Annotated in this window: 330 protein-coding genes, 4 pseudogenes, 4 riboswitches and 7 other annotated features (1 of these 345 cut by a window edge); of the genes and pseudogenes, 93 read left to right on the forward strand and 241 right to left on the reverse strand. The window is 33.2% G+C overall.

Features of this window, described 5'->3' with window-relative positions:
• The 4 genes in view from B7R65_RS11415 to B7R65_RS11430 are tightly spaced (at most 24 nt apart) and all read right to left on the reverse strand, a layout consistent with a single transcriptional unit that may run on beyond the window.
• On the reverse strand, positions 1-658 hold the 5' portion of the coding sequence (locus B7R65_RS11415; RefSeq protein WP_088042915.1) for an ABC transporter ATP-binding protein. The gene continues 71 nt to the left of window position 1, outside the view; the window shows 658 of its 729 coding nt (coding positions 1-658); its start codon is at positions 656-658; the stop codon falls past the left edge of the window.
• A gap of 2 nt (positions 659-660) precedes the next feature.
• The gene (locus B7R65_RS11420) at positions 661-1,422 is read right to left on the reverse strand and encodes an ABC transporter permease (protein ID WP_088042916.1); all 762 of its coding nucleotides are present in this window, start codon (positions 1,420-1,422) and stop codon (positions 661-663) included.
• Positions 1,422-1,712 carry a thiamine-binding protein gene (locus B7R65_RS11425; protein WP_088042917.1) on the reverse strand — a complete coding sequence of 97 codons (291 nt, stop codon included), beginning with the start codon at positions 1,710-1,712 and terminating at the stop codon, positions 1,422-1,424. Before B7R65_RS11425 ends, B7R65_RS11420 begins: the two co-directional genes overlap by 1 nt.
• 24 nt (positions 1,713-1,736) lie before the next feature.
• Entirely contained in the window at positions 1,737-2,726 is a 990-nt protein-coding gene (locus B7R65_RS11430; RefSeq protein WP_088042918.1) for an ABC transporter substrate-binding protein, read from the reverse strand.
• An 87-nt stretch (positions 2,727-2,813) separates the two neighbouring features.
• A riboswitch (TPP riboswitch) is annotated at positions 2,814-2,923 on the reverse strand.
• 148 nt (positions 2,924-3,071) lie between these two features.
• Here B7R65_RS11430 and racE point away from each other — a divergent pair.
• On the forward strand, positions 3,072-3,869 hold the full coding sequence (gene racE / locus B7R65_RS11435) for a glutamate racemase (RefSeq protein ID WP_088042919.1): 798 nt from the start codon (positions 3,072-3,074) through the stop codon (positions 3,867-3,869).
• 60 nt (positions 3,870-3,929) lie between these two features.
• Here the strand turns inward: racE and B7R65_RS11440 are convergent, their stop codons facing one another.
• The gene (locus tag B7R65_RS11440) at positions 3,930-4,370 is read right to left on the reverse strand and encodes an RrF2 family transcriptional regulator (protein ID WP_088042920.1); all 441 of its coding nucleotides are present in this window, start codon (positions 4,368-4,370) and stop codon (positions 3,930-3,932) included.
• Between the two features lie 172 nt (positions 4,371-4,542).
• On the opposite strand from B7R65_RS11440, the pseudogene hmpA reads away from it, so the two are divergent.
• A pseudogene (gene hmpA / locus B7R65_RS11445) lies at positions 4,543-5,759 on the forward strand (NO-inducible flavohemoprotein).
• 357 nt (positions 5,760-6,116) lie between these two features.
• Here the strand turns inward: hmpA and B7R65_RS11450 are convergent.
• The 8 genes from B7R65_RS11450 to B7R65_RS11485 all read right to left on the reverse strand — a co-directional run bounded on the left by B7R65_RS11450 (position 6,117) and on the right by B7R65_RS11485 (position 15,797).
• Entirely contained in the window at positions 6,117-6,632 is a 516-nt protein-coding gene (locus B7R65_RS11450) for a GNAT family N-acetyltransferase (RefSeq protein ID WP_088042921.1), read from the reverse strand.
• Positions 6,633-6,732: 100 nt separating this feature from the next.
• On the reverse strand, positions 6,733-8,388 hold the full coding sequence (locus tag B7R65_RS11455; RefSeq protein WP_088042922.1) for a bZIP transcription factor: 1,656 nt from the start codon (positions 8,386-8,388) through the stop codon (positions 6,733-6,735).
• Positions 8,389-8,729: 341 nt separating this feature from the next.
• Entirely contained in the window at positions 8,730-9,269 is a 540-nt protein-coding gene (locus B7R65_RS11460) for a GNAT family N-acetyltransferase (RefSeq protein ID WP_088042923.1), read from the reverse strand.
• 98 nt (positions 9,270-9,367) lie between these two features.
• A complete protein-coding gene (thrS, locus tag B7R65_RS11465) occupies positions 9,368-11,284 on the reverse strand; it encodes a threonine--tRNA ligase (protein ID WP_088042924.1) in 1,917 nt (638 codons plus the stop codon).
• A 405-nt stretch (positions 11,285-11,689) separates the two neighbouring features.
• Positions 11,690-12,160: an acyl-CoA thioesterase gene (locus B7R65_RS11470; protein WP_088042925.1), complete on the reverse strand. Its 471-nt coding sequence runs from the start codon at positions 12,158-12,160 to the stop codon at positions 11,690-11,692.
• 453 nt (positions 12,161-12,613) lie between these two features.
• Complete coding sequence (gene sdhB / locus B7R65_RS11475; RefSeq protein ID WP_088043211.1) at positions 12,614-13,375, reverse strand: succinate dehydrogenase iron-sulfur subunit; 762 nt, start codon at positions 13,373-13,375, stop codon at positions 12,614-12,616.
• A 7-nt stretch (positions 13,376-13,382) separates the two neighbouring features.
• Positions 13,383-15,149 carry a succinate dehydrogenase flavoprotein subunit gene (gene sdhA / locus B7R65_RS11480; RefSeq protein ID WP_088042926.1) on the reverse strand — a complete coding sequence of 589 codons (1,767 nt, stop codon included), beginning with the start codon at positions 15,147-15,149 and terminating at the stop codon, positions 13,383-13,385.
• A gap of 12 nt (positions 15,150-15,161) precedes the next feature.
• Complete coding sequence (locus tag B7R65_RS11485; protein ID WP_088042927.1) at positions 15,162-15,797, reverse strand: succinate dehydrogenase cytochrome b558 subunit; 636 nt, start codon at positions 15,795-15,797, stop codon at positions 15,162-15,164.
• A 301-nt stretch (positions 15,798-16,098) separates the two neighbouring features.
• On the opposite strand from B7R65_RS11485, the gene B7R65_RS11490 reads away from it, so the two are divergent.
• The gene (locus B7R65_RS11490) at positions 16,099-16,545 is read left to right on the forward strand and encodes a YslB family protein (RefSeq protein ID WP_088042928.1); all 447 of its coding nucleotides are present in this window, start codon (positions 16,099-16,101) and stop codon (positions 16,543-16,545) included.
• 35 nt (positions 16,546-16,580) lie between these two features.
• Here B7R65_RS11490 and B7R65_RS11495 read toward each other — a convergent pair whose 3' ends face one another.
• The 3 genes from B7R65_RS11495 to uvrC form a co-directional block, all read right to left on the reverse strand.
• Positions 16,581-16,772, reverse strand: coding sequence for a hypothetical protein (locus B7R65_RS11495; protein WP_088042929.1), 192 nt, complete (start codon positions 16,770-16,772; stop codon positions 16,581-16,583).
• 342 nt (positions 16,773-17,114) lie between these two features.
• Positions 17,115-18,356: an aspartate kinase gene (locus B7R65_RS11500; RefSeq protein WP_088042930.1), complete on the reverse strand. Its 1,242-nt coding sequence runs from the start codon at positions 18,354-18,356 to the stop codon at positions 17,115-17,117.
• A 110-nt stretch (positions 18,357-18,466) separates the two neighbouring features.
• A riboswitch (Lysine riboswitch) is annotated at positions 18,467-18,640 on the reverse strand.
• Positions 18,641-18,745: 105 nt separating this feature from the next.
• Positions 18,746-20,518 carry an excinuclease ABC subunit UvrC gene (gene uvrC / locus B7R65_RS11505; RefSeq protein ID WP_088042931.1) on the reverse strand — a complete coding sequence of 591 codons (1,773 nt, stop codon included), beginning with the start codon at positions 20,516-20,518 and terminating at the stop codon, positions 18,746-18,748.
• 146 nt (positions 20,519-20,664) lie between these two features.
• Here uvrC and B7R65_RS11510 point away from each other — a divergent pair, with 146 nt between their 5' ends.
• Positions 20,665-21,123, forward strand: a complete 459-nt coding sequence (locus B7R65_RS11510; RefSeq protein WP_088042932.1) for a PepSY domain-containing protein — start codon at positions 20,665-20,667, stop codon at positions 21,121-21,123.
• A 111-nt stretch (positions 21,124-21,234) separates the two neighbouring features.
• Here the strand turns inward: B7R65_RS11510 and B7R65_RS11515 are convergent, their stop codons facing one another.
• The 3 genes from B7R65_RS11515 to trxA all read right to left on the reverse strand — a co-directional run bounded on the left by B7R65_RS11515 (position 21,235) and on the right by trxA (position 24,074).
• On the reverse strand, positions 21,235-22,866 hold the full coding sequence (locus B7R65_RS11515; protein ID WP_373419571.1) for an MDR family MFS transporter: 1,632 nt from the start codon (positions 22,864-22,866) through the stop codon (positions 21,235-21,237).
• Positions 22,867-22,955: 89 nt separating this feature from the next.
• Positions 22,956-23,390: a MarR family winged helix-turn-helix transcriptional regulator gene (locus B7R65_RS11520; protein ID WP_088042933.1), complete on the reverse strand. Its 435-nt coding sequence runs from the start codon at positions 23,388-23,390 to the stop codon at positions 22,956-22,958.
• A 366-nt stretch (positions 23,391-23,756) separates the two neighbouring features.
• Positions 23,757-24,074, reverse strand: coding sequence for a thioredoxin (gene trxA / locus B7R65_RS11525; protein WP_088042934.1), 318 nt, complete (start codon positions 24,072-24,074; stop codon positions 23,757-23,759).
• 169 nt (positions 24,075-24,243) lie between these two features.
• Here trxA and B7R65_RS11530 point away from each other — a divergent pair, with 169 nt between their 5' ends.
• The 3 genes from B7R65_RS11530 to B7R65_RS11540 all read left to right on the forward strand — a co-directional run bounded on the left by B7R65_RS11530 (position 24,244) and on the right by B7R65_RS11540 (position 25,635).
• Positions 24,244-24,735, forward strand: coding sequence for a GNAT family N-acetyltransferase (locus B7R65_RS11530; protein WP_088042935.1), 492 nt, complete (start codon positions 24,244-24,246; stop codon positions 24,733-24,735).
• A gap of 336 nt (positions 24,736-25,071) precedes the next feature.
• Complete coding sequence (locus tag B7R65_RS11535) at positions 25,072-25,230, forward strand: FbpB family small basic protein (RefSeq protein ID WP_088042936.1); 159 nt, start codon at positions 25,072-25,074, stop codon at positions 25,228-25,230.
• Positions 25,231-25,410: 180 nt separating this feature from the next.
• Complete coding sequence (locus B7R65_RS11540; protein WP_088042937.1) at positions 25,411-25,635, forward strand: hypothetical protein; 225 nt, start codon at positions 25,411-25,413, stop codon at positions 25,633-25,635.
• 120 nt (positions 25,636-25,755) lie between these two features.
• Here B7R65_RS11540 and B7R65_RS11545 read toward each other — a convergent pair whose 3' ends face one another.
• From B7R65_RS11545 to B7R65_RS11570, 6 genes are all read right to left on the reverse strand, one after another.
• On the reverse strand, positions 25,756-26,733 hold the full coding sequence (locus B7R65_RS11545; RefSeq protein ID WP_088042938.1) for an electron transfer flavoprotein subunit alpha/FixB family protein: 978 nt from the start codon (positions 26,731-26,733) through the stop codon (positions 25,756-25,758).
• Between the two features lie 58 nt (positions 26,734-26,791).
• On the reverse strand, positions 26,792-27,565 hold the full coding sequence (locus tag B7R65_RS11550; RefSeq protein ID WP_088042939.1) for an electron transfer flavoprotein subunit beta/FixA family protein: 774 nt from the start codon (positions 27,563-27,565) through the stop codon (positions 26,792-26,794).
• A 56-nt stretch (positions 27,566-27,621) separates the two neighbouring features.
• Positions 27,622-28,392, reverse strand: coding sequence for an enoyl-CoA hydratase (locus tag B7R65_RS11555; protein WP_088042940.1), 771 nt, complete (start codon positions 28,390-28,392; stop codon positions 27,622-27,624).
• A gap of 12 nt (positions 28,393-28,404) precedes the next feature.
• The gene (locus tag B7R65_RS11560; RefSeq protein WP_483861139.1) at positions 28,405-29,016 is read right to left on the reverse strand and encodes a TetR/AcrR family transcriptional regulator; all 612 of its coding nucleotides are present in this window, start codon (positions 29,014-29,016) and stop codon (positions 28,405-28,407) included.
• Positions 29,017-29,248: 232 nt separating this feature from the next.
• Positions 29,249-30,955 (reverse strand): AMP-binding protein, encoded by a 1,707-nt coding sequence (locus B7R65_RS11565; RefSeq protein WP_088042942.1) that lies wholly within the window; start codon positions 30,953-30,955, stop codon positions 29,249-29,251.
• A 132-nt stretch (positions 30,956-31,087) separates the two neighbouring features.
• Entirely contained in the window at positions 31,088-31,897 is an 810-nt protein-coding gene (locus tag B7R65_RS11570; RefSeq protein ID WP_088042943.1) for a sugar nucleotide-binding protein, read from the reverse strand.
• 358 nt (positions 31,898-32,255) lie between these two features.
• Between B7R65_RS11570 and dat the strand changes: the two genes are divergently transcribed.
• On the forward strand, positions 32,256-33,137 hold the full coding sequence (gene dat / locus B7R65_RS11575) for a D-amino-acid transaminase (RefSeq protein WP_088042944.1): 882 nt from the start codon (positions 32,256-32,258) through the stop codon (positions 33,135-33,137).
• A 95-nt stretch (positions 33,138-33,232) separates the two neighbouring features.
• Here the strand turns inward: dat and B7R65_RS11580 are convergent, their stop codons facing one another.
• From B7R65_RS11580 to B7R65_RS11600, 5 genes are all read right to left on the reverse strand, one after another.
• Positions 33,233-34,462 (reverse strand): ABC transporter permease, encoded by a 1,230-nt coding sequence (locus B7R65_RS11580; RefSeq protein ID WP_088042945.1) that lies wholly within the window; start codon positions 34,460-34,462, stop codon positions 33,233-33,235.
• Complete coding sequence (locus B7R65_RS11585) at positions 34,463-35,347, reverse strand: ABC transporter ATP-binding protein (protein WP_088042946.1); 885 nt, start codon at positions 35,345-35,347, stop codon at positions 34,463-34,465.
• Positions 35,348-35,808: 461 nt separating this feature from the next.
• Entirely contained in the window at positions 35,809-36,210 is a 402-nt protein-coding gene (locus B7R65_RS11590; protein ID WP_088042947.1) for a DUF350 domain-containing protein, read from the reverse strand.
• A gap of 29 nt (positions 36,211-36,239) precedes the next feature.
• Positions 36,240-37,490 (reverse strand): glutathionylspermidine synthase family protein, encoded by a 1,251-nt coding sequence (locus B7R65_RS11595; RefSeq protein ID WP_088042948.1) that lies wholly within the window; start codon positions 37,488-37,490, stop codon positions 36,240-36,242.
• A gap of 2 nt (positions 37,491-37,492) precedes the next feature.
• The gene (locus B7R65_RS11600; protein WP_088042949.1) at positions 37,493-37,849 is read right to left on the reverse strand and encodes an aminotransferase yhxA; all 357 of its coding nucleotides are present in this window, start codon (positions 37,847-37,849) and stop codon (positions 37,493-37,495) included.
• A gap of 246 nt (positions 37,850-38,095) precedes the next feature.
• Between B7R65_RS11600 and B7R65_RS11605 the strand changes: the two genes are divergently transcribed.
• Positions 38,096-38,536, forward strand: a complete 441-nt coding sequence (locus B7R65_RS11605; protein ID WP_088042950.1) for a hypothetical protein — start codon at positions 38,096-38,098, stop codon at positions 38,534-38,536.
• A 242-nt stretch (positions 38,537-38,778) separates the two neighbouring features.
• Here B7R65_RS11605 and B7R65_RS11610 read toward each other — a convergent pair whose 3' ends face one another.
• From B7R65_RS11610 to zapA, 6 genes are all read right to left on the reverse strand, one after another.
• Positions 38,779-39,234: a GNAT family N-acetyltransferase gene (locus B7R65_RS11610; RefSeq protein WP_088042951.1), complete on the reverse strand. Its 456-nt coding sequence runs from the start codon at positions 39,232-39,234 to the stop codon at positions 38,779-38,781.
• Positions 39,235-39,247: 13 nt separating this feature from the next.
• Entirely contained in the window at positions 39,248-40,114 is an 867-nt protein-coding gene (locus B7R65_RS11615) for an alpha/beta hydrolase (RefSeq protein WP_179194845.1), read from the reverse strand.
• Positions 40,115-40,363: 249 nt separating this feature from the next.
• Entirely contained in the window at positions 40,364-42,718 is a 2,355-nt protein-coding gene (locus tag B7R65_RS11620; RefSeq protein WP_088042953.1) for an endonuclease MutS2, read from the reverse strand.
• Positions 42,719-42,730: 12 nt separating this feature from the next.
• Positions 42,731-44,455, reverse strand: a complete 1,725-nt coding sequence (polX, locus tag B7R65_RS11625) for a DNA polymerase/3'-5' exonuclease PolX (protein ID WP_088042954.1) — start codon at positions 44,453-44,455, stop codon at positions 42,731-42,733.
• A gap of 53 nt (positions 44,456-44,508) precedes the next feature.
• Positions 44,509-45,036: a CvpA family protein gene (locus B7R65_RS11630; protein WP_088042955.1), complete on the reverse strand. Its 528-nt coding sequence runs from the start codon at positions 45,034-45,036 to the stop codon at positions 44,509-44,511.
• Positions 45,029-45,313, reverse strand: a complete 285-nt coding sequence (zapA, locus tag B7R65_RS11635; RefSeq protein ID WP_088042956.1) for a cell division protein ZapA — start codon at positions 45,311-45,313, stop codon at positions 45,029-45,031. The genes B7R65_RS11630 and zapA overlap by 8 nt, the downstream gene beginning before the upstream one ends.
• A gap of 100 nt (positions 45,314-45,413) precedes the next feature.
• On the opposite strand from zapA, the gene rnhC reads away from it, so the two are divergent.
• Positions 45,414-46,340 (forward strand): ribonuclease HIII, encoded by a 927-nt coding sequence (gene rnhC, locus B7R65_RS11640; protein ID WP_088042957.1) that lies wholly within the window; start codon positions 45,414-45,416, stop codon positions 46,338-46,340.
• A gap of 43 nt (positions 46,341-46,383) precedes the next feature.
• Here the strand turns inward: rnhC and B7R65_RS11645 are convergent, their stop codons facing one another.
• Positions 46,384-46,656 (reverse strand): hypothetical protein, encoded by a 273-nt coding sequence (locus tag B7R65_RS11645; RefSeq protein WP_088042958.1) that lies wholly within the window; start codon positions 46,654-46,656, stop codon positions 46,384-46,386.
• A 129-nt stretch (positions 46,657-46,785) separates the two neighbouring features.
• On the opposite strand from B7R65_RS11645, the gene B7R65_RS11650 reads away from it, so the two are divergent.
• Genes B7R65_RS11650 through B7R65_RS11660 form a run of 3 tightly spaced genes read left to right on the forward strand, consistent with a single transcriptional unit; the run spans position 46,786 to position 48,283 of the window.
• Positions 46,786-47,226, forward strand: coding sequence for a DinB family protein (locus B7R65_RS11650; RefSeq protein WP_088042959.1), 441 nt, complete (start codon positions 46,786-46,788; stop codon positions 47,224-47,226).
• Positions 47,227-47,241: 15 nt separating this feature from the next.
• Entirely contained in the window at positions 47,242-47,733 is a 492-nt protein-coding gene (locus tag B7R65_RS11655; protein WP_088042960.1) for a PH domain-containing protein, read from the forward strand.
• On the forward strand, positions 47,711-48,283 hold the full coding sequence (locus tag B7R65_RS11660) for a GNAT family N-acetyltransferase (protein ID WP_088042961.1): 573 nt from the start codon (positions 47,711-47,713) through the stop codon (positions 48,281-48,283). Before B7R65_RS11655 ends, B7R65_RS11660 begins: the two co-directional genes overlap by 23 nt.
• A 37-nt stretch (positions 48,284-48,320) precedes the next feature.
• Here the strand turns inward: B7R65_RS11660 and B7R65_RS11665 are convergent, their stop codons facing one another.
• Positions 48,321-48,935, reverse strand: coding sequence for a PH domain-containing protein (locus B7R65_RS11665; RefSeq protein WP_088042962.1), 615 nt, complete (start codon positions 48,933-48,935; stop codon positions 48,321-48,323).
• 192 nt (positions 48,936-49,127) lie between these two features.
• Here B7R65_RS11665 and B7R65_RS11670 point away from each other — a divergent pair, with 192 nt between their 5' ends.
• Both B7R65_RS11670 and B7R65_RS11675 read left to right on the forward strand, forming a co-directional pair.
• Complete coding sequence (locus B7R65_RS11670) at positions 49,128-51,347, forward strand: heparinase II/III family protein (protein ID WP_088042963.1); 2,220 nt, start codon at positions 49,128-49,130, stop codon at positions 51,345-51,347.
• A gap of 365 nt (positions 51,348-51,712) precedes the next feature.
• Entirely contained in the window at positions 51,713-53,269 is a 1,557-nt protein-coding gene (locus B7R65_RS11675) for an ABC-F family ATP-binding cassette domain-containing protein (RefSeq protein ID WP_088042964.1), read from the forward strand.
• 139 nt (positions 53,270-53,408) lie between these two features.
• Here the strand turns inward: B7R65_RS11675 and B7R65_RS11680 are convergent, their stop codons facing one another.
• From B7R65_RS11680 to B7R65_RS11690, 3 genes are all read right to left on the reverse strand, one after another.
• Complete coding sequence (locus tag B7R65_RS11680) at positions 53,409-54,002, reverse strand: nitroreductase family protein (protein WP_088042965.1); 594 nt, start codon at positions 54,000-54,002, stop codon at positions 53,409-53,411.
• Between the two features lie 128 nt (positions 54,003-54,130).
• On the reverse strand, positions 54,131-55,819 hold the full coding sequence (gene argS, locus B7R65_RS11685) for an arginine--tRNA ligase (RefSeq protein WP_088042966.1): 1,689 nt from the start codon (positions 55,817-55,819) through the stop codon (positions 54,131-54,133).
• Positions 55,820-55,868: 49 nt separating this feature from the next.
• Positions 55,869-56,089: a binding site (T-box leader), on the reverse strand.
• A gap of 102 nt (positions 56,090-56,191) precedes the next feature.
• On the reverse strand, positions 56,192-57,250 hold the full coding sequence (locus B7R65_RS11690) for an HD-GYP domain-containing protein (protein ID WP_088042967.1): 1,059 nt from the start codon (positions 57,248-57,250) through the stop codon (positions 56,192-56,194).
• Between the two features lie 227 nt (positions 57,251-57,477).
• Between B7R65_RS11690 and B7R65_RS11695 the strand changes: the two genes are divergently transcribed.
• Together B7R65_RS11695 and B7R65_RS11700 are read left to right on the forward strand one after the other, a co-directional pair.
• Positions 57,478-58,563 (forward strand): tetratricopeptide repeat-containing glycosyltransferase family 2 protein, encoded by a 1,086-nt coding sequence (locus B7R65_RS11695; protein WP_256941284.1) that lies wholly within the window; start codon positions 57,478-57,480, stop codon positions 58,561-58,563.
• Between the two features lie 129 nt (positions 58,564-58,692).
• Complete coding sequence (locus tag B7R65_RS11700; protein WP_218780422.1) at positions 58,693-59,727, forward strand: glycosyltransferase; 1,035 nt, start codon at positions 58,693-58,695, stop codon at positions 59,725-59,727.
• A gap of 452 nt (positions 59,728-60,179) precedes the next feature.
• Here the strand turns inward: B7R65_RS11700 and B7R65_RS11705 are convergent, their stop codons facing one another.
• The 7 genes from B7R65_RS11705 to B7R65_RS11735 form a co-directional block, all read right to left on the reverse strand.
• Positions 60,180-61,562: a bifunctional glycosyltransferase family 2 protein/class I SAM-dependent methyltransferase gene (locus B7R65_RS11705; protein WP_088042969.1), complete on the reverse strand. Its 1,383-nt coding sequence runs from the start codon at positions 61,560-61,562 to the stop codon at positions 60,180-60,182.
• A gap of 199 nt (positions 61,563-61,761) precedes the next feature.
• Positions 61,762-62,643 carry a glucose-1-phosphate thymidylyltransferase RfbA gene (gene rfbA / locus B7R65_RS11710; protein ID WP_088042970.1) on the reverse strand — a complete coding sequence of 294 codons (882 nt, stop codon included), beginning with the start codon at positions 62,641-62,643 and terminating at the stop codon, positions 61,762-61,764.
• 228 nt (positions 62,644-62,871) lie between these two features.
• On the reverse strand, positions 62,872-63,594 hold the full coding sequence (locus tag B7R65_RS21310; protein ID WP_218780429.1) for a hypothetical protein: 723 nt from the start codon (positions 63,592-63,594) through the stop codon (positions 62,872-62,874).
• A gap of 204 nt (positions 63,595-63,798) precedes the next feature.
• On the reverse strand, positions 63,799-65,286 hold the full coding sequence (locus B7R65_RS11720; RefSeq protein ID WP_306298464.1) for an exosporium glycoprotein BclB-related protein: 1,488 nt from the start codon (positions 65,284-65,286) through the stop codon (positions 63,799-63,801).
• Positions 65,287-65,581: 295 nt separating this feature from the next.
• Positions 65,582-67,996, reverse strand: a complete 2,415-nt coding sequence (gene pheT, locus B7R65_RS11725) for a phenylalanine--tRNA ligase subunit beta (protein ID WP_088042971.1) — start codon at positions 67,994-67,996, stop codon at positions 65,582-65,584.
• Positions 67,997-68,014: 18 nt separating this feature from the next.
• Entirely contained in the window at positions 68,015-69,049 is a 1,035-nt protein-coding gene (gene pheS / locus B7R65_RS11730) for a phenylalanine--tRNA ligase subunit alpha (RefSeq protein WP_088042972.1), read from the reverse strand.
• 63 nt (positions 69,050-69,112) lie between these two features.
• Positions 69,113-69,362: a binding site (T-box leader), on the reverse strand.
• Positions 69,363-69,496: 134 nt separating this feature from the next.
• A complete protein-coding gene (locus B7R65_RS11735; RefSeq protein WP_088042973.1) occupies positions 69,497-70,246 on the reverse strand; it encodes a TrmH family RNA methyltransferase in 750 nt (249 codons plus the stop codon).
• A gap of 104 nt (positions 70,247-70,350) precedes the next feature.
• Between B7R65_RS11735 and sspI the strand changes: the two genes are divergently transcribed.
• The gene (sspI, locus tag B7R65_RS11740; protein WP_088042974.1) at positions 70,351-70,560 is read left to right on the forward strand and encodes a small acid-soluble spore protein SspI; all 210 of its coding nucleotides are present in this window, start codon (positions 70,351-70,353) and stop codon (positions 70,558-70,560) included.
• Between the two features lie 63 nt (positions 70,561-70,623).
• On the opposite strand, the gene B7R65_RS21915 is transcribed toward sspI, so the two are convergent.
• The 3 genes from B7R65_RS21915 to B7R65_RS11755 all read right to left on the reverse strand — a co-directional run bounded on the left by B7R65_RS21915 (position 70,624) and on the right by B7R65_RS11755 (position 75,256).
• Complete coding sequence (locus tag B7R65_RS21915) at positions 70,624-72,357, reverse strand: glycine betaine ABC transporter substrate-binding protein (protein ID WP_218780423.1); 1,734 nt, start codon at positions 72,355-72,357, stop codon at positions 70,624-70,626.
• Between the two features lie 6 nt (positions 72,358-72,363).
• Entirely contained in the window at positions 72,364-73,566 is a 1,203-nt protein-coding gene (locus B7R65_RS11750; protein ID WP_088042976.1) for a quaternary amine ABC transporter ATP-binding protein, read from the reverse strand.
• Between the two features lie 598 nt (positions 73,567-74,164).
• Positions 74,165-75,256: a M42 family metallopeptidase gene (locus B7R65_RS11755; protein ID WP_373419572.1), complete on the reverse strand. Its 1,092-nt coding sequence runs from the start codon at positions 75,254-75,256 to the stop codon at positions 74,165-74,167.
• A gap of 474 nt (positions 75,257-75,730) precedes the next feature.
• Between B7R65_RS11755 and B7R65_RS11760 the strand changes: the two genes are divergently transcribed.
• Both B7R65_RS11760 and B7R65_RS11765 read left to right on the forward strand, forming a co-directional pair.
• Positions 75,731-76,810 carry a nitric oxide synthase oxygenase gene (locus tag B7R65_RS11760; RefSeq protein WP_088042978.1) on the forward strand — a complete coding sequence of 360 codons (1,080 nt, stop codon included), beginning with the start codon at positions 75,731-75,733 and terminating at the stop codon, positions 76,808-76,810.
• A gap of 123 nt (positions 76,811-76,933) precedes the next feature.
• A complete protein-coding gene (locus B7R65_RS11765) occupies positions 76,934-77,755 on the forward strand; it encodes an MBL fold metallo-hydrolase (protein WP_088042979.1) in 822 nt (273 codons plus the stop codon).
• A gap of 86 nt (positions 77,756-77,841) precedes the next feature.
• Here B7R65_RS11765 and rplT read toward each other — a convergent pair whose 3' ends face one another.
• The 22 genes from rplT to B7R65_RS11875 all read right to left on the reverse strand — a co-directional run bounded on the left by rplT (position 77,842) and on the right by B7R65_RS11875 (position 99,432).
• A complete protein-coding gene (gene rplT / locus B7R65_RS11770) occupies positions 77,842-78,198 on the reverse strand; it encodes a 50S ribosomal protein L20 (protein WP_088042980.1) in 357 nt (118 codons plus the stop codon).
• A 41-nt stretch (positions 78,199-78,239) separates the two neighbouring features.
• On the reverse strand, positions 78,240-78,440 hold the full coding sequence (gene rpmI, locus B7R65_RS11775) for a 50S ribosomal protein L35 (protein WP_088042981.1): 201 nt from the start codon (positions 78,438-78,440) through the stop codon (positions 78,240-78,242).
• A gap of 23 nt (positions 78,441-78,463) precedes the next feature.
• Positions 78,464-78,967 carry a translation initiation factor IF-3 gene (infC, locus tag B7R65_RS11780; protein ID WP_069034593.1) on the reverse strand — a complete coding sequence of 168 codons (504 nt, stop codon included), beginning with the start codon at positions 78,965-78,967 and terminating at the stop codon, positions 78,464-78,466.
• 76 nt (positions 78,968-79,043) lie between these two features.
• Positions 79,044-79,169, reverse strand: a sequence feature (ribosomal protein L20 leader region).
• A gap of 135 nt (positions 79,170-79,304) precedes the next feature.
• Entirely contained in the window at positions 79,305-80,138 is an 834-nt protein-coding gene (gene ytxC, locus B7R65_RS11785; protein ID WP_179194847.1) for a sporulation protein YtxC, read from the reverse strand.
• Positions 80,139-80,259: 121 nt separating this feature from the next.
• Entirely contained in the window at positions 80,260-81,198 is a 939-nt protein-coding gene (dnaI, locus tag B7R65_RS11790; RefSeq protein ID WP_088042984.1) for a primosomal protein DnaI, read from the reverse strand.
• A gap of 12 nt (positions 81,199-81,210) precedes the next feature.
• Entirely contained in the window at positions 81,211-82,635 is a 1,425-nt protein-coding gene (locus tag B7R65_RS11795; RefSeq protein ID WP_088042985.1) for a replication initiation and membrane attachment family protein, read from the reverse strand.
• A gap of 35 nt (positions 82,636-82,670) precedes the next feature.
• Positions 82,671-83,141 carry a transcriptional regulator NrdR gene (gene nrdR, locus B7R65_RS11800; RefSeq protein WP_088042986.1) on the reverse strand — a complete coding sequence of 157 codons (471 nt, stop codon included), beginning with the start codon at positions 83,139-83,141 and terminating at the stop codon, positions 82,671-82,673.
• 335 nt (positions 83,142-83,476) lie between these two features.
• On the reverse strand, positions 83,477-83,863 hold the full coding sequence (speD, locus tag B7R65_RS11805) for an adenosylmethionine decarboxylase (RefSeq protein WP_088042987.1): 387 nt from the start codon (positions 83,861-83,863) through the stop codon (positions 83,477-83,479).
• A 352-nt stretch (positions 83,864-84,215) separates the two neighbouring features.
• Positions 84,216-85,241: a glyceraldehyde-3-phosphate dehydrogenase gene (locus tag B7R65_RS11810; protein WP_088042988.1), complete on the reverse strand. Its 1,026-nt coding sequence runs from the start codon at positions 85,239-85,241 to the stop codon at positions 84,216-84,218.
• Between the two features lie 91 nt (positions 85,242-85,332).
• The gene (gene coaE / locus B7R65_RS11815) at positions 85,333-85,929 is read right to left on the reverse strand and encodes a dephospho-CoA kinase (protein ID WP_088042989.1); all 597 of its coding nucleotides are present in this window, start codon (positions 85,927-85,929) and stop codon (positions 85,333-85,335) included.
• Between the two features lie 70 nt (positions 85,930-85,999).
• Positions 86,000-86,650: a sporulation membrane protein YtaF gene (ytaF, locus tag B7R65_RS11820; RefSeq protein WP_088042990.1), complete on the reverse strand. Its 651-nt coding sequence runs from the start codon at positions 86,648-86,650 to the stop codon at positions 86,000-86,002.
• Positions 86,651-86,709: 59 nt separating this feature from the next.
• Positions 86,710-87,543: a DNA-formamidopyrimidine glycosylase gene (gene mutM / locus B7R65_RS11825; protein ID WP_088042991.1), complete on the reverse strand. Its 834-nt coding sequence runs from the start codon at positions 87,541-87,543 to the stop codon at positions 86,710-86,712.
• A gap of 20 nt (positions 87,544-87,563) precedes the next feature.
• Entirely contained in the window at positions 87,564-90,197 is a 2,634-nt protein-coding gene (polA, locus tag B7R65_RS11830) for a DNA polymerase I (RefSeq protein WP_088042992.1), read from the reverse strand.
• A 398-nt stretch (positions 90,198-90,595) separates the two neighbouring features.
• Positions 90,596-90,769 carry a DUF4177 domain-containing protein gene (locus B7R65_RS11835; protein ID WP_179194848.1) on the reverse strand — a complete coding sequence of 58 codons (174 nt, stop codon included), beginning with the start codon at positions 90,767-90,769 and terminating at the stop codon, positions 90,596-90,598.
• A gap of 136 nt (positions 90,770-90,905) precedes the next feature.
• On the reverse strand, positions 90,906-91,316 hold the full coding sequence (locus B7R65_RS11840; RefSeq protein ID WP_088042994.1) for a DUF1761 domain-containing protein: 411 nt from the start codon (positions 91,314-91,316) through the stop codon (positions 90,906-90,908).
• A 254-nt stretch (positions 91,317-91,570) separates the two neighbouring features.
• Complete coding sequence (gene pnpS, locus B7R65_RS11845; protein ID WP_088042995.1) at positions 91,571-93,337, reverse strand: two-component system histidine kinase PnpS; 1,767 nt, start codon at positions 93,335-93,337, stop codon at positions 91,571-91,573.
• On the reverse strand, positions 93,330-94,046 hold the full coding sequence (locus B7R65_RS11850; protein ID WP_088042996.1) for a response regulator transcription factor: 717 nt from the start codon (positions 94,044-94,046) through the stop codon (positions 93,330-93,332). Before B7R65_RS11850 ends, pnpS begins: the two co-directional genes overlap by 8 nt.
• 482 nt (positions 94,047-94,528) lie before the next feature.
• Positions 94,529-94,999 carry a MaoC/PaaZ C-terminal domain-containing protein gene (locus B7R65_RS11855; protein ID WP_088042997.1) on the reverse strand — a complete coding sequence of 157 codons (471 nt, stop codon included), beginning with the start codon at positions 94,997-94,999 and terminating at the stop codon, positions 94,529-94,531.
• A gap of 307 nt (positions 95,000-95,306) precedes the next feature.
• On the reverse strand, positions 95,307-96,245 hold the full coding sequence (mdh, locus tag B7R65_RS11860) for a malate dehydrogenase (protein WP_088042998.1): 939 nt from the start codon (positions 96,243-96,245) through the stop codon (positions 95,307-95,309).
• Between the two features lie 32 nt (positions 96,246-96,277).
• Positions 96,278-97,558, reverse strand: coding sequence for an NADP-dependent isocitrate dehydrogenase (gene icd / locus B7R65_RS11865; protein WP_088042999.1), 1,281 nt, complete (start codon positions 97,556-97,558; stop codon positions 96,278-96,280).
• Between the two features lie 121 nt (positions 97,559-97,679).
• Positions 97,680-98,798 (reverse strand): citrate synthase, encoded by a 1,119-nt coding sequence (gene citZ, locus B7R65_RS11870; RefSeq protein WP_088043000.1) that lies wholly within the window; start codon positions 98,796-98,798, stop codon positions 97,680-97,682.
• A gap of 175 nt (positions 98,799-98,973) precedes the next feature.
• Positions 98,974-99,432, reverse strand: a complete 459-nt coding sequence (locus B7R65_RS11875) for a DUF441 domain-containing protein (RefSeq protein WP_373419573.1) — start codon at positions 99,430-99,432, stop codon at positions 98,974-98,976.
• Between the two features lie 132 nt (positions 99,433-99,564).
• Here B7R65_RS11875 and ytvI point away from each other — a divergent pair, with 132 nt between their 5' ends.
• Complete coding sequence (gene ytvI, locus B7R65_RS11880; protein WP_088043001.1) at positions 99,565-100,677, forward strand: sporulation integral membrane protein YtvI; 1,113 nt, start codon at positions 99,565-99,567, stop codon at positions 100,675-100,677.
• A gap of 79 nt (positions 100,678-100,756) precedes the next feature.
• Here ytvI and B7R65_RS11885 read toward each other — a convergent pair whose 3' ends face one another.
• From B7R65_RS11885 to dnaE, 7 genes are all read right to left on the reverse strand, one after another.
• On the reverse strand, positions 100,757-101,182 hold the full coding sequence (locus tag B7R65_RS11885; RefSeq protein WP_218780424.1) for an FxsA family protein: 426 nt from the start codon (positions 101,180-101,182) through the stop codon (positions 100,757-100,759).
• A 42-nt stretch (positions 101,183-101,224) separates the two neighbouring features.
• The gene (gene pyk / locus B7R65_RS11890) at positions 101,225-102,979 is read right to left on the reverse strand and encodes a pyruvate kinase (protein WP_088043003.1); all 1,755 of its coding nucleotides are present in this window, start codon (positions 102,977-102,979) and stop codon (positions 101,225-101,227) included.
• Positions 102,980-103,099: 120 nt separating this feature from the next.
• The gene (gene pfkA / locus B7R65_RS11895) at positions 103,100-104,059 is read right to left on the reverse strand and encodes a 6-phosphofructokinase (RefSeq protein WP_088043004.1); all 960 of its coding nucleotides are present in this window, start codon (positions 104,057-104,059) and stop codon (positions 103,100-103,102) included.
• A 250-nt stretch (positions 104,060-104,309) separates the two neighbouring features.
• Complete coding sequence (gene accA / locus B7R65_RS11900) at positions 104,310-105,260, reverse strand: acetyl-CoA carboxylase carboxyl transferase subunit alpha (protein ID WP_373419578.1); 951 nt, start codon at positions 105,258-105,260, stop codon at positions 104,310-104,312.
• 5 nt (positions 105,261-105,265) lie between these two features.
• On the reverse strand, positions 105,266-106,123 hold the full coding sequence (accD, locus tag B7R65_RS11905) for an acetyl-CoA carboxylase, carboxyltransferase subunit beta (protein WP_088043006.1): 858 nt from the start codon (positions 106,121-106,123) through the stop codon (positions 105,266-105,268).
• A gap of 312 nt (positions 106,124-106,435) precedes the next feature.
• Entirely contained in the window at positions 106,436-107,638 is a 1,203-nt protein-coding gene (gene ystJ, locus B7R65_RS11910) for an NADP-dependent malic enzyme (protein WP_179194865.1), read from the reverse strand.
• A gap of 170 nt (positions 107,639-107,808) precedes the next feature.
• Positions 107,809-111,153 (reverse strand): DNA polymerase III subunit alpha, encoded by a 3,345-nt coding sequence (dnaE, locus tag B7R65_RS11915; protein WP_088043008.1) that lies wholly within the window; start codon positions 111,151-111,153, stop codon positions 107,809-107,811.
• A 181-nt stretch (positions 111,154-111,334) separates the two neighbouring features.
• Between dnaE and ytrH the strand changes: the two genes are divergently transcribed.
• The gene (gene ytrH / locus B7R65_RS11920) at positions 111,335-111,670 is read left to right on the forward strand and encodes a sporulation membrane protein YtrH (protein WP_088043009.1); all 336 of its coding nucleotides are present in this window, start codon (positions 111,335-111,337) and stop codon (positions 111,668-111,670) included.
• Positions 111,671-112,174, forward strand: coding sequence for a sporulation membrane protein YtrI (ytrI, locus tag B7R65_RS11925; RefSeq protein WP_088043010.1), 504 nt, complete (start codon positions 111,671-111,673; stop codon positions 112,172-112,174).
• Between the two features lie 43 nt (positions 112,175-112,217).
• Here ytrI and B7R65_RS11930 read toward each other — a convergent pair whose 3' ends face one another.
• A complete protein-coding gene (locus tag B7R65_RS11930; RefSeq protein ID WP_088043011.1) occupies positions 112,218-113,153 on the reverse strand; it encodes a DHH family phosphoesterase in 936 nt (311 codons plus the stop codon).
• 94 nt (positions 113,154-113,247) lie between these two features.
• Between B7R65_RS11930 and B7R65_RS11935 the strand changes: the two genes are divergently transcribed.
• On the forward strand, positions 113,248-113,538 hold the full coding sequence (locus tag B7R65_RS11935; protein WP_088043012.1) for a YtpI family protein: 291 nt from the start codon (positions 113,248-113,250) through the stop codon (positions 113,536-113,538).
• Between the two features lie 53 nt (positions 113,539-113,591).
• Here B7R65_RS11935 and B7R65_RS11940 read toward each other — a convergent pair whose 3' ends face one another.
• Positions 113,592-114,908: a DRTGG domain-containing protein gene (locus tag B7R65_RS11940; protein WP_088043013.1), complete on the reverse strand. Its 1,317-nt coding sequence runs from the start codon at positions 114,906-114,908 to the stop codon at positions 113,592-113,594.
• 130 nt (positions 114,909-115,038) lie between these two features.
• A complete protein-coding gene (locus tag B7R65_RS11945) occupies positions 115,039-115,725 on the reverse strand; it encodes a metal-dependent hydrolase (protein ID WP_088043014.1) in 687 nt (228 codons plus the stop codon).
• 206 nt (positions 115,726-115,931) lie between these two features.
• Between B7R65_RS11945 and B7R65_RS11950 the strand changes: the two genes are divergently transcribed.
• Positions 115,932-117,026 carry a M24 family metallopeptidase gene (locus tag B7R65_RS11950; RefSeq protein ID WP_088043015.1) on the forward strand — a complete coding sequence of 365 codons (1,095 nt, stop codon included), beginning with the start codon at positions 115,932-115,934 and terminating at the stop codon, positions 117,024-117,026.
• A 1-nt stretch (position 117,027) separates the two neighbouring features.
• Positions 117,028-117,552, forward strand: coding sequence for a GNAT family N-acetyltransferase (locus B7R65_RS11955; protein ID WP_088043016.1), 525 nt, complete (start codon positions 117,028-117,030; stop codon positions 117,550-117,552).
• A gap of 233 nt (positions 117,553-117,785) precedes the next feature.
• Here the strand turns inward: B7R65_RS11955 and ald are convergent, their stop codons facing one another.
• Positions 117,786-118,919 carry an alanine dehydrogenase gene (gene ald / locus B7R65_RS11960; RefSeq protein WP_088043017.1) on the reverse strand — a complete coding sequence of 378 codons (1,134 nt, stop codon included), beginning with the start codon at positions 118,917-118,919 and terminating at the stop codon, positions 117,786-117,788.
• A gap of 204 nt (positions 118,920-119,123) precedes the next feature.
• Positions 119,124-119,894, reverse strand: a complete 771-nt coding sequence (locus tag B7R65_RS11965; protein WP_088043018.1) for an SDR family oxidoreductase — start codon at positions 119,892-119,894, stop codon at positions 119,124-119,126.
• A 497-nt stretch (positions 119,895-120,391) separates the two neighbouring features.
• Between B7R65_RS11965 and B7R65_RS11970 the strand changes: the two genes are divergently transcribed.
• Entirely contained in the window at positions 120,392-120,715 is a 324-nt protein-coding gene (locus B7R65_RS11970; RefSeq protein ID WP_088043019.1) for a hypothetical protein, read from the forward strand.
• Between the two features lie 17 nt (positions 120,716-120,732).
• Here the strand turns inward: B7R65_RS11970 and B7R65_RS11975 are convergent, their stop codons facing one another.
• From B7R65_RS11975 to B7R65_RS11985, 3 genes are all read right to left on the reverse strand, one after another.
• A complete protein-coding gene (locus B7R65_RS11975) occupies positions 120,733-121,581 on the reverse strand; it encodes an EcsC family protein (RefSeq protein WP_088043020.1) in 849 nt (282 codons plus the stop codon).
• A 115-nt stretch (positions 121,582-121,696) separates the two neighbouring features.
• Positions 121,697-122,884, reverse strand: coding sequence for an acetate kinase (locus tag B7R65_RS11980; protein WP_088043021.1), 1,188 nt, complete (start codon positions 122,882-122,884; stop codon positions 121,697-121,699).
• A 94-nt stretch (positions 122,885-122,978) separates the two neighbouring features.
• A complete protein-coding gene (locus B7R65_RS11985) occupies positions 122,979-123,968 on the reverse strand; it encodes a class I SAM-dependent methyltransferase (protein WP_088043022.1) in 990 nt (329 codons plus the stop codon).
• A 286-nt stretch (positions 123,969-124,254) separates the two neighbouring features.
• Here B7R65_RS11985 and B7R65_RS11990 point away from each other — a divergent pair, with 286 nt between their 5' ends.
• Positions 124,255-124,983 carry a nucleotidyl cyclase domain-containing protein gene (locus B7R65_RS11990; RefSeq protein WP_088043023.1) on the forward strand — a complete coding sequence of 243 codons (729 nt, stop codon included), beginning with the start codon at positions 124,255-124,257 and terminating at the stop codon, positions 124,981-124,983.
• A gap of 19 nt (positions 124,984-125,002) precedes the next feature.
• Complete coding sequence (locus tag B7R65_RS11995; RefSeq protein WP_088043024.1) at positions 125,003-126,325, forward strand: glycosyltransferase family 2 protein; 1,323 nt, start codon at positions 125,003-125,005, stop codon at positions 126,323-126,325.
• 209 nt (positions 126,326-126,534) lie between these two features.
• On the opposite strand, the gene B7R65_RS12000 is transcribed toward B7R65_RS11995, so the two are convergent.
• The gene (locus B7R65_RS12000; protein ID WP_088043025.1) at positions 126,535-127,581 is read right to left on the reverse strand and encodes a phosphatidylglycerol lysyltransferase domain-containing protein; all 1,047 of its coding nucleotides are present in this window, start codon (positions 127,579-127,581) and stop codon (positions 126,535-126,537) included.
• Between the two features lie 162 nt (positions 127,582-127,743).
• Between B7R65_RS12000 and proC the strand changes: the two genes are divergently transcribed.
• Positions 127,744-128,550: a pyrroline-5-carboxylate reductase gene (gene proC, locus B7R65_RS12005; protein WP_088043026.1), complete on the forward strand. Its 807-nt coding sequence runs from the start codon at positions 127,744-127,746 to the stop codon at positions 128,548-128,550.
• A gap of 137 nt (positions 128,551-128,687) precedes the next feature.
• On the opposite strand, the gene tpx is transcribed toward proC, so the two are convergent.
• The 11 genes from tpx to refZ form a co-directional block, all read right to left on the reverse strand.
• On the reverse strand, positions 128,688-129,188 hold the full coding sequence (gene tpx / locus B7R65_RS12010; RefSeq protein WP_088043027.1) for a thiol peroxidase: 501 nt from the start codon (positions 129,186-129,188) through the stop codon (positions 128,688-128,690).
• A gap of 91 nt (positions 129,189-129,279) precedes the next feature.
• Positions 129,280-129,723 carry a GerW family sporulation protein gene (gene ytfJ, locus B7R65_RS12015; protein WP_088043028.1) on the reverse strand — a complete coding sequence of 148 codons (444 nt, stop codon included), beginning with the start codon at positions 129,721-129,723 and terminating at the stop codon, positions 129,280-129,282.
• A gap of 11 nt (positions 129,724-129,734) precedes the next feature.
• A complete protein-coding gene (locus B7R65_RS12020; protein ID WP_218780425.1) occupies positions 129,735-130,220 on the reverse strand; it encodes a DUF2953 domain-containing protein in 486 nt (161 codons plus the stop codon).
• 219 nt (positions 130,221-130,439) lie between these two features.
• Positions 130,440-132,011, reverse strand: a complete 1,572-nt coding sequence (locus B7R65_RS12025) for an amidohydrolase (RefSeq protein WP_179194851.1) — start codon at positions 132,009-132,011, stop codon at positions 130,440-130,442.
• 69 nt (positions 132,012-132,080) lie between these two features.
• Positions 132,081-133,655: an acyl-CoA synthetase MbcS gene (gene mbcS, locus B7R65_RS12030; protein WP_088043031.1), complete on the reverse strand. Its 1,575-nt coding sequence runs from the start codon at positions 133,653-133,655 to the stop codon at positions 132,081-132,083.
• A gap of 160 nt (positions 133,656-133,815) precedes the next feature.
• Positions 133,816-134,697, reverse strand: a complete 882-nt coding sequence (locus tag B7R65_RS12035) for an aldose 1-epimerase family protein (protein WP_088043032.1) — start codon at positions 134,695-134,697, stop codon at positions 133,816-133,818.
• A 119-nt stretch (positions 134,698-134,816) separates the two neighbouring features.
• Complete coding sequence (locus B7R65_RS12040; protein ID WP_088043033.1) at positions 134,817-135,023, reverse strand: alpha/beta-type small acid-soluble spore protein; 207 nt, start codon at positions 135,021-135,023, stop codon at positions 134,817-134,819.
• A 391-nt stretch (positions 135,024-135,414) separates the two neighbouring features.
• Entirely contained in the window at positions 135,415-136,644 is a 1,230-nt protein-coding gene (thiI, locus tag B7R65_RS12045; protein ID WP_088043034.1) for a tRNA uracil 4-sulfurtransferase ThiI, read from the reverse strand.
• Positions 136,645-136,649: 5 nt separating this feature from the next.
• On the reverse strand, positions 136,650-137,792 hold the full coding sequence (locus B7R65_RS12050; protein ID WP_088043035.1) for a cysteine desulfurase family protein: 1,143 nt from the start codon (positions 137,790-137,792) through the stop codon (positions 136,650-136,652).
• 72 nt (positions 137,793-137,864) lie between these two features.
• Positions 137,865-139,577 carry a septation ring formation regulator EzrA gene (gene ezrA / locus B7R65_RS12055; RefSeq protein ID WP_088043036.1) on the reverse strand — a complete coding sequence of 571 codons (1,713 nt, stop codon included), beginning with the start codon at positions 139,575-139,577 and terminating at the stop codon, positions 137,865-137,867.
• Between the two features lie 253 nt (positions 139,578-139,830).
• Entirely contained in the window at positions 139,831-140,478 is a 648-nt protein-coding gene (gene refZ / locus B7R65_RS12060) for a forespore capture DNA-binding protein RefZ (RefSeq protein ID WP_088043037.1), read from the reverse strand.
• A 147-nt stretch (positions 140,479-140,625) separates the two neighbouring features.
• On the opposite strand from refZ, the gene B7R65_RS12065 reads away from it, so the two are divergent.
• Positions 140,626-141,114 (forward strand): GAF domain-containing protein, encoded by a 489-nt coding sequence (locus B7R65_RS12065; RefSeq protein WP_088043038.1) that lies wholly within the window; start codon positions 140,626-140,628, stop codon positions 141,112-141,114.
• 45 nt (positions 141,115-141,159) lie between these two features.
• Here the strand turns inward: B7R65_RS12065 and B7R65_RS12070 are convergent, their stop codons facing one another.
• Positions 141,160-143,031 (reverse strand): sensor domain-containing diguanylate cyclase, encoded by a 1,872-nt coding sequence (locus B7R65_RS12070; protein ID WP_088043039.1) that lies wholly within the window; start codon positions 143,029-143,031, stop codon positions 141,160-141,162.
• A gap of 480 nt (positions 143,032-143,511) precedes the next feature.
• On the opposite strand from B7R65_RS12070, the gene rpsD reads away from it, so the two are divergent.
• Together rpsD and B7R65_RS21765 are read left to right on the forward strand one after the other, a co-directional pair.
• Positions 143,512-144,114 (forward strand): 30S ribosomal protein S4, encoded by a 603-nt coding sequence (gene rpsD, locus B7R65_RS12075; RefSeq protein ID WP_088043040.1) that lies wholly within the window; start codon positions 143,512-143,514, stop codon positions 144,112-144,114.
• Between the two features lie 240 nt (positions 144,115-144,354).
• On the forward strand, positions 144,355-144,480 hold the full coding sequence (locus B7R65_RS21765; RefSeq protein ID WP_256941285.1) for a hypothetical protein: 126 nt from the start codon (positions 144,355-144,357) through the stop codon (positions 144,478-144,480).
• A gap of 89 nt (positions 144,481-144,569) precedes the next feature.
• Here the strand turns inward: B7R65_RS21765 and B7R65_RS12080 are convergent, their stop codons facing one another.
• The 4 genes from B7R65_RS12080 to B7R65_RS12095 all read right to left on the reverse strand — a co-directional run bounded on the left by B7R65_RS12080 (position 144,570) and on the right by B7R65_RS12095 (position 146,782).
• Entirely contained in the window at positions 144,570-144,785 is a 216-nt protein-coding gene (locus B7R65_RS12080; RefSeq protein WP_088043041.1) for a hypothetical protein, read from the reverse strand.
• 12 nt (positions 144,786-144,797) lie between these two features.
• Positions 144,798-145,469: a hypothetical protein gene (locus tag B7R65_RS12085; protein WP_088043042.1), complete on the reverse strand. Its 672-nt coding sequence runs from the start codon at positions 145,467-145,469 to the stop codon at positions 144,798-144,800.
• A 396-nt stretch (positions 145,470-145,865) separates the two neighbouring features.
• Positions 145,866-146,099 (reverse strand): HNH endonuclease, encoded by a 234-nt coding sequence (locus B7R65_RS21770; RefSeq protein WP_256941286.1) that lies wholly within the window; start codon positions 146,097-146,099, stop codon positions 145,866-145,868.
• A gap of 206 nt (positions 146,100-146,305) precedes the next feature.
• A complete protein-coding gene (locus tag B7R65_RS12095; RefSeq protein WP_088043044.1) occupies positions 146,306-146,782 on the reverse strand; it encodes a hypothetical protein in 477 nt (158 codons plus the stop codon).
• A 270-nt stretch (positions 146,783-147,052) separates the two neighbouring features.
• On the opposite strand from B7R65_RS12095, the gene B7R65_RS12100 reads away from it, so the two are divergent.
• Positions 147,053-147,868 carry a DUF4393 domain-containing protein gene (locus B7R65_RS12100; protein ID WP_088043045.1) on the forward strand — a complete coding sequence of 272 codons (816 nt, stop codon included), beginning with the start codon at positions 147,053-147,055 and terminating at the stop codon, positions 147,866-147,868.
• A 71-nt stretch (positions 147,869-147,939) separates the two neighbouring features.
• On the opposite strand, the gene B7R65_RS12105 is transcribed toward B7R65_RS12100, so the two are convergent.
• The 10 genes from B7R65_RS12105 to tyrS form a co-directional block, all read right to left on the reverse strand.
• Positions 147,940-148,239, reverse strand: a complete 300-nt coding sequence (locus B7R65_RS12105; RefSeq protein WP_088043046.1) for a hypothetical protein — start codon at positions 148,237-148,239, stop codon at positions 147,940-147,942.
• 122 nt (positions 148,240-148,361) lie between these two features.
• Positions 148,362-148,568 carry a hypothetical protein gene (locus B7R65_RS12110; RefSeq protein ID WP_088043047.1) on the reverse strand — a complete coding sequence of 69 codons (207 nt, stop codon included), beginning with the start codon at positions 148,566-148,568 and terminating at the stop codon, positions 148,362-148,364.
• Positions 148,569-148,896: 328 nt separating this feature from the next.
• Positions 148,897-149,259, reverse strand: a complete 363-nt coding sequence (locus B7R65_RS12115; RefSeq protein WP_088043048.1) for a group I truncated hemoglobin — start codon at positions 149,257-149,259, stop codon at positions 148,897-148,899.
• 203 nt (positions 149,260-149,462) lie between these two features.
• Positions 149,463-150,929 carry a flavin monoamine oxidase family protein gene (locus tag B7R65_RS12120; protein WP_088043049.1) on the reverse strand — a complete coding sequence of 489 codons (1,467 nt, stop codon included), beginning with the start codon at positions 150,927-150,929 and terminating at the stop codon, positions 149,463-149,465.
• Between the two features lie 169 nt (positions 150,930-151,098).
• Positions 151,099-151,470 carry a hypothetical protein gene (locus B7R65_RS12125; RefSeq protein WP_256941287.1) on the reverse strand — a complete coding sequence of 124 codons (372 nt, stop codon included), beginning with the start codon at positions 151,468-151,470 and terminating at the stop codon, positions 151,099-151,101.
• A gap of 153 nt (positions 151,471-151,623) precedes the next feature.
• Positions 151,624-152,205 (reverse strand): YdcF family protein, encoded by a 582-nt coding sequence (locus B7R65_RS12130; RefSeq protein WP_256941288.1) that lies wholly within the window; start codon positions 152,203-152,205, stop codon positions 151,624-151,626.
• Positions 152,206-152,325: 120 nt separating this feature from the next.
• Positions 152,326-152,460 (reverse strand): hypothetical protein, encoded by a 135-nt coding sequence (locus tag B7R65_RS21775; RefSeq protein WP_088043051.1) that lies wholly within the window; start codon positions 152,458-152,460, stop codon positions 152,326-152,328.
• A 58-nt stretch (positions 152,461-152,518) separates the two neighbouring features.
• A complete protein-coding gene (nhaC, locus tag B7R65_RS12140; RefSeq protein WP_088043052.1) occupies positions 152,519-153,898 on the reverse strand; it encodes a Na+/H+ antiporter NhaC in 1,380 nt (459 codons plus the stop codon).
• 274 nt (positions 153,899-154,172) lie between these two features.
• On the reverse strand, positions 154,173-154,634 hold the full coding sequence (locus B7R65_RS12145) for a GNAT family N-acetyltransferase (protein ID WP_088043053.1): 462 nt from the start codon (positions 154,632-154,634) through the stop codon (positions 154,173-154,175).
• Between the two features lie 49 nt (positions 154,635-154,683).
• Positions 154,684-154,925, reverse strand: a binding site (T-box leader).
• Positions 154,926-154,929: 4 nt separating this feature from the next.
• Positions 154,930-156,186, reverse strand: coding sequence for a tyrosine--tRNA ligase (gene tyrS, locus B7R65_RS12150; protein WP_088043217.1), 1,257 nt, complete (start codon positions 156,184-156,186; stop codon positions 154,930-154,932).
• Between the two features lie 66 nt (positions 156,187-156,252).
• Positions 156,253-156,488 (reverse strand) — a binding site (T-box leader).
• A gap of 189 nt (positions 156,489-156,677) precedes the next feature.
• On the opposite strand from tyrS, the gene B7R65_RS12155 reads away from it, so the two are divergent.
• Together B7R65_RS12155 and B7R65_RS12160 are read left to right on the forward strand one after the other, a co-directional pair.
• Entirely contained in the window at positions 156,678-157,253 is a 576-nt protein-coding gene (locus B7R65_RS12155) for a LemA family protein (protein WP_088043054.1), read from the forward strand.
• Positions 157,250-157,969 (forward strand): TPM domain-containing protein, encoded by a 720-nt coding sequence (locus tag B7R65_RS12160; protein ID WP_088043055.1) that lies wholly within the window; start codon positions 157,250-157,252, stop codon positions 157,967-157,969. Before B7R65_RS12155 ends, B7R65_RS12160 begins: the two co-directional genes overlap by 4 nt.
• Before the next feature lie 61 nt (positions 157,970-158,030).
• On the opposite strand, the gene acsA is transcribed toward B7R65_RS12160, so the two are convergent.
• Complete coding sequence (gene acsA, locus B7R65_RS12165; RefSeq protein WP_088043056.1) at positions 158,031-159,749, reverse strand: acetate--CoA ligase; 1,719 nt, start codon at positions 159,747-159,749, stop codon at positions 158,031-158,033.
• A gap of 179 nt (positions 159,750-159,928) precedes the next feature.
• Here acsA and B7R65_RS12170 point away from each other — a divergent pair, with 179 nt between their 5' ends.
• Genes B7R65_RS12170 through B7R65_RS12180 form a run of 3 tightly spaced genes read left to right on the forward strand, consistent with a single transcriptional unit; the run spans position 159,929 to position 162,410 of the window.
• Positions 159,929-160,561, forward strand: a complete 633-nt coding sequence (locus B7R65_RS12170; protein WP_088043218.1) for a GNAT family N-acetyltransferase — start codon at positions 159,929-159,931, stop codon at positions 160,559-160,561.
• A gap of 35 nt (positions 160,562-160,596) precedes the next feature.
• Positions 160,597-161,238 (forward strand): acetoin utilization AcuB family protein, encoded by a 642-nt coding sequence (locus B7R65_RS12175; protein ID WP_088043057.1) that lies wholly within the window; start codon positions 160,597-160,599, stop codon positions 161,236-161,238.
• Positions 161,238-162,410 carry an acetoin utilization protein AcuC gene (locus B7R65_RS12180; protein WP_088043058.1) on the forward strand — a complete coding sequence of 391 codons (1,173 nt, stop codon included), beginning with the start codon at positions 161,238-161,240 and terminating at the stop codon, positions 162,408-162,410. The genes B7R65_RS12175 and B7R65_RS12180 overlap by 1 nt, the downstream gene beginning before the upstream one ends.
• Before the next feature lie 94 nt (positions 162,411-162,504).
• Here the strand turns inward: B7R65_RS12180 and B7R65_RS12185 are convergent, their stop codons facing one another.
• The 4 genes from B7R65_RS12185 to B7R65_RS12200 all read right to left on the reverse strand — a co-directional run bounded on the left by B7R65_RS12185 (position 162,505) and on the right by B7R65_RS12200 (position 169,806).
• The gene (locus B7R65_RS12185; RefSeq protein WP_088043059.1) at positions 162,505-166,056 is read right to left on the reverse strand and encodes a S8 family serine peptidase; all 3,552 of its coding nucleotides are present in this window, start codon (positions 166,054-166,056) and stop codon (positions 162,505-162,507) included.
• A gap of 598 nt (positions 166,057-166,654) precedes the next feature.
• On the reverse strand, positions 166,655-167,653 hold the full coding sequence (gene ccpA, locus B7R65_RS12190; RefSeq protein WP_088043060.1) for a catabolite control protein A: 999 nt from the start codon (positions 167,651-167,653) through the stop codon (positions 166,655-166,657).
• A gap of 261 nt (positions 167,654-167,914) precedes the next feature.
• Entirely contained in the window at positions 167,915-168,985 is a 1,071-nt protein-coding gene (locus tag B7R65_RS12195) for a bifunctional 3-deoxy-7-phosphoheptulonate synthase/chorismate mutase (RefSeq protein WP_088043061.1), read from the reverse strand.
• A gap of 368 nt (positions 168,986-169,353) precedes the next feature.
• Positions 169,354-169,806 carry an NUDIX hydrolase gene (locus B7R65_RS12200; RefSeq protein ID WP_088043062.1) on the reverse strand — a complete coding sequence of 151 codons (453 nt, stop codon included), beginning with the start codon at positions 169,804-169,806 and terminating at the stop codon, positions 169,354-169,356.
• Between the two features lie 200 nt (positions 169,807-170,006).
• Here B7R65_RS12200 and B7R65_RS12205 point away from each other — a divergent pair, with 200 nt between their 5' ends.
• Positions 170,007-170,396 carry a rhodanese-like domain-containing protein gene (locus B7R65_RS12205; protein ID WP_088043219.1) on the forward strand — a complete coding sequence of 130 codons (390 nt, stop codon included), beginning with the start codon at positions 170,007-170,009 and terminating at the stop codon, positions 170,394-170,396.
• A 145-nt stretch (positions 170,397-170,541) separates the two neighbouring features.
• Here the strand turns inward: B7R65_RS12205 and ytxJ are convergent, their stop codons facing one another.
• Together ytxJ and B7R65_RS12215 are read right to left on the reverse strand one after the other, a co-directional pair.
• Positions 170,542-170,874, reverse strand: a complete 333-nt coding sequence (ytxJ, locus tag B7R65_RS12210) for a bacillithiol system redox-active protein YtxJ (protein WP_179194866.1) — start codon at positions 170,872-170,874, stop codon at positions 170,542-170,544.
• Positions 170,837-171,334 carry a DUF948 domain-containing protein gene (locus tag B7R65_RS12215; RefSeq protein WP_088043064.1) on the reverse strand — a complete coding sequence of 166 codons (498 nt, stop codon included), beginning with the start codon at positions 171,332-171,334 and terminating at the stop codon, positions 170,837-170,839. The genes ytxJ and B7R65_RS12215 overlap by 38 nt, the downstream gene beginning before the upstream one ends.
• Positions 171,335-171,532: 198 nt before the next feature.
• Between B7R65_RS12215 and B7R65_RS12220 the strand changes: the two genes are divergently transcribed.
• Both B7R65_RS12220 and B7R65_RS21995 read left to right on the forward strand, forming a co-directional pair.
• On the forward strand, positions 171,533-172,648 hold the full coding sequence (locus tag B7R65_RS12220; protein ID WP_088043065.1) for an aminopeptidase: 1,116 nt from the start codon (positions 171,533-171,535) through the stop codon (positions 172,646-172,648).
• Positions 172,649-172,777: 129 nt separating this feature from the next.
• Positions 172,778-172,936, forward strand: a complete 159-nt coding sequence (locus tag B7R65_RS21995; protein ID WP_373419574.1) for a hypothetical protein — start codon at positions 172,778-172,780, stop codon at positions 172,934-172,936.
• A 103-nt stretch (positions 172,937-173,039) separates the two neighbouring features.
• Here the strand turns inward: B7R65_RS21995 and nagA are convergent, their stop codons facing one another.
• The 19 genes from nagA to B7R65_RS12315 form a co-directional block, all read right to left on the reverse strand.
• Positions 173,040-174,182, reverse strand: a complete 1,143-nt coding sequence (nagA, locus tag B7R65_RS12225) for an N-acetylglucosamine-6-phosphate deacetylase (protein WP_088043066.1) — start codon at positions 174,180-174,182, stop codon at positions 173,040-173,042.
• Positions 174,183-174,268: 86 nt separating this feature from the next.
• Entirely contained in the window at positions 174,269-175,201 is a 933-nt protein-coding gene (locus B7R65_RS12230) for an ROK family protein (protein WP_088043067.1), read from the reverse strand.
• A 1-nt stretch (position 175,202) separates the two neighbouring features.
• Positions 175,203-176,138 carry a 1-phosphofructokinase gene (gene pfkB / locus B7R65_RS12235; RefSeq protein WP_088043068.1) on the reverse strand — a complete coding sequence of 312 codons (936 nt, stop codon included), beginning with the start codon at positions 176,136-176,138 and terminating at the stop codon, positions 175,203-175,205.
• Between the two features lie 5 nt (positions 176,139-176,143).
• Positions 176,144-176,995: a tagatose-bisphosphate aldolase subunit GatY gene (gene gatY, locus B7R65_RS12240; protein WP_088043069.1), complete on the reverse strand. Its 852-nt coding sequence runs from the start codon at positions 176,993-176,995 to the stop codon at positions 176,144-176,146.
• Positions 176,992-178,203: an SIS domain-containing protein gene (locus B7R65_RS12245; protein WP_088043070.1), complete on the reverse strand. Its 1,212-nt coding sequence runs from the start codon at positions 178,201-178,203 to the stop codon at positions 176,992-176,994. The genes gatY and B7R65_RS12245 overlap by 4 nt, the downstream gene beginning before the upstream one ends.
• 68 nt (positions 178,204-178,271) lie before the next feature.
• Positions 178,272-178,991 carry a GntR family transcriptional regulator gene (locus B7R65_RS12250; protein ID WP_088043071.1) on the reverse strand — a complete coding sequence of 240 codons (720 nt, stop codon included), beginning with the start codon at positions 178,989-178,991 and terminating at the stop codon, positions 178,272-178,274.
• 100 nt (positions 178,992-179,091) lie between these two features.
• Complete coding sequence (locus B7R65_RS12255) at positions 179,092-180,354, reverse strand: Gfo/Idh/MocA family protein (RefSeq protein WP_088043072.1); 1,263 nt, start codon at positions 180,352-180,354, stop codon at positions 179,092-179,094.
• A gap of 30 nt (positions 180,355-180,384) precedes the next feature.
• Positions 180,385-181,143: a carbohydrate ABC transporter permease gene (locus B7R65_RS12260; RefSeq protein WP_088043220.1), complete on the reverse strand. Its 759-nt coding sequence runs from the start codon at positions 181,141-181,143 to the stop codon at positions 180,385-180,387.
• Positions 181,144-181,232: 89 nt separating this feature from the next.
• Positions 181,233-182,078: a carbohydrate ABC transporter permease gene (locus B7R65_RS12265; RefSeq protein WP_373419580.1), complete on the reverse strand. Its 846-nt coding sequence runs from the start codon at positions 182,076-182,078 to the stop codon at positions 181,233-181,235.
• Positions 182,079-182,239: 161 nt separating this feature from the next.
• Entirely contained in the window at positions 182,240-183,484 is a 1,245-nt protein-coding gene (locus B7R65_RS12270) for an ABC transporter substrate-binding protein (RefSeq protein WP_088043074.1), read from the reverse strand.
• A 408-nt stretch (positions 183,485-183,892) separates the two neighbouring features.
• A complete protein-coding gene (locus B7R65_RS12275) occupies positions 183,893-184,372 on the reverse strand; it encodes a hypothetical protein (RefSeq protein ID WP_088043075.1) in 480 nt (159 codons plus the stop codon).
• Between the two features lie 89 nt (positions 184,373-184,461).
• Entirely contained in the window at positions 184,462-184,992 is a 531-nt protein-coding gene (locus tag B7R65_RS12280) for a zinc ribbon domain-containing protein (RefSeq protein WP_179194852.1), read from the reverse strand.
• Positions 184,993-185,197: 205 nt separating this feature from the next.
• A complete protein-coding gene (locus B7R65_RS12285; RefSeq protein WP_088043221.1) occupies positions 185,198-186,394 on the reverse strand; it encodes a dicarboxylate/amino acid:cation symporter in 1,197 nt (398 codons plus the stop codon).
• 398 nt (positions 186,395-186,792) lie between these two features.
• Positions 186,793-187,806, reverse strand: a complete 1,014-nt coding sequence (locus B7R65_RS12290) for a LacI family DNA-binding transcriptional regulator (RefSeq protein WP_088043077.1) — start codon at positions 187,804-187,806, stop codon at positions 186,793-186,795.
• 97 nt (positions 187,807-187,903) lie between these two features.
• Positions 187,904-189,475, reverse strand: coding sequence for an alpha-amylase family glycosyl hydrolase (locus tag B7R65_RS12295; RefSeq protein WP_088043078.1), 1,572 nt, complete (start codon positions 189,473-189,475; stop codon positions 187,904-187,906).
• A gap of 87 nt (positions 189,476-189,562) precedes the next feature.
• The gene (locus B7R65_RS12300; RefSeq protein WP_088043079.1) at positions 189,563-190,426 is read right to left on the reverse strand and encodes a sugar ABC transporter permease; all 864 of its coding nucleotides are present in this window, start codon (positions 190,424-190,426) and stop codon (positions 189,563-189,565) included.
• 1 nt (position 190,427) lies between these two features.
• Entirely contained in the window at positions 190,428-191,840 is a 1,413-nt protein-coding gene (locus tag B7R65_RS12305; protein ID WP_256941291.1) for a carbohydrate ABC transporter permease, read from the reverse strand.
• 156 nt (positions 191,841-191,996) lie between these two features.
• Positions 191,997-193,337: a sugar ABC transporter substrate-binding protein gene (locus B7R65_RS12310; protein WP_179194853.1), complete on the reverse strand. Its 1,341-nt coding sequence runs from the start codon at positions 193,335-193,337 to the stop codon at positions 191,997-191,999.
• A 320-nt stretch (positions 193,338-193,657) separates the two neighbouring features.
• Positions 193,658-194,431 (reverse strand): DUF1189 family protein, encoded by a 774-nt coding sequence (locus B7R65_RS12315; protein ID WP_088043081.1) that lies wholly within the window; start codon positions 194,429-194,431, stop codon positions 193,658-193,660.
• A gap of 186 nt (positions 194,432-194,617) precedes the next feature.
• On the opposite strand from B7R65_RS12315, the gene B7R65_RS12320 reads away from it, so the two are divergent.
• Positions 194,618-196,369, forward strand: a complete 1,752-nt coding sequence (locus B7R65_RS12320) for a glycoside hydrolase family 13 protein (protein ID WP_088043082.1) — start codon at positions 194,618-194,620, stop codon at positions 196,367-196,369.
• Between the two features lie 63 nt (positions 196,370-196,432).
• Complete coding sequence (locus tag B7R65_RS12325) at positions 196,433-197,833, forward strand: MATE family efflux transporter (RefSeq protein ID WP_256941292.1); 1,401 nt, start codon at positions 196,433-196,435, stop codon at positions 197,831-197,833.
• Positions 197,834-197,903: 70 nt separating this feature from the next.
• Here B7R65_RS12325 and B7R65_RS12330 read toward each other — a convergent pair whose 3' ends face one another.
• The gene (locus B7R65_RS12330; protein WP_088043083.1) at positions 197,904-198,173 is read right to left on the reverse strand and encodes a DUF1292 domain-containing protein; all 270 of its coding nucleotides are present in this window, start codon (positions 198,171-198,173) and stop codon (positions 197,904-197,906) included.
• 257 nt (positions 198,174-198,430) lie between these two features.
• Between B7R65_RS12330 and B7R65_RS12335 the strand changes: the two genes are divergently transcribed.
• The gene (locus tag B7R65_RS12335) at positions 198,431-198,739 is read left to right on the forward strand and encodes a hypothetical protein (protein ID WP_088043084.1); all 309 of its coding nucleotides are present in this window, start codon (positions 198,431-198,433) and stop codon (positions 198,737-198,739) included.
• 136 nt (positions 198,740-198,875) lie between these two features.
• Here the strand turns inward: B7R65_RS12335 and B7R65_RS12340 are convergent, their stop codons facing one another.
• The 6 genes from B7R65_RS12340 to B7R65_RS12360 form a co-directional block, all read right to left on the reverse strand.
• Positions 198,876-199,460, reverse strand: coding sequence for a hypothetical protein (locus B7R65_RS12340; protein WP_088043085.1), 585 nt, complete (start codon positions 199,458-199,460; stop codon positions 198,876-198,878).
• Positions 199,461-199,715: 255 nt separating this feature from the next.
• The gene (locus B7R65_RS21315) at positions 199,716-199,892 is read right to left on the reverse strand and encodes a hypothetical protein (protein ID WP_179194854.1); all 177 of its coding nucleotides are present in this window, start codon (positions 199,890-199,892) and stop codon (positions 199,716-199,718) included.
• Between the two features lie 31 nt (positions 199,893-199,923).
• Positions 199,924-200,421, reverse strand: a complete 498-nt coding sequence (locus tag B7R65_RS12345; RefSeq protein WP_088043086.1) for a DinB family protein — start codon at positions 200,419-200,421, stop codon at positions 199,924-199,926.
• A 447-nt stretch (positions 200,422-200,868) separates the two neighbouring features.
• Positions 200,869-201,432 carry a GNAT family N-acetyltransferase gene (locus tag B7R65_RS12350; protein ID WP_088043087.1) on the reverse strand — a complete coding sequence of 188 codons (564 nt, stop codon included), beginning with the start codon at positions 201,430-201,432 and terminating at the stop codon, positions 200,869-200,871.
• Positions 201,433-201,635: 203 nt separating this feature from the next.
• A complete protein-coding gene (locus B7R65_RS12355) occupies positions 201,636-202,163 on the reverse strand; it encodes a hypothetical protein (RefSeq protein WP_088043088.1) in 528 nt (175 codons plus the stop codon).
• A 247-nt stretch (positions 202,164-202,410) separates the two neighbouring features.
• Complete coding sequence (locus tag B7R65_RS12360; protein WP_088043089.1) at positions 202,411-202,716, reverse strand: hypothetical protein; 306 nt, start codon at positions 202,714-202,716, stop codon at positions 202,411-202,413.
• A gap of 393 nt (positions 202,717-203,109) precedes the next feature.
• On the opposite strand from B7R65_RS12360, the gene B7R65_RS12365 reads away from it, so the two are divergent.
• Entirely contained in the window at positions 203,110-203,235 is a 126-nt protein-coding gene (locus B7R65_RS12365) for a GapA-binding peptide SR1P (protein ID WP_088043090.1), read from the forward strand.
• Between the two features lie 421 nt (positions 203,236-203,656).
• Here B7R65_RS12365 and B7R65_RS21320 read toward each other — a convergent pair whose 3' ends face one another.
• Complete coding sequence (locus B7R65_RS21320) at positions 203,657-203,806, reverse strand: hypothetical protein (RefSeq protein WP_088043091.1); 150 nt, start codon at positions 203,804-203,806, stop codon at positions 203,657-203,659.
• Between the two features lie 912 nt (positions 203,807-204,718).
• Between B7R65_RS21320 and B7R65_RS12375 the strand changes: the two are divergent.
• Positions 204,719-205,048, forward strand: a pseudogene (locus tag B7R65_RS12375) (hypothetical protein); the annotation flags it as partial.
• A 408-nt stretch (positions 205,049-205,456) separates the two neighbouring features.
• Here the strand turns inward: B7R65_RS12375 and B7R65_RS12380 are convergent.
• The gene (locus tag B7R65_RS12380) at positions 205,457-206,353 is read right to left on the reverse strand and encodes an RCC1 domain-containing protein (protein WP_088043092.1); all 897 of its coding nucleotides are present in this window, start codon (positions 206,351-206,353) and stop codon (positions 205,457-205,459) included.
• A 448-nt stretch (positions 206,354-206,801) separates the two neighbouring features.
• A pseudogene (locus B7R65_RS12385) lies at positions 206,802-207,188 on the reverse strand (zinc-binding dehydrogenase); the annotation flags it as partial.
• Positions 207,189-207,558: 370 nt separating this feature from the next.
• Between B7R65_RS12385 and B7R65_RS12390 the strand changes: the two are divergent.
• Positions 207,559-207,768 (forward strand): hypothetical protein, encoded by a 210-nt coding sequence (locus tag B7R65_RS12390; RefSeq protein WP_088043094.1) that lies wholly within the window; start codon positions 207,559-207,561, stop codon positions 207,766-207,768.
• A gap of 662 nt (positions 207,769-208,430) precedes the next feature.
• On the opposite strand, the gene B7R65_RS12395 is transcribed toward B7R65_RS12390, so the two are convergent.
• The 11 genes from B7R65_RS12395 to B7R65_RS12440 form a co-directional block, all read right to left on the reverse strand.
• A complete protein-coding gene (locus tag B7R65_RS12395; RefSeq protein ID WP_088043095.1) occupies positions 208,431-208,856 on the reverse strand; it encodes a VOC family protein in 426 nt (141 codons plus the stop codon).
• Positions 208,857-209,662: 806 nt separating this feature from the next.
• A complete protein-coding gene (locus B7R65_RS12400; RefSeq protein WP_088043096.1) occupies positions 209,663-210,988 on the reverse strand; it encodes a Na+/H+ antiporter NhaC family protein in 1,326 nt (441 codons plus the stop codon).
• 303 nt (positions 210,989-211,291) lie between these two features.
• The gene (gene metG, locus B7R65_RS12405; protein WP_088043097.1) at positions 211,292-212,929 is read right to left on the reverse strand and encodes a methionine--tRNA ligase; all 1,638 of its coding nucleotides are present in this window, start codon (positions 212,927-212,929) and stop codon (positions 211,292-211,294) included.
• Between the two features lie 56 nt (positions 212,930-212,985).
• Positions 212,986-213,259, reverse strand: a binding site (T-box leader).
• Positions 213,260-213,431: 172 nt separating this feature from the next.
• On the reverse strand, positions 213,432-213,764 hold the full coding sequence (locus B7R65_RS12410; protein ID WP_088043098.1) for a hypothetical protein: 333 nt from the start codon (positions 213,762-213,764) through the stop codon (positions 213,432-213,434).
• Between the two features lie 270 nt (positions 213,765-214,034).
• The gene (locus B7R65_RS12415) at positions 214,035-214,304 is read right to left on the reverse strand and encodes a hypothetical protein (protein WP_088043099.1); all 270 of its coding nucleotides are present in this window, start codon (positions 214,302-214,304) and stop codon (positions 214,035-214,037) included.
• 27 nt (positions 214,305-214,331) lie between these two features.
• Positions 214,332-214,724, reverse strand: a complete 393-nt coding sequence (locus tag B7R65_RS12420; RefSeq protein WP_088043100.1) for an iron chaperone — start codon at positions 214,722-214,724, stop codon at positions 214,332-214,334.
• Positions 214,725-214,811: 87 nt separating this feature from the next.
• Entirely contained in the window at positions 214,812-214,970 is a 159-nt protein-coding gene (locus B7R65_RS21325; protein WP_179194855.1) for a hypothetical protein, read from the reverse strand.
• Between the two features lie 11 nt (positions 214,971-214,981).
• Positions 214,982-215,695, reverse strand: coding sequence for an aspartate/glutamate racemase family protein (locus B7R65_RS12425; protein ID WP_088043101.1), 714 nt, complete (start codon positions 215,693-215,695; stop codon positions 214,982-214,984).
• Between the two features lie 105 nt (positions 215,696-215,800).
• A complete protein-coding gene (locus B7R65_RS12430) occupies positions 215,801-216,256 on the reverse strand; it encodes a GNAT family N-acetyltransferase (protein ID WP_088043102.1) in 456 nt (151 codons plus the stop codon).
• A gap of 98 nt (positions 216,257-216,354) precedes the next feature.
• On the reverse strand, positions 216,355-216,573 hold the full coding sequence (locus B7R65_RS12435; protein WP_088043103.1) for a hypothetical protein: 219 nt from the start codon (positions 216,571-216,573) through the stop codon (positions 216,355-216,357).
• A 259-nt stretch (positions 216,574-216,832) separates the two neighbouring features.
• Positions 216,833-218,215: an L-cystine transporter gene (locus B7R65_RS12440; RefSeq protein WP_088043104.1), complete on the reverse strand. Its 1,383-nt coding sequence runs from the start codon at positions 218,213-218,215 to the stop codon at positions 216,833-216,835.
• Positions 218,216-218,542: 327 nt separating this feature from the next.
• On the opposite strand from B7R65_RS12440, the gene B7R65_RS12445 reads away from it, so the two are divergent.
• Positions 218,543-219,331 (forward strand): nitroreductase family protein, encoded by a 789-nt coding sequence (locus B7R65_RS12445; protein WP_256941293.1) that lies wholly within the window; start codon positions 218,543-218,545, stop codon positions 219,329-219,331.
• Positions 219,332-219,593: 262 nt separating this feature from the next.
• Here the strand turns inward: B7R65_RS12445 and B7R65_RS12450 are convergent, their stop codons facing one another.
• Complete coding sequence (locus B7R65_RS12450) at positions 219,594-220,331, reverse strand: TMEM164 family acyltransferase (RefSeq protein ID WP_088043106.1); 738 nt, start codon at positions 220,329-220,331, stop codon at positions 219,594-219,596.
• Between the two features lie 488 nt (positions 220,332-220,819).
• On the opposite strand from B7R65_RS12450, the gene B7R65_RS12455 reads away from it, so the two are divergent.
• Positions 220,820-221,545, forward strand: coding sequence for a YwaF family protein (locus tag B7R65_RS12455; RefSeq protein ID WP_088043107.1), 726 nt, complete (start codon positions 220,820-220,822; stop codon positions 221,543-221,545).
• A gap of 228 nt (positions 221,546-221,773) precedes the next feature.
• Here B7R65_RS12455 and B7R65_RS12460 read toward each other — a convergent pair whose 3' ends face one another.
• Both B7R65_RS12460 and B7R65_RS12465 read right to left on the reverse strand, forming a co-directional pair.
• On the reverse strand, positions 221,774-223,138 hold the full coding sequence (locus B7R65_RS12460; protein ID WP_179194856.1) for a sensor histidine kinase: 1,365 nt from the start codon (positions 223,136-223,138) through the stop codon (positions 221,774-221,776).
• On the reverse strand, positions 223,131-223,820 hold the full coding sequence (locus B7R65_RS12465; RefSeq protein ID WP_088043109.1) for a response regulator transcription factor: 690 nt from the start codon (positions 223,818-223,820) through the stop codon (positions 223,131-223,133). The genes B7R65_RS12460 and B7R65_RS12465 overlap by 8 nt, the downstream gene beginning before the upstream one ends.
• A 206-nt stretch (positions 223,821-224,026) precedes the next feature.
• Between B7R65_RS12465 and B7R65_RS12470 the strand changes: the two genes are divergently transcribed.
• Positions 224,027-224,749: a hypothetical protein gene (locus tag B7R65_RS12470; protein WP_088043110.1), complete on the forward strand. Its 723-nt coding sequence runs from the start codon at positions 224,027-224,029 to the stop codon at positions 224,747-224,749.
• A 558-nt stretch (positions 224,750-225,307) separates the two neighbouring features.
• Here the strand turns inward: B7R65_RS12470 and B7R65_RS12475 are convergent.
• The 7 genes from B7R65_RS12475 to B7R65_RS12505 all read right to left on the reverse strand — a co-directional run bounded on the left by B7R65_RS12475 (position 225,308) and on the right by B7R65_RS12505 (position 229,749).
• Positions 225,308-225,595 (reverse strand): hypothetical protein, encoded by a 288-nt coding sequence (locus B7R65_RS12475; protein WP_088043111.1) that lies wholly within the window; start codon positions 225,593-225,595, stop codon positions 225,308-225,310.
• A 5-nt stretch (positions 225,596-225,600) separates the two neighbouring features.
• Positions 225,601-225,993: an SHOCT-like domain-containing protein gene (locus B7R65_RS12480; RefSeq protein WP_088043224.1), complete on the reverse strand. Its 393-nt coding sequence runs from the start codon at positions 225,991-225,993 to the stop codon at positions 225,601-225,603.
• Positions 225,994-226,008: 15 nt separating this feature from the next.
• Positions 226,009-226,371, reverse strand: a complete 363-nt coding sequence (locus tag B7R65_RS12485; RefSeq protein WP_088043112.1) for a DUF2089 domain-containing protein — start codon at positions 226,369-226,371, stop codon at positions 226,009-226,011.
• Between the two features lie 334 nt (positions 226,372-226,705).
• The gene (locus tag B7R65_RS12490) at positions 226,706-227,662 is read right to left on the reverse strand and encodes an ATP-grasp domain-containing protein (protein WP_088043113.1); all 957 of its coding nucleotides are present in this window, start codon (positions 227,660-227,662) and stop codon (positions 226,706-226,708) included.
• Between the two features lie 334 nt (positions 227,663-227,996).
• A complete protein-coding gene (locus B7R65_RS12495; protein ID WP_088043114.1) occupies positions 227,997-228,266 on the reverse strand; it encodes a hypothetical protein in 270 nt (89 codons plus the stop codon).
• Positions 228,267-228,546: 280 nt separating this feature from the next.
• The gene (locus B7R65_RS12500) at positions 228,547-229,116 is read right to left on the reverse strand and encodes a dihydrofolate reductase family protein (protein WP_088043115.1); all 570 of its coding nucleotides are present in this window, start codon (positions 229,114-229,116) and stop codon (positions 228,547-228,549) included.
• 189 nt (positions 229,117-229,305) lie between these two features.
• A complete protein-coding gene (locus B7R65_RS12505; protein ID WP_088043116.1) occupies positions 229,306-229,749 on the reverse strand; it encodes a carboxymuconolactone decarboxylase family protein in 444 nt (147 codons plus the stop codon).
• Positions 229,750-229,982: 233 nt separating this feature from the next.
• Here B7R65_RS12505 and B7R65_RS12510 point away from each other — a divergent pair, with 233 nt between their 5' ends.
• Positions 229,983-230,474, forward strand: a complete 492-nt coding sequence (locus B7R65_RS12510) for an RrF2 family transcriptional regulator (RefSeq protein WP_088043117.1) — start codon at positions 229,983-229,985, stop codon at positions 230,472-230,474.
• Between the two features lie 292 nt (positions 230,475-230,766).
• Here B7R65_RS12510 and B7R65_RS22000 read toward each other — a convergent pair whose 3' ends face one another.
• A complete protein-coding gene (locus tag B7R65_RS22000; protein ID WP_373419581.1) occupies positions 230,767-230,919 on the reverse strand; it encodes a GNAT family N-acetyltransferase in 153 nt (50 codons plus the stop codon).
• 276 nt (positions 230,920-231,195) lie between these two features.
• Here B7R65_RS22000 and B7R65_RS12515 point away from each other — a divergent pair, with 276 nt between their 5' ends.
• Positions 231,196-231,390: a hypothetical protein gene (locus B7R65_RS12515; RefSeq protein WP_088043118.1), complete on the forward strand. Its 195-nt coding sequence runs from the start codon at positions 231,196-231,198 to the stop codon at positions 231,388-231,390.
• Between the two features lie 317 nt (positions 231,391-231,707).
• On the opposite strand, the gene B7R65_RS12520 is transcribed toward B7R65_RS12515, so the two are convergent.
• The 3 genes from B7R65_RS12520 to B7R65_RS12530 form a co-directional block, all read right to left on the reverse strand.
• Positions 231,708-233,081 (reverse strand): MFS transporter, encoded by a 1,374-nt coding sequence (locus B7R65_RS12520; protein ID WP_179194857.1) that lies wholly within the window; start codon positions 233,079-233,081, stop codon positions 231,708-231,710.
• Positions 233,082-233,585: 504 nt separating this feature from the next.
• On the reverse strand, positions 233,586-234,884 hold the full coding sequence (locus tag B7R65_RS12525; RefSeq protein WP_088043120.1) for an NCS2 family permease: 1,299 nt from the start codon (positions 234,882-234,884) through the stop codon (positions 233,586-233,588).
• Between the two features lie 94 nt (positions 234,885-234,978).
• Positions 234,979-235,080, reverse strand: a riboswitch (purine riboswitch).
• 96 nt (positions 235,081-235,176) lie between these two features.
• Positions 235,177-235,824, reverse strand: a complete 648-nt coding sequence (locus tag B7R65_RS12530; protein WP_088043121.1) for a DUF2306 domain-containing protein — start codon at positions 235,822-235,824, stop codon at positions 235,177-235,179.
• A gap of 371 nt (positions 235,825-236,195) precedes the next feature.
• On the opposite strand from B7R65_RS12530, the gene B7R65_RS12535 reads away from it, so the two are divergent.
• Positions 236,196-236,402 carry a hypothetical protein gene (locus tag B7R65_RS12535; protein ID WP_088043122.1) on the forward strand — a complete coding sequence of 69 codons (207 nt, stop codon included), beginning with the start codon at positions 236,196-236,198 and terminating at the stop codon, positions 236,400-236,402.
• Positions 236,403-236,593: 191 nt separating this feature from the next.
• On the forward strand, positions 236,594-238,249 hold the full coding sequence (locus B7R65_RS12540; protein ID WP_088043225.1) for a ribonuclease J: 1,656 nt from the start codon (positions 236,594-236,596) through the stop codon (positions 238,247-238,249).
• Between the two features lie 56 nt (positions 238,250-238,305).
• Here B7R65_RS12540 and ligD read toward each other — a convergent pair whose 3' ends face one another.
• The 4 genes from ligD to B7R65_RS12560 form a co-directional block, all read right to left on the reverse strand.
• Positions 238,306-239,559: a DNA ligase D gene (ligD, locus tag B7R65_RS12545; RefSeq protein ID WP_088043123.1), complete on the reverse strand. Its 1,254-nt coding sequence runs from the start codon at positions 239,557-239,559 to the stop codon at positions 238,306-238,308.
• Positions 239,560-239,571: 12 nt separating this feature from the next.
• On the reverse strand, positions 239,572-240,516 hold the full coding sequence (locus tag B7R65_RS12550) for an ATP-dependent DNA ligase (RefSeq protein WP_088043124.1): 945 nt from the start codon (positions 240,514-240,516) through the stop codon (positions 239,572-239,574).
• 35 nt (positions 240,517-240,551) lie between these two features.
• Entirely contained in the window at positions 240,552-241,382 is an 831-nt protein-coding gene (gene ku / locus B7R65_RS12555) for a non-homologous end joining protein Ku (protein WP_088043125.1), read from the reverse strand.
• 204 nt (positions 241,383-241,586) lie between these two features.
• Positions 241,587-242,780: an MFS transporter gene (locus B7R65_RS12560; RefSeq protein ID WP_256941294.1), complete on the reverse strand. Its 1,194-nt coding sequence runs from the start codon at positions 242,778-242,780 to the stop codon at positions 241,587-241,589.
• Between the two features lie 204 nt (positions 242,781-242,984).
• Here B7R65_RS12560 and B7R65_RS12565 point away from each other — a divergent pair, with 204 nt between their 5' ends.
• Genes B7R65_RS12565 through B7R65_RS21515 form a run of 3 tightly spaced genes read left to right on the forward strand, consistent with a single transcriptional unit; the run spans position 242,985 to position 244,577 of the window.
• A complete protein-coding gene (locus B7R65_RS12565) occupies positions 242,985-243,473 on the forward strand; it encodes a DUF2243 domain-containing protein (RefSeq protein WP_088043126.1) in 489 nt (162 codons plus the stop codon).
• On the forward strand, positions 243,463-244,248 hold the full coding sequence (locus tag B7R65_RS12570) for a cytochrome c oxidase assembly protein (RefSeq protein ID WP_088043127.1): 786 nt from the start codon (positions 243,463-243,465) through the stop codon (positions 244,246-244,248). The genes B7R65_RS12565 and B7R65_RS12570 overlap by 11 nt, the downstream gene beginning before the upstream one ends.
• Positions 244,249-244,298: 50 nt before the next feature.
• The gene (locus B7R65_RS21515) at positions 244,299-244,577 is read left to right on the forward strand and encodes a hypothetical protein (protein WP_218780426.1); all 279 of its coding nucleotides are present in this window, start codon (positions 244,299-244,301) and stop codon (positions 244,575-244,577) included.
• A gap of 248 nt (positions 244,578-244,825) precedes the next feature.
• On the opposite strand, the gene B7R65_RS12575 is transcribed toward B7R65_RS21515, so the two are convergent.
• Positions 244,826-245,200, reverse strand: a complete 375-nt coding sequence (locus B7R65_RS12575; RefSeq protein WP_088043128.1) for a MerR family transcriptional regulator — start codon at positions 245,198-245,200, stop codon at positions 244,826-244,828.
• Between the two features lie 142 nt (positions 245,201-245,342).
• On the opposite strand from B7R65_RS12575, the gene B7R65_RS12580 reads away from it, so the two are divergent.
• Entirely contained in the window at positions 245,343-246,110 is a 768-nt protein-coding gene (locus B7R65_RS12580) for an SDR family NAD(P)-dependent oxidoreductase (RefSeq protein WP_088043129.1), read from the forward strand.
• A 166-nt stretch (positions 246,111-246,276) separates the two neighbouring features.
• Here B7R65_RS12580 and murC read toward each other — a convergent pair whose 3' ends face one another.
• The 3 genes from murC to B7R65_RS21780 form a co-directional block, all read right to left on the reverse strand.
• On the reverse strand, positions 246,277-247,569 hold the full coding sequence (gene murC, locus B7R65_RS12585) for a UDP-N-acetylmuramate--L-alanine ligase (protein ID WP_088043130.1): 1,293 nt from the start codon (positions 247,567-247,569) through the stop codon (positions 246,277-246,279).
• A gap of 298 nt (positions 247,570-247,867) precedes the next feature.
• Positions 247,868-248,983, reverse strand: a complete 1,116-nt coding sequence (locus B7R65_RS12590) for a nicotinate phosphoribosyltransferase (RefSeq protein WP_088043131.1) — start codon at positions 248,981-248,983, stop codon at positions 247,868-247,870.
• 93 nt (positions 248,984-249,076) lie between these two features.
• Positions 249,077-252,448 (reverse strand): DNA translocase FtsK, encoded by a 3,372-nt coding sequence (locus B7R65_RS21780; protein WP_088043132.1) that lies wholly within the window; start codon positions 252,446-252,448, stop codon positions 249,077-249,079.
• Positions 252,449-252,985: 537 nt separating this feature from the next.
• Here B7R65_RS21780 and gpmA point away from each other — a divergent pair.
• Positions 252,986-253,777 carry a 2,3-diphosphoglycerate-dependent phosphoglycerate mutase gene (gpmA, locus tag B7R65_RS12600; protein WP_088043133.1) on the forward strand — a complete coding sequence of 264 codons (792 nt, stop codon included), beginning with the start codon at positions 252,986-252,988 and terminating at the stop codon, positions 253,775-253,777.
• A gap of 210 nt (positions 253,778-253,987) precedes the next feature.
• Here the strand turns inward: gpmA and B7R65_RS12605 are convergent, their stop codons facing one another.
• From B7R65_RS12605 to B7R65_RS12630, 6 genes and pseudogenes are all read right to left on the reverse strand, one after another.
• Positions 253,988-255,358 carry an NAD(P)/FAD-dependent oxidoreductase gene (locus B7R65_RS12605; protein WP_088043134.1) on the reverse strand — a complete coding sequence of 457 codons (1,371 nt, stop codon included), beginning with the start codon at positions 255,356-255,358 and terminating at the stop codon, positions 253,988-253,990.
• Positions 255,359-255,533: 175 nt separating this feature from the next.
• Entirely contained in the window at positions 255,534-256,085 is a 552-nt protein-coding gene (locus tag B7R65_RS12610) for a DUF1003 domain-containing protein (protein WP_088043135.1), read from the reverse strand.
• Between the two features lie 322 nt (positions 256,086-256,407).
• Positions 256,408-257,124, reverse strand: coding sequence for a collagen-like triple helix repeat-containing protein (locus B7R65_RS12615; protein WP_142288243.1), 717 nt, complete (start codon positions 257,122-257,124; stop codon positions 256,408-256,410).
• Positions 257,125-257,366: 242 nt separating this feature from the next.
• Positions 257,367-257,717, reverse strand: a complete 351-nt coding sequence (locus B7R65_RS12620) for an S-Ena type endospore appendage (protein ID WP_088043137.1) — start codon at positions 257,715-257,717, stop codon at positions 257,367-257,369.
• Between the two features lie 515 nt (positions 257,718-258,232).
• Positions 258,233-258,614, reverse strand: a pseudogene (locus B7R65_RS12625) (FAS1-like dehydratase domain-containing protein).
• A 196-nt stretch (positions 258,615-258,810) separates the two neighbouring features.
• Positions 258,811-259,176, reverse strand: coding sequence for a hypothetical protein (locus B7R65_RS12630; protein WP_088043138.1), 366 nt, complete (start codon positions 259,174-259,176; stop codon positions 258,811-258,813).
• 231 nt (positions 259,177-259,407) lie between these two features.
• On the opposite strand from B7R65_RS12630, the gene B7R65_RS21335 reads away from it, so the two are divergent.
• Entirely contained in the window at positions 259,408-259,572 is a 165-nt protein-coding gene (locus B7R65_RS21335; RefSeq protein ID WP_179194858.1) for a hypothetical protein, read from the forward strand.
• A 249-nt stretch (positions 259,573-259,821) separates the two neighbouring features.
• Here the strand turns inward: B7R65_RS21335 and B7R65_RS12635 are convergent, their stop codons facing one another.
• On the reverse strand, positions 259,822-260,367 hold the full coding sequence (locus B7R65_RS12635; RefSeq protein ID WP_088043139.1) for a GNAT family N-acetyltransferase: 546 nt from the start codon (positions 260,365-260,367) through the stop codon (positions 259,822-259,824).
• A gap of 295 nt (positions 260,368-260,662) precedes the next feature.
• Between B7R65_RS12635 and rluF the strand changes: the two genes are divergently transcribed.
• Positions 260,663-261,379: a 23S rRNA pseudouridine(2604) synthase RluF gene (gene rluF, locus B7R65_RS12640; RefSeq protein WP_179194859.1), complete on the forward strand. Its 717-nt coding sequence runs from the start codon at positions 260,663-260,665 to the stop codon at positions 261,377-261,379.
• A 55-nt stretch (positions 261,380-261,434) separates the two neighbouring features.
• Here the strand turns inward: rluF and B7R65_RS12645 are convergent, their stop codons facing one another.
• Positions 261,435-261,719 (reverse strand): hypothetical protein, encoded by a 285-nt coding sequence (locus B7R65_RS12645; protein ID WP_088043140.1) that lies wholly within the window; start codon positions 261,717-261,719, stop codon positions 261,435-261,437.
• 97 nt (positions 261,720-261,816) lie between these two features.
• Positions 261,817-262,776, reverse strand: coding sequence for a VanW family protein (locus tag B7R65_RS12650; RefSeq protein WP_088043141.1), 960 nt, complete (start codon positions 262,774-262,776; stop codon positions 261,817-261,819).
• Positions 262,777-263,385: 609 nt separating this feature from the next.
• On the opposite strand from B7R65_RS12650, the gene B7R65_RS12655 reads away from it, so the two are divergent.
• Entirely contained in the window at positions 263,386-263,586 is a 201-nt protein-coding gene (locus B7R65_RS12655; RefSeq protein ID WP_088043142.1) for a cold-shock protein, read from the forward strand.
• Between the two features lie 71 nt (positions 263,587-263,657).
• Here the strand turns inward: B7R65_RS12655 and B7R65_RS12660 are convergent, their stop codons facing one another.
• Together B7R65_RS12660 and B7R65_RS12665 are read right to left on the reverse strand one after the other, a co-directional pair.
• On the reverse strand, positions 263,658-264,008 hold the full coding sequence (locus B7R65_RS12660; RefSeq protein WP_088043143.1) for a VOC family protein: 351 nt from the start codon (positions 264,006-264,008) through the stop codon (positions 263,658-263,660).
• 149 nt (positions 264,009-264,157) lie between these two features.
• Positions 264,158-264,355, reverse strand: a complete 198-nt coding sequence (locus B7R65_RS12665; RefSeq protein ID WP_088043144.1) for a hypothetical protein — start codon at positions 264,353-264,355, stop codon at positions 264,158-264,160.
• Between the two features lie 221 nt (positions 264,356-264,576).
• On the opposite strand from B7R65_RS12665, the gene B7R65_RS12670 reads away from it, so the two are divergent.
• Entirely contained in the window at positions 264,577-265,635 is a 1,059-nt protein-coding gene (locus B7R65_RS12670) for a PQQ-dependent sugar dehydrogenase (protein WP_088043145.1), read from the forward strand.
• Between the two features lie 175 nt (positions 265,636-265,810).
• Positions 265,811-266,443: a signal peptidase I gene (lepB, locus tag B7R65_RS12675; protein ID WP_088043146.1), complete on the forward strand. Its 633-nt coding sequence runs from the start codon at positions 265,811-265,813 to the stop codon at positions 266,441-266,443.
• 65 nt (positions 266,444-266,508) lie between these two features.
• Here the strand turns inward: lepB and B7R65_RS12680 are convergent, their stop codons facing one another.
• The 10 genes from B7R65_RS12680 to B7R65_RS12725 form a co-directional block, all read right to left on the reverse strand.
• Positions 266,509-266,877, reverse strand: coding sequence for a DUF2750 domain-containing protein (locus B7R65_RS12680; RefSeq protein WP_088043147.1), 369 nt, complete (start codon positions 266,875-266,877; stop codon positions 266,509-266,511).
• A gap of 176 nt (positions 266,878-267,053) precedes the next feature.
• Positions 267,054-267,950, reverse strand: coding sequence for a carbohydrate kinase family protein (locus B7R65_RS12685; RefSeq protein ID WP_088043148.1), 897 nt, complete (start codon positions 267,948-267,950; stop codon positions 267,054-267,056).
• Positions 267,951-268,197: 247 nt separating this feature from the next.
• Positions 268,198-269,283, reverse strand: coding sequence for a helix-turn-helix domain-containing protein (locus B7R65_RS12690; RefSeq protein ID WP_256941302.1), 1,086 nt, complete (start codon positions 269,281-269,283; stop codon positions 268,198-268,200).
• Positions 269,284-269,596: 313 nt separating this feature from the next.
• Positions 269,597-270,586 carry an aldo/keto reductase gene (locus B7R65_RS12695; RefSeq protein ID WP_088043149.1) on the reverse strand — a complete coding sequence of 330 codons (990 nt, stop codon included), beginning with the start codon at positions 270,584-270,586 and terminating at the stop codon, positions 269,597-269,599.
• Positions 270,587-270,792: 206 nt separating this feature from the next.
• Positions 270,793-271,398, reverse strand: coding sequence for a YtpR family tRNA-binding protein (gene ytpR / locus B7R65_RS12700; protein ID WP_088043150.1), 606 nt, complete (start codon positions 271,396-271,398; stop codon positions 270,793-270,795).
• A gap of 14 nt (positions 271,399-271,412) precedes the next feature.
• Positions 271,413-272,210, reverse strand: coding sequence for a DUF1444 family protein (locus B7R65_RS12705; RefSeq protein ID WP_373419575.1), 798 nt, complete (start codon positions 272,208-272,210; stop codon positions 271,413-271,415).
• Positions 272,211-272,227: 17 nt separating this feature from the next.
• Positions 272,228-272,545 (reverse strand): thioredoxin family protein, encoded by a 318-nt coding sequence (locus B7R65_RS12710; protein ID WP_088043151.1) that lies wholly within the window; start codon positions 272,543-272,545, stop codon positions 272,228-272,230.
• Positions 272,546-272,616: 71 nt separating this feature from the next.
• Entirely contained in the window at positions 272,617-273,135 is a 519-nt protein-coding gene (locus tag B7R65_RS12715) for a DUF84 family protein (protein ID WP_088043152.1), read from the reverse strand.
• Positions 273,132-273,650: a GrpB family protein gene (locus B7R65_RS12720; RefSeq protein ID WP_179194860.1), complete on the reverse strand. Its 519-nt coding sequence runs from the start codon at positions 273,648-273,650 to the stop codon at positions 273,132-273,134. The genes B7R65_RS12715 and B7R65_RS12720 overlap by 4 nt, the downstream gene beginning before the upstream one ends.
• Positions 273,651-273,714: 64 nt before the next feature.
• A complete protein-coding gene (locus B7R65_RS12725; RefSeq protein ID WP_088043154.1) occupies positions 273,715-274,785 on the reverse strand; it encodes a M42 family metallopeptidase in 1,071 nt (356 codons plus the stop codon).
• A 162-nt stretch (positions 274,786-274,947) separates the two neighbouring features.
• Here B7R65_RS12725 and B7R65_RS12730 point away from each other — a divergent pair, with 162 nt between their 5' ends.
• The gene (locus B7R65_RS12730; RefSeq protein ID WP_088043155.1) at positions 274,948-275,259 is read left to right on the forward strand and encodes a PepSY domain-containing protein; all 312 of its coding nucleotides are present in this window, start codon (positions 274,948-274,950) and stop codon (positions 275,257-275,259) included.
• 35 nt (positions 275,260-275,294) lie between these two features.
• Here B7R65_RS12730 and B7R65_RS12735 read toward each other — a convergent pair whose 3' ends face one another.
• A complete protein-coding gene (locus B7R65_RS12735) occupies positions 275,295-276,152 on the reverse strand; it encodes a YtnP family quorum-quenching lactonase (protein ID WP_088043156.1) in 858 nt (285 codons plus the stop codon).
• A 354-nt stretch (positions 276,153-276,506) separates the two neighbouring features.
• Positions 276,507-277,148, reverse strand: coding sequence for a tRNA (guanosine(46)-N7)-methyltransferase TrmB (gene trmB, locus B7R65_RS12740; RefSeq protein ID WP_088043157.1), 642 nt, complete (start codon positions 277,146-277,148; stop codon positions 276,507-276,509).
• A 131-nt stretch (positions 277,149-277,279) separates the two neighbouring features.
• Here trmB and B7R65_RS12745 point away from each other — a divergent pair, with 131 nt between their 5' ends.
• Positions 277,280-277,558: a YtzH-like family protein gene (locus B7R65_RS12745; protein ID WP_088043158.1), complete on the forward strand. Its 279-nt coding sequence runs from the start codon at positions 277,280-277,282 to the stop codon at positions 277,556-277,558.
• Between the two features lie 34 nt (positions 277,559-277,592).
• Here B7R65_RS12745 and B7R65_RS12750 read toward each other — a convergent pair whose 3' ends face one another.
• The 6 genes from B7R65_RS12750 to pepV form a co-directional block, all read right to left on the reverse strand.
• A complete protein-coding gene (locus B7R65_RS12750; RefSeq protein WP_306298471.1) occupies positions 277,593-278,378 on the reverse strand; it encodes a phosphotransferase family protein in 786 nt (261 codons plus the stop codon).
• A 165-nt stretch (positions 278,379-278,543) separates the two neighbouring features.
• Positions 278,544-280,700, reverse strand: coding sequence for a type I pullulanase (gene pulA, locus B7R65_RS12755; protein ID WP_088043159.1), 2,157 nt, complete (start codon positions 280,698-280,700; stop codon positions 278,544-278,546).
• A gap of 48 nt (positions 280,701-280,748) precedes the next feature.
• Positions 280,749-281,750: a hypothetical protein gene (locus tag B7R65_RS12760; protein ID WP_088043160.1), complete on the reverse strand. Its 1,002-nt coding sequence runs from the start codon at positions 281,748-281,750 to the stop codon at positions 280,749-280,751.
• A 28-nt stretch (positions 281,751-281,778) separates the two neighbouring features.
• On the reverse strand, positions 281,779-282,330 hold the full coding sequence (thpR, locus tag B7R65_RS12765) for an RNA 2',3'-cyclic phosphodiesterase (protein WP_179194861.1): 552 nt from the start codon (positions 282,328-282,330) through the stop codon (positions 281,779-281,781).
• Positions 282,330-283,517: an MFS transporter gene (locus tag B7R65_RS12770; protein WP_088043162.1), complete on the reverse strand. Its 1,188-nt coding sequence runs from the start codon at positions 283,515-283,517 to the stop codon at positions 282,330-282,332. Before B7R65_RS12770 ends, thpR begins: the two co-directional genes overlap by 1 nt.
• 64 nt (positions 283,518-283,581) lie before the next feature.
• A complete protein-coding gene (gene pepV / locus B7R65_RS12775) occupies positions 283,582-284,985 on the reverse strand; it encodes a dipeptidase PepV (protein WP_088043163.1) in 1,404 nt (467 codons plus the stop codon).
• A gap of 307 nt (positions 284,986-285,292) precedes the next feature.
• Between pepV and B7R65_RS12780 the strand changes: the two genes are divergently transcribed.
• Positions 285,293-285,493, forward strand: a complete 201-nt coding sequence (locus B7R65_RS12780) for a DeoR family transcriptional regulator (protein WP_056473526.1) — start codon at positions 285,293-285,295, stop codon at positions 285,491-285,493.
• A 56-nt stretch (positions 285,494-285,549) separates the two neighbouring features.
• Here the strand turns inward: B7R65_RS12780 and B7R65_RS12785 are convergent, their stop codons facing one another.
• Positions 285,550-286,275, reverse strand: a complete 726-nt coding sequence (locus B7R65_RS12785; RefSeq protein WP_088043164.1) for a pseudouridine synthase — start codon at positions 286,273-286,275, stop codon at positions 285,550-285,552.
• Between the two features lie 71 nt (positions 286,276-286,346).
• Positions 286,347-287,966: a putative polysaccharide biosynthesis protein gene (locus B7R65_RS12790; protein WP_088043165.1), complete on the reverse strand. Its 1,620-nt coding sequence runs from the start codon at positions 287,964-287,966 to the stop codon at positions 286,347-286,349.
• 153 nt (positions 287,967-288,119) lie between these two features.
• On the opposite strand from B7R65_RS12790, the gene B7R65_RS12795 reads away from it, so the two are divergent.
• Positions 288,120-289,388 (forward strand): BaiN/RdsA family NAD(P)/FAD-dependent oxidoreductase, encoded by a 1,269-nt coding sequence (locus tag B7R65_RS12795; protein ID WP_088043166.1) that lies wholly within the window; start codon positions 288,120-288,122, stop codon positions 289,386-289,388.
• 43 nt (positions 289,389-289,431) lie between these two features.
• Here the strand turns inward: B7R65_RS12795 and B7R65_RS12800 are convergent, their stop codons facing one another.
• The 7 genes from B7R65_RS12800 to B7R65_RS12830 all read right to left on the reverse strand — a co-directional run bounded on the left by B7R65_RS12800 (position 289,432) and on the right by B7R65_RS12830 (position 295,636).
• Positions 289,432-289,611: a hypothetical protein gene (locus B7R65_RS12800; RefSeq protein ID WP_088043167.1), complete on the reverse strand. Its 180-nt coding sequence runs from the start codon at positions 289,609-289,611 to the stop codon at positions 289,432-289,434.
• 29 nt (positions 289,612-289,640) lie between these two features.
• Positions 289,641-289,853 carry a DUF2553 family protein gene (locus B7R65_RS12805; protein WP_179194862.1) on the reverse strand — a complete coding sequence of 71 codons (213 nt, stop codon included), beginning with the start codon at positions 289,851-289,853 and terminating at the stop codon, positions 289,641-289,643.
• A gap of 224 nt (positions 289,854-290,077) precedes the next feature.
• Complete coding sequence (locus B7R65_RS12810; RefSeq protein WP_088043169.1) at positions 290,078-290,374, reverse strand: rhodanese-like domain-containing protein; 297 nt, start codon at positions 290,372-290,374, stop codon at positions 290,078-290,080.
• Positions 290,375-290,617: 243 nt separating this feature from the next.
• Positions 290,618-293,035 (reverse strand): leucine--tRNA ligase, encoded by a 2,418-nt coding sequence (gene leuS / locus B7R65_RS12815; protein WP_088043170.1) that lies wholly within the window; start codon positions 293,033-293,035, stop codon positions 290,618-290,620.
• A gap of 78 nt (positions 293,036-293,113) precedes the next feature.
• Positions 293,114-293,330 (reverse strand) — a binding site (T-box leader).
• A 65-nt stretch (positions 293,331-293,395) separates the two neighbouring features.
• Positions 293,396-294,598 carry an MDR family MFS transporter gene (locus B7R65_RS12820; protein WP_088043171.1) on the reverse strand — a complete coding sequence of 401 codons (1,203 nt, stop codon included), beginning with the start codon at positions 294,596-294,598 and terminating at the stop codon, positions 293,396-293,398.
• Positions 294,599-295,165: 567 nt separating this feature from the next.
• Complete coding sequence (locus tag B7R65_RS12825; RefSeq protein WP_088043231.1) at positions 295,166-295,336, reverse strand: glycogen biosynthesis protein GlgD; 171 nt, start codon at positions 295,334-295,336, stop codon at positions 295,166-295,168.
• A 36-nt stretch (positions 295,337-295,372) separates the two neighbouring features.
• Entirely contained in the window at positions 295,373-295,636 is a 264-nt protein-coding gene (locus B7R65_RS12830) for a DUF2524 family protein (RefSeq protein ID WP_088043232.1), read from the reverse strand.
• Between the two features lie 205 nt (positions 295,637-295,841).
• Between B7R65_RS12830 and mnmL the strand changes: the two genes are divergently transcribed.
• From mnmL to B7R65_RS12860, 5 genes are all read left to right on the forward strand, one after another.
• Positions 295,842-296,804, forward strand: a complete 963-nt coding sequence (gene mnmL, locus B7R65_RS12835) for a tRNA modification radical SAM protein MnmL/YtqA (protein WP_088043172.1) — start codon at positions 295,842-295,844, stop codon at positions 296,802-296,804.
• Entirely contained in the window at positions 296,801-297,376 is a 576-nt protein-coding gene (mnmM, locus tag B7R65_RS12840) for a tRNA 5-(aminomethyl)-2-thiouridylate-methyltransferase MnmM (protein ID WP_088043173.1), read from the forward strand. Before mnmL ends, mnmM begins: the two co-directional genes overlap by 4 nt.
• 248 nt (positions 297,377-297,624) lie before the next feature.
• Entirely contained in the window at positions 297,625-298,110 is a 486-nt protein-coding gene (locus tag B7R65_RS12845) for a hypothetical protein (RefSeq protein WP_088043174.1), read from the forward strand.
• Positions 298,111-298,581: 471 nt separating this feature from the next.
• Positions 298,582-301,698 carry an MMPL family transporter gene (locus B7R65_RS12850; RefSeq protein ID WP_088043175.1) on the forward strand — a complete coding sequence of 1,039 codons (3,117 nt, stop codon included), beginning with the start codon at positions 298,582-298,584 and terminating at the stop codon, positions 301,696-301,698.
• Between the two features lie 850 nt (positions 301,699-302,548).
• A complete protein-coding gene (locus tag B7R65_RS12860) occupies positions 302,549-303,700 on the forward strand; it encodes a cation:proton antiporter (RefSeq protein WP_088043177.1) in 1,152 nt (383 codons plus the stop codon).
• Positions 303,701-303,920: 220 nt separating this feature from the next.
• Here the strand turns inward: B7R65_RS12860 and B7R65_RS12865 are convergent, their stop codons facing one another.
• The gene (locus tag B7R65_RS12865; RefSeq protein ID WP_088043178.1) at positions 303,921-305,012 is read right to left on the reverse strand and encodes a tetraprenyl-beta-curcumene synthase family protein; all 1,092 of its coding nucleotides are present in this window, start codon (positions 305,010-305,012) and stop codon (positions 303,921-303,923) included.
• A gap of 87 nt (positions 305,013-305,099) precedes the next feature.
• Between B7R65_RS12865 and B7R65_RS12870 the strand changes: the two genes are divergently transcribed.
• The 5 genes from B7R65_RS12870 to speE all read left to right on the forward strand — a co-directional run bounded on the left by B7R65_RS12870 (position 305,100) and on the right by speE (position 311,125).
• On the forward strand, positions 305,100-305,630 hold the full coding sequence (locus B7R65_RS12870; protein WP_088043179.1) for a gamma carbonic anhydrase: 531 nt from the start codon (positions 305,100-305,102) through the stop codon (positions 305,628-305,630).
• Between the two features lie 176 nt (positions 305,631-305,806).
• On the forward strand, positions 305,807-306,340 hold the full coding sequence (locus B7R65_RS12875) for a phosphatase PAP2 family protein (RefSeq protein WP_088043180.1): 534 nt from the start codon (positions 305,807-305,809) through the stop codon (positions 306,338-306,340).
• An 11-nt stretch (positions 306,341-306,351) separates the two neighbouring features.
• Positions 306,352-307,503: a glycosyltransferase family 4 protein gene (locus B7R65_RS12880; RefSeq protein ID WP_088043181.1), complete on the forward strand. Its 1,152-nt coding sequence runs from the start codon at positions 306,352-306,354 to the stop codon at positions 307,501-307,503.
• A 464-nt stretch (positions 307,504-307,967) separates the two neighbouring features.
• On the forward strand, positions 307,968-308,798 hold the full coding sequence (gene speD, locus B7R65_RS12885; protein ID WP_088043182.1) for an adenosylmethionine decarboxylase: 831 nt from the start codon (positions 307,968-307,970) through the stop codon (positions 308,796-308,798).
• On the forward strand, positions 308,798-311,125 hold the full coding sequence (gene speE, locus B7R65_RS21520; RefSeq protein ID WP_218780427.1) for a polyamine aminopropyltransferase: 2,328 nt from the start codon (positions 308,798-308,800) through the stop codon (positions 311,123-311,125). The genes speD (B7R65_RS12885) and speE overlap by 1 nt, the downstream gene beginning before the upstream one ends.
• Before the next feature lie 683 nt (positions 311,126-311,808).
• On the opposite strand, the gene B7R65_RS12900 is transcribed toward speE, so the two are convergent.
• Entirely contained in the window at positions 311,809-312,234 is a 426-nt protein-coding gene (locus tag B7R65_RS12900; RefSeq protein WP_088043183.1) for an OsmC family protein, read from the reverse strand.
• Positions 312,235-312,406: 172 nt separating this feature from the next.
• Complete coding sequence (gene fosB, locus B7R65_RS12905) at positions 312,407-312,826, reverse strand: metallothiol transferase FosB (protein WP_088043184.1); 420 nt, start codon at positions 312,824-312,826, stop codon at positions 312,407-312,409.
• Positions 312,827-312,944: 118 nt separating this feature from the next.
• Between fosB and B7R65_RS12910 the strand changes: the two genes are divergently transcribed.
• Both B7R65_RS12910 and B7R65_RS12915 read left to right on the forward strand, forming a co-directional pair.
• Positions 312,945-313,457 (forward strand): DinB family protein, encoded by a 513-nt coding sequence (locus tag B7R65_RS12910; protein ID WP_179194863.1) that lies wholly within the window; start codon positions 312,945-312,947, stop codon positions 313,455-313,457.
• 402 nt (positions 313,458-313,859) lie between these two features.
• Positions 313,860-314,297 carry a GNAT family N-acetyltransferase gene (locus B7R65_RS12915; RefSeq protein WP_088043186.1) on the forward strand — a complete coding sequence of 146 codons (438 nt, stop codon included), beginning with the start codon at positions 313,860-313,862 and terminating at the stop codon, positions 314,295-314,297.
• A gap of 70 nt (positions 314,298-314,367) precedes the next feature.
• Here B7R65_RS12915 and B7R65_RS12920 read toward each other — a convergent pair whose 3' ends face one another.
• Positions 314,368-314,823: a MarR family winged helix-turn-helix transcriptional regulator gene (locus B7R65_RS12920; protein WP_088043187.1), complete on the reverse strand. Its 456-nt coding sequence runs from the start codon at positions 314,821-314,823 to the stop codon at positions 314,368-314,370.
• Between the two features lie 154 nt (positions 314,824-314,977).
• On the opposite strand from B7R65_RS12920, the gene B7R65_RS12925 reads away from it, so the two are divergent.
• Positions 314,978-315,955, forward strand: a complete 978-nt coding sequence (locus B7R65_RS12925; RefSeq protein WP_256941299.1) for a hypothetical protein — start codon at positions 314,978-314,980, stop codon at positions 315,953-315,955.
• 50 nt (positions 315,956-316,005) lie between these two features.
• Here the strand turns inward: B7R65_RS12925 and metK are convergent, their stop codons facing one another.
• On the reverse strand, positions 316,006-317,202 hold the full coding sequence (metK, locus tag B7R65_RS12930) for a methionine adenosyltransferase (RefSeq protein WP_088043188.1): 1,197 nt from the start codon (positions 317,200-317,202) through the stop codon (positions 316,006-316,008).
• A gap of 210 nt (positions 317,203-317,412) precedes the next feature.
• Positions 317,413-317,527, reverse strand: a riboswitch (SAM riboswitch).
• A 310-nt stretch (positions 317,528-317,837) separates the two neighbouring features.
• Here metK and pckA point away from each other — a divergent pair.
• The 4 genes from pckA to B7R65_RS12950 all read left to right on the forward strand — a co-directional run bounded on the left by pckA (position 317,838) and on the right by B7R65_RS12950 (position 322,107).
• On the forward strand, positions 317,838-319,424 hold the full coding sequence (gene pckA / locus B7R65_RS12935) for a phosphoenolpyruvate carboxykinase (ATP) (RefSeq protein ID WP_088043189.1): 1,587 nt from the start codon (positions 317,838-317,840) through the stop codon (positions 319,422-319,424).
• A gap of 114 nt (positions 319,425-319,538) precedes the next feature.
• Positions 319,539-320,534 carry an ABC transporter substrate-binding protein gene (locus B7R65_RS12940; RefSeq protein WP_088043190.1) on the forward strand — a complete coding sequence of 332 codons (996 nt, stop codon included), beginning with the start codon at positions 319,539-319,541 and terminating at the stop codon, positions 320,532-320,534.
• A 12-nt stretch (positions 320,535-320,546) separates the two neighbouring features.
• Entirely contained in the window at positions 320,547-321,311 is a 765-nt protein-coding gene (locus B7R65_RS12945) for an ABC transporter ATP-binding protein (RefSeq protein WP_088043191.1), read from the forward strand.
• Complete coding sequence (locus tag B7R65_RS12950) at positions 321,304-322,107, forward strand: ABC transporter permease (protein ID WP_142288245.1); 804 nt, start codon at positions 321,304-321,306, stop codon at positions 322,105-322,107. The genes B7R65_RS12945 and B7R65_RS12950 overlap by 8 nt, the downstream gene beginning before the upstream one ends.
• Positions 322,108-322,151: 44 nt before the next feature.
• Here B7R65_RS12950 and ytkD read toward each other — a convergent pair whose 3' ends face one another.
• Positions 322,152-322,628: an RNA deprotection pyrophosphohydrolase gene (gene ytkD, locus B7R65_RS12955; RefSeq protein WP_088043193.1), complete on the reverse strand. Its 477-nt coding sequence runs from the start codon at positions 322,626-322,628 to the stop codon at positions 322,152-322,154.
• A 166-nt stretch (positions 322,629-322,794) separates the two neighbouring features.
• Here ytkD and ytzI point away from each other — a divergent pair, with 166 nt between their 5' ends.
• Complete coding sequence (ytzI, locus tag B7R65_RS21105; RefSeq protein ID WP_142288246.1) at positions 322,795-322,953, forward strand: YtzI protein; 159 nt, start codon at positions 322,795-322,797, stop codon at positions 322,951-322,953.
• A gap of 21 nt (positions 322,954-322,974) precedes the next feature.
• Positions 322,975-323,217 carry a membrane protein insertion efficiency factor YidD gene (gene yidD / locus B7R65_RS12960; protein ID WP_088043194.1) on the forward strand — a complete coding sequence of 81 codons (243 nt, stop codon included), beginning with the start codon at positions 322,975-322,977 and terminating at the stop codon, positions 323,215-323,217.
• A 187-nt stretch (positions 323,218-323,404) separates the two neighbouring features.
• Here yidD and menC read toward each other — a convergent pair whose 3' ends face one another.
• The 6 genes from menC to B7R65_RS12990 all read right to left on the reverse strand — a co-directional run bounded on the left by menC (position 323,405) and on the right by B7R65_RS12990 (position 331,090).
• Complete coding sequence (gene menC, locus B7R65_RS12965; protein ID WP_088043195.1) at positions 323,405-324,511, reverse strand: o-succinylbenzoate synthase; 1,107 nt, start codon at positions 324,509-324,511, stop codon at positions 323,405-323,407.
• Positions 324,512-324,522: 11 nt separating this feature from the next.
• A complete protein-coding gene (locus B7R65_RS12970; RefSeq protein WP_088043196.1) occupies positions 324,523-325,965 on the reverse strand; it encodes an o-succinylbenzoate--CoA ligase in 1,443 nt (480 codons plus the stop codon).
• Positions 325,966-326,296: 331 nt separating this feature from the next.
• Positions 326,297-327,115 carry a 1,4-dihydroxy-2-naphthoyl-CoA synthase gene (gene menB, locus B7R65_RS12975; protein ID WP_088043197.1) on the reverse strand — a complete coding sequence of 273 codons (819 nt, stop codon included), beginning with the start codon at positions 327,113-327,115 and terminating at the stop codon, positions 326,297-326,299.
• Positions 327,112-327,939, reverse strand: coding sequence for a 2-succinyl-6-hydroxy-2,4-cyclohexadiene-1-carboxylate synthase (menH, locus tag B7R65_RS12980; RefSeq protein ID WP_179194864.1), 828 nt, complete (start codon positions 327,937-327,939; stop codon positions 327,112-327,114). The genes menB and menH overlap by 4 nt, the downstream gene beginning before the upstream one ends.
• Before the next feature lie 18 nt (positions 327,940-327,957).
• Positions 327,958-329,694 (reverse strand): 2-succinyl-5-enolpyruvyl-6-hydroxy-3-cyclohexene-1-carboxylic-acid synthase, encoded by a 1,737-nt coding sequence (menD, locus tag B7R65_RS12985; RefSeq protein WP_088043198.1) that lies wholly within the window; start codon positions 329,692-329,694, stop codon positions 327,958-327,960.
• Positions 329,684-331,090 carry an isochorismate synthase gene (locus tag B7R65_RS12990; RefSeq protein ID WP_088043199.1) on the reverse strand — a complete coding sequence of 469 codons (1,407 nt, stop codon included), beginning with the start codon at positions 331,088-331,090 and terminating at the stop codon, positions 329,684-329,686. The genes menD and B7R65_RS12990 overlap by 11 nt, the downstream gene beginning before the upstream one ends.
• Positions 331,091-331,235: 145 nt before the next feature.
• On the opposite strand from B7R65_RS12990, the gene B7R65_RS12995 reads away from it, so the two are divergent.
• A complete protein-coding gene (locus tag B7R65_RS12995) occupies positions 331,236-332,168 on the forward strand; it encodes a 1,4-dihydroxy-2-naphthoate polyprenyltransferase (RefSeq protein WP_373419576.1) in 933 nt (310 codons plus the stop codon).
• 99 nt (positions 332,169-332,267) lie between these two features.
• Complete coding sequence (locus B7R65_RS13000) at positions 332,268-333,017, forward strand: TraR/DksA C4-type zinc finger protein (RefSeq protein ID WP_088043201.1); 750 nt, start codon at positions 332,268-332,270, stop codon at positions 333,015-333,017.
• A 231-nt stretch (positions 333,018-333,248) separates the two neighbouring features.
• Here the strand turns inward: B7R65_RS13000 and B7R65_RS13005 are convergent, their stop codons facing one another.
• Positions 333,249-333,449, reverse strand: coding sequence for a cold-shock protein (locus B7R65_RS13005; RefSeq protein ID WP_088002455.1), 201 nt, complete (start codon positions 333,447-333,449; stop codon positions 333,249-333,251).
• 471 nt (positions 333,450-333,920) lie between these two features.
• Between B7R65_RS13005 and B7R65_RS13010 the strand changes: the two genes are divergently transcribed.
• Entirely contained in the window at positions 333,921-334,706 is a 786-nt protein-coding gene (locus B7R65_RS13010; protein WP_088043202.1) for a TIGR00266 family protein, read from the forward strand.
• Between the two features lie 55 nt (positions 334,707-334,761).
• Here the strand turns inward: B7R65_RS13010 and B7R65_RS13015 are convergent, their stop codons facing one another.
• From B7R65_RS13015 to glgB, 6 genes are read right to left on the reverse strand one after another with little or no spacing between them, the layout of a single operon-like run.
• The gene (locus B7R65_RS13015; protein ID WP_088043203.1) at positions 334,762-335,556 is read right to left on the reverse strand and encodes a lipase family protein; all 795 of its coding nucleotides are present in this window, start codon (positions 335,554-335,556) and stop codon (positions 334,762-334,764) included.
• A gap of 58 nt (positions 335,557-335,614) precedes the next feature.
• On the reverse strand, positions 335,615-338,023 hold the full coding sequence (locus B7R65_RS13020; RefSeq protein ID WP_088043204.1) for a glycogen/starch/alpha-glucan phosphorylase: 2,409 nt from the start codon (positions 338,021-338,023) through the stop codon (positions 335,615-335,617).
• Positions 338,024-338,046: 23 nt separating this feature from the next.
• Entirely contained in the window at positions 338,047-339,480 is a 1,434-nt protein-coding gene (gene glgA / locus B7R65_RS13025; RefSeq protein ID WP_088043205.1) for a glycogen synthase GlgA, read from the reverse strand.
• Positions 339,474-340,493 (reverse strand): GlgC family sugar phosphate nucleotidyltransferase, encoded by a 1,020-nt coding sequence (locus tag B7R65_RS13030; protein ID WP_088043206.1) that lies wholly within the window; start codon positions 340,491-340,493, stop codon positions 339,474-339,476. The genes glgA and B7R65_RS13030 overlap by 7 nt, the downstream gene beginning before the upstream one ends.
• Before the next feature lie 48 nt (positions 340,494-340,541).
• Entirely contained in the window at positions 340,542-341,669 is a 1,128-nt protein-coding gene (locus B7R65_RS13035) for a glucose-1-phosphate adenylyltransferase (RefSeq protein WP_088043207.1), read from the reverse strand.
• Positions 341,617-343,551 (reverse strand): 1,4-alpha-glucan branching protein GlgB, encoded by a 1,935-nt coding sequence (gene glgB, locus B7R65_RS13040; protein ID WP_088043236.1) that lies wholly within the window; start codon positions 343,549-343,551, stop codon positions 341,617-341,619. Before glgB ends, B7R65_RS13035 begins: the two co-directional genes overlap by 53 nt.
• 344 nt (positions 343,552-343,895) lie before the next feature.
• Here glgB and B7R65_RS13045 point away from each other — a divergent pair, with 344 nt between their 5' ends.
• Both B7R65_RS13045 and B7R65_RS13050 read left to right on the forward strand, forming a co-directional pair.
• Positions 343,896-345,299: a PepSY-associated TM helix domain-containing protein gene (locus tag B7R65_RS13045; protein WP_256941300.1), complete on the forward strand. Its 1,404-nt coding sequence runs from the start codon at positions 343,896-343,898 to the stop codon at positions 345,297-345,299.
• Positions 345,300-345,602: 303 nt separating this feature from the next.
• A partial coding sequence (locus tag B7R65_RS13050; protein ID WP_142288248.1) for a helix-turn-helix domain-containing protein occupies positions 345,603-345,810 on the forward strand: 208 nt, incomplete at its 3' end.

A 345,810-nucleotide genomic window follows, 5' to 3' on the forward strand; every position in this document is an offset into this window, starting at 1 on the left:
TTGGTCTTGGGAAAGGAACAATGATTTCTTCTTTTATTTTTGCAGGTTTGTTTGAAAAGATATAAATCCGATCTGACATGAATAAAGCTTCATCAATATTATGAGTTACTAGTAATATCGAACGTCGTTGTTCTTCCCAAATTGAAAGAAGCCACTGTTGCATATCAAGTCTTGTAAACTCATCTAAAGCAGAAAAAGGCTCATCCATACACATTATCGATTGAGGAGCTAGTAAAGACCTTAAAAAAGAAACTCGTTGCTTCATGCCTCCAGACAATTCATGAGGATATGATTTTGCATAATCAATCAAGCCTGTACGTTTTAACCATTCTTTTGCTAATTTTTCATCAGGTTTATGTTTAAGTTCTTGAGACAGTACGATATTTTTTAAAATGTTGCGCCAAGGAAGTAATGAATGTTCCTGTGGCATAAAACTAACATGCCCTAGTTTTCCATTTATAAGTGAACCATTTAAAGAGATTTGACCAGTATCTGGCTTCAACAATCCCCCAATCAGATGGAATAATGTACTCTTCCCACTACCTGATGGACCTAAAATTGAGACAAACTCTCCTTCATTTACATAAAGTGAAACATTATCAATTACAAGATTATTTGTTCCAAATGATTTCGATAGCTGTTTAATTTGTAATGTCATTTTTAATTTACTCCTTTAGACTTCCATTTCACAGTCAACCGTTCAATCAATGCAATTATTGCAAAATAAATCATACTTAAAACCATAATGACAAAGATTGAAACAAATACGCGATCTGTTCGAAATGATGATGAAGCAAGAGTCATATAGACCCCAATCCCCGATTTTGCTCCAAGCCACTCAGAGATAACTGCTCCCATGACACTATAAGTTGCTGAGATCTTTAGTCCTGAAAAAATTGAAGGAAGGGAATATGGAAATTCTATTTTCCAAAATAATTGAGACTTTGTTGCTCCAGCCATTTTCATATAATTAACTAATTCATTTGGTGTTTGACGAAAACCATCTAGCGATGATACCGTGATTGGAAAGAAACATACTAATGAGATGATTATTAATTTCGGTAGCAAACCAAAACCAAACCAAATAATTAAGAGTGGAGCCAAAACAATAATTGGTATATTTTGAGATAGTATTAACAATGGATAAAACGCTTCTTTGAATCCCGGGATTATATGCAAAATTAGTGCAATTAAAAGACCCAATAATGATCCGATTAACAACCCTGACAAAGACAACTGAATTGTTGAAATGACATGCGGTATGAAAGAATCTATTGAATTAATACCTTCTTTAAAAATAGCCAATGGGCTTGGTAAAAGCCAAACTTCTACTTTCCAAATTTTAATACTTAATTGCCAAATTATTAAAAAAAGCAGGATGACAATAATTGGTTGCCATCCCTTTATATTTCTTGATTTCATCAACGATATTTCTCCGTTAAATCATCCATTGCAATACCTTGTGGTTGGTATAGAATCTTCATTTGTGTAATCACATTATGACAGCCAATTTCTATCATTCTCTCATTCATTTTTTGAACAATCATTAATAATTGATTTAAATCGCCTTCCATTGTTGTTTCTAAAGGTTGAACTTGATATTTCACTCCCGATTCATTAATGATTTTAATCGCTTCATCTACTGCGGGAATAACCTCTTCAATTTGTTTAGTTTTAGGGATTATTTGTACACTAATTAATGTATTCGGCATAATTATCTCTCCTTTTTATGGATATTATTTTGGCAAAAATTCATTTGTGAATGCTTTATCAGGATTAAATTTACCTTCTAACAATTTATTTTCCGTTAACCAGTCAGCATAGTTTTTCCAAACTGATTTTTTTTGTTCACCCCAACGAGATGCATCGTCTTTATATTTTGTAGATAACCATATTTGGCTTTTTTCAACCAATTGTTTATCTAAATCAGGATTGTCTTTTAGTAAAATTGATGCTGCTTCTTTTGGATGATCTATCGAGTAGTTGTACCCATTCGATACTGCCTTCATGAATGCTTTAACAATTTTAGGATTATCACTAATCATTTTTTCATTTGTAGCTAAAACTGGAGTATAGTAATCTAGTTTTTTACTGTAATCAGTTAGATATACCATATTAAGTTTCTCACCACGAAGTTCAGCTTCAATACCAGTCCAACCTTGGTAAATCCAAGCAAAATCAATATCCTTTTTAACCGCTGTAAAGAAATCTGCATCTCCCATGTTAACAATGCTTAACTTATTTACATCAGCATTTTCTTTTGACATAAGTGAATTCAAAATAGCTTTTTCTACGGGTGAGCCCCACCCTCCATATGTTTTACCTTCAAAATCTTTTGGTGTTTCAATTTGTTTCGCCTTAGGAGAAGCAAAGCCAGACGTATTATGTTGAATAATTGCAGCTATCGATACGATTGGTACATTTTGTACTCTCGCTTGGGTAATAGATTCTTGGTAAGATACACCAAAATCTGCTTTCCCTGTAGCTACTAATTGGTCTGCCCCTGTTTGTCCTGGGCTTATTATTTCAACATTTAGACCTTCATCTTTAAAAAACCCCTTATCCTTCGCTACAAATAACCCTGTGTGATTTGTGTTCGGCGTCCAGTCTAATACAACCGTTACCTTCTTTTGTTTTTTATTTCCTTGAGAAGTAGACGTTTTTTCTTTACCGCATCCTGTTAATAGTAAACAGATTGCTAGAAAGATAAATGCAAATTTTTTCATTTCATAACACTCCTTTTTGTTTCGTTTATACAAAAAGAAAACGCCCGGATAGAAGTTATCCGGACGTAAATGCACTGTAAAAAACATATCAAAAGAGATACTGTTCCCTACGCTGGCATCACCCAGATCAGGTTCTAAGAGTCAGTATCTTAAGGATACAATCTCAGCCAGCAACACTGGCCCCTCCACATTTTCTCGCATATAAACTTTCTCAATTAATATAACAGATATTTAATTTATTTACGAATTATTTTTTCTTAAAAATAAAATTGGTGGAATGTTATAGTAAAATCTTAGTGTTAAAAGAATATACTACACTAATGAATTCGTAGTAAAAACGCGGGGATTTTATTGAACAAACCAATTGGAGTCATAGACTCAGGTGTTGGAGGTTTAACAGTTGCAAAACAAATTATCAGGCAATTACCAAAAGAAGAAATTTATTATGTAGGTGATACAGCAAGATGTCCATATGGATCTCGATCTTATGAGGAGATTAGAAGTTTTACGTTGGAAATGACAAATTATCTGATGAATCAAAATATAAAAATGTTAGTTATTGCATGTAATACTGCTACTTCGGTTGTATTAAGTGAATTACGTGAAAAACTTTCTATCCCTGTGATTGGTGTTGTTCACCCTGGAGAAAGGGCAGCAATTAAACTTTCTCAAAATGATCGAATCGGTGTAATTGGAACAAAAGCTACAATTAATAGTCGAGCGTATCATCATGCTTTACATCGTATTAATAGTACAGTGGAAGTAATAAGTTTAGCCTGTCCGGAATTTGCTGGAATCGTAGAAAGCGGTGGGTTTAACAAACAAGAAACAGTTAGTATTGTCAAGGAAACTCTTTCACCACTTTTTGGAACGAATATTGATACACTAATACTCGGATGTACGCATTACCCTCTTCTTAGTCCGATCATACAAGAAGTGATGGGCCCTAAAATTCAGTTAATCAGTTCAGGTGACGAAACAGCGCGTGAAGTAAGTGCAATACTAGATCAACAAAATTTATTGTCAACAAATGAAGATGTATCACATTCCTTTTTTACAACTGGTAATCCTATATTATTTAGTACAATAGCTTCAGCTTTATTTCAAGAACCTATGGAAAATGTAAAACATATTAAACTATGAGCACTCAAGTAAACGTTTTGAGTGCTTTTCCTATTTACAACTATTTTCATATATAGTAGTTTATTTCTTATTTAAATCTAAGTATTCCATTAACATCGTATTATTCTTAACAATATCTTCTAGTGTATATTGATCTAGGACATGTAAAAATTGCTCAAGCGCTTTATTAAAAATATGCTTTAAGGAACATACCGGTGTGATTACACATGTATTACCGTGTTCAAAGCATTCCACGATGTTAAAGTCTTCTTCTGTTTGACGGATAATTTCTCCAATATTTATGTCAGATGGTTGCTTTGCAAGACGGATTCCTCCGTTTCTACCTCTGATTGTTTCAATATAGCCAAGTTTACCTAAATTATAGATAATCTTCATTAAATGATTTTTTGAAATATCATATGCCTCAGCAATATCCTTAATATTGACCAGTTTTTCTTGTGATCCAGATGAAAGGAATATTAGCACACGAAGTGAATAATCCGAATAATTGGTTAAACGCATATTTTGTCCTCACTCACTTATATTTGATTTATCATATCATAATTGTGAACATTTTTTAAACTTTAATAGATTTCACCCGAAAAGATGTATTTTAAATATTGCTTTTGTGCATTTTCGGACTTAAGATTAAGATGTATTTAAAATACTACTTTAAAGAAAAGAAGGGGTTTACATGTTATCTCAAAAGACAATTGAAATAATCAAATCAACAGTACCTGTTTTAGAAGTAAAAGGAACTGAAATCACAACAGTATTCTATAAAAATTTATTTACAAACCACCCTGAATTATTAAATATCTTTAATCACGCGAATCAACAAAAAGGTAGACAACAAACTGCTCTTGCTAATACTGTATTGGCTGCAGCAACTTATATAGATAAACTTGAAACAATTATTCCTGTCGTCAAACAGATCGCACAAAAGCATCGAAGTCTATTAGTAAAACCTGAACATTATCCTATTGTTGGTGAGCATTTATTAGGAGCAATTAAAGAAGTACTTGGCGAAGCTGCTACTGAGGAAATAATTTGTGCATGGGCTGATGCATATGGTGTAATCGCAGATGTATTTATCAATATTGAAAAAGAAATGTATGACAATGCCGCTACTCAAAAAGGTGGTTGGGCTGAGTTTAAAGAATTTAAAGTAATCGAAAAAGTTAAGGAAAGCGATGTCATTACTTCATTTTATTTAGTCCCAAACGACAATTCAGTCGTACCTACGTTTAAAGCAGGTCAATATATTACAGTACGATCTAAAGTTCCTGGTGAAAATTTTTTTTAAATCGACAATATAGTTTATCCGATTCACCTGGCAAAGAATATTTGAGAATTTCTGTTAAAAAAGAAGCGGAAGTAAATCAACCAGATGGTATTTTCTCAAATTATTTACACGAGCATATTCAAACTGGTGACACTTTAGAAATAACTGCTCCTGCGGGTGACTTTATATTAAATAATAAAAAAGAAGCACCAGTTGTCTTCATTAGCGGCGGGGTTGGAATTACTCCATTAATGAGTATGGTTAAAGATATTGCTATTAACCAGCCAGATCGTAAAGTTGAATTTATTAACGCTTCTAGAAACGGTAAACTCCAAGCATTTGAAGAAGAATTAAGATTTTTAGAAAAGCAATTAACAAATTATTCATTATCATTTATTTACGAAGCTCCTTCAGAAGAAGATTTGAAAAATCCTAATTTTAAAAAGCAAGGCTACATCGATGTAAATTGGCTACAAAATAATGTAAATTCGATTAAAGCTGATTACTATGTTTGTGGTCCAGTCCCATTTTTAAAAGCAATCATTAATGGTCTAAAACAATTAGGAATAGACGATGATGCAATTCATTATGAATTCTTCGGCCCGTCTATGAGTTTAGAATCTTAACAATTAAGAATTTGTTCGAAAAAAAACATAAAAAAGGATGCTTCGTATAGCATCCTTTTTTATGTTCTACTTAGATAGCTTGCAGTTTTTTTTAGTGCAGTTGGGATAACAAAGCTTCCAAAAATACCCATTAGATCACTTGAGGAGTATTTTTTTATACATCCATATGTGAGAGTACTAATTAATATATCGTACAAAAAAAATCGACCTAAATCATTTTTAGTAATGACTAAAAAAACGACAGATGATTTTCTCGTTGTCAGACTAAGCCCACCTTTTTAAAAGTCACATTACTATTTTTGAATTTTTTTAAGCTAAATAGTTTAGCAGAGTTCTTTAATAATATACTTAAATTCATTAATTTAATTGACTGTAAGGGAGTTCCCAATAATATTTCTCTAGCTCTTCATATAATTTTTTCATACCTATTTTTTCTAAAACTCTAATTGAAGCATGATTGTAAATAGAGCAAGTGGCAATTATCTTATGAACATTCTCCTTGTTCATTCCCCATTTACAAAATGCCTTTCCCATTTCTGTCGCATAACCATTTCCTTGGTACTGAGGTAAGATACTATATCCTATTTCCATTATGCCATGTTTATCTGGGCCACCTTTAAAACCCATGTCACCGATAACTAACTGATCTTTTTTATGTATAATGATCCCCTCATATTCTTCCTCTTCAGGATGACTTTGAAATCGGGAAATCTTATAAGGAAATAAGTTTTTGTATGCATTTATCGGCCAACCTTTTCCGAGCCCATATGATGTTTTATCATGTAAAAATGAACTTTTCCCATTTAAAACATCAATCATAGCATTCGCAGTAAAAGTTAATAGAATAAGATTTTTAGTTTCAACAATAACCATTATTTTGCCCCTATTCAAATATTATTTAGCAATTTAGAAAGTATATTTTCGTACTTTCTAAATTGCCAATCCAACCAATTCGTAATAAAGGAATCCATTTTTACTTACTCTTAAAAAATATTCTTGAAATGATCAAACCAATTAGTCCAAGAATAATAAATAATCCGGCTCTAACGAGTAAGGAAATAGATGGTAAATCAACTAATACTAGCTTACCCAGCGTAAGTAATAACAAGGCAACGCCAATATACGTCCAAGTTTTAATTTTCTTTATACTTCCTAATACCATTGCTACTATAGCTATGACAATCCAGCTACTATTAATTGATAAACTAATGACATTATCAGATAAATCTAATGTAATGATTTGAACCAATTGAGTAACAAAAGCAATCAGTAATAAAGTAATTAAGGAGGAAGAAGTTACTAAGATGAATTGTTTTTCCTTTTCATTTTTATAAGCCAAAGTTGAAATAGTTATCGTTGCAATGATCAATACAATCCAATCCATTGTTACAAAAGACCATATTGAATTAATGGGTATAGAGATAATTGCAATACCTACAGGAATAATTGTAAGTGCTGCGATGATTAATTTAAATAAATCCCTATATCGCAAATAAAATAAATACGTTAAAATAGCTTGAATAATCAAGACTGTGTTTAGTAGTTTGTCAGTGACATTATCTATACATAAAAATGAAAATGCTAGAAGAAAATTAGTCGAAAATGCAAAGAAAAGGTCCGCTTGTTTTTTATAAAAATTAGTTAAGAATAAATATGAAACACATAATATGATCAAAATAATCGTTCGTGTATTTTCTTCATAACTACTAAAAATCCATCCAAGTGTAACCACAAAGCTACTATGCAATATCAAAACTTGCTTCTTTATTGTAAATTTGGAGATTAATAAAATGATAAGTAAACCTAAATGCTGTACAAGTATACTTGTGGCGAAGTATTCAAATCCTTTAGTTGAAGCATTAGTTAAACCTACTATTAAATAGACTAAATGAAGTAATACTGCCGATGATATATATAAAATTTTATAGTTTCTATACGTTGCATAAAACAAAAACAGTAAATAAATTGATGTCTCATAAAACGATAAAAATAAATAATTAGGCGAAGTACTTTTAACTAAGAAAGGAACAAAAACTGCACCTAGAATACTTATAAGTCCTATTGCTTCAGATTTAAATTTATTCATAGAATAAAAACCGATTCCTACCCAAATTACTTGTAGTATGAAAGCAATGCTTGGGCCAATCATATTATATAAATGATGCATTGCAAAAGTAGTTAAAAATAAAACAGGTAGTACTCCACCTATTAATGTTTGACCAAGAGTTAAACGTTTCGCTTTAATCTGTCGCTGACCATACCAATATAGTAAAATCGCAAATACAAAACCAATTCCTACTTTGGCATATTTATTAAGTACCCCATAATCTGATGCTGCCTTAAATCCCCACATTATTCCTATAATAAAAATAAAGATAAAAAATCTTGGTAAAATTTTTTGGAATATCAGTGCCTCAATATCAATTTTTTCTTTTTCAGGAGCTTTTTTAACTTGTTTATTATTTGGCCTCGCTTGTGGTACTCGGACTGTTTGACTCTGATTTGATTGTATTCTTTCTGATCTCGCTTCCTTCGCAATAAGTAGAAATTCAATTTGCTTTTTCATTTCACTTACTTCAGATTCAAGTTTTTCTACCTTTTTTTGAAGCTCTTCATTTTGATTATCCAAATGCCTCACCTCTTATCATAACTATTATTTCCATTTAAGCTATATAACCTTTGTACTGATCTATCTCTAATTGATTTCGATAAAATTATTAGTTTTCCTATTTAAACTTTTCCAATTACCTTAATATGGCAAAATTCGTCATATTTCCCAGAAAATAAATTTTATTAATCTCAGCGTTAATTTCTACTCCAACTAACCTTTTTGACCCTTGTGTCAGTCTCAACTGTCCCGCTACTCGCACAGGAGTCTTGCATATCCAATCCAAACAACTTCTTTTCAATTTCATACTTTTTCATAAACTTTTTAAAACAACAATCCTTTAGTAAAATGCTTTCTTTAAATTAATTTTGATTCCATTCATGTTCTAATATGCTGTATAAATAAGTGTCCCTCCATCCGTCTCTCAATAACATGTCTTCACGCATCTTCCCCTCTAATTTTAATCCCATTTTTTCTAATACTTTTGCTGACCCTATATTCCTTACATCACATGTCGCGTAAATTCTATGTAGTTTTAGCTCAGAAAATCCAAATGAAATTATTTTGTTTGCTGCTTCAGTTGCAATTCCTTTTCCCCAGTAATCAGGATGAATAATATATCCGATTTCGCCAGATTTATTAGTACAATCTCTAACATTGAACTCTATTGCGCCAATTACTCCTTGATACCCTTTAAGTGTAATTGCAAATACAAATCGGGTTCTAGGAGCTTGTTTTGAATCAACAAGAACTTGCTTTACAAAATCTTTCGTTTCATTCTCTGTATTTGGTCCCCAAGGCTGATATTGACATACATTTGCTAAAGAAGCGTATTTATGTACATCTATCCAATCTGTTACTGCGAGTTCACGTAAAATCATTCTTTCGCTTTCTAGATTCATTTTTATAACCCCTCTTAAAAAATAATGACTTTGTATACTTACTACTTTAACGGTCGTTTTAAAAAAATCCTCTATCAATAAGATAGAGGATTTATAAATTAAAACATAACTTTTTCTAATTTTTGTTGCTTAATCATTTCTAAGAAACTTTCGAATGACTGAGTTCCGATGTCACCTTCGCCACGCTTACGAATTGCAACCGCATTATTTTCAACCTCTTGATCACCTACCACTAACATATAAGGTAATTTTTGCAGTTGTGCTTCACGGATTTTGTATCCGATTTTTTCACCACGTAAGTCAGCTTCTACTCGGATACCTGCATCTTTTAATTGACTAGCTAGTTTTTCTGCATATTCATTATGAACGCTTGAAATAGGAAGTACAGCTACTTGAACTGGCGCTAACCATAATGGGAATGCTCCAGCAAAGTGTTCAGTTAAGATCCCTAAGAAGCGATCAATCGAACCGTAAATCGCACGGTGAATTACAACTGGGCGATCTTTTTGATTATCTTCATTAACATAAGTTAAATCAAATTTTTCCGGCATTTGGAAATCTAATTGAATTGTTGCACATTGCCAACTACGTTTTAATGCATCTTGAATATGGAAATCTATTTTTGGTCCATAGAATGCACCATCGCCTGGATTTAGTTTGAAATCTAGATTTTCAGATTTAAGAACATTTTCTAACGCTTGTTCTGCAGAATTCCATAATTCTTCAGAACCCATTGAATCTTCTGGACGAGTAGATAATTCCACTTTATAAGTAAATCCAAATACGCCATAAATTTCTTTTATTAAGTTAATTACTTCAATAATTTCGCCTTCGATTTGATCTGGACGACAGAAAATATGTGCATCGTCTTGAGTGAAAGTACGAACACGCATCATACCATTTAAAGCACCAGAGAATTCGTGACGGTGTACTTGACCATTTTCACACATACGGATTGGTAGATCACGGTATGAATGTAATTTATTTTTATAAATTAACATATGACCTGGGCAGTTCATCGGTTTTAATGCAAAGTTTATGTCATCAACTTCAGTAAAGTACATATTTTCATGGTAATGGTGCCAGTGACCTGATTGTTCCCATAAACGTTGGTTCATGATAAATGGTGTACGAACTTCCTGGTAATCTTTACGAGTTTGAAGACCACGCTCATATTGTTCTAATTCATTACGAATGATTGTACCTTTTGGTAAGAAAAATGGCATACCAGGTGCTTCTTCAGAAAACATGAATAATTCAAGTTCTTTACCTAATTTACGATGGTCACGCTTTTTAGCTTCTTCTAATAAATGTAAATGTTCTTCTAATTCCTTTTTGCTTGGGAACGCAGTACCATATACACGTTGAAGCATTTTATTATTTGCATCGCCTCTCCAGTATGCACCTGCTACAGATAAAAGTTTAATTGCTTTTACTCTACCAGTAGATGGAACATGTGGTCCACGGCATAGGTCAACAAATTCACCTTGAGCATACATTGAGATAACTACATCTTCCGGTAAATCACGAATTAATTCTAATTTAAATTCATCATCTAATTCAGTGAAGAATTTAATTGCTTCCTCACGACTAACTTCTGAACGTGTAATTGGTAAATTTTCTTTAATGATTTTTTCCATTTCTTTTTCAATTTTTGGTAAATCTTCAACCTTAATTGAAACAGGTAGATCAATATCATAATAAAAACCATCAGCAGTTACAGGACCTACACCAAAAGCAGTTTTTTGATCTTTGTAAAGACGCTTAACAGCTTGAGCTAAAATATGCGCTGAACTATGGCGCATCATTTCTACTCCCTCTGGATCATCTTGAGTAATGATCTGTACTTCACACTCTTCAGTAAGTTGTGTATTTAAATCCACTAATTTTCCGTTAATTTTACCACCAAGGGCTTTTTTCTTTAAACTAATGGAGATTGAACCAGCGAAGTCTTCTACTGTCGTGTTTTTTTCCACCTCGCGAATTGATCCATCTGGTAATTTAATTGAAATCATTAAGTTCACTCCTTTTTTAAATTAATTTTTTGCAAATAAAAAGAGCACACTCGTAGGGACGAATGTGCTCGTGGTTCCACCCTAATTAAATGTACGCAAAAAAAACATACAAAAATCTCAACGTTTTAACGGTCTGCACCGATAGCAGTTACTAGTAATCATACGTTCCCCACTATAGCTACAAGGTGGTAAGTCATTCAACGTATAGAGAATTCTCGCACCATTTGAATTCCTCTCTTAACTATCGTCTTGAACGCTCGTGTCCTTGATCTTTGCTTATACATTATTCATATAAAAGTATTATATAGAATGTAATCAAATTCTTCAAGTACTCATCTTAAGAATAATCAAAATGTTTTATTATACTATGCTTCTATTATTAAGTATGCAACAATATTATCAAGTTTAAACACTCACTACTATATTTAATTCATTCTGAAGCTTTGCTTTCCATTCATTCGGCCACTTTTCACTTCGTCCAGTATTTCTGTTCATGTTCACTATCGAATTTCGACCTGTGAAACAAATTGCTCCATTTGGATTAATTCCCATATAATGAATGTCAATTGATGAATTTCCTATACTGGAAACTTTAACAAAGACATCTATTTTTTCATCGAAGTAAACTTGCTGTAAAAAGTCGCATTGTAAATCTGCAACAACCGGTATTATTTCACTATTTTTAGCTGTCCACTCCTGCATGAAGCCAAGATAATTTAAAAATTCAATGCGTGCTTCTTCAAAATAGGTAAATGGTACATTGTTATTCATATGACCAAACATATCTGTTTCACTAAATCGAACTTTTACTGTAATTTTAAATTTAAATTCTGCCTGCCATTCATTCATATTTGAAATATAATTCATTTTCGCCATTTGATCACACTCCTTATTAATAATAATATTATACATTAATTTTCAGAAAAAGAATGAGTATTCATTCATTTTTTTGAAAGAATTATACCCTTTAAAATATTCAAATCCTGACTTTTAAAAAAGGGATGCTTATTCAAAAATCAGAGCCTTCTTAAAGTAATTAATTTTATCCCAAATAATGAAATGACTGTTTTCTTATACTTTCTTGCTTTTCGAGCGTTTATTAGTTGATTTTCACTCCAGGATGCTCCCTTTTCCGTGGGGCATGAGCTGAGCCTCCTCGCCAAGCCTACGGGGTCTCACCCTTCCCGCTACTCCCACAGGAGTCTCGCATATCCGATACAATCAACTTCTGTCTATAAAGTTACAAACATCCTATTTAAAAGCAGCAATCGTTTAGAAAAGAGATTAAATAAAAAAGACATGTCCATTTTGGACATGTCTTGATTAACTTTAAATTTCGTCGCTACCAAAGAAATCTTTGAAAGATTGAATTGTTGTAGCACGGTTTAACGCAGCAATTGAAGTTGTTAAAGGAATACCTTTTGGACAAGATTGAACACAGTTTTGTGAGTTACCACAGTTAGCAAGTCCTCCATCACCCATAATTGCATGTAGACGTTCTTCCTTATTCATCTCACCAGTTGGATGTGCATTGAATAAACGAACTTGTGAAAGTGGTGCTGGTCCAATAAAGTTCGATTTACTATTAACGTTTGGACATGCTTCTAAACATACTCCGCAAGTCATACATTTAGATAATTCGTATGCCCATTGACGTTTTCTTTCTGGCATTCTTGGTCCAGGTCCTAAATCATGTGTTCCATCGATTGGTATCCATGCTTTAACACGTTTTAGAGAGTCAAACATACGACTACGATCTACTTGTAAGTCACGAACTACTGGGAACGTACTCATTGGCTCAAGACGTATCGGCTGTTCTAATTTATCAACTAGAGCAGAGCATGATTGACGTGGTTTTCCATTGATTACCATCGAACATGCACCACATACTTCTTCAAGACAGTTCATATCCCAAGAAATAGCAGTAGTTTCTTTACCTTTTGCATTAATTGGATTTTTACGAATCTCCATTAATGCTGAGATTACGTTCATATTCGGACGATAAGGGACATTAAATGTTTCTTCATAAGGCGCCGTGTTTGGTGAATCTTGACGTTTAATAATTAACGTAATCGTCTTTTCAGCAGTCATTGTTCCATTATGCATTTTGTTTGTCCTCCTTCTTCTTAGAATAATCACGTTTTCTTGGTTGGATTAAAGATGTATCTACTTCTTCATAGTGGAAAATTGGTGAGTTTAACTTCTCATCAAATTTAGCCATAGTTGTTTTTAAGAAATCTTCATCATTACGTTCTGGGAATTCAGGTTTGTAATGTGCACCACGGCTTTCATTACGGTGATATGCACCTAATGTGATAACTCGTGATAAATGAAGCATATTTTCAAGCTGACGTGTAAATGAAGCACCTTGGTTACTCCACTTAGCAGTATCATTAATATTAATGTTTTGGTAACGCTCAAGAAGCTCTTGAATTTTATCATCAGTTTTTAATAAACGATCATTAAATCGAACAACTGTTACGTTGTCTGTCATCCATTCTCCAAGTTCTTTGTGTAGAAGGTAAGCATTTTCTTTACCGTCCATAGAAAGGATACGATTCATTTTTTCTTTTTCTTCTCCAACATGAGAATCAAATACTGAAGATGAAATATCATCAGTTGACTTCGCTAATCCATTTACATATTTTACTGCGTTTGGTCCTGCAACCATACCGCCGTAAATTGCTGATAGAAGTGAGTTAGCACCTAAACGGTTTGCACCGTGCATTGAATAATCACACTCACCAGCTGCAAATAATCCTGGAATTGCAGTCATTTGATCATAATCCACCCATAATCCACCCATAGAATAGTGAACTGCAGGGAAGATTTTCATTGGTACCTTTTTAGGATCATCACCAGTGAATTTTTCATAAATTTCAATGATTCCGCCAAGCTTAATATCTAGCTCTTTTGGATCTTTATGTGATAAATCTAAATACACCATGTTTTCTCCGTTGATTCCAAGTTTTTGGTCAACACATACTGAGAAAATTTCACGTGTAGCGATATCCCTTGGTACAAGATTACCGTAAGCAGGATATTTATCTTCCAGGAAGTACCATGGCTTACCGTCTCTATATGTCCAAACTCGTCCGCCTTCTCCACGAGCACTTTCACTCATTAAGCGGTTTTTATCATCACCAGGGATTGCAGTTGGATGAATTTGAATAAATTCTCCATTTGAATAAGTTGCTCCTTGACGGTAAACAGCTGCTGCTGCAGATCCTGTATTAATGATCGAGTTTGTTGTTTTACCAAAGATAATACCAGGTCCACCTGTAGCCATAATTACTGCATCAGCAGGGAAACTTACAATTTCCATAGAAGTTAAGTTCTGTCCAACGATACCACGACATACGCCTTCATCATCAACAACAACTTTTAAAAACTCCCAGCCTTCAAACTTTTGAACTAGACCTTCTGATTCGTATCGACGAACTTGCTCATCTAGTGCGTATAATAACTGTTGACCAGTAGTTGCACCAGCAAACGCTGTTCTGTGATATTGAGTTCCACCAAAACGACGGAAGTCTAAAAGTCCTTCAGGTGTACGGTTGAACATTACACCCATTCGGTCCATCATATGAATAATACCAGGTGCTGCTTCTGCTAATGCTTTAACTGGTGGTTGGTTCGCTAAAAAGTCTCCACCATAAATCGTATCATCAAAGTGCTCATAAGGAGAGTCACCTTCACCTTTTGTATTAACTGCGCCATTAATTCCGCCTTGCGCACATACTGAATGTGAGCGTTTAACAGGAACTAATGAAAATAAATCTACTTTTGTACCAGCTTCAGCGGCTTTAATTGTAGCCATTAATCCAGCTAAACCGCCACCAACGATAATTACTTTTCCACTCATGTCTCTCTCTCCTTACATGTTTGCTAGCTGCGGATCAATGAATGCAAAAATCGCACGTAATCCAACGATTGATAAAGCAACGAAAATTCCTAAAGTAACATATGTGGAAATGCGTTGCGATCTAGGTGTTACAGTTATTCCCCAAGAAACACAGAATGACCATAATCCATTAGCAAAGTGGAAAATTGTTGAAATAACACCTACAATATAGAAAATTAACATGAATTTTGAAGTGAAAATATCCGCCATCATATCATAGTTAACTTCCGCTCCTAATTGAGCCGCAATACGTGTTTGCCACACGTGCCAAGTAATAAAGATTAAAGTAATTACTCCGGAAATACGTTGGAATAAGTATAACCAGTTACGCAAATATCCATAATTTTTAACATTGCTAGTGCCTGTAAAAGCAATGTACAGTCCATAAATAGCATGGTATAAGATCGGTAATAAAATGATAAAAATTTCTAACACATAACGAAATGGTAAATTCGCCATAAATTCAGCAGCCTTGTTAAATGATTCTGCTCCATTCGTCGCAAAATGATTGACAACTAAGTGCTGAGTTAAAAACAATCCTACTGGAATTACTCCTAACAATGAATGAAGTTTCCTTAGAAAAAACTCCTGTCCATTCTTGTTGCTCATGTAAACCCCTGCCCCCTTTAATTTGTGAACATGAAAATTAACCTCTTCTATTAGTCTATAAAAAATAGAAAACATTGTAATATGCATAAAAAGTCGAAATTTTTATGACATTTATCTAAAGTTCATTTTACTCCTGATAATATAACAGGTCAAGAAAACGCGTACATTTTTCTTTACTGAAAAGACTTCTCAATTGTATAATTATTTCTTTCAATATAAGGGTTTTCTATTATTGTTTTTATTATTGATTATTGTATATAATAAAATCATGTTTTTTTAGGAAAGGGAGAGTTATCCGACCATGACGAACGGCAATGAAATTTTTAATACTCCAGGGACTATCTCTGCTTTTGGTTATGAAATTTTAAGAAATGATTTACTTGCAGATTTGTTAGGAAAAGATCAACACGATATATTATATTGGGCGGGTAAAATGATAGCGAGAAAATATCCATTAGCGACTTTTGAGGAAATTATCGAATTTTTCGAAATAGCTGGTTGGGGAACTTTAACGGTTGATGAAGAAAAGAAACAAGAAGTATTTTTCTCATTAACTTCTGAATTAATTACACACAGAAATCAACAAAAGAAAAATGTCTCATATCAATTAGAGTCTGGGTTTCTTGCAATGCAAATTCAGCAACAAATCGACGTAATAGCTGAAACATATGAAGAACAAAGTAAACGTGGCGATAAAGTGAAATTCCATGTAAAATGGGATTTAAAAGATCCGATCACAAAAAAATAATATAAAAAATAAGCCTGATCAATTTTTGATTAGGCTTATTTCAATTTTTCTTGATTATGTTCTCTCATTAATTTACGGTTAATTCTATTAAATTGTTTATTTTTCTTTATATTTTTAATCATTAAATTTAAGCTATATAGGCAAATAGTTAAAAATAATAAAATGACTATAATTAGAATAAACAATTGTCCAGCCGTATTACTATAAGAAATTCCTCCAATCACCAAAATTCTACTCCCCCCTTCTTATAAAGTAGTAATCTAATGGGAAAAGCTAGTACCTATTTTCTACCTATTCTATTTCTTTCTAATCTTTTTAATGAACTATATTATCTTGATACCATAAATTAATTTTTTTCTTCGTATATGCGAGACCCTTGTGTGAATAGCGTGACAGATGAGACCCCACTGGCGAGCCGAGGAGGATCATCGCACGCTTCACGAAAAAGCGAGCATCCTGGAGTGGAAATCTACATTTCTCCATGTTTATTAGCAACGAAGTTTACGAAAACAGCCTAAATATGAAAATCCCTTTCAGATTAACTCTAAAAGGGATTCAATAAACAATTATTAGTTTTCTACTACTACTTTGTTATTAATTTCATCTAGTTCATAACCTTTATGCAGTGCATGAACTGCATTTTGCAACTCTGATTTTGGAATGACTGTTGAGACTTTAATTTCAGAAGTACTTACCATTTTTACAGGAATACTACTTTCAGCAAGGAATTTAAACATATTTGCAGCCACACCTGGGTTCGAAACCATTCCGCTTCCAACGATAGATACTTTTGCTAGTTCACTCTCAAAATCAAATGAACGATAGCCTAAATATTCTTTTTGTGATTCAAGTATCGTAATCGTTTCTAACATATTTTCAGATTTAATTGAGAATGAAAGATTCACTAAATTGTCTGATGTTACACTTTGAATAATAATATCTACATCAATACCCTCGCTTGCAAGTAATGTAAAGATTTTTGGTAATAAATCGACTTGGTTGTGTAAACCATTTAATGTCATTCTTGTTACGTTTGATTCGAATGCGATTCCTCTTACGACTGATTGTTGTTCCATTTGATTTTCCTCCCCAATAAACGTTCCAATTTCATCATGTTGACTTGATCGAACTTGAATAATTAATCCATAATTTTTAGCAAACTCAACTGCCCTTGGATGCAGTACCCCCGCACCAAGTGCTGCAAGCTCTAACATTTCATCATAGGATACATGACTTAATTTAGCTGCTTCAGGCTCAATTCTAGGATCTGTAGTATAAACCCCAAGTACATCTGTATATATATCACAACGTTCTGCTTTCAGTGCTGCAGCTAATGCAACTGCAGTAGTGTCCGAACCGCCACGTCCTAATGTTGTTATTTCATTTTCACCACTAATTCCCTGGAAACCAGCAACAATCACAATAAAACCTTCATCAAGTAGTTTTTGTATTCTTTCAGTATGAATGGTTTCAATACGTGCATTTCCGTGAATTGATTCAGTTTGTATACCTGCTTGCCAACCTGTAAGAGAAATTGCTTTAAAGCCCTTAGCTTGGATTGCCATAGCTAATAAAGATATTGAAACTTGTTCACCTGTTGATAAAAGCATATCTAATTCTCGCTTACTATTTTGCGGACTAATTTGATTAGCTAGACTAACTAATTCGTCTGTATTATGTCCCATAGCAGAAACAACTGTAACCACACTATTGCCTTCTTTATAAGACTTTGTCACAGTTTCAGCAACATGCTGAATACGTTCGATCGAACCTACCGAAGTTCCTCCAAATTTCTTAACAATAATTCCCATTTTACCCATCCTCACTTATTTAACTTAAAAAAGAATACAAAAAAGCGCGTGAAGCAATGTTCACGCGCCTAATTTACAAATAAGAAATAAAATAGACAAACCATCAACATCTCTTCAATAGCTCCCCGCATAAAATATGCGACAGTACTACACTTCTTAAATGTAGTCCCAACAAAATGAACTGTGGATTCATTTCATTTCGGCAAGCCTTCCTTTCAACTGTCCATCACAACGCCACACGTCTATGACAGTTTACTCTTAAGTCTTGCACCTCTATTACGAGAGAAAATCTTATATTTTTAACTAAATATAATTTATTTTGCAAATACTGTCAAGAAAAAATTCGACAGAAAGATTACATTTAACAAACTTATAAATCCCTAAACACATTACTTTTTAAAATGATTAAAGATTTCTTCAGCCACGTTTTTAGGCATTTTAGCACCCATTAGTTCATCGATTGTTGCTTCTTTTATTTTTTTAACCGAGCCAAAATGTTTCAGTAACGCTTTCTTTCTTGTACCGCCGACACCAGTGATGCCATCTAGTGCTGATTGCACCATGGATTTACTATGAAGCTGACGATAAAACTCAATCGCAAATCTGTGAACTTCATCCTGAATTCTTTGTAATAAAAAGAACTCTTGGCTTTGACGTCCAAGTTGAACGATTTGGGGTGGTTGTCCGATCAATAATTCAGAAGTACGATGCTTTTCATCTTTAACTAATCCTGCTGTAGGAATAAATAAGCCTAATTCATTATGAAGAACATCTTCAACTGCAGACAAATGCCCTTTACCTCCATCGATAATAATTAAATCTGGTAAAGGTAGATTTTCCTTTAAAGCTCTTGAATATCTTCTTCTAACGACTTCACGCATCGAATCATAATCATCTGGTCCTACTACTGTTTTAATTTTATATTTTCGATAATCTTTTTTAGAAGGTTTTCCATCAATAAAAACAATCATTGCAGAAACTGGATTTGTACCTTGAATATTTGAATTATCAAAAGCCTCGATTCGATATGGGGTTTCAATATTTAAGATTTCGCCAAGTTTTTCAATTGCTTTAATCGTTCTCTCTTCATCTCTTTCAATCAATTTAAACTTCTCTTGCAGACCAATTTTTGCATTTTTATTGGCTAAAACTACAAGTTCTTTTTTAGGTCCCCTTTTTGGCTGATGAACTGGTGTTTTTAATAATTCTTTTATGATTTCTGTATCAACTTTATCTGGTACAAAAATTTCTTTTGGTTTCAAATTGTGTGGCTTTTCATAAAACTGGCCAATAAAAGATAAAAATTCTTCTTCTGCTTCATCATAAATTGGAAAATATGATACATCTCTTTCAATTAATTTTCCTCTCCGAACGAAGAAAACTTGAATACACATCCAGCCTTTATCTACAGCAAAACCAAAAACGTCACGATCTACTAAATCACTATTCATCATTTTTTGTTTTTCCATTGTAGCTTCAATCGATACGATTTGATCCCTAAACTCTTTTGCGCGTTCAAAATCAAGTTGCTCCGAAGCAGCTAACATTTTTGCTTCTAATTCTTTCCTAATTTGGTCCTCGCCACCATTTAAGAATCGCACAATCTCATTAACTATTTCTTGATTTTGTTCATCGGTGATTTCTTTAATACAAGGTGCAAGACATTGACCAATATGATAATATAAGCAAACTTTGTCCGGTAAGGTAGAACATTTGCGAAGTGGATATAAACGGTCTAATAATTTTTTAGTCTCAGTAGCAGCTGTTACATTAGGAAATGGTCCAAAATATTTCCCTTTGTCTTTTTTTACGTTTCGAGTGATCAGTAATCTTGGATGCTTTTCAGCTGTTACTTTTATAAATGGATAAGACTTATCATCCTTTAACATAATATTATATTTAGGATCGTATTTTTTAATTAAGTTCATTTCAAGAATAAGTGCTTCCATATTAGACGATGTTACAATGTACTCGAAATCAACGATTTCTTGCACTAAACGATACGTCTTCCCATCATGAGAACCAGTAAAATATGATCTAACTCTATTCTTTAAAACCTTTGCTTTACCTACATAGATGATTGTCCCCTGAACATCTTTCATTAGATAGCATCCTGGTTGATCGGGTAAAAGTGCTAATTTTTCTTTTAAATGATTGTTCAATGTTCTACCTCCTCTCACGGTTTCTTTATTTAATTATAATCTCCAGAGTAAAAAACATAAAATACTTTAATTTATTAAGTAAAAATTAAGCATTGTCACTTACTATACCTCTTATAAATCACTACATTAAGAGGAGAAAATTAATTATGAAAAAAGTAAGAATCATTCATTTTTGGATTGGTGTTATCGTTTCTTTATTTTTATTAATTGAATCAACTACAGGAATCATTCTGTATTTTGATAAAGGAGGGGAACGCCCAAATATTACCATGCAAGGACAATTTCCATCTGATCAAATGGGAGAAAATAAGCAATCTGATTTTCAAAATGAACAAACTAATGGTAATGGAAACAATACTACTTCGAATGGCCAAGGAACTGATAATCAGCAGCTTCCTTTCCAAAATGGAGCACCTAATTTCGGTGAAAATAAAGTACAGCAATCTGCATTTTCAGTCAAAAACTTACACACCGGAATTATTGGTTTAATAAGTGGAATCGGTCTGTTTATTCTGACAGGAACTGGGCTAGTACTATCATGGTTTATTTGGAAAAATAAACGTAAAAGTAAAATGAAAAATCGCAAGGTAACCATGGCTAGTTAAAATACGTTTTTTAGATATTTGTGAGCATCCAGGAGTGGAAATTAACTAAAAGTAAAAAATAGCAATGAAAAAACCTATGGTTAGTTCCATAGGTTTTTTCGTTATTTATAATCATGAAGTCGCTGATTCAACCTCTACGTTCTCTTCTTTTTCTTTTTCGCCTGCTTTTCTATTTGTCAATTTGATTTGATTTAAGAATAGCGTTATAAGTGCTCCAATTCCGATAAAAATCAATGCTGTAAAGAATACAGCGTGCAGCGATTCCATCAGTGATGTTTTAATAATTGGTAGCATAGGTTTTAATATTTGTGTTGGAATTTGTTTTAATGTTTCTTCATTAAAGAGCATTTGGAACACACCTTGAGGGCTAGTTGAAATTGTCTCTTTAAATTTATCTGCTAGAGGGGCAGCCTGCTCTGGTAATTTATTTAAAAATGGTACTAATTCATCTGTTAAAAGTGCACCTGATTTACTATTCATAACAGCTCCAAGAATTGTCACTCCAAAAGTTCCACCGATTGATCGGAAGAATTGACTCGAAGAAGTTACTACGCCTAGTTCTGTTTTACTAAACGTTTCTTGCAGAGCTAATGTGATCGTTGGCATGACTAATCCTAATCCAAGTCCAATAACTCCCATAAAAGTTGTAGCAATTAATTTGCTTGAATCCATATCAAGTGTCGTTAAGAAAAACAAACCAGTTGCCATTACAAACATACCTGTAATTATTTGTGGCTTAATTCCGATTTTAAATACAAGTTGACCACCAATTATACTTGTAATAATCATTGTTACCATCATTGGAGTCATAATCGTTCCTGATGCAGTAGCACTTACGCCAACTATACCTTGCATGAAGAAAGGTACAAACATAATCGCACCAAACATTCCAATTGTCATAAAGAAACCAATTAAATTTAATGTTACAAACGTTCTATTTTTAAAATAATGCATTGGAAGAATAGGCTCTTTCGCTTTATTTTCTACAATAATAAAGCTTATAATTCCGATTATTGCTAAAGCAAATAGTCCGATGATCTGCCAAGAATTCCAGTCATAGTCTACTCCACCTAAACTTAGTGCAAGAAGTAAACTAACAACACCAACGATCATTGTTACCATACCAGCGATATCAAAATTAATTGGACCAGTATTTTTTCGACCTTTTAAACCTAATGCAATAAAAATCGTTGCAAGAATACCTACTGGAAGATTGATGTAGAATACCCACTTCCAGTTTAATGAGTCAACAATCCATCCACCAATTTGAGGACCAATAACTGATGCTAAACCGTAAATTCCACCAAATACCCCTTGGAATTTTGCACGTTCTTTACCTGTAAACATATCCCCAATTACGATCATTGCCATTGGCATCATGACACCGCCACCGATACCTTGAATACCACGATAAATAATTAGTTCTGTCATATTATTTGCAATACCACAAAGTGCCGAAGCAGCCATAAAGATAACTAATCCAGCAATATATACACTTCTGCGTCCTAATAAGTCAGCTAATTTACCAGCTATAGGAACTACAGTCGTAGATGTTAATAAGTAAGCTGTAGTTAGCCAAGTCATTAGACTTAAGCCACCAAGATCCCCTACAATTTTAGGCATCGCAGTTCCGACGATTGTACCGTCAAGAGCTGAGAAAAACATTGCTATGATTAAACCAATTAGCAATAATTTACGATTAGTAGTATTGCCATCATTTTGAATATTTGTATTTGTACTCAAAATTTATATCCCCTTTCTCTCTCTACCTAGCTTTTTACTTTATATAATTACTGATTCAGTAAATTATTTTGTAAATATTTCTAATAAGATTATTTTGATACAGATTGTGCGAGCTTTTCTGCTATTTTTGCAAATTGTAAAAGTTCTTCGTCTGTAAGCGAAAACAATGAACTCTCAAAAATAGCTTTTCGATCTTGAACAACAAGCTCAAGTTTCTTTACTCCCTCTTCACTTAATTTAATGTTAACTACCCTTCTGTCTTTTTTATCATGCTCTCGAAAAACAAAATTGCTATGTTCAAGCCGGTCAATCATAAAAGATACCGCGCTTGGTTTCACACCCATTAACTCTGCTATTTCAGATATTTTGCAGCTTTCATTTTTTCGTAAATACATTAGTACAAAAAATTGTGTCGCTGTCACACCATGCTTATTCATACTTTCCATCATTTTAGGCTGCATTTTATGAACTGCAGTTTGAAGTGCCATCTGAATCCGCTCAATGTACTCATTTTTAATCTGCAAAGCTTAACCTCCTTTAAAAATTAATCTATATAAATATTTAATGTATGTTAAATATTAATGCTTATTAAATATAAACTGTGACAAAAAAATAGTCAATATAAAAAACATTAGACTTTTTTAATGAAAATCAATCGTTTATTTTAATGTTTGTATTTAAAAAAATACTAATACATACGGAATCACGACATCCCTGGAGAATATCGTGTGACTAAAGTATATCCGTGAGGAATGAATAAAGAGGCTTGTTTGTTATTTACGGAAAAGAGAATGGTTCTCCAATTAACACAATGTAACAACATACCCTTTAATAAATTGTAAAAAAAAGAAATGCACTCATATTATGAGTGCATTTCTTCCAAATAATAATTATCCAATATGAGGAGTAATTAATTCTTCTAAAGCTTCTTTTGGTTTGAAACCTAAAGTTTTTTCTACAACTTCTCCATCTTTAAGTACGAATAATGATGGAATGCTCATTACATCGAATTTAACAGCTGTTTCTTGATTTTCATCAACATCAACTTTAACGATTTTAACTTTATCACCATATTCAGAAGCTAATTCTTCTAATACAGGAGCAATCATTTTACAAGGACCACACCAAGTTGCCCAAAAATCTACTAAAACTACACCTTCTTTAGTTTCTTCTGCGAAAGTTGCGTTTGTTGCATTTACAATTGCCATTTAATTTCCTCCTAAGGTCAATCTACATAAGTACAATATGTAGATTGACATAATTTGTTATAATTTTAAAGAAAGTATACCATATGAGAATTAGCATTTTCTATTTATTTGCTCAAACTTACTATTTCCAAACAAATTGTTGATATACCGATGAAAGGACTAAAAAAAAATGATAACTTTTGAAAAAATTACACAAGATTTAATTGATGTAATTGTAGAAATCACAAATTCAAACCCAAATTACAATTTAATGGAGAACGGGAAACTAGATCGGTCGAAAAAAGCACTTTTTGAAGAATATTTTGGGCCATCTCATCCTAGTGAAACTTACTTTATTAAATTAGATGATACTTATATAGGATTAATTGATTTTCTTGAACTAAATCCAAGAGATGGTTTTCCTTGGCTTGGACTATTAATGATTCATGGTGATTATCAGGGCTATGGGTTTGGTACTAATGCGTTCATATTTTTTGAAGACTTATTGAAGGAAAGAAATAAACATGCACTTAGACTAGGCGTTTTGGTGAATAATCCTCAAGCTAAATCTTTTTGGTTATCTCACGGATTCAAATACATTGAAAATAAAATAAACACTGAAGGTATTGAAGTAGAAGTTTACGAAAAAAATTATTCTGCCGAGAATATAAGCGACAATTAACTTAAATTACTTTTTTTATTTTTTCAGACTCTTTTTTGTAGATTTTTGACTTGAAAAAAGTTTTGTTACAGAAAATTGCTGAAAGTGTGAGTTAACTGTGTGTCGAGTGGTAAGATGACTTGCAGGAGGTCCTGCTTCGGAAGCTACCTCTTACCGCACCGAAAGTAAACATCCTGGAGTGTCAATCAACTAAATAACAAAATGTTTACAAAAACAGCTATATTTTTATGGACACAATTTTGTAATAAATAGAATAAATTTTCTCTTTATTTTATGTTAATATAATATTGAATATAGAAATAATATTCAGAAATTAACATAGATAGGAGTGGCACAATGAGAAAAACTTTTCGAAAATCATTTAATCAATTAGTAAATGAAAATAAACAATCTTTACTAAGTAACAAAGAGGAAATTGAAAAAATCGAAAGAAAGATTGAAAAACGCCACGAATCTGGATCCGGGGCTAATAGACTAACGAAAGTTATTTCATAAATTTAAAAGTAATCCTTGAATTTTATAAGGATTACTTTTTTTATTTTGTAATCTTTAAATGTTTTTGAAATGTTAATGTTCAAGTGAATCAGAGACACCTTTTCTTTCAAAAATAGGCGAACTCTTATAATTAATTAATCGTACTATATTGTACATTGGTCTAGGAATAGGAGGAATCGTATGCATCCGTTTTGGAATTTCCCGCCGCAATACCCTACTAGAAATGGTCATGGTCATGTACAAATGGATAATCAGAACGTCATCCAAATGATTATGAATCTTGAAAATCAAATTGGAAACCTTGTTAAAGCGATTGAAGCAAATAATGAATTACTTCGATCAATTGAGCAAAAACAAAATCAAGTCGTCACAAGTGGCGGCGGCTCAGTCATTGTTAGAATGTAGTAAGTCAAAAAACATTATCTTAAATAGAAGGAAAAGAACAAAAAGGGACTTCATTCAAAATGAAGTCCTTTTTGTTGATAGCATTATTTCTAAATTGCTTTACTGTTTAGATCACACGTCTTACGAATTAACTAGAACTGCTTTAAATTCTTCTGTTAATAATGGTAATACTTCAAATAGATCTCCTACAATACCGTAGTCAGCTACTTTGAAGATATTTGCTTCAGGGTCTTTGTTGATAGCTACAATAACTTTTGAGTTCGACATACCAGCTAAATGCTGAATGGCACCAGAAATACCACATGCAATATATAAATCAGGCGTAACTACTTTACCAGTTTGACCAATTTGTAATGAGTAATCACAGTAATTAGCGTCGCATGCACCACGCGATGCTCCTACAGCTGCGCCTAATACAGTTGCTAATTCTTTTAATGGATTAAAGCCTTCTTCACTCTTCACTCCACGTCCGCCAGCAACAACGATTTTTGCTTCTGAAAGATCTACACCTTCACTCGCTTTACGTACCACATCTTTAACGATTGAACGTAAGTCTTTAATTTCAACTGTTACAGATGTAACATCTCCTGTACGAGAAGTATCTTTTTCTAGTGGAGCGATATTATTTGGACGAATTGTCGCAAATATGAAAGGATCGACCATTACTTTTTTCTCGAACGCTTTACCAGAGTAAATTGGGCGAGTAAATATAACATTTCCACCAGCTAATTCAATAGCAGTTACGTCAGATATAAGACCACTTTGAAGTCTAGCAGCTAGTTTAGGTGATAAGTCTTTACCTAAAGCTGTATGACCTATTACAAGTCCTTCTGGTTTTTCTTGTTCAATTACTGCAAGAAGTGCTTGAGAATAGCCATCAGAAGTATATGAAGCTAATTTTGCATCTTCAACAACGATTGCGCGATCTGCTCCAAATTGAATCATTTCACTTGCTAATGCATTTACTGATTGACCTACTATAACGGCAACAACTTCTCCACCTTCAGCAATTGTCTTAGCCGTACTTACTGCCTCGAATGAAACATTACGTAGTGAACCTTCGCGAACTTCGCCTAATACTAATACTTTACGTGACATGTTATTTCCCTCCAAAATTTTCTATTACTCTATTATTCTGTTCCAATATTCTAATAAATTAGATTACTTTTGCTTCTGAGCGTAATAAAGATACTAGTTCTTTTACTTGATCAGCTAAGTCACCAGAAAGTACTTTACCAGCTTCTTTTTTAGCAGGTAAATAAATTTCGATTGTTTTTGTTTTAGCTTGAACATCATCTTCTTCTAAATCTAAATCATCTAATTCAAGTTCATCTAAAGGTTTTTTCTTAGCTTTCATAATACCTGGTAAAGAAGGATAACGTGGTTCGTTCAGCCCTTGTTGAGCAGTAATTAATAAAGGTAGAGATGTTTCGATAATTTCTGTATCCCCCTCTACATCACGCTCAATTGTAACTGTTGTCCCACTGATTTCTAATTTAGTAATTGTAGTCACGTAAGGAATATTTAACAATTCTGCGACGCGAGGTCCTACTTGACCAGTTCCACCATCAATTGCAACATTTCCAGCTAAAATAATTGAAGGGTCTTTGTCTTCTAAATATTTAGCAATAAGTGTAGATGTTGTGAATTGATCACTATTTTCTACATCATCTTCAACGTTAATTAAAACAGCTTTATCAGCTCCCATTGCTAATGCAGTGCGAAGTTCTTTTTCGCTATCTTCATTTCCAATTGTAACTATAGTAACTTCACCACCGTGAGTATCGCGGATTTGAATTGCTTCTTCAACTGCATACTCATCGTATGGATTTATAATAAATTCAGCGCCATCCTCTTGAATCGCACCATTTGAAATTGTAATCTTTTCTTCAGTATCAAACGTTCTTTTTAATAGTACATAAATGTTCATCATTAAACCCTCCTAGGATATGTTAACTACATCTATTTTTTAAAATATTAAACTACTTATTTATTAAAAACAGGTTTTCTTTTTTCTAAAAATGCCGTAATTCCTTCTTTTGCATCAATAGTAGTGAAGATTTCACCAAATAATCTCGATTCTTCTTCAACAGCTTCATGATAAGCAGAAGTTCTAGTAGATGATAGTAGTTGAATCACATATTCAATTGATTGTTTGCTTTTTTGAGAAATTTTCATTGCTAAATTTTTAGCTTCTTCTAATAAATTTTCTTCAGGCACAACAATCGTTGCTAAGCCGTACTTACCAGCTTCGACTCCAGAAATTGGTTCAGCTGTTGCCAACATCACTAACGCTTTGTCTCTACCAACGTAACGTGGAAGTCGTTGTGTACCTGCAAACCCTGGGATAATCCCTAAATTTAATTCAGGTAATCCAAGTTTGGCATTCTCTGCAACAATTCGAATATGACAGCTCATTGCAAATTCAAGTCCTCCACCTAATGCCGCACCATGAATTGCTGCAATGATAGGTTTAGGGAAATTTTCAACACGGTCAAATACTAATTGGCCTTTTCTTGCAACAGCTGCTGCATCTTCCGCACTTTTGAACGAAGTAAATTCTTTAATATCCGCACCAGCAGAAAAAAATCTACCTTCTCCATGGAATACTAGAACTCTTACATCATCATTTTTTTCTAATTCATTTAACTGTTGAACTATATCAGCAAATACTACTGATGACATTGCATTTGCTGGTGGATTTTGAATTGTTAAAATTGCTACACCATTCGAAATTGAACATTGAAGTAAGCTCACAACTTTTCCTCCCTATTGTCCTATTGTACTAGAACGTTCTTTTTGATACCCGCACCCTCTTATTAATAATTGGTGAACTCTCTCGGCATTTGCTTGTAGACTTTGATTTTGCCCAGTCATTACCCAATGAGTCATCACTTCATCAATTGTGCCAAATATCATTTGTCTAGCCAAACGAATATCTAATTGATTATCAAACAAACCTTCTTTTACACCTTCATTTAAAATTGAATCAATGATATGTAAATATTCTCTAAGTACCTCATTAATCCTTAAACGAAGGTCTAAATTTGTTTGTCTAACTTCTAATTGCATGACGATAGCTAAATTTGAATCCTTCGACATTTCATGAAAATGAGTTTTCACCAACGTTAATAATTTCGATACCGCGTCAGGATTACCTGCAATTTCTTCACGAATTTTTTCGGAAAACATACCCATTTTTTCTTCAAATAAAGAAATTAAGATAGATTCTTTATTTTTAAAATATAAATAGATCGTTCCATCAGCTACTCCAGCTTGTTTCGCAATTTTTGATACTTGCGCTTGATGGTAACCGTTTTCAGCAATAACTATAACAGCAGCATCAATTATTTGTTTATATTTTGGTTTATCTCTTTTCATCTTCGTATACTCCTTTAACAGTGAATGAATCATCATTCATATTTTCATAATACTAACTTATCAGAAAATTGTCAATTGTCCTTTAATACATTTTTCTGTAAAAAACATGAACCATCATTCTAACTATATTTTTTATTTATTTTACCATTCTTCACTATTCTAGTTTGGTAGAATTTCAAAAAAATATTAATAAAAATAGGGATGTAGGAAATAACATCCCTTAAATAAATTTTTATGATAATTTTTCTTCAGTATCTTCATTTTCACTATTTCTTTGTTTTTCTTCTTCCACTAATGTTCTTCTTAATATTTTACCAATCGCAGTTTTTGGAAGTTCATTTCTAAACTCATAATGTCTTGGTACTTTATAAGCAGCCAAATATTTACGACTAAATTCATCTAGTTCGGCCTCAGTAACAAATTTACCTTCTTTTAAAACAATAAATGCCTTAACTGTTTCACCACGATATGGATCTGGAATTCCGATTACAACAGTTTCCTGTACTGCTTCATGTTCATATAATACTTCTTCTACATCTCTTGGATAAACATTAAATCCACCAGCATTAATCATGTCTTTCTTCCGATCAACAATATAAAAGAAGCCTTCTTCATCCATATATCCTAAATCTCCAGTGAACAACCAACCATCTTTTAACGTTGCAGCCGTTTCCTCAGGACGATTCCAATACCCTTTCATTACCTGAGGACCAGAGACGATTAATTCACCGATTTCTCGAACTGGTACTTCTTCTCCCGTTTCCAATGAAACAATTTTAGCGTCCGTATTCGGCCATGGAACTCCTATACTTCCTGAAACTCGTTTATCCCAAAGAAAATTACTATGAGTTATTGGAGAAGCTTCTGATAATCCATAACCTTCTACTAATTTCCCGCCTGTCACTTTTTCAAATTGTTCCTGCACCTCTACTGGTAATGCTGCTGAACCGCTCAAGCAAGAGTGTATACAAGAAATATCATATTTTGAAAGATCAGGGTGATTTAATAAAGCAATATACATTGTCGGTGCACCAGGAAACAGTGTTGGTCGATATTTCTTAATGGCTTCAAGCATTTGAGAAGCATCAAATTTAGGTATTATAATCATTTCGTATGCGCACATAATCGAAAGATTCATACAAGCAGTCATTCCATAAACATGGAAAAATGGTAATACAGTTAGAATTTTTTCTTGTCCTTTACGGCTTTTATATAACCATTTTTCAGACATTAGTGTATTTGATGCCAAGTTTTTATGAGTTAACATTACCCCTTTTGGAAAACCAGTTGTTCCACCCGTATATTGAAGAATAGCCACATCATCTATACTTGTATTTGATAAATCCGTCTCAATCGGAGCTGATACTTGCATTATATAATTAAATTGGTGAATTGAATGATCTGATGGAATTTCAGGTGCTTTAGGTTGCTTAGAAAGTGGGTATAGAATTTTTTTTACAAACGGTAGATAATCTCTAACTCCAGTAACGAAAATATGCTGAAGGTTAGTCGCTTTTTTTACTGAGTAAACTCTATTAATCAATAAATCTAAACAAATAATAGCAACTGCTCCGCTATCGTTCATTTGGTATTCTAATTCACGTTCGGTATATAGGGGATTTGTTTGAACAATAATTGCATCAGCAAAAAGTATACCGTAATATGCAATGACTGCTTGAGGACTATTTGGTAACATGATTGCAACTCGATCACCTTTTTTAATACCTAAGTTTCGTAAATAATTTGCAAATCGTAAAGATTGAATATAAATTTCATTAAACGTCATTTCTTTCCCAAGGAAATTAAGCGCTTTCTTATTAGGATATTTTAAAGCAGTCTTTTTTAAATAAATTGGAAGAAGTTCAAAATCGTCGTCTAATGTTGTTGGTATTTGCTCAGGATATTGACTCACCCATGGTTTTACTCTTAGTTCCTCCATACCATTCACCACCAGTAGTTTTATAGTAAGTTCATACTAAAATTAGTATATGACAGTAATTATCTACGCACAATCAAAATATTAAGAATATTTAATCTTTTAAGTCAATAATGTGATTTTCTGATTGTCTTATCAGTTGACAAGTTCCTTAATCAACGTTTCATTTTGATAGTTAAAATCGGAAGGAAGATCGTTTCGGTTAATTAATAAACCAAAATTATATTCTTCTACATTTTCTAGTTTTAAAGATTTTACTTTTGCTTCAGAAGAGATCTGTGCAATTAGGTTATTAATGAATGCATATTGAGATTCAATAACTGTTGTTGCTAGATGAAACGTTCCTTTTAAATCATTTTCTATAATCATGCGAGCTTGTTTGGCAATTCTGTTGTCTAAAGCATGATTTAAATAGATATTTTCATAAGCTTCAATTTCCAATGCATTCTTAATTTTATCCTTTATTTCATTTAATCTAGGAGAATTTTGCCCCCAAACCATTGGCAGCCTTAAAATGATCCCGCGTTCACCTAATTCTTCTTTAATAAGATTCTCGCAGTTAATCTTAAATTGACCATAATCAGATTCGGCACGAGGCAAATCGTCTTCCGCATGATGCTTTGTTACTTCACCATCAAAAACATTCGTCGTTGAACAAAATAAAAATTTCGTTGAAGTGGATTTTATTTTATTTACGATATTCTTGTGTGCTTCTATTTGAGTAGTAAAATCTCCTCTTAAGCATGAGATAATAATATTCGGATTAATCTTTTCAATCCAATCCGAAATTTTCTTATATTCATCTATATTCCATTGAAGTTGGAATGAATCTGCAATTTCTAATTTTGTTTGATTATATGTACCATATACCTCATAAGTTGAAGATAATTCCTTCGTTAAAGCTTTCCCAACTAGTCCACTTGCTCCTAATATTAATATTTTCATAGTTGCATCTCCTTTTTACAAAATATTTAAATGACTTGTGTTATATTGAATGTAACACAAATAATCTTATTATTAAAAATTTATTTTTTTATCTGTTTTCATATTCTTTGTTGCTATTTATCTTGTAGAATAGTTGATTTCAACTTTAGGATGCTCGCTTTCCTTTTGGCAGGCGGAGAGCCTGCTTTAGCGCATTCTAGTCTAAGGTGTCTCACCTTCCTGCTATTCCCACTGAAGTATCGCACCTTCTGTTCCAATCAACTTCTTTATTAACAGTTTGCTTTAAAACCACATTCTTTTTGAAGAGAGTTTTGTTTTTTTCTGCCTATATTTAAAATGTTAAAGGAGTGAGAATGATATGAAAACGAAAGTTCTATTAAATAATCGCATTGTCGATTTAAAATCAGCAAGTATCAATATTTTAGATCGAGGTTACCAATTTGGAGATGGAGTCTATGAAGTTATTCGTTTCTATAACAAGTCTTTCTTTGAACTAGAGGCGCATTTAATCCGATTGAAGGAAAGCTGTGAAAAAATATTAATTCCTTTTAAAATGCATATAAAGAAACTCGAAAGTGATTTAGTGTATTTAATGAACACTTGTGACTACAATAACGGCTATGTTTACATTCAGATAAGTCGAGGGGTCATGGATCGAAACCATATATATCAAGAAGAATCTAACCTAAAGCCACAGTTGATTGCTTATACAGTAAAAGAGGATAAAAGACCAATACAACAAATGGAAAAAGGAATTGCTGGATATATTACAAATGACATTCGATGGCTCCGCTGTGATATTAAAAGTTTAAATTTACTTGGCAGTGTGCTTACTAAAAACGAAGCCTATTCAAAAGGGGCAAAAGAAGCAATTTTACACAGAGATGGTGTTGTTACAGAAGGTTCTGCTACAAATGTTTTTATGGTTAAGGATTCTGTTTTGTATACTCATCCTGCAAATAACTTGATTCTAAATGGAATCACTAGACGAGTCATAATTGATATCGCTAAGAATGAGGGTATAGAAGTAAAAGAAACTGCTTTTACAATCGATCAATTACTCAAAGCTGACGAAGCATTTACCTCTGCTTCTGTTTCTGAAATTTGCCCTATTGTTTCTCTTATATTAGATGATAAAACGTATACTGTAAGTACTGGAAAACGTGGTGCTATCACAGAAAGAATTCAAGATGCTTATACTAATTTAATTGAAAAAATCCCTCAGGATTTTCATATGTAAAAAAGGATACTATTCGCATCCTTTTAGTCTAAATCTTGTATTTAGGGGAAATTATCTACACATTAAAAGGGATGCTATTCGCATCCCTTTTTTGATTATTGTCTTTTTAGAAGTCTTCCTACGTCTTTCCATTTTACCTTTTCGCTGTAATACATTACTCCGTTTACATAGATACGACTAGCAACTCTAGTTAAAATTGCAATCGTAACGACTAAAATGATAATACTTGCACTTACCTCAAAGAAGTTCATTTCACCACTCACAAAACGCGAGAATGCTACTAGAGGAGCAAAAAATGGTATATACGAGCTTATTTGTACAAATGTACCATTTGGATTCACTAATGCATTTATGCTAATGAAAAATGCTGCTACTACTAAAATTGTAAGAGGCATCAATACCATTTGAAGCTCTTCTGTTCTAGAAACGACAGATCCAATTGCTGCGTAAAGCAAGCCATAGATAAAATAACCTAAGAGGAAGTAAACAACAAAGGCTACAATTGTTGCAAAGCTTAATGAGTCCAAATTAATTTTAGTCCCAAAAAATGATAAAGCATCAAGATTAACCCAATCTAATAGATAAGCAAACAAAAATCCTATTCCTAAAACACCTAATTGTACACATGCTACACAAAATACTGCGATTACTCGACCGTATAATGTCACGACAGGGCTAACTTTAGGTAATAAAACTTCCATTACTCTTGATGATTTTTCAGCAACGATCCCTGTAGCAATTGAATTCCCATAAATTAATAGAAACATATATAATAAAAATCCAAAAAAGTATGCTATTCCGAATGTAGCCATAGGATCCTTTAGTACTTCTTCGTTCACTTCTACTTTTTGTAATAATTTTGTAGCTGCTTCAGGAGAAAGTTTAAGATCTTGAGCAGTTTTCGTTAAATAATTTTGCTGTAGTGTCATATTTAGACTAGAAATGACTTCATTATTTGAAAACTTTTTATATGTATATTGAACAGTCGGAACATCGTTTTTTTCTGAAATAACAATTAAACCATCTTTAGTTTCATCAGATACTTGTTTTTTTATCTCTTTTTCTTGATTTGGATCAGCTTGCTCTATTGTTGCTGTTTTTATTAAATTGGACAAACTCCTCTTATCTAATTTGTAGCTTGCCGTCTCATTTATAATAACAATTTTATCCTTCTCTTCTTTACCTTTTTCAGAAGTCGCAAAGTATTTCTGTATTCCAAATAACCCTACAACTAATACAAATAAGATTACACTCATAATCATAGTTGCTTTTGCCATTAACCCTTCACGTAAATGAAATAAAAAGACCGTTTTAAATTTATTCATTTATTTCGCCCTCTCAATAAAGATATCATTTAGTGTTGGTTCTAATAATTGGAATTTTCGAATAGAACCTACTTCTGACTTGATATGATTTAAAATGTTAAATGCTTCTTCATCACTTTTAACCTTTACATATATTCCTAGTTGTTTACTTTCAAAATTAATTTCAAGTGAGTTTAAGATATTCTTAGTCGAATCAATATCTTCAAGTATTAAATTTCGATATCCATACTCTTCTTTTAAACTAGTTAAGCTTCCTTCAGCTACTACATTTCCATTTTTCAAAATACAAACATGCTCACAGAATGCTTCCACTTGATCCATTCGATGACTAGATAATACAATTGTCTTTCCTTTTTTAATTTCTTCAGAAAGAATGGTTGCCATTAATTCTGCGTTAACTGGATCTAATCCACTAAATGGTTCATCTAAAATAATTAACTCTGGGTTATGTAATAGCGTTACAATTAACTGGATTTTTTGCTGATTCCCTTTCGAAAGCTCTCCAGCTTTTTTATGACGATAGTGTGGTATTTCTAACCTTTCTAACCAATAAGTTATCGCTTCATCTAGCTCTTTGTTCGACATTCCTTCCAATTTCCCAAAGTATTTAAGCTGGTCTACTACCTTACTTTTTGTATATAATCCTCTTTCTTCAGGTAGATAGCCTACTTTTACTTTTGAAGATTGAAACGACCTTCCATTCCATTTCATTTCCCCACTTGTTGGTGTGAGAAGACCTAAAATCATTTTAATCGTAGTAGTTTTGCCAGCACCATTCCTACCTAATAAACCAAGTACTCTTCCTGTAGGTAAAGATAATGACAATTGATTAACTGCAATCGTTTCACCAAATTTTTTTGACAGTTGCTCGATTTCTAGTGTCATATATTGGCCTCCTTTAAAAAGCTGTTTATATACATATAGTTTAAGCATACATTTAATTTACCTTTAGCAAAAGGGAAAAAATGTAAAATTACAAAAAGTTTTAAACTCCGTTAAAGTTTAAATTTGATACCATTAGACTCCTGCAGAAAAACCAGATTACCAAAATCCATAAAATGGTACTAATAAGAAGTCTCGGTGGTTCGTCTCCGGAAACACTAATGATTTTTAACGTAATACATGATGATTAAGTTGATTGGAACGGAAGGTGCTTGACACCTGTTGGAGTTGCGGGAAGGGTGATAGCCCGCAGACGCGAATGGGTCGAGGAGGCTCACCTATCGCCCCACTAAAAAGCAAGCATCCTGGAGTGGAAATCAACAAAGATTCCACTTAAATATAATCAAAGTTTAAAAGAACCCCCAAAAAAGAGAATGCCAACTCCAGCATTCTCTAAATTTAAATTAATACGAAATACTACCTGAAATTAATAAACCAACTGTCACACTTAATGTTAATAATAAAATTGCTACTGCAATATTTCCTTCTTCCACCTTTTTTGCAAAAGAAATTTTCGGGAATAAAATAAACTCAGCGATCCAATATGTAATCATCTGTGCTACTACACCAAAAAAGCTCCACAAAATGAAATCTGTAAAATTAACTGAGTATTTCGCAGCTGACATGATGACAATTGCTAAACCAACTAATTTTCCAGCTAATTTTAATGCAACAGCTATATTTCCATCTTCTAATATCAATTTTTGTTCACTCATTTTAGTTGTAAAAGTAAAAGCTATAAACCCAATAAATAAAATAATAAGTCCTGTGACTAAATATAATAATGTACTTAAAATACTATCCATTTACAAACTCATCTCCTAATACTATGTTTTTATTTTTCTTCTAAATGCTCGATCAATCCAACTGGTAAAAAACAACTTTCATTACCTGTTATAAGATTTCCTGCACGAACGCCAATCGCACCAGCTTCTTCTTTAATAAGAAAACTTCCTACTAAAATATGTAACTCTATTAATCCTTCAGGAGTCATCACTTTTTTCTTAGGTAATGGCGCAAACTGCTGATATACCATCACTTGATTTTGATAGGTATTCTGCTTACTTTGCTGATTACAATCACCATCTATTATTCTTATTGTATCTCCCTCACGTCCAAAAGCTGGCTTCTCAACGTACGCAAGATTATTTTCAATAAAATAATCCGGTTCTAGGTAAGTTGGTAAAAAGTGCTTCTCAATAATGTTATGTTCTTCACTTGTAAATAAATCTGAGCCTTCAGTATGCAGGTTCCAAATTAATGATTGAACTGCCTTTGATTGAAGTAAAAAGGAAGATATTGGATTTAGAATAATTAACTTTCCACTTTTTACAAGCTCTAATAAGGCCAAGCCAATTAAAGTCCCATCTGGAGATTTATCTAACTCCATATGTTCAAGTGGATAAGTTTGTCGATAAAGAACGTGGATCTGTTCGCCATTTGGAGTAAATAGCCCTTTATTTTCAATGATCTGTAATTCAACTAGTGGCACTAACTGACTCTCACCATGATACAGAGATTGTAGATATTGTGTTGTTTTCCAATCCTCCTCATGATCACCATGAGCTGTAAATACTACAATTGGTTTTTCTAGTCTATTAATACTTTTTGATATGACTTGATTTAAAACGTTTGATAATTGTTTTTCACTTTTCCCGTTCGGATTTTCCACATTAAAATGCTCTGATACAAATCCATTTACATGATGAGTCTCCATAATAAATGTAGGTGTGTCACTGTTACATTCGAAATGTTTCCATCCGTCAACAGTTTGAACAAGGTCAATTCTTCTAATAATCCCTTCGCTTTCCATCGTTTTTTGACGTAGAAAAGGTACAATTTCCTTCGAATATCCAAGTAAATAGAATATATCATCTGGAAGTTGCCTCATTAAACGAGCAGTTTTATCGTAAATTTCCCCAATTTGTTCAGTAATTATATGAATTTCTTCGACTTCTAATTTTGTTATTGGATAAATATCTAATAGAGCATAATACGTATTTTGTAAATCAGCCCAAAAATCGGGAAGTCTTTTATAAAATTCTTCTCGACTTCGCTGATGTTTTTTTAAATTGGATTTATCCATTCTTAACCACCAAATCCCCCAAACGATCCTTTACCAAAACCACCTTTAGAAGATGAACTATGACCAGCAAATTTACTAGAGGTTTTATAGCTTTTATATGAACTGCTTCCATGTAATGACTTTCTCGAGGGATAAAAAAATCCTCCATGGTAATAACTGTGATAATGGGAACTAGTACTGTCATCACATACCCAAACACCTTCATCATCATCAAACTCCCAATCACGGCAATCATCATTTTGAGGCTTATCTGGTCTATCTGCAGTTTGTGACGAACCACAACCTGCTAATGAAGTTACTACTATTCCTCCTGTTAGTGCAACACTAACTTTTTTCATTAATAATGATGTTTTAGACATACGTATCTCCTCTTTATGATTAAAGTTATTCACTACTATAGTAAACTATCTTATCTCTTAAAGTATATAAAAAGTATGATTCAATTTAACGATATTTTAATTATTTCAGTGATTTCTTTTACCCATTGTAGCAACTTGAAATGCCACTTCCAAAACTTCCCCTCATCATGAAATAAATTCATACTTCCCTATCCTAAAGTGTGTTATATAATTATGTATATACAAATATTAAAGGAGTTTGAACTTATGTTTAATACAAACAACATATTTGTTCTTGAATATAGATTAATCGATGGTGATCTAATTCGACCAATCTATCATTTTCCATTTTTATCTAAAGTACAAATTTTTACTAGAAGACATTGTGATTATTTTATTTTAAATGGTTTCGTTTATGAAAATAGAGGATCATATATTGAAAATGATCGGTATGTAATTGAAGTTATTGGATCAGAGATAGAAAACACCCCGTTTTACCAGGTTAAGAGGCCAATCGGAATTGAAATAAGGGATGTAGATACTTTTGAAGAAATCCATTTTTTTGAAAGTGAAGATGAGCTGGATCTATACTCATGGTTGCAATCAACTTATATTACAATCAATAATCAAATTTATGAACAAACTTCAAATGAAGTCGATCAAGACCGTGATACATATGTAATGTACGTCAAACCTTTTACTGATTAAAAAAATGGAGCTACCAAGCCTACTAAAAAGGTAGCTCCATTTTTTGCTATTTTCGTAAACTTTGATGCAAGTAAACATTGAGACCTGTAGATTTCCACTCCAGAATGCTCACTTTCCATGGGACGGCGGTGAGCTCATGAAATCAAGTATGTAGGGTCTCATCTTCCGCTTCAATCATTTTCTATATTAACCGAATACTTAAACGAAACCTTAAAAAACAAAAATCTTTTAGAGGAAAGCCATTATAAAACTTGTTCAAGCTTGATTAAATCTTTGCATTGAATTCCATTTTCCCATATCTCATCTTTATAATTTTTAATAAAGAAATCTTTGAAAATATTCGATATTTGAAATCCACATTTTTTATATAAGGCTAACTGTAATGTACTTGAGTTCCCAGTACATATAAAAATTTTTGAATAACCAAGTATTTTAGCTTCTTTAATCCCAAAATTTATTAATTTTTTTCCAAAACCTCTTCCCTGAAACGAGGATTCAATTGCAATATTCTTAATCTCAACTTCTTCTTTAGAAATTTCAAATAAAACAATAATCCCCATTAATGAATTATCTTCTAAAACTTCATAAATCTTACTTTTATGAATATACATCTCTACCATTTTTTTTGACGGATCAGCTAGTAATAAGAGACTCCAATGTTTATTTGTAAGATTTTTAGTTTTATTTATTGTTAACATGACCATTCCTACTTTATTTTTTTAATCTAGCTTTTAAAAAATTAATCGTATCATTTGTAGACTTCTGGATGGAAAGATTCGTAAATCCATGATTTCCGTTTTTTAATGCGATTAAGGTTACTTTTTTGGGATTTTTTTTAGCAAACTTCTCTGATTGACTAAAAGGAACTAGTGCGTCTCCCGTCCCATGAACAATAAAGATTGGAATTTTTGCTTGTTTAACATATTGGATTGGGCTCATACGATTATATTCATCTGTCATTTGCTCAACCGTACTATTCATGTAGCTTTCAACTATTTCAGTACTTTTCAAGGAAGGTGATTGATGCATAGTCGTTAGATCTGAAATGGGATACCAGGCTATAATATAATTAATTTTATTTTGTATGTCTGGTTGAAGACCAGTCAATAACGCTAAGTGCCCTCCAGCAGATGCACCAGCAAGACCAATTTGCTTTCGATCGATACCTAATTCAGCTGAATTTTTATAAATAAAATTGATTGCCGATTTTACATCTCGTACAGGATAATTATACGAATATTCTTTTTGAGAATATAGGGTATAGTCAATGCTAATTGCAGTGTAACCGTCTTTTACAATTTCGTTAAATATTGTTTTCCAGCGTTTATTTAATTCTTTACTTCCGTATCTCCAAGATCCACCGTGTACAAAAATCAATGCAGGAGAAGGTCCATGATAATTTTTAGAACGGTATAGATCAAAGGTTTCCGGAAGTTCAACTGGATTAGTGTAGCGTACATTCCTTTGAACAATTATATCTTTATTCTCTTTAATCTGTTTCGGTGGATTATGTTGAAACAAATTAATGCCTACAAACGCAACGACAAAGATGATTAACGCTATAATGCCTTTCTTCAACTTCCATTTCACCTTTCTTCATATACTAAAAAGAGACTTACTAAATTATGAGTTCTCTATCAATTTTATGTAGTAATACTAATTTATACTCTACATAAACCGTTAGAAATCACATAATTTAGCAGCCTCTAAATTTGATTATTTAATGACTGTTACGTATAAAATTCCCCATAACAGAAACACAGCACATACGCCGAATAATATTTTAGCCAACTTTTCCATCATTGAACCCCTTTAGATCATATAACCTTATTTTAAATCCACTACTGTTACACCAATACCACCTTCAGAAGCAGCTCCATAACGGTATGATTTAACAGATCGATGATTTTTTAAATACTCCTGTACACCTTGTCTTAATGCTCCAGTTCCTTTTCCATGAATAATATTAATTCGAGGATAACCTGCTAAGAGGGCATCATCTATATATTTTTCAACCCGAATTAATGCATCTTCATATCGCTCTCCCCTTAGATCAAGTTCAAGATTAACATGGAAATCTTTCCCTTTTACAGCTGTAACAGTTCGTTCCTTCACAACTTTTGGTGAACTAATAAATTCAATATCGTTTTCTTTAACCTTCATCTTAATGATACCAAGTTGTACTTGCCACTCGCCACTACCTAATTGCTCAAGTAATGTACCTTTTTGATTAAAACTTAATACCTTTATCTCGTCACCTTCACGTAGCTTTCTTTGTTTCTTCTCAGCTACTTGAGGAACTGATTTTTTAGGAGCATAAGGAATTGCCCCTTCTAAACGAGTTCTAGCTTCAATTAATTCGTGATCTTTAATAGACGATAGTTCAAGGTTTTTCAGATTACGAAGCTCTTTAATAATATCCTCAGCTTCTTGTTGTGCAATCTTTACTCTCTTCTTCGCTTCATCCTGTGCTTCACGATATAAATCATCACGATGTTCATAGAAATCCATCATTTGCTTTTGCAAATCTTTGAAAATACGTTCTGACTCTTTACGGAAATCTTCAGCTTCCTTCCACTCAGTTTCAGCACCTTTTCTGCTTGCTTCTAACGATGCAATCATATTTTCAACTTCATTGCTTTCTTCACTCACATGATTTCTAGCTTTTTCAATGACTCTATTTGACAAGCCTAATCTTTTAGAAATCTCAAATGCATTACTTCTTCCAGGAACACCAATTAATAATCGATAAGTTGGACTCAAAGTTTCTACATCAAATTCTACACTTGCATTCATTACATGCTCACGATTATAGCTATATGCTTTAAGTTCAGGATAATGGGTAGTTGCAACAACTCTCGCACCAAAATCACTTACCTCATCTAAAATAGAAATAGCCAAAGCTGCTCCTTCTTGCGGATCAGTTCCTGCTCCTAATTCGTCAAACAATACTAAGCTATTTTGATCAACATTTTTCAAAATGTCTACAATATTAACCATATGAGAAGAGAATGTACTTAAGCTTTGTTCAATCGATTGCTCATCACCTATATCAGCAAATATTTGTTCAAACACACAAATTTCTGAACCATCAAGTGCTGGAATCTGTAGACCTGACTGCGCCATAAGTACACAAATGCCAATTGTTTTTAAAGTTACTGTTTTACCGCCAGTATTCGGACCAGTAATAACAATCGTTGTAAAATCTTTTCCCAATTCAATATCATTAGCTACTACAACGTCTCTTGGAATAAGCGGGTGGCGTGCTTTTTTTAATTTAAAGTATCTCTCATTATTTAAAACAGGTTTACTAGCCTTTATCTTATGAGAGTAATTCGCTTTCGCAAATAAGAAATCCATCTCTGCAAGTATTTCTACATTTTGCAATAAGTCTGTTGATACTTCAGCAACTTGACCAGTTAATGCCATTAATATTTTCTCAATCTCTTGTTCTTCCTTAACCTTTGCTTCTTGTAAGCTATTATTTAATGTCACAACAGCTTGAGGTTCAATAAATAGGGTTTGTCCAGAAGATGATTGATCATGAACAATACCACCGTAAACATGGCGATATTCTTGCTTAACAGGAATAACAAAACGGTCATTACGTATTGTAACGATTGCATCAGATAACATTTTTTGCGCATTATTTCCTCTGGTTAAACTTTCTAACTTTTCACGAATGCGAGCCTCAGCTGTTCGAACTTGCTGGCGAATCGTTCGTAGGGTTACACTTGCATCGTCTAAAACCTCACCATTATCACCAATAGCAGATTTTATATTTTTATCTAGTTCCAATAAAGGAATAATTTGTTCATTTAATGATTCTAAATAAGGGATTTCAACTTCACTTTCTAGAAGCCCCTCAATAAAACGAATCATTTGACGCCCCGCATAAGTCACACCTGAGATTGCAATTAATTCAGAAGGCGATAGTGTTCCACCTATTTCTGCTCTCTTCACTTGCATTCTTATATCAGTTAGCCCTCCAAGTGGCACATTGCCACGTAAACGAATAACTTTAACTGCTTCGTCAGTTGATTCGTGTAACTCAACAACTTCATCATAATCCGTGCTAGGCATTAGATTTTTAATACGTTCTTTACCAAGCGATGATGAAGCATGTTTAAGTAATTGTTCTTTTATTTTATCGTACTCTAATACTCTTAATGTACGTTGCATTCCGTAACCTCCTTACACCCGATTACGTTTCCCTTCGATCAGAGCTAAAAGTTCATGTAATTCAAATGTATTTACAATATTTTCTCTTTTTAACCAGGCTTTTTTGGCTGCACTAACTCCAACTGTCATATGCTCTAACATTTCAAGGTTATGAGCATCAGTATTAATTGATATTTTCACACCAGCTTCTTGTGCCATTATTAGCATATCTTTATTTAAATCTAATCGATTAGGATTTGCATTTAATTCTAAAATTGTTCCTGTCTCTTTTGCTACAGCAATTAGTTTTTCAGCATTTACTTTATAACCAGCTCTTCTACCGATCTTACGGCCAGTAGGATGTCCAATCATACTAACATAAGGATTATTCATTGCATTTATTAAACGCATCATTATTGTTTCTTCGTCTTGACTAAAACTAGAATGAATTGATGCAATGACAAAATCCATCGAACGTAATACATCATCATCATAATCAAGTGAGCCATCAGGTAAAATATCCATTTCTACGCCGTGAAGAATCGTGAAATCAGTATATTTTTGATTGATACGTTGAATTTCTTCTTTTTGCTTCCATAAACGCTCCGGTGTTAACCCATTTGCAACCTTCAAATATTGAGAGTGATCTGTGATTGCAATATATCGATAACCTTTTGCTCGACAAGCCTCTGCCATTTCTTCAATTGAATATCCCCCGTCACTCCAAGTCGAATGCATATGAATATCAGATTTAATATCTGCTAATTGAATCAGAGGGTAATCTTTTGTAAACTTAGCAATCTCTTTACCATCTTCTCGTATTTCAGGTGGGAAACATGGTAAGTCAAAATGTGCATAAAAATCTTCTTCATTTTCAAATGTAAGAATTTCCCCGGTGTTTACATCTTCAACACCATACTCACTAATTTTTTCGTCTCGTTCTTTAGCTAGTTGACGCATTGCTACATTATGATCCTTTGAGCCAGTAAAATGATGAAGTGTGGACGCGAATTCCTTAGGTTGAATAATACGGAAATCAACCGAAATCTCATATTCAACTCCCTTTAAAACAAGTGATACTTTTGTATCACCTTGAGCAATTACACGTACAATATCAGGTATTGAAAGCAATTGCTCTTTAATACTTTCAGGATTATTTGAAGCAATGATAAAGTCTAAGTCTTTCACAGTTTCTCTAACACGACGTAAACTTCCAGCTCTTGAGTATTTTACAGCATCCTTCATCTCGGCTAAATATGCCTCAATTTTATCAGCAATTGGTAATACATCTGCTAAAGGTAAACGCTCAGGTTGTTTTCCATATTCCTCAATAGATTCTAAAATATTCTTTTCCGTTTTTTTTCCGAAACCAGCTAGTCCTTGAAGTTTCCCATCTTGGCATGCCTCTTTTAATTGATCCATGCTTTCAATCTTTAGTTCTTGGTATAGCTTAGCTACTTTTTTCCCACCTAAACCAGGTAGTCTTAACAAAGGAAGTAATGTTTTTGGTAAAGACTCTTGTAGTTCTTCTAGAACTGTACTTTTTCCGGTTTCTACATACTCTAAAATAACTGCTGAAGTTCCCTTGCCAATTCCCTTGATTGCGGTAAAGTCATCTATTTGTTCTAAACTTCTTTCATCTGTTTCTAATGCATTTGCTGCTTTACGGAAAGCTGAAATTTTAAATGCATTTTCACCTTTTAATTCTAGATAAGTTGCAATTTGCTCTAGTAATTTTATTAACTCTTTTTTATGCATCTCATTCACCTACTTTATTTGCTTTTTCATACAATTCGATCTTTCATTCTAAATTAATAGATGGTTGTACTTGAAATCCCGTTCCATAATTCCAATAGTTTGGCAGATACAATTGGTGTATTTTTCACCATAAAAAATACAATATTTGATTTATGTAACAATATATGTAGAGTTTCAATCGGAACAATTAAGGCAATGAATAAGGCCAAAACTAAAAATAAATAAACCTCCACAAAACCTAGTATTCCACCTAATAGAGAATTCACTTGTTTTAATATAGGTAACTGAAAAACTCCATTTAATAGAGAGCCTAAAAAAGAAATAACTAAACGTGTTCCAATAAATAAAATCGCGAAAGCAATGATTTCATAAATAAATTGTTCGAAATTATCTATTTGACTATTACTTATGTTAATTGGAAATAACTTTTTAAGTGATGTAGCCGTTTGTTCATAATAATGATAAGCTAGGTATAAGGATATTAAAAATCCAAGTATACGGATTAGGCTACTTATAAATCCCCTTCTCCATCCTGTAAAAATTCCCAGTATAAATATTGCGATTACAATTAAATCAATCATGTCTCTTCGTCTCACCTTTTGCTTCTTTTTCAAGCAGATTTTCGAGCATTTCTACTCTTTCTTTTAACTTCACATAATCACTTACTAGATTTATTGCTGTTAGAACCGCTAATTTATTTGAATCCAAGAATGGATTTTTTTGATTTATTTCTTTCATTTTTTCATCTACAATTGAGGCAACATGACGAATATGATTTGTAGATTCGTCACCTAGAATTGAATATTGTTGCCCATAAATAGTCACATTAAGTCTTTGTTTTGATGAAGAATTGGACAACTTAATACCTCCATTCGATTAAACATTCTAACTTTAACTATAACACGAAGTTCCATGCAAGTGAAAGGTTTGCTCATATTACAAAACAAAGGAGAAAATTATGTCTAACATTGTGTTAACGGTTTCCCAATCAACATTATTAAATATGAAGGAACATTATAAATCTAGTCTGCAATCAAAAGTCCCACAAGGTGGTATTTTCATGGCAAAACCAAATGGTTGCACCATTACTGCTTACAAATCTGGAAAAGTAATGTTTCAAGGCTCGAATTGTGAAATTGAAGTTAATAAATGGGAAGGAAAATCCGCAATATCTGCACCTAAAAAAACAAATGTTTCCAGTTCAAGTTTACCTGCAAATTTCTCAGAACTTGCTGTAATTGGTAGTGATGAGGTTGGAACAGGTGATTATTTTGGTCCAATGGCTGTAGTGGCTTCTTTTGTAGAACCTAGCCAGTTTGAATTGTTAAAAGAACTTGGTGTAAAGGATTCGAAAGAACTAAATGATGCGGAAATATCTAAAATTGCAAAGAAAATACTTCACGTCGTTCCGTATAGTCTCTTAGTTTTACATAATGAAAAATATAACGAAATGCAAGAAAAAGGCAACAATATGAACAAATTAAAAGCATTACTACATAATCAAGCAATTCGAAATATAATTAAAAAATTAGAAGGGAAGAATTATGACTCAATCCTAATTGATCAATTTACCCCTCCAAATTTATATTATAGCTATTTAAAAAATACAAAAGAAGTTATTCGCGATAAAGTTCAATTTGCTACTAAGGCAGAAGGACTGCATCTTTCTGTTGCTGTTTCTTCTATATTAGCTAGATATGCATTTTTACAACAAATGGATCTTTTAAGTGAAAAAGCAGGAATGACTTTACCAAAAGGCGCTGGCGCAAAAGTAGATCAAGTTGCTGCAAATTTTATCAAATTAAAAGGGTTTGATGCATTAAGGAGTTTTACAAAACTACATTTTGCGAATACCGAAAAAGCGTTAAAAATAGCAAAGAAATAGATTTATTAACAAAAAAAGCTGTATTCTAGATGATTTACATCACTTAGAATACAGCATCTACTATAAATAATAAAAAGCCTAAAAAACTCGCAACCTGTAATTGCCTCTTGTACCGAATCATTGGTCTGGAAAATAAAAAAAGACAGATCAAAAATCCAAAAGGAATTGGTAACCAAAATAAACGGAATGGTAAGGATGCTAGTACATAAAAACCAACTAGTTTAAACCCAAAATAATTTCCATCACGTTTTATTGTGTCTTTATAAAGTACTAAAAGCCCTACTAGTAACCCTACATAAAGTAAAAAAACAAACATTATGCACCTCCATGACTGTCCTACTATTAAACTATTCATCACAGGCTTGTCTAAAGCACTCATATATTAAAATGTTTGTACATATTCATTACTACATAACAAATAGAGACTTAATAAGGAGAAATTTTGATGAATAATCTAATAAACGAATTTGAAAGTCTAATCCAAACTGTCCCAAAACTAATGATGGCTTTAAGCAAGGCAGACTATAAAGCTAACCCAACTAAATGGTCTAAAAAAGAAATATTAGGTCATCTATGCGATTCAGCAACAATGAATCATAAACGATTTATTGAGAGATTAATCTCCAAAGATGAACTAACGTTAGAGCTTTATAATCAAAACCTTTGGGTAGAGTTAAATAACTACCAAAATAATTTCCCGCTTGAGGAAATACTTTCATTATGGGTTTCACTTAATAAACGAATATTGATTCTACTACGATCTATTTCTGAAGAGCAATGGAATTTACAATATAACGTCGATAAAAATAATCAAGTAACTCTAAGTTGGTTATTTACAGAATATATTGACCATTTGAAACATCATTTAAATCAAATAATAAATTAGAATTCAGGTGTTACGATGCGGTTTAAAGTGAAGAAAAATCCTGTTTTGGTTCTTATAATACTTGTCTTAATTCCAGGCATTTTTTCAATTCCAATTGCAAGTATAATAGAAGATGAAGCAATCTTATTTAGCTGTATTCTTTTCGTCTTTCTCTTACCTTTGATTATTTTTTTTATTTCTGCCCTTTTTAATTCTTATCACGAAATAACTGATACAGAATTTCGTTCTGTTTTTGGTTTTATAAAAATTAATATCCCTTTAAATGAAATTATTAAAGTAAGCTTTTCAAATAATCCTGTTTCTTCACCAGCATGGACATTTAAACGTTTAAAAATCGAATATAGAAAATATGATTTCGTCTTACTTTCACTACCAAGAGAAGAAGAATTTTTTTTGCAAACAATGATGACACGCTGTCCTAGTGCAGTAGTCATAAGCAGAAAAGCAGAAATAATCTCTACGAAATTACAAAAGGAGAATCAAGATGAAGATAGAGGACATTTTTAGTAATTTCCCTACACTTGAAAGCGAGCGTATACGATTAAGAAAACTGACATCACACGATGCTGAAAGCCTCTTTAATTATGCTTCAAACCCCGAAGTAACCAAATATGTAACATGGGAAACTCATCATACAATTGAAGATAGTAAACAATTTATTAACTACGTTCTGGAGCTCTACAAGGAGTCAAAAATTGCTCCTTTCGCAATTGAAGATAAATCAACAGGTAAATTAATCGGTACAGCAGACTTTGTATCATGGAATACAAATCATCATAATGGTGAAATTGGTTATGTTCTATCTCCAGATTATTGGGGAAAAGGTATCGTACCTGAAGTGGTAAATTTATTATTAAAATTTGGATTTAATCAAATGAATATGGAAAGAATTCAAGCGAGATGTTTCGTCGAGAATAATGCCTCTGAACGAGTTATGCAAAAAGTAGGAATGAAATTCGAAGGAATATCACGACATGCAATGTTTATAAAAGGACAATTCGTTGATTTAAAAATTTATGCAATTATTAAAAATGACTATCTATTACTAACAAAATAAAAGAACTCACATATGTGAGTTCTTTTATTTTGTCTATTTAATTATTAATATATTTTTCAAAAACATAACCAAAGTCTTTCACTTTATATTGCTCTCTAGACTTAGTTAACCATTCAAAAGTTGCTTCATTAATTTCTTTAAAGCTGTTTACGAGACTATTTTCATTCGTAGATACTCGGCTTAAGGTCGCAGATGCTATTTCAATACTTTCTTTCGCAAAACCTAGTGCTATTTCATTTTCATGACATATTTCTGCGATCATTAACAATGCTTTATATAGATCCTTTAATTCTTCTATATGTTTTTTATGAACATCGATTGAAAACTCTTTTCCACCTAGATTAAATTTTATTTCGACATCTAAATCAATTGTCCCAGCTGTTTCAAGAGTAACATGTGAAATTTTATGAGTGTAATAATTATATCGATACAGTGTACGTTTTTTACTAATTGCACTTGTACCATCTAAATGAATTAGTGCTTTATTCGTAAAGCAATACTCATCAGTTTTTGACTTAATTAGAAAATATACTTTTTCATCATCTTCATGCATTACATAATCATCAGAGTCAACCTTGTCATAATTTTTCGGATCAATCACACTACCTACATCACTTAATCCAAGCATATCTGCTGCAACTTTTCCAAACATAATAACTCCTCCTTCAATTACATTTCATCTTTATTATACATGATTCTATCCTTCTTCTCTCAAATTCTATTAATTCATAATCATTCCTTACACATTGTGAGATTTTTTAATTAATTGTAAGAATTGGTAAAAAATTCTAGCTTTTGTGTTGTATAATGTAGAAATTAATAGATTAATATTTTTGGAGGATTTATGAGAAATTTTATGATTGCTTTACTCAGTTTATCAATTTTCATTTCTACTTCCATCCATTCTTTTGCCGAAAAGAATAAAGAGATTTATCTAACTAAGAGAAGTTCAATTTCGGAAAAAACATTAGATTATGCAAATCAAATTCTAAATGGTGAACTTTTTGTTTCTCCAAACTATCCAGCTTATAAAGTAAATAAGTCAATAAACTGGAAAGAAGATCCCTACCATAAGACTACTTGGCGCTTATATTATCAAAGTATGGATACACTTAGCTATTTAACAAATGCATACGAAATGACAAATGATACAAAATATTTAAATTATGGTTTGAGCTTAATTCAGTCTTTTTGGCAATTCAATCATAACCCTGATAAGGCAACAGATTCATATACGTACGAAGCACATGCAATTGGAAACCGTACGAATAATTTAATGTATTTTTATCATTTTTATGCTAATTCCCCTATCGCTACAGAAAGCAATAAAAATTATCTAAAAACCATACTAAGAAAACACGGTAGAATCTTAAATGATTCAAAATACTATAATTTCCGTTCAAATCATGGAATATATCAAGACCGTGCATTACTTGAACTTTCCGCATACTTCCCAGCAGAAGATGAAAGTGTAGTCTGGAGAAAAAACGCTATAAATAGAACAAATGAGCATATTAAACGAGATTTTACTGAAGATGGCTTACATAAAGAACACAGTCCAATGTATTTTTCTATCGTTTTAGACTTAATAAATGATATGAATCAAATAGCCAAGGATAATGAATTATCAAAACTCATATTAAGAGCTCAAAATGCCTTTTCTAAGCTAGTTTTATCTGATTTTACACTTCCAGGGATAGGCGATTCAGATTATACCGACGCACCTACCACTACTACTTTTTCAGAGCTAGATCCTGAATATGAATATATTTTAACGCGTGGAAAAAATGGCAAACAACCCGCTCTAGTGAACAATATTTCTAATTCAGTAGTTGTGATCCGAGATGGCTTTGGATTGAACACTTCTTCAATCGTTTTTAATGCAAGTAATTTTAGTGCAGTCCACAAACATGCTGATGATTTATCTTTTCTATTAACGCAGAATGGACAACCGATTTTTATAGATAGTGGTAAATATAGTTATGATACGAAGGATCCTATCCAAAGGTATTTGCGTTCAACTTTTGCTCATAATGTTGTGACAGTGGATGGAAAATCATATCCAATTTCAATTGACAATGCAGGTAAAACGAAGATCTCAAATTTCATCGATAATTCTACTAGTGTCATAATTACTGGTGAACATACAATTTATAATGGGGTATCAGTATTTCGTACTTTAATATACTTAAAAGAAAAAAAAGTCATATTAATTCAGGATGAAATACTATCAGATATCTCTCACAAAACAAATCAAGTTTTTAATATCGCACAAGATCTTTTAACTCAAGCAATAAATCCTACTACCATTTTATTGAATAAAACAATTACGTTGAAACAACATAAGTCTTCAATTTTCACAGAATATTTTGGTCAAAGCTCGCCATTACGAGGATTTGCATCGACGAGTTTTAATCAATATTACCCGATAAAACAACTCGATTTCGAATCAAATGGTAAAAACATACAGTATTTTACTAGTATTAGTACGACTCCAATTACAGTATCTAATTTTTCACTTAAAGAAGACCAATACACTGTTACTTTGTCCGATGGTTCGATTTATAAAATTACCAAACCAATTACTACTCCATTTGTAAACGAAGTATCTGATCACAGTACTAAAATAAGCGGATTCACACAAGGAAAAGCACAAATAATTATCAATAACGGACAAAAACTAATTGCGCGAGGACAAGCAAACGCTTCTGGAAATTTTTCGATTAGAATTCCGTTACAGGTATCTGGTAGAACACTGACAATCACAGTAATAAATAAAAATTTACTTAATAGAGCTAAAAATGAAATTATCGTAAAAGATAAAACTGTACCCACTTTAGAAACAATCACATACAATCCGAAAACTAAAACAATAAGTGGGAAAACAGATAAAAATAGTAACATTACATTCAAAATTAATCAGAAAACATATTCAACTAAATCAGATATATTTGGCAATTTCACAATAAGATTTCCTGAATTAAAAAGCGGCTCTTCTATCACGGTAAACGCTACTGATTTAAGTGGCAATACTAGTATGACAAAAATTGTAAAGGTTCAGTAAAATGCAATTAATCGATTTGATTTTAATTCTTTATGTGACTTCGTGTTAATAATTTCTATTAGCTCTGTTGTATTTTAAAGTTACTTTCGACAAATTGATAAAATAGATAATCATCGAAACTCATACAAAAAATTGCAACAGAGACTCCTTAGATCGAAACGAACGTGTGTCTCTTAGCGGTTTTCCACTATAAGAGTGGATTCTCATGCAAATTTTTAATCTTGTTTAACAGAGACTTCATTTAAAAAATATTGAACACATACCGCCTTGCAGACTATAATTAGAAAGTGACTGTTTAAATTCTGTTCCTTCTATAAGGAACATAACGATATTAGCAAATGAAAAAATAGAAAAGGTGTAGATTAATGAGTATATTAACTGTAAAAAACTTAAGTCATGGCTTTGGTGATCGTGCAATATTTAATGATGTTTCTTTCCGTTTATTAAAAGGCGAACATATCGGATTAATCGGTGCGAATGGTGAAGGTAAATCAACTTTCATGAATATCGTAACAGGTAAATTACAACCTGATGAGGGTAAAGTAGAATGGTCTAAAAAAGTACGTGTAGGTTATTTAGATCAACATGCCGTCCTACAAGCAGGAATGACAATTCGCGATGTGTTAAGTAGCGCATTCCAATATATGTTTGATATGGAAAACGAAATAAATGATTTATATGTTAAAATGGCTGACGCTACTCCTGAAGAAATGGAAAAAATGCTTGAGGATGTTGGCATTTTACAAGACACTTTAACTAATAATGATTTCTATATTATCGATGCAAAAGTTGAAGAAATTGCTCGTGGTCTTGGTTTAGAAGATATTGGCCTTGAACGAGATGTTAATGAATTATCTGGTGGTCAAAGAACAAAAGTTCTTCTTGCTAAACTTCTATTAGAGAAACCAGATATTTTATTACTAGATGAGCCTACAAACTATCTGGATGAACAACATATCGAGTGGTTAAAACGCTATTTAAATGAATATGAAAATGCGTTCATCTTAATTTCACATGATATTCCATTCTTAAATAGTGTAATTAATTTAATTTATCATATGGAAAATCAAGAATTAAATCGTTATGTAGGTGACTACGATAACTTTATGGGCATCTATGAAATGAAAAAATCTCAATTAGAATCCGCATTCAAACGTCAACAGCAAGAGATTTCTGAGCTTAAAGACTTTGTTGCACGTAACAAGGCTCGTGTATCAACTCGAAATATGGCAATGTCTCGTCAAAAGAAACTTGATAAAATGGACGTAATTGAACTTGCTAGAGAAAAACCAAAACCAGAATTCCATTTTAAACCAGCACGTACTTCAGGCAAGCTAGTGTTTGAAGCAAAAAATCTTGTGATTGGTTATGATGAACCACTTTCTCAACCATTAAACTTACGAATGGAACGTGGTCAAAAAATTGCACTAGTTGGGGCAAATGGAATTGGGAAAACAACATTAATGCGTAGTTTACTTGGAGATATCAAGCCAATTTCAGGTGAAGTTGACCGTGGAGAATTCCTTCATATCGGATATTTTGAACAAGAAGTAAAAAACGATAATAATAAAACTTGTATTGAAGAAGTATGGGACACTTTCCCTTCATTTACGCAATACGAAGTTCGAGCAGCACTTGCAAAATGTGGCTTAACAACAAAACATATTGAAAGTAAAGTTGCAGTATTAAGTGGTGGTGAAAAGGCAAAAGTTCGTTTATGTAAACTGATTAATGAAGAAACAAACTTACTTGTACTCGATGAGCCTACAAACCATTTAGACGTTGATGCAAAAGCTGAATTAAAACGTGCATTACAAGAATATAAAGGTAGTATTTTAATTATCTGTCACGAACCTGAGTTCTACCAAGGCCTTGTAACAGATGTATGGAACGGTGAAAACTGGACAACTAAAGTATTCTAAACTGAAATTTTGAAGGAACTTGGTCAGCAACCTGGAGCGAGACATAACAAAATTTAGAGTAAGCTCGTATAACTTGATATTTAAATATACCCTAAAACAAAAAAGAGTGACTGATCTTCATCAGTTACTCTTTTTTATTTTAAAGTGTAATATTTTGACTTAATTTTATTGTCCATTCACTTGGATGTTTTCTCTTCTTCGTTGCTTTAGGTAGTGTATTAATATATCCGATGTGTAGTGCCCCTAAAATTTTTCGATTTTCTGGAATACCCATTTCATTATAAAATTGATTATCAAAAATATAAGGGTTTGTACGCCAAACCATCCCAATATTTTTTTCCCACGCTGCTAATTGTAAGTTTTGAACAAAAGAACAAGTTGCCCCTATCGCTTCTAAATTCTTTTTCTCATTTTCTGTATGTTCTGTCGTAATGATTAAATGCATTGGCGTTTCAATTATATACGTACTAAAAAACTCCACTGATTTTTTAATTTTTTCAACTGTATATGTATCAGTTAGTTCCATACGTTGATAACTATCTACGATTTTTGAAGCGTAAAATTCCTTTTCTTTTTCTTCTGAAACCATAATGAATTGCCAAGGTTCTTCTTTACTATGAAAAGGTGCATATGAAGCTGCTTCAAGGAGTTCCATAAGTATTTCTTCTGAAACCGGATCTTTTTTAGTATCTCTTATCGTTCTTCTATTTTTAATTGCTTCTAATATTGACATATAAAGTTAATCTCCCTAGTATGATTTCATTTACTCATCTATTATAAATGGAAATGATAATCATTTTCAACACATAAATAAAAAAACAGATATGAAAGAATCAATCCCTTACATATCTGCTTTAATCATTACATCTCTTTTGGTGAACGTATTCCTAATAGTCTCAGACCTTCTTCTAAGATAGTCGAAACAGTTTTTACTAATGCAAGTCTACTTTCTAATTGATCATCGTTTGTTAAAATATGTGTATTTCCATAATATTTGTTAAAAGCTTGAGCAAGATCAATAGTATACTTTGCAATAATAGATGGCTCAAATTGATCAAAGCTACGTGTTACTTTATTAGGAAACTCTAGTAGTAATTTGATGATCTCCCAACTATAAGTATCATCCAATCCATCTTGTTTGCTCAAATCAGGATTATCAGCTTTAGATAAAATTGAGTTAGTTCTAGCAAATGAATATTGGACATATGGTCCTGTTTCTCCTTCGAATTTCAGCATTTTTTCCAGTGAAAATTCAAAATTATTCATTCGATCATTTTTTAAATCTTGGAAAATAATTGCTCCAACTCCAACCATTTCCGCAACTTCTTCTTTATTATTCAAAGAAGGGTTTTTTTCTGCAATATTTTTATTTGCTAAACTAATAGCTTCTTCAATTACCTTTTCAAGTAAAACAATTTTCCCTTTACGAGTTGACATTTTTTTACCATCTTGAAGGATTAGTCCAAAAGGAACATGAACCATATTTTCTGACCATGTGAATCCCATTTTATTTAACACAGTAAATACTTGATTAAAATGTAGGGCTTGTTCTCCACCTACAACATAAACAGCTTTATCAAAATCATATGTTTCTTTACGATAAAGTGCCGCTGCTAAATCTCTTGTAGCATATAAAGTTGCGCCGTCTGACTTACGAATTAAACACGGAGGTAAATCTTTTTCTACCATTTCAACTACATCGGCACCCTCAGATTCCACTAATAATTCTTTTTCTTCAAGTAATTTGATAATTCGATCCATTTTGTCATTATAGAAAGCTTCTCCATTAAAACTATCAAATTCTACGCCTAATAAATCATATACCATCATGAATTCTTTAAGTGATTCCTCTCGAAACCACTGCCATATTATTATCGCTTCTTCATTCTTTTCTTCTAATTGTTTAAACCAACTTCTTGCTTCTTCTTCAAGGTTCGGTAATTGTTTTACCTCTTCGTGAAATTTTACATATAATTTTAATAGCTCTTTAATCGGATTTGCCTTTACACTCTCCTCATTTCCCCAAAGCTTATATGCAACAATTAGCTTTCCGAACTGTGTTCCCCAGTCTCCTAAATGGTTAACCTTTATTGCTTTATATCCATTTTTCTCTGCAATTTTACCGATAGAATTTCCGATCATTGTTGAGCGTATATGCCCCATTGAAAAAGGCTTTGCTATATTAGGAGAGGAGCAATCGATTACAATTGTTTTTTCTTTTTCAAGTACTTTATTACCATATTCTTTTCCTTGATTTAATACGATATCAATTACTTGTTTACTAACTACTTTTTTGTTTAAAAAGCAGTTAACATATGGTCCGTTCGCCTCAACCTTTTCAATTACCTCCCCCTTAATTAGTGGCGCCAATTCATTTGCAATCATTACAGGTGATTTTTTTAATTTTTTAGCGAGTTGAAAACAAGGAAATGCTAAATCACCTTGATCAACATAACTTGGTTTTTCGATTAACTCACTAATTTCAGTAATTGTTAATGCACCATTTAATGCTTTTTCTAATTGTTCACTGTACAGTAATTCATAATTCATCCGTCATCAATCCTCTCTTGATAATAAAATAAAAAACCCGTCTCTTATAAAAAGAGACGGGTTTAAATAATCCGCGGTACCACTCTAATTGCTCAATATACTTGAACCAACTTTAATTTTGTTAACGAGGTCTTCCCCGGCATAGTCCTACTACTAATTCAGACCGCTTCTCCAAAGTGCGCTTCATCTTACTCGTTCTATTAGGCTTTCACTATCCCTAATTCGCTAAAAGACCGTTGATAAGACTACTCTCTTCATCAAAAAATTTTCAATATTCATTTTTATCATTTAATCATATTCAATAAAATATAACAAGAAATTTTTAATAAAAAATGACATTTTAGGCATATCAATGTAGTTCACTAACAGAGCTTATTTTTTTAAAACATCAACAACATAAGTAGTTAACTCTACACTTAAATCTAAATTATATGGTAATATTGCTTTCCCATTTTCCTCATAAATACTAATAATTGGTCGATCATTTAATCCTTCATTTTGCTGAATTACATACCCTTTCCTACCGTCATTTAAGCTAAGGAATGTTTTTTTAGGGTAAACGTAAACGGCACTACGGAATGCTTCCACATATTTAATATTTAATTTAGTCGCCACCATAGTATATAAAATTTCTAAGGCTTGGTGAGGAAGATATGCTTTTCGATATGAACGATTTGTTGTAAGTGCATCAAATATATCAGCTACACTTATAATCATTGAAAAAGGGTGTATAAATGGTTCTTTTATTCCTCTTGGATAACCTGTTCCATTTAGAGCTTCATGATGCTCCATTACCATTTTGAGTATAATTTTTGGCAAACCAGGATTTTCAGTTAACATTTGATATCCTAATACAGGATGGGTTTTTATGATAGAAAACTCTTCGTTAGTTAATGGACCTTCTTTAAGTAGAATTTCTTTAGGAATACTTAATTTACCAATATCATGTAGAAGTCCACCTAAAGTTAGCATTTTTAAGTCTTCTTTTATTAATCTCAGTTCATTCCCAATAGCTAAAACATACAGAGCTACATTTAATGAGTGTTCATAAAGATAATTATCGTATTCATAAACAGTTGAGAGTAATGAAGATAAATCTCTCTTTTTGGAAGTTTCTTCTATTAATTGATCTACAATCGGAAAGAAATTCTGTGAGACAAATTCAACACTTAATCCATTTTCAATATTTGATACATTCGTATAAACTTTTTCTATTTCATTAAGAACTTCTCTTTTATTTAACGATGTCTCAATTCTTTCCGAATTTTCATCATTTAATTCGATATCTTTGAAATCAAACTTTTTTAATCGATTCAGCATTTCTTTTGTTAAAGGAATATTTTCACGTACTAATACTTTTCCATCCTTACTAATAATCGGTTTTTCTATTTTTATTCCTTCTTTTAAATTCAGTGTATCTATTAAACTCATTTCAAATCCTCTTATCAATGTTATTTAGTAAATATGTAAATATGTAAATAAACGATCTAAATCAAACTTATTTTAAATTAAGTATAACAAATAAAGTAAAATTTTATTTGTTTAATTCAAAATAATCAAAAAAGTTAATTAAGATCTTACTGTAATCATTTTTTCATTCATCTAAAAAAGCACCTTTTTATGACAACCTTAATAACATAGAAATTGAGGTGGAATTTATGAAGAAGAACTCGATTACATTAAGTCTTTGTATGATTGTTAAAAACGAAGAATCTGTTCTTACAAGATGTCTATCATCTATTTCTAATATCGTAGACGAAATCGTAATTGTTGATACTGGATCAACCGATAATACTAAAAAAATTGCAAAGAAATTTACAGATTGTATTTTTGATTTTAAATGGATAGATGATTTTTCAGCAGCTAGGAATTACGCGTTTTCAAAGGCAACTAAGGATTATATTCTATGGTTAGACGCCGATGATATCATCACAAAAGAAAATGCAAATAAATTACTTGAACTAAAAAAATCATTAAGTACAAACGTTGACGCTGTTGCAATGAAATATCATCTTACATTTGATGAAGATGGCAATCCAAGTTTTAGTTCGGTACGAAACCGGATTGTGAAGCGTAGCAGAAATTTTAAATGGTTTGGCTTCGTTCATGAATACTTAGAGGTGTACGGCGAAATTATTCAGTCCGATGCTGCGATCATACATCAAAAAGATAAAGAATATTCTGATCGCAACTTAAGAATTTATGAAAAGTCAATTTCATCAGGTAAACCGTTAAGTCCCCGAGATAAATATTATTACGCAAATGAATGTTTAGATCATAAAAAATATGAAACTGCCATTGAATGGTATCGGAATTTTCTAGATGAAGGAGAAGGATGGTACGAAGATAATATACAGGCTTGTGGTAAAATGGCAGATTGCTATTTAAATTTAGATTTAAACGAAGAAGCAATTAGTAGCTGTCTAAGATCCTTTAGTTATGATAGCCCTCGAGGTGAAAATTGTTGCCGACTTGGCTATATCTACCTTCAACAGGGTGATTATCCTCGTGCAATTTCATGGTATAAAATAGCTACATTGATTGATTTACCAGCAAATAGCCCATTTATTAATCAAGTTTGTTACACCTGGCTACCCCACTTACAATTATGTCTATGCTATAGTCGTTTAGGCGACCAACTCACTGCTAAAAAACACAATGACATAGCAGCTAGCTATGCTCCGAGTAATCCCTCTGTCATTTATAATCAAGAATATTTCCGAAACTACTTTAAAGAGCAATAATTCACTGTTAGTTATTTTACTAATTTCCTTCCAGTTATCTATACAATTTCAAAAACCGAATGTCATATTCCGTTATTAGTTTGGATTAATTTAGAAAAGAGTGATATTTTGATAACGATTAGTTTATGTATGATTGTTAAAAACGACGAGGCGGTAATTGAGAGATGTTTAAATTCGGTTTTTGATTTAGTGGATGAAATTATACTAGTTGATTTAAATTCTACTGATAGAACGTTAGATCTAGCTACAAAATTTACAAATCACATTCACAGTTTTGATTCAACTCAGAGTTATGAAGAATCAATAAACTATTTATTTAGTTTAGCAACAAAGGACTTTTTATTTTGGTTAAAACCAAGTGAAGTATTACTTGATGAAAGTCGACTGAAGTTCCTACAATTAAAACAAACCATTAATTCTAATACTATGAAAAATCTATCGATAAATTATAATCTTAACTCCGTAACTGACCAATTGCTTACTAGAATACTATGTAGAGAGAGTACACTTTCTATTAATAAAGAGAATTTCGATGAATTATCTTTAACTAATCCCGTTTTAATTTCCGATATTGAAATTTCGAACCTACCATATACTAATGACAATAAAACTAACTTAATTGTATATGGAAAAATGATAAGTCATGATATACAATTCTCACCAAGAGATTTATTTTATTACGCTAAAGCCTTAAGTGATGATAATCAATATGATAAAGCAATCAAATATTTTTTAAAATTTTTAAGAACAAATCAAACTTTTGAAGAACATAATATTTTAGCATGTAATTATATTGCAAATTGTTATCACCACTTAAATTTAAACGAACTGGAACAGACTTGGTTATTGAAAGCACTTCAATATGGTAAGACTCATCCTGAAACTTGCTGTAGACTTGGATATTTATTTTTAGAAAAAAATAATTACGATTCTGCTATTTATTGGTATAAAGAAGCCATTTTAAATAAATTTAATGAGAGATTAAAAAGCTGTAACCCTTCTTGTTCAACTTGGCTACCTCATCTTCAACTAGCAGTTTGCTATGATAAAGTTGGTAAATATGAACTAGCTTATAATCACAATGAAATAGCTTTGAAATATTTTCCAGCTCATCCTAGTATTTTATCAAATCGAACTTACTTTACTAATCTCTTAAATAAATAGCCTCTTTTCTTTAAATTGTTGTTTTGAATTGTTGAGGCAAACTGAACGTGAAGAAATGAATTGGATCAGAAGGTTCGATTTCGCAGAGAAAGTTAAGCTCACTGCCTGCCCTGCGGAAAGTGATTTTTCTATTGCTTTAATGTAGATTTTCTTAATAAAATGGCTCTGTTATAAAAGATTGTTGATTGGAACGATAGGATGCTCGCTTTTCCGTGGGTCGTGCTGCTTTAGCCTCCTCGGCGCTATGCGCCTGTGGGGTCTCAACTGTCACACAACTCCCACAGGAGTCGAGCCCCTTACGCTTCAATCAAATTCTTATATTTATAAATTGTCTTCTTTACGTCAATCTCAATGAAAACATTTTTTTAGGTAGCCTTTATTTAAATATCAACAATATACATTAACAGAAGCAATAAAATAAAAAAAGGTAGTTGATATTTTCAACTACCTTTTTAGTTATTTATTTTTTTTACATGTAATAGCATTTGGTACACTTCGAGATTAGAGGTTAACTGATCTAGTTGTATACCAAAACTATACGCTAAGTGTACAACCTCTTCAAAAAATAATTTTATATTCTTATCTACATTAATATTTTCATTGTTTATAGAAACGATTTCGAATGTATAAGAAGGGAATAAATTTCTTATCGATTTTGGTGTAAAAAATCTAAGATGATTTTTATTTAATATACCTGCATGAATATAGTTCCAATCTCCATTTAATAATTGAAAAAGAACTTCACCATGCGAGACATTTGGTACTCTACAAATAATAGAACCGTTAGGTTTTAAAAATTTACTAATTTCATTTATATAATTCCACGGTTCTTTTAGATTCTGAAGAATATTATCAAGTAAGATGACATCAAAATACTCGTGTGAATAACTAAAATTTGTATCTTCTGTATTTAACTGATCCACATTATTATAAAATTGCTTAGCGATTGAAGCTAGTTCGGAATTTGACTCAACTCCATATAATTCACAATTGTAACGGTTCTTAATTTCCAATCCAGTTGCGCCAGCTAAACATCCAATTTCTAAAACTCTACCTACATCTTTAGGAACCATTTCAATAATTTCTATCTTTGGATAAGCAGTATCAATTAACTTATTTCCCCATTTTTCAATATACCTTATCCGATTTTCGAAATATAGCTGGTTCATATTAATATCAGTATTCCCCTGAAAAGTCACATGTCCAAAATGATGTACAAATGAATCTAAAGCGATACGCAATTCATACCCTTCTAAAACGGTTCTTAAACAAATGTCATCATCCTCGAATGATCCTAGCCTAAATCTTTCATCAAATCCGACTAAGATATCCATTAATTCACGTTTTACTAATAAACAAAATCCAACTAATCTTAAAACTTGCTTTGACTTTCCCTTTACCTTTTCACAGTAGTTTATCGCAAAAGCGTTTATTTCATTATCTGTTTGATAGTCGACTTGAACCTTTTGTAATCCACTTACATAGTTACTCACAGGTCCAACCATCCCGATTTTCTCGTGACTATATAAAAGATCGAGCATAGCATCCAACCAATTTTCAGTTACAATTGTGTCATTATTTAAAAATAAAATATTATCACCTGTTGCAACTTTGACCCCTTGATTGCATCCTTTTGCAAATCCCATATTCCTATCATTCAGAATTGTAATAATTGATTCCATACTGTTTAAATACTCTCTAGTTCCATCGGTGGATCCATTATCAACGACTATAATCTCTATTTGATCTTTATTCGTATATTTTTCAATACTTTCAAAGCATTTTTTTGATACGTCTAATTGATTATAAGTTAAGATAATAATACTAGTTTTCATTCTTTAAGCACCTTCTTAAATTTCGCTTTAAAGGCTTCCTATAATTTAACAGCATCTTATTAATAAAATGATATGAAATAATTTTTCTATTTTGTGCTTCAAATTATGTTAATTTTCTTCGATTATCTCAATAGATTTTTTATACTCCATTGAATGACAGTTGACTATTGAGCATTAACGAACTAGTCCCGGCATTGATTTATTTCGTTGATTCTGCTAATTCAATTATATAAAGTAGATATTTTCCATAATCGCTTTTCTCTAAAGGCTTTGTAAGGATTTTTAATTGCTCCAACGAAATATAACCTTTGCGATATGCAATTTCTTCGATACATGAAATTCGTAAACTCTGTCTTTTTTGAATCATTTCAATAAATGTTGAAGCTTGAATTAATGATTCATGAGTTCCAGTATCTAACCATGCAAAACCCCTACCTAATATTTCAACATTCAATTGTCCATTATTTAAATAATGTTCATTTATATCTGTTATTTCATATTCCCCTCTAGCGGATGGTTTGATCTGCTTAGCAATATCTATTACTCTATTATCATAAAAATATAATCCAGTCACTGCATAGGTAGACTTTGGCACAATTGGTTTTTCCTCTATCGAAATCACTTTTCCATTTCGATCAAATTCTATTACTCCAAATCTTTGTGGATCATTGACATGATATCCAAATACTAATGCTCCTTCGTTTAATAAAGCAGCCCTTTCAAGTATTTTTGTAAAATCATGACCATAAAAAATATTATCTCCTAGTATTAAGGCAACGGAATCTTCCCCAATAAATTCCTCTCCAATTATAAATGCTTGAGCAATTCCTTCAGGCTTCTCTTGTGCTATAAATTCTATATTTATTCCAAGATCCGAACCATCTCCTAATAACTCTTTAAATCGTGGCATATCTTGGAGGGTAGAAATTATTAAGATGTCTCGGATTCCGGCAAGCATTAAAATAGAGAGTGGATAATAAATTAAAGGTTTGTCATAAATAGGCAATAATTGTTTAGAAATTACCATCGTTAAAGGATACAATCTCGTTCCATTTCCACCAGCAAGTATGATTCCTTTCAATCTATACACATCCTAACTCAAACTTAAAACAAAACAATCAATAGCATTAATTAACATATTCAACTTGAGAATAATTTGCTTGTATTAAAAGCTTACTTGGTAAAATTTCGATCCAACCCTTACTTTCTTAAAAGAAAATCCTCATTTATATTTCCAATAGATAACTATTGAATCATAAATGAGGACTATATCAAATTTTACTTACACTATTATTCTTTAAACTCAGAGTTAAAGAATACGATGAACAGCCCAATAAATACCTGCTGTATTGTTTCCACCAAGTGTAAGTGGAATTGTCAATCCATCTGCTACATAGAAGAGACCAATGACATCTCCTGCAGTAAGAACTAAATCGCCTGTGATAGTGACAGCACCATCTCCAAGGATTGCTCTCAAATTCAATACTGCTAATATATTTACATCTAATATTGGAATTAATCCGCTTAATAAATCAGTAGTAGCCGGCGAAGTTCTTCGAATAACAAATGAAGGATTTATACCTGCTCCGATTCCTACAGTTAAAGTCGCAGTTGTTGAGTAGTTAATCGTTGCTTCAAATACATATCTACCTGTTGCAGGTACTGTAAAATTACCAGTAACTGGGTTAAACGATGCATTTCCGTATTGAGGATTTGTTACGCTCCAGTTTATTAATTGCGTACTTGCAGCAGTATTTACTGTCGGAAGAAAAGCAGAGAATCCGTCAGCAAGAACACTTGGTCCAGTTGCACCGGTTGCTCCTGTTTCGCCTGTTGCTCCCGTTGCTCCTGTTGCTCCTGTTGGACCCGTTGGACCCGTTGGACTCGTTGGACCTGGTGGGCCTGGTGGGCCTGGTGGGCCTGTAATCCCTGTAATTCCTGTAGGTCCTGGAGGAGCCGGCGGAAACGTTACTCCTGTAGGTCCTGGAGGAACTGGATTAGGTGACCCTGGTGGGCCTGGTGGTATTGGCAAATAGATACACCTCCAAAATATATTTGACGTACACTTTATAGTATTAAAAGTGGACAAGTTGGTTTGGATATAAATACTATTTCTATTAAAAATCCGCAAAAAAACCCTACCTGCTAGATTCAATTCCTATCACTGATAGTCAATTGTAATCTAGTTTGGTAGAGTCAAATTTTTATTCCTATTTTTTTACTATCTATTTATAAATTAATTTATTGCTACTCCTGCGCTAGCGTATCCCGTAACTACGTTAATAAGACTAGCACCATTTGCAGTTGCAGTATATACCATCATTAAACGAGTTTGTGCAGCTACTGGTATTACTAATCCTGTAGCAATACCGCTCGTAATTTGACCTAATGAAAGTGGACCTACTAGAGCTGGTAATGTGACGCTTGCACCTGCAACTGGAGTAAAGTTATTGCTATTTGCTGGTGCACTATATAATTGTGCAGTGACCACAATATTTGTTCCTAAAAGAGCCAAAGCTACTACGTTACTATAAGATGCTGAAATAGACGTAATTATACCAGCTCTAGGCATTGAGAATGCAAAATCAAGAACTTCAGTTGGCAATCCAGTTCCAGTTAAATTAATCGCTGGGCCTGGTAGTAATGCAACATTCGGAATTGAACTTCCAAATCCTACAAGACCAGCTGTTCCTGCTAATCCAGTTAAAATTGTAGACATCACAACTGGTGCACCTGATGCAAACGGAATAATTGCACCCGTTCCTGGTATACCTGTTGCTCCTGCTGTTCCCGTTGCTCCTGCTGGACCTGTTGCTCCTGCTGGGCCTGTTGCTCCTACTGCTCCTGTTGCTCCTGCTGTTCCCGTTGGACCTGCTGGGCCTGTTGCTCCTACTGCTCCTGCTGTTCCCGTTGGACCTGCTGGGCCTGTTGCTCCTGCTGGGCCTGTTGCTCCTGCTGGGCCTGTTGCCCCTGCTGCTCCTGTTGCTCCTGCTGCTCCTGTTGCTCCTGCTGCTCCTGTTGCTCCTGCTGCTCCTGTTGTACCTGCTGCTCCTGTTGTACCTGCTGGACCCGTTGCTCCCGCTGGGCCTGTTGGACCTGGTGCTCCTGGTGTTCCTGGTGTTCCTGGTGCTCCTGTTGGACCAGGTATTCCTGCTGGGCCTGTTGCTCCTTGTGGACCTGGTGTTCCTTGTGGGCCTGCTGGACCTGTTGCTCCTGGTATTCCTGCTGGGCCTGCTGATCCTGTCGGACCTGCTGGACCTGCTGGGCCTGTTGCTCCTGGTGCTCCTGTTGAACCTGCTGGACCTGTTGCTCCCGCTGGACCTGTTGCTCCTGCTGGACCTGTTGCTCCTACTGGGCCTGGAGGACCTCCTGAAGGACCCGTTGGACCTGTTGGACCTGTTGTTCCTACACCTGTTGCTCCTGTTGCTCCTGTTGCTCCTGCTGTTCCAGGTGTTCCCGGTGTTCCTGGTGTTCCTGGTGTTCCTGGTACTCCTTGTGGACCCATTGGTCCCATTGGACCTCTTTTTCCTCTATCTCCGTCTTCTCCTTCTTTTCCTCTTTTTCCTCTTTCACCTTGTGGACCTGTTGGGCCAGTTGGACCTGTCGTGCCAAATCCGAAAGGAGGAGTTGGGCCAGTTGGACCTGTTGGGCCAGTCGGGCCTGTCGGACCACATGGAGGGAAAGGTGGTTGTGGCGGCATTGGTGGGATTGGTGGTAATGGCAATTAAAATACACCTCTTATATTAAATTTTATTTGTACAATTTATAGTATAAAAAAAGGACAAATTGGTTCATTCACACCATAAAAATGAGTCAAAAAATAGGTGAATACTCTATTAAAATTTATTAATAGAGTATTCACCCAACAAAAAAACCAGAAATCTAAGATTACTGGTTTTTTGTTATTAATATAAATTGTCATTATGATGATATTTTATTTACAAATATATCATTATTCGGGCTTATGATACTCTATGGAAAAGTACGATAATCAGCCAACAATTCAACGCGTATAAATTTTATCCTCTTAATTGAGCACTATGTGTTTCTTCGACTGCTTTTAGTACTTTTGAATGAGATTTAGTTACTTCTTCATCTGTTAATGTACGTTCAGGATCAAAGTAAGTTAATGAGAATGCCACTGATTTTTTACCAGCTTCCATTTTTTCTCCTTCATATAAGTCAAAAATAGTAGCGTCTTTTAAAAGTTTGCCACCAGCTGATCTGATGGTAGTAAGAATATCTCCTGCAAAAACTGAAGAATCCACTACCAATGCCATATCTCTATTCATAGATGGGAATCGAGGGATTGCATTATATAAAATATCATCAAATTCAGTAGTTAATAATTTTGCAAGTGATAATTGGAATACATAAGTCTCTTTAATATCCCACTCTTTTTGAGTAACTGGATGAACTTGACCGATAAAACCAATTTCTTCCCCATTTAATAAAATACTTGCTGTACGACCAGGGTGTAACTCATCTTTTTTAGCTGCTACATATGAAATTTTACTTGTTAGGCCTAATTCATTAAATAATCCATCTAAAATACCTTTTACAACATAAAAATCAACGACTTTTTTCTCACCTTGCCAAGCATGTTGTAACCATAAACCAGTTAAAGCCCCCGCTAAGTATTCTTCTTCACGCGGAAGTTCATTCTTTTCCATCGTTAAGAATACTGAACCAGTTTCAAATAATTGAACATTTTCTTCTTTACGAGCTACATTATATGAAACAGCATCTAATAAATGAGGAACTAAACTAAAACGTAATTCACTACGCTCTTCACTCATTGGTAATGATAAGCGCACAGGCTCAGCATCTCCAGATTCCAGAGCAAATCGTTTTACCTTACTATTACTTGTTAAAGAATAAGTAACTGCTTCAAAAAGTCCTGTATGTTGTAAAAATTGACGTATTTTTCTACGTTTTGCTTGATATGGAGTTAATTGTCCACGGCTAGCAACACCAGTTGGTAGAGTAGCTGGAATATGATCGTATCCATATAATCTTCCTACTTCTTCTACCAAATCTTCTTCAATTGAAATATCTCCACGACGACTTGGTACAGTTACAGTGAATACCTCTCCGTCTTGTATTGCTTCTAAGCGTAAGCGACGGAATATATCTTTTACAGTTGCAGCATCAATAGATGTGCCAAGTACACCATTTATTTTAGTTACAGAAACAGAAACAGTTTTAACTTCATCTGCTAAGTGATCAGCAATTACTATGCCATCTACGATAGTCCCACCAGCAAGTTCTGCCATTAACTCGGCAGCACGTTCTGAAGATGGGAACGTACGAGATGCATCGATACCTTTTTCAAAACGAGCACTTGATTCACTACGCAAACCTAAATCTTTTGATGTTTGACGAACACTTTGACCTCTAAAAACAGCTGATTCAATTAATACATCTACCGTTTCTTCATCTACTTCCGTATTTTGACCACCCATTACTCCTGCAATCGCAACAGCTTCTTTTTCTGTCGAAATAACTAAATGATGTGGCTGTAATGATCTTTCTTCACCATCTAATGTAACAATTGTTTCATTCTCATTAGCTTGGCGAACGATAATTTGCTTACTATTTAATTTATGATAATCAAAAGCATGAAGTGGTTGACCATATTCAATTAAAATATAATTCGTAATATCAACAACATTATTAATTGGACGAATCCCTGCACTCATTAAACGTGCTTGCATCCAAAGTGGAGAAGGTCCAATTTTCACACCTTTTACTAATTTTGCGCTATAGTAAGGAGCATCTTCTTTCGATTTTACTGAAACAGAAACATAATCAGCAGTTGAAGTGGAATCAGCTTTTACTGATGGTAGTTTTACTTCACGATCTAAAATGGCAGCTACTTCGTACGCTACTCCAATCATGTTTAAACAATCTGCACGATTTGGTGTTAGACCTAATTCCAATACAGCATCGTCGCGATGTAAAACCTCTAAAGCGTCCGCTCCTACTTCAGCATCATTCGGTAATACAAAGATACCATTAGAGAATTCTTTTGCGACTACCTTACCTTCAATTCCTAGTTCTTGAAGTGAACAAATCATTCCTTCAGATACTTCACCACGTAATTTAGCCTTCTTAATTTTAAAATTACCTGGTAATACAGCTCCTACTTTTGCTACGATGACTTTTTGACCTTTCGCAACATTAGGTGCTCCACAAATAATTTGTACAGGTTGTTCCTCTCCAACATCAACTGTACATTTTGATAATTTATCAGCCTCAGGATGTTGTTCGCGTTCCATTACATAACCTACTACAACATTTTTGATTCCTTCAGAAAGATTATTTACCCCTTCAACCTCAATACCTGCTTTTGTTATTAATTTCGCAAGTTCTTCAGGTGTAACACCACTTAAATCAACGTATTCTTGTAACCATTTAGTTGATACAAACATGTTTTGTCCCCTCCTACCTTACATTTGTTGGAATTGCTTTAAGAATCGAATATCGTTCGTATAGAAATGACGGATATCATCAATACCATATTTTAATAATGCGATACGTTCTGGTCCCATACCGAAAGCAAAACCTTGAACTTCTTTTGGATTATAACCTGCCATTTCAAGTACATTTGGATGAACCATTCCAGCACCTAAAATTTCAATCCAGCCAGTTTGCTTACACATATTACAGCCTTTTCCACCACATTTCATACAAGAAATGTCCATCTCTACTGATGGCTCAGTGAAAGGGAAGAAACTTGGACGTAATCGAATTTCACGATCTTCACCAAACATCTTTTTCGCAAAAAGTTGTAATGTCCCTTTTAAATCACTCATTGAAATGTTTTCACCAATTACTAATCCTTCAATTTGCATAAATTGGTGTGAATGCGTTGCATCATCATCGTCTCGACGGTACACTTTACCAGGACAAATAATTTTTATTGGACCTTTTTCAACATTTGCTTCCATCGTTCTAGCTTGCACTGGAGAAGTATGAGTTCTCATTAATGTTTCTTCTGTTATATAAAATGAATCCTGCATATCACGTGCCGGATGACCTTTTGGTAAATTTAATGCTTCGAAATTGTAATAGTCTTTTTCAACTTCTGGACCTTCAGCAATTTCATAACCCATTCCAATAAATAGGTCCTCGATTTCTTGAATAACTGCTCTTAAAGGATGTACACCACCAGAGCCAACTGGACGACCAGGAAGGGTAACGTCAATGCTTTCACTTTCTAATTTTTCGTTAATAGCATTTTGCTCTAGTAAAACTTGCTTCGCTTCAAGTTTTTCTTGGATCGCTGCACGTACTTCATTTGCAACTGCTCCCATTTTTGGACGCTCTTCAGGAGACAAATCCTTCATTGCTTTCATTGCCTCAGTAATCGGACCTTTTTTTCCAAGATAAGCAATTCGTACTTCATTTAATGCTTTTAAATCTTGTGCTTCTTCAATTTGCTTAATTGCTTCTTCTTGTAAAGAAACTAAACGCTCTTGCATGAATAATCCTCCTAATCATTTTTCAATTTTTTTAATTTTAAACATAAAAAAACCTCGCTCCCAAAAAGGGACGAGGATTGATCGCGGTACCACCCTAATTAACAGTTAATAATTGCAAACACAAAGTAACTGCTCACTTCATTCATATAACGATCTACTTAGATAGACCGAGTCGCCTTTACATTATAAAAATGGTCCCGGCGCTAGCTCAAGAGGTGAATTCAATTTGATCTTCTATAAAAGTGCTTTCAGTCTACGACACTTTCTCCCTAAATAGAGATTTAAATTTACTATTCTCTATCAATGCTTTTATGTATTAAATTTTCTTAACTTATTATAGTGATATTTTCTAATTAATGCAACTGCTCTTCAACTATATTTTTAAAAGAATTTAATGATTCAAAAATTGGTGCTAAATATTCATATCATTTTCTAAATTGACGTAGCCTATAAACTGTACATTAAAATTCCAGCTGCTATACCCACATTTAATGATTCAGCTTTTCCATAAATGGGAATGTAAAGATTTTCATCTGTTTCAGAAAGGAGTTTTGAATTAACACCTTTTCCTTCGTTTCCAACAATAATGGCAAAACGAGATGAGACGCTAACTTCATTAAACGGTTTTGCATTTTGAAGTGAAGTTCCGTATACTTTCATTCCTTTTTCCTTCAAGTTTATAATTGTTTCACCTAGATCTCCGCGTACGATTGGTAAATGGAATAAAGATCCTTGTGTTGAACGAATCGTTTTTGAATTATATAAATCGCTTGTACCAGTTCCTAAAACAACTGCATCATAGCCAGCAGCATCAGCAGTTCTAATCATCGTCCCGACATTACCTGGATCTTGAACCTCATCAATTAGTAATATTTTCGAAGTTTTTTCAAAATCTACTCTAACAAATGAGAATTCAATAATCGCATAAATACCTTGAGTTGTCTCTGTTTCGCTTAACTCTTTACTAACTTCTTTTGAAATATAAGTAATCTCAAAAGATCCTGTTGAAAAGTTTGATGGCATATCAATTTCTTCACAAATTAGTAAATGGAGAATAGGGGCATCATGTTTAATTGCCTCCTCAACTAAATGAAATCCTTCTACTATAAATTGTTTTGCTTTATCTCGACCTTTTTTTGTATGTAGCTTTTTCCAAGCTTTTACAGAAGTATTTTGTATGGAATCAATTTGTTTCATGAAAATTCCTTTACCTTTCTACGTATATCTTACCGTTAATAATACATAAATTTGTTTCTGTTTACAAATACTACATAAAGCTTAATATGAAAGGAGAATTCAAAATGAATTTTAACATTCGCGGTGCAGTTCTTCACAATATTACTGGGAATAATAGTGATCAATTAGAGGCAACAATCGTTGACGCCATTCAAAGTGGTGAAGAAAAAGTTTTACCAGGTTTAGGAGTCCTTTTAGAAGTTTTCTGGAGTCATGCTTCTGAAGAACAAAAGCATGCATTATTAGCAGTTCTAGAAAATGGAGTAAAGGGTTAAAACAAAGTGCATATGCACTTTGTTTTAACCCTTTACATCTTTTCAGATATGACAATACAGACTTTATTTTTGCTTATTCTTCAGGTCTTCAATCGAATCGATATCCATGTACTCAGGAACCGTTAATCCCAATTTAGTACCTTTTAAATTTGGTCCAAGATCGACCAATTTATTTTTATATTCTTTAATATAATCAAAGTGTGTAGTTGGAAGCCATGCAGCTACTAATGCATCTGCACTTCCATTGGCTACTCCTGCAAACATAGGACCTGCTTCGACTTGTTTTATTGTTACGTCATAACCTTGATTTTTCAAGACAGTTCCAATCACATTTGTACTAGCAATTTCTGACTCCCATGCCACATAGACGAGACTAATTTTTTCGTTTTTCCCATGTGGTACTCCATTCGTCCATTTTGATACAATATCCTGATGTTTTTTCACCCAATTCTCAGCTGCTTTCTGTGGCTTCATTCCTCCCTGGATATCTACCATCACTTCTTCCATATCAGATGGTTTCCAATAGAATTGGTCAAGAACCTTATATGCTCCTGGATTTTCTTCTTTTAATCCTTGTCTGACCATTGTGTGGATTGATTCATCTTTACCGAATGAACCTTTTGGATCTTCTAAATACTTCAGCTTATATTTCGAAAACATCCAATGAGGAGTCCACCCTGTGACAATGATTGGTTCTTTTCTTTCATATGCTTTTTTCAATTCTGCAGTCATAGCTGCAGAAGAACCTTCTTTTAAGGTCCAGCCCTTCAAATCATAATCAACCATAGCCTTTTCTGTTGCTTTCATCAGACCTGCTCCAGGGTCAATACCTGTGATTTCATAATTTACCGAATCACCAACATTGTTTGAAATGCCATTTTCAGCTTTGTTCCCTGTAAAAGCAACTCCGATAATAGATATGGTTAGGATTAGTGAAAATAATCCATATACGTATTTTTTAGTAACTATTTTCCCATAGGCAGGTTTAAGTAAATTTTGGGAAATTCTGTCCAAGATAATCGCAATGATGACGATCGATAGACCAGCTTCGAAACCTTCCCCAACCTTAATTTGTGTAACTGCACGGTACACTTCTGCACCTAAACCAGGTGCACCCACTAATGAGGAGATAACAACCATCGATAAAGACAGCATGATACTTTGATTGATACCGGCTAATATAGTAGGCGCAGCAAGTGGTAACTGTACCTTAAATAGCTTTTGCCATGTTGTTGATCCAAAAGCATTTGAAGCTTCAATCAATTCCTTTGGCACTTCTCGAATACCTAGATTTGTCAGCCTAATCGTTGGTGGAACAGCGAAAATAACGGACGCTAAAATTCCAGGAACAACACCGATTCCAAAAAAGAGAATTGATGGGATAAGGTATACAAATGCCGGCATTGTTTGCATGAAATCAAGAACAGGAGAAATAACCTGTTTTACTCCTTCTTTTTGAGAAGCCCAGATTCCTATTGGGATACCTATTACAACTGTTATGACAACAGACGAAATAATTAACGCCATTGACTCAATTGTTGCATCCCAAAGGCCAAGATTATTTATTAACAACAAGCCGATCAATGTAAATAGACCAACAGTCCATCGACTTGTATAACATGCGATTATTGTAATCAATAAAATTAGAACTATGGAAGGACCGAGTCCTAATACCTTGACAAGGATTTCCAAAATGGTTTCGGTGATGTTTGTAACTGCACTGAAAAAAGGATTGAAATATTTGATAATCCAATCAACGATTAAATCAATCCATTCAGCTAAAGGTAATTTTTCCATACCCATTTAACCTCCTTTTATGTTTAAATCGTCTTTTTTACCCGCAAGCGCTCCAATTACGGCCCCACGGATAATGACACCTTTTAATCTATTTTCATTATCTACAACTGCAAGCGGAAGAACAGAAGTTGCAAGTGCTTCTATTACATCAGTTAGCAATGTCTCCTCAGAAACCGCTACAATATTTTTTTGCATGGCTTCTTCAACTGTTTGGTTTTCCCTAAGAGCAATCGAAGCATCATCCGCTGTAATTGCCCCAAGCAATTTTTGTCTACGATCGACAACAAAAATACTAGAATATCCTTGATCTCTCATTATTTGTAGCGCCACCCTTGGACCGCGATCTGGGGTAATTCTTTCAGCACGCTTTTGAACATTCGCTGCCGTTAAAACTTTTGATAGGTCTACATCCTCTACAAATCGTTCTACATATTCATTAGCGGGATTAACCATTATTTCTTCCGGTGATCCGATTTGAATAATATTGCCGTCTTTCATAAGTGCAATTCTGTCACCGATTCGCAAAGCTTCATCAAGGTCATGCGTTATAAATATAATCGTTTTTTTCAATGTTTCTTGTAATTCTAAAAGTTCATTCTGCATATCCTTACGAATTAATGGATCTAGTGCACTGAAAGCTTCATCCATTAGTAATATATCTGTGTCACTTGTAAGAGCCCTTGCAAGACCTACCCGTTGCTGCATTCCACCACTTAACTGTGACGGAAATTGGTTCTCATACCCTTTTAATCCGACAATCTCTAACGATTGCAAAGCTTTTTCTCTTCTATTAGAAGGAGGAATATCTTGAATTTCAAGACTATATTCCGTATTTTCAAGAACAGTCTTATGGGGGAAAAGAGCGAAATTTTGGAATACCATACTTATTTTCTTCCTTCTCACATTTCTTAACTTTTGTGAGTTCATTTTCACAATATCTTCATCATCTATTAATATTTGACCTGTGGTCGGTTCGATTAATCTATTCAGCATTCGAATTAATGTTGATTTACCACTGCCCGAAAGTCCCATAACAACAAAAATTTCCCCAGGATAAATCTCAAAACTAGCATCATTCACACCAATTGTAGCTCCTGATTGCTCTAAAATTTCTTTTTTTGAAAATCCTTTCTCAAGCAATTTTATTGCGTTTTTTGGAGATTTCCCGAATATCTTCGTTACATTTTTCACGACAACTTTTGATTTCATCATCTCACCTCAAAACTATTATTTTTTTGAATCTTACAACTAGCATTTCAGTTGGTATTAGTTATAGTTCCGGCGCAAGTAATCTATCAAAATTGAACATTAAGAACTGTATTTTTAATTTGAGTCAAGGAAAAACGAAAGTAGCCAAGTACTATAAAAGATCTTGGCTACTCGTTATTCGACAATTATGAATGTTATTTACTACGTAAATAAATTCAATATCATTTTGAAGTTAATTTGGAGAAATTAAAAGAAGAAACTATCCAAAGTCATTAAAAAAGACAAGTAGTCATTTCAAAAGTTCCATTTGATTTGTACTTATATCAAAAAGAAATAAGTTCGCACCAGAACGCATTGCTATAACCAATCCCAACGTATTATCCACATCTTACTAAAAGTTGTAATACCATCGTAACAATAAAATGTGACGAAGATATGTCAGAACGATGTTAGACGTGCTACATTATATTACAATTCATAAACTACCTATCTCTTAATGGAAGACATTTTCACTTTAACTCTAGATAATTCTCGAGTGAAACATGTAAATGAGTTTCCAACAAAAAAATCCCTCAAATGTCATTGAGGGATTTTCCAATTAATTATAAGTTAATTTTTCAACTGTTTCTCGATCTAATCGTTTAATAACTTCTACAATCAGTTTTACTGTATTTTCATAATCATCACGGTGAAGTATACCAGAATGGGAATGAATATATCTCGTTGGGATTGTAATTGCTATTGCAGGAACACCTTTCATTGTAATATGCATTGCACCTGCATCTGTGCCACCACCTGGCATTGATTCATATTGATAAGGGATTCCACATTCTTCAGCCACATTTACGACAAATTCACGTAAATCTTTATGTGAAACCATAGATGCATCGTATAAAACGATTTGTGGACCTTTACCTAACTTACCTTGTGCTTCTCTTTCAGAAACACCTGGCATATCTCCTGCTACACCTACATCTAATGCAAACCCAATATCAGGCTCAATTGCATATGTAGAAGTTTTAGCCCCACGAAGACCTACTTCTTCTTGAACAGTACCTACGCCAAAAACGATATTAGGATGAGGTTGATTTTGTAGTTGTTCTAAAACGTCGATTGCGACTGCGCAACCAATTCGATTATCCCAAGCTTTTGCTAGTAATAATTTTTCATTTTTCATCGTTTGAAATTCAAAATATGGTACAACTTGATCACCTGGTCGTACACCAAATTCCATTGCTTCTTCTCGGCTTGAAGCACCGATGTCAATAAACATATCTTTTATATCAACTACTTTTCTTCTAGCCTCTGCACTCATAATATGTGGCGGTTTAGAACCGATAACTCCAACAACATTACCTTCTTTTGTCGAAATTGTAACACGTTGAGCCAGCATAACTTGTGACCACCAGCCACCTATTGTTTGAAAACGTAAGAATCCTTTATCATCTATTTGAGTTACCATAAATCCAACTTCATCAAGATGTCCGGCTACAAGTATTCTTGGACCATTTGCATCTCCAGTTTTAACTGCAATCAAACTTCCTAAATTATCCGTTGTAACTTGATCTGCAAGGGGTGCGATGTATTTTTTCATGACTTCACGGGGTTCATGCTCAAAACCGGCTACACCATTTGCATCTGTTAATTCTTTTAACATTTGTAACTTAGCATCTAAAGTAGACAAGGTCATCCATCCTTTTATTTTTAAAGTTTATGTACAACTAATATTATACATTCACGTATTCCTTTTGACAAAATCTTATGTAAATTTAATTATTATGCTCCTATATGGAGCTTAGTAGCTCTCCACTTATTGATGCTCGCTTTATAGTAGGATGTATCTCATTGCAATGCGCATGAGTGAGTCACACCTTTCCTACTGCTCCCGCAAGAGGCTCGCACCTTCCACTCCAATCATCTATTAGATCAATAGTTTGCATTATTAATCCCTTTAAAAAACAACAATGTTAGAAAAACCTAAAATTAGTTTAAACTTTGAACACAAGGTGACTTGCTGATTAGTCGCATAAAATTCATAGGATTCTCATGAAATTAACAAATTAAGTTAAATAGAACTATTTTTTTAGGATTATTATTTGAAGCAATGTGTAAATAAGCTTACAATGTAAAAGTACAATTTTAAATATTTCGTTTGGAGATCATAATGATTACAAAATCTGTTTTATATAAAGAGGCAAAAAGCTTTATTACACAATGCTATCAAGAATTGAGTATTGAAGATCGTATTGAAGAACGTTTAAGAAGTATTGAATCTGAAATTCAATCTTCTGGATTCTATACTCATACGTATGAAGAACTAGAACATGGTGCCAAAATGGCTTGGCGAAATAGTAATCGTTGTATTGGAAGGCTATTTTGGGATAAGCTTCATGTTTTAGATGCACGACATATTAATGATGAAGAAAGTATCCAAGTTGAGATTTTAAATCATATAAATCATGCTACTAATTCAGGGAAAATTCTTCCAACAATCACAATCTTTAAGCCAGATTTAGGTGAAAATAATTCGATTAAAATTCATAATCACCAGCTTTTACGTTATGCGGGTTATGAAACAGAAAACGGTGTTATCGGAGATCCTCTTTCTATCCAATTTACAAAAGAATGTGAAAGCTTAGGATGGGGAGGAAATAAAACTAATTTTGATTATTTACCTATCGTGTTTTCAATTGATGGTAAAAACCCAAAATGGTTTTCAATTCCGAATGAATCAATTCTTGATGTACCAATTGAGCATCCAGACTATGATTTTTCATCTTTACAAGCTAAATGGTATGCAGTTCCCATGATTTCAGATATGACTTTAGAAATTGGGGGAATTTCATATAGTGCTGCTCCATTTAATGGATGGTACATGGGAACTGAAATAGGTGCACGTAATTTTGCAGATGAATTCCGCTATAATTTATTACCTAAAGTCGCTTCCATTATTGGGTTAGATACAAACAGAGTGAGTTCACTATGGAAAGACCGTGCACTAGTTGAATTAAATATAGCTGTCTTACATTCTTTTAAGAAGAATGGCGTTAGCATTGTTGACCATCATTCAGCAGCTCAACAATTTCTTCAATTTGAAAAGAAAGAGGCAGAATGCGGAAGACATTTAACTGGAAATTGGAAATGGCTTATACCTCCTATGTCTCCGGCAACTACGCATGTATTTCATAATCGTTATGATGATACAATCATTAAACCTAACTTTTTCCCGAAGCGTGTAAGATAAAATTGATTAATAAAAAAACCTTAAATAATTGGCTAAAGTCAATCATTAAGGTTTTTTATTTTATTTGATACAATATTTAGTATGACTATTTACAATCAAATCAAAAAATAAAGGGGTTTTTTCATGGCATTCTTCAAAAATGAACATGTAACAGTATTCCAAAGTGCACTATTTCAAACAAATTCGACTGTTGTTGAAACAGGAGATTTTATACTCGTAGTTGATCCGACTTGGTTACCTGGTGAAATAAAAGAGATACAACAATATGTAGAGTCAATTAAAGGAGAACGTCCTGTATATTTATATTTTACACATGGCGATTTTGATCATATTATTGGCTATCATGCATTTCCAGAGGCGAAGACAATCGGTAGTATCAATTTACATAATCATCCCGAAAAAGAAACGAAAGTAGAAAAAATACGTCAATTTTATCTTGATAATTATATTAAGATTACTGAACCTATTCAATTTCCAAAACTCGATATAATAATTGAGGAAGATGGACAAACGCTTCAAATTGGGAATACAAATTTATTATTTTTTAATGCACCTGGACATACGAAAGATGGGCTTTTCCTCTATATTGAGAAATTGGGAGTTTGGATTACTGGAGACTATTTATCTGACTTTGAACTTCCAATTGTTTTTGATAGTGTGAAGAGTTACTATGGTACGTTAGATAAAGCAGAAAAACATATTACAGATTTTGATTTTTCCATTTTGATTCCTGGTCATGGTCAAATTGCCTTGGATCGATTTGATAGTTTAAACAGAGTTAAAACTGGTAGAGATTACTTAAAGAGACTTCAAGTAGCTGTATATGACAATGATGAGAATGCACTACAATTGTTAGAAGAAGAATTTCTGTTCCCATCAAATTTCACAAAATTTTGTCATGAATCAAACGTGAAGAATATGAAACAAGAGTTTTGTTTATCGTAAATTCTATCTGTTAAGTAGTTGCATATTTATTGACCTATATGAAGAAAAATCCTTAACAATTAAATGTTAAGGATTTTTTATTTAAATTATTTTAAGTTAGCTTTTGCAGCGTTTGCTAATTCAGCAAATGCATTTGCATCAGTAACAGCTAGGTCAGCTAACATTTTACGGTTAACTTCGATTCCAGCTAATTTTAAACCGTGCATTAAACGGCTGTAAGAAAGACCGTTCATACGAGCAGCCGCGTTGATACGAGTGATCCATAATTTACGGAAATCACGTTTCTTTTGACGACGGTCACGGTATGCATACATTAATGATTTCATAACTTGTTGGTTTGCAACTTTGAATAATGTATGTTTTGAACCGTAATAACCTTTTGCTAATTTAATAACCTTTTTACGACGAGCGCGTGTAACTGTACCGCCTTTAACTCTTGGCATATTGTTTCCCTCCTAGATATATATCTAATCCGTTATCGTTCTTATTTCATGTTTGTAAGCATGAAGCGAATACGTTTGAAATCGCCTTTGCTTACTAATGAAGCTTTACGTAATTTACGTTTTGCTTTTGTAGATTTGTTAGCGAATAAGTGGCTTGTGTATGCAGAATTACGTTTTAATTTACCAGAACCAGTTCTTTTAAAACGTTTTGCTGAACCACGGTGAGTTTTCATTTTAGGCATATCGTGTTTCCTCCTCAAATAAATTACTTTTCGTTTTTAGGTGCTAAGACTAAGAACATACTACGACCATCCATTTTTGGGTGTGACTCAACAGTTGCAACTTCTGCACAAGCAGTTGAGAAACGATCAAGTACTCGTTGTCCAATTTCCTTATGCGTAATAGCGCGTCCTTTAAATCGAATAGACGCTTTAACTTTATCGCCTTTTTCTAAGAACTTAATTGCATTACGAAGCTTTGTGTTAAAGTCATGTTCATCAATTGTTGGACTTAAACGAACTTCTTTCATGCTAATAATTTTTTGGTTTTTACGGCTCTCTTTGTCTTTCTTTTGTTGCTCGAAACGGAATTTTCCGTAGTCCATAATACGACATACAGGTGGTTTAGCCGTTGGTGCAACCATTACTAGATCAAGGTTAACATTTGAAGCTAACTCAAGAGCCTCTTGTTTTGTCTTGATTCCAAGCTGATCTCCGTTAGGACCAATTAATCGAACTTCACGCGCACGAATTCCATCGTTTACCATCATGTCTTTGCTAATAGTAAAACACCTCCAAGGTATTGTAAGAATTACATTAATTTGTTTCATTGAAGCAATCCTCAAACTCAACAAAAAAGTGTGAGTATATAAATACACCCACACTTACAGTATCAATTAATTAATGATTCTGTTACCTGATAACAGCTTAATGCGTCATCCAGGTGAGAAGCGGGTGCCTCTACTTCAACAAATAAGTATTCTTTTCTTACGTTACTATAACATAGCGACATGATGTTTGTCAATATCAGCGTGTTTTCGTTCGCAACAAAATTTATTATAGCAAAGAAACTTATTTATGACAATCATTTTTTTATTCCTATAAAATTCATTTCGATTTCTCCTGCGAAAACTCTTGTAATGTATGTATCAGTACGCGTTCTTGAAAGATATTTTGTAACGTTACAATTAAAGCTAAATCTACTGTTGAAGTGTATAAATGGATTCTTTTTGGAGCAATCGCGGCTAAAGGCACGATTAATTCATTATCAATGTATTCTCGGTTTTCAACGAGCTTTCCATATTCTTTTAATCTTTCTCGAGATAAAGGTAATAAAAGATGATCGTATAGTGTAAACTTTCCGTCATAAACGATATGCACATTTGGAATTAACGAATCTGATTTCAGAACTTGTTGCCTTAAATTTTCAATTAAATTTTGATACTCATTCTCGAGCTTATATTCATCAATTGCAATTTCACAAACATAAGCAAGCTGTTTATAGTACTCTTTTAAGCGGAAAGTAATAAATGACTCAAAACTAAAACTTATTCCATCTTTCAAATATTGAAAGAGTGCATTTGTTACCAAGATTTTACTTCTTCTAATTTTCTTTTGATTTGGTACACTTCGCCTTGTACCGCGTAATAATGATTGTGCAATTGGTATGATTTGGTGTTGCTCGTCTTCCTCATAGAAAAAAGATGTATGTAAAATGGACTGCATCCATTTATCTTCTTTTCGAAGTAAAATAAATTGTACTAGCGTTGGAACTAAAATACCTTTTATTATATCTTCAGTGTTTTGAGGAAAAGTTATTAAAATTGTATTCGTTTTGTGTTTTCTTAGAAAGTATGGTCTCGATTGCTTTTTTAAGCGTTTTTGTAATCGTTCGTAGACATAAGCTGCATCAATGGGTTCATTGAAAAAAATTTCAATCACCCTGTTCCCCCCTTTCAAGCACCACCTAGTCCTATATATATTAAGGGGATAATTAAAAAATGACGCAAAATCACATAGTTATTTAGTAATTAGTGATTTTACGTCATTTATTTAATTTTTTTTAAGAGAAATGTCTTCTATTTGAACCAGAAATGCTTATTGGTTTCGCCAAATATTTAACACGATCCACAATTCGAGCCGCTTTTACTTTTTCTTCTTCTCCACGTTGTGAATATGTTAAATGATGTTCTAGTTGATTTAAATCGGCATTTGAAGTGAAGAAAGTAGGTAGTTTTTCAAGCATACGGTATTGAAGAATCGTACCTAATATCTCATCTCTAGCCCAACTAGACATTTGTTCGGCACCTATATCATCTAACATTAAGACTTCAACTTTTTTGACTGCTTCGATCTTTTCTTCTAAAGTCCCTTCGCTTATTGAACTTTTGATTTCTCGTAAAAATTCTGGTAAATAGACTAACATAGAATTAATTTCTTCATCTGCTAATTCATTTGCAATCGCCCCGAGAATATATGTTTTTCCAACTCCAAAAGGACCATGTAAATATAACCCTTGACTCATTTTCCCTTTTTCATAATTCATTATGAATTGACGCGCTGCAGAAATAGCTTCAAATCGACCTGAATCTTCTAATGAAAGATTCGACATTGTTGCTTGTAGTACGTCTTTAGGTAGGTATAGACATTTAATTAGTGCTTCGTGTTTTTTTCGATTATCATTTTTCATTCCATTAGGGCAACGATCATATTGAACATCTATTCGTTTCCCTTGAATAATTAAATGAGGATGGTAACCTTGTACCATATTTTTACACTCACCAAAGGTTGGACAATCTTCACACTCGACACTTTGACCGATATATTCATAAAGCTTACCAAGGCTTTTATCTATCATATCATCTGTAATTTCACTTTTATGTTCAATCAAAAATGGAGCAATTTTTGGGTGACTGCGGACTTCTTGTCGCATTTTTTCAAAAGTATCTTGGAATTGTTTATTTTTCATTAATGCAGTAAATGCGTTTTGAATCGGTTCCATTACGTCCTCCCATTAACGTTTCTTCTTATTTTTAAACATTTCTAGTTCTTTTTCTAAGCGTTTTCTTTCTTCGTCAATTGCAGAATTAGTTTGAGGTGCACTTGCTGCCTTCTCAGTTGTTGTATTTGATTGTAACCAATCTGGCACAATTTCAGTTCGAATAGACTTATTTCGTCGATTTCCTGATTTAGCCTTCGCAACAGTTGTTCCTTGTCTTGTTTCTTCAAATTCTTTTCTCGCAAGTTCCATCGCTTGTTTAACAGTCGTTACACCTTTTCTTGCCCAATGGCTTGCGATTTTAATTACATAATTTCTTGAAAGTTTTTTATCTAAACGAATCATTACATAGTCGATCAGCACATTTGCTACACCAGGTAATAATTTTTGGTCAATCATAATCTCTTCAATAATCTTCAAATCAGCTTCACTTGGTTCTGCCCCGCCAGAAATTTCTTTTAAATATTGACGTGGTGAAATTGTTTCAAAGCATTGTATTAATTTTTCTTCTTGAGTTGTAGGTTGTTCTTTTCCCATTTCTCTATGCTGAATAGGTTGGACTTTCTCAACAATAGTCGGTAGGGCTTCATGGTGTTGGAACTGGTACCAATCCCTTGCCTCGATTCGAAGAGTTTCAATATTTATTTTATTCTCATCATTAAGTGCACGCATGACAATAGTCTTCATCTGTATTGGATTAATCCCATATAAGAATGCAAGTTTCAAAATAGTTTCTTTTACTTCTTGTGTAAAAGATCTTTTCGGAACGAATGAGTCAGAAAGTCCATCAAGAAATAAATCATAATCAAATTGCTCCATTTTCACGGAAACTTTTAATGGATGATGATCCTGTAATATTCTAGTATTCTGATTTTCATTTTGTTTTGACTCATTATTTTGCTGGGATTCATGCATTTGATCCATTGAGATTGTTTGGAATACCGCATCAAACGAGCTAGAAATATCACGATAACCTTCTTTAGAAAAAGCTTGTCTACTAAAGAAACTTTTTGTTCGCTGATATTGGGTCTTACCTAAGGTTTTAAAGAGAAAGATATTTAAAATAGGATCTTCGAAAAAAGAGTGGGGATCAAGCGGAGAATGAAGCTCATAAAGTAGCCTCTTAGTACCTTCTTCATACCCTTCAAATACTTTAAGTAAACCGATTCCTTCTAATATAAGCCTTTGTTCATAAATCGATTTTAAATTACTTCTCATTCCAAGCATTAAGGAATGATGTGTTAACGTATTAGGATTTAGGTCTGTTTGTTCACATTCACTCCACAACGTCATATATAAACTTAAAGCTTGACTACCAATTATTGGCTGATACAACATGGTCAAAACTTGTCTATGAAAATTATGTAAATATCCTGCAGCCATTACAGTGTATGGATCAGCAGGTAGAACATCCATCCAATGTTGCTTATCAATAGACATTCAAACATTCCCTTCTAGTATCAAAAAGCGAAGTATTATTCGTCCTTACCTCGCTCTTTATTGATTAAATCTTTTAATTCATCTATAAATACATTAATATCTTTAAATTGACGATAAACAGAAGCAAAGCGTACATAAGCTACTTCATCAACTTTTGATAAATGATCCATAACCATTTCACCAAGAACCTCACTCGGAACTTCTGAAATGCCACTATTTCTTAATTCTTTTTCTATATTACTAATAATGTCTTCAAGCTGCGATAAAGATACAGGACGTTTTTCACAAGCTTTAATAAGACCTCTTAGCATTTTATCTTTACTAAACTCTTCACGAGCGCCTTCCTTTTTTACAACTAAAATAGGATTATCTTCTACTCGCTCGAAAGTAGTAAAACGATGTTGACATTCTTCACACTCTCGTCTTCTTCTAATTGACCGACCTTCGTCAACAGGTCTGCTATCAAGAACTCGCGTCCCGTTAAAATTACATGTTGGACATTTCATCGTTCAAATTCAACTCCAAACACTATATTGTTTAAACGTATTATTATAACTCTATACTATAACAAATTCAAAATAAACTAAAGTTTAAATTAAAAGTGGAAGGCGTTCGCTCTGCCCTGACAAGCATTGGACGGTTTACGGTGAAGGTTGGTTTTTAACCTTTGCCGTAAATTGGCTTATGACCTCGAGGGGCAAACGCCTGGAACTGGACACAATGAAAAGTAGTGACAGGTTGAGCAAGACTTATAATGACTTTTCATTAATAGCTGAAGAGGTCCTTTCATACTAATTATAAACGAAAAAAGAGAGGTGAATAATCACCTCTCTCCGTTTTTTTAGTTACCGCTTGCTACTTTTACTTTATTAACTTGAATGGGACCCATTCCTCTTGGTAGCTCAACATTTTCTCGCGTGTCAGCTTCTAAAGCTTCAGCGATAAAGTTTGCAGCTACATTCGGATCAATTCTATCACCACAAGTATAAACATCAATACTTGCATAACCATGCTCAGGAAAACTGTGAATAGTTAAGTGTGATTCTGAAATGATTACGACACCACTAACGCCATGAGGAGCGAACTTGTGAAAAGCAACTTCACGAACTTCTGCGCCAGAGCGTAATGCAGCATCAACAAAAGTCTCCTCAATAAATTTCATATCATTTAATTTTTCAGTATTACAACCCCATAGTTCTGAAATGACGTGACGACCCATAGTATCCATATTCATTTCCCCCTTAAATAATTTTGCATGACTTCTATTGCGAAAGTATGATCAACTACCACGGGGGAAAGTTAGTCCAAAGAGGTCCTAACCCTTTAAGTAGTTAGTTATACTTTTAGAAGTTCACGAAAGTTAGTATACGTTTTTTAAAATTGAATTGCAAGATAAATTCTTATTTTTTTGTAATTTCTTAGTTTAATTGTGAAATTATTATGTAAAAATTACGAATCCGCTTCCATCTGTCATAATTAGTATTCCTTTCGAGACAAGCAGAAAAAGACTAGCTGATATTGTATTTACAATATCTTCTAGCCTTTTGTATTCGCTTACAATATAATTTGTGTTGCTCTAATTAATTTTGTACAGTCTCAAGCTTACTAATTTTAGTTGCAACAATTGAAACTAAATCTACAACTCTTCTTGAATAACCCCATTCATTATCGTACCATGCTAATACTTTTACTTTTCTACCGTCAATTACCATTGTAGAAAGTGCATCAATGATCGCTGAATGTGTATTGCTATTAAAGTCAATTGATACTAATGGTTCGTTACAATATTCAATAATACCATGCATTGAACCTTTTGAAGCCGTTTCGAAAACTTCATTAATTTCTTCAACTGTAACATCTCTTTTTAAGTCAACTACTAAGTCAACTAATGATACATTTGGAGTAGGTACACGTAAAGCCATTCCATGTAATTTACCATTTAAATGTGGAAGGACTTTTGAAAGTGCTTTTGCTGCTCCTGTAGTAGTTGGAATAATTGATTGACTACAAGCACGAGCTCGGCGTAAATCTTTATGTGGATTATCTATATTTTTTTGATCATTTGTAAATGAATGAACTGTTGTCATTAGACCATTTACAATTCCAAATTGTTCGTCTAATACTTTTACAACAGGTGCTAAACAATTTGTAGTGCATGATGCATTTGAAATAATATGATGTTTATCTAAATCTAACTCATGATCATTTACACCAATAACAACTGTAATGTCCTCATTTTTACCTGGTGCAGTAATTATTACTTTTTGAGCCCCAGCACTAATATGCATTTTTGCTTTTTCTGCATCGTTAAATTTTCCAGTTGCTTCAATTACGATATCAACATTTAACTCTTTCCATGGAAGTAACTCAGGATTACGTTCACTGATTAGCTCAATACGCTTTCCATCAACGATTAAATGATCTGCATTTGCTACAACCTCACCGTCAAATTTCCCATGAACAGTGTCATATTTAATTAAGTGCGCTAAAGTCTCAGAAGGGTAGCTTGCATTAATTGCAACGATATTATAATCGTGATTTTTAATTGCCTGACGGAAAACCATGCGCCCAATTCGTCCAAATCCATTTATTGCTACATTTACCATAAGTAAACCCCCAATTAAGTTATACTGATTTATTATATCCCTTAATTAGTATAACACATAACGCTTGTTTTGGTTAAACTATTTACATTATTTATGAAATTATTTTATTTAAAAGCTCAACAACTTGTCTTTTTGTATCCTCAAGGTCTCCATTATTATCAATCACATAGTCTGCTCTTGCTTCTTTTTCTTTTACTGGTATTTGAGAAGCGATACGTAAAAGTGCATCCTCTTTTGTTAATTCATTGCGCTTCATTAATCGTTTTAACTGAGTTTCTTCTGAAACGCTTACTACAATCACCTTTTCAACTAATTCGATTGAATTACCCTCATATAAAAGAGGTATATCTAATATTACAAGAGGTTCCCCCTTGGCTAAGTATGTATCAGCTTGTTTCACCATTTCACGTCTAACCTCTGGATGAACAATCGAATTTAATTGTAAGCGCTTTTCTTTATCATTAAATATTATACTACCAAGTAAAGGTCGATTAATATCACCATTTTCTAGTAAAATTTGGCTACCAAACACCTCAACAATCTTCACATAAGCAGGTTGTCCAATTTCAACAACTTCTTTTGCAATAAGATCTGCATCAACGATTGGAATATTTAATTCCTTAAAAAAATTTGAAACAGTACTCTTTCCACTTGCAATGCTACCAGTTAGTCCATAAATTTTTCCCATCTTATTCTCCTTAAAAAGTTAAAGAGGTACCAAACGGAAATAAATCCATTCGGATACGCTCTATAGTTGATTACATTTTCATTAAACCTAGTAAGATTAAAAATACACCAGGTAAAAACGTTAATTTTTGAAGCCATAAGTTTTTGGATAATATATTACCTAATTTCATTCCAAACAATAAAAATAATGCGCTAGCAGTTGAAGTCACTACAGCCGTTAACAACGGAGAAAAACCTAACATTGAAGCACCAATTCCAGCTCCAAATGCATCAAGAGAAAGTGCAAATCCTAATAATATCGCTTCTAAACCTCTAATACTACCCGAACGATCCAAATCGGCAGCAGTCGGCTTTCGTAATATTTTCACTACAATGCCTAATATTTCAAATTCAAAATCAATCACTTTATCCTCTACTTCAATCTTTTCTTCGACTGAGGAATTTGAACCTTTATTTGATCGGTAAAATTGGAATAACACCCATAAACCGATACATACAAGAACGAATCCTCCAATTCTTTTAGCCAATAAAGGAGAAAAAAAGTTAGTAATTGCATGCCCAATCCCCATTGAGGTCATTAAAATGATCCCTGAACAACTTGCAATTGTAATGATTGATTTTAATGGTATCTTTACTTTTCGAAGTCCATAAGTAAATCCAACACTACAGCTATCTAGGCTTAATGCGCATGCTAGTAGTAATAATGATAGCATATTTACCATAAAAAATAGGCTCCTCTCTTTCGTACTCAAGTTATAGTATGAAAGAAAGGAACCGTATGTTAATTTTTTTTAGGCTGACATATTGGACAATACGAGGTTCCTCGCCCACCAACAGTTATTTTCTCTATTGGTTGACCACAATTTTGACACGCTAAACCTTTGCGACCGTAAACTTTAATGATATCTTGGAAAGTTCCTACTTTGCCTTGAGAATTTACATAAGAGCGAATTGTACTTCCACCTAATTCTACAGCTTCGTGTAAAGTTGCAGTGATTGTTTCAGCTAGTAATTTAATTTGTTTGAGCTTTAATTGAGATGCAGGCGTTTCTGGATGAATACCAGATCTAAACAACACTTCATCAACATAGATATTACCTAACCCTACAACCAATTCTTGATCCAGCAAAACTACTTTAATTTTACGATTGGTATTCTGGATTTTCTTTTTTAAATAGTTTGCTGTAAACTCGTCCGAGAAAGGCTCCGGTCCTAATTTAGCAAGTGGAGACTGACGATATTCTTCACCTTTAGTAAATAAATGCATTGTCCCAAACTTACGCACATCTTGATATCGTAACTCTGTACCATCTTCAAATAAAAATCTTACATGAGTATGTGGTGCAACAGGTTCTTCAGTTGGAAACACTCGAAATTTCCCTTCCATTCTTAAATGAGAAACAAGAGTTAGATCAGTCAATTGAAATAAAAGAAACTTCCCTCGACGATTAACGTCCTCAACAGTTTGTCCTTGTAGTAAAAGTTGAAATTCTTCGACATCCTTTGGCTGTTTAATAATATTTTCCCAAGAAACAATCACAGAAGAAATCGTCTTACCAACTACTAAATCTACTAATGTGCGTCTAACCGTTTCAACTTCAGGTAATTCTGGCATACACTTTCTTCCTATTCTATTTATTTTGCTTCAAACCATGATTCTCCGGAATTAAAATCCACTTTTAATGGAACTACTAATTCAACTGCATGTTCCATCACTTCTGGAACAAGTTTTTCTAAAATAGCTAATTCTTCAATTGGTGCTTCCAAAATTAATTCATCGTGTACTTGTAAGATTAATTTCGCTTGGAGTTTCTCCGCCTTTAAACGCTCGTCTAATAAAATCATCGCTTTTTTAATTATATCCGCTGCACTTCCTTGGATCGGTGTGTTCATTGCTGTTCGCTCAGCAAACCCACGAACGTTAAAGTTAGAGCTAGAAATTTCAGGGATATAACGACGTCTGTTCAAAATCGTACTAACAAAACCATCTAATTTTGCTTTTTGAATAATATCAGACATATAATCTTTTACTTTAGGATAACTTGCAAAATATTTTTCAATAAAAGTAGATGCTTCCCTACGTGTAATACCCAGACCCTGAGATAGACCATAGTCGCTAATTCCATAAACGATTCCAAAGTTTACAGCTTTAGCTTGTCTCCTCATATTACTTGTAACTTCATCTGCACTAACGTGGAAAACGTCCATTGCAGTTTTCGTATGAACATCGAAATCATTTTTGAAGGCTTCCATTAAATTGTCGTCTTGGGCGATATGCGCTAATACTCTTAATTCGATTTGGGAGTAGTCTGCTGCAAAAATAACCCAATCTTTTTTTGAAGCTACAAAAGCTTTTCTAATTTTCCTACCTTCTTCAAGACGAATAGGAATATTTTGTAAATTCGGGTCAATCGAGCTTAATCGTCCAGTTTGTGCTAATACTTGATTAAATCGAGTATGAACTTTTGAATCATTCGGATTAATAACTTTCAATAACCCCTCAACATAAGTTGAATTCAACTTACCAACTTGTCGATAATGAAGTATTAATCGAATAATTTCATGCTCATTTTCCAATTTTTCTAGTACGTCTGCAGAAGTCGAATAACCTGTTTTTGTCTTTTTGCCTGATGGTAAATTTAGTTTTTCAAACAAAATTACGCCAAGTTGTTTTGGAGAATTAATATTAAAGTTTTCTCCTGCATGTTCAAAGATTTTCTCTTCAAGGTCTTTTAATGTAATCGCCAATTCAGTTCCCATTGTTCGAAGAGTTTCTTCACGAACAGTTACTCCTTCAAATTCCATATCACCTAAAATGAATGTTAAAGGTAACTCCAGTTCAGTTAAAAGTTCAAATTGGCTATTTTGACGAAGCGCTTCTTCAAGAGATTCTCTCAGCATACTAATTGCAATTGCCTTTCGAACGATATAATCTGCTAATACTTCTTCAGTAGGCTGAGTTTGTTTAGCACCTTTGCCATATATAAATTCCGCTGTTTGAATCGAAAAATTAATTTTTCCGTTTACAATATCGCCAAATTCTTTATTCGATTGAGCAGGATCATTTATATATGAAGCAAGTAAAGGATCAAAATCTACACCTTGAAGATTTATTCCCTTCCATTTCAACGCTACATATGCGCCCTTCGCATCGTAAACATTCTTTTCCACAGTTTTATCTTCTAACCAATTTTTAAAAACTGTCGACTCTAATCCAACCTTTGTTGGGATAAAGAAATTTCCCTTATCATTTGATAACCCGAACCCTTGTATGATTTCACTATGATAATTTTCGCCAATCATCTCTACTATTAAGCTTGAATGATTTGAAAGATGGTTTTCATCAATCGAATCAAGCGTTTCATAATTTATTTCTTCAAGTTCTTCAGTTGGTCCGTTTTCTGATGAAACACCTAATTTCGCAAGTAAAGAAGTAAAACCAAGTGATTTAAAAAATTCAGCAACTTTATTCAATTCAGCATCTGGTCTAACTGTATCGCTAACTGTCAACTCGATTGGAGAATCTGTTTTAATTGTTGCTAATTTTTTACTCATGATTGCTTGCTCTTTATTCTCACTTAAATTCTGAACTAGCTTGGCTCCGCTTATTTCATCAATATGCTCATATACACCCTCAACTGTATTAAATTGCTTTAAAAGTTTAATTGCAGTTTTTTCACCTATTCCAGGGACACCAGGTATATTATCAGATTTATCCCCCATCAACCCCTTCATATCAATAATTTGTTCAGGAGTAATCTCATATTTTTCATTAATAGCTTCAGGAGTAAATTCCTCAACTTCAGTAATTCCCTTTTTAGTCATACTAACAGTGACCCGTTCATCCACAAGTTGCAATAAATCTCGGTCTCCTGAAATAACTTTCACTTCATAATCTTCTTTTGAAGCTTGACCAGCAAGAGTACCGATAATATCGTCAGCCTCATAATTCTCAAGTTCATATCGAGCTATTCCATATGTATCTAATAATTGACGAACTAGAGGAAATTGTTCACTTAATTCAGGTGGCGTTTTTTGTCTTCCGCCTTTATATTCTTTAAAAGTACTATGTCTAAATGTTGTTTTACCTGCATCAAATGCTACTAACATATGACTTGGATTTTCATCCTCAAGGATCTTCATAAGCATCATCGTAAACCCATAAATTGCATTTGTATGAACACCCTTATCATTACTTAAAAGAGGTAAAGCAAAAAAAGCCCTATAGGCAATACTATTTCCATCGATTAAAATTAACTTCTTCTTCAAAATAAAACCTCCAAATTATGAAATGCGGAAGGCGTTTGTTCAGCAGCGACAAGCATAAGACAGGTTCTAGTAAAGGTTGATTTTTACCTTTACTAGAATTTGGCTTATGACCTCGAGCTGCTAACGCCTGGAGCTAGACACCACGAAATGCGGAAGTGCCTTGGTCAGCCCCGACAAGCATAAGCAACTAATATCACCTTATATAATACGATTTAAAATCGATCAATAAATTTATTAATTATACTTTTTTCAATTTTTTCCTTTTTTCTATTTTAACACGAACTATATAGAAAAGAAAAAGAGGCAGCCTTTAAGATTCTTTAGTTCCATAGGTTTTAATCCTTCTTGTTGGATTATTGTTTAACCTATAGAAATTGAATCAAATGACTGCCTTCTTTTTAGCTGAGTATTTCCCTTTCGAATATTAATTCGACACAGGCTACTTCCTGAGCTTGCTGATTATTTAGTACTTGATGTAATCGCCATCCACTTTTTGCATAATTTCCAACTACATCATAATAATGACGATTTGAGGATTTAGTATTAACTTTCACAAATTCGTATTCATACATTTGTAAACCTCCCCTGTTAATTCTTATAATCATAATTTCCCCAACTTTTACAAAAGTAATATCATAGTAAATAAAAAAGAAGTAACCTAATTGGTTTCCTCTTTTAATGATTTAAATTTTCTCTTATGAAAACTTACTAAGCAAATGCAGCAATAATAATCCCCATTACTGTTAAAGCAACAATATGATAGCCTGAGCTTATGAAAAATAAGATTCTACGGCGTCCTTCAAAGAAAGTAGGTGAAACTTCTCTACATGCTGCAATACCAAACCCAGCCAAGAAACCTACTAATGCACCATCAAGAATAGTTACATGATCGATTAAATTGATAAAGACTGAAAGTACATAAGCTGATATAAATGAAGCCAAAATATTTAGTAAATAACCTAAATTAGCACCTTTCATATCAATTTCCTCTTTTTTCTTTCCCATACCCTTCATCCAGATATTTGCAAAAAGTAAAGGTGAGTACCATAAGGTTCCAATAATTGTATTTGAAATTGCCGAAAATAAGATTGCTAATAAACTTACATCTGTTAAATTCACTTAAGAAAACTTCCTCTCAAATTGTTTACAATAATTATACAATATTTAGTAAATATCTCTAATTTCTTTTTAATAAAGGTCTTAGTATTATGAAAAAACACTTAATAAACTAACAGAGCTATTACAAAAAAAATCCCGGAAGTAGAATTAACTTCCGGTTTCAAGACAACTCCTTGGATGAAGGGGTTTTCATCATTATCATAACAATTTTATATTAACTATTATTAAACCTACTGTAAAAACAATGTAAATTGTTATATATTTAAATCTTTATTTAACGTTACAATAAATGATGTCCCAAATCCAAGTTTACTTTCAACTTCTATTTTACCTTTATGGGCTTCAACTAAATGCTTCACGATTGCTAATCCTAGCCCAGTGCCTCCAGAATTTCTACTTCTTGCTTTATCTACGCGATAGAACCGTTCAAAAATACGAGAAATTTCATTTTTCCCAATCCCTACACCTGTATCATTAACACGAACGATAATTTGATCGTCTGTTTCAGTAGAAGTAATAAATACTTTCCCACCTGCTGGAGTATAATGAATTGCATTATCCATAAGGTTGATAAATACTTGTTTTAATCTCAAAGCATCTCCATTAACAACTAATGGACTTTTTAAATATGTTTTGAAATCGATGTTTTTCTCTTCAGCCTTTTGTTTAAGCATTTGCTGAACATCTTCAATAATGTTATTTATTGAGACATTTGTTCGATCCAATTTAAAATTCTGTTGTTCAATTTTAGATAGATCTAGTAAATCCTGGATTAAAGTTTGCATTCGATCACTTTCAGTCAGGATAATCGTTAAGAAATTTTTGCATAATTCCTCATTTTCCATTGCTCCATCCAGTAGCGTTTCTGTAAAACCTTTTATCGATGTAATCGGTGTCTTTAATTCATGAGATACATTTGCGAAGAAATCCTTTCGAACTTGCTCCAGTTTTTTCAATTCACTTATGTCGTGGAAAACTAGTACAATCCCTTTCCATTCATGATTTATCCCAATGATTGGTGCACCGTAAACCTCAAAATGTTTTCTCTCAATTGATAATGGGAGTGTTATTTGTCTTCTGACCTTCACTTCTTTTAAGAAGATTTCTTCAACAATTTCAATAATTTCATTATGTGTAAAAGCATCATAATACAACTCATCAATAATGCTTCTTGAATCAACTTTAAAAATCTCCTTATACGTTTTATTGATTAGATTGACGTGTCCTCTACTATTGATTAAGACAACACCACTACCAATATTATGTATAAGAGTATTTAATCGATCTTGCTGCATTTCTTGTTGCATCGTCATTTCTTGAAGATTTTTAGCTAATACATTCATCGCTTGGCTTAATGTAGTAGTCATTTCGTTACTTTCAGTGTATGTTCTTGCCTTATAGTTTCCTTTTGACAACTCAAGAGCTACCTGGGTTATATCCTCAATTGGTTTTGAAAATTGATGCGAATATCGAATAACTAACACAATAATTGCTACTAAGACAATACCTAACAAGGATATTAATAAGATCCATATACTGCGATAAACTTCCTTTATTGATTTAATCGAATAATCAATCAATAAATATTGTTTATTTCCTTTTTGATCATTTATTTTATTTCCAAAATATCTAGCATCAGAGTCTTTTTGTTTAAATTTAACGGGCTCATTAGATTGATCAAGTCTAGAAATAAATTCCTTTAACTTTTTATCTGAGAGATTTAGTGTATTATCTTGATTACTAGATTTAGCGATTAAATTATTATGATCACCATATAAATATACTTCAATATTTAAATCCTTCGAAATTTTATTCATCGTTTGATTAGATATATTATTTGTTAACGGAATATGAGATTCCAAAAATGTTGATAATAAATTCGTTTCTTTTTCAATTCTCTGATCATAGTTTGTCAGATAAAACGATTTAAATGTTTGCCCTAAAATGACACCTAAAATAATTAAAATGATGATAATAATAATAGATAATCCATAAAGCAATTTGCGATTCAGTTTACTCATTGATTCTCGGTTCCTCTAACTTATACCCTAATCCACGAATTGTTTTAATATAAATTGGTTTTTTTGAATCTTGTTCAATTTTTTCTCTTAAATGACTGATATGGACATCGACGATTCGTGTATCACCTGCAAAATCGTAATTCCACACAGCACTTAATAGTTGATCTCTAGTTAATACTCTACCTTTATTTTTGGTTAAATAAAGTAAAAGTTCAAATTCCTTAGGAGTTAATTCTAACTGTACTCCTTGGAAATAAGCTTCATAATACTCAGGTAATATTTTTAATTCAGCAATAATTAACGTATCAGTGTCTTCACTAGATTGAACTGGAGTTTCGGTTATTTTACTTCTTCTTAAAATTGCTTTTACTCTTGCTACAACTTCTCTTGGGCTAAATGGTTTTGTCATATAATCATCCGCACCAAGTTCAAGTCCTAAAACTTTATCAAATTCATCATCTTTCGCCGTCACCATTAATATCGGGGTAGTATTTCTTTGTAATCTTAATTCTTTACAAACTTCCATACCATCTTTTTTCGGTAGCATTAAATCTAAAACGATTAATTCTGGTTTTTCGTCAGTAGCTTTTTGCAGTGCTTCGTCTCCATCAGTAGCTGTAACTACTTGAAAACCAGCTTGTTCTAGGTTGAATTTAATTAAGGTTAAGATATGCTCTTCGTCGTCTACTACAAGAATTTTATTAGTCATAACTTGCTCCTCCAGGTTTTTTTAGAAAACCTTCATCCGAATTTATCTATTTATATTATTATCATACTAGAATTTCATTCAGCCGTAAAATATTCATAGTCTTCCAATAATTATAAAACTAATTCATTTGATAATTACAAATGCTGTTATTTAAGTAGGGTCTTAGTGGCTACCACTCCAGGTTGCCTGCTTTCCTTGGGTCGGGCTGTGAAGCTCTTCTGGGCATTCATGCCTGTGTGAGTTTCCCGCTACCACCAATATAGGAGTCATGTACCTTCTGTTCCATTCAACTTCTACTTTAATTGTTAGGATTAAAGATAAAAACTATTCGAGGGACTATTTATCGTAAAAAATTGTAATTTTGAATATGGTCCTAGTTTTCTTCCACTCCAATCGATTTCTTTATTAGGAAGTTTGATTATAACCATTCAGCATTCTTTTAGAAAAGAACCTAAAAAAAAGAATGTCTATTGACATTCTTCTTAAAAATTCTCGTATAATAAACTATTTGATTGATCTACAGTCGGTGGAATAACAGTAATATTCCCAGTAGCGATAGTTGTCTGTGACTTATTTAAAACGCTTACATTTAGTGATACTTCATTTTTTTTCGTGTTTATGTCAACGACTTCAAAATGAATTGAAATTGTTTCATTATGATGAATATGATGATCGAACTGGATTTCTTTTTTCACAATATGGCTTCCAGGTCCTGGTAGATGTTTTGTTACCGCACTTGCCACTAATCCACTTATAATGATTCCAGGTACGATAGGTTTTTTAAACCTCGTTTGAGATGCATAATTATATTGAGTATATAAAGGATTTGTATCCCCAGTTAATGCGAGGTATAAATAAATATGTTGTTCATCAATATGTTCAGTTACGATTAATTTTTCACCAATTGATATGTCTTCGAGTTTACGTCCTATTTTAGCTTTTTTAGTTAACATATTGAACCCCCTGTTTATCTTAATATTTTAAAAATTCGATAAACAACCTCAAATTTCCTTCTTAATCGTCAAATTTTATTAAAAAAGTTCTGGTAAATACTACTAAGTAGAAAACAGAGAAAATCTCTACTATTTTAATAGTATGAACAATCAAGACAACTTCCTTTCAAAAGTGGCGTAGTTTCCCTTTCAATCAATATTTCTAAAAACAACAATATTATATAATAACGCGTAAAAAAAAGAAAAAGCCTTAAAAGGCTTTTTCTTTTTTTTTTGGCTCAGCGTTTAAATTTCTCTAATAATCGTTTTAAGATAAAACGTTCATTACGTTTTTAACAGCTTCAACCGAACGATCTAAGGCTGCTTTTTCATCAGCAGTTAATTCTAATTCTATGATTTGCTCAATACCATTACCACCGATGATAGTAGGTACTCCTAAATAAATACCGTTATAACCATATTCGCCTTCTAAGAATGCGATAGTTGGTAATACACGACGTTGATCTTTAAGAATAGCTTCTACCATTTCTACCAATGAAGCAGCTGGTGCATAGTATGCACTACCGTTCCCTAATAGATTTACGATTTCTCCGCCACCCTTACGAGTACGTTCCACGATTTCATCTAATCGATCTTTTGGAATTAAGTTTTCTAATGGTATTCCACCTGCATAAGAGAAACGTACTAATGGTACCATTTCGTCTCCATGCCCTCCTAGAACGAAACCAGAAATATCTTTTACAGATAAGTTTAATTCTTGAGCCACAAACGTTCTAAAACGTGCAGTGTCAAGAACACCTGATTGTCCGATTACACGGTGTTTAGGTAAACCAGATTCTTTGTATACCGTATATGTCATTGCATCAACTGGGTTTGTTAATACAACAATTGTACAGTTTGGAGAGTGCTTTACGATTTCACGAGTAACTGCCTTCATTATGTTTGAGTTTGTTGATACTAAATCATCACGGCTCATACCAGGTTTACGAGCAATACCAGCAGTAATTACTACAACATCAGAGTTAGCTGTGTCAGCATAATCACTTGTACCAGTAATGTTTGCATCAAAACCTTGAACTGGACTAGCTTCAAGCATGTCTAAAGCTTTACCTTTAGTAGGGTTTTCTAATTGTGGAATGTCGACTATTACTACATCCCCTAATTCTTTTTGAGCTAGCAAGAAAGCTGTTGTTGCACCAGTAAATCCAGCACCTACTACAGAAATTTTACGTCTACTAATTGACATATTAAATTCCTCCCCTTTAATTGACACCTTTATTATACTAGAACTGACTCCATATTAGAAATTAATTCGTTAGCAAATTCAGAGCATTTTACTTCTCTAGCGCCATCCATTAAACGAGCAAAATCGTAAGTTACAACTTTTGATTCAATTGTTTTTTCCATTGAATTTAAAATCATAGAAGCAGCTTCATTCCATCCCATATGCTCAAGCATTAATACACCTGATAAAATAACTGATGATGGATTAACTTTGTCAAGTCCAGCATATTTAGGTGCTGTACCATGAGTTGCTTCAAAAATTGCATGTCCAGTTTCGTAGTTGATATTTGCTCCTGGAGCGATACCGATACCACCAACTTGTGCTGCAAGTGCATCTGAAATGTAATCTCCATTTAAGTTCATTGTAGCTACTACATCAAACTCACGTGGTCTTGTTAAGATTTGTTGTAAGAAGATATCAGCAATGCTATCTTTTACTAAGATTTTTCCAGCTTTTTCAGCATCTTCCATTGCTTTATTTGCAGCATCTTTACCGCTAGTTTCTACGATGCGATCATATTCAGCCCATGTAAATACTTTATCACCGAATTCTTGTTCAGCAACTTCATAACCCCAGTTTTTAAATGCGCCTTCAGTAAATTTCATGATGTTACCTTTGTGTACTAAAGTTAAAGACTTACGGTTTTCTTGAATTGCATAATTGATAGCAGCACGCACAAGACGTTTTGTACCTTCTTCAGAAATTGGTTTGATTCCGATACCTGAAGTTTCAGGGAAACGAATTTTATTAACTCCCATTTCTTTTTGTAAGAATTCTAATACTTTTTGTGCTGCTTCAGAACCTTTTTCATATTCAATACCAGCATAAATATCTTCTGTATTTTCACGGAAAATTACCATATCAGTATCTTCAGGACGTTTAACCGGAGAAGGTACTCCTTCAAAGTAACGTACTGGACGTAAACATACAAATAGGTCTAATTCTTGACGAAGGGCAACGTTTAATGAACGAATTCCTCCACCAACTGGTGTCGTTAATGGACCTTTAATTGCGATCATATATTCGTCAATAACGTTTAATGTTTCTTGTGGAAGCCATTCACCAGTTACGTTGAATGCCTTTTCTCCAGCAAGTACTTCTTTCCATTCGATTTTACGAGTTCCATTATATGCTTTTTCAACAGCTGCATCTAATACGCGTGAAGATGCTGCCCAAATATCTGGGCCTGTCCCGTCTCCTTCAATAAAAGGAATGATTGGATTGTTTGGAACGTTTAACTCGCCATTTACTAAAGTAATTTTTTCAGCTTGCATGGTTGCTCCCCCTTGTATAAATGTTTAATTACATACTTATGAGAGGAAGATTTCTCTTCCTCTCTTTACTATATCATTATTATTCTAACATTAAATACTATTTTAAGTATTCAATATCTTCTTATACTCTCTCTTCAATTGGAATATAAGCGTTTTTATCTGGTCCAACATAATCAGCACGAGGGCGGATAATACGGTTGTTATCATATTGCTCTAAAATATGAGCTGCCCATCCAGACATACGACTTATCGCAAAAATCGGAGTAAATAAGTCATGTTCAATTCCTAAGCTGTGGTATACAGACGCTGAATAGAAATCAACGTTAGGTGGAATATTCTTTTGAGTGGTAACAATCTCTTCAATTTTTTCAGACATTTCATACCATTTTGACTCGCCAGTAATATCTCCTAATTGACGTGACATTTCTTTAAGATGTTTCGCACGAGGATCTCCACCACGATATACGCGATGACCAAATCCCATGATTTTAGCTTTTGCATCCATTTTTTCTTGGATGAAAGTTTCTACATTTTCAATGCTACCGATTTCAGCTAACATTTTCATAACGCTTTCATTTGCACCACCGTGTAATGGGCCTTTTAAAGCACCAATTGCAGCTGTAATACCTGAGTAAATATCAGATAATGTTGCTACACATACACGTGCTGTAAAAGTTGATGCATTTAATTCATGATCAGCATGTAAAACTAATGCTTTATTAATTGCTTCTTCAGCAATTTCATTTGGCTCATCACCAGTTAACATGTACAAGAAATTTGCAGCGAATGAAATATCTTTACGAGGAGCAACTGGCTCAAGCCCGCGACGGATTCGAGAAAACGCTGCCACAAATGTCGATACTTTTGCTTGAAGTTGGATTGCCTTTAGATAATTAGAGTCAGAATCCATTGCCTCTGCTTGTTCATCATACATAGCTAGCATAGAAATAACTGTACGTAATACCGTCATAGGATGTACATTTTTTAAGTTTGTTGTTTTTAAGAAAGTAATAACTTCTTCTGGTAAAACTGCATTATCAGCTAATTGAGCTGAGAACTCATTAAGTTGAACTTTAGTTGGTAACTTACGATGCCAAAGTAAGTAAACTACTTCTTCGAAACTCGCAAATTCTGCTAATTCATCAATTCCGATACCAACATACGTTAATGTATCATCAATAATAGAACTTATAGAAGTTGTAGCAGCTACAACGCCTTCTAAACCACTTTTAACTGTCATATTCCCCTCTCCCCTTTACGTAAAAAAATTTCTTTTAGTGTTTTACTTACATATACTGGTATAACACTTCCCCTTACCATGTATATGTAGAAAGGAACCCTACTATCTGTTATTATAAACAATAATCTGACTTTTGTGAATGAAAACAATTTACTAAAATATAATTATTGTGAAACTACTTAATAAATTCTACAATCCAAATGAATAGATATGCGATTCCGGCCCCAATAAGTGGACCTACTGCAACACCTTTAAAAAGCGCAACCGATAAAACAGTACCAAGTACTAAGGCAGCTGTTATTTGAGGACTCGTTGCTAATAATTGAACCCCTCCCTTTGCAAGAAGTGCTACTGCAATACCTGATAATAATGCGATCCAGGCTACAGGTGTTTTCAATGCATCTAATAAGTGTTTAAACCCAATCTCACCTGTTGCGATTGGAACTAATACGGCAATAGTTATAATCGTTACACCTAAATTAATCCCCTTAGACTGTAAATATGGAAATACTCTATCTCCAATAGGAGTATATTTAAGGAGTAACAATACTATAATTGAAATAATTAGTGAATTATTTTTAGCTATAACTCCAATTAATAATAAAATTATTAGAAAGATTGCCGATTCACTCATAATTATCTTTCCTCTCATTGTATAATTTATTAATAAATACTATCAAACTTTACTATTATAAAAAAATAATTCTTGATAAAATAGAATAGACAAGCCAATAGCCAATTTCTCAATTGAAAGGGGTGACGAATTTTGAGTAGAAGTTTAGTTTACCAACTCATTCGTTTCTTATTTGTAACTGTTTGTATTGTTGTAGGACTTTACTTAGCATTATTCGTTTCAAAACTTACATATCCATTTATAATCGCATTTATTATTGCATTTCTTTTAAATCCACTTGTGAACTTATTAAATGAGAAAGCAAAGATTCCAAGGGGAATATCAGTATTTATCTCAATCATTTTATTGTTATCAGTTGTAGCAGGATTATTTACATTGCTAATTACAGAGATTATTTCGGGTACCACGTATTTAATACAAGTTGTGCCTGATAATTTTGAGCGTATTGTTTATTTTGTTGAAAATATCGTCACTGATAAAATCATTCCTTTATATGACGTAGTCATGAATGAATACAGTCAATTGGGTGCTGGTCAACAGGAAACGATTCGTACGAATATCCAATCAATTGGTGATTCCGTTATTAATATGGGAAAAGGTGCTTTAAATGGCATCATTAATGGTATCAAATTAATCATCGCAATACTTCCAAATACAGCTACATTAATCTTTGTATCCTTGTTAGCAACTTTCTTTATTAGTAAAGATTGGTATAAGATCAAAAATTTATTCGCAATTTACACACCGAACCGACTTCAGCACTATAGTAAAACGATCTTTACAGATTTACGAAAAGCTTTATTTGGATTTATAAAAGCTCATATTACTCTTATTTCTATGACAACAGTACTTGTATTAATCGGGTTATTAATTCTAAGAGTTCCATTTGCAATTACGATTGCTATTTTAATTGGACTAATTGATTTACTCCCATACTTGGGAACAGGATTAATATTTGTTCCATGGATACTTTACACTTTCCTAACTAATGATTATTCATTAACGATTGGTCTCGCAATCTTATATGGTGTTGTAATTATTCAGCGTCAACTTGCTGAGCCGAAAGTACTTTCGTCAAATATTGGACTACATCCACTTCCTACTTTAATTTCCTTATTTATAGGATTTAAGTTTTTTGGATTATTAGGTTTAATAATTGGCCCAGTGACTTTGGTTATTTTATCTACATTATACCGAGCAAAAGTATTTCATGAACTATGGATATATATAAAAGGTACTAAATAAAAAAAACGTGAAAACAATTTTGTTTTCACGTTTTTTTATTTTATGACTCTGTTAATCTACATTGGTTAATCCTCAGAGGTTATTTTTTAATATAACCTGTCCAAACAATGTTTCCTTTTAGTTTCTTCATTAAGACATAGAGAATTTGTTGAACTAATTTTAATCGTATAGGTTTTATTAATAAAATAATCGCACATATGTCAGTTATTGGACCTGGAATAGCTAATAAAAGGCCAATTAAAAAGAAAGACAGACCTTCAACCATTAATAAGTCTGGCGTTTTACCAGCTCGAAGTTGCTCTCCAGCCTGTTGTTTAACAGTAACCCAAACATTTTTCATAATATACACGCCAATTAATACCGTTCCAATTAACCATAAAAAGATTGATAAAGAGCCTATCAACTTACCAAGAAGGATCAAGCAAATAAAATCAATAACAGGAATTAACAATAGCCAACCTAGAATCTTTTTCAGGAAGCTCACCTCATAATGATTAATTTTCAAAAATAAAGAGAAGGAATTTTCATCCCTTCTCTTTATTATATATTATAAAATGCTCTTATGTCCTGTACTAACTATTCCTCGTGATGCATCTACAGTAACTGCTTGACCATTAACAAGAATATCAGTTGCATTTTCAACTCCAACGATTACAGGGATACCTAAACTAACACCAACTACTGCTGCATGACTAGTTAATCCACCTTCTTCTGTAATAATTGCTGCTGCTTTTTCAATTGCAGGCATCATATCTCTATCTGTGCAATTAGTTACTAAAATACTTCCATTTGTAACTTTTGAAACTGCTTCTTCACCAGTTCTTGCAACAACTACTTTACCTGCCGCTGTTTTACGACCAATTCCTTGACCTTGAGCTATTACATCTCCAACTACATGAATTTTCATCATATTCGTCATACCTGTTTCACCAACTGGTAATCCAGCAGTAATGATAACAGTATCACCATTAGATACAAATTTTGCATCCTGAGCTGCGTCCATTGCATGTTGTAACATTTCATCAGTAGAGTTCGCTTTTGCTCTATATTGAGTTTGAACACCCCAAACTAATGTTAAACGACGACAAATGCGAATATCAGAGGTAATTGCTAATATCGGCGCCTTTGGACGATATTTAGAAATCATTTTTGCAGTATGTCCACTTTCAGTAGGAGCGATAATAGCAGCTACTGATAAGTTTAATGCTGTTGCTGCAACTGATTGACCGATTGCATCTGTAATAGTTGCCTTGTTTTCTTTTTGGCGTTTCTTGAATAATTCTTCATATTGTAAGCTTTTTTCAATACGAAGAGCGATTGAATTCATCATTGACACTGATTCAACTGGATATGTACCAGCAGCTGTTTCACCAGATAACATAATTGCATCAGTACCATCAAGAATTGCATTTGCAACGTCACTTGCTTCAGCACGTGTTGGACGTGGATTACGTTGCATTGAATCTAACATTTGAGTTGCAGTAATAACTGGCTTACCTAAAATGTTACATTTTTTAATTAATGATTTTTGTACTAATGGTACCTCTTCAGGCGGGATTTCTACACCCATATCTCCACGAGCTACCATTAAACCATCTGAAACTTCAAGAATTTCGTCGATGTTATCGATTCCTTCTTGATTCTCAATTTTTGTAATGATTTGGATATATTCTGCCTTATGTTTACCTAAAAGTTCGCGAATTTCTAATACATCTGTAGCTTTACGTACAAAAGATGCAGCGATAAAGTCGATTCCTTGTTCTATACCAAATTCGATATCACTTACATCTTTCTCAGTAATACCAGGTAAATTTACACGTACATTTGGAACGTTAACACCTTTTTTATTTTTTACTAATCCACTATTTAAAACTTTAGTGCGAATATCTTTTCCTTCAATACCGATAACTTCTAAACCAATTAAGCCATCATCAATTAAGATTCTAGATCCTACATGTACATCATCAATTAACCCTTCGTAAGATACAGCAAATTTTTCTGCAGTACCCATAACAGGTTCAGTTGTGATAATTACTTCGTTTCCAGTTTTTAATTCAGCTTGGCCACCTTCAAAATCTAACGTACGAATTTCAGGGCCTTTCGTATCTAAAAGTATTGCTACTGTTTTTCCAGTTTTTTCTGACGCTTCACGAATACTTTTTATTCTTCCAGCATGTTCTTCATGAGATCCATGAGAGAAGTTTAGACGAGCTACATTCATTCCAGCATCTATTAACTGTACTAATTTTTCTACCGATTCACTGGCAGGACCAATCGTACAAACTATTTTTGTTTTGCGCATTTTTTTACCTCCAAGTAATTTAAAAAGAAACTAAAATCTTTCTTAAAATCTATTTTCAATACTACATTAAAAAAATTAAAATTCGAAGTGAAAACGATTGCTCAAAAAAACCAAGCTTTCTTAAATAGAAAGCTCTTGAGCTAATTGGTACATATCTTTATCACATACATGTTTTTGAGCAAGTGCTTCAATTATGTCATGATCAACCAGTTTATTGTTCTGGATACCTACACAACGGCCACCTTTGCCTTCCATTAGTAACTCTACTGCTCTTGCACCTAATCTACTTGCAAGTACTCGATCCGCTGCACTTGGAGAACCACCACGTTGTACATGTCCTAATACCGTGACACGTGTATCAAAGTCTGTTCTTTCTTCGATTACTTTCCCAATTTCAATTGCACTTCCAACACCTTCAGCTACAACAATGATACTATGTTTTTTGCCACGTTCGCTTCCTCGAACTAACTTACTAATAATATCATCCATATCATATTCTACTTCAGGGATTAAAATTGTTTCTGCTCCGTCAGCTAATCCTGCCCATAAAGCAATATCACCAGCATTCCGACCCATTACTTCAATTACGTACGTACGTTCATGTGAAGTTGCTGTATCACGAATTTTATCGATCGCGTCGATTACTGTATTTAAAGCAGTATCAAAGCCAATTGTAAAGTCTGTTCCAGGTATATCATTATCAATTGTACCTGGTACACCTACACATGGAAATCCATGTTCTGTAAGTTTTTTTGCACCTTGGTATGAACCATCTCCACCGATAACAACTAATCCTTCAATACCAAACTTATTAAGCTGTTCAATTCCTTTTTTCTGTCCTTCAAGTGTTTTAAATTCTGGACAACGTGCAGTTAATAATTTTGTGCCTCCACGATGAATAATATCGCCTACAGAACCTAATTCAAGTTTTTCGATGTTTCCAGTGATTAATCCAGCATAACCTTGGTATACCCCGTAAACTTCCAGCCCATGAAAAATAGCTTTTCGAACAACTGCTCGTACCGCAGCGTTCATTCCTGGAGAATCTCCTCCACTTGTTAGTACGCCAATTTTTTTCATATGTATTCACCTCTAAGATTTTCCATTAATACATTTATTTATTTAAATAAAGTAACATGTTATACATTTTTAAACAATAGCTATTATGTGAACTTTTTCATAAACTTAGGTAAAGGTATCCATCACTTTTTTATACAAGACGATTTACTACACAGATTTACGGTTATTTTTTACTAATATTCTAAAATAATACAAAAAAAGAGCATGCTCACATAATTGTTTCACACACTCTCGAAGTTAAATCAAAATATTATTTATAATAAGAAATCTTACCTAACTTTGCGTGCTTATCATATCGTTGTTGAACTAGTTCATCTTTATCCATTGATAAAATAGATTTTAACGTATCATATAAATATTTATCAATATATTTAGCTTGTTGTTCAACATCATTTTGTGCCCCACCTTTTACTTCAGGGATAATTTGGTCAACTACCTCTAATTCAAGTAAATCTGGAGCTGTGATTTTCATTGATTCTGCGGCTTTACGAGCTAAAGAAGAATCTTTCCAAAGTAATGCAGCTGCACCTTCTGGTGAGATTACAGAATAAGTTGAGTTCTCTAGCATAAGTAATTTATTACCTATACCTAATCCAAGAGCACCTCCACTACCACCTTCACCAATTACGATACAAATTACAGGTACTTTTAAACCCGCCATTTCAAATAAATTTCGAGCGATCGCTTCACTTTGCCCACGTTCCTCTGCAGCTTTCCCAGGATAAGCTCCTTTTGTATCAATGAAAGTGATAATAGGTCGATTAAATTTCTCAGCCTGTTTCATTAATCTAAGCGCTTTTCTATATCCTTCAGGATGCGGCATACCGAAATTACGTTTTATATTTTCTTTCGTATCTTTACCACGTTGATGACCTACGACTGTTACTGGTAAACCATGATATTTAGCAATTCCTGAAACGATTGCAGCATCATCACCAAATAATCGATCACCATGACATTCAAAGAAATCCGTAAACAATCGATTTACGTAGTCCATCGTAGTCGGACGTTCTGGATGTCTTGCCACTTGAACACGATCCCAAACACCCATATTACCATAAATTTCATTCTCTAACGTCTTTAAACGCTCTTCTAAACGTCTAATTTCCTCAGAAAAATCTACATCATGTTGATTTGTATATACTTTTAATTCATCGATTTTTGTTTTTAATTCATGAATCGGCTTTTCAAATTCTAACATAACCACTATTGAAGGACACCTCCTCGATGTATATCAAGTATCGTAAATAATTTTGAACGCATTTCAGTACGAGGAAGTACTGCATCAAGTTGTCCATGATTTAGAAGGAATTCCGCTGTTTGGAAATCTTCCGGTAATTCTTCACGAATCGTTTGTTCAATAATACGACGACCAGCAAAACCAATTAATGCTCCAGGCTCAGCAAAATTATAATCTCCTAAAGATGCAAAACTTGCTGATACCCCACCAGTAGTAGGGTTTGTTAAGATTGAAATTGCTAAGCAGCCAAACTCACTATGCCTTTTAAGTGCAGCACTTGTTTTTGCCATTTGCATTAAACTTAATATACCTTCCTGCATACGTGCTCCACCTGATGCAGTAAAAATAATAAATGGAAGTGACTCCGCTGTCGCATTTTCAATAGCTCTCGTAATTTTTTCTCCTACTACAGAGCCCATGCTTCCCATTCTAAATCTTGAATCCATTATAGCAATTACAACGGGAATACCATCAATCGTTCCTTTTCCAGTAACTACTGCTTCGTTAAGATTCGTTTTTTTGCGATCACTTTCTAGTTTTTCTATATAATCTGGAAAATGTAATGGGTTAGCAGAAATCATATCATTATCATATTCTTCAAACGTATCTTCATCGATTAAACTTTCAATTCTTTCAAATGCTGTCATTTGATGATGAAAGCCACAATTACTACAAACTTTTACATTTTTTATTAATTCTTTTGTAATACTTATTTTTTTACATTTAGGACATTTTGTCATAACACCGTCAGGTAAATCTGTTTTCATTACTTCTGAAGGTATGGATGCATATTTTTTCTTTTTGGAAAATAAGTCTTTTAGCAACCTAATTCCTCCCAACTTTTTTAGTACTAAATACTAATAGGATACTATAAATGTTATACACTTTTTGTTAACATTTGTCGATAAAATTCAGCTAAATTTCGTCAATTCAATTTTTCTTGGTAACAGAAATTTGTAAAATTATCCAAGCAAAATTTTAACATTATTGACTAAAATTCCCTTTAATTTCAACGATTTATAAAGTTTTTTACCACATCTAAGTATTATAACAGATAAAAAAGGATAGTACTACATTACTTATTTTCAGCATTGTAATACTATCCCCTCCAAATATTAATATCTGGTGATAAATTATTATTTAATTAAAGCTAGTCTTTTCGTTTTTTCTTCAATTTCTTTTGGATCAACTTTAATTCTAGCTACACCTGTTTCCATCGCTGCTTTAGCAACACTTGATGCTACTTTTGGAGCAACACGCGGATCAAACGGTGCTGGAATAATAAAATCTGGAGATAGTTCATCTTCACTAACTAAACTTGCAATCGCATTAACAGCAGCTATTTTCATCTCTTCATTGATATGCGTAGCTCGCACATCTAATGCTCCACGGAAAATACCAGGGAATGCTAAAACATTATTTACTTGGTTAGGATAATCACTACGGCCAGTACCAATTACTAAAGCACCAGCTTCTTTTGCATCCTCTGGCATTATCTCTGGATCTGGATTTGCCATTGCAAAGATAATTGGATTTTCATTCATTGAGCTCACCATTTCTTTTGTTACTGCTCCTTTTACAGAAACCCCAACAAATACGTCAGCACCTTTAATTACATCTTCAAGACTTCCTTGAATTCGATCTTTGTTTGTATATTTTGCAACTTCGTCCTTCACACTGTTCATTCCATTTGGACGACCTTCATAGATAGCACCTTTTGTATCGCACATAATGATTGAGCGTACACCAAAACGATTTAATAATTTTAAAATCGCAATTCCTGCTGCACCTGCACCGTTTAAAACAACTTTAATATCTGCCATTTTTTTATTTACTAATTTTAATGCATTTACTAATCCAGCAAGTGTAACAATTGCTGTACCATGCTGATCATCATGGAAAATTGGAATATTTGTTTCACGCTTTAATCTTTCTTCTATAATAAAACAGTTTGGAGCTGCAATATCTTCTAAATTAATCCCACCAAATGTAGGTTCTAACAATTTAACTGTTTGGATAATAAGTTCTACATCCTGTGTATTTAAACAAATTGGAAATGCATCAACACCAGCGAAGCTCTTAAATAGAGCAGCTTTCCCTTCCATTACAGGTAATGCAGCTTCAGGTCCAATGTTCCCAAGACCAAGTACAGCAGATCCATCTGAAACAACACCAACCATGTTACCTTTCATAGTGTACTCATACACTCTGCTTTTTTCTTCATAAATTTCTTTACATGGTTCAGCAACACCTGGTGAATATGCTAAGCTTAGTTCCTTCGCATTTGTAACAGGTACTTTTGAAATTGTTTCTAATTTACCTTGATGAACTCTATGCATATGTAATGCTTCTTCACTTAATAATGACAAACTGTTCACTCTCCCTAATAACGACGAGTTGAAAACATTTCAACTGTTTATTTCCTGGTGATTTTTATTTTTAAAGATGATGTAATTATTTTTTCCAACAACATCCCAAGTTAATAATAAATGATTTTGAAGAAAAATGTCTATTTCTTTAATACAACATTTTCGTCTCCAACTAATTTTTTTAACATTGTTAAACAATTTAATGTAGGGTTAACATAATATTGTTCTGAAAGTTGAACCGCTTTTTTTTCCTCTTCATAATAGAGAACAACCTTTGTATGTCCCTTATACTGGGCAATTGTTTGTTGAATTGTATAAGAAATGTTCTTGTTAGTATGCCCAGTAATTTTAATAAATAAAGTAAACTCTTTTTGATCAATTAGTTCTTCTATTTCATCAATTGTAAAAATTTCATTTATGATTAACTGTTTTCTTTCTTCACGCTCATCAATTTTTGCTTTAACGATGACAACTTCTTTTTCCTTTAATTTGTGACGATACTTTTCAAATGTCCTAGGAAAAATAACTGCATCAATTTGAGTGCCAATATCTTCAACTTGTAAAAACGCCATATGTTGCTGTTTTTTCGTCTTTGTTATTCTTAGGTCTCGAATGTAAACAAATATTAGCTGTTCTTCATCCTTTTTTTGAATACTTAATTCGATAGTTGAGCTATTACTTTCTTTTTGTAACTTCTCATATTGGCTAATTGGATGACCTGTTAAATAAGTACCAAGTGCTTGTTTTTCAAGTTCAAGTTTCATTGAAATCTTCATTGGTTCTACTTGAATTAATTCTGGTTTAGGCACAAATTCTTCATCAAGAAATAAATCAACCTGATCTTCATTTTCAGGTCTTACTATTTCAACATAGTCAAAAATAATATCAATATTTGCAAGTAAACTTGCTCGATCTAAGTTGAACTCATCAAAACAACCTGCATAAATTAAATTTTCGATGCTTTTTCGATTTAAAGCCTTTGGTGAAATTTTTATACAAACATCAAAAAAATCCTTATAAGGTCGCTTTTGTAATATTTCACGAACAGTCGCCATTCCTATATTTTTAATCGCTAATAAGCTATATCGAATGCCCTTCCCCTCAACAACGAATGCATATTGACTTTTATTAATTGACGGAGGATATATCGGTATTCCTTTTAACTTAGCTTCACCTATATAAGTTGATACTTTTTCATCACTACCAATAAAACTTGATAACAATGCAGCATAAAATTGTAATGGATAGTTTGCTTTTAAATATGCTAGTTGATAGGCAATCATACTATAGGCTACAGCATGACTTCTATTAAAACCATAGTTCGCAAATTGGACAATTAAATCGTAAACTTCATTTGCAACTTCCTCTTCGTATCCTTTAGAAATTGCCCCCTTAACAAAATGAATTCTTTCTTTATCTAATACTTCCTTCTTCTTTTTACTCATTGCACGACGAAGTAAATCAGCCTCACTTAAACTGAAGCCCGATAAAGTAGAAGCAATCTGCATAATTTGCTCTTGATAAATTATGACTCCATATGTTGGTTCTAATATTTTCTCCAAGACAGGATGGGGATACGTAACTTTCTCTAAACCATGTTTATATTGAATAAATTTAGGAATTTGCTCCATTGGACCTGGGCGATATAATGCGTTTACAGCAACTATATCTTCGAATTGATTTGGTTGTAATTGCTGTAAAACCCTTCTCATACCAGAACTCTCTAATTGAAATACACCTGAAGTATCTCCTTTACTCAGTAAATCAAACGTTTTTGCATCCTCTAAAGGTAGTTCATCTAATTTAATTTCCACACCAGTTGTCTCTTTTATTAAACGACACACTTCTTCTAACAGACTTAAATTTCGAAGACCAAGAAAATCCATTTTTACTAACCCAAGTTCTTCTAAAACTTCCGCAGGATATTGGGTTAAGAACACACCATGATTTCCTTCTTGAAGAGGTACAACATTCGTTAAAGGTTGTTCTGATATAATCACGCCAGCTGCGTGAATACTTGTATGACGTGGTAATCCTTCAACTCGACAAGCAACTTCAAAAATACGTTTATGAATACCAGAATGCTCTACATGACTACTAAAAGCCTTTGATGCAGTGTAAACATCCTTTAAAGACATCCCAAATGATGAAGGTATTAATTTCGAAAACCGATCGATTTCAATCGGAGTTAACCCCATAACTCTTGCTATATCTCTGATAGCCGCTTTTGCACCTAATGTACCAAACGTAATAATTTGAGCTACATGAACTTCTCCATATTTTGAAGCAACATAATCAATCATTTCATCACGACGATGATCCGGAAAATCAATATCAATATCCGGCATCGAAATTCTTTCTTCATTTAAAAAACGTTCAAAAAGCAAGTTGTACTCTATCGGATCAACATTTGTGATTTTTAGTACATATGAAACTAATGAACCCGCTGCAGAACCACGTCCTGGCCCAACAGTTATGCCTTGTTCAAGAGCATATTTAATGAAATCCCAAACGATAAGGAAGTAATCATTGAAGCCCATTTTATGAATTATTTTGAGTTCCATTTCTAATCTTTGTTTATGTAATTCATCAATTTTTCCGTACCGCTCAATTAATCCTTCTTCACAAACGAGTTTTAAATAGTCAACTGTTTCATATTCTACTGGAACTGGATATTTTGGTAAAAGCGGTTGATGAAAAGGTATGTTAACATCACATAAGTCCGCAATATGTACCGTATTTTGAAAGGACTGCTCTTCATCCGTAAACTGCTTTAATAGCTCATCTTTTGTTTTAAAGTAATATTCTTGTGAACGTAATCTTGGTCTTGATTCATCCGATAATTTCGTACCATTTTTAACTGCAAATAAAGCATCTTGTATGAGAGCATCTTCTTTTTCTACATATCGAACATCATTTGTTACTACTAATTTAATCGATGTTTCATTTTGAAGTTTCTTAATTAATGGATAGAGTGTACCATTTTCAGGCAAACTGTGATCTTGAATGCTTATATAAAAATCAGGAAAAATTTCTTGATATTCTTTCACATGCTCCAATGCTTTTTCGTAATTGCCATTTAAAAGTAAAGTTTCTATTTCACCTTCTAAACCTGGAGTTATAGCTATTACACCTTGACGATAAGCAGTTAACCATCGTTTTGGAATCCCTTGTGGCGATTTAGTGCCAATAATACTCGTTAGCTTCAATAAATTTTGATAACCTTCTAAATTTTTTGCTAATAATATTAATGAATAGGCATTCTGGTCATCCATCAAAATTGAAAGTTTTACCCCAATAATTGGCTTAATGCCAGCTTTTTTACACGCATGATAAAAAGGAACTACCCCGTACATGACATTTTCATCTGCAATTGCTAGCGCTTGATGGCCTTGTAAAACAGCTGAACTTACTAAATCTTCTATTTTACATGCACTTTGCAATAGGCTATACGAACTTTGAACCTGCAAATGAACGAAACTCATCTACACTCCTCCTTATCTCCTTAGTATTTTATTCTATTCTATCACAAAATACGAACTTACATTCTATTTTTGTTCGTAAAAATTTCAAACCAATTTATCTTCTATTTTAAACTACATGAAAGATTCATCATACACAAAACACTTTGTCCATATACTTTGTATTAGAGAAGGAGTGAGTTTTGTGGAGCTTAAATTACCTTTTATACCTGCATTTATTTCAATGTATTTTGTAGCACTTGGTATAATAATCGGAGGATCAATCATTGGTTCAATGGGATATTATATTATAGGACAGCCACCACTTAGTAGCATGTATGATTTATCTATGAAATTACGTATTTGGGCAATTGTAGGCGCAGTCGGAGGAACCTTTGATACGTTTTATAGCTTTGAAAAGGGCTTATTTGAAGGAGAAATCATCGAATTTATGAAACAAATATTTTTGATCATCGCGGCAATGGGAGGAACCCATACAGGAACAGTCATTTTACAGTGGCTCACAAGGGAGCATGTTTAAATGAAGGCACCACCTGAACGGCTTTCTTTCGGATGGGCAAAATTTTTCGCAGGCATATTTTTCGGCTCACTCATCAGCTGGTTTGTTTTTATTTATATGCATGGTATAACTCAAGAACAGCAAATTGTATTAATTAGTAATTTAAAAGGTGAAATCATTGATTTAAAAAAGAGCAATAGTACACTAATCGAAAATCACGAACGATTGAATGAGGAAAACAAAAAGAACCTAATAGTACAAGAAATAAAAGTTAGTATTTTAAACGCTGAACAGTATAATATTAACAAATTTACAAAACATCAAGTAGAATCTGCTGTGGTAAATGACTTGAACAATTTACTCACTCAAGATATTAAAAGCGTTTCACAAAATCGAGAATTATTACGTCGAGCAATAGAGAACAAAGTTTATAAAAAAGACGATCGTCGATTCAAACTTGAAATTGATACAATTTACTTTGATACAGTTTTAGAAATTACGTTAAAAATAAAAAGCACAAAATAAATGAGAGGCTGCACTTCACTCGCTGCCTCTCATTATACTTTATTTATACTTCTTTACACACTTTTTGTAATTCTTCTACTACTTTTTCTGCGTCTTCCCATGAAAAGATTTTCGCTCCGGATGCTAGTGGATGCCCTCCACCATTAAATTTTGCAGCAACTCCATTTATAACCGGACCTTTTGAACGAAGTCTTACTCGAATTAAGTCATCCTCTTCTAAGAAAATAACCCAAGCCTTCACACCTTTTATATGACCAAGTGAGCTTACAGCTAAAGATGCCTGTTCTGAATTAACATTATATTTATCCATTAATTCTTTTGTCATCTTTATGTGCCCAACACCTTCTTCTGTTAAATTGAAGTTTTGAAGGACATATCCGTTTAAATGAGCCATTTCAATAGATGTTTCATACATATTGTCATATATCTCTGTAATTGAAAAATCTTTTTTTATTAACTGGCTTGCTGCATGGAATGTTCTTTCAGTTGTACTTTGGAATAAAAATCTGCCTGTATCTCCAATAATACCTGAATAGATTAAACGAGCCGCTTTATCTGTTAGAACAAGTTGTTCATTACTACTTTCAGCTAGTTCAAATATTAATTCACTAGTAGAACTTGCTGTTGTATCAACATGCATAATATCGCCATATGGATCTACATTAGGATGATGATCAATTTTAATTAACTTTTTACCAGTATTAAAGCGTCCATCATCAACTCTTTCTGTATTTGCAGTATCACAAACAATTACAAGTGCATCATTGTATACATTGTCTTCAATTTTATCCATTTGATATAAATAACTTAATGACTGTGGCAACTCACCCACTACATAAACCTTTTTTTCTGGGTAGCTAGTTTTAATCATTTCTGCTAAACCACATTGTGACCCAATCGCGTCCGGATCAGGGCGCACGTGACGATGAATAATAATCGTATCGAATTGATCAATATCCTTTAATATCTGTTCTTTCATCATTTAACTCTCCTTTATTATTAAAACTTTTGAAATATAGTTTCTATCAAGTTAAAATAGAAATATGTATAAGTAATTGAAAGGTGGAAGCTAATTGAATAGCATCGCAACAATCGTATTAATTTCTTTTCTATTCTTCTTATTTTATGTTACCAAATTTTTCTTTACAAGCGAACTTTTAACTAAAAAAATTGCTGGCTCTCGTGCTAGGTTAACTTTTGGTTTATTTTTATTACTTTATGGTGTTAACCAAATTATTGCAAAACTTGAATTAGTGACAATTTGTGTTGGTGTTGTATTCATCATATTCGGACTAGCTAATTTATATCGAGGCTACATGCAAAACAAACATTATAAAGCAATTGAAAATAAGCAAACAGTTTAATACGTCAGATTTACGTAAAGAAAGGAAGGGAGATTTCTCCCTTCCTTTTTTGATTAACGATCTAATAATTGCATCATCATTAATGCTTTACCAACTAAAGTACCTTGTTGATACACTTCAACATCAACTTTTCCAAATTTACGCCCTAGCTCCAATACCCTAGGTTTAATTTCAATTACATCATCGATTTGTACTGGTTGAACAAAATAAATCGTAATATTTTCAACGATTAGGTCACCTTTTTTCATTTCACGAACAGCACGTTTTCCTGCTTCTGTAACTATCGTCGTAAATACCCCATGTGACAAAGTTCCAATAAAGTTTGTCATTTGAGGAGTTACATTACATCGAATGACAAGTTCATCACTTTTTTGATCTTTATCATTATGGAATTGACTAGTTACAATATCATCAATTGTTTCACCGACTTGTGGTTGTCTTTGTATCTGCTGAAGTGCTTCTAGTACATCTTGTCTGCTAATTATTCCTAATAAAATATTAGATGAGTTTACAACTGGAAGAAGTTCAATACCTTCCCAAACCATCATTCTTGCAGCTGCTGCAACAGACATTTTTTCATTTATACTTATCGGATGTCTTGTCATTATTTTATCAATACGCTGTGATCGTTGCTCATGAATGATATCTTTAGACGTTACAATCCCTATTAATTTACCACGATCATCTACAACTGGATAACGACCATGTCCTGTGTTTCGATTGAATTCGAACCATTTTTCGACGTCATCTGTCGGTGATAATGTCGCAGTTTTTTCAGATGGTATTAATATATCTTCTACAAGTACAATATCTTTTTTGATTAATTGATCATAAATTGCACGATTAATTAAAGTTGCAACTGTAAATGTGTCATAACTAGATGATATAATTGGCATTTTCATTTCATCAGCTAATCGCTTTACACTTTCATCTGTATCAAATCCACCAGTAACAAGAACCGCTGACCCTTCCCTTAAAGCAAGTTCATGTGCTTTTACTCTATTTCCTACGATCAATAAGTTATTCGCACTTATGTAACGCATCATTGCATCAAGCTGCATGGCACCGATTACAAATTTATTTAAAGTTTTATGTAAACCTTCTTTTCCGCCTAAAACTTGTCCATCAACAATATTTACAACTTCTGCAAAAGTTAATTTTTCGATGTTTTCTTTACGCTTTGTTTCAATTCGAATTGTCCCAACTCGCTCAATCGTACTTACATAGCCTTTATTTTCTGCATCTTTAATAGCTCTATAAGCAGTTCCTTCACTTACACTTAAGTCTTTCGCTATTTGTCTTACAGAAATTTTGTGACCAACTGGCAGTTGTTCTATATGTTCTAGTATTTGATCATGCTTTGTAGTCAATTACCTCACCAAGCTTTCAATGGTTGTATTAATATTTTTATTAACTATTATATAACAATTCATACCATTAAAAAAAGCACGTTTCAACGTGCTTCTTAATCTGTACTATTATTTTTGTTCTATATCTATATTACAATAGTGAAATCGTTGTATTTGGTTCGTGAATAATTCCATTTTTATTTGGTAGTTTATTAATAAATTCATTAGGATCTACTTGAATAGGAGGGAAAGTATTAAAGTGCATTGGAACAACTTGTTTCGCATTAATCCATTCAGAAGCGATAACTGCATCATCAATACCCATTGTAAAATGATTTCCAATTGGTAAATAAGCTATATCAATATTTTCATACTCACCTAAAGTTTTCATACCCCTATACAAAGCAGTATCACCCGCATGATAAAGTGTTTTTCCTGCTATTTTTAATAACACCCCAGATGGAGGACCTACATTAATGATTTGTTTATTCTCCTCGTCTACGATACTTGAACCGTGTATCGCTTCAACTAACTTTAATTTACCGAATGAAAATTCTTTTTCTCCACCAATATGCATTGGGATCACTTTTACACCTTGCCATGAAATCCAGGTAGCTAATTCTACTGGTGCAATTACTGTCGCATCATTTTGTTTAGCGAGTTCCACAGTATCACCTAAATGATCGCCATGTCCATGAGTAACATAAATATAGTTCACTTTTATATTTTCTACTTTTACATTCGTATGCGGATTACCATTAATAAATGGATCAATGATAATTGCATCATGCCCATGTTCAACTAACAAAACACTATGTCCAAAAAATGTGATTTTCAAATGCATTCACTCCCTAATTAATATTGGTTTCTTCCACATTTTAACAGAAAATTGCTTTTTACAAAATCATGAACTAAAAGAATCAAAAAAATGAGATATGCTTATTTTACGAAATTCATTAACTAGTGATAAAATAGTATTATAAAAACTGTAAAAACTAATTTTGGTATGTGCAGTTAATTTGATTTAAAGGAAGGATGTTACATATGGAACACCGTATACAAAATCTATCAACTTGGTTAAAAGAACAAGATATTCAACTAGGATTCATTACATCTACTGAGAATGTATTTTATCTAACAAATTTCCATTGTAATCCCCATGAACGACTTTTAGGATGTCTTGTATTTCCTAATTCAGAACCAATCCTTGTATGTCCACAAATGGAAGTAGGTCATGTAAAACATGCTGGTTGGAAATATGAAGTGATTGGTTTTAACGATAGCCAGGACCCATGGACAATGATTCAAGAATCATTAGCTAAACGTAATATCTCTGTTAGTCGTATGGCGATTGAAAAAGAACATCTTCTAGTTCAACGTTATGAAAAATTAGTACAACTTTTCCCTGGTGTACAATTCCTTGCAGCAGAAGAAAAATTACATGAATTACGATTAATTAAAGATAGTGAAGAAATTCGTCGTATGCAAGTAGCAGCAGAAGCAGCTGATATGGCTTGTCAAATCATCGTTGATCGCATTGCTGAAGGTAAAACAGAGATGGATTTAATTGCTGAAATGGAATACGAAATGAAAAAGAAAGGTATTTCAAAAACATCTTTTAGTACGTTAGTATTAACTGGTGCAAATTCAGCGTTACCACATGGTAATCCTGGAACTAATCCAATTAAAAAAGGCGATTTCGTTCTGATGGATTTAGGATTTATCGTAGATGGTTATTGCTCTGATATCACACGTACTGTAATGTTTGGTGAACCAAATGAACAACAACGTGAAATTTATGAAACTGTACTAAAAGGTCAACTTGCTGCTATTGAAGCAAGTAAACCTGGTGAAGTTTTAGGTAATGTTGATCGCGCAGCTCGTAAAATCATTTCTGATGCTGGCTACGGAGAATACTTTGTTCACCGCATTGGTCACGGCTTAGGTATTGGTATTCACGATTATCCATCAGTAAATGATTCAAATACAGATATTATTAAAACAGGAATGTCATATACAATCGAACCTGGAATTTATGTACCAAACGTGGGTGGGGTACGAATTGAAGATGATATTATTATTACTGAAACAGGCGCTATCACACTTACAAAATTCCCTAAAGACTTAATCATCTTATAAGATGGTTCTTGTAGACTCGATTAAAATTCGTCAAGTGCTTCCATCTGATATTCCTATCATGCATAAGTGGGAATGTGATGAAGAAATAGGAAAACTTGTAGGAATCGAATCACCTAGAACACTTGAAGAAATGACAAATGGATATAATCAATATTTTGAAGGTTTAAAACCTACACTTCATTTATTTACAATTGAATATGCTGGTCATTGCGTTGGAAGAGTGGAATTAGGTAATCTTGATACAGAAAATAGTCATGCTGCTTTTGGTATCGTCATTGGAGACAAATCTTTTCAATATAAAGGACTAGGTTCATTCGCTCTTAATCATCTCTTACAATATGCGTTCAATGAATTAAAGCTAACTAAATTATACGGTGAAGTATATGATTTTAATGTGGCTTCCCAAAAATTCCTTACTAAAGTTGGTTTTAAATTAGATGGCGTTTTACGTAAGCATGAGTTTTTTAGAGGGTCTCATCGTGATATGTACCAATACAGTTTTTTAAGTGAAGAATTTGTAAATTAATTTCAAAAAATTAATAGGCATTCTAAAGTAATTTTTTACTTTAGACTGCCTATTTTTAACTTTGAGCCTATTCGATTGTATCTCATTGTGATATCTAACCAATCCCAACTTCTACTTTCAAAGGAGTCTCCCATTTTCCGTCCCAATCAAATTCTACAGCAACAGTTGGTTGTATAAAAACGGGCAAAATAAAAAATCCCTGAACCATAATAATGGAAAAGGGATTATTTTTATTAGTTAGCAGATACAGAAGTACCTTGTAATAATGTTGTTGCTTCTTTATATTCTAAGCCATGTGCTTCAGCAACAGCTTCATATGTTACATAACCATCAAGCGTGTTAATTCCCTTGAACAATGCAGAATTTTCTAAGCAAGCTTTTTGATAGCCTTTGTTAGCAATTTGCACTGCATAAGGTACAGTAACATTTGTTAATGCCATTGTTGACGTACGAGGTACTGCTCCTGGCATATTTGCTACAGCATAATGAACAACACCATGTTTCTCATATGTTGGGAAATCATGAGTTGTAATACGATCAGTTGTTTCAAAAATTCCACCTTGGTCAATTGCAATGTCTACTACAACAGAACCTGGTTCCATTGCTTCGATCATTTCTTTTGTAACAAGTTTTGGAGCTTTTGCTCCTGGAATTAATACAGCACCAATTACAAGATCTGATTTTTTAACAGCTTCAGCAATATTGTAAGGGTTTGACATTAATGTTGTAATTTGATGACCAAAAATGTCATCTAATTGACGTAAACGATCAGGATTTAAGTCAATCATTGTAACGTGAGCCCCAAGACCAACAGCTACTTTAGCAGCATTTGTTCCTGCAACCCCACCACCAATAATAGTTACATGACCACGACCAACACCAGGTACTCCACCTAAAAGAATACCTTTTCCGCCTTTGTTTTTCTCAAGGAATTGAGCACCGATTTGAGCTGACATACGACCAGCTACTTCACTCATAGGAGTTAATAGTGGTAATGTATTTCCAACTTGTACAGTCTCATAAGCAATTCCGACAACTTTATTATCAATTAAAGCCTTAGTTAATTCAGGCTCTGGAGCTAAATGTAAGTATGTGAATAAAATTAACCCTTCACGGAAATATCCATATTCACTTGGAATTGGTTCTTTAACTTTCATAACCATTTCATTATTCCAAGCTTCTTCAGCAGTTTCAACAATTGTTGCGCCAGCTTTTACATATTCTTCATCAGTAAAGCCTGAACCAATTCCAGCTCCTGCTTCAATGTATACTGAATGACCATGTCCAACTAAGTTCATTACACCAGCTGGAGTCATTGCTACTCGATTTTCATTATTTTTTATTTCTTTTGGTACCCCAATACGCATTTTATTTCCCCCTGAAATATATTTAATTCGTGCCTCTTAGGATGAGTTCTAGCAAAAATGTTAATACACCTTTATTTTATCACAAATAGCTATAATGTCCCAAATGAAAACGCTTAATTTCAAACAATTTTATTTATTAAAAGTTTATTCAGAATCTTTTTTACTATAATTTATGCTTATCTATTAGAATTGTCCCATGTCTTATCATAATGGATGGTGCCTATATTTATGGATTACATCCAATCCACCTGTTAGTTCGATTACATCTCCTGTAATAAAGTCTGATTCTTCTTTACACAAGAATAGTACCATTCTTGCAATATCTTCACCCGTTCCGAATCTTCCTACTGGTGCATTTCCTTTCCCAAACTTCAACGCATCTTCGCGTGAGGCTTCTTTCATATCTCCAAAAATGTCACCAGGACATACCATATTCGAAGTAATCCCATTTTCTGCTTCTTCATAAGCTACCGTCTTTGTCAAAGAGACTAAACCAACTTTAGCTGCACTAAATGCCGAACGATAGATCCAGCCTGATGCATTATTTGCACCCTGAAAACCATAATTAATAATTCGACCAAATTTCTGTTCTCTCATTATGGGGATAATTTGCTTCAACAAATAAAATACACTATGCAAATTACCATATAACAAGTATTCCCACTCCTCATCAGAGTAGTCAGCCATTTTTTTACGATTAAATAAATATGGTCCAGCATTATTAATAAGACAATCCACTCTACCGAATTTTAACATGGTTTTAGATACAATCTCTTTTAGAAATTCCTTATTCGTGATATCCCCTTTAATAAAAAGAATTCGATCTGAATACTCTACCCAATCTTTTTTCATATTTACAACTGCTTCTTCATCCGAAAAATAAGTTACCGTTACTGAATAGCCTTCTTTTAAAAATGACTCAGTAACCTTTTTACCTAATCCTTTCGTCCCTGCCGTAATGACAGCATGTTTCATAATATTCTTCCTTTCAAATCTAATATCCTGAATACAGTTATTCAAAAATCAGATCAAACACACTAAATTGCCAACTTAAATTTATGTTTTAATTCTTCATTAGATTAATTATGTACTCATATTTATGTATTTATCTTATACAAAATTAAATGAAATAAGTAAAATAAAACTAATCGTATGATTACTAATAAGATTTCAATTTCAATTATTAGTAAATAAATGATAACTCAGTTTCTCTTTTATGTTAAATATATATAATTATTATTCATGAAAAAGATATATCCTTTTTTTATTTGGCTGTTTTCGTAAACTTTGTTGATGTTTGAGAAGTATCATAATTGATTTATACTCCAGGATACTTGCTTTCCTTTAGAAGGAAGATACCACTCCTGAACGCGTTTACCCGCTTGTTTTTATTGAATTTTATTTAAATCTTAATTTTGAATTGTTACTCTTATTTTTTTTTTTGTATAATAAAGTGTAGAGGGGGAGTACGGATGTTACAAGATTTTTTTTCATATAATGAACGATTAGGTATTTATCTACCCAAGCTGAATTTACACTGGGAAGATTACTCTCTTGCTGAGCAACAATTTATTCTTACGGAATGGGAATGTATTAGAGGAGAGATTCCAGATCAAATTAAAAGGCTTGAGTATTTAATAAATGAAAAACAAGAGCAGTTGAATCATGAACATGATTTTGCAAAGAGCTGTAAATTAAATTCACAAATTGCAGATTTAGCTTCGGTTATTAATGATTTATGGATTTGGTTTAGAAGTAATCAACAAATGTCTCAAGAATCGAAAATGCATGGATAAAAAACAAGAACCAACAGTTAAACTGTTGGTTCTTGTTTTATTCGCTTGGAAAGTAACCGAAATTGATAAAAATATTTTGCAAATTCCAGTATGTTCTTTGTAACATTTTCGTTCCACTTTGCACCTACAGTTACTCCTAAAAGTGGAATTCCTCCCAGCAACCTATTTTTCAAGGAATAAATTAAAAATAGTTTACTCATTTGCAGTAATATCGTTTGATAATATACTTCACTTTTAAATTCATGTTCCCATTTTGCAAAAACATCATCATCATCATGCTTTAAAATATCACTCATTAACGTGTTCCATGCTTCATATTTCTCTTTGTTTGGCAGTAAGGCAGCTTGTAACACTTTTAAACTACATTCCATTTCCATTGGAATACTTACGTCATAGCCATAGCACATGGCGATTTCCTGCACCGATTTCAGATTAATAAATAAAAGGGAAGGCAAATCACAAACCAAGGCTAATTTTGAACTTGTTCCACTAATCCCACCTTGGACACTTGAAATAATAAGTGCCTTAGAGATTTCTTGATCAGCTAAAAAATCAAGTTGACGGATTGGCAAACGCTTTAAATCATTAATTATTGACACGTCTTTTCTAAGAATTTTTGCTCTTTTAATGATATCTAACTTTTTTTCTTGAAACTGTTTTGACGTTTGTAATAAAGATTGTGTATGGAAAAATGCGGTTGAAAAAAAATCATTAAATGCATTTGTATAGACTTGAGGAATTTTTCGAAAGAAAAAAGAAGAAGTCTTGTGAAAAGTTTGCTCAAATTTATTCGAGCTTGAATGCTGTTTCTTTTCAATCCAATCATTAATTTCTAACCAAAGGTTATATTCTTTTATATTTTCCATGCCATCACCTCAGAAAGTAAAAAAACGTAGAGCGTAAAAAGTGATCTCATAATAGAATATGAAATCATCTTTTTTTGTATGCTCTACGTTTAGATCATTCTTTTATATGAACTAATTACATTCCTACTCGAACAACATCTCTTGCGATAACAACTTCTTCATTTGTTGGAATGATAATTACTTTTACTGGTGAGTGATCAAAGCTTATAAATGCTTCTTTACCACGAATATTATTTTTACTTGGATCGAAATAAACACCCATAAATTCTAGACCTTCTAATACTGCTTGACGAATTTCCGGACCATTTTCACCAATACCAGCCGTGAAAATAATCGCATCTACACCTTTCATACGAGCAGCATAAGAACCAAGATATTTATGAATACGACTTACGAATACATCTTGAGCAATGATTGCACGTTTATTTCCTTCTTCTGCAGCAGTCTCAATATCACGTAGATCACTTGAGAATCCTGAAATTCCAAGCATTCCACTTTCTTTATTTAATACATCAAGTACTTCTTCAGCAGTTTTGCCTGTTTTTTCCATGATAAATGGTATAAGCGCTGGATCTAAGTTTCCTGAACGAGTACCCATTGTTACACCAGCAAGTGGTGTGAATCCCATTGAAGTATCAATTGATTTACCACCTTTAACCGCAGCAATACTAGCTCCGTTTCCTAAGTGACAAGAAATCAATCTTAATTCTTCAATTGGTTTACCAATTAATTCTGCCGCTCTAGCAGTTACAAACTTATGTGATGTACCATGGAAACCATATTTACGGATCCCAAATTCTTTATAATACTCATAAGGTAAGCTGTATAAAAATGACTCTTCAGGCATTGTTTGATGGAAAGCTGTATCAAATACTGCAACAGCTGGAATGTTAGGTAATATCTCTCTAAACGCACGAATTCCAACTAAGTTAGCAGGATTATGAAGTGGAGCTAAGTCGGAAAGATTTTCAATTTGTTTTTCAACTTCTTCAGTGATTAAAGCTGAATCGTCGAATAATTCCCCACCATGTACGACACGATGTCCAACACCATGGATTTCATCAAACGAAGAAATTACACCTAAACCTGTTAGCTTTTCTAATAGCATTTTCACTGCTACAGAGTGATCTACGATATCAGTTACTTCTTTGATTTTTTCACCATTTACACTGATTGTAAATATGCTATCTTTCAAACCGATACGTTCAACTAAACCTATCGTTAATACTTTCTCGCTAGGCATTTCAATTAACTGGAACTTTAATGAAGACGAACCAGCATTAATTGCTAGAATATTTGCCATGTATTTTACCTCTCCTTTAAACATGAAACTGTTATATTTTTTTAATTCAAATCATTATAACACAATTTAGTTTACGTGTTTAAAAGTTCAATTATTATAAATTTTCTTTAAACCATTCATTCATTTGAAGCATAATGTCTTCTACTGCTTTCATGTTTGATAACTTAGGGAAATCAACTAATAAAGCCTGTTTTGGCTTCTTCATATTTTCTGCATTTTTTCGGATTATTAATATGCTTTTTTGATGTTTTTCGTCCTTAAAGGCAGATACTGGCAACTGTATTAATCCTTGAATAACACCTGTTTCATTTATATAGCTTTGCAATTGTTGAGTTTGATCCGATGTAAATAAGTGATTTGGAACAAGAGATATGAAAAATCCACCAGATTTTAAGTAGTTCATGCTTTGCTCAATAAATAAATGATGAGCGTATGACATGCCTTCTTTTGCTTTAAGTTTAAAATCATTTGCTCTTTGATCATTTGGATAATATCCGATCGGTAAATCACAAACAACTAAGTCTACTGGATCAATAAATAGTGGTGCTAAGCTATCTTGATTAAACAACTCAATTTCATGACCTAATAAATTACCGATAACAAATGCAATTCTTACTAATACGTCATCTATGTCTATTCCGAATGATTCCGTAAATTTATCTTTTGAAGCATTCATAATCGTTAATAAAAGATTCCCCGTTCCAATGGCAGGATCTAATATTGTTAAGTCTTTTTTACCTTCAGTAAATTTTCCAACTATATATGAAATGATAAAAGCAATGCCATCTGGTGTCATTTCATGATTAGTTTGAACTCCTTGTTTCATCCCCTTTAAAATGGCTAATTGGAATGCTCGACGAATACTTTCATTTTCTTTAGAAGTATTTATAAACTGTTGAATTGTATTCATTAATCTTTCTTTTTGTGACTCATTTATTTCTTCTTGTAGAATTTCTCCCTCGAAAAAATTCTCACCTGTTTCAATTAAAGCTTCTAGATAGGAAATATCAAGATTATCTTTTAAACATTCTGTAGATTCATCTATGTAATTAAATACAGTTTCAACTGAATTTTGATTATTCATATTTTATTCCTCACTTTCTTAAAGAGCATCATTGTTTCTCATTATACGTATGCCTTTTAAACGTGTCCACTTTATTGGAGTAGCAGAATTATTTCTATTTAATCCAAAGGAAAGTAAACACTAATTTTGTTGAAGTATTTTATTATCCGTATACTATCATCTTACCGTTTTTTTTTGCATTGGATATATTTACATTTTGAACTTTTTATGGCTTTCACACATTCGTAATGTTTTTCTAATATAATAAATTCCATAATAACAACAAAGAGAAAATGAAGGAGTATTTATGAATAATTATTATAAATTAGCTTTTTTTTGGGTACTTCAAGTTGTTAGTTGTGTGCTTTATTTTAATTTTTCTTTAACAATTCCAGCTATTTTTTTTACAGCTGTTTTTATTATAAGTGCAATAGTCTTTAGTTTGACGTCAACTCTACTTTCATTCACTTATTATGTAACTGTTACACTAATTTCTGCTTTTTATTATTTATATCTAGCTTTATCCGAAGGTTGGACACCTGCTGAACAAGAAAATCATATAATAGCCCATTTCATTTCAATCATTTCCTTATTTATCTTATTTATTTCAAGTTACTTCTTTAAAAAAATTGCAAAAGAAAATAAGACATTGTCCAATGAATTGAAAGAGCTTGAGGAGTTTATAGTAAATACGAAGGTATTGTCACAAAGAGAATTCGAGAAGCGTTCTGAAATCATATTAAATGGAATGAAACGAAGAAATGAAAGCGGATATTTAATTTCAATTGATTTATCTAGATTTAAAAAGAGTATTCAGCAAAGTATTTTCTTCGATTTGTCTGAAGTAGCTTTAAATTCGGTACGAGATCAATATGATTTAGTCGGTCAATTTGAGTCTGACAAAGTAAAAATCTTGCTACAAAATACATCTGAAGATGGATTAAGCCTTGTATTAAACAGAATACTTACAAATATGAATAAAAAAATAGACTCGAAAATGAATGAATTACTAATTATCGAGACAACTCAAATATAAAATGGTAGGTGAAATTAATTTGCGTCTTTTTGTTGTCATTATTGGTTTCATTTTATTTTGTTTAAGTATAATCACCATTTCAGCTTTAATTGGAGTTAAATTGATTTTGCTTTTTTCTACATTTTTGTTTATCACTTTATTACTGTATTATTCACTATTAACAATAGCTGGATTATATTTTCGTTCTAAATCAAAGAATCATTACAAATTAAAAGAACCAATAACTAATTATCCAAGTGTTGATATTTTAATACCAGCACATAATGAGGGGGTAGTAATAAAAAATACTCTTGCAGCAATGGCCAAAATTAAGTACCCAGGAAATCTAACAATTTATTTATTAGATGATAATTCGCAAGATGAAACAGGAGAGATAGCTGGCCAATATGCGAAAGCATACAACCATATCCAACATATTAAAGTACCTTCTGGTGAACCAAAAGGAAAGTCACGTGTATTAAATTATGGATTAACTATTTCAAAAGGTGACTACTTTTGTGTTTATGATGCCGACAATCAGCCTGAACCTACAGCTTTATTACAGTTAGTCGAAGCAGTCCTTGTGACAAAAAATGCTGCAGGAGCAGTTGGTTATGTAAAAACGATTAATGAATCAAAAAATTTGTTAACACGAATGATCTCAATCGAATTTCAGGTATTCCAATTATTAATGCAATCTGGTAGATGGCAATTATTTAAAACTGGATCTCTAACTGGGACAAACATGCTTGTTAAAAGAGATGTAATTAATGAACTAGGTGGCTATGATCCATATGCGATCGCTGAGGATGCGGAATTAACTTTACGTATTACTCAAGCAGGATATTTTCTTCCGATTGTTCCAGAGGCAGTCACTTGGGAACAAGAGCCTGAAACAATTAAGGTGTATATAAAACAAAGAACTCGTTGGCTACAAGGTAATTTATATATACTTGAAAAAGTTTTTACGAATCGTAGTTACTGGCACGGGAAATTAATTATTCACTCATTACATCAATTATTAGTATATGTTGTATTTTGGATATTTTTAGTCATATCATATTCTTGGTTTTTCTTAGGGGTATTTGGTCTATTTTCTGTTCACTACACATTACCGCTACTCTTTATCTGGTATCTTTCGTATATCGTATACACAGCTCAACTATTCAGCGCTCAAATTTCCGAAAAAACATTGACTCCTTTTAATATTTTTTGTTCCTTTATTATGTATTTTACGTATGCCCAATTATTTACTTTTTTGTTTGTAAGGAGCCTTGTGTTATATATCAAAGCCAAAATAAATAAGAAAACAATTGGCTGGGACAAGACTACTCGTTATTCCCATCAAAAACAATTATTTTAGATACACTTCCAAACAAAAGACCTCCCATTCAAAAGGAGGTCTCCAACTATTGTCAAACGCTCGCTTTCTTGTGGTGCTCATTACCGTTAATGGTAACTCCGCTCCTCATCAGACTTCGCGCCTCGAAAGACAAGCGTTTTCAATCAGTCTGAACATCAGATTTTCGGCACTTCGCCTACACAATGAGACCTCTCATTTATAGGAGGTCTTTAGCTTATTTTTTCATTTTCTTTTTTTGAGCTTGGTTTCTTAATTCGTGTAATATAGTTTAAAGATTTTTTTCCGTGTACTAAAAAATACAATGATTTGATGACTGGCATTAATGAATTTGGCTTATATGCCAAGTACTTAGCATCCCATTGATTAGCAAATTTGCTTTTAAATGTTAATAGTCCTTTGAAATTATATATCGAATTACCGTATTTAAATAAAAGTTTAGCTGCTTTTTCGATTAAAGAAGAATTAGATTCTAATCCTACTCTTGCTAATGGAGCCATCCCTAGGCTACAACAATTATATCCATTTTCTTTAGCCCAGAATAAAATTGAAACAAATAGCATATCCATTGCACCGTATGGTAATTCTTTTTGGTATCTCATTAGATCAATTGTTATAAGATCCTTTTGAATAGGAAGTGTAGCGAATGCAATCATTTTTCCATTTTTATCTCTTAAGCGAGCTACAGGAAAATTAGATACATAATCATAATGGAAGGATCCTACAGAAAATGATAACTCTTCCCTACCATCTAACCATTCATCCGATACAATTTTTAACTCTTGAAGTAAATTCATATCATGTTCAGGCATAGATACTTCAAATTGATACCCTTGTCGTAAAAATTTATTTCTCTTTGTTCTTAATTTTGCACCCTTTTTCCCAGCAATCTCATATCGGTTTAGCTCGACTATAGCTTCTTCACCTAGTTTAAATAAGCGATATCCAGCATCTTCATACATCGATTTCGCCTTTTCGTTTATTTGATAAAAGCATGGTACGCTGTTCATATTTTTACAGTAATTTTCAAATTCAATTAATTTTTCAACAGAATTTTCTCCAATTGCTTCGCCTAAAACAATACACTTATTACTATGTTTGCGATAGACAAATGCAGCTTTCTGATCTTTTGTTATAAAAACCTTTTTATCACCTAGTAAACCTAGATGTGTTAGTGATGAACCCCCGTATGTTTGAATGAGTTGTTGAATAAGCTCAATCGTCATTTTTTTCTTTGGTTCATTTATCGTTTCTTTCATAATTCCCCCAAAAAGATACAATTTTCATTACAGTTTCTATTTTACAAAAAAAAACATCTTAATGGATATAGAATTATTGAAGTATTTAATCAAACTAATATTTGGTAAAAGGTAAGCCCTACTGTATAATTCAATTTATTAACTATTAATGGATGTGAAATAATGAATAAAAAAATAGGTTTTATCGGTTGTGGTAAAATGGCCCAAGCAATGATTGGTGGATTAATCGATTCGAAGCTAATTGGAAAAAATCAAATTTTTGTAAGTGCTAGATCTACTGAGACCCTTGTAAAGGTTAAAAACTTATATGATGTTCAAACATTACAAAATAATATTGATTTAGCAAAACAAGTAGATTATTTATTTTTAGCAGTTAAACCTGATTTGTATCCGTTCATAATCGAAGAAATAAAGGATTCAATTTCAAATTCAACGGTTATTATCACAATTGCGGCAGGAATCACGCTAGAAGGTGTGGAAAAATCATTTGGACGAGAAGTTAAAATTGTACGAACAATGCCAAATACCCCTTCATTAGTTAGCGAAGGTATGAGCGCGCTTTGTCATAATCAAGTCGTAACAATGGTTGAGCTTGAAGAAGTAATGGCCATTTTCAATAGTTTTGGAAAATGTGAAATCGTTAATGAAAAACTAATGGATGCAATTCCTGCAGTTAGTGGTTCTTCACCTGCATATGTTTATTTAATGATTGAGGCATTAGCTGATGGAGCAGTTCTACAAGGAATTCCACGTAACCAATCATATAAATTAGCTGCTCAGGCAGTTCTAGGTGCTGCTAAAATGGTTCTGGACACTGAATTACATCCTGGTGAACTTAAAGACCAAGTTTGTACGCCAGGTGGTGCAACAATTGAAGCGATAGCTGAATTAGAAAAGCAAGGCTTCCGTTCAGCAATTCTTTCTGCCATGGAAAGATGTACAGAAAAATCAAAATCTCTTGGTAAATAGAAACATAAAAATGAAGCTTAAAAAAACCTCTCAATTCGAGAGGTTTTTTCTATGATTATTTATCAAAAATAGTAAGAAAACTTTTACTTCCTAAATAAAAAAACTGCCGAGTTGTCTTCGACAGTTTTTTTCAAGAATTATTTAGCCGCTTTTACAGCTTCGATTGCTGCTTCGTAGTTTGGATGAGTTGTACCTTCACTTACGTACTCAACATAAGTAACAACGTCATTTGAATCTACTACGAATACTGCACGAGCTAATAAACGTAATTCTTGCATTAATACGCCATATGCTTCACCGAAAGAAGCATCACGGTGATCTGAGAAAGTATGTACATTTTCTAGTCCACTTGCTGCACACCATCTTTTTTGTGCGAAAGGTAAGTCCATAGAAATTGTTAAAACATCAACGTTTCCTAAGTTAGATGCTTCTTCATTAAAACGACGAGTTTGAGCATCACAAATACCAGTATCTACAGAAGGAACTGCACTAATTAAACGAACTTTTCCAGCTGAATTTTCTAAAGTTACTGGGCTTAAGTCATTTGCTAATACTGAAAAGTTTGGAGCTTTATCTCCTACTTTTACTTCGTTACCGATTAAAGTTACAGGATTGTTTTTAAAAGTTACATTTGCCATGATATTTCCTCCCAAAATTACAAAATGTTCACAACATTTATCTTACTGGAAGGAACTACTGAATGCAATTAACTTAACTTAATTTTTATATTTAATCCAATTCTGAATCATATCCATCATCTTCATCAGAAGAATCTTCTTTTTTCTTCATATAACTTTTTACTTTTTCAAGCGCTTGAGGGGTTAGATCCATCAACTTTTCAATCAAATGTGTATTTTGATCTAAGTGTAAAAGTTTCACTCCATCTTTATTTACAATCAAAAAAGCGATAGGAGTAATCGATGCACCACCACCAGTTCCCCCTCCAAATGGATGAGGACTTCTTACTTCAGCTTGTTTCACCCCATCAACAAGATGGTAATTACGGAACTCACTCCCTCCTGCTGCGAAACCTACGCCTACCTTTGAAACTGTTAAAATCAAGCTACCATCTGGAGTTGAAATCGGATCTCCAATAATAGTATTTACATTAATCATTGCTGATAAATTTTCCATCGCTGCGTGCATTAAGTCCCCAATTGGATGTTGACTCATTTTAATCACCTCTAATTAGTTTCAATTGGATGTGTTGCTTTAAAATCTTTTCTAGTTTTCAAATAAGCTTTTAGCAATAATAGTCCTGTGAAGACCGCTTTGCGTACCGAAAATGAAAAACGAATTTTACCTGAAGTTTCCATTATCGATGCATAATAGTTAGGTGTAATATCTATATTTGGCGGCTGATGTAGGATCGTGAACTTTCTTAATAAATTCTCAAAAATACCAATCGCACTATAAACAGTTCCTATAGAAATACCCGTTAAAGCTGAATTCCCAACACCAAAGTGAATATGATAAGTCAAATTGTAAATTTGTACTGACTTTAAAAATTGAATAATGATAGTATGTGCATTTGAATATAAGTTTATGAAAAAATCAATTTGTTGCAGGACAGATAAATCCCTTTTTTTCTCTAAATTCTTAGCATCTTCCTTTACTTCTTCCGGTCTTTTTAACGGTATATTAAAGGTAAACTTTATTAAATTCTTCAAAATTGATATTTTAACATTCATAAACCTTTCTTCGTTCGTGTAGACAGTTTTAATCATTACTCTCATATGAATAAAAAGGATAAAGAAAATTAAGAGAAGAATGATGATTGCTATAAAAATTAGAACAGAATAAAAATAAAGCAAGAAAACGAAACCACCCTTTTTTGTATCAGTATAGGCAATTAAACTTTGGCATAAACAAAAAGAATGGTAAAAAACTCACCATTCTTTTTTATACACTATATTTCCTCTACTGATTGTTCCCTTACATTCCATCATTAATAAATCTTCTTCATTAAGTAAAAAAGGATTTTCATCAAATAAAATAAAATCTGCTACATATCCAGGAACTAATAATCCTCTTTCATCATCTTGACCAAATGAGGCAGCGCTACTAATTGTATAGAGTTTTATTGCTTCAAATAGACTAATTGATTCTTTTTCATTATAAATTTGTCCATCTTTTGCCTTTCTAGTTGTAGCCGAATAAATACCCTGCCAAGGATTAATTGTATCAATTGGAGTATCTGAGCCATTTGCTAAAGGAATCGATTCATCTAATAATGTTTTTACTAAAAACGCATATTGATTTCGCTTTTCACCTATTCGTTCCAATAACCAAGGATAATCACCATAAATAAATGAAGTTTGACTATCGACCACGAGATTTAACCCTTTCATTTCCTGAACAAGCTTTGGTGATAGAAGTGTACAATGAATAAAACGGTCTGGAAGTTTTCCAGTATTAGGGAATTTTTTAACAGCATCAATTGCCTGACTTACCGCTCGATCACCGATCATATGAAATGCAATAGGTAATCTATTCTCCCGTGCATTCTTTGTGATTGATTCTAACTTTGATGGACTTGTGACTTGTAATCCAGTTGAACTTTTTTCATCCTCATACGGCTCTTCTAAAAGTGCAGTTCTTCCACCAAATGATCCGTCAATAAATGCTTTGACACCACCAAAAGAAACATTTTTATTTCCATTATGTATACGCCCTTTTACCTCGTTTAAAGTAGTATGGTGAATTAGTAAATGAGTATGAAATGATAATTCATCAAGTAACTGCTCATAAAGGTCGATTACTAGATTTGCGTTGCCATAGTAGGATAAATCTTCAGTTACCGCAGCTACAATTCCATTTCGGTGGCAATCTTTAACAGCTGTACTAATCGCCTTCGATAAATAAATATCATTTGGTGCTGGCATTGTCTTTAAGATAAGATTAACAGCCTCATCATAAAGTAATCCGTTCGGTTTACCATCATCAGAATAACCTACTTGACCACCTTCAATTATTGTCATTTCATTTATGTTTGCCGCTTGAAGTGCAAGTGAATTTACGAAAAAGACATGCCTACATGTTCTTTTAAGCACGATTGGATTTTTAGAAGAAAGTTTATTTAAATCCTCAACAGAAAATGATTGCTCTGAGGTCCATTCATTTTCATTCCATCCCTCACCAATAATCCATTCATTTGATTTATATTTATCAACTGTAGTTTTCATAAGTTGAATCATTTCGTCATAGGATCGGCAATATGATAAATCTACTCGATTCATCGCTTCTCCATGACCAATTAAATGTAAATGACTATCTATAAAACCTGGAAACCCAATCTTCCCTTTACAATCAATCAACTCAACATTCTCATCTAATCCATTCAAAAGGTCTTTATATGTACCAGTTTTAATAATCTTTTCGCCCTCTGTATAGATTGCGTCAACAGTTTTTCCTTCGCGTTCCATTGTATAAAATAAACCATTGTACCAAAGCTTCTTCAATTCAAACACTGTCCTTTCATCAAAATAAAAAATGAGGGAATATTCCCTCATTTTATCATAAGAATTTGTTTAATTCGATTCTCTTACATCTTCCATTGCACGTAATTCTACTCGTCGAATTTTTCCAGAGATTGTTTTCGGAAGCTCTTGGACAAACTCTATTTTTCTTGGATATTTATATGGTGCAGTTACGCTTTTCACATGATCCTGAAGCTCTTTAATTAGTTCTTCTGGATTCGCTGGATTTTCCGTAAGGACGATGAATGCCTTAACAACATTTCCACGTAGCGTATCCGGACTTGCTACTACAGCACATTCTTTTACTAGTTTATGCTGAACAAGAGCGTCTTCGATTTCGAATGGACCAATTGTATATCCTGAACTGATAATGATGTCATCACTACGGCCATCAAACCAATAGTAACCATCCTCATCTTTTTTCGCTCGATCTCCTGTTAAATAGTAATCACCTTTAATTTGTGCGTTAGTACGCTCCAAGTCATTATAGTAATGTTTAAATAATGCAGGTGACTTTATGTGAACACCGATATTTCCTACTTGGTTTACTCCTACCGGAATACCATGGTCGTCAACAATATCAACTAAATTTCCCGGAGTAGGAATTCCCATCGAACCTTCTTTTGCTTTTATATCTTTCATTGTACCAATTAATAAAGTATTTTCTGTTTGTCCATATCCATCTCTTACATCAACTTGAAAATATTTTTTAAAAGTACGAATTACTTCTAGATTCAAAGGTTCTCCTGCAGAGACGGCACTTCTTAAAGCAGGCAAGTCATACATTTCTAAATTCTCTTCTTTCGCCATAAAACGGTATTCAGTAGGTGTACTACAGAATACTGAAATATCATGTTCCTTAATTAATGATAGGAATGTTTTTGCTTCAAACTTCCCTTCATAAAAGAACCCTGTTGCACCACTACCTAGAGTTGCTAAAAATGGACTCCATATCCATTTTTGCCAACCTGGGCCTGCTGTTGCCCAAACTATGTCATCTTCTGTCACATCTAACCAACTCGAAGCAACTGTTCGAATATGTGCATATCCCCAGCTATGTGTATGTACAACTCCTTTTGGATTCCCTGTTGTACCCGAAGTATATGAAATAAAGGCCAAATCATCACTTTTTGTCTCTACTGTTAGGACATGAGCACCGCTTATTGCCTGCTCATTTAAGGAAATCCAAACACCATTTTCTTCATGGATGGTAAATAATTTATATTTCCCACCTTTAACTATACTATTGAATGTATTTAAGTACTCATTGTGAGCGACAATTGCTTTGACTTCACTATGTTCGATACGATACAAAATATCTTTTAATGTTAATAATTCTGATCCTGGAACAATAACACAGCCAATTTTCAATATGGCCAAATAAACCGCATATGTTTCAACACATCGCGGCATCATTACAAATAGTTTATCCCCTTTTTCAAGTCCATTATTTTTAAATGTAAAGGCGTATTGATGAACTTTATTATATAAATCCTTATACGATATTTGATGAGTTTCACCTTTCGCACATACCCATTTAAGTGCCAGTTTGTTTGTTGATGCAAATTTCTCAATTTCCCAAACAATATTATACATTTTTGGAGCAATTAGACTAGTTCCAATCATGTGGTTTATCCCCCTTTTGCCATCATTAGTAATTTATATTTAGGAGTTGTCCAAAATAGAATAAATAAAGATTTCGTTAAAAATGGCTCGAAACCCTTCTTTTATCAGAAAATTTACACAAATTAAAAAACCATCTATATAAGATGGCCTTTTAATCGAGTTATTCATTTGAATGCGTTCCTACTGAAATACTAAAAGTACACTTAAAAATTTCATTAGGGTCTAAAGATTGGACACCTAATCGGTCTTTCATTTCCTTTACAAATCCCATTTCGTCTGCTATACCATACCATGGTTCGATGCAAACAAAAGGTGCAGTCTGAGTTGTCCATATTCCAACATACGGGAAACCAACAAATTCAACCTTCACGTAATTCGGGTGATTTTTTGAGCGTATTGAAATCGCATTTTTATTAAGTTTTTCAAGGATCAAAGCATCATCTTTAAATAGTTTACGTGTTAAAGGTAAAACATTTGTGTTTTCAGCTATTAGTTCCCTTTTCCCATTTCTATATGCACCTTCTAATTTAATTGTTTCTATTATTTCTTGATCATCAAACTGTAAGAAATAATCTTCGAAAGATTCACCTTCCATTATAGGTACATTAAAAGCAGGATGTGCACCAATCGAAAATGGCATTGTAACTGTATCTTTATTTGTTACTTCATATGTAATGTAAATTGTTTCATTCTTAATCTTATAGTTTATTCTTAATGAAAAGATAAACGGAAACTTCTCACTCGTTTGTTCATTACTTAATAACTCATAAGTTATTTCATCTTTTTTTTCATCAACTAAATTAAAATTAAAATCTCTAGCAAAACCATGCTGAGAAAGTTCATAAGTTTCATTATTTATTTTATATTGATTTTCGAAAAGTTTACCTACTATTGGAAAAAGCACGGGAGCATGTCTCCCCCAAAAGGAGGGATTTGCATTCCATAGATATTCAATCTTATTATTCTTGGAAAAAATACTAGTCAACTCTGCGCCTTCAGACTTAGTGGTAATTTTAATTAGTTCATTTTCTAATATTGACATGACCGAGATGCTCCTTTTGGTTAGTAATTAATATTATAGCAAACATTCGAGTCATTATTAAACAAATAGAAAAGAGGTAGGTTTAATCCTACCCCTTAATCCATAATTATTTAAATTTATTATCTAGAATATCCACCAAGGCTTTGTTCAGCCATTTGTACTAAACGCTTTGTGATCTCACCACCAACAGAACCATTCGAACGAGAAGTTGCATCTGGGCCAAGTTGAACTCCAAACTCTGAAGCAATTTCATACTTCATTTGGTTTAAAGCTTCTTGTGCACCTGGTGCTACTAAATTATTTCTACCTGAATTTCTATTTGACATGTGTTGTCACCTCCTTGTGAGTATAGAGTGTGATAAAACACATGTCTTCATTCATAATTTATTTGGTAATTTTTAGTATTTTTTCTTCGTTAAAAGATTAATGAATTTCTTTAGAATCAGTGATTAAAAGCTGTTTCGTAAACTTACTTGCTATTTACCAAAGTATTGGTTGATTTTCGCTCCAAGATGCTCGCTTTCCGAGGGGTAGGCGCTGAACCTCCTCGGCGCAAAGCGTCCTTGAGTGAGTCTCAGCTGTCCCACTCCTCCCGCAGGAGTCTCACACCTTCGATTCCAATCAAAATCTTTATTTGTCTTTCCCTTTACTAAGCCTAAGAAACAACAAACTTTTAGAAAAGAGCATTAACAAAATAGATGTTAAATAGAACAGGTCCTATAATAAAGCATCGATGTCAATTTCATTCTCTTTTGAGTTCGTCTGTTTACGAACCGTTTCATTTTCAAAGATGATTGTTTCTCTGGAAACGACTGCTTCATTTATTAAGTCTGTAAAATCAAAACGACTTTCAAATCGAGCAACTTTATCTCGTTTTGGTTTAGTTGTTGGGTTTGCAGGTGTGAAAATTGTACAGCAATCCTCATAAGGTCTGATACTAATATCATACGTATCAATTTTTTTAGCAATTTCCATAATTTCTAACTTATCCATTGCTAATAGTGGTCTTAATACAGGATAATTTGTTACTTCATTTATTGTATGCATGCTTTCCAACGTTTGACTTGCAACTTGTCCTAGGCTTTCTCCAGTAGCTAAAGCCAGTGCCTTACGATCGATTGAAACTTGTTCAGCAATTCTTAACATGATTCGTCTCATAATCGTCATCGTATAACTTGCTGGCATTTCTTTATGAATTGCTTTTTGAATTTCTGTAAATGGAATAACGTGTAAAGTAACTCTCTTACAGTATCTAGTTAACTTACTAGCTAAGTCCGTTACTTTTTGTTTTGCGCGATCACTTGTAAATGGTGGACTTTCAAAATGAATTGCTTCTATTGAAACTCCTCTTTTTAAGAGCATATAAGCAGCAACGGGACTGTCAATTCCACCAGATAATAGAAGCATTACTTTTCCGCCAACACCAACTGGGTAACCACCTGCTCCGTATTCTTCTCCACAAGTAATATAAGTTGCGTCATCTCTTACTTCTACACGAACCGCTACATCCGGATTATGAACATCTACAGTCAGTTTTTCAGTATTTTGGAGGATATATCCACCAAGTTCTCGATTTAATTGTGGCGTATTTAAAGGAAATTGTTTATAACTGCGTTGAACATTTACTTTAAACGTCTTTACACTCTCACCAAGTTCTTTAATCGCTTCAAGTGCGCCTTTTTTAATAGCCTCTAATTCGGTATCAACTTTTCTAGCATAACTAAATGTATGAATACCAAAAACTTGTTTTAAACTAGCTGCTACCTTTTCATGGTCTTCACCATTTAATTTAATGTACATACGATCACGTGTAGCAATTATTTTTATGTTTTCAAAGCTCTTTAATCGATTTCTTACATTTTCTCTTAAAATACTTGTAAAACGACCTCTATTTTTTCCTTTAGTCGTCATCTCACCATATCGAATTAAAATATATTCTACATTCATTTTTGTTACCTCGTTACTTTATATAAATTTTTTATTACTTCTGTTATTATCTTGTTAAATCTTGCTACTTCATCCAACGTATTTTCATATGAAAGACTGATCCTTACTGCACTACCAGCAACTTGTTCGCTCTTACCCATACTTTGCAATATTCGGCTGATCTCATATGTTTTTGAAGAGCAAGCAGACTTTGTAGAGATATAAACACTTTCTTCAGATAGAGCATGCACAATTACTTCAGGCTTTAATCCTATAAAAGAAATGTTAATTATATGTGGAGCAAAATTTGAAAGTGGCGAATTCAGTACAGAACCTTCTATTTCGTTTAAATTAGATAGTAACTTATTTCTCATGTTTACTAAATGATTTCTCATCTCATTTTGCTTTTCAAAAATCATTCTTAATGCTTTAGCCATAGCGACAATGCCAGCTAGATTTTCAGTACCTGAACGAATTTCTCTTTCTTGAGAACCACCAGTTGATAGGGACGATAACATAACACCTTCTCGAACATACAAAAATCCAGTGCCCTTGACACTATGAAACTTATGTCCAGAAACTGTTAATAAATCGATTGCAGATTCCTTAATGTTTACTGGTACTTTACCAATACCTTGAACTGCATCGACGTGGAAGTATATTTTCGGATAATTCTTTAACAGTTGTCCAATCTCGCTAATCGGTTGGATTGCTCCTGTTTCATTGTTTACATGAATAACTGATACAAGTATAGTATCCTCTTTCAAAGCATTCTTTACCTGTTCCATAGAAATAAATCCATTTTCATCAGGTGAAAGATAAGTAACTTCAAACCCTAGTCCTTCAAGTTGCTTATAAGCTTCATAAATTGACGGATGCTCGATTTCCGTTGTGATTAGATGCTTTCCTCTAGAACGATGCATCATTGCCGTTCCCTTTATAGCAAGGTTATTTCCCTCAGTTCCACCAGATGTAAAAATAATCTCAGATGGTTGTACAGAAAGAAGATCAGCAATTTGATTTCTTGCTTTCGTCAGCAATTGCTCCGATTTCCCACCTAGTTTATGAATGGAAGAAGGATTCCCAAAAAACTGTTCTGAAACAGTCAAATATGTGTCTAATACCTCTTTATACGGTTTTGTTGTAGCACTATTATCAAAATAAATCATTACTGTACCTCCATGTTGCTTACACCAGTTTCATTATATCCGATAACAAACTGAAACCCCTAAGATTTTCATCTATAGGGGTATTGTGTACTTTTGTTCATTTAGTATTTCTTGTAACTTATCAATTGCACCAGGTTCTATTCTTTCAATTGAAGCAGCTGCTTCCTCTAGAGCTTCATTATATTGGAATTCTCTAAATAATTGTTCTGATTTATCCATAGATAATGCAATTTGTACATATTTACTTCTATAGCGATTACCATATTGTATCACTTTTTCTACAAAATATCCTTGTTCAATCATGAATTTTGTATCATGATAACACTCATTAACTGATGAAGATGCTTTTTCTAATAAAATAGATACTTTTCCCATTTTTAAAGGTTTTTTCTCAAGTTCTAAATAGACAATTTGCATACTTTCTTGGGCAGTCTGAATTTGTTTTAAAGATGAAATCGGCATCCCTGGTAAATTAGAAATTTGAACAAGACGTTTGACCTCTAACATTAATCGCTTCATTTCGATTAATTGATCACGTGCTTGAAGCTCATCTTTACGCAGTGCCTTCAACATTTCTACATACATCGAATGTGATTCTTTTACATCTTCCATTTGCTTCTTAAGTAAATTTAATTCTTCTCTGATCACTGAAAAAGCTAAATCTTGTTCAGCCACTCGAATTTGTAATAATTCAAATCGCTTCGTAATGATACTCACTTGCTTTTCAACATGCTTTTGAGTTTGTGTATCTTCTTCGCTTAATTCATAAATTTGCTGAACTAGATGCGTTTCTTCTTTTGTTTTTAAATTAGCCTCACGAATTCGCTGAATTTCTTCTTGCGACGACCAAATTTCTTTTTCAACAATATATTTACTTTCAACTTCTTGTTCTAAAGAATCATAGATTGAATCAATTTTTTCTTTAACAAAATCAAGTTTTTCTATTGCTTCTGTTATCTCTAACTTCTTAATTAATTCAACACATTCATTACAAGCATTAGCACAATCCGTTGATTCAGTCTCAATTTTTTCATAATCTAGTGCATACCCATCTGATTTCATTTGTTTTAAACCATCTAATAAATTATGTATTTGATTTGGCATTGTTGTAGAAGATTCAATAAATAAATCAGGTAATATCTGCATTTGATCTCTTAATAGATTTACTTGTTCGCTAATATCTTTTACTAACTCTCTAGCTTCTAAGTAATTACCTTGTTCGGTCGTCTCATTAAACAATTGAATTTGTTTTTTAATCTCATCTAATTTCTTCTCTAAATTAGCTTCTGAAATTGCATACAAGTGACGATGAGTTAGCAATAGCTTTCTTTGCTCTAAATACTCTTGGTTTAAGTGCTCAATATCAAGATTATTTTGCTCTTCGCTTCCTATTAACTCACTAACTTCACTTAAAATCTTTTCAATTGTCGATTCCGCTTCGTTTAAAACCGCTTCAAGATCAGCAATTGCCGTTTTCGCATTCATGAAATGATATTTATTTATCGATTCATCGATATCATAAACTGAATCTGTAACTTTCGGTAAAACAGTTGTCACTAGCTCATCCCAATCTGTTCTCCACTTTTCAAAAAGCTCTTCTGTTTGACCAGTCATATTGAGAGCCTTTAGTTTTGACAGTTCATCTGTCACTGGCTTACTCATAAGTTGCATTCTCCAGGATTCAAGCTCATCGAGTCTTTTATACAAACGATTCCGCATCGTTAGGGCTACTATCATTAGAGCGATAACAATACAAATTACGATTAATATTACGGTCACAGTCATATCCCTGGTGTACCTCCTCTACTTGCCTTCTAATCTATTTTAATTAACATATTTTGACATTATTATTTGTTCATAATTATACTTTATAGTTAATAATAACATGAGACAGTTGATTTTTAACCTAATTTTTTCAATTTTTTTAAATATTTATCAAACTATAATAAATATTGTAACAACTTGTCAAAAAATCACTTTTTGCAACATATAAAATCGCCTTCTATTGTGAATAAACACAATAATAAGGCGATTGAATTTAACCTAACAATTCTAATTCACTCAAATGCTGAAAATCTGATTCTTGTAAAGAAGTGATCCACTTTTCAACATATTCTTTATATCGTTCAAAAAAATAAGTATCATTTTGTTGAATATAAAGTACCTCATTTAAATAACTAGGAAATAAATAAGGTGTAGACATAAACGATTTTAACTGTACAAAAAACACTGAAAAAGGCATAGTGAGTTTTGGATTATTTAATCTTATTGCATCATAGACTTGAGCAAATGTATATCTTTCCCTTGCCAAGTAAGTTGTCATGATTTCTCTAATAAAAACAGAGTCCAGTGTTAATTCTCTATAAAAAATAGATGTATACTCTTTTTTTAGAAAATAATAACTTAACACTTCCTCAACTAATTCATTTAATACTGAATTAGGATTTTTCTCTTCAAGTAATAAGCAATATTTATTTAAAATAGTCACATATCCTTCTAAAAATTCCACAATAATATGTTCAAGCAAACCCTGCTTGCCTTTAAAATAATACGAAATCGTTGCAATATTTACATCTGCTTTTTTAGAAATATCTCTTACTGAAGTACCTTGATACCCATTTATTTTAAATAATGATAGGGCTGTCTCGATGACTTTATTCTTAGTTGCAAGTTTTTCTTGCTCCATACATGTCACCTCTACTTCTACAATTCCTTTATTTAAAAAATTGGCGATTTTAAGTAAAAACCCTTTAGTTTTCAGTCGACAAAATTAACTGTTATCTTTCCAAATATGCTATGATATTCCAAAAGATATAGGGAAAGGGGTCAGCATATGTTCCAAAAAGTCGAATATGCAGGTACGAAAGAGCAACAATATCAGACACTTACTTCACAAGTTAAAGCATTAATACATGACGAACATAACTTAATTGCAAATTTAGCAAACACATCAGCACTTCTAAATCAATTTTTACACGAAATCAATTGGGTTGGTTTTTATTTAAAAGATGGTGATCGTGATGAATTAGTACTAGGGCCATTTGTAGGTTTACCTGCTTGTGTACGTATTCCATATGGAAAAGGAGTTTGTGGTACATCAGCACAAACAAAAACTACTCAAAGAATTGCAAATGTTCATGAATTCCCTGGTCATATCGCATGTGACGCTGCATCCAATTCAGAAATTGTTATTCCTTTATTCCATAAAGGCGAGGTAATCGGTGTTTTAGACATTGACAGTCCAGAATTAAATCGTTTTGATGAAGTTGATCAAAAACATCTTCAAGAAATCGTAAATCTAATTGAAGCAACAATTCAATAAATAAAAAAAGGAAGATAAAATAGATTTCTCTATTTTGTCTTCCTTTTAATTTGCAATTGTCACCTTGTTTTTCCCTGTATTTTTAGCGATATATAAAGCATCATCAGCGCTTTTAAATAATTTATCAATTGATGAAGAATTACTATTACCACTCCCCCAGGCGGAAACGCCACAGGAAGTTGTAACTCTTGGATTTGAAATCTTCTCAACCTCTTCAATAATCCTAGATGCAACTTTTTTACCGTGTTCAATTCCAATTTTCGGTAAGTAAGCTGCTAATTCCTCTCCACCCCATCTTGCTGCTATATCCGTTGAACGAACAACATCCTTAATAATATTTGCAACTTGAATAAGTACATTATCGCCGATTTGATGACCATAAGTATCATTAATTTTCTTAAAATCATCGATATCTAATAGAATTAATGTCCCTTGTGAATCCTCTTGCATGCTTTTACTAATATGTTCTTCTAAATACGCTCTAGAATATAAGTCGGTTAAATGATCAGTAGCAACTAATTGTTCCAATTTCTCTTGAAGCATTGTATTACGAAGAGCTAATTTTGTTGGTTCCATCACATTTTCAACAAGTGTACGATCATCATATTTAAATTTAAAAGGCTCTCGGTGAAGCATGATTGCGATTCCTTGTAATCCAGTCGTTTCAACTTTTACTGCTACAATTGAATTAAAAGGATAATCTTGATAACAATTTTCTTGAGAGGCATGAACTTTTAATAAAGTTCCGCCATGTATCATTGTATCATTTACTATTTGTTGAATTAACCCATTTGCAGTACGAGTTTTGAAAAACTCTGTACTACCATCCAACACTTTTAAATGAGCATTGTCCTTTAAAATAACAATCGCAAATTCCTCACATTCAAATCGAGTTTGAAACTTATTAACTAAATAGCTAATTAACTCTAAGCTATGTAGATTTTGATTTAAATTTTGTCCAACTTCATTAACAAACTGAATTCGTTTGGCACTATCCTCTACTTGCTGGTAAAGTTTAGCATTCTCTAATGCAATACCTGCTTTTGAAGCGAGTAATGTAAAAAATTCTTGTTCATATACTGTAAAACGCATTAAATTATTATTCGCAATTTGTAAAACACCATAAACACCTTGTTGACCGTGAACTGGTGAATACATATAAATAGAGCCGTCCTTCTTTTCAAACGTAGTAATATTTTCACTGTATGCTTGTATGACAAAAGGATTTGCGTCGTTATCCATAGGAGAAAATTGTTTTACTGGTAAATGAGATGGTTCAACCGATTGGTGATTAGTCAGAAGAAGTAGATATTCATTGTTTGGATATACAGTTTCTAACGAAGTAATAATTTCAGCAAAAACATTTTCTATATTAAATGATGAATGTAATTTTGAAGTAATCTTTGAAAGTTGAAGATACTGTTTTCCTTGCTCAATCGTTCTAGCAAGTTTTACTAACAGATTTCTCAATTCAAATGTTTCTTTATGAAATGAAAGTAAAAAGCTCTCACTAAATTTCTCTAGCTCTCTTTCTTCTCCAGTAAAGTCTAGTTCAACTATATGTAAGTCACTTTCATCATAATTCCAGTAGTATAAAATTGTTTTGTTTAAACTATGTAAAATTTTGTACTTGCTCTCTCTGTCAAATTCAATAGGTAAACTATCAACCGATACTTTTGATCTAATTTCAAACTCTTTTCCTTCTTCTTTCAACGAATTATAAGTAATAGACTCAAAAAACTCTCCGCTAGTGTTATTTCCATATAAAGATACTGTTCTTGCACCTAATACATCACATACAAGTTTCGAATACTTCATATATATGCCTGAAAGATGTTGAAAGTTTTCTTGATTGACCATAAAATCGAAAAATTCCGACTTTAAAAAAAGTATTTTATTATTTTCATCGAGATTCATACAAAATCACCTACTTACTATTTAAGAAATGTACTAATATAACTATTTTTTATTATAAATCACTTAGTTAGTTTTTCCTACAATTATTTTTATACAAAATTGGACATATTCTCATAATTCAGATACCAAAAACCTCTATTCCTTATGACATTACTGTGTTTAAAACGACAAATTACTACTAAATTCTCCGTTTTTTTTTATCCGCTAAAAGAATCATTTTTTAATTTTTTGTAAGTAAAGCTTGAATTAAATCTATCCTTGACTTAAATATGCATAATGGATATAATATTCCTTGTGTAAAATAACGCAGCGTTGTAAGCACAGGCTTGATTTTTATTTTGTTCCTCTATTCAATTTAGAGGTGTCATCGCGTAACTCCGGCTGCTGGGGCGAGGATACATGAAAGCAAAATAAACAAACTGGGGCTACACGAACGTTTTTATTTTACTCCAAAATAAAAACTTTAAGGAGGAGTCATCAATGGCTCGTTATACAGGATCTACTTGGAAATTATCTCGCCGTTTAGGCATTTCATTAAGCGGAACAGGTAAGGAATTAGAAAAACGCCCTTACGCTCCAGGTCAACATGGACCAAACCAACGTAAAAAATTATCAGAATACGGTTTACAATTACAAGAGAAGCAAAAACTTCGTCACATGTTCGGTGTTAATGAGCGTCAATTCCGTCGCACATTTGATATCGCTGGTAAATTAACTGGTAAACACGGTGAAAACTTCATGATCTTATTAGAAACTCGTTTAGATAACGTAGTTTACCGTATGGGTCTTGCTCGTACTCGTCGTGCTTCTCGTCAATTAGTTAACCACGGTCACATCTTAGTTGATGGCAAACGTGTTGACATCCCTTCTTTCCGAGTGAAAGTTGGCCAAACTATCAGCTTACGTGAAAAATCACAAAACTTAGCTGTAGTTAAAGAAGCTGTTGAAGCTAACAACTTTGTACCTGAGTACATCACTTTCAACGCTGACAAATTAGAAGGTACTTTCAACCGCTTACCAGAGCGTTCTGAATTACCAGCTGAAATCAACGAAGCTCTTATCGTTGAATTCTACAACCGTTAAGCTAAATGCTATGTAAATAGCGTTTATAAAATCCCTAGAAACGTTGATTTATCAACACTTCTAGGGATTTTTATATATTAACTTCTTTGTAGAATAATGTTTTCTCCCCCACTTAATTAGGGGAGGGTTTGGGGGAAGTTTAATTATAAAAAAGTGGACAGACGCTAAATTTATAAAAGTAGACATCTTAGATAATTCGATTTTATAATTATTTAATATTAATTTAGGAGAAAAGATTATATGGAAAGACTAGTTATGGCGCAAGAACTCCTGAAAAGAGCTAAACATCATAGAAATTCTATTGGTGATCATGGAGACCCTTATGAAGAATCCTTATTAAGTGGTGAGGTTACACCTAGCCAATAATTTAACAAATGAAAAAGACCACATTAAAATGTGATCTTAACTATTTCTAATTTAACTAACTCATGCAATAGTTCAATTAGAAATTATTCTTAGTTTTTAAAATAATTCTTTATTCCTTCGTTAATAACTAATAATCCAATTATTAATGCTGCCGTTCGCAATACAAATTCTGCCACCCGTATATTTCCGATGAGAGTTTGTATGTCATATAAGTGCCCTGTAATAATAGTTGGAGAAATTATTATTAATATCCCTATTACAAGATTAAAAAACAGTAACAATTTATTTGGATTTTTATTATTCATTTTTTATAGCTCCTATCTTTGTGTTATGATATCTCCTACTCTATATGCATATGCAAACCAATCCGATGTAGAAGAAAGAGAGAAACTTACACCACCTGAAGCCCCAACCGGAATATTTACTCCAGTATTTCTAGAAATTGTAGCGGTTAAATACCAATCTCCTTCTACAATATAGTGAATCTTAGCAGCTGTTTCTAAATTAGCGAAAATGGTACCACCAAACTTATAAGATTTACCAGTTACAGGGTCTGCTCTATCTATACTAATATTTAGGATTTTAACTATTCCCCAATAACCTCCACCTTCACTTGTTTCGCAATAAAAATTCACAGTTGGATTGTAATTTGATTTAACTGAGATTGTTTGACCTATTGTTCGAAATGTAGCTGCTAAAGGAGATACACTTTCTGCTGACCTTGATTTATTAGAATTATAACTTTTCATAATTTGGTTCGCTGCCTCGAATTGCGAAATACCATTATCTTCTGAGATTTGTTTCGCTAATTCATCAAAAGTTAAGACTTCACTAACTACTGTATTTGGATTATTTTCTGTTAAATCTAAGCTGGTACTTATTGCCTTTTCCACATTATTACCTTGCACTTCACTAGCAAAAGAAGTTTGTGCAGATACAAAAATTGATCCCAAAGCCAAAACACTTACTAAAGATTTTCTTAATTTCAAATTAAACCCTTCTTCCTTTAAATAATATCATAATTTAATATTGAATTATTGTTAAAAAATTTAGATTTATTATTTTTTTTCGAATATTCAATATCATGTTTTAATATTAAAATATTATTAAAAATTTTTGTATTGGGAAAATTTATGGTACTTTTTACCAATTTACATTACTTTTTACCATTAAAATTTAATAAACTAGTAGTTTACTTATGTTTACCCCTCTCATTTATTGGAAAAATTTTACATATTTAGATAAATTATTACTAAATAATTTAAACATCTCTCAAATTTTTTTATTTAGGGAATTTTTTTAAAGTGAACTTGCATAGTGGGTGTTCAAGAGCTACATAAACAGCTTGTATGACCCCGGGGGGATGTCTGAATATTTTATATTCTTTAGGACAATTTAAAACGTGCCTGTTGGTCTTGTACTATGCTTGATAATTCATCCTTACTTATCTCTCCACCCTCTGACATTTTATGGTGATAAGAACATAAGCAGATAAGGTTGTCATCATCTAATCGTTTGTTCCAATCATTAGCTACTGATTCAATGTGATGTACTTCGATATTAATATAGTTATATTTTAATTGTGTATTGTTTCGTTCCCTAATACATACCTGACACATATGTTTATCACGCTCATTGATTTGCTTCCGTTTCTTTTGCCATGCTCTGGTCCATCTAAACTTATCAATGTAAGTAGTAGTCTTCATACGATTAGGTTTACTACTACACACATGAGTACGATCATGGATACCACTACAGTAACTGCATGATTTAAGCAATGTTATCCACTCCATATAAAAAAGGCACGTAGTGTGCCTTAAAAAAATTAAAGTCTTAATAATGTACCAGCTAATGCAATCAAAGCAAGTGCATTTATAACCTGCGATTCAAAATAAAATCGATAAACCCTTTTAAAAAGAATTGTTAAAGGAAGAAAATACACTAAGTATTTACAAATATAAAGTGCTGCTGGAGCTAGATATTCTTTACTTAAGAGACTATATTGAGCAACTTGTGGTTTAGAATATGCCGATTTTGCTGTAATCAATAACCCTACAATTGCAATAATAAATCCAACAGCAGTAATTAATACGTTAGAAGCTTCTTGCTCTTTACCCCTGCAAATTAAAATAAAAAAGCTTCGAAGAATTAATATTCCTCCAAATGTCCCAATTCCACGTGCAATAAAATCTACAATTTGATTTATCAGCTCTTTATTATCCGGAAATTTAATATCAAACTTTTCAACTATTAATATACACAATGGGATCAAAATAACAGAAAGTATAATTTTGATTGGCAAGGATATTCATAATTTCTTTTTAAATTTTTAATCACAATAATAACCCCTCTTTCATTAATCAGAATTATTATATAATTAAAAATAGTATGACGGTTATATAAATATTTTTTTAACTTGATAATTATTTCCTTCTAACAGGTCCATTCTTCTTGAATATATACCATATTTCTTTCGTTTCAGTACTTTCCAGTTTACAAAACAATGTTGACTAGTTGGATAAATGGACAGATAATTATTTAGAATTAAACTAAAACAATCTGGAGAAATATTATGGACATAACAACATTAACTACTGCAGGTACTGCAATAGGAACAACACTTTTGACAAATTTTGTTACAAAAGGTGAAAGTGCACCATTACAAACCTTAAATGATGCATGGTATTTAGTTTTTGGAAATCTGCATTTTGTTTCCGAAAAAAAGCGCGCAAAACACAAAGCAGAATTAGATTTGTATATGAATGATATTGTAAAAGAAGTATCTTTAATACCAGATGAGAACTTAATAGAGCCTCGGATGAGAATTGTAGGCCCTGCATTAGACGCATCTAAATACTATATTGAAGAAGGAATTTTACGAAAAATGTTTGCCAAAGTTGTTGCATCTTCAATGGATAATCGACAATCATCTAATGTTCATCCTTCATTTGTTGAGATTATAAAACAACTATCTCCATTGGACGCAAATAATATAAAACTATTCATTGTTGAGTCTCAACAACCGATATGCAAATATAAATTAATAATTAAAGAGACAGGTAATTACAGAATTTTCAAAGATAATGTATATCTTCAGAATAATGAAGTTGATGATATTGATTTACTTTCAACTTCAATTACAAATTTAATAAGACTTGGATTATTAGATGTGAATTTTGTAGACAGTATCTCTAATATTAATGCTTATAAAAATTACTATAATCATCCAACTTATACTGATCTTAAAACATTTTTTGAAAACCCTTATATTTATAACCCAGAATCACAAGAATTATTTAAAAGATACAATGATATCCAAATTGAAAAAGGTGTAATTACGATAACAGCACTTGGTAAAGCTTTTATTAATGTTTGTGTCGAAAAGTAAACTATAAGACCTTTTAGGTCTTTTTTTATTCCTACTAATATTTCAAATAAAAAAAACACCCTATCGGATGTTTAATTATTCATAGCAGGTATTTCATCTATTTTATCTGGTAACTCATTAATTTTACCTTCCAAATAATCAATTCCATTAGATGTAATCTGTGCTAAGTAACAATTCTCTAATATTTGTTTATAAGTAATAAAACCCTTTGCTAAAAGATATTCATAGACACAGTGTGTTTCATTTTCTAGTGCATCTCTATGCAAATTTTCATACTTTACTTCGTATGGTAAACCTCCGCTAGTAAAATAATAATCATAAAGATCAAATAAAATCTCTAGCCTATACCTCTGTCTTTCTTTTATATCCATTCTTTACCCCCAAAAATATACTGACTTATGTATATTAATGTTAATGTTTGAGAAAGTCTATGAAATCTAACTAAAAAGCACTCACTAATGTGAGTACTCATTATTCAGTAAATCCTTATCCTTTAATTTAAAAACCATTTGGCCCATAGATAAGCACCAAACAATGCACTTAGACCTACAACACTTGACGTAAAATTCTTCGGCAATTTAATAACTCTACAAATAAAATTAGTAAAAATAGCAAAAACAGTCATAATAATCATTAAAAATACTAATTTCCCAACTAAATAATTTACAAATGGCTCTAACGGTGACCAATCTATTGTCATTCTATTCCCTCCATTCTACGAGTATTTTATCGGTAAAATGGAGTCTCTTTATAAATAAAAAACATCTCTGAAGAGATGTTTTAAAATAATTATTTGTACATCAATATTCTGTAAACATCATTTTTATCATTACTTGGATTTTGGCAATATAAATATTACTTTTGAAACATTGAATTTGAATTATCATTATTTACAATTTTTTGAATGTGTAAATAAACGTAATTGTAATCTTTATTATTTTCCGGACGATAATCTTTTAGCCATTTATTTACCGTTTAGACTTCTTTTTGCTGTATCATTTTAAATGGAAGGCATTTTTTCATTTTAATCACTTATAAAGGATATCATCCTTCAGTGCAGCCACCTTACTTAATGCAACATCAATATCAGACTCACTTATTCCAAAGTGAGCAAGTGCATCATGTAAATGTGTTGCGATCGCATTAAAATGTTCTGGTTGTAAATTTAGCCCCTCATGCGCCTTGGACATTGATTTACCAGAATATTGATTAGGTCCACCTAATGCAAAACTAATAAATTTTGTCTGATGTTTACGCTGTTTTTCCATGTCTGTCTTCTCGAAAAAATGATTTACTGTTTCATCTTTTAAAACTAATTCGTTATAAAAATAGTCCACAACTTTCGAAACCGCTTCTTCTCCACCAAATTTTTCATAAAGAGTTTGTTCCATAATGACCACCTTTGCATTTTTACATAATAATAGTTTTTCCAAAAGCCAAATTTTGAATCTTCATTTTCAATAGGATTCTACTTTCTACTCAATCATCTTCTATATCAACAGATTCCCTTAACATAACCTTTTAAAAACAACAATCTATTAGAAAAAAGCCAATAAAAAAACTAGAAATGCTAATAAAACAGCACGTCTAGACTTTAATCTTCTCTAGTATTAACTTCCACAGCTACTCTAATGCCTGATTCAATTGCTCCTTCGATCCATCCTGGTATTGAAGAAGTATGTTCACCTGCAAAATGAATTCTTCCTTCAGGAGTTGAGATATACGGCCCAAGATCCGTTTGCTGTTCTGTTTTAAACATCGATAAGGCACCACCAGCATATGGATCTTGTGTCCAGCTGTGCGTATATCCAGTAATGAACTCAGTATATACTTGATTTCCAAAAATTAATGCTAAATTTTTTAACGCTTCCCTAATTCGTGCGTCTTCTGACAGACTATCCCATAATAAAGCTTCATCTTCCCAGGTGTAACTCCCTAATATGGTTCCTGGACCATCTGAATCTAGTCGATTACTTGGAAAATAAGAAAATCGAATTGGTAAATCAGTAACAACTTTACCACCATAAAGTCCATATTTCTCCCAAAATCTAGTTTTGAACTGAAGTCCTATCTTTGTTGCCGCTAAGTAATGTAATGAACGAATTGCTTTCAACTTGTAGTACGAAAAAGTATTTACTGGATAAACTTCTACAAAACTTAATACAGAAAAAGGGATTGTAATAATCGCGTAGTCTCCGGATGATTGAAATTGCTCAGAGCTTTTTGTATGTTCTGAATGAATTGAAACTTTGTTGGTTTGCTGGACGATTTTTGTCATCTTATGTCCATAGAAAATATTATCTCTTAATTCTTCCAAAAATGCGCTAGGAAGCAAATCATTGCCGCCAGTTATTTCATACAGTTTTATATCTTTCCCAAATAATACTGTGAATTCACGTAAGATAGCAGTAAAAGACAGCTCTGGAAACCCTCTTGTTCCTTGTAGAACTTTTATCACGTCCAATGCATTCGGAGACAATGAAACGCCATTTGGATTATATCTTAAGAATAATTCCATTGAATACATATCATAATCATTTACAATCTTTTCCCAATTTTTTGTAGTATCTTGATTAATGAACTGAATCGTTGGCCCTATCGAGTTATCAAGTAGTTGATCTACAGTTAAACCTTTTTCGGAAGCTTGGACTGGAAATTCTAAAATATCGGGATTTTGTTCATATATTTCTTGATTGGTTCTAATTCCATTTACATAAATTAAATCATTAGGAGTGCTATTAATAAATTCATTCACTTTTAAATTGAATTTATTTATATATTCTATTACTAGTTGATGGGTTGAAGGAATTCGCATAGCCCCAAGTTCCAAATATTGCCCATCTATAAATGGTTCTCTTTTCGTATATACCCTACCGCCTACTCGATCATTTGCTTCTAAAATAGTCACATTATGTCCGGCTTTTTTTAATAATGAAGCAGCAACTAACCCAGACATTCCAGCACCAACGATCGTAATTCTCTTTGGATTGTTTGTTTTTTCTAATCCATTTCGAATGATTGATATCATTTGATTGGTAGAAAGTGCTTGACGTGAACTCATAGACATCAACTCTTTCTATGGATTTTAAATAGTTCCTTAGAATTTTATTCTTGTTACATTTTCTTTAGAATATTTTAATGATTTTTAACAGAAGACAAAAAAAGGCCTCGAATAACTTCGAGGTCCTACTAATAATCTACTTGAAGATTTGATTAAAAATAGTCAACTACTATTTTAATTTTACTCTCGCCAAGTCATGCTGCATTGCATTATTACCGTTTTGCGGATCAAATGTAATGTCACTAAGTCCGAACACACTTACAACAACATCTTTATCTTTTGGATGAATGACTCTTACTTCATATGCAAACAATGCAGGTGAAAGTTGTAATGATCTAAATGTTCTGTATTGATTTGGAGCCAATGTTTGTGTAGAAGGGTCTACCATTGGTATTACGATAGGAGAACCAGATGACCAGTCAAACATTTGGACCGTTACTGATCTAAAACTATCTGGATCAATATTCAACGCTTCTACAGTTAAGAACATTGTTGAAGAATGTCTTCTTAACACACCAGTTGTTAAAATTTTAGAACCCAATTCGCGCTCTCTCCTTATATCTTATTTGGACAAGCAAGTCCATACAATATACAATGTTGTTCCATTAAAAATGGAAACGGACAGTAGCACATCATTACATTATTTCAACATTTTAATTAATAGATTACAAAAAATAGAGAAGTTTTAAAAATCTTATATCTGATGATAAAAAGTAGCCTTTAATAAAGATAAACACTCTCTTATATATGCAGTAGGAATAATTACGCGTGGTGTTTTTGCCGGTAAACCAACGATATTTAATCCTTGCTTCTTTGCTAATTTAACTGATCGATACAAATGATAATCATTTGTGACTACTATCACATTAGCTTTTTCACTATCAATTATTTTTTTTGAAAACTTTATATTTTCGAATGTATTTGTCGATAATTCTTCTTTTATTATTCTGTGATCTTCTATTCCTAATTTGATTAGTTCCAGTCTCATACACTCTGCTTCTGAAATTAATTCATCTTTTCCTTGACCACCAGAGACAATAATCTTAGTATTTTCATTAGCTTTCGCATACTTAGCTGCTGTTTGTATTCGATATTTAAGAGCAAGTGTTGGCTTACTTTTCTTCAAGCCAGCACCTAAAACTATTAAATAATCCGCTTTTTTAGGCACTGTGTGCTTATATTGTGAATAACTATTTACCCCTATAAAAATCATACAAGCAAGATAAACTAGTATTCCAAATAATACACAATATGTACCAATCTTTACTATATTCACTTATCACTCACCACCAAATTCTTTCACTTTTATCCTATTGTAACGAATAATTAGACAGTTTTCATTAAAAAAAGAGACAATCAACAAAATGACTACCATTGTTGATTGCCTCTTTTTCATTTATCTAGGGTATTTTTCGTCCATAGGATTGTGTTGATCTTTTGAAAGTCTTTTTTGATGAGCTTTCGTTTTCGCATCAACATGGTTTGCATCACTAGGTCGATTTTTCTTTGAACCACCTGCTGCATGACTCATTTTATTCCCTCCATATAACCAGTTCGTACAAAAAGTAGTTTACGTAGAAAGAATTTGTTTATGCAATTTTTTGAGAATCCCCTATCTCATTTTCGTGATTTAAACCTTTACCAAAAACGGCGGCTAACATGCTAAACAATGGTGTAATAAATAGGATAAATGAAAATGGTAAATATTCTAAAACCGGGACACCTAGAGTTGCTGCAAAAAATGCACCACTTACACTCCAAGGTACAATCGGATTAAATAATGTCCCACCATCTTCTAAAGCTCGAGATAAGTTTTTAAGTGGGATATCCTTTTGAATATACACATCCTTTAATAATTGCCCAGGAAGTAGGATTGAAAGATATTGTTCTCCAGTCAATAAATTAACACCTATTGAAGATAATGTACTAGCAATGACAATATTGCCTTTACGTTTTAAATTAGTTAATGACTCAATCGCTTTATCAAACACTCTAAGTTCTTGTAGCAGTCCTCCTAAGGCTAATGCGATAAAAATTAGTGAAACAGACCACATCATGGATTGTAAACCACCACGATTAATGATCGAATTTAGCATTTCGTTGTTTGTATCTAATTGGAATCCACTTTGTAATGTAGTGAAAACTTTATCTAGTGTAACACCTTTTTGAATGATAAAAGCTAAAATTAGAGAACTCACAATCCCTGCTGACATCGTTGGTAGTGTAGAAAATCCTTTAAACGCCATAATAAACACAATTAAACATGGGATTAGTAGGATAGGATTTACTTCAAAATTTGCAGAAATTGCTTTTTTCATTTCCATAACCTGTGCCATATCTGTGTTGCCATGTCCCATACCGATGATTAAAAATAAAATAACAGTTACAATTAACGCTGGAATCGTTGTATATGCCATATGACGAATATGCTCATTTACTTTGATTCCTAAAATGCTTGGTACAAAATTTGTTGTATCTGATATTGGTGACATTTTATCACCAAAGCAAGCTCCACATATAATCGCACCTGCAGCAATAGCTGGAGGAATTCCCATGATATGCGCGATCCCCATTAATGCAACTCCAACAGTCCCAATTGTCGTAAATGTACTCCCCGTAAAACTAGCAACTATAATGGTTATAAAAATGCTACTAACAGCAAACCATTTTGCAGAAAGAACTGAAATTCCGAAATATAATAACGTTGGAACTGTACCACTTAACATCCATGAGCCAATCAATAACCCAATCATCATTAGAATCAATGTGGGTGATAGTCCATTCTGTATTCCCTTTTTCATTCCATCTTCAAGCTGGTTCCATTTGTAGTCTTTTACTAAGCCAAAAATTGATAGACAAACTACACATAGTAATAGTGGAATATGCGGTTCCGTATTTAAAATAACTAGACAACTAGACATAATGATAGTAAACAGTGCGATTAACGCACCTAATTCGATGTTTTTCATGAAGATTTTCTCCCAATTTCTATATTATTGGCTTTTTTCTAAAAGTATGTTGTTTATAGATTTAGTAACTCTTCGACAGAAGTTGATTGGAACGGTTATACGAGACTCCCATGGGAGTAGCGGAAAAGCTATTACCCAGCTGGCTTTGCGATGAGGCTCAGCTCTCGCACCACGAAAAAGCAGTATGCTGGTGTTAAAATCAACTCACACATTCTAAAATAACAACAATAGTTAAGAAAACAGCCTTCTTATTTTTTTCTTGTAAGTATAATGTTTAAATATCCATATAAACATGTTCTCTAAACTTAGTAAATCCAAGTTTCTCATAAAATTTTCTAGCAATTTCGTTATCAATCCAATAATCTAACTCAACTCTTGAAAGATTATGCTCACGAGCAAATGATGCAATTTTATGAATTAAAAATGATCCGTAGCCTTTATTCCTTTTCCCTTCATTAATGCTAATTTGGTGAACATAGGCTAATCGAAATGCTTTTTTTATTGGTCCCTCTGGAATATTTTTTATTTCAATCCAAGCATAGCCTACTAATTCTTCTTCATCTTTTACTAATAGAAAAAAGTGTTCAGGTTTATCAACTACACTCTTAAAAAACTCAGTTACTTCATCTATATTGTGAACCTTAAAAAATTCTGGAAATAATTCTGCATGTAAATTCTGAACGCCTTCGTTTAATTTTGCCAATATTCGGTAATCTCTAGTTAGTATAATCTCCATATATATCACCCTTTCAAAAAAATAAAAAAATCGAAGCCACCCCTATAAATATAGGGACGACCTCGATCGCGTTACCACCCTAGTTATAAAGAAAGTTTACTAATAAGTTTATTTTCTTTATCACTCGTTATCTGTAACGTAGACTTACGTTCTTCCCTTCATTAGATAACTAACTACGAAAAGAAAACTCCTGAAATGTATTCATCTGAATGGATAGACGAGTTCACACCAACCACTCGCTCTCTTTAGCTATTACCAATCAAACTACTTATTTTCGTTCACTGTTTGTTCTTTATTATAATGTAATTAAGTGGTACTTCTTTTTACCACGACGTATAATGATAAATTGTTCTTCAATTGCATCAACTTTAGTTAATACTTTAGCGACATCTTGACTGCGGTCACCATTTACGTAAACTGCTCCATTTTGAACATCTTCACGTGCTTGACGTTTCGAAGGAGAGATTTTTGCAGCAACTAATAAATCAACTAATCCCATTTCCTCTTCATCTAAATTAAATGAAGGTACATCTTTAAATCCTTGTTTGATCTCATCAGCTGTTAATTCTTTTACTGTTCCACTAAAAAGTGCTTCCGTAATTTTAATCGCTTGATCAAGAGCTTTTTCACCATGAACTAATTTAGTCACTTCAGCAGCAAGTGCTTTTTGAGCTACACGTTGCTCTGGTGCTTCATTAAATTGCTTTTCAAGCTCCAAAATTTCTTCTTTCGATAAGAAAGTAAAGTATTTCAAATATTTTACAGCATCACGGTCATCAGTATTAATCCAGAATTGGTAAAATTCATATGGAGTTGTTTTCTCAGGATCTAACCATACAGCTCCACCTTCTGTTTTACCAAACTTAGAACCATCAGCTTTTGTAACTAGTGGTATTGTTAAACCAAATGCTTTTGAATCTTCTTCAGTTTTACGAATTAATTCCATACCCGCTGTAATGTTACCCCATTGGTCACTACCACCAATTTGTAATTTACAATTATGGTCTTGGTATAATTTTAAGAAGTCGTATGATTGTAAAATCATGTAACTAAATTCTGTAAATGATATACCTGCTTCTAAACGTGATGCCACAGAATCTTTTGCAAGCATGTAATTTAAACCGAAGTTTTTACCGATATCACGTAAGAAAGTAATAACATCTAAATCGCCAGTCCAATCAAAGTTGTTTACTACTTTAGCTGCATTTTCACCTTCGAAACTTAAAAATGGTAATAATTGTGTACGAATACGTTCACTGAACATTTTCACTGTTTCTGTTGTGTTTAATGTACGTTCAGCTTTTTTACCACTTGGATCACCAATCATACCTGTAGCTCCACCAACAACACCGATTGGTTTGTGACCAGCAACTTGGAATCTTTTTAACATTAATACTGGTAATAAATGTCCGATGTGTAAGCTATCACCCGTTGGATCGAATCCGCAATATAATGAAATAGATTCTTCACTTAGTAGTTTTTGAAGACCCTCTTCGTCTGTCATTTGACTAATTAATCCACGAAATGCTAAATCTTGTAACAATGTTTCCATTTTCATCAAATCCTCTCTATTAATAAAATTCTTTTTAAACAAAATAAAAAGTCCCTACTGATATACAGTAGGGACGAATAATTAGAATCGCGGTACCACCCTAGTTGCAGCAAATAAATCTTGCTACCTCTCATACAATTAACGGCTGTTAACCGTTCTAATCCTAATTTGTTATGTACAACAAATGTCGAAAAAGAATGCTCCAGGGTGTAATTCATGTCAATGTCTGTGCTAATTCTCACCAACCATTAGCTCTCTTAAGACAAAATCATTCACACTACTAAACCTTTCAACGCTCACGTATTAAAATGTTATGAAACATTTATAACATAAATAATTATATTAAGTCAAACACAGTTTTTTAATCTTTTCAATTTATTTCTATTATTGTCCTATAAATTGAATAAAAATGCTTTAATTGAAATAATATGATTTAATATACATTAACAAATGTTTTTAGTTATACATAAAATTGAATTGGAGTGTTTCCTATGAAGAATAAAGGTATGTGGATTGCCATAATTATCGTAGTCGTTCTTATTTTTATGGGTGTAGGAAGCTATAATGGCTTTGTTACCCAGGAAGAAAATGTAACGAATAAAATGTCACAAGTTGATAACCAATTAAAACGTCGTTCAGATTTAATACCGAATTTAGTTAATACAGTAAAAGGATATGCATCTCAAGAAAAAGATGTGATAGCTTCTGTAACAGATGCACGCGCAAAATTAGCTGGTGCTCAAACTACTGCTGAAAAAAGCAAAGCAGATCAAGAATTATCTGGTGCTTTAAGTCGTTTATTAGTCGTAGTAGAAAACTATCCAGACTTAAAATCAAATGAAAATTTTAAGGCGTTGATGGATAGCCTAGAAGGTACCGAAAATCGTTTAGCAGTTGCTCGCAAAGATTATAATGATGCCGTAACTGTTTATAATCAAAAAATCAAAAAATTCCCGGGCGTTATATTAGCTGGAACATTTGGATTTGATAAGAAAGAATACTTTGAAGTATCTGAGTCAGATAAAGCCACTCCTGAAGTTGATTTTAGTGGCGATGGTAATAAATGAGAAAACTTCTCTCACTATTCATCCTTATAGGATTGATTCTATCTTTCGCAACTGTAGCATTTGCTGAAATAAAAGTCCCTTCTCAAGTAGGAGATATTTATGTTCAAGATTATGCAAATGTATTAGATAGTCAAGATACACAGAGTCTGATCCAATTAGGAAAAAAATTAGAAGATTCAACAACTGCCCAACTTGCGGTTTTAACAATTCCTAGTTTAGAAGGTAATGATATTAAAGAATACGCTAATACTGCTTTTCGGAAATATGGACTTGGTAATAAAGAGAAAAATAACGGTGTTCTTCTGTTATATTCACAAAAAGACCGAGAAATCCGGATAGAAGTTGGATATGGATTAGAAGGAGTAGTAACGGATATACGCTCTGGTGCCATTTTAGATCAAAGTGCTATTCCTTACTTAAAAAAAGGTGAAACATCGCTAGCCTTAACGAATACATATAAGGCACTATACAATGTCATCTTAAACGGATCTGAAAAGACAGGCCATTCTAAAACTAGTACCCTTTGGGACAATTTAAAAATCATCCTAATAGTTGTTTTCGTTGTCATAGTAATTGCCATCGATATGATGTTCTTTAACGGAGTTCTAACCTACTTCATCATAAACTTATTACCTGCACTATTAAATTCTTCTGGCGGTTCAAGAGGCGGTGGAGGTGGAAGCTCTGGCGGCGGTGGCTCTGACCGGAAATTTTAATATCTTTATGGCAAAAGAAAACCATTGGAATACTCCAATGGTTTTTCTTTTTTATATTTTATTAATCTTCCATTGTTGATAAATCACCTGTTGGTAGGTTTAATTCCCAAGCTTTTAAGACTCGTCTCATAATCTTACCACTACGAGTTTTTGGTAGTTTATCACGGAACTCAATTTGTCTTGGTGCAGCATGTGCTGCTAATCCAACTTTGACAAAATTACGAATTTCCTCTTTTAATTCATCAGTAGCTACATACCCATCTCTAAGAGCAACAAATGCTTTAATGATTTCACCACGAACTGGATCTGGTATGCCAATTACACCAGCTTCAGCAATTGCTGGATGTTCTACTAGTTTACTTTCTACTTCAAAAGGTCCAACACGTTCGCCGGATGTCATAATGACATCGTCTACTCGACCTTGGAACCAAAAATACCCATCCTCATCCATATAAGCAGAATCTCCAGAGACATACCATTCATCATTTAAGAAATAAGATTGGAATTTCGCTTCGTTATTCCAAATCGTATTCATCATTGATGGCCAGCCTTTTTTGATTGCTAGATTTCCCATTGTATACGGCGCTACTTCTACTCCATTATTGTCAACGATGGCAGCTGTGACACCCGGAAATGGTTTCCCCATAGAGCCTGGACGAATAGGCATGCACGGGTAATTACAAATTAATTGCGCTCCTGTTTCAGTCATCCACCAAGTATCGTGAATACGTAATTGGAACACTTTTGCTCCCCATCGTACTACCTCAGGATTTAAAGGTTCACCTACACTAAGGATATGGCGTAGTGAACTTAAATTAAATTTTTTAACTGCGTCTTCGCCTGCCCCCATTAACATACGGAAAGCTGTTGGAGCACTATACCATATCGTTACACCGAATTCTTGAATAGTTTCATACCAAGCATCCGGACTGAATCTGCCACCTAAAACGACGTTTGATGCCCCATTTAACCATGGTCCAAAAATTCCATAAGACGTTCCTGTTACCCATCCAGGATCGGCTGTACACCAATAAATATCATTTTCTTTTATATCAAGTACCCATTTACCAGTTTGGTAGTGTTGAATCATTGCTTGTTGGACGTGTAGAACACCTTTTGGTTTACCTGTTGAACCAGATGTATAATGCAAAATTAGACCGTCTTGACGATCTAACCATGTAATCTCAAATTCTTGTTTTGCTTCCGCATAACGCGTCTTGAAATCTACAAACTTACCACCTTCTTCAACGTCATCCCCTACAAGAAAGATTGTTTTTAAAGCTGGTAGATCATTAATAGGCACACGAGATAATAATGCAGGAGTTGTAATAAGTACCTTAGCTTCGCTATCTTCTAAGCGATCTTTTACAGCTCCCTCCATAAATGCTTCAAATAAAGGACCTACCACTGCCCCTAATTTTAAAGCACCAAGTAGTGCGAAGTATAATTCGGGCTGGCGAGGCATGAAAATAAACACTCTGTCACCTTTTTCAACATCACCGAATTGCTTTAAAACATTTGCTGCCTTATTCGAATTGTTTTTCATTTCTTCAAAAGTATATTTTTCGTTACGCTGATCATCTTTATAATATAACGCAACTTTATCTTTACGATGAGAAGTTGCATGACGATCAATCGCCTCATATGCAACATTATATTTTTGTGAAGTATACCAAGAAAATTCTTTTTCTACTTCTTCCCAATTAAAGTTTTTATAACTTTCTTCATAATTAGCTAAATTGAATTGACCCTCTTTCACAGGAAGCGCTTCCACTTTCATTCAAATCCCTCCTCGAATTAGTACTCTACTATTATACATTGAGTAGATTTAATTTTCAGTATTTTTGATATATTATTTACATTTAAATAATTAGACAGAAACTGATTATTTTCCTGTATGTCTTAGTTGTTTTTTTAGTATGATAAGAAAAAAGGTGTTTTCCGATGGAGGGTGAAAGTTTGGATCACCCAAAAAAATATTTTTCAAAAAACATTCTTACCAATAATGGTGAATTAATCATAGAGGGGCCTGTTGGTGCAGAAGCCCTTGAAACCTATATGTTTCATGATAATTTAACTTCATTTAGACAACCTGAGCAGCAGCATAGAGCAATCGTTGAAATCGCTAGATTACCAGAAGCGCGGATTATTATTGCAAGGCATAACAATATTATTGTCGGATATGTTACCTACTTATATCCTGACCCTCTTGAAAGATGGTCTCAAACCACATTAGACAATTTAATTGAATTAGGTGCCATTGAAGTAATCCCTGAATTCAGAGGGTTTGCTGTAGCTAAAAACATGTTAATTCTTTCAATGATGGATGATGCGATGGAAGATTATATTATTATTACAACTGAATACTATTGGCATTGGGATCTAAAAGGTACTGGATTAAGCGTATGGGATTATCGTAAAATGATGGAAAAAATGATGAACGCTGGTGGCCTTGTCCAGTTCGCAACTGATGATCCCGAAATTTGTTCACACCCTGCAAACTGTTTAATGGTGAGAATAGGAAAACGAGTGACAACCGAGAATATTCAAGATTTTGATGCACTGAGATTTATGCAAAGATATATGTACTAACTGAACTTTAATCTCGAAAGGTAGGATTCAAAAACATGCTTATTCAAGATATTATGCGCAGTTCAACTATAACTTTAAAGAAAGAAAATACCATAGGTGAAGCAGTAACTATTTTTCGAAATGGTGAAGTTCGTCATATTCCTATTATTGACGATGATAATCGTGTAATTGGGATTATTTCAGATCGTGATGTTCGTGATGCATTACCATCTACACTTTTTCCTCAAGCAATTAGTACTGTACTTGAAGTAGCTGTTGAAAAAATAATGACGACAAATGTGATTACTTGTAATCAAAATGATTTTGTTGAGGAAGTTGCAACAAACTTTTATCAATATAAAATCGGTTGTTTACCAGTTATTTCGAACGGAAAATTAATTGGACTTGTCACTGAAATTGATGTACTACATACTCTTGTTACTTTAACCGGAGCGTATCAACCAAGCTCACAAATTGAGCTTTTAGTTAAAGATCAACCGGGAATACTTAGTGAAGTCGTTAATGTATTTTCGAATGAAAACATTAATATTGTAAGCGTATTGGTTTATCCAGGAAAGGACGTCCAGCATAAAGTGCTTGTATTTAGGATTCAAACAATGAATCCTCTATCTATTATCCAAAAATTACAAACTGAGGGCTATACGGTACTTTGGCCAAATGAAGTGAGTGAAGCATAATGAAAAAAGATGCATACCTAGTTTATAGCGAAGAATATCATTCATATCATTTCAATGAAAATCATCCCTTTAATCCGATACGCTCTCAATTAGTCTATGAATTGCTAAAATCTAGTAGTTTCTTAAATGATACTGAAGTCATTTCTCCAAGAATAGCAACCGACGAAGAGTTATTATTATTTCATGATAGTCAATATATCGAGCAAGTAAAAAAAGCTAGTCATCAACCTATTAGTGAAAATATAGCCGATCAATTTGGACTAGGTACTGAAGATACCCCAATATTTAGAAATATGCACGAAGCAAGTTCATTAATAGTAGGTGGTACATTAACCGCTGTCGATGCTGTATTAGAAGGAAAATCTGATCACGCTTTCAATTTAGGTGGTGGTCTACATCATGGGTTTAAACGGAAAGCATCTGGGTTTTGCGTATATAACGACTGTGCTATAGCCATTAAATATATTCAAAAAAAATATGGTTTAAAAGTTTTATATGTTGATACAGATGCACATCATGGCGATGGTGTGCAATGGGCATTTTATGATGATCCGAACGTATGTACATTATCTATTCATGAAACAGGACGCTATTTATTCCCTGGGACAGGTGGCGTAAACGAAAGAGGTCAAGGTAATGGGTTTGGTTATTCATTCAACCTCCCTATTGATGCGTTTACTGAGGATGAGTCGTTTCTATCAACCTATAAAAGAGCACTCACTGAAATTGCAGAATACTTTAAACCTGATATTATACTTACGCAAAACGGCTCTGACTCCCATTGTTATGATCCTTTAACGCATTTATGTACAACGATGAAATCATTTCATGAAATACCTAAAATCGCCCATGAAATTGCTCATAAATATTGTGATGGTAAATGGATTGCGGTAGCAGGTGGAGGCTATGATTACTGGAGAGTTGTACCTAGGGCATGGTCTCAGGTTTGGCTAGCCATGACAAATCAACACCCGACATCAGATTCTATATCAGATAGTTGGCTGAAAAAATGGCAGAAAATTTCTAATGTTAAGTTACCTATAACTTGGACAGACGATCCAACAATCGTAAAACCTATCCCAAGAAAAAAAGAAATAGAAGAATACAACGAACAAATCCTGTACCGGGCTCTTGAGCCTTTACACATTCAACAAAAGAAACCTTTTATATAAAGAAATGTGCAAGGCGAAAAAATGACAGGATCTTCAATTGAAGACCCTGTCGTTTTTGTTATTACTCTATTTATCTATCATTCAAATTAAACTTTCATTGCTTAACTGTAATTTCTACAGGTTTTGTAGTGACTTTAAACCCACTTTTTGTAACTACATCGGCCGACATATAATACGTACCATCTGGGAGATCGGCTTTTGGTGTCCATTGAGTTCGTAGTGAATGCTCATTTTTCACTTCAAATGAATCCACTATTTCCCCTTTACTATTTTTAATTTTGATTGTCCAATCTACTCGGTTAGAAGCATAACTAATAATATATGCTGGATTGTCTTTGTTAACATCTGTCTGTGGATCTACCCAGAAAAATGAGACAACCATTTCTTCATTAATATAAGATGGATCTCCCCAAACTGTGTAACCTTGGTTATAAGCATAATCAACACCCATCACTACTATACTTTTCGGTTCCTCATCAACAATTAACGATGTTTTTCCAAGTTCTACAGTATCCATATACTGGCCATTACACCAAATAAGTCCGATTTTAAATCCACTTCCATTTTTTGTATCTTCGGCTTTGTAGGAAATTTCATATTTCCCATCTTTTGGTTTTACTTGAATATCAGATACTGTTGGGGCTACTGAATCCACTTTAATAGGTAGCTTTACTTCTTGTGGTTTTGCATTTTTATAATCTAATGTTGTTTTAATAACATATTCATAATCTCCATCTGGCACAATATTGCCATTTTGATCTGTCATATCCCATAAATATCCACCGACCATATAATCTCCGTAAGCCATAATATTTTTTCTGAATTTCCACGGCTTACCTGTATATTCACTAAAATCGCCTAAGTACTGAATTGTTTTTCCTTTTTGGTTTTGTACGAACATTTCTGTTTTTTGTAAATTACGTAATGCAGTGAATGTTGAATAAGCACCATAACCATAGAAATTCGGTGACACAGCTATATGGTTTGTATCAAATCTACCTGTAGAAGGATCGTATCCCATAGGAAGTGAGGTTACATCATCCCAAAGTGCCGTATATCCTAAAAATGCATCCTTATCCCATGCCACTGGATCAATGTTTTTTGCTTGATCCCACTCTCCATTAAATCCCATATATGGAACTGTTAACGGAACGGCAGAATCACTTCCTTTTCCAGTAGGCTCTAAGCGAACAAACCCTTCAATAAATGCACCTTTCTTTAAGCCCCTAGGCAACCGAATCTCAACATTCAAATTTTTTTCTTGCCCTGATTTAATCTTTAACGTTGTTCCTTGTACAGAGGTTACTTTTTCTCCGTTGACATATGTGTTAACACCATCTAATCGCTTACTTGATAAAGTTAAATACTCTTTCGAATCCAATGTTCCATCATTATCTAAGTCAAACTCTTTCATTTCTGTTTCATCAGTTAAGACATCTACAAAAACCGAATATTCCAGTTCTTCTTTCGGTTTAAGCTTTTGAAGTGATTCCGCATTCAAGTTGAATATCGCTCTGTCATTTTTAATCTCTTTTAATGCAACAGCCCCTGCTTGCTCTAAAGAAGTATTTTTACTAGTTACAAGTACAGGTGTTTTAATCGCGTTTTGAATTTGCATTAAACCTGATCCTTGAACACGAGGAGAGTAAGGTACTTCATTGTTCTTACGTGGATCTTTTAGTATTTTTGCTGTATTCATTAATGCAATTTTTGCCTTTAAGGCTGTTTCTTTCGAATGTGACAATCCTTTTTCATATAGTGATTGTAATAATAATGCTGAACCTCCAGCTACATGAGGAGTTGCCATTGATGTTCCACTCATAACTTCATAATCGTTTCCAGGAACAGTAGAATAAATACTACCTCCAGGTGCAGATAGCTCAGGCTTGAAATCTAACGTATGCGGAGCACCAATAGATGAAAAATCTGACATTGTATTTTTAGTAGGATTATCAATATATATCCCATTTGATAAATGCATTTTTACAACTTGACCACTTGTCAATTTGCTAATTAATGCATCTCCAACTGCCTTTCCAGTTGATGCTACAGGGATTGAATATGGACTTAACCTTAAGTATGGATAATCTTCCATCTCGTTATTGTCGGGTGGTATAATAATAATCGCTTTTGCACCTTTAGCTTCAGCATCAAATTGGAAAGTAGAATAAAAGCTATATATATCCTGAAGCTTCACGACCGCAATCTTACCCTTTAAGTCTTTATTAAAATCAGAAGCCTCTAACCCCCCGCCAACATAAACCAATTCATAATCTTGACCAGATGATAAAGCTTTAGAGAATTTAAAATTATAAGAAGATGGAAACTGAGTTTGATCTTGAAACGGTAACTGCATTCCATTCGATTCTGCTAATGTATTAAAATGAACTTTCGAATTTTCATACGATGCTACTGAGATCGCATAAGGACTTACAGATGGTTCTCCAACTACACCAATATCAGGGTTCTCCGCATATGGTTTTAAAGATGATTGTAATAAATAATTTTTACTACTATATGAAGCATTACCGCTTGCAACGATAACAAGTGAACCTTGCTCAGTTGCTTGACGAATTGATTTTTGAATCGGATCGTTTTCCTCTCCTACATAGCCTGAGTCAGTACCTAAACTCATGTTAATTACATCCGCACCCATTGTAACTGCATGTTCAATTCCTGCAATAATATCATCCTCTGTTGCACCATCACTATAATCAGAAAATACCTTTTCAGCTAACAATTGAACTCCAGGTGCAATACCTTCAACTCCGTCGGTTGTTTCATCACCATTAGCTCCAACAGTACCAGCTACGTGTGTACCATGAGAGCTACCATATTCTCCAGGTATTACATCTGTATCTTCATCTGCCCAATCATATCCTGTAGGAACTTTATCGCTATACCAAACTTCGTTAACCGATGTTTCTGCAAATTTCGCTTTTATACCATCTTGCGTCCATTTCTCTTTTTGTTTCCCTTTTTCAGTCAACGTCATATCTTTATGCGTGTAATCTATACCCGAGTCAATAATTGCAACAAGTAAACCTTCACCTTCATACCCGTATTGATTCCATACTTTTTGGGCTTGGACTAATTCTTTACTTGCGCCCATTGCAGGCTGATATGTTCTAGCGATATGAACATTTGTTACTCCAGGAATTGATTCTATTTCTTTTATGTTTTGAAACTCTGTTTGTAAACTGAAACCGTTAAATCCTTCATAATAGCGATGCTTAATTTTATTAGAAGCAGATTTCGATTTTGAATCATTACTATTTGGAATTTGGGAAATTACTTGATCTTGTTTTTGCTTAAAACGCTCTTTCTTACTTAGACCTGATTTTTCATTCGTAGATGGTTCTTCTATTTCAACAATTAATCGGACTTGTTCATCAGGCTTATATGCTTTTGCTAATCCTTTTTCTTTTAGGTCTTTATATCCGAATTGGTCCTTTACATCGGGTGCTAAAGCTTTTTGTCTTTTTAAGAGAATCTCTCTTCCTTGTTTAAGGATTTCATCTACACTTTGTTTAGGAACTGAGTTGTTTTTAGGACTTTCGGCTGAAGCAGTAAATGATGAGAAAAACATTGATAGCATTGATGCAGTTGCTAGTACTTTTAAAGATTTCCTTTTAAATTCCTTCATTAATTCCTCTCCTCTTGTTTATCCATTTATAATTTAAACTCGATACCTCAATTTTTTAGTACCAAAGTTATAACTATATAAAATTGTAAAACTACTAAAAATGAATCGATGAAACGCTTATTGTTTTTTTTGTTCTCGCTAACAACATTATTAAAAAACAATTTATGAGAAAGAATAGGAAGAAAATTGAAGATTAATAGGATGACTGGGGTAAATATTACAAGATTTCATTGAATCGAATCGGCACGAATAAATAGTAGATACTAAACTTAAGTCTTTTACAACCTAGTATCTTCCTACTAATTCATATTGTACTTGCCGTTTGATTCACAGTAAATTGGGGGAATATTCCAGTTAAAAGTCATTCGCTTACTTACTTTTTTATCAATTTTTGTTAAAGAATTTGTCATTGTTTTTCTTATAAAATAGAAATTTGTATTATCTTCAATTATTAAGTTTTTATTAAAATAAAATTTCATCTCAAACTTGGGGTAATGTGGTTTTTATTCATATAGTGTATCTACTTTTCTCACTTACCCGAGCGTAAAGACAAAAAAAAGAAGCTTTAGAACAATTCAGTTCTAGCTTCTTTTCTCATTTATTTTGTTGATTGTCGAATTTGAAGATGGTGAGGAAGAATAACCGTTGTATCTTCAACCGTTTCTTTATTCATAAATTTTGTTAGTAGTCTCATTGCAACTGCACCAATATCATACATTGGTTGAGCAACAGTCGTTAGTTTCGGACGAACCATAATCGCAAGTCTAGTATTATCAAATCCAATAACTTCTAAATTGTTAGGAACTAATAGTCCATGATCTTGTGCACTATGAATGACACCAATCGCCATTTCATCTGAAGCAACAAAAATCGCAGAAGGCACTAAATTACGTTCATGGAACGTTTCAAATGCTTCACTACCGGATTCATATGTATGGTCTCCAAATGTAACTAGTTCATCATCAAAATCAATACCATTTTCCTGTAATGCACGTTTATAGCCTTCTAACTTACTTAACCCAATAAGGTTATTTTCAGTTGGTCCATTAACAAACGCTACTTTTTGATGTCCTTTTTTAATTAGATAATCTACTGCATCAAACGCTGCTTGAGCATAATCAATGTTTACAGAAGGAATCGTTTTTGACTCATCATAAGTAGTTGCTAGTACAATCGGTACACCAGCTCTTTCGTACTCTTCTTTATGAACCTCTGTAATAGCTCCACCGATAAACAGTATACCGTCGACTTGTTTAGCTAACATGTTATTAATTAAAGTAATCTCTTTTTCAATATTTTCATCAGAGTTGCTTAATATAATATTGTATTTATACATTGTTGCGATATCTTCAATACCACGGGCAAGTTCTGCATAAAAACTGTTCGAAATATCTGGAATAATTACGCCTACAGTTGTTGTTTTCTTACTAGCTAGTCCTCTTGCAACTGCATTTGGTCTGTATCCTAAACGACTAATTGCCTCATTTACTTTTTTACGTGTCGTAGGTTTTACATTTGGGTTTCCGTTTACTACACGAGAGACAGTAGCCATGGAAACGTTTGCCTCACGTGCTACATCGTAAATTGTAACCGTCATTTTACTCACTCCTCTATTTAATTCTATCTATTATGTAGTTTGTTTGTTATTTCAGTAAAATAGTCATTAATTGTCGTATTCCACAAAAATAGTGCCTTCATTCTATCTTATAGAAAATTATATATTCATTCAATAGAACGATTAGAAAAAAATGTAAAATATTTGAAGTAATATACTATATAAAGCTAATTTAAATCAAATGTTCACAAATTATTCAAAAAAGCACCTTTAGGATAATCATCCTATCAGTGCTTTTACAGTTTATCTATTTATGAATGAATTTATTTCTGACATAAATTGATCGAATTGCTCAAAATTCATTTGTTGAGCAGTGTCACTTAAAGCCGTTGCAGGATCTGGATGAACTTCGGCCATAATTCCATCTGCTCCAATTGCAAGTCCTGCCTTTGCAGCTGGTATTAAGAGATCTCTTCTTCCTGTAGAATGCGTTACATCTACTAAAACTGGTAAGTGAGTTTCTTGTTTTAAAATAGGAACCGCAGTAATATCTAAAGTATTTCTAGTTGCTTTCTCGTATGTTCGAATTCCTCGCTCACATAAAATAATTTCTTGATTTCCTTCAGACATAATATATTCAGCAGCATAAATAAATTCTTCAATTGTAGCCGCTAACCCTCGTTTAAGTAAAATAGGTTTATTAACAGCTCCAGCTGCTTTTAATAATTCAAAGTTTTGCATATTGCGTGCCCCTATTTGGATTATATCTACATAATCTAGTGCCATTTCAATATGTTCAGGGCTAACAATCTCACTTATAATCGCAAGTCCATGATTTTGACCAACTTCTTTTAATATTCTTAAGCCTTCTTCTCCAAGACCTTGAAAATCATACGGAGATGTACGTGGTTTAAATGCTCCACCACGCATAATTTTCACACCTTGTTCTTTTAACACTTTTGCAACTGAATCAACTTGTTCATAGCTCTCCACTGCACAAGGTCCCGCGATAATAATCGGATTACCATCGCCAATTTTTACTCCATTTACCTCAACAATTGTATTTTCCGATTTTCTTTTTCTAGAAACGAGTAATACCTTTTTGTCAGCTTCCTCTTGAAGTTCTAAGCTACTTTTAAATATTTCTTTAAAAATATGTTGTAGCGTTGAAGTACTATATGGTCCATCATTTATCGAAGCAATATGATCAAGCATTTTACGCTCTCTAACTGGATCATATCTTTTAACGCCTTGATCAATTTTCGCCACGCCAATTTTCTTTACGATTTCGCCTCTTTTATTTAGCAATTCAAATATTTGATGGTTAATCTCATCTATTTCACTTCTTAGATGTTCTAAATCATTGTTAGTCAATTTAAAGTCCTCCTAGCAAAAATACCTTTATCTCATGTGTTATTATGTCACTTTATAGACAGCTAATCAAAATATCAGCATTATTTTAGAAAAGTTTTATTCCATTATTTCATTTAAATTAGAAAAAGAGTTGCTTGGCAACCCTATACTTTGAGGGGGGTATCTTTTTTTAGAGATTCTTACCTTAAACATTGTTGAAAGTAAATAATGAGATTTGTGGGTTTCCGCTCCAACTACCTTCTTTTAATGTCAGTTTGCTTGTACAAAACTAATTAAAAAACAAAAATCTATCTTTTAGAAAGGATCCAAATAAGAAATAGTGTTGCCAAAACAACCCAAAACATAGATAAAAATAGATAGATGTAACTTTATTCTCCAGAATCAATAAACAAATTTATAATTGGAATTTCTGGCGGACTTATCTCAATTGGAAGTTTATTAAGCTCAAAAAACTTTAAAGCTTTGACTTCACTTTCATCTTTTTCCATCACACCGCTATAATCCGTACATACATACGTAGCAATTACATTGTACACTTCATCTCCATGAGGATATTTGTAATAATACTCTTCTCCAGAGAAAATGTTAAATAGTACAAGTGTGTTAGCAACTAGACCTGTTTCTTCTCTTAATTCTCGTTTAGCTACTTCCTCTAATGTCTCTCCCATTTCTAATGAGCCACCTGGTAATCCCCAACAATTGTTATCTTTTCTAAGTTGTAATAACATTCTCTTTTTCGAATCTAGTAGAATAACGTTTGCACCTGCCATTATTATGGGACGGCTTCCAACTATTTTTCTTAAATCCATAATATAACCCATGAAATACTCTCCTCTAGACTATCTTTCATTCAATTAGTATTTAATTCGTTGCGCTTCTTACTTTCCCTTTTTATATGGCATAACGACAGTTCAGTATAGAAAGAAGTAAATTTGAATTATTGGTAAGAAAAGGTGTATTGTATAAAATGAAGTTTCCATTTTTAGGAATTTCTAAATTTGTAAATTATGGAGGGGTAACGATGACTATTACTTTTAAACAAATGGTAGCAGAGGCTCGTGAAAATGTACCGGGTATCAGTTCAGCTGAAGCTCGTGAAAAAATTAATTCTAATCCAGATACATTCGTAATTGATGTACAAGATGCAACAGATGCAGGTGCATGTGGATTAATACCAAGTAGTGTGAATATTTCACTTGGTATGCTTCCAATTCGCGCTGATCTTGAATTACCAGAACATTTACGTGAACCACGTTTGGCTGATCGAAATCGTCCAGTTTTAGTAACTTGTGGTGCTGGAGGACAAGCATCTTTAGGTGCTTATTTACTTAAGAAAATGGGATTCACAGATGTTGCATATATTGATGGTGGAACTGCCGCATGGAAAGCTGCTGGCTTTGATGTAGAATAAATTAAACTTTGGAAGGAGAAGTGGTAAGTTCACTTCTCTTTTTTCAAGATTTTTTTCTGCGCTAATGAAATAGTAGTCAAAAAAAACTGCACCTCTAATTGTTAGTTGTTTCTAACAATTGGAGATGCAGTTCACTTTAATATGGCTATTTTTTTAATAATGCATTTTCGATTGACTCTTTTTTAATTGAAAAATGAGAAGTATTAAATACTGCTTCACCGTTTTCAAAAATAAATAACTGAGGAGATTCGTGTCTAATTGATGTCTTCTCGGCAATATAGTTTGAAAGTTCACGGTCATCTTGAACTTGTAAATAATACAAAGGAATTTCTTCATAAGCTGTAGCAAATGCTAAAAATTCAGTATAAGCTGCATGACTTATTGGACATGTTGTACTGTGTTTTAAGAAAACAAATTTTTCATTTAAATTAATTAGCTCTTCAAACTCTTGAATCGTCGAAATTCTTTTGACCATTATTCTTTTTTCCCTCACGCTTCGTTTTAATCTTTTCCCAAATATCAACTGCAGTCGAACCCCATTTTAAGGCTTGAGACATTTTTTCAGTACTAATTTTTACAGTATTTGTAACATTTGTAGCTGTATCTCTGACTTTTTCGTTCATTTCAGAGATAGTCACGCCTACTTCTTCGACTGATCTAGCTAATACATCAAAGGATTTTGCCCGCTCTCGCATATCTTTTGTTAATTCGTTAGAATTATTAACAAATATTTTTGCTTCTTCAGCTAAATGATTAGAAGTATGTATTAATTGAACCGTTTCGACGCAAACATCATGTACATCTTTTTGTGTCTCCGAAAGTGTATGTTCAACACCTCTTAATACCTTTTCAAAACGGAATAACGAACGACAAATAAAAATAACTAAAACTACAAATGCTATAGCTGCAATAAATGTGCTAACTGAAATAAGATTCATTCATGTGACCCCTTTCTTCCATAGCTTTCCACAAATATAATTCTCTTATTTTGTATTATACTACAAATTTTACCAAACACTAAATAAGTCATTCACCAAGTTTTCAAATTCTTTTGTAAAAAAAGAATACTATCAGTAAACAAAACTGACCAAATAGTTTACAATAGGATTATAGTCATATTATTGGAGGGAATTTTCATGAAAGATCCACGTATTGCTAAATTAGCTAAAAACTTAATCAATTACTCTGTTAAATTACAACCAGGGGAAAAAATCTTAATCGAAAATTTTAAACTTGAATCAGAATTAGTAACTGCTTTAGTAAAAGAAGCATATGCTGCTGGTGGTTTTCCTTTCGTTTCAATTAAAGATCATAAAGTAGACCGCGCTTTATTAATGGGTGCTACTGAAGAACATTTCAATAAAATTGCTGAATATGAAGCAAATGTTATGAAAGACATGGATGCTTATATCGGTTTACGTTCAGGTGTTAATATTAGTGAGCTTTCTGATGTACCGGATGAAAAAACAAAAATACATGGTAAAACTGTTGGACATAAAGTACATAGAGAAATTCGTGTTCCAAAAACTAAATGGGTAGTTTTACGTTTCCCAACAGATTCTATGGCTCAATCTGCAAAAATGAGCACAGAAGCATTTGAAGATTTCTACTTCGATGTTTGTAACCTAGACTATGGTAAAATGGACAATGCTATGGATGCACTTGTAGCATTAATGAACCGCACTGACAAAGTACAAATTAAAGGTCCTGGAACAGATTTAACGTTCTCAATTAAAGATATTCCAGCAATTAAATGTGCTGGAGAAATGAATATTCCTGATGGAGAAGTATTTACTGCTCCAGTTCGTGATTCAGTAAATGGTACACTTTCTTACAACACGCCATCACCAAACAATGGTTTTACATTTGAAAATGTACAGCTTAAATTTAAAGATGGTAAAATTGTTGAAGCAACTGCTAACGATTCAGAACGAATTAACAAAGTATTTGATACAGATGAAGGCGCGCGCTATATCGGAGAATTCGCAATTGGAGTAAACCCATACATCTTACATCCAATGGGTGATATTTTATTCGATGAGAAAATCGATGGAAGTTTCCACTTCACTCCTGGTCAAGCTTATGATGAAGCATACAATGGTAATAACTCAAATATCCACTGGGATATGGTATGTATCCAACGTCCTGAATACGGTGGAGGAGAAATTTACTTCGATGACGTTTTAATCCGTAAAGATGGCCGTTTCGTAATTCCAGAATTAGAAGGCTTAAACCCAGAAAATCTAAAATAAATAAAAAAAAATCAAGAACACATATTAACATTGATATGTGTTCTTTTTTATTGATTTAGGTCTGACTTGCACAAATTTAAAACTAGGCGAATATCTTGCTTTGAATTTCTAACAAAAGGAGGATTTCGCTTGATTCCAAAATACCCATACTATAGCTATGAGGAAAAATGTGAGCAAGTTCCACTTACTTTCCCACCACAACACCAAGACATGCAACCTGGTTTACTGCATGATTTAGAAAAATGCTATTTACTAGTTAAATTGTTAAAAAAACCACAATATCTTTAACTGCACTCCAATTGTTGTACACGACAACAATTGGAGTGCAGTTAAAATTACTAAGTTCAAACTAGATTCTTCTAACTAATTTTCTTTCACCCATTAAATCGTGTCAGGCACCATAAACCAAATTCCCATTAATAAACGTAGCTTTTACATTTAATTTCTGATCAATCATGACAATGTTTGCTTTTTTTCCAGGTTCTAAGCTTCCTACTTCATGATCAATATTTAGCAGTTTTGCTTGGTTTCGGCTTACCATTGGTAAAATGCTTTCAAGTGGAATACCCAGAACCTCTTTTATATTTTTTAAGCATTCCATTAAATTAGTGGTACTTCCTGCCAGTGATCCTGTTTCCACAGTCCGGGCAATTTTATTTTCAACCTTTACTTCTATTGTCCCTAAGGTATAATTGCCGTCGGGCAAATTAGCAGCTGCCATTGAGTCGCTAATCAATAACACTTGGTCCTGCCCTTTTGACTTATAAAGTAACTTGATTGCCCCGGGATGAACATGGTGCAAATCAGCGATACACTCGCAATAGCATTGATCATTTGTGAGCACGGCCCCAACGCATCCAGGATCTCGATGGTTAAACCCGCGCATCCCATTATAAGTATGGACCGCAATCCTTGCTCCGTGTTCAATTGCGTTATTTGTAGTATCATAGTCTGCATTGGTGTGACCTATCGAGACGTGAATTCCTTTTTTCGTTAAGAACTTAATCGCTTCTTCTGCAAGTTCCTTTTCAGGAGCAATCGTCATAACCTTAATTGTATTGTTTGAAATCTCAATTAGCTCTTTCAACTCATCCAAAGAGAGTTCACGCATAAATTTGACGGGATGTGCTCCACGATGCTCCGGAGTAATATAGGGTCCTTCTACGTATGAGCCAATTATTTCCGCACCTCTTGACTTACCAATCGCTTCACTGACAACCTTTATTGCATTTTTAATTTTTTCAAAATCATGGGTAAGAGTGGTTGGTAAAAATCCCGTGACACCGGTCCGAGCGAGCGACATGGACATTTCTTGCAGAGAATGGATACTTCCATCCATCGTGTCATTCCCCGCAAGTCCATGAATATGGATATCAATCATGCCAGGAATGGCTTCGAAACCTGAAAAATCCAAAATCTCACATGAAGGCTTTTTCGTTGTAATTTCTTGAATTTTTCCATTTTCGATCAATAAATAGCCTGTATCTAAGACTTGATTCAATGTATAAAATTTTTCTGCCTTAATCGCTTTCATTCCATTCCCACTCCTCTAGATTCCTAGCACATTGCTGAAGAATAATTGGCAACTCCACTATATGTACTGCCTCTTACCCTTCAAAATTATACTTGTAAGTGGTTTAGCTTCTTTAATACTTTGAAGCATGCTCCGTACATTCCAGCGTCATTTCCTAAGACTGAAGGAAATACTAAGTTCCCCTTTTCATAAATCGGCATGATTTGCTTTGTAATCTCAGCATTGATATCTAGAATAAATTGGTCTGTTTGTTCTGCAATTCCTCCGCCGATAATGATTGCCTCTGGATTGAGCAGATGTGCAACATTTACAAGTCCAATACTTAAATAATGAATAAATCTTTTATATACGGTTGAAGCAATTGAATCCTTTTCTATCACTAACTTGAGAATTTCTTCTCCAGAAATATTCTTCACAAATTCTCCTTGTTTCTTCTTTTCTTCTATAAAATCATTTACTAAAGCTGATGTGGCAGCATATCGTTCGTAACAACCTTTTCGCCCGCAACCGCAAACGCGTCCATCGCTGACGATAACAGTGTGGCCTAATTCACCAGCTAGATTATGGGATCCATTCACAATCTTTCCGTCTACGATTATAGTACTGCCTATGCCTGTTCCTAATGTTAAAAAAACGACATTTCGCTTTCCTCGAATTGCGCCCTTCCACATTTCACCTAAGCAGGCACTTTTTACATCGTTTTCAACACTAACAGGTAATTCAAATTTATTGAATAAAATGTCAGCCAACTTCATTCCAGAATAGTTGGGAAGATTGTTGGAAAATAAAATTTCTCCCTTTTCATGATCGACCAAACCACAGGTTGAGATTCCGATTCCTGCTATTGAAAAATCATTTTGGAGCATTTCTATCTTTTCGACTAGAAGCTCAGGAAGGAACTTTTGTATATCACTTTTAGGGGTCGCCACTTTGTCTTTGATGATCAAATGACCTTTTTGATCCAATAGTCCATATTTGATAAACGTACCTCCGATATCAAAACAAACAATATAGTCCACATTACTCTCCCCCTGTTAATTCTTTCACCTTAATGACATTCAAAAAGTATTGCACTTGTGATAAATCGATTGATCCTGTTCTTTCCGATACCGCATTTGACATTCCGCATGCACACGACCACTTGAGTACCTCCTCAATTGGATATCCCCTGGAATGAGCGTATGTGAAACCGGCAAGCATACTATCTCCTGAACCGACTTGATGAACAGTTGTTAAAGTTGGGATAATAGCCTGAAGAACCCGGCTTCTACTAATTAATAAGGCCCCGTCTTCTCCTAATGATAGAAGGACGAATTCCACTCCATTCTGACAGAGTGCCTGAGCATGCAACATCATGCCCTTCAAAGATATTTGTCCTTCTCCAATTAACTTGCAAAATTCTTCCCTATTTGGTTTTATTAAAAAGGGCTTCCCGTGAACACCTTCGGCTAATGCATCCCCACTTGAATCTAATAGTAAATACTTTCCATGTTGTTTTGCTTTTTCTGCCAGCTGCCGGTAAAAATCCGCCTCTAATCCACCGGGTAGGCTACCAGAAACCACGATATATTCCATTGATTCGAGAATGGTGTCGAAATTTTTCAAAAACTCTTCTCTTTCATTTTCCACTATCTTAGGGCCTTGTTCAAGGATTTCTGTATGACCTTCCCTTGATTCAATCGTTAAACAAAACCTTGTTTCACCTTGTATTGGTATAAAGCGATTGATTAACTTCCAATTAGGGAGTTGCTCTGCGATCCATTCACCGCTTTTCCCTCCTAAAAATCCAGTACATGTAACTTTAGCCCCTAATTGTGATAAAACACGCGAGACATTCAGCCCTTTACCGCCTGCTGTTTTATCCACGGATGAAACACGATTCACTTCGTCCAACTGAAAGGCTGATAGGCTGTATCTAATATCAATAGCCGGGTTTAATGTCACTGTTGCAATCATTTTTTCTATCCTCGATTCACACTGCCGCACATTTTGATTTTATCGGCAACCACTTTTTTCATTTCAGCCTTTGCATCTTTAAAATAATACCTTGGGTCATTGGCATCTGGGTGTTCTTGTAAATAACCACGTAGGCCTTTAATAAAAGCCATCTTTAATTCAGTGGCAATATTTACTTTACAAATCCCTCGCTTGATCGTTTTTTGAACTAATTCATCTGGTAACCCTGAAGCACCATGAAGAACTAGTGGGATATTAACTTCCTTTTGAATAGCAGTTAATCGATCAATATCTAATTTGGGTTCCCCTTTATATAGTCCATGAGCCGTACCAATGGCGACTGCTAATGAATCAATTCCGGTTCTGGAAACAAACTCGCAGGCTTCTGTCGGATTTGTATAAATCTGATCCCTTTCATCTACTTCCAAATCATCCTCGATCCCACTTAGCCGGCCAAGTTCTGCTTCAACCGCCACGCCAAATGGAGACACATACTCTACCACTTCACGGACGATTCTAACATTCTCCTCAAAGTCATAATGAGAAGCATCGATCATGATAGATGGAATTCCCATTTGGATTAATTCTTTAATATCTTCAACTTTTTCATGGTGATCAAGGTGAAAACAAATTGGAATATCGTAGCTTTTTTTAGCGGCCACCATCATGCTAACCAGGAATTCCTTACCAATATAGCTCACCGTACTTGGTGTCGCAGCAATCATGACCGGGGATCGTAGCTCTTGAGCCACTTCTAAAACGGTTTTCATTGTTTCTAAGTTATGAACATTAAATGCCGGTACAGCATATCCCTTTGACTGTGCATCTAGCAGTATCGCACTCCTTGAAATAATCATGATAACTCCCCTCCATTTTTCAACTCATTAGAATAAGGGTAAATTTTGACGCCTTTCACGACCCTGTTTACCACTCCTGAGGGTGATGGATTATCTGGAGAAAAACCAAGATTAATAGATTTATACATTGCGAAGGTTTGAGCATATAAAATAAAAGGAAAAGCTAGTAAAATATCTTCATTAATCGTTGGTAGATTAACATGATAAAAAAGATCACTATGTTTTTCTGCTGCTTCATCCTTAAAGGAGGAAATAGCCACTACCTTCCCTCGGTCGGTTTCTCTATAAATCTCTTCTAATATATCGAGATCATATTGTCTTGTGTAAGAGTGGCAAGATAAGAACACGAATACAATTGTATCTTTATCTAAAATTGACTTAGGACCATGTCGAAACCCTAATGAAGTGTCGAAGGTTGATGGTATCGTTCCGCCCGTTAACTCTAACAGTTTTAAAGAAGACTCTCTTGCTAAACCTTCAAATACACCTGAGCCTAAATAAACAACTTTTGAAAAAGTAGAAGCAGCTAGTTCTCTTACACTTTTTTCACTTTCTCTTATGATCGTGTGACCGGCTTGAATTAGATTATCAAGTGTTTCCTCCCATGTGTGAATTTGTTTAACATGAGAAAGAAGCAAAATAGAGAGAAGCATCGTCGTAAAGCTGCTCGTCATCGCAAAACCTTGATCATTTGCTTCCTCAGGCATGAAGATGACTAAGTGTTTTTCATCGCTTTTCTTTTTTACAGCTAATAATCCATTTTCATTACATGTAAAAATAATTCCGTAAAAGTCCTCAACGATTTGCTCTCCCAATTGAATAGCTGCTAAGCTTTCTGGGCTATTGCCTGAGCGGGCAAAGGAAATCATAATCGTCGGAAAGTTCTTATCTAGAAATGAATGAGGATTCGAAACGATATTTGTTGTAGCAATACTTTCCACAATTATTTTTTTGTTATTAACTATTCCTTTTAGATGGGGAAGAATGGTGTCTCCTACAAAAGCAGAGGTACCTGCTCCTGTCAAAATGATTCGTAGTTGCTCATGCTTCTTCTCAATATTTTTTAAAAATGATAGGATACGATCTCTATTAATTAACAGGATTTCCTTTGTTTCATTCCATAATCTAGGTTGCTGGGCTATTTCTTTCGCTGTATGGCTGGCACCGACATTCATTCTCTCGATTTCACTTGATTTTAATAGCTCCATACATTCTCCTCCTATCAAACTGTTCATGTCATCATTACCAGTAGAATTAAAATAGATACTTTTCGTATCTATTTCAATTCTACTGTATAAGTAAATTTATCTCCTCTAGCAATCGATATCGTATACTCAATCACTTTACTTTGGTCATAAGTAATACGTTTTAACATAAGACATGGGGCACCTTCAATAATGTTTAACATGTCAGCCTCCACTTTATTAGCGCTAACCGCCATAAAGCTTTCCAGTGCACTAGAAATTTTCACATTATACTCGGAACTAAATATCTCATACATCGGCGTATTCTCTAATTTTTGACTGGAAAGGCTGTTAAAACCTTTGACTGGAACATAGGAAGTTTCATATAACATCGGTTCCTGGTCTGCAAGCCTTAAACGAATGATCTTAAACACTTCTTCTTCGACTGGAAGATCCATCGCCTTTGCTATTTTATTATCACAGAAGACTTTTTCGAAAGAAACGACTCTAGTAGTTGGAAGCTTTCCAGCTTTCTTCATTTCTTCCGTAAAACTATAAAATTTCACAAGACTTTGGTTATACGTTCTCGGTGAAACATAGGTTCCTTTACCATGAATCTTATAAATATATCCTTGCTTTTCCAGCTCTTGCATGGTTTGTCTTACCGTTGTCCGGCTAACCTGGTAGGAATCACATAATTCACGTTCAGACGGCAATTGATCATTTTCAACAAGCTCACCTGTTTCGATTTTTTCTAATAAAATATCCATTAATTGATAATAAAGCGGAAGTCGAGAATCCTTTTCTACCATGATAAGCTCCTTTAAGTGGTATCTTTGTCATAACCAGTTATATATAAGTATATTATACATAATATTGAAAAAGTTACCACATAATGTCGCAGTGAAATTTTTATAATACTTCCTCTTTTGTCATTTTCAAATTTCTCATATAATCCTCTAATGACACCATTGCTCCTGAAACTCTTGATTCCTCAGCTGCAAAAGCAATCATATGACTTTTAGCCGAAACTATACCCGACGTTAGACTGCCTCTATCTTTCTGTTTCACACTAAGGATGAAATCCGCCATAATACCCGTATCTGCACCCATATGCCCACCATCCACTGTTTCAGGATGAACCGTTTCCTTTTCACCTGAAAAAAGGTTGATTTCAATCTCATTTCTCACATCGTTGCCACTTATTTCTCCCTTTGTTCCCATAATTTTAAAGTTACGGTAGGTTTCGTTTGTAAACGCAGTCATTGTAAAGGCAACAGTCACATCGTTTTCAAATAATAAATTAACTACCTGGTGATCGACGACGTCGTTATCACAATGAAACACACATCGTCCATATGGACCTTCTTGAATCGCTTTTAGTCTGCTATCAATGCTAGGATTTGCTGATATAACATTGGCAGGCCAGACATCCCTATCATGTAAATACCACTTAGCAGCTGAATAAGAACATTCCTTTTCTACTTTACATCCATCTAAACAGCGTTGTGTTGAACCTTCGGGAGCATTTTCCTTTTTAAAATAAGTTAAGCTTCCGTATGAGGATACGCTCTTACATTCTGTACCAATTAACCAAGCTAACATATCCATATCATGACAGCTCTTTTGTAAAATCATCGGACTTGATTTACCTGAATTACTCCAGTTGCCACGGACAAAACTATGGGCCTGATGAAAATAGCCTACATTTTCATTCCATTGAATCGATACAATATCACCGATTACTTTTCGGTCTACACTTTCTTTTAACGCTTGATAAAATGGAGCATATCTCATAACATGGCAAACAGTTAATAATGTATTGTTTTTTTCAGCAGCTTCGGCAATTTCTAATGTCTCATGTGGCTTCGGTGACATCGGTTTCTCTAGCAAAATACTATAACCTTTTTCGATTGCTTTCATGACAGGCTTATAATGATCACGGTCGGGACTGCAAATCAAAATTGCTTCACAAAGTTGATCTTTTTCTAACAGTTCTGTCCAATCTTCAAATCTCATATTCTCAGGAATATGATGCGCTTCTGCAAATTTATCTCTCTTCTCTTTATTCGGTTCAGCTACTGCAATGAATTGAATTTCCTGAGGATACTCGAGTGCATAAGTTCCATATGCATAATATCCCCTGCTTCCTGCACCAATTAATGCTGCTTTCATTTTCAGTTCCTCCTCGCTTTGTAATTACAGTTATTTTCCACCTGTTACAGCAATTCCTTCAATAAATTGTTTTTGTAGGACAATAAACAAGATAAGCATTGGTAATATTGCTAAAAATGAGCCTGCCATCAAAATAGGGTAGTTTGTTAAATATTGCCCCTGAAGCGATGTCAATCCAACTGATAGAGTCATAGACTCAGGTGAACTATTGACAATCATAGGCCACATCAATTCATTCCAGCTCCAAAGAGTAGTAAAAATTCCCAAGGCAACCAAACCTGGCTTGGCCAGTGGTAGCATAACACGCCAATAAATTTGAAAATGGTTACAGCCATCCAGTCTAGCCGCTTCTTCTAACTCTTTTGGAAGTCCCATAAAAAATTGACGTAATAAGAAAGTTCCGAATGCACTAAATAAACCTGGAACCACCACTGCTTGCAGTGTGTTCAACCAACCTAATTTCACCATAATCATATATTGCGGAAGTAAAAAAACTTGCCCGGGTACCATTAAAACAGATAGCGCTATCATAAAAAGAATATTTCTGCCTGGAAATTCAATCCTCGCAAAGGCATATGCGGCTATTGAACATAGAAATAATTGCCCTGTTGTACGGATTACCGTAACAATTAGGGTGTTAAACATAAATTTTAAAAAAGGTAACAATGCAAAGACTTCTTTATAATTCCCCCATTGAAAATCCTTCGGGATGATAACTGGTGGAACATGAATCGACTCTGCATAAGTCTTTAATGAGGTTAGGATCATCCAAATAAAAGGTAGGACCATCGCTACCGAGCCGACAATTAGAATTAAATGGATGAGAAGGGTTTTACTTGTAAAAATCTGTCTCGTTTTTTCCAATGGTTACTCCTCCTTTAATCATAGTGAACCCATTTTTTCTGTAAAACCATTTGAATTGCAGTAATAATCAGAATGACAACCAATAACAGTACAGCGATTGCGGCTGCATAACCTTTATCGTTTAACACGAATGCATGCTGATAAAATAGATAGACAATTGATTGTGTATTTTCCAAAGCTGTACTACTTTTTCCAATCATCATGAAAATCAAATCGAATACTTGAAACGCTCCAATTAAAGACATGATTGTAACAAAGAAAATAACGGGAGATAGTAGCGGCAACGTTATTTTAAAAAATACTTTGATGGGACCAGCCCCATCCATTTCCGCTGCTTCATAATAAGTCTTTGGTATTCCCTGCAGACCAGATAAGAATATGACCATGTTATAACCAATTCCACTCCAAACTGCCACCACAATTATCGAATATAATGCAATTTTCGGATCACTAACCCATTGTGGACCCTTTATTCCAAAAAGAGATAAAAAATAATTCAGTAGCCCATAATCAGAATTATATAGCCATTTCCACACCATGGCGATTGCAGCAGGCATAGTAATAACTGGTAAAAAGTATAAAGTTCGATAGACAGATTTCCCTTTTATTTTTTGGTTTAAGAGAACCGCAAGAAGAATAGAAAAGAAAACCCCAAGAGGAACAGTAAAAATAATATATATCCCTGTATTTTTAAACGACTGCAAAAGGTTTGAATCCTCTAGCATCCGTTTATAATTATCCAATCCAGTCCACTCATACTGTCCAAATGCTCCCCATTCGGTAAAACTAAAGTAAAAAGTTTGTATGATTGGCCATAGGTAAAATATTAATAAACCTAGCATAGTTGGAGCAATCATCAGATATGCCCAAAAGTAATCGGAACGTTTCTTTGTCTTAGATAAGTTTGGAACTTTTAATTCTCTATTAACCTTCGCAACTACTTGTAGAGGAGTTTCCTTCACTATATTCCCTCCTTTTAAGGAAAATAAAGAGAAGAAATAACTTCTCCTCTTCATTTTTTTTAGTTCTTAGCTAGTGCCTCATCGGCCTTTTTCGTTAACTCTTTTGCTGCATCCTCTACACTTTCTTCTCCGCTCCAAGCCTTTTTCAGAATATCTGTTTCATATTGCCAAATTTCTCCTGTATTTTTCACACTTGGAAGTGGAACAGAATAGTCAACACCGTCAATAAAGGCTTTTAAGTTCAAATTCGGAACAGATTGAATCCAAGCTTCTTGAGTACCATTATAAGCAGGTATAACTGTTCCCGTATTCGCATACACTTCCGCTGCTTCTTTAGATCCCAGGAACTGTACAAACTTCCAAGCAGCATTCTTATGTTTTGTATTCGCCGCAATAACATTAGATAGACCATGTATCGCAACCGCACGTTGTTTTCCTTTTGGTACAACCGCAACGTTTAAATCAGGATTTTTTTTATATTCTGGGACCATCCAAGGACCATCAAACATCATAGCTATTTTTCCTGAAGAGAATAATTCAGAAGGAGCCGTTTCTGTCATTTGGGCTTGTGTAGGAGAAAGCCCTTCCTTAATAAAGCTAATATTGTATTTAAGTGCTTCAATAGCCTCAGGTTGGTCAAAGCCAACAGACTTGCCATCTTCAGAAACGATATGCCCGCCATTTTGCCAAATTAAATCATAATAACCACCTTGGTTACCCATTAACGCAGCATAACCCCAAATACCTTTACCCTTGTTTGTTAGCTTAGTCGCTACTTCCTTTAATTTGTTCCAGTCCCAAGAATCATCTGGATATGGCAAACCTGCTTCATCAAAAATCTTTTTGTTATACCATAAGCCTGTCGTATCAAAATCTTTTGGAATACCAAATAATTTTCCATCAACTGTATAAAGATCAACTAAAGACTTTGGATAGTTGTCTAAACTATAATTATCTTTTTTAGCCATATCGCTAAGGGGAAGAATTACTTTACCTTCAGCATATTGAACTACGTGTGGACCATTCATCCATAAGACATCAGGCAATGCTCCACCTGTTGCAGCCGTTTCAAGCTTTTGGAAATACTGAGCGTAAGGCGTAAGTTCCGTTTTCACCTTAATATCCGGATATTTTTCATTAAATAATTTTATAATTTCATTAATCGCAGGAACCTGTTTCTTATCCCAAAATCCATAAGTAATTTCGACTTTACCGTCACTTGATGTTTGATCACTAGAACTACATCCAGCTAAACCTAGTAATCCTAAGGCTAAGGTTAAAAACATAATAAGCCATTTTTTCATAATGTTTCCCTTCCTTTTCATGAAAGTTTAATAGATTTTAAACCTAATAAGATTTCTATCTCATCATGACGTTACTACCAGTTGATTTGTAAAGGCTTACAAAAATGTCCTATTGTACCTATGAATAAAAATTATCACCCCCTAGTTATAATTTTAAAACCGATATAGTAATGATGTCATTACCAGTTGATGATAGTATAACATCTCTTTTTCAATTCCTAAATACCATTTTTGTAATTTTTCAAAAAATAAATTCGACACATTTCATCATGAACGTCTTAGACCTAACTAAAGCAATTGTTTCCGAAACATGAAAAATGAATCGAATCTAGTTTATTGTGATACCCTTTCTGATTCTGAAAAGGGAGAAGAAATATATTTCATTCTCCTTCTTTTTTTCTAACGCTATCAAAATCCTCCACCGCTTATTATCCAAGTAACAAACATACATACATAAAGTATCCCTTGCAGTAATAATAAAATAACTCCTGAAAATTTAGCTAAACCAGCTTCCCCTTTTTTATAAGCTACAATTCCTGCAATTATGCTAGCTAATAGACATATGAAGAACATCGCCATAAAATTCTCACCTTGAATAGAATAGTATGTATCATTTACAATCCAATCTATTGTCTTAGACGTATATGTATTACCTACAATCCAACCAATGAAGCTTAAAAGAGCCAAAACATACGACATGATTCCAAATTTTTTACTATATATTAGTACTCCGATCGTACAGATAGTAATAAAAACTGAAGAACTACCATATAAAGAATAGTCATAAATTTCTTGCCCCGTTTCATGTAGAAACCGCCCCATAAATGATAAATAAGTAAGTAGTAAACATACAATTCCAGTCCATCTAAAATACTTTAACAACTCCATATAATATGCCTCCGACCAGTAGTACCTAACTTATAAACTATTAAACAAAATAAAAAACTAGAATCGTTGAATTCTAGTTCTTGTTGACATCAAAGCAGTTCGTTCCCACATTTTTTACAAAAATTAGCGTCGGCTGGATTTTCTTCAAAACAGTCATTACAAGTATTTTTTAACGTTTTTCCGCAATTAGAGCAGAAATTTGCATTTTGTTCATTCTCTGCAGAACAATTTTTACAATGAATCTTTAGTTCTGAAATAGCTTCTCTTTTGCCTTCTGTTATGGCCTTACTTATATCTTTTACCCCATCTTGAATTTCATGGCCAACATAGTTGAATGTATCACTTGTAACAGGTGCCATTTCCCTTGCGACATATCGAGCAGCCACACTTCCATAACCTAAATTACATAACACAATCCCTATAAACAGTAAGGGCATTCCAATAAACATGTAATGGAACTTTGTGGGTCCCATACTAAAACTATTAAACGCTTGAAAGAAATCAAAAAGTCCTATTCCCATAAACATTATTCCAATTAAAACAACTAATGGTCCAACGATTCTAAAGAAACTTCTAGCCTTTGTATGACCTTCAGTAATAAACGGTTTCTTTTCACTCAATTTCATTCACCCTTTTTGAACTTCCATAATATCATTTCATTACACAATATTCTTTTCTTGAATAAAAATGACAGTTATAAAACTTGAAAACAAATACATTATTTTCCAAATATAATTCAACATTCATCTCTGATTTCCCTTCAAGACTTAGAAATTGTAATCTTTTCATAAAAAAAAAGAATGGGATCATCTCCCAGACTTTTTTTTATGCTGATTTTTTTCCATTTGTCATTCTTTCAACTAACATACTAGCAGACAAATCTCCAGTTGCATTTAACATTGTTGCAGGTGGATCTATAATTGTGCTAATTGCCGCTAGTATTGGTAAAGCTTCTACTGGCAATCCAAATAATGAAAGGATTAACATTTCCCCAATCATTCCACCATTAGGAATTGCTCCCATCACCATTCCAACTAATAATGCTATACCGATTGTTACTAGATAAATATTTAGTCCTGAAAAGTTCATTCCAAACACACCAAAAGCAAAGGCTATTTTAACAACGCCTCCCATAACAGATCCATCTTTGTGTAGTGCACTTGCTAAAGGAATAACCGTTTCTCTAACGTTTTTAGACACGCCCATTTTTTCAGCTGATTCAAAGTTCGTTGGAATTGTAGCAGCACTACTACATGTCCCAAGCGCTGTTAAAGTAGATGGTAAAACATTCTTCCAATAGATTTTGAACCCTTCAAGACCGCCAGCCATATATGCAAAAATGCTATAAACAATGAAATATAATAAAAATGCAGTTACATAATAGAGTACAAACACTCTTCCATAAGCACCTAATAATTCTTTTCCGTAAGTTGGTACTAAATAGGCAAAATATGCTCCTAGCCCCACCGGCGCAAGATACATAATATAGTTAACCATGTTCATTATTACGATGTTTCCACTTGATAATAGCTTTCTCACGATATCTGCTTTTTCGCCAGCTTTATTTGTTGCCAAACCTACTAATATTGCAAATACTATAATAGCCATCATATTACTACGAGAAAACAAACCAGAGAAATCACCAACTGTGAATGTGTTGACAATTTGCTCTACAACTGAAACCTTATCAGTAGCTTCAGGTTTAACTAGAGGTATGTGAACACCGTGTGCAGGTGGATAAACCTTCATGACAACGACCATAATAATCGCAGAAATAATTCCAGTAAATAAGAAAACTCCTGACATATTTCGAATCATTTTTCCGAAACCTTCTCCTCCACCATTCGCAAAACTCGATGCGATTGAGAAAAAAACAAGGGGTACAACTACTACAAATAATAAGTTCAAAAATAAATCCCCAATTGGTTTAAGGGCAATGCCAACGCTTTCTGAATTCCAACCGATGATTGAACCAATGATAATACTACCGATAAGTATCAACGGGAAAGCGTAATTTTTCATAGAAAACTTCATAAACTTCCTCCTTATTCATGTTGCTAATAGTAGTATACCGAAAAATTTGATAGTTTGTATCTTTTATTTATGGCTCTGTTAAAAAAGATTGTTGATTTCAAGTTTCAGGATGCTCTCTTTTCCGTGGGACGTGTGCTGCGCCTTGCACGAGTTTCAACTGTCCCCAACTCCCACAGCAATCGAGCACCTTTTCTTATCTTTTTCGAATGCCTTCTTTACGTCAACGTGAATATAAAACCAATCTTTTAAAGGAATCCTTTATTAAAATATCACCAATATACATTTGCTGAGCCTTATTTTTAAAAAATAAATCCCCACATTTTAAAAAAAGGAGAACACGCATTAGATAACTAATGCTGTGTTCTCCTAATCTTTTATAAATTACGCTACATGCTAGATTGTCTCTCAATTATTCGATAAGGTACAATAACGCTTTTCGAATGATTGTCATTTGATTGAATACGGTCAATAACAAGCTTAGTAGCTTCATTTCCTAATTGAAAAATATTTACATCAACAGAAGAAAGTCTTGGTGTGGCAAGCTCAGCTAATACTAAATTATTAAAACTTATTATCGAAATTTGTTCAGGAACTTGTTTTCCCTGATCGGCTAGTGAACTTAAAATCCCTAATGCAATAATGTCATCAGCTGCAACAATAGCTGTAGGAGGTTCGTTTAAAGACATTAGATGTTCAATGGATAGTTTTCCACTTTCTAACAAGAAATCATCATGAAAAATATACTCATCATTTACTGTCATACCAGCCAATTTAATTGCATCGCAATAACCATATAATCGTTCTTGCGTTACAAGAAAATCTCTACTTCCACCAACAAACGCAATTTTCGAGTGTCCTTTTCGGATAAATTTATTTGTAACTTCCCTTGCCGCACCGTAATTATCATTATCGATATAAGTTATGCTTTCAACGTGTTGATAAGGTTTTCCGACCAATACAAACGGAAACTCTTGTTTTAATAAATATTGGATAATCGGGTCATTTTCACGAGAATAAAGCAAAATAATACCATCTACTCGTTTTCCCATCACCATTTTTTCTACTGCTTCAAGAATTTGTTCTTCAGTTTCTCCTGTCGAAATGAGAAGAGAGTAATCTTTTATATGTGCAGTAGAACTTATTCCTCTAATAACCTCCGGAAAGAAAGGATTCTGAAATGATTTACTAGCTGAACTAGGCATGACAATTCCCAATGTCTGAGATGTTTGATTTGCTAAGTTTCTTGCATTAATATTTGGATGGTAGCCTAACTCTTCCATAATTCTTTTTACTTTTCTTTTCGTACGATCACTAATTAGAGAGCTATCTGAAATAACTCGAGACACTGTGGAAGGGGCAACTCCAGCAGCTTTTGCTACATCATTTATTGTAATTGCCATTGTAACACCTCATTTCTTACTCAATCATTAGTATATTTTTCTTAGGCTATTAATTAGTCTCAATTTTGAATACTTTTAACTATGATTTGATCCTACCTTACTTTTGAACTTCAAGAATAATTGAACCATAACCTTTTAATGTTAAAGTTGATTTATTTAAATTAGCGTTATTCATAAATAAGTTATTTATAACTTTCTCTTTTAAATCAATTTTAATCGTATCTGCTTCAATATTGTGAATAACTAATACCTTTTGATTTTTACTTTCTCTAAAGTAAGATAGACTTGACCATTCATTATATGAACCTACACTATACTCACTAAAAATATTAAACGCTTCATTATTATTTCTGATTGAAATTAGCTTTTTATAATGCGAAAACATTGAGTTAGGATCTTTTCGTTGTTCATCTAAAGGTACTAAATCTTTATTTAAACGAATTGGTTCCCACTTAGTAGTACCATCGGTTAAAGAACTGTTCCATTTAAATGGTTCACGAATCTGTTCATCAGGTTTTTCACCGAACATTCCTAATTCTTCACCGTAATATACAAAAGCTAGGCCCGGCATCGTTAAATAAATACTTGCTGCTAATTTTGCTTGATCTAAATTACCATTTAACTGACTAACAACACGATTTTGATCATGATTACTAATAAATAATGAGTCAATAAATCGTTGCCCATCCGCTAATTTTTTTCCTTCAATTTCTTTTGAGAAGAACGAGTCAAAATCAAATGCGGTACCCGTCTTTACCGCATGCATGATTTGATCAGATCCATCGAAGTTAAACATTGAATCATATGACTCGTAATATCTCTTTTGGTCATATAATGGTTTCCAAACTTCTGCAATTACAAATGCATCAGGATTATTCTTCTTTACTTCCGATGTATATTCCTTCCAAAAATTAACATTTTTACCTAAGACATTTGTACCACGTTTATATTCACTTGGTTCAAACCCCATTGCAGCAGCATCTAAACGAAACCCATCTGCACCTTTATCTAGCCAAAACTTAGAAATTTTATAAATTTCATTTCTAACATTCTCATTGTCTAAATTTAAATCTGGCATGCCTTCCCAGAAAAATGCATGATAATATTGCTTCCCTGCACGATACCATGGTCCATTTAAAGGAAATTCTTTATCTTTTCCATCATTAAATATATAGTAATCTTTATATTTCTTATCACCCTTTATTGCTTTTTGAAACCATGGATTTTGAATGGATGTATGATTAAATACCATATCCATAATGATTTTGATATTCTTTTCTTTTGCAGACTTTACTAAATTTTCAAAGTCCTGCATTGTTCCAAATTTAGGATCAACTCCGTAATAATCTACCACATCGTATTTATGATATGAAGGTGAAGGTTGTATTGGATTTAGATAAATACACTGAATTCCTAACTCTTTTAAGTAATCTAATTTTTGTTGAATACCTTTCAAATCACCATATCCATCGTTATTAGAATCCGAAAATGAAATTGGAAAAAGAGAGTAGCATGTTCGTACATTTTCAGTAAATGTTTTGCTTATTGAGAAATTTTTTATTTTCTTGTCTTCAATAGGTACTTTCGGTTTTGAAGCTGTTTGAGTTGAGCAGCCGATCAGTGAGGTTAATAATATAAAAGTTACTAGTAATTTGATTGTTTTTAGCATTTTTGTCCCTCTTTTAGAAAAAAAGAGTGAGATTCAAGACCTCACTCTTTTCATTTTAGTATATTACTAGAAGATAATGATCTGACATTATCCTTTGTTCGCTCCAGCAGTTACACCTTGAATGATATACTTCTGTAACCACACATATAGAATTGTGATTGGAACAGCAACTAAAACTGCACCTGCAGCGAACATTGTAAAATTCTGATTCGTCTGTCCTTTAATTAAATCAAATAAACCAATTGCTAATGTTTTCTTTTCATTCGAGCTTATTAATAATCGTGGCAATATAAAATCCATCCAAGGAGCCATGAATTGTGTTAAAGCAACAAATGTTAAAATTGGTTTTGATAAAGGTAAAATAATTTTAAAGAAAATTTGTGTTTTAGTTGCACCATCAATCATCGCAGATTCATCAAGTGCTTTTGGAACTGCCCCAAGATAACCTTTAATTAACCAAGTATTAAATGGAATTTGACCAGCAGCATATACTAAAACTAATCCCATATGATTATCTAATAATCCAAAGTTTAAGAATAAGATATAAATTGCAATCATTCCCATGAATGATGGGAACATCTGAAGAACTAACATTGCAATCATACCAAATTTTTTCCCTTTAAATTTAAAACGAGAAAATACGTAAGCAGCTGATGTTGATAAAAATACTGAAAGAACCATGTTAATTAAAGCGATTTTTAACGTATTCCAGTACCAAAGTGAAAACTTTGTTTCCGTTAAAAGCTCTTTATAATGCATTAGTGTTGGATTTGTAGGAATTGGCGTTGCATTTGCAAGACCTGTTGATTCACCGAAAGATGATCCGACAATCCAAATGATTGGAAATAACACAATGACAGCAACTATCGTTAATAAGATATAAATTAAAGTAGTTAATAGCGCGCTACCAAAATTAAAGCCTTTTTTATTTGTTTGTATCTTAGTAGACATTTTAGAACTCCTCCTCTTTAAATTGCTTTGTACGAGTAAAGTTCCAAGCAGAAATTGACCCAATTACTAGGAAGATTAAAATAGACATTACAGATGCCATGTTGTACATACGGTTATCAAGCGTAAGTTTGTAAATCCAAGTAATTAATATATCAGTCGATCCAGCAAATTGATAATTTGGATTCGCTGGTCCACCTTCTGTTAAGAAATAGATAACGTTGAAATTATTAAAGTTTGATGCAAATGACATAATCAATAATGGTGCTGTTGAAGCTAATACTAATGGGAATGTAATCTTCCAAAACTCTTGAGCTTTTGATGCCCCATCAATTTTAGCAGCTTCATAAATTTCTTTATCTAAGCTTGTCATTACGCCTGTCATTAATGCCATGAAATAAGGAAAACCTAACCACAAGTTAATAACTATGATTGTTGCACGAGCAATGTTTGGATGATGTGAATCTGTAAACCAACCAATCCGTTCATCTGTTAGCCCTATATTCACTAAGAATTGAGAGATTGGACCAAACTGTCCATTAAATAATGTTTTGAATACAAGTAATGAAATCATACTTGGTATTGCCCATGGTAAAATGTAAATCGTACGCCAGAATTTTTTTCCTTTTACGCGACTACTATTTACAACGACAGCCATGAATAAGCCTCCGAAGAAACATGTAACCGTAGAAAGAATTGCCCAAACAAATGTCCAAACAAATACTCCAGTAAATGTATGAGTCCAAATTGGTAAACTAAATAAGTTGACAAAGTTTTCAAAACCTACCCAAGTTACTAGTTTAGTAGGAGGTAAATGGAATTTATTATAGTCTGTGAATGCAATAAGTACACCAAAGATAATTGGCATTAACGAAATTAATGTAAGCATGACGATAGATGGAATTAAAACGATGAATTCGAACATCCCGTCCCATAAATCTCTAATGTATTCTCTTGAAGTTTGTATAGTTTGTGTTTCATTTAATTTTTTTCTTACTTTATACGCATCTTTAATATTCCAATAATAGATTCCTATAAGGATAGAGATAAAGATTAATGCAATAATACCATTTATTAATAGTACAATAGAGTGATCGCCTTCAGTTAATCCTGTTATCCCCATCGTACGAGGTTGCGTTCCTAATGTCACTAATCCCCAAAAACCTTTTAAGAAAAATCCACCGTTTTCTCTTAAATAAAATCCTTCTGAAAGTGCATTATAATGTCCTGTAATCACTTCAATTGCAACAACTAGAATCTGAATTAAAAAGAAGAATAAACCTTTGATATACTGTTTATTTACTACTTGTCCTAGTCCCCAAATAAATACAGAGAAAATGGCAGGTAGTGATGGGTTCATTTTCGATTTATTACTTGGTAAATTAGGCTCATGTCCAGTAACTTTTGCCGTTTCCATTTCTTGCTCTCCCCCTCCCGTACCAAAAAATGGTACTACTATATGCTAAAACAATATCTTATTATCTAAAATTATGCAAACAACAGAAACCGTTTGCATAATTAGTTGATAATACAGCCTCTCACACTATATTGAGAGGCTGTATTGATACTATAATTATTTTTTTCCAGCTTGTAATGCGTTGTAATCGTCAACCGCTTTCTTTTGAGCTTGTTCAGGAGTCATTAAGCCATCCCAAACGTTTACGATCATATTTTTAGCAGGATCCCACCAGTTAGCCATTTCAGGAATTGAAGGCATTGGTTTTGAGAATGCTGCTTGTGCTGCAACACCTTGTAGTAATACATCGTCGCTTAAGCCAGGTACTTCACTAGCATATTGTTCTTTAAGAGCTGGTAATTTGCCATTAGATTTGTAAAGTGCTTCTGCACCCTCTTTAGAACCTAAGAACATTGCGAAAATACGTGCTGCCGCAGGATGTTTAGAGTAAGAAGATACGTTAGCAATTTGGTTACCAGAGAAAGTAACTGGTTGTTGACCATTAATCATTGGTAATTTAGCAATTCCGAACTCAAATTTGTTTTTGTCAGCACCTTTTTGTACATCACCAATAGCCCAAGGACCAGTAATTAAGAAAGGTGTTTTACCTTTAGCAAATTCAAGAGTAGTTGTATCATTTGTAGCATCAGCAGAGTTTACATCCCAAATTGGACGAACTGCTTTTAAAGCTTCTAATCCAGCTTTTGCTTCTGGAGTATCGAATCCGATTTTGTCTGCATCATTTCCATCTTTACCAAATAAATCATAGCCATTAGCTGATAAGAAGAAATAACTTAAGTAAGAATTTCCAACTTCCCAACGAATTGTCCATTGGTTTTTCTTTTTGTTGTTATATGTTTTAGCTAATTCAGTAATTTGACTCCAATCTGTAGGAGCAGCATCTGAACCAGTTAATTGTTTTAATAATGTTTTGTTATAGAATAATGCTACTGATTCTGTAGAAATAGGAACACCGTAAGCTTGATCGTCTTTCATTACTGTCCCAACTGAAGCATCTAAGAATCGATCTTTAATTTGATCAGTATATCTTCCCATTGGTCCGATAATTGCTGATTCTAAAGAAGCACCGATACCATCATGTGGTTGAACGAAAACGTCTGCACCTAATCCTGCTTCACCATCAAGTTCCATTTTCGCACGAGTATCAACTGAACCAACTTTTTCATACTCGATTTTTACTTTTGGATACTTTGCATTGAACGCTTCTATGATAGCGTTTGCATAATCGTCATTATCTAACCATACTTTTAATGGAGCTTTACCATTTAATACATCGTCTTCCATTTTGTAACCATTTGCTTTTTCATCCCATGGAAGATCGTCTTTCTTTTTGTCCTTAGCAGTATTTGAAGCATCTTTTGATGATCCACAACCTGCTAATGCACCTAAACTTAAGCTTACCGTTGCAAATACAGCAAACATTGATTTTAGTTTCACTTTTTTTCCCCCTAATAGAGTTATCTTTTTCATAAAGTATAGCAAACGCTTTCACACTTTTATAATAATCTACTAAAATATGAAAGTCAAACAAATTAGTATATTTTTATTTTTGTTTTAATTATGTATATAAGCGCTTACATTTCTGCTTTTTAGACACTCTTAAAACTCTTAAAATAAACTATATACCCGTTTTCAATAGAGCTTTTCCATATAAATATATTACCCAATTTTACTTAGAATTCCATTTTTAAAAATTATTTCTTTCGATAAAAAAACAGAAGAGAACTCTTACCGTTTCCCTTCTGTTTTTATTGATATTACGCTATTTTGTTGTATTTTCGATAGATGTAAAAACTAAATAATACAGTACCAAAATTAAATACAATATAGACAAATGCCATTGAGAATAATGTCCCTATTATAAATGCAAATATTGCTGGAACTGTTGCCGCATATGATAGAAATGAGAAGAATTGTCTATATGTCAATTTTTTAGAATTTCCAATATTAAACAGTAGTGCCATTAAGGCAACAATTGCGATAAAAATTATATTCGTAAATATAGTTATTGGGTAGAATAATTGCATCGCCATTGCAACTGCTTGCATTTTGACACTTGATACTACTCCAATCATAATTTGATTATAATTTTTTTGCTTAAGTGCATCGATTAATTGATCATTGTATCCACCATATAAATCAAAACCTACTATGCTTACATGCACATGTTCTTTGCCTAAAACAACCGTTGTTTTCTGTGCCTCTTTCATTTCATATTGATCGTTAGGATCAAATACGATTTGTTGACTTTTACGCTCTATGGTTGTTAATTTTCCAGATGAACATGTTAAAGTATTATCTTTATAATTGCAATTTGGAACTTCCTTCTTCCATTCATTACTTTCGTAAAATGGTGAAAACACTCGTTCAGCTAATCTTTGAGAATCAGTTTGAATAATTTGAAAAACTAATGGAAACGCAATTAATGATCCCACTAAAATACTTTGAATGAAAACAAAAATTAGTTTACTCTCTTTTGTTTCATATATATTTTTTAACCTAAATCGGTTATTAAAAAAACGTCGTAGCAAGTCTTCTCCTCCTCAAAACTATCTTTTCTTTTCATCTTTATGACATATTATACATTTATTAAGAGGTAAATAAAAATGAATATGTTGCCATATTTTAGAAATGAAAAGAATTGACATTAACTGCGATTAATTATAATCTTTTTTTAAGCAAACGATTGTCCAAATTGATGAACTGGAGGTAGCATTATGTTAAAAGAAGCTATATATCACCGCCCTAAAAACAATTATGCATACGCTTACAATAACGAAACTCTTCATATTCGTTTACGTACGAAAAAAGATGACGTAACTTCTGTTAATTTAATTCATGGTGATCCTTATAATTGGGAAGATGGAGCTTGGATTATTGATAAAGCAGAAATGATGAAAAGCGGAAGTACCGAGTTATTCGATTACTGGTTTGTTGAAATTAAACCACCTTTCCGCCGCCTTAGATACGGATTTGAAATTAATAGTTTAGAAGAATCGGTAGTTTACGCTGAAAGAGGATTTTATGATGAAATCCCTACTGATGATACTGCTTATTATTTCTGTTTTCCTTTCCTAAACGAAGCAGACGTATTTAAAGCACCTTCTTGGGCAAAAGATACAGTTTGGTATCAAATTTTCCCAGAACGTTTTGCGAATGGAGATCCTTCCATTAATCCAAAGAATACATTGGCTTGGGAAAGTAAAGAGCCTGCTACGAATAATTTTTTCGGTGGCGATTTTGAAGGAGTTATACAGCATTTAGACCATCTTGTTGAACTAGGGATTGGTGGTATCTACTTTACTCCAATTTTCAAGGCGTTCTCTAATCATAAATACGACACAATCGATTATATGGAAATCGATCCACAATTTGGAACGAAAGAAACATTTAAAAGACTAGTGGATGAGTGCCATAAACGAGATATAAAAGTGATGTTAGATGCAGTTTTTAATCATAGTGGATATTTATTTGAACCTTTCCAAGATGTCTTAAAAAATCAAGAAAAATCAAAATACAAAGATTGGTTCCATTTAAAGGAATTTCCGATTGTAACTGAGCCTATACCTAATTATGATGCATTTGCATTTGTTCCTTCCATGCCAAAATTAAATACTGAGCATCCAGAGGTTAAGTCTTACTTATTAGAAGTCGGTAAATACTGGGCAAAGGAATTTAATATTGATGGCTGGCGTTTAGATGTTGCAAATGAAGTTGATCACGCTTTTTGGAGAGAATTTAGAACAGCAGTGAAATCAATTAACCCTGAACTTTATATTTTAGGTGAAATATGGCATGATTCAATGCCTTGGCTACAAGGTGATCAATTCGATGCAGTAATGAATTATCCGTTTACAAATGGTGCACTTGATTTCTTTGCAAAAGATAAAATATCTGCTGAGAAATTCACAAATATTATTAGCGATGTGATTCATTCATATCCACAAAATATTAATGAAGTTGCTTTTAATCTACTTGGCAGTCACGATACACCTCGTGTACTTACAATTTGTAAAGAAAATATCGATAAATTAAAACTATTATACACGTTTCAACTTTCATTCCCAGGCGCGCCATGTATATACTATGGTGATGAAATCGGTATGACAGGTAAACAAGATCCTGGTTGTCGTAAATGTATGATTTGGGATGAAGAGCGACAAGATCGTGATCTTTTTGAGTTTGTTCAAACATTACTAAAACTTCGAAAAGAATATAAAGCGATTGGTAGCGATGGCACAATCAACTTTATCGATGCAAATAATGAAAATAATACAGTCATCTATTCAAAAACATATGAAAATGATACATTTATTTATATTTTAAGTAATAATCCAAATAAGGTTACGCTTAAAACACCTCCTTCATTAATTCATAAAAATGGATTAAATGTATTAACAAATCAATCTATGACATATAATACAGAGCTTACACTTGAAGGTTATGAAATAAAAATTGTTAAACTATAAAATAAAAAAGGGTGTCTTAATGCACAGACACCCTTTTTTATTGTGAAAAGGAAGGGAAGGAATTTGGAACCCACAGAAAAGATACAACCACGTGAAAAACCGCTCTCCCTTTTGCATATAACTTGGCCAATATTTATTGAAATCTTATTATTCATGCTAATGGGCAGTGTCGATACATTGATGCTTAGTAGGTATTCTGATCAAGCCGTTGCCGCAGTCGGAGTTGCTTCACAAGTAATGGGATTAGTAACATTATTATTCGGTTTTGTAACTGCAGGGACCTCAATATTAGTAGCCCAGTATTTAGGTGCGAAAGATGAACGCAAAGCTAAAGAAGTTTTTACAGTATCAATTTTAGCTAACTTTGGAATTGGTATTATGATTAGCGTTCTTCTTTATTTTTTCTCTCCCTATATATTAAAGTTGATGGGGTTAGATGCAGATTTAATTGTACGTGGAAATTCATTTTTAAAAATCGTTGGTGTCTTTATGTTTATTCAGGCAATCATGATGACAATATCAGCCACGTTACGCAGCTATGGATTCACTAAAGATATGATGAAAGTAACGATTTTAATGAATATTCTTAATGCGATTGGTAACTATTTTGTCATTTTTGGGCCATTTGGTTTACCTGTATTAGGTGAATCTGGTGTAGCCTGGTCTACTTCAACAGCAAGGATTATCTGTACAGTTATTATTATTTTTATTTTTATGAAACGCATTGGATTTATTTCGTTCAAAAAAGTTATTCAGTCTAAACCAATTGAACACATTAGAAATTTATTCAAAATTGGTATCCCTGCTGCTGGTGAAAATATCTCATATAATGCGTCACAAATTATCATTACAATTTTTATCACAATGATTGGTACTGAGGCTTTAACGACAAAAGTATATGCTCAGAATATCATGATGTATATTTTCTTGTTTTCAGTCGCTATAGGTCAAGGTGAGCAAATAATAATTGGTAGACTCGTTGGTGCTAGGGAATTAAGAACTGCTTATGATCATTGTATTCGAAGCTTAAAACTAGGAATATTAATTTCAACATCAATGGCTATCTTGGGTGCTCTTTTCGCCAAACCATTATTATCGATTTTTACAGACAATCAACACATCATTCACACAGGTAGTTTATTACTTATGTGCACAATAATTCTTGAACCTGGTCGTGCATTTAACTTAATCGTAATCAGCTCTTTACGTGCTGCTGGTGACGTAAAGTTCCCTGTAATGATGGGTATTTTATCGATGTGGGGAGTTAGCATCCCAATCGCTTATATTTTAGGAATTCATTTCGAATTAGGTTTAGTCGGAGTATGGATTGGTTTTATTGCAGATGAATGGATTCGTGGACTCCTGATGTTATGGAGATGGCGTTCTAGAAAATGGGAAAATGCATCTTTTGTTCAAGAGCGTTCTTTAAACGAGGAAAGCGGAAGCGCTACTATATCAAGCTAAATTAATCTGAATGATAAAAAAAGTAGAAATTGACACGATTGCTCAATTTCTACTTTTTTATTGTTCATAATTATGCTTCTTCTCTTAGCACTTCATCGAATGCCTTTGAAACTTTTTCAAACTCTTCTTCAGTTTCAATATCAAAGAATTCTCCGTTTTCTTCTACTCTTAAAAAGAAAACATCAATATCTTCTTCGCTTTCTCGTTCAACTTCTTCAACTAATCCAACAGCTATGTATTCAATACCTTCAATTCCGATCGAACCTAATACTTCATAATCTTGCTCTTCATCATTCTCATAACTAAGTGTTAGAATTTCGCCTACTTCAATTTTTTCCATGGAAACAAACCCTCTCTTGTATGTAAATTCAACTTGCATAAAGTAAATCTAATCTTTATGTTCCCTTAGTGTATCAGATTGATGCGAAAATCTTAAATTTTTTTATGAAATAATTATGAAATGAGCATATTCCCACCAACTCAATAATATGATGATAAAAACACCGAATCGTTTTGTAACTATCCAGTTAATTTAGTTGGACAAGCATTGAAATCTTCAAATATCAGATTTTTTCTATATTTAAGGGGGATCATTTAATGTCAAATTTAGTTACTAGTCAAAAACAATCTTATTCGAATGGGTCTTCAAAATTCACTTCTTTCTTTAAAAGGTTTACGAATATGGAATTATATGAAGTTACTCCAACCCAAATTTTACATAACGAGCTACGCAACTTACAAAAACAGTTGGAGTTTAAAGAAATTAATTTCAGTCATGCAGAACCAGAATATATAGATGTTGCGATTATGGAATTAGAAGCAGTTCGTGCAAAATATAGTATTACTGTTAGACACTTAAAAAAAATAACAGATGAAAATATTCTTAATCAAAAGCTGCTTTCGTAAACATCCTTAACACTTAAGTTGAGGATAGCGGTTTTCCACTTCAGTATTCTCGCTATCCCTGTCGCGGCCCGATCAGGACCCTCTTCACAAAAAAGGAGACAAAAACTAATTCGTTTTGCCTCCTTTTTTTATTTCATTATTTTCCTTTTTTTACTTTATAATCAATTTGACCTTCAATTTTAAATTTCTTATTAACTTTTTTGCCATTTACAGTGGATTCAATATCAAATTCAGCATAACCATTCATAACATAATAACCAAAGGGTGGTTTGCCTTTTGCTATTTGTTTCATAAAGTTAATATAAGTTTTTGTATCATCTGCACTATATACCACGCCACCATTGTATGAACCTTTTATAGGTTTTCTTTTAATTAAAATAGTTTTCACTAAAGGCATATTCATAAAGTATGGTATATCATAATTTCTGGTTTTTTCTTCTACATTAAAATAAAACGGCGATTCAGCATGACTGATTGTAATTTTGTTCAATTTCCCGACATATTCTAATTCAGCGTGTATTTTTAAAGCTTCTCCCTCTTTATACTCTTTCTTGTCAGAGACCAGTCGATAAACAAAATCTCCGTCTCTTACTTCTACATTTGTATTTTTCACTTTATACTGATCTAAAATTGAACTGTCTTTCTTTGTATCCTCTTTAGTAGTACAACTTGATAAAATAAAAACACAAATTAAGCTTATAAAAATAAAATACTTTTTCATACAATCCTCCACGTTACTCGTAGTTGTTTTCTTCACTTCACTTTTATCAGAAATTTAAATATTAACAAAATTTAATTTTATCATAAATTTTCCAGTTCAAAAGGTGCTTTGAACCTATCTATTTAATGTTGTTAAATAATAATGATAGTCTCAATGGAAAGACAACCATATAAGAAAATATGTAAATATAATAGTAGTTAACCACATCTTGATCTTTAATTGAGACCTCTTCTGGAATAGTAGGTTTATATACTACTAAAGCTGAAAAAACACATAGAAATTTAACAAATAAATTGCTACAATTCCAATACCTACCCCTAAAAATAATAAGAATAACCTTTTTATTAACATCATTTTTTTACCGAAAATAGACATCCACAAGCAAACTACACCTACAAGCATTAATAAGATTGAGAGTAAAATTATCACCATTTTTACACCCTCATTCCTAATTTATGAATTTCTAGTCCTGCTCAGGTTCAACAAGGTCTGTATCAGGAGGATAGTAACCTAAATGACGAGCCATTGATACGATTTGTCCTTTATGATGAAACTCATGTGTTTCGGTATGAGTTAAAAGCCAAAGGGGAGTTGTAATCCACGGTTCTTTTTGCCACTTCACCTGATTCGCAATATTTTCGAACCAGCGAGAATTGAATTCATCTAAGAAACGTTGTACTACTTCATCTACTAACTTAAATCTTTCTCTAACATTCTTTACATCTGAATGTTCGATTTCATAATCAGTAGCAAACTTAAAATCAGACTGCTTAAGAGCAAATCTTCCCAGCCACCCTAAGTAGCAATCAGCAACGTGTAGATGTGTCCTAATTATAGTCGTGTTCCCGAAGTTTGGAACCGTTTTGTGCAAATATAGCAAAGGAATCTCTTCTAAAAACAAAAATAACGCTTGTCTTGTGGAACTTATAAAACTATATTGCTGTTTTAACACATCTAGCACTCACCATCAGTCCTCTCTATATAAAAAAATTAAAACTAAGTTTATTACTATCAGTTAGAAGTAGGTTTTTTCAACTATGTCCCCTTTACTATATTTATTTCTTTAGTATTTGAGTATGAAATTTTATTTTTCTTTTTGATAAAACTGCCAATTCGTCCAATAAAAAACAGACTACTTATGTAGTCTATCGCTGGTGTAAAAAGTGATTATCTTTAATGATTATCCTTAAAGTATTTGTACGTGGATAGAACTTCCACCCCTCCTGATTATCACATTAATTATTAATAATTCTATTAAAAAGGGACGAAAACCTTTTTCTACTAAACTGGGAATAAGTTTAATTAAAAAAGACTGCCGAAGCAGCCTTCAAGATCATTAACTAACGCATATGTTAGTTGAAGATCATAATTAAAAAATTTTTAATACTTAAGAAATTATTTAATCACGTCACAATTTAAGATAATCTTCTTGAAGAAGCCCATAGACAGCACAATCCTTGTAATGATTCTTGGCATTGCGAATCATATGCTTAATGGTTCCTTCTTGTTCCATTCCAACTTTACGCATAATCTTTCCAGAGGCTGGGTTGTCTGTATTATGTGCTGCTGATATTTTGTGAATACTCATATATCTAAAGCCAAAATCAATGACAGCTCTCAATGCTTCCGTTCCATACCCCTTGTTCCACCATTTAAAACCGATTGAATAACCTACTTCACAATTCTCAGTCATGCTATCAAAGTTGAAAAGATCAATAGCTCCAATCAATTCACCACTTAATTTCAGTTCTATACCCCAATAACAGAATTCTTTTGTATCATACTTACTTACGATTTCTGTGACCCTCTCAATTGTTTCCGAGACAGACTTGTGAGCTCCTTTTATAAGATTATCCATTACCCGATCATCTGATAGCCAATGATCAAATACACTTTGAGCATCTGTAATTTCAATTCTCCTTAGAACTAATCGCTCCGTTTCTATAATGGGTGTTCCAGAATAATTAATCATTTTCTCACCTACATAACCAAATCATACCTTTTATTATTACTTTTCTTCACCTTACATAGAAACTCCTTCTACTCCTTTACTGCCAAATAGTGCAATAAAAAATAGACCACCTAAGCAGTCTATCGTTATTGGTAAATTTACTTGAAAATTGATTTTTAAAAGGACTAGACTTCTCTCTAGTTATCAAACAATTTTGTTCCAACTTAATTTGTTATTAGTAAATAATAGAATTTAGCTGAAATTAACGATGAATTAAGATCAGCATATGTAACAAAACTTTTATATAAAGCAAATCCACATAGTAAGACAATAAATATGAAAGATTCTTTAGGAAAATTTACTTTCTTTTTCTTCAAGATAATTAAAGTAATAAGAGTAATAAAAAAATATAGTATACATAATGTTAGTTTGATTTTTTGCATGCTAATGTTATCAACTTCACTTCGAAACCTTTCTAAATCCCTAACATTCTCTTTACTTTCTCTTATAGATGAAATAGAGTCTTTATGTCCAACTTTCCATTTAAAGGGTATTTGTTCTAAATTAACTGAGTATTGGTAGTCTCCTGCTTTGTGCTCAATGGTCATCTCTGAACTTTTATTTGCGATAAAATTAATTGCAACAAGAAACATAAGGAAAAATACAAATAATACAATGAGAAGATTTAGTATAAACTTTCTTACATCTATTTCTCCTTGGTTTTGAAGTCGACCTTCATTTTTTCCAATCATTTTGCTACTCCCTTTGTTATTTAAAGTAATTTATATCTTTATCTCATCTTATAATCTATTTAATTCGTTGATTATTCGAATATACCTTTTCTTTATTAAGATGCTCATTAGTGGAAAAAGGACTGCCGAAGCAGCCCATGATTATTGAACAAAACCAAGCATAATTTCAATAAGGAATTATTAATTAAGTCTTTTTACTTTTTATAAACTAGAAGATATTTATCCAAACAAATGTTAGCAAAGAAAATTAAAATTGAGCTAAAATACTAAAAATCAGAATAAATAAGTAAAAAATCCCCAAAAACATTACGATTCCAACAAAATAGTTATATCGTTTTTTATTCGGATTAAAATAGACTTGTAAGTCTGTGATTGGCTTTTCTTCCGTTTTAAAATTAATAAAAAATTGATTACGAATGAACCCTATGAGCGCAAAGATTAAACCCATTAACCCAAAAGTACTAAGACTTATTTTATGCGTTATTCTTAAATAAATGGCTACCAACGCTAATATTGGTAGCATTCCAATGAATAAATTTTGTTTTATTTTCACTTGTATCTCCTAATTTTTTATATCGTTTAGTTATAATTATATCAACGTAGCAAGTATTTGTAATATGATATTCAAAATATCTATATTCAACTAATTTACCCTATAGCAAAATAAAGGAAGATCGAATAATGATCATCCTCTATTTGTTGTTCAACTAACACATGCATTAGTTAAATTAATATTTTCACCTTATAGTTGGTAAATGATTAACACACAGTGCTATCTTCGTTTTTTCAAGTTCCAAGAATAAAAAATTTTCGAGTCCATTTCTCCTTGAAAACCTTGTTATTTCAACGTTTTTTCAACTTGGACATTTTTTGTCCATAGGGTGTGTAAAGTCCCTGGAGAAATGGTGAAACGAACGTGGTATAGTGGGCTTAGGAGGTGTTTCTAATGCAAATTTTAATCTGTAAAGAATGCGAAGAAACCATTGAGTACGCGGAGTATAAAAAAATTGTGAAAATCTATTCAACATGCGAAACCTGCAAAAACGAAGCAGCTACTTCACCTGCCAAATAACATACACACTAAAAAACACGCCAATTTTATTATCAAGACCTTAATATAAAAGACTTAATTCCTAAGGGTTTTAACAAAATATCCATAAATATTATGTTGGAAAATGAAAAAAGGATCTTCCATTGAAGATCTTTTTTGATTTTTATTGAACTAACGCATGCGTTAGTTTAATTGAAACTTAGCTCATTTTGATTAATTAAATATAAATTCAGGAAGGTCTTCATGTTCCTAATTGTATTCTAAAAGGCATTCTTTGAGTGTGGGGTGTTGAGAAAGTATCTTGCTGATAAAATGAGACTTATCTTTTTATTCAGCTACTTAAGCCATTTTGTGGGAATAATAAACTCTATCATCAATAAAAAAAGAATTTCGAATAAGAAAAACATAGGGAGATTTTAGTCTTCCTATGTTTTCATTCATATTATTTATCTGTTTGTTTTTGCTTCTTTTTCAAATACTCTGCACGCATTTTTTCAAGTTGCTGCTTTTTATCTAATTTGGCAGGCGTCTGTTTTTCATGAAACTTTGACACAGCTACCTGGCTTTTGTAATCCAATTGATATTTACCCACTTTGATCACCTACTTTTCTTTTCTTTAAAGAGAATCTATTCAACAAATATAATATACCTTATTTTACTAAAGTAAACCTTATTACTTTATTAGTGTACTGCTAACCTTGCATATATCAGTAAAAACATTAAAAACTTAGTAAAATAGTTCATAGTCAAATGGTATCCATTTCATTGCTATAATCAAAATAAAATGCCTTGATACTCTGCATAAGCCTCAATAATTCTATTTCTTGTTTGTTCAGCCCACTTCTAAAGGTCCAATTGTTCGGTAAATAAGGTTTAAAATATTAAAAAAATCTAAGTCTACTCCATCTTTTAGATGGTTCTTAAAGCTAATAACCATTACGTTCTAGATGATTTCAAAATTAGGATTCTGAGGGGAAATATTGTTTATTTTGCAAAGTCTTTTTACTACATGTTTAAAAAAATCTACATTCCATCCCCAATACTTTTCTACAAAAAATCACACCTTGTTATTAACTTTTCTAATTATATCTATTTTAATCCAAATATTAACTTATTCAACTAAACTTCCATTTAGTGCATAAAAAAAGACCACCTAATCAGTCGATCGTTGATTAACTAACGCATGCGTTAGTTGTATAAGGAAAGTTTCATTTCAACTTTATCTCATCTTCATTTCATCTTTACATAGTCTGGTTATCCTTGTGCTGTAACACCCAATATAACTATGAAAAGAGGTTTTAAAATGGTAAAGCATAAAACAAAATTATTCACTGTACTTGGAATCTCAACAGCATTATTAGTAGGAGCTGGCACTACATACGCTGCTCAAAAAGAAAAAAACGAGTCAGTAAAAACTGTACAATCTAATCAAAATAAACAAGTAAAAACAACAGTAAAAGCACCAAGCGCTAAAGAAATTCAATCGGTATTAAAAGGTCAACCTACACCTTCAAATATTAAAGTGGAAGGCTTTTTTTCTACACAAGGTCAACCTGATTATACTGCAGATTATTTTTTAAACGATGAAAAATTATTTTCTATATTAAAAATAAACGCACAAGAATTAAAACAAGAATTAGCGACAGGAAAGACTGTAGTTGAGATTGCAGCTTCTAAAAATGTTTCTAAACAACAAGTAATTGATGCCATTGCACAAACACAGGCACAAATTCAGGTTGGTAATAATGACGATCAACTGGAGCAAATGAAAAAAAATATTGAACCAAAAGTAGTACACATCATCGAGCATAAAACTGAAACTCCATGGAAGTAATAAATTAACTAGTAATAACGTTCGTTCTCCCCATGCCTTATAATAAAAGAACCCTATTCTTCTAAAGAACAGGGTTCTTTTACTTTTATCTACTTTATTATCCCTTTTCTAATGCAAAGTACAATAAATATGATTTCTTATATTGTTGGTGCTTTAGTAACAATCGTAGGTGCTATTATTTTGAATCTATATTTTAAGAATTCCTTAGAATTGACTAAGAATAACAAACAAACTTGGTCAATTTTTATATCACATTTAATCTTAATTCCATTAACTATTTTTATGTATTACTGGGTTACATGGAACTTTTTTAATTAATGAAAATCCTAAAGGATAGGGAAAATTCTCTATTCTTGGCTCTTAATCTCTTTCGTTCAGATAATTTTCAATATCCTTATTATCCGAAAACTAATTGCCAACCAGTTGAATGTCGCGCCATTCAATTACATCGCATTGACCATATTCATTATCCCCTACAGCAACTACGGTTCCGTCAGATTTAAGGCCGAGAGTATGAGCGCAACCTGCAGCAATCGCCACAATATTACGCCAACCGCTTACATTACACTGGCCATGCTTATTCCACCCCACAGCAACCACGGTTCCGTCAGATTTAAGGCCGATGGTATGATTACTACCTGCCGCAATCGATACAATATCACACCAGCCACTCAAATCGCATTGGCCAACCTTGTTTTGCCCCACAGCGACCGCTGTACCGTTCGATTTAAGTCCAACAGTATGAAGATACCCCGCCTCAATCAATACTATGTCGTGCCAGTCGCTGACGTTGCATTGGCGATACCTATTATTCCCCACAGCCGTCACCGTTCCGTCCAATTTAAGCCCGATGGTATGCCAGTCACCTGAGGCGACCGACACAATGTCACGCCAGCTGTTTAAATTGCATTCACCTTCATTGTCTTGGCCGACAGCAACTACCGTACCATCCGATTTAAGACCAATGGTACGACGCCATCCCGCTGCAACTGCTACAATATCGCCCCAGCTACTGACATTACACTGGCCATGCTTATTCCAACCCACAGCAACCACAGTACCGTCGGATTTAAGACCGATAGTATGAGCATTACCTGTGTTCATCGCCATATGAACATTCCCGGCAGCAACCGATACAATATCGCTCCAGCCGCTTACATCACATTGTCCATATTTATTATCTCCCACAGCCGTCACCGTTCCGTTAGATTTAAGACCAATTGTATGACGACGACCCGTAGCTATGGTATCTTTTGGCCACCGTTTCACCTTTAATGCCACTACTTTAGGTGAAATAAAATCCATGTTTTCCTCCTGTAAAAAAAGACTTATTTTATTATTGTATCACTTTTGCTTGATAGACTAACCTGTCATTTAGCGCAATAATAACATTCGACTATCACTACCGATTAAGCTGTTCATTTAAGCATGCGTTAGTTCAATAACAGCATCAAGAATATAGTGTAAAATATTACCAAATAGGCCGATTGCACTTTTTTAATATTTCTAAATAAGATATATTATCCTGTTATTCCTGGTGGTTCTGGCAAACAAATACCTGAGAAATCTCTCTTATCTTTTGATAATTGAGATTTTTTGTAGTAACTACAATTACAGTCTTATATTTTTTTAAAATTATGGATCTGTTACAGCAAAACGTCGCTATTTTGAATTTAAAAATAGGACCGTCAGTTTAGACAATCCTATCACGCTCTTATGAACTAACTCATGCCTTAGTTCAATAAAGGTTAACTCAATAGCTTGTTAAACATACTTTCCCCTTAATTATTTTAGAAGACTCAACAACTTCAACAGCCTTTTTTATATCCGATAAGTCAAAGATTGCATCTACTTTCATCAAACGTAATTTTTTATCATCGATGAGCCGGATCAAATAATCAAAGGATTTTTGCCATTTAATTGGTGTAACATTATTATTCCAATTTCGCAAATGGAACAAGTTAGCATTAACCATTGCTTTATTTACAATATCTGACCAGTTAACTTTGATCCCTGATAATAGACCAATAGTTAAAAAATTTCCTTTAGGGCGCACACAAAAAGCTAACTCGTTTCCAGAAGTGCCCCCAATCGAATCAATTGCAGCATCCGCCCCAGCTCCATTTGTTAATTCCAATAACTTCATGGTTCTTAGGTGGTTCTATACTTTTATATTCAACATTAATTACATTTTTAGGACTACCGAACTCGTAGAATTTAAGACATTTCGCTTCCAATTTAAAATTCTCCTCGATATAAATCAGTTTGATATAATTAAATCATTTTCAACTCTACCGCCTGTTAATTCAATAAATAAATGCCGCATAAAGCGACTTGTGATATTATTCAACTAACACATGCGATAGTTAAATTGTATTTATTTTTTTTGCTCATTCTAAATTGTTACCTATTATAAAAATGCACGAAAAATGTTGTATTAAACTTGATGTAGATAATCGTTTCTATATGATATATTTGAAGTAAGAAAAAATGAAAGGAGTGAATTCTTAATGAGTCATAACGCAAAGGCACAGCATCTTCACAAACAGTTTAATTCACTTCACAAAAAACATAATCAAAGCGTAATAGATTTTCATAAGCATCACGCTGCTCAAATAGCAAATTGTGAAAATGGAAATAGTTTATTAGCAAAATGGGAACGTTTTGTTTATAACAATGGTCTTAAGTTCATCAAATCAGTAAAAAATACATTCCACTAAAGGACTGTTCCGGCAGTCTTATTTTTTTTACAATTATTCTATATCCTCTTCTGTTTGAATCTAGTCACTATTCCACTAAACCACCATATAGTTGAAAGAAGCTGAATTATCAGCTCCCAAGTGTTATTGAACTAACGCATGCGTTAGTTGCATAACACTCAGTAATTTTTATACTTATTCTTTACGGGAAATACCTTCAGATATGTGATGAGAATTACTATTAAAAGTACTACTATTAAAAAAATTTCTACTGGTGGATTAGGATAAATATATTCCGAGATCCAATCAAAAAAATGATATTCAAAATAAACCATTGCTAAGAATGCAAAAATCCTTATTATCAATGAAATAGACCTCTATTCTTTAAATCTTTAGATTTTATTATAACAATTCCTTATTCCACTATACTGTCATTTTGTGCATAAAAAAAGACCGACCTTGTGTTGATTGTTGTTCAACTAACGCATGCGTTAGATACATAAATACGGTTATCGGCAAAAAAAAAAAGACTCTTCAATTGAAGAGCTTTTTTATTGCTATATAACTAAGGCATGCGTTAGTTTACTAGGGGTAACGCGACATTTTGTCAGAGTTATACGTTAACCTTATTTTGTTACAGAAAGCAATATTCAACTCAAAACATATACTTTTGGATACCCTCACTATTGAGCTGACTGTGTTGAAACCTGCCATGTAACACCAAATTTATCTATTACTTGTCCGTATAAAGGACTCCAAAAAGTTTCGTGTAATGATATGATCACTTTACCTCCATCTTGTAATTTACCAAATACTTCTTTCGTTGTTTCAACGTCATTAATTAAAATAGCTAAGGTGGTTTGATCTCCAATTTGATAGGGTAGACCAGAAAATGTGTCAGAAATCATTAAATCTGTTGAACCAACTTTGAGATGTGCATGTAAGATACGATTTTTTTCTTCATCAGATAAATTTGTATTTTCTTCACCAGGCATGTCGCCAAATCTTTGAAGAATAAGGGTCTTTGTATTGAATGCATGTTCATAAAATGAAACAGCTTCCTGTCCATTTCCATTCAATATTAAATAAGGATTGATACCTAAAATCATAAGAAACACCTCTTTTTAAAATTTTGATCTAATCTCTTCATCTTCTTATCTCTTAATGTTAATCTGCTTTAGCTTTACAGGTTCGTAACGATTAAGTTACCATTTCTTTAGAGTTTCTACATTAAGTCCTTTATTCCTTCAATTCTAAATGTGGGTTATTTTAGCCTTGATTTAATAGTATTAATTAGTTCATTAAAGGTAAAAAACATCTTAAATTATTATAAATAATGATTAAAAGGTAAGAAAATCAATAACAAAATAGTTACAATTTGTATTATGATCGGCTTCCAATTTTTATTTTTGTATAAATCTATAAAACTTCTTACTGTTACAAAAGAGAAAAAGCCACACACTGCCACCCCTAATATTGGCGATATAAATAAAGTTAAAATATCGATGAAAAGTCTTTGAATAAACTCAAATACTATAACGGATATGCTTCTGATAATTGATAAGAATAATAATTTATTTTTCTTCATCTTTCATTTTATCAACCTTAAAGTTTTGTAATATTGATAATTCGTTCTAATGGATAAATTTACCATTTAATAAATATTTCTCTTTAATAACTAAAAATCCCTTTTTAATCAAAAATCCTTATTGAACTATCTTGCCATTTTATTCAATAAGAAAGGGTCGTTCAGGCAATATAAAAACCACCAACGCTATAATAAAAGCACTAGTGGTCAACTAAATTGTTATTAGAATATTACATCAAGTAAAGAACTTTTCCACACAAAATATTTAATAAAACTTCAATTTACAAAATCTACAACTTTTCACTTTAAAAAAGGGCCTCGATCCGATTATGAACTTATTTCATAAGTAGATTGATAGTACTTACTTCTATTCTTTACTGAAAGTATAATAGTCAAGCATGGTAGTAACCATAAAAAGATTGCATACGGTAAATAGGAGTGTAGATGCATATTGATGACAGTACTACTCATTATTGCAAGTACATTCCATGGAATCATTGCTGGGAATAATAATGTTGTATCCCCCATCAATCTAGCTAATTCCTCATTACTATATTTATTTGACCAATGATTGACAAAAGAACGCCCAGTAAGAATAATCGGCATTGTTTGATTACCTGCAATTACACAAATAATTAAAGTTGCACCGATTGTTTTCAACGAATCTGATAACATCGAAGTGGACGTTTTAAGCCACCTATCCAATAATGGTTGTATAATATTTAACTCTTCCAGCAATGCATTGTATACGCCTGCTATTGCAATGAACAATAATAAACTATACATATGCATTAGCCCGCCGCCTAGTCCTTCAATTCCTTTCCAAAATGAATTTATTATTTCAGAAAGTGATATACCATTATAAATAGCTATTAAACTCCCAGATAGAATACTAACTAAGTAGGATAAGATGATATTTAATCTGAATAAAACAAGTGCAACTAATAAGATCGGTGGGATGAATTGAATAAATGATATGGCAATTTGGTTATCATTTTGTTTATGAATAGTTGAAATCATACTTCCAAAATGTACGTCCATAATACTGAAAAAAAGGATTGTCACTATGACCGCAGTGATTGACGTTATAAGCATTGCTTTTCCTTGCTTTTTAACTGTTGTTTCAACGATACTGGCTAATAACTGGTGAGCACTTGAAAATGGAGAAGTTCGATCGCCTACAAAAGCACCAGAAATAACTGCTCCTGCTGTTACTTCAACCGGCAAATGTAATAATAGTGCAGTACTTATTAAAGGTACTCCTAACGCACTTAAAGTTCCAATCGAAGATCCTAATATCATTGAAAAAACCATAGTTGTAAAAAAACAAAAAACAAAGAAATGATGTGGATTTATAGCATTTAACGTTATTTGCACCATCGAAGTGATCGTTCCTGACAAATACCAAGAAGGTAATAAAAAGCTAATTAAAAATAAGATAAATAGTACGATTCGAACTTTACCAATCCCTTTATATCCTAATTTCAACATATTTGATAAAGTATATCCTTTTCTTAAACTTAGAATGATTAAATAAATTAGCCCTGGTAAAATCCCAAATACTAGCGATATGTGGAATACAACGGAACTAATAATTCCAGACAAAGTAACTATAATTAAGAAACTTGCCTGTTTTACCGAATATTGATCCATCATTTTTCCTTCTTTCAACTATTTTCACACTTAAAAAATGTATGTTTGTCATTCATTAATTATAATGACATATGAACAATAATGTAAGTTTTATAAACATATTTTTAATTTGGTTCTAGTAACATTTGTTGATATTAAAGATAGAGATTCCTAGATTCCCACACTATGCTGCTCGCTTTCCGGGAGATGGGCGTTTAGCATCCTCGGTGCATTCGCTTGCGGTCTCGAATCCCTATCAAGAACCACACTAATATAGCATTTTAAAGGAGCATCCATAACACTCCTATAAAATAATTTTTTTCTTTAAGTAATAGAATGACTCCTTAATAGATTTAATTCTTCCTCAATTCTCTTCACATCAATTCGTTCAAATAGTGGCTTCACCTGACTGATTTGCTTGGTAGATAGAACGAATTCCTTCCTTTCGTGTACATCTATTTTTAACAATTCCTTTATTTGATTAGATGCGAACGGAAGAAATGGATTTAATATTTGCGCTAAATTTGCAATGATGTGAACACAACTCACCATACTATTATTACATGCTTCTTTATCTTCCGTTATTTGATTCCATGGCTGTTCTTCATCAAAGTATTTATTAGCATAACGAATAAACTCGAATATTTCCTCTAAAGCATTTTTAAAATTCGTGTTTTCTATTTGATTCCCAACTAAGTCATATAGATCATGAACTTTATTCTTAATTGACGAATGGATCGTACCCTCGGGTATAGTTCCTTCATAGTATTTTTCAATAAACTTTAATGTCCGATTAACAAAATTTCCAAATGCACCTAATAGTTCGCTGTTATGACTGTATATGAATTCTCTCCATGAAAAATCAGTATCTCGATTTTCTGGCGCATTTATTGTTAGAAAATATCTTATCGAATCAGGATGATACTTTTCTAAAATATCCGGTATCCATACAGCCCAGTTTTTACTAGTAGATAATTTCTTTTTCTCTAGTGTTAGATATTCATTCGAGACTATATGTGTAGGAAGTCCCTTTTTCCTAAGACCTATTAAAATAGATGGCCATATAATTGAATGGAAGGGAATATTATCCTTACCATGGATATAATATGATTTTGTTTCTTCATTCCAGAATATAGAATCGTCTTGAATTGTCTCGATCCCCCATTGTTTACTTGCAGAATAATAACCCGATACTGCTTCAATCCAAACATAAATCTTTTTTTCTTCATAGCCTTTTACAGGTACAGATACACCATTTGGTAAGTCTCTTGATACTGCTCGATCATGAAGACCTTCTTTCAAATAACGCTCGGTTAATTGTATTGCATTCGTTCGCCAAGTTGCATTGTTTTTAGCGAATTCTACATAGTTTTCAAGTTCATTTTGTAATTTACTTAACGAAAAATAAAAATGCTCAGTCCTCTTTACGATAGGAGAATGTCCACATAGTTTACACTTTTTATTTATTAAATCTAGTGGATCTAAAATCGTTGAACAGTTGTCACATTGGTCCCCGCGTGCATGTTGCCCGCAATTAGGACAAATCCCTTCAACATATCGATTTGGAAGAAATTGTGCACATTCTTCACAATAGGTTTGTTCAACCTCTTTTTTATAAATCAGTCCTGATTCAAGAAGTTGTATGAATATTTCTTGAACTGTTTTATGGTGATGGTGTGAATCTGTACGTGTATAAAAGTCATAAGTAAATCCTAGCCTTTTAAAATTTTCGTTAAATTCTTGGTGATAACGATCGGCAATTTCCTTAATTGATACGTTTTCTTGTTTTGCTCTAATAGCAATGGGGGTACCATTGCAATCACTTCCAGAAACATACAGAACATTTTCACCTTTTAAACGGTAATAGCGAGCTAGAATATCACCTGGTAAAAGTGCTGCGATATGTCCTAAATGTAACGAACCATTCGCGTAAGGCCAAGCCCCTCCAATAAAAATATTCATCATCTTATCCTCCTAAATTATTGATAAATACAAAAAACCTCGCCCTTATCTAAATAGATAAGGACGAGGTTACTATTTTCTCGTGGTACCACCTTAATTCACAAAGTACTTACGTACATTTGTCTTTGCAAGTACGGAGCTAAAAATCACTCTTATACTGTGACTTTGATAACAAGTGTCAACTCTTGTCGTAGCCTACTTGTATGGAATCATACGTTCAGTACGAAGCTCAGAGGCCATTGTTCAATTGAGTATTTATGCTTCTTTTCAGCTACCGAAGCTCTCTGAACTAAATATCTTCAATTTACTTTTCCTCTTCAATGCCTGTATTAAATTATTAAAAAGATTATAAGGTAAATTAACTTAAAAATCAAACTACTTTCCAAAGTATAATATGATTAATTATATATATATTCCACAACCTAAAATATTCGATTACTAAAAATAAAAATTTATTCTAATAAAAGCCTGACAATATAAACCTTACTATATTATTTATTTCCTAGGCATTTCCATAATATTTAGCCGTATAGAAAAAACCTTTTTTTCGTACGATGTAATTTGAGTAAAATGAATCAGTCGTTTTTTCTTTTGGGGCTTTTGTGAGCGTGTAACATGTAGCATTTTCTTTATTTAAGTAATCTTTATCCACTCGATTATGCCACTCATCCTTAGTAATTTTTGACGAAACAGCAATAATTGGATGCCCATTAAAAAGTACATGTGTCCTTAAAGCTAGAGACGGAGAAAGATGTAAACAAAAGAATAATACGATTGGGATTATGATTACAGGACCTATAATTATAAATATTTCATTCCACTTGGTTTGACGCAATTTAACACCTCATTCGAGTATTTATGTTTCTTCCAATATATTCTATATTCCATTACAAAATCCTTTTCTCATCCTCATAACTTAGTTCGCTTCCCGTATGGCTTGAAGTATACCTCTTAAGCGCAAACACACGTGTACTCACCTTCTGCTCCAATTAGCTTCTTTTACAGTGATTTTCTGTAGATAAACCTTTTTCAAACTAAAATCCTTTAGAAAAATGCATAAAAAAAGACTGTCAAAGCAGCCTTAAATACGAATTTATTATTAAAATTAATCTTTACAATCTAATATTCTGCTAGCGAGTAGTCTTGAATCAAACCATTTAATGTCAAGTCGCCCTACAATTAGTTTATAGAAGATGAGAAATTCAAAAAGAATACAAATTACTAAAACAATCCATCCTTTGTGTGGACTAGTTTCAATGATTGGTTTAAATATTTTATCTGCATAATAAAAATTATAACTTAGCAATAAACCAAGTACGGAATATTTAATTATCCCCAAAATTAGAGAAAGTAAAAACAAGTTAAATCTTTTCATGTTGTGTTTTCCCTCTATATCTACTAATCATTTCTTTTTCTTTAATTTTTTCTCTTCTGCTTTTCGTATATCTTCACTCACTCTAAATTTTACAATTTCTTTTATTAAATCATATGGTAATGGTTTTCCGATTGGAAATTGTACAGAACCTTTCGCACCCTTATATGCAGATAATTCATTTTTAAAGTTTGCAATTCCACTAGCACCTGGATAAAATCCGATATGATTTTTATAGGCAGCGAAATGAACCAAGTTTTTGTGTAAAGCAAAAGCAGGCATTTGGTAACTGATTTTTTCAACAGCTTCAGGTACCGTCTCTTTTATAACGTTTCTTAACGTGTTTAGTATTTCTTGAACTTCCTGAGGAAATTGAACTATATATTCATCAATTGAATTAAATGTTGTTTTATTTGCTTCCATAATTACTCCTTTTCGGATAATTGTTTCCTTACAGTCGTTGCCATATACTTATTTGATGCTATTTTTTATACTATACCTCTTCCAAATTTAAGACTTTAAACTACCTTTACTTCTTCTCACCAAATAGATAATAGATGTAATAAGTATAACGAGTGACAATGGAATAGTATATAAATCATTAATTGGCGTAAGAATACCTGTCCAAAAAATAATCATCGCTAATAATATCAGTCCAAATACAAGCACTTTCATTCCTCCTACTTCAACAAACTTTTATTATTTTTCAAAGCAAAATTAACTGCACTTTCAGCATGAATTCTAGTAGTATCGTAAAGTGGAATCGTGCAGTTGTCTTGTGAAATTAGAAGTGTAATTTCCGTACAACCAAGAATAACGGCCTCTGCACCTTGTTGTATTAGTCGATTAATGATCTTTAAATAGGACTGCCTAGATTCTTCATTTATGACACCAAGACAAAGTTCTTCATAAATGATATCATGGACAACTTTTCGGTCTTCTTTATTCGGAGCGATAACATCAAGTCCAAAATTCCCAACTAGTCTACCTTTATAAAAATCTTGCTCCATTGTAAATACAGTTCCTAATAAAGCAACTTTTTTTATCCCATTTTGTACTATTAAATTTGCCGTTGCATCTGCTATGTGGAGTAAAGGAATCGAAATAGATTTCTCAACTTCTTTTGCCATTTTATGCATCGTATTTGTACAAATAATAATAAAATCCGCTCCAGCTACTTCAAGTTTTTGTGCAATATCTATCATAATATTTGTGGCTTCTTCCCATTTCCCTTCATATTGAAGCCTCTTAATTTCTTCAAAATCTACGGAATACATCAAACTCTTTGCAGAATGATGCCCACCAAGCTTATCTTTTACGCATTGATTGATGATCTGATAATATTGCAAAGATGATTCCCAGCTCATCCCGCCGATAAGACCGATAGTTTTCATGACACATGCCCCTTTATCTATTCTACTAATTATCGAAAAGCCATTATATAAAACTCTTAAATACAAGTTTCATTTAATTTAGTTCTAAAGAATTAAATTTCTACTTTATAATTCCATTGTCATAAATACACTATTTGGATCCTCTTTATACTCCGAAAATGGCTGACAATATTGAAATCCAAAACTGGCGTATAGTTTTCTAGCTGGTGCAAACGCATCCATTGATCCCGTTTCCAAACTCAATCTCTTGTAGCCACGTTGCTTTGCTACTTCAACTAAATGCTGTAAAATTCGCTTCGCAACACCTTTTCTTAAATGAACTGAAGAAGTTCGCATTGATTTTACTTCCCCATGTTGAGAATCAAGCTGCTTGAGTGCTCCACAACCAAGTAATTCCCCCTGTTCCCATGCACTCCAAAATGTAATTTCTGGCTTTTTCAATCCCTCAAGATTGAGAGCATGTATACTTTCAGGCGGTGAATTCTGTGTCATGCCTTGGAGATGTTCACCTATTAATCTACCAACTTCACTTCCAGTTAAATCATCTATTTTAATTTGCATGGAAAGACATGCCCCCATTCACCTTATTTCTTATTTTTAAAGATACAATAAACGATAAAAGTACACAATCTTAAAACGGTAACTAGTTACTGCTCCATTTAAAAAGAGTCTTGATTAGTAGGTTTATCAAGTTCTTCATACTGTATTTCATGTTTAGTTTCTATAATTGGAGCGATATCTTCTGTTTTGATATTGTTCTCAGCATTCATTTGATCAAAAGGTACATCGCGATTAGAATGAGTGACATTCTTTTTAAAAAGTTGATAAACAAGTAGAATACCGATTACTATCGCAAATACACTAGCAAAATAGTTCATCTAATCATCACTCCTATTTCAAACTGTTATTTTGTAACTATCAAGTTATTTTTCTAGAAGGGTTGGTTGGAATACTCAGCCTACGAATTTTATAAGTTCGACGTAATTACTTGTCTTCCTCTTTGTTTAAATATATCTTACATTCAATTTCTATACTTTTTCTATTTTATTAACAATGAGACTTATGAATAAAATAAGAAAAAGGATGATCCAGTAATCATCCTTTTTTTGAACTAATGTAAGTTTAAATCTCTTTAATTTATGCTTCTACAACATTTTGCTGCTGATATACCTCGTTTTCGAATTCTCCTGTGGCTTTACTTGTTAGGATGCCAGATGTCATTGCTCCACTAACATTTAGAGCTGTACGCCCCATGTCAATTAGAGGTTCAACTGAGATTAGTAGCCCAACGATTGCAATTGGTAAATTCATGACTGATAGTACAATAAGCGCCGCAAATGTTGCTCCTCCGCCGACACCAGCTACACCGAATGAACTGATTGCTACTATTAAAATTAGAGAAATAATAAATGATGGACTTGTAGGATCAACACCAGCTGTTGGTGCAACCATTACAGCTAACATTGCTGGATAAATACCAGCACATCCATTTTGACCTATTGAAAGTCCAAAGGAACCTGCAAAGTTTGCAATCCCTTCTGAAACACCAAAATCCTTTGTTTGTGTCTTAATTGTCATTGGCAGTGTTCCAGCACTTGTACGTGATGTAAAGGCAAAAGTTAATGTAGGAAATGCTTTTTTCACATATCTTACAGGGCTTAATTTTGCAAAAGATAACAATAATAAATGAACAATAAACATCAAAATTAAAGCCACGTAAGAAGCTATTACAAACTTACCTAATTTCACGATTGCATCATAATCACTAGTAGCTGCAACTTTTGTAATGATAGCTAAAATTCCATAAGGTGTTAAGCGAAGAATTAACGTTACTACTCGCATCGTAATAGTGTATAAAGTATCAATTATTTTGGCAAAAAATTCCGCATACTCTGGTTCTTTTCGTTTTACTCCAAGGTAGGCAATTCCCACAAACGCTGCAAAAATTACAACTGCAATAGTAGATGTTGCACGCGCACCAGTTAAATCTAAAAATGGATTACTTGGAATTAACTCAAGGATTTGTTTTGGGATTGTCATACTTTCTACAGTACCAACACGCCCCTGTAATTCTGTGATTCTAGCAGTCTCTGCAACTCCAGCTGTTAGCTTTACACCGTCAAGTCCAAAACCTAATGCGGAGCCAATTCCAATTGCTGCTGAAATAGCAGTCGTTCCTAGCAGAATTCCGATGACAAGGAAACTAATTTTCCCGATGTTTTTAGTTAACTTTAATTTAGTAAACGCTCCGACAATTGAAATGAACACCAGTGGCATGACGACCATTTGTAATAGTTTTACATATCCACTGCCAACAATGCTAAACCAATCAATTGATCCGACAGTAACTTCATGCTCAGTTCCATAAATTAAATGAATAATATAACCGAAAATAATACCTAAACCTAGACCTGCGAATACACGTTTTGAAAAAGATACTTGCTTCTTTTGCATTAAATACAAACCAAACATAAGCAATAATAAAACCGCGACATTTACGCAAATAAGAAATGTATTCATTCTTTTCCTCCCTTTCGTCTATTAATCTATTTTACGAAATTCTAATACAAGTATTCCTATAAATCAAGTAGGAATTAAAATATTTTTTTACTATTCTTACTTTTATGATTATTGTAAGATGTTTAAATTTAGTAGAGAAAAATTGAATAATTCCTAACAACTTGGATGGTTTTGTTAAATGTACAAAAAATGTACTCGAAAAATGGATTATAAGACATTTTTACGATATAATTTAATAATTCAGAATTAATTATCTAACAATAGAGTCTATCTCGAAATTTTGGAAAGGCTTTCTATTATTATCTAATTTATATTTTTATACGAGGAGTGATTGTTTTGGAACTAAACGATGTTATACACGGGCACAAATCTATACGAGAATATGAGAATAAGGAAGTAAGTCAAGAACTGTTGGATCAAATATTAGAAGCGGGCATACGTGCCTCTTCAAGTGGTAATATGCAATCTTATTCCATTATTGTCACAAGAGACAAAGAACTTAAGAAAAAATTATATTCTGCACATATGGATCAATCTATGGTTATTGATGCACCAATACTTTTAACTTTTTGTGCGGATTTTAATAGAATGAGAAAATGGCTTGAACTCAATGATGCACCTGTCCATTTTGATAACTTCATGAGCTTTATGATCGGTACCATTGATGCAACTTTGGTATCACAAAACTGTGCATTGGCAGCAGAGAATGCTGGATTGGGCATTTGCTATATGGGCTCTACGCTTGCAAATTGTGATCAAATTGGTGAACTCCTTAACTTACCACCCAATGTCGTACCGGTTGTAGGTTATTCATTAGGTTATCCAAAAGAAAGTCCTTCCCTACGCGATCGCCTTCCACTGAATGGCCTAGTTCATTATGACCAGTATGAAGATTATTCGGATGAAGAAATTCTTGAAATTTACAAAGATAGAAATGAAAAGGGATGGAATCGCTATATGGACGTTCCTAAGCTTAAAGAAATGACTGAGAAATTAGGATTAGAGAATCTTGCTCAAATCTATTCTATTGCCAAGTATACGAAAGAATCTCATCATCAATTTTCACAAACTGTTCTAAATTACTTAGAGAGACAAAATTACATGAATAATGAATGATTACCTATAAAAGAATCGTAAAGGGTTAATAGAAAGTACAAATTAATTAACCAAACTATTTAAGATAAATATATAATCTACAAGTTACCTACATAAAAAGCCTGTATCTCTGATTAATCGCTAATCATAGATACAGGCTTTTTAATATGCCTTATTAAACTAACGCATGCGATAGTTTAATAAATTAATAATAAAACATACGAAATGCGGTATTAATGATGATAACTGAAATTGATATATGGTGTCATTTATTCGATTCAAGTTAAATTTCTTTTTGGATAAAGTTATTAATTGCATAGATTAAAAGCATAATAGCTGTTGCAATCGTAAGAACCAGTAGATTATAGATTGGGTTAATAGTTAGCCCTAAGACATGATATTTTGTCCCCCAGCTATAGAATGTTTCTAATGGAGTACCTGGTTCTGGTATAACACTGTAGAAATAAAATGAAGGCACACCATGACTGATGAAGATGTTATTGATGACGATTGTAATTAAAAAATAAACTGCTAAAATTCCAAAACATTTAAAAAAATCCTTGAAATTAAATTTTGGTCTGTAGATAAATATCAAGTATAAGGAACTTATTACGATAAACACATGTAATACCACATAACAAATCGCACTCACTTCAAATAAACTTGTGTAATTGACTAAAGGATCAGCGAAAACTAATGAAATATAGCCAGCAGGCAATGATAATGTAATAGCAATCAATGATAGATGTTTGTTTCTGGTAAAAATCGCTCCGGGTACGATCAACCATGCGGATAAATGGCAAAGTTGCAATGGAATTAAATCGGACACGGCATTGCCCTTATAGAAATTATAAATATTCCTAATGACTATAAATAAAATTAAAATAACAGCCATGATCTTGCCAACTAAATCTTGTTTTTTAAAATTTTTTCTACTCATCACTTTGATAATGAGATAACTCATAATAACCGGAGAAATCATTAAGATGTAATGTGGCCAAGTATACATTTCAAAATGCATAACCTATCCCCTTTCTCCCCTATGGTAGAGCTACTTTCTCAGGAACAAAGTCTGAGCTTCATTAGTTTCTGTAGAAAAATTCAATTATGATACCTTTCTCCCATTTGGAAAACAAGCTCACCACTATTGTGAAGATACTCGTTTTTGTTAAAAACTATTTCGATCACTAATAGTTTATTTATTCTATTAGCATATTTATGTCAATATTCTAGTTAAACCTTTGCTGGAGCGAAAGTCTCAGATGCAATTACCTATGGTAATTATTAAATGGATAAGGCATTCTTGCGATTGAGTACAGATTTCAAAATAAAAAATGGACTACCGAAGTAGTCCATCAAAAAAAAGATCGTCGAAGACCGTTCATCCATTTGGACCTGAGGTCGCTGTTTTGCCAAATGAAACGTTTACTTCCTGTATAGAACTGGCAGATTTTGCCCCAAACTAAGAATACTCGCTTATAAAATCAATTCAGGTAATGGGGTAGCATGTTGCAAACATATTTTCAATTCCACTCAAAATTGGGTCCGTTTCGCCTCTTTTCAGGGGAGCACCTATTAACGATCGGTATTATTTTGATTCTTTGTGCTCTTCTATTTGTCTTTAGAAAGCAGTTTCAGGAGCAGGGGAAAGAGAAACTTTTTCGTTTCTCTTTAGCATTTCTCTTATTGGCTTCTGAGTCTTTTTATCATCTATGGCTTGCATATGAGAATGCTTGGTCGCTTAAAAATGCTTTACCACTTCAACTTAGTGATATTGCTGTAATTTTGGCAATTGTGATGCTAATGACGAATAGCTACAGAGTGTTTCAATTTATGTATTTTGCTGGTTTAGGAAGTTCCATTCAAGCCATCCTTACACCTGATCTTGGCCAGTTTTCGTTTCCGCATTTTCGATATATCGAGTTTTTTGTTTCGCATGGAGGAGTGGTGCTTGGCTGTTTGTTTATGGTCGTGGCCTGTAAATATCGACCGACCATTCCTTCCATGTGGGTGAGCATTCTCATTGTTAACCTTTATGCAGCTTGTATATTTTTCCTTAATAAGTCGTTGAGCGCAAACTACCTGTACATCATGAGAAAGCCGGAAAATGCTTCTTTATTAGATTATCTGGGACCATGGCCATGGTATCTTTTCTCGGTGGAATTGGTGATGATTGTAAGCTTTTACCTTCTGTACAGTCCGTTTTGGCTAAAACGGAAAATAGAAAGAAAGTAATCGAAGTTCATTCCGTTTGAACTAAGAAGCTTTAAGGGGAAGGAGTCAATAAGATTTAGTCCATCTATTCTAACCTATTATTAATATTCCATTACTACTAAAATCTCGTTTTCTTATTGAACCATAACTGCCATTAGTTGAGTACGAAACACAAACAAAATACACACGACAGGTTACCTCCGTCGTGTGTATTTTACTTATTAATCATTATCCTCAATCACAATATAATCAATCATGTTTTTTCTCTTCTACTTGTGGAGGAGATAATGGGAAGATAATCTGAATAGTAGTTCCTGTTCCTAGTCTACTAGATGCGTTAATTTGTCCACCATGTGCTTCCACAATCCATGCAGCAATGGATAAACCAAGCCCTACTCCTCCATGTAATCTAGATCTCCCTTTATCTACTCTATAAAATCTTTCAAATATTAAAGGCGCTTCCTCTTGAGGGATTCCGATTCCTGTGTCAGATACACTAATGTACATATCACAAGCCTTTTTTCTTATCTCGAGATGGATTTCCCCTCCGGATTTACTATATTTGAGCGCATTATCAAGCAAGATGTATAATAGCTGTTTTAACCTTTCTTCATCTCCATAAAACATGCAGTCACTATCTTCTAAATCAATTTCACTAGAAAGGTAAATTTGTTGCTGGTCCGCTAATAACTGGAATGATTCTAATGTAGTTTCGACCATTTTTTTCAAGTCAAAACACCTCTGGTCAATCTCCAATCGCCCTGAATCACTGCGAGCAAGTGTCAGTAATCCTTCCATCATTCGGGTCATTCTTATTAGTTCCTTTTTCATATCCGCAAGTACTTTTTGATGAAATGGAGGTAACTTCGTTTGCTCTTCTTCTAGAATCTCAACAGATGCATGTAAAATACTTAATGGGGTACGAAGTTCATGCGAAGCATCCGCCACAAAATCTTGCTGGCGTTTATATGAACGTTTAATTGGAATCATTGCTCTCCCTGAAAACCAATACCCTATTCCAATCGAAAATACGAGGACCAGAACAGCTATACATGCAAGAATCCATCTCATTTGCTGCAGTAAATTTACATTGTCCGTTGTTTCCATGCCTGTAAAAAGTACAGAGCCATCCAGAAATTTGATAGGTATTCTATACATTTGTATTGCTCGTTTCTTTTGATATTGTACCGTAATAAGTGAAGCTGAATCGTCTTTTTGTAATGAAGACGTGATAGAAGATTTCATGTATGAAAAAAAGTCCGAATCTTGTAATGAATGAAGCTGAATCTTCCCATCTGAAGTCATTAAAATAAAAAATTGATTATACGGTACAAAATCGTAATAAACATATGTTTCATTATACTGGTTTATCAATCCCTTTTGCCGCTGTTCTTCAATCAAAAATCTTCTTTTCGGGTTTGCTAATTCATCAGCAGGAGAAACAATCTTCCAGCGTGTTAAAAGCAACTTACTTGTAAGGTTGAGTTGATTTTCTACACTTTGAGATAAGGATTTAGAAAGTATAATGTAAAATAGCAATACCATCAAGGTGAGGATGAATCCAATAAGTGCACTGTACATGATTACAAGATTCCTTCTAGTGGTTCTAAACACGGTGTTCATTCTCCTTCGCCCGAATACTGTATCCAATCCCTCGATAACTATGGATATATTTTTCAGAAATGACCTCGTCCAATTTTTTCCGAATAAGCTTAATCGTCGCGTCCACTGTATTAGGAGTTACTTCTGCCGTTCCCCATACACCGCTAATAATCTGTTCTCGAGTTAAAATTTGTCCAGCATGCCTCATCAGATATGCAAGAAGCTGAAATTCCCTGCGTCTCAAATAGATTTCTTCACCTCGGATTGAAAGTGTATGGGCACTCATATTTAGGATTAATTCCCCCACCTTAAGGCTGTCATTACTCCAGCTTGTACCTTTTCGTCTGCCAAGTGCTTCAATTCTAGCGATTAATTCTTCAAAAGAAAAAGGCTTTATGACATAATCATCTGCACCATATTTAAGACCAGCCACTCGGTCTGAAACTGCATCTCTTGCCGTTAGCATAAGAATGGGAGTATAATCATGTTGTTTTCGTAACAATTGGCATAGTTCAATACCTGTTCCATCTGGTAACATCCAGTCGAATACATAAACATCATGATTTCCAAGGGCTATATAAGAATTTGCCTCATCCACGTTTGTGACCCAATCTACCTCGTGAAATGCTTTTTTTAATTTATATTGTATTAATGGACCCAATGTCTCATCATCTTCAACAAGTAAAATATTCATTTTGAAATAACTCCTAAGTAATTAAATAATAAAATAATACACTAACAGTCTATCTATTCTATCTTATTTTATTATGACCTCTCAAAATGAAATGAGCATGAAATTTCTAAATTAAAATTTCATGATAGTTTCATACAGTTTGGTTATTCTATTTTTGCAACCAATATTAATTGGTATGTGAATAACGTGATATAGGAGGAATTATCTTGAAAGTTAAATCATCATTACTTGTACCAGCCATTACGCTTGCTTTAATTGGTACTGCTTCAACAGCAGTGGCAACTATTGACAAGGGGAAAGTGGATAAGGTACAGCATGAGCAAGTTGGTTTTAAAAAGTCAGATGATATCGATGAATTGGTAAATCAAGCTTTAAAGTACGCTTCTCCATCTGTGAAAGAGGAATATCAAAACAATTTGAATAGTATTCGTTCCCTGAAAGAGGAGTTAGGTAAGAAAATGGAATCGCAACAAATTGGAGAGAAAAAAATAAAGAACGAAGCAGAAATGATTGCAATTAAGGAAAAGGTAAAGGCAGGTAAGCTTTCTAAAGCTAAAGCGAAGGAACAACTTATAAAGATTCAAGGCGGAAAAGAGACAGGACAACATAAGGAAGCTGTCAGTATCGATACTTCCAACGTCAATAAAGATCAATTGAAAGAAATAGAAGACAATATAAAATCAGGAAAGCTTACAAAAGAGCAGGCCTTAATAGAATTCGAGAAGCTTCCAGGTATAAAAATAGTTAAAATAAACAAAGAGGAAATAAAAAACGCAAAAGAAGCGGAACAAACTGATTTAGAACAACAACTTCAAGAAGCAATTAACAAGAAGGATCAGAAAACCATTGAAGCGATTATTACAAAGTTCAATACGAAAATGAAATATGTAATAGAAGAAATGAAACTATCTCTCAACGGAAAACAATAGAAAATTATATGATGCTTTTCTCAATAAAAAAGGCTTACTAAAAATGTGGACTTACCCTAGTCGAGTCAATAAATAAAAGAGTCTTTATTAAGTAGCCATAGTCCTCTGCCAAATAGTGAACTAGGGGCTGATCATCATTCAGCTCCTAAGTTTTTCTTCAACCATCGCATGAGTTAGTTTTTAAGGACTTATTAGATAGCCCCTTTGTATGACTCAAGTTCAGATTCAACTTTTTTCGATTTATTTTTTGCGAACTCAATAATCATACATGAGTTTCTTTTCTGTGACTGCCAATTCTTAAACCTACCGATTTTGCTGCACTAATCGTTATGCAATCCACCTTTCAAAAAAATTAGGTAATGTCTATATGAATTTAACCTCTTATAAATATTCACTTTTAAACTAAGTATACGTTTTATCATACAATATTTTCATTTATGATTAATTTATCAAACTCTACTTTCATTTTACTCCAATAAAAAAGAGCCACGCAAATGTGACTCATTATCTACAACTAATGCATTCTTTAGTTGCATTAGAAATCAATTCGATATCCATTTATAACCTTACAACGACTTCTGCCCCATCCTTATCTTTCACTTCAACGATAGTTAATCCACGATATCGTTTGATTTCTTTCAATAAATGCCTAATTTCTTTACGTTCAATAGACATGGGAATAAACGACTTTGCATTTTCATCTACGTTCTTCTGAATAAACGTACTGTTTACAAATTTCCATAGTAAAGGTGAAGATGCAATCCAGCCACCGGCATGTATAAGGGTATACGGTAAAGAAACCGTGAATTCCGTCTTGCCTTTAAGTTTCACTTTTACTTTTAACATGGCGATCACTCAATGACGACAGAGACTTTTTCGCCATTGTTACTTTCGACATCGACAATTTGACCTGACAATTCACTTTCAATTGCTTGTAAAATCAAGTCTACGTCAAGAACGTCAATATCTTTTACGTACTTAGCGGATTCAGGTATTGCTGTAGCTATGTTAAGACCTGTCTTTAACGCAACTTTGATTAGTCTTAATGGTAAGTTTACGTTTACTTTATCGCCTTCTTCTGACAAAACGCGAATCTTTAACATTTTATCCAAGTAGTTCGAGCTTTTAATCGTAGATGAATTCGAGTCTTTTTCCTTTAATGCTTGAATTAGTTCACTAGCCTCGTCAGGAGCAAGCTTTCCTTCTTGAACCATTGTAAGTACCTTCGAAATTTCTTCTTTCATCATCCAGTTCCCCCTTTAATTTCTCTTTATTATTTTTAAAGCTTCATCAGGAGAGATTTCTCCTTTTTCAAGCATTTCAATTACTTTCTTATCATCTACATCGCTTTTCTTCTCGGTGAACCCAAGTGCAGAAACAATTTCGTTTAACTTCCCACGTACAGTTGGGTAGGAAACCCCCAATTCTTTTTCAACCTCTTTTATATTTCCGCGGTTTTTAAGGAAGATTTCGATAAAAAATAGCTGTTCTTGACCAAGGGTTGCAAACTTGGATAGTTCAAATTCATTTTCAATAGTTGTATGACAATGAGTACACTGTAACTTTGTAATCTTTAACACTTCGGTGCAAACAGGGCAATTTGTGATTACTTGGTAAGCCATATCCTTCTCCTTTCTTAATATTATAAATATTATAATACACATATTTAATAAAATAAATAATTTTAATTGATTTTATTAATATAAAAATCAAAATAATTAATAAGCCTTAAAGTATTACTTAGAAAATGAGGCACTATACTATTCTTCCAAATACCTCAATAAAAAAAGCTGCAATTAAGCAGCTTTTGATCTTCAATTAACGCACGCGTTAGGTACACGTAACCTGCACTGTTCGTAAAAGAAAAAGAAATTGAGTATGAAAAAAGGAATTTCAAAAGTGAAATTCCTTTTTAATTAATAACTTTTGTACCTTTTGATTCGTTACTTCACCAAATTAAGCCCTAGTTGTTTTTTTGTATTTCTCTTCTAATGTCTTCTTTAAATACAAAGCTAATTCTAGCATTCCGTATTTTCCAGCTTTTGCTTCTGCATCAGAATTATAGTTTGTATTTGTATTGATATCATAAGTAAAAATTTCACCTTCAGCATTTCTAATAAATTCGATTCCAGCAACGTGAATATCATTTCTAGCTAGAACCTCTTTATATTTTTCTAAAATTTCATCCTCAAATCCTTCAATGATTTGGAACTTAGGCTTCTCTTCTACTTCTTCTCCAACCGGACAGAATAGATCGCCAATTTGACAAACGTCCGCTGGGCATAGTTCAAAACCCTCGGAAGTATCAACTTTAACGGCATAAACAAAGTTTCCTCCTACAAACTCACAACGAGTTATGTAACTTTCAGGAGATTGAATGTATTCTTGTAAAAGGGTAATGCCATCAACTGGTTCTTCGAAAGTGGGTCCTTCAACGTACGTTTTTAAAGCTTCTAAACTATGGAATAATTGAACACCTAGGCCTTTACCGGCACGATTATGCTTCGTAATAAAAGACTGCCCTGCAAATGATTCGGCTGCTTTAAGAATATTTTGTTTACCAACCGCTGCAATCGTTTTTGGAGTCTTAACACCATACTTGTTTAGCTCTAAGTATTGTAAAACCTTACTAACTTCTAGCTTTAAAGCGCCAGTTCCATTTAACACGGTACGTCTATATGCTTCAAGCCAAGCTAATACTTGCCCAGTAAATTCTGCTGCAAAACGATGATCACGTGTATGTGAAGATGCACTCATCCGACTATAGAAGATTCCTTCTGGTGGTTCTGACGATAAATCTAATGTTCCTTCGTCTAAATGCCATTCTTCATAAGAAACACCAAGTTCCTCTAATCTTTTTGTTAAATGGACTGTCCACTCACTATTTTCATGTATTACATATACTTTGCTCATTTTCATGACCCCTTTCTAGCTATTGATTATCTATTCTTTTTTAATAAAACTCTATTTTTTATCATTCCAGTAAATTTCACAGAATACTTCTTTTTCCCTATCATTAAACTCACACTCTCTTATTTTACCATGAAACTCACCAGATTTATTTACTGAAAGAATTTCACATATGGTTCCATAGTGGTTATATGGGAATTTCTTCATTTTCAATTTGTTCTAAAATCCAAGGACCATCTCCTTTTTTATAAGTATCATAATATACTCTACCTTCCTCAATGAGATTCCGGACCATATCAATGCATAAAAAAAGACGCCCCAATGGGCGTTAGTCTGTTTAAAATTCCTTTAGTAAGAACGCTGCAATAATCCCTAAAAAAGAAATAGTAGAAATGACAATTACACTTAAAATAAGTGAGACCCATTTCCCTATTCCTTTACTTCTAAAATTCCTGATACTAAATATTGAAGCCAAAAACGGAGATACAATCATTGCAATTACAAGAAACGCCCCAAAAGGTCCAAATGATATATTAGTAATAAGTCCAAAAAGTATCAGAGAAATCGCTATAAATATGTATGGTGCATATGATGTTCCTTTAGACAAAAAAAACACCTCCAATCTCTATACGAAATAATATGCTAATAATTGGAAATGTTTTCTATTATAACATTAAATGTACCTAATTCAGTTTACTACTTTTTCAAATACTATAGGAACGCTTGATGTGATACCAAATAATGAAAATAACAATTATAAAAATTTTAGTATTTTTCAGCGAAATTCATTAGAGGCTCTGATTTCCAAACGCTGGTACCCGTTGAAGAACCGGCAATTTCTTTTGATTAATTCCAATGATATTTTATCTTTGGAATGTACAATATTATTACTTCCCATTCAAATGATAGATCAGTTGAACAACGCCAGAGGAGAACGTTCTTGTATTAACTATTTTTAAATTTAACCTCTTCTTTATATCAATAAACAGCGGTTTTCCTTCTCCCAATATAACAGGGTGAACAGATAATCTAAATTCATCAACAAGCCCTAAATTGATAAATGATGTAATAAGACTTGCTCCGCCATATAGCCAAATGTCTTTACCCGGCTTATTCTTTAATTTATTTATTTCTTCAATAATATTATCATTTATGAATATTGCTTTATTATTAGTCCCTTTTTGCGTTCTGGAAAACACATATTTTTCTTTACTATGAACTAAATCCCAAATTACTTTATCATTATCTGTTTCTCCAATTTCCGGAGTATAATGTCCCCATAAATCGTAGCTTTTTCTACCATATAAAATAATATCAATTTGATTTAAGAAATTTACAAACCCCATCTCAGAGTCCATGATGCACCAGTCAACTTCTCCATTTTCCCCTTCAATAAAACCATCTAAAGTAACCGCTAAATCTAAAATTATTCGTCTTGGTCTTACATTATTGGACATAGTCATTCCTCCCTATAAAAATTTAGATAGACTTTTTTATCCTAGTTCAACTCATGTCCTAGACAGTTTAACTCCAATATATCATGAACTATATTGATAGTAACAACAAACTGAAAAGCATCCAAACTTGTTTATTTGGATGCTTTTTGTCTACTATAAACGAACACTATAAGATTTCGATATGAGTAATTATTTTTCAGTTGCTTTATTTCCCATTGCTATAGAAATTCTATTCCAACTGTTAATTTGATTTATTAGAATAACAAGATCCACATATTCTTTTTCGCTAAAGTGTTTACGAATACGATTAAATAATTCATCAGACACACCTTTATTTGGAATCAATGTTACACTTTCAGTTAACTCTAATGCTGCTTTTTCTGCATCTGTGTAAAATGTGCAATCATTCCAAGCACTAATACAATATAAACGTTGTTCCGTTTCACCCATTTTTCTAGCTTCAGATGTATGCATGTTAAGGCAATATGCACAACCATTTATTTGAGATGCACGAATTTTTATAAGTTCACGTATTTTAGGGTCTATATTTGTAGTTTTTGTATACTTTTCCATTTCCATCATTATTTTAATTGCTTCTGGTGCTTTATTTGAATAATCAACTCGTTGTTCCAATTAAATTACCTCCTAAAAAAATTTATTCAAAATTAATTGAATTAAAGATAGTACTTCCACTTAATTGACGACAAACTAAATCGTCGATTAACAATATCTATAATAAGTTATTTATTTTATTATGTCAAACCACTTTTAACTATTAATTGATTCCAAATGTCCATGTTTGACAAAGAATTAAAACATTACTAAGATTAATTTAAATAATCTTTTTTTATGAAGAAGGTGTTTTAATGCAGTATAGCGTTGGGGTTGAGTATGCACTTCACTGCCTCGTCTATTTAATTGATAACCCTGAAGATTCTCCTATTGGAATAAAAGAGCTATCCTTCTTTCAAGGCGTTTCAGATACATATCTCTCAAAGATTTTTAGTAAATTATCTAAGGCTGGAATTGTAAGTTCAGTTCCTGGGGTTAAGGGGGGCTTTAAACTTTCTAAATCCCCAGAAGAAATTTCTTTTTGGGATGTAGTTCAAGCAGTTGAAGGTTCCAAACCCATATTTCAATGTAAAAATATTAAAGATAATGGTTATTTATTTAGAGAAAAAGGCTGCACTCCAAGTACCTCTTGCACTATTAATTTAGTTATGCTCTCTGCAGAAGAAAAAATGCATGATTACTTACGTAGTAAAACTCTTTCATGGTTAAACAAAGAGTTAGGGAGTGTCTTACCTAAACAAATACGTGAAGATACTCGGAAATATTTTTCGAAGAGTGAGATTTAAAAAAACTTCTCATTTAATTCCTAAATTAAAAGGAATTAAATGAGAAGTTTTTTTGTTCATTTGAACTTTAATTTACCTAAAAGTAACTGCACCCCTAAGCAGAGGATGCACATCACTGATGGAAGTTTCTCTATATTTCATTTAAACAATAAGTTCATAATATCTTCCAATTAGCTGTGTATCATCATCTATTTTTCTTCGAGAAGGGAAAAATTTAATTTTTCAAGAATTTTCCATGACCCAATATTCTCAACTGCTGAACTTGCAATGATTTTTTGAGGGTTTAATTTTTCTACCCATATTCAAGAACTGACTTAGCAGCTTCAAACGCATAACCATTTCCCCATGTATCTTCCCTAAAATGATATAAAAGTTCAAAAATATTCGCATCATTTGTTTTTTGAAACGCATGCTTTAGTAAAGCAAAGTTTATTCTCCATTTAATTTTTTCATCTCATTTTCTAAGTAATTAATTTTGTTTTCTTTGTTTGATCAATTACAGCACTAATAATTCGTGGAGTAACAAAAACCAAATTTCTCAATTTCCCTCTCAAAATGTTTTGAATTGTCATTTCGCACACCAAGTGCACCATAGAAAACAGTATGTTGTGTGGCAGAAACAAGAAAAAGAACGACTACTTGGTTGATTGAAAATCCGTTTGTCGCAAAACAGTATGTGGTATGCTAATCTAATAGAAAAACCAGTCAAGGAGTGGAAATGATGAAAGCCACATCAACTGTTCAACTTGAACAATCCATCGGAAAGTTACGAAAAGTGACTGACGAACTCAACAAGCGAATTAAAGAAACTTCATCCGAAAAAGTAGCAAATGAAACCATCCAACTCAAAGAAGAACTGAAAACCATCGCAGAAACGCTTTTACAAATCCAGAAGCGAGAAAACGAAGTAACATAATGAAACGAAAATGGTACTGACAAAAAATGGAATCAACATTTTATCATGACCTTAATTAAAAAACTTAATTTCTAATGGCTTTAATAAAGTATTAATGAATATTTTGTTGAGAAAAAAAGGGTCTTCAAAGAAGACCCTTTTTTTCATATTAAAGATTCGCTCCCGATTGCGGAAGATTAAGATAATGATTATAATTGCTGCCTTTAGCTAGTTGAACATACCCCTTAGCTTAAGTACATTTCTTCTCTTATTTGTACTTTAAAATTAATTTCAACTGGAAGTAAAAAGCCACCTAAAAAGTTAAAAGTTTTTTTAAGCTATGGAGTATTTGTTTCGGGTTTCTCTTTTGTTATGAACAGTATACCTGGCAGTAAAATAACGGATACAACGATTAAAATGATGTTCATCCAATTTTGGTTGGTATCATTGACTCCAGTTGCAAATATTACACCAAAAACGCTGGAAGCAAGGATATTACCTATGTATCTCGATGTCATAAATAGACCCGAAGCCGTTCCACTTTCTGATACAGAAACAAATGAATAGAGCAGCGTTTGTAAACTTATATTTAAAATACCATTACTCAACCCGATGGTCGATAACACGATAAATATCCAGTAAAGAGGAGAGTTATGGTTGATTGTCCTTAATAGGACACCACCAACTACTCCTATAATTACCCCTGTTAATAAAGGGATCCTATATCCTGACTTTTCTATCCAACGCGTCGCTAGTGGTGTAATAATAATGGCAAATATGGAAATAGAGATCATAATGATACCCGTTTGTTTGGAGCTAAGCATTAATACAGATTGTAAATAAATCGGCATTGAAAGTAGCAAAGCAAAAAAGATCACTGTTGCAAAAATATATTGAACATACACTAATGAAATGTTTAAATTTTTCTTTAAGAAAATAACATCGATAAAAGGTTCTGCTTTCTTTTTTTCGAAGAAATAAAATAAAAAAGTTAACACTAAAGGACCCAATAACGCCAATAAATTTAAACCACTTTCAAGAGTTTGAAAAAAATACATCCAAAAAGAGATTAATAAACTGAACAATATAATCCCAATTCCATCCCACTTGAATGTTTTGTTTGTACTCTTTTTTTCTTCATTCGGAATAAATAGGACAGCCAAAATAGCAGAAATAATGATAATCGGAAAATTAACATAAAAGATGACATGCCATCCGCCCTGCTGAATTAACAGCCCACTAATTGTCGGCCCAAATGCTGCCGAGGTGGTAGCAAATACCGATAGTGTACCGATTACTCTGTTTTGATTTTTTTCAATATATGAACGAACAATTCCGATTCCAGCAGGATATAGAGCGGATGTACCGATTGCTTGTATCATTCTCATTCCGAGTAGAAAGGGCATATTCGGCGATAATGGAGCGGTAAATGAAGAAATACTTACCAATAGTAGTCCAAACAGGAAGATTTTTTTCCTTCCATAATAATCACTAAATTTACCAATAAGGGGTAAGAAAATTGCACTTACTATAAAATAGGATGCAATTAACCAAGTAATATCTTTTGAAGAAAGCAAAAACTCATTTTTTATCTCTGGCAATGCAACCGTAATCATCGTTGTATTTAATGGGTTTAATATTACTCCTAACGCGATAGCAACGATTAGAAAATTATGATTTTTAACTAAAGCAACATTTTTTGTTACATACATGAATCGCAATCTCCTCTTAAAAGAATAGTTACCCAAAACACTTCTTTTTTCCAAATTTTCATTGATTTCTCTAAATCTTTTAAGTAAGTATATTCCATTCATAGATATGAGATATCCATGGATAGTAAAACTTCTCCTTAAGTAAAAAGAATTGGTGATTAAAAAAAGAATCCCTTCTACAAAAAAGAACGCCCCTATATATTTCATATAAAATGCCCCAATTAACAATTGAACTTTAGTGTTCATCTAATTATATCAATTGAGTACGTACCTGTAACTTGGGGTAATTTGGCCTTTTTACATAGAATTACTCTAATTATTCTTATTGAACTACACTGCCCTTTAGCTTAAGTGCATCCCTTCACATTCTTTATAAAAGTTGAACTACTATAAAAAAACAGACCTAATCATATACGATTTGGTCTGTGAATTAGCATATTTTTGTTATGTTTCTACTAAAAATCTGATCTACTTAGAAAAGTAGAATGTTCCTTTTTTAAAACATTAATGTGCAAAAAATACTAATTGAATTAAGAAGAGAATAGCAAATAAATAAACTAGCGGATGTACTTCATTAAATTTACGTTTTACGATTTTCATAATTGGATATGAGATGAAGCCTAATGCGATACCATTCGCAATACTTGATGTAAGTGGCATACTCACGATCACTAAAAATGCCGGAAATGCTTCTTCAAAATCATCCCATTTAATTTCGGAAATACTCTTGATCATAAAACAACCAACAATAATTAAGCTTGGAGCAGTTATTGCGGCTACATCTGATACTGAACCAATTAATGGGCTAAAAAATGCAGCAATAATAAATAGACAAACAACTGTCAATGAAGTTAAACCAGTTTTTCCACCTGCACCAACCCCGGCAGAAGATTCAACGGTCGCTGCAGTTGGACTTGTTCCTAACATTGCACCGACAATTGTTCCTATTGAGTCAGCTGAAAATGCGCTACCACCTTTTTCTAGTTTTCCATTTTTTAAAAGGCCTGCTTGTTTTACGATTGCAAGTAATGCACCTGTTGTATCAAATAACATAACAAGTAAAAATGAAAAAATCACACTATAAAGTCCGTACTCAATAATATCCTTTATCGAATCGATTGGATTATATACTAATACACCTTCTGGTAAATGTGGCATAGCAACAAAACCATTTGAAAAGTTTAATTGTCCTGTAAAATAAGCAATTAAACCTGTAACGATCATTCCAAGGAATAACGCTCCATTTATATTTAATGCCATAAAAATAATTGTAACTAGAATCCCAATAAGAGTAAGTGCTACTTTCGGTGAAGTGAAATCGCCTATTGTCACTAGATTGGTAGGATGATCTGCTACAATGCCTGATAGTCGTAAACCAATAAACGTAATAAATAATCCTATCCCGGCAGCAATTGCGTGTTTTAAATTGGTAGGAATAGCTTGTATTAATTTTGTACGAAATGAGGTTAATGATAATAATAAAAATAAAAGTCCAGTAATAAATACAGCAGAAAATCCTACAGAATAAGGAAGGTTATGACCTCCAATTACAGAGTAAGTAAAATACGCATTTAATCCCATAGCTGGTGCAATAACGATTGGATAATTTGCTATTAATGACATTGTAAGTGTTCCTATAATTGTTGCTAGAATAGTAGCTAAGAAAGCTTGATTAAATGGTACCCCTGCATCCTTTAAAATCATTGGATTAACAATGATGATATAGGCTAACGTTAAAAATGTAGTAAATCCAGCTAACACTTCAATTTTAACTGAAGTATTTCGCTCTTTAAGTTGAAACATACGATGATTTCCTTTCTTTTTCTTATTGTAAAATAAAAAAACTGCCAGCTTTTACAGAGAAAAAGCTGACAGTTATACAATGTATAGCTAACAAAAAATTAGTGCTTTTTCTCATAGTCCAGCAATTTACGGGTGCCAGGTAGAAACTCTTGAACCATATCTCCAAGTTTATATGAGAATATATTAATATAGTTTCTCTATCATACGACCCTGTCATAATTCTGTCAATAAAAACTAACTGAAAAAGCGTATAGATTTAAAAACAAACCATACATAGGTATGATCACATAGCTTAAATGTCTTTATTTTTTCTAATTTTAGGACTTAAAATAATCCATTCTACAATCATTATATTTAATAGTAAACCTACCCAGATATTAACATTTAGTACTTCCTCAACCATTTGCTCTCTCCCACCAGGTAAATTGAATCCATTCAATAACGCATATATTAAAAGTAGGATTGGAACGATCACTCTTCCGCTGACAGCTACTAAAGTAATACCAAAACTTCGAATCATCCATTTTCTATGTTCACTCATATTTCTTTTTAATGCAGATTTATACCCTTTCCAACAAGTAAAAAGCCATATAAATGATAAGGCAATAAACGAAGTCGCTTTTGCAAAATTTTCAATATAAATAATTACAGCGAAGGCAAGCAATCCACTTAAGAAAACACTTATAACATATAATCTACCTAGCAGACGGTGAATTCTAGGTTTTTTCTCTCTAATTCGGCTATTAAATTGAAAAAAGCCTGATATTAAAGCAATACAAGCAAATATGATATGAGCGACTAAAGCTGGAAATTGTAAATTGTTCGAATTAATCACTATTCGACTATTATTTGGATTAAACGATAAATATGGTGCTAAGAAAGGAACCATTACTCCTATTGATACAATGATTAGTAGCCACCAACTCTTCTTAGAATTCATTTAAATATCCTCCGAGATCTTATAAGATACAGCCATCTTACCAAAGTAATATGAACGGAAGTTGAACAAAACCTAATGACTGAATAAGTTCTTTACTGCCCAATTTAATATCAGATAAAGAAGATGATTGGTGTGGGAGTTGTGGAAGGTTGAAGTCTTCAAACGCGATTGAGCTTAAAGGTTCAGCCCATCCTACAGAAAAGCGAGTACACTACAGTCAAAACCCACCAATAATTTCCTTTTTAAATACTAACAAAGTTTACGATTACAGCCAAAATACTCAATATTTACTTGAGCATATTTGATGTTCCCCTCTCCCTAATACATAATTTTTGATAGGCGTAACATCCTATTTTACAGGAGGTGCTAATATGTCTGAACCATTACAACCAGGAAATAAAAAACTTCCTGATTTCCATGAATTAGATGATCGAATTATTGCTGAACATGGTACAACCGGTCCTTCATTAGTTATAAAAACGAATTTGGACCCTAAAGATTCAACCGCTGATAATCCATATTATCAACAAAATGGTAAAACTCCCAAAAAGCCATTTCAAAACTATTTTGAGGAGTAAATCATAAGCAAACAAGAGCCAGTTAAAACGTACTGGCTCTTGTTTTACTTTTTCGATAAAACACATTTCATTGAATCAGATAAAACTCAAAGTACATACTAAGAAATATATGGGAATTTATATACGAGTTATATTTAACTTAAACTTTTCAAAAAAGTAGGAGGAGTATCAACTTGAGTCCAACAAAAAGTATGCTTTCAGTTTTCGCTTTAGGCGGGGTAAATGAAATCGGAAAAAATATGTATGCAATACAATACTCAAAAGAAATTCTTTTAATCGATTGTGGATCAAAGTTTCCAGATGAAAGTTTGTTAGGCATTGATTTGATAATTCCTGATATTACCTACTTACTAGAAAATAAAGAAAAGATAAAAGGTTTACTTGTAACTCATGGTCATGAAGATCATATTGGTGGTATCCCTTATCTGTTAAAACAATTGAATATACCTGTCTATGCATCTCGCTTAACACTTGGTTTAATTGAAATAAAATTAAAAGAGCATGGGCTCCTACGGGATACTGAGTTAATTATGATAAACTCGGATTCAAATCTTCAATTTGAAAATTTAAGCGTAACATTTTTTAAAACAAATCATAGTATTCCAGATTGTTTAGGAATCGTCTTTCAAACTCCTGAAGGAACTGTTGTCCATACCGGAGACTTTAAATTCGATCTTACACCTGTAAATAATCAGTACCCAGATATACATAAAATGGCTGCAATAGGAAGTAGTGGCGTTTTATTATTACTTTCTGAAAGTACAAATGCTGAACGTCCAGGATCCACACCATCTGAACATATGGTTGGAGAACATATTGAAGAAGCATTTATGAAGGCATCTCGAAAAATTATTATTTCGACATTCGCCTCAAATGTACACCGTGTTCAACAAATCGTTGATGCCTCATTGAAAACAAATAGAAAACTAGCACTACTAGGTAGAAGTATGCATAATGTTGTAAATGTCGCTTTGGAACAAGGGTATTTAACCATTCCAGAAGGCATGTTAATCGATTTAGAAGAAATTAATAACATTGCTCCAGAATTAGTAACAATTTTATGTACAGGTAGTCAAGGTGAACCACTTGCAGCACTCTCTCGTTTAGCTAGCTCAAGTTTTAGAGGAGTTGAAATACTCCCAGATGATACGGTCATTTTTGCCGCCTCTCCTATCCCAGGGAATGAGCGAAATGTAACCCGAATAATTGATAATCTTTACAATCTCGGAGCGAAAGTTATTTATGGATCCGGAAGTTCAACAGGTATGCATGTATCTGGACATGCCTATCAAGAAGAGCTTAAATTAATGCTTACCTTAATGAAACCTAAGTATTTTATCCCGATTCATGGAGAACTCCGTATGCTACACCATCACCGCTCACTTGCAGAGTCTGTTGGAGTAGAAAATGAAAACACCTTTATTATTAAAAATGGGGATGTAGTTGATGTGAGAGATTCAGTAGCAGTACAAACTCGTAGGATTCCTGCTGGTAATATATATGTAGATGGTATGGGCGTTGGTGATGTCGGAAACATCGTCCTAAGAGATCGGAAACAACTGTCTGAGGATGGGATGCTCGTAATTGTCATTACAATCAATAAATCAGAACGAAAGATTATTTCTGGTCCAGATACAATATCTCGTGGATTTGTTTACGCCAGAGATTCAGAGTCTCTTCTAAAAGAAGTAAATAACTTAGCTATCTCATCAATAAATGATTTATTAGATGCAAATAAACTTCAATGGAGCGTAATGAAACAAAATATAAAAAAATCAGTGAGCCAACATTTATTTATGAAGACGAAAAGAAAACCGATGATCCTGCCAATCATCATTGAATTGTAAAATAAAAAACTCCCTTAGCATCCGCTGCAAAAAGGGAGTTTTTATGTTCTCGAAAATCATTTGTTTGTTTCTTTAATTTTTGCGATAACTTCTAGCAAAGTTGGATTCTCTTGTTCAAAATAGTCATTCATAGGACAAGTACTAGTTAAGAGACGTTCGAGAACAAATGGAATTGTAAAAGTTTCTATTTTTAAATCATCTGTTATCTCATCCCAAAAAAGTGGAGTTGCTACTGTAGCCTCTTCTTTTCCTCTTGCTGAGTATGGACATATAATCGTCTTCCTTCTTGCATGTTGAACATAATCGATATATAATCTCTTACCGCGATTCTTTTTAAACCGTTCAATCGTAAAATCGTTTGGAAATTTTTCGATTAAATAATTTGAGATAAAAGATGTAAAAATTCTCGTATCATCATAAGTTAAAGTATTTTGTTTGATAGGTAAATGAATTTGAATTCCTTTACTACCCGAAACTTTTGGGTAGCCCTTTATATTAAATGAATCAAAAATTAATCTCATTTCTTTTGCTGCTTTAATTGCTAAAGGAAATGCTTCTCTATCTGGTGGATCCAAATCAAATACTATTTCATTTGGTAGTTCACTTTCATACGTCTGAAATGGTATATGGAACTCAATAGCTAATTGATTCCCTAGCCAAAGTAATGTGGATACATCATTACAAACAATATAATGGTTCTCATCCTGCTCGACAGATTTTATAAAGCTTGGTGCATAATCCGGGCAATTTTTTTGGAAAAATGATTCACCTGGAACGCCATGTGGAAAGCGAATAGTCGTTAATAATTTATTTTTTAGAAAAGGCAGCATAAATGATGAAATTTGCGCTAAGTACGAAAGATAACCTTCTTTATGAATTAAAGGATTTTTCCATATTAATTTTTCAAGGCTTGTATAAGTTAACTCTTCTTGAACAGGTGTGTTTTCTAAAATTAGACCATCCCAAGTGCATTCTTCCCAATATAGTTGGAATTGAAATGATAGAAATCCTGTATTAACTAATTGATGATCATTTATCCCTTTAAATTCAAGCTCAACACATATACCAGGATCAACTAAAATGGTATCATTCTCTATTGTTTTCCCATTTTCTTTGATCGCTTTGATCAATATGTCTTTTTCATTTTCTTCAAGTCCTTTTGAAAAACCCCCTATTTTCACAATCTCATTTCGCTTTTTAATTCCTACTAGAAAATTCCCTGCTTTTGTATTGAATCCTAAGATAAAGAAAAAACCTTTATAGTTCCTACTATTTTTAAACGGGTAATTTAAAAATTGATTTTGTTTCATATATGTTTTCCTTCAATCCGTTAGCTTGCATGATTTAGGATCATTGTCCACAAATGCCTGAATACTTGGTTGTCTTAAGGAATGCCCCTCAGTCCATTCGATAAATTGAACCTTTACGGTTAGTATTGGTTGAATCCATTGTATTTCTTTTATTCTTTTTGGTTGATTCGCAAAAGGATTCTTATCCATCTTAATTTGGTCAACCGCTTTTGTGAGGTCTTTCCATTCAGCATTTGTTAATCTGCCAGTACCAACATGCCCAATGAACCAGAACTGATCTTCCTGATCATAAAGTCCAATTAAAATTGAATTGACGATACCTGACCGATAAGTAACTCCTCCAATAACAGCAATGATATCCTTATAATTTTTAATTTTTTGCCAATCAGCATTTTTTCCGTTTATGGAGTATCTGCTATTTAAATTTTTACAAATTATCCCCTCTAAGTCATGTTGTTTAGCAACTTCAAATAAAGTACTACCATCAGTATTAATTGGAACGATTTGAATTTGTTCATTCGGTTCTATTACCCTTGTTAAGATTTCAAGTCTTTCCCTTAGTGTTAAATGATTAATCCAATCACCATTATAAAAAATGATATCAAAAATCATATAAAAAATAGGGACAGCTTCAATCATTTGTTCCACTCGATCGATTCGTCTAATTCCATCCCTACGCATAACTTCGTGAAAGGAAGGATTCCCATTTCTGTCTAAAGCAATCACTTCACCGTCCAAAATGATTGAATTAGCTGATGTAAATGATTTGATATTAGTCAGCTCAGGAAAAATATGAGTACGCTCATTCAGCTTCCTATTAAATAATTTTGTTTCGATGCCATTATAGTAAGTAAGGATTCTAACTCCATCCCATTTTATTTGTGATATCCAATCAGGACCTTTAGGAATTTGATTAGATGCAATCGGTTCAAATGGAAAAATTGGATTAAGCTCCATCTTGACCTCCTAAACAATCGAGTTCAACTTTGAATTTAACTAGTTGCTTTTTTAGTTGCTCTTGGCTTTTTCGATGGTGTAGCTTGCCCCTTCGTTCGATCAATACTTGCTTGAAGTGCAGACATAAGATCAACCACATTTTTTTGTTCTGCAGGCTGTTCCTGTTCAGTAGCAACAAATTCATTTGTATTTACTTTTTGAGTAATTAATTGTTCTAAAGCAGTTCGGTACGTATCTGTATAGTTTTCAGGATTAAATGCTGTTGTTAGTTGCTCTACTAACATCATACCTGCTTGTAATTCACGTTCTGATAAACCGGCTTTTTCTGGTACACCACCTGGAATCCCTTCAATCGCTCTTATTTCGTCTGGAAAATGTAAAGTTTCAAGAATGATTGCATTTTTATATGGTCGAATGGCAGATAAATGTTGTTTACTTCTAATCGTTATTTTAGCAAGCCCAATCTTTTTACTTTTCTTTAATATTTCCGAAAGCAAAGCATATGCCTTAGTTCCTCCAGAATCTGGGCCAATATAATAGGTTTTATCGAAATACACTGGATCGATTTCGGAAAGCTTTACGAAATCAATAATTGAAACAGTTTTCAATTCGAATTCCTCTTTTAATTTATTTATTTCTTCTTCCGTAATTTCAACAACTCTACCATTCGGAGTTTCAAAAACTTTTATGATTTCCTCCGGTGTAACATCGTCATCACAGCTAGCAACTTTTTTATATGAAATTGGTGTTTTACAATCTTTATGATATTGTCTAAACTTCAAATCCTTATCCTCAACAGCAGAAAATAATTTCACTGGAATTGTAACTAATCCCATACTAATCGTACCTTTCCAAACGGTATGCATTAAGTCACATCCTTTCCATTTTTTATTTAGCTTTTGTTAAAAGACTTCTATTAATTCAATTCTCATTTTAATAATGTGCATGTGTATATTGATTAATATTTAACTCTAAAATAAAAAACTCCTTTACTTAACTAAAAGTAATGGAGTTTAATTTTAAAATATAAATTCAAAATATCTCTTACATACTAGGGTTTTCAATTATACCTATTTTTCGTTCGTCCTAATGAATTTAACGGTTAGAAAAATACCGATTATTCCTAAACCCATCGAAAGATACATCATATTATTATCTGGACCTTTCATTAAAAATGCAAATAACGGTGGTCCTAATGCAACTCCAAAAAATCGAAGAGAACTATAAAGTGACGTAATTGTTCCTCTTTCCTCTTTTTCGATACCTTCTGTAACTAAAGCATCTAAACTTGGCAAAGAGAGTCCAATCCCAATGCCACTTAATAATAAAGTAGCAATGATGGGTACAATACTCTTTATAAAAATTGGTATAACGAACGAAATACTTATGAATACAAAACCTATAACTATACACTTCTTCATCGTACTTTTTTGGTCACCAATTTTTTTACCCGTTAAATATGAAGTAAGTGATAAAGCTGCTAATGGAATAGCCAAAACAAATCCTTTCCAAATTCCGTATATATCGTAACGCTTTTCTAATATCGTCGAAAGATAAAAGAGCATGCCAAATAAAATAAACATAATGATTGTTCCAAGAATAAAAATTGTAAAAAGCCAGGTACCTTTTTCGTAAAATATTTTCCGTATCGATTTAAGAAATTTTTTAAAAGATTTGATTTCCTTCTTCTGCTTTGGTGGTTTAACGAAAATTAAAATAAGTAGTATGGCAATCGCACATAAAATCGGAATTGAAAAAAATGGTAGAAACCAAATAATAGATGCGAGTATAGAACCAAGTATCGGACTTAACACTTTACCAAATGTATTAGAAGTTTCGACCAGTCCTAATCCACAGCTCACTTCTTTTTCATCTTTAAACATGTCCCCAACACATGGAATCACAACTGGCATTGCTCCTGCTGAACCTACTCCTTGAATAATTCTTCCGAGAATGATCCATGTATAGGGATTTTCTAACTTCCAAGAAGCCCAGCCTGTAACAAACCCTCCAATCCCCGCGATAATCAAACTAGGAATAATCACTTTTTTTCTACCCCATTTATCAGACAAATAACCTGCAATCGGAATTAGAAGGATTGCAACAATAGAATAAACCGTAATAATCATTGAAACTTTAAAATCAGAAATTGCTAGTTTTTTTTCAATAGTTGGTAGGACGGGAATAAGCATAGAATTCCCTAAGGTCATAACCAAAGGAACTGTAGATAATGCCCATAAACTCCATTTTTGTTTTGTATCCATTATTCCCTCCATGTCCTACGTCCCTCAAATTTTTCAATATCATTACTTTACCCAATGGCTTGTCTTGTACTGATGTTATTTAAAGGTAATTAGTCATTTAGCATTATGTAGATATCAGATGGAATTACGCATTTTTTTTAATAGCAAGGGTAAACTTTGAAAGGAAATGGTTGGAATTAATGAAGATAAAAGGGGTAATGAGTATTGGCAAGTAATTCAAAAGAACAAACAATTACAAACAATTCAAGTCGTAATTTATGGTCAGGAATCTTATTCGGACTCGGTTTAATTGCATTTATTGATGAGACGGTTTTTCATCAACTTCTACATTGGCATCATTTTTATGATAAATCCACTACAGGTCTTGGTCTTATTTCTGATGGCTTACTTCACGCATTTAGTTGGTTTGCGACGATCGCGTCATTATTTATGCTTGCCAATCTTCGCCGAAACAAAGTTTTTTGGATTGAAAGATGGTGCGGAGGATTATTCCTAGGCGCAGGATTGTTTCAATTGTACGACGGTACAATCCAACATAAATTAATGCGACTTCATCAAATTCGTTATAAAGTAGACATTTTACCTTATGACTTAACATGGAATATTACAGCAGCAGTAATTGTTTTATGCGGATTTCTACTTATCATGAGGACCCGGAATAAAAAAATAGGAACCCCTCGAAATGAAGTTTGAACATCTTCTTCATTTAAGTACGACTCCATTTAGCATTATTTTTTTACTATTCATCTTAGTTTTTTTGTTTTTCTATATATATTTCGCAAAAAAAGCACGCAACCAATATAAAAAATGGCCAATCTATCGTTATTATTGCTGGATAATAGGACTTGTTTGTATAACTGTATCAATAATTGGTCCTATAGCGAAACTTGCCCATCATCACTTTGTATTTCACATGATTACACATTTATTACTTGGCATGCTTGCCCCTCTCATGTTAGTACTTGCAGCGCCAATGACTCTTTTATTAAGGACACTAAATGTTTATTATGCTCGACGTTTATCTCGTTTTATTAGAAGTCCTTTCATTAAATTGGTAAGTAATCCATCCATTGCATCTTTGCTTAATATAGTTGGACTATGGTTTTTATATACTACATCATTATATAGTGCAACTCACCAAAACGGTGTTTTGCATATAATCGTACATATCCATCTATTTTTAGCTGGGTATTTCTTTACGATTTCAATGATATATATTGAACCGACTCCTCATCCATATAGTTTTCACTTTAGATCCATCATATTGATACTATCATTAGCCGGTCACGAAATCCTTTCAAAGTATATCTACGCTCATCCTCCTGATTCGGTTTCCTTTCTAGACGGAAGAATTGGTGGAGAGCTAATGTATTATGGTGGCGATGTAATTGAAGTAATGATTATCTTTATACTTTGTTTTCAATGGTATAAAGCTTCTCAATCTCGAAAATACGATGCATTAATATAAAGCTTTAAAAACAACCATGGTCTTATTTGGCATAAATAGATCCCCTTGTTATGCACAAAGGAATAGTGCATAACGAAGGAGGGTTCAAAACGAACAAATTTTATCTTACATTATGCACACTATCACTATCATTTGTAGTTTCAACGAGTATCTTTGCAGCAATTTTTGATTCTATGCCAATCGGGCCAAGTTACAAAAGTAATAATAAACATGGTCATAATACTCACGACTATAATGTTTATGATCCTAACCATGAGACAAACGATCGTTATAATATCTTGACGAACACAAATAATGACTTATTTAACATACAAATGTTAACCAAATAAAAAGTAATAACGTAAATTATAACAAGCTGAATAATCATTATTCGAATGATAGTAATTACTATCATAAAAACGCAACCCTAACTCCTGATGCAAATCCAGTTATCACGAATAACGATGATGTCCACTATGGATGTTTGGGATTATTTGGATTAGCAGGTTTACTAGGGTTACGTAAAAGAGAAAGAGTCGATTGAGTAAAAAAACCTTATTGGTTTTATAATCAATAAGGTTTTTTTATTGGCCATATTTTAAATCTGAACTTCATCTTTATTCCGAATCATTATTTTATATGAACTAATTTTATGTTCTAGCATTTTATTCGTGTCTTCAAGTATCTTTAATTGGTTTTCAATAGAACTTTTATGAACTTCCAATAGTTTTAATCGATCTAATGCTGTATGTTCGCCTTCAGTGAACAAGTGTGCATATTCTTTTATTTTAGTGATTGGCATTTGCGTCTCTTTTAATTTTAAAACAAATCTTAGCCATTGGAGGTGGGATTCAGTATATTTTCTTTCTCCATTTTCATTCCGATCTGGAAGAATGATATTCTCCTTTTCATAGTAACGTAATGTATGTGTACTAATTCCTAATACTTGTGCTACTTCACCAATTGAATACATAAAAACCTCCATCTTTAACTAATGCTATTCAAGTGTAAAAAATAGATTTGACTTAGAGTTTACTCTAACCAGTATAATAAATCCATACTAGTTAGACAATCAATTTCAGCTTAAATAAATCAAAATAGTAGGAGGAAATGTAATGAAAAAATATACAGTTATTACGGGTGCAAGTTCAGGAATTGGATATGAAACAGCCCTTGCTTTTGCTGCCCGTGGTAAAAACTTAGTCATCGTCGCACGTAGAACTGAGGAGTTAGAAAAACTTAAATCAGAAATCGCAAAAGTAAATTCCGAATTAGATGTAATTATAAAAACTGTTGATTTATCTAATACGAAAAATGCATTTGCATTATATGAAGAATTAAAGGAATACCAAATTGAGACTTGGATTAATAATGCAGGGTTCGGAAATTTCGCATCAATTGGTGAACAAAATTTAACAAAAATCGAAACAATGCTTAATTTAAATATTGAAGCTTTAACAATTTTAACTTCTCTTTTTGTACGTGACTATTCTGCAGTTGAAGGAACACAAATCATTAATGTTTCTTCAGGTGGTGGTTATACAATTATTGGAGATGCAGTAACTTACTGTGCTACAAAGTTCTATGTAAGTGCATTTACTGAAGGACTTGCACATGAATTAAAAGAAAAAGGTGCAAAAATGCAAGCTAAAGTTCTAGCTCCAGCAGCTACAGAAACTGAATTTGCAAGAGTATCCTACGACTTAGAAGAAAATCTTAAATTTGAAGGTGTTCTTCCAAAATACCATACAGCTAAAGAAATGGCAGGATTTATGCTTGATCTATACGATAGTGAAAAGGTAGTTGGAAAAGTTGATGGACTTACTTATGAGTTTCATTTAATAGATCCAATTTATCCTTATGCTGTAAGAATGAGAAGTTAATTAATATTTATTTAAAAAGCTCAGGAAACTTTCTTCCCTGAGCTTTTTATAGTAAAAACTAATTTTTTTAGTTCCAAAAAGTAAACATTAATGTGTCGTATCTGCTTCATTCAGTTGTTCCTTACAAAAAAACCGTTTATGTTTTATCATAAACGGTTTTACTAACTTATAGCTTTTCGTAAGCTGCCTGATATTTCTGAATATCACCAGCGCCCATAAAAATTAACACACTATTTTTATGCTTTTGTAACGCTTTAATATTGTCGTCTGTTAATAGTTCAGCACCTTTAATCTTGCAAGATAGGTCCTCAATTGTTAAAGTGCCCTTTTCTTCTCTTGCAGACCCAAAGATATCACATAAATAGACCTTATCCGCTTTTTCCAATGTTCCCGCAAATTCCGCTAAAAACTTGCTTGTACGGGTAAATGTATGTGGTTGGAATACAGCTACAATTTCTCTATCTGGATATTTCTGACGCGCTGCTTGAATCGTTGCTTGGATCTCAGTAGGATGATGAGCATAATCATCGATCAGTACTTGATCACCAAATCTTTTTTCACTAAAGCGACGTTTTACTCCACCATAAGATAGTAATCTCTCTTTGATGATGTCTACTTCTATTTCTTCATAATGACATAATGCAATGACAGCTAAAGCATTTAAAATGCTATGGTCTCCATAACCTGTAATATCGAATGTCGCATAATAAGTGTTACGTACGAACACATCAAATGTTGTACCATTTGTATGCTTTTCAATGTTACGAGCTTGGAAATCATTATCCTCATTAAATCCATAATACATTACAGGCACTTTTGCATAAATTCGTTGAAGATGTTCATCATCTCCACATGCTATGATACCTTTTTTAACCTGATCAGCCATTTGTTGAAATGCATCGAATACATCATCAACGCTCTTATAATAATCAGGATGATCAAAATCAATGTTCGTCATAATGCAATAATCTGGATAGTAAGAAAGGAAATGACGGCGATATTCACAAGCTTCAAACACAAAATATTGACTATTTTTTTCACCTTTACCAGTACCATCACCAATTAAGAATGAAGTCGGACGTGCACCAGATACAACATGTGCAAGTAAACCTGTCGTTGAAGTTTTACCATGTGCTCCCGTAATTGCTACGCTTGTATACTTATTCATAAATTCACCTAAGAATTTATGATAACGAGCCATTGGAATCCCTTTTTCAATAGCAGCAGCGATTTCTTCATGAGTGTCAGGAAAAGCATTGCCAGCTATGACAAATTGACCTTCTTTTATATTTTCTTTATCAAAAGGTAAAATAGTAATATTTTTTTTACGTAATTCATTTTCAGTGAAAAAGTGCTTCTCATGATCTGAACCTTGAACGTTAAAACCAGAGTCATGTAAAATCTGTGCTAAAGCACTCATTCCAGTACCTTTAATTCCTACAAAATGGTAAACTGTCATATTAAAAGAACCTCCAAAATCGATCACTAATACAACGGCCTATCTCTTAGACAGTATATGTGTGAATAAAAGAAATGGCATCAATAATTTTGAAATTGATGCATTATTACGTTGCCGAGTCTAGTTATTTTTTAATGATAACTACCTTATATTTTTACGCAAATAGTATTATATCACTTAAAGTGAAGTAGGACTATTTATTTTAAGATGTCCTAAAAGGGAATAATTGGCAATTCAGACAAATTAATTAGAATTGCCAATGTTAAAATACTATGAAACTGATATTAAAAACATCGAATTATAATTTAGGGTGCATCTCTACTTTTTCTAAGCGAGGATTCTCACGTAATTTACGCCCTACTTTAGCTTGCGGTTGACCATTTAACTCTACATTATCTCCAGTAAAGCCTATGTTAACCTTTAACAAGCTTCCCCCAACGCCATATAAATCTACAGGTACACCTTGTTTTTCAAACGCTAAGATTCTTTCTACTGTAAAGCCTCCACTAACTACTATTTGTACATGATTATAGCCTTCTTTATCGAGTGCCTCACGTAACGCAAAAATTAATGGTGGGTTTACTCCCCTAGGATCAAAAGTACCTAGTAGTTCAGGATTGCCAATAAAGTATTGATCAATCATTGTTTTAGACGTGTCAACACGGACAGCCTTCAATTTATGTCCAAATTCACGAGCAACCTTTAATGCATCACTTATTGCATCATTATTATAATCAACTAAAACAATTAAATCATCTTTTGGATAGACAGTTGTATATGCTCTAGCAGCTTCTACAACGTCTCCATTATACATTTGAATTAATGCGTGAGGCATCGTTCCCATACCTTCATTGCCCCACCACTCATTCATCGCATGTGTTGCTTGTGCGGTTGCACCACCAATAAATGCTGCATATCCATCACCGGCTTGCGTAGTAAAATGATCATCTCGATCCCCCATAAAAATAACAGGTTTTTTAACCCCCGCCGATTTGGCCGAATGCTTTACATTGTACACATTTGTGGCTACCGAAGTACGTCTTGCTAAAATTCCATCGATAATTCCCTCAAGAAAACCAAAATCTGCATATTTACCAGTTACCGTTAATACGGTCTCAAATGGTTCAATTTTATCGCCATCTTTTAATGAGTGAATAATAAGCTTTTCTGGATTGTCTGCGAATGTTTGAAGGATTGCAATTGCTTCGTCTGTACCGCAAAGTACTGCATTTTCTCTTTGAAAGAATTGCATTGTTACTTCTGTATCTGGCTTTTGTTTTCTAATTATTTCTCTCGTTTTTAAAAAGTAAACGGCTGAAAACCAGCCTTCACCGATACGATCATCAAATTTGAACGTTTGATTCGTTAAACGGCTAATTTTACCTTGTAATTTTAAATCTAATTCTTTTTCCATGAATCTTCACCTGCTGATAGTATCGTTCTATTTTTCTAGTATTAGTCAAAAATACTTTAACATTCGCTACTTACTTTTGAATTGTTTCAAGTTTCAAGTTTCCTCTGAACGAAACTCCTCTAAAGTAACGAGTATATCTCGTGGCTTACTTCCATTCTGATTTGATACTATTCCGTGATCATACATTAAATCGACTAATCTAGCTGCACGGTTATATCCAATTCTAAAACGTCTTTGAAGCATCGAAACGGATGCGCCTTTTTGGTCAATGACAAATTCTACAGCTTCACCGAAAAGCTCATCGTCAACATCATGTGCATCTGCTTTTGCAACTAGTTCTTCTTGATTAAATAAATAATTTGGTTTTTGTTGATCTTTTACAATTTCGACTACTTGTTCGATTTCATCATCAGAAACAAAAACGCCTTGTAAACGAACTGCTTGAGATTTTCCATTATCTAAGAATAACATATCTCCTCGTCCAAGTAACTTTTCTGCTCCCCCGATATCAATAATTGTTCTTGAATCAACCTGAGAAGATACAGTAAATGCAATTCGAGTTGGAATGTTTGACTTAATTATCCCCGTAATAACGTCAACAGATGGACGTTGGGTAGCAACTAGTAAATGGATACCACACGCTCTTGCCTTTTGTGCAATTCGGCAAATGTATGTTTCCACATCTCCAGGTGAAACCATCATTAAATCCGCTAACTCATCAATAATAATAACTAAGTAAGGTAGTTCATCATTAAACGCACCCTTTTTTCGAGCTAAATCATTGTATCGTTTAATATCTCTTGCCCCTGCATGAGCAAATAAATCATAACGTCGATCCATCTCATCACATGCCCATTTTAACGCTGCTGTTGCTGCGCGAGCATCAGTTATTACTGGTGAAAGAAGATGTGGTATATGATTATATGGTGCTAGCTCTACCATTTTTGGATCAATTAAAATTAATTTCACTTCATGGGGTTTAGCTTTGTACAAAATACTAACTAAGATTGAATTGATACAAACACTTTTTCCTGAACCAGTTGCCCCAGCAATTAAACCATGCGGCATTTTTGCAATATCTGCATATACAGGCTCTCCACCTATATCAAGGCCTAATGCTACTGTTAAAGGTGAGTCACTTTGAAGGAATTTCTCTTTACTCACTAACTCTCTTAAATACACTGGCTTACTTTCACGATTTGGTACTTCAATACCAATGGCACTTCTTCCAGGAATCGGTGCTTCAATCCGAATATCTCTAGCTGCTAAGCTTAATTTAATATCATCTTGTAAATTCGTTATTTTATTTACCTTTACGCCAGGATCAGGCTGAACCTCAAACCGAGTAACAGTTGGACCTTGTGTTGCAGCTATTACTCTCGCTCCAACATTGAAGTTGTGTAAAGTTTCTTGTAATAATTCTTTTTGTGACTCAACCCAATCTCCATCATTAAATTGTTCGAAAGGAGGCTCATTCAATAAATCTAAACCAGGCAATTCATAAAGAACTGGTGGCATAACTGGAATTTCCGGTTCTACAATAGGAGCTACTTTTTCAAGTGTTGTTTGGTTCGAATTAGTTAATTCAGTGTTAGAAGTATCTTCAACAAACTCACTCTTTTCTTGAACTTCCTGTATAATCGTAGATTCTATTTGAATCGTTTCATTAATTGGATGGAAAATATGTTCAACTTTCTCATCTTCAATTTCAACAACATGATTTACTGAATCAGTTGGATTATTAACTTCTTCGATTGTAACTAATTCGTTTGATGGATTTTCATTCATAAACGCTTCTGATACTTGTACTGTTTCCTTAGTAGGTGCATCAAGTTCATCAATACGCTCCTCAATTACTGGAGTTTCGTTTACCTTTTCAACTGTTACAGCTGTTTCATTTTGCAATTGACGTAGCTGCCTCATAATATTAGCTTTTCTAGCCGCCTCAACATCACTTCTTAACATCATTACATTAAAAGGAAAATGACGCTTTTTCTCTCTTTTAACTTCTTCCTTTTGTTCGGTCGCTTCGATTACTTCATCAGTCTGAATAGTTTTTTCATCTGAATGAACATGAGCACTAATTGAATTTGATTCTTCTATTGAAGGTACTACTTCTTCAATTGTTGTTTGATCACTTAGGGATACTTCGTTCTCAACTTCTGGTTTCTCACTTACAAATACTCCGTTCTCAACTTCTGATTGCTCACTTACCAATACTTCGCTTTCAACTTCTGATTGTTCACTTACGGATACTTCGCTCTCAACTTCTGATTGTTCACTTACGAATATTTCGTTTTCAACTTCCGGTTGTTCACTTACGAATACTTCGCTTTCAACTTCTAATTGTTCACTAACGAATAATTCGCTTTCAACTTCTGATTGTCCACTAACAAATACTTCTTCTTTAACTTCTTCAATTTCAACAAATTCTTGTACATCATTGACAAACTCATCAATCTCTTCTTTTTCTTCTGTTTGAATAGGTTCGTTACTGCTTTCTGCTTCTTGAACTAAGTTTTCTTCAAGCCTTTTTTCTTGTAATTGATCAGATTCAATATGAACAGTGATATCTGGTTGTTCAATTGAAATTTCTTTTTCTACAATGTTTTCATTTTCAGTTTTAATTGGAAGTTCATTCACTTCATTTGTTACTTCAACAACTATTTCTTCTGTAAGAATTTCCTGACTTAACTTTTCTTGTGATAGTATGTCTAGATTATTTATTTCATCTTGTTGATCTTCTAGTTCATTCGCTGTAACATTCTGATTTTCATTAACCTGGTGAACTTGATTAGTCATTTCTACAGTTTCTTCAAGCTTATTCGTCTGATTAAAAGCTTCAATTTCAACAACACTTTCAGCTGAACCGTTTAAATTCGAGTTACTAGTAAACTGATTTTCATATGAAGCAGTATTTGTTTCTTCATTTTCATTTGAAACTTCGTTATGGTCATCTTGATTAGTATTTACAGGTTTTTGGTACCCGTAAATAGGCGAAATATATTCGCTTGGTCGAAAAGGTGTTTTGCGTTTTGGACGAAAGACGATATCTACTTTTTCTTCTTTTTCTTGAACAGGTGGTTCTACTTGCTCAGTAATATAAGATACATTCTCTTTTTCATAAGTATATAATGCCTCTTTATTCGAATAATGAGTTCTATCATTGTACGTAGGCTCGATTTCATCTTTTTTAAGTCGAGTAATCGTTTGTTGTTGATTTTGCCAGAAGTCATAATTTTTCGGCTGGTGAAATACTGGTTCAACCTCTTGTTCTTCTTGTTTTATTGGTATATCATCATCTAATTCAAGTGGAAACCTGAAGTTTGGACGTTCATATTCATTGTTCTTTTTTTCGATAGAGTGTGATGTAAATACTCTAGCCTCAGATGGTGTCTCGTCAATCTCTTCTTCAATCTCATTAAGGCTATTTCCCCTAAATAGGCTCTTTAACCATTTTTTCATTTTTCTCACTCTCTCTATTTCAATTCATATCTTCTATTTTACCATGTGACATAGTGACAAAAAACACAATATTATTACAAATTACGCTATGACTAATATATTTTTATTGCAATCTTTTAATTTAATAAAATGGTTGTAATTTTTTTATCGTAAGTTGATTAAAAATGTTATATATTTTTTCCAATTTTCATTCTAATTTTGTTGCTATTTTAAAAGAAAATTAGTTGATTTCCACTCCAGGATAAATGCTACACACTCCATCTTTAACTGCAATTTTTCTCGTATGAAAACCTTATTCAAAACAAAAAACTTTTAAAGAAGAAAACAAAAAAAAGAGCTGACACAGTCAGCCCATAAATTTTACTAATATTACACTGTTGATGTTCATTTGATTCCTATTTCTAAAAACAACTTAATATAAAATTGACTTGTTTATGCATGCATTACATATCCACCTTTTCGTCAAAATGAAACTGAATCAAAAATTTAGTTTTTATACAAACTAAGCTATATTTGATATCCAAAAAGGAGAATCTTATGATTAAGCTCGTTCTTATACGCCACGGCGAAAGCCTATGGAATGTTGAAAATCGTTTTACTGGATGGACCGATGTGGATTTATCGAAGAGAGGATTAACTGAGGCAAGAGAAGCTGGTATTATTTTAAGAAAGAACGGATATACATTTGATCTTGCATATACATCTTATTTAAAAAGAGCAATTCGTACTTTATGGATTATTTTGCACGAAATAGATTTCATGTGGGTACCAGTTTACAAAACTTGGAGATTGAATGAACGTCACTACGGTTCGCTGCAGGGACTAGACAAAGAAGAGACTGCGAAACAATACGGTGAAGAACAAGTACAGACTTGGAGAAGATCTATGGATGTACGACCTCCTTCATTGGAGACAAATGATCCCAGATATGAAATAAATGAACCTCGCTATAAAGACTTAAAGGATAACGAATTTCCTCTTACAGAAAGTCTTGAGGATACAGAAAAGCGTGTAATGACATATTGGAACGAGTCAATTGAACCTGCATTGAGAAACAATCAAAAAGTGATTATCTCCGCGCACGGTAATACTTTAAGAGCGATCGTCCATTATCTAGACCAAGTTTCCGCTGACGGAATAGCCTCTTTAAATATACCGACAAGTATACCTTTAGTGTATGAATTGGATGACAATTTAAAGCCGATAAGACATTACTATTTAAGTTTAGATGGGGAAGTTCCTTCAGGAGTAATTCCAAAGCATATTCCTCCCGAACTACTCGACAATGAAGGGAACAGTGATCCTCATATTAGTCCTCAGGAGGAATAATAATCATCTATACATGTAGATGTTAAAAAGGAAAATCACTTTGATTTCCTCAGGCTGTCGAAAAAGTCGACAGCCTTTCTTTTATTGATTAATTTCGTATACTTTGTTTCTATTTATAAAAGTGATCTTATTTGTTTGCTTCATAAAATTTATTCTCGTGAATTTGAAAACATATACCCACTCAATACTACTCATACAAGCTAAGCTAGTTTACTGAAATAAATTAACATCTAAGCGATATGAATGCTCTTTATTTAATATTTTACCTAAATAAATACCACTTGCCGCTGCTTGTGATAATGAATGAGTAACTCCTGAACAGTCTCCTATTACAAATAGACCTTGAATACTAGTTTCGAAATTTGTATTCGATTCTATAATTGGAGAGTAAAACTTTCCATCAATCCCATATAGTAGCGTATCTTCATCTATCTCTTCTTCAATAAACATCTCTAATTGATTTAAAAACCCTTGTACGATCTGAAGATATAAAGCTGGAACGTCATTAATCAGTTCACCAAATTCAGCTTCTAAACTAGGTTTTACACGATTGTTTGTCATTTTTTCTTTTGTTGTTGGCTCTCCGTTTTTTAAATCACCTAGCCGTTGTACGAGTATACGATCTGAACCTTTATTAATTTTTCCAATCACTTCATGTGCATACTTATTTGCTTCCTGAAGCGTTTTAAAATAAGTTGGTGTAAATAAGGTAAAATTTAAATTTGAAGTTCCTGTATCTTGTTCTCTAAAATTCTGACCATCCGGCATAACTAAACCTTCTTGGTATTTACGTACAATTCTTCCTTTCGGATTCATACAATATGTAGTTGATATACTATTTTCAAATTCATAAGCAAGTTTCGTTTCAAACGTTTCCTGTAAAATTGATCGTAGCTGCTGCTCTTTCATCTCTACCCGAATACCTAAGTCCAAACGGGTTTTACCTTGCTTAACACCTAGAGACGAACACTGCTTATTTAACCATTCTGTTCCTGAACGGCCAGTTGCTAAAACGATTTTCTGAGATTGTATATTCCCTCGATTAGTCATTAAAGTAAAAATATTATCTTCTTTCTTTATTTCCTGTACGTCGACCTCAAACTTTATATCAATTTTGTTAGATAACACATTATAAATCTCTTGGAAAATTTTTGCTGAAAGAGATGTTCCCAAATGCCTAACCTCAGTAGTTAACATTTGCAAGCTACACGTTTCCGCTTTCCTTGCTAGTTGTTGATTTACTGTTGAATATTTTTCAACGGAGCTTCCTCCATAACGACAAATAATTTCGTCTACTTCATCCATTAAATGCAAAAGATTTTCTCTTCCTACTTTTTGCTCTAATTCTCCACCAAAATCACTTGTATAATTAAACTTACCTTCTGATTTGCCTAGACCAGCAAACCCAAAGTATTTTCCGCATACATTACAATCACATTTTTCCCCTCGATCTAAAGGGCATTCTCTCTCCTCTAAAGACTTACCTTTTTCAAGAATTAATACTTTTTGATTACATTGAGCCAATTTATAAGCTAAAAAAATGCTGCTAACTCCTGAGCCAATAATTGTAATGTCATACATTCTTACACACCTTCTTAATTTAACTAATTAATTATAAGATTATTTTACAATAGGTTCATGATGTTGAGATAGTAGACAATTTTCCCCCTAAACCTTTTTTATAAAAAACACTCTATTAGAAAAGAACTATAAATTAAAAAGGCTCCCAATCTATGAGAGCCTCATGCTATAGAAATCACATTTCTTTTTTCTGTTGTTTTAGTAATTCTTTAATCTCTGATAATTGACTTTCAATATTACCAAGACGTCTTTGCATATCATCAATCTCTTGTTCTGCTTTATAATTAATTGCAAAATCGATTACTGATTCGTGTTTATCACGTAATGCTTGACGATTTTGACTCATCATAATGACAGGTGCCTGAAATGCAGCTATAAAAGATAAGCATAAATTCAAAAGTATAAAAGGTGGTGAATCAAAATGAAATCCCTTTGTAAACGATATACTATTAAATAATATCCAGCAGGCAAGAGTACATCCAAACCAAATTATGAATTTCCAACTGCCTCCAAATTGTGCAATTTTATCTGCAATTCGATCTGACCACTTCGTTCGTTGCGTGTAATCACTATTTAATTGGTTAAGAATTTCCGTCTCATACCGGTCGACAAGTCGATCAATTCTTGATAAGTTTTCCTGGTTTAAATCGATATCAAATCCTTGAATTTTCTTCGTCTTTTTTTCTTGCTTTTTAAAATTAATTTGCTTCCAAATGTTTTGAACCATTTCAAAAACCTCCTCCTTTTTAAGAGGAAGTCATTTTTCAAAAGCTTATTAAGTGGATTCTATTTTATGCAGTAACCCACCATGGTTATTCAGTTGATAGACTTCCTCTGGTGTCGATGACTTATCCGACTCCCCTATACTGGGACTACTCATAAAACAGTTTCACCTCGCTTTTTTTTCATACCATATCATTATATGTTAACTTTTTAGTTTGGACTATACTATTCTATTAGAATATCAACGATACTATCATTTTGATTGAAGTTCATTAAATTCTCCATTACTAATTAAAGTCTTATTTAAATAATTAATTACTTTCTTTTTAGGAGAAAAACGTCCTATTTCTCGCTGAATTTACTGGAGGATTTAAAATGACTTGTGTAACATGGCATAATGAAAAAGCCACTCTAATCGTATCAGCACCATCATTAATCGTTAATAAGCCAATTACAATTCCTAGACCTGTTCCCTCCACTAGAAAGTTCTCAGCTAACGAGCCATTACTAACCTTTATACTTACTCTTGCACCGATAAGTGTATTAAATAATTCTCTTAAAGGTCTTTCACGACAATCACATTCACACCCAGAGTCAATAGGCGGAATTAAGATAATACGTGGCCCAGGAGGAATGAATCCTGTAGCTATGACATCTGCTATTGTGACGACAGAATTTGTGACTCCATCTGTTACAAAAGCTAAAAAGTCATTGACTGAGGTCGGTGTAACCATTGATAGAGATGGTTCCGTGTTTGGAGTATCTGCTACAGTTAGAATGATCACTGTTTCTCCAATAAGTTGCTGTAAAACATTTTGCATTGGGGTAACGCAGCAATCACAAAGACATCCCTCAGCTTCCCCAGTTGCGCCTGTCGCTCCAGTTACACCTGGTAGTCCAGTTGGACCGGTCGCACCAGTCGCACCTCTTTTCCCTCTCTTTCCTTCGTCTCCTTCTTCACCTCTTCGTCCTCTTACTCCCGGTGGTCCTGTTGGTCCTGTTGGTCCTGTTGGTCCCGTTGGTCTTTTTGGTATTGGTGACAATTGAAGCACCTCTCTCGTATAATATTTATATCTTTTTTTATCCTATGAAAATTGGACAAGTTGGTTCTTACAATAAGATAAATACATCTAAAAATGGATATGTTTAATTCTGCTTCAATCTCTTAAACTTCTAAAATAGATTAATTAATGTAGTAATCTACACAAATAGAAAAAATCATACATAAAAAGGAGTACTTCTTGATGAAAAGTCCTCCTTTTTGACTTTAAATGCTAAGTCAGCTCTAAGCTAAAATACGTTTATAAAGCGTAATGCAGTAAGTGCCATTTGTTCCTGAAGGCACTTGTATTGAGAAAGAAGTCGGATTTTTTACTGCACTAGCAAACGTATTTCCGGGGGGAACAGGTCCGACTGGGGTTGTTGGAGGAGCAGCTGAAGAATTCACAGTACCTGTGACACTTGTAATGCTCGAAGCTGAATTAAAAATCTCAAAAGTCCCTTCAAAATAATCGCCAAGAGGGGCGTTAAATACTATCTCATCAGTTACCCCGATAGTCGAGCCATTAAAGTTACCACAAATTCGTTCTTGAAATATTTGAGCCGGAGGACAACAAGATCCATTTGAACCGCACATAATATCTAATTCCTTCCAAATAAATAGTCGATAGCTTGTACATCAAACCATATTTCATTAGATGCTGTGATTACTATTTTGTTGAACAAATAACTCTTTATTAATTTGGGGGAATTACTATTTACTTAACTTAAACATTAGTTTAAAAAGCGGATTTTTGTTCGTACTTTACACTTCATCTGTTTTTTCTAATCCTTCTAATCCGTTCATTACCCCTTAGATTTTCAACACCCGCTAGTCTCTTTCATTAAATATTGGCATTCATTTCATCGGATTATGGTGAGAAGACTCCATGTTTGTTTATTCATACAACATAATTATTTGAACCCTTATTATATGTTTAAACAAGTTCTTTTGTTTGGACAAAAACTTGGGGGAATTCGTTCAAAATCGTCATTTTATTACACAAAAAAAAGACCACATTTCGGGTATCCCAATACGTGGCAAATTTATCTAGTGTGATTAAACTCGCGCGCTATTTTTAGTGAATAAAGAGTTCCGTAACTTCTCATCTCTTACTCGTCACGAATTATACCATGACTTGACCCTCTCATGACTTCCTTCCCTTTTTGATTATGATATACTGACTCAATTTCTACCTTTTTAAATCCCTCCATTTGTTCAATTTTTTTAATTGTAACTTCGCATGTTATCTTATCTCCACTAAAAACTGGTCGAATAAATTCGCTGACTAATTCTTTCGCGATGTAGTTTAAATCACCACCAATTTTTGTTCCAATACTGGCAGTTAATAAACCTTGAGCCATTAATCGTCCTTTTTCATCATATTCAACATGATGCTTACCTTGGTCACCAGAAATACGTCCAAACTCCAAAATATCTTCTTTTAGTAAAAGTCCTCTCCCACGTCAAAATATCACCTTTTTTTAAATCCATACTTTCCTCCTTCTATAACATTGATTAAGATGGCTTTTTCAAAACAAAATGATTACATACAGAATATAAATGAACAAAATAATGATAAGAATTCCCCAACAAGTCAAAACATGCGTTATACTATATACTTTTTTGAGATTCCTAATGAATAGGTCAATCACAAAGAAAATAATCGATGTCCATAAACTATAATAAGTTAGAACTGATGTGAAGACTTTAAAATAAAGTGGAGCAAACCAAATAGAATATGAAAAACTGCAGAATAAAATAAATTCAACTTATCCGTTGTAAATCTAGAAAGAAATTTTGCGATTGAATCACTTAAATAGTAAGTTATCGTCCCGTAAAAAAAAATTATTGGAATGCTAAATAAAATATAAATCACTATAGATCCCATAGTATTAACAAAAAACTTATTTAAAGAACTTATCTCATTTATGTCTACTTCAAATTGAGATATAGGCAGCATTATTCCTAATACAAAGCTAAACAATAAACTTGAAATAACACCTACAATCATTTTTCGCTTAATGCCATTTTCGAACCCATTTGTATTAGACAAAGCTTAACATCCTTTTGAGGACTTAAATAAGGATCATTTTAATATATATTTTTTTCAAATAAATAAGATACCTTTAGTGTCAGTGTTTTTTATAAGAGTCTACCCTCCAGCCCCACAGATAGAGAGTCTGCCTGTTAAAATCATGAATGAAGATCATTAATTCGTAGAGACTAACGTCAGATAAGAATCTCTTCACTGCTTACTTATCGAAATAAAAACGGAGGTCAAATAATGAACCCGAAAAAGAAACCCCTTATAAGCGAGGAACAAATGAAAATGGATGCGAATCTAAATAATCTGGAACCAGGTGAGTCAGTAAACGAACATCGCGAAATCGAAACAGCAAATATTACTTTAGCCGGAGAAGAAATTAAACAACAGAATAATAATTTATAAAGAAAAATCCTCCAATGTTATATTTGGAGGATTTTTTAAAATTATCCAATCTCAGAAAGGGGTCAATTTTTTTCGTTAGACACATCATTTTTAAATATAACGACCACTATTTTCAGCAATGATGAACTCCCTCTTTGAAAATATTTCTAGTGTTTCTATTGCATGAACTATTGACTCTAATGGTCTATCGATCATCTATACTCTCCTAAGTTAATGGAATCTATTTGAATATTCCCTCATTTCATAATATCAGTCGCTGAATCTTCCCATCACAATCGTATTATAATAATTGCCGTCAGAAAGTACTTTGTCCTTTTTTAATACACCTTCTATTTCAAATCCTAACTTTTTATAAAGTTCAATTGCTTTATCATTTGTTTCTAAAACATTTAACGTTATTTTTTTAATTTCGCTAGAATCAGCCCAAGAGATCGATTCTTTTAAAAGATTTTTCCCTACACCATATCCCCAAAAATCTTTTAAAACACATACTCCGAATTCTACTTTATGAGAAAATCTCTTCAATTGCTTTCCTTCGCATCTTGAAAAACCGACTATCTTATCATGAATTACTGCAACTAAAAATAGACTACTTTTACCTTCAGTGTCAGTTTTGATGATTTCTTCAAATCCAGGAATATCAATAAATCCCTCACCCTGTTCTCTATCCAAATTTTCAGTCTCTCCATCAATTTGTAATCTGATTTCAGACAATTCTTTTGCGTCCTTTTCAATTGCCGATCTAATGATATAGCTAATTCCATTACTATAAAATTCTCGTTTATTAATTTTCATATTATCCTCCTATCATTCTGTTAAATTTTAATCATATTTTTAAGTTCGTAAAAGGAAATAATTTTCTCCTCACCGAATACTGAAAGGATTGGATGTGGAGTCATTAAAAATTTTCTAAAGGGGTGCGCCAAGCCTCGACATTTCCGCAACTCCACAGGTGTCAAGCACCTACCTTAGCTCCATTCAACTTCTTATATTTATCGATTGTCTTCTTTACGCCAACCTTATTCGATCATCAAATTTTAATTAAAAACGTTTTATGTTATTCTGAAAATATAATTTAGAATTTAAGGGGTTGTTTAACATTCGTTTGAATAAATATATTAGCGAGTCTGGAAAAGCTTCTAGGCGTGCTGCAGATAAATTAATCAGTGAAGGCAGAGTCAAACTAAACGGGAAATTAGCTAAAATCGGAGATCAAGTAGAACCTGGCGATGAGGTTATCGTAAATGGAGAACATATACGTTTAGCTCGAAATAATGTTTATATTGCCTTAAATAAGCCAATTGGTATAACTAGTACAACGGAAAAGGGTGTAAAAGGAAATATTATTGATTTAGTTAATCATCCTTTACGAATTTTCAATATCGGTCGACTTGATAAAGATTCTGATGGCTTAATCCTTCTTACAAACGATGGAGATATTGTAAACGAAATTTTACGTGTTGAGAACAAGCATGAAAAAGAATATATTGTTTCGGTAGACAAGCCAATTACACCTGCATTCTTAAAAGAGATGACTGAGGGAGTCAAGATACTAGGAACAAAAACGTTACCCTGTGAAGTAAAGCAACTTTCGAAATATGACTTTCAAATCATTTTAACTCAAGGATTAAATCGTCAAATTCGTCGCATGTGTGAAGCATTAGGATATGAAGTTTACAGACTTCAACGTATACGAATCATGAATATTCATTTGAACAACTTACCTGTTGGACAATGGAGAGATTTAACTAAGAAAGAACGTACACAACTATTTAGAGAATTAAACTATGAACCAAATGAATGGTAAAATATGAAAAGGCAACGCAATCGACGCGTTGCTTTTTCACATTTTACCCCAAATTTTATTCTTCTTTATATTCTTTTCTAAATGATTTTATTCCTGTTTTTAATGAGGCATAAGATCCAATTGCAGCGTATCCATAAAACCACCCCATAAATATAGCGGAGATTAAACTTTGTCGATGACTAATAAAAATAGAAAAACATAATCCTAATATTAAAGCAATTAAAGGCACATATTTTCTTTTTATGTGAAAAAATATTTTTAATAATTGAGTGAGAACCATAACAACTGGAACGGCGACGATAGCGTCCCAAAAATTAGTATGTATAGTAGGAAAATCCATCCGGACAACACCTTTTTCCCTTATTATGCACCCTAAGATAAAAATAATATTCAATAATATAAAAAGACTCCCGCGTCACTGGAATATCTATCTTGGATTAAGGGGCTAATACTTTGCATTCTTTAGAAGGTTTTGAAATATGTATTTCTGGCACGGCATGGATTTCTTTAGGTATCCGGGAAGGTGCTTTAGGGACTTTTCTTATTTCATAATTGATCACATCAGAAGAGAAGAGCGTAACGATCATACTTCCTCCATATTGTTTAGCACGGATCAAGATTGGTTGATTATATTTATTTTGAAAGCGAAAGTCAGGGCCATACCAGCTTACTGTAGCGTCACGCCCGGGAGGAACATAAGTTACACGTCTACTATGGGAATATCGTTCGACAATAAGTAGCCCTGCACGATCTACAGCATTGAACAATGTTGATGATACCTGACAAATTCCTCCACCAACTCCCTCAGACAATTCGCCTCTAACAATAATAGGGGCATTCCTATACCCTTTTTCTATACTTCTATTTCCTACCACTTGATTAAATGAGAAAACCTCATTTGGGAAAACTACGTGATTATTAATAGCTTTTGCAGCGAGAGAGATATTGTGTAATCGACTTTTATTGTTGGAATTAAAATAAGTTACGTACTGGCCAATTTGCTGTACCTTAATATGAGCTAGTAATTCACTGTCAACTTTCGGATAAATGTCCAATTCTGGCACTTCAATCTCAGATGGACCATTTCTAAAAAAATAAGTATAGAATTTTTCCCTAAACTCCTTTCGATAAAGTCTGTAACCGACCTGTCCAGGTACAATTTTCCCTTCATCGTTAATCGTAGCATTTATGGGATCTTGGTATATTCGTCGGTCAAGTTTATCGATAAATTGACCATATTTTTTATCGTCGATCATTGGAGTTCCAGGAAGGGGTACTGTAAAATTTACCCGATTAACAATGGCAATTGTCTGTCCTTGTTGAGTGACAGTTAAGCTGTCAGGTAGATCAACAGGTTGTGCTAATAACAAAAGACCAGCTATCCATACTTGTATCATAAGTCGGCATACCTCCCAACATTAGTATGAACAAGAGAGTATATTTTAATGTGATTCTTCCATTTATCGCATACGATAAGCTTATGAATCTGATTTTTCATCCTTTCCTTTATAAAATAATTGAGCACTACCTCATTTGAAGTAATGCCCATCAACCATTTTTATTCATTCTAAAAACTTCTATTCTTTTTTGATTTTTTTATCATGAACAGAATAAAGAAAATAACACCTATTAAAAATACTACTGAACCTAGAAATAGCAGGCCAAGCAGTGCAAAATTAGACAGAGTAACCCCTACTTTCAAAAAATATGATACAAATCTTATTTTCTATTCGTTAATAATAAAAGAAACCCTTTTAAAAATTGTCTTAATTTTGCTAAAAAAATTTATTTTATTTACTAATAAAAAATAATAATTTGAGAAATACTAACTCCAAAATGAATATTTTGTGTTAATTAAACCCAAAATTAATAAGAAAAGGTGGAAATTCTTCCCCTTAAAATGAAAGTAAGAAATTAAAATTTAAAAGGTAATTTGCTTATATTTCATTTTATTGTTAAGATAGTATTATTATTATGTGTGTAACCCACACAAGGAGGCAACAATTATGGAACATGGTAAAGTAAAATGGTTTAATGCAGAAAAAGGTTTTGGATTCATCGAGCGCGACAATGGGGAAGATGTATTCGTACATTTCTCAGCTATTCAAAGCGAAGGATTCAAATCTTTAGACGAAGGTCAAGCTGTAACTTTTGAAGTTGAAAAAGGTCAACGTGGTCCTCAAGCGACTAACGTTCAAAAAGCATAATTGACTTAAACAAGGACAGGCTCTTATATAGAGTCTGTCCTTATTTATTAGTTTGTGAAAATAACACAAATTTAGCACTTACACACCATTAAAAGATTCCCATCAGGATCCTTAAAATTAAACCAATGATTATGCTGGATTTCTGTTACTAATTCAACATTCTTACTTTTCATATACTCATATGATTTCTCTATATCGTTTGTGTTCAAATGAAAAACTGGTGTTTTAAAAACATTTTCCTCCGCAAAAATCTTACTATCTAAGACTATTCCTGTTCCATTCATAGGTACAATATACAAATGACCATATAGTATTTCACCATCTCCTGGTAATCCTAATAAGTCACAATACCAATTACGTGATTCTTCAACATTACTTACAGGAATAAAAATTGTTCCAATTTGATTTAGAATAGGATTCATTTCATACCTCCAATGATAATTTTTTTAAGATTACAGATTAATTCTTTGATCTATTAATTCCCTCTCACTAACTGCTAATTTCATAATAAAAAGGAGAAATAGCCCAATATCCCCTTAAATTAAAATGAATTTCAGTAAAAACCCTTCTATTATTTCTTTCTTAAATTAAAAGCTAAAAATAAAGCACATATTCCAGATAAAAACTGAGTGCCAAATTGAAACCAAATTAACTTATCATTTGGTCCATTTCCAATCACACCTACTTTCGGAGAATAGCCGTAATACAAAGTCCAAAATGATAAACTCACTAAGAATATCCCACAAAATAAAACGATCAGTTTTCTCATCTAAACCTCCAAAGAGATGTACTTGAGTAATAGACTCTACTACTTCCTAATATTCTTTAAAATAGCTGATTATCCTTTTCCAATAAAACTAACTCGTCTTTCGTATTTCTCTAAATAAAATAAAAGTATGTATGCGAGATGTATAAAAATAGTCAGAATTGATTAGACAAGAAGATAAGTAAGAATAGTTAGATAGAAGGATTAGTAAAGGGTGGAGAATTATGAAGATTGTCAAAGTTACATTGGTATCAGTCCTAATTGTATTGTTATCAGCGTGTAATCTAAACTGGAGCTTGAAAAATACTGAAAATAAAAATGTAAGTACTGCAAGCACAGTGCGAAACCAAAATTATGTGATAGTTGATAATCTTAAATACCCCTGGTCAATTGATTTGATGGACAACACATTTTATATGACTGAGAGAGATGGCAACATATTAGAAGTCACTAACGGGAAAATGAAAAGGCAAAAGCTAAAAACAAATAAACCAATAGTTTCTACTGGAGAAGGTGGATTGCTTGGTTTTGTTTTAACACCTAATTTCACACAAACTAATCAAGCGTATACTTATCATACATACAAGGTGAATGATAGTTTAAAGAACCGCATCATTTTAATAGAAAAAACGAGTAATGGATGGCGAGAAGTAAAATCGATTCTTGAGGGGATCCCTGGAGGACAAATTCATAATGGTGGCAGATTGGCAATTGGACCAGATAATCATTTATATATCACAACTGGAGACACCGGTCATGATGAGCTTGCTCAAAATTTAAAGAGTTTAGCTGGAAAAATTCTTCGCTTAAATTTGAACGGTACTACGCCAAACGATAACCCTTTTCCTAATTCTCTAATTTATAGTTATGGACATCGTAACTCTCAAGGGATAGCATGGACCAATGATGGTTCAATGTACGCTTCAGAACATGGTCCGAGTCCTATGGGTGGTCATGATGAAATCAATAAAATCGAGCCTGGCAAAAACTACGGCTGGCCTATAATAATTGGAGATGAGAAAAAAGAAGGAATGGTAACTCCACTTTATCAAACAGGCGATGAAACATGGGCTCCGTCAGGTATTAAGATCAATGACAGAAATGAAATACTGGTTTCTTGTTTGATGGGTGAAAAACTTATAAAATATTCAATTTCTAATGGAAAATTAGAAACTGTCTTGGATGGAGTGGGTAGAATACGAGATGTGTTTTTAAAAGATTCAGCTATATATGTTATCACGTCTAATGGAGAAAACGATAAGTTATTGCGTATTAGCAATTGAATATTCACATACATATAGGGAAGCAGCATCTGAATCAAGTGATGCTGTTTTTCGCATACTCTACTAGTTCAACAAGTATTTTCCGGTTATTTTGTTATTTCTATTAGCCCACTTCGTTATTCAAAAAGGGCATTTTTAGCATAACATAGCATAGTGTAATTACAGGGGGAATAGTATGAAACGTTATCTTTTTATCATCGGAATGTGCTTAACTCTTGTTGGTTGCCAACATAAGGAAAAGTCTAATACAGTTGAAATCATTAAGGATACGACAACACTAGATACTATTCCAATAGTTAAGTCAGCCGGTTTAACAGAAATTGAGTATTTGTATGATGGTATGGATCGCGGACATCATGATTATGAAGGTACATTGGTAATTGACACCTCCTACTACAATAAAAATAAATTTCAGCGTGGTGAAGTTGTTTATTATACATCTCCTAAAAGTATTCACAAAAATGTTGCCCGTGTGGTTGGATTACCAGGCGAAAAAGTAGAAATCAAAAATGGACAATTGTTTATAAATGATCATAAATTAGATTCTTTTTATGCAAAAACCATGAATAGAGGCATATCAGATTTTATAACTTATAGAAAATGGATGAAAGCAACTGGGAATACAATAATTGGAGAAAATAATTGGAAAGAATATTTTAAAAGAAGTCTGAACCCTGTAATCATAAAGGACAATGAGGTTTTTATTTTAGCTGATAACGGTTGGAGAGTATCGGATAGTTTTGATTTTGGACCACTATCTCATGACAATATCGAAGGAAAAGTATTGGGAATGACTAAAACTCGCTAAAAAAAGCGAGTTTTAATTATTTTAATGCATATTCCTGCTGTCTAGTTATCAAGTTAAACTTTAATTCAATTACTTTCTAGTTCTTTTTTTAAGTCTCTTAATAGTACATCTACTTCAACAATTGTCATATTCTTGCCATTTGGAAATATTGAAGGCTTAATACCATCAATTTTCATTTGTTTAAGCCAACCGTTAATAAAGTTATCCATGTCTATCGATTCTGCTCTAAATTCACTACCTACCGCAAAAGTTTCAGCAGATTCCTTTTCTGGAAAAAATGGGAAGCGTGTATTTCCATCTGCATCAACTATCGCTGCGCTGCTATCTTTAAATAAGATCCAAACTTCTTCACATTCACAAACTTTTTTTACGAAATACTCATATCTAATATGAGGTTCTTGATTAATTATTGCTTCGTTTTCTTTTTTATTCATTATTACACTACCTCGTTTATATAATTTTTTAGTATCTTCTATTTACTTACTATACTGCTTATAAGAGAAATAAAAAAGACTGCCGAAGCAGCCCTTTCGTTTTTGATCACTCTAATCTATGTATCACTACTAAATCAGCAATAACTTATTGGTAGTATTCTGTTTGTTTGTTGAAATTACTGTTTTCCATAATATTTCATATATTCCTGTTGCAAAAGCTCCTCTGATAAATCGTCATATGCAAGTTCAGCTGAAGTGATACAAAGTCCAGCACAGATTGTTCCGAATCTTAAGCAGTCCTCCGTGCTTTTTTGCTGCAAGAAACCATAAATGAAACCGGAGAAAAAGCTGTCCCCTGCCCCATTCGCATCTCGAAATTTATAATCATCAATGATATCCATCTTTATCCAACGTCCGTCCTTAGTAAGGGCCGTTGCGCCTCTTTTACCGTGAGTACACACAACCAGTTGTTTCCCTAAATCTATGAATCTCTTCATCACAGACTTATAATCACTTAAATTGTCTGAACTCAAAAATATATAATCGGCAATTTCAATAAAATCCTCATGATATGGATTATGATCGTTATAATCATGAAGGTCAGTCCAAATAGGCTTATTGTACTTTTTACAAAGAGCAATTAGCTGCTTCGTATAAGCAATGATATTAAGTGCAACAATATCACATTCCTGAATGAGTTTCTCTAAGCGCGGTAAATCCAAATCTGGCTTGTCGGATGATTGTGTAACGAAAATGGAAATACGCTTTCCGTCAGTATCCATCAGATTGACGTGTCTCTCCGTGCCTTTTTCATCTATATCATAAATAAATGTTACATCTTCCTGTTGCAGTGATTGAATGATGTTCTTCCCGTACAGATCATCCCCGATAATAGAATGGAGAACAGAAGGTACGTTCAATTTTCTTAAATTGATAGCTTTTCCTGCACCTGTAGATCCTAATGTTTCATGAAAGGGTGCGTAATGAATTGTTTGTGGGGTAGGTTCAGGTAATTTTTCTAAAGTTATTATACTATCAAAAGTTGTACCACCTAAAACAAGGACCTTTTTCATAATTTACTCTCCTCTTTGATTCTATAAATTATTGAGCAAACGGTTTCACACCAATATTAGCAGATTTATTTACTCTAAGCTACTTTTCTTTAAATTGTATTTACGATAATGGTTCCTTATTGTCATTTCTAATCTTAACTCACATTATTTATAATTCCCGATGGTTATAGCTCAACTTGGCAAAGGATAGAAAAATAGAAGCTGATTTAATCAGCTCCTATTAGTAAATCTATTCTAATTCAATTCTCTATCTGTTAATTAAAAATTTAGTGTCGATAAAAGGAATTAATGAAGAGATTTCACTAATACCTTTTTTGGATATAGCATCAAGAGAAATTTCATTTATAAGGTCTTTATCAATAAATGGGCAAATTGCGGTCAATGATGAGATCCCATGTAATTCATAACTTTTTCTCGAACAATTACTTAAAACATCTTTACTAATAAATGGAGCCATAGACACTAAACTCTTAATTCCATTTAACTCAAACTCTTTCTTTGCATATTCATCTATAGCTTCTTTACTAATAAACGGAGCCATAGATGTTAAACCCTTGATACCGTTCATTTCAAATTCTTTCTTTGCACATTCATCTATTACTTCTTTACTAATAAATGGAGCCATAGATGTTAAAGCCTTAATTCCGTTCAACTCAGATTCTTTCTTTGCACATTCATCTATCATTTCTTTACTAATAAATGGAGCCATGGACGTTAGACCCTTAATACCATTCATTTCAAACTCTTTCTTTGCGCTTTCATCTATTATTTCTTTACTGATATATGGGGCCATGGATGTTAATGCCTTGATTCCACTTGATTCAAATTCTTTCTTAGCACTTTCATCTATAATTTCCTTACTGATGTATGGGGCCATGGATGTTAATGCTTTGATTCCATTTGATTCAAACTCTTTCTTAGCACTTTCATCTATAATTTCTTTACTGATGTAAGGTGCAAGTAATGATGTTTCAATTGCGGATAGGTCATCTTGAATATTTTTATAAACTAAGTCCGCCAGATCAATATCAAGCAATGGAGCCACATTTATAAATTCTTCCGTTTGAACTTCGAGCTGGATTGGACTCTCCTGTTGGTTGTTTTCAATTATATTATTGATTAATTTTATTCCCTTTCCATTGTCTAGAATCTCATCGATGCTTACATTAAATATCTCCGCAAGTTCAGGTAGTTTAGAAATGTCAGGCATTGTTTCTCCACGCTCCCAGTTACTTATCGCTTGAAAGCTAACACCTAACTGGTCAGCCAACTTCATCTGAGTAATCTTGTTATCTTTTCTAAACTGTGCAATTTGCCTACCTACCTTTTTCATATCAAACAATACAATCACCTCTTGTCATAAGTTAATTTAATTGTAACCAGTAAATAGTAGATTGAGTATCAAGTATTGCTTGAATTGATTAAATTTGAATTCAAGTATTGCTTGAGTTCTATAAAAGTAGTTTCATTTCCCAAATTCGTTGGTGCCTTTAGCTAATTCGTTTTATGTTCTTCTTACTAGTTTGTTAGTACTTTTATAATCAATTAAATCAATCATCAGTCTTTATAATAAACTGTATAATGAAAAGGTTCTTCAAACCCTAACTTCTCTGCTAAGCATATTGAGCTTAAATTAACAATTTTTCTTAGAAGAACCATTTCTCTCGAGGAACTGCATAATATTCACCAGCAACTTGCTCTGGAGGTACTGCTTTTTCAATTCGTGAGAGTTCCTCTATACTTAAGTTAAGATTAGATGCACCAAGAGAATCCATAATTTGTGTCCGTTTCCTTGCTCCTACCAGTGGGATAATATCTTCTCCCCTTGAAAGAACCCATGCTATAGCAAGCTGTGAAACGGATACATGCATTTCTTTGGCGATTTCATGTAATCCCTCTACAAGAGATAAATTCTTTTCAAGATTATCGCTTGAGAACCTTGGTGCCTTATTCCGTTTGTCATCCGAACATAATACTCGATCTTTTGACCATTTCCCACTCAACAGACCTCTTGAGAGAACACCGTATGCCGATAACGAAATTCCTAGTTTTCGAAGAGTAGGCAAAATATTTAATTCAATCCCGCGATTAAATAATGAGTATTCCATTTGTAACCAGCTTATTGGGTGTACAGCATGCGCTCGACGAATTGTATCCACTCCTACTTCAGATAGCCCAATATGACGTACATATCCTGCTTTGACCAATTCAGCCATTTCGCCAATAATTTCTTCAATCGGTATGTTTCGATCTACACGAGCTGGTTGATAAAGATCAATATATTCAACACCAATGCGTTGCAAAGTATCTGTAAGGAAATTCTTTATTGTTTGAGGACGGTTCATTACTTCTCCATCTTTCTTGCTCACGGGGTGTGGCTGTCCATCAAATTTCACTGAAATAAATGCTTTATCTCTACGTATTCCTTTTAAAGCATCACGTATTAGTACCTCATTGTGTCCGTCACCATAGAAGTCACCTGTATCAAAAAGTGTAATACCTTTCTCAAGTGCAGTTTGAATTGTCGCAATACTCTCGTTTCGATCAGCATTTCCGTATAGCCATGACATCCCCATACATCCAAGACCAATCTCAGAAACCAACGGACCGTTTTGACCAATTGCTCGCTTTTTCAAAGAAATATTCCTCCTATACGAAAATAACACTAAAAAATACGCTAGTACCAACAAATATAAATCAACTACTAATCTCTATTCCTCAACACATCATAAATTCCTGTTTTAATAAATTTTAAAATTGGTCCTATACCAAAACATAGATAACAGTAAAAAAAGCTAGAAACCAATCTATATTGGCTCTAGCTTTCAACACTGAATATAATTTAGTTAAAAAATGCTTTTCCAATTTCAGCATCTGTATCTAAAACTAAAATTCCTTTTTCTTGAGGTGCATCTGGTAAGTCTAGTTCACGCGCTGAGCAAATCATACCGAATGAATCTACTCCTCGTAAGTTAGCGTCTTTAATGACTAATCCTGATGGCATCACTGCTCCTACTTTTGCAACGACTACTTTTTGACCTTGTTCAACATTTGGAGCACCACATACAATTTGTAATGTCTCGCTACCAACATCAACTTTACATACATTTAATTTATCTGCATTTGGATGTTTTTCTTTTTCAAGAACGTATCCAATAACGAATTTAGGTGAAAGGTCTAATACTAATGAATCAGAAAAGCCTTCTTTAGCTAATAACTCATTTACTGTGTTAACGATATGTTCTGTAATCGTAACGACACCTTGTTCTTGAACATCTACATATGTAGAAGCTTCAAAAATATTAAAAGCGACAGTTTCATTTGTTACTACACTAAACACTCGTGCAACATTACCTTTTCTTTCAACTCTACGATCTTCTGATGGAACTTGTTTTAATGTAATTAGTAATGTATCACCGATACCTTCACGGTTGTAAAAAATATTCACTGATTTCTTCCTCTCTACCGTTTCTTCTGTTTTCCTAAAATAAAAATAGGCATAAGCTTTTCATTTTCGTATGCAAATGATAATGATGTAATTGGAACTTTTCCACTTGCAAAGAAGCTCATATTCATTTGCGCCATTATATCATAACCTATGTTATTTCGAATGTCAGCTAGGATTAGTACATCTCCATGTGGGATTCCGATTAATAATTCACCTTCTACTTTTGATTGAATCTCTTTTAGAAATGAACTGCTTAAAACTCGACTTGCATCATATCCATCATTTGTACGTACAAAATAAAATGTATTGTCCGCAACTATATCTTCTTTTACTTGAATAGGCAGTTTTCGCAAATTAAAAAGAGCGATTGAATGTATTTGTTCAACAGTATAACCAGATTTAATTAGTAATTTCTCATCAATTAACTGGTATGTCTTTTCTGAGTCAATAGCGTAGTAAATTCGAGTTTCAGCCGTATGTTCACTCGTAACGAAAGGATTCCCTTCTTCCTTTTCTGTTGGAAATGATGTAGCCCGAATAACAGGTCTAATCTGCTCTTCTAAAAAAACGGTTTCGGAATGCATAGCTGAAAGTGCTTCTTTTACATAATAAATTAATTCTTCAAATGCCGCTTCTCCGTCTGCTTCATATTTAGCAACTGCACTATTCAATGAAACACTCATTCCTTTTTGACTTTCTTTCCCTTCGATTCGAAGTTCTTCCTTCTCACGATCATATATATATCGCCATTGTTCGTCACCTAGGCGATTTTCTACCATTTTTTTTATATCTAATGTTGTTTTTTTAGCCAATTAAACTACCTTCCTTATTAACCTCTTAAACCAGCAAGGAACTCTTCTACCTGTTCCTTCGTTTTACGGTCTTTATTTACATAACGCCCAGTTTCTTCACCTTTATTAAACCCTACGAAGCTAGGTATTCCGAAAATATCTAGTTGTTGGCAGATTTCAATAAATTGATCACGGTCAACATAATAGAAAGTAAAATCTTTATTTTCATCAATTATTTCTTGGAAAAACATATCTAAAAATCTGCAATCTGGACACCAGTCTGCTGAAAATTGAAAGACAATATTTTCTCCTTGTTTTACTTGTTCAAATTGTTCAACTGAAGTAATCTTCTCCATTACATCTCTTCCTCTCTTGACTAGTTTTATTTTATTTTAACGTATTTTTTCGGATATGCAAAAAGGTCGACTTAAAGGTCAGTATCTTTCTTAATTGTTTCAAATTCATATTGTCCTAATAATAGTTCACATATGTGCTCAAAAATTTGAGTTCTAGTTATTCGACCATTCGTAAATATCCCTACAGCTCCTTCTTTACTTCGAATATCTTTTTCATTTGTATATCTTTCCATTAATTCCGCTAACTCGGTCCCATTCTGCAATTCAGATATGAATTCATTAGGAAGTAAGATTTTTGCCCCACTTGCTAAAATTGTTCCTTGCTCATAAACTAGCGCGCCCCAATTACAAAGAAAAAGCCTGTCATTTTCAATGATGACTCCACCTTCTAAGCCAATTCCAATCTCTGAATTCCCTTCAACTCTTGCATTATTTGCGCGGTTAATCGCGCCTTCCATCGTTTCATGATCAGTCAAAGGCTGATTCGAAACATTTGAAGGAACATTCATTCCATTAACTATGAAGTTACGAAATACATTTTTTACTGCGCCTACTTTTGTTGGATTTAATGATCCGATTATAATGTTCATTGTTTCTTCTCCCATTCATTTATTTGCTTAAGTATGTACTCTAAATATGGCTTTTTTGCTTCTTGGTATTTGTGAGTATCGTCCGGAAATGCTTTTGCTAGTCTAATTTTCAATTGTCCATACTCTGTACCAATTCTAGGATAAGTCTGTATATATTCTTTAAAATTCAAATGCGTTTTAATTCGCGAATCACCGACCTCATGCACGTGAATATGAGCGATTCGTGGATTTTCCCCTCTTATAAAATATCTTCTTAAAGGTATACCGTTTTCACCCCTTACAATATACCCAGCCTTTTCAAATAATTCATTATAAGAGTCAATTTGGTGAATATCACTTACTTCAATTAATACATCAATGATCGGCTTAGCAAAACCAACCTCAATTAATGATGTACTTCCGATATGATGAATTGCAACAATTTCGTCTTTAATTATACTATTCAGTAATTCTTTTTCATTTTCATATCTATTTATCCATTCACTATTCCATGGTTCGATAATTGTTTTCCTCAATTCTTCACCTACCATCCAATGAAATAGAAAAGAAGCCTAAATAGGCTTCCTTATTAGTACTCAATTAATAGTTACGAAGTGTATCTACTGTTGTTTTGTCAGTAGCTTTTACAAGTTTAACTAGTAATTCTTTTGCAGCTAAATAATCATCTACATGAATAATTGAAGCTGCTGTATGAATATAACGTGAGCAAATACCGATTACTGCTGAAGGTACTCCGTCATTTGAAGTATGTACGCGTCCTGCATCCGTTCCGCCTTGTGATACAAAATATTGATAAGGTATATTATTTGATTCTGCTGTGTCTAAAATAAACTCTCGAATACCTTTATGTGTAACCATTGTACGATCTAGGATACGTAATAATACACCTTTACCTAATTGGCCAAATTCTGTTTTTGATCCAGACATATCATTTGCTGGGCTCGCATCAAGTGCATAGAAAATATCAGGTTTAATCATATTTGAAGCTGTTTGTGCTCCGCGTAAACCAACTTCTTCTTGAACTGTCGCACCTGAATATAAAATATTAGGTAAATTTTCATTTTGAACTTCTTTTAACAATTCAATTGCAAGTCCACATCCGTAACGATTATCCCAAGCTTTTGCCATGATTTTCTTCTCATTTGCCATAGGTGTGAAAGGACAAACCGGAACAATTTGTTGACCTGGTCTAATACCGATTTTCATTGCGTCTTCTTTATTATCTGCACCAATATCAATTAACATATTTTTAATATCCATTGGTCTTGCTCTTAGTTCATCACTCAATAAGTGTGGAGGAATTGAGCCAATTACACCGATAACAGGTCCTTGATCAGTCATTACTTGTACTCTTTGTGCAAGTAATACTTGATTCCACCATCCGCCTAGTGGTTGAAAACGTAACATTCCATTTTCTGTAATTTGAGTAACCATGAATCCAACTTCATCCATATGACCGGCTACCATTACAGTAGGGCCATCCTCAGTTCCTCGTTTTACACCAAAAATACTTCCTAGACGATCTTGCACAATTTCATTTGTGTACTTTTCTAATTCTTTTCTCATAAAATGACGAACTTCATGTTCAAACCCAGATGCGCCTTGTAATTCTGTAAGAAATTTAAATAGTTGAAGTGTATCTTGATTCATATTTTCGTTCCTCTCTATACAAAACATTTTATTTTCTTCTTTATTTTAACGAAAAAAAGCATATAATACCAACGTAAATCATTGAAATGTTAACTCTATTTGACTAAGATAAGGAGTAGAATATTTTTTCACGTACATATTACTTATTTAGAGGTGGCAATAATGAAATTAAAACGTGTACTAATTGGATTAGGTTTAGGTATAGCTGGTGGACTCTATCTACAGAAAAAGTTATCTTCACAATATGTTCCAGCTGAAAAAGCATTAAAAACAATTAAACCAGTTTTCCTATCGTATGGTAATGTAACTGGTACTTGGATTCATTCAGAACCAAAATGGGTTGATTTACCTGATTATGAAGGAGATGTGTATGAAGGCGGTTTCTCTGTAGTTGAAGCAGATAATCATACATCAAGCTATTCATTTATCATTAATGCTGTAAACGGTGAATTAATCTCAGCACAACTAGTGTAAGTTTTACAACTCACTATTTCAATTTAAACACCTTGTCAAGACTGACAAGGTGTTTCTTCTTTTGCGATTGTACTAATGATTTGTCCATCTTCATTCCATTTTATCGCTCTATAAACATTGTCGTGATAAAACGAAAACCAAGAATTATTTTTCAATCCAAAGTTTACCCATTTTTCCTTCGCATAAATCGAAGTCATAGGATAATCATCGTATGCCATAACCCATAAAGGAGATTGATGTGCATGTGTTGGCATTAAGTCACCCATATGTAATAATAGTTCATTTTCAGTTTCTATTTTTATAATACTATGTCCATCACTATGTCCACCTGTATGAATTACTGTCATTTCCTCAGTAACAGAATATTCATTTTCAAATGGTACTACTTGATGTTGAATTGCTTCCCAGTTTTCTTTCCAATATGTATTGCTTGAACGGATGTTTGGTTTTCTCATCTCATCCCATTCTATTTTCGATGTAATTATTTTAGCATTTGAAAAAACAGATTTGTACTCACCGTTCACAAGTTTTGTTAATCCACTTGCATGATCAAAATGTAAATGTGTCATGATTACGTAATCAATCTCTTCAACACTTAATCCATAATTTTTTAAACACGTTTCAATACTGGAATCTTCGGTCACTCCAAAGTTTCTCTTTTGTTTTTCATTTAACTTATTAACCCCAATTCCACTGTCTATTATTATATTTAAACCTTTTGTTTGAATGAACAGAGGGTCCGTACGTAACGGAATTTGATTATTATCATTTACTACATATTTTTTTGACCATAATGCTTTTGGTACAACTCCGAACATTGCTCCTCCATCTAATTGAGTATTCCCACCATTCAACCATTGGATAACACAAGATCCTACTTTTAATTGCTCCATAATGATCCCCCTTCACTAGTATAGTCTTTACTATTATATCATTTTTCTAAATTCCCTGAATATTACTTGTTTTAAAACAATAAGCTTTCGGTTTCAAAAGGGGAATGCGAATGAAACCAAATCGAACTAGTCAATAAGCTTTGATGATTGTCTGGATTGGAAGATGCTTGACTCTCAATGGAGTAGTGGGAAAGGTGATTTCTCACAAGTACAATGCGCCGAGGTACTCACTGTCATCCACACTAAAAACAAGCATCCTAGAGTGGAAACTCCCCCCTGATTAAATAGTAAAAATGTTTATGAAAATAGCTAAAAAAAGACTAGCATGACAATATTGTCTATGCTAGTCTTTTTTTATTTACGATATGCTGCTTCAATTCGATAAATACGATTACCTTTTGATGAAAATTTCTCTTCATATTCAGTCATAATATTCCCTTCAAACTCACTGTTATGAAGATCTAAGCTTAAGAAATGAATTGTCATTCCATAATTAGCAATACTCATAATAGAGTATTCAAATAAGCCTTGGTTGTCTGTTTTGAAATGAAGTTCTCCATCTGATTTTAAAATTTGTTGATACATTTGTAAAAATGTTTTATAAGTTAAACGACGTTTTTCATGGCGAACTTTCGGCCATGGATCAGAGAAGTTTAAATAAACTCGATCGATTTCTCCGTCCTCAAAAAAGTCAGTTAATTTCTGTGCATCTACATTTAACAGTTTTAAATTAGGAACCTCAGCTTCAATTAATTTTTCTAATGCATCTGAAACAACACTTGTATATTTCTCAATTCCAATATAGTTAATATGAGGATTAGCTTTTGCCATCTCCACCATAAAACGCCCTCTGCCAGTACCAACTTCAATATGAAGTGGTTGTTCTTTTTCAAATACGGATTGCCATTTCCCTTTAATTTCAGTTGGGTTTGGTATTACATAATGACAATATTGTTTTATTTGATCTGCCGCACCGGGCTTATGTCTTAATCGCATACGTAAATCTTCCTTTCTTCATAGAAAAAACCAAGCACAGATGGCACTCGGTTAACATGGTATTGTATAAAATCGTTTCGTCTAACACAAACTATTTCAAGTGTACCTAAATTAAAAAGGATGTGGACTGTATGCCTTTAAATCACGAGCACCAATTAACGATTTTAAGAGATATTTTAATGAACCATCAGTCTGATTGTTGTGGAACTGTTTCAGAATGTGAACAACTAGAAAGACTTGTCCAATCATTATTAACAAATGATCAAGTAACTGATGATGTAAAAAGCATGTTAAATGACGTATATTACTACAGTCAATCTGGAAAATATTCTTCTGATTTAGATCAACATATTACTAGTCATCAAAATCAGCTTTCACAATGGGTTACAGATTTTGATTCATATTCTTAATGTATTTGACAATTTCCGAGGAAATTTTTATTCTTTAGCCTAATATTTTTTCAAGCAGGCTCTCCATTTTTTGAGTCTGCTTTTCGTTTTCACGAGCTGTGTACCACTTTATCCAAATGATTGTTTGAGCAACTACATACCATGTCATCCGGTTAAGTAAATCTTCTGTCATCCGAATCCCATAATTACGAAGCCATTTATCCCACTGGTCTTGTTCCACATACGTAAATAAAAACATTCCTAGGTCAAATGCTTTATCAGCAATTATTGCTTCATCCCAATCAATTAAATATAAACTATTTGTTTCTGTTAATAACCAATTATGATGATTTAAATCACTGTGACAAACAACTAAATCTTCAGGGTCGAAAGATGGCATATTTTCCTCTAAAAATTCAATTCCTTTTACAATAATCTTGCTCTGAGTATACTCCTCAGTTAAATTACCTACAATTGTTTGCAATAATTCTTGAGGTTCCAGAGGATTGATTCCCAGCTTCGTTAACATGTATACCAATTCTTTTGAAGAATGAATACGATGCAAAAACTGAGCAACCCCTTTCGCAGATAGTTCAGAAGGTTCTAGACTACGTGCAATAACCCATTCTTGGGCAGTTAGTACATCACCATTTTCTAGTCTTCTAGTCCAAACTAACTTTGGAACAAAACCAGCCGCTGAAAGTACCGCTAAAAAAGGAGAAGAATTCCGTTTAAGAAATAATCTCTTGTCTTTATTGTCTGCTATATACGCTTCGCCAGTAAAACCTCCGGCGGGCGAGACTGTCCATTCTTTTCCTAACATTTCTTGTATATGATCCATTTTTCTTCCGTTCCTTGTTGAAAAAATATGTTTGAATATTGGTAATTAATGTTTCTTACGAAAAGTTAATAATTATAGCAAAAAGAAAGATAGCCTATTACAATTAGCTGTAATAAGCCATCTTAAACAAGTTTACATTGTTTAATTAGAATCTGCAAGTAGTTGCTACCATTTTACTAATACAACTGTCGAAAGTGCAGGGATTGGTAAGTTTTTACAGTTTGCTTTTTTATTTTTTTCAACATATTTTTCTCTTCCATCCCAAACATAGTTCCAATCATTTTCTTTGTCTAATTGAATAAAAGTATCTTCCATACCTTGATGAAATAGGACCATTAACTCTTTAATAGAATCAATATCATTTAATTCAGTCATATGATATCCAATTATATCAGGATGAACTTTAATAGGTTTTACATATTTTTGTAATTCTTCTTTAAATGAAAATCGTAGACTTTTGTATCGCTTTCGAATACTTATTAACTCTTTAATTACGTTAATCGAATTTTTCTCACGTTCTGCTCTTGCCCAGTCAATACTATTTATTGCGTCTCCTGCATTATAACTATTTTCAGTACCCATTTTAGTTCTGTAAAACTCTTGGCCACTATGAAGAAACGGTACACCAAATGATAATAAAACGAGACTTGTTCCAAGTAAATGACGTTTTTTCAGTAATTCCTCATTTTCGTTTGAATTCGATAATTGTAATCGGTCCCACATTGTATGATTATCATGGGATTCTACGTAATTAATTGATTGGTATGGTTCTTTAAATAGAGAAAGCTTATTAAATAACCCTACACTTCCGGTAAGTAGATCATTAAAAAAGTCATTATCCTTTTTACCATATATAAATCCTTTTTCTTGGATAGAAAAAGTGCTACCTTTTATACCATCTCGAAACTGGTCATTGAAGTATCCAATCTTACTTAACTGATGACTTTGAGTAATGGAGGCTTTTTGAGATGATGGCAATGATGTATTTAAATCCCATCCTTCTCCAAAAAGTATTAACTCAGGTTTTAAGTTAAAAAGTTCAATTTCAATTTCACTCATTGTAACCGTATCCAAAATACCCATCAAATCAAAACGGAAACCATCTATATCGTACTCTTCAGTCCAATACTTTAAAGAATGAATGATAAAACGCCTTGCCATCAAACGCTCAGAAGCAAAATCATTTCCAACCCCTGTTCCATTTGATGGAAGTCCTTGCTCATCCTGCCTAAAATAATAACCAGGTACAATTCGCTCGAAATGACTTGTTTGAAGCTCATAGACATGATTATAAACAACATCCATAATAATTCGTAAACCGTGTTCATGATAAGCTGAAATAAGTTTCTTTAATTCATTTATTCTTTCATACGGATTATTGGGTTGAATGCTGTAGCTACCTTCTGGGGAATTAAAATTTAATGGATTATATCCCCAATTATATGATTGAAATGGGTTGTATTCATCTACTCCCTCAAAATCAAAAATAGGTAATAATTCAATATGTGTAACTCCCAAATCACACAAATAATCCATTCCTGTAGAGAACTGATTCATTAAAGTACCTTTTTCATGAAAGCCTTTATACGTACCTTTTTTTTGGACTCCACTTAATGGATGAGAAGTAAAATCTCTAATACTAGCTTCATAAATAATACAATCAGTATATGAGTTTGGCGGTTCACTAATTGCATTTCTTACTTTAATTGTTTTTGATAAATCGATTACGACACTATGTTTACCATTGATTGTGACGGATTTGGCATAAGGATCGACTGCTTCTCTCCATATTAAATTCACACATACTAAGAATGTATAGACTAAGCCATCGCAATTTTCATTAACCATAGTGACCCAAGTACCATTTTCACCGCGATCCATAATGATTTCAGTAAATTCTTCTTCGATATCATACTTTTTATATATTCTAAGCTTTACTTTTGATGCAGTAGGAGCCCAAACTTTAAATTTGGTGAATTCAGGTGCATAAGTTGCCCCTAAATCATTCCCTTCATAAGCGTACTTTTCATCAAAATCATTAGAACGAATGACTCCACCTACTTGTAAATCAGTACGATTTTCAAACTCATCTTCTACCTCATAGGACTTTCCTAATAGAAGCGTTTCTGGAGAATGAGTTGTGTATTTTATAAAGGTATCAAACTCAATCTGCGAAGTGACTTGTAGTTGAGTTTTCAAATTATTTTGTTGAACTAAGTAAAAAAAAGTGTGCTGTGTTTGTTTGTTCGATTTGGGAATAATCATTGTTATTTCTTGAAATCCATCTATATAAGCTTCGAAAGCTCTTTTAATATGAAACAACGCTATTCACCATCCAACTTATTAATTCAAAATGTATCTATTATATTATTATTCATCATCTTTATCTTCGTTAACCAAATCGATACGATTTGTATATTCACAAAGAGCTAAAATGGATTGTGCAGCTTTTAACTGTCTTAGTTTTATCGGTGATGATTTTTTAAGAATTCGTTCATGCCATTGCTGATAATTTCGTTTATCAACTAATTGGACGTCTTTTGGAAGCTGCTGATAATCAATATAACCATTAGTAGATAAGAGTATTTTGTGTACTGTACTTTCAATATTATTCTTTTCATATATTTTACTAACTAATTTACCCATACGGTTTAACCCAAACATCGGGTTCACAATTTTCTTTTCTCGTTTAACAATTTTTTGCAACCAAAAATTCCCTTTATCCGCAATTGTCACATGATTCTCTTCACCCATAACGAACGAGATACAGTACGTTTCAATCGGTCCAATGATCAATATTTCTAATTCAATTGGCGCCTTTCCGATATATAAAACAGGTTTATATAAAACTAATAAATTGTCCGGGAATGATTGCAACAAAAATTTCAGTGTTTCATCATAACGTATTTTGCGAACTTCCTCATTATCGTCCATTCCAATCGACGATGCCCACTTTAATTGGAATTCATATATTTCATCTAAGAATTTTTGCTTCAGTTCTTCTTCTGAGAAATACTCATTAGCAACTTTAAAAATTTCTAGGATAGATTTTAAATCATCTGATTGATCAAGTGTTTCATCTTCTTCGATTGTTGATGGCTCATTTTTTGGACGTCTTTTCAACTTACTCCAAACCTTTGATAAAAACGTTTCCTCTTCCTCGAGCAAATCGTTTAATTTAATGGGGTCTATATCTTCTATTTGAATAGTTGAATGATTAGTTTCTTCCGAAAAATCCCAATTATTCGTTTCCCATGCCCCTTTTACTTTTTCCCACTGATCTCTTTTTAATAATACGTATTGGCTTGGGTAGTGAAAAATATCTACTTCGTATCTCGATGGATAATCTAGTAATTTTATTAGCTGAGCCATTTTGCTTCCCCTTTAATTAAATAATCATTTAAATTAATTTGATAAATTCCATCGGTTCATAACTCGGCTTTTTAGCAGGTTGTATTTTATATAAAACGATTTCATTTACTTCAAAACTTACCCCTTTTTGATCCCATGTAAGTGGAACGTAAAAATTAGATTGAAAAGTATCATTAAATTTCTTTGCGATTGTAATATGTGGACGGTATGGTCTTTTTTCTAATGAAAATCCCTGCTCTTCACAAATATTTCTTATTTGATTCTGTAGCTCGATTAAGTCATTACTTTTATTTACACCAAACCACCAAACACGAGGCTGATCGCTAGATCCAAAAATACCTAAATCTCTAATTGAAAGTGTAAAACTTTTACCATTACAAAGTTCCTCTCGCAATTGTTTCACAAGTTCTTTACTTTTTGTATATGTAACAGGACCTAAAAATGATAAGGTTATGTGAAAATCTTCTAAAAAAGTCCATTTTTTAAATGGTAATTTCCCATTCCATTCTTTTGCGTACGCATCTAATTTTTCTTTAATTTGAGAAGGTAATGGAACTGCAAGAAATACATGCTCGCTCACTATGCAATCTCCTTTTTGCCGCGAATATTTAAGTCTTTTTTGAGAATTTGCATAATTAATACCCCAATTAAGCTTAATGTTCCAAACATAATGTATATCGCTTTAATCGAAAATGCTTCAGAAATAAATCCACCAGTAAATGTACAAAACCACTCGCCTATCCCTAATCCTAAACCAGAATAAACAGTAACAGCTGTAGCTTTTAAAGAATCCGGTGCTTCATCTCTAACAAATTGCAATGCAGCAGGGATAAATAGACCAACCGTTAATCCTTGTGTTAAACAAGATAAAAATAAAACGAATAGAGGTGGATTCGTAAAATAAAAGAACCATCTCAATGCTGATACAAGTGCTGTTGCAATTAAAATATTATAAATTCCGTATTTATTTATCAGTTTTTTTGCTACTTGCAAAAATGGCGCTTCACTTCCTGCGGATATCAAGAAAGCAATCCCTACACCCGTTAATGTTCCACCTAATGATTGAATATATAAACCAAAGTATGTATTATTACCAGCTATTGGTCCAAATACGACAAAAGCAAAAAATAAAAACAGTAAGAATTTTTTATTCGATAATAAAATTGGAAGCCCTTTTAAAATTGGTTCCCTCTTACTTGTTAAATTTGATTTAGGCAAGAAAAAAGTTATTACGATTCCAACTAAAATAAAAAATGCAAAAATAAAAAATATTATGTTCAATCTATACATTTCCGATAATTTACCAGAAAATAAAACGGCTATTGCAAAACCAATTGAACCAAATAAACGAATAGCTCCATAGTTTCCACTAATTTTTTGGACATAATTTAATGCGATGCTATCAGAAAGAGGAATTAAAGCACTCTGTGTCATAGATAATGCTATGACCACAAATAATAGCATGCCAAATGAAGTGATTGTTGAATAGAAAAGTGCAATTGCTATTGTGGAAATTTGTGCAATAAGAAGCATCCTTTTAGGGTTTTGTGTAAAATCACTCATCATTCCCCATAAAGGTTGAGATATGATCGCGATAATTGGTGTTAGAGATAACAATAATCCAATTTGAGAAGTTGATAAATTCAACACATTTTTAAAGTAAGAAGATAGTAAAGGTCCTAGGGATCCAATTGCAAAGAATAAACAAAAATAATAGCCTTTAAAAATTAATAAAATGCTCTTTTCACGTAGATTTAATGTGTTCAAAATCTGATTCAACTCCTAAATATACAGAAAAAGGGGAGGTGTGATACTTCCCCTTTTCATTATTTTACTTAACTAATTCTGCAATTGCTTGTGCGTAAATTGCAGTTGCTTTTAATAAATCATCAATTTCAGCATACTCATCCTTTTGATGAGCTACTTCTGGTTTACCTAAGAACAGTGGTCCGAAAGCAACTCCAGCACTTAGTGAACGCGCATATGTTCCTCCACCAATTGTTAATAAAGTAGCTTCTTCACCAGTTTGCTCTTCATATACTTTTTGTAAAGTTTGAATTAATGGATGATCCTTTGGCACATGGTGAGGAGTTGAATTTTTAATCTCGTTAAATTCAAAACCATAATCATTTCCACGATCTGTAAGAGTTGTAATTACCGATTGGATATCAGTCGTTACTGGATAGCGTAAAGTTAACCCAAATGTTCCACCTTGTTGATCCTCATATTGCATAATTCCTAAGTTAATTGTTAAATCTCCAGTAATATCATCATTAAATGCAACTCCTAAGTTTTTACCTCTTGAGTCACCTTTAAAGTTTTCAACAATAAACTTTAAGAAGCTAGCAGCATGTTCATTGAATCGGAATTGGTTTAAGAAACTCGCTAATGCGATACCAGCATTTTTCCCTTTATCAGGCTCCATACCATGTACAGAAACACCTTCTACTTCTAAAACTTGCTGTCCATTTTCTTCGCTAGCAGAAGCTTTACAGCCTAATTCACTAATATGATTAGTAAAAGCCTCTAAGTCAAATTTTGTTCCAGAAATGACTGCTTTCGCATAATCTGGAACCATATTTACTCGTCTTCCTGAAGAAAACGAATTTAATTTAAAATCATTCCCTACGTCTTCAGATGTTAATTTTTGATTAAACTTAATATCTAAAATTCCTTTTTCTGCATAAATAATTGGGAAGTCTGCATCTGGAGCAAAGCCCATTGTTGGCATTTCCTCTTTTTCAAAATAATGCTCGACACAACGCCATTGACTTTCTTCATCTGTACCAAGAATCATACGAACTCGTTTGTTAATTGGAAGCCCTAATTCTTTTACAATTTTCATCGCGAAGTATGCAGCCATTGTAGGACCTTTATCATCGATTGCACCGCGAGCGTAAATATTTCCGTCTTTAATGATGGCATCAAAAGGATCGTGTGACCAACCATCTCCTGCTGGTACTACATCTAAGTGACATAGAATTCCAACTAACTCTTCCCCGCTTCCCATTTCTAAATGACCTGCTAGGCCATCTACATTTTTAGGGGTAAATCCATCTTTTTCACCTAGAGTTAACATATATGTAAGTGCTTCGTTTATTCCTTTACCCATCGGTGCTTCTTTTGTAATAGTAGATTCATCATAAACACTTTCAATATTTAATAGCTCAATCGTTTGCTTTAGAAAATCTTCTTTACGTTTTAATACTTCTTCCATCCAATTAATTTGTGTCATAAAAAAACCTCCTTTAATATACATATTTTATCATCTTCTAAAATTTAATCATAATTTCTTAATAATTGATACGAAAAAAGAAGGATTATGCCATTCTTTGTAGAATCTATATCTATAAACTTGCTAAGTGATTACGTTTGCGCAAATTTTCATTAAGTTTTTGTATTATTTTCATAAATTTCGTTATGAAACTACTTAAAAAGAGTAAAATGAAAATATAGTTTATTCTAGTAAAATATACTTAAGACCTGTTATGCGAACAATCTAGCGGTAAAGGAGTGGTTTTTTGAATTCTGGAACTTCTCGAATGCTGACTCGAATCAAAGCCATTTACATGTATATTAGTGAAAATGGTACCGTATCTACGAAAGACCTTGTGGAGGAGTTTGGTATTACACCTAGAACAATCCAACGTGATTTAAACATTTTAGAGTTTAATAATCTAGTTTATAGTCCAAGTAGGGGTAAGTGGGCCGTAACAGGTAAAAAAGTAAAAGCTTCTTCTTAAAATAAAAACCCTTGATTAGCTTGTCTGACGTCTAATCAAGGGTTTTTGTTTTTTATTTATTCTTTTTCTTCATTAACTGACTTTAACATATCTAATTCTTCATCAGTCAATTCTCTATATTCACCTAAGGCTAAATCCTCATCTAGTTTTAAAGGACCCATTTCTAATCTTTTTAAATAAGTTACAGTTTTTCCAACCGCTTCAAACATTCTTTTTACTTGATGGAATTTACCTTCCATAATAACAAGCTCTATTTCTGATTCCTCATCAGACTTAAGAATCGTTAAGTATCCTGGTTTTGTTAAGTAACCATCTTCTAAAGTAACACCTTGTTCAAATGCTTTACGATCCTCTTCGGTTACTACCCCATCAATTGTTGCATAATATTTTTTTGGCACATGCTTCTTAGGAGATAGTAATTGATGAGCTAAATGGCCATCGTTTGTAATTAATAATAATCCTTCTGTATCTTTATCTAAACGCCCAACAGGAAATGGATCAAATATAATATCTTCATATTCTAATAATCCAATGACTGTCTCATGTTCAGAGTCTTCTGTTGAAGAAATTACACCAGGGGGCTTATTCATCATTAAATAAACGAATTCTTTATACTCAACGACATCACCATTTACTGTGACTACTTGATTTTCGATATCGACATGTTCTTTTGGACTTTTGATTATATTATCTCCAACTTTTACAACACCTTGTTTCAATAAAGCCTTTACTTCTTTTCTACTACCATATCCCATATTGGATAAAATTTTATCAATTCTCATTATTAAACACCTTGTCTTTCATTTAGATTAAAAAAGGTGAACCTTTTGAAAGACGGTTCACCTTATCTGTTTTATCCTTTTTTACCAAATTTAAATCGATTCGAAATACGAGCTCCTAATATAATTTCAATTAAGTTTAATTTATATGCAACTCCTAGATAAACAACCGCTCCAACTGCAGCTCCAATTAAAACTAGGAACATCGAAATCATTCTTCCATCTTTATACGTAAACCATAAACCTAAAAATTGTTCTACGATATATACTGAACCTGCCATTAGCGCTGACAATATGATCATAAATAGTATTCGTCTTAATACTCTATTAAATGAGAAGTTTGCATACTTACGGATAAAATAGAAATTATAAACGATTGAAAATGTATAACCTAGTGCAGTAGCAAGTATTGCACCTTTTGTTTGAAAATAATGAATTAAAGGTACATTTAAGATAATCTTAATGATTACTCCAATTACTAATCCCACAATAGCATACTTTTGTTTGTCTATTCCTTGTAAGATTGCTACATTTACTGTAAAGAGTGAGTAAAGTAACGCAACTGGTGCATAGAATCCTAAAATAATACCACCAAGATGACTTTTTTCGTAAAACGCACTATACATTGGTTCCGCTAAAACTGAAATCCCAACTACTGCCGGTAGTGTTAAGAAGAAAACTACCTGGAAAGTTTGGGTAATTTGACTATGTAATTTTTTATGATTTTGGCTTACAAAGGCTTCAGTAATCGCAGGTACAAGTGTTAAACCAAAGGCTGTAGCTAACGAAACTGGTATCATTACTAATTTATGACTTGTAAATGAAAACATTACGTATGTCGCTTCTGCTATATCTTTATATCCATTCGCTTCCATTGTACGATTATAAGTAAATTGATCAACAAGTTGATATAAAGGAATAGCCAATCCTACAAAAACATATGGGATTGAATAAGAGAATAATTCCTTAAACATTTCCATGTTCGTTGGATTAATTCGCCCCCTAGATTTAGGTAATAATTCATCTAAGTGAGGTTTTCTATTTCTCCAATACCAAAACAAGATTAATAAACCACCGATTGCTCCTAGTGTTGCAGCAAAAGTAGATAAGCCAATGGCTTGCGTAAGTGTTCCACCAAACACTCTAAGAATTAAATAACTCCCTACTAAGGTAAATACAATACGAACGATTTGTTCTAATAGTTGTGAAATCGTCGTAGGTCCCATAGATTGATGTCCTTGGAAAAATCCTCTATATAGACTTTGAGAAGGAACAAAAATTAATGCTGTACTTACAATCCTTATGACAGACACTACATCATCGACACTATTTCCTTGTGTATCTTTCGGTAGCATAAACGGTGCAATGACTGGTGCTAAAATAAATAAAATTAGAAATGCAAGAAAGCCTGTACAAATTAACAATAACTGACTCGCATGAAACAATCTTCTACTTGTTTCATATTCTTCGATCGCATTATACTTTGAAACGAATTTCGCTACAGCTAATGGTACACCAGCAGTAGCTATACTAATGAATAATGTATATGGAACATAACCATAATTATATAACGCAGATCCTTGAGTACCGACTAAAGCGAAAAATGGGAATGTATAAATCATTCCTAGAAATTTTATAAGAAAAGTTCCAGCAGTTAAAATAAACGTACCACGTAGTAATTTTGAATCTGACATAAACTGCCTCCTACTAATTCGATCAATCAAACTAACTAATCTATCTTACCATATTCATATAAAAAGAAAAAATTAAAAATAGGTAAGAAGTTGGAGCTTATTTGAAAAAATGGTATGCTTTAAAAAAGAAATTGTAATGAAAGTAGTGAAAAAATGAACTATGACGTGATTGTAATAGGTGGCGGGACATCTGGTTTAATGGCTGCAATAAGTGCTGCTGAAAATAAGGCAAAAGTCCTTCTACTCGAGAAAGGTAATAAACTCGGACAAAAACTCCTTATCTCAGGTGGAGGTCGTTGTAATGTCACTAACCGCTTACCAGTTGAAGAAGTAATTAAGCATATTCCTGGAAACGGACGTTTTTTATACAGTGCGTTTTCTATTTATAATAATGAAGATATCATTCAATTTTTCGAGAAAATGGGCGTCGCTCTTAAAGAAGAGGATCACGGAAGAATGTTCCCTGTTTCAAACGATTCAAAATCTGTTTTGGAAGCATTAATTCAAAAACTAAAAAAACATCATGTTGATATTCAAATAAATAGAACTGTTAAAGATGTATTATATGAAAATGACAAAGTAGTAGGCATTCTATTAAATGATAAAACGGTTATCAATACGAAAAGTGTTGTACTTGCTGTTGGCGGTAAATCCGTACCTCATACTGGTTCAACTGGTGATGGGTATGCTTGGGCCAAAAAAGCAGGTCATACAATAACTGAACTATTCCCAACGGAAGTACCTATCACATCGAGTGAAGGATTCATTCAGAGCAAAACATTACAAGGACTCGCGTTAAGAGACATTGAATTAAGTGTACTAAATCCAAAAGGTAAAAAGGTGATTTCACATAAAATGGACATGCTTTTTACCCACTTTGGAATTTCGGGTCCAGCAGCACTTAGATGTAGCCAATTTGTGTATAAAGTACAACAAAAATTCAATACAAAAATCGTGACAATGGCAATTGATCTATTCCCAGATCAAAATGAAGAAGCTATTTTTCAAGAAACAAATAATCTGCTAAAAAACGAACCTAAGAAATCAGTAAAAAATGTATTAAAGGGATTAGCGCCTGAAAGATATCTATTATTTTTACTATCAAAATGTGGAATAGATGAATCCACCTCGTGCAATGAGATTAGTACATTAAAAATAAGAGAGCTTGTCCAATCTTTTAAAAGCTTTACATTTGAAGTGAATGGAACACTTTCAATTGAAAAAGCATTCGTAACAGGTGGAGGAGTTTCGACTAAGGAGATACATCCAAAAGAAATGTCTTCTAAGTTAATGAATGGACTTTATTTTTGCGGAGAATTATTAGATATCCATGGCTATACAGGAGGTTACAATATTACAGCCGCATTTGTTACTGGACGATTAGCTGGTGCATCTGCAGCCGAGTACTCATTACATTTATAAACACAGTTATATTTTATAAACAAAGGACCAACGACTATTTTTTTTATCGTTTGGTCCTTTCATGATTACATAAAGAAAAGCACAAGATTGGATTACTCCCCCCAATTGATGCTAGTGTCATTTTATATTCCATTACTTTTAATTCTTCATTCAACCTGTTCATCTTTTCTCTCGCATCCAATCTCGTTTCATGCTCTTCACTCATCTTTTTTGTCTTTAACACAAATTCACCTTCCCTAAGTGTTAAGGTCTTCAGCGTACATTTGATTGTTCATGTTGTAAATTAACTAATAAATAAAATCGTCCATCCTCTTCTACATACCCATCTGCTAATTGGAAAGTAGGCTCTATTTCTTTAAAGAAAAATTTCCCAATTAAATACTTTGAAGAATATAGTTCTATATGACCTTCCTTAAACTTTCCAATAACTTTATCCGTAATGTCGATTTTCAATGTTTTAGGCAAATCAACCCCCTCCTTTCTAACAATCAAGGCCTCAATGAAGAAATATATGAGGTTCTACTATAATATATGTCAGAACTTCGAGGATAATCTTATTAATCAAAAAAACTTAAGCCCATTTTTAAGCCAAGCATTGTTGACTAAAAAAAAGAGTAAATCCAACCATTATGTTGGATCTACTCTTTTAATGTGTAGACAAATCCCCAAAATATGAGATGAAGACTCTTTTAATCTAATTCACCTTCCCAGGCCATCATGCCACCTTCCATATTAATAGCCTTATAGCCTAGGTCGGTCAAATATTCACATACGTTTTCACTTCGCACGCCTGCTTTACAAATAAAAATATATTCCATCTCTTTATTAAATACATCTAATTTAGTTGGAATCTCTCCCATTGGAATATGAATAGCCTCTGGTATCTTACCATGCTCAACTTCAAAATCTTCTCGTACATCAACTAAAAATAAAGTTTCACCGGCATCTAATCGTTCTTTTACTTCATTTGCTGAAATTGAATTCATCTTCTTATTTCCTCCTTACTCATAGCATTATCTTATCAACTTCTCTTTAGCGATGCAAAAAGAATGATTATGTACTTATCTTCAATATTATTCCCTATTATGCTTTGTTTTAAGATCATATCAATTTGATGGTACTTCATCATTCATGCTTGTTTGCCTGCGGTTTCCGAGCCTTTAAGAATGGAATTCAAAAAAAACCTCATTTAAGAGGTTTTTCTTTGAAAAATTCATAAGATTTATTGATTAGTTTGCTACAATGTTTACTAATTTTCCAGGTACTGCAATAATTTTACGCACTGTTTTTCCTTCTACTTGCTCTTTTACAGATTCATCTGATAATGCAATTTGTTCCATTTGTTCACGAGAAGCATCTTTTGCAACAAGTAATTTAGCTCTTACTTTCCCATTAATTTGGACAACGATTTCAATTTCGTCTTCTACAAGTTTTGCTTCATCGTAAGCAGGCCATGTAGCGTATGCAATTGAATCACTGTGACCAAGTTTACTCCAAAGTTCTTCTCCGATATGTGGAGCAACTGGTGCAAGAATTTTAACAAAACCTTCAACCATATCTTTAGGTAATTGGTCAGCTTTATAGGCCTCATTAATGAATACCATCATTTGTGATATTGCTGTGTTAAAGCGAAGTCCTTCAAAGTCTTCAGTAACTTTTTTCACTGTTTGATGATATGTTTTTTCTAGACTACTTTCAGTAATACCTTCAACAACCTTACTTGAAATAGCTTCATTATCACCTACAAATAAACGCCATACTCGATCTAAGAAACGTCTAGAACCATCTAACCCATTTTCTGACCAAGCAATTGAAGCATCTAGAGGACCCATGAACATTTCGTATAAACGTAATGTATCTGCTCCATGGCTCGCTACGATATCATCTGGGTTTACGACATTCCCTTTTGATTTAGACATTTTCTCATTATTTTCACCTAAGATCATACCTTGGTTAAATAATTTTTGGAATGGCTCTTTTGTTGGTACAACACCTAAATCATAAAGGAATTTATGCCAGAAACGAGCGTATAGTAAGTGAAGTACTGCATGCTCTGCTCCACCGATATATACATCAACTGGTAACCAGTGTTTTAATTTTTCTGGATCCGCAATTGCCTCTGTGTTTGTTGGATCGATATAACGTAAATAATACCAACAACTTCCACCCCATTGTGGCATTGTATTCGTTTCACGTCTTCCTTTTTTACCAGTAACAGGATCTACAACATTAACCCAATCTACTACGTTTGCTAATGGAGATTCACCTGTTCCACTCGGACGAATATCATCAGTAATAGGAAGGATAAGTGGTAGCTCTTCATCAGGAACAACTGTCATTGTACCGTCTTCCCAGAAAATTACTGGAATTGGCTCACCCCAATATCTTTGACGTGAGAATAACCAGTCTCTTAAACGATAGGTAACCTTTTTCTCACCAGATTTTGTAGAGTCCAACCATTGTAGCATTTTTTCAATAGCATCTTCTTTCGTTAAATCATTTAAGAAATCTGAGTTAACGTGTTTACCATCGCCAGTGTAAGCTTCTTTTTGAACATCTCCACCTTCAACAACTTCTACGATTGGTAAATTAAATTTAACTGCAAATTCATGGTCGCGTTCATCATGTCCTGGTACCGCCATGATTGCACCTGTACCATAACTTGCTAACACATAATCAGCAATCCAAATTGGAAGTTTTTCGTTATTTACCGGATTAACAGCGTATGCTCCAGTGAATACACCTGTTTTGTCTTTTGCTAAATCAGTACGCTCCAAATCACTTTTAGATTTAATTGAGTCGATGTAAGCTTCAACTGCTTCTTTTTGTTCAGCAGTCGTAATTTTACTTACAAGATCATGCTCAGGAGCTACAACTAAGTAACTTGCACCAAATAGCGTATCTGGACGAGTTGTAAAAACAGTTACTTTCTCATTGTAACCATCCACTGTAAAGTAAACTTCTGCGCCTTCAGATCGACCAATCCAGTTGCGTTGCATTTCTTTTAAGCTTTCTGGCCAATCCAATTCTTCTAAATCCTCTAATAATCTGTCCGCATAAGCAGTGATTTTTAAAATCCATTGCTTCATAGGGCGACGTTCAACCGGATGGCCTCCACGTTCACTCTTTCCGTCAATTACTTCTTCATTTGCTAAAACAGTACCTAGCGCTGGACACCAGTTAACTGGGACCTCATCTACATAAGCTAATCCTTTTTCAACCATTCTTAGGAAAATCCATTGTGTCCATTTATAGTAATTAGGGTCAGTTGTATTTACTTCACGGTCCCAATCATAAGAGAAGCCTAACGCTTGGATTTGATTACGGAAAGTATTTATATTTTTTTCAGTGAATTCTGCTGGGTCATTACCTGTGTCTAATGCATATTGCTCTGCAGGTAATCCAAATGCATCCCACCCCATTGGGTGAAGTACATTATAACCTTGCATTCTTTTCATTCTTGATAATATATCAGTTGCCGTATATCCTTCTGGATGGCCTACATGAAGTCCAGCTCCAGATGGATATGGAAACATATCAAGTGCATAAAATTTTGGTTTAGACAATTCATCAATCGTTTTAAATGTTTTATTATCTTGCCAATAATTTTGCCATTTTTGTTCAATATTACGATGATTAAAACTCATATTTATTGCCTCCTATTTTAATTTTAAATGGCTCGACTTGTGGTTACCGTTTTAATAAAAAAAAATCCTCCCGCCCCAAAAAGGGACGAGAGGATTTCCCGCGGTACCACCCAAATTAATGTAAAAATACATTCACTTGTTTCCGTAACGTGGAATACGACATTTATTACTTGGCAAACACCGTTCACAAATGTGGCTTATGGGCGAGTTCATGAATAGAAGGGATTGACTTTCACCAACCGTCAACTCTCTAAACCTCTTCACACTCACTACTATTCCCAATCTTAGCCGATCATTTAGATTTAATTTATACCATTTTATTATAACCAAAGAAAAAGGTCAATTATACATCGCCTATTTTTATGAAGCGAAAGTCTCATTCTGAATATTTTCAACTTTTTTAGCAAGTCTTTCGTAAAGTACAGAAAAAATCATACTAATGATTAAGAAGAAAACTAAAATGATAAACAGTACCTTCATACTAAACATATCAACAATTGCCCCACCAAGCACAGGTCCAAGCATCCTACCTACTGTTGCCGCACTATTTACAATTCCTTGGTACATACCGATGCGTTCTTTTGGCGCAAGCATATTAGCAATTGTTGGTACAGCTGGCCACACAAACATTTCACCAATTGTTAAAATGATCATTCCTACCATAAACATCGAAAATTGTTCTGCTGTACTTACTAGCACTGTCGAAGCAATAAAAAAGCCTATTCCAAACAGCATTTGTTTTCTCATACTTAACACAAATTTACGAATGATTGTTGAAACAATCGGTTGAGCTAATACGATCAGCGCACCATTCACAGTCCAAAGTAAACTATAATTTTTTAAACCAATGTGAAGGCTTTGCATTTCAGAAGCAATTGTTGTTTGCCATTGCACATAAACTAACCAACATAATATATAGGCACAACAAACAATCAATAACGCCTTCATTGACGGCGTAAAAGAAAACTTAGGCTTCTCAGCTTTTTCTACATTTTTTGTTTCACTTATTTCTTTCGGAACTTCCATATTTCTAAATCCAAAAACTGCTACAAAGAAAAAGACAATATATAATAACAAATTAGCAGTAAAGATATTATTTATATTCGCATTAGCAACCATGCCACCAAGCGCTGTACCAACCGCAACGCCTAAATTTTGAGCAACATAAATTGCATTAAACGCCTTACGTCCACCCTCTGGCCAAGCAGCACCTACCATCGCATACATTGATGGAAATACGATTCCTACACCAAAACCTAAAGTAATGAAAAAACAACTATAAAATGACCATGAATGATTAATAACAAGACCTAAAATCGAGAAAAACGTAATAACAATACCTGTCAAAATTGATTTATATCCTCCCAGTCGGTCAAATAGCCAACCACCGAGCATATTCCCAAAAACCCCAGCTAATGAATTAAACATTAAAATAAGCCCTGCAACAGACAAGGACTTCCCTAAGTATTGATGAATATATATCGTATTAAACGGCCACAAAAATGAATTGCCAGTTACGTTTAATATCATTCCTATTAACAAAAACCAGAGCTTTTTTGGCATCCCCCGTACTCCCCTCTAAGCTGTCCCCTTTTTATCTATATAACTTATTAATTGTAGAGGAGAACGTTGATTGTTTCAAGGAAGAAATTTTGGAAGCAGATTGCAAATAAAAAAATGCTGTACTCGTAAACTTTATTGCTAATAAATATGGGGGAACTATAGATTTTCTATTTAGAATGATCAATATAATCTCTTTAAAAATTTGGGTCTGTTAAAAAGTAATGTTGATTTCTGTTGCAGAATCCTCCCTTTCCGTTTTGCGTGAGCTGAGCCTCCTGGGCCCACACGACGTGGGTCGTGCATGCCTTACCACAGGACGTGGTGGTATTAGCATGCCTACCTTTTTGACCAAATGCGTGGGTCCCACTTTTCTCGCTACTCCCACAGGAGTCTCACACTCCAATCAAATCTCTTAATTTTCTCTTTGCATCAAACCTGTTAAATCTCTCAGAACAAAGCGTTTTGCCAAATATCAACAATAAACATTAACAGAGTGAAAAATTTTAAAAAACACTTATAGAAAAAATCCACAACAAAAAAAGCCTACTATTTGTAGGCTCCTTTTCATTATTGTTTTGATCTCTGAGGTTGACCTTTTTTAGAATTGCTAGCTTTAACTTTATCAACTGCTGATAGTTCGCCAGCGAATTCTGTGTTTGTTGCATTTTTTGTTCTTTGCTCAGGATTATTTTGTTTTGATTTCTTCTTAACCACGTCAATATTCCTCCCTAAATACATATATTCTTCTACATTTTCATGCATATGCGTTCTCCTTTAATGTGGAGTTGTGATCATTTGATGTTGTAATTCTGTTAATTGTCTACGTAATCGATTAAATTCATCTCGATTTTCTATGTTTGCAATTCTTTCTACTTTTTCCAATTCCATTATTGCTTGCTCTAGTTGTTGTTGCGCATCTGAATACTCAATTCCATTAACATGCTCTTGTCTCATTCCTATTTCTAACTGTTCAACGGCATAGTCATATGCGTTCTTAGCTTGCTGAACTTGTTCTTGTCCGAATGCGCGATCTGTCAAACCCAAGAAAATTCCTCCTTTTAGACTTTACTAAGTCAAAAATGAAGTACCCAATATGTAGGCTACCTTCAAGGATAGTATTTCCAAAGCGTTCTAACAAAGTACTATTATTTGTTTACATTAGAGAGATGTTTTTCCATTTGGTTTTCTATACATAGCATGATAAAATCGAGAATAGTGACTTAAAACAAGGGAGGGATGAGGAATGACAAATAACAATCCTTTTCCATATACAATAGATCATAAAAGATACCATTCTTGGAACTATCATTTAAGACAGGAATTCGGTGAAAAAGTATTCAAAGTTTCGATTGATGCTGGCTTCGATTGTCCAAATAGAGATGGTACAGTGGCGTTTGGTGGTTGTACTTTTTGTAGTGCATCTGGCTCAGGGGATTTTGCAGGAAATCGAGCTGAAGATGTTGTGACTCAATTCCATAAAATTAAAGATAAAATGCATGAGAAATGGCAAAACGGAAAATACTTAGGTTATTTCCAAGCCTATACAAATACTCATGCACCAGTAGAGGTACTTAAACAAAAGTTTGAACCAATACTAGAACAAGAAGGTGTAGTCGGACTTTCTATCGCAACCCGACCTGATTGTTTACCAGATGATGTGGTTGAATATCTTGCTGATTTAAATAAACGAACTTATTTATGGGTAGAACTTGGTCTACAAACTGTTCATGAAAAAACGGCTAATATTATTAATCGAGCTCATGATTATAAAACATATGTTGAAGGTGTAGAAAAGCTTAGAAAACACAATATACGTATTTGTTCACATATAATTAATGGATTACCTTTGGAAACACCTGAAATGATGATGGAAACTGCATTAGAAGTAGCAAAACTTGATATACAAGGCATCAAAATCCACTTACTGCATCTTTTAAAAGGAACTGCTATGATGAAGCAGTATGAAAAAGGACTAGTTGAATTCATGAATTTCGATGATTATATTAACTTAGTCGTTGATCAACTAGAAATTATTCCAAGCGATGTAATTGTTCATCGAATTACTGGTGACGGTCCTCCGGATTTATTAATCGGTCCAATGTGGAGTCTTAAAAAATGGGAAGTTTTAAATGCAATTGATCGTGAATTTGAGCGTCGTAATAGTTGGCAAGGTAAATTCGCTAAAAATAGAGTGCAATTAACATGATTTTAGAACGAATCTTACCTTTTGCAAGAAAACTTCTTCAATTAGCTCTTCAAGAAGGAGACATTGCAATTGACGCAACAATTGGCAATGGACATGATACAGTCTTATTAGCAAAATTAGTTGGTGAAACCGGCCATGTATTTGGTTTTGATATTCAAGATTTAGCCATTCAAAATACGATCGAGCGACTTAATAATGAGAAGTTAGCTAAACAAGTCACAGTTGTTCAAAAAAGTCATTCTGCCGTAAAAGAAGTTTTACCTACTCATTTGCATGGAAAAGTGAAAGCTGCAATTTTCAACTTAGGCTATTTACCCGGTAGTGATAAATCGATCGTTACTGTTCCAGCTTCAACTATTTCAGCAATTCAACAAATTCTTGAAATTATGGCACCCGAAGGAATCATAGTAGTTGTAATTTATCATGGTCATGATGGTGGAGATGTTGAAAAAGATGCATTAATGAACTTTGTTCAAAAAATTCCACAAGACTTGGCCCATGTTTTAACTTATCGATTCTTAAATCAAGCAAATAATCCCCCTTTTATTGTTGCAATCGAAAAAAGAGGTTAAATTAGTTGAATACCAAACTGTCCAACATATTTTGTTGGACAGTTTTTTTATTTTTTGGCTCATTTGTAGCGTATAGCAATCTAAAAGAAATAAGTTCCACTCCAAATAATCTCGTTTCGATCAAGTTGACTTAACAAAATCATTATATGATTAAAAATTTATTAAAAAAAAACTTTTTTGATATTTGGTAAATTTTTCTTGAAATATTGGTAATGATAATAAAATCAAAAAGTAAAGGAGTTTTCATCATGAAAAAAGCAATTTTTGCTGGAGCAATTGTCAGTCTAATGACTTTTAGTGCAGTTTCTGTTAGTGCACAATCAATTAACTCTGCAAGTTACTATGTGCACCCAAAACAAAGTAATAATGAAGGTGATGCTAATAAACAACATCGCCACCATCACCATCACAACAAAGAAAATAACCAGTTATTTAAGAAACATAAAAAAGAGGTTATCCAATATTTATCAAACTATCTAAACCAACCAGAAGCAAATGTTAATAAAGTAGTTGAAAAGCATCAAATGGAAATGAAAAAATTAATCTTTATAGCTGTAGTTGCTAAGCTTTCAAATAAACCATTAGAAAACGTAATCGCTCAAAAAGAGAAATCAAAATCATTTAAAGATTTTTTAAGCAATAACAATATTAAACATGAACAATTTTTTAATGAAATGAGAAGAGTTCACCAGGATATTATTACTAAAATTGAACCAGCTAAAACTAAAAACTAATACTGCAGCATATCTTCAATATTTTTTATTGAGGATATGCATTTTTAATTAATTTACATAATATAAGTTTATTTCGACATTTATCGACACTTCGAGTATCTTTTAGATTATTACTTTAAAATAAAATAGTATGATAATAGTTTTATAAATATGTAAACGTTTTCTATATCTAGTCTAATTGTTTTAGTTATTCGTTACATAAGTTAAAAATGAATTCTAATTTAACATTATTTTGAGATACAAAAAACCAATTAAATTAACAATTAAATGAAATATTTTACATTATTTATTAAAAATTTTGTCTAATTTTTTGTCTAATTTTTAAATTAAGACTAGATTAAAATGATATACATACGATTATTTTGTACAGGTTTTTAGACCTATTTATTAGGTTTAAATTCTGAATTTTCAATTATATTTTCGATTACTGTACAATTCGTTGTATTTACTTATCATTATGGAGGTGTATCAATGTCATTTTTCGTAAAGCAGAAATATTTAGTTGTTGCAATCTGGTTAGTACTTGCAGTAACACTTAGCCTACTGTCTCCTTCTCTTTCCTCATTAGTTGAAGAAAAAGGAACTTTAGAACTACCAAGTAGTACTCAAGTAATGAAAGCAGAAAAAATTCAAACACAACATGGCATGGATCCAAAAAACAATAAGAGTTTTGCAATCACTTTTTACAATGACCAAAAATTATCTGAATCGGATAAAGAGGCAGTAAAAAATGTAGCATCAAAACTTGAAGATAACAAAGATTCAATTGGTCTTGTATCAGTTTCGAACTCAATCGACGAACCTAGATTAAAGAATACCCTTGAATCTAAAGATGGTAAAACAATTTTATTATCTGGTACGCTCAACATTAAAGGTAAAAATTTAACATCACTTTATAATGAATTAAACTCACTTACAGCTGTTAAAGGATTAGAAAGAATTGTTACTGGTAAAATCTTTATCGATGAACAAGCCAATAAACAAAATGAAGATGGACTTAAAAAAGGAATCATTATTGCTGGAGTTCTTGCTTTAGTCGCTTCACTTGCTGTTACACGAAAGCCAGTCGTTGTTCTTTCAGCTCTAGTATTAACTTTAATCAACTACTTAGTAAGCGCTTCAATTTATAGCTTTTTAGTAGATAGTGATAAACTACCCATTACAAATATTGCACCACTAGCTCTTGGGCTATTTGCATTCTTACTTAGCGTAACAGCAACCTTTAGTTTGTATTACCGCTATGCAGGAGTTTTGTCAGCCCAAAAATCGAATGAACACTCACTCATTTTTGCTTTATCAAAAAAACAATATAGTTTACTCGTTTCACATGCGGTTTTCACAGTATTAAGTTTTGGACTTTTAAATACTACTTTCCAAATGACGAAATCCTTAAGTGTCTTAATCATTTTAGGTATTGTATCGTATTTCGCTTCTATTACATTTTTACCAAGTCTTTTTTCAGTTTTCGGAAAAGCATTACTTATTCCTAATACGAAAAATGCTAGTTTCGTAGGTTGGCAAAAATGGAATAGTTTAGTAGTAAGACGAAGTGGTATCTTCACTTTAGTGACACTTTTAGTCATTGCACCGATAATTGCCATGTATCAGCATAAAGTAGCTTACAGTACTGTCGATGGACTTCCAAATGAAGGTGCAGCGAAAGGTTCTAGATTAGTAGCTAGTGAATTTAGTGAAGGCAAATCAACTCCACTAAGACTTGTACTTGAAAATACTGTGCCTTGGAATACTGCAATTGGTATGACTTCTATTGAAGCGTTATCGCGCAGTCTTTCTCAAATGGATGGCGTTGAATCCGTACGAAGTGCATCTAGACCATTTAGTAGTGAATTAGATCCATTACTGCTTGTTACCCAAGCAGCTACTTTAAAAGATGGAATTGGAAAAGGAAACGACGGAGTAAATCAAATACGAGAAGGTCTTCAAGGAGCTAAAGATGAATTAGAGTCCTCTTCTCCTAAATTAAAAGAAGCTACAGATGGAATTGATCAGTTAGTTACTGGTACAACAAAGCTTCAAACTGGTGTAGGTAAATTAGAAGACGGTTTATCACAAATCGAAAATGGATTACGTAAAGGCTCAGTTGGAGCAGGTCAGTTACACGATGGCTTAGGCACTGCTAAAGATAGTACAAAACAATTATTAACTGGTAGTAAACAATTATTAGCTGGATACAAAGAAATCGAAAAAAACTTTAAAACACTTGCTAGTGGTGTTGGCGATATTAAAATGAATCTTGCCAAAATTCAAGGTGGTATTCAAGGATCTGAACAATTAGCATCTGGATTAGGTAAAAAATATCCAGAAATTACTTCTGATACTTTCTACCAACAACTACAAGGAACACTTAAGCTTTTAGATGACAGCTTAACTGAGTTTATTGGTAAAGTAGGTGAAGCTGAAAAAGGTGCTGGCTTACTACTTGCAGGACTTCAAAAAGCAAATGCAGGAATGACTCAGGTTGTAGATGGTCAAACAAAATTAGTTGCAGGATTAGAAAAATTATATGCTGGTATGGGTGAATTACAAAATGGTATTGAAAGAGCTGCAGATGGCGAATCACTTGTCCTAGAAAATGTACCACAAGTAACGAATGGACTAGGTCAGCTGAAAGACGGTCAAACTCAATTAGGTGACGGAATTGGACTTTTTGTTGATAAAGTCGGTGAATTAAAGGATGGTTTAGGTCAAACTGTAGGCGGATTAACACAAATTTATGACGGATTAAATACTGCTCAAGGTTATCTGGGTGGACTAACAACAAGTTTTAATCCAAGCTTAACTGGTTGGTACTTACCTGAAGAAGCATTAAGCGAACCTGATTTTCAAAAAATCTTTGACAACTATATGTCTAAAGATTTCAATGTAACAACAATTGATGTTACTTTTGAAAAAACACCTATCTCTACTGAAGGTACAAAGCTAGTTGATCAAGCTAGAAAAACCGCTCTTAAATCATTAAAAGATCAAGGTTTAGAGTCTGTAAATTTAGCTTTAGCTGAAGATCCTTCAACAGTATATAGTTTAAAACCTATTATTACTGATGATTTAAAATGGCTTTTAACATACTCTCTAATTGCTGCAATTGTATTATTTACACTTGCATATAGAAATATCTTCTACTCAATTATTTCTGTAGGTGCAGCAACGGTTACCTATTTTGCTGGCAACTCTTTTGCAGAACAAGTATTTATACGTCATCATGATCAATTAGGATTAAAATTCCTAGTTCCAATCTTTGCAATTTACTTAGTCTTTGCAATGACATGTACATTATTGGCTCATCTTTACTCAAATTCTTCTACGGATGCAGATGAAAAAGATTCTTTACTAGCTGGTAATATTGCAAGCATGTTTGCAGTTGGTGTAGTAGGCAGTGTCATTTTCGTGGGATTATTATTTAGTAGTAGTTATTTATTTGTTCAAACTGCACTTTCAACTTTAGTTGGATTGATTTTAGTAACATTCTTTATTGTTCCTGTTATTTATCCAATTTTTGCTTCAAAACTATTTAGTTCCACTTCATCACAAGAACATGTGATTGAAAATAATGTGTCGCTAACAAACTAATTGTTAATGAATAATAAGGTCGAACTCTCTTATTAATGAGTTCGACCTTTTTCATATTCATCTAATCATAAACTGATTCGTTTAATGGTACTTTATCCCCTCTTTTTTCAAATTTTCGCAATTCTACCTCTTTTATTAAATGTTACTAATTTATGATAAACACGGCGTATATCTTAACTTTAGTGAATATGATGTAAAGTAATTACAAATTTAATGATAATGAAATGAAACTTAATTAATATAGTAAAGCAACAGTAATTGGTATCAGACAACTCAAGGGAGTGAAGAGTTGATTTCTAATTTAAACAAATCATTTCGTAAATTATTTATGTTCTTATTACGGAATTCAAATTGGATATTATTACTACTCGGATTGGTTGCATTTATCAATTACTGGTCTCTCTTTTTCCTATTTTCTTTAGTCAAAGGAATAAAGACCGAATCTTCTCAAGTTAACCAAATGACACTTTGGGTTATATATGGTTACTTCTATGGTTTTTTTGGAAGTATGATTTTAATGTTCGTACATTTTTTCGTACTTAGATTTATGATTATTCATCGAAAAATAAAAAGCTTCGTTATTTTTTTAGGACTTCATTTTTCTTATTTAATATTTTTAATTTTATTAATTCTATTAAACTAACTATCTACTTCCTTCCAAGTAGCGATCACTTCACAAACCACATCTACCTTGTGTAATGATTCATTTTTAGTTTATACTGTTCATAGATACAATTAATTGAATGCAAATTTTCGGAGGAGCCTGTCACAATAGGGATAAGTATGTACTTACTTATCTTATTGTCACAGGCTCTTTTTGTGTGCAAAAAAGTTAGGAGTGAATATTTTTATGTTGTATGTACAATTAGCAATAATTTTAATTGCGTCTAAAATTGTAGGAGATTGGAGTACAAAACTTGGTCAACCAGCAGTATTAGGTAAACTTCTCATTGGAATATTGTTAGGTCCCTCCGTTCTTGGAATTATTACTGAAACAGAAACTTTACACGAAATGAGCGAGATTGGTGTAATCTTGCTAATGTTTATCGCTGGATTAGAGACCGATCTAACTGAACTTAAACGAACCCGAAAGGCTTCTACTCTTGTTGGTGTACTAGGTATTTTATTCCCTTTATGTATTGGGTACGTTTATGGAATTTCCGTTCATCTATCAACCTTTGAATCCATCTTTATTGGTCTCTTACTGTCGGCAACAAGCGTAAGTATTTCAGTTGCTGCATTAAAAGAGATGGGCCAACTTAAAACGAAAGAAGGCGCAACAATTTTAGGAGCGGCAGTGATTGACGATGTGCTTGTCATTATCGCTCTTGCTTTCCTAATGAGTTTTAATGGCGGTGACATTAATCTATCAGTTGTATTAATCAATAAAATTGTATTTTTTGCACTATCAATTTTAATCGGATGGAAAATTGTTCCATGGGTACTAAAGAGATTTATAAAACTAAATGTCTCAGAAACATTAATTTCAGCCGCATTAATCATTTGTTTCCTTTTCGCTGCATTTGCAGACAAAACAGGTGTAGCTGCGATAATAGGTGCTTATTTTGCAGGTGTATCTATATCCGTTACTGAGTTTAAAAAGGAAGTATTTGAAAAAGTTGAAACAATTGCCTACTCTATTTTCGTTCCTGTATTTTTCACATTAATAGGAGTCTCAGTTCAATTTACAGGTTTAAGTAAATCTTTACCATCCATTCTTGTATTAAGTGTGATTGCAATACTAACTAAATTAATTGGTGGTGCTTTAGGAGCGAAGTTTGCTGGGTTTAATATGAAAAGCTCTCTCGGTATAGGTTCTGCTATGGTTTCAAGAGGCGAAGTTGCTCTTATAATCGCTTCAACAGGTTTAGCTAGTCAATTATTGAGTCACGAATTATTTTCTATAATAGTCGTAGTCGTATTGGTCACAACAATTGCTACACCACCACTTATGAAATTCTTTTTTACAGAAGAACGAAGAAAAGTAGACATATCAGCATAAAGAAATAGCAGTTCTTTTAATGCTAGAGGATAGTTGTATTCTGTTCCAGGATATTCATTTTCCATAGAATGCGCGGAGAGTCTACCTGACCCAATCGCTTGCAATGTCTCATTTGTCTACCACATCCCATAGGAGTTCATACAACTTCTGCTCTAATCATCTTCTTTATTGACTGTTTATTTTAACTAAAACTTAAAGAGCTAGATAAAAAAGTGAAGCATCATATCGATTGCTTCACTTTTTTATTTGATTTCAGTTCTTTAATTTTAAAATATAATTTAGCATTTCCATAGAAAAAGAATGAAGTTAAACCACCGTTACGTACAATACCTCTTCTAATCTTTTTCATTTCATTCGGACCTGCCATTTTTTTATCAGCTAAATAGATTCCTAATAATCCTTGGTAAATCATTCGATGAAAACGATAATCTTTCAAATTCTTTAAAGCTTGGTCACTCTTAGTGGAAAAATATTCAATTCGATTTAACATGATGTCTTTTGAAGGGTAATAGCTACAGAAATTTAAATCTCCGCCCTCTTCATCCTCTTTTTGATCAATCACATAATCAAGTAAAATATGTAATCCTTGTACGTATGGAAAGTAACTTTTATATACCTTTTGAAATAATTCTTCAGAGATTCTTTCATTAAAAGAGTAAGATACTAAACAAAAAATTCCTAGTGTTGAACCAGCACATGCAGAGAATTCGTACCATTCTAAGTCTGGAAGTTCAGGCTGATACTCTTTGAACCAGTTTGTTAGTCTTGGAACTCTTTCATCCATTTTAACATGCTTATGTATTTGTAATTTACAATAATAATCTGCAAGTTGTACTAGGTAATCTTTTATATCATCATAGTATTGCGACTGTTTTAAGCTATTGTGGCACTTTGCTACTAACGCTCTTAAATATCCTCCGTCTTCCTGCTCATCTCTAAAACGGTAATATAATTGATCGGATTTTTGGCATTTAACTGCATCAATCATCGCCTCATGTAACGCCTCGAAATCTTTTGGATCAAGAGAGGTGCTACGATCACATAGATTATCTAAGTAATCACTGATTGTTTGGTATGCAACTATAAACTCTATAATTGGTCTCAAATTTTTTTCAGAAAGTAATGCTAAAATTGCACCACCTTCACAATGGAACGTTTTTGTATCGATGCTCATTAATGCTTGTTTTCTAAGTTCCGGATCAGGAATTGTTGTTGCGAAATTTTTCCAATAGTTTAATTCCTCATGTACAATAGGAAACACTGATTTATAAACCTTTGGCATTAATTGAATCGGATTTTTAGGCAGTGACATTTTTTCACTCCTCCCCATTTTCATTAATTACAAATCGATTAAATAAGTTATACTCAAAATAAAGTATTTATTTTATGGAGGTACAGTATGATATTACCATACAAAGGGAAGCAACCCAAAATTGAAACGTCCGCTTTTATCGCTTCAAATGCAACTGTTACCGGTTCTGTCACAATTGGAGCCAATAGTAGTATTTTCTTCGGGGCAGTAATTCGTGGGGATGTAAATGATACGATTATAGGAAAAGATGTAAATGTTCAAGATTTGTGCGTCCTTCATCAAAGTCCAAGATATCCTCTTATTCTAGAAGATGGTGTAACCGTTGGGCATAGTGTTATTTTACATAGTTGTACAATTAGAAAAAACGCTCTTGTTGGCATGGGATCGATTGTTTTAGATGGAGCAGAGATTGGTGAAGGTGCTATGATTGGCGCTGGAAGTTTAGTTCCCGGTGGTAAGGTCATTCCTCCGAACACATTAGCATTCGGTAGACCTGCTAAAGTTATTAGAGAATTAACAGAAGAAGATATTGCGGATATGAATCGTATTCGAAGAGAGTATATAGAAAAAGGACAGTATTATAAAAAAGCGGAAGAAAATGACCTTTCTCAAATTTAAAGAGACTTTTATATATGGTTTGGACATTTTTTACACACTGAGAGACTTTTATATAAAGTCTCTTTTTTTAATATAAATTTACATTTCTCCATTTTTCATTTACAAAAGATTCTCATTAAATCCATAATCCTTTTTTATAATGAAGTTATAAAAATTTTTATAATGAGGGATGAAAAATGAGCGCATTTCTTCAAAAGATCTACACATTCGAATGTAAGTTGTTTTACCGCGTAAATTCATTATTCCAACAGCGTTACTTGAATCTTTTTTTTCGTACCATTACCCATCTTGGGGGAGCTACATCTACAATTACCTTCGCTTTGTTATTATTATTTTATGCTCAAAATGAATTACATCAAGCAGCTATTTTAAGCTCTTGCACACTTGCTATTAGTCACATTCCTGTCCATTTTCTTAAAAAATTCTATCCACGCAAGAGACCTTATTTAAAGTTAGAAGGATCATTTGCTCCAAAAAATCCTTTAACTGATCATTCTTTTCCATCTGGCCATACAACAGCAATCGTATCAATTGCTCTACCTATCATGATTTATATACCGTTTACTGCATTTATTTTATTCCCTATAGTATGTTGCGTTGCATTTTCACGAATTTATCTTGGACTACATTATCCAACAGATGTATTTTGTGGGATTTTACTAGGTACATTTACTACCTTACTTTCACAATTTTTTATTTATAACTTGTGAGGAGGATAAAAATGAGAATTGCTATTTTTACTGACACTTATATTCCACAAGTAAATGGTGTTGCAAAAACTTTAAATCGATTTACAAATTACTTAAATGAAAATGGTCATTCATTTCATGTATTTGCACCTGATGACTTCGGGGTTGTTACTAGCGAAAGTGTATCAAGATTCAAAGCTATTCCTTTTAAAATTTATCCAGAATGTAAGATTTCACTACCAAGCCTAACTAAAATGAAAAAGAAGTTGAAGGAGTTTAATCCAGATATTATCCATATTGCAACACCCTTTACAATTGGTTTATGCGGACTTCATTTTGCAAAAAAATTAAAAATTCCTTTAGTTGCATCCTATCATACGAATTTTGATCATTATTTAGAGTATTATAATTTATCATTTTTAGAAAATTTTTTATGGAAATATTTAGATTGGTTTCATAAACCAACTCAAAAAATCTTTGTTCCATCAAAAGATACATTGAATCATCTCAATACAAAAGGATTTAACAATTTATCAATATGGACTCATGGTGTAGATTGCTCAATATTTAAACCCTCACTTTCAAATGATGAATTAAAAAGAAAATATCAAATTACATCTAAATACACTGTTTGTTTTGTAGGAAGAATTGCGCCTGAGAAGGATTTGGATACTTTATGTAAAATCATTAGTTACACGAAACAAAGATTCGGCAATAACCTTACATGGCTCATAGTTGGCGATGGTCCGAAAAAAGAAGATATGATTAAAAAAACCGGAACAAATCAAATCGTTTACACAGGCTATTTGCAAAGGAATGAATTAGCGGAAGTTTATAGTTTGAGCGATTTAATGGTATTCCCCTCGGATACAGAAACATTTGGGAACGTAGTACTTGAAGCAATGGCTTGTGGTACACCAGTGATTGGTGCAGATGCTGGTGGTGTAAAAAACATAATTAGAGATTATTCAACAGGCATTCTATGTGAACCTAAAAATTCATTCACATTCTGTCAAGCTATTGAAGATTGTCTTCATCAAACTGAGATGCTAAATCGTATGTCAATAAAAGCGCGGGACTATGCCTTGACTCAAGATTGGAATAGTATCTTTCACAAATTAGTAATGGAGTTTGAGCAAATTGTTACACCTTTCCCACCTATTCTTTTTTCAAAAAAAGCCTGAGATTTTCAGGTTTTTTATTTTCTGAATTTTTAGGTAAATATAAACCATTAATATATTTATTACAAAAAGCATTTTAAATATAATCAGTGAGAGTCTTGCTTAAAAACGAGACTTCGTCGACCCAGCACCACAATGAGGCACTAGTGAGGAAACACGGTGGTTCATCTTCTAAAAGTGAGTTGATTTTAGCAAAAATCAAGAATTTTTCTCTCACAGCCTATAAATTAATAATTAAAAGGTAATAGCTACATAATAGCTTTAGATAACTTATGTGAATAATGAATTATTCAAAAACTAACAATAGATATTAATGTCTAGTTACTGCAACTTCTTCTTCATCAATCATTTGTTTCGATAAATTCGGTAACTACTTATTCAAATGGATGACTCCAGACTTAAGAAGAATAAATTGCTTATACTTTTCGTTTGAACATAAAACTAGGAATTACTAGGAGGCCTCATAGATGAATATATCATCAAGCAATCATTTTCAACTTCATGGTTTTAATAATTTAACGAAATCATTAAGTTTTAATATGTATGATATTTGTTTTACAAAAACAAAGGAAGAGCGCGAAGCCTATATTCAATATATCGATGAGCAATACAGTGCTGATCGTTTAACTAAAATTTTAACAGAAGTAACGCATATAATTGGTGCTCATATCTTAAACATTGCAAAACAAGATTATGATCCTCAAGGTGCAAGCGTAACTATACTAGTATCTGAAGGTCCCGTAGATAATCCTTCTTCTGAGACTTATTCGGAATCACCAGGGCCATTACCTGAGTTAGTCGTAGCTGCTCTAGATAAAAGTCATATCACAGTTCATACATATCCAGAGTATCATCCGGATGACGGAATTAGTACGTTTAGAGCTGATATAGATGTTTCAACATGTGGAGAAATTTCTCCACTAAAAGCTTTAAATTATTTAATTCATCAATTTGAAGCTGATATTATGACAATTGATTATCGTGTGCGTGGTTTTACACGTGATGTCAGTGGCTATAAATTATTTATTGATCATGATATTAATTCAATCCAAAACTACATACCTCAAAAAATAAAGGATATGTATCAAATGATTGATGTAAATGTATTTCAAGAAAATATCTTTCACACGAAATGTAAATTAAAACAATTCGATTTAGATAATTATCTTTTTGGCTACACGAAAGATATATTGGATCAAAATGAAATTCAGGGAATAGAAGAAAAAGTAAAATATGAAATGGATGAAATCTTTTATGGAAAAAACCTTTGGAATGGTCCTGATGTGGAGGATATTTAATGGATCATAATAAAACACCGCTCTTAACGGAATTAGTCCGCTATGCAAAGGAAGATATTACAAGCTTTGATGTTCCCGGGCATAAAAGAGGAAATTCACTTGAGGAATTAAGAGAACTTTGGAGTGAGATGGCTCTTAAAATGGATGTAAATTCGTCAAAGCGTGTTGATAATCTATCACACCCAACGGGAATAATTCAAGAAGCTGAGCTACTACTAGCTGATGCTTTTCATTCAGACCATGCATACATGTTAGTAAACGGCTCTACATCAGGCGTCCAATATATGGTGATGAGTGCTCTTGAACATGGAGATAAAATACTTTTACCAAGAAACGTCCATAAGTCTGCAATTAACGCATTAATTTTGGCAGGAGCTAAACCAGTATTTATCGAACCAGAGATTGATTATGAATATGGTATAGCAAATGGCGTTTCAGTAAAGTCGGTTCTACATGCGTTAGACTTGAATTCTGATGTAAAAGCAATATTAATCATCAATCCTACTTATTTCGGAGCAACATCAGATTTAAAAGAAATTATCGAGATTGCCCATTCTCGTCAGATTCCTGTTTTAGTCGACCAAGCCCATGGAGCACATTTTTCCTTTCATCCAGATTTACCAACTAATGCAGCTTTACTAGGAGCTGACCTTGTTACACTTAGTCTACATAAAACTGGCGGTGCATTAACTCAAGCATCAGTCCTATTGCATAACGATGGCATTATTACTAAAAATAGAGTTCGCTCAACCATTAATCTATTTCAAACAACATCAGCCTCATATCTTTTAATGTGTTCAATTGATGTGGCGAGGAAAAAATTAGTATTAGAAGGTCACGAACGTTTTGATAAGCTTCTTAAGCTTACGAGAAAAGCAAAACGAGAAATTAATCAAATAGATGGTTTACAATGTATCGTTCAAGATACGTATCGAAATGGTGTAGGTGTTTTCGATTACGATGAACTAAAACTGGTCGTTAAAGTATCTGATTTAGGTATGTCCGGTTTTAAAGTGTATGACATGTTAGCGGACCAATATAAAATCCAAATTGAGTTAGCTGAACCAAATGTTATTTTAGCGATCATCTCACTAGGAGATAATGAAGAAACAATTCAAAAGCTCATTGATGCGCTAAAGGATATAAGTGATCGATTTTATGGTACATTACCAAAACTTGATACGGATATTAGTGTTGCGTTAAAAAATCCTAAAATGGTCATGACTCCAAGAGAAGCATACTACCATCCGAAACGAATCATTTCAATTCATGATGCAAGTGGACTAATTAGTGGAGAATCAATTATGATCTATCCTCCAGGAATTCCACTATGTATCCCAGGTGAATTAATTTCAACTGAACTTATTCAACATTACTTATATTTAAAAGATGAAGGTACGATTACAATAAATGATGATGATGACCCATATAAAATAAAGGTTGTCGATAGAAGTTTGGAGGAAAACTTAATGGATTTATGGTATACGGAAAATCATCAAGACGATACAAAATTTTCGATTAAGGTACAAGAACATATGCATTCTGAAAAAAGCGAATTTCAACAAATCGATTTCTTTCGAAGCGAAACATTTGGAACATTTTTCACACTTGATGGATATATGATGGTAACTGAAAAAGATGAGTTTATTTACCACGATATGATCACTCATGTCTCTATGGCAGTAAATCCAAATATTAAAAAGGTACTCATTATTGGTGGTGGTGACGGTGGTACGGCTCGGGAGGTTTTACGCTATCCAACTGTAGAAGTGGTGGACATGGTTGAAATTGATGAGCGAGTTGTTAGGCTATGTCAACAATACTTACCATTAACAGCTTCAAAATTAGATCAAGACGAACGCTTAACACTTTACTTTGAGGATGGATTAAAATTTGTCCAAGAAGCAGATGAAGCCTATTATGATCTCATTTTAGTTGATTCTACTGATCCTATCGGTCCTGGTGAGGGACTTTTTACTGTCGCCTTTTATAACAACTGTAAGAGAGTACTAAGTGACGAAGGAATATTAATTAACCAACACGAAAGTCCATATTATGCTAGCTACGCACATGAGATGAAACGTGCACATTCAAAAATAAAAGAAACATTCCCAATTTCAAGAGTTTATCAATTCCATATGCCAACCTATCCATCTGGCCATTGGTTATTCGGCTTCGCGTCAAAAAAGTATGATCCTATAAAAGATATTAAAGCTGATGAATGGAATCAATTAGGAATTGAAACAAAATATTATAATACAGACTTGCATGTAGGATGTTTTATGTTACCTACCTATGTAAAAAAGCAATTAGATAGTGCTGAATAAAAAACAAAAAGAACTCCTGTCTCTCAGTAGCGGTTTCTCTTCACTTTGAATTGAAACAATAAAATAACATACGAAATGGCAACTAATAAACATGCTTATTAGTTGCCATTTTTTATTGACTTATCAATATTCAAATCAAAATAACAGTGAAATTAGAAAATGAATTAACGGACTCTTATCTAAGCTCTATAGCTACCATTTTTCAGATTGGAGATGTCAGGTTTCAAATAATGCAAAATGCCTAGTGGGTTTTCTAGAAGATACGAAAAGTAAGTTTAAATTTTTTTTTTAGTGGATGTTAGAGTAAAAATAGTTGGTATTAAAGTATGTATTATTCATTTTGTCAGGTATTCAATATTAGATTACAAGAATATCATCTAAAAACAAGAAAATGATTGGAACGGAAGGTGCTCGACTCCTGTGGGAGTAGTGGGACAGGTGAGACCCCGCAGGCGTGAATGCGCCGAGGAGGCTAAAGCAGCATGCCCAACGGAAAGCGAGCATCCTGGAGTGGAAATCGACGAGTTTCCTTTTTAAAATGGCAACAAAGTTTACGAAAGCATACAGAAATATTGATTTATAAAAGCTTCTAAAATGTAAAAAGGCGTCTCAAAGTCATAAAAAAATCGACTTATAAGACAGCCCTTTTTGCTTCTAATTCGTAAGTTAACTGACTCTATATCTTAGAGAATTTCATCACTCTTTGTTCCATTAATCGTAAAACTAGCAGTAATCGTTGAGTTTAAAGAATGAGCTACCGAACAGTATTTATCCTTAGATAATTTTATAGCTTTTTTAACTTTTTCAGTATCTAATTCTCCCCCTAAAATATAGTGTAAATGAATATCAGTGAATCGCTTAGGATGCTCCTCTGCACGTTCTCCGTTTATTTCAACTTCAAAAGAGGTTAAGGTTAAACGCATTTTTTCAAGAATTAAAACAATATCAATTGCTGTACACCCTGCTACAGCATTTAATAATAATTCAACAGGTGTTGGTGCACTATTCTCTCCGCCTAAAGACTCCGCTGTATCCATTTTTATTTCATGACCAGATGGTGCTATACCAGAAAAAGCCAATTTCCCATTCCATTTAATATTCGTTTTCATCATTTAATCTCCTTTCGTTCCGTCAATTAAGCCATTAGAAATTATTGAGTTCCTTTCAATATGTTACTATTTGTTCATCATTATTTTTTCATTCTAACACCTAAATAATGTGTAAAAATGATGATAAAAGTAATTATCAGCAATAAATTTATCAACCTATCCAATTCTCAACTTAAATGTAAAACTTCATATGTTTCTTTGATTCCTTATAAAACTTAATACGATCCATAAGTGTACCTGTATGGAATTCAAATTTATGACCATCTGGATCAGTAAAATAAATTGATTTCTTATCTCTTATATCTCTTTCTCGACTGTTTAAAATGTTTACGTTTAGTTTCACTAATTTATTAATCATATTTTCAAATTCACTCTCATCGATAGAAAATGCCATATGTGTATATGATTGGCTTATTTCATTTCTAGGAATATTACTTTCTACATTTAGCGCTAACCAAATTCCATTTAAATCAAAGTACGCAGTTGTGTTGCCCTTTACTAATAACTTAGCATCGAATACCTCTTGATAAAATCGAATTGAATGTTCTAAATCTGAAACTGAAAAAAGCAAATGATTAATCCCCTTAATCATTAAGAATCCCTCTTCCTAAATATTAGTATTTCATTCTTCTATTTACATAATTTTACCATAAGTTATACTGTGATTAATTGATTTGAATTTATTAAAAGTAATCTGAGGAGGAGATATAATGATTTCGAGACCACTTCCAAATGAATTTAATCCACATTTTAAAGGGTATATTGAACTTGTTCCAGACGGAGATTTGATCGATATTTTAAAGCAACAACATGAAAAAACGACTAACTTTTTCAAGTCACTTTCAAAAGAGCAATCCGAATATCGATATGCTGAAGGAAAATGGAATCTTAAAGAAGTTCTTGGGCATATGTGTGACACAGAAAGAGTAATGAGTTACCGACTTTTAGTTATTGCTAGAGGAGACAAAACTCCTTTACCTTCTTTTGACGAAAACGCCTATAATCTAACTGCAGATTTCAATCACCTAGAATTAGAGCAAATCATTTCTGAATTTTCATCTGTCCGTCAATCAACACTATCTCAACTCTCTATCCTATCAGAGCATACTTTTCAAAATTTAGGAACTGTTTATACTACACCAACAACAGCTCGGGCGATTGCTTATATCATAGCTGGTCATGAACTACATCATCTTAAAATTATTAATGAGCGTTATTTATAACATAAAAAACAAAGCCACCATTTTTTGAATGGTGGTTTTGTTTTTCATTAGGTTTTATTACAGTTATTGAAGGTTATTAAAGTTGATCATCTCGGAAGATGCGAGACTCCTGTGGGAGTAGCGGACAGGTGAGACCCCGCAGTGGTCAAAAAGGTAGGCATGCTAATACCACGACGTCCTGTCGTAACGGCTTGCATGACCCACATCGTGTGGGCCTAGGAGGCTAAAGCAGCACGCCCCACGGAAAAGCGGTTATACTGGAGCGAAAATTCCACTATCTCAATTTTAATACCAATCAATTAGGATAAATAATTTAACTATTCTAACCTCTGTTTTTCTAAAGGATTATTAAAAATGAAATCGAATTTATTATTTAAAATTCTTTTTTGAATGGAGAATAGTATGGAAATTTACTATCGCACTGCATTAATTACTGATATACCTGAACTTATAAGACTTACGAATCAATTAGGTTATCATATCGAGAAAGACCAATTAATCAAAAACTTACATATCATACTAACTAATAATGAAAATGTTGTATTTGTTGCTGTTAAATCAGATCAATTAGTTGGATGGATACATGCACAAAGTCGTTATTTGATTGAATCTCCTCCATATATTGAGATATCCGGTCTGATAGTTGATATTGAATATAGAGGGTTAAGTATAGGTAAAACACTTATACAATATTGTGAAAAATGGTCAAGCGAAAAGGATTTTCATGAAATTCGAGTTCGCACCAATTCAGTACGTACAGATGCAATTAAATTTTACTCAAGAATCGGTTTTATCAATACAAAGACACAACATGTATTTAAAAAAGAAATATTTGACTAAGTGTATTGATAATCTATATCTATTTTTTCTTTATTTTAATCAGATATTCTATAAATTTGATGCCTTTTGATTATTCCAATTTCCCAATAATGCGGATGACTTTGTTTATTGAATAATCTAAATCAAGCAAATCATCCTCGTTAAGCTGGCCTATCTTTTCGCAAAACAGTTGATGAAAATCCTCCCATCGCTTCATTACAGTTTGTTTCCCTTTTTCAGATAACACAATTTTTACACTTCGTTTATCTTTCCCATTCTGAACTTTGGTGACATATTCTTTCTCTTCTAATTTCATAATTAATGGTGTCATTTGTTGCTTGGATATATTAATATTTTGAGCTAGTTCAGTTAATGAAACACCTTCTACAGTATGAAATAATTCCTCAAGTAAATGAAACTGCAGGTGCGTTAACTCAGACTGTTTTTGTCCTGGTATATTCTTTTGTCCAGGTTTGTTAAGCTTGTTGAAAATTAAAGGTAAAAGCTTAATAAAACTTTCTCCTATTTGCTCTGGTTTTGTAGCCACTTCTTCTATTCCCTTCTATAAAAACTTCCTAAATTGACATTTAGTAAATAAAAGTTTATCATCTTATATGGACATATCATAAATTATAGCATAAATTAAATAAACATCAAAACAAAATAGTAAACAACAGTTTACTAACACAAGGAGTGTATGAATGATGAATTCAACTGGATTGACGTTTGGAATCTATCCACTTGGGGTCGCAGGTACCCCTGTTGGATTAGCTGTTGGACCTAAAGATGATTATGAAAAGATAGCAATTGCTATTGAAGACCTTAAAGGGCATGCAAAAAAACTATTACCAAGAACATACGCTGTATATATGGGACCAGAATCAGAAGAAAAAGTTTTTGCTGCAATAGATCGCTATTATCATGCTGGCTTATTAGGAGACTTAACAATCGGTTGTCTTCAAGATCCTGAATTGTCACTAGATTATTGGATTCAGTTTGTTCGTAAAGTAGTTCAACAATACGGAAAGTATCTTGATTCTATTCAAATTACGAATGAACCTAACTTAACCTTTATGGATGGTTCAAAGCCTTATGTACTTCAAGCGCTAGTTCAAGGTATATTGACTGCAAAAAATGAAAAGATTAAAAACAATTTAAACATTAGTATTGGATTTGGTTCTGTACCTGAAGGTCAAAAAACAATTCCTCAATTTTGGGAAAAGCTTATTGATTTCGGTGGCGACGAGTTAATCAATTCTATCGATTATATTGGCCATAATTTTTATGTTGATGTATTCGAAGAACCACTTGAGTTAAAAAAAGTCGGTGTTACAGTTGAAAACATTTTACGCAAATTTCGTGAGACATTGAATACAAACGGGATCCCTAATTCAATTCCAATTCGAGTTACAGAAAATGGTTGGCCAACTGGAAAAAATCCTTTCCTTGAGGTTGAAAGAACATATGCACAACAATCAAAGGTACTCGAGTCAGTTATTCGTACGGTCCATTCACTTCAAAAGGAACTTGTAATAACACATTATGAATTTTTTGGTCTAAGAGATGCTGATAGTTCAAAAGATGATTTATTTCATCAATTTGGTCTAATGAAAGACGATTACACGCCTAAGCCGGCTTATTATACATTTCAAAATTTAATCAAGGAATTAAGTAATTAAAATTAAAAAGACTGTAACAGCAATCGCTGTATACAGTCTTTTTCTTCTTCTTATAGACCAGCGTCAGTTTTTAAAACTTCTGCTTTATCAGTACGCTCCCAAGGAAGGTCGATATCTGTACGGCCAAAGTGACCATAAGCTGCAGTTTGTTTGTAAATTGGACGACGAAGGTCTAGCATTTTAATAATTCCTGCTGGACGTAAGTCAAAATTGTTGCGAATAACTTCAACTAATTTTTCCTCTGAAACTTTACCTGTACCAAAAGTATCAATAGCAATAGATACTGGTTTAGCAACACCGATAGCATAAGCTAATTGTACTTCAGCTTTATCAGCTAAGCCAGCAGCTACGATGTTTTTTGCAACGTAACGTGCAGCATAAGCAGCAGAACGGTCAACTTTAGTTGCGTCCTTACCAGAGAATGCTCCACCACCGTGACGAGCATATCCACCGTAAGTATCAACGATAATTTTACGACCTGTTAAACCTGCATCCCCTTGAGGTCCACCGATTACGAAACGGCCTGTTGGGTTGATAAAGAATTTTGTATTTTCATCAATTAATTCAGCTGGTACAACTGGTTTAATTACAAGTTCTTTAATATCATTTTCGATTTGCTCTTGAGTTGCTTCTGGACCATGTTGAGTCGAAACAACAATTGCATCAATACGAACTGGTTTGTTATTTTCATCGTATTCAACTGTTACTTGAGTTTTTCCATCCGGACGTAAGTAAGAAACTGTTTCATTTTTTCTTACCTCAGTTAATCGACGAGCGATTTTATGAGATAAAGAAATTGGAAGTGGCATTAATTCAGGTGTTTCATTTACTGCAAAACCGAACATTAAACCTTGGTCTCCTGCTCCGATTGCTTCAATTTCTTCATCTGACATGCTTCCTTCACGAGCTTCTAATGCTTGGTCAACACCTAAAGCGATATCAGCAGATTGCTCATCAATAGAAGTTAAAACTGCACATGTATCTGCATCAAATCCGTATTTTGCACGGTCATAACCGATTTCACGGATTGTTTCGCGAACGATTTTTGGAATATCTACATAAGTAGATGTTGTGATTTCACCTGCAACAAGAACTAATCCTGTTGTAACTGAAGTTTCCGCTGCTACACGAGCATTTGGATCATTAGCTAAAATTGCATCAAGAATTGAATCTGAAATTTGGTCACAGATTTTATCTGGATGTCCTTCTGTAACTGATTCTGAAGTAAATAAACGACGTTGTGACATTGAGTCCCCTCCTAAATTGAATTGACGGATCTCTTTTTTCTCAACATAAGAAATAGAAAAAGTACCTTCCTATAACTTATGTTCCCCATTTAAGATAAAGATAACTCAGTGTTAATTACGAAATTGCCATCTGTATTTAAGTTTTGGGCAAAAAAAAAGCCTTCCTCTTATCCATATTGCTTGAGGAAAGGTTTTGTTATTTGCCTTTCGCTCTTATCGTCCAAGACAAAAAAAACTGTCTTGCATCAGGTTCAGCACCTTTCACTTAATGTGAGGTTGCTGGGCTTCGTAGGGCCTGTATCCCTCCACCTACTCGGGATAAGAGAGTATCCGTATGAAAAGTATCATATTAAAAATACACTTTTTTGTCAACAATTTTCACTACATATTTACATAGTTAACATATTACATCAATTAACACATTCATTTAATATAAATAGGAAAAGACTAATAGTATCTTTCCTTTGGACTAATTTCGTACTTTAAGTATATAATTTTAATCATTTTTATTTTTTTATTGAATTCATTACACATTTTCCCAACTAATAGTATACACTATTAAAATAAATGTGTTATACTATTTAACGAGATACCGACATGGCAGACAAATTATATTTAAAGGATGGTATTAGTATATGAAGACAGCTGATGTAAATTTTGAATTAAACGAATTACTATCAAGTAATAACGTGTATAACCAACTAAGCGTTTCAGAATTAGTTGAAAAAGTTCTAACAAGACAAGAAGGTATTTTAACTTCAACGGGAGCAGTTAGCGTTTCAACTGGTAAATATACTGGACGTTCTCCTAAAGATAAATTTATTGTAAATGAGCCATCTGTTGAAAACTTAATTGATTGGGGAACTGTTAATACACCAATCTCAGCTGACGTGTTCGAAAAATTATATAGCAAAGTACTTACTTACTTAAGAGATAGAAATGAATTATTTGTATTTAAAGGATTTGCGGGTGCAGATACTCAGTATCGTTTACCAATTCAAGTCATTAATGAATTTGCTTGGCACAACCTTTTTGCTCATCAATTATTCATTCGTCCAACTGAAGCTGAACTACTTACTCACGAATCTGAATTTACAATTGTTTCTGCACCAACATTTAAAGCGGATCCAGTAGTTGATGGAACGAATTCAGAGGCATTTGTTATTATATCATTTGAGAAGCGAATTATCTTAATTGGTGGTACTGAATATGCTGGAGAAATGAAAAAATCTATCTTCTCTATTATGAACTTCCTTTTACCACAGAAAAACGTTTTACCAATGCATTGTTCTGCAAACGTTGGTAATGAAGGTGATGTAGCACTATTTTTTGGATTATCAGGAACTGGTAAAACAACTTTATCAGCAGATGCTGACCGCAAATTAATTGGTGATGACGAACATGGTTGGTCTGATAATGGCGTATTCAATATTGAAGGTGGTTGTTATGCGAAATGTATCAACTTAACCTATGAAAAAGAGCCACAAATTTTCTCAGCTATTAAATTTGGTACGGTTTTAGAAAATGTAGTTGTTAATCCTGATGGCCGTCTAGCTGATTATGATGATACTACTTTAACAGAAAATACTCGTGCTGCCTACCCTATTCAAGCGATTCAAAATATCGTTGAACCAAGTGTGGCAGGACATCCACATACAATAATCTTTTTAACTGCTGATGCATTTGGTGTATTACCTCCAATCAGTAAATTAACAAAAGAACAAGCAATGTATCACTTCTTAAGTGGATTTACTAGTAAATTAGCTGGTACTGAACGCGGAGTTACATCTCCACAAGTAACATTCTCAACTTGTTTCGGTTCACCATTCTTACCACTTCCAGCTGTAGAATATGCAAAAATGCTTGGTGATAAAATCGAAAAACATAATGTAAATGTATTCCTTGTAAACACTGGTTGGACTGGTGGAGAATATGGAGTAGGTAAACGTATGAATCTTTCTTACACTAGAGCAATGGTTCACGCTGCACTTGAAGGAGATTTAAATTACGTTGAAACAACTCAAGACGAGTTTTTCGGTTTAGCAATTCCACAACATGTACCAGGAGTTCCTGATAATGTACTAGTCCCATCAACAACTTGGGAAGACAAAGCAGCATACGAAAACAAAGCTCTTGAATTAGTAACTAAATTCAAGGAAAACTTTAAAAAATTCGAAGGCTTCGACTCTCAATTAGCAAACATTGGTGGACCTTTAAAATAATTGATCTAAAAGAGCAGCTCAAATGGGCGGCTCTTTTTTTATCCATTTTTCCATATTCACCCATTCTCTCCATGTGCATAGGCTAATGTATAGTTTTTAGCTAGGAGGGATTAAATGAAAATTAAATGGTTATTAGTTTTGTTTTTATTAGTAGCTTCATTTTTAGGGGCATGTTCAAAAAATCAATCTAAGGATGAGAAGATAAAAGTAAGAGTAGCAGAAGTAACTCGTTCACTTTTCTATGCCCCCGAGTACGTTGCTTTAAGTGAAGGTATTTTTGAGAAGCACGGACTTGATGTTCAGTTAACGACTACTTGGGGTGGAGATAAAACAATGACGGCCATTTTATCAAACGGCACAGATATAGGATTGGTCGGTCCAGAAACTACTCTATATGTCTATTCCCAACAACCGAAAGACCCTGTAAAAAGCTTTGCTCAATTAACTCAAACTGATGGAACTTTTTTAGTTGCCCGAAATCAGACTGGAGCATTTAACTGGGATCAATTGAAAAAGAAAACATTTTTAGGTCAAAGAAAAGGTGGCATGCCACAAATGGTTGGCGAGTATGTTCTAGGAAATCATGGCATCGATCCTCATAAAGATTTAAAACTGATTCAGAATATAGATTTTGCAAACATCGCAAATGCATATGCGGCTGGAACTGGAGATTATGTTCAACTATTCGAGCCAACAGCAAGTATATTTGAAAAAGAAGGTAAAGGTAAAATCGTAGCTTCATTTGGCTTAGAATCTGGAAAGGTTCCTTATACTGCCTTTATGGCAAAAGAAAGTTATCTTAAAAAGAATGGAAAAACAGTTCAAAAATTTTCAGATGCACTATATGAAGCTCAGCAATGGGTAGATTCTCATTCAGCAGAAGAAATCGCGAAAAGCGTAGCTCCATTTTTTAAGGACACTCCATTCGATATTTCCGTAAAAGTAATTGATCGCTATAAATCCCAACATTCCTATTCAACAAATCCAATTTTAGAAGAGGATGAATGGAACAATCTCCAAGAAATCATGAAAAATTCCGGCGAATTATCAAAAGAAGTTCCACATTCCGAATTAGTTGATACGAAATTCGCATTAAAATCTACGAAGTAGTAGGGATAAATTATGAGTTATCTAACAGTTAATGAAATCTCTCACGTATTTTTATCAAAGGAAAAAGCGATTAAAATACTAGATAGTTTGTCTTTTGATGTGGAAAAAGGCGAATTCGTTTCTATTTTAGGCCCTAGTGGTTGTGGGAAAAGCACACTTTTGTCGATTATTTCATCTTTATTAACACCATATGATGGTTCTGTTCAATTTAAAGGTCAACCATATGATATTAATACCGGGGAAATTGGCTATATGTTACAACATGATTATTTGTTTCCATGGAAAACGATTAAAGAAAATGTCTTTCTTGGCCTAAAAATACTTGGTAAAGATACAAATGAAAATATGAATAGAGCATTAGAGTTATTATGTGAAGTCGGTTTAAAAGAATATGCAAATGCTTATCCAAGAGAACTATCAGGTGGGATGCGTCAACGTGTTGCTCTAGTTCGTACTCTTTCTACAAGTCCCTCTATCGTCTTATTAGATGAACCCTTTTCCGCACTCGACTACCAAAACAAAGTAAAACTTGAAGAATTAGTATTTAATTTATTTAAGAAGTTAAACACTACCGCTCTATTAGTAACGCATGATATTGAAGAAGCTGTTGCAATGTGTGATCGAGTCATTACGCTAACAAATGTTCCTACTAAAATTTCAAAAGTATTCTCATTACCAGAAGTGCTACAAAATTGTTCTCCTTTCGAAACAAGAAAGCAGCCTCTCTTCCCTTCTTTTGTTTCTTCGATTTGGAAGGAGTTGGAGAAGGGTGAATAATGTAAAGGATGAATTACAAACTTATCATGCCTTTATTGCAAAAAAGAATCGCAGAAAAAAGTTTTGGATATTTTTCTCTCAAGTCATACTCATCGCACTTTTTTTCATCATTTGGCAGCTTTTAAGCACTAAACAAATAATCGATCCGCTTTTATTTAGTTCACCTTCAAAAATAGTTGATTTATTTATCTCTAAATTGCTAGATGGTTCGGTCTATCATGAAGCTATCATAACAATTGGAGAAACACTCGTAGGCTTTATATTAGGAACTCTTCTAGGTATTCTTTTAGCCATCGTTCTCTGGTGGTATCCATTTGCATCTAAAGTACTGGACCCATTTTTAGTCATTTTTAATGCAATGCCTAAAGTTGCACTCGGCCCAATTATGATCGTTATCTTCGGACCAACTTATACTTCTATTGTTGCGATGGGTATTATCATAAGTTTTGTAATAACAGCACTTGTGATTTATCAGGCATTTCAACAAGTTGATGAAAATTATATTAAAGTCATTAAGAGCTTTGGAGCTACAAAATCTCAAATATTTAAAAATGTCATCTTTCCTGCTAGTATACCAACGGTCATTTCAACATTAAAAGTAAATGTCGGGTTGGCTTGGGTAGGAGTGATTGTCGGTGAATTTTTAGTTTCAAAGAATGGTCTTGGCTATTTAATCGTGTACGGATTCCAAGTGTTTAACTTTACGCTTGTATTAATGAGTGTATTAATAATAAGTGTTTCTGCCGGATTGATGTATATACTTGTTGATTATATTGAACGAAAAATTCAAAAATAACATCATAAAAAAAACGCTCACTTATTATTAGGTGAGCGTTTCTTTTATTCATCATGCACTTTTGATTTTAGATAACTTAAGCTATGTGAAAATACTTCGTCTCTCATGATGAAACTAAACCGGCGATCTCTTTTGATATTTTGTGGAAACTCATTGAACAGAATTGGACCATTTGTCTCAAAATAATGTTGTTGGTTCAAAAGTTCGCCTACTTCAGCAAAATAAATATTCTTAATAATTATTTTGTCTTTACCTGTTACACGATATTGCCCCAAATAATTTATTGAGGAGACATTTCCGCCTGTTTCTTCTAATACCTCACGTTTTGCAGCTTCTTCAGGCGACTCTCCTTCTTCAACTTTCCCACCTGGGAATTCATATCCACGTCTTTGGTGGTCAGTTAGTAACCATTGTCCTTTGTATTTACAAATAACCCAAACATGTTTAGGACTTGTAGAAAATGGATACTTTTCAAACGATAATTCAACTGTATTATGGTAAAAATCTTTAAATGTATACATTTTATCCTTCCTACATTTCATACTTTGTTATCCATTGTACTATGTCTCTTAAAATGTTTCATCATTATTGAAATAATATTCGCAAATCGTGGTGAAAATATTTGATTGGCTTGCATATTCGACAGTATACTATATCATGATAGTATAAAGTTTAGGAGGGTATATTATGACTGCAGTTTATGTTGTTAGTGCAATAATTATTGTTCTTGTATTTGGTGCATTTGTTCTTACTGTTAACAAAGGATATGGAGTAAAACATAAAGTAGACACCCTAGATGAAATTAAATTAAAAAACGACCACGAAGAAAATCATGAAAATAAGTAATACGATCGAAAAGGTCTATATATGAAAAAACTATTATTAGGTAGCATAAAGTTTTACCAAAAATGGATTTCTCCTGTTACACCACCTACATGTAGATTTTATCCTACTTGCTCACATTATGGTATGGAAGCGATTCAAACACACGGAGCACTTAAAGGTTCATACTTAACTACCAAACGTATACTAAAATGCCATCCATTTCATCCAGGTGGAATTGATCTAGTTCCTGAAAAGAAACAAAGAGATAATATCAAAGAAACTTGAACTTACTTACCAAGTTTTCTTTGATATTTATTTTTGGCAGTTTTCGTAATCTTTGTTTCAATTAATCATTGTATTAGTTGACTTCCGCTCTAGGACGATTGCTTCAATCAAACGCTATATACATTGGTTTTAATCAAAACCTATTAAAAAAAGAAATCTTTAAAAAAAAGAACCTTATTCAACATTATTAATTCTTAAAAGTAAAAACCTTCTTTGTTAATCTACGTAATCTGTCCTCGTTAACTATGATTCCTAATCCGTTTTCAGTTGGCACCTTAACCCTTCCATTTTCGAGAATTACTTCTGGTATTATAATATCTCGCTCAAAGTGTCTAGATGATGCTGAAATATCACCTGGTATCGTAAATCCCGGTAATGATGCGAGTGCAACATTTTGAGTTCTAGAAATCCCTGTCTCAATCATGCCACCAACCCAAATTGGAATATTGTGTGCAACACAGTAATTATGTATCTCAACAGATTCTGATAATCCACCAACTCTTCCAGGTTTTATCGTAATTACCTTGCAGGATTTAAGTGAATGTGCAATCTTAACATCTTCTAAAGAATAAATACTTTCATCCAAGCAAATGGGCGTTGAAAGCTCTTTTTGAAGAATAGCATGATTTATAAAATCTCTTTCTCCAAATGGTTGTTCGATCATTAATAAATTAAATGCATCTAACCTCTTAAGTTGATCCATATCTTCTAATGAATAATCAGAATTTGCATCGATCATCAGTGAAATGTTCGGAAAGCTTTCTCGAATTGTTGATACGATTTTATAATCATTTTCTTTAGATACTTTTATTTTAAATCGTTCATATCCTTCTTTTTGAAAATCATCTATTTGTTTCAACATCACATTTGGTTCATTTATACTAACTACTACACCAACAGCAATTTCCTCTTTTGTACCACCTAAAGCATTAGCTAAGGAAATAGAGTTTTGTTTACAATAAAGATCCCAATACGCACCTTCTAGACCAGCTTTAGCCATAGGATTTCCTTTAAATTGTTTAAACGCATTTGCCACTTCATTTGGATGAGAAAACTGTGAATTTAACAAGATAGGAATTAAGAAATCTTGCATGACGTGTAGAGCTGTTTGAATTGTTTCCTCCGTATACCATGGCTCTGAAAAGGCTACTACTTCTCCGAATCCCTCTTCACCATCTGAATCAATTAGTTTAACAATAACACTTTCTCGCTTTTCATATTGACCATAGCTCGTTTTAAAAGGTGTTTTAAGCTGCTGTTCTATTAAGAATAACTCGATTTGGCGGATAAACATTTACTCCCCCCTTATAATAGCTTTAATAATTCTCTTCTAACTAATTTGTTTGTAGCATTTCTAGGTAGACTTTGTACATAGCGTATTTCTTTCGGAATCTTGTAACCTGCTATCTTACCTTTACAAAATTCAATCAGTTCAATTGGAGACGGTGGATTATTTGATTCTGCAACAACAAAAGCAATCGGTACTTTGCCCCAAGTATTATCTTTTTTTCCAGTAACACCAGCTTCTTTAATAGCAGGATGTGACAATAAAACCGATTCAATTTCTGCTGGATAAATATTTTCCCCACCGGAAATAATCAAATCACTTCGACGATCGACTACAAACAAAAAGTCATCTTCATCAACATAGCCTAAATCACCAGTATAAAAATAGCCTGTTGAATCAGATTCATGCTCTATTTTATAGTATCCTTTACTTACATTAGGACCTTTAACGACAATCTCACCTACCACTCCAGGTAAACACTTCGTTTGATTATCTCGTATCTCTAGTGAGCAACCAAAAAGCGCTTTACCAGCTGAGCCAATTTTAGAAAGCATGAATTCTGGTGACAAAGTTGCTATTTGGGAGCAAGTTTCCGTCATTCCATAAGTTTGATATACTGGTACATTTAATAATTGAGCTTTTTGGAGAAGAGGTAATGGAGCAGGACCTCCACCAAGTAATGCCGCTCTAATTTTGCTTAACTCATTTGTTTCTTCAGTGATTGAAATTAAATCATTCAACACTTTCGTTACAACCGATAAAATAGTAATTTGATGTTTTTTAATACTTCTTAATATTGTTTTAGCATCTGTTTTATCTGTTAATACGATTTTCATCCCGTAAATCGCACTTTTGTATACTGTCGAAAGTCCACCTACATGAAACATAGGTAAACAAACTAGCCAAACATCTTGCTGATCTAATCCTAAATTTAAAACCGATGCAATCGCACTATTCCAGTGATTGCTATAGGTTTGTAATACTGCTTTTGGAGAACCAGTTGTGCCTGAAGTGTACATCATCGTTGCGATATCAGTACTTTCGAACGTTTCTTGTATATTAAATTCTTTATATTCATTTGAATGTAATTTATTTATTTCGAGTACTTTAAGTTCATTTGTAACTTTCAAGTTAGGTTGCTTATCTACAATTAAAAAGTTTGTATCACTATTTAAAAGTTGATAGTTAATTTCTTCGTCACTTAACCTGATATTCAATAAAATGGAGATGGCACCTATATAATGCAGTGCATAAACCGTAACAATAAATTCAATTGAATTTTTCATCAATATCGCTACATGTTGTCCTTTTTCTACTCCACAATTATGTAATCTGCCTGCAAGTTTTATTACTTTTTCGTTTAATTCATGAAATGTAACTTCTTCTTCATCGGTACTAATTGCTATTCGATTAGGAGTTAATCTAACCCTTTCGATTAAAAAATTCGGAATCTGATTCATTTAAACACTTCCTGACCGTATACAAATTATTGAGGTTCTTAGATTTCCACTACAGGATGCTCGCTTTCCGTGTGGCGGGCGGTGAGCATCCTAGGCCCACACGATGTAGGTCATGCATGCGTTACGACAGGACGTCGTGATATTAGCATGCCTACCTTTTTGACCACTAGGGGGGGTCTCACCTTCCGTTTCAATCTTTTTCATATTTAACAGTTTATTTCAACAAAAACTATTAATAATAACAATCAAATTTTTTTTACAACAATCTATAGAAAAGAGCGATTCAAAAAAAGCTTGATGATTGCTCATCAAGCTTAACTCTTTTTTCGAATCAAGGAAAACGTGGGAATTGACCGAAATCAGGTTTACGTTTTTCTTTAAATGCGTCACGACCTTCTTTTGCTTCTTCAGTTGTATAGTAAAGAAGTGTAGCATCTCCTGCTAGCTGTTGTAAACCAGCTAATCCATCAGTATCTGCATTCATTGCAGCTTTTAAGAAACGAAGTGCAGTTGGGCTCTTCTCAAGCATTTCTTCTGCCCATTTAACTGTTTCAGTTTCTAACTCTTCTAATGGTACAACCTTATTTACTAAGCCCATATCTAGTGCTTCCTGAGCATCGTATTGACGGCATAGATACCAAATTTCACGAGCTTTCTTGTGACCTACGATTCGAGCTAAATAACCAGAACCATAACCAGCATCGAAGCTACCTACGTTTGGACCAGTTTGTCCAAATTTAGCATTCTCAGCAGCGATTGTTAAGTCACAAACTACGTTTAATACATTCCCTCCACCAATTGCATAGCCTGCAACCATCGCAATTACCGGTTTAGGAATAACGCGGATTAAACGTTGTAAATCTAATACGTTAAGACGAGGAATACGATCTTGTCCAACATAACCACCATGTCCGCGAACACTTTGGTCACCACCTGAACAGAATGCTTTTCCACCTTCACCTGTTAAAATAATTACACCAATTTTTTCATCATCTCTTGCCCAAGCAAAAGCATCGATCATTTCTGATACTGTTAATGGTGTAAATGCGTTATGTACGTGTGGTCGGTTAATTGATATTTTTGCAATACCATTATATGTAGAATATAAAATTTCTTCATATTTTCTTTCTTGTACCCACTCAATTGTCATGATATACCCTCCATTTCTCTTTTTAACAAAAACTCACTTACTATTGTAGCAAATATTTCCGATTGTTCCACATGAATTGCATGTCCTGCACTCGGAATTTTTATAATTTCGCTATTAACGATCTTATCATTCATTTTCCCCATTATTAAACAAAACTTTTCATCGAATTCTCCACAAACTAGCAAGGTTTTCGATTCTAAGGAAATTAATCGATTCCATAGTGATGGTTGAACACCAGTTCCCATCCCTTTTAGGCTATTACTTAACCCAATTGGTGATTGATTTAATCTTCCTATTTTTATATTTTCTTGTATGTTTCTAGGTAGTGATTTTTGTGATGAAAATAAAGGGATGTTCTCCCAATAATCAACAAAACTCTCTATCCCTTTATTTAGAATTAGAGATGACAAATCATGATCTTGTTTAATTCTCATAATTCTATCTTCATCAGAAATCAGTCCAGCTGTACAACTTTCTAAAATTAGCGAACGAATCTTATTTTGATAAGCTAAAGCAAAATAGAGGGCTAGTCTTCCACCCATTGAATAACCAAGCAAATGAACGGTTTCAATTTGCTTTTTTGTTAAAAAATCATATAAATCTTTTGCTGCCGGTTCCATCATATATCTACCTTCATGATTCGGACTCTCAGTCTCACCGTGGCCTAGTAAATCGATAGCTATTACATGAAAGTTTTGCTTTAGCCTATTAATTAAATTAGCCCAAGTTTCTTTAGAACCTGTAAAACCATGAAGTAAAAGAATCGTCTGTCCCTTTCCAGCTTCTAAATAAGAATAATTAATTCCATTTAACATAATATTCATTAATCGGAACACCTAATTTCACTTCTCGTATTCTTTTTTTACAATACTCCAAACTTTTTGGTGTAAATCATAGTTTTCTTTCCGATCCGTTTGAACTTCAATTACATGCATCCGCTCTTCATTTTTTGAAAGAGCATCTTCAAACTCAAACCAATTAGCAATTTTAGAATGAATCCCACCAAATAAACCTGTAGCATGTTGAAAATCTAATTCAAGTGGTGTACCAAATAAAGCCTCAAAATGCTTTTCTTCTTTTGATTGAGGTAAAAATGAGAATATCCCACCACCATCGTTATTCACTAAAATAATCTTTATTGGAAGTTGATGTAATTTTGATAACACTAGGCTATTTAAATCATGATAAAATGACAAGTCACCTATTAACAATGTAACACTCTCGCCTGCAGCCGCCATTCCTAATGCTGTGGCAATCGTGCCGTCGATACCATTTACACCGCGATTACAAGCTATCTTTATCTTTTTAGTTTGTGTATGTAAAAATGTATCTACATCGCGAATTGGCATACTGTTTGAAACAAATAATGTACTATTTTCTGGCAAATGCTTCGCTAATAGTTGAACGATTTTCCCTTCAAATAGTCCTTCAAATTGCTCAGCATTTTGTAGACCACTTTTAGTTTTTTCATTAATCGTCTGCCATTTCATCAACCATTGATTTTCACTGTCCATTTTTTGTGTACAAGAATTTAAAATAGCTGTACAAAATTCTTCATCATTACAGGAAATCATCTGAGTTGCTTTTAACGTTGGATCTCTCCAAAGATCTCCTTCATCTATTACAATTATTTCACAATTTGTTTGTTTCTGTACATATTGATTAAATGGTTTGGAAACTGGCATTGCACCAAAACGGACAATTACTTCCGATTCAATTGTCTCTACAATCTCTTCAAACTTTAAGAATGTATCATACGTATCAATTGTTACTGCTTCTTCATTCATTAATGTTCTACCATTTGAAAGAGGATCACAAAGAACCGGATACCCTAGCATGATTCCTAAATCCAATATTTTCTGAACAGCTTTTTCATCTACATACGGGCCGCAAACTAATAAGCCTTTTCGTTTTGATTGAAAAAGCTCAGTCATTTTATGAATAGTAGGTTTGGAAATAGTTGCTACTGTTTCAGTCAATACTGTATGTGCAGTTTCTTGACGTTTTCCTGATGTAAAAATACCCTCAAGTGCAAAATTCGGGACTAAAGGCTCTCGTAATGGCACATTCATATGGACAGGACCTCTAGGCGCAGTCATACTTGAACGATACAATCTATTAATACTTGTACGAGCATATTGATACATCGATTCAGATGCTTCAGGTAGAGCTAGTTCAATGAATTGTTTAACAAATGAACCATATAAACCAATTTGGTTCATCGCTTGAGGCGCACCAATATCTCTAAGTTCATGAGGTCGATCTGCTGTTAATACGATTAACGGTATTCTTGATTCTTTTGCCTCTGATATTGCAGGTAAATAGTTTGAAGCCGCTGTTCCAGATGTACAAATCAGAACAGTTGGTTGCTTTGTACTTTTTGCTATTCCTAACGCAAAAAAAGCCGCACCTCTTTCATCTACTGCAATAAAAGAATTTAATTTTGGATGCTCGTTAACAAGCATCGAAATTGGGGTAGAACGTGAACCTGGGCTAATCACTACATTTTTTATATTTAACGCACTTAATTCATCTACAAGAGCACCAATATATTTCGTCAGTGCTTCATTATCTTTCATTTCGTAACCCTCCTAATGCATTAAGCATTGGCAGAAACTTTACGCCAGTTTCATAAAATTCCTCTTCTGGCTTTGAATCTTGAACAACACCACAACCGGCATATAATCTTGCTTTGTCTCCTTTTACAAGAGCACTGCGTATCCCTACTGCAAAATCACCGTTACCGTTTAAGTCGATCCATCCAATTGGAGCACCGTACCAACCTCTATCAATAGGCTCAAGTTCACGAATTAGTTTACATGCCTCATCCTTTGGAAATCCACCTAGTGCTGGTGTAGGATGTAATGCTTGAATTAATTCAAATAAAGTAATGTGATTTAATAAACTTCCCTCGACAGGTGTATACAAATGAAATAGACTTTTCGTTGCCATTATCCTTGGTAAGGAAGGTATCGATAAGTTATCACAGTAATGACGAAGAGTTTCCTTTATATAGTTTACAACAAAAGCGTGTTCATCATTATTCTTTTTACTATTTAATAACCAACTTGATGCTTCAGCATTTTCCTCTTTTGATTTACCTTTCGCTGCAGATCCAGCAAGGCACATCGAAGAGACTGTATTTTTCTTTTTCGAAATTAGCCGTTCAGGTGTTGCGCTAATAAATACAGTGTCTTTTAATTGATAAGTAATGACATAATTGACATTTCTTGTAGCTTCAAGCTCGTAAATTACTTTTGAAGAATTTACTTCAGAAGAAAAAGTGGCATTTAATGTTCGATTTAATACAACTTTTTCTAAATGCTCATCTTTCATTTGTTGAATCGCATTTTTTACGCTTTGTACCCACTCATCTGGTTCAAATTCGTCTTTGTCGATGCATTCAGATTGAGTAAACGTAGGCTGCTTCATGCCATATTGTTCTAAATAATCGTCGTATTCTTTATATTGAAGCAATAAATCCTCTAAGGAAGTTTGATCATTTATTTCATAATTTGAAGTGATAAATGTACCTTCATTTGTAACCGTAACCATTAATCTTGGCACATAGAAATGGGCAGTACCAAATTCCTTCCAATCCTGATCATTTTTATAAGTATCAAAAAAAGAGAAACCCCCAAGAGCCAAAGGTCCAGTACCAAAGCAATTCTCTTGCTCGATATACACTTCATCTCCAAAGCGTTTCCATTCTTTTTCTATTGCAGAATACTGTTCTTCTGTACTATGATGAAAAGGAACTAAAGTACCAATTCCTGTGAGAATTAACGAGTTTTCTTGGTTTGACCAATAAAAGCGTTCAGTTAAACCCAATTCATGATAAAAATGGTAAACACTTAGGGGATGAATATTCATTATTTTTTCCACTTTACAAATAAAGCGTTTTGAACAAGCTTTTGCCTTCTGAAGTGACTGCTCAAAAAAAGCAATCGATTCCAGTTGACCTGTTCTAAGCATAACAAGTTCCCCCTAGCCTTAATATACGTAAATACATGATATAACTAAAGATACAACGATGAATGTAGACTGTCAATTTTATGAAGTTCGTCCATACTTTTTTAAAGTAAAACGATCTACATTTTCAAATAATATAATAAGGAGGATGTTAACTATGCAACCAAATATTCAATCTGAAACTTCCTCAACAGGTTTTCGAACATGGTGGAATTTATTAAGACCACATACTTTAACCGCAGCGTTCATTCCTGTTGCGATTGGTTCAATGTTAGCTCATATTAATGGATCATTTCATGCACTTTTATTTATATCAATGCTTGTTGCAAGTTTACTTATTCAAGCAGCTGCTAACATGATTAATGAATATTATGATTATAAACGAGGATTAGATCATGAAGGCTCTGTCGGAATTGGTGGAGCAATCGTAAGAGATGGCATTAAGCCCTCAACTGTATTACAGCTAGCTTTTATATTTTTTGGTATTTCAGTCCTTTTAGGTATTTATATATGTAGTCAGAGCAGTTGGTGGATTGCAGTTATAGGAATTATTTGTATGACTGCAGCTTATTTTTACACTGGAGGTCCTTATCCAATCGCTTATACTCCTTTTGGTGAGTTAGTAGCGGGCTTTTTCATGGGTGTAGTCATCATTGGAATCACATACTATATTCAAGCAGGAACTATTTCAGCAAAAATTTATTTATTGTCCCTACCAACTTCAATTACAATTGGAGCAATCTTAACGGCAAACAATATTCGAGACTTAGATAATGACAAGGAAAATGGACGAAAAACACTTGTTATCTTACTCGGTAAAAAAAATTCAATCATTTTTATTGGTTCAATGTTTGTATTTGCTTATGCTTTAATTGTAGCATTTGTAATTGCACAATTAATGACGCCATTTGTCCTAATTTCGTTAGCAAGTATTCCTTTAGCTATTAAAGCTACAAAAGGATTTATTGGTAAAACTGAACCAATTGAAATGATGCCTGCAATGGCAGCAACAGCTAAAACGAATACAATAATGGGATTCCTTATTGTGATTGGTTTAATTGTAGGAAATATCTTTTCCTAATAGTGGCATTTCAATTCCTCTAAAAACTTAACTCATGTTTTCCCTCTTTTTGAACAAAATATGGATAGCCATATCCATTTATTGAAAAGGGGGAGCATGATGCTTTCACAATCTCAAATCCAAACATTTAAATCCGAATTGTTAAATCAAAAGCAACATTTAGAAGAAAGACTAAATGATCCAGCCTTTACACCCTACTCATTAAGAGATTCAGTCGATGAACTTTCGCTTGCTGACAATCATCCAGGAGATCTAGGGACTGAATTATATGAACGGGAAAAGGATATCTCGCTTCACGAGCATTTAAGAAATGAATTAAGTGATGTAGAAGATGCTTTGCAAAAAATTGAAAATGGTTCATTCGGTATTTGCGAGCTAAGTGGTGAAGAAATCCCATTTGAGCGTCTGCAGGCTCTTCCAACTGCAAAAACGACCATAGAACATGCTCACGATCAGCATATTTCAAGTTCAAATAGAGAATACGATCGACCAGTTGAAGAAGAAATACTTAGCCCACCTTTTGCAAGAGATCCTAAAGATCGTTCAGTTATGTATGACGCTGAAGATGCATTACAGGATGTTGAGCGTTATGGTAGCTCTGAAACTCCTTCAGATTTTGAATTTAATAATATTCAGGATTATGAAAACACCTATACTGAAAGTTATGAAAATGTAGGTTATGTCGAGGAATTTGAGAATTTTATTGGAACCGATATTACCGGGCAAAACCGTACAATCTACCCTACAAAAAAGCATGACCAATATGAACGAGAACTTGATGATTATGAAGAGCAAGCATTGAACGGAGAATTATCAGAGATAGATGTAAAAGATATTGAAAAGTATTAACAAAGAAAGCAAACACGCATCTTTTCTAAGTATGCGTGTTTTTTATTTAAATCTAAGAATTTAGCGAGATTCTTATCCAAAAATGACATTCAATTTTTAAAAATATAACCTCTATTAGTAAAGATGTGCAGCATACTTTAGTAACGATATTTACTAACTGAATAGATAGGATACTAGATTAATATAAGTAAAAAGGCATCCTACAAGAGGATGCCTTAAGCAATACAAAAATTATTTTTTGTTTACGTTAGCTGCTTGTGGTCCGCGGTTGCCTTCGATGATTTCGAAGCTAACTTCTTGACCTTCTTCTAAAGTTTTAAAACCTTCGCCTTGAATTGCAGAGAAGTGTACGAATACATCGTTTCCACCTTCAGTTTGGATAAATCCAAAACCTTTTTCACTGTTAAACCATTTAACTTTACCGAATTCCATCGATAATACCTCCTAAAAATACATATATACACTATTAATACGTGCATAAAAGAGGGGTGAAGAAAAAGATCGTCATTGTTAATCAATAAGATTTCTACAACATTGAAAGTGGTCAATACTTCTTTTCAAGACAAAGAAAAATGAGCGATACTATACATTTTGTAGTGCAAATGGATCATTAATTCTTACCTTCAAATAAATATGCAGTTAATAGTAATTTAAATATATCATAGATAAAAAAACGCGTCAACGCTACTAATTCTCAATTCGGAACAAAATTTTTATATTATTCATACAATTTTTTATCTACTATAAAAATCGATAATCTTGTTAATAAATGTGATTTAATTTCTAGAAAATTTGTCATAATAAACTGAGTAAAATTAAATTAATACATTTTATTTTTATAGGTAAAACTTGGATATCTTGTAATATAATAGGGATATACATATTCAATTGGAGGTACATAAAATGAGAAAATCTCATGAAGTTACATACAAGATTCATGGACATGACATGCAATTTGTTCAGGTTGAGCTTGATCCGAATGAAAGTGTCATTGCCGAAGCTGGAGCAATGATGATGATGGATGACGGAATTGAACTTGAAACGATATTCGGTGATGGTTCTCAACAATCTGGGGGACTATTTGGTAAATTAGTAGGTGCTGGTAAACGTTTAGTAACTGGTGAAAGCTTGTTTATGACAAGTTTTACTAACCAATCAAACGCATTAAAAACAGTAAGTTTTTCAGCTCCTTATCCTGGGACTATTATCCCCCTTGATTTACAAGAATATGGAAACAAGATTATTTGTCAAAAGGATGCGTTTTTAGCTGCAGCCAAAGGCAATTCAGTTGGAATTGAATTCCGTAAAAAACTAAGTACAGGATTATTTGGTGGCGAAGGATTCATCATGCAAAAAGTAGAAGGTGATGGTCTTGCATTCCTTCATGCAGGTGGATCAATTTATCAAAAAACACTTCAACCTGGCGAAAAAGTAAAAATTGACACTGGTTGTATTGTTGCATTTACTGGCGATGTTCAATATGAAATTGAATATGTAGGTAATGTGAAAACTGCTCTTTTTGGTGGGGAAGGATTATTCTTTGCTACTCTTCAAGGACCAGGTACAATTTGGGTTCAATCACTAACATTAGCAAGATTGGCATCAAGAATTGGCCAATACTTACCAACTACTAGAGAAGAAGGTAGTATTCTCGGCGGTTTAGGTAATTTGTTAGATGGTAACGATTAATTAAAAACACAAAAAAACTAGTCAGATTGCTGACTAGTTTTTTTCTTTATGAACATTATATTTTTTCTTCTAACATTTCATCTTCGTCCCTTAACTTATATGTGAATGTTGGGGTATAGTCATATTGTTTTTTCATTTTATTGACCCCTTCTAAATATGTGGTTATATGGTGACTTTTTGCAATTGAGCTTTTGTTAACTGCAAACGTTATTGCATTTTGAACTTGAACATATTCTAAATGGATTTTTATCGGTTTGACATCCACTTTAAATGGAGGAAGTAAAGGGACAACATCGTATAAATTAACGAATCTTATACTTTGCCGCACAATTTCATCATATTTCTCTTTAAATTTAATGTTTCCAACCTTTGGAGAGCCAAACGTATAAATATTTGGATTGCATATTTCAGAATTAGCAAGCTCAAATGCTAACAATGTAGCTAATGAGCCACCTAAACTATGCCCAGTAATATAAATCTTTTTTGTAGTGGCCCTCTGTTTTACAATATCGATTATCATTTCACGACAAGATTTGTAAATTGATAGAAAACCAGAGTGAACACTACCACCGTTCATAGCAAATGGAAAAAGTTCTTGTTCAATTTTCAAATCAGCAAGCCAATCCAAATCTGATTTAGTCCCGCGAAATGCAATTATTACAGAAGCTTCATTTTCAATAATAAATCCAAACCATTCAAGCTCAACTATTGCGCATGCTTTTATCGTACTAACTAAAGAATAATTGGCAGGAATCATAAACTCTCCATCAGATTCCCATTGTCTATAGGTCTCCATACAGCATTCTAATAACTCTAAAGAAATATCATAGTCAATCGAAGGAAATTTCAACTAATCTCTCCTCTCGTATTCTACTTTGAAGAGAAAAACCTCCTTGTTGCAAAGGAGGTTAAGAATGGTTAAAAGATCTTTGTTGAATATTCCAAATTTCAGATGCGTATTGACGTATAGTACGGTCACTAGTAAAAAATCCTGACTTTGCTACATTGTGAAGACTTTTTAATGTCCATTCTTTTTTATTTTGATAAATGGTATTTATACTTTCTTGTGCAGTTAAATAGGAAGAAAAATCTCTAAGTAGAAAATATTCATCATTATATGATATAAGTGAATCAAAAATCGGTTCAAACTCTTCTCTTGGTAAAGGAAAAAGTCCGTGTAGTAATTGATCTAAAACTTTTTTAATTCGAAGATCATGATGATAGTAGTCACTACTCTTGTATCCACCATATTGATAATAATTTAATACCTCATCAGCTGTGAGCCCAAAAGTAAATATATTCTCTTCTCCAACTTCACCTAGTATTTCAATATTAGCGCCATCTAATGTTCCAATTGTTAAAGCTCCATTCATCATAAACTTCATGTTTCCCGTTCCTGAAGCTTCCTTACTAGCAGTTGAGATTTGCTCGCTTACATCTGCTGCTGGAAAAATCATTTCACCTAAAGAAACACGGTAATTTTCGATAAAAATCACTTTTATAAATTGATTTATATAGCGATCATTATTAACTATATTTGCTACAGAATGGATTAACTTAATAATCTTTTTAGCATAGTAATAGCCAGGTGATGCTTTTGCACCGAATATGAACGTTCTTGGGTGCATTTTAAAATGTGAATCTTCCTTTAGTCGATTATATAAATACATAATATGAAGAACATTTAATAATTGCCTTTTATATGCATGCATCCTTTTTACTTGAATATCAAAAATCGAATCGGTATCGAGTGAGATTCCATTAGTATAATGCACATAATTTTCTAGTACTTCTTTTCTTTTTTTCTTAACTTCCTTAAATTGCGTTAAGAATGATTCATCATTTTGATAATTTAATAAGTTTTCTAGTTGCGTAGGCTCATAAATCCATCCGTCACCAATTGTGTCTTTTATTAAACTACTTAATTCTGGATTACATTGAAGAAGCCATCTTCTATGAGTGATTCCATTTGTTTTATTATTAAACTTATGAGGCTCATATTCATAGAAAAGCTTCATTTCTCTTTGCTTTAAAATTTCGGTATGAATCTCAGCAACTCCATTAACACTCTTACTTCCAGCTATCGCCAAGTGCGCCATCTTAACGACTCCATGAGCAATAATTGCCATATGTTCAATTCGATTCCAATCCCCGGGATATCGTTTCCATAAATTCGTACAATATCGCTCATTTATCTCATCGATAATCATATAAATTCTTGGAAGTAACGGTTGGAATAAATCAATACGCCATTTTTCCAATGCTTCTGATAGCGTTGTATGATTTGTGTAAGAGATTGTATTGGTAGTGATTTCCCATGCTTCTTCCCAAGATAACTTTTCATGATCTATTAATATTCTCATCAGTTCTGGAATCGCTAAAACTGGATGAGTATCATTGACATGAATTGCGACTTCATGATGAAACTTACGTATATCACCATTATGTTCTTTATATGAATCTACTATTCTCTGAATACTAGCAGAAACTAAAAAATACTGTTGTTTTAAACGCAAAATTTTACCTTCATCATGAGTATCATCTGGATATAAAAATTCTGAAACTGACTCAGCCTCACGTTTATGTTTCATAAGAAACTTGTTTGAAGAATGTGAAGATGTCTCTGCACTCCAAAGCCTTAACGTATTAACAGTATTCGTGTGATATCCAATAATTGGTAGATCATATGGTACTGCAGTGATTGCCTCTGCTCCATGCAAGCGAAACTCTAACCTATTTTTATTATTGTAAGCCTCTACTTCTCCACCAAATAATACTTCAATTGATTGGTCATCTCTTCGTACTTCCCAAACATTTCCATACTTTAACCATTGTTCAGGGAGTTCTACTTGATAACCATCGACAATTTTTTGGTCAAAGAGGCCATGTTTGTAGCGAATGCCACAACCATGACCTGGTAAATCTTGAGATGCTAAAGAGTCTAGAAAACAAGATGCTAATCGACCGAGTCCACCATTACCAAGTCCTGCATCACTTTCAAACTCTTCTAATCCTGCAAGAGAAATCCCTAAATGCTCAAGACCAGTTTCACATAATTCCCTAAGACCAAGATGGATCAAATTACTTTTCAAAAGCTTCCCTAATAGAAATTCAATTGACAAGTAGTACACTTGTTTTTTCCGCTCTAAACGATATTGTTCACTTGTGCCTAACCAATTCTTGCTTATATGTTCGCGAATCATTGTTCCCAGTGTTTGGTACTGCTCCTGCAGTGTACTAGTTGCAATATTCTTTCCATGCATAATTTCTAGTTTTTCTTTAAAATTCCATTCAAAATCCTCCACACTAGAAAACATGGAACCACCCCGCCTTAAAAGATTTACTTAGTAGATTGCAAATATAATTTCGCGTATTCTTTCGCAGATTGTAACCAACTTGAATTAGTACTCATAGCATTTTTCAATACTTTTCTCCAATGCTTCTTATTGCCATAAACACTTAATGCACGTTCAATTGTAAAGAGCATGTCATGCGCATTATAGTTACTAAAAGAAAATCCGTTACCGCTCTTCATCTCTTCATTATATGATTGAACTGTATCATTTAGCCCCCCAGTTTCTCGGACAATTGGGACACAGCCATACTTCATTGCAATAAGTTGTCCTAAGCCACACGGTTCAAATAACGAAGGCATTAAAAATAAATCTGCGCCAGCATAAATCTGATGTGCAAAATTTTCGTTAAAACCAATATAAGCTCTTACTTTCTCGTAATAATTATGTTCCATTTCTTTAAAGAAGTTCTCAAATTCCTCTTCACCAGTTCCTAAAATAATTACCTGAACATTATGGTCCATTAATTGAGGAAAAATATGTTGGATTAAATCAATCCCTTTTTGACTAGTTAAACGCGATACCATTGCGATAATTGGAATATCTTCATCTACCTTTAACGCCAATGATTCCTGGAGTTGTAATTTATTTTCAATCTTTTGCTCAATCGAAAACTCATCATAATTCGTATGAATTTTTGAATCTGTCGACGGATTATAGATTGTTTCATCAATACCATTTACAATACCAAACAGTTTATGATCATGTTCTCGTAATAACCCGTCTAATTGCTCTCCAAAAAACTCATGCTTAATTTCTTCTTTATATGTTGGACTTACCGTTGTAACAATATCACTTGAGATAATTCCAGCTTTCATAAAATTAATACAATCATAAAACTTTAAATAATCATCTCTAAAATACTCTTCATCAATTCCTAATATGTCATCCATGACTAACTTCGGAAAAACTCCTTGGAATTGTAAATTATGGATTGTATAAACAGACCTTATTTTCGGATTCACATCTTTTAATGCTCCGTATTCCTTCATGAAAAAAGGAATCATTGCTGTATGCCAATCATGGCAATGGATAACGTCAGGAATAAAATCTAATTCTTTGATACATTCGATTGCTGCTAGTGAAAAGAATCCATAACGCTCACCATCATCGTAATGACCATATAATTTATCTCGATTAAAATAAAATTCATTATCTATAAAATAATAGGTCATTCCTTCCAAATTTAGTTCGTATAATCCACAATATTGCTTTCTCCATCCTAGATTTATAGAGAGCTCTTTTACTAATTTCGCTTCTTCTTTAAATTTAGTAGGGATTTGTGAATAAAAGGGTAACATCACTCGAACATTTACATTTAGTTTATTTAAATATTTTGGAAGCGCACCTGCAACGTCTGCTAGGCCTCCTGATTTAACAAATGGGACACACTCGGAAACAATATATAAAACATTTACCACTGAATCAACGCTCCTTGAACTGAACCTTTTTGAAGTACAACTGGCTCGTTTAAACTCCCTTTAATCTCAACACCATCTTCTACACGTACATCTTTATCTAAAACTACTCCATCTAATATACAGTTATCTCCAATGATTGTTTTTTGCATAACAACACAATTACGAATTATTGTATTTTTTCCAATTTTCACTGCTCTTGAAATAATACTATTTTCCACAGTTCCTTCAATCACACATCCATTAGCTACAATTGAATTTTTAACAATAGCATCTTTTGAATATTTTGTTGGTGGTTCATCTTTTACTTTAGTAAAAATTGGATAAGATTTTAAGAATAATTGATTCCAAATTTCTGGATTTAATAACTTCATACTATGTTCAAAATAGTCTTCAATCGTACGAATCGTTGCTACTTGTTGTGGAATTTCATATCCACTAAGCTCAACTCCATTATTTTGATCTCGTACAACATCCATTATCGTTTCATAACCTTTTTCATGAAAGTTTTCAAAAAGCTTTAATAGAAGTCCTTTTTCGAGAAAATAAATATTTAATGATTTTCCAAATTGCTTAAGCTCAGTAATTGCTGCGTTTGTTTCGACATGACGTTTTAGAATCGGTCTAAAATCGACAGAACAAATAGTATATGTATTTGCCACCACTACATATTTTTGAGTTGATCTCTGTAAAAACTGAATATGCTTTTCGATGAAATCAAAAGTTCCAAAAGCTCCATCATTTGGTTCAGGCGTAAAAATAAATAATCCATCATGCTTTCTATTTAAATCCCAATGCTTTCCAGAACCTAAGTGATCAATAATAGAACGATAGGGCTGATCAGGAAATACTGCAACACTTGTAATACCAGAGTTCACCATATTACTTAACATAAAATCAATTAAACGGTAACGACCAGCAAAAGGTAGAGTCGCTAGTGGTCTGTGCTTAGTCAACGGTTTTAACGATTCAAAATGTGTAGAAGCCTCAATTATTCCCAACATTGTTTGTTTCATGATATACCCCTCTCAGTCTATTTTTCTATTTGAGGAATGAGCCACCTCTTATTCTTCGTTCGTAATCAGAATTACTTCTTCATAATCTTTTTCTGGTCGTAATAAGCTTCCATCGGCGATTATCATCCCAGGAGCAACTACAGCACTCTCAATGCGTACATCCTTACCAATTACACTTCCAGGCATGATAACTGAATCTTTAATAAAACTTCCCTCACCTACTGTCACCCCTTGGAACAGAACTGAATGGGATACATAACCTTCAACAACGCATCCTTCATTAATTAGCGAATCCTCAACAATTGCGGTAGGAGCTATATATTGAGGAGGCTGATTTGGATTCACAGAATAAATACGCCAGTCGCGATCGTATATATTTAACTCACTCTCTTCATTTAATAAGTCCATATTAGCTTCCCATAAGCTTTTTACTGTACCTACATCCTTCCAGTAACCTTGGAAAGGATAAGCTACAATTTTCTTTTTTTCTTCTAATAAAAGTGGAATTACGTCCTTACCAAAATCATTACTTGACTCTGGATTACGATCATCCATTTCTAAAAATTCCTTCAAAATATTCCATTTAAAAATATAGATTCCCATTGAAGCTAAATTACTTTTAGGATATTGTGGTTTTTCGTCAAACTCAATGATATCCATGTCTTCATTTGTATTCATAATTCCAAAACGACTCGCTTCTTCAATTGGAACCTCGATTACTGAAATTGAAACATCTGCATCCTTTTCAATATGGTAATCTAGCATTTTGCTATAATCCATCTTATAAATATGATCACCTGAGAGGATTAGCACGTACTCAGGTTGATATTGCTTAATATAATTTAAGTTTTGATATATTGCACTTGCAGTTCCTGTATACCACTTAACACCTGATGCTTCTGAATACGGTGGGAGAACAGTTACTCCACCATGCAAACGATCTAAATCCCATGCACTGCCTATACCAATATAAGAATTAAGTACAAGTGGCTGATACTGAGTAAGAACACCTACCGTATCAATACCTGAATTTGTACAATTACTTAAAGTGAAATCAATGATTCGATACTTACCGCCAAAAGCTACTGCTGGTTTTGCTAATTCTTTAGTTAAAGAACTTAACCTACTCCCTTTTCCCCCTGCTAATAACATTGCTACGCATTTTTTCTGAACCATTGCTGCTAATCCCCTTTCGCATTTTAACTGGACGTATAATTGTAAAACTATAGGCAGGTAGTGCAATTTGAATGCTATATGGTTGACCGTGGAACGGAATTTCCTCTGCTTCAATTACAGAACGATTTATTTTACTTTCACCACCGAATTGTACATAATCACTTGAAAGCAATTCCTTATAACGATGTTTATATGGAACACCAATGCGATATGTATCATAAGAAATCTCTCTAAAATTACATAAAATGATTACATAATCTTCCTTAGATTTAGCTTTTCGAATAAATGAGAATACACTTTGTTCTGCATTATTTGCATCTATCCATGAAAACCCATCCCAATGGTTATCAACTTCATATAATGATTTATTCTTTTTATAAATGGCTAACAATTCCTTAAAAAACAAATTCATTTTTGAATGAGACTCGTAATCTTTTATCATCCAATCCAGCTGTTCTAAATCTTTCCATTCGTCAAACTGCCCAAACTCACTTCCCATAAAAAGAAGCTTCTTCCCAGGATGCGATAAATAGTAACCAAATAATGTTCTTAACTGAGCGAATTTCTCTTCGTATGTGCCTGGCATTTTATTTAACAGGGATCGTTTCCCATGTACTACTTCGTCATGAGAAAAAGGTAAGACAAAGTTTTCTGAGAAAGCATATAAAAACGAGAATGTCATCCGATTATGGTGTAATTTTCGTTCGACTGGACTTGTTTCCATATAGGTTAAAACATCATTCATCCAACCCATATTCCACTTAAAGTTAAATCCCAACCCACCTTCATAAGTAGGTGCTGTCACTAAAGGCCAATCCGTTGAATCTTCTGCTATCATTAAAACCTTTGAATCATAATCAAATACCACTTCATTTAATTTCCTTAGAAATGAAGCAGCATAAGGGTTTTCCTCATTTTTATTTTCTTTTTTCCAATACAATATATTTGCTACGGCATCTACTCTGAATCCATCAACATGGAAGTGTTCTAACCAGAACATGGCGTTTGATATAAGAAAGGACTTTACTTCGGGTTTTGATAAATCAAAGTTTGCTGTACCCCAAACTTCATTCTCTCTAACATCATAGCTTTCATATTCATATGTAGGTGACCCATCAAACATGTATAGTCCGTGTGCATCCTTACAAAAATGACCAGGTACCCAATCCATTACTACTCCTAGACCTTGTTGATGACATTCATCAATAAAACTCATCAATTCATGTGGATTACCGTATCTACTTGTTGCTGAAAAATAGCCAGTACCTTGATATCCCCATGAACGATCATATGGATGTTCTATTAATGGTAATATTTCAATATGTGTAAACCCTTGTTCTTTAACATACGGAATTAATTCAGATGCTAGTTCAGCATAAGTATAAAAATCACCATTATCCTTTTTTCTCCAGGAACCTAAATGAACTTCATAAATTAATACCGGTTCCTCATATACATCTTTTTTTAATTTCTGTTTTTGATATTTAGTATCTTTCCACTTATATCCTGATAAATCATAGACAACCGACGCAGTATTTGGTCTTAGTTCGCTATAAAAAGCATATGGATCACTTTTCAGTAGAACTTCGTCATTATTAGACAATATTTCATACTTATAGATTGTTCCTTGATAAATGTCAGGTATAAAAATTGTCCATATACCTTCGCTGCTCATTTTATCCATTTTATGTAGCGATCCATCCCAGTTATTAAAATCACCTACAACGGAAACACACTTAGCATGGGGTGCCCAAACTGTAAAATTTGTTCCTAATTTATTCCCTTTTTTTACAATATGTGCGCCAAAGCATTCATAGCTTTTAAATAAATTCCCTTCATGGAATAAATGCACATCAAATTCAGTTGGTCGTGTCAAAAGCAACATCCTCACCTCATTACAATCTAATTAATTTTTCTATAATATTACTATTCTACAAACTATTGACTATACCCTTGTATTTATGCAAAAAAAATTCATGTAATTATCTTAAAAAATGAACAGGTATTCATGAAAACGTTGCCACAAAAGGCTTTGTCGTAAAAATGTCGATTTTGTCGAACGAATATTTACGTATAATTATTCATGCGTATTACAAAAATCCTCTTTATACTTCAATAATTTCTTATTAACTATTAAATTTCATACATATTTCACAGTTTTAACACATTTAAACTTTATATTTATTTAAGAATGTAGAAACATGTCGGAAAAAAAGGAGTCATAAATTGGAAATTAATTTAGAAAGTAATTTGGAAAATAACTTTGAATCAGCTGAAAAATCGGAAGCAAAAGCGAAAATGAAACCTAATTCACTTTATTCGGCAATATGGAGATGGCATTTTTATGCTGGTATTTTCTTTGCGCCTCTTATTTTAATCCTTACATTTAGTGGAATAATTTATTTATTTAAGCCTCAAATTGAAAATGTAATCTATCATGATCAACTTTTTATTAAGCAAGAAAGTAAAGTCCTGAGCCCGGAGCAATTAATTAAGAAAACAGTAAGTGCCTACCCTAATTCAATTATTACATCTTACACCCCATCTTCTTCCAAAAATACTAGTACACAATTAGAAATTGATCAAAATGGGGACGTAAAGACAGTGTTTATTAATCAGTATAATGGTAAAATTCTTGGGGATCGTCATGATGATGACCGCCTTGTTAATAAAGTCGTCAAGATTCATGGAGAGCTTATGGCCGGAAAAATAGGAGACCGTCTTGTTGAGATGTCTGCATGTTGGGCTATTATTCTATTAATTACAGGAATCTATTTATGGTGGCCTCGTAAAAAGGATATAATTATGGGGATCTTGCTACCTCGTTTTTCAAAAGGGAAACGAGTATTATTAAGAGATTTACATGCTGTACCAGCTTTCTGGTTTTCAATATTTATTAGCCTATTTATTTTCACTGGCTTACCTTGGTCTGGTTTATTAGGTGACTATATAAATCGTTTAGCGTCATCAACTCATACTAGCTATCCAACTGGATTATATGATGGCAATATCCCATCTTCAGTTATTCCTTCAAAAGAAGTTGCAAAAGTACCGTGGGCTGTAGAAAAATTACCAGTACCAACTTCAAATATAATAAAAGCACCTTCTAAGTCTGTTTCTGATATTATTTCAATCGTCGACAAAGCAAATGTCCATAAAGGCTATACAATTACGTTTCCAACTGATGAAGCAGGGGTATATACAGTTTCAGTGGTTCCACCCAAACCGGAAGATCAGGCAACTTTACATATAGATCAGTACAGTGGAAAAAAATTGATGGACTTACGTTTTGCAGATTACGGTATTGCTGCCAAAATCATTGAAATTGGAATTGCACTACATGAAGGTCACTACTTTGGAGTAGCAAATCAAATAATTGATTTAATTATCTGTTTAGTCCTTGCGTTTACAACAGTACTTGGATTATGGATGTGGTGGAAGAGAAAACCTACTGGTCAATTAGGATCACCAACTGTTCCAAAGGACTATAAATTGGCTAAAGGAGTTATAGTACTGATCGTCTTATTAGCAATTCTTTTACCATTAGTCGGTCTTTCATTACTAATAGCACTTACGCTTGATATCTTAATCATACGAAGAATTTCATTTTTATCAAAAATATTTAATTAAAGATATGCCTTTTCAGGTGTATCTTTTTTTGATTCCTTCTCGCGAATATCCAGAATAAATTAATTTGACCTTTTTTTAAAATTTTTTATTTTATACCGAATTCTAATACATATAGAATTATTAATTTCTACTATTTAGAGATTTGGAAATTCCAGGAGACTCTCTTTCTGCTCTATACAATACCTTCTTTCAATTTGCTTTACAACAATGTATTTTAATTAAACTAATAACAAAAAGGATCCTCTTAATAGTGAACTGCACCCCAATTGTTAGACACAACTAACAATTGGAGGTGCATTTTTTGTGACCAAAATTTCACTAGATCAAAAATTAATAGCTATTCATAAATATCTTGATGGTCATGGTTCATATGATTCTATCGGTAAATCTATTGGTGTACGAAAAAGAATCGTACAAACTTGGGTAGCTTTCTATAATGAATATGGCGTAGATGGTTTAACTTCTACATATACAAACTATTCGATAGAGTTTAAAATGGACGTATTAAAAT

Origin of the sequence: Bacillus sp. EAC, assembly GCF_002156875.1 — a bacterium.
In the GTDB taxonomy this organism is placed as follows: Bacteria; Bacillota; Bacilli; order Bacillales; family Bacillaceae_G; genus Gottfriedia.

Bases quoted from the DNA above. Each gene is read 5' to 3' on its own strand.
- B7R65_RS12035 (WP_088043032.1), bottom strand. From the start codon at position 134,697: ATGTCAATATTAGAAAATGAACTAATTAAAATTACCACTAAGTCTGAA.
- pheS (WP_088042972.1), bottom strand. From the start codon at position 69,049: ATGCAAGAGCGTTTAGTTTCTTTACAAGAAGAAGCAATTAAGCAAATT.
- B7R65_RS11550 (WP_088042939.1), bottom strand. From the start codon at position 27,565: ATGAACATTTATGTACTATTAAAAAGAACGTTTGATACTGAAGAAAAG.
- B7R65_RS12880 (WP_088043181.1), top strand. From the start codon at position 306,352: ATGAGAATTGCTATTTTTACTGACACTTATATTCCACAAGTAAATGGT.
- B7R65_RS12940 (WP_088043190.1), top strand. From the start codon at position 319,539: ATGAAAATTAAATGGTTATTAGTTTTGTTTTTATTAGTAGCTTCATTT.
- B7R65_RS11645 (WP_088042958.1), bottom strand. From the start codon at position 46,656: ATGTTTGTTTTTTTACTTTATGTAGGGTTACTAGTAGGGCTTTTAGTA.
- B7R65_RS11485 (WP_088042927.1), bottom strand. From the start codon at position 15,797: ATGAGCAACAAGAATGGACAGGAGTTTTTTCTAAGGAAACTTCATTCA.
- B7R65_RS11440 (WP_088042920.1), bottom strand. From the start codon at position 4,370: ATGCGTTTAACCAATTATTCGGATTATTCACTTCGTGTGCTAATATTC.
- B7R65_RS21775 (WP_088043051.1), bottom strand. From the start codon at position 152,460: ATGAGTCATGCAGCAGGTGGTTCAAAGAAAAATCGACCTAGTGATGCA.
- B7R65_RS12450 (WP_088043106.1), bottom strand. From the start codon at position 220,331: ATGCATTTTGAAATGTATACTTGGCCACATTACATCTTAATGATTTCT.
- B7R65_RS12490 (WP_088043113.1), bottom strand. From the start codon at position 227,662: ATGAGCAAAGTATATGTAATACATGAAAATAGTGAGTGGACAGTCCAT.
- B7R65_RS12435 (WP_088043103.1), bottom strand. From the start codon at position 216,573: ATGAACTATTTTGCTAGTGTATTTGCGATAGTAATCGGTATTCTACTT.
- B7R65_RS12145 (WP_088043053.1), bottom strand. From the start codon at position 154,634: ATGGAGATTATACTAACTAGAGATTACCGAATATTGGCAAAATTAAAC.
- B7R65_RS12200 (WP_088043062.1), bottom strand. From the start codon at position 169,806: ATGGGTTATATTATGGATTTAAGAAAAATAGTTGGAAGCCGTCCCATA.
- rpsD (WP_088043040.1), top strand. From the start codon at position 143,512: ATGGCTCGTTATACAGGATCTACTTGGAAATTATCTCGCCGTTTAGGC.
- B7R65_RS11970 (WP_088043019.1), top strand. From the start codon at position 120,392: ATGTTACAAGATTTTTTTTCATATAATGAACGATTAGGTATTTATCTA.
- B7R65_RS12820 (WP_088043171.1), bottom strand. From the start codon at position 294,598: ATGCCAAAAAAGCTCTGGTTTTTGTTAATAGGAATGATATTAAACGTA.
- B7R65_RS12990 (WP_088043199.1), bottom strand. From the start codon at position 331,090: ATGCTTAGAACAGGTCAACTGGAATCGATTGCTTTTTTTGAGCAGTCA.
- B7R65_RS12845 (WP_088043174.1), top strand. From the start codon at position 297,625: ATGAAAAAAGCAATTTTTGCTGGAGCAATTGTCAGTCTAATGACTTTT.
- B7R65_RS12215 (WP_088043064.1), bottom strand. From the start codon at position 171,334: ATGAATCTTATTTCAGTTAGCACATTTATTGCAGCTATAGCATTTGTA.
- B7R65_RS12970 (WP_088043196.1), bottom strand. From the start codon at position 325,965: ATGAATCAGATTCCGAATTTTTTAATCGAAAGGGTTAGATTAACTCCT.
- menC (WP_088043195.1), bottom strand. From the start codon at position 324,511: ATGTTTATCCGCCAAATCGAGTTATTCTTAATAGAACAGCAGCTTAAA.
- B7R65_RS21770 (WP_256941286.1), bottom strand. From the start codon at position 146,099: ATGTGTCAGGTATGTATTAGGGAACGAAACAATACACAATTAAAATAT.
- B7R65_RS12420 (WP_088043100.1), bottom strand. From the start codon at position 214,724: ATGGAAGCAAATAAAACAACATTTAATTCAATTGATGAATATATAGTT.
- B7R65_RS12725 (WP_088043154.1), bottom strand. From the start codon at position 274,785: ATGAATCAAGATACACTTCAACTATTTAAATTTCTTACAGAATTACAA.
- proC (WP_088043026.1), top strand. From the start codon at position 127,744: ATGAATAAAAAAATAGGTTTTATCGGTTGTGGTAAAATGGCCCAAGCA.
- metG (WP_088043097.1), bottom strand. From the start codon at position 212,929: ATGAATATTTTTATTGGAGGGGCTTGGCCTTACGCGAATGGTTCGTTA.
- mbcS (WP_088043031.1), bottom strand. From the start codon at position 133,655: ATGATTGGAACTAGTCTAATTGCTCCAAAAATGTATAATATTGTTTGG.
- B7R65_RS12000 (WP_088043025.1), bottom strand. From the start codon at position 127,581: ATGAAAGAAACGATAAATGAACCAAAGAAAAAAATGACGATTGAGCTT.
- B7R65_RS12730 (WP_088043155.1), top strand. From the start codon at position 274,948: ATGAAATTAAAACGTGTACTAATTGGATTAGGTTTAGGTATAGCTGGT.
- B7R65_RS11950 (WP_088043015.1), top strand. From the start codon at position 115,932: ATGGAACACCGTATACAAAATCTATCAACTTGGTTAAAAGAACAAGAT.
- B7R65_RS12670 (WP_088043145.1), top strand. From the start codon at position 264,577: ATGAAGATTGTCAAAGTTACATTGGTATCAGTCCTAATTGTATTGTTA.
- B7R65_RS11535 (WP_088042936.1), top strand. From the start codon at position 25,072: ATGAGAAAAACTTTTCGAAAATCATTTAATCAATTAGTAAATGAAAAT.
- refZ (WP_088043037.1), bottom strand. From the start codon at position 140,478: ATGGAGCAAGAAAAACTTGCAACTAAGAATAAAGTCATCGAGACAGCC.
- B7R65_RS12290 (WP_088043077.1), bottom strand. From the start codon at position 187,806: ATGGCAATTACAATAAATGATGTAGCAAAAGCTGCTGGAGTTGCCCCT.
- B7R65_RS11705 (WP_088042969.1), bottom strand. From the start codon at position 61,562: ATGAAAACTAGTATTATTATCTTAACTTATAATCAATTAGACGTATCA.
- B7R65_RS12645 (WP_088043140.1), bottom strand. From the start codon at position 261,719: ATGGATTTTCCTACTATACATACTAATTTTTGGGACGCTATCGTCGCC.
- B7R65_RS11750 (WP_088042976.1), bottom strand. From the start codon at position 73,566: ATGAAATCAAAAGTTGTCGTGAAAAATGTAACGAAGATATTCGGGAAA.
- B7R65_RS11545 (WP_088042938.1), bottom strand. From the start codon at position 26,733: ATGTCACGTAAAGTATTAGTATTAGGCGAAGTTCGCGAAGGTTCACTA.
- B7R65_RS12260 (WP_088043220.1), bottom strand. From the start codon at position 181,143: ATGGTCCTACCTTTTATTTGGATGATCCTAACCTCATTAAAGACTTAT.
- B7R65_RS12510 (WP_088043117.1), top strand. From the start codon at position 229,983: ATGCAGTATAGCGTTGGGGTTGAGTATGCACTTCACTGCCTCGTCTAT.
- B7R65_RS12540 (WP_088043225.1), top strand. From the start codon at position 236,594: ATGCTTTCAGTTTTCGCTTTAGGCGGGGTAAATGAAATCGGAAAAAAT.
- nagA (WP_088043066.1), bottom strand. From the start codon at position 174,182: ATGAAAGCGATTAAGGCAGAAAAATTTTATACATTGAATCAAGTCTTA.
- pnpS (WP_088042995.1), bottom strand. From the start codon at position 93,337: ATGAGTAAACTGAATCGCAAATTGCTTTATGGATTATCTATTATTATT.
- mnmM (WP_088043173.1), top strand. From the start codon at position 296,801: ATGATTTTAGAACGAATCTTACCTTTTGCAAGAAAACTTCTTCAATTA.
- B7R65_RS12655 (WP_088043142.1), top strand. From the start codon at position 263,386: ATGGAACATGGTAAAGTAAAATGGTTTAATGCAGAAAAAGGTTTTGGA.
- B7R65_RS12245 (WP_088043070.1), bottom strand. From the start codon at position 178,203: ATGGAGCTATTAAAATCAAGTGAAATCGAGAGAATGAATGTCGGTGCC.
- pfkA (WP_088043004.1), bottom strand. From the start codon at position 104,059: ATGAAAAAAATTGGCGTACTAACAAGTGGAGGAGATTCTCCAGGAATG.
- nhaC (WP_088043052.1), bottom strand. From the start codon at position 153,898: ATGAAAAACATCGAATTAGGTGCGTTAATCGCACTGTTTACTATCATT.
- polX (WP_088042954.1), bottom strand. From the start codon at position 44,455: ATGCATAAAAAAGAGTTAATAAAATTACTAGAGCAAATTGCAACTTAT.
- B7R65_RS12205 (WP_088043219.1), top strand. From the start codon at position 170,007: ATGACTATTACTTTTAAACAAATGGTAGCAGAGGCTCGTGAAAATGTA.
- rnhC (WP_088042957.1), top strand. From the start codon at position 45,414: ATGTCTAACATTGTGTTAACGGTTTCCCAATCAACATTATTAAATATG.
- rpmI (WP_088042981.1), bottom strand. From the start codon at position 78,440: ATGCCTAAAATGAAAACTCACCGTGGTTCAGCAAAACGTTTTAAAAGA.
- sdhA (WP_088042926.1), bottom strand. From the start codon at position 15,149: ATGAGTGGAAAAGTAATTATCGTTGGTGGCGGTTTAGCTGGATTAATG.
- B7R65_RS12110 (WP_088043047.1), bottom strand. From the start codon at position 148,568: ATGACAATAGATTGGTCACCGTTAGAGCCATTTGTAAATTATTTAGTT.
- B7R65_RS12300 (WP_088043079.1), bottom strand. From the start codon at position 190,426: ATGTCTACTAAGATACAAACAAATAAAAAAGGCTTTAATTTTGGTAGC.
- fosB (WP_088043184.1), bottom strand. From the start codon at position 312,826: ATGATTAAGGGGATTAATCATTTGCTTTTTTCAGTTTCAGATTTAGAA.
- ytkD (WP_088043193.1), bottom strand. From the start codon at position 322,628: ATGTATACATTTAAAGATTTTTACCATAATACAGTTGAATTATCGTTT.
- B7R65_RS11850 (WP_088042996.1), bottom strand. From the start codon at position 94,046: ATGACTAATAAAATTCTTGTAGTAGACGACGAAGAGCATATCTTAACC.
- B7R65_RS11470 (WP_088042925.1), bottom strand. From the start codon at position 12,160: ATGGCGAAAATGAATTATATTTCAAATATGAATGAATGGCAGGCAGAA.
- B7R65_RS12050 (WP_088043035.1), bottom strand. From the start codon at position 137,792: ATGATTTATTTTGATAATAGTGCTACAACAAAACCGTATAAAGAGGTA.
- B7R65_RS12650 (WP_088043141.1), bottom strand. From the start codon at position 262,776: ATGATACAAGTATGGATAGCTGGTCTTTTGTTATTAGCACAACCTGTT.
- mdh (WP_088042998.1), bottom strand. From the start codon at position 96,245: ATGTCAATTAGTAGACGTAAAATTTCTGTAGTAGGTGCTGGATTTACT.
- B7R65_RS12570 (WP_088043127.1), top strand. From the start codon at position 243,463: ATGAAGTTTGAACATCTTCTTCATTTAAGTACGACTCCATTTAGCATT.
- speE (WP_218780427.1), top strand. From the start codon at position 308,798: ATGGATCATAATAAAACACCGCTCTTAACGGAATTAGTCCGCTATGCA.
- menB (WP_088043197.1), bottom strand. From the start codon at position 327,115: ATGACAATTGAGTGGGTACAAGAAAGAAAATATGAAGAAATTTTATAT.
- accA (WP_373419578.1), bottom strand. From the start codon at position 105,260: ATGTTAGAATTTGAAAAGCCGATTCATGAATTAAAAACAAAAATCGAT.
- B7R65_RS11670 (WP_088042963.1), top strand. From the start codon at position 49,128: ATGAGAAATTTTATGATTGCTTTACTCAGTTTATCAATTTTCATTTCT.
- B7R65_RS12710 (WP_088043151.1), bottom strand. From the start codon at position 272,545: ATGGAGAAGATTACTTCAGTTGAACAATTTGAACAAGTAAAACAAGGA.
- B7R65_RS12575 (WP_088043128.1), bottom strand. From the start codon at position 245,200: ATGTATTCAATTGGTGAAGTAGCACAAGTATTAGGAATTAGTACACAT.
- thrS (WP_088042924.1), bottom strand. From the start codon at position 11,284: ATGATTTCAATTAAATTACCAGATGGATCAATTCGCGAGGTGGAAAAA.
- B7R65_RS12390 (WP_088043094.1), top strand. From the start codon at position 207,559: ATGAGTCATAACGCAAAGGCACAGCATCTTCACAAACAGTTTAATTCA.
- B7R65_RS11450 (WP_088042921.1), bottom strand. From the start codon at position 6,632: ATGGTTATTGTTGAAACTAAAAATCTTATTCTATTAACTTTTACTGCG.
- ystJ (WP_179194865.1), bottom strand. From the start codon at position 107,638: ATGCATAGAGTTCATCAAGGTAAATTAGAAACAATTTCAAAAGTACCT.
- B7R65_RS12715 (WP_088043152.1), bottom strand. From the start codon at position 273,135: ATGAACATTATAATCGGATCATTAAATCCAACAAAAGTAGGCGCAGTA.
- B7R65_RS11690 (WP_088042967.1), bottom strand. From the start codon at position 57,250: ATGAGTTTAATAGATACACTGAATTTAAAAGAAGGAATAAAAATAGAA.
- B7R65_RS12120 (WP_088043049.1), bottom strand. From the start codon at position 150,929: ATGAGTTCACGTCAAGCACTTTCTACCAATCAAATGATATCAATCATT.
- B7R65_RS11530 (WP_088042935.1), top strand. From the start codon at position 24,244: ATGATAACTTTTGAAAAAATTACACAAGATTTAATTGATGTAATTGTA.
- B7R65_RS12750 (WP_306298471.1), bottom strand. From the start codon at position 278,378: ATGGATCATATACAAGAAATGTTAGGAAAAGAATGGACAGTCTCGCCC.
- B7R65_RS12380 (WP_088043092.1), bottom strand. From the start codon at position 206,353: ATGGATTTTATTTCACCTAAAGTAGTGGCATTAAAGGTGAAACGGTGG.
- B7R65_RS12515 (WP_088043118.1), top strand. From the start codon at position 231,196: ATGAAAGCCACATCAACTGTTCAACTTGAACAATCCATCGGAAAGTTA.
- B7R65_RS12690 (WP_256941302.1), bottom strand. From the start codon at position 269,283: ATGAAAAAGGTAGGTAGGCAAATTGCACAGTTTAGAAAAGATAACAAG.
- B7R65_RS12925 (WP_256941299.1), top strand. From the start codon at position 314,978: ATGATGAATTCAACTGGATTGACGTTTGGAATCTATCCACTTGGGGTC.
- B7R65_RS12870 (WP_088043179.1), top strand. From the start codon at position 305,100: ATGATATTACCATACAAAGGGAAGCAACCCAAAATTGAAACGTCCGCT.
- ald (WP_088043017.1), bottom strand. From the start codon at position 118,919: ATGCGTATTGGGGTACCAAAAGAAATAAAAAATAATGAAAATCGAGTA.
- B7R65_RS11540 (WP_088042937.1), top strand. From the start codon at position 25,411: ATGCATCCGTTTTGGAATTTCCCGCCGCAATACCCTACTAGAAATGGT.
- B7R65_RS12790 (WP_088043165.1), bottom strand. From the start codon at position 287,966: ATGTCAGATTCAAAATTACTACGTGGTACGTTTATTTTAACTGCTGGA.
- argS (WP_088042966.1), bottom strand. From the start codon at position 55,819: ATGAATTATGAATTACTGTACAGTGAACAATTAGAAAAAGCATTAAAT.
- speD (WP_088042987.1), bottom strand. From the start codon at position 83,863: ATGGATACTATGGGTCGTCACGTCATTTCAGAACTATGGGGTTGTAAT.
- thiI (WP_088043034.1), bottom strand. From the start codon at position 136,644: ATGAATGTAGAATATATTTTAATTCGATATGGTGAGATGACGACTAAA.
- B7R65_RS11590 (WP_088042947.1), bottom strand. From the start codon at position 36,210: ATGGATAGTATTTTAAGTACATTATTATATTTAGTCACAGGACTTATT.
- mnmL (WP_088043172.1), top strand. From the start codon at position 295,842: ATGACAAATAACAATCCTTTTCCATATACAATAGATCATAAAAGATAC.
- B7R65_RS12305 (WP_256941291.1), bottom strand. From the start codon at position 191,840: ATGGAAACGGCAAAAGTTACTGGACATGAGCCTAATTTACCAAGTAAT.
- B7R65_RS12160 (WP_088043055.1), top strand. From the start codon at position 157,250: ATGAGAAAACTTCTCTCACTATTCATCCTTATAGGATTGATTCTATCT.
- B7R65_RS12180 (WP_088043058.1), top strand. From the start codon at position 161,238: ATGAAAAAAGATGCATACCTAGTTTATAGCGAAGAATATCATTCATAT.
- B7R65_RS12535 (WP_088043122.1), top strand. From the start codon at position 236,196: ATGTCTGAACCATTACAACCAGGAAATAAAAAACTTCCTGATTTCCAT.
- B7R65_RS11975 (WP_088043020.1), bottom strand. From the start codon at position 121,581: ATGGAAAATATAAAAGAATATAACCTTTGGTTAGAAATTAATGATTGG.
- B7R65_RS11655 (WP_088042960.1), top strand. From the start codon at position 47,242: ATGCGGTTTAAAGTGAAGAAAAATCCTGTTTTGGTTCTTATAATACTT.
- B7R65_RS11600 (WP_088042949.1), bottom strand. From the start codon at position 37,849: ATGTCTAAAACATCATTATTAATGAAAAAAGTTAGTGTTGCACTAACA.
- B7R65_RS12605 (WP_088043134.1), bottom strand. From the start codon at position 255,358: ATGTATGACATTACAATTATTGGCTCAGGAGTTAGCAGCATTTTTTTA.
- B7R65_RS12340 (WP_088043085.1), bottom strand. From the start codon at position 199,460: ATGAAAAAGTATTTTATTTTTATAAGCTTAATTTGTGTTTTTATTTTA.
- B7R65_RS12465 (WP_088043109.1), bottom strand. From the start codon at position 223,820: ATGAATATTTTACTTGTTGAAGATGATGAGACATTGGGTCCATTAATA.
- B7R65_RS12480 (WP_088043224.1), bottom strand. From the start codon at position 225,993: ATGAAAGAAGAAATTTCGAAGGTACTTACAATGGTTCAAGAAGGAAAG.
- B7R65_RS12220 (WP_088043065.1), top strand. From the start codon at position 171,533: ATGAAAGATCCACGTATTGCTAAATTAGCTAAAAACTTAATCAATTAC.
- B7R65_RS11425 (WP_088042917.1), bottom strand. From the start codon at position 1,712: ATGCCGAATACATTAATTAGTGTACAAATAATCCCTAAAACTAAACAA.
- B7R65_RS11610 (WP_088042951.1), bottom strand. From the start codon at position 39,234: ATGTTAACAATAAATAAAACTAAAAATCTTACAAATAAACATTGGAGT.
- B7R65_RS12320 (WP_088043082.1), top strand. From the start codon at position 194,618: ATGTTAAAAGAAGCTATATATCACCGCCCTAAAAACAATTATGCATAC.
- B7R65_RS12365 (WP_088043090.1), top strand. From the start codon at position 203,110: ATGCAAATTTTAATCTGTAAAGAATGCGAAGAAACCATTGAGTACGCG.
- B7R65_RS12760 (WP_088043160.1), bottom strand. From the start codon at position 281,750: ATGGCTCAGCTAATAAAATTACTAGATTATCCATCGAGATACGAAGTA.
- murC (WP_088043130.1), bottom strand. From the start codon at position 247,569: ATGACAGTTTACCATTTTGTAGGAATTAAAGGTACTGGAATGAGTGCT.
- B7R65_RS12105 (WP_088043046.1), bottom strand. From the start codon at position 148,239: ATGGATATAAAAGAAAGACAGAGGTATAGGCTAGAGATTTTATTTGAT.
- B7R65_RS21915 (WP_218780423.1), bottom strand. From the start codon at position 72,357: ATGGAAAAATTACCTTTAGCTGAATGGATTGATTTAATCGTTGATTGG.
- B7R65_RS11660 (WP_088042961.1), top strand. From the start codon at position 47,711: ATGAAGATAGAGGACATTTTTAGTAATTTCCCTACACTTGAAAGCGAG.
- dnaI (WP_088042984.1), bottom strand. From the start codon at position 81,198: ATGGAACCGATTCAAAACGCATTTACTGCATTAATGAAAAATAAACAA.
- B7R65_RS12250 (WP_088043071.1), bottom strand. From the start codon at position 178,991: ATGGTAGAAAAGGATTCTCGACTTCCGCTTTATTATCAATTAATGGAT.
- B7R65_RS11990 (WP_088043023.1), top strand. From the start codon at position 124,255: ATGAATAATTATTATAAATTAGCTTTTTTTTGGGTACTTCAAGTTGTT.
- B7R65_RS11605 (WP_088042950.1), top strand. From the start codon at position 38,096: ATGTTTAATACAAACAACATATTTGTTCTTGAATATAGATTAATCGAT.
- B7R65_RS21765 (WP_256941285.1), top strand. From the start codon at position 144,355: ATGGAAAGACTAGTTATGGCGCAAGAACTCCTGAAAAGAGCTAAACAT.
- infC (WP_069034593.1), bottom strand. From the start codon at position 78,967: ATGATGGTAAACGATGGAATTCGTGCGCGTGAAGTTCGATTAATTGGT.
- B7R65_RS12785 (WP_088043164.1), bottom strand. From the start codon at position 286,275: ATGAGAATTGATAAAATTTTATCCAATATGGGATATGGTAGTAGAAAA.
- B7R65_RS11510 (WP_088042932.1), top strand. From the start codon at position 20,665: ATGAAAAAAGTAAGAATCATTCATTTTTGGATTGGTGTTATCGTTTCT.
- B7R65_RS11490 (WP_088042928.1), top strand. From the start codon at position 16,099: ATGACGAACGGCAATGAAATTTTTAATACTCCAGGGACTATCTCTGCT.
- B7R65_RS12745 (WP_088043158.1), top strand. From the start codon at position 277,280: ATGCCTTTAAATCACGAGCACCAATTAACGATTTTAAGAGATATTTTA.
- B7R65_RS11965 (WP_088043018.1), bottom strand. From the start codon at position 119,894: ATGAAACATGCTGTCATTACGGCAGGGACGAAAGGATTAGGTAAAAAG.
- B7R65_RS11595 (WP_088042948.1), bottom strand. From the start codon at position 37,490: ATGGATAAATCCAATTTAAAAAAACATCAGCGAAGTCGAGAAGAATTT.
- B7R65_RS12680 (WP_088043147.1), bottom strand. From the start codon at position 266,877: ATGAATAAAAAAGAAAACGAAGCAATAATTAATCAAGAACCTCATATT.
- B7R65_RS12335 (WP_088043084.1), top strand. From the start codon at position 198,431: ATGTCAAATTTAGTTACTAGTCAAAAACAATCTTATTCGAATGGGTCT.
- B7R65_RS12185 (WP_088043059.1), bottom strand. From the start codon at position 166,056: ATGAAGGAATTTAAAAGGAAATCTTTAAAAGTACTAGCAACTGCATCA.
- ytzI (WP_142288246.1), top strand. From the start codon at position 322,795: ATGACTGCAGTTTATGTTGTTAGTGCAATAATTATTGTTCTTGTATTT.
- gatY (WP_088043069.1), bottom strand. From the start codon at position 176,995: ATGATTATTTCAAGGAGTGCGATACTGCTAGATGCACAGTCAAAGGGA.
- B7R65_RS11985 (WP_088043022.1), bottom strand. From the start codon at position 123,968: ATGAATAATCAAAATTCAGTTGAAACTGTATTTAATTACATAGATGAA.
- B7R65_RS12175 (WP_088043057.1), top strand. From the start codon at position 160,597: ATGCTTATTCAAGATATTATGCGCAGTTCAACTATAACTTTAAAGAAA.
- B7R65_RS11585 (WP_088042946.1), bottom strand. From the start codon at position 35,347: ATGACACTAGAAATCGAGCAACTGTCAAAAAAATTTGGTGAAACGATT.
- trxA (WP_088042934.1), bottom strand. From the start codon at position 24,074: ATGGCAATTGTAAATGCAACAAACGCAACTTTCGCAGAAGAAACTAAA.
- B7R65_RS12780 (WP_056473526.1), top strand. From the start codon at position 285,293: ATGCTGACTCGAATCAAAGCCATTTACATGTATATTAGTGAAAATGGT.
- B7R65_RS13035 (WP_088043207.1), bottom strand. From the start codon at position 341,669: ATGGTTCAGAAAAAATGCGTAGCAATGTTATTAGCAGGGGGAAAAGGG.
- ligD (WP_088043123.1), bottom strand. From the start codon at position 239,559: ATGAAACAAAATCAATTTTTAAATTACCCGTTTAAAAATAGTAGGAAC.
- B7R65_RS12860 (WP_088043177.1), top strand. From the start codon at position 302,549: ATGTTGTATGTACAATTAGCAATAATTTTAATTGCGTCTAAAATTGTA.
- B7R65_RS13020 (WP_088043204.1), bottom strand. From the start codon at position 338,023: ATGTTTTCTAGTGTGGAGGATTTTGAATGGAATTTTAAAGAAAAACTA.
- B7R65_RS12825 (WP_088043231.1), bottom strand. From the start codon at position 295,336: ATGTATTTAGGGAGGAATATTGACGTGGTTAAGAAGAAATCAAAACAA.
- B7R65_RS11930 (WP_088043011.1), bottom strand. From the start codon at position 113,153: ATGAAAGAACAGATATTAAAGGATATTGATCAATTCGATACGATTATT.
- B7R65_RS12430 (WP_088043102.1), bottom strand. From the start codon at position 216,256: ATGCAAATTAAAATAGATGATTTAACTGGAAGTGAAGTTGGTAGATTA.
- menD (WP_088043198.1), bottom strand. From the start codon at position 329,694: ATGAAAGATAATGAAGCACTGACGAAATATATTGGTGCTCTTGTAGAT.
- B7R65_RS12810 (WP_088043169.1), bottom strand. From the start codon at position 290,374: ATGAATTCAATTTCAGCAAATGAAGTAAAAGAACGATTAGATGCCGGT.
- B7R65_RS12425 (WP_088043101.1), bottom strand. From the start codon at position 215,695: ATGAAAACTATCGGTCTTATCGGCGGGATGAGCTGGGAATCATCTTTG.
- ytrI (WP_088043010.1), top strand. From the start codon at position 111,671: ATGAAGGCACCACCTGAACGGCTTTCTTTCGGATGGGCAAAATTTTTC.
- B7R65_RS12415 (WP_088043099.1), bottom strand. From the start codon at position 214,304: ATGAAAAGATTTAACTTGTTTTTACTTTCTCTAATTTTGGGGATAATT.
- B7R65_RS21335 (WP_179194858.1), top strand. From the start codon at position 259,408: ATGAACCCGAAAAAGAAACCCCTTATAAGCGAGGAACAAATGAAAATG.
- B7R65_RS11955 (WP_088043016.1), top strand. From the start codon at position 117,028: ATGGTTCTTGTAGACTCGATTAAAATTCGTCAAGTGCTTCCATCTGAT.
- B7R65_RS12520 (WP_179194857.1), bottom strand. From the start codon at position 233,081: ATGTATGTAACAAAAAATGTTGCTTTAGTTAAAAATCATAATTTTCTA.
- B7R65_RS11630 (WP_088042955.1), bottom strand. From the start codon at position 45,036: ATGATTGATTTAATTGTAATCGCAATATTTATACTGGGAATTTTTACA.
- mutM (WP_088042991.1), bottom strand. From the start codon at position 87,543: ATGCCAGAATTACCTGAAGTTGAAACGGTTAGACGCACATTAGTAGAT.
- sdhB (WP_088043211.1), bottom strand. From the start codon at position 13,375: ATGACTGCTGAAAAGACGATTACGTTAATTATTAAACGTCAAGATTCA.
- B7R65_RS11980 (WP_088043021.1), bottom strand. From the start codon at position 122,884: ATGGCAAATATTCTAGCAATTAATGCTGGTTCGTCTTCATTAAAGTTC.
- B7R65_RS11810 (WP_088042988.1), bottom strand. From the start codon at position 85,241: ATGGTAAATGTAGCAATAAATGGATTTGGACGAATTGGGCGCATGGTT.
- B7R65_RS12865 (WP_088043178.1), bottom strand. From the start codon at position 305,012: ATGTCACTGCCTAAAAATCCGATTCAATTAATGCCAAAGGTTTATAAA.
- ezrA (WP_088043036.1), bottom strand. From the start codon at position 139,577: ATGACTGTGACCGTAATATTAATCGTAATTTGTATTGTTATCGCTCTA.
- B7R65_RS12155 (WP_088043054.1), top strand. From the start codon at position 156,678: ATGAAGAATAAAGGTATGTGGATTGCCATAATTATCGTAGTCGTTCTT.
- B7R65_RS12285 (WP_088043221.1), bottom strand. From the start codon at position 186,394: ATGAAAAATTACGCTTTCCCGTTGATACTTATCGGTAGTATTATCATT.
- B7R65_RS12590 (WP_088043131.1), bottom strand. From the start codon at position 248,983: ATGGAAAAAGAATTAGATTTAAAATTACAAGGTAAAATTAGCCGTTTA.
- B7R65_RS12525 (WP_088043120.1), bottom strand. From the start codon at position 234,884: ATGTTTCAACTTAAAGAGCGAAATACTTCAGTTAAAATTGAAGTGTTA.
- B7R65_RS12255 (WP_088043072.1), bottom strand. From the start codon at position 180,354: ATGAAAGCAGCATTAATTGGTGCAGGAAGCAGGGGATATTATGCATAT.
- B7R65_RS12620 (WP_088043137.1), bottom strand. From the start codon at position 257,717: ATGTGCGGTTCAAATGGATCTTGTTGTCCTCCGGCTCAAATATTTCAA.
- B7R65_RS11580 (WP_088042945.1), bottom strand. From the start codon at position 34,462: ATGAATAAATTTAAAACGGTCTTTTTATTTCATTTACGTGAAGGGTTA.
- B7R65_RS12485 (WP_088043112.1), bottom strand. From the start codon at position 226,371: ATGGCTTACCAAGTAATCACAAATTGCCCTGTTTGCACCGAAGTGTTA.
- B7R65_RS12400 (WP_088043096.1), bottom strand. From the start codon at position 210,988: ATGGATCAATATTCGGTAAAACAGGCAAGTTTCTTAATTATAGTTACT.
- B7R65_RS12115 (WP_088043048.1), bottom strand. From the start codon at position 149,259: ATGGAACAAACTCTTTATGAAAAATTTGGTGGAGAAGAAGCGGTTTCG.
- B7R65_RS11560 (WP_483861139.1), bottom strand. From the start codon at position 29,016: ATGAAAAGAGATAAACCAAAATATAAACAAATAATTGATGCTGCTGTT.
- menH (WP_179194864.1), bottom strand. From the start codon at position 327,939: ATGAATATTATGTTAAATGGAATTAATTATTCTTATTTAGAAGCTGGA.
- B7R65_RS11430 (WP_088042918.1), bottom strand. From the start codon at position 2,726: ATGAAAAAATTTGCATTTATCTTTCTAGCAATCTGTTTACTATTAACA.
- B7R65_RS11760 (WP_088042978.1), top strand. From the start codon at position 75,731: ATGATTACAAAATCTGTTTTATATAAAGAGGCAAAAAGCTTTATTACA.
- B7R65_RS12550 (WP_088043124.1), bottom strand. From the start codon at position 240,516: ATGGAGCTTAATCCAATTTTTCCATTTGAACCGATTGCATCTAATCAA.
- B7R65_RS12795 (WP_088043166.1), top strand. From the start codon at position 288,120: ATGAACTATGACGTGATTGTAATAGGTGGCGGGACATCTGGTTTAATG.
- B7R65_RS11695 (WP_256941284.1), top strand. From the start codon at position 57,478: ATGAAGAAGAACTCGATTACATTAAGTCTTTGTATGATTGTTAAAAAC.
- trmB (WP_088043157.1), bottom strand. From the start codon at position 277,148: ATGCGATTAAGACATAAGCCCGGTGCGGCAGATCAAATAAAACAATAT.
- pckA (WP_088043189.1), top strand. From the start codon at position 317,838: ATGAAGACAGCTGATGTAAATTTTGAATTAAACGAATTACTATCAAGT.
- coaE (WP_088042989.1), bottom strand. From the start codon at position 85,929: ATGGGAAAAATTTATGGACTAACTGGTAGCATTGCAAGTGGAAAGAGT.
- B7R65_RS12275 (WP_088043075.1), bottom strand. From the start codon at position 184,372: ATGGAGTTGTTAAAGTATTTTAGATGGACTGGAATTGTATGTTTACTA.
- B7R65_RS11855 (WP_088042997.1), bottom strand. From the start codon at position 94,999: ATGTTAACTAAAAAAGCTAAAATAGGACGTAAACTCGAAGACATATCA.
- B7R65_RS12685 (WP_088043148.1), bottom strand. From the start codon at position 267,950: ATGAAAAAGGTCCTTGTTTTAGGTGGTACAACTTTTGATAGTATAATA.
- B7R65_RS12395 (WP_088043095.1), bottom strand. From the start codon at position 208,856: ATGATTTTAGGTATCAATCCTTATTTAATATTGAATGGAAATGGACAG.
- leuS (WP_088043170.1), bottom strand. From the start codon at position 293,035: ATGAGTTTTAATCATCGTAATATTGAACAAAAATGGCAAAATTATTGG.
- B7R65_RS12560 (WP_256941294.1), bottom strand. From the start codon at position 242,780: ATGGATACAAAACAAAAATGGAGTTTATGGGCATTATCTACAGTTCCT.
- B7R65_RS12295 (WP_088043078.1), bottom strand. From the start codon at position 189,475: ATGCTAAAAACAATCAAATTACTAGTAACTTTTATATTATTAACCTCA.
- ku (WP_088043125.1), bottom strand. From the start codon at position 241,382: ATGCATACCGTTTGGAAAGGTACGATTAGTATGGGATTAGTTACAATT.
- pheT (WP_088042971.1), bottom strand. From the start codon at position 67,996: ATGTTTGTATCAACTAAATGGTTACAAGAATACGTTGATTTAAGTGGT.
- B7R65_RS12100 (WP_088043045.1), top strand. From the start codon at position 147,053: ATGGACATAACAACATTAACTACTGCAGGTACTGCAATAGGAACAACA.
- tyrS (WP_088043217.1), bottom strand. From the start codon at position 156,186: ATGGAAACATTGTTACAAGATTTAGCATTTCGTGGATTAATTAGTCAA.
- B7R65_RS11755 (WP_373419572.1), bottom strand. From the start codon at position 75,256: ATGACCTTGTCTACTTTAGATGCTAAGTTACAAATGTTAAAAGAATTA.
- yidD (WP_088043194.1), top strand. From the start codon at position 322,975: ATGAAAAAACTATTATTAGGTAGCATAAAGTTTTACCAAAAATGGATT.
- B7R65_RS13000 (WP_088043201.1), top strand. From the start codon at position 332,268: ATGCTTTCACAATCTCAAATCCAAACATTTAAATCCGAATTGTTAAAT.
- B7R65_RS21515 (WP_218780426.1), top strand. From the start codon at position 244,299: ATGCACAAAGGAATAGTGCATAACGAAGGAGGGTTCAAAACGAACAAA.
- B7R65_RS11420 (WP_088042916.1), bottom strand. From the start codon at position 1,422: ATGAAATCAAGAAATATAAAGGGATGGCAACCAATTATTGTCATCCTG.
- lepB (WP_088043146.1), top strand. From the start codon at position 265,811: ATGAAACGTTATCTTTTTATCATCGGAATGTGCTTAACTCTTGTTGGT.
- B7R65_RS12080 (WP_088043041.1), bottom strand. From the start codon at position 144,785: ATGAATAATAAAAATCCAAATAAATTGTTACTGTTTTTTAATCTTGTA.
- B7R65_RS12500 (WP_088043115.1), bottom strand. From the start codon at position 229,116: ATGTCCAATAATGTAAGACCAAGACGAATAATTTTAGATTTAGCGGTT.
- B7R65_RS12440 (WP_088043104.1), bottom strand. From the start codon at position 218,215: ATGAATACATTTCTTATTTGCGTAAATGTCGCGGTTTTATTATTGCTT.
- dat (WP_088042944.1), top strand. From the start codon at position 32,256: ATGAAAACGAAAGTTCTATTAAATAATCGCATTGTCGATTTAAAATCA.
- B7R65_RS12945 (WP_088043191.1), top strand. From the start codon at position 320,547: ATGAGTTATCTAACAGTTAATGAAATCTCTCACGTATTTTTATCAAAG.
- icd (WP_088042999.1), bottom strand. From the start codon at position 97,558: ATGCAAGCTGAAAAAATTACTTTAGTAAATGGCGAGTTAAACGTTCCA.
- B7R65_RS11620 (WP_088042953.1), bottom strand. From the start codon at position 42,718: ATGCAACGTACATTAAGAGTATTAGAGTACGATAAAATAAAAGAACAA.
- B7R65_RS12530 (WP_088043121.1), bottom strand. From the start codon at position 235,824: ATGAATTCTAAGAAGAGTTGGTGGCTACTAATCATTGTATCAATAGGA.
- B7R65_RS12040 (WP_088043033.1), bottom strand. From the start codon at position 135,023: ATGTCAAATAGAAATTCAGGTAGAAATAATTTAGTAGCACCAGGTGCA.
- B7R65_RS12330 (WP_088043083.1), bottom strand. From the start codon at position 198,173: ATGGAAAAAATTGAAGTAGGCGAAATTCTAACACTTAGTTATGAGAAT.
- B7R65_RS11700 (WP_218780422.1), top strand. From the start codon at position 58,693: ATGATTGTTAAAAACGACGAGGCGGTAATTGAGAGATGTTTAAATTCG.
- B7R65_RS12910 (WP_179194863.1), top strand. From the start codon at position 312,945: ATGATTTCGAGACCACTTCCAAATGAATTTAATCCACATTTTAAAGGG.
- B7R65_RS11460 (WP_088042923.1), bottom strand. From the start codon at position 9,269: ATGAATCTAGAAAGCGAAAGAATGATTTTACGTGAACTCGCAGTAACA.
- ytaF (WP_088042990.1), bottom strand. From the start codon at position 86,650: ATGGTAAATATGCTATCATTATTACTACTAGCATGCGCATTAAGCCTA.
- metK (WP_088043188.1), bottom strand. From the start codon at position 317,202: ATGTCACAACGTCGTTTATTTACTTCAGAATCAGTTACAGAAGGACAT.
- B7R65_RS11795 (WP_088042985.1), bottom strand. From the start codon at position 82,635: ATGTCTATTGATAAGCAACATTGGATGGATGTTCTACCTGCTGATCCA.
- rplT (WP_088042980.1), bottom strand. From the start codon at position 78,198: ATGCCAAGAGTTAAAGGCGGTACAGTTACACGCGCTCGTCGTAAAAAG.
- B7R65_RS12875 (WP_088043180.1), top strand. From the start codon at position 305,807: ATGAGCGCATTTCTTCAAAAGATCTACACATTCGAATGTAAGTTGTTT.
- dnaE (WP_088043008.1), bottom strand. From the start codon at position 111,153: ATGAGTTTCGTTCATTTGCAGGTTCAAAGTTCGTATAGCCTATTGCAA.
- B7R65_RS11875 (WP_373419573.1), bottom strand. From the start codon at position 99,432: ATGAGTGAATCGGCAATCTTTCTAATAATTTTATTATTAATTGGAGTT.
- B7R65_RS12070 (WP_088043039.1), bottom strand. From the start codon at position 143,031: ATGAATCTCGATGAAAATAATAAAATACTTTTTTTAAAGTCGGAATTT.
- speD (WP_088043182.1), top strand. From the start codon at position 307,968: ATGAATATATCATCAAGCAATCATTTTCAACTTCATGGTTTTAATAAT.
- B7R65_RS12355 (WP_088043088.1), bottom strand. From the start codon at position 202,163: ATGATTGGAAAAAATGAAGGTCGACTTCAAAACCAAGGAGAAATAGAT.
- pfkB (WP_088043068.1), bottom strand. From the start codon at position 176,138: ATGATTGCAACAGTGACATTAAACCCGGCTATTGATATTAGATACAGC.
- B7R65_RS12660 (WP_088043143.1), bottom strand. From the start codon at position 264,008: ATGAATCCTATTCTAAATCAAATTGGAACAATTTTTATTCCTGTAAGT.
- B7R65_RS12735 (WP_088043156.1), bottom strand. From the start codon at position 276,152: ATGGAGCAATTAAAAGTAGGATCTTGTGTTATCCAATGGTTGAATGGT.
- B7R65_RS11675 (WP_088042964.1), top strand. From the start codon at position 51,713: ATGAGTATATTAACTGTAAAAAACTTAAGTCATGGCTTTGGTGATCGT.
- B7R65_RS12635 (WP_088043139.1), bottom strand. From the start codon at position 260,367: ATGAAAATTAATAAACGAGAATTTTATAGTAATGGAATTAGCTATATC.
- B7R65_RS11680 (WP_088042965.1), bottom strand. From the start codon at position 54,002: ATGTCAATATTAGAAGCAATTAAAAATAGAAGAACGATAAGAGATACT.
- B7R65_RS12475 (WP_088043111.1), bottom strand. From the start codon at position 225,595: ATGTTAAAAGTAAAAGTGAAACTTAAAGGCAAGACGGAATTCACGGTT.
- B7R65_RS21315 (WP_179194854.1), bottom strand. From the start codon at position 199,892: ATGGTGATAATTTTACTCTCAATCTTATTAATGCTTGTAGGTGTAGTT.
- B7R65_RS11500 (WP_088042930.1), bottom strand. From the start codon at position 18,356: ATGGGAATTATTGTTAAGAAATTTGGAGGAACTTCGGTAGGTTCGATC.
- B7R65_RS11570 (WP_088042943.1), bottom strand. From the start codon at position 31,897: ATGAAAATATTAATATTAGGAGCAAGTGGACTAGTTGGGAAAGCTTTA.
- B7R65_RS12665 (WP_088043144.1), bottom strand. From the start codon at position 264,355: ATGAGAAAACTGATCGTTTTATTTTGTGGGATATTCTTAGTGAGTTTA.
- B7R65_RS11665 (WP_088042962.1), bottom strand. From the start codon at position 48,935: ATGTTTGGAAAAGTTGCAGCAGATATGCTTGGATTAAGTGATGTAGGT.
- B7R65_RS12610 (WP_088043135.1), bottom strand. From the start codon at position 256,085: ATGGTTCAAAACATTTGGAAGCAAATTAATTTTAAAAAGCAAGAAAAA.
- citZ (WP_088043000.1), bottom strand. From the start codon at position 98,798: ATGACAGTTAAAAGTGGTTTAGAAGGCGTTGTAGCTGCTACAACTTCT.
- B7R65_RS11735 (WP_088042973.1), bottom strand. From the start codon at position 70,246: ATGAAACAAATTGATTCCATACAAAATACTTCTGTAAAAGCTTGGAAA.
- B7R65_RS12580 (WP_088043129.1), top strand. From the start codon at position 245,343: ATGAAAAAATATACAGTTATTACGGGTGCAAGTTCAGGAATTGGATAT.
- tpx (WP_088043027.1), bottom strand. From the start codon at position 129,188: ATGGCAAATGTAACTTTTAAAAACAATCCTGTAACTTTAATCGGTAAC.
- B7R65_RS12915 (WP_088043186.1), top strand. From the start codon at position 313,860: ATGGAAATTTACTATCGCACTGCATTAATTACTGATATACCTGAACTT.
- B7R65_RS11835 (WP_179194848.1), bottom strand. From the start codon at position 90,769: ATGTATGAATACGAATTTGTGAAAGTTAATACTAAATCCTCAAATCGT.
- B7R65_RS13030 (WP_088043206.1), bottom strand. From the start codon at position 340,493: ATGAAACAAACAATGTTGGGAATAATTGAGGCTTCTACACATTTTGAA.
- pyk (WP_088043003.1), bottom strand. From the start codon at position 102,979: ATGCGCAAAACAAAAATAGTTTGTACGATTGGTCCTGCCAGTGAATCG.
- acsA (WP_088043056.1), bottom strand. From the start codon at position 159,749: ATGAAAGTGGAAGCGCTTCCTGTGAAAGAGGGTCAATTCAATTTAGCT.
- B7R65_RS12350 (WP_088043087.1), bottom strand. From the start codon at position 201,432: ATGATTAATTATTCTGGAACACCCATTATAGAAACGGAGCGATTAGTT.
- gpmA (WP_088043133.1), top strand. From the start codon at position 252,986: ATGATTAAGCTCGTTCTTATACGCCACGGCGAAAGCCTATGGAATGTT.
- B7R65_RS12270 (WP_088043074.1), bottom strand. From the start codon at position 183,484: ATGAAAAAATGGCTTATTATGTTTTTAACCTTAGCCTTAGGATTACTA.
- B7R65_RS12995 (WP_373419576.1), top strand. From the start codon at position 331,236: ATGTTAACTATGCAACCAAATATTCAATCTGAAACTTCCTCAACAGGT.
- ytfJ (WP_088043028.1), bottom strand. From the start codon at position 129,723: ATGAGTCAACATCCAATTGGGGACTTAATGCACGCAGCGATGGAAAAT.
- B7R65_RS11765 (WP_088042979.1), top strand. From the start codon at position 76,934: ATGGCATTCTTCAAAAATGAACATGTAACAGTATTCCAAAGTGCACTA.
- pepV (WP_088043163.1), bottom strand. From the start codon at position 284,985: ATGACACAAATTAATTGGATGGAAGAAGTATTAAAACGTAAAGAAGAT.
- ccpA (WP_088043060.1), bottom strand. From the start codon at position 167,653: ATGACGGTTACAATTTACGATGTAGCACGTGAGGCAAACGTTTCCATG.
- B7R65_RS13005 (WP_088002455.1), bottom strand. From the start codon at position 333,449: ATGGAATTCGGTAAAGTTAAATGGTTTAACAGTGAAAAAGGTTTTGGA.
- B7R65_RS12900 (WP_088043183.1), bottom strand. From the start codon at position 312,234: ATGAAAACGAATATTAAATGGAATGGGAAATTGGCTTTTTCTGGTATA.
- nrdR (WP_088042986.1), bottom strand. From the start codon at position 83,141: ATGAAATGTCCAACATGTAATTTTAACGGGACGCGAGTTCTTGATAGC.
- B7R65_RS12850 (WP_088043175.1), top strand. From the start codon at position 298,582: ATGTCATTTTTCGTAAAGCAGAAATATTTAGTTGTTGCAATCTGGTTA.
- B7R65_RS11650 (WP_088042959.1), top strand. From the start codon at position 46,786: ATGAATAATCTAATAAACGAATTTGAAAGTCTAATCCAAACTGTCCCA.
- B7R65_RS11565 (WP_088042942.1), bottom strand. From the start codon at position 30,955: ATGGAGGAACTAAGAGTAAAACCATGGGTGAGTCAATATCCTGAGCAA.
- B7R65_RS21780 (WP_088043132.1), bottom strand. From the start codon at position 252,448: ATGAAAAAATGGTTAAAGAGCCTATTTAGGGGAAATAGCCTTAATGAG.
- B7R65_RS12065 (WP_088043038.1), top strand. From the start codon at position 140,626: ATGTTCCAAAAAGTCGAATATGCAGGTACGAAAGAGCAACAATATCAG.
- B7R65_RS13010 (WP_088043202.1), top strand. From the start codon at position 333,921: ATGAGAAAATCTCATGAAGTTACATACAAGATTCATGGACATGACATG.
- sspI (WP_088042974.1), top strand. From the start codon at position 70,351: ATGAATTTTAACATTCGCGGTGCAGTTCTTCACAATATTACTGGGAAT.